368 protein-coding genes, 8 tRNA genes, 2 rRNA genes, 2 pseudogenes and 1 riboswitch (2 of these 381 only partly in view) are annotated in these 461,373 nt (G+C 63.2%); of the genes and pseudogenes, 213 read left to right on the forward strand and 167 right to left on the reverse strand.

Annotated features, from left to right (window positions below):
* Positions 1-1,994 (forward strand): 23S ribosomal RNA (locus IPQ13_04530) (it extends 945 nt beyond the left edge of the window).
* 119 nt (positions 1,995-2,113) lie between these two features.
* A 5S ribosomal RNA gene (gene rrf / locus IPQ13_04535) occupies positions 2,114-2,228 on the forward strand.
* Between the two features lie 58 nt (positions 2,229-2,286).
* Here the strand turns inward: rrf and IPQ13_04540 are convergent.
* Complete coding sequence (locus tag IPQ13_04540; GenBank protein MBL0210169.1) at positions 2,287-3,555, reverse strand: hypothetical protein; 1,269 nt, start codon at positions 3,553-3,555, stop codon at positions 2,287-2,289.
* Between the two features lie 103 nt (positions 3,556-3,658).
* On the opposite strand from IPQ13_04540, the gene IPQ13_04545 reads away from it, so the two are divergent.
* The 13 genes from IPQ13_04545 to IPQ13_04605 all read left to right on the forward strand — a co-directional run bounded on the left by IPQ13_04545 (position 3,659) and on the right by IPQ13_04605 (position 14,735).
* The gene (locus IPQ13_04545; protein ID MBL0210170.1) at positions 3,659-4,246 is read left to right on the forward strand and encodes an FHA domain-containing protein; all 588 of its coding nucleotides are present in this window, start codon (positions 3,659-3,661) and stop codon (positions 4,244-4,246) included.
* A gap of 153 nt (positions 4,247-4,399) precedes the next feature.
* Positions 4,400-6,316, forward strand: a complete 1,917-nt coding sequence (gene thrS, locus IPQ13_04550; GenBank protein ID MBL0210171.1) for a threonine--tRNA ligase — start codon at positions 4,400-4,402, stop codon at positions 6,314-6,316.
* Between the two features lie 81 nt (positions 6,317-6,397).
* Positions 6,398-7,009: a translation initiation factor IF-3 gene (locus IPQ13_04555; protein ID MBL0210172.1), complete on the forward strand. Its 612-nt coding sequence runs from the start codon at positions 6,398-6,400 to the stop codon at positions 7,007-7,009.
* Positions 7,002-7,199: a 50S ribosomal protein L35 gene (gene rpmI, locus IPQ13_04560; GenBank protein MBL0210173.1), complete on the forward strand. Its 198-nt coding sequence runs from the start codon at positions 7,002-7,004 to the stop codon at positions 7,197-7,199. The genes IPQ13_04555 and rpmI overlap by 8 nt, the downstream gene beginning before the upstream one ends.
* A gap of 155 nt (positions 7,200-7,354) precedes the next feature.
* The gene (gene rplT / locus IPQ13_04565) at positions 7,355-7,702 is read left to right on the forward strand and encodes a 50S ribosomal protein L20 (protein MBL0210174.1); all 348 of its coding nucleotides are present in this window, start codon (positions 7,355-7,357) and stop codon (positions 7,700-7,702) included.
* 112 nt (positions 7,703-7,814) lie between these two features.
* Positions 7,815-8,861, forward strand: a complete 1,047-nt coding sequence (pheS, locus tag IPQ13_04570; protein MBL0210175.1) for a phenylalanine--tRNA ligase subunit alpha — start codon at positions 7,815-7,817, stop codon at positions 8,859-8,861.
* A complete protein-coding gene (locus IPQ13_04575) occupies positions 8,861-10,783 on the forward strand; it encodes a phenylalanine--tRNA ligase subunit beta (protein ID MBL0210176.1) in 1,923 nt (640 codons plus the stop codon). Before pheS ends, IPQ13_04575 begins: the two co-directional genes overlap by 1 nt.
* A 98-nt stretch (positions 10,784-10,881) precedes the next feature.
* Positions 10,882-11,139, forward strand: coding sequence for a hypothetical protein (locus IPQ13_04580; GenBank protein ID MBL0210177.1), 258 nt, complete (start codon positions 10,882-10,884; stop codon positions 11,137-11,139).
* Complete coding sequence (locus IPQ13_04585; GenBank protein ID MBL0210178.1) at positions 11,136-11,564, forward strand: cell division protein ZapA; 429 nt, start codon at positions 11,136-11,138, stop codon at positions 11,562-11,564. The genes IPQ13_04580 and IPQ13_04585 overlap by 4 nt, the downstream gene beginning before the upstream one ends.
* Positions 11,565-11,798: 234 nt before the next feature.
* Positions 11,799-13,448, forward strand: a complete 1,650-nt coding sequence (gene rny / locus IPQ13_04590) for a ribonuclease Y (protein MBL0210179.1) — start codon at positions 11,799-11,801, stop codon at positions 13,446-13,448.
* Between the two features lie 24 nt (positions 13,449-13,472).
* Entirely contained in the window at positions 13,473-14,048 is a 576-nt protein-coding gene (locus IPQ13_04595; GenBank protein MBL0210180.1) for a GAF domain-containing protein, read from the forward strand.
* Positions 14,049-14,086: 38 nt separating this feature from the next.
* Positions 14,087-14,425, forward strand: coding sequence for a DMT family protein (locus IPQ13_04600; protein MBL0210181.1), 339 nt, complete (start codon positions 14,087-14,089; stop codon positions 14,423-14,425).
* A 1-nt stretch (position 14,426) separates the two neighbouring features.
* A complete protein-coding gene (locus tag IPQ13_04605) occupies positions 14,427-14,735 on the forward strand; it encodes a DUF4286 family protein (protein MBL0210182.1) in 309 nt (102 codons plus the stop codon).
* Positions 14,736-14,818: 83 nt separating this feature from the next.
* Here the strand turns inward: IPQ13_04605 and IPQ13_04610 are convergent, their stop codons facing one another.
* From IPQ13_04610 to purH, 4 genes are all read right to left on the reverse strand, one after another.
* Positions 14,819-15,808, reverse strand: a complete 990-nt coding sequence (locus tag IPQ13_04610) for a DUF1028 domain-containing protein (GenBank protein MBL0210183.1) — start codon at positions 15,806-15,808, stop codon at positions 14,819-14,821.
* Positions 15,809-15,835: 27 nt separating this feature from the next.
* Complete coding sequence (locus tag IPQ13_04615) at positions 15,836-16,414, reverse strand: CPBP family intramembrane metalloprotease (GenBank protein ID MBL0210184.1); 579 nt, start codon at positions 16,412-16,414, stop codon at positions 15,836-15,838.
* 4 nt (positions 16,415-16,418) lie between these two features.
* Positions 16,419-19,049 carry an alanine--tRNA ligase gene (alaS, locus tag IPQ13_04620; GenBank protein ID MBL0210185.1) on the reverse strand — a complete coding sequence of 877 codons (2,631 nt, stop codon included), beginning with the start codon at positions 19,047-19,049 and terminating at the stop codon, positions 16,419-16,421.
* Between the two features lie 193 nt (positions 19,050-19,242).
* Positions 19,243-20,784, reverse strand: coding sequence for a bifunctional phosphoribosylaminoimidazolecarboxamide formyltransferase/IMP cyclohydrolase (gene purH / locus IPQ13_04625; protein ID MBL0210186.1), 1,542 nt, complete (start codon positions 20,782-20,784; stop codon positions 19,243-19,245).
* A gap of 228 nt (positions 20,785-21,012) precedes the next feature.
* Between purH and IPQ13_04630 the strand changes: the two genes are divergently transcribed.
* The 4 genes from IPQ13_04630 (at position 21,013) to IPQ13_04645 (ending at position 24,365) form a co-directional block, all read left to right on the forward strand.
* Positions 21,013-21,591, forward strand: a complete 579-nt coding sequence (locus tag IPQ13_04630; protein MBL0210187.1) for a hypothetical protein — start codon at positions 21,013-21,015, stop codon at positions 21,589-21,591.
* A gap of 97 nt (positions 21,592-21,688) precedes the next feature.
* Positions 21,689-23,155, forward strand: coding sequence for a (2Fe-2S)-binding protein (locus IPQ13_04635; GenBank protein MBL0210188.1), 1,467 nt, complete (start codon positions 21,689-21,691; stop codon positions 23,153-23,155).
* 1 nt (position 23,156) lies between these two features.
* Entirely contained in the window at positions 23,157-23,540 is a 384-nt protein-coding gene (locus IPQ13_04640) for a DUF393 domain-containing protein (GenBank protein MBL0210189.1), read from the forward strand.
* Positions 23,541-23,576: 36 nt separating this feature from the next.
* Complete coding sequence (locus tag IPQ13_04645) at positions 23,577-24,365, forward strand: lipo-like protein (GenBank protein MBL0210190.1); 789 nt, start codon at positions 23,577-23,579, stop codon at positions 24,363-24,365.
* A gap of 7 nt (positions 24,366-24,372) precedes the next feature.
* Here the strand turns inward: IPQ13_04645 and IPQ13_04650 are convergent, their stop codons facing one another.
* From IPQ13_04650 to efp, 3 genes are read right to left on the reverse strand one after another with little or no spacing between them, the layout of a single operon-like run.
* Complete coding sequence (locus IPQ13_04650; GenBank protein ID MBL0210191.1) at positions 24,373-25,317, reverse strand: lysophospholipid acyltransferase family protein; 945 nt, start codon at positions 25,315-25,317, stop codon at positions 24,373-24,375.
* Between the two features lie 5 nt (positions 25,318-25,322).
* On the reverse strand, positions 25,323-26,426 hold the full coding sequence (gene rsgA / locus IPQ13_04655; GenBank protein ID MBL0210192.1) for a ribosome small subunit-dependent GTPase A: 1,104 nt from the start codon (positions 26,424-26,426) through the stop codon (positions 25,323-25,325).
* A complete protein-coding gene (gene efp / locus IPQ13_04660) occupies positions 26,423-26,998 on the reverse strand; it encodes an elongation factor P (GenBank protein ID MBL0210193.1) in 576 nt (191 codons plus the stop codon). Before efp ends, rsgA begins: the two co-directional genes overlap by 4 nt.
* A gap of 127 nt (positions 26,999-27,125) precedes the next feature.
* Here efp and IPQ13_04665 point away from each other — a divergent pair, with 127 nt between their 5' ends.
* Positions 27,126-28,820, forward strand: coding sequence for a serine/threonine protein kinase (locus tag IPQ13_04665; GenBank protein ID MBL0210194.1), 1,695 nt, complete (start codon positions 27,126-27,128; stop codon positions 28,818-28,820).
* Between the two features lie 207 nt (positions 28,821-29,027).
* Here the strand turns inward: IPQ13_04665 and IPQ13_04670 are convergent, their stop codons facing one another.
* The gene (locus IPQ13_04670; GenBank protein ID MBL0210195.1) at positions 29,028-30,404 is read right to left on the reverse strand and encodes a CPBP family intramembrane metalloprotease; all 1,377 of its coding nucleotides are present in this window, start codon (positions 30,402-30,404) and stop codon (positions 29,028-29,030) included.
* A gap of 41 nt (positions 30,405-30,445) precedes the next feature.
* Between IPQ13_04670 and IPQ13_04675 the strand changes: the two genes are divergently transcribed.
* Positions 30,446-30,841 (forward strand): acyl-CoA thioesterase, encoded by a 396-nt coding sequence (locus tag IPQ13_04675; protein ID MBL0210196.1) that lies wholly within the window; start codon positions 30,446-30,448, stop codon positions 30,839-30,841.
* Complete coding sequence (locus tag IPQ13_04680; protein ID MBL0210197.1) at positions 30,838-31,584, forward strand: hypothetical protein; 747 nt, start codon at positions 30,838-30,840, stop codon at positions 31,582-31,584. The genes IPQ13_04675 and IPQ13_04680 overlap by 4 nt, the downstream gene beginning before the upstream one ends.
* Positions 31,585-31,629: 45 nt before the next feature.
* On the opposite strand, the gene IPQ13_04685 is transcribed toward IPQ13_04680, so the two are convergent.
* From IPQ13_04685 to IPQ13_04695, 3 genes are all read right to left on the reverse strand, one after another.
* On the reverse strand, positions 31,630-32,001 hold the full coding sequence (locus IPQ13_04685; GenBank protein MBL0210198.1) for a metallopeptidase family protein: 372 nt from the start codon (positions 31,999-32,001) through the stop codon (positions 31,630-31,632).
* Between the two features lie 144 nt (positions 32,002-32,145).
* On the reverse strand, positions 32,146-34,320 hold the full coding sequence (locus IPQ13_04690; protein ID MBL0210199.1) for a cytochrome b/b6 domain-containing protein: 2,175 nt from the start codon (positions 34,318-34,320) through the stop codon (positions 32,146-32,148).
* A 55-nt stretch (positions 34,321-34,375) separates the two neighbouring features.
* On the reverse strand, positions 34,376-36,268 hold the full coding sequence (locus tag IPQ13_04695; protein MBL0210200.1) for a cytochrome b/b6 domain-containing protein: 1,893 nt from the start codon (positions 36,266-36,268) through the stop codon (positions 34,376-34,378).
* Positions 36,269-36,584: 316 nt separating this feature from the next.
* Here IPQ13_04695 and IPQ13_04700 point away from each other — a divergent pair, with 316 nt between their 5' ends.
* A complete protein-coding gene (locus IPQ13_04700; GenBank protein MBL0210201.1) occupies positions 36,585-38,000 on the forward strand; it encodes a NapC/NirT family cytochrome c in 1,416 nt (471 codons plus the stop codon).
* A gap of 79 nt (positions 38,001-38,079) precedes the next feature.
* Here IPQ13_04700 and IPQ13_04705 read toward each other — a convergent pair whose 3' ends face one another.
* The gene (locus tag IPQ13_04705) at positions 38,080-38,331 is read right to left on the reverse strand and encodes a hypothetical protein (protein ID MBL0210202.1); all 252 of its coding nucleotides are present in this window, start codon (positions 38,329-38,331) and stop codon (positions 38,080-38,082) included.
* Between the two features lie 438 nt (positions 38,332-38,769).
* On the opposite strand from IPQ13_04705, the gene IPQ13_04710 reads away from it, so the two are divergent.
* The 4 genes from IPQ13_04710 to IPQ13_04725 are packed head-to-tail and all read left to right on the forward strand — an operon-like array spanning position 38,770 to position 43,383.
* Positions 38,770-39,552, forward strand: coding sequence for a 4Fe-4S dicluster domain-containing protein (locus tag IPQ13_04710; protein MBL0210203.1), 783 nt, complete (start codon positions 38,770-38,772; stop codon positions 39,550-39,552).
* Positions 39,549-40,712 (forward strand): Ni/Fe-hydrogenase cytochrome b subunit, encoded by a 1,164-nt coding sequence (gene hybB, locus IPQ13_04715; GenBank protein ID MBL0210204.1) that lies wholly within the window; start codon positions 39,549-39,551, stop codon positions 40,710-40,712. The genes IPQ13_04710 and hybB overlap by 4 nt, the downstream gene beginning before the upstream one ends.
* Before the next feature lie 4 nt (positions 40,713-40,716).
* Positions 40,717-42,243 carry a HAMP domain-containing protein gene (locus IPQ13_04720; GenBank protein MBL0210205.1) on the forward strand — a complete coding sequence of 509 codons (1,527 nt, stop codon included), beginning with the start codon at positions 40,717-40,719 and terminating at the stop codon, positions 42,241-42,243.
* A gap of 9 nt (positions 42,244-42,252) precedes the next feature.
* The gene (locus tag IPQ13_04725) at positions 42,253-43,383 is read left to right on the forward strand and encodes a response regulator (GenBank protein ID MBL0210206.1); all 1,131 of its coding nucleotides are present in this window, start codon (positions 42,253-42,255) and stop codon (positions 43,381-43,383) included.
* A 12-nt stretch (positions 43,384-43,395) separates the two neighbouring features.
* On the opposite strand, the gene IPQ13_04730 is transcribed toward IPQ13_04725, so the two are convergent.
* The 4 genes from IPQ13_04730 to nadA form a co-directional block, all read right to left on the reverse strand.
* On the reverse strand, positions 43,396-44,790 hold the full coding sequence (locus tag IPQ13_04730) for a 3-deoxy-7-phosphoheptulonate synthase (protein MBL0210207.1): 1,395 nt from the start codon (positions 44,788-44,790) through the stop codon (positions 43,396-43,398).
* A gap of 29 nt (positions 44,791-44,819) precedes the next feature.
* Positions 44,820-45,512, reverse strand: coding sequence for a response regulator transcription factor (locus IPQ13_04735; GenBank protein ID MBL0210208.1), 693 nt, complete (start codon positions 45,510-45,512; stop codon positions 44,820-44,822).
* Between the two features lie 281 nt (positions 45,513-45,793).
* A complete protein-coding gene (locus tag IPQ13_04740) occupies positions 45,794-47,368 on the reverse strand; it encodes a HAMP domain-containing histidine kinase (protein MBL0210209.1) in 1,575 nt (524 codons plus the stop codon).
* Positions 47,369-47,374: 6 nt separating this feature from the next.
* Complete coding sequence (nadA, locus tag IPQ13_04745; protein MBL0210210.1) at positions 47,375-48,370, reverse strand: quinolinate synthase NadA; 996 nt, start codon at positions 48,368-48,370, stop codon at positions 47,375-47,377.
* Positions 48,371-48,689: 319 nt separating this feature from the next.
* On the opposite strand from nadA, the gene IPQ13_04750 reads away from it, so the two are divergent.
* The 18 genes from IPQ13_04750 to pnp all read left to right on the forward strand — a co-directional run bounded on the left by IPQ13_04750 (position 48,690) and on the right by pnp (position 69,873).
* Positions 48,690-50,843: a glutamine synthetase III gene (locus tag IPQ13_04750; protein MBL0210211.1), complete on the forward strand. Its 2,154-nt coding sequence runs from the start codon at positions 48,690-48,692 to the stop codon at positions 50,841-50,843.
* 206 nt (positions 50,844-51,049) lie between these two features.
* Entirely contained in the window at positions 51,050-52,435 is a 1,386-nt protein-coding gene (locus tag IPQ13_04755) for an outer membrane protein transport protein (GenBank protein ID MBL0210212.1), read from the forward strand.
* Entirely contained in the window at positions 52,435-53,178 is a 744-nt protein-coding gene (rlmB, locus tag IPQ13_04760; protein ID MBL0210213.1) for a 23S rRNA (guanosine(2251)-2'-O)-methyltransferase RlmB, read from the forward strand. Before IPQ13_04755 ends, rlmB begins: the two co-directional genes overlap by 1 nt.
* Before the next feature lie 175 nt (positions 53,179-53,353).
* Positions 53,354-53,440 (forward strand) — tRNA-Tyr (locus IPQ13_04765).
* A gap of 37 nt (positions 53,441-53,477) precedes the next feature.
* Positions 53,478-53,553: transfer RNA gene (locus IPQ13_04770), tRNA-Gly, on the forward strand.
* A gap of 28 nt (positions 53,554-53,581) precedes the next feature.
* Positions 53,582-53,656, forward strand: a tRNA-Thr gene (locus IPQ13_04775).
* Between the two features lie 53 nt (positions 53,657-53,709).
* Positions 53,710-54,903: an elongation factor Tu gene (gene tuf, locus IPQ13_04780; protein ID MBL0210214.1), complete on the forward strand. Its 1,194-nt coding sequence runs from the start codon at positions 53,710-53,712 to the stop codon at positions 54,901-54,903.
* Between the two features lie 48 nt (positions 54,904-54,951).
* Positions 54,952-55,101, forward strand: a complete 150-nt coding sequence (gene rpmG / locus IPQ13_04785) for a 50S ribosomal protein L33 (protein MBL0210215.1) — start codon at positions 54,952-54,954, stop codon at positions 55,099-55,101.
* 49 nt (positions 55,102-55,150) lie between these two features.
* A tRNA-Trp gene (locus tag IPQ13_04790) sits at positions 55,151-55,226 on the forward strand.
* A 72-nt stretch (positions 55,227-55,298) separates the two neighbouring features.
* On the forward strand, positions 55,299-55,490 hold the full coding sequence (gene secE / locus IPQ13_04795; protein ID MBL0210216.1) for a preprotein translocase subunit SecE: 192 nt from the start codon (positions 55,299-55,301) through the stop codon (positions 55,488-55,490).
* An 83-nt stretch (positions 55,491-55,573) separates the two neighbouring features.
* Positions 55,574-56,227, forward strand: a complete 654-nt coding sequence (nusG, locus tag IPQ13_04800; protein MBL0210217.1) for a transcription termination/antitermination protein NusG — start codon at positions 55,574-55,576, stop codon at positions 56,225-56,227.
* 112 nt (positions 56,228-56,339) lie between these two features.
* A complete protein-coding gene (gene rplK / locus IPQ13_04805; GenBank protein MBL0210218.1) occupies positions 56,340-56,771 on the forward strand; it encodes a 50S ribosomal protein L11 in 432 nt (143 codons plus the stop codon).
* An 82-nt stretch (positions 56,772-56,853) separates the two neighbouring features.
* Entirely contained in the window at positions 56,854-57,546 is a 693-nt protein-coding gene (locus IPQ13_04810; GenBank protein ID MBL0210219.1) for a 50S ribosomal protein L1, read from the forward strand.
* Positions 57,547-57,557: 11 nt separating this feature from the next.
* A complete protein-coding gene (locus tag IPQ13_04815) occupies positions 57,558-58,049 on the forward strand; it encodes a 50S ribosomal protein L10 (GenBank protein ID MBL0210220.1) in 492 nt (163 codons plus the stop codon).
* A 56-nt stretch (positions 58,050-58,105) separates the two neighbouring features.
* Positions 58,106-58,483, forward strand: a complete 378-nt coding sequence (rplL, locus tag IPQ13_04820) for a 50S ribosomal protein L7/L12 (GenBank protein MBL0210221.1) — start codon at positions 58,106-58,108, stop codon at positions 58,481-58,483.
* Positions 58,484-58,829: 346 nt separating this feature from the next.
* Positions 58,830-63,218 (forward strand): DNA-directed RNA polymerase subunit beta, encoded by a 4,389-nt coding sequence (rpoB, locus tag IPQ13_04825; protein ID MBL0210222.1) that lies wholly within the window; start codon positions 58,830-58,832, stop codon positions 63,216-63,218.
* Positions 63,219-63,285: 67 nt separating this feature from the next.
* Positions 63,286-67,497 carry a DNA-directed RNA polymerase subunit beta' gene (gene rpoC / locus IPQ13_04830; GenBank protein MBL0210223.1) on the forward strand — a complete coding sequence of 1,404 codons (4,212 nt, stop codon included), beginning with the start codon at positions 63,286-63,288 and terminating at the stop codon, positions 67,495-67,497.
* Positions 67,498-67,761: 264 nt separating this feature from the next.
* Positions 67,762-69,873 carry a polyribonucleotide nucleotidyltransferase gene (pnp, locus tag IPQ13_04835; GenBank protein ID MBL0210224.1) on the forward strand — a complete coding sequence of 704 codons (2,112 nt, stop codon included), beginning with the start codon at positions 67,762-67,764 and terminating at the stop codon, positions 69,871-69,873.
* A gap of 51 nt (positions 69,874-69,924) precedes the next feature.
* Here pnp and rfaE2 read toward each other — a convergent pair whose 3' ends face one another.
* Positions 69,925-70,419, reverse strand: coding sequence for a D-glycero-beta-D-manno-heptose 1-phosphate adenylyltransferase (gene rfaE2 / locus IPQ13_04840; GenBank protein ID MBL0210225.1), 495 nt, complete (start codon positions 70,417-70,419; stop codon positions 69,925-69,927).
* Between the two features lie 58 nt (positions 70,420-70,477).
* On the opposite strand from rfaE2, the gene IPQ13_04845 reads away from it, so the two are divergent.
* The 35 genes from IPQ13_04845 to acs all read left to right on the forward strand — a co-directional run bounded on the left by IPQ13_04845 (position 70,478) and on the right by acs (position 91,136).
* Positions 70,478-70,852, forward strand: a complete 375-nt coding sequence (locus tag IPQ13_04845) for a zinc ribbon domain-containing protein (GenBank protein MBL0210226.1) — start codon at positions 70,478-70,480, stop codon at positions 70,850-70,852.
* 182 nt (positions 70,853-71,034) lie between these two features.
* The gene (locus tag IPQ13_04850) at positions 71,035-71,433 is read left to right on the forward strand and encodes a 30S ribosomal protein S12 (protein MBL0210227.1); all 399 of its coding nucleotides are present in this window, start codon (positions 71,035-71,037) and stop codon (positions 71,431-71,433) included.
* A 12-nt stretch (positions 71,434-71,445) separates the two neighbouring features.
* On the forward strand, positions 71,446-71,916 hold the full coding sequence (gene rpsG / locus IPQ13_04855; protein MBL0210228.1) for a 30S ribosomal protein S7: 471 nt from the start codon (positions 71,446-71,448) through the stop codon (positions 71,914-71,916).
* A gap of 146 nt (positions 71,917-72,062) precedes the next feature.
* A complete protein-coding gene (gene fusA / locus IPQ13_04860) occupies positions 72,063-74,171 on the forward strand; it encodes an elongation factor G (protein MBL0210229.1) in 2,109 nt (702 codons plus the stop codon).
* A 280-nt stretch (positions 74,172-74,451) separates the two neighbouring features.
* On the forward strand, positions 74,452-74,778 hold the full coding sequence (gene rpsJ, locus IPQ13_04865; protein MBL0210230.1) for a 30S ribosomal protein S10: 327 nt from the start codon (positions 74,452-74,454) through the stop codon (positions 74,776-74,778).
* A gap of 18 nt (positions 74,779-74,796) precedes the next feature.
* Positions 74,797-75,423 (forward strand): 50S ribosomal protein L3, encoded by a 627-nt coding sequence (gene rplC, locus IPQ13_04870; GenBank protein MBL0210231.1) that lies wholly within the window; start codon positions 74,797-74,799, stop codon positions 75,421-75,423.
* Position 75,424: 1 nt separating this feature from the next.
* Entirely contained in the window at positions 75,425-76,060 is a 636-nt protein-coding gene (gene rplD / locus IPQ13_04875; protein MBL0210232.1) for a 50S ribosomal protein L4, read from the forward strand.
* Positions 76,057-76,338 (forward strand): 50S ribosomal protein L23, encoded by a 282-nt coding sequence (gene rplW, locus IPQ13_04880; GenBank protein MBL0210233.1) that lies wholly within the window; start codon positions 76,057-76,059, stop codon positions 76,336-76,338. The genes rplD and rplW overlap by 4 nt, the downstream gene beginning before the upstream one ends.
* 79 nt (positions 76,339-76,417) lie before the next feature.
* The gene (gene rplB, locus IPQ13_04885) at positions 76,418-77,239 is read left to right on the forward strand and encodes a 50S ribosomal protein L2 (GenBank protein ID MBL0210234.1); all 822 of its coding nucleotides are present in this window, start codon (positions 76,418-76,420) and stop codon (positions 77,237-77,239) included.
* A gap of 11 nt (positions 77,240-77,250) precedes the next feature.
* A complete protein-coding gene (rpsS, locus tag IPQ13_04890; GenBank protein MBL0210235.1) occupies positions 77,251-77,535 on the forward strand; it encodes a 30S ribosomal protein S19 in 285 nt (94 codons plus the stop codon).
* A 9-nt stretch (positions 77,536-77,544) separates the two neighbouring features.
* Positions 77,545-77,925: a 50S ribosomal protein L22 gene (gene rplV / locus IPQ13_04895; GenBank protein ID MBL0210236.1), complete on the forward strand. Its 381-nt coding sequence runs from the start codon at positions 77,545-77,547 to the stop codon at positions 77,923-77,925.
* Positions 77,926-77,927: 2 nt separating this feature from the next.
* Positions 77,928-78,575 (forward strand): 30S ribosomal protein S3, encoded by a 648-nt coding sequence (gene rpsC, locus IPQ13_04900; protein ID MBL0210237.1) that lies wholly within the window; start codon positions 77,928-77,930, stop codon positions 78,573-78,575.
* A 12-nt stretch (positions 78,576-78,587) separates the two neighbouring features.
* Complete coding sequence (gene rplP, locus IPQ13_04905; protein MBL0210238.1) at positions 78,588-79,007, forward strand: 50S ribosomal protein L16; 420 nt, start codon at positions 78,588-78,590, stop codon at positions 79,005-79,007.
* 8 nt (positions 79,008-79,015) lie between these two features.
* On the forward strand, positions 79,016-79,222 hold the full coding sequence (gene rpmC / locus IPQ13_04910) for a 50S ribosomal protein L29 (protein ID MBL0210239.1): 207 nt from the start codon (positions 79,016-79,018) through the stop codon (positions 79,220-79,222).
* Between the two features lie 9 nt (positions 79,223-79,231).
* The gene (gene rpsQ / locus IPQ13_04915; GenBank protein ID MBL0210240.1) at positions 79,232-79,489 is read left to right on the forward strand and encodes a 30S ribosomal protein S17; all 258 of its coding nucleotides are present in this window, start codon (positions 79,232-79,234) and stop codon (positions 79,487-79,489) included.
* A 9-nt stretch (positions 79,490-79,498) separates the two neighbouring features.
* Positions 79,499-79,867: a 50S ribosomal protein L14 gene (gene rplN / locus IPQ13_04920; protein MBL0210241.1), complete on the forward strand. Its 369-nt coding sequence runs from the start codon at positions 79,499-79,501 to the stop codon at positions 79,865-79,867.
* A 14-nt stretch (positions 79,868-79,881) separates the two neighbouring features.
* A complete protein-coding gene (gene rplX, locus IPQ13_04925) occupies positions 79,882-80,139 on the forward strand; it encodes a 50S ribosomal protein L24 (protein ID MBL0210242.1) in 258 nt (85 codons plus the stop codon).
* Positions 80,140-80,368: 229 nt separating this feature from the next.
* A complete protein-coding gene (rplE, locus tag IPQ13_04930) occupies positions 80,369-80,908 on the forward strand; it encodes a 50S ribosomal protein L5 (GenBank protein MBL0210243.1) in 540 nt (179 codons plus the stop codon).
* A gap of 13 nt (positions 80,909-80,921) precedes the next feature.
* On the forward strand, positions 80,922-81,107 hold the full coding sequence (locus IPQ13_04935) for a type Z 30S ribosomal protein S14 (protein MBL0210244.1): 186 nt from the start codon (positions 80,922-80,924) through the stop codon (positions 81,105-81,107).
* A 9-nt stretch (positions 81,108-81,116) separates the two neighbouring features.
* On the forward strand, positions 81,117-81,512 hold the full coding sequence (gene rpsH, locus IPQ13_04940) for a 30S ribosomal protein S8 (GenBank protein ID MBL0210245.1): 396 nt from the start codon (positions 81,117-81,119) through the stop codon (positions 81,510-81,512).
* A gap of 70 nt (positions 81,513-81,582) precedes the next feature.
* Positions 81,583-82,119, forward strand: coding sequence for a 50S ribosomal protein L6 (gene rplF, locus IPQ13_04945; protein MBL0210246.1), 537 nt, complete (start codon positions 81,583-81,585; stop codon positions 82,117-82,119).
* 9 nt (positions 82,120-82,128) lie between these two features.
* Complete coding sequence (rplR, locus tag IPQ13_04950) at positions 82,129-82,506, forward strand: 50S ribosomal protein L18 (protein MBL0210247.1); 378 nt, start codon at positions 82,129-82,131, stop codon at positions 82,504-82,506.
* A 12-nt stretch (positions 82,507-82,518) separates the two neighbouring features.
* Positions 82,519-83,046: a 30S ribosomal protein S5 gene (gene rpsE / locus IPQ13_04955; GenBank protein ID MBL0210248.1), complete on the forward strand. Its 528-nt coding sequence runs from the start codon at positions 82,519-82,521 to the stop codon at positions 83,044-83,046.
* A 1-nt stretch (position 83,047) separates the two neighbouring features.
* On the forward strand, positions 83,048-83,275 hold the full coding sequence (locus tag IPQ13_04960; protein ID MBL0210249.1) for a 50S ribosomal protein L30: 228 nt from the start codon (positions 83,048-83,050) through the stop codon (positions 83,273-83,275).
* A gap of 11 nt (positions 83,276-83,286) precedes the next feature.
* Complete coding sequence (gene rplO / locus IPQ13_04965; GenBank protein ID MBL0210250.1) at positions 83,287-83,757, forward strand: 50S ribosomal protein L15; 471 nt, start codon at positions 83,287-83,289, stop codon at positions 83,755-83,757.
* A gap of 15 nt (positions 83,758-83,772) precedes the next feature.
* Positions 83,773-85,149: a preprotein translocase subunit SecY gene (gene secY / locus IPQ13_04970; GenBank protein ID MBL0210251.1), complete on the forward strand. Its 1,377-nt coding sequence runs from the start codon at positions 83,773-83,775 to the stop codon at positions 85,147-85,149.
* Positions 85,149-85,805, forward strand: coding sequence for an adenylate kinase (locus tag IPQ13_04975; GenBank protein MBL0210252.1), 657 nt, complete (start codon positions 85,149-85,151; stop codon positions 85,803-85,805). The genes secY and IPQ13_04975 overlap by 1 nt, the downstream gene beginning before the upstream one ends.
* Positions 85,802-86,020 carry a translation initiation factor IF-1 gene (gene infA / locus IPQ13_04980; GenBank protein ID MBL0210253.1) on the forward strand — a complete coding sequence of 73 codons (219 nt, stop codon included), beginning with the start codon at positions 85,802-85,804 and terminating at the stop codon, positions 86,018-86,020. The genes IPQ13_04975 and infA overlap by 4 nt, the downstream gene beginning before the upstream one ends.
* A 40-nt stretch (positions 86,021-86,060) precedes the next feature.
* On the forward strand, positions 86,061-86,177 hold the full coding sequence (gene rpmJ, locus IPQ13_04985) for a 50S ribosomal protein L36 (GenBank protein ID MBL0210254.1): 117 nt from the start codon (positions 86,061-86,063) through the stop codon (positions 86,175-86,177).
* 9 nt (positions 86,178-86,186) lie between these two features.
* Positions 86,187-86,555: a 30S ribosomal protein S13 gene (rpsM, locus tag IPQ13_04990; GenBank protein MBL0210255.1), complete on the forward strand. Its 369-nt coding sequence runs from the start codon at positions 86,187-86,189 to the stop codon at positions 86,553-86,555.
* A 16-nt stretch (positions 86,556-86,571) separates the two neighbouring features.
* The gene (gene rpsK, locus IPQ13_04995; GenBank protein MBL0210256.1) at positions 86,572-86,979 is read left to right on the forward strand and encodes a 30S ribosomal protein S11; all 408 of its coding nucleotides are present in this window, start codon (positions 86,572-86,574) and stop codon (positions 86,977-86,979) included.
* Between the two features lie 17 nt (positions 86,980-86,996).
* A complete protein-coding gene (gene rpsD, locus IPQ13_05000) occupies positions 86,997-87,629 on the forward strand; it encodes a 30S ribosomal protein S4 (protein MBL0210257.1) in 633 nt (210 codons plus the stop codon).
* 13 nt (positions 87,630-87,642) lie between these two features.
* Positions 87,643-88,614, forward strand: a complete 972-nt coding sequence (locus tag IPQ13_05005; GenBank protein ID MBL0210258.1) for a DNA-directed RNA polymerase subunit alpha — start codon at positions 87,643-87,645, stop codon at positions 88,612-88,614.
* Between the two features lie 11 nt (positions 88,615-88,625).
* Positions 88,626-89,018 carry a 50S ribosomal protein L17 gene (gene rplQ / locus IPQ13_05010; GenBank protein MBL0210259.1) on the forward strand — a complete coding sequence of 131 codons (393 nt, stop codon included), beginning with the start codon at positions 88,626-88,628 and terminating at the stop codon, positions 89,016-89,018.
* Positions 89,019-89,183: 165 nt separating this feature from the next.
* Positions 89,184-91,136, forward strand: a complete 1,953-nt coding sequence (acs, locus tag IPQ13_05015; protein ID MBL0210260.1) for an acetate--CoA ligase — start codon at positions 89,184-89,186, stop codon at positions 91,134-91,136.
* Positions 91,137-91,218: 82 nt separating this feature from the next.
* Here the strand turns inward: acs and IPQ13_05020 are convergent, their stop codons facing one another.
* The gene (locus tag IPQ13_05020) at positions 91,219-92,466 is read right to left on the reverse strand and encodes a hypothetical protein (GenBank protein ID MBL0210261.1); all 1,248 of its coding nucleotides are present in this window, start codon (positions 92,464-92,466) and stop codon (positions 91,219-91,221) included.
* 211 nt (positions 92,467-92,677) lie between these two features.
* Between IPQ13_05020 and IPQ13_05025 the strand changes: the two genes are divergently transcribed.
* Positions 92,678-93,802 (forward strand): DUF3810 domain-containing protein, encoded by a 1,125-nt coding sequence (locus tag IPQ13_05025; GenBank protein ID MBL0210262.1) that lies wholly within the window; start codon positions 92,678-92,680, stop codon positions 93,800-93,802.
* A 26-nt stretch (positions 93,803-93,828) separates the two neighbouring features.
* On the opposite strand, the gene IPQ13_05030 is transcribed toward IPQ13_05025, so the two are convergent.
* From IPQ13_05030 to IPQ13_05055, 6 genes are all read right to left on the reverse strand, one after another.
* On the reverse strand, positions 93,829-94,320 hold the full coding sequence (locus tag IPQ13_05030) for a DUF456 domain-containing protein (GenBank protein ID MBL0210263.1): 492 nt from the start codon (positions 94,318-94,320) through the stop codon (positions 93,829-93,831).
* Positions 94,320-95,135, reverse strand: coding sequence for a purine-nucleoside phosphorylase (locus tag IPQ13_05035; GenBank protein ID MBL0210264.1), 816 nt, complete (start codon positions 95,133-95,135; stop codon positions 94,320-94,322). The genes IPQ13_05030 and IPQ13_05035 overlap by 1 nt, the downstream gene beginning before the upstream one ends.
* A 90-nt stretch (positions 95,136-95,225) precedes the next feature.
* Positions 95,226-96,332, reverse strand: coding sequence for a 4-hydroxyphenylpyruvate dioxygenase (gene hppD / locus IPQ13_05040; protein MBL0210265.1), 1,107 nt, complete (start codon positions 96,330-96,332; stop codon positions 95,226-95,228).
* Positions 96,333-96,471: 139 nt separating this feature from the next.
* Positions 96,472-99,573 (reverse strand): translation initiation factor IF-2, encoded by a 3,102-nt coding sequence (gene infB / locus IPQ13_05045; protein MBL0210266.1) that lies wholly within the window; start codon positions 99,571-99,573, stop codon positions 96,472-96,474.
* Between the two features lie 85 nt (positions 99,574-99,658).
* Positions 99,659-101,005: a transcription termination/antitermination protein NusA gene (gene nusA, locus IPQ13_05050; GenBank protein MBL0210267.1), complete on the reverse strand. Its 1,347-nt coding sequence runs from the start codon at positions 101,003-101,005 to the stop codon at positions 99,659-99,661.
* A gap of 2 nt (positions 101,006-101,007) precedes the next feature.
* Positions 101,008-101,607 (reverse strand): ribosome maturation factor RimP, encoded by a 600-nt coding sequence (locus tag IPQ13_05055; protein ID MBL0210268.1) that lies wholly within the window; start codon positions 101,605-101,607, stop codon positions 101,008-101,010.
* Between the two features lie 326 nt (positions 101,608-101,933).
* Between IPQ13_05055 and folD the strand changes: the two genes are divergently transcribed.
* A complete protein-coding gene (folD, locus tag IPQ13_05060) occupies positions 101,934-102,851 on the forward strand; it encodes a bifunctional methylenetetrahydrofolate dehydrogenase/methenyltetrahydrofolate cyclohydrolase FolD (GenBank protein MBL0210269.1) in 918 nt (305 codons plus the stop codon).
* Positions 102,852-102,915: 64 nt separating this feature from the next.
* Positions 102,916-104,283 (forward strand): hypothetical protein, encoded by a 1,368-nt coding sequence (locus IPQ13_05065; GenBank protein ID MBL0210270.1) that lies wholly within the window; start codon positions 102,916-102,918, stop codon positions 104,281-104,283.
* Here the strand turns inward: IPQ13_05065 and IPQ13_05070 are convergent.
* On the reverse strand, positions 104,273-105,997 hold the full coding sequence (locus IPQ13_05070) for a HAMP domain-containing histidine kinase (protein ID MBL0210271.1): 1,725 nt from the start codon (positions 105,995-105,997) through the stop codon (positions 104,273-104,275). The two genes, IPQ13_05065 and IPQ13_05070, sit on opposite strands and share 11 nt — an antisense overlap.
* Positions 105,994-106,695, reverse strand: coding sequence for a response regulator transcription factor (locus IPQ13_05075; protein MBL0210272.1), 702 nt, complete (start codon positions 106,693-106,695; stop codon positions 105,994-105,996). The genes IPQ13_05070 and IPQ13_05075 overlap by 4 nt, the downstream gene beginning before the upstream one ends.
* A 187-nt stretch (positions 106,696-106,882) precedes the next feature.
* On the opposite strand from IPQ13_05075, the gene IPQ13_05080 reads away from it, so the two are divergent.
* Positions 106,883-109,315 carry a VWA domain-containing protein gene (locus IPQ13_05080; GenBank protein ID MBL0210273.1) on the forward strand — a complete coding sequence of 811 codons (2,433 nt, stop codon included), beginning with the start codon at positions 106,883-106,885 and terminating at the stop codon, positions 109,313-109,315.
* Positions 109,312-110,385 (forward strand): hypothetical protein, encoded by a 1,074-nt coding sequence (locus IPQ13_05085; GenBank protein MBL0210274.1) that lies wholly within the window; start codon positions 109,312-109,314, stop codon positions 110,383-110,385. The genes IPQ13_05080 and IPQ13_05085 overlap by 4 nt, the downstream gene beginning before the upstream one ends.
* 153 nt (positions 110,386-110,538) lie before the next feature.
* Here the strand turns inward: IPQ13_05085 and IPQ13_05090 are convergent, their stop codons facing one another.
* The 4 genes and pseudogenes from IPQ13_05090 to IPQ13_05105 all read right to left on the reverse strand — a co-directional run bounded on the left by IPQ13_05090 (position 110,539) and on the right by IPQ13_05105 (position 116,508).
* Positions 110,539-111,297 (reverse strand): 3-oxoacyl-ACP reductase FabG, encoded by a 759-nt coding sequence (locus IPQ13_05090; GenBank protein ID MBL0210275.1) that lies wholly within the window; start codon positions 111,295-111,297, stop codon positions 110,539-110,541.
* A 32-nt stretch (positions 111,298-111,329) separates the two neighbouring features.
* Positions 111,330-112,937, reverse strand: a complete 1,608-nt coding sequence (locus tag IPQ13_05095) for an RluA family pseudouridine synthase (protein ID MBL0210276.1) — start codon at positions 112,935-112,937, stop codon at positions 111,330-111,332.
* Between the two features lie 139 nt (positions 112,938-113,076).
* A pseudogene (locus tag IPQ13_05100) lies at positions 113,077-115,886 on the reverse strand (insulinase family protein).
* Positions 115,887-115,965: 79 nt separating this feature from the next.
* On the reverse strand, positions 115,966-116,508 hold the full coding sequence (locus IPQ13_05105) for a uracil-DNA glycosylase family protein (GenBank protein ID MBL0210277.1): 543 nt from the start codon (positions 116,506-116,508) through the stop codon (positions 115,966-115,968).
* Between the two features lie 1,407 nt (positions 116,509-117,915).
* Between IPQ13_05105 and IPQ13_05110 the strand changes: the two genes are divergently transcribed.
* Positions 117,916-123,816 carry an immunoglobulin domain-containing protein gene (locus IPQ13_05110; GenBank protein ID MBL0210278.1) on the forward strand — a complete coding sequence of 1,967 codons (5,901 nt, stop codon included), beginning with the start codon at positions 117,916-117,918 and terminating at the stop codon, positions 123,814-123,816.
* A 305-nt stretch (positions 123,817-124,121) separates the two neighbouring features.
* On the opposite strand, the gene IPQ13_05115 is transcribed toward IPQ13_05110, so the two are convergent.
* Positions 124,122-124,583, reverse strand: coding sequence for a VOC family protein (locus tag IPQ13_05115; GenBank protein ID MBL0210279.1), 462 nt, complete (start codon positions 124,581-124,583; stop codon positions 124,122-124,124).
* A gap of 22 nt (positions 124,584-124,605) precedes the next feature.
* Positions 124,606-126,177 (reverse strand): hypothetical protein, encoded by a 1,572-nt coding sequence (locus IPQ13_05120; protein MBL0210280.1) that lies wholly within the window; start codon positions 126,175-126,177, stop codon positions 124,606-124,608.
* A gap of 421 nt (positions 126,178-126,598) precedes the next feature.
* On the opposite strand from IPQ13_05120, the gene IPQ13_05125 reads away from it, so the two are divergent.
* Positions 126,599-127,729 carry a formylglycine-generating enzyme family protein gene (locus IPQ13_05125; GenBank protein MBL0210281.1) on the forward strand — a complete coding sequence of 377 codons (1,131 nt, stop codon included), beginning with the start codon at positions 126,599-126,601 and terminating at the stop codon, positions 127,727-127,729.
* 408 nt (positions 127,730-128,137) lie between these two features.
* Here IPQ13_05125 and metH read toward each other — a convergent pair whose 3' ends face one another.
* The 7 genes from metH to IPQ13_05160 form a co-directional block, all read right to left on the reverse strand.
* On the reverse strand, positions 128,138-131,602 hold the full coding sequence (metH, locus tag IPQ13_05130; GenBank protein MBL0210282.1) for a methionine synthase: 3,465 nt from the start codon (positions 131,600-131,602) through the stop codon (positions 128,138-128,140).
* 365 nt (positions 131,603-131,967) lie between these two features.
* On the reverse strand, positions 131,968-132,264 hold the full coding sequence (locus IPQ13_05135) for a (2Fe-2S)-binding protein (GenBank protein MBL0210283.1): 297 nt from the start codon (positions 132,262-132,264) through the stop codon (positions 131,968-131,970).
* On the reverse strand, positions 132,261-134,105 hold the full coding sequence (locus IPQ13_05140) for a bifunctional homocysteine S-methyltransferase/methylenetetrahydrofolate reductase (protein ID MBL0210284.1): 1,845 nt from the start codon (positions 134,103-134,105) through the stop codon (positions 132,261-132,263). The genes IPQ13_05135 and IPQ13_05140 overlap by 4 nt, the downstream gene beginning before the upstream one ends.
* Positions 134,106-134,171: 66 nt before the next feature.
* Positions 134,172-134,972 (reverse strand): SDR family oxidoreductase, encoded by an 801-nt coding sequence (locus IPQ13_05145; GenBank protein ID MBL0210285.1) that lies wholly within the window; start codon positions 134,970-134,972, stop codon positions 134,172-134,174.
* A complete protein-coding gene (locus tag IPQ13_05150; GenBank protein ID MBL0210286.1) occupies positions 134,969-136,342 on the reverse strand; it encodes an aspartate kinase in 1,374 nt (457 codons plus the stop codon). Before IPQ13_05150 ends, IPQ13_05145 begins: the two co-directional genes overlap by 4 nt.
* Positions 136,342-137,289 (reverse strand): alpha/beta fold hydrolase, encoded by a 948-nt coding sequence (locus tag IPQ13_05155; GenBank protein MBL0210287.1) that lies wholly within the window; start codon positions 137,287-137,289, stop codon positions 136,342-136,344. Before IPQ13_05155 ends, IPQ13_05150 begins: the two co-directional genes overlap by 1 nt.
* Entirely contained in the window at positions 137,286-138,599 is a 1,314-nt protein-coding gene (locus IPQ13_05160) for an O-acetylhomoserine aminocarboxypropyltransferase/cysteine synthase (protein ID MBL0210288.1), read from the reverse strand. Before IPQ13_05160 ends, IPQ13_05155 begins: the two co-directional genes overlap by 4 nt.
* 220 nt (positions 138,600-138,819) lie before the next feature.
* Positions 138,820-138,926, reverse strand: a riboswitch (SAM riboswitch).
* A gap of 739 nt (positions 138,927-139,665) precedes the next feature.
* Between IPQ13_05160 and IPQ13_05165 the strand changes: the two genes are divergently transcribed.
* Positions 139,666-141,501, forward strand: a complete 1,836-nt coding sequence (locus tag IPQ13_05165; GenBank protein MBL0210289.1) for a hypothetical protein — start codon at positions 139,666-139,668, stop codon at positions 141,499-141,501.
* Between the two features lie 136 nt (positions 141,502-141,637).
* On the opposite strand, the gene IPQ13_05170 is transcribed toward IPQ13_05165, so the two are convergent.
* Positions 141,638-142,597: an alpha-ketoacid dehydrogenase subunit beta gene (locus tag IPQ13_05170; protein MBL0210290.1), complete on the reverse strand. Its 960-nt coding sequence runs from the start codon at positions 142,595-142,597 to the stop codon at positions 141,638-141,640.
* Between the two features lie 64 nt (positions 142,598-142,661).
* Here IPQ13_05170 and IPQ13_05175 point away from each other — a divergent pair, with 64 nt between their 5' ends.
* Positions 142,662-144,350 (forward strand): DNA repair protein RecN, encoded by a 1,689-nt coding sequence (locus IPQ13_05175; protein ID MBL0210291.1) that lies wholly within the window; start codon positions 142,662-142,664, stop codon positions 144,348-144,350.
* On the opposite strand, the gene IPQ13_05180 is transcribed toward IPQ13_05175, so the two are convergent.
* From IPQ13_05180 to IPQ13_05220, 9 genes are all read right to left on the reverse strand, one after another.
* On the reverse strand, positions 144,347-145,684 hold the full coding sequence (locus tag IPQ13_05180) for a hypothetical protein (protein MBL0210292.1): 1,338 nt from the start codon (positions 145,682-145,684) through the stop codon (positions 144,347-144,349). The two genes, IPQ13_05175 and IPQ13_05180, sit on opposite strands and share 4 nt — an antisense overlap.
* Positions 145,685-145,688: 4 nt before the next feature.
* Positions 145,689-146,369 carry a response regulator transcription factor gene (locus IPQ13_05185; protein ID MBL0210293.1) on the reverse strand — a complete coding sequence of 227 codons (681 nt, stop codon included), beginning with the start codon at positions 146,367-146,369 and terminating at the stop codon, positions 145,689-145,691.
* An 81-nt stretch (positions 146,370-146,450) separates the two neighbouring features.
* Complete coding sequence (locus tag IPQ13_05190; GenBank protein MBL0210294.1) at positions 146,451-149,459, reverse strand: M4 family metallopeptidase; 3,009 nt, start codon at positions 149,457-149,459, stop codon at positions 146,451-146,453.
* A 257-nt stretch (positions 149,460-149,716) separates the two neighbouring features.
* Positions 149,717-152,443 carry a M4 family metallopeptidase gene (locus tag IPQ13_05195; protein ID MBL0210295.1) on the reverse strand — a complete coding sequence of 909 codons (2,727 nt, stop codon included), beginning with the start codon at positions 152,441-152,443 and terminating at the stop codon, positions 149,717-149,719.
* A gap of 299 nt (positions 152,444-152,742) precedes the next feature.
* Positions 152,743-153,999 carry an amidohydrolase family protein gene (locus IPQ13_05200; protein ID MBL0210296.1) on the reverse strand — a complete coding sequence of 419 codons (1,257 nt, stop codon included), beginning with the start codon at positions 153,997-153,999 and terminating at the stop codon, positions 152,743-152,745.
* Between the two features lie 71 nt (positions 154,000-154,070).
* Positions 154,071-155,651 carry a ribosome biogenesis GTPase Der gene (der, locus tag IPQ13_05205; GenBank protein MBL0210297.1) on the reverse strand — a complete coding sequence of 527 codons (1,581 nt, stop codon included), beginning with the start codon at positions 155,649-155,651 and terminating at the stop codon, positions 154,071-154,073.
* Positions 155,652-155,749: 98 nt separating this feature from the next.
* Positions 155,750-156,202, reverse strand: a complete 453-nt coding sequence (locus tag IPQ13_05210) for a DUF1569 domain-containing protein (GenBank protein MBL0210298.1) — start codon at positions 156,200-156,202, stop codon at positions 155,750-155,752.
* 506 nt (positions 156,203-156,708) lie between these two features.
* Positions 156,709-156,785, reverse strand: a tRNA-Asp gene (locus IPQ13_05215).
* Between the two features lie 22 nt (positions 156,786-156,807).
* Positions 156,808-156,883, reverse strand: a tRNA-Val gene (locus IPQ13_05220).
* Positions 156,884-157,081: 198 nt separating this feature from the next.
* Here IPQ13_05220 and IPQ13_05225 point away from each other — a divergent pair.
* From IPQ13_05225 to atpC, 7 genes are all read left to right on the forward strand, one after another.
* A complete protein-coding gene (locus IPQ13_05225) occupies positions 157,082-157,582 on the forward strand; it encodes an ATP synthase F0 subunit B (protein ID MBL0210299.1) in 501 nt (166 codons plus the stop codon).
* A gap of 9 nt (positions 157,583-157,591) precedes the next feature.
* Positions 157,592-158,359 (forward strand): ATP synthase F0 subunit B, encoded by a 768-nt coding sequence (locus tag IPQ13_05230; protein ID MBL0210300.1) that lies wholly within the window; start codon positions 157,592-157,594, stop codon positions 158,357-158,359.
* The gene (gene atpH / locus IPQ13_05235) at positions 158,356-158,898 is read left to right on the forward strand and encodes an ATP synthase F1 subunit delta (GenBank protein MBL0210301.1); all 543 of its coding nucleotides are present in this window, start codon (positions 158,356-158,358) and stop codon (positions 158,896-158,898) included. Before IPQ13_05230 ends, atpH begins: the two co-directional genes overlap by 4 nt.
* Before the next feature lie 47 nt (positions 158,899-158,945).
* Positions 158,946-160,523, forward strand: a complete 1,578-nt coding sequence (locus IPQ13_05240; GenBank protein MBL0210302.1) for a F0F1 ATP synthase subunit alpha — start codon at positions 158,946-158,948, stop codon at positions 160,521-160,523.
* 4 nt (positions 160,524-160,527) lie between these two features.
* Positions 160,528-161,415: an ATP synthase F1 subunit gamma gene (gene atpG / locus IPQ13_05245; protein ID MBL0210303.1), complete on the forward strand. Its 888-nt coding sequence runs from the start codon at positions 160,528-160,530 to the stop codon at positions 161,413-161,415.
* A 124-nt stretch (positions 161,416-161,539) separates the two neighbouring features.
* Positions 161,540-162,979, forward strand: coding sequence for a F0F1 ATP synthase subunit beta (atpD, locus tag IPQ13_05250; protein ID MBL0210304.1), 1,440 nt, complete (start codon positions 161,540-161,542; stop codon positions 162,977-162,979).
* Positions 162,980-162,988: 9 nt separating this feature from the next.
* On the forward strand, positions 162,989-163,411 hold the full coding sequence (atpC, locus tag IPQ13_05255) for an ATP synthase F1 subunit epsilon (GenBank protein MBL0210305.1): 423 nt from the start codon (positions 162,989-162,991) through the stop codon (positions 163,409-163,411).
* A gap of 62 nt (positions 163,412-163,473) precedes the next feature.
* Here atpC and IPQ13_05260 read toward each other — a convergent pair whose 3' ends face one another.
* Together IPQ13_05260 and IPQ13_05265 are read right to left on the reverse strand one after the other, a co-directional pair.
* The gene (locus IPQ13_05260; GenBank protein MBL0210306.1) at positions 163,474-164,235 is read right to left on the reverse strand and encodes a 3',5'-cyclic-nucleotide phosphodiesterase; all 762 of its coding nucleotides are present in this window, start codon (positions 164,233-164,235) and stop codon (positions 163,474-163,476) included.
* A 68-nt stretch (positions 164,236-164,303) separates the two neighbouring features.
* Complete coding sequence (locus IPQ13_05265) at positions 164,304-164,891, reverse strand: hypothetical protein (protein ID MBL0210307.1); 588 nt, start codon at positions 164,889-164,891, stop codon at positions 164,304-164,306.
* A 187-nt stretch (positions 164,892-165,078) separates the two neighbouring features.
* Between IPQ13_05265 and IPQ13_05270 the strand changes: the two genes are divergently transcribed.
* From IPQ13_05270 to IPQ13_05285, 4 genes are all read left to right on the forward strand, one after another.
* Complete coding sequence (locus IPQ13_05270; protein ID MBL0210308.1) at positions 165,079-166,116, forward strand: tetratricopeptide repeat protein; 1,038 nt, start codon at positions 165,079-165,081, stop codon at positions 166,114-166,116.
* Between the two features lie 146 nt (positions 166,117-166,262).
* On the forward strand, positions 166,263-170,456 hold the full coding sequence (locus IPQ13_05275; GenBank protein MBL0210309.1) for an immunoglobulin domain-containing protein: 4,194 nt from the start codon (positions 166,263-166,265) through the stop codon (positions 170,454-170,456).
* Positions 170,457-170,466: 10 nt separating this feature from the next.
* Positions 170,467-171,042, forward strand: a complete 576-nt coding sequence (locus tag IPQ13_05280) for a hypothetical protein (GenBank protein MBL0210310.1) — start codon at positions 170,467-170,469, stop codon at positions 171,040-171,042.
* Between the two features lie 98 nt (positions 171,043-171,140).
* Positions 171,141-172,025: a phosphoribosylaminoimidazolesuccinocarboxamide synthase gene (locus IPQ13_05285; protein ID MBL0210311.1), complete on the forward strand. Its 885-nt coding sequence runs from the start codon at positions 171,141-171,143 to the stop codon at positions 172,023-172,025.
* 8 nt (positions 172,026-172,033) lie between these two features.
* Here the strand turns inward: IPQ13_05285 and IPQ13_05290 are convergent, their stop codons facing one another.
* From IPQ13_05290 to IPQ13_05300, 3 genes are read right to left on the reverse strand one after another with little or no spacing between them, the layout of a single operon-like run.
* On the reverse strand, positions 172,034-173,311 hold the full coding sequence (locus tag IPQ13_05290; GenBank protein ID MBL0210312.1) for an insulinase family protein: 1,278 nt from the start codon (positions 173,309-173,311) through the stop codon (positions 172,034-172,036).
* Entirely contained in the window at positions 173,308-174,960 is a 1,653-nt protein-coding gene (locus tag IPQ13_05295) for an insulinase family protein (GenBank protein MBL0210313.1), read from the reverse strand. Before IPQ13_05295 ends, IPQ13_05290 begins: the two co-directional genes overlap by 4 nt.
* Positions 174,961-174,993: 33 nt before the next feature.
* Positions 174,994-175,899 (reverse strand): DUF4097 family beta strand repeat protein, encoded by a 906-nt coding sequence (locus IPQ13_05300; GenBank protein MBL0210314.1) that lies wholly within the window; start codon positions 175,897-175,899, stop codon positions 174,994-174,996.
* Between the two features lie 121 nt (positions 175,900-176,020).
* Here IPQ13_05300 and IPQ13_05305 point away from each other — a divergent pair, with 121 nt between their 5' ends.
* Both IPQ13_05305 and ftsE read left to right on the forward strand, forming a co-directional pair.
* The gene (locus IPQ13_05305) at positions 176,021-177,193 is read left to right on the forward strand and encodes an acetyl-CoA C-acetyltransferase (GenBank protein ID MBL0210315.1); all 1,173 of its coding nucleotides are present in this window, start codon (positions 176,021-176,023) and stop codon (positions 177,191-177,193) included.
* Positions 177,194-177,199: 6 nt separating this feature from the next.
* Positions 177,200-177,886: a cell division ATP-binding protein FtsE gene (ftsE, locus tag IPQ13_05310; GenBank protein MBL0210316.1), complete on the forward strand. Its 687-nt coding sequence runs from the start codon at positions 177,200-177,202 to the stop codon at positions 177,884-177,886.
* A 55-nt stretch (positions 177,887-177,941) separates the two neighbouring features.
* On the opposite strand, the gene IPQ13_05315 is transcribed toward ftsE, so the two are convergent.
* On the reverse strand, positions 177,942-179,078 hold the full coding sequence (locus IPQ13_05315) for a hypothetical protein (GenBank protein MBL0210317.1): 1,137 nt from the start codon (positions 179,076-179,078) through the stop codon (positions 177,942-177,944).
* Between the two features lie 401 nt (positions 179,079-179,479).
* Here IPQ13_05315 and ysxC point away from each other — a divergent pair, with 401 nt between their 5' ends.
* The 4 genes from ysxC (at position 179,480) to IPQ13_05335 (ending at position 183,772) form a co-directional block, all read left to right on the forward strand.
* The gene (gene ysxC, locus IPQ13_05320) at positions 179,480-180,070 is read left to right on the forward strand and encodes a ribosome biogenesis GTP-binding protein YsxC (protein ID MBL0210318.1); all 591 of its coding nucleotides are present in this window, start codon (positions 179,480-179,482) and stop codon (positions 180,068-180,070) included.
* A gap of 223 nt (positions 180,071-180,293) precedes the next feature.
* A complete protein-coding gene (locus IPQ13_05325) occupies positions 180,294-181,385 on the forward strand; it encodes a branched-chain amino acid aminotransferase (protein MBL0210319.1) in 1,092 nt (363 codons plus the stop codon).
* Positions 181,386-181,449: 64 nt separating this feature from the next.
* Positions 181,450-182,133, forward strand: coding sequence for a hypothetical protein (locus IPQ13_05330; GenBank protein ID MBL0210320.1), 684 nt, complete (start codon positions 181,450-181,452; stop codon positions 182,131-182,133).
* A 67-nt stretch (positions 182,134-182,200) separates the two neighbouring features.
* Positions 182,201-183,772: a sigma-54-dependent Fis family transcriptional regulator gene (locus IPQ13_05335; protein MBL0210321.1), complete on the forward strand. Its 1,572-nt coding sequence runs from the start codon at positions 182,201-182,203 to the stop codon at positions 183,770-183,772.
* Between the two features lie 5 nt (positions 183,773-183,777).
* On the opposite strand, the gene IPQ13_05340 is transcribed toward IPQ13_05335, so the two are convergent.
* Entirely contained in the window at positions 183,778-184,680 is a 903-nt protein-coding gene (locus IPQ13_05340; protein ID MBL0210322.1) for a YihY/virulence factor BrkB family protein, read from the reverse strand.
* Between the two features lie 27 nt (positions 184,681-184,707).
* Entirely contained in the window at positions 184,708-184,908 is a 201-nt protein-coding gene (locus tag IPQ13_05345) for a hypothetical protein (protein ID MBL0210323.1), read from the reverse strand.
* A gap of 117 nt (positions 184,909-185,025) precedes the next feature.
* Between IPQ13_05345 and IPQ13_05350 the strand changes: the two genes are divergently transcribed.
* The 4 genes from IPQ13_05350 (at position 185,026) to IPQ13_05365 (ending at position 188,992) form a co-directional block, all read left to right on the forward strand.
* Complete coding sequence (locus IPQ13_05350; GenBank protein ID MBL0210324.1) at positions 185,026-186,321, forward strand: hypothetical protein; 1,296 nt, start codon at positions 185,026-185,028, stop codon at positions 186,319-186,321.
* Positions 186,318-187,691, forward strand: coding sequence for a sigma-54-dependent Fis family transcriptional regulator (locus IPQ13_05355; GenBank protein ID MBL0210325.1), 1,374 nt, complete (start codon positions 186,318-186,320; stop codon positions 187,689-187,691). The genes IPQ13_05350 and IPQ13_05355 overlap by 4 nt, the downstream gene beginning before the upstream one ends.
* 145 nt (positions 187,692-187,836) lie before the next feature.
* Positions 187,837-188,454: a rubrerythrin family protein gene (locus IPQ13_05360; protein ID MBL0210326.1), complete on the forward strand. Its 618-nt coding sequence runs from the start codon at positions 187,837-187,839 to the stop codon at positions 188,452-188,454.
* Positions 188,455-188,461: 7 nt separating this feature from the next.
* Entirely contained in the window at positions 188,462-188,992 is a 531-nt protein-coding gene (locus IPQ13_05365) for a hypothetical protein (protein MBL0210327.1), read from the forward strand.
* A gap of 30 nt (positions 188,993-189,022) precedes the next feature.
* Here the strand turns inward: IPQ13_05365 and lon are convergent, their stop codons facing one another.
* The 5 genes from lon to IPQ13_05390 form a co-directional block, all read right to left on the reverse strand.
* On the reverse strand, positions 189,023-191,500 hold the full coding sequence (lon, locus tag IPQ13_05370; GenBank protein ID MBL0210328.1) for an endopeptidase La: 2,478 nt from the start codon (positions 191,498-191,500) through the stop codon (positions 189,023-189,025).
* An 8-nt stretch (positions 191,501-191,508) separates the two neighbouring features.
* Entirely contained in the window at positions 191,509-192,768 is a 1,260-nt protein-coding gene (clpX, locus tag IPQ13_05375) for an ATP-dependent Clp protease ATP-binding subunit ClpX (protein MBL0210329.1), read from the reverse strand.
* An 89-nt stretch (positions 192,769-192,857) separates the two neighbouring features.
* Positions 192,858-193,343, reverse strand: a complete 486-nt coding sequence (locus IPQ13_05380; protein MBL0210330.1) for a GreA/GreB family elongation factor — start codon at positions 193,341-193,343, stop codon at positions 192,858-192,860.
* A 39-nt stretch (positions 193,344-193,382) separates the two neighbouring features.
* The gene (locus IPQ13_05385; GenBank protein ID MBL0210331.1) at positions 193,383-194,348 is read right to left on the reverse strand and encodes a lysophospholipid acyltransferase family protein; all 966 of its coding nucleotides are present in this window, start codon (positions 194,346-194,348) and stop codon (positions 193,383-193,385) included.
* A 60-nt stretch (positions 194,349-194,408) separates the two neighbouring features.
* Positions 194,409-195,722, reverse strand: a complete 1,314-nt coding sequence (locus IPQ13_05390; GenBank protein MBL0210332.1) for an arginine deiminase — start codon at positions 195,720-195,722, stop codon at positions 194,409-194,411.
* Positions 195,723-196,033: 311 nt separating this feature from the next.
* Between IPQ13_05390 and IPQ13_05395 the strand changes: the two genes are divergently transcribed.
* The 3 genes from IPQ13_05395 (at position 196,034) to IPQ13_05405 (ending at position 198,961) form a co-directional block, all read left to right on the forward strand.
* Positions 196,034-197,359 carry a GTPase gene (locus IPQ13_05395; GenBank protein ID MBL0210333.1) on the forward strand — a complete coding sequence of 442 codons (1,326 nt, stop codon included), beginning with the start codon at positions 196,034-196,036 and terminating at the stop codon, positions 197,357-197,359.
* Between the two features lie 120 nt (positions 197,360-197,479).
* Positions 197,480-198,061 carry a peroxiredoxin gene (locus tag IPQ13_05400; GenBank protein MBL0210334.1) on the forward strand — a complete coding sequence of 194 codons (582 nt, stop codon included), beginning with the start codon at positions 197,480-197,482 and terminating at the stop codon, positions 198,059-198,061.
* Between the two features lie 237 nt (positions 198,062-198,298).
* On the forward strand, positions 198,299-198,961 hold the full coding sequence (locus IPQ13_05405) for an epimerase (GenBank protein ID MBL0210335.1): 663 nt from the start codon (positions 198,299-198,301) through the stop codon (positions 198,959-198,961).
* Positions 198,962-198,963: 2 nt separating this feature from the next.
* Here the strand turns inward: IPQ13_05405 and IPQ13_05410 are convergent, their stop codons facing one another.
* The 4 genes from IPQ13_05410 to IPQ13_05425 all read right to left on the reverse strand — a co-directional run bounded on the left by IPQ13_05410 (position 198,964) and on the right by IPQ13_05425 (position 202,576).
* The gene (locus IPQ13_05410; GenBank protein ID MBL0210336.1) at positions 198,964-199,521 is read right to left on the reverse strand and encodes a hypothetical protein; all 558 of its coding nucleotides are present in this window, start codon (positions 199,519-199,521) and stop codon (positions 198,964-198,966) included.
* A 400-nt stretch (positions 199,522-199,921) separates the two neighbouring features.
* Positions 199,922-200,479, reverse strand: coding sequence for a DUF3501 family protein (locus tag IPQ13_05415; protein MBL0210337.1), 558 nt, complete (start codon positions 200,477-200,479; stop codon positions 199,922-199,924).
* A gap of 90 nt (positions 200,480-200,569) precedes the next feature.
* Complete coding sequence (locus IPQ13_05420) at positions 200,570-201,925, reverse strand: 4Fe-4S dicluster domain-containing protein (GenBank protein MBL0210338.1); 1,356 nt, start codon at positions 201,923-201,925, stop codon at positions 200,570-200,572.
* 231 nt (positions 201,926-202,156) lie between these two features.
* Positions 202,157-202,576, reverse strand: a complete 420-nt coding sequence (locus IPQ13_05425) for a rubrerythrin (GenBank protein MBL0210339.1) — start codon at positions 202,574-202,576, stop codon at positions 202,157-202,159.
* A gap of 247 nt (positions 202,577-202,823) precedes the next feature.
* On the opposite strand from IPQ13_05425, the gene dnaE reads away from it, so the two are divergent.
* Both dnaE and IPQ13_05435 read left to right on the forward strand, forming a co-directional pair.
* Entirely contained in the window at positions 202,824-206,438 is a 3,615-nt protein-coding gene (gene dnaE / locus IPQ13_05430; protein MBL0210340.1) for a DNA polymerase III subunit alpha, read from the forward strand.
* Positions 206,439-206,721: 283 nt separating this feature from the next.
* On the forward strand, positions 206,722-206,925 hold the full coding sequence (locus IPQ13_05435; GenBank protein ID MBL0210341.1) for a cold-shock protein: 204 nt from the start codon (positions 206,722-206,724) through the stop codon (positions 206,923-206,925).
* Between the two features lie 557 nt (positions 206,926-207,482).
* Here IPQ13_05435 and IPQ13_05440 read toward each other — a convergent pair.
* Both IPQ13_05440 and IPQ13_05445 read right to left on the reverse strand, forming a co-directional pair.
* Positions 207,483-208,415, reverse strand: a complete 933-nt coding sequence (locus tag IPQ13_05440; protein MBL0210342.1) for an ankyrin repeat domain-containing protein — start codon at positions 208,413-208,415, stop codon at positions 207,483-207,485.
* A gap of 264 nt (positions 208,416-208,679) precedes the next feature.
* Positions 208,680-209,819, reverse strand: a complete 1,140-nt coding sequence (locus IPQ13_05445) for a hypothetical protein (GenBank protein ID MBL0210343.1) — start codon at positions 209,817-209,819, stop codon at positions 208,680-208,682.
* Between the two features lie 494 nt (positions 209,820-210,313).
* Between IPQ13_05445 and IPQ13_05450 the strand changes: the two genes are divergently transcribed.
* Positions 210,314-211,672: a DUF1446 domain-containing protein gene (locus IPQ13_05450; protein ID MBL0210344.1), complete on the forward strand. Its 1,359-nt coding sequence runs from the start codon at positions 210,314-210,316 to the stop codon at positions 211,670-211,672.
* Here the strand turns inward: IPQ13_05450 and IPQ13_05455 are convergent.
* A complete protein-coding gene (locus IPQ13_05455; protein MBL0210345.1) occupies positions 211,641-212,240 on the reverse strand; it encodes a hypothetical protein in 600 nt (199 codons plus the stop codon). The genes IPQ13_05450 and IPQ13_05455 overlap by 32 nt on opposite strands.
* A 51-nt stretch (positions 212,241-212,291) precedes the next feature.
* Positions 212,292-212,996 (reverse strand): NAD-dependent deacylase, encoded by a 705-nt coding sequence (locus IPQ13_05460; protein MBL0210346.1) that lies wholly within the window; start codon positions 212,994-212,996, stop codon positions 212,292-212,294.
* A gap of 240 nt (positions 212,997-213,236) precedes the next feature.
* Between IPQ13_05460 and IPQ13_05465 the strand changes: the two genes are divergently transcribed.
* The 4 genes from IPQ13_05465 to IPQ13_05480 all read left to right on the forward strand — a co-directional run bounded on the left by IPQ13_05465 (position 213,237) and on the right by IPQ13_05480 (position 215,237).
* A complete protein-coding gene (locus IPQ13_05465) occupies positions 213,237-213,662 on the forward strand; it encodes a prepilin-type N-terminal cleavage/methylation domain-containing protein (GenBank protein ID MBL0210347.1) in 426 nt (141 codons plus the stop codon).
* Positions 213,604-214,326 carry a class I SAM-dependent methyltransferase gene (locus IPQ13_05470; GenBank protein ID MBL0210348.1) on the forward strand — a complete coding sequence of 241 codons (723 nt, stop codon included), beginning with the start codon at positions 213,604-213,606 and terminating at the stop codon, positions 214,324-214,326. Before IPQ13_05465 ends, IPQ13_05470 begins: the two co-directional genes overlap by 59 nt.
* A gap of 86 nt (positions 214,327-214,412) precedes the next feature.
* The gene (locus IPQ13_05475; GenBank protein MBL0210349.1) at positions 214,413-214,700 is read left to right on the forward strand and encodes an ACT domain-containing protein; all 288 of its coding nucleotides are present in this window, start codon (positions 214,413-214,415) and stop codon (positions 214,698-214,700) included.
* A 15-nt stretch (positions 214,701-214,715) separates the two neighbouring features.
* On the forward strand, positions 214,716-215,237 hold the full coding sequence (locus IPQ13_05480; GenBank protein ID MBL0210350.1) for a hypothetical protein: 522 nt from the start codon (positions 214,716-214,718) through the stop codon (positions 215,235-215,237).
* Between the two features lie 3 nt (positions 215,238-215,240).
* On the opposite strand, the gene hflX is transcribed toward IPQ13_05480, so the two are convergent.
* Positions 215,241-216,401 (reverse strand): GTPase HflX, encoded by a 1,161-nt coding sequence (hflX, locus tag IPQ13_05485; protein MBL0210351.1) that lies wholly within the window; start codon positions 216,399-216,401, stop codon positions 215,241-215,243.
* Positions 216,402-216,533: 132 nt separating this feature from the next.
* Between hflX and IPQ13_05490 the strand changes: the two genes are divergently transcribed.
* The 3 genes from IPQ13_05490 (at position 216,534) to IPQ13_05500 (ending at position 220,614) form a co-directional block, all read left to right on the forward strand.
* A complete protein-coding gene (locus IPQ13_05490; protein MBL0210352.1) occupies positions 216,534-217,316 on the forward strand; it encodes a hypothetical protein in 783 nt (260 codons plus the stop codon).
* 179 nt (positions 217,317-217,495) lie between these two features.
* Positions 217,496-219,250: a B12-binding domain-containing radical SAM protein gene (locus IPQ13_05495; GenBank protein MBL0210353.1), complete on the forward strand. Its 1,755-nt coding sequence runs from the start codon at positions 217,496-217,498 to the stop codon at positions 219,248-219,250.
* Between the two features lie 461 nt (positions 219,251-219,711).
* A complete protein-coding gene (locus IPQ13_05500) occupies positions 219,712-220,614 on the forward strand; it encodes a hypothetical protein (protein ID MBL0210354.1) in 903 nt (300 codons plus the stop codon).
* A gap of 109 nt (positions 220,615-220,723) precedes the next feature.
* Here IPQ13_05500 and IPQ13_05505 read toward each other — a convergent pair whose 3' ends face one another.
* The 3 genes from IPQ13_05505 to lpdA form a co-directional block, all read right to left on the reverse strand.
* Positions 220,724-221,080, reverse strand: coding sequence for a hypothetical protein (locus tag IPQ13_05505; GenBank protein MBL0210355.1), 357 nt, complete (start codon positions 221,078-221,080; stop codon positions 220,724-220,726).
* A 62-nt stretch (positions 221,081-221,142) separates the two neighbouring features.
* Positions 221,143-221,367, reverse strand: coding sequence for a hypothetical protein (locus IPQ13_05510; GenBank protein MBL0210356.1), 225 nt, complete (start codon positions 221,365-221,367; stop codon positions 221,143-221,145).
* 20 nt (positions 221,368-221,387) lie between these two features.
* Positions 221,388-222,794 (reverse strand): dihydrolipoyl dehydrogenase, encoded by a 1,407-nt coding sequence (lpdA, locus tag IPQ13_05515; GenBank protein ID MBL0210357.1) that lies wholly within the window; start codon positions 222,792-222,794, stop codon positions 221,388-221,390.
* Between the two features lie 141 nt (positions 222,795-222,935).
* Here lpdA and IPQ13_05520 point away from each other — a divergent pair, with 141 nt between their 5' ends.
* From IPQ13_05520 to IPQ13_05540, 5 genes are all read left to right on the forward strand, one after another.
* Positions 222,936-223,808, forward strand: a complete 873-nt coding sequence (locus IPQ13_05520; protein MBL0210358.1) for a hypothetical protein — start codon at positions 222,936-222,938, stop codon at positions 223,806-223,808.
* A 57-nt stretch (positions 223,809-223,865) separates the two neighbouring features.
* Positions 223,866-224,267: a phage holin family protein gene (locus IPQ13_05525; protein MBL0210359.1), complete on the forward strand. Its 402-nt coding sequence runs from the start codon at positions 223,866-223,868 to the stop codon at positions 224,265-224,267.
* Between the two features lie 82 nt (positions 224,268-224,349).
* Positions 224,350-224,694, forward strand: a complete 345-nt coding sequence (locus tag IPQ13_05530; GenBank protein ID MBL0210360.1) for a four helix bundle protein — start codon at positions 224,350-224,352, stop codon at positions 224,692-224,694.
* Between the two features lie 121 nt (positions 224,695-224,815).
* The gene (locus IPQ13_05535; GenBank protein MBL0210361.1) at positions 224,816-226,042 is read left to right on the forward strand and encodes an MFS transporter; all 1,227 of its coding nucleotides are present in this window, start codon (positions 224,816-224,818) and stop codon (positions 226,040-226,042) included.
* 138 nt (positions 226,043-226,180) lie between these two features.
* Positions 226,181-227,446: an EAL domain-containing response regulator gene (locus IPQ13_05540; GenBank protein MBL0210362.1), complete on the forward strand. Its 1,266-nt coding sequence runs from the start codon at positions 226,181-226,183 to the stop codon at positions 227,444-227,446.
* Here the strand turns inward: IPQ13_05540 and IPQ13_05545 are convergent.
* Positions 227,407-230,547: a lantibiotic dehydratase gene (locus IPQ13_05545; protein MBL0210363.1), complete on the reverse strand. Its 3,141-nt coding sequence runs from the start codon at positions 230,545-230,547 to the stop codon at positions 227,407-227,409. The two genes, IPQ13_05540 and IPQ13_05545, sit on opposite strands and share 40 nt — an antisense overlap.
* 332 nt (positions 230,548-230,879) lie before the next feature.
* Here IPQ13_05545 and IPQ13_05550 point away from each other — a divergent pair, with 332 nt between their 5' ends.
* From IPQ13_05550 to IPQ13_05570, 5 genes are all read left to right on the forward strand, one after another.
* Positions 230,880-231,044: a hypothetical protein gene (locus tag IPQ13_05550; protein MBL0210364.1), complete on the forward strand. Its 165-nt coding sequence runs from the start codon at positions 230,880-230,882 to the stop codon at positions 231,042-231,044.
* Between the two features lie 397 nt (positions 231,045-231,441).
* On the forward strand, positions 231,442-232,152 hold the full coding sequence (locus tag IPQ13_05555; protein ID MBL0210365.1) for a histidine kinase: 711 nt from the start codon (positions 231,442-231,444) through the stop codon (positions 232,150-232,152).
* Positions 232,139-232,879: a response regulator transcription factor gene (locus IPQ13_05560; GenBank protein ID MBL0210366.1), complete on the forward strand. Its 741-nt coding sequence runs from the start codon at positions 232,139-232,141 to the stop codon at positions 232,877-232,879. The genes IPQ13_05555 and IPQ13_05560 overlap by 14 nt, the downstream gene beginning before the upstream one ends.
* A 521-nt stretch (positions 232,880-233,400) precedes the next feature.
* Positions 233,401-234,549: an EAL domain-containing response regulator gene (locus IPQ13_05565; GenBank protein MBL0210367.1), complete on the forward strand. Its 1,149-nt coding sequence runs from the start codon at positions 233,401-233,403 to the stop codon at positions 234,547-234,549.
* A gap of 10 nt (positions 234,550-234,559) precedes the next feature.
* Positions 234,560-237,004: a response regulator gene (locus IPQ13_05570; GenBank protein ID MBL0210368.1), complete on the forward strand. Its 2,445-nt coding sequence runs from the start codon at positions 234,560-234,562 to the stop codon at positions 237,002-237,004.
* A 48-nt stretch (positions 237,005-237,052) separates the two neighbouring features.
* Here the strand turns inward: IPQ13_05570 and mutS are convergent, their stop codons facing one another.
* Positions 237,053-239,602, reverse strand: coding sequence for a DNA mismatch repair protein MutS (gene mutS, locus IPQ13_05575; protein MBL0210369.1), 2,550 nt, complete (start codon positions 239,600-239,602; stop codon positions 237,053-237,055).
* Between the two features lie 195 nt (positions 239,603-239,797).
* Here mutS and IPQ13_05580 point away from each other — a divergent pair, with 195 nt between their 5' ends.
* The 5 genes from IPQ13_05580 to IPQ13_05600 all read left to right on the forward strand — a co-directional run bounded on the left by IPQ13_05580 (position 239,798) and on the right by IPQ13_05600 (position 246,451).
* Entirely contained in the window at positions 239,798-242,371 is a 2,574-nt protein-coding gene (locus tag IPQ13_05580; GenBank protein ID MBL0210370.1) for an AAA family ATPase, read from the forward strand.
* A gap of 57 nt (positions 242,372-242,428) precedes the next feature.
* Entirely contained in the window at positions 242,429-243,028 is a 600-nt protein-coding gene (locus IPQ13_05585; GenBank protein ID MBL0210371.1) for a M15 family metallopeptidase, read from the forward strand.
* Positions 243,029-243,102: 74 nt separating this feature from the next.
* Positions 243,103-244,527 (forward strand): response regulator, encoded by a 1,425-nt coding sequence (locus IPQ13_05590; protein ID MBL0210372.1) that lies wholly within the window; start codon positions 243,103-243,105, stop codon positions 244,525-244,527.
* The gene (locus IPQ13_05595) at positions 244,524-245,441 is read left to right on the forward strand and encodes a response regulator (protein MBL0210373.1); all 918 of its coding nucleotides are present in this window, start codon (positions 244,524-244,526) and stop codon (positions 245,439-245,441) included. Before IPQ13_05590 ends, IPQ13_05595 begins: the two co-directional genes overlap by 4 nt.
* Positions 245,438-246,451 carry a glycoside hydrolase family 3 protein gene (locus IPQ13_05600; GenBank protein MBL0210374.1) on the forward strand — a complete coding sequence of 338 codons (1,014 nt, stop codon included), beginning with the start codon at positions 245,438-245,440 and terminating at the stop codon, positions 246,449-246,451. The genes IPQ13_05595 and IPQ13_05600 overlap by 4 nt, the downstream gene beginning before the upstream one ends.
* Positions 246,452-246,457: 6 nt before the next feature.
* Here the strand turns inward: IPQ13_05600 and IPQ13_05605 are convergent, their stop codons facing one another.
* Positions 246,458-247,600, reverse strand: coding sequence for a methionine adenosyltransferase (locus tag IPQ13_05605; GenBank protein ID MBL0210375.1), 1,143 nt, complete (start codon positions 247,598-247,600; stop codon positions 246,458-246,460).
* Positions 247,601-247,751: 151 nt separating this feature from the next.
* On the opposite strand from IPQ13_05605, the gene IPQ13_05610 reads away from it, so the two are divergent.
* Positions 247,752-248,924 (forward strand): hypothetical protein, encoded by a 1,173-nt coding sequence (locus tag IPQ13_05610; protein ID MBL0210376.1) that lies wholly within the window; start codon positions 247,752-247,754, stop codon positions 248,922-248,924.
* A gap of 2,772 nt (positions 248,925-251,696) precedes the next feature.
* Here IPQ13_05610 and IPQ13_05615 read toward each other — a convergent pair.
* A complete protein-coding gene (locus IPQ13_05615) occupies positions 251,697-252,962 on the reverse strand; it encodes a 1-acyl-sn-glycerol-3-phosphate acyltransferase (protein ID MBL0210377.1) in 1,266 nt (421 codons plus the stop codon).
* A 201-nt stretch (positions 252,963-253,163) separates the two neighbouring features.
* Here IPQ13_05615 and mtnP point away from each other — a divergent pair, with 201 nt between their 5' ends.
* On the forward strand, positions 253,164-254,030 hold the full coding sequence (gene mtnP, locus IPQ13_05620) for an S-methyl-5'-thioadenosine phosphorylase (protein MBL0210378.1): 867 nt from the start codon (positions 253,164-253,166) through the stop codon (positions 254,028-254,030).
* Between the two features lie 306 nt (positions 254,031-254,336).
* On the opposite strand, the gene IPQ13_05625 is transcribed toward mtnP, so the two are convergent.
* Positions 254,337-260,300 carry a PAS domain S-box protein gene (locus IPQ13_05625; protein ID MBL0210379.1) on the reverse strand — a complete coding sequence of 1,988 codons (5,964 nt, stop codon included), beginning with the start codon at positions 260,298-260,300 and terminating at the stop codon, positions 254,337-254,339.
* Between the two features lie 201 nt (positions 260,301-260,501).
* Between IPQ13_05625 and IPQ13_05630 the strand changes: the two genes are divergently transcribed.
* On the forward strand, positions 260,502-261,374 hold the full coding sequence (locus tag IPQ13_05630; GenBank protein MBL0210380.1) for an acyltransferase: 873 nt from the start codon (positions 260,502-260,504) through the stop codon (positions 261,372-261,374).
* Positions 261,375-261,670: 296 nt separating this feature from the next.
* Here the strand turns inward: IPQ13_05630 and IPQ13_05635 are convergent, their stop codons facing one another.
* The gene (locus IPQ13_05635; protein MBL0210381.1) at positions 261,671-262,192 is read right to left on the reverse strand and encodes a ferritin-like domain-containing protein; all 522 of its coding nucleotides are present in this window, start codon (positions 262,190-262,192) and stop codon (positions 261,671-261,673) included.
* A 206-nt stretch (positions 262,193-262,398) separates the two neighbouring features.
* The gene (locus IPQ13_05640; protein ID MBL0210382.1) at positions 262,399-264,126 is read right to left on the reverse strand and encodes an NAD-dependent malic enzyme; all 1,728 of its coding nucleotides are present in this window, start codon (positions 264,124-264,126) and stop codon (positions 262,399-262,401) included.
* A 228-nt stretch (positions 264,127-264,354) separates the two neighbouring features.
* Here IPQ13_05640 and aspA point away from each other — a divergent pair, with 228 nt between their 5' ends.
* The 5 genes and pseudogenes from aspA to IPQ13_05665 all read left to right on the forward strand — a co-directional run bounded on the left by aspA (position 264,355) and on the right by IPQ13_05665 (position 272,943).
* Positions 264,355-266,232 carry an aspartate ammonia-lyase gene (gene aspA / locus IPQ13_05645; GenBank protein ID MBL0210383.1) on the forward strand — a complete coding sequence of 626 codons (1,878 nt, stop codon included), beginning with the start codon at positions 264,355-264,357 and terminating at the stop codon, positions 266,230-266,232.
* 153 nt (positions 266,233-266,385) lie between these two features.
* Positions 266,386-266,583, forward strand: a pseudogene (locus IPQ13_05650) (TetR family transcriptional regulator).
* A gap of 559 nt (positions 266,584-267,142) precedes the next feature.
* Positions 267,143-268,315, forward strand: a complete 1,173-nt coding sequence (locus tag IPQ13_05655) for an efflux RND transporter periplasmic adaptor subunit (protein ID MBL0210384.1) — start codon at positions 267,143-267,145, stop codon at positions 268,313-268,315.
* 12 nt (positions 268,316-268,327) lie between these two features.
* Positions 268,328-271,501, forward strand: a complete 3,174-nt coding sequence (locus IPQ13_05660; GenBank protein MBL0210385.1) for an efflux RND transporter permease subunit — start codon at positions 268,328-268,330, stop codon at positions 271,499-271,501.
* Complete coding sequence (locus IPQ13_05665; protein ID MBL0210386.1) at positions 271,498-272,943, forward strand: efflux transporter outer membrane subunit; 1,446 nt, start codon at positions 271,498-271,500, stop codon at positions 272,941-272,943. Before IPQ13_05660 ends, IPQ13_05665 begins: the two co-directional genes overlap by 4 nt.
* Before the next feature lie 502 nt (positions 272,944-273,445).
* Here the strand turns inward: IPQ13_05665 and IPQ13_05670 are convergent.
* The 3 genes from IPQ13_05670 to IPQ13_05680 form a co-directional block, all read right to left on the reverse strand.
* On the reverse strand, positions 273,446-274,369 hold the full coding sequence (locus IPQ13_05670; GenBank protein ID MBL0210387.1) for a hypothetical protein: 924 nt from the start codon (positions 274,367-274,369) through the stop codon (positions 273,446-273,448).
* A 19-nt stretch (positions 274,370-274,388) separates the two neighbouring features.
* Entirely contained in the window at positions 274,389-275,627 is a 1,239-nt protein-coding gene (locus IPQ13_05675; GenBank protein MBL0210388.1) for a 50S ribosomal protein L11 methyltransferase, read from the reverse strand.
* Between the two features lie 107 nt (positions 275,628-275,734).
* Positions 275,735-277,543 (reverse strand): ABC transporter ATP-binding protein, encoded by a 1,809-nt coding sequence (locus tag IPQ13_05680; GenBank protein ID MBL0210389.1) that lies wholly within the window; start codon positions 277,541-277,543, stop codon positions 275,735-275,737.
* Between the two features lie 580 nt (positions 277,544-278,123).
* Between IPQ13_05680 and IPQ13_05685 the strand changes: the two genes are divergently transcribed.
* Complete coding sequence (locus tag IPQ13_05685; protein ID MBL0210390.1) at positions 278,124-279,341, forward strand: nucleotidyltransferase family protein; 1,218 nt, start codon at positions 278,124-278,126, stop codon at positions 279,339-279,341.
* Positions 279,342-279,379: 38 nt separating this feature from the next.
* On the opposite strand, the gene IPQ13_05690 is transcribed toward IPQ13_05685, so the two are convergent.
* The gene (locus tag IPQ13_05690) at positions 279,380-279,751 is read right to left on the reverse strand and encodes a VanZ family protein (GenBank protein ID MBL0210391.1); all 372 of its coding nucleotides are present in this window, start codon (positions 279,749-279,751) and stop codon (positions 279,380-279,382) included.
* A gap of 716 nt (positions 279,752-280,467) precedes the next feature.
* Between IPQ13_05690 and IPQ13_05695 the strand changes: the two genes are divergently transcribed.
* From IPQ13_05695 to IPQ13_05750, 12 genes are all read left to right on the forward strand, one after another.
* Positions 280,468-281,589, forward strand: a complete 1,122-nt coding sequence (locus tag IPQ13_05695) for a polysaccharide biosynthesis/export family protein (GenBank protein ID MBL0210392.1) — start codon at positions 280,468-280,470, stop codon at positions 281,587-281,589.
* Between the two features lie 18 nt (positions 281,590-281,607).
* On the forward strand, positions 281,608-282,081 hold the full coding sequence (locus IPQ13_05700) for a low molecular weight phosphotyrosine protein phosphatase (GenBank protein MBL0210393.1): 474 nt from the start codon (positions 281,608-281,610) through the stop codon (positions 282,079-282,081).
* Between the two features lie 167 nt (positions 282,082-282,248).
* Entirely contained in the window at positions 282,249-282,695 is a 447-nt protein-coding gene (locus IPQ13_05705) for a GxxExxY protein (GenBank protein ID MBL0210394.1), read from the forward strand.
* Positions 282,696-283,060: 365 nt separating this feature from the next.
* Positions 283,061-283,294 (forward strand): DUF433 domain-containing protein, encoded by a 234-nt coding sequence (locus IPQ13_05710; GenBank protein ID MBL0210395.1) that lies wholly within the window; start codon positions 283,061-283,063, stop codon positions 283,292-283,294.
* Between the two features lie 70 nt (positions 283,295-283,364).
* Positions 283,365-283,718 (forward strand): DUF5615 family PIN-like protein, encoded by a 354-nt coding sequence (locus IPQ13_05715; GenBank protein MBL0210396.1) that lies wholly within the window; start codon positions 283,365-283,367, stop codon positions 283,716-283,718.
* Between the two features lie 66 nt (positions 283,719-283,784).
* Positions 283,785-285,992, forward strand: a complete 2,208-nt coding sequence (locus IPQ13_05720) for a polysaccharide biosynthesis tyrosine autokinase (GenBank protein MBL0210397.1) — start codon at positions 283,785-283,787, stop codon at positions 285,990-285,992.
* 122 nt (positions 285,993-286,114) lie between these two features.
* Positions 286,115-286,906: a glycosyltransferase family 2 protein gene (locus tag IPQ13_05725; GenBank protein ID MBL0210398.1), complete on the forward strand. Its 792-nt coding sequence runs from the start codon at positions 286,115-286,117 to the stop codon at positions 286,904-286,906.
* Positions 286,907-286,957: 51 nt separating this feature from the next.
* Positions 286,958-288,055 carry an EpsG family protein gene (locus tag IPQ13_05730; protein MBL0210399.1) on the forward strand — a complete coding sequence of 366 codons (1,098 nt, stop codon included), beginning with the start codon at positions 286,958-286,960 and terminating at the stop codon, positions 288,053-288,055.
* 83 nt (positions 288,056-288,138) lie between these two features.
* Entirely contained in the window at positions 288,139-289,236 is a 1,098-nt protein-coding gene (locus IPQ13_05735) for a glycosyltransferase (protein ID MBL0210400.1), read from the forward strand.
* The gene (locus IPQ13_05740; protein ID MBL0210401.1) at positions 289,233-290,435 is read left to right on the forward strand and encodes a glycosyltransferase; all 1,203 of its coding nucleotides are present in this window, start codon (positions 289,233-289,235) and stop codon (positions 290,433-290,435) included. The genes IPQ13_05735 and IPQ13_05740 overlap by 4 nt, the downstream gene beginning before the upstream one ends.
* Positions 290,432-291,589 (forward strand): glycosyltransferase, encoded by a 1,158-nt coding sequence (locus IPQ13_05745; protein MBL0210402.1) that lies wholly within the window; start codon positions 290,432-290,434, stop codon positions 291,587-291,589. The genes IPQ13_05740 and IPQ13_05745 overlap by 4 nt, the downstream gene beginning before the upstream one ends.
* 1 nt (position 291,590) lies before the next feature.
* The gene (locus tag IPQ13_05750) at positions 291,591-292,751 is read left to right on the forward strand and encodes a glycosyltransferase (protein MBL0210403.1); all 1,161 of its coding nucleotides are present in this window, start codon (positions 291,591-291,593) and stop codon (positions 292,749-292,751) included.
* A gap of 82 nt (positions 292,752-292,833) precedes the next feature.
* On the opposite strand, the gene IPQ13_05755 is transcribed toward IPQ13_05750, so the two are convergent.
* Positions 292,834-294,003 (reverse strand): glycosyltransferase, encoded by a 1,170-nt coding sequence (locus IPQ13_05755; GenBank protein MBL0210404.1) that lies wholly within the window; start codon positions 294,001-294,003, stop codon positions 292,834-292,836.
* 95 nt (positions 294,004-294,098) lie between these two features.
* Here IPQ13_05755 and IPQ13_05760 point away from each other — a divergent pair, with 95 nt between their 5' ends.
* From IPQ13_05760 to IPQ13_05780, 5 genes are all read left to right on the forward strand, one after another.
* Positions 294,099-295,130, forward strand: a complete 1,032-nt coding sequence (locus tag IPQ13_05760; GenBank protein ID MBL0210405.1) for a glycosyltransferase family 2 protein — start codon at positions 294,099-294,101, stop codon at positions 295,128-295,130.
* Entirely contained in the window at positions 295,127-296,323 is a 1,197-nt protein-coding gene (locus tag IPQ13_05765) for a polysaccharide pyruvyl transferase family protein (protein ID MBL0210406.1), read from the forward strand. Before IPQ13_05760 ends, IPQ13_05765 begins: the two co-directional genes overlap by 4 nt.
* Entirely contained in the window at positions 296,320-297,528 is a 1,209-nt protein-coding gene (locus IPQ13_05770; GenBank protein MBL0210407.1) for a glycoside hydrolase family 88 protein, read from the forward strand. Before IPQ13_05765 ends, IPQ13_05770 begins: the two co-directional genes overlap by 4 nt.
* On the forward strand, positions 297,525-299,594 hold the full coding sequence (locus tag IPQ13_05775) for an acyltransferase family protein (GenBank protein ID MBL0210408.1): 2,070 nt from the start codon (positions 297,525-297,527) through the stop codon (positions 299,592-299,594). The genes IPQ13_05770 and IPQ13_05775 overlap by 4 nt, the downstream gene beginning before the upstream one ends.
* A gap of 85 nt (positions 299,595-299,679) precedes the next feature.
* The gene (locus IPQ13_05780; protein MBL0210409.1) at positions 299,680-301,209 is read left to right on the forward strand and encodes an oligosaccharide flippase family protein; all 1,530 of its coding nucleotides are present in this window, start codon (positions 299,680-299,682) and stop codon (positions 301,207-301,209) included.
* 163 nt (positions 301,210-301,372) lie between these two features.
* On the opposite strand, the gene IPQ13_05785 is transcribed toward IPQ13_05780, so the two are convergent.
* Genes IPQ13_05785 through IPQ13_05805 form a run of 5 tightly spaced genes read right to left on the reverse strand, consistent with a single transcriptional unit; the run spans position 301,373 to position 306,050 of the window.
* Positions 301,373-302,584: a glycosyltransferase family 4 protein gene (locus IPQ13_05785; GenBank protein ID MBL0210410.1), complete on the reverse strand. Its 1,212-nt coding sequence runs from the start codon at positions 302,582-302,584 to the stop codon at positions 301,373-301,375.
* Complete coding sequence (galE, locus tag IPQ13_05790; GenBank protein ID MBL0210411.1) at positions 302,536-303,555, reverse strand: UDP-glucose 4-epimerase GalE; 1,020 nt, start codon at positions 303,553-303,555, stop codon at positions 302,536-302,538. The genes IPQ13_05785 and galE overlap by 49 nt, the downstream gene beginning before the upstream one ends.
* Positions 303,555-304,226 carry an acetyltransferase gene (locus IPQ13_05795; GenBank protein ID MBL0210412.1) on the reverse strand — a complete coding sequence of 224 codons (672 nt, stop codon included), beginning with the start codon at positions 304,224-304,226 and terminating at the stop codon, positions 303,555-303,557. The genes galE and IPQ13_05795 overlap by 1 nt, the downstream gene beginning before the upstream one ends.
* Entirely contained in the window at positions 304,219-304,848 is a 630-nt protein-coding gene (locus IPQ13_05800) for a sugar transferase (GenBank protein MBL0210413.1), read from the reverse strand. The genes IPQ13_05795 and IPQ13_05800 overlap by 8 nt, the downstream gene beginning before the upstream one ends.
* A 2-nt stretch (positions 304,849-304,850) precedes the next feature.
* Entirely contained in the window at positions 304,851-306,050 is a 1,200-nt protein-coding gene (locus tag IPQ13_05805; GenBank protein MBL0210414.1) for a DegT/DnrJ/EryC1/StrS aminotransferase family protein, read from the reverse strand.
* A 754-nt stretch (positions 306,051-306,804) separates the two neighbouring features.
* Between IPQ13_05805 and IPQ13_05810 the strand changes: the two genes are divergently transcribed.
* Together IPQ13_05810 and IPQ13_05815 are read left to right on the forward strand one after the other, a co-directional pair.
* Entirely contained in the window at positions 306,805-307,326 is a 522-nt protein-coding gene (locus IPQ13_05810; GenBank protein MBL0210415.1) for a MarR family transcriptional regulator, read from the forward strand.
* Positions 307,323-308,018: a hypothetical protein gene (locus IPQ13_05815; GenBank protein MBL0210416.1), complete on the forward strand. Its 696-nt coding sequence runs from the start codon at positions 307,323-307,325 to the stop codon at positions 308,016-308,018. Before IPQ13_05810 ends, IPQ13_05815 begins: the two co-directional genes overlap by 4 nt.
* 143 nt (positions 308,019-308,161) lie before the next feature.
* Here the strand turns inward: IPQ13_05815 and IPQ13_05820 are convergent, their stop codons facing one another.
* Both IPQ13_05820 and IPQ13_05825 read right to left on the reverse strand, forming a co-directional pair.
* Positions 308,162-310,117 carry a polysaccharide biosynthesis protein gene (locus tag IPQ13_05820; GenBank protein ID MBL0210417.1) on the reverse strand — a complete coding sequence of 652 codons (1,956 nt, stop codon included), beginning with the start codon at positions 310,115-310,117 and terminating at the stop codon, positions 308,162-308,164.
* A gap of 705 nt (positions 310,118-310,822) precedes the next feature.
* Positions 310,823-311,947: a geranylgeranyl reductase family protein gene (locus IPQ13_05825; protein ID MBL0210418.1), complete on the reverse strand. Its 1,125-nt coding sequence runs from the start codon at positions 311,945-311,947 to the stop codon at positions 310,823-310,825.
* A 191-nt stretch (positions 311,948-312,138) separates the two neighbouring features.
* On the opposite strand from IPQ13_05825, the gene IPQ13_05830 reads away from it, so the two are divergent.
* Complete coding sequence (locus IPQ13_05830; GenBank protein ID MBL0210419.1) at positions 312,139-312,696, forward strand: porin family protein; 558 nt, start codon at positions 312,139-312,141, stop codon at positions 312,694-312,696.
* Between the two features lie 17 nt (positions 312,697-312,713).
* Here the strand turns inward: IPQ13_05830 and IPQ13_05835 are convergent, their stop codons facing one another.
* The 3 genes from IPQ13_05835 to IPQ13_05845 all read right to left on the reverse strand — a co-directional run bounded on the left by IPQ13_05835 (position 312,714) and on the right by IPQ13_05845 (position 316,097).
* Entirely contained in the window at positions 312,714-312,968 is a 255-nt protein-coding gene (locus IPQ13_05835) for a hypothetical protein (GenBank protein MBL0210420.1), read from the reverse strand.
* A gap of 35 nt (positions 312,969-313,003) precedes the next feature.
* Positions 313,004-313,282 (reverse strand): hypothetical protein, encoded by a 279-nt coding sequence (locus IPQ13_05840; protein ID MBL0210421.1) that lies wholly within the window; start codon positions 313,280-313,282, stop codon positions 313,004-313,006.
* 139 nt (positions 313,283-313,421) lie between these two features.
* Positions 313,422-316,097, reverse strand: coding sequence for a serine/threonine-protein kinase (locus IPQ13_05845; GenBank protein MBL0210422.1), 2,676 nt, complete (start codon positions 316,095-316,097; stop codon positions 313,422-313,424).
* Positions 316,098-317,343: 1,246 nt separating this feature from the next.
* On the opposite strand from IPQ13_05845, the gene IPQ13_05850 reads away from it, so the two are divergent.
* Positions 317,344-319,911, forward strand: a complete 2,568-nt coding sequence (locus tag IPQ13_05850; protein MBL0210423.1) for a hypothetical protein — start codon at positions 317,344-317,346, stop codon at positions 319,909-319,911.
* 435 nt (positions 319,912-320,346) lie between these two features.
* On the opposite strand, the gene IPQ13_05855 is transcribed toward IPQ13_05850, so the two are convergent.
* From IPQ13_05855 to IPQ13_05865, 3 genes are all read right to left on the reverse strand, one after another.
* Positions 320,347-320,421, reverse strand: a tRNA-Glu gene (locus IPQ13_05855).
* 28 nt (positions 320,422-320,449) lie between these two features.
* A tRNA-Lys gene (locus IPQ13_05860) sits at positions 320,450-320,525 on the reverse strand.
* Between the two features lie 73 nt (positions 320,526-320,598).
* The gene (locus tag IPQ13_05865) at positions 320,599-321,918 is read right to left on the reverse strand and encodes an adenylosuccinate synthase (GenBank protein MBL0210424.1); all 1,320 of its coding nucleotides are present in this window, start codon (positions 321,916-321,918) and stop codon (positions 320,599-320,601) included.
* Between the two features lie 119 nt (positions 321,919-322,037).
* On the opposite strand from IPQ13_05865, the gene IPQ13_05870 reads away from it, so the two are divergent.
* The 3 genes from IPQ13_05870 to IPQ13_05880 are packed head-to-tail and all read left to right on the forward strand — an operon-like array spanning position 322,038 to position 327,733.
* The gene (locus IPQ13_05870; protein ID MBL0210425.1) at positions 322,038-324,506 is read left to right on the forward strand and encodes an ATP-dependent Clp protease ATP-binding subunit; all 2,469 of its coding nucleotides are present in this window, start codon (positions 322,038-322,040) and stop codon (positions 324,504-324,506) included.
* Positions 324,503-327,076: an outer membrane protein assembly factor BamA gene (gene bamA, locus IPQ13_05875; protein MBL0210426.1), complete on the forward strand. Its 2,574-nt coding sequence runs from the start codon at positions 324,503-324,505 to the stop codon at positions 327,074-327,076. The genes IPQ13_05870 and bamA overlap by 4 nt, the downstream gene beginning before the upstream one ends.
* A 54-nt stretch (positions 327,077-327,130) precedes the next feature.
* Positions 327,131-327,733 (forward strand): OmpH family outer membrane protein, encoded by a 603-nt coding sequence (locus tag IPQ13_05880; protein MBL0210427.1) that lies wholly within the window; start codon positions 327,131-327,133, stop codon positions 327,731-327,733.
* A gap of 11 nt (positions 327,734-327,744) precedes the next feature.
* Here IPQ13_05880 and dut read toward each other — a convergent pair whose 3' ends face one another.
* From dut to IPQ13_05900, 4 genes are read right to left on the reverse strand one after another with little or no spacing between them, the layout of a single operon-like run.
* Positions 327,745-328,236 (reverse strand): dUTP diphosphatase, encoded by a 492-nt coding sequence (dut, locus tag IPQ13_05885; GenBank protein ID MBL0210428.1) that lies wholly within the window; start codon positions 328,234-328,236, stop codon positions 327,745-327,747.
* The gene (gene purU / locus IPQ13_05890) at positions 328,208-329,077 is read right to left on the reverse strand and encodes a formyltetrahydrofolate deformylase (protein MBL0210429.1); all 870 of its coding nucleotides are present in this window, start codon (positions 329,075-329,077) and stop codon (positions 328,208-328,210) included. The genes dut and purU overlap by 29 nt, the downstream gene beginning before the upstream one ends.
* Positions 329,077-330,147, reverse strand: coding sequence for a 23S rRNA (adenine(2503)-C(2))-methyltransferase RlmN (locus tag IPQ13_05895; protein ID MBL0210430.1), 1,071 nt, complete (start codon positions 330,145-330,147; stop codon positions 329,077-329,079). Before IPQ13_05895 ends, purU begins: the two co-directional genes overlap by 1 nt.
* Before the next feature lie 11 nt (positions 330,148-330,158).
* Positions 330,159-330,626 (reverse strand): FKBP-type peptidyl-prolyl cis-trans isomerase, encoded by a 468-nt coding sequence (locus tag IPQ13_05900; GenBank protein MBL0210431.1) that lies wholly within the window; start codon positions 330,624-330,626, stop codon positions 330,159-330,161.
* 216 nt (positions 330,627-330,842) lie between these two features.
* Between IPQ13_05900 and IPQ13_05905 the strand changes: the two genes are divergently transcribed.
* Positions 330,843-331,634, forward strand: coding sequence for a ceramidase domain-containing protein (locus tag IPQ13_05905; GenBank protein ID MBL0210432.1), 792 nt, complete (start codon positions 330,843-330,845; stop codon positions 331,632-331,634).
* 11 nt (positions 331,635-331,645) lie between these two features.
* On the opposite strand, the gene IPQ13_05910 is transcribed toward IPQ13_05905, so the two are convergent.
* From IPQ13_05910 to IPQ13_05945, 8 genes are read right to left on the reverse strand one after another with little or no spacing between them, the layout of a single operon-like run.
* A complete protein-coding gene (locus tag IPQ13_05910; protein MBL0210433.1) occupies positions 331,646-332,650 on the reverse strand; it encodes a hypothetical protein in 1,005 nt (334 codons plus the stop codon).
* 13 nt (positions 332,651-332,663) lie between these two features.
* Positions 332,664-333,941 (reverse strand): insulinase family protein, encoded by a 1,278-nt coding sequence (locus IPQ13_05915; protein MBL0210434.1) that lies wholly within the window; start codon positions 333,939-333,941, stop codon positions 332,664-332,666.
* A 38-nt stretch (positions 333,942-333,979) separates the two neighbouring features.
* On the reverse strand, positions 333,980-334,771 hold the full coding sequence (locus IPQ13_05920; GenBank protein ID MBL0210435.1) for a hypothetical protein: 792 nt from the start codon (positions 334,769-334,771) through the stop codon (positions 333,980-333,982).
* Positions 334,771-335,694, reverse strand: a complete 924-nt coding sequence (locus IPQ13_05925) for an ABC transporter ATP-binding protein (protein ID MBL0210436.1) — start codon at positions 335,692-335,694, stop codon at positions 334,771-334,773. Before IPQ13_05925 ends, IPQ13_05920 begins: the two co-directional genes overlap by 1 nt.
* Positions 335,691-336,557 carry a hypothetical protein gene (locus IPQ13_05930; protein ID MBL0210437.1) on the reverse strand — a complete coding sequence of 289 codons (867 nt, stop codon included), beginning with the start codon at positions 336,555-336,557 and terminating at the stop codon, positions 335,691-335,693. Before IPQ13_05930 ends, IPQ13_05925 begins: the two co-directional genes overlap by 4 nt.
* Positions 336,557-337,489, reverse strand: coding sequence for an ABC transporter ATP-binding protein (locus IPQ13_05935; GenBank protein ID MBL0210438.1), 933 nt, complete (start codon positions 337,487-337,489; stop codon positions 336,557-336,559). The genes IPQ13_05930 and IPQ13_05935 overlap by 1 nt, the downstream gene beginning before the upstream one ends.
* A gap of 56 nt (positions 337,490-337,545) precedes the next feature.
* Entirely contained in the window at positions 337,546-338,280 is a 735-nt protein-coding gene (locus IPQ13_05940) for a 1-acyl-sn-glycerol-3-phosphate acyltransferase (protein ID MBL0210439.1), read from the reverse strand.
* Complete coding sequence (locus IPQ13_05945) at positions 338,277-338,876, reverse strand: peptidylprolyl isomerase (GenBank protein MBL0210440.1); 600 nt, start codon at positions 338,874-338,876, stop codon at positions 338,277-338,279. Before IPQ13_05945 ends, IPQ13_05940 begins: the two co-directional genes overlap by 4 nt.
* A 57-nt stretch (positions 338,877-338,933) precedes the next feature.
* Here IPQ13_05945 and IPQ13_05950 point away from each other — a divergent pair, with 57 nt between their 5' ends.
* The 3 genes from IPQ13_05950 to IPQ13_05960 all read left to right on the forward strand — a co-directional run bounded on the left by IPQ13_05950 (position 338,934) and on the right by IPQ13_05960 (position 341,784).
* Positions 338,934-339,857 (forward strand): prepilin peptidase, encoded by a 924-nt coding sequence (locus IPQ13_05950; protein ID MBL0210441.1) that lies wholly within the window; start codon positions 338,934-338,936, stop codon positions 339,855-339,857.
* Between the two features lie 82 nt (positions 339,858-339,939).
* Positions 339,940-341,010 carry a type I restriction enzyme HsdR N-terminal domain-containing protein gene (locus IPQ13_05955; protein MBL0210442.1) on the forward strand — a complete coding sequence of 357 codons (1,071 nt, stop codon included), beginning with the start codon at positions 339,940-339,942 and terminating at the stop codon, positions 341,008-341,010.
* A complete protein-coding gene (locus IPQ13_05960) occupies positions 341,011-341,784 on the forward strand; it encodes a type I restriction enzyme HsdR N-terminal domain-containing protein (protein ID MBL0210443.1) in 774 nt (257 codons plus the stop codon). It begins immediately after the preceding gene.
* A gap of 175 nt (positions 341,785-341,959) precedes the next feature.
* Here IPQ13_05960 and mce read toward each other — a convergent pair whose 3' ends face one another.
* The gene (gene mce, locus IPQ13_05965; GenBank protein ID MBL0210444.1) at positions 341,960-342,373 is read right to left on the reverse strand and encodes a methylmalonyl-CoA epimerase; all 414 of its coding nucleotides are present in this window, start codon (positions 342,371-342,373) and stop codon (positions 341,960-341,962) included.
* Positions 342,374-342,402: 29 nt separating this feature from the next.
* Here mce and IPQ13_05970 point away from each other — a divergent pair, with 29 nt between their 5' ends.
* Positions 342,403-342,999, forward strand: a complete 597-nt coding sequence (locus tag IPQ13_05970) for a methyltransferase domain-containing protein (GenBank protein ID MBL0210445.1) — start codon at positions 342,403-342,405, stop codon at positions 342,997-342,999.
* A gap of 480 nt (positions 343,000-343,479) precedes the next feature.
* Here the strand turns inward: IPQ13_05970 and IPQ13_05975 are convergent, their stop codons facing one another.
* Positions 343,480-344,154, reverse strand: coding sequence for a hemolysin III family protein (locus tag IPQ13_05975; protein MBL0210446.1), 675 nt, complete (start codon positions 344,152-344,154; stop codon positions 343,480-343,482).
* Between the two features lie 49 nt (positions 344,155-344,203).
* Between IPQ13_05975 and ggt the strand changes: the two genes are divergently transcribed.
* Positions 344,204-345,892 carry a gamma-glutamyltransferase gene (ggt, locus tag IPQ13_05980; protein MBL0210447.1) on the forward strand — a complete coding sequence of 563 codons (1,689 nt, stop codon included), beginning with the start codon at positions 344,204-344,206 and terminating at the stop codon, positions 345,890-345,892.
* Between the two features lie 73 nt (positions 345,893-345,965).
* Here ggt and IPQ13_05985 read toward each other — a convergent pair whose 3' ends face one another.
* The 8 genes from IPQ13_05985 to IPQ13_06020 all read right to left on the reverse strand — a co-directional run bounded on the left by IPQ13_05985 (position 345,966) and on the right by IPQ13_06020 (position 355,954).
* Positions 345,966-347,726, reverse strand: a complete 1,761-nt coding sequence (locus tag IPQ13_05985) for a 30S ribosomal protein S1 (protein ID MBL0210448.1) — start codon at positions 347,724-347,726, stop codon at positions 345,966-345,968.
* Positions 347,727-347,959: 233 nt separating this feature from the next.
* A complete protein-coding gene (locus IPQ13_05990; protein MBL0210449.1) occupies positions 347,960-348,526 on the reverse strand; it encodes a NifU family protein in 567 nt (188 codons plus the stop codon).
* Positions 348,527-348,618: 92 nt separating this feature from the next.
* Positions 348,619-349,071 (reverse strand): SUF system NifU family Fe-S cluster assembly protein, encoded by a 453-nt coding sequence (locus tag IPQ13_05995; protein MBL0210450.1) that lies wholly within the window; start codon positions 349,069-349,071, stop codon positions 348,619-348,621.
* Positions 349,071-350,342: a cysteine desulfurase gene (locus IPQ13_06000; protein MBL0210451.1), complete on the reverse strand. Its 1,272-nt coding sequence runs from the start codon at positions 350,340-350,342 to the stop codon at positions 349,071-349,073. Before IPQ13_06000 ends, IPQ13_05995 begins: the two co-directional genes overlap by 1 nt.
* Complete coding sequence (gene sufD / locus IPQ13_06005; protein ID MBL0210452.1) at positions 350,339-351,646, reverse strand: Fe-S cluster assembly protein SufD; 1,308 nt, start codon at positions 351,644-351,646, stop codon at positions 350,339-350,341. Before sufD ends, IPQ13_06000 begins: the two co-directional genes overlap by 4 nt.
* Entirely contained in the window at positions 351,643-352,407 is a 765-nt protein-coding gene (gene sufC / locus IPQ13_06010; protein MBL0210453.1) for a Fe-S cluster assembly ATPase SufC, read from the reverse strand. Before sufC ends, sufD begins: the two co-directional genes overlap by 4 nt.
* 101 nt (positions 352,408-352,508) lie before the next feature.
* The gene (sufB, locus tag IPQ13_06015; GenBank protein MBL0210454.1) at positions 352,509-353,948 is read right to left on the reverse strand and encodes a Fe-S cluster assembly protein SufB; all 1,440 of its coding nucleotides are present in this window, start codon (positions 353,946-353,948) and stop codon (positions 352,509-352,511) included.
* Between the two features lie 143 nt (positions 353,949-354,091).
* A complete protein-coding gene (locus IPQ13_06020) occupies positions 354,092-355,954 on the reverse strand; it encodes a tetratricopeptide repeat protein (GenBank protein ID MBL0210455.1) in 1,863 nt (620 codons plus the stop codon).
* Between the two features lie 114 nt (positions 355,955-356,068).
* On the opposite strand from IPQ13_06020, the gene IPQ13_06025 reads away from it, so the two are divergent.
* From IPQ13_06025 to IPQ13_06050, 6 genes are all read left to right on the forward strand, one after another.
* Positions 356,069-356,836 (forward strand): sulfite exporter TauE/SafE family protein, encoded by a 768-nt coding sequence (locus tag IPQ13_06025; GenBank protein MBL0210456.1) that lies wholly within the window; start codon positions 356,069-356,071, stop codon positions 356,834-356,836.
* On the forward strand, positions 356,833-357,339 hold the full coding sequence (locus tag IPQ13_06030) for a tetratricopeptide repeat protein (GenBank protein MBL0210457.1): 507 nt from the start codon (positions 356,833-356,835) through the stop codon (positions 357,337-357,339). The genes IPQ13_06025 and IPQ13_06030 overlap by 4 nt, the downstream gene beginning before the upstream one ends.
* An 8-nt stretch (positions 357,340-357,347) precedes the next feature.
* On the forward strand, positions 357,348-357,839 hold the full coding sequence (locus tag IPQ13_06035; GenBank protein MBL0210458.1) for a flavin reductase family protein: 492 nt from the start codon (positions 357,348-357,350) through the stop codon (positions 357,837-357,839).
* Positions 357,839-358,636, forward strand: a complete 798-nt coding sequence (locus tag IPQ13_06040; protein MBL0210459.1) for an ABC transporter substrate-binding protein — start codon at positions 357,839-357,841, stop codon at positions 358,634-358,636. The genes IPQ13_06035 and IPQ13_06040 overlap by 1 nt, the downstream gene beginning before the upstream one ends.
* A 347-nt stretch (positions 358,637-358,983) precedes the next feature.
* On the forward strand, positions 358,984-362,478 hold the full coding sequence (locus tag IPQ13_06045; protein ID MBL0210460.1) for a PKD domain-containing protein: 3,495 nt from the start codon (positions 358,984-358,986) through the stop codon (positions 362,476-362,478).
* Positions 362,479-362,601: 123 nt separating this feature from the next.
* Positions 362,602-363,267, forward strand: a complete 666-nt coding sequence (locus tag IPQ13_06050) for a hypothetical protein (protein ID MBL0210461.1) — start codon at positions 362,602-362,604, stop codon at positions 363,265-363,267.
* Between the two features lie 67 nt (positions 363,268-363,334).
* On the opposite strand, the gene IPQ13_06055 is transcribed toward IPQ13_06050, so the two are convergent.
* The 5 genes from IPQ13_06055 to IPQ13_06075 all read right to left on the reverse strand — a co-directional run bounded on the left by IPQ13_06055 (position 363,335) and on the right by IPQ13_06075 (position 369,030).
* Positions 363,335-365,152 carry a hypothetical protein gene (locus tag IPQ13_06055; protein ID MBL0210462.1) on the reverse strand — a complete coding sequence of 606 codons (1,818 nt, stop codon included), beginning with the start codon at positions 365,150-365,152 and terminating at the stop codon, positions 363,335-363,337.
* Positions 365,153-365,412: 260 nt separating this feature from the next.
* The gene (locus IPQ13_06060) at positions 365,413-366,396 is read right to left on the reverse strand and encodes a peptidoglycan DD-metalloendopeptidase family protein (protein ID MBL0210463.1); all 984 of its coding nucleotides are present in this window, start codon (positions 366,394-366,396) and stop codon (positions 365,413-365,415) included.
* A 145-nt stretch (positions 366,397-366,541) separates the two neighbouring features.
* Positions 366,542-367,051, reverse strand: a complete 510-nt coding sequence (moaC, locus tag IPQ13_06065; GenBank protein ID MBL0210464.1) for a cyclic pyranopterin monophosphate synthase MoaC — start codon at positions 367,049-367,051, stop codon at positions 366,542-366,544.
* On the reverse strand, positions 367,048-367,695 hold the full coding sequence (locus tag IPQ13_06070; protein ID MBL0210465.1) for an HAD family hydrolase: 648 nt from the start codon (positions 367,693-367,695) through the stop codon (positions 367,048-367,050). The genes moaC and IPQ13_06070 overlap by 4 nt, the downstream gene beginning before the upstream one ends.
* Before the next feature lie 21 nt (positions 367,696-367,716).
* A complete protein-coding gene (locus tag IPQ13_06075; GenBank protein MBL0210466.1) occupies positions 367,717-369,030 on the reverse strand; it encodes a cation:dicarboxylase symporter family transporter in 1,314 nt (437 codons plus the stop codon).
* Positions 369,031-369,089: 59 nt separating this feature from the next.
* Between IPQ13_06075 and IPQ13_06080 the strand changes: the two genes are divergently transcribed.
* Both IPQ13_06080 and IPQ13_06085 read left to right on the forward strand, forming a co-directional pair.
* Complete coding sequence (locus IPQ13_06080; GenBank protein MBL0210467.1) at positions 369,090-369,488, forward strand: hypothetical protein; 399 nt, start codon at positions 369,090-369,092, stop codon at positions 369,486-369,488.
* Positions 369,489-369,683: 195 nt separating this feature from the next.
* Complete coding sequence (locus IPQ13_06085) at positions 369,684-370,835, forward strand: fatty acid desaturase (protein ID MBL0210468.1); 1,152 nt, start codon at positions 369,684-369,686, stop codon at positions 370,833-370,835.
* 26 nt (positions 370,836-370,861) lie between these two features.
* Here the strand turns inward: IPQ13_06085 and IPQ13_06090 are convergent, their stop codons facing one another.
* Complete coding sequence (locus IPQ13_06090) at positions 370,862-371,227, reverse strand: hypothetical protein (GenBank protein MBL0210469.1); 366 nt, start codon at positions 371,225-371,227, stop codon at positions 370,862-370,864.
* Positions 371,228-371,364: 137 nt separating this feature from the next.
* On the opposite strand from IPQ13_06090, the gene IPQ13_06095 reads away from it, so the two are divergent.
* From IPQ13_06095 to IPQ13_06110, 4 genes are read left to right on the forward strand one after another with little or no spacing between them, the layout of a single operon-like run.
* Entirely contained in the window at positions 371,365-372,015 is a 651-nt protein-coding gene (locus tag IPQ13_06095; protein ID MBL0210470.1) for a TetR family transcriptional regulator, read from the forward strand.
* A 1-nt stretch (position 372,016) separates the two neighbouring features.
* A complete protein-coding gene (locus IPQ13_06100; protein ID MBL0210471.1) occupies positions 372,017-373,306 on the forward strand; it encodes a TolC family protein in 1,290 nt (429 codons plus the stop codon).
* Between the two features lie 49 nt (positions 373,307-373,355).
* On the forward strand, positions 373,356-374,498 hold the full coding sequence (locus tag IPQ13_06105; protein MBL0210472.1) for an efflux RND transporter periplasmic adaptor subunit: 1,143 nt from the start codon (positions 373,356-373,358) through the stop codon (positions 374,496-374,498).
* 3 nt (positions 374,499-374,501) lie between these two features.
* Entirely contained in the window at positions 374,502-377,699 is a 3,198-nt protein-coding gene (locus IPQ13_06110; protein ID MBL0210473.1) for an efflux RND transporter permease subunit, read from the forward strand.
* Here the strand turns inward: IPQ13_06110 and IPQ13_06115 are convergent.
* Entirely contained in the window at positions 377,626-378,327 is a 702-nt protein-coding gene (locus IPQ13_06115; GenBank protein MBL0210474.1) for a glycosyltransferase family 2 protein, read from the reverse strand. The two genes, IPQ13_06110 and IPQ13_06115, sit on opposite strands and share 74 nt — an antisense overlap.
* Before the next feature lie 103 nt (positions 378,328-378,430).
* Here IPQ13_06115 and mfd point away from each other — a divergent pair, with 103 nt between their 5' ends.
* From mfd to IPQ13_06155, 8 genes are all read left to right on the forward strand, one after another.
* Positions 378,431-381,886, forward strand: coding sequence for a transcription-repair coupling factor (mfd, locus tag IPQ13_06120; GenBank protein MBL0210475.1), 3,456 nt, complete (start codon positions 378,431-378,433; stop codon positions 381,884-381,886).
* A 560-nt stretch (positions 381,887-382,446) separates the two neighbouring features.
* Positions 382,447-386,439, forward strand: coding sequence for an immunoglobulin domain-containing protein (locus IPQ13_06125; protein ID MBL0210476.1), 3,993 nt, complete (start codon positions 382,447-382,449; stop codon positions 386,437-386,439).
* Between the two features lie 184 nt (positions 386,440-386,623).
* Positions 386,624-387,556, forward strand: a complete 933-nt coding sequence (locus tag IPQ13_06130; GenBank protein ID MBL0210477.1) for a hypothetical protein — start codon at positions 386,624-386,626, stop codon at positions 387,554-387,556.
* Positions 387,556-387,840: a PqqD family protein gene (locus IPQ13_06135; GenBank protein ID MBL0210478.1), complete on the forward strand. Its 285-nt coding sequence runs from the start codon at positions 387,556-387,558 to the stop codon at positions 387,838-387,840. The genes IPQ13_06130 and IPQ13_06135 overlap by 1 nt, the downstream gene beginning before the upstream one ends.
* Positions 387,840-388,298 carry a lasso peptide biosynthesis B2 protein gene (locus tag IPQ13_06140; protein MBL0210479.1) on the forward strand — a complete coding sequence of 153 codons (459 nt, stop codon included), beginning with the start codon at positions 387,840-387,842 and terminating at the stop codon, positions 388,296-388,298. The genes IPQ13_06135 and IPQ13_06140 overlap by 1 nt, the downstream gene beginning before the upstream one ends.
* Positions 388,295-390,211, forward strand: coding sequence for a hypothetical protein (locus tag IPQ13_06145; GenBank protein MBL0210480.1), 1,917 nt, complete (start codon positions 388,295-388,297; stop codon positions 390,209-390,211). Before IPQ13_06140 ends, IPQ13_06145 begins: the two co-directional genes overlap by 4 nt.
* A gap of 447 nt (positions 390,212-390,658) precedes the next feature.
* Positions 390,659-392,707: a M13 family metallopeptidase gene (locus IPQ13_06150; GenBank protein MBL0210481.1), complete on the forward strand. Its 2,049-nt coding sequence runs from the start codon at positions 390,659-390,661 to the stop codon at positions 392,705-392,707.
* Between the two features lie 51 nt (positions 392,708-392,758).
* Positions 392,759-394,774, forward strand: coding sequence for a M13 family metallopeptidase (locus tag IPQ13_06155; GenBank protein ID MBL0210482.1), 2,016 nt, complete (start codon positions 392,759-392,761; stop codon positions 394,772-394,774).
* Between the two features lie 82 nt (positions 394,775-394,856).
* Here IPQ13_06155 and IPQ13_06160 read toward each other — a convergent pair whose 3' ends face one another.
* The 5 genes from IPQ13_06160 to IPQ13_06180 all read right to left on the reverse strand — a co-directional run bounded on the left by IPQ13_06160 (position 394,857) and on the right by IPQ13_06180 (position 400,238).
* Positions 394,857-395,561 carry a helix-hairpin-helix domain-containing protein gene (locus IPQ13_06160; protein ID MBL0210483.1) on the reverse strand — a complete coding sequence of 235 codons (705 nt, stop codon included), beginning with the start codon at positions 395,559-395,561 and terminating at the stop codon, positions 394,857-394,859.
* Positions 395,562-395,573: 12 nt separating this feature from the next.
* A complete protein-coding gene (locus tag IPQ13_06165) occupies positions 395,574-397,484 on the reverse strand; it encodes a M1 family metallopeptidase (protein MBL0210484.1) in 1,911 nt (636 codons plus the stop codon).
* 134 nt (positions 397,485-397,618) lie between these two features.
* Positions 397,619-398,590 (reverse strand): hypothetical protein, encoded by a 972-nt coding sequence (locus IPQ13_06170; GenBank protein ID MBL0210485.1) that lies wholly within the window; start codon positions 398,588-398,590, stop codon positions 397,619-397,621.
* Between the two features lie 116 nt (positions 398,591-398,706).
* Entirely contained in the window at positions 398,707-399,225 is a 519-nt protein-coding gene (locus IPQ13_06175) for a hypothetical protein (protein ID MBL0210486.1), read from the reverse strand.
* A gap of 257 nt (positions 399,226-399,482) precedes the next feature.
* Positions 399,483-400,238: an inositol monophosphatase gene (locus tag IPQ13_06180; protein MBL0210487.1), complete on the reverse strand. Its 756-nt coding sequence runs from the start codon at positions 400,236-400,238 to the stop codon at positions 399,483-399,485.
* A gap of 128 nt (positions 400,239-400,366) precedes the next feature.
* On the opposite strand from IPQ13_06180, the gene IPQ13_06185 reads away from it, so the two are divergent.
* The 5 genes from IPQ13_06185 to IPQ13_06205 all read left to right on the forward strand — a co-directional run bounded on the left by IPQ13_06185 (position 400,367) and on the right by IPQ13_06205 (position 408,168).
* Complete coding sequence (locus IPQ13_06185) at positions 400,367-400,912, forward strand: NifU family protein (protein ID MBL0210488.1); 546 nt, start codon at positions 400,367-400,369, stop codon at positions 400,910-400,912.
* Positions 400,913-401,087: 175 nt separating this feature from the next.
* Positions 401,088-402,131 carry a GAF domain-containing protein gene (locus IPQ13_06190; protein MBL0210489.1) on the forward strand — a complete coding sequence of 348 codons (1,044 nt, stop codon included), beginning with the start codon at positions 401,088-401,090 and terminating at the stop codon, positions 402,129-402,131.
* Positions 402,132-402,232: 101 nt separating this feature from the next.
* Positions 402,233-404,326 carry a 2-oxoisovalerate dehydrogenase gene (locus IPQ13_06195; GenBank protein ID MBL0210490.1) on the forward strand — a complete coding sequence of 698 codons (2,094 nt, stop codon included), beginning with the start codon at positions 402,233-402,235 and terminating at the stop codon, positions 404,324-404,326.
* 308 nt (positions 404,327-404,634) lie between these two features.
* A complete protein-coding gene (locus IPQ13_06200; GenBank protein MBL0210491.1) occupies positions 404,635-405,615 on the forward strand; it encodes a hypothetical protein in 981 nt (326 codons plus the stop codon).
* Positions 405,616-405,735: 120 nt separating this feature from the next.
* Positions 405,736-408,168: a protein kinase gene (locus tag IPQ13_06205; protein MBL0210492.1), complete on the forward strand. Its 2,433-nt coding sequence runs from the start codon at positions 405,736-405,738 to the stop codon at positions 408,166-408,168.
* A gap of 4 nt (positions 408,169-408,172) precedes the next feature.
* On the opposite strand, the gene IPQ13_06210 is transcribed toward IPQ13_06205, so the two are convergent.
* Positions 408,173-408,601: a BrxA/BrxB family bacilliredoxin gene (locus tag IPQ13_06210; protein MBL0210493.1), complete on the reverse strand. Its 429-nt coding sequence runs from the start codon at positions 408,599-408,601 to the stop codon at positions 408,173-408,175.
* 290 nt (positions 408,602-408,891) lie between these two features.
* Here IPQ13_06210 and sppA point away from each other — a divergent pair, with 290 nt between their 5' ends.
* Positions 408,892-410,670, forward strand: coding sequence for a signal peptide peptidase SppA (gene sppA / locus IPQ13_06215; protein ID MBL0210494.1), 1,779 nt, complete (start codon positions 408,892-408,894; stop codon positions 410,668-410,670).
* Positions 410,671-410,771: 101 nt separating this feature from the next.
* Here sppA and IPQ13_06220 read toward each other — a convergent pair whose 3' ends face one another.
* The 7 genes from IPQ13_06220 to ffh form a co-directional block, all read right to left on the reverse strand.
* Positions 410,772-411,773 carry a dihydroorotate dehydrogenase-like protein gene (locus tag IPQ13_06220; protein MBL0210495.1) on the reverse strand — a complete coding sequence of 334 codons (1,002 nt, stop codon included), beginning with the start codon at positions 411,771-411,773 and terminating at the stop codon, positions 410,772-410,774.
* Between the two features lie 10 nt (positions 411,774-411,783).
* Positions 411,784-415,359, reverse strand: a complete 3,576-nt coding sequence (gene nifJ / locus IPQ13_06225) for a pyruvate:ferredoxin (flavodoxin) oxidoreductase (protein MBL0210496.1) — start codon at positions 415,357-415,359, stop codon at positions 411,784-411,786.
* A 109-nt stretch (positions 415,360-415,468) separates the two neighbouring features.
* The gene (locus IPQ13_06230) at positions 415,469-416,011 is read right to left on the reverse strand and encodes a hypothetical protein (GenBank protein MBL0210497.1); all 543 of its coding nucleotides are present in this window, start codon (positions 416,009-416,011) and stop codon (positions 415,469-415,471) included.
* Positions 416,011-416,325 (reverse strand): KH domain-containing protein, encoded by a 315-nt coding sequence (locus IPQ13_06235; protein MBL0210498.1) that lies wholly within the window; start codon positions 416,323-416,325, stop codon positions 416,011-416,013. The genes IPQ13_06230 and IPQ13_06235 overlap by 1 nt, the downstream gene beginning before the upstream one ends.
* A gap of 82 nt (positions 416,326-416,407) precedes the next feature.
* Positions 416,408-416,650 (reverse strand): 30S ribosomal protein S16, encoded by a 243-nt coding sequence (gene rpsP / locus IPQ13_06240; protein MBL0210499.1) that lies wholly within the window; start codon positions 416,648-416,650, stop codon positions 416,408-416,410.
* A 62-nt stretch (positions 416,651-416,712) separates the two neighbouring features.
* Complete coding sequence (locus IPQ13_06245; protein ID MBL0210500.1) at positions 416,713-418,257, reverse strand: hypothetical protein; 1,545 nt, start codon at positions 418,255-418,257, stop codon at positions 416,713-416,715.
* 4 nt (positions 418,258-418,261) lie between these two features.
* Positions 418,262-419,635, reverse strand: coding sequence for a signal recognition particle protein (gene ffh / locus IPQ13_06250; GenBank protein MBL0210501.1), 1,374 nt, complete (start codon positions 419,633-419,635; stop codon positions 418,262-418,264).
* Positions 419,636-419,764: 129 nt separating this feature from the next.
* Here ffh and IPQ13_06255 point away from each other — a divergent pair, with 129 nt between their 5' ends.
* Positions 419,765-421,780: a thioredoxin domain-containing protein gene (locus IPQ13_06255; protein MBL0210502.1), complete on the forward strand. Its 2,016-nt coding sequence runs from the start codon at positions 419,765-419,767 to the stop codon at positions 421,778-421,780.
* A gap of 179 nt (positions 421,781-421,959) precedes the next feature.
* Here the strand turns inward: IPQ13_06255 and IPQ13_06260 are convergent, their stop codons facing one another.
* Positions 421,960-422,733, reverse strand: a complete 774-nt coding sequence (locus IPQ13_06260; protein ID MBL0210503.1) for a DUF1275 domain-containing protein — start codon at positions 422,731-422,733, stop codon at positions 421,960-421,962.
* A gap of 124 nt (positions 422,734-422,857) precedes the next feature.
* A complete protein-coding gene (ruvC, locus tag IPQ13_06265) occupies positions 422,858-423,355 on the reverse strand; it encodes a crossover junction endodeoxyribonuclease RuvC (GenBank protein MBL0210504.1) in 498 nt (165 codons plus the stop codon).
* A 492-nt stretch (positions 423,356-423,847) separates the two neighbouring features.
* Between ruvC and IPQ13_06270 the strand changes: the two genes are divergently transcribed.
* On the forward strand, positions 423,848-426,034 hold the full coding sequence (locus IPQ13_06270; protein ID MBL0210505.1) for a hypothetical protein: 2,187 nt from the start codon (positions 423,848-423,850) through the stop codon (positions 426,032-426,034).
* Positions 426,035-426,531: 497 nt separating this feature from the next.
* On the opposite strand, the gene IPQ13_06275 is transcribed toward IPQ13_06270, so the two are convergent.
* The 5 genes from IPQ13_06275 to IPQ13_06295 form a co-directional block, all read right to left on the reverse strand.
* Positions 426,532-426,675, reverse strand: a complete 144-nt coding sequence (locus IPQ13_06275) for a hypothetical protein (protein MBL0210506.1) — start codon at positions 426,673-426,675, stop codon at positions 426,532-426,534.
* Between the two features lie 119 nt (positions 426,676-426,794).
* On the reverse strand, positions 426,795-427,928 hold the full coding sequence (locus tag IPQ13_06280) for a GGDEF domain-containing protein (GenBank protein ID MBL0210507.1): 1,134 nt from the start codon (positions 427,926-427,928) through the stop codon (positions 426,795-426,797).
* Between the two features lie 158 nt (positions 427,929-428,086).
* On the reverse strand, positions 428,087-430,480 hold the full coding sequence (locus IPQ13_06285) for a VacB/RNase II family 3'-5' exoribonuclease (protein MBL0210508.1): 2,394 nt from the start codon (positions 430,478-430,480) through the stop codon (positions 428,087-428,089).
* Positions 430,481-430,794: 314 nt separating this feature from the next.
* Complete coding sequence (locus IPQ13_06290; protein MBL0210509.1) at positions 430,795-432,795, reverse strand: hypothetical protein; 2,001 nt, start codon at positions 432,793-432,795, stop codon at positions 430,795-430,797.
* Between the two features lie 34 nt (positions 432,796-432,829).
* Positions 432,830-434,917 carry a hypothetical protein gene (locus IPQ13_06295; protein MBL0210510.1) on the reverse strand — a complete coding sequence of 696 codons (2,088 nt, stop codon included), beginning with the start codon at positions 434,915-434,917 and terminating at the stop codon, positions 432,830-432,832.
* A gap of 134 nt (positions 434,918-435,051) precedes the next feature.
* Here IPQ13_06295 and IPQ13_06300 point away from each other — a divergent pair, with 134 nt between their 5' ends.
* A complete protein-coding gene (locus tag IPQ13_06300) occupies positions 435,052-435,423 on the forward strand; it encodes a winged helix-turn-helix transcriptional regulator (protein MBL0210511.1) in 372 nt (123 codons plus the stop codon).
* Positions 435,424-435,438: 15 nt separating this feature from the next.
* Here IPQ13_06300 and IPQ13_06305 read toward each other — a convergent pair whose 3' ends face one another.
* From IPQ13_06305 to IPQ13_06315, 3 genes are read right to left on the reverse strand one after another with little or no spacing between them, the layout of a single operon-like run.
* Positions 435,439-436,038 (reverse strand): membrane integrity-associated transporter subunit PqiC, encoded by a 600-nt coding sequence (locus IPQ13_06305; protein MBL0210512.1) that lies wholly within the window; start codon positions 436,036-436,038, stop codon positions 435,439-435,441.
* Positions 436,035-437,675, reverse strand: a complete 1,641-nt coding sequence (locus IPQ13_06310; protein ID MBL0210513.1) for an MCE family protein — start codon at positions 437,673-437,675, stop codon at positions 436,035-436,037. The genes IPQ13_06305 and IPQ13_06310 overlap by 4 nt, the downstream gene beginning before the upstream one ends.
* Positions 437,668-438,966 (reverse strand): paraquat-inducible protein A, encoded by a 1,299-nt coding sequence (locus IPQ13_06315; protein ID MBL0210514.1) that lies wholly within the window; start codon positions 438,964-438,966, stop codon positions 437,668-437,670. Before IPQ13_06315 ends, IPQ13_06310 begins: the two co-directional genes overlap by 8 nt.
* A 410-nt stretch (positions 438,967-439,376) precedes the next feature.
* Between IPQ13_06315 and IPQ13_06320 the strand changes: the two genes are divergently transcribed.
* From IPQ13_06320 to IPQ13_06330, 3 genes are all read left to right on the forward strand, one after another.
* A complete protein-coding gene (locus IPQ13_06320) occupies positions 439,377-440,435 on the forward strand; it encodes a hypothetical protein (GenBank protein ID MBL0210515.1) in 1,059 nt (352 codons plus the stop codon).
* A 103-nt stretch (positions 440,436-440,538) separates the two neighbouring features.
* Entirely contained in the window at positions 440,539-441,978 is a 1,440-nt protein-coding gene (locus IPQ13_06325) for an outer membrane protein transport protein (GenBank protein MBL0210516.1), read from the forward strand.
* Between the two features lies 1 nt (position 441,979).
* A complete protein-coding gene (locus IPQ13_06330; protein MBL0210517.1) occupies positions 441,980-443,671 on the forward strand; it encodes a protein kinase in 1,692 nt (563 codons plus the stop codon).
* Between the two features lie 40 nt (positions 443,672-443,711).
* On the opposite strand, the gene IPQ13_06335 is transcribed toward IPQ13_06330, so the two are convergent.
* Positions 443,712-444,599 (reverse strand): acyltransferase, encoded by an 888-nt coding sequence (locus tag IPQ13_06335; protein MBL0210518.1) that lies wholly within the window; start codon positions 444,597-444,599, stop codon positions 443,712-443,714.
* On the opposite strand from IPQ13_06335, the gene IPQ13_06340 reads away from it, so the two are divergent.
* Positions 444,598-445,581: a glycosyltransferase family 9 protein gene (locus tag IPQ13_06340; GenBank protein MBL0210519.1), complete on the forward strand. Its 984-nt coding sequence runs from the start codon at positions 444,598-444,600 to the stop codon at positions 445,579-445,581. The genes IPQ13_06335 and IPQ13_06340 overlap by 2 nt on opposite strands.
* A 52-nt stretch (positions 445,582-445,633) precedes the next feature.
* On the opposite strand, the gene IPQ13_06345 is transcribed toward IPQ13_06340, so the two are convergent.
* On the reverse strand, positions 445,634-446,071 hold the full coding sequence (locus IPQ13_06345) for a hypothetical protein (GenBank protein ID MBL0210520.1): 438 nt from the start codon (positions 446,069-446,071) through the stop codon (positions 445,634-445,636).
* 227 nt (positions 446,072-446,298) lie between these two features.
* On the opposite strand from IPQ13_06345, the gene mscL reads away from it, so the two are divergent.
* The gene (gene mscL / locus IPQ13_06350) at positions 446,299-446,679 is read left to right on the forward strand and encodes a large conductance mechanosensitive channel protein MscL (GenBank protein MBL0210521.1); all 381 of its coding nucleotides are present in this window, start codon (positions 446,299-446,301) and stop codon (positions 446,677-446,679) included.
* A gap of 59 nt (positions 446,680-446,738) precedes the next feature.
* On the opposite strand, the gene IPQ13_06355 is transcribed toward mscL, so the two are convergent.
* Together IPQ13_06355 and IPQ13_06360 are read right to left on the reverse strand one after the other, a co-directional pair.
* Positions 446,739-448,556, reverse strand: coding sequence for a sel1 repeat family protein (locus IPQ13_06355; protein MBL0210522.1), 1,818 nt, complete (start codon positions 448,554-448,556; stop codon positions 446,739-446,741).
* 97 nt (positions 448,557-448,653) lie between these two features.
* The gene (locus IPQ13_06360) at positions 448,654-450,183 is read right to left on the reverse strand and encodes a cysteine--tRNA ligase (protein MBL0210523.1); all 1,530 of its coding nucleotides are present in this window, start codon (positions 450,181-450,183) and stop codon (positions 448,654-448,656) included.
* Between the two features lie 16 nt (positions 450,184-450,199).
* Here IPQ13_06360 and IPQ13_06365 point away from each other — a divergent pair, with 16 nt between their 5' ends.
* Positions 450,200-450,847, forward strand: coding sequence for a GAF domain-containing protein (locus IPQ13_06365; protein ID MBL0210524.1), 648 nt, complete (start codon positions 450,200-450,202; stop codon positions 450,845-450,847).
* A gap of 120 nt (positions 450,848-450,967) precedes the next feature.
* Here IPQ13_06365 and IPQ13_06370 read toward each other — a convergent pair whose 3' ends face one another.
* The 4 genes from IPQ13_06370 to IPQ13_06385 all read right to left on the reverse strand — a co-directional run bounded on the left by IPQ13_06370 (position 450,968) and on the right by IPQ13_06385 (position 452,437).
* The gene (locus tag IPQ13_06370; GenBank protein MBL0210525.1) at positions 450,968-451,378 is read right to left on the reverse strand and encodes an acyl-CoA thioesterase; all 411 of its coding nucleotides are present in this window, start codon (positions 451,376-451,378) and stop codon (positions 450,968-450,970) included.
* 4 nt (positions 451,379-451,382) lie between these two features.
* Positions 451,383-451,631, reverse strand: coding sequence for a DUF2442 domain-containing protein (locus tag IPQ13_06375; GenBank protein ID MBL0210526.1), 249 nt, complete (start codon positions 451,629-451,631; stop codon positions 451,383-451,385).
* Positions 451,632-451,640: 9 nt separating this feature from the next.
* Positions 451,641-451,910, reverse strand: a complete 270-nt coding sequence (locus tag IPQ13_06380; protein MBL0210527.1) for a DUF4160 domain-containing protein — start codon at positions 451,908-451,910, stop codon at positions 451,641-451,643.
* 149 nt (positions 451,911-452,059) lie between these two features.
* Positions 452,060-452,437 (reverse strand): hypothetical protein, encoded by a 378-nt coding sequence (locus IPQ13_06385; GenBank protein MBL0210528.1) that lies wholly within the window; start codon positions 452,435-452,437, stop codon positions 452,060-452,062.
* A gap of 181 nt (positions 452,438-452,618) precedes the next feature.
* On the opposite strand from IPQ13_06385, the gene IPQ13_06390 reads away from it, so the two are divergent.
* Positions 452,619-453,035 carry a thioredoxin family protein gene (locus IPQ13_06390; protein MBL0210529.1) on the forward strand — a complete coding sequence of 139 codons (417 nt, stop codon included), beginning with the start codon at positions 452,619-452,621 and terminating at the stop codon, positions 453,033-453,035.
* A gap of 60 nt (positions 453,036-453,095) precedes the next feature.
* Here the strand turns inward: IPQ13_06390 and IPQ13_06395 are convergent, their stop codons facing one another.
* From IPQ13_06395 to IPQ13_06425, 7 genes are all read right to left on the reverse strand, one after another.
* Positions 453,096-454,601 (reverse strand): VWA domain-containing protein, encoded by a 1,506-nt coding sequence (locus tag IPQ13_06395; protein ID MBL0210530.1) that lies wholly within the window; start codon positions 454,599-454,601, stop codon positions 453,096-453,098.
* The gene (locus IPQ13_06400) at positions 454,598-455,554 is read right to left on the reverse strand and encodes a VWA domain-containing protein (GenBank protein MBL0210531.1); all 957 of its coding nucleotides are present in this window, start codon (positions 455,552-455,554) and stop codon (positions 454,598-454,600) included. The genes IPQ13_06395 and IPQ13_06400 overlap by 4 nt, the downstream gene beginning before the upstream one ends.
* Positions 455,551-456,312: a hypothetical protein gene (locus IPQ13_06405; GenBank protein MBL0210532.1), complete on the reverse strand. Its 762-nt coding sequence runs from the start codon at positions 456,310-456,312 to the stop codon at positions 455,551-455,553. The genes IPQ13_06400 and IPQ13_06405 overlap by 4 nt, the downstream gene beginning before the upstream one ends.
* Positions 456,309-457,073 carry a DUF58 domain-containing protein gene (locus IPQ13_06410; GenBank protein MBL0210533.1) on the reverse strand — a complete coding sequence of 255 codons (765 nt, stop codon included), beginning with the start codon at positions 457,071-457,073 and terminating at the stop codon, positions 456,309-456,311. The genes IPQ13_06405 and IPQ13_06410 overlap by 4 nt, the downstream gene beginning before the upstream one ends.
* Before the next feature lie 67 nt (positions 457,074-457,140).
* Positions 457,141-458,934 (reverse strand): mucoidy inhibitor MuiA family protein, encoded by a 1,794-nt coding sequence (locus IPQ13_06415; protein MBL0210534.1) that lies wholly within the window; start codon positions 458,932-458,934, stop codon positions 457,141-457,143.
* Positions 458,935-459,060: 126 nt separating this feature from the next.
* Positions 459,061-460,764 carry a mucoidy inhibitor MuiA family protein gene (locus IPQ13_06420; GenBank protein MBL0210535.1) on the reverse strand — a complete coding sequence of 568 codons (1,704 nt, stop codon included), beginning with the start codon at positions 460,762-460,764 and terminating at the stop codon, positions 459,061-459,063.
* Positions 460,765-460,803: 39 nt separating this feature from the next.
* On the reverse strand, positions 460,804-461,373 hold the end of the coding sequence (locus IPQ13_06425) for a DUF4139 domain-containing protein (protein ID MBL0210536.1). 867 nt of this gene lie beyond the right edge of the window; the window shows 570 of its 1,437 coding nt (coding positions 868-1,437); its start codon lies off the right edge, out of view — the gene reads right to left on this strand; its stop codon occupies positions 460,804-460,806.

Genomic DNA, 461,373 nt, shown 5'->3' on the forward strand with positions numbered 1-461,373 from the left:
GGTAGAGACCTGAATGGACTAGGGGGGCACACCCGCTTACCGAATCCAACCAATCTTCGAATGGCACGCCGTGAAGTCCGGCAGTCAGACTACGGGTGATAAGATCCGTAGTCGAGAGGGAAACAACCCAGATCGCCAGCTAAGGTCCCAAAATATATGCTAAGTGGAAAAGGATGTGGATGTGCTTAGACAGCCAGGAGGTTAGCTTAGAAGCAGCTATCCTTTAAAGAAAGCGTAATAGCTCACTGGTCAAGCGGGTCTGTGCCGACAATTCAACGGGGCTCAAGCATATTACCGAAGCTGCGAACGAAAGTGGTAGGGGAGCATTCCCTACGTCTGCGAAGGTTGACCGTAAGGACAGCTGGAGACATGGGAAGAGACTCTGTCGGCATAAGTAGCGTAAAGACAGGCGAGAACCCTGTCCGCCGTAAGACTAAGGTTTCCAACGCAAGGTCAATCCGCGTTGGGTTAGTCGGGCCCTAAGCCGAGGCCGAGAGGCGTAGGCGATGGAAAGCTGGTTAATATTCCAGCACCATGAATATCTCGTTTGTACGATGCAGGGACGCAGGAAGGTAGTCGCGCAGGTCTATGGAATGACTTGTGAAACCTGTCAAGGGTGGCGCTTAGGGAAGTCCGGGCGCCGTGAAGCTCAAGACTTGTGACGAAAGGCGATGATCCTACACTGCCGAGAAAAGCTGCTAAGGAGAGGTATTTGTGTCCGTACCGCAAACCGACACAGGTAGTCGAGGAGAGAATCCTCAGGCGTTTGAGTGATTACTGCTGAAGGAACTCGGCAAATTAACCCCGTAACTTAGGGAGAAGGGGTACCCCGGTAGGGTTCATAGCCCGAGGGGGTGGCACATAAATGTTCCAGGCGACTGTTTAACAAAAACACAGGTCTCTGCAAACTCTCAAGAGGAGGTATAGGGGCTGACACCTGCCCGGTGCCGGAAGGTCAAGAGGAGCGGTTAGCGCAAGCGAAGCTGCGAATTTAAGCCCCGGTGAACGGCGGCCGTAACTATAACGGTCCTAAGGTAGCGAAATTCCTTGTCGGGTAAGTTCCGACCTGCACGAATGGTGTAACGATCTGGAAACTGTCTCCAGCAGGAGCTCAGCGAACTTGTAGCACCGGTGAAGATGCCGGTTACCCGCACTTAGACGGAAAGACCCCGTGCACCTTTACTACACCTTGACATTGAGGTTGGCATTGTGCTGTGCAGGATAGGTGGGAGACTTTGAAACTGGCTCGTTAGGGTCGGTGGAGTCAACGTTGAGATACCACCCTGCGCAATGCTGATCTCTAACCCACGCCCGTGATCCGGGCGGGAGACCGTGTCAGGCGGGTAGTTTGACTGGGGCGGTCGCCTCCAAAAGAGTAACGGAGGCGTACGAAGGTTCCCTCAGGCTGTTTGGAAATCAGCCGCAGAGCGCAATGGTATAAGGGAGCTTAACTGCGAGTCAGACACGACGAGCAGATGCGAAAGCAGGTCATAGTGATCCGGTGGTCCCGCATGGAAGGGCCATCGCTCAACGGATAAAAGGTACGCCGGGGATAACAGGCTGATCTTGCCCAAGAGTTCATATCGACGGCAAGGTTTGGCACCTCGATGTCGACTCATCACATCCTGGGGCTGAAGCAGGTCCCAAGGGTTCGGCTGTTCGCCGATTAATAGTGGTACGTGAGTTGGGTTCAGAACGTCGCGAGACAGTTCGGTCCCTATCTAGTGTGGGCGCAGGATATTTGAGAGGATTTGTCCTTAGTACGAGAGGACCGGGATGAACTGACCTCTGGTGTTCCAGTTGTGTTTCCAAATGCAATGCTGGGTAGCTATGTCGGGAAGTGAGAAGCGCTGAAAGCATCTAAGCGCGAAACACCCCTCAAGATGAGATATCCCCACGAGACCCGTCGAAGACCACGACGTTGATAGGTCGCATGTGTAAGTCCCGTAAGGGATTTAGCTAAGCGATACTAATCGGTCCATCGACTTGATCCTTCCATCAATCAATTCCATTTCCAATGGTGGCAACCCGCCACCGCACGGACTTCCAAGAGCAACAACCGAGCGAAACCGAGGTTTCCTCTCGCCCACACCCTTCGATCTTTCTCACCTTTCGTCGCGGCTATACCCCGGGGGTCACACCCGTTCCCATCCCGAACACGGCCGTTAAGACCCGGAGGGCCGATGATACTGCGTTTCTAAACGTGGAAAAGTAGGTCGCTGCGACGTTAAAAACCAGAAGCCCCACACTCAAGTGTGGGGCTTTTTAATGTCCAAAATCGAAAAGTTATTTCATCGAATCATATTGTTTTTTAAGTGCTAAATATTGCTGATAGACCGCGGTCATCTCCCGGGAGGTGGCCGCGTCGTGGCCCCCGCTGCGGTCCAATTGGGCTTTGAGTTGGCGGTGCCGCTCCCGCAGCGCGTTGAGGCGCGCTTCCATGGTCTTGCGCGCTTCGCCCTGGGAGGGCGGAATGAAGGGGGGATAGATCGGTCCACCGGTGTAGGCAGGGCGGCCAGCGGCCGTGTAGTGCCGGGTGGGCATCGGCTTCAGCACTGGCTTTGGAGGAGGCGGCTTGGGATCCTCCTTCAGCGTGACCTTGCAGGAGCCGCTGCGCTTGCGGGAAAGGCGGTCGGTGGCCTGCACCGTGAGGCTTTCGCTCTTGGTGGCCTTGCGGGTGATGCTTCGGCTTGTCAGCCCCAAAGGCGCGCCATCGGCGTACCAGGCGTAGGTATAGAGGCTCTCGCGGTTCTGCGCCGAGGGCGTGTCGAAAGCGCCGCCCTTCGGATTCGCCGAGACGGTGAAGGTATCGCCCTTTTTGGGTGTCTGGACCATCGGGACGGTGGTGACCACGAAATCATGGCCTTCGAGCGCCGCGTTCACCGCCTTCTCCAGTTCCTGGACCTCGTTGGCGGCCTCGTCGAGATCCGTCGGCACGCCGTCCCGGCCGGTGATCCGCATATCGCCGAAGCTGCCCTGGGGATAGTTCTGGCGGTATTCCTTGAAGCCTTTGATGATGTCCCGGAGCTGCGCGGCCGCGGTTTCCCGGTCCGCCGCGCTGCCCGTGCCCATCCGCTGCCGGAGGGTTTCCATCCAGTCGTAGTAGGACTGGAAACCGGCGCGCCATCCCGCGACCTCGTGGGGACAGCCCATGCCGAGCGTCCGGCGGATATTGGAGGCGATGACCGCGCGGGTGGTCTGCTGGGCATGCACCAGCTCATGTTTCAAGGTGGCGGTCCAGTCGGCCGTGGCCTTGTAATTCTGCTTGCCGTCCGCCCGGTGGATCTCCTGGAGGAGTTTGGGGTTGAGGGTGATCACATGGGTGTCGGGATTGGTGTCGGCGTTGTCGTTGTCGGGCACCGGCGCGATGCGGACGCTGCCGTTCTCGAAGCCTCTGCGCACCGCGTCGGCATTGGCCTCGCCCTCCAGGCGGCGGACGAAGCCGACGATGGCGTTGACCGCAGCCTGCTGATCGGCAGGGACGCCCTGGGCGCCAAGCCGCAAGGGGATAAGCACCAGGCAGGCGAGGAAAGCTGCGCGGGATCCGAAGGGCATGGGACCTCCAGGACTGGAACGGAAAACGTGCTCCCCAGCATAGTCTCCCCTAGGGATTGTGGTGGATCCGAGGGGATATACTCCCGAAATGGGAGGCCTCTCCATGGCCCATTTGCGCGTCTTTACCCAGGATGGGGCCGAGGCCAGGGAGAGCCTATTCCAGTTGGAGCGGGACCAGGTGCTCATCGGCCGGGATCCCGCCTGCGATCTGGTCCTGCAGGGCATCGGGGCCTCCCGGCGCCACGCCGTCATCCAAAGGACCGCCACCGGGTGGCTGGTGGTGGACCAGGGAGGCGCCAACGGCACCCTGGTGCAAGGCCAGCGGATCGCCAGCCACGAATTGCGGAACGGGGACACCCTCCAGATGGGAAACTCCAGCTTGGTCTTCGAGGATGAACCGGCGGAGACGGCCGCTCCCCAATGGATCTGGTGCGCCCGCTGCGGAGCGCCCGCCCCGCTTGGAACCTGGGCCTGCGCGGGCTGCGGACAGCCTTTCGATGGGCCTCCCCAAGCCCGGCAGAGCCGGGAAAAGCAGGGCCGTGGCGGCTGCCTCTGGATCGCGGCCGGCGGGTGTCTCCTGGCGCTTCTGCTGGTGGCGGGCCTGGTCGCCTTCGTCCTCTGGCGCGCGGGCGGGATTGAAGGATTGACACGGCGCAGCATCAGCCCCGCACGCACGATGATTCAAGATTGAAGAGAGGCGGAAACCCGGCGAGCCCCGCCCAGGCAGGTGGGCCGCCCGCGCATTGACACCAGGCTGAGTCTGGGCGAGCCCAGCCGTTCCTGGTTACACTGAAATGCCCCCGCATCCTGGGGGCAGTGCTTTTTTTATGCTACGGAGCCCGCAATGCCGATCACCGTCCGCCTGCCTGACGACTCCCTCCGCCAACTGCCGGAAGGTGCGACGGGAACTACCCTGGCGGAGAGCATCGGGCCCCGGTTGGCAGAGGCTGCGCTGGGCATCCGCGTGAACGGCGGCCAGATCATTGATCTGGCAACTCCTTTGAACGACGGGGAGCAGGTGGCCATCGTCACGAGCAAGGATCCGGATTCCCTGGAACTGCTGCGGCACTCCGCCGCGCATTTGATGGCCCAGGCGGCCAAGCGGGTCTTTCCCGAAGCCAGGGTCGGCATCGGCCCGGTGATCGAAGATGGTTTTTATTACGATTTCTGGATCGAAAAACCCTTCACGCCCGAAGATCTCCTGGCGATCGAAGCGGAGATGCGCCACATCATCGATGAAGGCATGCCTGTGGTCCGGGAGGAACTCACGCGCGACGACGCGGTGACCCGCTTCGAGCAGCTGGGCGAGCCGCTGAAGGTGGAGCTGGTCTCCAGCATTCCCTCCGGCGAAACCATCACCGGCTACCGGCAAGGAGAGTTTTATGATCTTTGCCGCGGTCCCCATGTGCCCAACACGAACCGCATCAAGGCCTTCAAGCTGCTGAACACCGCCGGGGCCTACTGGCGCGGAGACGAAAAGAACCAGATGCTCTGCCGCGTCTATGCGACGGCCTTCCATACCCAGAAAGAGCTGGATGAGCACCTGCACCGCCTGGACGAGGCCAAGGCGCGGGACCACCGGAAACTGGGCAAGGAGCTCGGGCTCTTCTCCTTCCACCCCGAAGCGCCGGCCTCGCCCTTCTTCCATCCCAAGGGCGCGGTGGTCTACAACGAGCTGGTGGCCTACATGCGCGAACTCTACCTGCGTCACGGCTACAGCGAAGTCATCACGCCGCAGATCATCGACGTGTCGCTGTGGAAGACCTCCGGCCATTACGACAATTTCCGGGAGAACATGTACTTCACCTCGGTGGAGGAGCGGGAATACGCGGTCAAGCCCATGAACTGCCCCAGCCATTGCGTCATCTTCAGCACCGGCAAACACAGCTACCGCGACCTGCCCATCCGGCTGGCGGACTTCGGCCGGCTGCACCGCTATGAGCGGTCCGGCGTGACGCATGGCCTGACCCGCGTCCGGACCTTCTGCCAGGACGATGCCCACATCTTCTGTGCGCCGGACCAGATGAAATCCGAGATGGCCGCCTTCCTTGCGCTCATCCGGGAGGTCTACGAGGTGTTCGGCTTCACCGAAATGCGCGTGGCCCTGTCCACGCGCCCGGAGAAGCGCCTGGGCTCCGATGAAATCTGGGACGCGGGCGAGGGGGCCCTCGCGGAGGCCATGAACGAAGCGGGACTGGCCTTCCACATCAACCCGGGGGAAGGCGCCTTCTACGGGCCCAAGATCGAATTCCAGGTGCTGGACGCGCTCAAACGACCCTGGCAGCTGGGCACCCTGCAGGTGGACTACTCCATGCCCGCCCGGTTTGGACTCAAGTTCACCAAGGCTGACGGCACCGAGGAAGCGCCTGTCATGCTGCACCGCGCCATGCTGGGCAGCCTGGAGCGGTTCATGGGCATCCTCATCGAACACTGCGCCGGAGCCTTTCCCACCTGGCTGGCGCCGGTGCAGGTGGCCATCCTGCCCATCACGGACCGGGTGCATGAATTCGCCTCGGTCCTTGAGACGCGTTTCAAGGCCTTGGGGCTGCGGGTGGAACTGGATGGGCGGAACGAGAAGGTCAACGCCAAGATCCGCGATGCCCAGCTCCAGAAGGTCCCCTACATGCTGGTCATCGGGGACCGGGAGGCCGAGGCCGGCACGGTTTCGGTCCGGCACCGCCACAAAGGGGATCAGGGCGTGAAATCCGTGGACGATTTCCTGGCGGCGCTCCAAGCTGAAATCCAGGGCCGGGACCGGTAATCCCGAAAAAGATGATTGGAAAGAACCCGTTCCCTTGATAAACTTGCTGTTCTTTGTGTTAGTCCCTGTAGGAGGTTTGTTATCCGGTCCCTTGAAACCCGCATCAACGACGGTATCCGTACGCCGGAAGTCCGAGTCATCGACGAAGACGGAGCACAACTCGGAGTCATGTCGCCCCAACAGGCGATCCGCGTTGCTGAAGAAAAAGGCCTGGACCTCGTGGAAGTCTCTCCCACCGCCAAGCCTCCGGTATGCAGGATCATGGACTACGGGAAGTACAAGTTCATGGAAGCCAAGCGGGACCATGCGGCAAGGGCCAAGCAGAAAAACATCGTGGTCAAGGAAGTCAAATTCCGCCCCCGCACCGATGACCACGATTTCGAATTCAAGGTGAAGCACATCCTCCGATTCCTGGAGGAAGGCGATAAAGTGAAGGTGGTAGTCATGTTCAGGGGCCGCGAAGTGGTCCACCGCGACATCGGCTTCCGGATCTTTGAAGACGTGTTCAGCCGGATCCTGGACAAATGCATCATTGAAAAGCCCGCGGGCATCGACGGCCGCGACATGCACGCCATCGTCGCGCCAAGGCCCGTGGAAGTCCCCAAGAAGGCCAAGCCGGCCAAACCCGTCCAACCTTCTGCCGGGCCGAAAGAAAACGAAACGGTAACCACGAACGAGGTCCAAAATGCCTAAGCTCAAGACCCACAAGGGCGCCCAGAAACGCTTCAAGAAGACCGCCACCGGCCGCTTCAAGCGCGGCTGCTCGCACCAGCGCCACATCCTCACCAGCAAGACGCCCAAGCGGAAGCGCCAGCTGGACATGGGACGGATGGTCAGCGAGTCCGACACCAAGCGTGTCGCCGAAATGCTCCCCTACGCCTGATATCCTCCGGGGGTTCCGCGCTTCGCGCACACCCCCGGACCCCCGCGTCCCTCACAGGCCAAGCCTGCTCGGGACTTCACCCAAACATGGCGGCACTGCCGCCCCCGATGTGGCCCTTAAAACTCTCTTGAGTTGCCACCAGGAAAGGATCTCCCATGACACGCGTCAAACGTGGTTTTAAACGAGTCCAGCGCCGCAAGCGCATGCTCAAGTTCGCCAAAGGCTTCTACGGCGCCAAGTCCCGCCTGTACCGCTCCGCCAAGGAAGCGGTCGAAAAGGCCCTGGGCTACGGCTACCGCGACCGCAAGGTGAAGAAGCGCGACTTCCGCAAGCTCTGGATCGTCCGCATCAGCGCCGCCTGCGGCCAGAACGGAATTTCCTATTCCAAGTTCATGGGCGGCCTCAAGAAGGCGAACGTGGACCTGGATCGCAAGATCCTGGCGGATCTCGCGGTGCGCAATCCCGAGGCGTTTACCAAGCTCGTGGCCACGGCCAAGGGCTGATCGAAACCCACTCGATGAAGACCCGGAAGGCCGCGCGAGCGGCCTTTCCTTGTTTGACGGGACCCCTGTGACCCAACTTGACGCCAATGCCCTCAGCCTTCTTCCCGCGGATATGGCCGAAGCGTGCGAGCGCTTTCCTTCGGCCCTTTCGGCCTGTGCGAACCTGGATGCGCTGAACCGGCTCAAGGGCGCCTACACCGGCCGTGAAGGGAGCTTCTCGGCGCGGCTGATGGAATCCCTGAAACAGGCGCCGAAGGAGCAGAAGCGGGAACTGGGCGCCGTCATCAACGGCCTCAAGAAAACCTGGGAGGAAGCCCTGAAGGCCAGGCAGGGCGAGCTGGAAACCGAAAAAAAGCAGCTTGATTCCACCAGGAACGCCTGGGATCCGACCCTGCCGCCCCCCATGCCGCCGACCGGGGCGCTGCATCCCCTGAACCGCCTCATGGACCGGCTGGTGGACGTGTTCCGCCCCCTCGGATACCACGTGGAGGAAGGCCCCGAAGTGGAGACCGAGGAACACAATTTCGACGGCCTCAATATTCCGGAGGACCACCCAGCGAGGGGCACCGCGGACACGTTCTACCTGGGGCAGCATCCGGAACTGCTGCTGCGCACCCATACGAGCCCCGTTCAGGTGCGTGTGCTCAAACGCCTGGCACCGGAGCTGGAGACGAAGGGCGGCATCCGGTTTCTCGCGCCAGGGCGGGTCTACCGCAAAGACGAGATTGACCCGACCCACTCGCCCATGTTCCATCAGGTCGAGGGGATGCTCGTGGGCAAGGGCATCGGCATGCACCACCTGAAGGGCACCCTGGCCTACGCCATGAAGGCGCTCTTCGGTCCGGAGGCCGATGTGCGGTTCAGGCCCTCCTACTTTCCCTTTGTGGAGCCCGGCTGCGAGATGGACGTGCATTGCCCGCTCTGCGGCGGCTCCGGCTGCCGCGTGTGCAAGGGCAGCGGATGGGTGGAGATCCTGGGCGCGGGCCTCATCCATCCCAATGTGCTGCGCATCGCGGGGATCGATCCGGAGATCTGGAGCGGCTTCGCGTTCGGCATGGGCGTGGAGCGGACCGCCATGATGGTGAGCCAGACACCGGATCTGCGGCTCTTCTTCGAGAACGACCAACGATTCCTCAAGGCCATGGGAGGACTGGACTGATGCTCCTCTCGGTGAACGCCCTGCAGAAAGAATTGCCAGCGGTTTCGAAGGTCCCGTTGAAGGATCTCTGCGATCTGATCGCTTCCCTCGGCTTTCCCATCGATGATGTGGCCCAGAGCGGGACTGGACCGGTGCTGGACGTGGACATCACCGCCAACCGCGGCGACGTGATGAGCCACCGCGGGCTGGCGAGGGACCTCGCCGCCAAGCTGGGCCAGGACCTTTCACCCGTGGACCTGGATCCGTTGGAGGAAGGCGAAGCGCTGGTTCCGATCCGTTTGGAGGCCGATGCCTGCCCCCTCTACTCGACGGCCGTCCTGACGCTCGGAGCGATGCAAACCACGCCGGAAGACGTCAGGCAGTTCCTGGCCAGCCTGGGTTCCAATGCCAAGGACATGGCTGCGGTGGACGCCTCCAACGAATTGCTGCATCGCTACGGGCATCCCACCCACGCGTTCGACGCAGACAAATTGCGGGGCGGTATCGTCATCCGGCATGCGGCGGCCGGCGAAAAAATCACAACGCTGGATGGCGTGGAGCGGACTCTCACCGAAAAGGACCTGGTCATCGCTGACGACCGCGGCCCCATCGCTCTGGCCGGCCTCATGGGCGGTGAAAGCACCAAGGTGGACCTGGATACGCGGCGCGTGCTGCTGGAATCCGCCTGGTTCGAACCGCGCGTGGTCCGCGCCATGGCCCGCCGCCATGGCCTCCACACGGATGCCAGCCACCGCTTTGGCCGCGGGGCGGATCCATCCATGGCCCGCATCGCGCGCGATCTGCTGGCCGCCCGGTTGAAACAGTGGGCCTGGGCGTCCCTGGATGGGGCCTGGACCGAAGGCGAGGAACCCGGACCGGCCAAACCCATCAGCCTGACGAAGGACTTGCTGCATCGCATCGCCGGGGAACCCTTGTCCATGGAGGATGCGGCGCTGAAATTGCAGCGGTTGGGATGCGAGGTGGAAGCGAACCACGTGGCGTTGAGGGCGCTGCCGCCATCCTGGCGCCATGACCTGGCCCTTCCCGAGGATCTGGCCGAAGAAGTGCTGCGCCTGCGCGGCTACGACCTGATCCCGTCCACCCTGCCGCCGGTGAAATCGGACCCGGAGCCCCTGGCCGCGGAGTACCAACAGCGGCAAGGCGTCGCCCGGCGGCTGGCCTGCTTGGGCTTCTTCCAGACCGTGACGCTCGGATTCATCAGTCCCGAGGCCGATGCGGAATTCGCCGGCACGCCAGCCGGAGGACGGACCCTGGGCAATCCGCTGGGCTACGAATACTCCATCCTCCGGGGTTCCCTGCTGTCCTCGTTGAAACACGCCGCCGAGTACAATCTGCGGCAGGGCGCGAGGGAAGTCAGGCTCTTCGAGATCGCCCCCACCTTCCATTCCGCGCCCGGCGGCCCGGAAGAACGTTCGACCCTGGGCATCGTATGGGCCGGTGAAACCGGGGGACTGGATCCCTTGACGCCCAAGGGCCCCGTCCAGCCCGCGGCCCTTCAAGGCATCCTGGCCGCCTTGGGCGTCCATGGGGCCCCCGCCCAGGTGCGCGTGCTGGAGGGAGGGCTGCTGGCGGCTGAGGTGGCCCTGGCAGACCTTCCCGCTGCTTCCGGGCGGGTCATTCCACCCTTCCAGGGCTTCAGCCGTTTTCCATCAGTGGAACGGGACCTGTCCCTGGTGGTGCCCTTCGGCCTGTCCTTTGGCCGTCTGGCCGAGACCATCCAAGGGGCGCTCATGGGGACGCCTTTGCACACCCTCACCTGCGTGGACATCTACCGGGGCAAAGGTCTGCCCGACGGCCATCAGGCCTGGCTGCTGCGCCTGATCTTCCAGGGCGACCGCACCCTCACGGGGGATGAGGTCGACGTCTGGGTGGGATCGGCCCTGGAGGCCGCCCGTTCCCTGAAGGCGGAGCTGCGCGGATAACCGTTGCGCTCTGCGCGACGCAAGGTGTCCGTTACGAAACAACCAGAAAAGCACTGGTTATTTCGTAACGGACGCTAACCTATACCTCAGGTGCTCCAATGGATCTTCTCAAACAGCTCGAAGGCAAGCTTCAATCCCTGGTCCAGCAGCGCAATGAGCTGCGCGACCAGGTTTCGGCGATGAGGGCGGAACTGGAGGAGATCAAGGAAGAAGGCCTCGAGGAGGACGAGGAGCTCCACCGCCTTCGGGCCCAGGTGGAAAGCCTCACCCACGACAAAGAGGTCTTGGTGGCCGAGCGGGAGGAGCTGAGCACCCAAGTGGCGGGGATCCTCAAGCTGGTGGAGGACCTGAAATGAAGGCTCCCGCCATCCACATCCCCGCGGGCAAGGTGGTGCCGGTCCCCCGCAAACCCAAGGCCCAGGATGTCCACTTGGAGGTGCTCGGCCGCACCCTGAAGGTCCATACCCTGGAATATGGCGACAGCCTGACCCGGGCCAAGGAAGTGCTCGAATCCGGCTTTCACGACATGGAAGAGGCCTATGAGGTAACATGGGGGAGTTCCCCCTCGGCCCTGGACTCAACCACCTGGCTGCTGATGGGGGCCCTGAACCTGGCGCATCGTGTTGCGCAATTGGAACAGGAAGCCACCCGCACCACCCAAGACCTGGAACACACTCTCTCAAAGCTCCTCGACGACGTTCCGGATGAATCCCACGACTCCCACCCCCAACCCTCGACTCCTCCGGGAGCGCAGGACGGTCTGTTCGGGAGCGAACCCTGATCCCTGCGAGGCCCGTGTTTTGGCCAAGCGCTTGTTCCGTATAACTGCCTGGGAGACCTTACCCCGCTTGTGTGCGTTCCGCGTCGCGGCGCGCCTGAAAAGCGGGTGTTCCTAAAAGGAACGGTGGTTTCCCCCCTACTACCTTAGGGAACTAGGCAAGCCCACACGACTGAGCGGGGACTTGGTTGACAACTTGGATGTGCGGGTGGCTCCAACCCTCATGGAGACACCGCGATGAATGCATTGACCCTCGTCTTTGGCGCAGCGGCAGTCCTGCTGCTGGCCGCCGCCGTCTTTTTTGCCCTCCAGGCCACCAAGGCCAAGGCCCAGGCCGCGGCGGGAACCGATGCCCGCATCCATGCGGAGGCCGAAGCCAAGGTCATCCGCGACCAGGCCACCCGGTCCGCCGAAGCTGAGATCAAGGGCGCCAAGGACCGCGCCCAGCGGGAAGCGGACGCCATCCTCAAGGAAGCCGAGCTCAAGGCCAAGGAACAGGCCCTCGCGGCCCGCCAGGAAGCCGAGAAAGCGCTTTACGAGCGCCAGGGGGCCCTGGACAAGCAGGAGCAGCGCATCCAGTCCAAGGAAGACAATCTGGACAAGAAGACCTTGGCGCTGGATGAAAAGAGCAAGGGCATCGAGCAGAAGACCAAGGAGCTGGAAACAGCCACCGAAAAACGGAAGGCGGAGCTGGAGAAACTCCAGGCCCAGCAGGCCGAGGCCAAGGCGTTGGTGGAAGCCCAGGCCAAAAAGCTGGAGGAAGTGGCGGGCCTCACCCGGGAAGATGCGAAGAAGGAAATCATCGAGTCGCTGGAATACACGGCGAAGATGGATGCGGCCAAGCTGATCCGGCGCATCGAGGACGAGGCCCAGGAAGAGGGCATGAAGAAGGCCCGCTGGACCATCGGCGCGGCCATCCAGCGCGTGGCTTCGGACGTGGTCTCCGAAGCTGCCGTGAGTTCGGTCCAGTTGCCCAGCGATGACTTGAAGGGCCGCATCATCGGCCGCGAGGGCCGCAACATCCGGGCCATCGAGAAAGCCACGGGCTGCGATCTCATCGTGGACGACACGCCCGAGACCATCGTGGTCTCCAGTTTCGATCCCATACGCCGCGAAGTGGCGCGCCAGGCCATCCTGAAGCTCCTGGCGGACGGCCGCATCCACCCCGCCCGCATCGAGGAAGTCGTCGAAAAGACCAAGCTGGACATGGACCAGCACTTGAAGGAAGTCGGCGAGGCCGCGGCCATCGAGATGGGTTTCCCCGATGTCCACCCCAAGCTCCACAAGCTCCTGGGGCGGCTCAAGTACCGCACCAGCTATGGCCAGAACGTGCTGGACCACACGAAGGAAGTCGCGCATATCGCCGAATACATGGCGGGCGAGATGGGTTGCGATGCCCGCCTGTCCAAACGGGCCGGACTCTTCCACGACATCGGCAAAGCCATCGACCGGGAAGTGGAAGGCACCCACATCGAGATCGGCATGGAGCTCCTGCGCAAATTCGGCGAGAAGGAGAACGTCATCCATGCCATGAGCTGCCACCACGGCGACTTCGAGCCGCGCACGGTAGAAGCCATGCTCATCACCGCGGCGGACGCCCTCAGCGCCGCAAGGCCCGGCGCCCGGCGCGAAATGATGGAGACCTATGTCAAGCGCCTGGAGCAGCTCGAAGGCATCGCCAACAGCTACAAGGGCGTGCAGAAGAGCTTCGCCATGCAGGCCGGCCGCGAAATCCGCATCATGGTGGACGCGGGCCAGGTGAACGACGACCAGGCCTTCTGGATCGCCAAGGACGTGAGCAAGCGCATCGAGGCGGAGATGCAATACCCCGGCCAGATCCGCGTCACGGTGATGCGCGAAACCCGCGCGACGGAATTCGCAAGGTGAGCTAGAGTTGAGCCACTCACCCCGATGACCAAAGAAACCGATCCCAACCAGGCTCCAGAAAACGCCGCCGCGTCCGCCCCGGACCGCGGGCCGGCCGGGGGCGCGGACCCCGACGTCGCCCTGGAGCAGTGCGCCGCCAAGGAGGATCTCCTGGGACTGCTGCTGGAGCGGGCGACCTCGATTTACCCTTGCGAGAACTGGCTGTTCGGTGAGATCCCCGACCCCGAAAACCCCGTGGAAGTGGAGATCCTGGCCTATTCGCCCACGCGCCTGCAGAAGGTCTACCAGGGCATGCGGATTCCCATCCTGCAGAGCGGCTTCAGCCGCCGCCTCTATCAAGAGCATTGCTTGAGCTATGTGGGCGAGGACAACGGGAGCATCACCCAGTTGAATCCCCAGTTCGTCGAGACCTTCGCGCTCTCGAGCTTCATGGGCGTGCCCCTGCTATTCGAGGACCGCATCGCCGGGATCCTGTTCGCGGCCACCTTCAAGGGCGAAAAGGCGTGCGTGCCCAGTGAATCCCAGCAGGAAGCCCTCATGCGGCTGGCCCAGGCCGGAGCGCTCGCCCTCCATCGAATCCAGGCCCAGGCGGCCAGGTAGGATCTGGGTGAACCCACCCGCGGGAGGACATCTTCCTTATGCGAGCTTGGCTTCCCATCCTGCTGCTCTTCCTCTCCAACATCGCGATGACCTTCGCCTGGTATGGGCATCTGAAAACCGAGCGCAATTCACCGCTGTTCGTGGCCATCCTGGTGAGCTGGGGCATCGCTTTCATCGAATACTGCCTGCAAGTGCCCGCGAACCGCATGGGTTATGGCCGTTACACCCTGCCCCAGCTGAAGGTGATCCAGGAAGTCCTTGCGTTGGTCGTTTTCGCGGGGTTCGCGGTCTGGTACATGCGTGAAAAACTGACCATGAACCATCTGTGGGCCGCATGCTGCCTGGTGGGCGCGGTCTTCTTCACCTTCAGGAGATGATGTGATCACCTATGAAGTCACCGTTGGCGTCGAGGCTCAGCTCTCGGAAGCCTTTGAGCAGTACATGCGGGGGAAGCACATCCCGGAAATCATGGCCACAAGCTGTTTCCTGACTGCGCGCTTCGAGAAGGTGGCACCCACACGGTTCCGGACCCGTTATGAAGCGGCGGACCGGGCGGACCTTGATTTCTATCTCGCAAAACACGCAACCCGTCTCCGGGAGGATTTCGCGGCCCATTTTCCCCATGGATGCAAAGCCAGCCGGGAAGTTTGGGACGAGGTGGAAACCTTCACAAGGGGTCGTAAATGAATTATAAGTGTATTTAATATCAGATATTATCATAGACCCTGCTCATTCCGCCCGCGGTGAAAGAAGGGCGAATTGGGGAGAGACTACTGTGCTTCGATGAGTTTCAGGATGGCCTCGTCGTTGGGCAGCTGCTTCACTTTCGCCAACCTGCGCGCTGCGGCGCGCCACCTGGGTTCGCGGCGGAAGACTTCCTTGAAGATGGGCAGTGCCTCCTGCACCCGGCCGCCGTTCACCAGGGCCACCGCATGCCAGTAGGGCAGCTCCACGATCTGCGGAGCCAGCTTGGCGGCGGCGGAATAGGCCTCCAGAGCGGGTTTCCACTGGTTCTTGGAGACGAAGGCATCACCCGCGTTCATGAGCTGGTAGGCCCGCTGGAGCTGGACCAGCCGAGATAATTCCGCGATGGGGTCCGGGCTGTCCTCCACCCGCAGATCGAACAGTTTGTCGTTCCATGGCTGGCCCGAGGGTTTCGCCTTGACGATGAGGATGGCCGCGCTCTGCATGCCGCGGAAGTCGCCGCCTTGGGCCTGGGCTGCGCGAAGGGCCGCCAGCAAGCGATCCGCCAGGTCGAGCTTGGGATCCTTTAGCCCCTCGCGGTAGGCCTTGGCCATCTCTGGCCAGACCGTGTTCTTGGCCATCATGTTGGCCTGGACCGCAAAGCCCTCGCCCACGATGCCCCCGGCCTCGGGAATGTCCATGGAACCCGTGTGGGAGGCCGCGCGCCCCTGGGCGTCCACCATCCCCACCTGCCGCACGGATTCCTCCGCGTCCACGGCCACCAGCGCCTTCAGGGCCTCTGGCGCGCTCTTGCCGGCCTTCATCAATTGCAACCCAAGGGGACCATAGGCGATGTCCGGGATGCTCTGGGTGGCCACGGCGCCGACGCCGGGCTCGGCGTGGATCACGCCGCTGCCCACGTTGAACCAGTGGCTCTGCACCGCGATGCCCAGATCCCCGGTGATTGGATCGCGCGCCACGATGGAGAAGGTGTGCACGGGGCGTTGGGCGCGGGCCGCAGGCATTTGGGCGAATAGGGAAATGCTGGCAGCGGTGATCATGAAGATACGACGCATAGGCCCTCCTGGAGACTGGTCCAAAGACTACCGCAGCTGCCCAGCCACCAGCAGCACCAGGGCCGCATCCGCCCAAAGGTGGGTGAGCAGCGCGATGCCCAGGCCGTCCGAACCGCGGACGCTTCGCGCCCATAGGGTCCCCACGGCGGCAGGCAGCAGGAACGATGGCACAGCCCACATCCATCCGAATTGGAGGAACCCCGCGACGAAGTGATGCAGCCCGAAGGCGGCTCCGTGGACGTAGGCGGGCCAAGGCTTTTCGCGGACCAGGGTGCCGCGCCAAAAGGCTTCCTCGATCGCTACATTGAAGATGAAGGAATAGATCGCCCAGCTCACCAGGCCGCCGGGCCAATGGCTCAGAAGATCCGCGACGCGATCCCTTGGGAACAAGGCCAAAGGCGGGATCAGCAGAATCAACGGAAGCAGGGCGAAGGCCGCCAGGATCGGAATCCAGGCGCGGCCAACGGCCCCCCATTTGAAGGGCCCCCGCAGCCCGGCCAGGCACACGAGATGGTAGGCCAGCACAGCGGCCCATGACTGTCGCGGCCAGAGCAGCCGCGCGGCCCCGAGGACGAGGGCCGGCAGCCACCAGGGGATGCGGAGCATGAGGCTAGAGCGCGGCCAGCGCTGCCTTCAGAGCGGTGAAGGCAGCGGGGATGCCGGCCGGGTTCGCGCCGCCGCCCTGGGCCAGATCCTTCTTTCCGCCCCCGCGGCCGTCGATGTGCGGGGCCATGAGTTTGAGCAGCGCTCCGGCATCGGCGTTGCGGCCCGCAGACACGGAAACCAGCATGGCCAGCTTGTCCTCGGCGACTTTCGAAGCCATGGCGATGACGGCATCCTGGTGGCGCGTGCGGACCTGGTCCATCAATTCGCGCAGGGCGTTGCCCTCCAGGCCATCCACGCTGGCGGTGATGACCGTGAAGCCGTTCACCTGTTCCACTTGTTCCGCGCTTCCGCCTCCGCTGGCGGCCTTCAGCTTGGCTTCCTTCAGTTCCCGTTCCAGTTGTGTGATGCGGGTGTCCTTGGCGGCGACCAGGTCCCCCAGGGACTCGCGGCTGGTATTCGCCTGCCGCGCAAGCTGGGAAAGGAGCTGCTCGTCGTGCTGGAGCAAGTCCAGCGCCGCCGCCCCGGCCACGGCTTCCAGACGCCGCACCCCGCTGGCCACGGCGCTTTCGCTGGTGACTTTCACCAGCCCGATCTCGCCGGTGTTGGCGACGTGGGTGCCGCCGCAAAGTTCGACACTGAAGCCAGGCACCGACATCACGCGCACGTAATCGCCGTACTTTTCGCCGAACAGGGCCATGGCGCCTGAAGCCAGCGCTTCGTCGATGGACATTTCAGCCAGGTGGGTCGCCTTGGCTTGCAAAGCCTGCTCGTTCACCAGCCGCTCGATCTCGGCCATCTGCTCGGGTTCGATGGGCGCGAAATGGGTGAAGTCGAAGCGCAGGCGGTCCGCGTCCACCACGGAGCCCGCCTGCTTCACGTGGGTGCCAAGGACTTCCCGCAGCGCGGCGTGGAGCAGGTGGGTGGCGGTGTGGTGGGCCCGGATGCGGGCGCGGCGGTCGGCGTCCACGACCGCATGAAGGGAAGCGCCCTCTTTCAAGTCGCCTTCCACCCGCACCTTGTGGAGGCTGCGTTTGGGTGCGGCGGCCACGCAATCCAGGACCTCCGCAGCACCGCCCTCGAAGTGCAATCGGCCGGTGTCGCCCACCTGGCCGCCGCCCATGGCATAGAAGGGCGTGCGGTCCAGCAGGACAGACCCTTCGCCGGAAAGCGAGGCGACCCGTTTGTTCGCGGCGTCGAAGAGGGCCAGCACCCTGGCATCGGCTTCCGTCGCCCCATAGCCCAGGAATTCCGTGGCCGGCAGTTCTGCCAGCATGGCGAAATCACCGGAAAGCCGCTGGTCGTGGGACTTAAGCGCTGCGCGGCCCTTGGCCTGCTGTTCGGCCAGGGCAGTCTGGAAACCCCCGAGATCGCAGGAAAGATCCCGTTCGCGGCACCAGTCCTCCACCAGATCCACGGGGAAGCCGAAGGTGTCGTAGAGCTTGAAGATGTCCGCGCCGGAAAGCCTGCCTTGGCGCACATCACAGGCTTCGAGTTGCTTCAAACCCGCGTTCAGCGTCACGGAGAACTGCTGTTCCTCGCGCTTCAGCGCCTTGGCGACGCGGGACGCCTCGGGTCTCAATTCCGGATAGGCATCCTCCATGGCCGACACCACCGAAGGCACCAGATCCGCGAAGAAAGCGCCTTCGATGCCCAGCTTCTTCCCGAAGCGCAGGGCCCGGCGCACGATCTTGCGCAGCACGTAGCCGCGGCCCTCGTTGCTGGGCACCACGCCGTCGTAGGTCATGAAGACGGCGGCGCGGATGTGGTCCGCGATGACCTGCGAGGCGGTGCGGTTGGTGTGCTCGGCGCGGTCCGCGGGCTTGACTTTCGCCACGTGCCAGATGGCCTCGAAGATGGGCTCGAACAGGTCGATCTCGTAATTGCTGTCCTTGCCTTGGAGGATCGAGGCGGTGCGCTCCAGGCCCATGCCCGTGTCGATGCTGGGCCGGGGCAGGGGCGACAGGACTCCGCCTGCATCCCGCACGTACTGCATGAAGACCAGGTTCCAGATCTCCATGACCCGGTCGCCTTCGCCGTTGGGCGTGGCGTCGCCGGGATAGCGCTCCCCGCGGTCGTAGAAGATTTCCGAGCAAGGTCCGCAGGGCCCGGTATCGCCCATCTGCCAGAAATTATCCTTCTTGCCGTAGCGCCGGATGCGCTCGGGCGGCACGCCCGCAGCCTTCCACAGCTCCTCGGCCTCAAGGTCGGCGGGTATTCCGTCGGCGCCTTCGAACACCGTGACCCACAGGCGGGAGGGATCGATGCCCAGCTTGCCTTCGTCCAGGGGGCCGGTCACCAGGTCCCAGGCGAAGCGGATGGCGTCGGCCTTGAAGTAATCGCCGAAGGAAAAATTGCCGAGCATTTCGAAAAAGGTGTGGTGCCTCGCGGTGAATCCCACCTGGTCCAGGTCATTGTGCTTGCCCCCGGCGCGCAGGCATTTCTGGGAAGAGGTGGCCCTCGTGTAATCCCGGATTTCCTTTCCCAGGAACACATCCTTGAACTGGATCATCCCCGAGTTGGTCCACATCACGGTCGGATCATCGGCGGGGCCCACGACCGAGGACGAAGCCACCTTGCGATGGCCGTTCTCCTCGAAGTAGGCGAGAAATCGTTGGCGGAGTTCAGAAGTTTTCATTTGGAACCGCAAATGGCGCGAATAAACGCGAATTAATTAGTGTGAACAAGACGGAGCCAATCGAGCTGATGGCACCAAAATTGAAAAGGAGGTTGGTACGGTATGAAGCTCCATGGTGCACCACAGGCTAAGGCCTCATCTTTATAAATTAGTTCATTCGCGGTTATTGGCGACATTTCGCGGTTCCTGGTTTCTAGTGCCTGAAATGCCGCATGCCGCTGAAGAACAGCCACACGCCGAGCCGCTGCGCGGCGGCGATGACATCGGCGTCGCGCAGGCTGCCCCCGGGCTCCACGATGGCGTGGATGCCATGGCTGGCGGCCAGTTCAAGGCCATCGGGGAAGGGGAAGAAGGCGTCGCTGCCGAGCACCGAGCCTTTGGCCCTTTCGCCGGCTTTGCGGCAGGCGATCTCCACGCTGTCCACCCTGGACATCTGACCGGCGCCGATGCCCACGGTGGCGCCGTTTTTCACGAGCACGATGGCGTTGGATTTGACCGCCTTGGCGAGTTTCTGCGCGAGCATGAGATCTTCCTGCACCGGGTTGGGGCCCCGGCCGGTGACTTTGACTTCCCATTGCTCGAATTCAGTGAACTGGCCGTCCGGGCGCTGCACCAGGAAACCGCCCCCGATGGTGCGCAGGTCCAGGTCGGAGGCCGCCATGGGCCACTGCTTGGGCATGCGCAGCAGCCGCAGCTGCTTCTTGGCGGCGAAAACCTGCAGCGCTTCCTGGGTGAAGCCGGGGGCCAGGATGACCTCCCAGAAGCTTTGGGCCATGGCCTGGGCCACTTCGATACCGATGGCCCGGTTGAAGGCCACGATGCCGCCGAAGCTGGAGAGGGGATCCGCCGCCTGGGCTTTCAGGAAGGCATCGAGGGGATGGGCGGCCACGGCGGCGCCGCAGGGGTTGTTGTGCTTGACGATGACGCAGGCCGGAGCCTTGAGCTGCCAGGCCAGGCGCGCGGCGGCGTCCGCGTCCAGCAGGTTGTTGAAGGAGAGCTCCTTGCCCTGCAATTGCTCGCAGGCCGCGATGCCTTCGGTGCCCGCGGCCCGATCGACGTAGAAAGCGGCGGGCTGATGGGGGTTCTCGCCGTAGCGCAACCCCTGGCGCTTGGAGAGCCGGAGGTCCAGCGTGTCCGGGAGTTCCTCGCCTTCCGGCGCGAACTGGTTTTCCATCCATTTCGAAATGGCGATGTCGTAGACGGCTGTCTGCTTGAAGGCCGCCAGGGCGCAGATCCTCCGGTCCGCCAGGGACCAGGTGCCCGCTTTCTGCTTCTGGATGAACCCGGCGTACTGGCCCGGGTCCGTGAGCACCGTCACGGAGCCGTGGTTCTTGGAAGCGCTCCGCAGCATGGAGGGGCCGCCGATGTCGATCTGCTCGATGCATTCCTCGAAGGAAGCGCCGGCCTTGGAAATGGTGGATTCGAAGGGGTAGAGATTGACCACCACGAGGTCGATGGGCGCGATATCCAGGCGTTCCGCGTCCGCCACGTGCTGTTCCGAATCCCGCCGGAACAGCAGCCCGCCATGGATCTTCGGATGCAGGGTCTTGACGCGGCCCTCGAAACATTCCGGGGCCCCGGTGTAATCGGCCACCTCCATCACGTCGAGGCCCGCCTCCACCAAAGCCCTGAAGGTCCCGCCGGTGGCCAGCAGATCCCAGCCCATCGCCTTCAGGCTGCGGGCGAGATCGAGCAGGCCGGTTTTGTCGTAGACCGAAAGCAAGGCGCGGGGCATGGCTCAACTCCAATTTCCCATTGTTTCACGCGGTAAGTCTTTGCGACAAAATTACCCAGCAATTTGGATTGCGGACCGACATAAGGGGCCGTAACTCAGTGACCAGGAATGAGCTGGCCACTGCGCAACGGCCCCTAAAACTAATCGGAACCTATGGTTTGTCCGAAACATGGGAGTGAAGCTGGCAAATTCGCGGCGATTCCTGGATGCTGTTGAGAGGGGTTCCTCATGAAGCTTCGTTCACATCTGCTCGTTCCGGCTCTAATGATCGCCTGCGGCGCCTCCGCGGCCCATGCCCAGGAAAGCTGGGACGCGGGGTTCAAGCTGGTGGCTGGGAACTTCAGCGGCGCCGACGGCGCCGGAATCGGCCAGTCCAAGAACTATGGCGTGGCCATGTTCGGGACCTACATCCTGAGCCGCCGCCAATCCCTGGAATTCGACGGGGGCTACCGCTACTTCCCCACCGCCACCACGGTGGACAAGGGCGTCACGCAGGATGACAAGACGGACGGCTACTACGCCTCGGCCCTCTATCGATGGGGATTCCGCCAGGACCTCTATGTGCACGCCGGGTTGAGAGCCTCCCAGTTCCGGGTCAAAAGCCAGACTTTCTACGGAGAGGGGGACTCCGCACCCGCAGTCAAGGGAGGGTTCACGACGGTGGTCAAGCCCATGGTGGGGGCGGGCGCCCGCCTGTCCGACCAATACAGCGTGGAATTGAATCTGGTGAATTTCGAGACCGCCAATATCGCAGGCGCGGCCAAATCAGGCCTCCTGGTGGAAGTGGCCCTGGCGATCCACCTTTAGCTTCCGGGTTTTTGCTCTGGAATCTTGACCCCCGGCACTCAGCTGCCAGTTGCCTCGGCCCTGGCCCATGCCTCATTCTGAAGATTCGAGGTAGGCCATGCCGAAGGTGTTGATCAACGGAGTGGAAAAGGAGTTCCCGGTGGGCACGCTGGTGCTGGATGCCTGCGAGCAGTCCGGCATCGCCATTCCGCATTACTGCTACCACCCGGCGTTGACGCCGGTGGCCACCTGCCGCATGTGCATGGTGGAGATCAAGGGGATGCCGAAACTGGCCACATCCTGCACCACGACCGTGGGACCGGCGCCCAAGGACAACCCCGAAGGCATCGCCATGGAGATCATCACCAACTCCAAGGCGGTGGCCGATGCGCGGGCGAGCGTGATGGAATTCCTGCTGCTGAACCATCCCTTGGATTGCCCCATCTGCGACCAGGCGGGCGAGTGCAAATTGCAGGATTACAGCTACGAGTATGGAAGCGGCGACAGCCGCATGGGCGAAGTGAAACGCCGCTACCGGTACGAGGATCTGGGCGGAAAAATCGTCATCGACAAGAACCGCTGCATCCACTGCACCCGCTGCATCCGCTTCACCCAGGAGATCAGCGGCACGCACGAACTCACGGTGGCGCAGCGCGGCTCCAAGCTGGAAGTCACCACCTACAGCGGGAAGACCATGGACGCCAATCCCTGGGCGGGGAACGTGGTGGACCTCTGCCCCGTGGGCGCGCTCACGAGCCGCGATTTCCGCTTCAACCGCCGGGTCTGGTATCTCAAGAACATCCCTACCATCAGCCGCCACTCCGCCTTGGCCAATCCCATCTGGGCGGACGTGGACCAGAACAAGGCCTGGCGGTTCCGGCCTCGCCCTGTGGAGGGCAAAACGGCCTCCTACTTCATCAGCGATGAAGAACGCGCCGCCTGCCACGACTACAACCTGAAGCCCGAAGCCCGGGTCATGAAACCGGAGCTGAACGGGCGGGACGGCAGCGTCGAAGCCATCCGCGAGGCGCTTCAGCAGGCGGGTCCGACGGCGGTCGTCGCCCAGGGCGTGTTCGGCTGCGATGCGGCCCAGCGGCTGGGCGATCTCGCTTCGAAACCTGAATGGCGGTTCGGCATAGGAACCAAGAGCTATGCGATCCAGCTGCCCAAGCTCCAGACCCACACCGACGGCATCTACAACCGGCGCGGATTCTCTGAGCGGGGTTTCCGCTTCTCGATGCTGGATGAGCTCGAGGAGCTGGTGAAGAAGGGTTCCGTGAAGGCCCTGGTGCTGCTCTACGACGCACCCTTTTCGGGGGCCAAGGAGACGGAGCGGCTCAAGGCCATGCTCGCCTCGGTGCCGTTCAGCCTCGTGCTGGAGTCGGTGGCTTCGGAACTCGGAGGCGCCGCGACCGCCCGCCTGCCCATCACCACCTACCTCGAAGAGAATGATTTCGTCACGGCGCACACCGGCGAGTTGCGGCGCTACCAGAAGGCCCTGGAGCCGCCCAAGGGCGTGAAGACCGTGCCCCTCTGGGTGAAGGAACTGGTGAAGGAACCGGTTCCCGCCCCCGCCGCGGTGTGAGGTGTTCCCAAAGGGCCCGCTGATCCTCGCCTACGACGCCGAGTGCAGCCTCTGCTGCCGCATGATGGACCGCCTGAGGGAACGGGACCGCAAGGGCCTGCTGGTGTTCTTTCCGATCCAGGGCAAGGATCTCGCGTTCTTCGCGCCGGAATTGGCCGGGAGGGACCTGCACGGCGAAATCCACGGGCTCGAGGAAGGAAGCCGCCGGGTTTGGAGCGGCGGCGCCCTGTTGCCGCATGTGCTCGGGCGCCTGCCGGGCTGGCGCTGGGTGGCCCCCATGCTCCACCTCCCCGGCATCAGCAACCTGACGGCTTGGCTGTACCGGAGGAGGGCGGTCCGGAGATACCAGAAGTACGGCAAGCAGCCTTTCTCGGACCGGTTCTAGGCATTAATTCTTCGCAACCGTCCGGCCCATGGCGGCATGCTAGGGTCCATGGGCATCCACGACGCCATCGCCACTTGGCTGATCCGCTACCTGACCGGCGAGTTGCCGGGATACCAGCGGCGCGTGCCCAACGACCTGCCGCGGATGCGGGAAACCATGGAACCCTGCGACATCCTGCTGGTGGAGGGCAATAGCCGCATCAGCCAGATGATCATGTACCTGACCCAAAGCTCCTGGAGCCACGCGGCCATCTACATCGGGGACGCCCTGCTGCGGTGGGGCGGCCCCCACGCCGCTGAGGCGCTGGAAAGTTTTGGCGAGGAAGCGACCTCGCTTCTGGTCGAGAGCGACATGATCAACGGTGTCACGGTCAGGCCCCTGTCGAAATACCAGGACCGCAACATCCGGGTCTGCCGTCCCCATGGATTGCTGATGGATGACCGGGACCGGGTGCTGTCGGTGGTGCTGAGCCATCTGGGCGTCCAGTACGACCGCCGCAACATCCTGGACCTGGCGCGATACCTCACCCCCTTCCACCTGCTGCCCCGGAAATTCCGGCGGCGCCCTTTCTATTTCGGCAGTTCCGGCAGCCGCGAGGTCATCTGTTCGGCGCTCATCGCCAAGGCCTTCTACAAAGCCAACTACCCCATCCAGCCCATGATCCGGGTCGCCAATCCGGCCGCGGGCGACCCTGCCCGCACCCGCATCATGGCCCGGCATCCGAGCTACATCATGCCGCGCGACTTCGATCTCTCCCCGAATTTCGAGGTGCTGAAACTGCATCTTTCCGGGCAGGTCCCTGATGAGGGCATGGCCTGGGGCTGAAGCGGATTCAGGCCTCCCGCATCGGATCGTCCCAGAAGGGATAGAAGCAGTACCACTGGTCCGGGTGCGCGCGGATGAAATCCTCGAGCATCGCGACATAGCGCCTCATGGCCGCTTCGATCTCCACCATGCGTTCCCCCCTCGGGGCGCGGATGGTGATCGGTTCGGTGAAGATCGCATGGAAGTCCTGGTCGGCATCCATGAAGAAAAGGCCGCATAGGACTGGCGCGCCGGTCATGGCCGCCAATTCCCAGGGACCCCGCGGGAAGAAGGCATCCCGGCCGAAAAAGGGGATTTTCAAGCCGTTCAGGCTGAAGTCCCGGTCGCCTTGCATGCCCACCAGCTTGCCCTCCCGGAGCAGCTTCACGAGGGGCAGCGTGGAGAAGCCGACGCCATCCACGGGGATGCCCACCACGCCCCCGGCGGCCCGCATGTCGCTGCGGAGGCGTTCGACGGCCTCAAAGCGGTCGGGCTTGTAGACGGCGTGGACGGGAAGGTTCCTCGACCGCAGCAGGATGCCGCCCAGTTCGTAGTTGCCGGCGTGGGCGGTGAGCAGGATGCCGCCTTTCCCTTCCGCGACCACCCGCTCCAGGTTGGCGAAGGAGGGGGTCGATTTCACGAGTTCCAAGGCTTCTTCCGGCGGGCGCTGGGCGAAGCGGAAAAAATCCACCCAAGAATAGGCGTGGTTGCGGACCACTCTCCGGGCGGTGGCCTCCACCAGGGGATCGGCGAGCTTCAGGCCGAGCACCTGGGCGACGTTGCCTTTCACTGCATCCAGGTATTTCGGGCGCAGATCCATGAAGGCCGTCATGATCTGGTCCGCGATTTCATGCCCCCGCTTCCGCCGCTTGAAGGTCCGCGACGCGAATTTGAACAGGGGGAAGAGCGTCCCGAAGACCGCCTTGTAGGCAAGCCCCAGGAGCCTGGAATCGCTTTGCATGCGGTCTTGCACGGGCGCTACCTATGGACGTTCTGGTTGGGGTTGCGGGTGTCCATTTCCTGCCAGAGCCGCTGGAGGCTTTGCAGGCGTTCCGGGTAGTCGAGGTCCAGGTCCTCGTCGAAGGGATCATAGGCGGTGGGATCCTCGATGATCTCGCCAGGGAATTCCGGGAAGACGCGGGCAAGGAGGCCGCGGTCGAGGCCCCGGACGCTGAGGGTGCGGATGCCCGGCGTGTCGATCAAGGTGCCGCCCTGCGGCATCGGCAGCCAGCGTGCTGCGGTGGTGGTCTGCCGGCCGGTGCCATACCGGCTGATGTCGCCGGTGGGAATGCCGGCGCCGGGCAACAGCGCGTTCACCAGCGTGCTTTTGCCCACGCCGCTATGGCCCACCAGCACGGCCGTCCGGTGCGCGAGCAGGGCCTGGATCTCATCCAGGCCGGTGCCCTGGGTGGCGCTGGTTTCAAGGATGGGCAGGCCTTGCTCCCGAAGGGGATCGAGTTCCGGCAAGGTGTCCTTGACTGAGGCGCGGTCCCGCTTGGTGACGATGATGCGGAACGCGAGGCCCGCGGCGAGGGCGAGGGCCTGGGCCCGCTCCAGGAGCCCCGGCCGCATGGGCGGATCCACCACGGCGGCGCAGGCCCAGAGTTCGTCGGCATTGGCGCAGATGAGCTGCCAGGGTTCGCGGTCATCGATGCCGCCGCGCTTGAGCAGCGTGCTCCGCGGCGACACGGCGATCACCTGGGCCTGCGGGCGCTTCTTGTCGAAGACCAGCTCCGGTTCCTCCAGCGGCACGGGGGAATACCGGACGCGGTCGCCCACCACGAGCTTCACGCCTTTCAGCTTTCCGGAAAGGGTCGCCAGCAGCAGGCTGCGGTCCGCCAATTCCAGATCCACCCATTGGCTGTGGCGCTGGATCAGGATGGCCTCGGGCAGATGCAGCCAGGGCGTGGCATCCGGCAGGCGCAGCATGGATTCGGGATCGTGGCCCTCGATGCCTGTCTGGATGCGCCCGGCGGATTGCTGGCGGCGCTTGCTGTCGGACTTCCGTTCGTGGGAATAGACCTCCCGATGGTCAAGGTCCTGGGCTTCCCGGCTCTGGCCGAGGCGGAATTTGCGGGTCATGCCCTTCCTGCGAATTCCCTGGTCTCGGTGCTGACCTTCACTTTTTCGCCTTCCTTGATGAACAGCGGCACCCGGATCTCGATGCCGGTTTCCAACTTGGCGGGCTTGGTGACGTTGCCCGAGGCCGTGTCGCCCCGCGCGCCGGGCTCGGTATAGGTGACCGCCAGTTCCACGTGCGTGGGCAGCTGGATGCCGATGGGATTGCCGTTGAATTTCTGGATCTGCACGAGCATGCCTTCGACGAGGAAGTCCAGCGCGTCGCCGAGCATGTCGGCGTTGATCTCATGGGTCTCGAAGGTCTCCTGGTCCATGAAATGGCCGCCATCCCCATCGGCATAGAGAAAACTGGCGGGTACCATGGCAAGGTCCGGTTCTTTGAATTTGTCGCCGGCCTTGAAGGTCTTGTCGAAGACGGCTCCGGTCAGGAGATTCCGCATCTTCAGCCGCACCAGGGTCTGCCCGCCCCTGGCCGTGGGTGTCGAAATCTCGGCATCCAGGCAGTGAAACGGGGTGTCCTCCAGCTCGAAGTACATCTTGCGTTTGATGCCGATGGCTTCGATGAGGGCTGCCATAGAGACTCCAAAAGGTACATTTTATCGAAGGATTCGGTTATTTCAGACATCAATTAACAAGACTTCACCACCGGACAGCGCCCAGGCTGGCTATATTCAACATTCTTGACGGATCTCAACAGGCTCTATGGCGGACCCCCAACGCGTAGGCAGGTACCTGATCAAACGCCCCCTCGGCAAAGGCGGCATGGGGACGGTGTACCTGGCTGAAGATCCCATGCTCAAGCGTTGGGTGGCCATCAAGGTGGTGACCACCTACGAGGAAGCCCGCGAACACGCCATGGCCCGGTTCCGCCGCGAAGCGGAGATCAGCGCCCAGTTGAACCACCCCAACGTGGTGACCGTGTTCGATGTGGGACTGGAGCCCGACGTCGGCCCCTTCCTGGCCATGGAATACGTGGAGGGCAAGAGCCTGGCCAAGCACATCAAGGACAAGGATCTCGACCTCGAGACCTCGGTCCGGGTGCTCATCCAGGCCATGCGGGCGCTCCGCGCGGCCCACCGGCTGGGCATCGTGCACCGGGACGTGAAGCCCGAAAACATCCTGATCAGCGAGAACGGCCGGGCCAAGCTCATGGACTTCGGCATCGCGCGCACCCTGGGCCAGATGAGCCTTTCCTCGGAGCGCCCGATGTTCCGGGAGCCCTCCGCCATCGACCCCGAAGACGCGGTGGTGAGCCAGGGCTACGCCCAGACCCTGGCGCTGCGCATCACCAGCACCGGGGATTTTCTAGGGTCTCCGGCCTATTCCCCGCCGGAAGTGCTCAAAGGCAGCGATGGAACTCCCAGTTCGGACCGCTATTCCTTTGCGGCTGCGACCTTCGAATTGCTCACGGGCAGGCTGCCCCATCCCGGCAGCAATCTCACGGCCATCCTCATCCACATCCTGCAGTACCCGGTGGCCATCCCTCCGGACATGCCGCCCAAGCTCGCGGCCGTGTTCAGGCGGGCGCTGGCGGCCGACGCCGATGACCGGTACGCCACGCTGCTGGATTTCATCGAAGAATTGATCGATGCCCTTCCGGGCCCCACCAACCTGCGATCCAGGCTCTTCGCCTCCCTCGCGCAGGAGGATGATGTCGGCGACATCATGTCCCAGCGGCGCAACCAGGCCCAGATGGGCCTCGAGGCTCCTCCGCCGGAGCCCGAGTACCAATCCAGCCGGAAATTGCGCCCGGGCGGCACCTCCGTCCGCATCGACTTGGACGAAGAATCCCCTTCCAGCCAGGATCCGCTCCGCACCACGCCAGGCCGCACCACCGACAAAGACCGCAACGCGCGCCGGATGTACACCCGCCAGGAGCAGGTGGAGCCCGGTTTTGACGGCTGGCGCATCGTGAAGTGGGCCGCGGGACTCATCATTTTCCTCCAGGTGTTCTGGTGGGTCTACCCGCGGATCATGGATCCGCGCCGGACGCTGAACCTGGAGTCCATGCCCACGGATGCGGAGGTCTACCTCGATGGAAACCTCGTGGGCCGAACGCCGATCCATGATCTGAAAGTCAGCGGCCGGGCGAAGAGCCTGCGGCTCGACAAGGAAGGCCACATTCCCCGGTTCGTGGCGGTCGAAGAGGGCGATGTGAAACTCCGGATCTCCCTGGATGCCAAGCGGCCAGGGTTCCTGGTGATTTCGGATCCGCCGGGCGCCGATGTGCACTTGAACAGCGTGTACGTCGGGCGCACACCCATGACCGACCTCCCCTCCATCCTGGGCGGCGTAGGTGAAATCCGCATCAGCTTGAACGGCTACAGGCCCTGGCGCAGCGTGCTGGTGCCCGGCGAAGCCATTCCCAATCCCGTGAAACTCGAAAAGATCGATTAGGGCCCGTTGCGCCTTGGCCAGCGCTTTCCTGGCCAAGGCGTTACGGGCCCTTATGTCGGCCGCAGGCCGACGCGATGGATGATACTCCGAGGGAAATCGAAGGCGTTACGGGCCCTGATGTCGGCCGCAGGCCGACGCGATGGATGATGCTCCACGCAAAATCGATGGCATTACGGTCCCTGATCTCGGTCGCAGGCAAAGGCCGACTTAGGTCAGGAAGAACCGCATGAACAGGAACACCCCTCCATTCCAAAGCCCATGCACCAGGATGGACGTGAGCAGGTTTCCCGTGCGGAGCACCGCGAGCCCCAGCACGATGCCCAGCGTGGAAAGCGTGGGCAGCGCGGTGGGCTGCAGGTGGATGAGGCCGAACAGCAGCCCCGTCGCCACCAATGCCATGAGCGTGCCTCCGCGCAAGGTCTTCCATTGATGGCTCAGCCATGGGAGCAGGAAGCCCCGGAACATGAGCTCTTCAAAAAAGGGAGCCAGCACGGCGACGGTCAGGAACAGGAGCGGAAGCGCGAAAGGGCCGCGGGTTTTCGCCACCAGATCAAGAAGCTCCTTTTGCGGCGGTTGGGCGGATTTCAGGAAGGGGCTCATCAACAGCGCCACAGCGAGCACCGAGGCCATGGCCAGGGCCAGGAAGCCGATGCCCCAGGCCAGGCTGCGGGCATGGGCGCCTGGCGCCACCCGGCGCAGGAGCTCGCGGAAGGTGATGCCTTCGGCGGAACAGAGGAAGGCCACCCCGGCGACGGCCTGGATTCCGTAGGCCAGGGGCAGGGCCACGGGTTTCAGGAAGGGCAGGGCCGCCAACAGTGGCGCCACGACGAAGCCTGAGCCCATCTGGATCGTGAGCCAGCCGAAAAAGACCAGCAGGGCGGCCCGGGGACCTATCGCGTAGACCACCGGGGAGAACCGCCGCGGGATCTTCCGCGTGATGACCAGCATGACGGCAAAGCCGAGACCTGCGAACGCCAGCAGCAGCACAGCGAATCCCGCCATGCCGAACAGCAGCACACGCCCCATGGCCAAGGCTTCGGCTTCCTTCCGCAGCCGGGCACCATCCTGCCCCTGCTTCTCGGCCCATCTGGCCTTCAGCAACCGGGCGCCATAGTCGCCGCCCAACGCCTGGGAAAGGACCGCCTGCTCGCCCTGGCCCAAGGCGGGGCCATCCGCGTAGGCCCAGGCCCAGCCCTGGCGGAAGACCGCGCCCGGGCCCGGCGGCGGGGGGCCGCCCAGCGCGAGGTCGTGCGCGGCGGCCCGGTCCTTCGCATCGCCGGATTCGGCCAGCAGCACCGAGAGCATGGCCTTGTCCCATGGATCATCCAACCGCTCCTGCAGTTTCGAGAGCCCGCCCTTGAAAACGCCGGCCCCCTTGCCGAGTTTTTGTCCAAGCGCCTGGACCTCCGCCACGCGGCCCAGCAGCCCCACCTGTTCCGGGGGCCTGACCTTCGCGATGGATCGGGCGTGGATATGGACCATCCCAAGGAGCGCGCAGATGAGGACCAGCACCGCGATGAGCGGATCCGCCCACTGACGGTCGGGGTTCCAGGGACCTTGCCGGGTTTTTGATGAAGGATCCATGGCATAAGGATGACTGAGATAGGCTCATTCGAGGAGATTCCATGGCCTACACCCATTCCATCGAGGTGCGTTTCCGGGATCTGGATGCCCTGGGGCACGTCAACAACGCCGTGCTAGTGACCCTCATCGAACAGGCGCGGTATTACTGGTGGCAGGGTTGGCTGGGGGAACGGCCCTTCGAGGCGGAAGGCTTCCTCATCGCCCGGATCGAGGTGGACTACCGGCGGCCCATCCGCCTGAGCGACGAGGTCCGCGTGCAGCTCCGGTGCATCCGCATCGGAAACACCTCTTTCGATCTTGTGTACCGCGTCTTCCGGGCCCAGGACCAGCTGCTGATGGCCGAGGCCAGGACCGTCCAAGTCATGCTCGACTTCAAGACCAACCGCCCGACTCCGATCCTGGACGCCACCCGGGCCTGGCTGGAGGGACAGGCATGATCCTCGGCACCGGCCTATTCATCGAGGGCGCCGTGGAACGCCGGGCGCTGGTGGCCCGCCTTGCGGATGGGCGGGTGGCGGACCTCAACCGCATCGAGCAGGCCCGCCTGCGGAAACTGGGGGAAGGCCAGCCCGAGGGGCTGGCGGATGCGCTCGTTCCGCCCAGCCTGCGGAGGCTGCTGGAGGGCGGCGCCCGCGCCTTCCAGCGGGCCAAGCAGACCCTGGCCTACGCCGAGAAGTGGAACCAGCGCGGAGACCTGCCCGCCTGGCTCGCACCCCCCACCGAATCCGTGGCCTTGCTACCCTGCCTGCCGCGGCCCATCCAATTGCGGAGGGCCGACGGCACCCATCGCGACCGGTTCCTGGTCAAGGGGCCTGGAGCCAGGATTTCCTCCCAACCGCAAATCATGCTCGGCGTGGTGGGCGGATTCGGCGAAGCCCGGGGATATTGTCTCGCGGCGGAGGATGGGGAGTCCACCCTGCTCGGCGCGTGGATGGCGTTGGAGCTGCCGGCCGGCCACCTGGAATTGCGCGCGGACGGCCATCGCCGCAGCGTCGGGCTGGATGCCTGGGAGCACCTGGAACTGCCGCCGCTCCGGTCCGGAGAGGTGATGCTGCTGCCGCCCCCGCGGCTCAAATCCTTCCCGGCCCTGGAGCCCGGCGCGCGCCTCCAGTTGTCCTGGCCGCTGGAAGAGATGACGCTCATCCTCGGCGAGAACCTGCCCCACCCGACCTTGCAGTGAGCCGTTGCGAACAGCCGGGCCCAGGGGCCGTCAGGATTCCTGATTTCACCCCCATCCCAGCTCGGAGAGACGGTCTTCCCCGATGCCGAAATGATGGGCCACCTCGTGCAGGACGGTGGTGACCACCTGGTCGCGCAGCTCTTCCAGATTTTCGCACTCCTCCAGAAGGGCTCCCCGGTAGAGCGTGATGCGGTCCGGAAATGCGGCGGGGTCATGGGTGCGCTCCGTCAGCGGAACGCCGGTGTACAGCCCGAAGAGGACGTGGCCGTGCCGTAGGCGCAGGTCGCGCACGACCTCGCGGCGCGGCCGCTCCTCGATGACCACCTCCACATTGTCCAGGTACTCGCGGAAATCCGCTGGAATCAGGCCCAGCGCTTCGGCCACGAATTCCTTGAAGACCTCATCCGGCACATCCATCCACAAGCTCCGATGCGATTTCCATTCTGCTCCTATGCGAAGCAGACCAGGCAGACGGGAATCGAACCGGCCCGCTCAATCAAGAAAAGGCGCCGGCAGGGCCGGCGCCTTTTATCTTCTGGATGGCCTCGATGCCTTGATGGGTCAGTGGGCGAGGCGCGAGGTCATGGCGTAGATGATGAGCAGGAGCAGCACGACGCCCAGGCCGAAGAAGATGTACCCGAAGCTGCGGGCGATGCCCTTCCAGGCCTCCCATTCATCCTTGACCCGGAAGCTGTCCAGGCGGCCTTCGGCGAGCAGGCGGTCATACCAGCGCTTGCGCTCGTGGAGCAGTTCGCTCTTGGAGACCCTGCCCGAGAAGATGACCGTGTCCATGGGGAACTTCTCCAGCCGGAAGTGCGTGTTGAAGAAGTGGACGGTGAAGATGAAGCCCGCCGCCAGCAGGGCTTCGTCGGAATGCACGATCAACGAGACATTGATCATCCATCCGGGCATGAAGCGGCTGAAGAACTCGGGGAACCACATGATCATGCCCGATACGCCGATGGCGAAGACGCCCCAGAACACGGCGAGGTAATCGAACTTCTCGAAGTAGGTCCACCGGTCGAACTGCGGCTTCGGTCCCTTGCCGAAGAACCACTTGTTGTGGTCGACGAGGTCCTTCAGGTCCTGCTTGGTGGGGATCATGGAATCCGGATGGCTCATGGCCTTCCACAGCCGGCTCAGGGCGATCTTCCCGGTCTCGGGGTCGCGCATGTAGCCGCGGTTCTTCCAGAAATGGACGAGGGTGTCGCTGATGTGGAGCGCGAAATAAAGGAAGGTGATGACCGCGCCGAAGTGGTGCAGGGTGCGGGCGACCTGCGGACCGCCCAGGATCCCGAACATGGTCTTCGCCCAGTCCGTGTAGTAGAACTTCAGCGGCATGCCCGTGAGCACCAGGAGCAGGAAGCTCGTGACCACCAGCAGGTGCAGGAACCGCTCGAAGGGCTGGAAGCGGGTGAACTGCTCGTCGTCCTTGGCGATATTGATCTTCGCTTCGCGGAACTGCTTCGAATCGTGGCGGTACAGCCAGATCGACCGGAAGAGCCAAAGCAGCGTGTGCGCGCCGAAAACGGTGAAGGTTCCGACGAGGAGCGTCGTCATCACCAGGAAGACCCAGTAGAGCTGGGGATAGTTCTTCCGGTCCAGCGGGTTGGCGTGGGGCGCGTACCTCGTGAAGCTGGCATTCGCCTTGGGGTGGCATTGCTTGCAGGTCTGGACGATGTTGGCCGCGGAGAGCCTGGAATTCGGGTCCGAGGCGCGCATCACATCGTGGTGCCCGTGGCAGTCGTAGCAGGCGGCCACATCCCTCGCGGCGTTGGTCCTTCCCAGGGCCATGGCCTTGCCGTGGTAGGTGTCGCGGTAGTGCTCCAGGCGGTCCGCATGGCACTTGCCGCAAGTCTGGTCCGCCAGCGATTTGAAATGCCCGCTGGTGGGTGTCTCGATCTGGTGGGCCGAATGGCACTGGATGCAGACCGGACCCCGGGGATCGCCCTTGGCCAGCAGCTGGCCGTGGATGCTCTTGTTGTAGATCTCCTCCACCTTGACGTGGCATTTGCCGCAGGTCTTGGCCACATTGGCGTGGTTGATGGGCGAGCTGCGGTCCACGGTGCGCTTGATGTCGTGGACCCCGTGGCAGTCGTTGCAGCTAGGCGCCACGATGAGGCCCTTCTTCAGCAGGGCCTGCCCGTGGATGCTCTCCTGGTATTGGGAGCCCACCATCGGGTACTTCATCTTGTATTCCTCGGTGAGGTTCTTGTTGGCGTGGCATTTGGCGCAGGTCGTGGGAAGGTTCATCTTGTAGACCGGCGAATCGGTCTGCTTCACGGGGCTGATGTAGTGGTTCCCGTGGCAATCCGCGCAATTCGCGGCGGCTGACGAGCCCATGGCCTTGCTCATGCCGTGGATGCTCGCCCCGTAAATCTTGGCTTCCTCGGTGTGGCAGCTTCCGCAATCCACCTTCGGCGGCGGGTTGCCATCGCCCGGATGGTCCTTGTTCATGCCCCCATGGCAGCTCTTGCACGTCAGCGAGGCGTGCACGGCCTTGCCGAAACGGTCCGCGTCCACGAACAGGGATAGGGTGGTCCCGTTCGGCCCTTCCTTGGTGAAATCCTTTTCGCCATGGCAATCGAGGCAGCTTTCCTTCGCTTCCTTCGCCAAGGGAGCGCCCTGGAGCGGCGCCAGTCCCAGCATGCAGCTTGCGAGCAGGGCGAGCGCGAGGCTCCCCCTGCGCCGCCTTATATCGGGGCGGCCTTGGAGGTCTGGACTGGTTCGGGTCATGGCATGGTCCTGTGGAATGGTGGGAATTCAGTAAGGTGGAGGTTCGCGGTGCGGTTCAGGCTTCAGGGTTGTCAGAGTCGACCTCGGGTTCGTCGCCCTGCTTTCCAAGGGTCTTGCGGTAATACTCGGGCCGGGTTTCGCGCACGTGGTCCCCAGACGTATTCCCCGTGATCCAGGCCTTGTCCATGGGATAGACATCCGGGTCGAAGATCACCAGGTACCAGTGCCAGACCAGGATGGAGAGCGTGGCGAGGATGGCCTCGTACCAGTGGGCGGCGGTGGCCGCGTCCAGCACCCATTTCGGGAGGTGGCTCAGGCTCCAGTTCTCGGCCCAGAGCAGGAAGCCCGTCACGGCCATCACCACCGTGCCCCACATGAAAGCCCAGTACTCCATCTTCTCGGGGTACCCGAACATGCCGAAGGTGGGCCGGGTCTTGGTGAGGCCCAGGTTGAAACGGAACATGTTGAAGATGTCCTTGGCGTCCTGCCAGCCGGGCAGCAGTTCAGGAAGGATCACGCGGTCGCGCTTGACCATCACGAGCTGGACCAGGTGGAACAGCGTGCCCGCGGAGATGATGATCGCGGCGATGCGGTGGAGGAGCCCCCGCAGGTCCGGGGAGAAGAAGGAGAAGAACTTGACCCAGGCGGCTTCGGGGTATTTCAGCGCGAAGCCGGTGGCCACCAGGGTGATGAAGCTCACCACCACCATGCCGTGGCCGATGCGGAATTTCAGGTTCATGCGCGGGAACTGTTCGCCGGTGCCGTTGGCATGCCTTCCGCGCCGCAGCTTGGCGAAGAAATCCAGCCCGTTGTGCAGCAGCATGAACCCGATGGTGAGCGGGATCAGCCACAGGTAGGTGAGGCGGATCCATTTCACGGAGACGTGTTCGCTCATGCTGGCGGAGCGCACATGCACCGGGCCGATGGCGAAGCGCTGGCCGACGCCGGGGTGGCAGCGCCCGCAGGTCTGGCCGAGGTTCTTGGGATTGATGGTGGAACGCGGATCCGTGGAGGCCAGGATGTTGTGGATGCCATGGCAGGAGGCGCAGTTGGCGACGGTCTGGGATCCGCCCCGGGAGGCGAGGCCGTGGAAGCTGTCCTGGAAGCTCGGCAGCTTGTCCTGGGCCATGTTGTAGCGGGCCGCCAGGCGCTCGTCCGCATGGCAGCGGCCGCAGGTCACCGTGGAGACCCGGGCGGGATTCACCAGGGAGCCGGCCTCGGCGGGGGCCAGGAGGTTGTGTTCGCCGTGGCAGCTCGTGCAGTCCGGAGCGCCCTTGGAACCGGCCTTCACCGCGACGCCGTGCACGCTCTGGGAATACACCTCGAGCACATCCGAGTGGCACTTGCCGCAGGTTTTCGACACGCGTTCATGGCCGGTTCCGGATTTCTCGTCCTTCCCCGAAGTGATGTTGTGGCCGCCGTGGCAATCGGAGCAGGAGGCGGCGTTGTTGTCCCCACGCGCCACCGCGCGTCCGTGGACGCTCAGCCGGTAGGCCTCGACAGGCTTGGCGAAGGGGATCTTGTGGCGCGCCAGGAAATCGGGGTTGGAGTGGCAGGCGCCGCAGGTGTCGGCCATGTTCTTCTTGGCGGTTTTGGATGCCGGATCGCTGCCGGGGAGGATCTCATGCGGAGCGCCGTGGCAGGAGGTGCAGCTCGCCGAATCGGCCATCCCGCTTTTCTTCGCGCTGCCGTGGATGCTCTTGGCGTACTCCTTGGCCTCGTCCGCGTGGCAGGCGCCACAGTTGACCTTCGCCGGTTTGTCCGCGTGGGGAAGGGTGGCGATACTGCTGTGGCAGTCCCGGCAGGCCAGGCTTCCGTGGATGCTCTTTTCGAATTTTGGAAGGTCGAATTCGTGGCATTCGGCGCACTCCTGGCCCTTGGGCCGCGGCGCCGCGGATACTGCCGTACACAGGATCAGCGAGAGCGTGCCAGCCAGTGCTAGGGACATACGTGCCTCGAGGTGGGCCACCATCAAATCGAATCCGCGAGGCCCTCGGATCCCATTCTGCTCGTCGCCGGATTCCTGTCCAGGAGCTAGGCCCGATGCCCATCCAGTTGTGACCAAGTACCGGCTTAGGTGTTGTGACTTGTTTTGCCGGGGCGCTGGCCGATCCAGGTGCCGTTGCAAAAACGGGGACCTTTGTGTTCCGCCCCCGTGGCATCCATCACAACTCCTCCGCGGCGCCGGGATCTTGCCGCTTGGCAGAGGCCGGATTGCCCTATGCTGATCAATGTTGAAACATGGACACAAGGAGGCTTTCTTGATGAAGAACCTGTTCGCCAAGGTCTCGCGGAACCCGATAAGTTTGGCGGGCGTGGTGATCACCACCATCAGCGCGATCATCTTCCTGACGCTGTTCGCCATCGAGCTGGTGGGCTTCAGCGGCGGCCCCTACGTCGGGATCATGGCCTTCCTGATCGTCCCTGCCTTCTTCGTCGGCGGCCTGCTTCTCATCCCCTTCGGGATCTGGCGCGCCCAGCGCAAGGCCAAGCTCGCGGCGGAAAAAGGCGAAGAGCCAGAACCCGACAACTTCCCGGTCATCGACCTGAACATGGTCCGGGTCCGCAAGACGGTCCTGATCTTCGCGGCGCTCACGGTCATCAACGTGGTCATCGTCGCCACCGCCACCTACAAGGGCGTGGAAGTGATGGGCTCCACGAAGTTCTGCGGCACCGCCTGCCACAGCGTGATGGCGCCGGAATTCACCTCCTACCAGCGCTCCCCCCACGCGCGGGTGAAGTGCGTGGAATGCCACATCGGCTCGGGCGCGAGCTGGTTCGTGAAATCGAAGCTCTCGGGCTCCTGGCAGCTCGTATCGGTGCTGTTCAAGCTCTACCAGCGGCCCATTCCGACGCCCGTGCACAACCTCCGCCCCGCGCGGGAGACCTGCGAGCAGTGCCATTGGCCGACCAAATTCGTGGGCGACCGCCTGAAGGTCATCACCAAGTTCGACGAGGACGAGAAGAGCACGGAGAAGAAGACCGCCCTCCTGCTGCACGTGGGCGGGAGCATGGGCTCCACCTCCCGCGGCATCCACTGGCACGTGGACCGCGGCGTCCGGGTGAGCTACGCCTCCGATGAGAAGCGCGAGGTCATCGGCGATGTGGAGCTGACGCTGCCCGACGGCACCCGGCGGCTTTACAAAGCTTCCACGCCGCTCGCCAACCCCGTGAAGGGCATGCGGGCCATGGAATGCGTCGATTGCCACAACCGGCCTTCGCACATCTACCGGCTGCCTGACGAAGAGGTGGACACGGCCCTCTTCGAAGGCCGGATCGACCGCACGCTGCCCTTCATCCGCAGGGAGGCCGTGAAGGCGCTCAAGGCCGACTACGCCTCGCGCGAAGAAGCCCAGGCCAAGATCCGCCAGGCTCTCCAGGGATTCTATTCGTCTTCCTACCCCGAGGTGGCGAAGCCGAAGGCCCAGGCCATCGAAGCGGCCGTGGCGAGCGTGCAGGGGATCTACAATTCCAATGTCTGGCCCAGCATGAAGATCGCCTGGGGCGCCTACCCGAGCTTCCTCGGACACACCGTGGCGACCGGCTGCTTCCGCTGCCACGACGATGAGCACAAGACCGACGATGGACGCAAGATTTCGCAGGACTGCGCGCTTTGCCATTCGGTGCTGGCGCAGGACGAGGCCGACCCGAAGATCCTCCAGGACCTGACCCACCCCTGAGCGGGGCTTCCACCGGCACCACGAAAAGCGGCGCGGAATCCATCCGCGCCGCTTTCTTCGTCAGGCTTTGTGATCCGGACTATTTCTTGAAGTCCTTGAGCCAGTTCAGGTCGATCTTGTCGGCCTTTTCTTTGGTCTTCCGGTCCATCAGGAACTTGCCCATGGCGGTGAGGTTCTTGGCGTCGTTCTTCTCGCCGGCGTGGCAGGACTTGCAGTTCTCGACGGCTTTGAATCCGAGCTTCTGGGCCTCCTTGACCCAGGGCATTTTGGCCGAGGCCGGCAGGGCGCAAGCGAATGCTGCGACGGCCAGCAGTAGGGTGGAACGGCGCATGGCGCCTCCTTGATGAGAATGGTCCCGGGGGAATCCCGGGGCCGGGGTTTTGGAACAGTGCGGAGGAGGGCGGACGCGCGGCGCGGTGGTGCCTCGACGCCAGGGACATCCGCGCGGAACGCCCTCGCCCCCATCCCAGCTTCTGGTGCACGAGCAGGGCGGAGGACGGAAGAAGCATGACCCAGTCCTCGGATCCATTCCAATGACCCTGATCACAAATCAGCGGGCCGGCAGGGAGATCCAGGTTTTTCGGTTGGCAGGTCGGGACCCCGATCCATGGGATTCCGGAATGGAAATCTTCGATGGAGTGATCAACCTCACACTTTCAGACCCAGGGGGTCCAATTGAGCGTGTTTCGGTTGACTCTGCCGGAAGGTGGGTAGAGCTTTCCATAAAACGTCCTGGTGAATCACCGGATGTTTTCTAGCAGGAGCGTCCGTGACCGTAGGACTCCTTTTTGACGCGACCCGCTGCATCGGATGCGGCGCCTGCGCTTCGGCGTGCAAGGAGCAGAACAAGCTCCCGGGCCCGGTCGAGGATGAGACCAGCGCCTACACCTGGACCACCGTCCAGCCTAAAGGGGACACCTTCGTGCGGCATCTCTGCATGCACTGCCTGGTGCCCACCTGCGCGTCCGTGTGCCCCGTGGCTGCGCTGCACAAGACGCCCGAGGGCCCCGTTGTCTATGATTCGGAAAAATGCATGGGCTGCCGCTACTGCATGATGGCCTGCCCCTTCGACGTGCCGAAGTACCAGTGGGACCGCGCGGTGCCCATCATCGGCAAGTGCATCATGTGCACCAGCCGGGTGAAGCAGGGGCAGCCCACGGCTTGCGCCGAGGCCTGTCCGGCGGGAGCGACGACCTTCGGCAGCCGGGCCGACCTCATCCGGGAAGCCAAGGACCGCATCCGGCAGAATCCCGCCGGGTACGTGGACCACATCTACGGGTTGACGGAGGCTGGCGGCACCTCGGTGATGATGCTGGCGAACCAGCCCTTCGAGAAACTGGGCCTCAAGGCCGCGCTTCCCGGCGAACCCCCGGCCATGCGCACCTGGCAGGTGCTCTCGAACATTCCGGACTTCGTCGCGGTGTGGGGTGTTTTCCTCTACGGCGTCCACTGGATCACCGCCCGCAGGGAAGCGGTCTCGGCCCACCAGCCTCCGCCCCGGAGTCCAGGAACGGCCAGCACGGACGATCCGCACACCGGGAGGCGCTCATGACCACCTCAGCCGTCCTGCCCGCCAAAAAATTCCGCCCCGGATTCTGGACCTTCTTTTTCGGGCTGGTCACCATTCCCTTCTGCATCGTCACGGTGCTGCGCTTCTACAAGGGGTTGGGTGCGGTCACCCACCTGAGCGACAAGTTCCCATGGGGGCTCTGGATCGGCTTCGACCTGCTCTGCGGCGTGGGGCTGGCCGCCGGCGCCTTCACGCTCACGGCGGCGGTCCATCTCTTCAACCTCAAGAAATTCGAGCCCATCGTGCGGCCGACGATCCTGACAGGGTTCCTGGGGTACATCTTCGTGATCACGGCCCTCATGTTCGACCTGGGCCAGCCCTGGCGCATCTGGCACGCCATCGTCTACTGGAACCCCCATTCGGTCATGTTCGAGGTGGCTTGGTGCGTGATGCTCTACACCACCGTCCTGGCCGTCGAGTTCGCGCCGGTGGTGCTGGAGCGCTTCGGATTCCACGCCCCGATGCGCATCATCCACGGCATCATCACGCCGCTGGTGATCGCCGGTGTCCTCCTCTCGACGCTGCACCAGTCCTCGCTGGGATCCCTCTACCTCATCGTGCCGTCTAAACTCCACCCGCTCTGGTACTCGCAGCTATTGCCGCTCTTCTTCTTCATCTCGGCCATCGGCGCGGGCATCGGCATGGTGATCCTGGAATCCTACATGAGCAAGCGGGCCTTCGGCCGCCACCTGGAGATGGACCTGCTGGAGCCCCTGGCCCGCGCCATGGTCGTGGCGCTGGGCATCTACGGAATGATGCGGCTGCAGGCCATCGCCCGGAACGGCGCGTTCAGCGCGATCACCGACTTCACCTACGAAGGCCGAATGTTCCTGGTGGAATTCGTGCTCGGCGTGCTGCTGCCTGTCGCGCTGCTTTCATTCCGGCGCCTGCGCACGGACCCCACATGGCTGGTGGCCGGGTCCTTCCTTGCGGTGCTTGGCTTCGTGGTCAACCGCTTGAACGTGAGCATCACCGGAATGGAAGGGGCCGCGGGCGTCCGCTACGTGCCTTCCTTCCCGGAAATCATCATTTCCGTCGGACTCGTGGGAATCGGGATGGCGGCGTTCGCGCTGGCGGTGAGGTACCTGAACATCTTCCCCGAGCAGGCGGTCCATGCCGAAGGGCGGCCAGAAGGGGGTTGAACGGATGCGCACGCGCATCGGGACGCGGATGATCCTTGGCGCCGGGCTGGTGACGGCGGCGGTGATCGGCCTCATGACCGCGTCCATCGTGCGCACCCACACGGCCCAGCTCGTTTCGGAACGGACCCGCAGCGCGAACCAGCTCAGCGAGTCCATCAAGAGCAGCACCCACTTCGACATGCTCGAGAACCGCCGGGACAACCTCCACCGGCAGATCCGGGCCATCGGAGAGCTCCAGGGCGAAGGAATCCGGAAGGTCCGCCTCTTCAACAAGGAGGGGCAGATCATGTTCTCCTCGGACAAGGCGGAGATCGGGACAGCCCTGGATATCCGCGGCGAGGCTTGCTACGCCTGCCACGCCGAAGGCCGCCCGCTGGAGAAGCTCGACATCCAGGCGCGGGCCCGCATCTTCCCGGCGGGGGACGGCACCCGGGTGCTGGGCATCATCAACCCCATCCCGAACGAGGCCTCCTGCTCTACCGCTTCCTGCCATGCCCACGATCCATCGAAGCGCGTCCTGGGCGTGCTGGACGTGAACGTCTCGATGGCCGAGGCCGATGCGGAAATCGCCCGCAGCCGGGCGATGATGGGAGCGCTCGGCGTGATGGCCTTCCTCGCCAGCAGCCTGATCCTCTGGTGGCTCAACCGCCGGCTGGTGCTGAAGCCCGTCACCGCGCTGCTGGAGGGAACGCGGCGCGTGGCGGACGGGGACCTGGCCACCACGATTCCCGTCATGGCGCACGATGAGCTGGGCGACCTGGCCACGGCCTTCAACCAGATGACCCATCGCCTGGCCGACACGCAGCTCCAGCTCACCCAGGCCGACAAGCTCGCCTCTGTCGGGCGCCTGGCCGCGGGCATCGCGCACGAGATCAACAATCCCCTGACGGGCGTCCTCAGCTACGCCTCGCTGCTGAAGAAACGCTTCGAATCCGACGTTCCAGCGGCTGAGGATCTGGACGTGATCATCCGCGAGACCATCCGGTGCCGCGGCATCATCCGCGGATTGCTGGATTTCGCGCGGCCGACGCCGCCTTCGCGGAAATCCACGGACCTGAACGAGGTGGTGCGCCACGCGGTCGCGGTGGTGATGAAGCAGCTCCAGATGAGCCACGTGAGCCTCGCACTGGACCTGGCGGAGGATCTGCCCGCCGCCTACGCGGACGCCAACCAGATCCAGCAGGTGATGGTGAACCTGCTGCTGAACGCCGCGGATGCCCTTGGTTCCGATGGCGGCGAGATCCGGCTTGCTTCCCGTGCCCACGGGGAGCGGCTCGATCTGATCATCGAGGACAATGGCCATGGCATCCCGGCCGAGAACATACCCCATCTGTTCGAGCCTTTCTTCTCCACCAAGGGCCACCGCGGCACCGGCCTCGGACTCGCCGTGACCTGGGGAATCATCGAGGGCCATGGCGGCACCATCGAGGTGCAGAGCGAGCCGGAGCGCGGTTCCCGCTTCACAGTCAGCCTTCCCCAAATGCCTCCGCCCGCCGCGGCGAAGTCCTCATCCGAAACCCTTCCCGCCTAGGAGGTTCCCATGACCGCCCTTCTGATCCTTCTGATGTTCGTCGCCTTCGCAGGCATCGATTTCCTGGTGCGCGAGAGCGCGCGGCGGCACCGCGCCAAGCGGGAACGGCAGGCCCGCGAGGCGGTGCTCAACCTGGCGCTGCGGCTGGATTTCACCCACGAGGCCAAGTCCCTCAAGCGGGTCGAGGTGGCCCATCCCAAGGCGAGGATCCTCGCCGTGGACGATGAACCGGTGGTCCTGGATTCCTTCCGGCGCATCCTGGTGCTGGAGGGCTACAACGTCGATACCGTGGAATCGGGGCCCGAAGCGCTGGGGCTGGTGCAGCGGAACGACTACGATTTCGTCTTCACGGACATGAAGATGCCTGAGATGAGTGGAGTCGAGGTGGTGAAGGCGGTGAAACACCTGCGCCCCGATGTGGACGTGGTGGTCATCACCGGATACGGGACCATCGAGACCGCGGTGGAGACGCTGCAATTCGGCGCTTCCGAGTACGTGCAGAAGCCCTTCACCGCCGATGAGCTGGCGGAGTTCGCGCGCAAGCTGCTGTTCAAGCGCGAGGCGAGGCTCGAAGGCCAGCGGCAGCCGACAGTGCGGGTCGTCAGCCCATCCATGGCCGAATCCATCCCCGCCAATGAATTCTGCGTACCGGGAGGCGCCTTCATCGCGCCGGGCCACACCTGGGCGCGCATCGAACCCAGCGGCCAGGTCCGCATCGGCATCGACGATTTCGCCCGCAAGGCCCTGGGGCCCATCAACGAAGTGGTCGCCCCCAGCCATGGCCAGACCGTCCGGCGGGGCGAGACGCTCTTCACCCTGAAGCACGGCGCCGAGGTGGCCCATTTCGCCTCGCCCCTCAGCGGCCGCGTGACCCTGGAGAACAACGGCCTGCAATCCGATGCGGCCCCGGTGATGGCGAGCCCCTACGACCGGGGATGGATCTGCATGCTCCAGCCCAGCGACCTGATCCAGGAATTGCCCGGCCTCCGGATCGGAAAGCCTGTGGTGGACTGGTACCAGGATGAGATCAGGCGGCTGCGGGAGAGCCGTGCCACCCAGACCTCCCAGGCGCCTGAGGCCGGCCACCTCGACATGGCCGCCTTCGAGCAGCAGTTCCTGGAACCCGCCGCCAAAGCCTGATCCTGGTTGGTATCACTGCCTCAACATCCCCGCGATGAGGAAGGCCATTTCCAGGCTTTGCGCCCCGTTGAGCCTGGGATCGCAGCCGGTCTCGTAGGCGCGCGGAAGGTCGGATTCCGAGACCCCCACGTTGCCCCCCATGCATTCGGTGACGGATTCGCCGGTGAGTTCGAAGTGGACTCCGCCCAATTGGCTGCCCTCCGCTGTGTGGATCTCGAAGGCCTGCCGCAATTCCGAAAGCACCGCTTCGAAATGCCGGGTCTTGAGGCCTCCGGCTGTTTTCACCGTGTTGCCGTGCATGGGGTCGCAGCTCCACAGGACGGTGTGCCCGGCGCGTTTCACCGCATGGATGAGGGGCGGCAGCAGCTCGCGGATCGAGCCCGCGCCGAAGCGGGTGATGAGGGTGACGCGCCCCGGTGTGTGGGTGGGGTCGATGAGCTGCAGCAGTTCCTTTAGCGCCGCCGGGGCGGAGGTGGGCCCCAGTTTCACGCCGATGGGGTTCTTGATGCCGCGGAGGTATTCCAGGTGCGCGCCATCGAGGCTGCGGGTGCGTTCCCCCACCCAGAGCATGTGGGCGCCAAGGTTGTAATAGCCTCCGCTCCGGGCCAGGGAGGAGAGGCCCTGGCGCGGGCTGCTTCCATTCGGCCCATCGCCTTCGTCGTTGGGGATCCAGCGGGTGAGCGCTTCTTCAAACGGCAGAAGCAGGGCTTCATGGCTGGTGAAGAAATCGATGCGTTCCAGTGCGCCCCGCTCCACGCCGCCCAGGGCCTCCAGGAACTCCAGCGACTCGCGCACTTCCTCCAGCACGCCCTGGTAGGCATCCGTGCTCGCCTGGTGCAGTTCCCAGCGCTCGGGATGATGAAGGTCCGCGAAGCCCCCTTCGATCAGCGCCCGGATGTGGTTCAGCGTGGCCGATGCGTGGAAGTAGGCTTGGATCATGCGTTCAGGGTCGGCCTTGCGGCCCTTCGGGCTGGGCTCCAGGGAATTCACCAGGTCGCCGCGGTAGACCGGCACCTCCACCTCCCGGCCGCCCACCCGCAAGCGTTCGGTGGCGCCGCTGCGCGGTTTCGCATACTGCCCGGCGATGCGGCCCACCCGCACCACGGGCCGCCGCCCGCTGTGGGTCAGCACCACGGACATCTGGAGCAGGACCCGGAGCTTGTCCGCGATGGCCTCGGCGTTGCAGTCCTTGAATTGTTCCGCGCAATCGCCGCCCTGCAGCAGGAAGCGCTTTCCCGCGGCGGCCTCGCAGAGCAGGGTGCGGAGCCGGTTGACTTCCTCGGGTACGACCAGCGGCGGCAGGCGGCGCAATTGCCCCAGCACCCGTTCCAGTTCCGAGGGGTTCGGATATTCGGGCTGCTGCGCGGCGGGCCGGGCTTGCCAGGAGTGGGGGTTCCAGATTGCCATGGTGGTGATTAGGCTAGCAGAGCAGCAGCCTAGGACTCCGGTTCCACGGGGGCGGTCCAGCGGTAGCCTTCCCCGCCCACGGTCGCGATCCAGGGCCGGCCCTCGTCCTCGCCGAGTTTCTTGCGCAGGTTGGCGATATGGACATCCACGGTCCGGGGCGTGGGCCTGGCATCCGCATCCCAGGCGAGGTGCAGCAGTTCGTGGCGGCTATGGGTGCGGCCGGGATGGGTGATGAGGATCTCCACCAGGCGGAATTCACGCGGCGTCAGGTCCAGGGTCTTCTCGTCCCGGACGACTTCGAGGGCCGGCAGGTCGAAGCGGAACGGCCCGCTCTTGAGGACTTGGGGGCGGTCCAGGGGCCTCGTGCGGCGCAGGATGGCCTTGATGCGGGCCAGCAGTTCCAGGACGGAGAATGGCTTCACCAGATAGTCGTCCGCGCCCAGGGAGAGGCCCTGGATCCGGTCCGCCTCGGCGCCCCGGGCGGTGAGCATGAGGACCGGCACCGGATCCTGGTGCTCCCGGAGCTGCTTCAGCACCTGGTAGCCATCCATCGTGGGCAACATGAGGTCCAGCACGATGAGGTCCGCGCGCTTGGCGCTGTGGGCAGAGATCGCTGCGCCGCCATCATCGACGGCGGTCACGCTATAGCCCTCGAAAGTCAGGTTGTTGGTGAGCAGTTGGCGGAGACTTGGCTCGTCTTCTACCACGAGAACGTGAGTCATCTGGGAAGCCTGATCAATGGATCAATGAACTTTGGATTGGATGGTTCAACGATACAGTCTCATGGACCGGGAATCCATGAGGAGGCTTCCAACCGAGCGGCGCGGCGGGGGGGGGGGGGGGGGGGGGGGGGGCCCCGGGGGGGGGGGGGGGGGGGGGGGGGGGCGCCCGGGGGGGGGCCCGGGGGGGGGGGGGGGGGGGGCGGGAGGACAGGACTAGATGTCCTGTCCGATCGGGGGGTAGTCCCCGAAGCGTAGGTCTCAGCGGCCAGAGGTCCTGGCGTTCAAGCGATGGGGATTTCCAGAGTGGCCTGGAAGCCCATGCCGGGGGCCGAGGCGAAGCTGAGACCCCAGCCTTCCTTCTCCGCGACTTGGCAAAGCAGGCTCAAGCCGAGCCCTTGGCCCTCCCGCTGGAATCCTTCCTTGCCTTGCTGCCGCAGCCGTAAAAACGGCTTGCCGATGGCTTTCAGCTGGTGGGATTCCAAGCCCTCGCCCTGGTCGGTGACACGCAATTGCAGGCGGTTCCGAAGGGGCGCGCTTTCGAGCAGGACCGTGCCCCTTCCATGGAAGAGCGCATTTTCGAGAAGGGTGAAGAGCGCGGAGCGGAGGGAGGGAAGGGGGGCGCGCCCCCTGGTTTCGTCCAGGCTCAGTTCCAGCCTCCGGCCCTCCGCCTCGAAGGCCGGCTGCAGGTCTTCCACCACATCCCGCAGCCAGTCCGGGTCCACTTCCACGACCGGCAGCATGTCGTTGCTGCCGCGGATCACGCGCAGCCCGTTCTCGATCATCTGCGTCAGGTTGTCCACCTCGCTGCCGAGCTTGAGCAGCTCCTCATCCGCCTGGTCCTGCGTCAAGCGGCCCAGGCGCAGGGTGTCGCAGCGGAATTTGAGGATCGCCAGGGGCGTCTTCAGGCTGTGGGTCATGCTCGCCATCCGGTCCGCATCCAGCAGGGCCCGTTTCTGGGAGCGGTGCCTCAGCCAGAATCCGAGGGCCACGAACAGGGCGATGGCAAAGCCCACGGCCCAGGCTGACCGGCGCATCCTCGCATACTGCGCCTTGAATTTGGCCGATTCGGCGGCGAAAGGAACGCCCACAAGATCCCAGCCCTCGCCCAGGTAGTCGCTGCCGGTGAGGATGGTGACCAGGGTTTCGTTGATCCGCGCCGGATCCACTTGCAGGCTGGGGTCGCTGCCCCAGGGCTGTTTGGGCAGGTTCCGGCGATCGGCGTCGGACGCGCGGCGGATCCCGACGCGCAAGGGCGCCTCGCTGCCGAAGACCTCCCTCAGGGCCTCCGTCACCTGCGGAGTGCCCGGGCGCCATCGCTTGATGACCATGTACTGGTCTCCGCGCACCACGCTGCTGGGAACGCGGGTGTGGTCGGGATCCTGGGAACTGGAGGGGGTCCATTGGGCGCGCGGATAGGTTTCGGCTTGGGCGATCCAGGCGCGGTACATCTGGGCGGTGGCGTTGTCCGGGGCCTTCACCAGGCGCCCCCCTTCGCGGATCCAGAGGGTGCGATTTCCCCAGCGGTCCAACACCGCCTCCACCAGCGGCTGCTTCTGGAGATAATCCAGCACCACAGGCTCATCTCCCCGCTCGAATTCCTGGAGCACGGGCACATCCATCCAGTGCTGCTCCACCCGGGCCATTTCGGGCAGATGCTGGTCCGCGTAGGCCTGGATGACTTCGAGCATCCGGTTGATGGCGAATTGCCTCGGCGCCCAGAAGAGGCCGTAGGCCAGGGCCGCGCCGGACAGGACGAGGAAGGCGACGCCGCCCCAATTCAGGATCCGCTGCGAGATGCTGGGCCCCTGCCTTCGGCTGCGGTACGGTTTGAACCGGGCGATCCGGCGGGTCCGCATCTGGTCTCAGCCCAAGGCCAACATGCGTTCCACGGGCATCAAGGCCCGCAGGCGGACGTCCTCGTCGAGCAGGATTTCGGGTTTCAGGTCCCGCAGGGCCAGATAGAGTTTTTCAAGGCTGTTGAGCTTCATGTAGGGGCACAGGGAGCAGTTGCAGCCGCTGTCCGCCGGGGCGGGAATCAACTCCGCGCCGGGCCGCCGCTGCCGCATCTGGTGGAGGATGCCGGCCTCGGTGGCCACGATGAAGGCCGGGGCGGAATCCTTCGCGACAAAGTTGAGCAGCGCCGCCGTGCTGCCCACGAAATCCGCCATTTGGGAGACCGTGGCGTCGCATTCCGGGTGGGCGATGAGCTTGGCCTCGGGGTGTTTCGCTTTCAGGGCCGCGATGCGTTTGGCGGTGAACTGCTCATGGACGATGCAGAATCCCGGCCACAGCACCATGTCCCGCCCTGTCTGCTTCATGACCCATTTGCCGAGGTGGCGGTCCGGCGCGAACACGAGCCGCTTTTCCTGGGGGATGCTTTCCACCACGCGCACCGCATTGGAACTGGTGCAGATGACCGTGCTCAGGGCTTTCACGCCCGCGCTGCAATTGATGTAACTCACCACTTCGTGATCCGGGTACTGCTTCAGCCACTCAGCGAACTGGTCCGCGGGGCAGCGATCCGCCAGGCTGCACCCGGCATCCATGTCAGGAATGACCACTTTCTTGCCGGGACTCAGGATCTTGGCGGTCTCCGCCATGAAATGCACGCCGCAAAAGGCGATGACTTCCGCATCGGTCCGGGCGGCCTGCTGGCTCAATTGCAGGCTGTCCCCGACGAAATCCGCCAGGTCCTGGATCTCCGGTTCCTGGTAGTAGTGGGCCAGGATCACGGCCTTGCGGGCAACCCGCAGGCGTTGGATCTCCGCTGCCAGATCAAGGCCGGGATCGATGCTCTCCAGGTCCGGGACATGGGAGGCATTCGTGGGGATGGAGGCGTAGGGCGCGCTGGTGTCCATGAATTAAAGTCTACTTCCCCTTCGAAAGAAAGGCCCGGACCCTCCGGCGAGGCTCATCATCCTGGAACGCCATGGCGAAGAGCACGCGCTCCCAAGCCAGCGCCGGTCCGCGGGGAAGCCGTTTTTGGAAGCTCCGCAATTCCATTAATAGCGCAAGGGCCCTGGGATCGGCCCTTTTCACCGGTTTGTCTGGTTTCTCAAGGCTTTCCAATCTATCCTGGACGTGGCGCTCTGCCGCACACGGGGCGTGTTCCACCGGGCTTTTTCGCTTGGCTTGGGACACGTATTTTTCAACCTTCATTAGGGCAAGGGGAATGCAATGGCCAAGGTTCAGGCTAACAGCGACTTCGATATCGTTCGTTTGGATCAGGTGAAGATCAGCCAGTACTTCGGTTGCAATACCTTTGGCGAGCGCACCATGAAGGAGCGGTTGTCCAAGGACAGCTACAAGGCCTTCAAGTCCGCGCTGAAAAAGGGCGAACGGCTCTCCTCGGAAGTCGCCCATGCGGTCGCCACGGCGATGAAGGATTGGGCCATGGAGCATGGAGCCACGCACTTCACCCATTGGTTCCTGCCCATGACCGGCGCCACCGCCGAGAAACACGATGCTTTCATCAGCTGGGACGAGCCCGGCCAGGTCGTGGAGCGCTTCAGCGGCAGCATGCTCATCCAGGGAGAGCCCGATGCGAGCTCCTTCCCCAGTGGCGGCCTGCGCGCCACTTTCGAAGCCCGCGGCTACACCGCCTGGGACCCCACCAGCCCCGCCTTCCTGATGGAGGGGCCGCTCGGCATCACCCTGTGCATTCCCACGGCCTTCATCGGCTACCACGGCGAGGCCCTGGACCAGAAAGTCCCGCTCATGCGCTCCATGGACGTGGTGAGCAAGGCCGCGGTGACGGCCTTGTCCCTGCTCGGCACCAAGGCCACCACCGTGGTCGCCCAGTGCGGTCCGGAACAGGAATATTTCCTGGTGGATGCCGATCTGGCCAAGCAGCGTCCGGACCTGCAGTTCGCGAACCGCACCCTGCAAGGCGCCCGGCCGCCGAAGGGCCAGGAGCTTGAGGACCATTATTTCGGTTCCATCCAGGCCCGGGTATTGGGCTTCATGCAGGAATCCGAACTGGAGTGCTTCAAACTCGGCATCCCGGCCAAGACGCGGCACAACGAAGTGGCTCCCAACCAGTTCGAGATCGCGCCCATCTACGAGGCCGCGAACATCGCTTCGGACCACAACCAGCTGCTCATGGAAATCCTGAAATCCGTGGGCGAACGCCACGGCCTGGCGGTGCTGCTGCACGAGAAGCCCTTCGCGGGCGTGAACGGCAGCGGGAAGCATGTGAACTGGAGCCTGGCAACGGACGAGGGCCACAACCTGCTGGAGCCCGGGCACACGCCTGAGGAAAATGTGCAGTTCCTTTATTTCCTGGCGGCGACCCTGAAGGGCATCCACCGCCATGGGGATCTCATGCGCGCGACCATCGCGTTCGCGGGCAACGACCACCGCCTGGGGGCCAACGAGGCGCCTCCGGCCATCATGTCGGTCTTCCTGGGCCAGCAGGTGAGCCGCGTGCTGGACGCCATCGAGGCCGGCGAGGACTTTGTCTCCCGCGGCAAGGAAAGTCTTGGGATCGCCAATTTCATGACCATCGAGAAGGACGCCACGGACCGCAACCGGACCTCCCCCTTCGCCTTCACCGGCAACAAATTCGAATTCCGGGCCGTAGGCTCCAGCCAGGCCATCGCCATGCCCCTGACGGTCATCAACGCCGTGGTGGCCGAGGCCCTGAACGAGCTGAACGAGCAGCTTGAAGCCGAGCTGAAGTCAGGCAAGGAGTTGAAAGTCGCCGTGCAGGCCGTGGTGCGCGGCGCCGTGCTGGAGACCAAGGCCATCCGGTTCGAGGGCAATGGCTACTCGGAGGAATGGAAGCGGGAAGCAGGCAAGCGCGGATTGCCCCATGCCGAGGATACGGTGGGCGCCCTCCTGGTCTGGGAGCAGGAAAAGACCCAGGCGGTCTTCACCAAATCCGGCATCCTGACCGCGGAAGAGCTCGAAGCGCGCACCCACATCCGGCACGAGCAGTACCAGAAGGCCCTCGGCATCGAGGCCCAGGTGCTCCGTGAATTGGCCGAAACCCAACTGCTGCCCTCCATCACCGCGGATCTGGGCGCAAGGGCCGGGGCCTTGGCCAAAATGGCCTCCGTGGGCCTGGAGGTGCCCGAATCGCTGAAGGCCGCCTTGCAGGTCCAGGCCCATCTTGCGGGTGTCGCCCAGGACCGCATCGAGGAGCTCCGCAAGCAGTTGGCCATCGCGGAATCCGTGGAATCCCTCCATGCGCGCACCGCGGTGTTCGGGCATCAGGTCCGCCACGCCCAGGATGAATTGCGGGATGTGCTGGACAGCCTGGAGGAGAGCTGTGACGCGGATCTCTGGCCGGTTCCGAAGTACCGCGAGATGCTGGCTCCGCTTTCTTGAGGTGGCGGGGCGCCATCAAGGACCCTTCATTGGTTCCTGAGGGTCGCTTGGTGTTTCGGAGGGAAGCGGCGATCCTTGAAGGGCAGTGCCGCGATCCGGAGGTCCGGATCGTTTCACCGCAACGGTTTATAGATTGAATTGAACCGGAGGGAAGAACGCGGCACTGGAGGCCGGGTAGGAATCCCACTGGAACCGGAGGCACTGGTATGGCGCGACGCATCAACTTGAGCAGGGGCTTGGCCGCAACAGCCGCACCGGTGTTGCTGGGCCTCCTGTCGCCCGCCCTGGCCGCCCAGACCATCGCCCTGCCTGCGTCGGACCCCGTGGGCATCTCCCGCAGCGGCGCTGGCGTGGCCTATGGCCGGAGCCTTGAGGCGGCGGCCCTGAACCCCGCCCTGCTGCCGACCTTGGAGGGCCGCTTCCAGTTCTTCCTGGCCGCCGGCGAGGAACTGGAATCCTCGCAGGTTTCTCTGCGGAGCAGCCAGCGGACTGTGTACAGCACGGACCGCAACCGGGTCCTGCCGGCGCTGGGACTGGCCTGGAAATTGGGGAAATCGGCGGGCATTGGCCTCAAGGTGGATTCGCCCTTCCTGCGCCACAGCCGGCTCAGCGGGGATACCCCCGTGCGCTTCCTCGGGGATGAGCTGGACCTCAAGGCCCAGCGGGTTGAACTGCAGTTCGGCATCGCCCTGCGCAGCAATTTTTCCATCGGCCTGGGCGCGGGCTTCGTGAAGATCGATTCAGCCTCGGGCGCCTCCCTTCGCGGGCTCATCCCCCAGGATCCGGCGATCGGGGTTTCGGGAGCCAATCCTGCGCAAGGACTCTTCGAGCAACGGGTCATTCAAAAAGGCAGCGCCACCGCGCCTTCCTTCTCCGCCGGATTCCGATGGGCCATCGGTCCGCGCTGGACCCTCGCCGGGGCCTACCAAAGCACGATTCGCGGCACTGCCACGCAGACGGCCCGTTTCGCCGATGATCCGTACCATGTCTATGCGAATGATGGTTTCTCCACGCCGCCCCTGGGCATCGAGGCCAAAGGCGGAACCGTGCTGGGCCTCAGCCGCGCCTTGCCCGGCACCGATCGAATCGCCTTGCCATCTCGAGCGGCCGTGGGCCTGCGCCAACGTGTGAACCAGCTTTTCACGTGGGAATTGGATGTGCGCTACACCCAGGGGACGCAATTCGAGTTTCCCTCCATGCCCTCCATGGCCACGCCCAGCGGCGTGGTGAGCGTGGCCTATCCGGCCGGCCCGTTCATCAATTCCGTGGGTGTCAGCTTCATGGGCGAGCTGAAGCTCACGAAAGCCTGGACCGTGCGGGGGGGGTTCTCCCTGGATCAGTCCTCCCGCAAGGATGAGGATGTGGAACCGCTCCTCGGCGGCCAGCGAAGTTCTGGTTTTTCGGTCGGGTTCGGCTGGCAGGTGGCGGGCGGCGAACTGAATTTCGGATACCAACTCCGCCAAGCCCAGGACCAGGATCCTATCAATCTCGATGGCACATGGCGCGACACGGGCTACCGGAGGACCGGGACCACCACGCGGGTGGAAGGGATGGGACACGTCTTCGCCATCGGCTTCAAAAAGATCTTCTGATGCGTTTCCTGGGGCCCCATGCCTGCGAGGAAGCCTTGGTCCGCGGCGAACTTCATGTGCTCAGGGTGGCGCCACCGGTCTGGGGGCGCTTCGCGAAGCTCAGGGAATCCGCCCGGGACGCGGGGGTGGTGGTCCACCAGGAACCCATGGAAAGCTTGGACCGCCGTGCCGAAGGTGCCCGGCACCAGGGTGTGCTGGGGGAAGGCGCGGCCCTGCGGCTGCAGGAATTGGATACGCTGCTGGAACGCGTCCGGGAGCGGGGGAAGGCCGCCCTCGTCCTGGTCCTGGATGGCATCACCGATCCCCATAATCTCGGCGCGATCCTGCGTTCCGCCGCGGGCGCGGCCGTGGACGGGGTCATCTTCCCGGAGCGCCGCTCGGCCCAGGTCAACGATACGGTGGTGCGGGCCAGCGCCGGAACCGCCGGGCGCGTGCCGCTGGTGCGGGTGGTGAACCTCGGCCGGGCCCTCGACGAACTGAAAGCAGCCGGAGTGTGGATCTACGGCCTGGCGGCGGGGCCGAAGAGCCGGGACTACCGGCGAGAGGCCTTCGATGGCCCCACGGCCCTGGTGCTGGGTTCCGAAGGGGAGGGGCTGCACCAGAAAATTTCCGAGCGTTGCGACCAGCTGCTGGAAATCCCCATGCCCGGGGGCATCGAGAGCCTGAATGTTTCAGCCAGCGCGGCCATCTGCCTTTTCAGGGTGCTCGCGATGCGGGACCAGGCCGGTGCGGTCGGGCCTTGACCGGCGAAGCGGGTCCCAGTGGAATTTTTTATTGGAGTGATCGCATTTCCCGTGATACATTCGGGGTTCCCTATTCAGGAAAGCCCTGCCTTGCAGAGCACGTTTTTGAAGGCTTGAATGGGGCCTGCTGGATCCTCCGTCAGGAGGTCCGGGCGCTTGAGTTTGACAACGGAATGCCGAGATGGCCGAGTGGTTAATGGCAGCAGACTGTAAATCTGCCACGCAACGCGTTACGAAGGTTCGAATCCTTCTCTCGGCACCAGCACTGTTTCTAGGGTGCTGATTCCGTACCAGACAAGGCGGGAATAGCTCAGTTGGTAGAGCGTCAGCCTTCCAAGCTGAATGTCGCGGGTTCGAGCCCCGTTTCCCGCTCCAATTCATGGCGCCACGCTCAAAAAGTTCGGCCCACATAGCTCAGTGGTAGAGCACTTCCTTGGTAAGGAAGAGGTCACCGGTTCAAGCCCGGTTGTGGGCTCCACCTTCGCATCCACCCCTTTTTTTCACTCCAACCTATCCTTCCAGGAGGCACCCGTGGCCAAAGAGAAATTTGATCGCTCGAAGCCCCACGTCAACATCGGCACCATTGGTCACGTGGACCACGGCAAAACCACTTTGACCGCGGCCATCGCGACGATCCTGTCCAAGAAGAGCGGCGGCACGGCCAAGAGCTACGACCAGATCGACTCCGCCCCCGAAGAGAAGGCCCGCGGGATCACGATCAACACGGCCCACGTCGAGTACTCGACGGCCACGCGCCATTACGCGCATGTGGACTGCCCCGGCCACGCCGACTACGTGAAGAACATGATCACCGGCGCGGCCCAGATGGACGGCGCCATCCTGGTGGTCGCCGCCACGGACGGTCCCATGCCCCAGACCCGCGAGCACATCCTGCTGGCCCGCCAGGTCGGCGTGCCCTACATCGTCGTCTTCATGAACAAGATCGACATCGCCGATCCCGAACTCGCCGAACTGGTCGAGATGGAGATCCGCGAGCTGCTGAGCTCCTACAAATTCCCGGGCGACGAGATTCCCATCATCAAGGGCAGCGCCAAACTGGCGCTCGACCACGCCGACGACCCCAACCACCCGGATTGCAAGTGCGTCCTGGACCTGATGGACGCCGTCGATTCCTACATTCCGGACCCCGTCCGCGCCGTCGACAAGCCCTTCCTGATGCCCGTCGAAGACGTGTTCACCATCACGGGCCGCGGCACCGTGGTCACGGGCCGCATCGAAGCTGGCGTCGTGAATGTGCAGGACGAGATCGAGATCGTCGGCATCAAGGACACCGTCAAGAAGGTCGTCACGGGCGTCGAGATGTTCCGGAAATCCCTCGACCGCGGCCAGGCGGGCGACAACGCGGGCATCCTGCTCCGCGGCGTCGAGCGCAAGGATGTGGAGCGCGGCCAGGTGCTGTGCAAGCCCGGCAGCATCACCCCCCACACCAAGTTCACGGCCCAGGTCTACGTCCTTTCCAAGGATGAGGGCGGCCGCCACACGCCTTTCTTCAACAAGTACCGTCCCCAGTTCTACTTCCGCACCACGGACGTGACCGGCTCCATCACCCTTGAAGAGGGCCGCGAGATGGTCATGCCCGGTGACAACGTCACCCTGACGGTGGAACTGATCCAGCCCATCGCCATGGACAAGGGCCTGAAGTTCGCCATCCGCGAAGGTGGCCGCACGGTGGGCGCCGGCAACGTGGACACCATCATCGCCTAAAGGCTGGCAAATTCGCGGGCCCTGCCCGCGTCTCAAAAGGAGGTCAACATGCGCGAAATCGTCCACCTGCAATGCACCGAGTGCAAGCGCAAGAACTACAGCACCACCAAGAACAAGCGCACCACCACGGGCAAGCTGGAGTTCCAGAAGTTCTGCCGTTTCGACGGCAAGCGCACCCTCCACCGCGAAGCCAAGTAGGCAATCATTTTTCGCCGGGCGGCCCTCAAGAGCGGCCCGGTTCTTCGCTAGGGGAGTAGCTCAGCTGGTAGAGTTGCGGACTCCAAATCCGTCGGTCGCAGGTTCGATCCCTGTCTCCCCTGCCACTCTGGTCTGGCCCCAGCAACCCGCTGGGGCCACGTTTTTCTTGCGATGGCACTTCATTCCTGGAGCATCCCTTGATTTCCAACCTCAAGACTCAGGTCCAAGAGCTCTTCGCGGAGCTGAACCGCGTGGATTGGCCCAAAAAGGACAAGGTGGTTCGCTACACCTGGTCCGTGACCATCCTCTCGGTCCTTGTGGGCCTGTTCCTCTGGGGTTCCGATCTCGGCATCGCCAGGCTGCTCAAGTTCATCATCCCCACCCATTAGGGGCGGGGCCGGGGGTCGGGGGCGGGGGGGGGGGGGGGGGGGGGGGGGCCGGGACGACTTGATGGAGGCCTAGGATGACCGAGATGGCAGACATGTCCGCGCTACCCGCGATCCAGGCCGCCGGGAGCCCCGTGGGCGCCGAGCCGGGCAATGCCGAGCGCCGGCTCGCCTGGTTCATCATCCACACCTATTCGGGCTATGAGGCCAAGGTGATGACCCACCTGCGCCAGCGGGTCAAGATGGAGGAGCGGGACGAGCACTTCGGCGATATCCAGATCCCCGAGGAGACCTACGAGGAAATGAAGGTGGACGCCAAGTCCGGCCGCAAGGAGCGCGTCGTCAAGAAGCGCAAGTCCTTCCCCGGCTACCTGCTGGTGCAGATCGCGGTGTCCAAAAAAGGCAACAGTTTCGAGATGGAAGACGCCGACTGGCATCTGGTCCGCAACACGCCGAAGGTGACGAGCTTCGTGGGCGCCAACAAGAAACGGCCCACGCCGCTCACCGATGAAGAAGTGCGGCAGATCATGAACCACCAGGAAGAGACCCAGGAGAAGCCCAAGCCGAAATACCACTTTGAAAAGGGCGAAAAGGTACGTATCATAGACGGCCCCTTCGCGAACTTTGAAGGGGATGTCGACGAGGTCCACGAAGAGCGCTCCACCATCAAAGTGCTGGTGACGGTGTTCGGCCGCAGTACCCCCGTGGAACTCGATTTCATCCAGGTCGAGAAACGCTAGTTTCGAGCCCATAGACCAGATCCGGTGGAAAGCGCCAATCCAGGCGCCCCACACTTAAAGGCGGCAGTCGCCGGCATGCGCCGGAATCAGCCGCGGAAAAGGAAAAAACCAGATGGCAAAGAAAATCACCGGCTACATCAAGCTGCAACTCCCTGCGGGCGAAGCCACTCCGGCTCCCCCCGTCGGCCCGGCCCTCGGCCAGCATGGCGTGAACATCATGGAATTCGTGAAGCAGTTCAATGCGAAATCCGTGACCTCGGTTGAAAAGGGCACGACCCTCCCCGTGGTCATCACTGTCTATGCCGACAGGTCCTTCAGCTTCATCCTGAAGACGCCTCCCGCCGCAGTGCTGATCATGAAAAAGCTCGGCCTCGATAAGGGCAGCCCCACCCCCAACAAGCAAAAAGTCGGGAAGATCACCAGCAAGCAGATCGAAGAGATCGCCAAGGTGAAGATGCCCGACCTGAACGCCGGCAGCCTGGAGGCCGCCATGCGCTCCATCGCCGGCTCCGCCCGCTCCATGGGCGTCGAGGTCATCGACTAGTTTTTCCAATGGTGATGAGGCATCGTGCCGAATCCCCGGCCACCGCGACCGTTCTCGCGGCAGATCAAAGATAGGAGCCAACATGGCAAAAACCGGAAAGAAATACCGGGCTGCCGCGGCCAAGATCGAAGATCGCCCCTACGAGCTGAAGGAAGCTCTCACCGTCATCAAGGACGCGGCTTTCGCCAAGTTCGATGAGACGGTCGAGGTCCACATGCGGCTCGGCGTCGACCCCCGGCACGCGGACCAGATGGTCCGCGGAACCATTGTCCTCCCCCACGGTACGGGCCGGACGATGCGGGTGGCGGTCATCGCCCAGGGCGAAAAGATCAAGGACGCGGAAGCAGCGGGCGCTGAAGTGGTCGGCGGCGACGATCTCGTCGAAAAGATCGCCGGCGGATACCTCGAGTTCGACGCGCTGGTTGCGACGCCGGACATGATGAAGGGCGTCGGACGCCTGGGCAAGGTGCTGGGGCCCCGCGGCCTCATGCCGAACCCCAAGACCGGCACCGTCACCTTCGACGTGGCCAAGGCCATCAAAGAGATCAAGGCCGGCAAGGTGGAATACCGCGTGGACAAAACCGGCATCATCCACGCAGGCGTCGGGAAACTTTCCTTCGGCGTCGAAAAGCTGCAAGAGAATGCCCAGGCCCTCATGGACGCCGTCGTGAAGGCCAAGCCTTCCGCCGCCAAGGGGAAGTACGTCAAAGCCATCCATCTGGCTTCGACCATGGGTCCCTCCGTCACCGTCACAGCCGCCTTGGCTGAGAAGTAAAGGAGGCAGACATGGAAAAGACCAAGAAAATCTCCGAGGTCGCATCGCTCAAGGGCACCTTCTCTTCCGCCACCACCGCGGTGGTCGTGGAGTTCAAGGGGCTGACCGTGGACAAGGACACTGCGTTCCGGAAGTCGATCCGCGACAGCAAGAGCCAGTACCGGGTGTCCAAGAACACCCTGCTCCGCCTGGCGGTGAAAGACACGGCCTTCGAAAGCTTCGCCGAGAAATTCCAAGGCGCTTCGGCCGTCGCCAGCACGAATCAGGATGCGATCGCCTTGGCCAAGGCCGTGCAGGGTTTCCTCAAGGACAACCCGGCCGTCACCTTCAAGGCCGCCATCATGGATGGCAAGTCCATCAGCGCCGGGGAGCTGCAAGCCCTGGCCGAGCTTCCCAGCCGCGAAGTCCTCATCAGCAAACTGCTGTATCTCATGCAGTACCCGATTTCCGGCCTGGCCATCGCGCTGGACGGCATCCGCAAGCAAAAGGAAGGCGCGGCCTGAGCGCCCCGTCCCCATCCCCTAAACCGAACCCAAAATTTGAATCATAGGAGAATTTCATGGCTCTCACCGCTGATCAACTGATCCAGGAAATTGAAGGAATGACCGTTCTCGACCTGGCCAACCTCGTGAAGGCCCTCGAGGAGCGCTTCGGCGTCTCCGCCGCCGCCATGGCCGCCCCCGCCGCCGGTGGCGCCGCCGCCGGCCCCGCGGCCGAAGAGCAGACCGAGTTCAACGTGGAGCTCACGGATTGTGGCGCCAACAAGTTGAACGTCATCAAGGCGATCCGCGAGATCGTGGCAGGCCTGGGCCTCAAGGAAGCCAAGGACCTGGTGGATGCCGCCCCCAAGGTGGTCAAGGAAGGCGCCTCCAAGGAAGAAGCCACCAAGATCAAGGAAAAGCTCGAAGCTGCTGGCGCCAAAGTTACAATCAAGTAACCAGTCCGTCTGGAGTACTTACAAGCGTGAGGGGTCGGCAGGACCCTTCACGCTTTGCGTCTTTCGATTGAAGTGGTATGCTTATTCCTTACGCCCGAACTCGGTCCCCCTGTTCGAGCTACTCGGGCGCTCCGGCGTCCGACCCACTAAAGTAACTCCGAAAAGGCCCCGGTTGCGACGATCGAAGCACACCCGAACCATCCCTTTCGAGCCGGTCCCCGACACAGCGCCGCTGTAGGCCTGGGACTGGCCTTCGGCGTATCTGCGAACACCAGACAGCTTCCATCCGTCCAGCAAGACATTTGATATTGGCACCTCGATTACTGCAGCTCCCCTGGAGTGACCCATGAGCGTTCAACAGAACATCTACCGCCAGCGACACAATTTCTCGAAGATTCGCTCCCTGGTTCCCATCCCGAATCTCATCGACATCCAGAAGCGGAGCTACGACGAATTCCTCCAGATGAACCTGCTCCATGGCGAGCGCGAAATCCGCGGCCTCAAGTCGGTTTTCGAGTCCATGTTCCCGGTGCAGAACGGGAAAAACGCAGACGGGTCCGATGCCTCCCTGGAAATCGAGTTCCTGGACTACACCGTGGGCCATTGGGCCTGCAAGTGCCAGAAGTTCGTGGGATTGGAGCATCTGCGCACGGTCTGCAAGAACTGCAGCCATAGCATCGTGACGGACCATCCGAAGGATCCTTCGGTGGACTGCCCCAAATGCGGAACGCGCAACAAGAATGCGGCGACCATCTGCGACGTGTGCAGCGAGCCGGTGAGCCTGCACTCGAAGATGAGCATGGAAGAGTGTGTCGAGCGCGGCGCCACCATGGCGAGCCCCCTCAAGATCCGCGTGCGCCTGAACCAGTTCGAGAAGGACGACAAGGGCAACCGCAGGTACAAGCAGAGCCAGGAATCCGAGGTCTATTTCGGCGACGTTCCGACCATGACGGACCGCGGCACCTTCATCATCAACGGCACCGAGCGCGTGATCGTGAGCCAGCTGCACCGCAGCCCGGGCGTCTTCTTCTCCATTAGCCCCGACAAGACCCAGTACAGCGCCCAGATCATCCCCTACCGCGGCTCCTGGATCGAATTCGAGCTGGACGCCAAGGGCCTGCTCTACGCGCGCATCGACCGCAAGCGCAAATTCCTGGGCTCGACCTTCCTGCGCGCCCTGGGGCTCTTCGACGAGACCATGGCGGACAACCAGGGGTTGCTGCGCCGCTTCTACACGCCCGCGCGCTTCGTCCTGAAGGGCTCGAAGATCAGCATGGTCCCCGGCGAACTGATGCTGGGCCACCATTCCACCGAGGACGTCAAGGATCCCAAGTCCAAGACGGTGATCGCCGCCGCGGGCAAAAAGATCAGCCGCCGCCTTCTGGAGCACATGCTCAAATCCGGCGTGAAGCAGGTGGCCGTGGAGCGCGATGTCCTCGACGGCGCCGTGCTGCTGAACGACGTCGTGAACATGAACACCGGCGAAGTGCTGCTGGAGGCCAACGAGCCGTTCCTCCAGACCCACCTCGAAATGTTCCAGGCCGGCAATGTCACGGAATTCGAAGTCTGCTTCCCGGAAATGGACGCCACCGGCAAGGTCTTCAGCGAAACGCTGACCAAGGACCACACCGAGGACGCCGAGGAAGCCGCCAAGGAGCTCTTCAAGAAGATCCGGCCAGGCGAGCCCGCCACCATGGAAAGCAGCAAGAAGCTGCTCTACGGCATGTTCTTCGATCCCCAGAAGTACGACCTCAGCAAGGTGGGCCGGCACAAGCTCAACGCCAAGCTGTCGCTGGAGACCGAGATGGATGCCCGCGCGCTGCGCGCGGATGACTTCGTCCATACGGTCAACTACCTGCTGCGCCTGAAGAAGTACGACACAACGCGGCAGGAGATGGGCGACATCGCGCCGGTCCGCGCGGACGACATCGACCACCTGGGCAACCGCCGCGTGCGGTCCGTCGGCGAATTGCTGGAAAACTGCTTCCGCGTGGGCCTCGTCCGCGTGCAGCGGGCCATCAAGGAGAAGTTCTCCATGGCCCAGGATCCCAACTCGCCGCTCCAGGCCCACGACCTCATCAACAGCAAGCCCGTCATCGCGGCCATGAAGGAATTCTTCGGGTCCTCGCAGCTTTCGCAGTTCATGGACCAGACCAATCCGCTGTCCGAAATCACCCACAAGCGCCGCTTGTCGGCCCTCGGACCGGGCGGCCTCAGCCGCGATCGCGCGGGCTTCGAAGTGCGCGACGTGCACACGTCCCACTACGGCCGCATCTGCCCCATCGAAACGCCGGAAGGCCCGAACATCGGCTTGATCTCCTCCCTCTCGTGCTACGCCCGCATCAACGAATACGGCTTCATCGAGTCCCCCTACCTCAAGGTGGAGGACGGCAAGATCGTGAACTTCGCGAAGGTCACGAGCGTCGGCGATTCCAAGTTCGGCTACATGCAGGTGGTGCGCCTGGACGAACTGGAGAAGGAAAACAAGAAGCTCGAAAAAGAGGGCAAGCGCCCCGCCAAGTTCGAGATGCACGCCTTCTACCTGAGCGCCTGGGAAGAGGACGAGCACATCATCGCGCAGGCCAACGCCACCGTGGACGACAAGGGCAACATCCTGGATGAATACGTCACCTCGCGGCAGGCTGGCGAGACGAAGATCGTCGAGCGCGCCAAGGTGACGCTCATGGACGTCTCCCCCAAGCAGGTGGTGTCCGTCGCCGCTTCGCTTATCCCCTTCCTCGAGAACGACGACGCAAACCGGGCCCTCATGGGCGCGAACATGCAGCGCCAGGCCGTGCCCCTCATCCGCACCGAAGCCCCCATCGTGGGCACGGGCATGGAATACGTGGCCGCCAAGGACTCCGGCGCCTGCGTGATCTGCCGCCGTTCGGGCATCGTCGAGACCGTGGATGCCAACCGCATCGTGGTCCGGGTCGAGGACGACCCGGATACCGAGGGCCTGGAAAGCGGCGTGGACATCTACACGCTCACCAAGTTCGCGCGCTCCAACCAGAACACCTGCCTGAACCAGCGCCCCCTCGTGAAGAAGGGCGAATACGTCACGGCCAACCAGATCCTGGCGGACGGCCCCTGCACCGACCATGGCGAACTGGCCCTGGGCCGCAACCTGGTCGTGGCCTACATGCCCTGGCGCGGCTACAACTTCGAGGACGCCATCCTGATCTCCGAGCGCGTCGTCAAGGAAGACCTCTACACGACGATCCACATCGAGGAATTCGAAGTCCACGCCCGCGACACCAAGCTGGGCCCCGAGGAAATCACCCGCGACATCCCGCAGATCCGCGAGGAGATGCTCAAGAACCTCGACGAATCCGGCATCATCCGCATCGGCGCCACGGTGCGCCATGGCGACATCCTCGTGGGCAAGGTCACGCCCAAGGGCGAGACCGTGCTTTCTCCCGAGGAAAAGCTCCTGCGCGCCATCTTCGGCGAGAAAGCCAGCGACGTGAAGGACGCCAGCCTGACCGTGCCCCCCGGTATCGAAGGCACCGTGGTGGACGTCAAGGTCTTCACCCGCAAGGGCCAGGAGAAGGATCTCCGCACCCAGGCCATCGAGCACGACCAGGTGGTCAAGTGGGAGAAGGATCTCGAAGACGAGGAGCGGATCATCCGCGCCGAGGCCAAGAAGAAGATCGTGGTCCTGCTGAAGGGCAAGGAACTGAGCGAAATGCTCAAGGATGACAAGGGCAAGGAACTACTTCCCCCCAAGAAGAAGCTCACGCAGAACATGCTGGAAGCCGTGCCCTACCACCGCTTCCGCCAGATCAGCGTGGCCGCGGGCAAGGAGCGCCTCGAAGCCCAGGTCCTGGACATCCTCGACAAGACCGAGAGCCAGCTCAAAGTGCTGCGGGACATCCTCGCCGAGCGCGAAGACCGCCTGAAGAAGGGCGACGAGCTCATGCCCGGCGTGCTGAAGACCGTCAAGTGCTATGTGGCCGTCAAGAGGAAGCTCCAGGTCGGCGACAAGATGGCCGGCCGCCACGGCAACAAGGGCGTGGTGAGCCGCATCCTGCCCGTGGAGGACATGCCCTACCTGCCGAACGGCCAGCAGGTGGACATCGTGCTGAACCCCTTGGGCGTTCCTTCCCGAATGAACATCGGGCAGGTGCTCGAATGCCACTTGGGCTGGGCCGGACGGACCCTCGGCGTCCACTTCTCCACGCCCGTGTTCGATGGCGCCCGGGAAGGCGACATCAAGGAATTCCTGAAAAAAGCCTGGGAGAAGAACGGCAAGATCGGTCCGGATGTCACCGGCAAGACGCTGCTCTTCGACGGAATGACCGGCGAAGCCTTCGAACAGCCCGTGAACGTCGGCTGCGTCTACATGCTCAAGCTGCACCACCTCGTCGACAACAAGATCCACGCCCGGAGCATCGGACCCTACTCGCTCATCACGCAGCAGCCCCTGGGCGGCAAGGCCCAGTTCGGCGGCCAGCGCTTCGGCGAAATGGAAGTCTGGGCCCTGGAAGCCTACGGCGCGGCCCACGTGCTGCAGGAGCTCCTGACCTACAAGTCCGACGACATGCACGGCCGCACGCAGATCTACCAGGCCATCATCAAGGGCGAAACCATCAAGGATCCGGGCCTCCCGGAGAGCTTCAACGTCGTGAAGAAAGAGCTCAATGCGCTCTGCATCGATGTGGAAATGCTCACCCGCGAGGAACTGGCCCCGAGCTTCGAAGGCGAGGATTCCGCCTTTTCCATCGACGCATAGGCGCTAGGGCGAACCCTCGCCCGAGCCCCAAGGCCGTACCGATCCCGATTCCGTTCCAGAGGTCCCCATGTTCCCAGAACCGCAAAACATCAACGCCTACGAGTGCATCCGGGTCAGCCTGGCGTCGCCCGACAAGATCCGCTCCTGGTCCAGGGGCGAGGTCACCAAGCCCGAGACCATCAATTACCGGAGCCTCAAGCCCGAGCGGGACGGCCTCTTCTGCGCCCGCATCTTCGGCCCCGTGAACGACTGGGAATGCCTGTGCGGCAAGTACAAGCGCCAGAAGTTCAAGGGCGTCGTCTGCGACAAGTGCGGCGTTGAAGTCACGAAAAAGGCCGTGCGGCGCGAGCGCATGGGGCACATCCAGCTCGCCTCGCCCGTCAGCCATGTGTGGTTCTTCAAGGGCGTCCCCAGCCGCATCGGCTACCTGCTCGACATCCCCCTCAAGGACCTCGAGCGCGTGCTCTATTTCGAGGCCTACGCCGTCACCGAAGCGGGCACCACGCCCCTGAAGGAAGGCGAGATCCTGGGCGAGGACAAATACCGCGACTACAAGCACCAGTTCGGCGAGGGGTTCAAGGCCCAGATGGGCGCCGAGGGCATCAAGGAGCTGCTGAAGCACGTGGACATCGAGGCCCTGGCCATCGAGCTGCGCGCCATCATGAAGACCGAGACCTCGGCCCAGAAGCGCTCGAAAATCGCCAAGCGCCTGAAGGTCACCGAGGCCTTCAAGCGCAGCCACAACAAGCCCGAGTGGATGATCCTGGACGTGATCCCGGTGCTGCCGCCGGAACTGCGCCCCCTGGTGCCCTTGGATGGCGGCCGCTTCGCGACCTCCGACCTCAACGACCTGTACCGCCGCGTCATCAACCGCAACAATCGATTGAAGAAGCTGCTGGAACTGCGCGCGCCGGACGTCATCGTCCGCAATGAGAAGCGCATGCTCCAGGAAGCCGCCGACGCGCTGTTCGAGAACGGCAAGCGCGGCCGCCTTCTGCGCGGCGTCTCCAACCGCCCGCTCAAGTCCCTGTCCGACGCCCTCAAGGGCAAGCAGGGGCGGTTCCGCCAGAACCTGCTGGGCAAGCGCGTGGACTACTCCGGCCGTTCCGTCATCGTGGTGGGACCGGACCTCAAGCTGCACCAGTGCGGCTTGCCCAAGAAGATGGCGCTGGAGCTGTTCAAGCCCTTCATCTTCAACCGGCTCGAGCACAAGGGCTTCGCGGCCACCATCCGCCAGGCCAAGGAAATGGTGGAGGAAGGCCGTCCCGAAGTCTGGGACGTGCTGGAAGAAGTGATCCAGAACCATCCCGTGATGCTGAACCGCGCCCCGACGCTGCACCGCCTCGGTATCCAGGCCTTCCAGCCGGTGCTGGTGGAAGGCAAGGCCATCAAGCTGCATCCCCTGGTCTGCACCGCCTTCAACGCGGACTTCGACGGCGACCAGATGGCCGTCCACGTGCCCTTGAGCCCCATGGCCCAGATCGAGGCCCACGTGCTCATGATGTCCACCCAGAACATCCTCAATCCCGCCAACGGCAAACCCAACGTGGTGCCCAGCCAGGACATCGTGCTCGGCGGGTACTACCTCACGAAGAAGCGCTTCGACCGCAAGGGCGAGGGCATGATCTTCGGGAACATGAACGAGGTCGTGGCCGCCCACGGCTACGGCATCCTGGACACCCACGCGCTGATCCAGCTCCGGTACACCGGCGAACTGGTGGACACGGAAGCCTGGCACGCCGCGGATCCGAAGAAGAACAGCGAGCAGGAAGTCTTCGAGTGCCCCGCCCAGAAGGTGGAAAACGCGCTGATCACGACGACCGTCGGCCGCGTGATCTTCAATCTGGCCCTGCCCGAAGAAGTGCCCTACATCAACGGCCTGCTCAAGAAGGAAGGCCTGCTGTCCCTGGTGAACCGCTGCTACAAGCTCAACGGGCCCGAAGTCACGATCCGCATGCTGGACGCCATGAAGGACATCGGGTTCATGTGGGCCATGAAGGCCGGCGTCTCCGTGGGCATCGACGATCTCATCGTGCCCGCCACCAAGCCCAAGCTCATCAAGGAAGCCACCGAAGAAGTCCGCGCCATTGAAAAGGAGGCCTTCGAAGGCCGCCTGGACAGCGCCACGCGGTACAACCGCATCCTGGAAGTCTGGTCGAAGACCGCCGACCAGGTGGCCAACGACATGATGAAGAACATGGAGAAGAAGAACAACGAGGAGAAGTACCTCAACTCCGTCTACATCATGGCCGACTCCGGCGCCCGCGGCTCGAAGACCCAGATCCGCCAGGTGGCGGGAATGCGCGGCCTCATGGCCAAGCCCTCCGGCGACATCATCGAGACGCCCATCACCGCCAACTTCAAGGAAGGCCTGAGCGTCCTCCAGTACTTCATCTCCACCCATGGCGCCCGCAAGGGCCTGGCCGACACGGCGCTCAAGACCGCGGATTCCGGCTACCTCACCCGCAAGCTGGTGGACGTGGCCCAGGACGTGATCATCAACGAGAACGACTGCGGCACGCTGGACGGCATCGAAGTCGCCGCCATCGTCAACAGCGACGGCACCATCCGCGCCCGGCTGCGGGACCGCATCATGGGCCGAGTGACCCTGGAAGATGTCTTCGATCCCTACTCCAAGAAGAACATCGCCCCCGCCGGCACCCTGCTCAGCGAGGACCTGGCCTTCAAGATCGAGACCTCCGGGATTCCCAGCGTCCGGATCCGCTCGGTCCTCACCTGCGAAGCCAGGCGGGGCGTCTGCGCCCAGTGCTACGGCCTGAACCTGTCCACGGGCAAGCTCGTGGACCAGGGCGAGGCCGTGGGCGTCATCGCCGCGCAGTCCATCGGCGAGCCCGGAACGCAGCTCACCATGCGCACCTTCCACGTGGGCGGCGCCGCCAGCCGCGCCTCCGAGAAGAGCACCCACGAGGCCCAGACCAAGGGCTTCGTGAAGCTGGACGGCATGAAGACCGTCAAGAACCGCAAGGGCGAACTGCTGGCCCTCAGCCGCTCGGGCTACATCCTGGTGGTCGATGGCGACGGCAACGAGCGGGAACGCTACAAGGTCGCGCCCGGCGCCATGATCCGCGTGAAGAACGGGGAGGAAGTGGAACCCAAAACGGTGCTCGCCGAGTGGGATCCCTACAATGACTACGTCATCACCGAAAAAGCGGGCATCGTGGACTTCAAGGAATTCGAGCCCAACGTTTCCTACGTGGAAGAGCGCGACCCCATCGCCGGCCGGTTCCGCCGCAAGGTCATCGACCCCACCGACGACAAGCTGCACCCGCACATCAACGTCAAGGGCGAGAACCACAAGGTGCTCGTGCGCTACAACATCCCCACCTCCGCCTACATCGAAGTGGAGGAGGGCCAGGAGCTCAGCCCCGGCGACGTGCTGGCCAAGACGCCCCGCCAGCAGGCCAAGACCTCTGACATCACCGGCGGCCTGCCGCGGGTGACGGAGCTGTTCGAAGGCCGCAAGCCGAAGGATCCGGCCATCATTTCCGAAATCACCGGCCTCGTGAAATACGGCAACCGCGTGCGCGGCAACCAGAAGGTCATCGTCGAGAGCGAGACCGGGGAAAAGGGCGAATACCTGATCCCGCGCGGCAAGCACATCCAGGTCCAGGACGGCGACGAGATCCACTCCGGCGAGAAACTCACCGAAGGCGCCGTCTCACCCCACGACCTCCTGAAGGTCGAGGGCGACAAGGCCCTCCAGGCCTTCCTCGTGAACGAAGTGCAGGAGGTCTACCGCGCCCAGGGCGTGACCATCAACGACAAGCACATCGAGACCATCATCCGCCAGATGATGCGCTGGGTCATGATCACCGAAGTGGGCGACACCCCGCTCATCGTCGAAGAGAAGGTGGACAAGAACCGCTTCAAGGACATCAACGAGCAGGCCATGAAGGACGGCGGCCTCCCCGCCACCTGCGAGTCGCTGCTGCTGGGCATCACCAAGGCGGCCCTCACCTCCGAGAGCTTCATCTCCGCGGCCTCCTTCCAGGAGACCACCCGGGTGCTCACCGAAGCAGCTCTTGAAGGCCGCGTGGACTACCTCCGCGGCTTGAAGGAGAACGTCATCCTGGGCCGCCTGATCCCTGCGGGCACCGGCATCCCCGCCTACCGGAACCTGGAGATCGAGGAAGGCCAGTACCCCGAGATCACCTATACGGAAAACGTGCTGGGCGACGATTTCGACGACGAGTACAGCCGCATGGCTGCCCACGTCGAGGAACTGCAAGGCCTTACGGAATTCGACGGGGAAGATTGATCTATCCTCCAGAGCCCCAAGAAAAAGAGCCGCGTGAGCGGCTCTTTTTCTTGGGGCGCCGCCCCTGGCAGGACGGGCCGCGGGTCATGTCAATTCGATCAATCGCGGGACCTAAGCGCTGATAGACTATTAATTGCCGAACCATCAACTGTCCGCCCTGCGGCAGCGACCTCTGCATGAAATCCACAGTTCGGTCTTGTGGCTTTCCTGGAGCGATCGCAAAAGGGCGGGCCAGCCAAGTCCCCGATCGGGGCAGGAGATTCCATGAACGAACTGCAATTCAGCCCGACCACCGTAAGCCTGGATCTGGGCGGCACGCCCATCACCATCGAGACGGGCCGCATCGCCAAGCAGGCGGCGGGCGCGGTCATCGTGCGCCAGGGCGACACCATGGTCCTGGTGGCCGTGTGCCGCGCCGCGCCGCGGGAAGGCATCGACTTCTTCCCGCTCACCGTGGACTACCGCGAAGCCGCCTTTTCCGCCGGCAAGATCCCGGGCGGCTTCTTCAAGCGCGAGGGCCGCGCCACCACCAAGGAAACGCTCATCTGCCGCCTCATCGACCGTCCCTTGAGGCCGCTCTTCGAAGAGGGCTACAACGACGACACCATGATCACGGCCCAGGTCATCAGCTTCGATGGCCAGCACCAGCCGGACACCCTGGCGATCGTGGGCGCATCGGCCGCATTGATCATTTCCGAAATCCCTTTCGTGGCGCCCGTGGGTGGCATCCGCGTGGGACGGATCGACGGGAAGTTCGTCGCCAATCCCCTGGTGGGCCAGCGCACCGACAGCGACCTGGACCTCATCCTCGCGGGCACCGAGGAAGCCATTGTCATGGTGGAATGCGGCGCCAAGGAAGTGCTCGAAGCCGACATGGTGGACGCGCTGAATTTCGGCCACGAGCAGATCAAGAAGCTCGTCAAGCTCCAGAAGGAGCTGCAGGCCAAGGTCGGCAAGCCGAAGCTCGCCGCGGCGAAGAGCGAACTCGACCAGGACATCTACGCCAAGGTGTCCAAGCACGCCGAGAAGCTGATGGCTGCCCTCACCATGAAGGTGAAGCTGGACAGCTACAAGGCCATCGACACGCTGAAGAAGGAGGTCGTTTCCGAGCTGACGGCCGACGCTCCGGAAACCAAGAAGGACGTCGTCGCCTGTTTCGACCTGCTGAAGGAAACCCTGTTCCGCAACACGATCCTGAAGCAGAACATCCGCCTCGACGGCCGGGCCTTCGACCAGATCCGGCCCCTCAACATCGAAGTCGGCGTGCTTCCCTCCACGCACGGTTCCTGCCTCTTCACCCGCGGGGAGACCCAGGCCCTGGTGACCGCCACCCTGGGCACCCAGGATGACGTGCAGTACATCGACGGCATCGAGGAGGAGTACGAGAAGAAGTTCTACCTGCACTACAATTTCCCGGGCTACAGCGTGGGCGAGTGCAAGCCCAACCGCGGGCCGGGACGGCGCGAGATCGGCCACGGCATGCTGGCCGAGCGCAGCATCATGGCGGTGCTGCCCAGCCAGGAAGAAAATCCCTACACGGTGCGCGTGGTGTCCGACATCACCGAGAGCAACGGTTCGTCCTCGATGGCCACCATCTGCGGCGGAACGCTCGCGCTCATGGACGCGGGCATCAAGCTGAAGGCGCCGGTCGCGGGCGTGGCCATGGGCCTCGTGAGCGATGGCGAGAAGTTCGTGGTGCTCACGGACATCGCCGGCCAGGAAGACCACTATGGCGACATGGATTTCAAGGTCGCCGGCACCACCAAGGGCATCACAGCGCTCCAGATGGACATCAAGATCGGCGGCATCACCACCGACATTTTGACCAAGGCGCTGGCCCAGGCCAAGCAGGGGCGGCTCCAGCTGCTCGCGTCCATGGGCGAGATCCTGGCCGCGCCGCGCGGGGAGTTCGCTTCGAATGCGCCGCAGATGAAGAGCATCCAGCTTCCCAAAGAAAAAATCCGCGATGTCATCGGCAAGGGCGGCGCCACCATCCGCAACATCATCGACGTCTCCGGCTGCTCCGTGAACATCGACGACGACGGCATCTGCCAGGTGGCCGGCCCGACCCAAGAGAAGCTCGCCATCGCGCTGAAGATGATCGCGGACCTCACGCAGACCGCGGAAGTCGGCAAGACCTACATGGGCCGCGTGGCGAAGGTCGTGGAGTTCGGCGCCTTCGTGACCATCCTGCCGGGCCTCGACGGCCTGCTGCACGTCTCCGAGATGGCGCCCCACCGCGTCAAGAGCCCCGCCGATGAAGTGAGCGAAGGCCAGGAGATCATGGTCAAGGTCATCGGCATCGACGAGAAGAGCGGCAAGATCAAGCTCAGCCGCAAGGCGCTCATGGCCGCCGAAGCGCCCGCCGAAGCCTGATCCCCGCACTCGAAGTTTCCAGGAAAACGCGGTCTTTCGGGACCGCGTTTTTCATTCCGGAAGCGTGACGCCGCGGCCGCTCCGGATGCGTTCTTCGATCCGCGAGGTGCTGTGGCCTGGAATCAGGGGAATGATGACCACGCGCCCCCCATGCGCCTCCACCGCGTCGCGTCCGACCACCGTATCCGGCGTGTAGTCGCCGCCCTTGACCAGGATGTCGGGCCGCAAGGCTTGGATGAGTTCCAGGGGCGTGTCCTCGTCGAACTGCACCACCGCGTCGACGCTGCGCAGCCCCAGTAGGATGGAGGCGCGCGCGGCTTCGTCCTGCAGGGGCCTTCCGGCGCCCTTCAGCCGCGCGACGGATGCATCGCTGTTGAGTCCCACCACCAGGAAATCCCCCAGGGCGCGGGCGTCTTCCAGGTACCGGACGTGGCCAGGGTGCAAGAGGTCGAAGCAGCCGTTCGTGAAGCAAAGCCGCGCGGGCCGCTGCGGGAGGGCCGCGAGGAAGGCCTTGGCATCAGGAAAGAGTCGAGGGGGAGTGTCCATGGCGCGTCCGAGTTAAACTAGCAGTTTGCGGCGCAGGCCGCTTGCTTGAAAGGATGCCATGCCACTCTACGAGTACCGCTGTGAAGCCTGCGGCGCGAAAGAAGAAAAACTCCAGGGCTTTTCCGCGCCCACGGCCCACGATTGCCCCGCATGCGGCGGAGGCGGGGCCATGCGCCGCGAGATCTCGAGGACCGCGTTCGTGCTGGCCGGCAGCGGCTGGTATGCCGGCGGCTACGCCGGAGGCGGGAAGGACCCTGCCGGGGACGGCAAGGCGGGAAAAAGCGCTGCGGGGGCCCAGGAGGGCGGGACCGCGGCCGGAGCCGCTCCGGCGGCAGGGGCGGCCGCCGGAGCCGCGTCCGGATCGAACGCGGGATGCGCTTCGGGGTGCGCCTGCCACTCCCCGAAAATCGAAGCGGCCACGAAGCCGGAGTGACCGGCGCCGAGGATCCCGGATTGACTTCCCGCGCCGGTGCGATAGGCTTATAAGTTCCCTGCCCATCCGGGCCGGCCGATTTTCTTTCCGTCCAATGTTGCCTGTCCTCTGCAAGGGGCCTCCGCAACCTCTCGGGCCTAGCTCTCCGGGATCATCTGGACGAGCCAACTATGGAGGATGGTGTGCCAACCATCAATCAATTGATCCGCCAAGGGCGGAAGACGTTCATCAACAAGACCAAGAGCCCTGCGCTCGACGCCTGCCCGCAGAAGCGCGGCGTGTGCACCCGCGTGTTCACCACCACGCCGAAGAAGCCGAACTCGGCCCTCCGCAAGGTCGCCCGCGTGCGCCTGACCAACGGCATCGAGTGCACCACCTACATCCCGGGCGTGGGCCACAACCTGCAGGAGCACTCCATCGTGCTGATCCGCGGCGGCCGTGTGAAAGACCTGCCCGGCGTGCGCTACCACGTGGTCCGCGGAACGCTCGACGCCACGGGCGTCGCCGGCCGCAACCAGTCCCGCTCCAAGTACGGCGCGAAACGGCCGAAGGCCGGCGCAGCCGCTGCGAAGAAAAAGTGAGGTAGATGAAAAATGGCTCGTCGTTCCGCACCCCCCAAGCGTGAGATCCTCCCGGATCCCATCTACAACTCGCTCGTCGTCTCCAAATTCGTGAACATCCTCATGGAGCGCGGCAAGAAGGCCACCGCCGAACGCATCGTGTACGGCGCGCTCGAGATCGTCGCCAAGAAGAGCGGCGAAGAGGCCCTCGAAGCCTTCACGAAGGCGCTGACCAACATCAAGCCCGCGGTGGAAGTGAAGTCCCGCCGCGTCGGCGGCGCCACCTACCAGGTGCCCGTCGAAGTGCCGCAGAACCGCCGCACCTCGCTGGCCATGCGCTGGCTGAAGACCTACTCCGCATCCCGCGGCGAGCGCACCATGCGCGACAAACTGGCCGGCGAGATCCTCGACGCCATGAACTTCCGCGGCGCCGCCATCAAGAAGAAGGACGACGTCCACAAGATGGCCGAAGCCAACAAGGCGTTCGCCCACTTCCGCTGGTAGAAGGCTGTTTCGCGCTGCGGGGCCGCTGCACTGGCGGCCCCATGCTTTGAATCACCGGCCTTGGCTTTCCGAATTGAATGCCCGCGTGCCATGCGCACCGGACCCTGATCCTGTTCCTTGACTCAATTTTTCCTAAGGAGTCTCTCGTGGCTCGCCATACGCCCCTCGAGCGCTACCGCAACATCGGCATCATGGCCCATATCGATGCCGGCAAGACGACCACCACGGAGCGCATCCTTTTCTACACCGGCAAGATCCACAAGATCGGCGAAGTCCATGACGGCGCAGCCACCACCGACTGGATGGTGCAGGAGCAGGAGCGCGGCATCACCATCACGTCCGCGGCCATCACCGCCAGCTGGATCCCGCTGACGGGCAAGGACACGGGCGTCGAACACCGCATCAACATCATCGACACGCCCGGCCACGTGGATTTCACCGCCGAGGTGGAGCGCAGCCTGCGCGTGCTGGACGGAGCCTGCGCGGTGTTCTGCGCCGTGGGCGGCGTCGAGCCCCAGTCCGAGACGGTCTGGCGCCAGGCCGACAAGTACCACGTGCCGCGCATGGCCTTCGTGAACAAGATGGACCGTCCCGGCGCGGATTTCTTCCGCGTGGTGGACATGATGAAGACCCGCCTGAAGGCGCGCCCCATGCCCATCCAGATCCCCATCGGCGCCGAGGAGCATTTCCGCGGCGTCGTGGACCTGGTCACCATGAAGGCGCTCACCTTCGACGACGGCGACAAGGGCTACAAGGTCATCGAGGGCGAGATCCCCGCGGACCTCTTGGAGACCGCCGCCGAATGGCGCGAAAAAATGGTCGAGATGGTGGCCGAGGCCGATGAAGTGCTCATGGAGAAGTACCTGAGCGGCGAGGACCTCACCGAAGCCGAACTCCGCGACGGCATCCGCAAGGGCTGCATCTCGATCATCTTCACGCCGATGATGTGCGGCAGCGCCTTCAAGAACAAAGGCGTGCAGCCCATGCTCGACGCGGTGGTGAACTACATGCCGAGCCCCTTGGACGTCCCGCCCATCCAGGGCGTGGACATGGACGGCAACGCCATCGAGCGCCTCGCCGACGACAAGGAGCCGTTCAGCGCCCTGATCTTCAAGATCATGGCGGATCCGTTCGTCGGCAGCCTCTCGTTCATCCGCGTCTACTCCGGCGTGCTCGAAGCGGGATCCAGCGTCTACAACTCCAACAAGGACCGCCGTGAGCGCATCGGCCGCCTGCTCCAGATGCACGCCAACAAGCGCGAGGACATCACCGAAGTCCGCACCGGCGACATCGGCGCGGCGGTGGGCCTCAAGGACGTGTTCACGGGCCAGACCATCTGCGACGAGGGCCACCCGGTGGTGCTCGAGAGCATGGACTTCCCGGATCCGGTGATCCAGGTGGCCATCGAGCCCAAGACCAAGGCCGACCAGGAGAAGATGGGCATCGCGCTGGGCCGGCTGGCCCAGGAGGATCCCACCTTCAAGGTGAAGACCGATCCCGAGACGAACCAGACCATCATCGCCGGCATGGGTGAGCTCCACCTGGAGATCATCGTGGACCGCATGATGCGCGAATTCAAAGTGGAAGCCAACGTGGGCAAGCCCATGGTGGCCTACCGCGAGACCATCCGCCGCCGCGTGGAGTCCGAAGGCAAGTTCGTCCGCCAGTCCGGCGGCCGCGGCCAGTACGGCCACGTCAAGCTCATCGTCGAGCCCAACGAGCCGGGCAAGGGCTACGAATTCATCAACGAGACCAAGGGCGGCTCGGTGCCCAAGGAATACATCAAGCCCACGGACCAGGGCATCCAGGAAGCCATGGAATCCGGCGTGCTCGCCGGGTACCCGGTGGTGGACGTCAAGGTCACCATCTACGACGGCAGCTTCCACGATGTGGACTCCAATGAAATGGCGTTCAAGATCGCCGGCTCCATGGGCTTCAAGGCGGGCTGCGAAAAGGCCCACCCGGTGATCCTCGAACCCATCATGGGCGTCGAGGTGGTGGTGCCCGAGGAATACATGGGCGACGTCATCGGCAACCTGAACAGCCGCCGCGGCCGCATCGAGAACATGGAAGAGCGCGCCGGTTCCAAGGTCGTTTCTGCCAAGGTCCCGCTTGCGGAAATGTTCGCCTACTCCACCAGCCTCCGCGGCATGACCCAGGGCCGCGGCAACTACACCATGCAGTTCTCGCACTACGACGAAGCCCCCAAGAACGTGGCGGAAGAGATCATCGCCAAGGTCAAGGGGTCCAAGTAGGTCCCAAGTCCCAAGTCCCAAGTCTCAAGCCTTCTACCTTCATAGCCCCTCACGGGGTGAAGCCGTTCAAGTTCTCCGGATCTTGGCTTCTTGATAAGCCCGCTCCCCTTTGTAAAAGGGGAAGCAAAACCGGCCGCCGAGGCTCGAAAAATTTCGTTTGTGTTTTCGGCGGCTTTTGTTATTCTGGTTAGCCTTGTCCTCGTCTGAGAGGACATCAACTCAGGTTGGGCGGCCAGCGCCCCACGTCTATGGACGGCACATCCGTCCCGATGGAGTGAACATGAAAGACAACATTCGCATCCGTTTGCGCGCCTTCGACCACCGCCTGCTCGACCAGAGCACCCGCGAAATCGTGGACACCGCGAAGCGCAGCGGCGCCCAGGTCGCTGGGCCGATCCCGCTTCCCACCCGGACGAGCAAGTACACGGTGAACCGCTCGCCCCACGTGGACAAGAAGAGCCGCGACCAGTTCGAGATCCGCACCCACAAGCGGCTGCTCGACATCCTCAACCCCACCCAGACCACGGTGGACACCCTGATGCGCCTCGACCTCCCCGCGGGCGTCGATGTCGAAATCAAGGTGTTCAGCCGTCAGGGCAACCGGTAAAGGAAGGGGAGCAGAACCATGATCAAAGGAATCATCGGCAGGAAACTGGGCATGACCCAGATCTTCAATGAAAAAGGGCAGGTCGTCCCCGTGACCGTGATCCAGGCGGGCCCCTGTGTGGTGGTGCAGCGCAAAACCGCCGCCAAAGAGGGCTATGACGCCATCCAGATCGGCTTCGTGGATCCCAGCGGCGGCAAGCGCGCCAGCAAGCCCGAGAGGGGCCACGCGGAGAAGCACGGCGTCGCTCCGGTCCGCGTGCTGCGCGAGTTCAAAGTCGATTCGTCCGATCCCGCGAAGGAAGGCGATAGCGTCCTCGTGGGCCAGTTCGAAGCCAAAGTCAAAGTCAATGTCGTCGGCACCAGCAAGGGCAAGGGCTTCGCGGGCGTCATGAAGCGCCACCACTTCAAGGGTGGCCGCGCGACCCACGGCTCCATGCACCACCGCGCTCCTGGTTCCATCGGCGGCTCTTCCGATCCCAGCCGTGTTTTTCCCGGCATGCGCATGGGCGGCCACATGGGCGCCGAACAGGTGACCGTGAGGAACCTGGAAATCGCCTCGGTGGATTCCGAAAACAACCTTCTGCTCATCAAGGGCGCCGTTCCCGGCCCCAAGGGTGGGTACGTCGTGATCAAGCAGGAGGCCTGAGATGGCGACCTTCCAGCACCCTGTCGTGAACCTCGACGGCAAGCAGGCCGGCACTGTGGACCTGCTGCCCGAAGTCTTCAAGCTTGAAGACATCAATACCCATCTGATCTGGGAAGCGGTCCGCCACTTCCTGGCCAAGCGCCGCGCCGGCACCGCCAAGACCAAGGACAAGTCCGAAGTCTCCGGTTCGGGCAAGAAGCTCTGGAAGCAGAAGGGCACCGGCCGCGCCCGCATCGGCTCGATCCGTTCGATGATCTGGAAGGGCGGCGGCACGGCCCATGGCCCGAATCCGCGCTCCTACGATTACGCTTTCCCCAAGAAGGCCCGCCGATCGGCCCTCCGCAACGCGCTTTCCGTCAAGTTCTCCAAGGGCCAGTTGATGGTCGTCGAGAACTGGGAGCTCGCCACCCACAAGACCAAGGCCCTTTCGGGGACCATGGCCAAGCTGGGCGTGGGCGACCGCGCCCTGCTGGTGGGGTCCGAGGCCTCCCGCAATCTGTCCCTGGCTGCCGGGAACCACCCCAGGTTCATGACGGTCACGAGCCTGGGCGTGAATGTCTATGAGCTGCTCAAGTACGACCAGGTTGTCTTTTCCAAGGATGCGATTCTGGCGCTGCAGGAAGTGGTGAAACCATGACTAAGATTTTCGAAGTGATCCGCAAGCCGCTGCTGACCGAAAAAGGCCAGATCCTGCGGGAGAGCAATGTCCAGGTGTTCGAAGTGGCTCCCTGGGCCAACAAGCACCAAATCAAAGAGGCCGCCGAGCTCCTGCTCCAGGCCAAGGTGAAGTCCATCCGCACCGTCAAGGTGCACGCCAAGGCCAAGCGCCTGGGCCGCTGGGTGGGCCAGACCGCCGCATCGAAAAAGGCCTACGTCGAACTGGCGGAAGGCTCCCTTCCCGCCGCCGAGGCCTGAGAGGCCCGGAAATTGATTTCAAACCCCGTGGACGGACAAGCACTGCCACTATCGCCCACACTTTTCTAAAGGCAAAACCATGAGCGTAAAGATGCTCAAGCCGACCACGCCAGGTCAGCGCGGCATGTCGAAGCAAGGTTTCGAGGAAATCACGAGCGACTCCCCCGAGCGTTCCCTGATTGCCAAGAAGACCCGCACCGGCGGCCGTTCCAACACCGGGCGGATCACCACGCGGCACATCGGCGGCGGCCACAAGCAGCGCTACCGCCTGATCGACTTCAAGCGCAACAAGTTCGATGTGCCCGCCAAGGTCGCGACGATCGAATACGACCCCAACCGCACCGCCCGCATCGCCCTGCTGGTCTATGCCGACGGCGAGAAGCGCTACATCCTGGCGCCCGACGGCCTGGAAGTGGGCCGCACCGTGGTGTCCGGAAAGAACGCGGACATCCTGGTGGGCAACACCCTGCCGCTCCGGAACATCCCGGTGGGCACCGAAATCCACAACATCGAGATGAAGCCCGGCAAGGGCGGCCAGATCGCCCGCGCCGCCGGCGCTTTCGCGCAGCTCGTGGCGAGGGACGGCGAATACGCCCAGCTCCGCCTGAAATCCGGCGAGATCCGCAAGATCCACCTGGAATGCATGGCGACCATCGGCAAGGTCGGCAACCTGCAGCACGAGAACATCGCGCTGGGCAAGGCCGGCCGCAGGATCTGGCTGGGCGTCCGCCCGACCGTCCGAGGCGTGGTCATGAACCCGGTGGACCACCCGCACGGCGGCGGCGAAGGCCGCACCTCCGGCGGCCGCCACCCGGTCACCCCCTGGGGCCAGCCGACGCGCGGATACAAGACGCGGCATAACAACCGCACCACCAAATTCATCGTCAAGCGGATCAACTAGGAGAATTCACGATGGCCCGTTCTCTGAAAAAAGGCCCGTTCATCGATGGGCACCTCTCCAAGAAAGTGGACACTGCGGTTTCCACGGATGACCGCAAGATCATCAAGACCTGGTCGCGCCGCTCCACGGTGATGCCGAAGATGATCGGCCTGACCTTCGCCGTCCACAATGGCAACAAGTTCATCCCTGTCTACGTCACGGACAACATGGTTGGCCACAAGCTGGGCGAGTTCGCTCCGACCCGGACCTTCAGGGGCCACGCCGGCAAGTCCGACGCCAAAGCGAAGGGGAAATAAGCCATGACCATGAATTCCAAATCTCCCGCGCAGGCCGACATCGCGGCCAGCGCCACGATCCGCCACCTCCGCGGCTCGGCCCAGAAGGCCCGGCTCGTGGTGGACCTCATCCGCGGCAAGCAGATCGGCGAAGCCCAGTGGGTCCTCGCCAGCACCAAGAAATACGCCTCGGAGCCCATCCGCAAACTGCTCGATTCCGCCGTGGCCAACGCCCTGGACAAGAATCCTTCCGTGAACCCCGACGAACTGATGGTCAAGTCGGTGTTCGTGGACGAGGGCTTCCGCATGAAGCGCGTCCGCCCTGCGCCCATGGGCCGCGCCTACCGCGTGCAGAAGCGCACCTGCCACATCACCATTCAGCTCGCCGCCGTAACCGGCGAGGAGGCGTAGTCATGGGTCAAAAAGTCCACCCTTTCGGGTTCCGCATCATCTATTCCAAGAACTGGCACAGCAAGTGGTACTCCAAGCGGGACTACGCCACCATGCTGCACGAGGACCTGAAGCTCCGCAAAGAGCTCAAGGCCCAGCTGCACGCGCTCAACGCCATGATCAGCAAGATCGACATCGAGCGCGCCGCGGACAAGGTCACAGTGCGCATCTTCACCGCGCGCCCCGGCATCGTCATCGGCCGCAAGGGCTCCGAGATCGACAAGCTCCGTGAAGACCTCCAAGCGAAGCTCAAGCGCCCCGTCGCCGTCGACATCCAGGAAATCAAGAAGCCGGAAATCGACGCGCAGCTCGTGGCTGAGGGCGTGGCCCAGCAGCTCGAGCGCCGCATCGCCTTCCGCCGCGCCATGCGCAAGGCCGAAGAAGCCGCCATCCGCTTCGGCGCCAAGGGCTTCAAGATCAAGGTCTCCGGCCGCCTGAACGGCGCCGAGATCGCCCGGACCGAAGACTACCTCTCCGGCCAGATGCCCCTCCAGACCATCAAGGCCAACGTGGACTACGGCTTCGCCGAAGCCAAGACCACCTACGGCATCATCGGTGTGAAGGTGTGGGTGAACCTGCCGGATTCGGCTGTCGAAACCGTGAAGCGCTGAGGTGACCTAACCATGTTGATGCCCAAGAAAGTCAAAAACCGCAAGGTTCAAAAAGGCCGGGTCAAAGGCCAGGCCACCCGTGGCGCCGAGCTCGCATTCGGCGATTTCGGCCTCAAAGCGCTCGACCACTGCTGGCTCACCAACCGCCAGATCGAGGCCGCCCGTATCGCCATGACCCGCCACGTCAAGCGCGGCGGCAAGATCTGGATCCGGGTCTTCCCGGACCGGCCCACCACGTCGAAACCTGCCGAGACCCGCATGGGCAGCGGCAAGGGCGCGCCGGACGGCTGGGTCTGCGTGATCCGCCCGGGACGCATCCTCTTCGAGATGGAAGGCATCACCGAGGACCTGGCCCGCGAAGCCCTGGCCTTGGCGCAGCAGAAACTGCCTTTCGCGTCTGAGTTCATCACCCGCACGCCGCCTGAAGAATAGAGGAACCCATGAGCAAAAAGAACCCCTTCAGCGCATTCACAGACAAGAACACCGAAGAGCTGGCGCAGCTTGAGGCCGAATTGGCCGCCAAGCGGTTCACCCTGCGTTTCCAGCATGCCGTGGGCCAAGTGGAGAATTCCGCCGAGATCCGCAAGACCCGCCGCGAGTTGGCCCGCGTCAAGACCGCGCTGGCCTCCAAAATGGCCGCAGAGTAGGAGACTGGGATGAGCCTCGAAACTAAAATGATCCGCAGCGGCATCGTGGTGTCCAGCAAGGCCGACAAGACCGTGGTCGTGAAGGTGGAACGCAAGTTCCAGCACCCGCTGTACCACCGCACTGTGAAGCAGTCGAAGAAATTCATGGCCCACGATGAAACCAACGCCTGCGGCATCGGCGACCTGGTGAAGATCGTGGAGTCCCGTCCCTTGTCCAAACGCAAGCGCTGGGCGGTCCTCGAGATCGTCCAAAAAGCTGGCGAGTAAGGAGATCCGATGATTCAAATGGGATCCATGCTCACGGTCGCCGATAATTCCGGCGCGAAAAAGATCTGCTGCATCCTGCCGCTCGGCGGGGGCGTCGGCCGGATCGCCCAGCTGGGCGATGTCATCACCGCCTCCGTCAAGGAAGCCATTCCGGGCGGCACCGTGAAGAAGAAAGCCGTCGTCCAGGCCGTCATCGTGCGGCAGCGCAAGGCTTTCCGCCGGAAGGACGGAAGCTACATCCGCTTCGACGAGAACGCCGCCGTCCTCATCAAGAAGGATGGCGAACCCGTGGGGACCCGCGTGTTCGGGCCCGTGGCGCGCGAGCTTCGCGAGCGCAAATACATGAAGATCGTGTCTCTCGCTCCTGAGGTGATCTAATGCCGGCCATGAAGATGAAGCTGAAAAAAGGCGACCAGGTCGTCGTGATCGCAGGCAAGGACAAGGGCAAAGTCGGACTAGTCTCCAAGGTCAACCCCTCCACGAACCGTGTGCTCGTCGCGGGCGTCAACATGATCAAGAAGGCCACCAAGGCCAATCCTCAGACCGGCGAAGAAGGCGGGATGATCCCAAAGGAAGCCACGATCCACGCTTCCAACGTGATGATGCTGGACCCCGCCACCAATAAGCCGACGCGCAAACGCCCGGCTTGAGCCATCCCCAAGATCTTTCGGCTTCCTTATCCGTTCTGGCCGTGAGATGATCGTCCTTCCGCCCTCTCCAGGGCGGACTCGTTTGAAAACCTGAGGTTGAGGGGAAACGGGAAGCGGCCGCGCCAATTGGTGCCCGGCGTGCGACCCAAGCCTCCTCGCTCTCCCGAACCCCGGGGCCCCTGCGCCCTCGGAAATGGAGGAAGCAATGTCCAAAGCACAAGAGCATCCTGTGCCCCGCCTGAAAGCCCATTATTCCAGCAAGGTGGTTCCGGCCCTCCAGTCGGAATTCGCTTTCGGCTCCATCATGCAGGTGCCGAAGCTCGAAAAGATCGTCCTGAACATGGGCGTCGGCGAAGCCATCCAGAACATCAAGATCCTGGATGTGGCCGTCGAGGAGCTCACCACCATCGCCGGGCAGAAGGCCATCGTCCGCAAGTCCAAGAAGAGCGTGGCCCAGTTCAAGCTGCGCGAGGGCATGCCCATCGCCTGCATGGTCACCCTGCGCGGGCCCCGCATGTGGGAATTCATGGACCGCCTCATCGCGCTGTCCCTGCCCCGCGTGCGCGACTTCCGCGGCGTCCCCACCCGCTCCTTCGACGGACGCGGGAACTACACCCTGGGCATCAAGGACCAGTTGATCTTCCAGGAAATCGACTTCGCGAAGGTGGACAAGCTCAAGGGCATGAACATCACTTTCGTGACCACTGCCAAGAACGACGCCGAAGCGCGCGCCCTGCTGACCCAGCTCGGCATGCCTTTCCGTAAGTAGCAGGAGATTAGACATGGCCCGCATCGCGAAGATGTACAAAGACAGCCAGCCACCGAAATTCTCGACCCAGCACCGGAACCGCTGCCTGAGCTGCGGCCGTTCCAGGGGCTACATCGGCAAGTTCAAGCTGTGCCGCATCTGCTTCCGTAAACATGCGCTGGCCGGCGAACTGCCCGGCGTGCAGAAGTCCAGCTGGTAAGGGGCAACCATGTACACAGATCCTATTGCCGATTACCTGACCCGCATCCGCAACGGCATCATGGCCGGCCACACGGCCGTCGTGGTGCCCGCCAGCAAGATGAAGGAGAACCTCTCCGCCATCCTGAAGCAGGAGGGGTACATCCACTCCTACAAGGCCGTCGAGCACGAAGGCCGGAACTACCTCGTCCTCAACCTCAAGTACCTGAAGGACAAGGCCAACGTGATCCACGGCATCAAGCGGATCTCCCGTCCGGGCCTGCGCATCTTCGCCGGGGTGCATGAGATCGCCGAAGTGCATGGCGGCCTCGGCATCTCCATCCTCACCACGCCCAAGGGCGTGATGACCGGCAAGGATGCCCAGAAGCAGAACGTCGGCGGCGAGATCATCGCCTATGTCTGGTAGCCGCCCTTCAACCCTTTTTCCTGAAATGGGCGACAGGCCCTGACCTGAGCCCTCATCTAAGGATTCCAACATGTCTCGAATCGGAAAAATGCCCGTGACTCTGCCCAAGGGCGTGACCGTCACAGTCAACGGGGCTGAGGCCGTGGTCGCAGGCGCCAAGGGCAAGATCAACTGCCCGATCCCCAAGGGGATCAGCCTCGACATCAAGGCCGACTCCATCACCTTCCTGCGGGCCGACGAGCAGGCCCAGACCCGCGCCTTCCACGGCCTCGCCCGCGCGCTTGTGAACAACGCCGTCCAGGGCGTCACCGAGGGCTGGAAGAAGGAGCTGGACATGGTCGGCGTCGGCTACAAGGCCGCCATGGACGGCGCGAAACTGCGCCTCGACCTGGGCTACAGCCATCCCATTTTCTACGAAGCCCCCGCGGGCATCGCCCTGCAGGTCGAAAAGGCCACCCATATCGTGGTGACCGGCAGCGACCGGCAGCTGGTGGGCCAGGTGGCTGCCGACATCCGCAAGTTCCGCAAACCCGAGCCGTACAAGGGCAAGGGCGTCATGTACACCGGCGAAGTCATCCGCCGCAAGGCCGGCAAGACCGGAAAGTAGGGGGGAGCCATGGCCACATCAACCGAACTCAGAAACCTCGCCTCGCGGCGCGAAAAGACCAAGGCCCGGATCCGCGGGCGGCTCTCGGGCACCGCGGAACGTCCCCGCCTCACGATCTACAAGAGCCTCAAGCGCATCTACGTGCAGGCCGTGGACGACTCCAAGGGCGTCACCGTGGCTTCCGCCTCCAGCCTGGAGAAGGATCTGCGCGCCAAGCTCTCCAACGGTGCGAACATCGACGCCGCCAAGGCGGTGGGAGCGAGCATCGCCGCCCGTCTGCAGGAAAAGGGCATCAAGGCGGTGGTCTTCGACCGCAATGGTTATCTCTATCACGGCCGCGTGAAAGCGCTCGCCGACAGCGCCCGCGAAGCCGGGCTGCAGTTTTGAGGAGCTAAGGGAATGGCGAACGAGCGCAGCGACAGACACAGCAGCCAGGGCGCTGCTGAACAGCAGAGCGAATTCAAGGACCAGGTCATCTACGTGGGCCGCGTCACCAAGGTCGTCAAGGGAGGCAAGAACTTCTCCTTCTCGGCGCTGGTGGTGGTGGGCGACGGCAATGGCCGGGTCGGTTTCGGCCTGGGCAAGGCCCTCGAGGTCCCTTCGGCCATCAAGAAGGGGATCGAGAGCGCCAAGCGCAACATGATCAAGGTCCCGGTGACCCCCAACGGCAGCCTGCCGCATCCGATCCAGGGCCATTTCGGCGCGGGCTCGGTGCTCATGAAGCCCGCGCCCCAGGGCACGGGCATCATCGCCGGCGCCGCGGTGCGAGCCGTCATGGAGGCAGCGGGGATCCACAACGTCCTGACCAAGAGCCTCGGTTCCAGCAATCCTCACAACGTGGTTCGCGCCACATTCCAGGGTCTTGCGGCTCTCATGGACCCCTACACGGTCATGACCAACCGCGGTCTGGACCAGGCGGAGGCCTAAGATGCCAAACCAGCCCAAGCAGAACCCGCCCAGCAAGGCCCTGATCGGCAAGAACGTGGTCATCACGCTCCGCCGCTCGATCATCTGCACCGTGCCCAAGCACAAGGCTTTTGCCCAGACCCTTTGCCTGAAGCGCCCCGGCGACACCCGCGAGTGTGTGTACACCGCCAATGTCCACGGGATGCTCAAGCTGATGCCCCACCTTATTGACATTACGGTCAAGGGTTAGAGGAGAACGTCATGAAACTCAACGAACTCCGCCCGGCCCCAGGCGCCACCCAGTCCCGCAAGCGCGTGGGCCGGGGCAAGGGCTCCGGCATGGGCAAGACCGCGACCCGCGGCGAGAAAGGCCAGAAATCCCGCCGTGGCTACAGCCACAAGCGCGGTTTCGAGGGCGGGCAGATGCCGCTCCACCGCCGCCTCCCCAAGCGCGGTTTCACCAATATCTTCGCGATTCCCACCCAGGAAGTGACCCTGGCCTTCATCTCGACCTATTTCAAGGACGGCGAGAAGGTGTCCATCGAGGCGCTCCGCGACAAGAAACTGCTCAAATCGCGCATCCAGAAGATCGTCGTGCTGGCCAAGGGCGAACTCACCTGCAAGGTGACCGTGGTGGCCGACCGCGTCACCAAGGGGGCCCGCGAGGCCATCCTGGCCAAGGGCGGCACCATCGAAGAAATCCAAGAGCCCTGCGCCCCGGCGCAGGCCTAAAAAGGCCACGACCGGATGAACCGATTCCGCCAGCTCTGGGAAAACCCCGAACTCCGCAAGCGCATCTTGTTTACCTTCGCGTTGCTGGCCCTGTACCGCTTCGGGGTCCATGTCTCCGTGCCGGGCGTCAACGCGGAAAACCTCGTGAAGAACCTCGGCAAGGCCGGGGACCTGTTCAACGTGGTGGACCTATTCTCGGGCGGCGCCTTCAAGAAATTCTCGATCTTCGCGCTGGGCATCACGCCCTACATCACCGCCAGCATCGTGCTGCAGCTCATGGGGGCCGTGGTTCCCCAGCTGGAGCAGCTCCAGAAGAAGGAAGGCGAGGCGGGCCGCGAGAAGATCAACCAATGGACCCGGTACATCACGGTCGGCCTGGCCTTCGTACAGGGCCTCGGCGTGGCGTCCCTGGCCCAGGGCCTGGGCACCGACGTGGTCGCCAATCCCGGCACCAGCTTCCGGATCATGGCCGCCTTCACGCTCGCAGTGGGTTCCATCTTCGTGATGTGGATCGGCGAGCAGATCACCCAGCGCGGCCTGGGAAACGGCATTTCGCTCCTGATCTTCGCAGGCATCGTGGCCGGGCTTCCGGCGGGCCTGACGACCCTTGGCAAGCTGTTCAAGGACTCGCTGGCGAACACCGGGACAGTACCCCCGCCCGGCATCTTCCTGCTCCTGTTCGCGGCCATGTTCGCGGTGCTCATCGCCGTGGTGATGATCGAGAGCGCCTACCGCAACATCCCCATCCACTACGCGAGGCGCGCCGATGCCAGTCGCATGGCGAGCCAGCGCAGCTCCTACATGCCCCTGAAGGTGAACACCGCCGGCGTGATGCCGGTGATCTTCGCGGGCTCCATCATTTTCTTCCCGGCCACCATCGCCCAGTTCTTCAAGTGGGAATTCCTCGCGAAAGCCTCCGACTGGGTGAATCCGCGGAGCCACTTCTGGGTCTACACGCTCATCTTCATCGGCGTGACCATGTTCTTCGCGTTCTTCTACACCTCCATCGTGTTCAATCCGGACGAGACCGCCGACAACATGAAGAAGTCCGGCGGGTACATCCCCGGCATCCGGCCAGGCAAGGAAACCGCGGCCTACCTCGACGGCATCCTGTCGAAGCTGACTTTCGTCGGCGCCATCTACCTCGGCATCGTTTCCATCGTCCCGCTGATCCTGACCAACAGCATCTCGGGCATCAATTTCTACTACGGCGGTACTTCGCTGCTGATCGTGGTGGGCGTCGCGCTGGATACCGTGGCCCAGATCGAGAGCTACCAGATCATGCGCAAATATGACGGCTTCCTGGAAAAGGGGCGCGTGCGGACCCGTTCCGGGGTCGCTCCATCGGCAGGCCCGGGTTCCCGGCTCAGCACCCGGTCGGAGAACGCCTGATGAGAGTGCACATCCTGCTCGGGCCTCCGGGCTCCGGAAAAGGGACCCAGGCGAAACGCCTGGTGGAAAAGTTCAAATTGAACCACCTATCAACTGGTGATATTCTAAGAGACGCTGTTTCGAAAGGAACAGAGATTGGCCTGAGAGCGAAAGCGATCATGGCCAGTGGCAAATTGGTGGACGATGACACCGTCAACGGGCTCGTGTTTGCGCGGCTGCGACAGGGGTTCGAAGGCGATGTCTTGTTCGACGGTTATCCACGGACCCTTCAACAGGCCGAGGCACTGGGGGAATTCCTCTCCACCCAGATGATCGGACTTGGGCACGTGCTGAGCGTCGCAGTCCCCGATGGAGCGCTAGAGGCCCGTGTGGTGGGCCGCCGCGTATGCAGCAACAACGACTGCGGCGCCATCTACCACGTGGAAACCAAGCGCCCCAAGCAAGACGGCATCTGCGACCTCTGCGGCAGCCCGCTGAAGCACCGGTCCGACGATACCGCGGAAGCCTTCCGCAGCAGGATGGCGGAATTCAACGCCACCTTCCAGCCGCTTCTGGGCTTCTACGAGCGCAAACCGAACTTCCGTTCCGTGGACGGCAATCTCGCCCCGGAACAGGTGTTTGAATCCCTGGTTCAGCTGTTCGCGGAGTCCGCTTGAGCAAAGAAGAAGCCATTGAGCTCGAAGCCACAGTGGTCGAATCCCTGCCCAACGCGGTGTTCCGCGTCGAACTGGAGAACAAGCATCAGGTGCTCGCCCACATCAGCGGCAAGATGCGCAAGAACTTCATCCGCATCCTTCCGGGCGATCGGGTCCTCGTCGAGGTCACCCCGTACGATCTCTCCCGCGGCCGCATCATCTACCGCTTCAAGTGAGCCGTTTTTCAACAATTAACCTTTAATCGAGAGGTCACCCATGAAAGTTCGGCCCTCTGTCAAGAAGCTGTGCGAACACTGCAAAGTGGTCCGCCGTGAAGGCATCATCCGGATCATCTGCAAGAAGAACCCCAAGCACAAGCAGCGTCAGGGATAAGGAGCATCAATGGCACGCATCGCAGGCATTGACCTTCCCGTCGGTAAGCGCATCGAGATCGCGCTGACCTACATCTACGGGATCGGCCGCGCCAAGGCCCACACCATTCTCACCAAGGCCAAGGTGGAGTTCGGCACGAAGGTGCGGGATCTCACCGAGGACGAGGTGGGTCGCATCCGCAAGGTGATCACCACCGACGAGACCGTCGAAGGCGATCTCCGCAAGAACATCAACCTGGACATCAAGAGGCTGATGGATATCGGAAGCTACCGTGGCCTGCGCCACCGCAAGGGCCTTCCGGTCCGCGGACAGCGCACCCACACCAACGCGCGGACCCGCAAGGGCAAGCGCAAGACCGTCGCCGGCAAGAAGAAGTAGAGCTTAAGGATCCGACATGGCTAAGACACAGACCCGGACCGCCGGCAAGAAGGTGGTCAAGAAGAAGGAAAAGAAGAACGTGCCCCACGGCGTGGTGCATGTCCAGGCCTCCTTCAACAACACGATCATTTCGATTTCCGACCCCATGGGGAACATGCTCGCCTGGGCGTCCAGCGGGAACCAGAATTTCCGAGGCACCCGCAAGGGCACGCCCTTTGCCGCCCAGGTGGCCGCAGGCGTGGCCGCCGAGGCCGCCAAGGAACATGGCATCCGCAGCGCCGACGTACGGGTCAAGGGACCGGGAGCAGGCCGCGAGAGCGCCATCCGCGCCATCAACGCCGCCGGCATCTCCGTGACCAGCATCCGCGACGTCACCCCCATCCCCCACAACGGCTGCCGCCCGCCCAAGCGGCGCCGCGTCTAAACTAGAGGAGACATTCCATGGCTCGTTACAATGACGCCGTTTGCCGCCTCTGCCGCCGCGAAGGCATGAAACTCTACCTGAAGGGCGAACGCTGCTTCAAGGAGAAGTGCTCCTTCGAGACCCGCAAGGGCAAACTGCCCGGCCAGCATGGTGCGGGCAAATTGAAGAAGCCCACCGGCTATGCCCTCCAGCTCCGCGAAAAGCAGAAGGTGAAGCGCATCTACGGCGTGCTCGAAAAGCAGTTCCGCCTCTACTTCGAAAAGTCCGACGCGAAAAAAGGCGTCACGGGACACAACCTGCTGGGCTTCCTCGAAAGCCGGCTGGATAACGTCATCTTCCGCCTGGGGCTCGCCCCCAGCCGGGCCGCCGCCCGCCAGATGGTCATGCACGGACACGTCAAGGTGAATGGCAAGCGGGTGGACATCCCCTCTTTCCAGACCAAGACCGGCCACAGCATCGAACTCGGCGAGCGCGCGAAAGCCAACGAAGGCGTCAAGACCTCCGTGGAGACCGCGGCAGGCCGCGGCATCCCCAAGTGGCTAACTCTCGACGGTGGCGCATTCAGCGGCCAAGTCATCGCGTCTCCCACCCGGGAAGACATCACGCTTGACATCAACGAACAGTTGATCGTCGAGCTCTACAGCAAGTAAGGGAGGGGAGACCATGCTGAACCTCAGCGATTTCCAGCGCCCGCGCTTCGCCGAAGTCAACCAGGCCAGCCTGAGCGACACCTACGGCGAATTCGTGGCCTTTCCCTTCGAGCGCGGGTTCGCCACCACCGTCGGCCACGCCATGCGCCGGGTGCTGCTCAGCAGCATCCAGGGCGGCGCGGTCACGCACCTGCGCATCAAAGGCGTACAGCACGAGTTCACGACCCTGCCGGGCGTGTGGGAAGACATCACCCACATCCTGCTCAACCTGAAGGAAGTGCCCTTCAAGGTCCACAGCAGCGAGCGGCAGATCCTCACCCTGTCGTCCAAGGGCGAAGGCATCGTCAAATCCGGCGCGATCCGCACCAACCAGAACGTGGACGTCGTCAATCCCGACATCCACATCGCCACCCTCGGCGAGGAAGGCGACCTGGAACTGGAGATCGTCGTGTCCATGAACCGCGGGTTCGTCACCGCGGACCGCAACCACGACGAGACCTTGGGCCTGGGCTTCATCCCCATGGATTCGAACCACAGCCCGGTGATCCGCGTGAACTACATCGTCGAGCCGGCCCGCGTGGGCCAGAGCACCGACTATGAAAAGCTTACGCTTCAGGTGTGGACCAACGGCACTGTGTCCCCCAAGGACGCTGTGTCGGATGCGGCCCTTGTCCTGCGTGAACACTTCCTGGTGTTCGCAAGGCAGGATGAAGACTTCGCCGACATCGACATGTCCGCTCCGGTCATGTCCGGCGAGCAGGTCAACGCCTGGCTCGGCAAATCGGTGGAAGAGCTGGAACTGTCGGTCCGCGCCAACAACTGCCTACGCAACGCTTCCATCACAACCATCGGTGAATTGGTGCAGCGCACCGAAGCCGAACTGATGAAGACCAAGAACTTCGGCAAAAAGTCGCTGCAGGAAATCAAGGACGAACTGGCCCGCATCGGCCTGTCCTTGGGCATGCGCCTTGAGCAAGAAGTCTAAGGAGCCACACCATGCGTCATAACGTCGCCGGCAAGCGCCTGGGCCGTCCCAGCAACCAGCGCAAGGCCCTCATGAAGAACCTCGCGATCGCCCTCATCACCCATGAGCGCATCGAGACCACCATCGTGAAGGCCAAGGAGCTCCGCAAATTCGCAGAGCCCTTCATCACCCTTGGCAAGACCGATTCCGTGGCCAACCGCCGTCTGGCGATGTCCCGGCTCGGCAACAAGACCGCCGTGCAGAAGCTGTTCAGCTCCGAGTTCAAGGCCCGGTTCGACGCCCGTCCGGGCGGCTACACGCGCATCCTGAAGATGGACACGCGCCTGGGTGATGGCGCCGAAATGGCCCTCATCGAGCTGGTGGACTACACCCTGCCCGAACCCGCCGAGCCTGAAGGCGAATAGGCCGACAAGCAAGATCCGTAACACGCCCTCTCGCGAGGGCGTTTTTTTTGTGCAGGATTCCCTTTCGCACCTACCTACTGACTTCGCCTTGCTGCCGTCCGCCTGGCGCTCCCGTATGATGGGAGCTCACCCAGATGCCCACTTCGACCTGGAAGGAGCCAACGCATGTCCGAGGCCATGTATCCCGTCAAGGACGACATCCGCAACCGCGCCCACCTCCAGACCATGGAGGAATACCAGCGCCTGTACCGGCTTTCCATGGACAACCCGGAATGGTTTTGGGGCGAACAGGCGAAAACCCTCACCTGGTTCCATCCTTGGACTTCGGTGCTGGACGCGGACTACGCGGAAGCCGATTTCGCATGGTTCTCCGGCGGACGCCTCAATGCCTGCTTCAATTGCGTGGACAGGCACCTGCCGGCCTTGGCCGAACGGACGGCCATCATCTGGGCGCAGGATGAGCCCGGCGTCTACACCCATATCAGCTACCGGGAACTGAAGCACAACGTCTGCCGCGTCGCCAACGTCCTGCTGCACCATGGCGTCAAGAAGGGCGACCGCGTCTGCCTGTACATGACGATGATCCCCGAGCTGATCTACACGATGCTTGCCTGCGCGCGCATCGGCGCGGTGCATTCCGTCGTGTTCGGCGGGTTCTCGGCGGAGTCCCTGCGGGACCGCATCGTCGATGCCCATTGCAAGGTGGTGGTGACGGCCAACGAGGGCCTTCGCGGCGGCCGCAAGGTGCCCCTTAAAAAGACGGTGGACCGCGCCGTGGAGGGCATGTCCTTCGTGGAGACCGTGCTGGTGGCCCGCCGCACGGAATGCGACGTGGACATGGAACCTGGCCGGGACCATTGGCTTGATGATGAGTGTTCACGGCAGCGCAGCACTTGCACGCACGAATGGATGGGATCGGAGGATCCGCTGTTCGTCCTCTATACCTCCGGGAGCACAGGCAAACCCAAAGGCCTCATGCACACCACCGGCGGTTTCATGACCTACGCCGCCTACACGCACAAACTGGTATTCGACTACCATCCCGGCGACATCTATTTCTGCGCGGCCGACATCGGCTGGGTGACGGGCCACAGCTACATCGTGTACGGGCCCCTGGCGAACGGGGCCACGAGCGTGGTCTTCGAGTCCACGCCGCTCTATCCGGACGCAGGCCGCTACTGGCGGATCGTGGATGATCTCGGCGTGAACATCCTGTACACCGCCCCCACCGCGCTCCGGGCCCTCGCCCAGGCGGGAGATGAATGGGTCCAGCGGTACAGCCGGAAATCCCTGCGCATCCTGGGAACCGTCGGAGAGCCGATCAACCCGGAAGTCTGGCGCTGGTACCACGACATCATCGGAGAGGGCCGTTGCGCAGTGGTCGACACCTGGTGGCAGACCGAGACCGGAGGCATCCTCATCACGCCGCTCCCGGGCGTGACGCCCTCGAAGCCGGGTTCCGCCACGCTCCCTTTCTTCGGCGTGAAGCCGGTCATCGTGGACCCGGCGACGGGAGCGGTCCTGGAAGGCAACGGAGTCACCGGCGCGCTGTGCCTGGGAACGCCCTGGCCCGGCCAGGCGCGCACCGTGTTCGGCGACCACAAGCGGTTCCGCGAGACCTATTTCACGCAATACCCCGGCTACTACTTCACCGGCGATGGGGCCCGGCGCGACGAGGACGGCTACTACTGGATCACGGGCCGCATCGACGACGTCATCAATGTTTCCGGGCATCGGCTGGGCACCGCCGAGGTGGAAAGCGCGCTGGTGGCGCACGAAGCCGTGGCCGAGGCCGCGGTGGTCGGGTACCCCCACGCGCTCAAGGGCCAGGGCATCTACTGCTATGTGCTGCTCAATTCGGGATTCGGCAAAGAGGATCCCGAGCAGCTCATCGGCATGCTCAAGGAACAGGTGCGGCAGGCCATCGGCGCCTTCGCCGCGCCGGATATCATCCACATCGCCGCCGGGCTCCCCAAGACCCGCAGCGGCAAGATCATGCGGCGCATCCTGCGCAAGATCGCCGCCAGCGAATATGAGGGATTGGGCGACGTTTCCACCCTGGCCGAGCCCGATGTGGTCAAGTCCCTCATCGAGGAACACCGCGTCGCTCAAGGGTGAGGGCGTGCGAAAGGCCTGCCAGCAAAAAAGTGCGGCCCCGAAGGGCCGCGCTTTTTTATGAAAACCTGAGCAGAGCAATGGCTCAGAAGGCCACCTGGAAGGCCACGACCAGGGTGTCTCCGCCATGTTCGCCCGTCTGGCCTGTGCTGGCGCGGGGAAGCAGGAAATTCTTGCTGCGGGTGACGTAGTTGACCTTGATGTTGGCGGCCTTGAGCTTTTCGGGCTTGAACGCATAGAGGTACCCGGCGCTGATCTCCGTGTACTTCGGCGTGAAATCCGAGCCCAGCGAAACTCCAGGCGCGCTCTCCTTGTAGGGGTTGTAGGCGGTGTACCAGTTGTCGCCGGAGTTGTAGTTGGCGGTGTCATAGCGCAGCAGGAAGGTGTGGTTGCCGGTGGTGTAGCCCCCCGTCAGCCAGTAGCCCATGTACTTCTGGTCCAGGTGCTGGCGCGCGGCGGCCCCGGTGGCGCCCACGGAGGCGAAGCGGCGGCCCAGCAAGCCTGTCATCAGCTCTGCGGACACCAGCCAGGTGGTGTCCTGGTAGACGTAGAAGGCGCCCATATTGGTGGTCTTGTCCTTGTTGTCGAGGATCTGGACGGCCGTGGGCAGCGCAGCAGCGGCGCCGGCGAAGGTCTTGCCCGCGAGCCCCCCCTTGTCGGCCTGGTCGGTGGAGCCCTGCAAGGTGTAGAGGCCGAACTTCATGGTCCTGCCGTAATTCAGGTCCAGGCGCGCGACGAGATCCTTCTGGCCGTTGGTGTCATTCCCCTTGCCGGAGACCGAGTCGTTCATGCCATTCAGGAAGGCCAGGGTGGCCTTGCCGCCGAATTCCTTCGGGTCGCCGAAACCATAGCTGAGAGCCAGGCCGCGGTCGCGTTTGTCGCCGAACTGGCGCGCGAGCTGAGCCCGCTCCGCGAACATGATTTCGCTGGAGGAGGTGACTCCTTCATAGGTCTGCAGATTCTTGAACTGGCCGAGCTTCGCCTCGAATCCGCCGCCCATCTTATAGACGATGGCCGCATCCTGGAGGATGGAGGGATTGCTCGTGCCCGTGTTGATGGAGGGGTCCACCATCACTTCGTAATCCACATCCCCCGTGATGGAACCCGAAAGCTTGATTTCCGACCGGCGGATGGAGAACGTGTTCTCGGTGAACTCGCCACGGAGATTGTAATATTTGGCGTAGGGCGTGTTCAGCCGAAGGTTGTTGTCGAGCATCTGGGAATACCAGACCTGCACCAGCCCGCTGATCTTGGGCGCCTGGGCCCTGGCGGGGGTGGATCCACCTGCGAGCGCTAGCGCGGCGAGGCCGAACATCATTGTCGAACGCTTCATCTCTTCTCCGATCACCGATCCATTCGGTCACGGAATCCAGGTTCCCAGTCCTGCGTAACGTTGTTGTGAAGGTCCTTTGATTTTCTGGCGCCGGACCCGGCGCCCGGTTGCGAATCGCACCGGCCGCGCCGGGGGCCATTCCCTTTTGCGCCCGATGTGGTGGAATGCTGTCGGGGTCCATTTCCAAATGAAAGCCAGGCCAGCGGGGAAAATGCATCGGAGAGGCCTTTGGATCGCCTTGCTGGCCCTGCCTGCCGCCTATGGTTTGTTCCGGCTGGCGGGCTTGAATCCTGGCTGGGTGGAGCGGGTTTACGCGGAGCGGATATTCCCTCCGCTCGCACGTTGGATTTCCTGGCCCGCGCGGCTGCTGCCGTGGTCCCTGGGAGAGACGATCCTGATTTTCATTCTGGTGGGAGCGCTCCTGTCGTTGGCGGGGTTCATCCGCGCGCTGGCGGTGGGGACACCAGGGCTCATGCCCTCGCTGCTGCGGCGCCTGGGCGGGCTTCTCGCCCTGGCCGGACTTCTTTATGCCAGCTTCGTGGCGCTCTGGGGTTTGAACTACCAGCGCCCTCCCATCGCCCGCACGCTGTCTTGGCCGTCGGCGCCACCCACGGCCGAGGAGTTGCAGGGCCTCTGCGAGGAGCTGGCGCTGGAGGCCAATCAGGTGCGCCAGGATCTCCCTTCGGATGAACGGGGCGTGCTGCGGGTGGACCGCCAAGCGGTGCTGGACCGGCGGAACGAAGGCTATGAGCGGCTCCAGGGGACGCTGGCACCTGCGCTGCCAACAGTCTTGCCGCTCCCGAGCCGGCCCAAGCCTGCCCTCTTCGGCTTTCTCATGTCCCGCTCCCTCACCTATGGCATGTACCTTCCCTGGACCGGCGAAGCCTTGATCAACGGAAGCACCCCAGCGCCTGCGTTGGCTTTCACCGTCTGCCACGAGATGGCCCACCAGCATGGCATCGCGCGGGAGGACGAAGCGAATTTCATCGGCTACCTCGCCTGCCGTCGGCATCCGGATCCCCTGTTCCGCTACTCGGGCGCCCGCGCGGCCCTGGGCGAGGCCATGGCCCAGCTTTGGATCGCGCGCCCCGAGGCCTGGAAGGCCATTCGCGGAGCACTGAGCCCTGGCGTTCTCGCAGACGAGGCTGCGGAAGCCGCCTGGCACCGCGAACACAGGGGCCGGTTCAGCCGGGTGCAGGGCAAGGTCTACGACGGATACCTGAAGTCCCAGGGCCAGCTGGACGGGGCCCGCAGTTATGGGCGCGTGGTGGATCTGCTCATCGCCGAGCGACGCCTGGCCACGAAGACTCAAAGGGACACAAAGAAGGATTTATAGGCTTCGTGTCTTTGTGCCTTCGTGGTTCAAAGCAGAAAAGCATCCAGCAGGAACACCACGATCAGGAACAGACCCAGGAATCCTTTGCCGAGGCTTCCCACCAGCAGGCCCAGAGCCGCGCCAGCGCCGGATTTCAGGGCCTGCTTGAAGGGCCGTTTGGAGATCAGCCACTCCCCGAGCAGGGCACCGATGAACGGACCCAGGATCAGTCCGGGCAGGGCGAAAAAGAGGCCGATGATTCCGCCCAGCAGAGCTCCGGAAATGCCCGCCTTGCCGGCTCCGGCCCATTTCGCCGTGAAGGCGGTGGCGGCGAAATCCAGGGCATAGGCGAGGAGGGCCGTGGCGATGAACAGGGCCACCGTCCACCAGCTCAGCACCTCCGGCAGCAGGAGTTTGTGGATCCCGACCCCGAGCGCCATGAGCGGCAGGCCCGGGATGACGGGCAGGAAGGCGCCGAGAAACCCCACCACCAGGAGCAGGGCGCAGGCGGGCCAGGCGACCCATGGGGTCCACGCCATCAGAGCGCGAGGTCCTTGACGAATTTCCGCACCAGGGCCTCGAAGCCCTTGGCGGCGGCAGCTCCCGCGGCCAGGACGTCCTCGTGGGTCAAGGTCACCGGCAGGATGCCTGCGCCCATGTTGCACAGGCCGCTGATCCCCGCCACCCGCATGCCTTCGTGGCGCGCCACGAGGACTTCGGGCACGGTGCTCATGCCCACGGCGTCGGCGCCCAGGATCCGGAAGGCGCGGATTTCCGCCGGGCTCTCATAGTTCGGTCCGGTCACGGCCAGGTAGGTGCCCTCCTGCAGTTTCATGTTGATGGATCGGGCGGCGGCATGGAGCTGCTCGCGGAGCTTCTTGTCGTAGGCTTCGGTCATGTCGTGGAAACGCGGTCCCGGCGGCACGTTGGGGCCGATCAGCGGATTCGTTCCCATGAAATTGATGTGGTCGGAGATGGCCATCAGCTCGCCCACGTGGAAGCCGGGATTGATGGCGCCGGCTGCGTTGGTGAGCAGCACCGACTTGACGCCCAGGCGGCCGTAGAGCCGCATGGGGGCCGTGACCACGTCCATGGGATGGCCTTCGTAGTAGTGGAACCGCCCCGCCTGCAGGACGACCTTCCGGCCCTCCAGTTCGCAGAACATCAGCTTCCCGCTGTGGCCGGCGACGCTCTGCTCGGGGAACCCCGGCAGCTCCGTGAAGGCGATGATGGCGCCCGCCTTGGCTTCGGCGCTTTCGGCCAGGCCGCCGAGCCCCGAGCCCAGCACGATGGCCAGCTCCGGGATGAATGGCGCGCGGGATTTCAGGATGTGAAGGGCCGGTTGCAATTGCATGGAGGCTCCATGGGATTCTTTCAAGGCTACCAGCCTTGGCGTGCCAGGAATCCTTGCGCGGCTGCTCCTGGAGCGGCGGAGCGCCGGTCCCTACAGAACGCCGCGCCGCTTCTGGTCCAGCTCGATGGAATCGAACAGGGCCTGGAAATTGCCTTCGCCGAAGCCGCGGTTGCCGCGCCGCTGGATGACTTCGTAGAAGAGCGGACCGATCTGGTCCTCGGTGAAGATCTGCAGCAGGTAGCCGGTGGCGTCCCCATCGATCTGGATGCCCAGCTCTTTTACGCGCTCCAGGCTTTCCGTGACGGTGTAGCCGCTCCTGGCGATCCGGCCCGGCAGCAGCTCGTAATAGGTGTCCGGGGTGCGGAGGAAATTGAAGCCCTGGCTTTGGAGTTTGGGCAGCGTGTCCAAGATGTCGGCGGTGCCCATGGCGATGTGCTGCACGCCGGGACCGCGATGCCGGTTCACGTATTCCTGGATCTGGCTCTTGTCATCGGTGGGTTCGTTGATGGGGATGATGATGCGGTTGTTGGAACTCTGGACCACCTTGGAATTCAGTCCCGTCCCCAGGCTGCCGCGGATCTTGAATTCCCGCGTGACCACGAAGCCGTAGATGTTCTCGTAGAACTGCACCCAGCGGTCCATTTCGCCCACACCCACGTTGTTGGTCAGGTGGTCCACCCGCAGCAGGCCGGGGCTGGCCAGGGCCGGCAGCTCATCCTTGGCGGTGCGCATGATGAAGCAGTCCTGCTGGCCCCGGCGCTCCACCAGGTAGTTCCATACATCGCCGAAACCCTGGATGGCCGCCACCTTGAGATGGCCTTCCTGGAACTCTTGGGTCCTGGGTTCGAGCCGGACCGTGGCGCCGCGTTTGGCGGCTTCCTGCAGGGCGGCCTCGCAGTCGTCCACTTCGAAGGCCAGCGCGTTGACGCCTTCCCCATGCTGCTGGAAATAGGTCCCGGACTGCGTGCTGCCGTCGCTCTCGGCGATGGCGATATCCATCTTGTTCTGCCGCATGTGGACCACGCGGCCCCAGCCGCCCTGGTCCGAAGCCACCCGGGCGAAGCCCATGCGGCGATAGAGGGGTTCCAGTTTTTCGATGGAGCCGGTCACCTGGATGTGGTCCAGGCGGATGATGCCAAGTGGATTCGTGGCTGCCTTGGCCTCGACGGTCGTGACGGCAAAGGTCGGAGCGGACATGGAACCTCCTGAATCGGTAATCAAATAGCATCCCAGTTGATACTTGTGACGCGGATCACAGGATTTGACAGATGTCCTGACATAAAAACTACGCCGGCCGCAGTTAATGGGCCGGCGTATTCAAGTGAATGGCCATCGGTCAGGACAGGCTGGTCGCGACAACCCTTTCATTGGTGTAGAACTCGATCACATCGCCTTCCTTCAGGCCATCGAAGCCTTCCAGGGCGATGCCGCAATCGAGGCCGTTCTTCACTTCGTGCACATCGTCCTTGAACCGCTTGAGGCTCTTGAGGCCGCCTTCGAAAACCACCTCTTCGCCACGCTTGACCCGGGCCTTGTAGGCTTTCTGGACCTTGCCCTCCGTGACGAAGGACCCGGCGATGACGGTCTTGTTGACCTTGAAGATCTGGCGGACCTCCGCCTGGCCCTGGATCGTTTCCTTCTGGGTGGCGTCCAGCAGGCCGACCATGGCGGCTTCGATCTCTTCGGTGATCTTGTAGATGACATCGTGGAAGCGGATGTCGACGCCTTCCTCATGGGCCAGTTCCTCGGCCTTCTTCTCGGACTTGGTGTTGAAGGCGATGACGATGGCCTTCGAGGCTTCGGCCAACAGCACGTCGTTCTCGTTCACGGTGCCGGCGGCGGCGTGGATGATGCGCACGCGCACCTTCTCCGTGCTCAGCTTCTCCAGCTGGCCCACCAGGGATTCCACGGACCCCTGGGCATCGGCCTTGATGATGAGGGGCAGTTCCTTGATCAGGCCCTCTTTCAGGGTGCTGAAGATGTTCTCCAGGGTGACCCGGTGCTTCTGCAGCGCGGCGGCCTTGGCCTTTTCCTGGCGGAAGCCCACGATGGTGCGGGCCTTGCTCTCGTTTTCCACGATCTGGAAATTGTCGCCGGAGGAAGGCACTTCCTCGAAGCCGAGGATCTGTACGGCATTGGAAGGCCCCGCTTCGGTGATGCGTAGGCCCAGGTCGTTGAACATGGCCCGGACGCGGCCCATGGTGGCGCCAGCGACGAAAATATCCCCCTGGCGCAGCGTGCCTTGCTGCACCAGCACCGTGGCCACGGCGCCGCGGCCCTTGTCCAGCCTCGCCTCGACGATGGAACCCGCCGCGGGGCAATCGTAGACCGCCGTGAGCTCCTTCATGTCCGCCACCAGCAGCAGCGTCTCGAGCAGCTCATCCAGGCCCTGCTTGGTCTTGGCGCTGACCGCCACCGCCGGCACGTCGCCGCCATAGGCTTCGGTCTGCACATTGTGTTGCAACAGGCCCTGCTGGACCTTGTCGGCATTGGCGCCGGGCTTGTCGATCTTGTTGATGGCCACCACGAGCGGCACGTCCGCGGCTTTGGCATGGTTGATGGACTCGATGGTCTGGGGCATCACGCCGTCGTCCGCCGCCACCACCAGGATGGCGATGTCGGTGACCTTGGCGCCCCGGGCGCGCATCTTGGTGAACGCTTCGTGGCCGGGCGTATCCAGGAACACCACCTGGCGCATGAGGCCGGTGTTCTTGTCCTTCACGTCCACGTGGTAGGCGCCGATGTGCTGGGTGATGCCGCCGGCTTCGCCTGCGGCCACCTTGGTTTTGCGGATGGCGTCCAGCAGTGAGGTCTTGCCGTGGTCCACGTGGCCCATGATGGTGATGACGGGCGGGCGGGGCAGCTTCTCCCCCTGCACTTCGCTGTTTTCCTCGGCGCTGATCTGCACGTCCTCTTCGAAGGAGACGATGTCGGCCAGGTAGCCGAATTCGCGCGCGATCTCCTTGGCCAATTCCGTGTCGAGGGGCTGGTTGATGGTCGCGAAAATGCCCCGGTGGAGCAGCTTGGCCACCACATCCTTGGCGGGGCGGTTGCACTTCTCGGCGAGTTCCTTCACGGACACGCCTTCGGAGAGCATCACGATGCCGACTTCCTCTTCCACATACTCGGTGGCGATCATCTGGGCGCGGGAGCGCGGCTGGCGCAGCTTGAGATCCATCTCCTGCTGCACTTTGGTGTAGCCCTTCTTTTTCTTGCCGCCGACGTGGGCGCCACGGCCGGGGCCCTTCTGGCTATTGGGATCGATGGGACCCGCGGCTGGCAATCCAGGACCACGGCTGGCGCCGCCAGGACCGCCGGGGCGGTAGCCGCCGGGACGGGGACCGCCAGGCCCACGGCTGGGACCGCCCGGTCCGCCCGGACGGGGACCGCCGGGTCCGCGGTTCGGTCCGCCGGGACCGCTGCTGGGACCGCGGCTGGGGCCGCTGGAGCTGCCGGCGGGACCCCGGCCGGGCCCGCCTGAGGGACGGGCCTGGGGCAACTGGATGTAGCGGGCTGGCGATTGCGGGCGGGGCGCCGGGGCCGGGGTGTCCGAAAGGGTGATCTTGGAGAAGCCCTGGTCCGGAGTGAGCTCCGAAATGGAAGGGGGCAGGAAGGTGCGTTTGACCGGAAGCTGGGGGAGGTCATGGCGGACTTCGCCCTTGCTGGTGTTGCTCGCCATGGGCAGGACGGCCCGCTCTGCGTGGGGCATGCCCGAGCGCGCCACCGAGGCCTGGGCTGGACGCTGGAGAACCGCGCGGGCTCCGGGTTCCGGACGCGGCCCGGTGGAGGATTTCTGAGGAGCCTGGGGCAGTTGGATGTACCGGGCCGGCTCCTGGGGTTTCGGAGCGGGCGCCGGGGCGGAAGACACCCGGATGTGGGAGAAGCCTGGAGAAGCCGCCTCTGGTTCGTCGCTGGAGGCGGCAGCTGGCGCGGGTTCAGGGGTTGCGGCCGGGGCGGCCACGGCCGCCGGCTCGGGTTCGGACGGCTCGGGTGAAGGTTTTGCCGCTTTCTGGGGCGGAGCTGGAAGCTCGGCCGGAGGCGTTTTCGGCTTGGCGGGCGGTTCCGCGGGCGCGGCCGGGGGTTCGGCCTTGGCCTCGGCCTTCTTGATCAGCACCGGGGCTGGAGCCGGGGCCGGGATCGGGGCTGGCGCTGGGGCCGCGGGAGCCTGCGCTTTCACGATCTTCACGGCGGCAGTGGGGCGGTGCATCGCCAGCGGCGTGCGCTCTTCACCGGCTTCCGGGCTGGCTGCGCCGGATTTCGCGCCTTTCGCGGTTTTCGCGCCCTTCGATTCGATGGCGCGGCGCAATTGGCTAGCCTGGTCCTCGGTGAGGTTCGAGCTGTGGCTCTTGCCCTTGAGGCCCAGTTGCTTCTCGGCGGCATCCAGTACGTCGTGGTTGCTCACGCCGAGTTCCTTGGCGAGTTGATTGATGCGAAGCATGAAAGGGTGTCCCGGAGAAGGTGGAGCGGTGGAGCGGAATGGGCCTGTGCGGTCGTGGAGGATGCTGGTCGCGGAATCGGGGGGATCAATTGCCAAAACGCTCGTGCACAGCATCGAGGATTCGGAATGCGGTGTCCTGGGTCATGCCATCCACGGCGAGCAGTTGTTCCGCGGTGACGCTGTAGAGGGATTTGGCATCGGGGAAGCCCGCGGCGGCCAAGTTGCCGGCCAAGGTTTCGTCGAGGCCCTCGATGCCTGATAGCTCCTCCATCATACGGGAGGCCGGCGCGGATGCGGGGGCATCGCTCTCTGCCGCTCCGTCCTGGGCCTCCGGCAGGGCCTGGTCCATGGCGGCGCCCATGGCCACCTCGGCTTCCTTCCGCTTCTCGCCTTCGCTGCGCACATCGATGTTCCAGCCCGTGAGCTTGGCCGCGAGGCGCACGTTCTGCCCGCGGCGGCCGATGGCGATGCTGAGCTGCTCGTCGTCCACCACCACTTCCACCCTGCGGCCTTCGAGGTCGATGATGCCGACGCGGATGGCCTTGGCCGGGTTCAACGCATTGGCGATGAACATGAGCGGGTCCTCGTCGAAGCGGACGATGTCGATCTTCTCGTTCTTCAGCTCGCGGATGATGGCCTGCACGCGCGAACCCTTGAGTCCCACGCAGGCGCCCACGGGATCCACATCGGGATCGAGGCTCTGCACCGCCACCTTGGCGCGGTCGCCGGCTTCCCGGACGCAGGAGCGGATCACCACGGTGCCATCGTGGATTTCGGGCACTTCGCTTTCGAACAGCTTGATGAGCAGCCGCGGATCCGTGCGGCTCACCTGCACCTGGGCATCCTTGCTGGCGCGGTCGACATTGGCGATGACCACCTTGATGCGCTGGCCCTTGTCGAAGCGGTCGCCGCGCAGGGCTTCGCTGCGGCGCAGCATGGCCTCCACCCGGTCGATCTCGAGGATGATGGCGCTCTTCTCGAAGCGCTTCACCTCCGCCACGACCACTTCGCCGATGCGGTTCACGAAATCGTTGAAGATGCGCTCGCGCTCAGCCTCGCGGACTTTCTGGACAAGCACCTGCTTGGCGGCCTGGGCGGCGATGCGCCCGAGCTGCGTGGTGTCCTGGGGCAGCCAGAGCGTGTCGCCTTCGGCGGCATCGGGGTTCAGCGCCTGGGCCTCAGCAAGGCTGATCTCCAAGTCTTCTTCCTCGACTTCCGGAACGACCTGTTTCAGGGCGTACACGTGGAACTCGCCGGTTTCGCGGTCCATCTGGGCCTCGAAATTGCCGTAGAAATTCTGGGACTGGAAATACTTTTCCGCGGCCTTGACGAGGGATTCCTCCACCGCCTGGAACACTTCCTCTTCGGGAATGCCCTTCTCGGTGGCGATCATCTTCACGCTGTCGAAAAATGTGGTTGCTACGGTGGCCATGCCTATTCCTCCTCGTTGCCGGCACTTGTCTCCATGCCGGCCTCTTCATGCACGTCTGGGATGTCCGATCGCAGGGCCACGACGTGCTTGGGCTGCGGGGTCTTGGCCTCGTCAAAGGGCGCGAGGCGGGACTTCTGGATGATCTCGAAGGGGATCGTCTTCAGGACGCCGTCCTCTTCGATGGTCACGGATTCGTTGGTGGCTTCGCCGATCCAGCCCTTGAACCGCTTCTGCCCGTTCAGGGGCAGCTTGGTCTGGATGCGGCAGAGCCGGCCCGCGAAGCGATGGTAGTGCGCGGTCTTCGACAGCGGCCGCTCCATGCCGGGGCTGGAAATTTCCAGATTCATGGTTTCACGCAGGTCCGGGAACTCGACGTCCAGCCAGGCCACCAGGCCGTCGTTGACGGCCACGCAGTCGTCCAGCGTCACGGCGCGCCGCGCGGCCGCGGGTCCTCTTCCCTTGGAGGCGGCGCCATGCAGATGATCGACATAGAGCCGCAGGATCGAGTCCCGGCCTTCCTTGGCACTCTCCAGGTGGACCAATTCAAAGCCCAGCAGCTCAAGCTGCCTTTCGATGGGGGCATGAAGTTTTTGGAGATCCAAGATTGCCTTCGTGGAAATAGACGGGGAAACCATCGCCGAAAAATACCTTGAGGGTGGGTCGAACCCACCCGTCAGGGCCGTTCCGATCCGGGATGCTGCTTGGGATGGGATGGCCTAGCCGTACTCAACCTTCAAGCCTACTGGCCGCTGCTGGAATTCTCAAGAGAAATAAGCCCTTCCGTCAAAACAACCAAGTGCCCGCGGTTGCGTGCCGGCCCATGGAGCCACCCTGGCGCCTCCTGGAAAACGCAGCGATGTTGTGACATTCCACACGGAAGGTTCCGGCGGGATCCACTCCAGTGATTCAATGGGGCCAGAGGTCTCACATGGCGCAGATTCTGGACGGCAAGGCCTACGCGGAGCAGATGCTGGAGGAAGTCCGGATCGCGGTGGAGGCCCGGATAGAGAATGGGCTTCCAGCCCCCAGCCTGGCCGTGGTGCTGGTGGGCGAGGACCCTGCGAGCCAGGTCTATGTGAAGGGCAAGATCGCGGCCTGCGCCAAGACGGGCATCCGGTCCTTGGAGCGCCGCCCGCCTTCCGACATCTCGCAAGACGAGCTGAACCTCCTCATCGAAAGCCTGAATGCCGATCCAGGGGTGGATGGGATCCTGGTGCAGCTTCCGCTGCCCAGGCACCTGGACGCCAAGGCCGCGCTGCACCGCATCAGCCCCGCCAAGGATGTGGACGGATTCCACCCTTTGAACCAGGGGCGGCTGTTCGAGGGCCTGCCCGGGTTGCGGCCTTGCACGCCCTCGGCCTGCATGCGGATGTTGAAGGCCTACGGCGTGGCGATGAAGGGACAGCGCGCTCTGGTGCTGGGCCGCAGCGAGATCGTGGGCAAACCCATGGCGCTGATGCTGCTCGAGGAGCACGCCACCGTCACCGTTGCCCATAGCCGCACCGTGGACTTGCCGGGCATCTGCCGCGAGGCGGACATCCTCGTAGCGGCGATCGGGAAGCCGGGCCTGGTGGAAGGGAGCTGGATCAAACCTGGCGCGGTGGTCGTGGATGTGGGCATCAACCAGGTGACGGATGTGGCCCTCGGGGAACGCCTATTCGCCGCCGAACCCGGCAAACTCGACAAGCTGCGCGAGAAAGGGCACGTGCTCTGCGGCGATGTGCGCTTCGGGGAAGCCATGCAGGTGGCCGGCGCCGTCACGCCCGTCCCCGGCGGCGTGGGCCCTCTCACCATCGCCGGGTTGATGATGAATACCTTGGAGGCATGCGAGCATCGGTGCCTTTGAAATTTCCGTCCACGGGATGGGCCGAGCGGGCCTACCATGGCTTACCGCTTCCAAGGATGACGTCATGATGCCTTCCACCCGCAGCTTCTGCCCTGCACTTGTGCTGGCCGCCACGATGTCCCTCTCCGCGGCCCAGGACGCCAAGATCCATCCCTACACCGCCCAGCTCACCACCGAGTGGAAGGCCAAACTGGATGGCGCCGAGGCGGTCAGCCGCCCCGGGGGTGAACCGGAGAAGGCTCTGCCGGTGCTGGAAGCCCTGGAGGAATGGTTCAAGGAGAAGCGCCAGGTCCTGGAGCGCCACCCGGAGTACAAGGAATCCCTGAAACGCCAATTGATGCTCCGCATCAAGCTGGCGCGCATCACGGCGGTGAGCGGGCTGGTCTTCGCGGATGCGGCGGTGAAGCAGCAGAAGACGGCGCTGCTGGACGGCAAAGGCGGGGCTTATGCGCAGATGGAGAAGGCCGACAAGCTGGCCCAGTCCCTGGTGGCGGTCCTGGGGCCCGATCAGGCGCCGGTGAAGGATCTGCTGGCCTACATCGAACAGGTGCGCGGCAAGGTCAAGGAAAAGGCGGGCCAGGTGAAGGGCGGCGGCGGCGACATCGTGACCGCCGTGGCGCCCGGTGTGAAGCTGCATCCCTACACCAAACAGACGTTTGAAACCTGGGCCTCCAACATCGCCCAGGACAGCGGCATCCTCGCGGGCTCCAAGGGAACCGAAGAAAAAATCAAGGAGCTGGAGGGCGGCCGCCGCTGGTTCGAATCCAGCCACGCGGAGCTGAAGAAACACCCGAACTTCGAGCAGGGCATGGTGAAGATGACGCCGCTCATGCTGGGCCTGGCCGAGTTGAAGGGCCGCCGCGCCGTGGAGTTCGCCGAGAAGGGCCTGAAGGAGATGAATCCCAACTACTTCAGCGAAAGCTCCGGCACCTACCAGCAGATCAAGGAGGCCGAAAAGCTCATCGCCGAATTCGGCGGCGGACCTGAGGCCGGGGCCGCCAAGTCCAAAGCGTCCATCGAGGCCGCCAAAGCGGAGGTGGCGAAGCTGTCGGAGCAGTACAGCAAGAAGGCCGCCGCCTCCTTCCGTCTGCCTTCCGAGGCCTATGGCGGCGGAGACAAGGCCCGGCTTAAAGGTCTTGTATTGGCGAAGTGGAAGGAACTCTATCCCTCGGACCAGGTGCTGGGCGTGCGCTTCCTCAAAGGCGACTGGGAGCGGCGCAAGGAATCCAACTACAACCAAGGCACGTGGTACCACTACGACAATTCGGTGCTGCTGGTCTATGTGGTCATCCGGAAGTCCGCGGAATTGGCCACGGTCTACCCCGCCTACATCAACAAGAACAACCAGACCAATGCCATCACCATCGGCGCCGGGACCAAGGGGAATTCCTATTCCCATCAGGACATGCTTATGAAGAACGTCAGCTTCTGACGCGGCCCATCGGCAGGCGGAACAGGAAGCAGGCGCCGGGCTCGGCCACCTCGTGGGCCAGGTCTCCTCCCAGGCTCCGGGCGAGCCGCTGGCAGAGCGCGAGCCCAAGGCCTACGCCGGGGGCGCTGCGGGCGGCCTTCTGCGCGGATTTCCGGAAGGCCTGGAAAAGGTGGCGGCGGTCCTGGCCCGCGATGCCCGGTCCGTGGTCCCGGACCCGGATGTGGAGTTCCCGGTCTTCCTGGGACACCTCCAGATGGATGCGCCGATCAACCGCCTTCGAAGCGTATTTGCAGGCATTGTCCACCAGGTTGAACAGGACCTGCTCGACCAGGAGCGGATCCGTGTGGACCAGCGATGGGTCCAGGTCCTGGGGCAGATCCAGGATCAATTCCATTCCGGCCTGCTGGGCGCGCTCCCGCAGCCGAGGCAGGGGGCGCTCCAGGAGTTCCGCCAGCGGGACGGTTTCCAGGCTCGCGCCCCGGCGGGATTCCAGCCGGGCGAAAGCCAGGACATTCTTCACCAGGTGGTCCAGGCGGTCCGTTTCCGCGAGCAAGGTTTTCATCAACGAAGGTTTTTCTTCCTCAGGGACCATGTCGTGGGCCAGCAGCTCGGTGTAGAGCCTGAAGGTGGTGAGCGGCGATCTCAGCTCGTGGGTCACCGCGGAGGCGAAGGCGCCCCGGCTCTCGCTCAGGCGCACCGCACGGCGCAGCACCAGGGCGCCTGCCAACCCTCCGACCAGCAGGCAGCCCCACCCGAAGATGAGCGCCGCGCGGGCGGGCCGGCGATCGGCCTCAGGCATCTTGAGCGTCCCCGGAATGACCCTCACCGGCAGCGAACTCAAGGTGCGGCCATTTTCGGAAGGATCTCCGGGATGGGTGGGGGCGAGGTCCACCGAAGGGAGCAGGTCCCTGGCGGTGCTCATGAGGAGCTCCTTCACCGCAGGCCAGTCCAGCCAGCAGCATTGCAGGAGCTCTCGGTCGCCGACCCACACCTGCCGGGCGAGGAACAGCGACCGACCCTGCCAGAAAGGCGTCCAGGCGCCTTCATACACCATGTAGGGGGACAGGAGATGGACGCGGGAGCCAGGCCGCTGGTTTTCCGGCGAGGAAGATTTCGCGGCCGCGGATCTTGGACCTTCCCGTCCCGGTTGGGCCTGCATGATCCTGATCTGCTCGCGCGGGAGCAGGACGAGGCCTTGTCGGGTCATGGCTCTGAGGACCGTGTCGCGGCTCAGCCGGTGCCGGACTTCATCGAGCCTGGCTTCGCCGACGGCCATCCGGCTGGGGTCGGAGCTGAGGCGTTCGGCCAATTTCCTCAAGGCCGGTTCCGGCACCACCGGGGAAGTGAAATGGTTGTCCTGGTCGATCTGGAAGCGCAGCAGCACCAGGGGATCATCCATGAGCAGCATGGGGGAGGGGATGAGGAGGTCCCCCGACCCTAGCTGGACGAGCTTCCGGCTGTAGGCGCTCTCCGCCGGGTGGAAGGCGGTGTAATGAAAGTAGGGCCTGGAGCTTTCTGGGTTCAGGAAGAGCGCGAAGGTCGAATCCATGAACCAGAGGGAAAGCCGCACCCTCTCCTCGAGCGCGGCCTTCCGTTGGGTTTCGGCCTCGGCTTTTTCCGTCTTCAAGGCGACGTGCGTGATCCAGCCCATGGCTCCCAGGCCGAGGGCGAGGCAGAGGCCGAACAGGGCCCAGGGCCGCAGCAGGCGTTTCAACTGGGAGGCTCTGCGAATTGGTAGCCGCGGCCGCGGAGCGTGAGGATGATGCGCGGATCGGCGCCGTCATCCCGGAGCTTTTCCCGGAGGCGCACGATGTGCATGTCCACGGTGCGGGTCTCCACCGCATCGGGATTGAGATGCCACACCCGCGCCAGGATCTCGTCGCGGCTGATGGCGCGGCCCGCGTTGCGCGAGAGGTAGGCGAGCAGTTCGGATTCCCGCTCGGAGATGGGCGTCACGCGCCCATCCTCGAAGCGCAGCTCGCGCTTGCCCAGATCCAGGATGCCGCCCGGAAAGGCGACTTCCAGGGACTCCGAGGGCCTTGACGGGGAGCGCCTCAGCACCGCCTCGATGCGCGCCAGCAGTTCCAGGGCGCCGAAGGGCTTCACCACGTAATCGTCGGCGCCGAGCTTGAGTCCCTTGACCCGGTCCTCCTGCTCGCCCCGGGCGGTGAGGATGATCACCGGAACGGTTTTCGAGTGCTCCCGGACCGCCCGCAGGATCTCCAATCCATCTCCGCCGGGCAGATTGAGATCCAAGAGCAACAGATCGTAATCCTCCCCGCGGGCCAATTCCAAACCGGCGACATCATCCGCGGCCTCGATCGTTTCGTAGCCGTTGAAACGCAGGCTGGACAGCACTCCCCGGCGGATGGCGGGGTCGTCTTCGATGACCAGGATGCGTTGCTTCGGCATGGCGTTATCTCGCGCGGAAGGTCGGTTCAGATTCCCATGATCGCAGATGCAAGGCCTCGAAAAGCGCTTGTGACAGTCCTTTTACGATGCGCCATCCAAAAGGAACCAATACTTCAGTCATCGCTCCACGGGACGAGTCCAGAAACCCTCGCCCGACTCCCACCCACTTCTTTTTTGGAGGCTTCCCATGAGGTCCAGCACTCGCTTTGCCCTGATTCCCGCCTTGGTCGCGTCCGCCGCGTTGCCGGCCTTCGCCCAAGGCGCCGAGGCCGCCTCGGACTCCGGTGATAAAACCCTTTCCCCCTACTTCTTCGTGAACAGCGAAGATCCATCCACCGAGCAGCTCCCGCTCAAATCCACCTCGGTGAAGGTGGAGGTGGCGGGAGTCATCGCCGACGTGAGGGTCACCCAGGTCTACAAGAACCAAGGCCAGAAACCCATCGAAGCGGTCTACGTGTTTCCAGGCTCCACCCGCGCGGCGGTGCACGGCATGAAGATGACCATCGGCACCCGGGTGATCCAGGCGAACATCCGCGAGAAAGCAGCGGCCCGGCAGGAATACGAGCAGGCCAGGCAGAGCGGGCGCACGGCTTCCCTGCTGGAACAGCAGCGCCCCAACGTCTTCCAGATGAACGTGGCCAACATCCTGCCCGGCGACGAGATCATCGTGGAGCTTTCCTACACGGAATTGCTGATTCCCGTGGAGGGCACCTATGAATTCGTGTATCCCACGGTGGTGGGGCCGCGCTACGCGGGCGCCCCCGGCACTAGTTCTTCCACCGGAGAAAAATGGGTGGCCAATCCCTACACCAAGGCGGGCGAGGCACCGCTTTCCACCTTCGACATGGAAGTGCGGCTTGCTGCGGGGATGCCCATCCAGAAAATGGTTTGCGGATCGCACAAGACGGCCATCGCCTACGATGGGCCTTCCAACGCGGACATCAAATTGGATGCCAGCGAGAGCCAGGGCGGCAACCGCGATTTCATCCTGAAATACCAGTTGGCCGGGGGCCAGGTCCAGTCGGGACTGCTGCTGCACAAGGGCAAGGAGGAGAACTATTTCCTGCTGATGGTGCAGCCCCCCAAGCGGGTGGCGGCCGTGGACATGCCCGCCCGTGAATACGTGTTCATCCTGGATGTCTCCGGCAGCCAGGCGGGTTTTCCCTTGGGGATCTCGAAAACCTTGATGGCCGAGATGATCAGCAAGCTGCGTCCACAAGACCTGTTCAACGTCATGGTGTTCGAAGGGACCTCGGCGTTCTGGTCTCCGAAGGGCTCCAGGGCTGGGACTCCGGAGAACCTGCAACAGGCTCTGGCGTTCGTGAACAGCCAGAACGGCGGCGGCGGCACCGAGCTGGCCAGCGCCCTTCGCAAGGCATTGGCGCTCCCCAGGGTGTCAGGCATTTCCCGCAGCTTCGTGGTTTCCACGGACGGCTATATTTCCGCGGACAAACAGATCTTCGATCTGATCCGCGACAACCTGGGCGATGCGAACCTCTTCGCTTTTGGCATCGGGTCTTCCGTGAATCGCTTCCTCATCGAGGGAATGGCGCACGCAGGACAGGGCGAAGCCTTCGTGGTCACGAGCCAGGCCCAGGCGCCGCGCGAGGCCGAGCGCTTCCGGGCCTATGTGTCGAGCCCCGCCCTCACCAATCTGAAACTCGTCACCAGTGGATTCCAGACCTATGACATCGAACCGCCGCACTTGCCGGACGTCCTGGCGGACCGTCCCGTGGTCTGTTTCGGGAAGTGGCGGGGCGAACCCTCGGGAAGCCTCACGCTTTCCGGTGTGGGCGGCCATGGTCCGTGGAAGCAGCAATTCAATGTGGCGGAAGCCACCGCGGGGACGGGCAACGCGGCCCTCCGGCAACTATGGGCACGGCAGCGCATCCAGTTGCTTTCGGACTACAACCACTTCGGAGAAACCGAGGAGCGCAAGCGCGAGATCACAAGCCTCGGCCTGACCTACAACCTGCTCACGGCCCATACCTCCTTCGTCGCGGTGGATTCGGAGGTCCGCACCAAGGAGGGCGCGCCCACCTCCGTCACCCAGCCACTGCCCATGCCCCAGGGCGTGCCGAACAGCGCGGTGGGAAGCCTTGCCGCTATGCCGGTTTCCCGCAGTTCCGCGAGCATGGCTGCGCTCTCGCCAGGCGTGGTCAAGGGAGCGTCGGCGACCGTCACTGTGACAGCTGCCGCGGCCCATTACGAAGTCTCCGCGATCTGCTGCGCGGCGATGGATTTTGCTGAAGAGGAAATCATCCAGCCGCCCGCGCCCCGCAAAAGCGAGAAGCGAGCGCAGCGGGCCACCGAACCGCCTTCTTTCCAGATCGGCAAGCTCAGCGCGGACCGCGAGGGCGTGCCCCTGCTCCGCACGGCGGCCCTGGTGGAACAGAAGATGATGGAACTGGCCAAGGCGGGACTGCTCAAGGACCTGCCAGCCACCTTCAACCTTCAGCTTCGCGTGGATGCGTCAGGCGCAGTCACCTCGGTCAATTTCGACCGCGCCTGCGGCCGGGCGGGGCAACGGCTGGAAGCGCGGCTCCTCGCCTGGCGCTTTGAAACCTGGACCGTGTCCGGCGCGACCGTATTGAACGTTCCCGTCCATGTGAACCGATGAACTGCCTCATCTGCGCCCTCCTCCTTGGGACCGCAGCGCTGATCCCGGCCCGCGCGCAAGGGGCGCGGGCCGGGGAGCGGGAGAGCATCACCTTCATCCTTGGCGAAGACGAGGACCCGGCCCAGCCGATGTTCCCGGTGGCGGAACGATACTTCAGGGAAGACCCGGTGGAACGCACGGACCAGGTCATTTCAAACCTGCGTTCCTTGAGCGAAGTGCGGGATTTCCTCGCGGGACACCCTTCGCGGAATGGCCGGCCCTGGGGCCTGGTGAACCTGGTGGCCCATGCGAACGACAACGGGCTGCTCGATGTGGACTTGAGGCCTGGAGGTCCGAAAACCACCTTGGAAACTTTATCTGCGAGCATCCAGAACCGCACGTTCAAGAGCTTGCCCGATGCGTGCCTCGATGGGCGGAGCGAATTACGCATCCAAGGGTGTTCCGTGGGCAAGGATGTCCCGTTGATGAAGGCCCTTTCATCGGCCTTCGGCGGCGATGATCCGCAGCGTCCCCTGGTGCGGGCGACACCATGGTTCACCTGTTTCCAGTTCAACCCAGCCCACCAGCGCGCCGTGCGTGTCCTGTGCGAATCCTGGAAGCAGCTCTACAGGCCCGGAGAAAGACCAACCAACCGGGTTCTCGCCATGCGCTTTCATTCGAGCCTCCCCAAGGCGGATTTCGATATCGCCGAAGCCCTGAGCCACCCCTTTCCTGTGACGCCGGAAGCCGCCTTCAGCTATGAATCATCCGCGCGCTTCCAGTGGACCTCGATCTATCCTGGTGGCGACGTCCCTTCGGTGGTGGGTGCGCTGCGAACGCGAACCTGGCTGCTGTCCCAGGAGTCCCTCCAGCGCCGTTTGAGTGCCTTGGGCTGGCGTTTCCACCAATTGATTTGGGAAACCACACCTACAATCCATCAGGTGGGCGGCACCGAATACCGGGCCCTCCAGACCATCGGCCGGGCTCGTGTCATCCACCTGCTCAAACCCATCGTCGCCCCGAAAAACAGCGGCGCCCCTCCCCCGGAATTGGCGTGGGAGGATCCGAGGTACTACGTCACCGCGAGATGAGCCGCGGGAATCCGGCGGAGTTCGCGTCGGCCTACGGCCGACATAGAGGCTCCAGCTCTGTGAACGTAGTGAGCAGGAGGGCGCACTGCGACCGATAGCTGGAGGGCCCGTAACACCTTGGCCAGGACAGCGCTGGCCAAGGCGTAACGGGTCCTAAGGGCATAGCCCCCCATCCACGTTCACCACCTGGCCGCTCATGTAGCTGGCCCAGTCGCTGCTTAAGAAGGCCACCACGTGGGCCACTTCTTCCGGCTCCCCGACGCGTTTTAGGATGGTGGCGCCCAATAGTTCACGTATTTGTTCGGGGGTGAGATCGGAGGTCAATTCCGTATGGATGAAGCCGGGGTTCACGCAGTTCACCAGGACGCCGAAGGCGGCCATCTCCCGGGCCAGGCTCTTGGAAAGCGCGATGATGGCGCCTTTGGACGCCGCGTAGTTGGTCTGGCCCGCCATGCCGACGACGCCGGTGGGGCTCACGATGTTGACAATGCGGCCCCATTTCTGGCTCATCATGCCGCGCACGAAAGCCTTGGTGGCTAGAACCGTGCCTTTCAGGTTCACGTTCATAACCTGTTCCCACTTCTCGTCGGCCATCAGGATGAAGGGGCCGTCGTTGCGCGTCCCGGCATTGTTCACCAGGATGTCCACGGATCCCAGTTCCTGCTTCACGCGGTCCGCGCACTGGCTCATGGCCACCTTGTTGCTGACATCCGCCAGCACCGCGATGGATTTCCTGCCCATGGCGCGGATGTCCGCGGCCACTTGCTCCGCCAGGTCCGCGTTCTTCAAGCCGTGCACCGCCACATCGGCGCCCCAGATGGCCAACTCCAGGGCGATGGCCCTGCCAATGCCCCGGGACGAACCCGTGACGAAAGCCACACGGCCTTGAAGGGGTGGGTTGGCGAAGGGCATTTCGGCTCCGGGGGAATGAAAAGACTGGGCGGCTACTTGCGGGGCTTTTTCTTGGGAGACGCAGGTTTGAATGGAGCCTTGCCGCGTTTGGCGGCTTCGCGCTTTTCAGCGGTCCAGCGCGGTTTGGGGCTCGCTTCCCGCGTGCTCGGAGCGGCGGTTCTGGGGCCGCGCGGAGTGGCAGGCCGTTCCTTAGAGCCGCCCGTCGGCCGCTCTTTTCGCGGACCCGCTGGGCGGTCATTCCTGGGGCCGGCGTAACGGCTGCGGGCGGGGGTTTCTTCCCTTTCCGGGCGGGGGCCACGCGTTGCAGCGGGGCCGGTTCCTTCGGCCCGGCGGGCTCCCGCGTAGGTGCTGCGGGGCTTCTTTTCAACACCCTCGCGGGGAGCCGCGGGGCGGGGGGGGCGCGGCGCTTTAGCCTGGTGATATCGAGATGCTTCGTCCTTTTCTTTTCCTGATCCTTCGTCCGCTGGCTTCCGCGGTCCCGCGGGGCGCGCATCGCGGTCGGCCGGGCGTGAATCCCGGGCGCCCGCCACCCTTGGCCGCCGGGGCCGTTCTTCTTTGCCGAGAAATTCCGGCACAGCGCCGAAATTCTCGGTGTTCTCACCCTTCCGGTAGACCTTGGCCCGGTGGATCCGGTCTTCCTTGCGGGCCTTCGTGATTTTGGGTTTGAAGATGCCCGCCTCGCCTTTCACCCCGGCTTCCGCGCGGGTGACGCGGGAGGCGGTGCGCAGGACCTTCAGGGCTGCTTCCATATCCGGTGGCATGGGGGCCGTGACCGTGACGTTCTTCTCTTCCACCGGATGGCGGAATCCCAGCAGCTCGGCATGCAGCGCCTGGCGGTCGATAAGCTCGCTCTCCTGGCCGTAGACCTGGTCCCCGAGCAACGGAAATCCCTTGTCCGCGAACTGGACCCGGATCTGGTTCCGGCGGCCGGTTTCAAGCTTTACCTCGACCACCGTATGGCCGGGGAGCCGCTCCAGCACGCGATAGTGGGTGATGGCCTGCTTGGCGCCCTTGGTGTCGCCGCGCTTGTCCACGGACATGCGCAGGGATTTGGAATGCTCCACCAGATGGCCGGTCATGGTGCCGCTGTTCTCGGGCAGTTCGCCCACCAGGATCGCCTTGTAGACACGGGTCAGCTTGTGTTCCTCGAACATGGCCTTGAGCCCGTGCAGCGCCTCGGGAGTCTTGCCGAAGACCAGCACGCCGGAGGTGAAGCGGTCCAGGCGGTGCACGATAAATAAATCAAAACGCTTGAAGCCTCGGCGGCGGTAGGAGTCCGTGATGGCGTCCGCAAGGTTGGGATCGCCGCCCTTTTCCGCGGGCACCGTGAGCAGGCCCGCGGGCTTGTCCACGAAGAGCAGATGGCGGTCCTCGAACAACACTTTGAAATCCCCACCCGCGCTCCGCTTGGCCTTGGGCAGTTCCTTGTAGATGGTGGAATCGTCGAACCGCACGGCGATGGTGTCTCCGGCCTTGAGCCGCAATCCATACTTCGTGGCAGCCTGCCCGTTGACGGTCACGCAAGAAGCATCCAGCAGGCCCTTGGCCTGCCGATGGCTGACTTCCAGCACCCGGTGCAGCTCTGCCGCTAAAGCTTCGTCTTCAACCTCGGCTTTCCAAGTCTTATCCAAACGCGCCATCGTGGTCCCTCCGGGCCCGGCGTCCTTGAAACGCTGAGCCAACCATCCAGCAGAACATTCAAACCCGGATTCCCCAAGAAAAAAGCGGCGCCCCCAACCCACAAAGGGATGCGCCGCTTTTCATAGAATGCCTGCCAGGCTATTTCTTGTTGGCCTTTGTGAAATCACCGGCCTTCACGATGTTCAGCTTGGCGGGATCAATGAACTTGCGCATGGACTCGAGGATCTGGTCGGCGCTGAGGTCGCCGATCTGCTTCTCCAGGTCGGCGCTGAAGGCCATGGTCCGGCCGTTGAACAGGTTGCCGGCCAGCCGCGAAGCCAGCTCCCGATCCTGGGAGCGGCTCACCTGCTGGGACTGGAGCCAGCCGCTCTTGGCGGCCTTGATCTCCTCGTCGGTGAATCCATCCTTCACGGCCTTGGCCATCTCATCCTTGAAGGCGGCTTCCAGCTTCTCCACGTTTCCTGGGTTGTAAATGGCGAAGGCGAAGAAAGCGCCCACGGCATCCTGGATGCCGCCGCGGAACTGGGAGCCCACCGAATAGCTGAGGCCTTCAGTGCGGCGGATCCGGGTCGCCAGCCGGGAATTCAGGAACCCGCCCCCGAGCATGAAGTTGCCGAGCACCAATGCGGGGTAGTCCGGGTCGGTGTCCTTGATCGCCAGGGGCATGGCCGCCAGAAAAAAGGCATTGGCCTTGTCCGGAGTTTCGATGGATCGGTTGATCACATCCACCTTGGCGATGCGGTCCACGATCCGCGCGACGGGCGACGGGCTCTTCCAGTCGCCCAGGGTCTCGTTGATCAGGGCCTGGATGCCTTTCGGATCGAAGTCGCCTACCAAAGCCAGCTCACCGGAAGATGCGCCGTAGAAGGTCTTGTAGAAGGCCTTGATATCGTCCAGTCCGGCGGCCTTGATCTCCGCCAGGCTTTCATCGATGGAATCCATGTGGCGCGGGTGGCCTTTGGGAAAGGCGTTCATGTGGATCTGGATGGCCATGCTGCCCTGGAAGGTGGGCTCGCTGCGCTGCTGTTCCAGTCCGTCGATCTGCTCGGTCTTGAGGGTCTCGAATTCCGACGCCGGGAAGGCAGGGTCCCTCAGCACCTGGACCAGCAAGCGAAGCGCCGCTGGAAGGTTTTCGCCGGTGGTCTCCACACTGGCTCTCACGGCTTCGTCGCCACCGGACAGCGAGACCTGGGCCTTGAGCTTGTCGAACTGGTCCTTGATTTCCGTGCGGCTCAGCTTGCTGGTGCCGCGCATGAGCATGCTGCCGGCCAGGAGCCCGCGGCGCCCTTGTTCATCAGGGCCTCTTCGCTGCCCAGGCGCAGGGTCAGGCTCGCCTGGACCGAGCCGCCGCGGGTCTTCTTGGGCAGCAGGGCCACCTTGAGGCCGGCGGGTGTGCTGAAGTGCGTCGTGCGGGCGTCGATGTTGGCCGGGCTGGCGTCGAAGGCCTCGCCTTGGGCCACCGCGGCCTGGCCTTTGTAGTCCTTCACCAGCTCCGCGACGCTGACGGGCGCGGGGATCTCGGCGCGATCAGGCGTGGCGCTCGGGATGAAGAGTCCCAGGGTGCGGTTCGAGGCCTTGAGGTATTTTTCCGCGGCGTTGCGCACGGCCACCGTGGTGACCTTCTTGATGCGGTCCCGCTGCAGGAAGAACAGGCGCCAATCGCCGGCCGCCACGTATTCGCTGAGTCCCAGGCCCAGCCGGTCGGACTGGTTTAAGATCAGCTCGTAGTGCTTGAGCTGGGAGGTCTTCGCCCGGTCGACTTCTTCCTGGGTCGCGGGATTGTTGGTGAATTCCTCCACGGTCTTGAGGAGGATGTCTTTTGCCTCTGCCAGATTGCCCTCCTTGGGGACCTGGGCGAAGAAACTGATGACCCCGGGCTCGAAGTAGGTGGCATTGTCGCCGAACACGAAGCTGGCCTTCTTGGTCTCCACCAGGGCCTTGTGGAGGCGGCCGGAAGGCGTTTCACCCAGCACCTGGGACAGCACATCCAGGGCCGGCGCATCCAGATCCCCGCCGGAGGGGGTGTGGTAGACCGCCGCTACCACCTGGACGTCGCCCGTGCGGCGCAGCGTCACGCTCCGCTCGCCGTCCTGGGTGGGGTCCAGCGTGTAGGTATTCTGGATCACGCGGGAGGGTTTCGGGATGCGGCCGAACCGCTCATTGATCATGCCGAGGGTCTTGGCCTCATCAAACTTGCCTGCCACCAGAAGCACGGCGTTGTCCGGCTGGTAGTAGTTGCGGTAGAAGGCCTGGAGCCGCTCGATGTTGACGTTTTCGAGGTCCGATTTCGCGCCGATGGTGGATTTGCCGTAGTTGTGCCACAGGTAGGCCGTGGACATCACGCGCTCCTGGAGCACGCCGATGGGATTGTTCTCTCCGGCCTCGAATTCGTTGCGTACTACGGTCATCTCAGAATCGAGATCCTTCTTGGCAATGAAGCTGTTGACCATGCGGTCGGATTCCAGGTCCAGGGCCCATTTCAGGTTCTCGTCGCTGGACTGGAAGGTTTCGAAGTAGTTGGTGCGGTCCAGCCAGGTGCTGCCGTTGGGCCGCGCCCCGTGCTCCGTCAGTTCCTTCGGAATGTCCCTGTGGGCCGGGGTCCCTTTGAACACCAGGTGCTCCAGCAGGTGGGCCATGCCGGTCTCGCCGTAGTTCTCGTGCCGGCTGCCCACCAGGTAGGTGATGTTCACCGTGATGGTGGCCTTGGACGGGTCCGGGAACAGCAGGACCCGGAGGCCGTTGGCCAGGCGATGCTCGGTGATGCCCTCCACGGAAGTGACCTTCACAGGGGACGGCAGAGGAGCCGCGAATCCGGTGCCGGCCTTCTGCACCACCGCCGTTTTGCCTTTGACCTTTTTGACGGGAGCCGCTGTCTGAGCCGCGCTTGGCAGGCCCGCGATCAACAGCGTTGAAAGGATGGAAAGCCTTGCTCGGGTAGAGAAGATCATCGGGGCTCCAAAGACTCGGCTCAAAGGCACGGAAACCCAGATTCCCACGGCTTACCTAGCAATCCAATGTTAAAGCTTGTTAAGAAACGCTCAGGAGCTCCGCCAGCCGGGCCCGCCAGGCTGATTCCAGGTCCGCCAGATGGAGCCCCTTGCCTTTGTTCGGGGCGCCCTGGAGCAGTCCTTGGGCGGATGGGTGGGGCAGGACGTGCAGTTCGAACTCCGGGGCATCCACGAGCCTGCCGAAGAGCCATTGGGCCCTTTTGCCCAGGGCGATGATCTTGAGCCGGGCCGGGCAAAGCGAGGCCGCCCGGGCCACATCGCCCCTGATGCGGGCCAGATTTTCTGGAGATCTCAATTCGGCATCGGTGGGAGCCCGGAAGGTCTGGCCGTCCTTGGTTGGGCAGATCGGGTAGGCATTGCCTAAAGCCGAACCCTGGAGGATGGGTGCCAGGCCGCGCTCTTTCAGGACCTTGCCATCCCAGGATTCCCAGGCCGCTTCGGGAACCTCGGCAAGGCCTGCCCTGGCAAGGGTTTGGTAGACAATTTTGCCGGCCCGGTCACCCCAAAACGGTATGCCGGATTGATCCGCCCCCCTGGGACCCGGCGCTTCGCCCACAAGCATCACCCATACCGGACCTGCCGTTGGAAAAAGTGGGGGTACTGGGACTTGTTGAATTCGAGGCATGGCACAAGGGTGCCACAGGCCTATGTTATTAGGTCACGGGAACGGAGGCTCCCCCCATGGCAAGCATCGGTACTCAGGAACCAGAAACCTACAGGGCTGTGGCTAGGTCACATCGTTTCACAGAATTAAGGCTTCCGCCCATGTTCTACATCCGCATGAGCTACCACGAGATCCCCCCCATGCTCACCGCCAGCGACCTGCCCGCCCCGGAAAAGTTCCACGAGCGCCTAGCCGCCTGGCTGATGAAGCAACATTAGGCGCAGTTAGACCCTGGCCAGCGTTTTTCTGGCCAGGGCCTTACTGCGCCTTATGTCGGCCGCAGGCCGACGCGATGGGTGGTGGACCGAGGAAAGTTGGAGGGTCGAGCCGCACCTCACCCGGTTCCCTGGCCAGCGTTTTTCTGGCCAGGGCCTTACTGCGCCTTATGTCGGCCAAGGCGCTCCAGGTGACGGGTGGTTCTCCAGACAGAGTCGAAGTCTGTGCAGCATAAAATACCGATCCCAGGCCGACGCGATGGATGGTGGACCGAGGAAAGTTGGAGGGTAGAGCTGAACATCACCCAGGTCCCTGGCCAGCGTTTTTCTGGCCAGGGCCTTACTGCGCCTCCAGCTGACGGACAGTCCACTGGACTGTCCTCCCGCTCTTCGCTTCGCTCAGTCGCGGAGCTGGAGCCTCTATGTCGGCCAAGACGTCTCAGGCGATGGTAGTTCTCCAGACAGAGTCGAAGCCTGTGCAGCATAAAATACCGATCCCAGGCCGACGCGATGGGTGGTGCTCCGAGGCATACGAGAGCCGAGGAGATCACCTACGCAGAAGCCAGCGTTTTATTGGCCAAGGTCTTAGGCGTCTCCGGCTGATGGACAGTCCACTGGCCTGTCCTCCCGCTCTTCGCTTCGCTCAGTCGCGGAGCTGGAGCCTCTATGTCGGCCAAGACGTTGCTGTCGAAGGGTGGTTCTGCGAAGAATGTGAGGGACGCTCAGATTCAAATACCGATCCCAGGCTGACGCGATGGGTGGTGCGCCTCGCAGCGCTGGTGCCACCACCACGAATGCACATGGTGCTTTTTATCTTGGTATCAGGCATTACAAATGCAGCAGGCTGATAACTCAATAGCGAAGCACAAGAGTCATTCCCCATTTCACCAAACGCGATCAAGCGACTCAACCTCAAACCCTCAGCAGAAGTCTGTCACAACCGGCTTGGTAGCTGCGGCCATGCATGCATACACTCAATTCAGTTGCCAAGAATCTGGGGCTATCAATTCTCTCTCAGCCCACGTCTCAACGGCTCCTGGCGTCGGTCGAATAGAGTCGATTCTCAGATTTTTCACGAATGGGGTTCTCCATGCAGCGAAGCATTCCGTATTCTCGGAACAAAGTCACCGTTGTTCTATGTACCTCGGCATTCCTTCTGACTCTTGGGTGTTCTGGTGGAGACGATAACGCTGCGAATGGATCCACACCCCAAAATGTCGCACCGGTCTTCACGGTCAATCCTCAGCCCCAATTCATAACTCTTGGACAAACGGCTACCTTCACAGTCGCTGCTTCAGGAACGCCAACGCCCTTGTACCAGTGGATGAAGAACGGCAATCAAATTTCAGGTGCCGTAGCGGCAACCTACACAACCACCGGCACAACGAAGCAGGATAATGATTCGAGCTTCAGCGTCATCGCTTCGAACGTTGCCGGGAGCACAACCTCAGCTTCTGCCGCGCTCCATGTCCAATGGGTACCAACGATAACCTTCAATCCCGTTTCGTTATCGGTCCCGGAGGGGCAACAGGCAAAATTCTCAGTAACCGCAGAGGGGAGTCCCTCGCCGAAATTTCAATGGCAACGGGAAGGCCAAGATATTCAAGGAGCAACCACTGGGACCTACACCATTCCAGCGGCAGGCAGTGGTGACAATCAGGCCTCATTTACCGTGGTTGTCAGCAACTCACTTGGACACCTGACCAGCAATCCAGCCGTGCTGACGGTGGTCCCCCTTGCCACTCCCCCTACGATCACCTCCCAGCCGACTGATCGACTAGTTACGGAAGGACAGTCAGCGTCTTTCAATGTCGCTGCCTCGGGCAGCACCCCGATGTCGTATCAATGGCAGAGGGATCAGAGTGATATCCTCGGCGCTGTCGCTGATACATGGATTCTCCCATCCGCTTCAATAAGTGATAGCGGGGCCCAGTTCCGATGCCATGTTAGTAATTCGGCGGGAAGCGTCTACTCGTCCCCGGCAAAACTGACCGTGAACCAGGCCGACAATCAGGCCCCCAGCACGCCGCTCATCACCACAGGGCCAACGTCGGCGGTGACCAAACACCAATACACCTACAACCTCTCATCCGTGGATCCAGAAGGGGATCCGATCACCTACTCGCTGGCCGTGGCCAATGCCGATGCGAGCATCACGGGCAATGTTTTGACTTATCGGCCTAGCACGCCATCATTTGGCGGCGCACCCATCAACACTACGCTGTCAGTGGTAGCCAAGGACTCCCATAACAACACTTCCCCAACTGGAACGATCACCGTCAACGTGATCGCCAATCGTGCGCCCGTCTTCACCAGTGGGAACACCCTCCAGGTGACAGGCGATGTTGCGACGGCGCCAAGCACCTTCAGGTACACAGCCACCGCAACAGATCCCGATACTGACACGGTCACATTTGCGGTGAGAGCAGGGTCCGTGTCGATCAAAGACAACGTAGGTTCCTACGTGGCTACTCCTTCGACCTGGACCGACGGACTACCCCCGATCTCAGGGGGCGTGGTGTCCTTCCCGAACCTGTCCATACCATCTGGAAAAACAGCGGTGAGGGTAACGTTCGCAGTCATAGCCCGTGACGTGGTTGCCTTCGGCGACAGTGATCCATCCGAGCGTGCCGTCACGGCGACGTACTCCACCGGAAACTTGGCTCCGATTATCACGAGCACATCGATACCGGGCGTGCCACAGAACCACGGGATCCCAGTCAATTCAGGCGTGCAGCCCTACCAATTCAGCGCTTCCGATTCGGTGGGCGATACCCTGACCTGGTCTTTGGTCACGGCTCCGGTGGGTTTTGCGCTCTCTTCGGCAGGCATGTTGACCTGGGCCTCGAATTTCGCGGCGGGAGCCGATTTCGCCGCCCGAAGCATCACCGTCAAGGTGACCGACCAGGGTGGCCTCTCGGATACAAAGACATTTCAGATCAACATCGTGCCGGACAGCAAGCCGATCTTTTCCGCACAAACATACACGGAGACCGTGACGAACGTGCAACTCCACGAACCTTCGAACCTTCGCCAGAAGATCACAGGCCACAGTTATTTCAATTTCCTGGACACAAATGCGGCGGACCGTGAGTACTACGCCGATCTGAACAATTCGATCAAGGGATGGCGCGCGGGCGTGACTGCGACAGACGCCGAGAACGACGTGATGGTGTACAGCGTGAAGCCGAATTCGGTGTTCCGATTCGGCGTGCCCTTCGGGCCCTACGGAACACCGAACGACTCAAATTCAGCCCCCGCGGGCGGCCGGTATCCATACATCGTTCCGGGTCCCGGGACGGATACTTCCTCCACGGGCGTGGTACGGAAGCCCGGTGAGATTGCATGGCGTCCAGGCTATGGCTTGGCGCTCCCAGGATCAGACGGATTAGTGCTAAACACGGGCATCAACGTAGATGCGGTGACCGGTGTTATAGATGGAATACCGGTGCACGATCCGGTGAACTGGTCGATCACGTTGTCTGCCCAAGAATTGGTAGGGACTTCTGCGATACCAGGCCAGTACAGCGAAATGTCATTATCAATCAAGGTTCAGCCGAACCATCAGCCAGCGATTGGAGCGTTGACGACCATCAACCTGCCAGCCATCACCGCAGGCGTTAACCTGGGAGCAGGCACGGCGGTGACGCCGAACATCGGCCGTCCATCAATCCAAGAGCCCGTGGCCAGCGACACGAGCACGCCAGGAACACCGAGCAAATGGATCTGGGCGATCGGAACGCCCGGAACGGCGGGCACGGACGCGAATATCGCGGATCCCAACACGATTCCGTTCCACGGCCACCAGGATGCGATCCAGGTATTCTTCGGAAACGCGCCGTATAACGCAGCCAATGGCATTGGTGTGTTGTTGGCTTTGGCAGGTAACTTCCCGGTTTCTGACGCGACGGGCAATTACCCGTCGGTGCTGACCTCAGGTTCGATCCCGAACGGCTTCTACAATCCTTGGCTCTCGGCAGTCACTCCGATGACCTATACGGTGAGTTGGGCGCCGATTCGCATCCAGTACCAGTTGGGACGATACTTGGCTTACGCCTACAGCGTGGCCAATGGCTACAGTTTCCCGGCGATGGTCGAGGATCAGTACACGCTGTCAAATTCCACAGCCGTAAACATCTTCCCGATCTTTGGCACAGTGAAATTCTTCAACAGCAGATTCAGGTTCCGCGCAGATCAGACCACTGACTATGCTGATGCGAACCGTGGCTCCTTCACAACTACCGGCAACACGGAAACCGCATACGCCGCTTCCACCACCAACTTCAACTACGTTCTGAGCTACCTACCTTGTGGTGTAAGCGTCACTTCATCCGAATGGATTGACGCCGCAACAACCGAAACCTATGGAGCCAATCTCTTCGGTAGCAGCACTGGCGTGGGCGCCCCAGCTTCAGGCACCGCGAACACCAACGGCACTGTGTTCTCTGCGGGGAACTGGCACACATTGGATGGCCGCAATGCTGGCCACAACCCGGGTTATCCCCCCAACCCCGTCAACGTCCTGATGGATCCGGCTACTCGTGCCGCTGCCGTTCCCGGCACATTAGCAGGGGGTACCCATACCTACACCCAATTCAAGGGTGGTGCAGTGGACGCCACCGGCGGCAATCCCAGTGCGGTTTCTGTCACCGTTTCTGGAGCCTATTCCAACAACGAAGTCTTGGCTCGGATGGTGCCCTCCAATAGTCCCTACCTCTTCATGTTGGGCAACGCGACTTCTCCCACCGCCATAGCAGATGGCTACAATGCGCCCCGCTACAAAGATTTCTGGCTTGAGGGCAGCCCACTGGACGACAGTTACGTGCCCCGCTGGTTTTATGGGAGGGCTCAAAGCGAAGTGGACTATAGCCGTGTAATTCCTGGCCGCCCGATTTTCTACTCAAGCAGCGCAGCCAATCCAATGTCCGAGAACGTGGACAACCTATCCACTTCGGCAACTCCGACCACGGGAGGTCGGTTGCGTATAAGTTTCACTTGGCCCACCCAGGTCACGAATACTGCCGCTGGCTACCCCGCCGCCGGAACCCCAGACACATTTAACGAACCCGACGTCATCCAGGTTGCAACTCCGAACTTGAGTGGCAACGCTCGATTCTTCTTTTCGGGCAACTATCCAGCCGCGGACTTGGTCTCTGGTGTTCCAAATCCACTCGCCACGCGTGAGGCAACTCCTGGTGCCAATAATTATTTCGGGAAGTTTGGTTTGACCACCGTGCCCAGCTACACCGCGGCTGGTGTCTCGACATCCACACCTCCGCATCAGCCCATTGCCGCTGTCACAAATTCCTTGTGGGTGCCCAACAACTCCGACAAAGCATTCAACTTCCCCAATGCCTACACCATGCCCGCGGGTGGTTCGGGTTACACGGACATCCCCTTCACCGGGATTCGGGGCTGGGTGGATCGCTTTGCGGTTACCCACTTGATCGGGGGCGGCATCGTTGGTACCGACGAGAACATCAGCAACTATCCAGGTTGGTGGTCCATTTTGAATGTTGCCCAAGTCCCAGGATTAAACCATTCCCTTACCGGCAATCTCCTGGACAACAATGCCAATCCCGCCCTCATCAGCACGGGAACCGGAGCAGATCGCACCTTTTTCGTTTGGATGAAGGCTGGCAACAATCAAACCGGCACTAACGGCGTCCTTTACAACAACGCATATGGCGCGTGGGCAGGCTCGATGTTGGCTGCCGGATCGCCTTCAGTGAAAGGCGGCGTCACCCTGGCACCGGGCTTCTCTATGACCAATAACGGTCTGACCGACCCATTCACACAGATTTCCTTCGCGTCGAACAATGGTTCGTTGCCTTACCCCAACCAGAGCCTGACGAGCAATACAGGGATCACCCAAGGCTGGAAGAGAGGCGATTTCGAACTTCTGCGTTCCCTTGTGGCAGCCCCGGCTCAGTTCGGCCTCGGTGCCCGCGCCCGCCTTGTAGATCCTTCGGTGGGCGTCACTGTTGCAGCCACCATGCGGCGTGGCCAGTTTGAGACCCCTGGGAGCGCCATCTTCGATAGCATTCCTCAGAACTCATTCGTGGTCTACGCGGTCAAGGATCGTGGCACTAAGACCACTCATAATGGTTCTAGCTACAGCAACCTCTTGGGCGAAGCAGGCCTTGAGCCCGGCTCTCCGGTCCTGGCTCAGTGGTGGAACACCGGCAATGGCGACATCACTCTGGGCAATTTCCCTTTGGTGGTGCAAGCCTATGCCAACGAGTTTATTCCGGCTGATTTCACCGAAGTCGTACACATCAACCACAATTTTGCTGCTGAGGTCATCTATCCCTCAAGCGCGACCCCAATCCTCACAGACAATGTCTACCGCTTGTACCCCCAGATCGGACTAATCGCCCCAAAAGGCCATACATTGTTGTCCAAGGCACAGGGCGTCACCCCCGTGGTCACACCGGTTCGCCAGTTGGCCATCAATGATCTCAAGATCAATACCGCAACTGGCACGACAGTGGCTGGTACCATGCTCGATCTCTTTAATGGCCAGGCTCAGGACCCCGCTACCGGAGCTCCCGCAAGCGGCTCACCCAGCTATAAGCTTGCTGATGGAAATGCCACGGGCGTTGGTGACTTCCGTTTGAATGGGTACTCGAATGTTCAAATCACCTTCAAGCCGGCAGTGTCCGACTTGCGACATCCGAGTGGCTATGTGGTCACGCTCTACAGGGTAGATAACAGCGTGATCGTGGTGCAGGGTGAATGGCGAATGGGCCACCTTGGTGGAGTGGGCATGCTCCAGACGCTGAATCTCCCAGCCTTTGTGAACCTTGACCATTTCAACCACACTCCTGGCAACACTGCAGCCTATGCAATCAAGGTTCGGAACGTGTGGTACGAAGGTACCGAAGGCGCGAGCGGCCACAGCCGCGATCTGGGTAAGGAACCCTGGGCGATCCGCTTTCCCATGGCCTATGCCGATGTCGTCTCTGGCGCATTTCTAGTGGCCTTTTAATGAAGAGGGGAACCGACACTGTTCTCATTAGTCAACTCGATCTTCGTTCTTAGCGGACTAAATCCAGTCCGACACGAGGCCAGCTACGAGCACACTGGCCGCGTCGCAGTCGCTCAACACCCGTGGATACCCACATGGGACTGATGGAAACACCCATCAAGGCCGATCTTTCCAATCATTTGATGGAGTGGCCGGAGTAGCGGGTGCGACGATCGCCACTACACCTACCCGACTATCAGACGCATCCAAGTATCGGCCGCAGACCGCCTTGAGGGTGATGTCCCGCAGAAGGTAGCAGAACCTCGCTAGGCCTCCTCGTAGGCCCTCTCCAGCGTGGCTACGTCCAGCTTCACCATCTTCATCATCGCCGCCATGACCCCTTGAACCTTCCTGGGGTTCGGGTCAGCGATCAGCTCCATGAAGCGCCGGGGGACGATCTGCCAGGTGACGCCGAAAGGATCGGTGATCCAGCCGCACTGGGAGGGCGTCGCTTCCGCGCTGACCAGCTTGTCCCAGTATCGGTCGACCTCGGCCTGGTCCTCGCAATCCACGAAGAGCGAAAAGCCTTGCGAAAACGTGAAGTACGGGCCGCCGTTGTAGCCCATGAAGGTCTGGCCGCCGACCACGAACTCGGCGGACGTGATGGGGCCGTCCTGGCCTGAACGCGAGATGCGCCGAACCTCTGAATCCGGGAAGGTCGCGGTGTAGAACGCGATCGCAGCTTCGAGCTGGTCGTTGAACATCAGGAACGGGGTCACTTTGGTCATGGTTGCCTCGCGTGGTGGGACTTCAACGGAACTCGTAATCGTAGAAGCAATCGCCGATGCCGCCAGGGGTGGCGACGTTGATCCAGATGGTGAATGTCTGGCCAGGCCGCCCTCCCGGCATGGGCGGGAGTTCCATTTTCACTGGACTGCTGTCCTTTGCGTTGGGATTGTCCCCACCGTGGCCGATGGAGCCACCCCCCACCGATGCCTGGGAGTTGAAATAAACGTAAAAACTACATGGAAGGCTCAGTGGAACAAAGGTGTGCTCCAACGAAAGGTTGAGATTCAAGGCGATGCGTTCGCCCGGGCGCAGCGTTGCCGGGAGGGCATTCCAGGTGATCCGGCCGGTGGCGCTTCCGGAACTCGCCTTCCCCCAGGCCGGGTTGTTTCCGCAGTTCACGAATTGGCAGGTTCCGATGGCGGTGCCAGCCCCGAGCGAGAGGGTGTGCTTCGGGTAGCAGGCGCTGTCCCCTCCGGATTGTCCGAGGGGACGGGTCCTCTTCAGCACCCAGGCTCCCCCGCTGGAGATCGACGGTACGCCAACGGGACTGGGGGGCGGTTGGGGCGTTCTGGCCTTGACGGGCGGGGGCAGAGGGGTGGAAGCCGTGGGCTTGGCCGGTGGTAGGACCTCGACCCGGCAAGTGGCTTCGGTGGACTTCCGCCCGAGGCGGTCCATGGCCACGACCGTGACCACTTCCGACACCGTCGCCGTCCGTTTCAGGACCGGACCGCGGCCAGGCAGCGACTGCCCTCCGGCATACCAGAAGAAGGTGTAGCGATCCGAGATGTCCAGCCCGGGAGTGGGGTCGTAGAATTCGCCGCCCACGGGCTTCGCGATCACGGTGTAGGACTGGCCGCTCACCACCGTGGCTTTGTATGGGGAAACCGTGACCTTGAAATCTGCACGCTCAAGCAACTTGTCCACGGAGCGGAGCATTTTCTGAACGTCTGCCGAGGCCTGGGCCAGGGTGGTTCCGTCCGAAAAAGTCATGGCTCCATGCTTCAGCGTCTGATAGTCGTAGCGGTACTTTTCAAAGCCCCGCAGCAGTTCCCTGAGACGCTTGGCCTCCTCCTCCCGCTGCCATTCCGACTTCGCCTGGAGCACCCGGTCCGACTGTTTCACGATCCATTCCCGATAGGCCTGGAAGCCAACCCGCCAGGCTTCGACTTCGGTCGGGTAGCCGGCGCCAACCCGACTGATGATCTCCGACCACCCCTGGCTGAAATGACTCTGGGCAAGGTGCGTTCGTTCGTGGCGGATCGACGCGGCCAGGTCAGCCACAGCCCTCCATCGTTTGACGGGATCCCTGTCCATGAACTGGTCCACGGTGGTTGAATTCACAAAGACGTTGTCCTGCCTGTCCACCCCGGCGGGATCGGGGGACGGTTTGAAGTAAAGCCGTTTTGCCTGAAAGGCTTTCTGCACCCAATCGCGCTCCTCCTCGGTGCCGTACTGTTTATAGAAACCCGCCAAGGCCTCGATCACCTTGGCTTGCTGCTCGGGGCTGCCGGTCTGCGCCAGACCGGCCGTCGGCAGGACGAGAACCATTAGGCAGATGCGCTTCCATCCAAAGGCGCCGTACTTTGCTCGCATCCGCAGACCTCCGATGTCGAATGGTCCGGCCCATCGATCCTGCCGGGTTGGGGATGGCACCACCTGGGAGTCCCAGCCGCTGCGGGAGAGGATGCAGCGGCGGGGACAGGGGATTCAACCGCTCCATTTTGAATCGGCCTTCGTGCAGATTGGTTGGATTTTGAAGATTTAATTCAAGAATCAATGACTGAAAAACTCGCGCGCAAGGCATTCTCGATCACCGTGGATCGCGGAAACCCGCCTTTCTCTTGACCTTGAGCTTTGCAGGGCGTATCAACAGCTAGGAACTGCCCATGCCCACGCCTCGGAGGGACACATCTGCCAGCTACGCCTCCTTTCACCCCCAGATGGGTGATTTAAATAGTGCTTTTAAAACCCTATACACAGTTTCAATGTATTCAACGGTTGCAAGAGGAAATTCATGATGGCCTGGACACATTTCGGAGCACTGCAAATGGGGCTGTTGCTTGCTTTGCTAACCGCCTGCGGGAGCGGCGGCACGCCATCACAATCAACCGTTCCTGCTCCAACCATTATGGCATTCAACGCCATGCCCTCGACCATCCCAGCAGGGAACACCTCAACGCTGGCTTACACCTTCACCAATGGCACTGGCGCCATCAACCCTGCTATCGGCAGCGTCACCAGCGGGGGCAGCACGCCAATTACGCCCAGTGGCACGATTACGTACACCTTGACTGTGACCAACACGGCTGGAGCCAGCGTCACGGCCACTGCCAAGGTAACGGTGGATGGTGGGGGCACCTTTACGGTCCAGATCCCCGATGCATCAAACCCTGGTCACACGGTCCCTATGGACTTCGTGTTGATTCCCGCTGGGACCTTCATCATGGGCTCCGACAATCCTCTGGACACTTGGGGCGAGTCCTTTTCCAAACCAACCCACACAGTAACGATCAGTCAGCCGTTCTATCTGGCGAAGTATGAATGCACGCAGGAACAGTACAGGGCGGTTATGAACGCGAATCCGAGCCACTTCCAAACGGTGGGAGGCGGGTCGACTGTGGATGATTTCACGAGACCAGTGGAGATGGTGAGATGGGACGATATCAGGAGGCCCACCACGGGTTTCCTGGCCAAACTTGCGGCGGCGGTACCGGGGCAAATCTTCCGCTTACCCACAGAAGCGGAATGGGAATACGCCTGCCGCGCGGGCACAACGACAGCCTATAGTTTCGGTGAAGACAATATCCCCAATGTCTCGTACTTGACCCAATACGGGTGGTTTCAGGGAATCAGCGATTCTCGAACGCATCCTGTCGGCTCCAAGTGGCCCAATCCATGGGGCCTGTATGACATGCACGGCAACGTGTGGGAGTGGAATGAAGACGACAGGCACTTGGACTACACAGGTGCTCCGATCACGGGAAATCCGTGGATCGATGTGCCAGTGCGGGGCGAGTATCGGATGTATCGCGGAGGCAGCTGGGTCGAAGGGCGCCAGGCCTCGCGATCCGCGCTTCGTGATTTTGATTCGTTGTTCGGCCGTTTCTACAATCGGGGCTTCCGCCTCGTGTGCACCGTACCTTGAGTCTGTTCTGGGGCTTGAATAATTGGACACCCGCAACGGACTACCCGACTGACTTGTGGGATCAGAGCGGGTGAACCTGGCCTGCTAAGGAGCAGCGGTGTTCATGTGTACGATGTATCGCGGTTCCAGAGCGGAATAGCGCACCCGACGATCAATCCGAAACAAAATTCCTGGCGGAATATCCCTCGGTCCTTTCCGAATCGAGAAACCGAAATCCCCGTAATCCTGCTACCCAGGTGAATCTGGAACCTACCGCGTGACGATCCTATCGATCCGCTTTTCCTAGAACGGTCCAGGCCGCTATACACCCTCAGAACGCCGCCATAACCGCCCCAACGCCATCCGCTCCAGGCTATTCACGATCGGAGCCAAGAGTTGCATCGATTTGTTCAGTCATCGGCATTGGTCCTACACCGAAAAGTACCTCGCCTGCGGGTGCCATGCGATCAGGGCCGAGGTGGTGTACTCCGGGTCCATCTGGAAGCTGTCGGTCATGTGGATGCCGATACGCGAACCCTCCAACAGTTCCAGGATGGGGCCGTTGCCCTCCAGGTCCGGGCAGGCCGGGTAGCCGTAGGAATAGCGCGAACCCTGGTAGCCCTGGCTGAAGAGCTGGCGAAGGTTTTCCGAGTCCCGGCGATGGATGCCCAGCTCCCGCCGGATCTGCGCGTGCAGCCGCTCGGCGTAGGCTTCGGTGAGCTCCGTGGCGAGGCCGTGGAAATAGAAATAATCGCGGTAGGAATCGGCCTTGTAGAGTTGCGCGGCAAATTCCGCCGCCTTCTGTCCCAGGGTGACCACCTGCACGGCAAGGACGTCCAGCTTGCCGCTGGCTTCAGGCAAAAAGAAATCCGCGATGCAGAGCCTGCGCCCCGCGGCCTGGCGGGGGAAGGGCAGCCGGGCGATCACCCGGCGCTGGCCGGGCGGCACGGAAGCATCGGTGTCCGGCGCGTAGAGCAGCAACCCATCGCCCTGGGCGCAGACGGGGAAATAGCCATAGGAAGCTTTGGGCCTAAGGATATCCTCCGTCGACAACCGCGCCTTCCAGCGGGCCAGCACCGGCGCGGCCTTGCCCCGCAGCGTGGCCTCGAAGGCTTCATTGCTGAGCATGCCCTGGGTGAAACCCCAGCGATTCCGCATCACCGCGAACTCGTCCAGGAAGCCGAACAGCTCTCCCATGGAATGCTCCGCTTCTCGCACACCCCAGAAGGGCGGGGTCGGCGGCTCCGCATCCCGGCGCACCCAGGAGCTTTGGCCATCGGGCGTCAGAGGCACGGCGCTGCCGCCTTTTCGCAGCACCTTGATGCCAGCGGAGGCCGAAGGCAAGGATTCCGAGGCGGCGAGGAGTTCGCCTACCCGGCCTTCGCTGATGGCGCGGATCTGTGCCAGGCCTTCGAAGGCGTCTGCTGCGTAAAGCACGGGCCCGCCGTAGACGCTGCGGCAATCCTTGGTCACGTAGTCCCGGGTGAGCGCGGCGCCGCCGAGGATGACGGGGATCCTGTGCTCCAGCTCCTTCATCAGGATCAGGTTTTCGCGCATGACCACCGTGGACTTCACGAGCAGGCCCGATAGTCCGATGGCGTCCGCGGGCCAGGCTTCCAGGGCCTTCAGGATGTCCTCGATGGGCTGCTTGATGCCCAGGTTCTTCACCTCGAAGCCGTTGTTCGTGAGGATGATGTCCACCAGGTTTTTGCCGATGTCGTGGACGTCGCCCTTCACGGTGGCGAGCAGGATGCGGCCCTTCTTGGTGTTGGCATCCTTCGGCAGATGAGGTTCGATGCGGCGGATGGCCGCCTTCATGGCCTCGGCGCTCTCCAGCACGAAGGGCAATTGCATTTCCCCGGCGCCGAAGCGGTCGCCGACGATCTTCATGGCCGGCAGCAGCACATGGTTGATGAGGTGGAGCGGCTCGAACGCCAGCAGCGCATCATCCACGTGGGCGAGGATGGCGACCTTCTCGCCGTCGATGATGTCCGCCTGCAACCGCGCTTCGGTGCTGAGTTTGGTCGTGTCCACCTTGGCGGTCATGACCTCGCGGCCCGATGCGAATGCCGCCAGCACAGCTTTCAGCGGATCGTAATTGTCGGCGCGCCGGTCGAAGATGAGATCTTCCACCATGCGCCGCTCCTCCAAGGGGATCTTGGCGACCGGGAGCACCTTGGACGAATTGAAGATGGCCAGGTCCAGGCCCGCCTGCACCGCGTGGTAGAGCATCAGCGCGTTGAGCACATGGCGGGTGGCGGGATTGAGGCCGAAACTCACATTGCTGACGCCCAGCATGGTGAGCATGCCAGGGAATAGCTTCTTGATGTCGCGGATGGCATCCAGCGTTTCCACGGCGCTCCGGCGGAATTCCTCATCGCCGCTGCCCAGGGTGAAGGTCAGCGGATCGATGATGAGATCCGAGGGCGGGAAGCCGTAGTCGCCCACCACCAGGCCGTACAGCCGTCCCGCCACGGCGACCTTCTGTTCCCGGGTCTTGGCCATGCCCGTTTCGTCGATGGTGAGGGCCACCACCGCCGCGCCGTAGTCGCGGCAGAGATCCAGGATCCTGCGGGCCTTGGTTTCGCCATCCTCGAAGTTGATGGAGTTCACCACGCACTTGCCCGGCGCCAGTTGCAGGGCCCTTTCGATGACATTCACTTCGGTGCTGTCGATCATCAGGGGCAGGGTTGTCTGCGTGATGGCGCGCCTGAGGAACTGCTCCATGTCGCGGACTTCATCACGGCCCACGTAGGCTGTGCAGACGTCCAGCATGTGGGCGCCCTCGCGCTGCTGGTCGCGCGCGATTCCCACCAGGCCGTCGTAGTCCTCGAGGGCGAGGAGATCCCGGAATTTCCTCGATCCGTTGGCGTTGGTGCGCTCGCCGACGATGAGGGGCGCGGGCTCCTGGTGCAGCGTGACGCTCTGGTACAGGCTCGAAACGCTGCGCTCTGGGTTGCCCTGGCGGGGGCGGGCCTTGAGTTCGCCCAGGCGTCCAGCCAGCACTTTGATGTGAGCTGGAGTCGTACCGCAGCAGCCGCCGATGATGTTCAATCCGAATTCCTTGGCTGCATGGAGCACCCGGTCCGCGAAAGCCTCGGGTCCCAGCGGATAGACAACCTGGCCGCCCACATTGGCGGGCAGACCCGCATTGGGAAGGCAGGAGATCGGCAACGGTGAATTCTCGGCCAGGTGGGCCAGATGGGCATGCATTTCATCGGGCCCCGTAGCGCAATTCATGCCCAGCACGTTGATGCCCAGGCGTTCCATGGTCGTGAGCACCGAGGCGATGTCCGTCCCCACGAGCAGGGTTCCGGTGGTTTCCACCGTGGCCTGGACCCAGATGGGAATTTTGACCTTCAGCTCCGCCATTGCAGCGTGGGCGGCGCGGGTGGCGGTCTTCATCTGGCCCAGGTCCTGGCAAGTCTCGATAAGGATGGCGTCCGCGCCGCCTTCCAAGAGACCGAGCATCTGCTGCCGGTAGCTTTCGAAAAGCGCGCCGACTTCGATCTGGCCCAGGGAAAGCAGCTTGGTGCCAGGCCCCACGGAGCCAATGACGAATTTCGGAACGGTGTATTGCCGGGCGACGTCCTTCGCCAGCCGGGCGGCGATGGTATTCATCTCGCGGGTGCGGTGGGCAAGGCCGAATTCCGCCAGCACCACTTCGTTGGCCCCGAAGGTGTTGGTCTCCACCGCATCGGCGCCGGCATCGAAATAATTGGCGTGGATGGCGCGGATCCACTCGGGCCGCCGCTCGTTGAGCAGTTCCATGCAGCCATCCGTGAGCTTGCCGCCGAAATCCTCCACGGTCGGGTTGTTGGCAAGGATCTGCGTGCCCATGCCGCCATCCAGCAGCAGGACGCGCTCGCGCATGAGATCGGTGATCGTGGGCATGGGTCAACAGCCGAGGAGAAATTTTGAACCACAGATGAACACAGATGAACACGGATGCAGGTGCGTGGATATCGACTCCGGCATAGAGCATGGGACAACCGGTTTGGGGGCGGCGGCGACCTCGCGCTTGGGTGCGGAATCGCCGCCGCCCCCAAACCCGCGCGACGAATGTCGCACGGCCCCGGCAAAGCCGGGGCGGGCCCATGCGAAGCTTAAGTCGAGATTGCTCCTCCCTACTGTCTTGGCGCTGTCGTGGTTCATCTGGTCACCGAAATTCGGACGGTAGATGCCACCGAGAACGCCGCAGTATCTGTGTTTATCCGTGTTCATCTGTGGTTCCATTCTTTATCCGTGCCAATCCGTGGCTAAAGCCCCAGGTAGTCCACTTCGATATCGCCCAGCACGTTGACCTGGCAGGCCAGGCGTTCATCCCCGGAGACGCAGAGGCCCAGAAGAAAATCCCGTTCCTCGGTGCCCATGTCCGAGCAGTGCTCCAGGCCCTTGGCGACGCGGATGCGGCAGGTGCCGCAGGAGCCGTTGCGGCAGCCGAAGGTGATGTCGGCCTCCGAGGCGTCGGCGATGGCTTGGAGCGAAGTCCCCACGGGCGCCTGCACCAGCAGGTCCTCCAGCAGAAAATGCACGGTGGCCGTGTCCCCGCTCATTTCAAGAGCCCTTCCAGCAGTTCGATCTGGCCGAGGGGCGCGGAAAGCTGGAGTCCCTGCACCGCCGGGCGCACGGCCGCGATGAGCTCCCGGGCGATATCCAGGCCCACCTTCAACTGGTCCTCGGCGGAATCGAAGCGGCTGATGCGCGCAAGAATTGCATCCGGGACGAAAACGCCCGGCACCTCGTTGGCCATGAACTGGGCATTGCGCAGGCTCTTCAGGGGCCAGATGCCGGCGATGACCGGAATCTTGAACGGCGCCGCGAATTCCAGGAACCGGAACAGGGATTCCGGATCGAAAATCGGCTGGGTGATGGCCCATTCGGCGCCCGCCTCGACCTTGTACCGGAAGCGGCTCTGCTCCCGCTCCACATCGACGGCCACCGGATTGGCACCCACGCCGATGCTGAAGGCCGTGGGCTCGCCGATGCTCGATCCGCCCAGGTCCTGGCCGCTGTTGAGGCGCGACAGCATGTTCACCAGCCCGATGGAGTCGATGTCGAACACGGCCGTAGCCTGGGGGTAGGGGCCGAGTTTCGGGGGATCGCCCGTCACCGCGAGCATATTCCGCAGGCCGAGCCCCGCCGCGCCCAGCAGGTCGCTTTGCATCCCTAGGAGATTGCGGTCCCGGCAGGCGTAGTGGAGCACCGTTTCCAGGCCCACCCGCTGCTCGATCAGGAGCGCCGTCGCCAGCGCGCTCATGCGGGCCATGGCCCGGGGGCCATCGGGGACATTGATGGCATCGGCGCCCAGGGCCTTGGCTTTCCGGGCTTTCTCCAGCAGCTTGTCCGCGCTGGTGCCTTTGGGCGGGACCAGTTCCACCGTGGTGACGAATTCGCCCTTGGCGAGCTTGGCCGAGAAACCGCTGCGCTGCTCGAAAGGAAGCGTCGTCGATGGAGCCGCCACATCCTTCTGCACCACCTCCGGCCGCCCGTGGTCGAAGGCTTCGGCCTGCCGCATGGCGCCGCGCATGGCCCGGGTATGGGCGGGGGTGGTGCCGCTGCAGCCGCCCACGGCGATAGCGCCCAGCGAGAGCGCCTGCCGCGCGAACTCGCCCAGGTATTCCGGGCTCGCCATGTAGAGCAGCCGGCCGTCCACCTGCCGCGGCAGGCCGGCGGACGGATTCAGGATGATGGGCGCGTCCGTCGCGGCCCGGAACCGCTTCAACAGATCCAGGATGGGCGCCGGCCCGTTGCCGCCGTTCACGCCCACCAGGTCCGCCCCCCAATCCCGCAGCTTCTGGATGTACCACTCCGGTTCGGTGCCGTAGAGCGTGGCGCCCTCGTCGTTGGGCGTCATCATGGCGGCGATGGGCAGATCAGACACTTCGTGGATGGCGAGGATCGCCTGCTGGATCTCGTTCAGGTCCGCGAAGGACTCCAGCACGAAGAGGTCCACGCCGCCGGCCTGCAGGGCCTTCGCCTGCTCCGCGAAAAAAGCGCGGGCTTCTTCAAAGGAGGTCGGCCCCCAGGGCTCGATGCGCAGGCCCAGGGGCCCGATACAACCCGCCACGAAGCCTTGGCCGTGGCTGCTGCCCGTCTGTTCCAACGCCTTGCGGGCCAGCTCCGCGCCCACGCGGTTGATCTCCGCCAGTTTCTCCGCGAAGCCGTAGCCGCTGAGTTTCACCCGGTTGGCGGCCCAGGTGTTGGTGGTGAGCACATCGGCGCCGGCGCCGCGGAACTGCTCGTGGACCGTCCGCACAAGATCCGGCGTGGCGAGGTTGGCTTCGTCGAAGGACCGGTTGATGAAGATGCCTTTTTCGAACAGCACCGTGGGCACGGAACCATCAAAAAGAAAGCGATGCCCGCTGTTCAGGGCGTGGCGGAAGGAGAGGGTCATGCGCGCTTCCCGGGAAAGGAGACCTTCAGCGTGACGCCACCGCCCGGAACGTCAAGGCATGGCGCGTTATCCACAAAGCACCGTGCCGCCGTTGACGTTCAGGACCTCGCCATTGATGGAGGCCGCCCAGTCGCTCAGCAGGAAGGCGATGGGGCCTGCGATGTCCTGGGCTTCGGGGATGTGGCCCAAAGGAAAGTTGCCTTCGATGCGTTTGCGCGCGGACGGCGCGGCCCGCAGTGCCGGGGCCGAAAGATCCGTATCCACCCAGCCCGGTGCCACGACATTCACCCGGATGCCGCTGGAGCCCAATTCTGGCGCCAGGGACTTCACCAGGGAGATGACCGCGCCCTTGGTGGCCGCGTAGGCGCCAAACCCCGCCTCGCCTCGCTGGCCGGCCGTGGAGCTGATGAGCACGATGCTGCCGCCGCCGCTGCGTTTCAGCGCCGGAATGACGGCGGCGTTCCAGAGGATGAGGCCCCGCAGATTGGTCTCCAGCACTTCATCCAGGAGCCGGAGTTCCGGTGCCTCCGCGGGGGTGGGCAGCCAGACCCCGGCGTTTCCGACGAAGGCGTCGATGCCGCCCCAGGCCTCCTCCACCGCTCGTACCGTGGTTTCGGCGTCTTCGGCGCGGCGTTGGTCCGAACGCAGGGCCAGGATCTCCCGGCCCTCGGTGCGCAGGCTCCGGACCAGGGCTTCCGCCGCTTCTTCCTGCTCCCGGTAGGTGAAGGCGACGCTGGCGCCCAGGCTCGAGAGCAACCGCACCGCAGCCGCGCCGATGCCCCGGCTGCCGCCGGTGATGAGGATGCGCTTGCCGCTGAGGTTCAGCGGGTTCGTGATTTCCGGGAGCGTCGATGGAAGGCTGTTCATGCGGACTCCTTGCATAGTTCGAAATGTTCGATCCAAAGATGGTGCAGCCGGGGGACTAGGTCCAGCAGTCGTTCCTGCGGAACCAGGAAAGCCAGCGAGATGGGCGAGGCACCGCTGAAGACGCCGCCGATGCGGTCGAGCTGGAAGGGCGCGAGAAGGCGCAGGGCCGCGTCCGGCGTGGCCCGCAAGCCTTCGCCCACCAGGGCGACCAGCGCCCAGTCCCGTTCCACGCTGAAGCCATCCTCGCCCAGGTTGGCCAGGATGGCGTCGCAGCGCGGGCCCTCCGGCCGCACCACCAGGACGGTGCCCTCTGGTCCCGCGAGCAAGGCGAACCGGGTGGAGCCTGCTTCGCGCAACTCCGATTCCAGTTGGAGGGTCCGCGCCAGGTCTTCCTCGGGCGGCAGGCGGATCATCGCCAGGTCTTCCTTGTAGGCCACCGAAAGCACCGACCCCGGTTCCCGCCAGGGTGCGTCCACGGTGATGGTCGTCCGTGCAGCATCCGGACCTTCAGCGCGATGCGTATTGGCGACCACCAGGGGAATGCGGGCCCGGGCCATGGGCGCTAGGCAACCAGCATGGAGCACCTTGGCGCCGAAGCTCGACAACGCCTGGGCCTCGGCGATGCTCATGCGCGGAATCCGGCGGGCGTTGGCAACGAGGCTGGGATCGGCGCTGAGCACGCCGTCCACATCGGTCCAGATCTGGACCTCCGAGGCCTCCAGGGCCTCGCCGAACAGGCTCGCCGAGGTGTCCGAACCGCCGCGCCCCAGCGTGGTGGTGGAGCCGTCCGGGCCGGTGCCGATGAAGCCCTGGGTGACGAGCAGTTCGCCTTGCTGGAGGCGGGATTTCCAGGCGGCAGCCGCGGTCCGGATAGCGCCAGGTCGCGGCGCCGCGCGGCCATGCCGGCCGTCGGTCTTGATCACGTCTCTTGCCTCGGCGAAGGAGGCCTTCAGCCCCGACGCGCGCAACGCCGCCTCGGCCAGGCGCGCCGACAGGGATTCACCGATGGCCAGGGCTGCATCCCTGGTCCTGGGCCGCGCTTCGCACAATGCGCCCACACCTTCCAGCAGACCCCATAGCCGGCCAAATAGAGGCGTCCAGGTTGCTTCGATACCCGGGAGCAGGCCCAGGTCGCGGGCCACGCTCTCGTGATGGATCCGCAGCGGATGGATGGTGGATTTGGCCTCGGGCAGGTCGCCATCAGCCGCAAGGCGGAGGGCATGCAGGATGCGGTCGGTGGTGCCGCAAAGCGCCGACACCACCACCAGGCCGCCATCGGGGATTTCAGAACGGACGATGGAAGCGACGCGCAACAGGGCTTCGGCGCTGCCCACGCTCGTCCCGCCGAATTTCAATACCTTCAGGCCCATCACGCGGCTCCTTTCAACACGTCGCGGAGCCATGCGGAAACCTGGTCCCATTCGATGAGAAAGGCGTCGTGGCCATGTGCGCTTTGGATCCATTTCAAACTGCCCAAAGTTCCGGCCGCTGCGGCCGCGTCGGCCAGTTCCTGGATCCGGGGTGCCGTGAAGAGCTGGTCGCCGCTGAGTCCCAGGACATGCAGCGGCGCCCTCAGCTCTTTCAACGCGGGCACCAGGCCTCCGCGCCCGCGCCCGATGTCGTGGGCGTCCATGGCGGATAGCAGCGCGAGGTAGCTGGCCCGCGTGAAGCGCGCTGCCAGGACTTCGCCATGATGGCGCAGCCAATCTAGAATCTGGAGCTTGGACTCGAACCGTGAATTGATGCCTTCAGGAGCGCGGAAGGTGAGCATGGCGGCGTGCCGCGCCAGGGCGATGGCCTGATCGTCTGGAAGATCGCTGTTAAGGATGGCCCGTTGGATTTGATGGGTGCCCCAGATCCAGGCATCGCTGCATCCGCCGCAGCCGATGGCCGCCACGGTATTGAATCGCTCCGGCGCCAGCAGCGCCAGTTCCAGCGCCACCATGCCCCCGAGACTGCCGCCCACCAAGGCATCAAAGGTCAGGTGTTCCGCTTCGAGCCAGCGCGCCAGGGCCGCGGCCTGGTCCCGGGGCGTGATGCGCGGAAAATCGCGCACGCTATCGGGCCCGGTGCTGCCGTAGCAGGAGCCGAGGAGATTAGGCGCCCAGACCGTGCAGACCGCAGGATCCAGTGGCGCGCCGGGATGGAAAAGCGGATCCCACCAGCCCTTCTCCCCCTCGGGCTGCGGGCCGCCAGTCAGGGCGTGGAGCACCAATACCTTCACGGGCCCGGTGCCGATGCGGCGATGGGCGATATGGAAGGTGAGGGGCTGGCCGTTTTCCAGAACCAGGGTGTCAGACTCCAACGTCGTGCTCACGGATGCACCTCCGCCAGGGCGAAGTCCAGATCATCTCGAAGATCCTGGATGTGCTCCAGGCCCACGCTCAGCCGGATGAGATCCTCCGTGACGCCGGTGGTGGCGCGCTCGCTGGGGCTCAATTGCGCATGGGTAGTGCTGGCGGGATGGATGATGAGCGACTTGGCGTCGCCGATGTTGGCGAGCCGGGAGAAGAGCTGCACCTTGTTGATGACGGTCTTGCCCGCGTCCAACCCGCCCTTCACGCCGAAGGTCAGGATGCCGCCGAAACCCGCGCCGGGCCTGAAGTAGCGCTTGGCCGCCCCGTGGCTTTCATGGTCCTCGAGGCCGGGATAGTTCACCCAGGCGACCTTGGGATGATTCTGCAGCCACCGGGCCAGCGCCAAGGCGTTGCGGCCGTGGGCCTCGAGCCGCAGGGGCAGCGTCTCCAATCCCTGGATCAGCAGGAAGGCGTTGAAGGGGGAGATGGCCGGGCCCGTATCCCGCAGGCCTTCGATGCGGGCCTTGGTGATAAAGGCCGCGGGACCGGCGAGATCATGGAGCTTGGCGCCGTGGTAGCTGGGATTGGGCTCCGTGAATTCCGGGAACTTGCCATTGGCCCAGTTGAATTTTCCGCCATCCACGATGACGCCGCCGATGGCGGTGCCGTGGCCGCCGATGAATTTCGTCGCGCTGTGCACCACGATATGTGCCCCGTGCTGGAGCGGCTGCAGCAGGTAGGGCGTGGGGATGGTGTTGTCCACGATCAGCGGGATGCCCGCGTCTTCTGCGATGCGGCCCAGCACTTCGAATTCCGGGATATCGAGCTTGGGATTGCCCACGGCTTCGATATAGATGGCCTTGGTATTTGCTTGAATGGCCGCACGGAAGGCCTCCACATCGCGGCTGTCTACGAAGGTGGTGGTGATGCCATTTCGCGGCAGCGTGTTGTGCAGCAGGTTGTAGGTGCCGCCGTAGAGGTTGTTGCCCGCCACGATGTGATCGCCGGTCCTCAATAAGGTTTGGAAGGCCAGCGTGATGGCGGCTTGCCCCGAGGCCACCGCCAGTGCGCCGATGCCGCCTTCGAGTTGCGCCAGCCGCGTCTCCAGCACCGCCTGGGTCGGGTTCATGATGCGCGTGTAGATGTTGCCGGGCACTTCCAGGTTGAAGAGTTGCGCCCCGTGTTCGGCGGAATCGAAGACGTAGCTCGTGGTCTGGTAGATGGGCACCGCCCGGGACTTGGTGTCCCCGTCCGGCGTGTGGCCCCCATGGAGAGCCAGAGTTGCGAAGCGGTACTCGGTCGTGCGGTTTTCAGTGGTGGTGTCGCTCATGGCGGACTCCGTGTAAGGCTTCGCCAACCCCGTCGGCGAGGAGATTGTGTGCGCCCTTGTCATCCGCGGATGCGGATCCTCTGGGCACGGCGAGGGAGCCCCTCGTCAGTCCGCTGCGAGATACAGAATTGAAGGGGCCCGAATGTACGCGAAGCGAACTTCGCATGCATCGGGCCCCTTCAAAGCGTGTGTGATCGTCCTTGAGTCAGTTCACATCAGCTCATCATCTTTCCGGTTGTTAACCGGTGGGAATTGGCACCACGACTGCGTTTGCAGCAGGTTGCCAAGGTTTCATAGGGCCCGTCCCTCCACCTTTCTGGATATCGCGCTATGGAACTGACAAAGATCTCGTGAAGAAACAAATGTAGGATTTCCGGCCAGATCAAGCAAGAGGAAATTCGACCGGATCAGGTTTATTGGAGTTGCAGGAAACATCAACACAGGCAGAACACGGACATCAGAGGGAAAACTGGAAGAGGATGCAGTGACCGGCGCCAAATTGCGAAATGAAGTTTGAAAAATGACTACCCACACCTGGAAACAGAATTTGGAGATGGCCTTCCTTTTCCAGGGGATACCGCGGGCCTGGGATGAACTGGGGCTACACCGGCAGGTCGTATGGAAGCGGAACAGCGAAGTTCGGTGGGTGGATAGAGTGCAATCCCTTGCTTGTTTAGGTCTCAAAAATGCATAAGTTGAGGTTGTCATCCTCAAGAACGGGGTTGGTATGGGGTTCGTGGTTCGCGCTCGTGTGGGTATCGCATCCTTGCTCAAGGTGCGTCTGCCTGTGGGGACCATCCAAGTCCGCAGGGGTGTCAACCACTTGTTTGTGGGGGCTCATCTCTATTGCATATGGCTCCTCGCCGCCTGCGGTGGAGGCGGGGGCAACCCTCAGCCGCCTCCGCCTCCGCCTGTGCCAGCGGCGATGACCTCAAATTCTGGCAGCGCCCAGGTGGCCTTGGTCGGTGCCACGGTCGCGATCGCACCGTCAGTCCTGGTGACAAACACGAACGGAGGCCCGGCCGCAGGTGTCACCGTTACGTTCGCAGTCGCCTCAGGCGGCGGCTTGATCACCGGTGCGGTCCAGCAGACCAGCGCAGCCGGCATCGCCACAGTGGGAAGCTGGACTCTCAGCACGACGCCCGGCACCAACACATTGACCGCCACGGCCCCTGGACTTACCGGCTCGCCCGTCACCTTCACGGCGACCGCGGTAGCGGCGATCGTGACGGTCACCAACGCGACCGACGTTGTCAATGGCGACGTCGCGACCCCACTAAGGCTCATGGCAGCCCCAGGCCCCGATGGAATCTCACTGCGTGAGGCGCTGTTGGCGCTCAACTCAGTACCGCCGGCCTTCGACATCACTTTCTCGCCAAGCCTTGCCGGGCAAAGCATCGGGCTGAAGTCGATCCTTCCACCGATTGTTCGTGATGGCACCCGCATCCTCGGAGTGCCTGCCACAGACGGATCCCCCGGAGTGACGCTGGATTCCGCCGCGATCACGGAATGTTGTGCCGTCGCTACGATCAACATCAAGGCCTCGCACGTGACAATCTCCGGGCTCCGGTTCGTGAACGTGGGGCTGCTCGGATCGAACGACGCGATCGACGTGCAGGCGGAAAAGGGAGCGACCAATGTGGCGGCCCCGCTCACGATCACCGACGTCCGCATCGAGAATAACGTTTTCGACAACCGGCCCATCGACTTGCGCGCCTATGCGATCCGCCTCGGCCACACCCAGGATCCCAATCCCCCTTTCGGCACCCGGGTCGAGCGGGTGACCATCACCGGCAATACCTTCAATCATTTCCAGAATGATGCAACTACCGTCCACCTGGAGGAGGGGGGCACCTCGGGCACGCTTGAAACCACGACTATCTCCGACAACACCTTCATCGATTGCCGATTCGCCGTGGAGCTGGTCATTCCCAAGGGCTCCAACAATCGGATCGCACATACACTGATCCGCGGAAACTCCTTTTCCGGCCCGGGCCAACCGATCAGCGTCGGAACATCACCGGCCTCAACCAACACAGGGAACGTCATCGACAACACGCTGATCACGGGCAATACGTTCACATCCAGCGAACACGGAGCCCTTCACATGACCAGCGGCTACCAGGGCGCTATAGGCAGCGCCAGCGGCAGCACCATCTCCAACACTTGGTTTGTCAACAACGCGGTCACGAACAGCCACTGGGGAGTAATTCTCTGGGGAGGGACCGACGGGGCCACTGGCAACCAGATTTCCACGACCGTCATCTCCGGGAACCGTTTCACGGCCTGTGATCGAGCGCTTGAACTGGCCGGCGGTCTCCGGGCGAACGGCAACACGGTCTCGGACACCTTATTCCAGAACAACATCATCAGCCAGGGGTTGATCGGGGTGTACATCGCGGGGGGCAGCGAGGGCACTGGCAATGGAGTGGACGGGGTGCGTGTCATCAACAACACGTTCTACGGCGCCCAGGAAGGCGGAGTAAAGGTACAGGTCGACGACCTTGCCACGGGAAACAGCGTCACCGGGCTCGATATCCTCAATTGCATCTTCTGGGCGCCCAACGCGCCGCCCGATTCAGACTTCACCGGCGACATGGCTCCGGCAAGCGTGTCGTTTACCCTCACAGGACAGGCGGGCTACTCCGGGCTCAACAACAACCTCTTCGGTGATCCACTATTCGCGGCGGCGACCGCGGGGGATTTCCATCTGCTGTCGGGAAGTCCGGCCATCGACCGAGGCACAGCGACCGGCGCTCCGACGACGGACTTTGCCTGCTTCCCCAGGAGTGGCGCTCCGGACCTCGGGGCCCTGGAATACGGTTCCACCGGGAACCTGTGCACCGGAACGGTTCCTGCATCGCACGATGCCAAGCGTCATGGACATCGACCTACCCGGTGACACGAATTTCGACCACCTGCGGATGCGAGTTCGATGAGTAACCCGTAGCAGAGGACATCCTCATGGGTCGAAGCTAGGTCGGCTGAGGTTTCATGCGTCGGGGTGAAGCAGGTGGTGCAGGAGTCACCCTTCCCGCTCAGTAAGCCATTAATGTCCCCACTGTTGCCCGGATCTTCTCGATGCTTGGCAGGAATTCCGCCTCCAGGCCCGGTGCCGCGGGCGTGGGCGTGTCCGCGCTGCCAAGACGCATGACGGGCGCGTCCAGCCATGGGAAACAAAGCTCTGACACATGGGCGGCGATCTCCGTGCCCGGTCCGTAGGTTCGCTGGGCTTCGGTGAGCACCAGGATGCGATGGGTGCGTTTGGCGATGGCTTCGATGGCCTGGAGATCCAGCGGGGCCAGCGTCCGCAAATCCATGACGGCTACATCCAGATCGGCCACGGCTTCCAGGGCGCGGTGCTGCATGGCGCCGTAGGTGAGGATGGCGGCCTGGGCTCCGTCCTTGCGTATCGCTGCCTCGCCAAGACGCGCCATGGGCGCGGTTTCCCAGGAGTCTTTCAGGCGGCGATACAAGTATTTGTGTTCGAAGAAAAGCACCGGATCGGGGTCCTCGATGCTGGCCCGCAGCAGCGCGTAGGCGTCTTTGACGGTGCCTGGCGCCACGACTTTGAGACCCGGACTGCCGAGGAAATGGTGTTCGGGGTTCTGGCTGTGGTAGGGCCCGCCGCTGACGCCCGCGCCAGCGGGTCCGCGAAACACAACCGGGCAGGGTTGTCCCCAGCGCCAGGAGGTCATGGCCGCAAAATTGCAGATGAGGTCCGAGGCCAGCAGCGCGAAATCCATGAACTGGAACTCCGCCACGGGGCGCTGACCCATCAGGGCCGCGCCGATGGCGGAACCCGCGATGGCCTGCTCGGCGATGGGCGTGTCGATCATGCGGCCCGCGCCGAACCGCTCGAACAACCCTGCGGTGGCCTGGAAGGCGCCGCCGTAGGCTCCGACATCCTCGCCCAGGCAGAACACGCGGGCATCGGCCTCCATGGCGTCGTGGAGGGCAAGGTTGATGGCTTCTAGGTAGGTGCCGCTGAACACCATTTCAGAATCGCTACCTCCGGCTCGCTTGGCCAGTCTGAATGCGGAATAACGGTATCCTTGTGCCATGTTGTCTTCGCTTCGCATCAAGAATTTGGCCCTGGTGGAAGATCTATCGCTGGACCTCGCTTCGGGGTTCACGGTGCTCACGGGGGAGACCGGCGCGGGGAAATCGCTGCTGGTGGACGCGCTGGCGTTGCTGGTGGGCGCCCGGGGCGACGCGGACACCGTGCGCCGCGAAGCGGACCGCGCGATGGTGGAAGGCGTGGTGGAGGAGAACGGCGCGGATTGGCTGAAATTTTTGAACGAGCACGGCCTGCCGGAAGAGCATCCCGTGGTGCTGCGCCGGGAAGTCAATGCCGCCGGGCGTTCCCGGGCCTGGATCAATGGCGCGCCCTGCTCCCTGGCGGACATGAAGGAGGCCGGCCGCATCTGGATGCGCCTCACCAGCCAGCACGACCACCAATCCCTACTGGGGGAAGACCGGCATCTTGTATTGCTCGATGAGGTCCTGGGCATCGAGGCGAAACTGGATGGCGAAGTCGCTGCTGTGCGCGAAGCCGAGGGCGCGCTGAAAGCCCGGAGGCGCAGCGAAGCCGACCGGGCCCGCCGCTTGGAACAACTTTCGGACCACCTTTCGGAGCTGTCGGCCCTCGCGCCCAAACCCGGCGAGTGGGCGCAACTCCGCGCCGATCGGGAACCCCTGCGGCATGGCGTTCAATTGGAAGCAGCCTTCCGTGAAGCCGCCGACAGTTTGCGCATCGTCATCCCCGAGGCCGAGACCGCAAGCCGCGCCGTGGCCCGGGCGGCGATGGTGATGCCCGCGGCGCAGGATCAACTGGACCGCCTGCGCTCCCTGCTGCTGGAGCTGGAGGACCTTCAGGCCCTGGCCCAGGATCAGGCGGTCCATTTCGCGGAGCGGGGCGCCGATGCCCTGGATGCGCTGGAGACGAGGCTCGCGGCCTATGAAAAACAGGCGCGGCGCCATCACTGCGAACCCGAGGACCTCGCTAAAAAAGCGGAAGAACTGCGGGAAGAACAACGGCTCTTGTTGGGCGGCGAAGCCAGCATCGAGGAGTTGGAGCAGGCCTTGAAGCGCGCCGCGGAAGGCTATCGGAGCAAGGCTGAATCCCTCCACCAGCTCCGCGCCGGCGCCCTGGCGAAGCTGGAAGCCGAGGTGCACCGCCGGCTCGCGCAGCTGGGCATGAAGGGCGCGCGCGTGCAGGTTCGGCTCTCGCTGTCAGAGGACCCGGGGAGCCCCGTTCTCCAGCAGGGCATCGCCGTGCGCGTGGCCCCGCAGGGATTCAGCCAGGTGGCCTTCTGGATCGAATCCAATCCCGGCGAGGGGTTCCGGCCGCTCGCGAAGATCGCCTCGGGCGGCGAGCTGAGCCGATTGATGCTGTCGCTGCTGGGCGCGGGCATCGCGCTGCGCAAGGGGAACGGCGCCCCTGCCTTGACGCTGGTGCTCGATGAAGTGGATGCCGGCATCGGCGGCGAAACCGCGCTGGAAGTGGGCGCGGCCATCCAGGCGCTGGGAGTGCGGCACCAGGTTCTCGCCGTCACGCATCTGGCCCAGGTCGCCTCCCGTGCAGACCACCACGGCCTTCTGAAAAAATCCACCGAAGACGGCCGCACGCGCAGCGAGCTCGCCTGGGTGGATGGCGACCTGAAGCTCCGCGAATTGGCGCGGCTGCTCTCCGGCCACCCCGATCGTCCTGAAGCCCTGGAGCATGCGCGCGTGTTGGTGTCGGATTAATCCGGCAACCAGAGGCTCGCTTCCGCGCCACCGCCGGGCAGATTTTCCACGTGCAGCCTGCCCCCATGCAATTGCGCGATGCCTTTGGTGATGGCTAGGCCCATTCCCAGGCCTGGACCCCTTGGCCCCGGGCCCCGGACCCAGCGCTCGCCGAGGCGCGCCAGCACTTCGGGGGGCAATCCGTCGCCGCTATCCCGGATGAATAGCTGAATCCCCGAAGGGGCAGGTCTTGCGCCCAGGAGGATGCTGCCGCCCGCGGGCGTGTGGCGCAGGGCGTTGGCGGTGAGGTTGTGGAGCGCTCGCTTGAGCAGAGGCCCGTCCCCGCGAGTCTCCAGGCCCGCAGCCACTTCCATGCGGAGGCTGATCCTCGACTCATCGGCCTCGGCCTCGAAAAAATCGGCGACGCTTTGCAAAAGCGCGGGCAGGTCCACCGGTTTCCTTTCGATCACCGTGGATGGGTCTTCGCTGCGGGCCAGAAACAGCATCTGTTCGATGAGCCGCGCCAGGCGGTCGCATTCCTCCAGCACGGAACCCAGGGCTTCCCGGGAGGCATCCGCATCCTCCGGGCCCAGCAACAGCGCCTCCACCTCGGCCCTGAGGTTCTGCAAGGGCGTGCGCAGTTCGTGGGCCAGCTCGGAGGCCATGTGCCCCAACCGGTCGAAGGCTTCCTGGAGCCTGGCCAAGGTGCCGTTGATCTTCTCCACCAGCTCGCCCAATTCTTCCGGGAACTGCTCGCTATGGAGGCGCCGGTCCAGGCGGGTGGGGTCGATGTCTTCCGCCTCGGCGGCGATCAGGTGCAGCGGACGCAGGCCCCGCATGGCGACCCAGCGGCCCAGCAGCGCCGCCAGCAGGGCCGCAAGGCCGATGGCGATCCCCAGGGTGCGGCGGAATCCGGCCACCAGTATTTGTTCGTGGCTCCGATCCATGGCCAGTTGCAGCGTGCCTTCAGGAATGGCGCGGACCAGGATCGAGAAGACCTCGCCATTGGAGGCCCTGGTTTCCATCGGGGTTGGCGCTTCGGCCGGCCAGGACAGGGCGGGAAGTTTTTCCATCCCCGCGCTTTGGGCCAGCACATGGCCTTCCGCGTCCAACAGCCGCCAGTCAGCCTTTTCCGGCCGCCGGTTGGGATCCCCGGCCTGGAGCCTCCGTGCGGCGCCGCGGCGGGAAAGCGCCTCGGCCTGGGCTTCCATGACCATCGCATCTTCGGATTCGAAGCTGCGCCGCAGGGCCATGTCCATGAAGACGGCCAGGAGGCCCACCACCGCCAGGGTGGCCAGAGCGAAGCTCACCTGGAGGCGCCGGAGCAGCGAACCGCTGTGGGGTCGGCGGTTCATCGGCTCACGCGTCCGGGGCTTCCAGCACGATTCCGACGCCCCGCAAAGTGCGGATGAGTTTGGTTTCGAAGGGATCGTCAAGTTTCTTCCGGAGGCGCAGCACCTGCACATCCACGCTGTTGCCATCCACGGTGGTGCTCAGGCCCCAGACCGCCTGGATGATCTGGTTGCGGGAAACCACCTCGCCCTGGTGGTTCAGCAGCAGGGTCGCCAGGGCGTATTCCTTCGGCGTGAGGTCGATGCGCTTTCCCATGCGGCTGATGCGGCGGCTGGAAGGCTCCCAGAGCAGGTCGGCGACCTGGACGCGCTGGGCGTTCAGTGTCTGGCCGCCGCGGCGCAGGAGGGCCCGGAGCCGGGCCACGACCTCGGGCAGGGAATAGGGCTTCACCAGGTAGTCGTCGCCGCCCTCATTGAGTCCATTGATCCGGTCTTCGGTGGCGTCCTTGGCCGACAGGAAGAGCACCGGCGTCGCGACACCCGAACTCCGGAGCTGGTGGACCATCTCCAGCCCGCTCATCCCTGGCAGCATCACATCGAGCACCAGGGCATCAAAACCGCGCTGTCCGCAGGCGAGGAGCCCCTGTTCCGCCGACGCGCAGGCCTCGACTTCAAAGCCCGAGTCCCGCAGGCCCCGCTCCAGGTGGTGAGCGGTCTTGGGTTCGTCTTCGACCACGAGGATGCGCATGGTCTGAGTTTACGAAGGGGGCGCTCCCGCACAAACGAAAAAGGCCGCCCTCGCGGGCGGCCCTTTCGTCGTTCAGATCCCTCAGCGGGTCACAGTGAGGTTGTAGGGCGTGGTGGTGCTGGATCCTTTGTAGCGCTTGACGGCCACATAGACCGTGGTGGCGGTGGCGCCATTGGTCCAGGAGACGTTCTCCGTGGTGGTGGAGCCCGTGCCGCTGGCTAGCTGCGTGCCCGCCGCATTGTAGAAGTACAGGTCGTAGTCGTAGGCGGTGCCCGTCGGTCCGGTCATCTTCACGTTCAAGGTCCGGCTCGCGCCAACGTTCACCTTGAAGTAGTCGTTGTCCGTGGAGCTGCCGATGTAGCCGACGACCTTGGTGGCGGCGTCGGGCACCGCGTTGGCCGCGGCGATGGAGTTGTTGGCTTCCACTTCGTTGTAGGTGACCGAGGGCGGAGGCGTCACATAGCTCAGGGCCAGGTTGTAGGGCGTGGCGCTGGTGCCGCTGTAGACATACACGTTGGCGTAGACCGTGACGGCCGAGGCGCCGGCATTGGTGTAGCTCACGCTTTCCGTGGCGGTGGAGCCGGTGCTGCTGGCGAGGTTGGTCCCGGCGCTGTTCTTCAAGGCGAGATCCCAGTCAACGCCGGTGGGACCCGTCATGTTGATGGTGATCTTCTGGCCGGCCGCGAGGGTCAACGCGAAGAAGTCGGGGTTGCCCGTCGCCGCATGGTTGCCCTTGATGGCGGTGTAGGTCGAAGCGACGGCATTGGCGGCCGCGATGGTGTCGTTGGGCTCCACCTCGTTGAAGGTGGTGCCCGGGGGCACGCTGGTGACGGTCAGGGTGGCGTTGGTGGAAGTGGCGCTGCCGGCGCTGTTGGAGACCACCACCGAGAAGGTGGAGCCGTTGTCGGATGCGACGGTGGCAGGGGTGGTGTAGCTCGCGGAGGTGGCGCCGGTGATGGCGGTGCCGTTCTTGCGCCACTGGTAGGTCATGGGCGCCGTGCCGGTGGCGGTGACGCTGAAGGTGGCCGTGGCGCCGACGGTGACGCTCCTGCTGGCGGGCTGGCTGGTGATCGCTGGAGCCGTGGGCGTGGAGTTGACGGTGAGCACGGCATTGTTCGAGGTCGCGCTGCCGGCGCTGTTGGAGACGACGACGGAGAAGGTGCTGCCGTTGTCCGAGGAAACGGTGGCAGGGGTGGTATAGGCGGCGGAAGTGGCGCCGGTGATGGCGGTGCCGTTCTTGCGCCACTGGTAGGTCATGGGCGCCGTGCCGGTGGCAGTGACGCTGAAGGAGGCGGTGGCGCCGGCCGCGACGGTCACGCTGGCGGGCTGGGAGGTGATGGCCGGGGCCGTGGCCGAGCCGGACCAGGCAGCGCCGACGTTGATGCCGTGGAAGGCGTTCCACACGGCCTGTTCCGCTGCCGAACCGGCCCCGTAGAGTTCCTGCGCCGAGGCGATGGCGCCTGCGCGGGCGGCGGCGTAGTTGGAGCTGGCGGTGAGCTTGGTGGTCAGCGTGCGGTACCAGATGCGCGCGGCCTTGTCGTTGCCGATGCCGGCCATGCCGCTGGGCAGGAGGGGAGTGCTGGTGTCGCCGGTGGTCGTGGCGCCGCGCGCCATGAAGTAGAAGCAGCGGTTCATCGGGCCGGAGCTGTAGTGCACATCCAGGCCGCCGGTCGTGCTGCTCCAGGCGTCGGGGCTGGAGCCGTCGAGGCTGGGCTTGTGCATGTACCGCAAGGCCTGGCCCGGGTGGCCCCAGCTGTTCTCGAACATGGTGTAGTTCGCGGTGACCGCGCCGCTGCCGGTGGCGTCCGGCACGGTGGTTCCGGTGCCGCCGCCGCCCAGGACATAGAATTCCACGCAGGTGCCGAAGATGTCCGAGTTGGATTCGTTCAGGCCGCCGGATTCGCCGGAGTAGGTCAGATTCGCGGTGGTGGCGCAGACGCCGTGGGTCATTTCGTGGCCCGCGGTATCGAGGTCCGCTTCGCCGTAGGAGCCGCTGGGAGGATTGCCGTCGCCGTAGGTCATGCAGAAGCAGCTGTCCTGCCAGAAGGCGTTGTCGTAGTTGCTGCTGTAGTGCATGCGGTTGAAGGTGGCCTTGCCCGTGTTGTCGATGCCGTTGCGGCCGAAGACGTTCTTGAAGAAGTCCCAGGTGGCCTGCAGGCCGCGGTGGGCGTCCACGGCGGCGGTCTGGCCGGTGGGGCCCGTGGTGGAGGTGGTGGTGCCGGAACCGTAGGCGTTGCCATCGCCCCAGGCGTTGTCCGCGTCGGTGTAGATGGTGCCGTTGCCGGAGGTGCCGTGGTTCATGTTCGTGGTGATGTTGTTGCCATAGGTGCCGCCGGTGCCGCGGGTCATGTCGCGCATCTCAAAGCCCGAGGCGGTGCTGTTGGTGTTGAGGGCGACCGTGCCGTACCACTGGGACACACCGGTTCCATTGGCGGCCGAGGTGTGGAGGGAATTCCAGGTCTCGATGATCTCGCCCGTGTGCGCGTTGATCAGGTAGTCCTGGCTGCGGGTCTCTTCCGTGCCGTTGAGGAGCACCGCGTGGACGTGGTAGGCCAGCTGGTACCGGACCACCTGCCGTTCCAGATCCGTGGCATCGATGTCAGCCTCGCGCTTGGAGCGCGCGCGGGCGGAAAGCACGTTGACCGACTGGGGGTAGACCACCAGTTCGATGGTGGGCTCTTCGGTATAGGGCCCCTTGGGCGCCAGATGCGCATGGGCCACCGCGAGGGCTTCGCGGGAATCCAGGGATGGCATCGTGTTGAGGTTGATATTCCGGAGCAGCGCGTTGGTCATCGGCAGTTCGCGGCCATTGGCATCCGTATGCGTGATGGCCTGGCCGCCCCAGACCCGCAGGCCGTTGTAGGACTGCTGGAAGTGTGCATGCACTTGGCCCAGCTCATCGCCGATGTGGTTCCTCATCGTGAAGCTGTGCTGGTCGTCCAGCCCCAGCTCAAGGCGCTTGGAGGCCAGGACGCTGGCGGAACGCTCCGCAGCCCTGCGCGCCTGCGCTTGTTCGGGAACGGCGGCGATCGAAGGAAGGGCCACCAGCGCTGAGGCAAGGATGGAAAGGATTCGGGTACGGCGTTGCATTGCCACTCCTGAAAGAGGATGGATCCGGGAAACGGCGGACCTCGGCAGCCAGACAACTGGAGAAGTCCTGCGAAAAAGCTGTGCAAGGAACGGGGAAGCGATATCCAGGCTCTCGCCTTTCCCAGGCCCGTCAAAGTTAAGCTTTGTGAAGTTTTGTTAAAATTTGTGAAGGGCAGGGGAAGCCAATTCCATCTCCGCGCCGGAAATCAAAAAGGCCGCCCGGAGGCGGCCTTTTTGATGGAAGTTTCCCTCGGGCTTTAGCGGCTCAGGGCGAGGTTGTAGGGGGTCGTGGTGGTGAAGGCGCCCGCGTAGCCGATGACCTTGATGTAGTAGGTCGCGGTGGTGGTGCCGGTGTTGGTCTGGGTCACGGACTCGGTGGCGGTGCTGCCGAGGCTGCTCTTCAGGGTGGTGCCTGCGCTGTTGAGCAGGTACAGGTCGTAGTCCTTGGCGGGTCCCGTCATGTTGACGACCAGCGTGCGGCCTGCGCCGACGGTGATCTTGAAGAAGTCCTTGTCCGTGGAGGTGCTGATGTAGGCCTTGATGGCGGTGGCGGTGGTGGGCACGACATTCGCGGTGCCGGTGGTGCCGTTGCTCTCGACCTCGTTGTAGGTGGTGGGCGGCGGCGTGGTGTTGCTGACGCTGAAGGAGACCGCCGTGGAAGAACCGATGTTGCCGGCGGCGTCGTAGGCCTTGGCCACCAAGGAATGCGTGCCGTTGGTCAGGGTCGTGGAATCCAGCGTCATGCTGTAGGGCGAGGTGGTGTCCGTGCCCTTGAGGGCGCCGTCAACGTAGAACTCGACCTTGGTGACGCCGACGTTATCAGTCGCGGTGGCATTGAAGGTGATGGTGCCGCTGGTGCCGGTCTCGGTGGCCGAAGCCGTGGGCGCCTGGGTGTCGGCGGGCGGAGGCGGCGTGCCGCCGGTATACGTCAGCGCGAGGTTGTAGGGCGTGGCGTTGGTCCCGCTGTAGATGTAGACGTTCGGGTAGACCGTGATGGCCGTGGTGCCGCTGTTGGTGTAGCTGAGGTTCTCAGTGGCGGTGCTGCCCTGGGAAATGCCGAGCTGGGTGCCGGCGGAATTCATCAGCTTGAGGTCCCAATCCACGCCGCTGGGGCCGGTCATGGCGATGGCGACGTTTTCACCCGGGTTCAGGGTCAGGCCGAAGAAATCCGTGTCGCCGGTGGCGGAAAGATTGCCCTGGATGGCCGTGTAGGTGTGGGCCACGGCGTTGGCGGCGGCGATGCTGTTGTTGGCTTCAACTTCCGTGAAGGTGTTGGCGGGAGGAGGCGGCGGCGGAGGCGCGCTGCCCCAGGCCGCGCCCACGTTGATGCCGTGGAAAGCGTTCCAGACGGCCTGCTCTTCAGCGGAGCCGGCGCCGTAGAGATCGATCGCGGCGTTGATGTAGGCCGTGCGGGCCGCAGCGTAATTGGTGCTGGAGGTCATGTAGGTCGCGAGGGCCCGGAAGGCGATGCGGGCCGCGTGATCGTTGCCGATGCCGGTCATGCCGCTGGGCAGGTAAGTCGTGGAGGTGTTGCCGGTCGTGGTGGCGCCCTGGCTCAGGAAGTAGAAGGCGCGGTTGGAGGGACCCGAGCTGTAGTGCACATCGAGGTTGCCGACGGTGGAAGACCATGCGTCGGGGGAGGAACCATCCAGGCTGGGCTTGTACATGTAGCGCAGCGGCGTGGCCGAGAGCTGCTCGCCGATGGTCCAGTTGCCGCCGGTGGCGGGAACCGTCGTGGCGCCGGGGGTGGTGCGGTAGAACTCCACCATGGTGCCGTGGATGTCGGAATTGGCTTCGTTGAGGCCGCCGGACTCGCCGCTGTAGGTGAGGTTCGCGGTGGTGGCGCAGACGCCGTGGCTCATCTCGTGGCCGGCGACATCCATGGAGGTCAGGGTGGTGAAGCTGCTGCCGTCGCCGAAGGTCATGCAGAAGCAGGCGTCGGACCAGAAGGCGTTGTCATAGCTGTTGCTGTAGTGGACGCGGATGTAGGAGGCCTTGCCAGTGCCGTCGATGCCGTTGCGGCCGAGCACCTTCTTGAAATAGTCCCAGGTGGACATGATCCCGAAATGGGCGTCGACCGCTGCGGTCTGGCCATTGGCGGCGGTGGTGGAGGAACCTTCGACGTAGTTGGCGCCGTCGCCCCAGGAGTTCGTGGTGTTCGAGTAGACGGTGCCGTTGCCGGTGGTGGCGTGGTTCAGGTTGGTGACCACGTTGTTGCCGAAGGTGCCGCCGGTGCCGCGCGTCATGTCGCGCAGTTCGAAGCCGGAGGCCGTGCTGTTGGTGTCGAGGCTCACGGTGCCGCTGTACTGGGAATTGCCCGAGCCGACGGCGGCGGTGGTGTGGAGGTCATCCCACTGCTTCAGGATGCGGCCCGAGTGGGCGTCGATCATGTAGTCGCGGTGGATCGTCTCCGTCGTGCCGTTCTCCAGGGCGACGTGGACGTGGTAGGCCAGCAGATTCCGGACGACCGTGCGGACGACATCCTCGGCGTTCAAGTCCAGGTCTGCGACGCGGGTGCGGCCCGGACGGCGGAGATCCACGGACATCGGATAGATCACCAGTTCAGCGGTGGGTTCCGTGGCGTAGGGGCCCATGGGATTCAGGTTGTGGTGGGCAATGGCCAGCGCTTCGTTGGAGCCCAGGGTCGGGTTCACATTGACGCGGACCTTTTCCTTGTGGTTCGTGGTGATCCCGATGATGTCGCCTTCGGGGCCGGAATGCGCGATGAGATCGCCGCCCCAGACCTTGACGCCGTTGTAGAGCTTGTCGAAGCGCGTGTGGGTGCGGTCGAGATCATTGACGTCCTTCTGGATGGACCGCATCGCAAAGGCGTGGTCCGCATCCAGTCCCAACTGGGCCCGCTGGGCCATCAGGTGGTTGGTGGCGCGCTGCGCGACGACGGTCTGCGGCACGGCAGCGAGAAGTGCGCCCGAGGCCAGGGCGGCGGTGAGGATGGAAACTGCGAGACGGCCTTTCGTTGCCATGGGCAACTCCTTAAAAAGAAGGAAGGTTTAGGCCCCGGCTGCGGTCCGCTTCTTTCTCAAAGCGGCGGGGTCGGGCCTGCGATCACTCCGGCCACCCTTATGTATGAACGGGTGCCCGTGGACCAAGCTGTGAGAAGGAGCGGAGATTCGAAGACAACCTTCCCGCCATCACTTTTCCGGGCCTAGTTAAGTGTTGTTAATTTTATGAGAATTGTTTTTTATCCAGGTTCAATCGATATGTGGACACTCTTGAATAAAGAAGTTGATTAGAAAAAAACGTGAATTATTCTTGGATTCCCTCATGGCCGTTTCGAAATCCGACCGTCTTTCATCACGAAGCGCACCTGCTCGAGGGTCTTGACATCGTCCAGCGGGTTTCCATCCACGGCGATGATGTCCGCCCACCTGCCGGGCTGCAGCGTTCCGGCGCGGTCCTCCACGCGAAGCAGTTGCGCGGCAGTCACAGTCGCGCTTTGGATGGCCTGGAGCGGGGTCATGCCATAGCTCACGAGGTAACGGAAATCGAGGGCCGCCTGCTCATGGGGGAACACGCCGATGTCGGTGCCATACGCGACAGGGACGCCAGCGTCCAGCGCCGCCTTGAAGCCTGAACGGCGCAGGGGCAACAGGGCGCGCGCTTTGGCGAGACTGCCTTCGGGGATGTGGAGCGGGTTGCCCGGCAACAGGATGGACTCAAGCGCATAGAGCGTGGGCACCAGGAAAGTGCCGCGCTTTTTCATCTCGGCGGCTGTGGCGGGGCTGAGCAGGGAACCATGCTCGATGCTGCGGACGCCTGCCAGGGTGGCTTCCAGGATGCCCTTGTCGCCGTGGGCATGGGCGCAGACATCCATGCCGCGGCGTCCGGCTTCCTGGACGATGGCGCGGAACTCCTCCGGCGAGAAACTCGGCGCTCCGGGATCGTCATGGTTCGAGAGCACGCCGCCGGTGGCCATGATCTTGATCTGGTCCACGCCGCGCTTCCGCCATTCGCGGACGGTCTGCACGGCCTGCGCGGGAGAGTCGACGAGGTTGATCTGCTCGAAGTGCACGTCCCCAGGGAACCCATTGGTGTCGCCGTGTCCACCGGTGATGGAGAGGGCGCCGCCGGATGCGTAGAGGCGCGGACCTTCGATCTCACCGTTGTTGATGGCATCCCGCAGCGCCACATCGCCGAAATTCGTGCCGCTGCCGCAGTCCCGCACGGTGGTGAAGCCGGCTTGCAGCACTTTCCTGGCGTTCACCACGCCATCGATCAACTGGCGGGCTCTCGAGTGCTTGAGCTGCGCGAGTTCCGGCAGGCCGGCCCGGATGGTGAGGTGCACATGGCAATCGAGCAGGCCGGGCAGCAGCGTGCGGTCGCCCAGGTCGACGACTTCAGCGCCCGCAGGCGCTTCGCCGCCTTGGATGCGTCCATCCTTCACCCAGATCTGCGCTGGGGAGACCATTTTCCCGGTGCGCACATCCAGCAGCCTCGAGGCTTTGATCAGCACCGGATGGTCCTGGGCGCAGAGGCCGCCAGCCAGCAGGCACATCAGACCAGTCAACGCAACGCGCATGGGGATCCCGGAAAACTGGCCCAACCATACCTGCGAAATGGAATGCGGCAAGAAATATAAATTTCTCTTCCTTATCCTCTTTTCAGGGATTTCTGGCGCACCCGCTTCCGGGGCAGGTCCTTGCCTTTTTTCGGAGCCTGCTTGGCGGCGGGCCTTGGTTTTTCAGCGATTTTACGCCTCGCCTTCGGCTTGGCCTTTTCTTCCTTCTGGCCCCGGAAGGCTTCGTTCCGGAAGCCTGGTTTCAGGCCCTCGCCGGGATCCAGGATGCGGCGCACCTTGGCTTCTTCAAGCGGAGCTTCGTCGCCCTTCTGCTTTTTCTGGATGCTCAGGCGGATGGGTGTGCCGATGAAGCCGAACACTTCCCGAAGACGGTTTTCCAGGTAGCGCACATAGCTGAAGTGCAGGCCACGGTCGGTGTTGGTCTTGATGACGAAGCTCGGCGGCCGCATGCCGACCTGGACCATGAAATAGAGCTTGGGCAGCTTGCCCTCGACCATGTGGGGGCTCATGGCATCCACGCAGTCCTTCAGGAAGGCGTTGAGCTTGCTCGTGGGGATGCGGAGCGCGTGGGTGGCTGCCACTTCGCGGATGTGGGCGAAGAGCTTGGATACGCGCTGGCCGCTGAGCGCTGAAATGAAGATCATCGGCGCATGGGCCAGGAATCCCAAGTCTTGGCGGATCTTGTCCTCCATGGCCAGGGAGGTGTAGCCGTCCTTTTCGACCAGATCCCATTTGTTCACCACCAGGATCACCGCGGCGCCCGCCTCGTGGGCGTAGCCCGCGATGACCGCATCCTGGTGGGTCACGCCTTCGACCGCATCGATGAGCAGCAGGGAGACGTCGGCCCGGGCCATGGCCTGCTTGGCCTTCAGGATGGAGAGTTTCTCGGCGCCTTCGTGGGTTTTGCCCTTGCGGCGGATGCCCGCCGTATCGATCAGGCGGTAGACCTGGTCCTCTACGGTGAACACCGTGTCCACGGTGTCCCGCGTGGTTCCCGCCACGTCGCTCACGAGGCTGCGCTCGTAGCCGAGCAGCCGGTTGGCGAGCGAGCTTTTCCCAACGTTGGGCCGGCCGATGATGGCAAAGCGCAGCTCTTCGTCCAGCTCGTGGTGCTCGGCTTCTTCGGGTGTGCGATGGAAGGGCAGGCGGGTGCGGATGGCCTCCAGCAACTCGGACACGCCGCTGCCATGGCTGGCGGAAATGCCGAGGATTTCATCGAACCCCAGCGCGTAGAAGGCGCCGTCAGGGGCGCCGCCCTTCATGCCGTCCACCTTGTTCACCACCAGGATCACGGGCTTGCCCTGGCGCAGCAGGCGCTGGGCGATTTCCTCGTCGCCGGCGGTGCAGCCATCGTGGCCATCCACCAGGAGCACCACCACGTGGGCCTCGGCCAGCGCCGCGTTGGCCATGCGCGTGATGCCGGCGGTGATGACGTCATCGCCCTCGAAATCCAGGCCGCCGGTGTCCACCAGCTCGAAGATTTCTTCCGGATCGCCCTCCTCTGAAAGGCAGGCCACCCGGCCATAGCTGCGGTCCCGGGTCATGCCCGGAAGGTCGTGCACAAGCGCCGCCCGGCTGCGGGTGAGCCGGTTGAAGAGCGTGGACTTGCCCACATTGGGGCGTCCGCAAAGGGCGACGAGGGGGAGTTTCATAGGATATCCAAGCCTTTCAGTCTATCGCCTGAAGGTGGAAATACCTTGTGATGATTTTGAATCGGCTCCAAATGTCCTTTGGCCGTGGCCTGGTGCCATCACACGCCAAACTGCCGCAAATGATGGTCCAGGTGCTTGTACATCAGCACGGCCCACTCCTCGGGCGTCAATGGGCCAAAGAAGCTGTGCGGGTGCGTGGTGCAACCTCCCGGTCCGACCGCCGCGAACCGATCGATCAATGCGCCCAAACGCATCCGTTCCGTTTCCAGGTCCGGTTCATCCCGTACCACAAGCTCCTTGGCCGTCGGCGAATTCCGTCGCATCGGTTCATCGTCCCCGATGGCCATCGGCTTCACCATCCGTCCGATGATCCGCCCCAGCAAGGTCCTGGGCGGAAGGATGATCCCGGCCGCCATCTCCATCCCCCGGCAGCAGTGCGACAAGGCCTGCGCAGGATTCATCGTGCCCCACAGCCGCGCGCTATCCGGCTTCAGCCGCGCCATCCGCTCTTTCAGTTCTGCGACTCTGGCCGCTTCAAAGAGATTTTTCATGCGGAAAATTCCTCAGGTCGACACCTCCCGCCAAGTGTATCTGGGCGCCAACGCCCTGAGATTGCCCGAAAGACCGAGGCCAGCCTGCGAGCGATGCTCATATTCGAGCCCCGTCAGCCGTCATCCTTTTTTCACTCCGACCCACCAGGGCTGACGGGGCTCCCCTCCGCGCTTGGATTTACTGAGTCCACGACCTTCGGTCGCGGGTTTGGCGCAGGCGCTTCGGGCCGATGGCATTGCTCGCACGCGGCTTAAGCCGTCCTTCGTCCGGCATAAGGAGCTGTAACGCATCGGCCAAAAAAGCACTGGCCAATGCATAACAGCCCCTAACGCTGCAGTCGCTCGCGCGCCCTCCGCTACCGCACCATTCGCGGAGCGAATAGGACCGGCTGCGCAGCAGACGGCCCCGAAGGGGCGAGGCCGCAGGCCGAGTCAGCTTGCGAGCAATGCTCATATTCGAGCCCCGTCAGCCCCGCCAAAAAAAAGCGCCCGAAGGCGCTTTTTTTTGGCGGGGCTGACGGGGCTCGAACCCGCGACTTCCAGCGTGACAGGCTGGCACTCTAACCGACTGAGCTACAACCCCTTGTGTGGTGCTTCACCATTGCTGGTGGGCGATGACGGACTCGAACCGCCGACATGCTGCGTGTAAAGCAGCTGCTCTACCGACTGAGCTAATCGCCCGTATCGCCGAACCCAAATGTTTGCATCGGAGGCCTGGGGCGTCAAGCTCAAAACCTTCAATTGAGCGCTGGGGAGACTGCTGTTAGATTCATAGGTCTGTATGCGCGGGGGCATGGGTCTATTCATTCCCGCGTGAATTCCAGGCGGCATTCCCGAGGAAGGCCACCTAGGAGTTCGACAGTCTCTCAGGGGGAAGCTGTGATCGTATGGCAGGCAGCGAGTTTCGGGTTGCTGGGGGGCGAGCCCAAGGGCTTTATCGAGGCCCTTCCGGCTCCCATGCAGATCAACTGGAGGGAACTGGTCGTTGTCTGGGTGCTCGTCACGATTCTCTATTTCTTTTTGAAAGCGACCTTCTTCAAGCCCCTGGTCGCCGTCATGGACCAGCGGGAGAAGGACATGAGCGCGGGCACCGAGGCCAAGACGCTGGCGCTGGCGATGATCGAGGAACGCCAGGCGGACTACCAGTCGAAACTGCGCGATCTGCGGAACCAGGCCTTCAGCCACCGCAAGGCCTTGGCTGATGCGGCTTCAAAGGAAAAGCAGGCGCTCCTGGACCAGACCCGCACCCAAGCCCAGTCGCAGCGTGAAACGTCCCTTGCCCAATTGAAATCCCAGGCGGCGGCGGCATCGGCCGAATTGATGTCCCAGGTGGATGTCCTCGCGGAATCCATGGCCCAGCACCTTTTGAAACAAGCCTGAGGGACACCCATGAAGCGATCCCGTCTCCCTCTCTGGATGATCACCGGCGCGCTGATCTCGATTCTGGCGCTCGCCCCGAACGCTCTGCTGGCCCAGGCGCACACGGCTCCTCCTGCGGCGGGTCAATCCCATGAATCCAAGGAAACCGAGCAGCACGGCCCGGCTCCTGGCCACGGCGCCGATGAGCAGGGCGCCGCGGCGCATGAGGTTGACCCGGCCCATGAAGGATCTGCAGTCCACAAAGGCGAACACCACGGCCCGGCCGTCAAGCTGTTCGGCATGGAACTCGGGGCCGGAGCGCAATACGCCATCAAGGTCATCAATTTCCTGATTTTCGCGGCCGGATTGGTCTTCCTCACCAAGGGCGCCCTGAGCTCGGCGTTCAAGGCGCGGGCCAAGGAGCTGGAAGACCGCCTCAACCAGGCCGAAAAGGACAAAGCCGAGGGCGAGGCGCAGGTCAGCGAGCTGGAAGCCAAGATGGCGGGGCTCCAGGCAGAGCTCAGCGGCATCCTCCAGAAGGCCGAAGCGGATTCCGAAGCCGAGAAGCAGCGCATCCTGGAAGGCGCCCGGGCCGAAGCCGCGGCCATTCTCGCGCAGACCCGCACCGATATCGACAACCAGCGGAAGGCCGCCGAGGCCGAGCTGCGGGCCCTGGTGGCTGGGCTGGCCACCGAAGGCGCCGCCAAGAAATTGAAAGCCCAGCTTCAGGGCGCCAATGCATCGTCCACCTTGGATCGCGCCATCGAGCAGATCAGCCATGCCGGGGGCCTCCAGTGAGCAACCGCCTCGTCGCCAACCGCTACGCCAAGGCCCTGGTGGAAATCGGGGACCTGCACGGCGATCTGGTCGTCCTCCAACACGAATTGAGCGAAGTGGTCGCGCTGGTGCGCGGCAACACGGACCTCCAGAGGCTCATCGCCAACCCCTTGGTGCTGCCCACCCAAAAGGCCTATGTGTTCGACGCCGTGATGCGCCAGGCTGGCATCTCCATGACCCTGGGGAATTTCTTCAAGGTGGTCACGGAGGGCGGACGCCTGGGCCTGATCTTCGAAATCGAGCAGGCCTTCAACGCGCTGGTGGACAAGAAAGCCGGCGTGATGGAGGCCACGGTCGTATCCGCGACGCCTTTGAGCGATCAGCAGGCCAAGCAGCTCACCTCAGCCCTCGGCCGCCGCACGGGCAAGAGCATCCGCCTCATCCAAAAACAGGACCCGGAGCTCATCGGGGGCCTGAAGGTGCAGGTGGGCTCGACGGTGCTCGACGCTTCGCTCCAGGGCCAGCTGCACCAATTGAAGACCCAACTGCTTTCAGCTTGATTCTCTTTCATTCCCAGTCGCTCTAATCCAGTCGTTCGGAGGCATTCATGGACATTCGCGCGGAAGAGATTTCCCGCATCATTCGCGGCCAGATCCAGGGCTTTGACGCCCATGTGGACGTGGCCGAGGTCGGCACGGTCATCAGCGTCGGCGACGGCATCGCCCGCGCCTACGGGCTTGAGAAGGCCATGGCCGGCGAACTGCTGGAGCTGAGCTCCGGCAAGGAGTCGGTGATGGGCCTGGCCTTCAACCTGGAAGAGGACAACGTCGGCATCATCATCCTGGGCGAATCCGCGATCATCAAGGAAGGCGACACGGTCAAGCGCACCGGCAAGATCATGTCTGTGCCGGTCGGTCCGGCCTTCGTAGGCCGCGTGGTGAATGCGCTGGGCCAGCCCATCGACGGGAAAGGCCCCATCCAGGCCTCCACCACCAACCCCATCGAGCGCATCGCCCCAGGCATTGTGGACCGCAAGAGCGTGCATGAACCCATGCAGACGGGCCTCAAGGCCATCGACTCCCTGATCCCCATCGGGCGCGGCCAGCGCGAGCTCATCATCGGCGACCGCCAGACCGGCAAGACCGCGGTGGCCATCGATACGATCATCAACCAGCGCGACACCGGCGTCATCTGCATCTACGTCGCCATCGGCCAGAAGCGCTCCACCGTGGCCCAGGTCGTGAAGACCCTGGAGCAGTACGACGCCATGAAGCACACCATCGTGGTCTCGGCGACCGCGTCGGAACCCGCGCCGCTGCTCTTCCTCGCTCCCATGACCGGCGCGGCCCTGGGCGAATACTTCATGCACCACGGCCAGGACGGCAAGCCTGCGGACAAGGACAACCCGGGCGGGCACGTGCTCTGCATCTACGACGACCTTTCCAAGCAGGCCGCGGCCTACCGCGAAATCTCCCTGCTGGTGCGCCGCCCTCCGGGACGCGAGGCCTACCCGGGCGACGTGTTCTACCTCCACTCCCGCCTGCTGGAACGCGCCTGCAAGCTCAGCGACGAGCGCGGCGCGGGCTCGCTGACGGCCCTGCCGGTCATCGAGACCCAGGCCGGCGACGTGTCTGCCTACATCCCCACCAACGTCATCTCCATCACCGACGGCCAGATCTTCCTGGAAGGCGACCTGTTCAACGCCGGCGTCCGGCCGGCCGTGAACGTGGGCATCTCCGTGAGCCGCGTGGGCGGCGCCGCCCAGGTCAAGGCCATGAAGTCCGTGGCCGGCACCATCAAGCTGGACCTCGCCCAGTACCGCGAGCTGGCGGCCTTCGCGCAGTTCGGCTCGGACCTCGACAAGGCCACCCAGGCCCAGTTGAACCGAGGCGTCCGCCTGGTGGAAATCCTCAAGCAGGGCCAGTACCAGCCCATGCCTGTGGAGAAGCAGGTGGCTTCCATCTGGATGGCCACCATGGGGTATGTGGACGACGTGCCGGTCGCCAAGGTCCGCGCTTTTGAGAAGGAATTCGTGGAATTCCTGGAAGTCAGCGCGCCTGAGGTATTGCGGGGCATCAAGGAAACCAGCGTCCTTTCCGATGATGCGAAGGCTTCCCTCAAGGCCAACATCGCCGCGTTCAAGGAAGGCTTCATGGCCGACCTGAACGCGCCAGCCGGAGCCTAATTCCATGGCCGGTCTCCAGGACATTCGCCGCCGCATCCGGTCGGTGAAAAATACACAACAGGTCACGAAAGCGATGAAGATGATTTCCGCGGTGAAGCTGCGGAAATCCCAGGAGCGCCTCGTGTCCCTGCGGCCCTACGCGGACAAGATGCGGGCCGTGACCATGAGCGTGGTGGGCCGCATCAAGGGCCATCACCTTGCCGATGAACTGGTGCTGGGACCCTCGGCGCAGGCCTTCCTGAATCCCCGGGATGAAAAACGCATCCGGGTGGTGCTCATCGCATCCGACAAGGGCCTTTGCGGCGGCTTCAACGCCAATGTGCTGAAAAAGGCCCATGCCTTTTTCGAAGGCCGGAGCAAAGCCGACGTGGTCCTCGATGTGGTCGGCAAGCGCGCCGCCGATTGGGCGCGCAAGAACGGCTTCAAGGCCAACGCCGAGTACCTGGGCATCCCGCTCACAGGCGTGGAGCGGGTCTCGCGGGAGGTCTGCGACAGCGCCGCCGGGCAATACCACAGCGGCGAAATCGACGCGCTCTACGTGATCTACAACCATTTCTATTCCGCTGTCGCCCAGGAGCCCATGGTCACCAAGGTGTTCCCGCTGGACCTCGGCACGCCCGCCAACGACGGGAAAAGCAGTGTCGCCCACCTGCTCGAACCGGACCCCAACACCACGCTGGAGGCGCTACTGCCCCGCTTCGTGGAAACCGAAATGCTGCGCTCCCTGCTGGAGTCCAGCGCTTCGGAACATGGTGCCCGCATGGCCGCCATGGACAAGGCCAGCAACAACGCCGGCGACATGATCGCCCGGCTGACCCTCACCATGAACAAGATCCGCCAGGCCTCAATCACCAACCAGATCATCGAGATCGTATCCGGCGCCAACGCCTGAAGCCTTGAAACCGCGAAATTCGCGAAATTGCGCGAAAGTCGCTGATTGAAGTCCCACTTTCACCCCATCCCCTTTTTCGCGTCATTTCGTGCCTTTCGCGGTTCCCATTTTTTCGAGGTCACCCATGTCCAACCAGCTCACCGGCCGAGTTATCGCCATCGTCGGCCCCGCCGTGGACGTCGAATTCGACGCCGGCCTGCCAGAGATCATGAACGCGCTGCTGACGGAGCTCGTCGACGGCCAGGGCGTGAAGTCCACCCTCACGCTGGAAGTGCAGCAGCACCTGGGCGAGAACCGCGTGCGCTGCGTTTCCATGCAGCCCACGGAGGGCATGATCCGCGGCCAGATCGTGACCGATTCGGGCGCCCCCATCAACGTTCCTGTCGGGCCCGAGACCCTGGGCCGCATCATGAACGTGGTGGGCTACCCCGTGGACGAACGGGGCCCCATCGGCCACAAGATGACCCTTCCCATCCACCGCGATGCGCCCAAGTACGACGAACTGAACACGTCGTCTGAGATGTTCGAGACGGGCATCAAGGTCATCGACCTGCTGGAACCTTACGCCAAGGGCGGCAAGACGGGCCTCTTCGGCGGCGCCGGCGTGGGCAAGACGGTGCTCATCATGGAGCTCATCAACAACATCGCCAAGGGGCACGGCGGCTACTCGGTGTTCGCCGGGGTGGGCGAGCGCACCCGCGAGGGCAACGACCTCTGGCACGAGATGATGGACAGCGGCGTCATCGACAAGAACGACCTATCCAAGAGCAAGGTCGCGCTCATCTACGGCCAGATGACCGAGCCTCCCGGAGCCCGCGCCCGCGTGGCGCTTTCGGGCCTCACGGTGGCGGAATATTTCCGCGACCAGGAGGGCAAGGACGTGCTGCTCTTCATCGACAACATCTTCCGTTTCACGCAAGCGGGCGCAGAAGTCTCCGCATTGCTGGGCCGCATGCCTTCGGCCGTGGGCTACCAGCCCACCCTGGCCACGGAGATGGGCCAATTGCAGGAGCGCATCACGTCCACCAAGCAGGGCTCCATCACGTCCGTGCAGGCGGTCTACGTGCCCGCCGATGACTACACCGATCCCGCACCGGCCACCACCTTCGCCCACCTGGACGCCACCACGAACCTGAGCCGCGAGATCGCCTCCCTGGGCATCTACCCGGCCGTGGATCCGCTGGCCTCCAGCTCCCGCCTGCTGGATCCCCGCATCCTGGGCGACCACCACTACAACACCGCCATGCGCGTGAAATCCATCCTGCAGAAGTACAAGGAACTCCAGGACATCATCGCCATCCTTGGCATGGATGAACTGAGCGACGACGACAAGCTCGTGGTGGCCCGCGCCCGCAAGATCCAGCGCTTCCTCAGCCAGCCCTTCTTCGTGGCCGAGCAGTTCACGGGCATGGCCGGCAAGTACGTGAAGCTCGAGGACAGCATCAAGGGCTTCAGCGAGATCTGCGACGGCAAGTGGGACCACCTGCCGGAACAGGCTTTCTACCTGGTGGGGACCATCGAAGAGGCCGCCGAAAAGGCAGAAAAACTGGCAGCATCGGTTTAAGGGATTCTTATGTCCGAACCCATCCTTCTGGAAGTGGTCACGCCGAACAAGCGCGTCTTCGGCGCGCAGGTGTCGGGGGTCTCCTTTCCCACCGCCGACAAGGGCTACTACGGCATTCTTCCGGGGCATACGCCTGTCATGACGCCCCTCGGCCAGGGCCTCATCTACTACCTGCAGGAGGGGCATGAGCACTGGCTCACCGTTTTCGGCGGATTCGCCGAAGTGGGCTCGGACCACGTGACGATCCTGGCCCGGGACTCGGAAACCATGGATGAGATCGACCTGGACCGCGCCGAGGGCGCCCGCCAGCGGGCGCTGAAGGTCCTGAAGGAAGCCCAGACCGAGTCGGACCTGAATGCCGCCCAGGCCGCCCTGGACCGCAGCATCATCCGCATCCAGGCCGGCGGACACCCCGGCGGGCATGGGTTCTGATTCAGCTTTGAGCTATCAGCGATGAGCTTTGAGCTGATGGCTCATGGCTGAAGGCCCATAGCCTAAAAGTTGAACACCGCGTTCTGCTCCAGCATCCGGATCCGCTTGTCGGGAATGGCGAGGATCTGGGGCAGCATCACGGGTTTATCTCCGGGCGTCAGGTGGTAGATGCCTACGGGCACGTCCGTCTTCAGCTTTTTCAGCTCTTCGCCCAGCATCCTGGGTGTCATGTGTTTGCTGGCTTCCGCCAGCCAATCCTGTTCGTTGGGGAAGCTGGCTTCGGTGATGAAAAGTTTCAAGTTACGGGTCTTGTTGGCGATTTCATAGATGCGGTCCGTGGGCGCGGTATCGGAGGTGAAGATGAAGGCGCTGTGGCCATCTTCCACCTTGTAGCCCACGCAGGGCACCAGATGGTTCACCCGGATGGGCGTGATGGACAGGCCCTCGACCTTGTAGACCTTCTCGGGTTCCACTTCCGTGTAGCGGATGGTCGGGTTGTCCGCGGTCGGTATCACGCTGAAGTCGGGCCACAGCTCGTCATTGAAGAGGTGGCGTCGCAGCGCATCCAGGGTCTCGGGCAGAGCATGGATTTCCACGGGCCCCGTGGTGTGGCCGAAGACGTTCTTCGTGAAGAAGGGGAGGGTGCAGATGTGGTCCAGGTGGGAATGGCTGATGAAGATGTGGCGGATGTGGATCTGCTCCGCCACCGACAGCGCCTGGGTGATGGAACCGGCGTCGATGGCCACGGTGCCGTTGATGAGGAGCCCCGTCAGACGCTCCCCCTCGGCTTCGCCGCCGGAACAACCCATGATGCGCAGCTGCATGGACCCTCAAGAATCCCGAATGATACCCACAAGGCGGACTGGAAAAAAAGAGTGATGAGCCAGTTGGCTTAGAACCTGATGCCCGCGTAGAGCCCCACTTGGCTTTGGGGCGCCAGAGCCTTTCGGATGGAATCCGGGCTGCTGGTCCGGTCTTCCTTGCTCAAGGGAATGGCCACCTCCAGGCGGACGAAGGGGCTGACCACCGGCAGGGGAATGGAAAACCCGATGCCCGCGCGGGCCCATGGGCGGTTTAACGTTGATTCATCTTTTCCCAGGGCGCCCAGGTCCCAGGACAGGGTCTCCCGGCGCATTTCCACGCCCGCATTCAGGTTCAGGAGCAGTTTCCAGTCCAGTTGGGCGCCGATGGCCGCGTAGCTGACGCCGTATCTTCCGAGCTTGGCGCCATTGAAAGTGAGATCCTGCTCGGCCTTGGGCTGGTAGGTGCCGGTGAAGGACAATTCCACCACCTTGAAGTCCACCACGCTGAAACTGCCCCGGAGGCCGACGGCGGCGGTATCCACGGCCTTGTACTCCTGGGTGCCGATGGCTTGAGCCTTGCCGAACTGCTTGGTGTAGAGCAGTCCCAGCTCTCCGGCGGAAGCCGGAAGCAGGCACCCAGTGAAGGCAACGATCAAGGCCCGATTGCGAAGGTTCATGATGTTCTCCAGGAAGCTGTCAAAACATACTGGGAGGTCTGCGGAAGCCTAGTCAAGGCGCTGCTAAGCCGTTGGGGGGGGCTGAGCGCGTTTTGAGCAGGAGGGCGCCCTGCGCCCGATAGCTGGAGCGGCCGTAACGAACTATTCAGAAAAGCGCTGAATATTTCGCAACGGCCGCTAAGCTTCAATGCATATGCGCTCCCACCTCCGATACCTATTGTTGGATGGATTCGATCCGGAAACGGGAGAGCTGGCGCTGCGGGTATCGGCCCATGGGGGCGACGCGCTGGGACCACAACTGTTGCGGCTCAAGCTGCACCTGGGCCGCCATGGCGATGCGCTGCAACCTCTGCGGCGGGAGCTGGCGAATCTTGTGCAGATGCCCCTGCCGCAGCTTTGGGATCGCGGCCTCAAGCTCTTCATCCGCGCCATCGAGGACGAGCTCAATCAGCCCGAGGGCCGCGATGCGCGCCGCTACATGTGGGTGCAGACGCAAATCCTGCATCCGTCCGATGAGCGGCGCAGCACCCTGAACCATCCCGTGCAGCGGCAGGTTGAAATTCTCTGGGATTGGGCCCAGCGCCTGGATCAGGAGGGCGATGGAGCCCGGGCCATGGAACTGGTGGAGCGCCTGCTGCTGCTTTCGCCCAAACACCGCAGCGCGCTCGAATGGCTATCGACGCTGCTGCGGGACCAGGGGATGGTCGATGAGATGCTCGATGTGACCGAGCGCTGGCTGGCGGTGGAACCCAACAATCCTGACGCCCTGCTGAGGCGGGGCGAGGCCCTGGTCCATCTGGAGCGGCCCCGGGACGCCCTTGATGCCTTCCAGGCCATCCTGAAAGGCAATCCGCTGCACGCCGCGGCGCACTTGGGCGCTGGCCAGGCAGCCAGCCTGCAGGGGAGCGATCCCTTTCCCCATCTCGACGCGGCCATGGAACTCGACAAAGACGCCACCCTTTCAGTGCTGCGGGAGACTTTCGACTTCAGGGTCAACAGCCGGCTCGGGGATGAGCGGGGCTACATCCTGGGGGATCTGCCGGCGCTGCTCGGCGTTTCCGCGGCGGAAGTGCGCGCATTCGTGCAGGAACGCCATCTCCCATTGAGCGGCGAGGCGGTCCGCGAGGTGGAACTCACCCGCTGGGTCGGCATCCAGAACCGCTACCAATTGCTGGCCACCGGCCTACACTGGTCCGCCCCGACGCCCCGGAGCGTGCCGGGGTGACTGGCTTTCCCTGGGTGTTCCGGCCTGGCCGGTGCGCCCCTTTTCAGAATTCGTCCAGCCGCAACAACCGCTTCCTGGTACGCTCAGCGCAGCCTCAACCCGACCCCAATGCCGAGCAAGGGACTTCTCTGATCCGAGGAGGATCCATGAGTCACATCAAGACCTGGTTCGCAGTGCTTTTCCTGGCCGCGACCCTATGCGCCCAGCTGGCGCCACAACAGTCCGATGGTCCATCCATCAAGCAGCGGCCGGCTTCTCAAGAAGCCAAGGCCGATCGCCCCGATCTGCGGCGGGACTTCGACCGGCTGTGGTTCGGCGGGGAGCCCAGCGCCCAGTACCTGGACTACAAGAAGGCTCGGGCCCAGGAGGAGATGGCGCGCTGGGCCCACACCCTGCCGGGATTCAAGGCCGACCTGCCGGCGATTCCCGGGTCTGGCGCCGCCTGGATCAATCTGGGACCGAAGAAGAGCCTCTTCAGCGTCTATTCGGGCCCGGCCCCTACTTTTCCGGATGTGGATGCGGGCAGGCCCTCGGTGGTGGGCATCCTCACCCACCCGAGCAATCCCCAAATTCTCTATCTGGCGTCGTCCGGGGGCGGGCTGTGGAAGACCACGAACGCCGATCTCGCCACCGCGGGCGACTGGACCTGGACGCCGCTCACGGACAACCTGCCCAACGCCTCCACCACGGGCAATGTCAGCATCGGCGCCGTGGCCATGAGCCCGGCGGATCCCGAAACGCTGTTCCTCGCCCTCGGCGATTCCTTCGATGCGGCCGGACGCGGCCTCTACAAGAGCGTCAATGGCGGCGCTTCATGGGCCGAGCTGGGCGCGGCAGGCGCGACCACCCGTGTGCATGCCTTGCTGGTGCTGGATGCCAACACGGTTCTGGTGGGGGGCAACGCGGGCATGTGGCGCTCCACGAATGGGGGCGCCAGTTTCACGAACCTGAGTCTCGGGGGATCCACCTCAGGGGAAATCTGGTCCATCCAGCGGGTGGGAAGCTCAACCACCAATCTGGTGGCGACACGGGAATCCAGCAGCACCGGCACCTTCTGGTACTCGTCCGATGGCGGCGCCACCTGGCTCCAGGCGGCCCTGGACGGGCTGGCTTCGGGCCAGAACCCAGGCCGGGCCACGGTCAACACTTCCTTGTCCAGCGCCTCAAATGCCTACGGCATCGCCGAGAACACCGTGTCAGGCGTCTTCGCCCGAGGCGTATTCAAGTCATCCAACGCGGGCCATAACTGGACCTTCCTGGCTGCCCCGACCATCACGGGCGGGCTTTTCCAGCCATTCAATCAGTCAGGCGACGGGGATCAAGCCTTCTACAACCACTGCCTGGCCGTGGATCCCGATGACGATTCGAAGGTGTTCGTGGCTTCTAACTTGTCCCTCTTCCGTAGCATGGATGGGGGGGCGACCTGGGTCCAGATGACTAGTTGGAGGGCCCTCAACCTGCCTTATGCGCACGCGGACTTCCATACCAACACCTGGTCCAGGACCGGTCCCAAGACCCTCTTCCTGGGCAATGACGGCGGCCTTTGCGTGGTGCGGGATCCCTTCCGTCCCACCCCGCCCTTCACAGCGGATCAAAATGTCTTCGCCGCCGGGGACACCACCTACATAGACAACCGCCGCAATCGCGGCATCACCTCCCACATGGTCTACCATCTGGGTTCCAGCATCGCCGCCTCCCCCGCCGATACGCGCCACCGCATCACCTTGGGGCTGCAGGACCTGAGCAGCCGGGTCCGCGTGGACGAGGGATCCGGCTTGCAAAATTCCAGCACCTGGGACGACCCCACGGGCACCGGCGATGGCTTTGGCACCCTCATCAATTCCGCCAACGGCAACAAGATGATGGTGTCGAGCTACAACACCAGGCCCAAGCGGAGCACGGATGGCGGTGCCACCTGGACCTCCGCCACCTCCGGAATCACCGGTTCCGCACCCTTCCACACCCAGCTCTTCCCAGGGCGGACCGATGCCACGGGGAACACGCTGTTCACCGCCACGAACTTGATCATCTATAAGAGCACCGACTGGGCGGCCACGCCCTGGTCTCCCCTTGCCATGACGGGATTCACCGGAACCCTGATCCGGAATTTCAACACGTCCGCAAGCAACGGCAATTCCCTCGCCATCGCCGCAAATTCCGGAAATGTCTGGGTCTCATCCAATGGTGGATCCACCTGGACGAATCCAGCAGGCGGGGATGTTACGGGAGGTGTGCAGTTCCTCAGCTACACCTGGTTCGACACGACGAATAACCAGACCATTTATGCCGCTTCGGTCGCTCCCAGCGCCAGCAGCCATCTGTGGAAATCCGTGAATGGCGGCAATACCTTCACGCCCATCGATGTGGGCAACGGATTCCCGTTCGGCATCCCGGTCCACGTCATCCAAAACGATCCTGCAACCTCGGCCCGGCTGCTGGCCGGCACGGATTTCGGGGTCTACATCTCGGAAAACGGCGGCGGCACCTGGGCCCGCTACGGGGTTGGACTGCCCATGGTGGCGGTCCGGGACCTCTACATCGCCCCGGATGGAAGCTTTGTCCGCATCGCCACCTATGGCCGCGGGGTGTGGGAGATCGCCGGGCCCGCCGCGCCGGGTCCGACCATCACCACCCAGCCCCAGAGCCAGGCCGTGACGGTGGGACAGACCGCCACCTTCAACGTGGTGGCCACCGGCAGCGGCACGCTCAGCTACCAATGGAAGAAGGGCCTCACGAACGTCGGGACCAATTCCAGTTCGTACACGACTCCTGCGACGATCCTCGCGGACAATGGCAGCCAGTACTCGGTGGTGGTCACCGACACCGCCGGGTCCACCACCAGCGCCGTCGCCACGCTCACGGTCAATCCGGTAGCCACCGGGCCGACCATCAACGTCCATCCGTCCAATGTCACTGTGCTTGCGGGACAAGCCGCGACGTTCAACGTGGTTGCCACTGGCACGGGCGCCCTCAGCTATCAGTGGCGGAGGAATGCCGTCGTCATTCCCGGGGCGACCTCCGCGAGCTACACCACGCCACCCGCCCTTGCCGGAGACACCGGCATCCCGTTCGGCGTCAATGTCACCGACAGCACCGGCAGCACCCTCAGCAATTCCGGAATCCTGACGGTCACGCCCTGCGGCAGTGGCACGAACCAGGTCCTCCTGAATCCCGGCTTCGAATCCGGAAACAATGGAGCCTGGATCACATCCACCACCCAGTCGGGCAATTTCATCATCGATGCAACCAACCCCGCCTCCAACGCCCGCACGGGTTCCTGGTATGCCTGGCTGGGTGGATGGGGCACCCCGGGAACGGAGACCCTGTACCAGCAGGTGGCCATTCCGCCGGGCGCCTCCAGCGCCATCCTGAAATTCTGGTTGTTCATCGGGACCAATGAGATCGGCGCGGTCGCCTTCGATACCCTCAAGGTGAAAATCAAGAATGGCAGCGGCTCCACCCTGGCGGATCTGCCTGGCTACTCGAATGTCGATGCGGCAGGGATGACGGATTATGTCCAAAAGACTGTCGACCTGACGGCCTATGCGGGCCAGACCATCCGGATCTACTTCGAGGGCGAGGAGGATTCCGGACTCTCCACTTCGTTCCTCCTTGATGACTTTGAATTGAATGTCGCGAGCGGGTCCGCGGCCACGATTCCTGCCATCACCACCCACCCAGCCTCGCAAAGCGTGAGCCCCGGCCAGTCGGCGAGCTTCAGCGTTCTGGCTACGGGCACGGCGCCGCTGTACTACCAATGGCGCAAGGATGGCACCGTCATTCCAAGCGCCACCAGCTCGACCCTTACCATCGCCTCGGCCCAGGCGGGGGACGCGGGAGCCTACACCGGGTTGGTGAGCAACTGCGCCGGGTACGTCACCAGCAATCCGGCGACCCTGACGGTCAGCAGCGCGACACCGCCCACCATCACGACCCAGCCCCAGAGCCAGAGCGTCACCGCGGGCCAGAGCACGACCTTCAGCGTCGTCGCTGCGGGCTCGCCGCCGCTCGCCTACCAGTGGCGCCGCAATGGAACGAATATCTCTGGCGCCACCGGCGCGTCCTATACGTTCACGCCCACACTGGCGGATAATGCCGCGCAATATTCCGTTTTCGTGAGCAACGGTTCGGGCAATGCCACGAGTTCCAACGCGACCTTGGCGGTGAGTCCCAAGAGCCGCGACCTGAATGGCGATGGCCAAACCAACGTCCTGGATCTGGCCACCTGCCTGGCCGCCTATTCAGGATCCGGCAATTCCACCAGCAACCCCGCCGCTGATTTGGATGGCGATGGGGATTGCGACGACGCCGACCTGGCCCTTCTGCTTGCCGGAATCTGAGGAGAACCCCATGCGATATCCAATTCCAACGACGGTCGCCTGCCTCCTTCTCCTGTCGCTTGCCTCGGCCTGCAGCGGGGGCGGCGGTGGCGCCACAACCCCGCCGCCCCCGCCCAAGACCATCGCCGACACCTTGACCTACACGGATCCCAGCGGCGCAGGCTTCCGCCTGGTGCGCAATGCCAGCCTCTCGACCTCTTCGAAGCTGGTGCTGGATCTCACCGGCCCCGCGGGCAATGGGCACGGTGTGGCCTTCATCGTCAGCGCCGACCAGTCCAAGGTCACCTGGTCCAATCCACCCTCATCCAGCACTTTGGCCGCAAACCTGGCCTTTAATCTGGGCTCTGGCACACAAGCCTTCATCGGGAAATCGTCCGGCGACCAATTACAGGGCGCCGCCTTCCAGAAACCTGGCACCGCAGCGGTGAACATGGCCCAGCCGCTCATGCGCATCAGCCTGGACCTGAAATCGAGCATTCCCGTGAACACGTCCGTGCCCCTGTCCTTCACCAGCGGCAACCAGCTCCCAGCGAGCGGGGGACCGGGCAGCATCACGGTGGCCGTGGGCACGCTGCTCGCCCAGTGACCAGCGCCTGACCCACCATTGATCGGGCCGGATTGGGGCATGGCAGGGCCCCCGATCGAAATTCAATAATCGAAAAATGAAGATGCGATGATGTTTCCATGGACGCCCTGCTCACCACCGATCTCCCCTTTCCCGTGTTCCGGCGGGGCAAGGTCCGCGATGTCTACGATCTCGGAGCGCACCTGCTCATCGTGGCCACGGACCGCATTTCGGCTTTCGATTGTGTGATGCCCCAGGGCATTCCGGACAAGGGCCGCCTCCTCACGGCGGTCGCGAATTACTGGTTCAATCTCACGGCGGACCTGGTTCCCAACCATCTCCTCGCCACGAAGGTGGAGGACTATCCCGCATCGCTGCAGCCGCATGCGGAATTGCTTGAAGGCCGTTCCATCCTGGTGAAGAAGACGCGGCCCCTGCCCGTGGAATGCGTCGTGCGGGGCTTCCTGGCGGGATCCGGATGGAAGGAATACCAGGCTGCGCGGACGATCTGCGGCATCCCGCTGCCGCCCCACCTGCCCATGGCATCACAGCTGCCGGACCCCATCTTCACGCCCGCCACCAAAGCCGACACGGGGCACGACGAGAATATCTCCTTCGAGCAATTCCAGGATCTGCTGGGCGGCGAGATGGCCGGGCGCTTGCGGTCCTTGAGCCTGCGGCTCTACCACCGGGGCAGTGAAATCGCGCTGAGCCGGGGCATATTGCTCGCCGACACCAAGTTCGAGTTTGGCGTGGATGATGACGGGCAATTGCTGCTCATCGATGAAGCCCTGACGCCAGACTCCAGCCGCTATTGGCCCGCGGACCGATGGGAGCCGGGAAAGCAGCCCCCCAGCCTCGACAAGCAATTCTTGCGGGACTACCTGGAGCGCCTGCCCGACTGGAACAAACAGCCCCCTGCGCCGGATCTGCCGCCCAACATCATCGAAGGTGTCCGTTCCCGCTACGTGGACCTGGCGGCACGGTTCGGTGTTGAACTCTGAGGCAGGCGCTATTCCGTTTTCGTTCCGGGCGCCCGGCCGCCTTCGAACACCAGAATGCGGGCCGCATCGAGATCCAGCCAGGACCGCAAGGCGGCATTGAAGCCAGCCAAGCCGACGCCACGGATGTCCTGCTCGGATGGCCCGGCGCCCAAGAGGGTTTCCTTCGCCGCCAGGGACAACTGATCTTGCGGATGCAGTGCCAGGGCCCGCCGGTCCGCGATCCAAAGGGCCTTGGCCTGTTCCAGTTCCTTGGTTTCCAGTCCTGATCCGGCCACAGCCGACAGTTCCGCCCGCAGGGAGGCCTCCGAGGCATCCGCAGCGAGGATCAGGGAACGCCACCCGGCGGCGCCAAGGTAGATCCGGCAACGATCCGGGCCAAGGCGCCGGGGCAGCCAGAGGCTCAACAGTTCCTGCGCGGCGCGCTGCGGGACAGCCGTAACCCGGGCGGGCAGGGCGATGATCGTTTCCATCCGATCCGAAGCCACCAGGGTCCGGGGACGCTTCACGCCCTTGGTGGAGACGGTTGGAACGGCCGAGGGAAGTGATGACAGTGCATCTTTCCCGCTGCCTCCATTCCAGGTCCCGAAATTCGTTTGGGCAAGCTGCCTCGCCTGGGACAGATTCAGGTCACCCGAGATGGCGAGCACCGCCCGCCCGGGCCGAAGGGTTGCTGAGATGGACCGCTGCAGGGCTTCAAGATGGATCTGCCCCAGCCCCTTTTCCGTAAGCGGTTCCAGAGGCAGGTCAGGCCTTTCCAGCAGGCGGAGGAACTCTTGTCTCGCGGCCGCATGCCCGCCCGGCTCCTGCAACGCGTGGATCAGGCGGAGCCGTTGGCCATCCAGATCGCCGCCATCGGGAATCGGGCGGGTCGTGGCATCCGCCAGCAGCGAGAAGGCCGATTCGGCCTCCGGACTTCCGCCGTCCAGGTTCCACACGGGGCCGTCCGGTTCGCCTGAGAGCCGCAGGCTCAGGCCCCGTTCCTCCAGCGTCCGGTTGAACGCGGCCCGGCTGCGGTTGCCCACGGAACAGCGATCCAACAGGCCCAGCGCCAAGGGCTCAAGGGGCATCGGACCTTCGGGCACCTTGCCCTTGGTCTCGGGGCTGGGGGATGGCTCGCTGAAGTCCCGGGGCGCCCAGGTCGACCTGAGCTGAAGACGGATCAAGGGATGCCGGTGGTTCTCGAGAAACAGGACCCGCAATCCGTTCGGCAGATGGAACGATTGAATGCCGGTGGGCTGCGCAGCTAGGGGCAGCGCCAAGAGCCAAGCCGCCAGGACGAGTCTCAAGGGGCCTCCTTGGCTTTCGAATCCTTGAAGGCCGGATCCAGGAGCTTCAGTGTGGCCGCCCGCTGTTCCCGCGGCAGCATCTGCAATTGCCGCAGCCCTTCCTGGACCAGCGTTTCCGCTTTGGCGGGTTCGACGCCCTTGCGCAGGGCCAGGCCCCGCAGGGCCTGGGCGATTTTCTGGTCCAGCGGATCCACGCTCAGGCTGCTGTCCGGCGCCACAACCCCGATGATCACCTGATCCATGGACAGATGGAGGCGGACCACCCGCTGGATTTCCTCGGACCGGAGTTGTTGAAGCCGTTTGGCGGGAAGAAAAGCCTGGCGCCAGTCTCCAAGCACAGCCCAGCCTTCGCCAAGGGTCGCTGCCAGGGCGGCGGGATCTTCTTCGGCCGATAGGTTTTGGAGTTCGGCCTGGTTCAGGGCTTTCTGGAACTCATCCCCTGGGACCAACTCTTCGGCAAGCCTCAGAACTTCGCCGCGGAGGGCCATCTCCAATTCCGCGATGCTATGGCCTTCGGACGGCTCGGCCGTGATCAGCAGCAGGTTCAGGGCCCTTGCGCCGGGGACGCCGAGTTGTACCTGGATGTTCCGGGCCATGCCGTGGTCCACCAGGCCTTGCAGCCTTCCGCTGGCGCCTTGGCCAAGCACCCTGGCCGCCAGCGCCAAAGCCGGTGTATCGGGAGCCGATGCGGGGGGGATCCGCCAACCCATGTAGAGGCGCGGGAGCGCGGAACGGGAAACTTGCAGTCGTAAGGTGCACATGGAGGGGATGGAACCCGACAGGGCGGGTTCAGACTCGGTGCCGCCCCCCAATCGGCCGAACTGGTGTTCCAGCACGGGCACGATGGAATCGGCGGAAACATCGCCCACCAACACCAGCAGCATGCGTTCGGGGGAGATCAGGCGAGCCGCGAGGGCCTTGGCGTCGGCTCGGGTGATACCGGCGATGGCACCTGGATTTTCATCCATGGCCGAGGCATAGGGCTGGCCCACGAATGCGCTGCCCAGCAGGGGCGAAAGGCCTGGATCTGCCAGGGCGGAGGCGCGCAGATCATCCAGCCAGCGCTCCCGGATGAGGGGGAAACGATAGAGGTTCATCTGGTCCAGGAGCTTGGCTTGGAGCTGGGCCCAGGGCTCCATCTGGCTCGCCGGGAGATCGAAGGCCGTGGCGATGTAATCCGCGTTCGCGTGGGTGGTCCGTGCCGTGGCGCCGAGCTGTTCCAGGAGATCCAGTTCGGCGGCATCTCCGAATTCGGCTTTCAACCGCGCGAAAGCCTGGGCGTGCAAAGCCGCCACTTCCGGAGGCGGGGCCCCGGGTTCGGACCTGGAACGCTGGAGCGTTTCCCGGCGCAGGGATTCGTAGAGGGCCTCCTCCTCTCGCGCCATCCCCTCGGCTTTCCGGGAAAGATCAGCAGGGGTGCAGCGTCCGAACAGGCTTCGCGCCAGCAACTCCACGGAACTTGGCGGCAGGCCTCCCGCATCGCTGCGTCCACCCCGCACGAACAACGCGACATGGACCATGCCGTCGCTGGGGCGCTCCACCACCAGCACCCGCATGCCGTTGGACAGCCGCCGGTCCGTGGTTTCCGGCCCCTGGGCCGCAAGTCCCACGGCCATGGCGGTGGCGAAGATCCAGCAGAAAAGTCTCACCCACCAAGCTTAGCTGATGATGGAGGCGCAAGCTTACTTGATGCTGATATGGCCGTTCGTGGTGTTCAGTTCGATGCGCTGGGTCTTGCCGGGCCGCTTGATGTGGGCGCTGTGCTTTTCCTTCTCGATGATCTGGGCGCCCGGAATATTGATCTCGAGGGAGCCGTTGGTGTTGTCCAGCAGGATGTCGCCGGTGGCGAGGCCAAGTTCGACATCGATGCCGCCGTTGGTGCTTTCGAGTTTGATGCCTTCGCCCCAGCCATCCAGGTTCTTGGCGGAGATGCCGCCATTGGTGGTTTCCAGCACGATGCCGCCCTCGACATTGTCGATCACCAGCCGGCCGTTGGTGGTGCCGCCCTTGATGCGGGCCTTCAGGTTGACGGCCTCGATGCTGCCGTTGGTGCTTTCCGCCTGGACTTCGCCCTTGATGTCGCGGAGCTTGACATCGCCGTTGGTGGTCTCGCAGCGGGCATAGCCTTCCATGTTGGAGGCCACCACGCTGCCGTTGGTGGTATGGAAGAATCCCAGGACTTTCCGGGGCACCTTCAGGGTCATCTCGCAGCGGGGCGAGGTGACGAAGCCGAAGGACCAGGAGGGCTGCTGGAAGACAGCTTCGATATCCAGATCCGCGCCGAGGCGTTTCAACACCAGCTCGACCTTCCGCCGTTCGGAATCCCTGATCAGGGCTGTGAGCGCCACTTCCTCCTTGTCCCAACCCGTGACTTTGATGCCACCGTTCCGGTTCTTCACCCAGAGCTTGGAACCATACTGGAGCGTTTCATTCCGCTGCTCGGTCCGCGTGGGGCCGCTCAGCGCCCAGGTGGGTGCCGATGGCGGTTCGGGCGGGGCGGGGGGCGTCGGAGGCGTGGGGGGTTTCTGGGCCTGGAGGACGCCGGCAGCGAGGAGGGCCGCGATGGGAAGCAGGGTTGTTAGTCGCATGATTGTTCCATTTGCAAAATGTGCAAGGTGGATTCCTCGTGACCAGTCTACGGGACTCATTCGAGGCGGCTTAGAGGTGGATGTCAGGAGCCGCTAGACTGGTGGGTGATTGGAGGGACCCATGCCCATCTACATCCTCGCGGCCACTCGTTCCGCTGTGGGCTCCTTTGGGGGCAGTCTCAAACCCTTGAATTCCGTGGAGATGGGCAGCCTGGCCATCCAGGAGGCCATCCGGCGGGCAGGCGTTGCCGCCGATGAGATCGGTGATGTGGTGCTGGGCAATGTGCTCCAGGCGGGCTCGGGCCAGAATGTGGCGCGGCTGGCGGCGTTGAAAGCGGGCCTTCCCTTCGGCACGCCGGCCCATACCGCCAACCAGGTCTGCGGCAGCGGCCTCAAGGCCGTGGCCCTGGCGGCCCAGAGCATCACTGCCGGCGACGCGGACATCGCCATCGGCGGCGGCACCGAAAGCATGAGCAATGCCATGTACTTATTGCCTTCCGCCCGCTGGGGCGCCCGCATGGGCCATGCCCAGCTCCTGGACAGCATGATCCAGGATGGCCTCTGGTGCGGCCACGGCGACACCCACATGGGGATCACCGCCGAGGCCGTCGCCTCGAAACATGGCATCACCCGCGAGGCACAGGATGCCTTCTCTCTGCAGAGCCAGCAGAAGGCCGCCGCTGCCCAGGCCTCGGGCAAATTCGACCGTGAGATTTTTGCCGTGACCCTCAAGGGCAAGAAGGGGGACACGGTTTTTTCGAAGGATGAGTACATCAAGCTGGATGCCAGCGCCGAGGGGTTGGGCAAGCTGAAACCCGCCTTCAAGAAAGATGGCACTGTCACCGCGGGCAACGCTTCGGGCATCAACGATGGCGCGGGGGCCTTGGTGCTGGCTTCCGAGTCCGCAGCGAAAAACCACAAGCCCATCGCCAGAATTCTCGGCTTTGCCCAAGCTGGTGTGGACCCAGCCACCATGGGCCTGGGGCCGGTCCCCGCCATCCGGAAACTGCTCGCGAAGACCGGTGTGAAACTTGGCGACATCGATGTGTTCGAGTTGAACGAGGCCTTTGCCGCCCAAAGCCTCGGCGTCCTCCAGGAACTGCCGGAACTGGACCGGTCCAAAGTCAACCTGCGCGGCGGCGCCATCGCCATCGGCCATCCCATCGGCGCCAGCGGAACGCGCATCCTGGTGACGTTGCTGCATATCCTGCAGGACGAAAACAAGCAGCTCGGCCTCGCGGCGCTCTGCGTGGGCGGCGGCCAAGGCGTGGCCATGCTGGTGGAGCGGCTCTAAAACCCAATGATTACACTCACCCACGTCACCAAGCAGTACGACCGCATCCACACCGCCCTGTCGGATGTGAGCTTCGCCCTCGAGCCGGGTGAGTTTATTTTTCTCACGGGCCCTTCGGGAGCCGGGAAATCCACGCTGCTGAAGCTGATCTTCCGGGAGCAGGTGCCCAGCACGGGCGAGATCGTGGTGGCGGGGCACCGGCTGGCGTCCATGCCCGCCAAGGAAATCCCCTACCTCCGGCGCAAGCTGGGTGTGGTTTTCCAGGACTTCAAGCTGATCCGCTCCATGACGATTTTCGAGAATGTGTCCTTCGTCTTGCGCATCCTGGGCGTGCCGTTCGCGGAACAGAAACAGCGCACCTTCCGCGCGCTCAAGCTGGTGGGCCTCCAGCACAAATTGAGCAGCTACCCCTTGCAGCTATCCGGCGGCGAACAGCAGCGCGTGGCCATCGCCCGGGCTCTGGTGAACGACCCGCTGGTGCTGCTGGCCGATGAGCCCACGGGTAACCTCGATCCCGACCTCGCCGCGGAGATCATGGCGCTCTTCGAGCGCATCAATGTCCAGGGGACGACGGTCCTGGTCGCCACCCACGACCGCAGCCTCATCCAGAAAATGCGCAAGCGGGTGCTGGGGCTCGACCACGGCCGGTTGGCCTTCGACCAGCCGGCGCCCGCAAGCACGGTGGTGGTCTAGGGCCGGTCTAGGGCCGGTTCAGGACTGGGCTGAAACCGGCCCCGGGCCTATTTGTTCAAGGCAATTCCGGTTCGGAGAGGATCACGCTGCGTTCCCGCCCGTCCGGCCAGGTCAGCGTGAGGGCATGGTTCAGGATGACGGGTTCGTTGCGGCCAGAGGCTGGCGGAGCGATCCGCTGGATTTCGCTGCGGAGGCCCAGGTCCTGGGCGATTTCGGGCCGGAGGGGAAGGATCCCTTTGAGCATTGCCCGCGCTTCCGCCGCGCTGACCGTGCGCCGGTCTCCGGGGAATTGGGCCATGAAGAAATAGGAATCCTCCGTTGGAGCCATGAAGGAGATTTGCCAGGTCCGGGCGGCGGGGGGGGAGGGGATCGGCCCGGCCCAAGGGGGCGCCGAGGTCTGCAGGATGAAATGCGCCAGGGGCTGGCCAGGGTCCACGGGCACCGTGAAGCTGGCCAGGCCGGATTCGGTGCGCCCGCCCCGGTAGATGCGATCCAGGGGCTGGTCGGATTCCGGGGGGGGAACGGCGGCGGACTCGTCCTCGGTGAATCGGACAGGGGCCTGCATGGTGAGGCCGTAGGCCGGGATCTGGGCCTGCAGGTAGCTCCAGGCATTGGCGCCCAGAGGCAGCTGGCCGTGGTTCCAGGAGCGGTCGAAAAGCCGTTTCCGCTCGTTTGGGTTGTGGGAGGACGCGAGGCCCACCACGCCATCCGATGTGCCGCTGATGGCCAAGCCGCCCCAATAGTATTTCGAAAAGAAGGGTCCGGCCTTGGTGCCTCCGGCCGTGGCCATGGGGATGTTCCGGGCCTCGGGGCGGCCGTCCGTCTGGCTGCGGTACCAGGTCATGTAGCCCGTCTGCAGCACCCGGTTGCCCTCGTTCTTCTGGCCGATGAGGCCCGCCAGCCAACCCGCCCAGGAACTCCAGGCCAGATCAGCCAGGGGCGTGCCATGGTGGGGGGTGCCCAGCGTGATGATTTGGGAGATGTGCGGCGCCATCTGGTTGTAGACCGCGCAGGTCTGCGCGTCCACGCCCCCTTTGCTGTGCGCCACCACCGTCACGGTGGAGGTTCCGAAATGGGCCATGATCTGCCCGATCTCCTGGGCCAGCAGGGTCCCGTTGTCCCACATGCTCCGATCGGGATGCAGATCCACGAAGGCCGTGCGGTAGCCCGCCTGGCTGGCGCGTTTGGGCATGTCGTTGCCCGAAGTCCAGGTCCGGCGCTCCAACCGTGGACATACACGAGCACCTGGGGTTTTACGGGAGAGGCCGGCGCAGGGCCGTAGGTGATGGTGCCCGGCTGGCCGGCGGCCAGACTCAGGGCGAAACCAAAGCAGAGCAGAGCCTTCATGGTGCCTCCATTAAAGGTTTGGGATCGGGTTGTCAGGAAATGGATCGGGATCTGCTACCACGGATAGCACCCGGAATTCACGGCCACAAGGAATATCCACGATCTTCACAACTTTTCACAATCGAGCGGAGCGAATCCATCGATTGATCCTCATCCGGGTGGCGCATCGGAGGCCGCCGTGCGGTTTCGCCCCGCCACCCGCTGCGCGGATGCGGCCCTATTCTCCCTTCGCCATGCTACGGTCGAATGGTGGCTCAACCGCTGTTCGACGCTCGCTTCCTGATTTCCGCTTCCGACATGAAGCAGCTCGGCGTCTGCCACGCGGAGGTGGCGTTCATCGGGCGTTCCAATGTGGGGAAGTCCTCGCTCCTGAACGCGCTCACGAACCACAAGCAACTGGCGCGGGTGTCCAAGACGCCGGGCCGCACGCGGCTCATCAATGTCTTCCTGACGGGGAAGGACCGGTGGATCGTGGACCTGCCGGGCTATGGGTTTGCCACCGGGCCCGCCAAGGAACGGGCGGGGTGGGAGCAGATGATCAGCGGTTATTTGACAGGTCGTAAAACGCTGCGGATGGTCTTCATCCTGGTGGATGCGGAAGTCGGCCCCACCAAACTGGATCTCCAGACGCTCGATTGGCTGAGGTCCATGGAATTGCCCTACCGCATCGTGGCGACCAAGGCAGACCAAGTGAAACCGAGCAAGGCCCTGAAACAGCGCAAGGACGTGGCAGCGGTGCTGGGCCTCCTGCCCGGCGACTTGGCCTGGGTGAGCTCTGCTAAGGGGACTGGAGTTCCGGAACTCCGCTTCGAAGTCGCGGATTTGCTGGATCTCTGACGGCGGCGGCGTTTAGTTCCAGATCCACGGACTTGGGGCTGGATCCGGCATTGTGATGGACTGCGCTTTTCCCCGGAGGGCATGAAATAATTCTTGGGATCGGCCATGCTGAAGTAGTCATGTGCCCACCCCGCCCGAGAGTCCCTCCGGCGGTTTCCGCCTCTCCTGCCGGTCTCTCCGCCGGTGGTTATTTGAAAAGGGAGTCCTCGTGTCCCTCTCCGTGCTGTCCCATATCGATGTCCATCCGGCCGAGCACCGCGTCTCCGACGCCGAGCGCAAGGCCCGCATGGCCAATCCGGGTTTCGGGAAAGTGTTTTCCGAACACATGGTGACGGTCCGCTATGCGGAAAAAGATGGTTGGCAGCGCGGCCTGCTGCAGCCCTATGGGCCGCTGATGATGGATCCGGCCTCCTCCGTGCTGCACTACGGGCAGGCCATCTTCGAGGGCTTCAAGGCCTATAGCCAGCCGGATGGTGGCGTGAAGACCTTCCGGCCTTTCGCCAATGCCCAACGGTTCAACCGCAGCGCCGAAAGGCTGGCCATGCCGCAGCTGCCCGAAGAGGTCTTTGTGGAGGCAGCGGATGCGCTCATCCGCGAAGACAAGGCCTGGGTGCCCACCGCCGTCGGAGAAAGCCTCTATCTGAGGCCCCTGATGATCGCGACGGATGCCGCGCTGGGGGTGCGGCCCTCCCATGAATATCTCTTCATCCTCTTCGCTTCTCCCGCAGGCGCCTACTTTGCCGGCGGGGTGAAGCCCGTCACGGTCTGGATCAGCGAAGACTTCGTGCGGGCCGCGCCTGGCGGGACGGGGTTCGCGAAATGCGCGGGCAACTATGCCGCGAGCCTGGTGGCCCAGAAACAGGCCCGGAGCGAAGGCTGCGACCAGGTGGTGTGGCTCGATGCGGTGCACCGCTCGAATGTCGAGGAGATGGGCGGTATGAACATCTTCTTCGTCTACAACGAGGGCGGCCGCTCCGTGGTCGTGACCCCCGAGCTCACGGGCACGCTGCTGCCGGGCATTACCCGCCGCAGCATTCTTGAGTTGGCTTCGGAGCTGGGATTTGGCGCCGAAGAGCGCAAGATCACGGTGGATGAATGGGACGCCGCCCTTAGGGAGGGCCGCATGACCGAGGCTTTCGCCTGTGGCACGGCTGCGGTCATCACCCCCATCGGCCGGGTCAAATCCCGGCGCGGCGACTGGCAGGTGAACGGGGGTGAAACCGGACCTGTGGCAGCGCAATTGAGGGACATGCTGCTCAATATCCAGCACGGCCTAGTGCCGGATACCCACGGCTGGATGCACGAAGTCTGCTGATTCTATGATTTCCCTGGAGCACCTGCCAGGCTACTCCCGATGGGGCGGTGGCCTGGATGCTCTGGTGGCGAGGCCTGAGCCGATCTGGGTCTTTGGCGGCTTGGGCAGCGGCGTGAGCACCATGGCGCGGATCCTGGCGGACCGCCGGCAGGTGGCGTGTTTCGATGATGCGGAGCGCGCGGATGCCTCCGATCTGTCCCGCTGGCTGCGGGAGAATCCACAGGGGGTCCTGGCCTCTCATCTATCGCCGGAGTCGGAGCTCGTCGCGGCCTACGGAAGCCAGTGCCTGGTGCTGCGCCTGGAGAGCCTCGAGGAGGATCCACTTGCCATTGGAGGTTGTCTGGCGGGACTCGCCGAGGAGGAAGGGATCGCCGCGTCCATCCATCCGGTGTCGCGGGCCCTGGGCGCCTTGCCCTGCCCGGGGAATCTCCGGGGGCTCCGGAACCGCCTGGTGCGCTGGAAACTGCTCGGCCAATTGCCGGAGACGCTGGAAGATCCGGCCCCGGCTGATCTGGGGAACCCCGAGGCCGAAGATCTGGCCACCCACCTCCATGAACTTGAAAGGATGCTGCTGCACCGCGCTTTGCGCCGGAGTTTTGGGAATCGGGTAGAAGCTGCCCGTAGGCTCGGCGTGAGCCGCCGCCAGCTCTACCTCCTCATCGGCCGCCATGGTGATCCCTTGCGTGGGGAAATTCCGACCCAACCCGGACCCAAACGGTTTCTCAAGCGGCGGGTAAAAACTTCCTAAAGGCAAGCGATTCCGGAACAATGGAGTTAGGGACCCGTTGATCCGTTCAGAAAGGGCAATCGAAGCCATGGCGAGTTCGTTGCGCGTGTTGGTGGTGGACGAGGAACCGGGCATCCGGGACGGCATGGCATTCAGCCTGAAACGCGCTGGATTCGTGGTGGAGCAGGCCCGCAATGGTGAAGAGGCCTTGCACGCGGCGCGTCCGGGAGCTTTCGATGCGGTGGTGTCCGGCGTCAAATGGAACCTGCCCCTGAAGCCGGGCCGGGAAGTGGTTTCCGAAAGCCTCCAGCTCACCAGCCGGCTGAGTTCGGTCATCACGGGCCTGCCCATCCTCCACGTGCTGACGCCCCCCGCGGTGGGCCATCCGGTCGAACATCCCCACCTCGGGCAGGTGTTCGCCTCCATCGTCAAACCCTTCAGCCCGGAAAGCCTGGTGGCTGCGCTCTGGCGGGCCATCCGGGGAGACGACCATCTCAAGGCCGAAGCCTGGGGCGATGGGTTGGTGATGCTGACCCAGGACAAGGTCTACGCAGAGAACCTTTTCAGGGCGCGGCGGGCCGCCGACAGCCGGGCCAATGTGGTCATCGAGGCCGAGCAGGGCTCGGATGCGGAGCGGCTGGCGAGGCTCATCCATCTGGCCGGGAACCGGAAGGCCGGCCCCTGGGTGGCCATCCGGTGCGGAGTGGGATCCGGTTCCGACGGCTTCCCGGACATCGACGATCCCGAGGATGCGGCCGGCCCGCACTCCCGCAGCGCCGCCGGCGCTTCCGCCAACCAGGACGCAGCATCCCTGCTCAGCCGCGCCGATGGCGGAACATTGCTCCTGGACGAAGTGGGCGCTTTGAACAGCGCGCAACAGGAATGGCTGCTGCGCAGGCTGCGGGACCGTCCGGAGCGCGGAGCCGGCCGCACGCCCGCGCGGGATATCCGCGTCATCGCGCTGACCACCCGGGATCTGACGGCCGAAGTCAGGGCGGGCCGTTTCAAGGAAGAACTCCGATATTTCCTGGATGTGGTGCCCGTGCGGATCCCGCCCCTCCGCGAGCGGGTGCAGGACGTGCCCATGCTGGCCGCCCATGTGGCCGAGCATTTTTCCCGGACCAATGCGCGCCCGGCTCTCCGCTTCGCCCCGAGTTTCCACCTGGCGCTGGTCCGGCATGGGTGGCCGGGCAACGCGCGTGAATTGGAAAGCGCGGTGATGCGGGCCGCCGCGTTGACGAAAGCCTCCTACCTCGCCAAGGACGATCTTGCCTGGCTGCTGCCGGCCAACGTGCTGGCCGGCATTCCGCTCGACCCTCCGGAACGGCCGTTCAGACCGATGCTTGAACCGCAGTCCGCCCAAACATCCCTGCGGCGCGGAGAACCGCCGGAGTCAAAACGCGAGGTCGTGTTCGGGGACCCCAGGACGCCGATCTCCAATGCTCCGTTGGATACACCGGTGGCGCTTCCGCTGGGCCTGCCCCTTCCCGATCTGGAACGGTTCTGGCTTCTCTCGACCCTGGCGGCCGTGGAGGGGAACCGCACCAGGTGCGCGCAAATCCTAGGCGTGGCGCTGCGCACCGTCCGCAACAAGCTCAATGAATACCGGGCCCAGGGATTCAGCATCCCGCCGGCGGGACGGGACAAAGACGAGGAATGAAGCGCTCAGGATTTCCGCAGTTCGGCGGGAATCTGGAAGGCGCCGGTCTCGTGGCGGTAGAAGGCCGCCGTGATCTCGGCGCCCAGCAGGAAGATCGCGCAGCTGTAATACAGGAAAATCAGGGCCGCGATGATGCTGCTCAGGGATCCGTACATGATGCCGAAGGTGAGGGTGTGGCTCAGGTAGATCCTGAAGAAGGTCTTCGCGATCCACCAGAGCGAGGTGGACACGAAGGCTCCCAGCAGCGCATGCCGGAACCGCACATGGCAGCGCGGCAGATGCTGGAGGATCATCGTGACCACCAGCATCCCCAGGAGCGGGGTGAGAATGGGCAGCAGCACGGACCTGGGCAGGCCCATGAGGTTGCCCAGGAAGCTGCCGGTGAGCAGGGCCACGAAGATGGCCAGCAGGATCACCGCGCTCACCACCAGCGCCGCCCGGCGCACCAGGTGGAAGCGCCGGGTCTGGCGGTGCTTGCGGACCCGGATGCCGAACACGTGCGCCAGGCTGGTGTCGAGCTGGTTCACGCACCAGAGGCCGCCCACCATGAGCACGGCCCAGGAAAAGCCCATGGTTCCGATCTTCTGGCTGTTCTGGATCGTATCCCGCACGAATTCCATCGGCAGATAGGGGAAGACGTTCAGGAGCACCATCAACAGGGCCTTGCCATAGGCCTTGGATCCCAGCATGAGTCCCAGCAGCTTGAACAGCAGCGTGGTCAGGGGCACCAGGCTGACGATGAGCCAGAAGGACAGGCTGGCGGCGTAGCTGAAGCAGTCGTCCACATTGTATTTCTTGCCGACTTCCCAGGCGAACTGGCCCACCCTGCCGAGGCGGGGGAACCGCCGCGCCAGCAGCTTCCAAAGCGCCTCCGCCCGCTTGGAAACCCATCGCACAAGGGCGTCCACCCGGTCGCGCGAAGCCTCCAGCATGGCCTAGAAGCGGACGGGGTGCCGCGGCAGCAGGTACATCACCCACGCCAGCACCAGCCCGATGCCCACCAACCCGCCCAGATGTTTGAGGATGCTCATGCGCGTTCTCTCGGGCCGGGTCGTCGGCGTGATCATCCCAAGCACCACGGAAATGCCGAGGCCCATGAGGAAGAAATGGATGACGTGGCTGGAGAGAAAACGCATGGTTCCAGGCTACCAGCCCGCTGGACCGAAGAGGAGTGGTTACAATCCTCCGCGCACTCCGGCCGCCGGAGCCAAACTGTGCCCCACGCGACTGCGCAACCATAGGATCCTGCGGGAATGAGAGACCGGACGCTGCCACCGCCCATGGACTTCACCGCGTTCCGCCGGGAAAACGGGGTGCTCATCCTGCTCAACCTTGGCGTGATGCTGGGGCTCCTGGTGCTCCACCTGGTCTTCAGGCCTGTCCTGGGCACCCTCAGCCTGGGTGGCGCCCTCGCCCTATCGGCTAGGTTCCTGATGCAGCTCGGCGAACTGGCCTTGTTGATGAGGCCCCCGGTGGAACTGGGGCAGAGGGGGACGAAAGCCTATGCGGCGTTCACCGTGGCGGCCCACATCGCCTTCGCTTCCCTCCTGTCCGGACTCGGCTCCGGGCAGGAAAGCCACCATGTAGTCCTGCTGGTCATTCCGGTCATTGCCGCCGCCTTCTGGTTCCGCCTCCCCTGGCTGATTTTCGCGGTGGCGGTGGTGACGGGCCTGACAGTCCTCCAGGTCTGGATTCCCGTGGGAATCCTTCCGCAGGGACAATTGGTGGAATACTTCGAAGCCACCACCGTGGCCCTGATCTTCATCCTGGTGGCGGGGGTCGTGCGCCTCCTGGCCCACCAGCTTTGGAACCGGGAGGAGGCGCTCCATCAAAGCCTCTCGGATCTCGCCGACGCGCGGGATCTGCTGGTGAAGGAAGAGCGCCTGGCCGCCATCGGGAAACTCTCCTTCGCCATCGCCCATGAGATCCGCAATCCCGTGACGATGATCGCGTGCTCGGCCTCGGCCGCCGGCAGGCCAGAGGCTTCGGTGGAGGCCCGGGCCGAATGTCTGGGGATCATCGCCCAGGAATCCCGGCGCCTGGAGCGGCTCACCGAGGATTTCCTGTCCTATGCCCGGCAGCGGCCTCCTGAGTTCCGGCGAGTGGCGCTCGCCACCACGCTGGGAGCCGCCTGGGGCCTGGCCCGGCACCGCGCGCAGGAGGAAGGGATCGAGTTGCTCCTTGACCCGGTGGAAGCGGCCGAGGCCGAGCTGGATCCCTTCCAGATCCAGCAGGCGCTGCTGAACCTTTTGGTCAACGCCATCGATGCGACTCCCTCAGGCGGGCGCATCCGCATGGGAGGCAAGCCGGCCGACGGGAGAATCCGCCTTTGGGTGGAAGACACGGGAGCCCCGGTTCCCCAGGAAATCGCCCAGCGGCTAGGGGAGCCCTTCCAAAGCACGAAACCCATGGGGACGGGCCTGGGATTGGCGATCACCCGTTCCATCGCGCGGGCCCACGGCGGGGAGCTGGTTCTGGAGGATAATCAGGAGGGGCGGGTCCGGCTGGCGCTGGATCTGCCCATCGGCCGGACATCGGGGGCGACGTGAACCAGATTCTGCTGGTGGACGACGAGGCGAACCTCCGGCGGCTGGTGCGTCTCCTGTTGGAGGAGGAAGGCCATTCCGTTTCGGAGGCCGTCAGCCTTGCGGAGGCGAGGGGGAGCCTGGCCCGCGAAATACCGGATCTCGTCATCACCGACCAGAAACTCGGCGATGGGGAAGGCCTGGACGTGCTCGAATGCGTCCGGCGGGTCGACGAGACCGTGCCGGTGCTCATGCTGAGCGCTTTCGCGAGCATTGAATTGGCGGTCCAGGCCATGCGCCTCGGCGCCTTCGATGTGATCCCCAAACCCTTCGATCCCGACGGGCTGAAGGCCGCGGTGCGGCGGGCGCTCACCCATGGCAGCCTGCTGCGGGAGAACCGCCTGCTCAAGGATGAAGCGGGGCGCGTGGAGCGGGGCCGGGAACTGCTGGGGCGGAGCCGCGGCATGATGCAACTGCTCGATGCCATCGAGCGGGTGGCGCCGACCCATGCAACGGTGCTCATCTCAGGGGAGACGGGCACCGGGAAGGAACTGGTGGCCCGCGCCATCCATTCCCGAAGCGCGAGGTCCGGTGGGCCTTTCGTCGCCTTGAACTGCGCGGCCATGCCGGAAAACCTGCTGGAAAGCGAGCTGTTCGGCCACGAGAAGGGCGCTTTCACGGGTGCCGACCGGGCGAGGCCCGGACTTTTCGAAACGGCGCATGGCGGAACCCTGTTCCTGGATGAGGCGGGCGAGATGCCGTCATCCCTGCAGGCGAAATTGCTGCGGGTGCTGGTGGACGGGCAGGTGATGCGGGTGGGCAGCCGCACCACCCGGAAAGTCGATGTGCGGGTCCTTGCGGCCACGCATCGGAACCTGGAAGCGCGGGTCCAGGAAGGGCAGTTCCGGGAGGACCTCTACTACCGGCTGGCGGTATTTCCCTTGCGGGTTCCCCCGCTCCGGGAGCGCATGGAGGATCTCCCGCTCCTCGTGGCCCACTTCCTGGCCAAAGCATCCCGCGAGATGGGCCTTCCCCTGCGGACACCGGGGGATGGGGCGCTGGAGCGCTTGGCCTCCTACCCCTTTCCCGGGAATGTGCGTGAATTGAGGAATCTCCTGGAGAGGGCCTGCATCCTGGCGACGGGCGAGGTCATCGGCCCCGAAGATTTTCCCCTCGGCGGGGTCTGGGCTCCCAAGGCCCGGGGGCTTGATGCCTACGTGGACTCCCTTCCTTCCGCCGTGGAATTGCCGGTGGTGATGGCCGATCTCGAATGGGCTTTGCTGGAACGCGCCCTGGCCCAGAGCGGCGGGGTCCAGGCGGAGGCCGCCCGGCGCCTCGGTATTTCGCGGAGCGATCTGCACTACAAAGTCCGGCGGCGCGTTCGAGAATCCTGACGGATTGTTCAAGGGTTTGAACGAAAGGCCCCCTTCGCGGAGCCCTCAAGGAGACGCAAAACCAGGCAGGGCGCTGTTCTCCGGCTTCGGCACGGAGGATGCTTTTCCAAGGCCAGGGCTAAGTCCCGCATCGAAAGGATCCATCATGCGCCTGATCACCATCCCCGTCCTTGCCATCCTGGCATCGGTTCCCTCCACCCTCCCCGCCGCAGCGCCGACCACGGCGAAGAGCACCCTGGAAAACCTCCAGACCGCCTTCAACGGCGAGTCCAACGCCCACGCCACCTATCTCGCCTACTCGGAGAAGGCCAAGACGGAAGGCTATAAGAAAGTCGCGAGCCTCTTCGCGGCCGCCGCCCGCGCCGAGGAAATCCATGCGGCGAACCACGCCAAGATCATCCGGTCCATGGGCGCTGAACCCAAGGCTGACGTGAAGAAGCCGCAGGTGGCTTCCAGCCGTGAGAACCTTCAAGCCGCCTTGAAGGGCGAAAGCTACGAGCGGGACACCATGTACCCGGACTTCCTGGCCAAGGCGCGCAAGGATGGCAACGCCGATGCCATCCAGACCCTGAACCTGGCCAAGAACGCGGAGATCGAGCACGCCAAGCTCTACAAACAGGCTTTGGCGGAGTTTGAAGGATGGAAGGGGGCCAGCGCAGGTTTCTATGTCTGCCCGGTCTGCGGCTGGACGTCCATGACCTTGCCGGCGGAGCGCTGCCCATCCTCGTTCACCCCCAAGAGCCGTTTCCAGACCATCGCCTGAGGCACCCATGATCCCTGCGCTTCCCCCTTGGGCCGGAATCCACCCATTGCTGGTGCATTTCCCCATCGCCCTGCTCTTCACCCTGCCCGTGTTCCTTGGGTTGACCCTCGTGATGGGCCGCCGCCACCGGGTCTGGGCCTTCGCCGCCCTGATCATGCTGTTCCTGGGCACGGCGGGCGTGTTCGCCGCGGCCGCCAGCGGAGAGGCCGCGGGGAAACTCGCCGAGCGGAGCCCCGAGATCAATGCCGTCCTGGAGCGGCATGAACATCTCGCCGAAGCGGCCCGGGGCGTCTTCAGCGGGCTCACGCTCGCCTTCGCCGCGCTGGTCTTCATTCCCATGGCCTTGAAGCGCGAGCTGCCAAGATGGGCCCACGGGTCCGCCCATGCGCTGTTCCTGGCTGTCTTCCTGGGTTCGCTGGGGTTCCTGGCCCAGATCGCCCACCAGGGCGGGCGCCTGGTCCACCAGCACGGCGTTCATGCCTTGATGGCTCCCGGCGATGCCCCCATAGCCACCCTGGAACGGCACGACGAGGATTGAGGGGACCTCCTACCGGCAGCTCCTGCACCGTTATTGGGCTGCAGGAGCTGCCGGTGGATTGTGATCCTGATTAGGGTTGGATGGCCCGATGGTGGCAGTGGGCGATGGCTGGGCTTCCAGCGGCGTCGGCATCCGCAGCAGGGCCAGGTGGATGACTTCATCCATGTGGCTGACCAGGTGGATGCTCAACTGTTCGCGGACCTCGGCCGGAATTTCCTCCAGGTGGCGGGCATTTTCCGCAGGGATGAGCACCGCCTTGCGGCCCAGGCGATGGGCGGCGAGCAATTTTTCCTTGAGTCCGCCGATGGGCAGAACCCGCCCGCGCAGGGTGAGCTCGCCGGTCATGGCGATATCGGCTCGGGCGGGGATGCCGGTGAGCACCGAGATGAGCGCCGTGGCCAGGGAAATGCCCGCGCTGGGGCCGTCCTTGGGAATGGCGCCTTCGGGCACGTGGACATGCAGGTCCACGGTGTCCAGGAAATCTTTTTTCAGGCCCAGCCGTTCAGCCCGGGCCCGCACGAAGCTGAGGGCCAGATTGGCGCTCTCCTGCATCACTTCGCCCAGCTTGCCCGTGAGTTTCAGGTTGCCTTTCCCTGGCAGCACGGCCGCTTCGATGGTGAGCAGGTCGCCGCCGGTGGGGGTCCAGGCCAGGCCATTGACGACCCCAGGAAGGGCCTGGTCGTCAGGCCGCTGCTCGGTGATTTTTTCAGGGCCTAGAAGTTTTGGAATCCGCAGGGCGGTGACAACGGGCTCAAAAACATCCCCGGCCTGCTCCTTCAATTTCTCGGGCTGCAGGCTGTGGCGCGCGAGCTTGCGCAGCACGCTCACCAGCTCGCGCTCCAGCTGGCGCACCCCGGCTTCACGGGTGTAGCCCTGGATGAGCTTTTCAATGGCGCCATCCTCGAACACGATGCCCATGTCCTGCATCCCGTTGCGTTCCAGAGCCTTTGGAACCAGGTGGCCCTTGGCGATGGCGAGCTTCTCCCGCGTGGTGTACCCGGGCAGATCGATGACCTCCAGGCGGTCGTCCAGCGGCTCGGGGATGTTGTGCCTCACGTTCGCCGTGGCGATGAACAGCACCTGGCTCAGGTCGTAGCCCAGGTCCAGGTAGTGGTCCTGGAAACTGGCGTTCTGTTCCGGGTCCAGGACTTCCAGCAGCGCGCTGCTGGGGTCGCCGCGGTAATCGCTGCCCATCTTGTCAATCTCGTCCAATAGCATCAGCGGATTGCGGACGCCGGCTTTCTTCATCAGCGAGACGATGCGGCCGGGCATGGAGCCGATGTAGGTGCGCCGGTGGCCGCGGATCTCCGCCTCATCGCGCACGCCCCCGAGGGAGAAGCGCACGAAGGGCCGGTTCAGGGCCCGGGCGATACTGCGGGCCAGGCTGGTTTTGCCGACCCCCGGAGGCCCCACCAGGCAAAGAATGGGGCCGCGCATGGGCAGGGGTTCAGGCGGCTCTTCGCCGGGGACGGTTTCCATCGGCCGCTCCCGCAATTTGCGCATGACCGCCAGATGCTCCAGGATGCGGGCCTTCACTTTTTCCAGGCCGGCATGGTCCTGGTCCAATACGATTTCCGCCTCGTCCAGATCCAGGCGCTCGTCCGCCAGCTTCTTCCAGGGCAGGGCCAGGAGCCAATCGATGTAGGTGCGGCTGACGGTGGCCTCGGCGCTCTGGGGCGGCATGGCCTCCATGCGGTCCAGTTCCTCCAGGGCTTTCTTTTCCGCTTCGTCGGTCATGCCCGCGGTGAGGATCTGTTCCCTCAATTTTTTCGTCTCGCCCTTCTCGTCGGGCTTGCCCAGCTCCTGCTGGATGACCCGCATTTTCTCGTTCAGCACGTATTGCTTGTGGTCCTGGTCCAGCCGCGCGCGGGTCTTCTCGTCCACCTCGCGCTCGACCTTGAACCGCGCCGCATCGATCTCCAGCAGCTTCTGCACCGCATCCAGCCGGGGCTCGATCTCCAGGGCCTCCAGGATGGGCTGTTTCTCCTTGACCTCGGCCGGAATCAGGGCGGCCACGGTATCGATGGCCTTGCCTAAGGGCAGTTCCCGGATTTGATCCATGCTCAAGAGCCGCGAGGCATCCGGATTGCGGCCCAGGAAGACTTCCACGGCGCGGCGGAAGGGCTTCAGCAGCGTGGCTTCGCTGGATACGGAAGGCGGCTCCTGGAGGATCGTGACTTCCGCCTGGATGGCTTCCGTCTCGGTGATGAAGCGCTCCAGCCGGACGCGCGCGACGCCCTTCACGCCCACCTTGAAGTATTCCTTGGGTAGCGCGATCAGGGATTCGACCAGGGCCAGCGTTCCGATGCTGAAAAGATCCTCGGTCTCCGGGTCCTCGATCTTGGGATCCTTCTGGGTCAACAGCACCAGGTGGTCCCCTGCCTTGATCGATGATTCCAGGGTCTTCACCGAGGACCGCCGGCCCACTACGAAGGGCACCCGGGCATTGGGGAACAGCACCATGTCCCGGATCGGGATGGCGGGCAAGGTAAGGCGCTTGCCTGACAAAGGCACGGTCACCCCGCTGCGGAAATCGGAAGGGTCGGGATATTCAGGATCTCTTCAACCTTCTGGCGGGTGATGCGCAAGGATTCACGGGTCTCGCGCTCTTCGCTGGGCAGTTCGTACATGGGTTCGATGAGGATCTGCTCCATCAGGCTGCGCAGGCCGCGCGCGCCGAGCTTCCGGGCCATGGCCTGGTCGGCGATGGCTTGCAAGGCCCCATCCTCGAAGCTGAGGTCCACATCGTCCATGTCGAACAGGCGGATGTACTGCTTGGTGAGCGAATTCTTGGGTTCCGTCAGGATGCGCATGAGCGCCACCTGGTCCAGGGGATCCAGGGCCGCCACCACGGGCATGCGCCCGACGAGTTCGGGGATGAGGCCGTACTTGATGATGTCTTCGGGCTCCACCAGCTTGAGGAGGTTCGCGCCCGCCTCTTTCGAGGTGACAGCCGCGCCGAAGCCAACGGCCTTGGCCCGGACCCGCTGCTTGATCAGGTCCTCGATGCCGATGAAGGCGCCGCCGCAGATGAACAGGATGTTGCTGGTGTCCAGCTGGATGAACTCCTGGTGCGGGTGCTTGCGGCCGCCCTGGGGCGGCACGTTGGCCACGGTGCCTTCCACGAGCTTGAGCAGCGCCTGCTGGACGCCTTCGCCGCTCACATCGCGGGTGATGCTCGGGTTCTCGCTCTTGCGCCCGATCTTGTCGATCTCGTCGATGAACACGATGCCCTTCTGGGCCCGGTCCACATCGTAATTCGCGGCCTGGAGCAGCTTGGTCAGGATGTTTTCGACATCCTCGCCCACGTAGCCCGCTTCGGTGAGGGTGGTGGCGTCCGCCATGGCCAGGGGCACGTCGAGCACCCGGGCGAGCGTCTGCGCCAGCAGGGTCTTCCCGGTGCCGGTGGGTCCCAGCAGCAGGATGTTGCTTTTGGCCAGGTCGACTTCGTCCTTCACGGTGACCGGCCGCTTGGAGGCCAGAATGCGCTTGTAATGGTTGTAGACCGCCACCGCCAGCCGCTTTTTCGCCTGGTCCTGGCCGATGACGTAATCGTTCAGGTAGCCCATGATTTCCTTGGGCCGCGCGAGCCTGGTTTCAACCCGGCCGGCGGCGCGCCCCTGCCGGCTCATGCGCATCTGCAACTGGCCGGCGTCCACGCACTCGTTGCAGATGAACGCGAACCCGTAGGTCTCGGGCCCAGCCAGCAACTGCTCCACTTCGGCGGCCGCCTTGCCGCAGAAGGAACAACGCTGGTCTTTCTTGATTTTATTCATGGGGACCTCCCCGGGATGACACCCTACTACCCAAGCCTTCGCCTGTCGTGCATAGATTGCGGTAAATCGGAATTCTCCGGCCGGAAAAGCTACTTCTTCTTGTGGTTGGCCGTGTGGTGGATGGTCATCAGGGTCACCACCTCGTAGCGTTTCGTGCCCGCGGGGATGCGCACCCTCACTTCGGCGCCTTCTTCCATGCCCACCAAGGCCAGGCCGATGGGCGAATTGATGCTGAGCTGATCCTTGCTGTCGCCCAGTTCCTCGGGCAGGACCAGGTGGTAGGTGACCTCCGTGTCCGTATCCAGGTCCAGCAGCGTCACCTTGGAGCCGTAGGCGACGCGGTCCTTGGGAAGCCTGGTGATATCCAGGGTGGCCACCTCGGCGATGCGTTTTTCCATGGATACGACCTTGGACTGGTACATGTCGCGCTTGGCGAGGGCCTGCTCGTACTCCGCGTTTTCGGAAAGATCCCCTTGGCTCGCGGCGTTCGCGATCTCCTTGGGGATGTCGACGAGCAGGGCCTGTTTGAGATTTCTCAGATCGGTTTCCAACTTGGCTAGGACATGCTTGGGCATCTCGTTTCAGTCCGACAAAGTGACACTGTCCCGAGTGGGTCAGGCCTGGGGTGGAAATGCGGCGGAGTAGGATTCTATCCACTCCTGGGGAGGAACGGGGTGGCCGTCCCGGGGCTGGGTCTTGAAACGGTTGTGCATCCAGAACCACCAATTCGGATTTTTCCGGACCTGATCCTCGATGCGGCGGGTCATGAGCTGGGTGGCCATCCAGATGTCGCGGTCCAGATCCCCGGAGCGCGGGGCGTGGAAGGGCGGTTCGAAACGCACGGTGGTGGTGCCATCCGCTTCGGGCCAGCTGAACACGGGGAGGATCGGCAGATCGAATTTCACGGCCAGCGTGCCCGCCGTGAGGAATGTGGAGGCCCAGCGGCCCATGAAGCGCACAAAGGTGCCCATGCCGAGCGCATCCTGGTCCAGCAGGAAGCCGACGCCCTGGCCGGCCTTCAGGGCCTTGAGGGAGCCTCGGACCCCGCCTTCCTTCGGAATGACCGTGTTCCCGAATCGGGTGCGGAGCTTCGTGAGCTCCGGCTCCAGGAGCGGATTGTCCAGTTCGCGCGCGATGACCGCCAGGCTGCGCCCATGGCGGCTTTGGGCCAGGGCGATGGCCTCCCAGTTCCCGTAGTGGCCGGTGAGCTGGATGAAGCCTTTTCCCTCTGCTGCGGCGGCATCGAAGTGCTCCAGCCCTTCCACATTCACGAGCGCATCCATGTCCGAGGCTTCGGCATGCATCATCGGGATGCTTGAAAAAAGCAGCTCTCCGAAATGGCGGAAAGCCTCCTGCGCCACCTCCCGGACTTGCCGGTCCGACAGGCCCAGATCCGAAGCCCGGATGTTGTCCAGGGCCACGTTGCGGTGCCGGCGGTCCAGGTGGAAGGCCAGGATGCCCATGCCCTGTCCCACTGCCTGCACCGTCGACTTCGGAAAGGCCGAGAGCAGGCGGTCGAAGGCCCTGAAGAGCCGGAACTCGACACGGTGGCGGAAGGTGGGTTGGGTTGGGTTCGGCATAAAAAAGGGCGCCTCGGGGGGCCGAGGCGCGAAGGACAAGTCTATCCCGGAATGCGGACCTTAGGAAGCTTCCACCCGCGACAGGGGCATGGTCATGCAGCGGGGACCGCCCCGGGCCCGGCTCAGTTCGCCGCTCTTCAGCAGGATCAGGTATTTCCTTCCGTCCAGGAGGTCGACGGCTGCGTCGTCGAGCAGTTCCTGGGCGGTCAGCACCTCATAGCCATGGTTGGAGAGCTGTTCGGCCGTGGCCATGTTCCGGCTGTAGCTGACGATCACGCCCGGCGCCAGGGCGAAGGCGTTGGCGCCATCGGTCCACTGCTCCCGTTGCTGCATGATGTAGTCATCCCCGCCGCAGAAAATGGGCTTCAGTTCGATGCCGACATCTTTCAAGGCGGCCAGCAGGTTCGGTTGCGTGGTGAAGCGCAGCTCCGCATGCCGCAAATCGATCTTGACGACATTCAGCAGCTCGCGGGATCCGTCGGTGAAGTACGGAGGATAAACCAGGCATTCCTGGTGGTTGATGTGGGTGAAGATCGTATCCAGGTGCATGGCGCTGCGCTTGTTGGGCATGAGCACCATCAACAGGTGTTCGAAACTGTTTCCGTCCTCCTGGTGGTGGGTCCGCAGGTTCTCGGCGAGGTGGTGGATGGCGTCCGTGGAGCTTCGCTCGGAGCAGCCCACCGCCAGCACCTTGTCCGAGAGCACCAGGATGTCCCCGCCTTCCAGGCTCATGGGCATCTTGATCTCCCCGCGCAGCAGGGGCGTCACCTGGTCGAACCATTTGTCCTGGCTCGTGAGATGCCGCAACCGCGGATGGTGCTGGAAAATATAACTCAGGATCAAGGGCTCGCGCTCCCGGGCTATCGTCGCCATGGCGTTGACACTGTAGCCATCGCCGACCACGGAGGCCGGATCCCGCATGAACAGCAGGTTCGGGATGGGGCGCAGGCGGTATTCGAATTCGCGCATCCAGTGCATGTGGTGGGCCATGTCCGGCCAGGGAATGCCCGAGATCACGCTGGCGCCAAGCTCGCTCGCACTGAAGTCCCGGAGCAGGGCGCAGGTCTCCTCCGGCAGGTCCACCAGGCGCTGCAGGTCGTCGATGAAGCCCAGCTTGACCGCTTCATCCGCCAAGGATTCCTGCAGGAGGTCCTGCACATCCAGCACCTCGTCCGCCACGCGGGCCAGCACCTGCCGGAACTGGTCGTGTTCGACGCGGGCGTGGTCGCCGAAGAGGATGTCGTCGAAGAGCAGCTTTTCCATCATGGCGGGGACCATGAGATCCACCTCGGGTCCGGGGCGGTGGACCACGACCTGCTGAAGGCGGTGGATTTCAGAAAAAACCGATAGTTGGATGGGTTGCATAGGCTGCATGCGCCTTCAAAGTAGGCCGTCGTTCAGAAATTAACCATTTCGTCCATGGGACTGGAACGGCATAAGCGTCCGTAACAAAACAAACAGAAAAGTACTGGTTATTTCGTAACGGTCGCTAACCTCAGAGCCTAGCACAGGCACTGCGGGACGAAGGACTGGCCCGCTGAGGCGCGAAGGTCCCTCCGCCCTGTGACAGTTGCCACTTCCCGGCTGATCCAGGGAGCAGTTCGGGCTACCATGGCTGGGTCTGGAGCGTGCCAGGACTGCCACCATCGCGCGTGTCGGCAACCTCCGGAAGCATGGGGAACGTTATGTCTCAGACACCGCGACGGGTCATCATCCTGGGAGCCGCTGGCCGCGATTTCCACAACTTCAACACGGTCTACCGGGACAACCCCGCCTATCAGGTGGTGGCGTTCACCGCGACCCAGATTCCCGACATCGCCGGGCGCAAATACCCTGCGGTCCTGGCGGGCAAGCTCTACCCGGGCGGAATCCCCATCTTCGACGAGAGCGAACTGGAAGCGGTCATCCAGCGCGAGAAGCCCGATGTCGCCGTATTTTCCTATTCCGACGTGACCTACAACACCATCGGCCACCTCGCCGCCCTTTGCATCGCCCATGGCGTGGACTTCGAGCTGCTGGGCGCGGACAAGACCATGATCAAAAGCACCAAGCCCGTCATCGCCATCACCGCGGTCCGCACCGGCGCGGGCAAGAGCCAGACCACGCGCTACATCAGCAGCATCCTGAAGAAGCTGGGCAAGAAGGTCGTCGCCATCCGCCACCCCATGCCCTATGGCGATCTGGCCATCCAGGCCTGCCAGCGCTTCGCCGAATACTCCGACCTCGACAAGCACAAATGCACCATCGAGGAACGCGAGGAGTACGAGCCGCACATCGACAACGGCTTCATCATCTATTCCGGTGTGGACTACGAGCAGATCATCCGTTCCGCCGAAGCCGAAGCCGACGTGATCCTGTGGGACGGCGGAAATAACGACTTGCCCTTCTACGCCAGTGATCTGCACATCTGCGTCGCCGATCCCCACCGCGCGGGCCATGAGCTGCTCTACCATCCCGGCGAAGCGAACTTCCGCATGGCCGGCGTCATCGTGATCAACAAGTGCGACACCGCCACCGAGGAAAACATCGCCTCCATCGAGGCCAACGCCGCCAAGTTCAATCCCAAGGCGGTCGTCATCCGCGCCAACAGCCCCGTCACCTGCGAGAAGCCGGAACTGGTGAAGGGCAAGAAGGTCCTTGTCATCGAGGACGGCCCGACCCTGACGCATGGCTCCATGAGCTTCGGGGCAGGTGTCGTGGCCGCCAAGAACGCGGGCGCCGCGGAGATCGTGGATCCCTTCCCCTATGCCGTGGCTTCCATCGCGGCCACCTATCAGAAGTACCCCAATGCCAAGGGCATCCTGCCCGCCATGGGCTATGGCGACGCCCAGATCCGCGATCTGGAGGCCACCATCGAGGCGACTCCCTGCGACGTGGTCATCAGCGCCACGCCCATCGATATCACCCGCGTGCTGAAGGTGAACAAGCCCATGGTGCGGGCGACCTACGCCCTGGCCGAGGTGAAGGCGGGTCAACTGGAAGAGGCCGTACGCAAAGCCTTGAAGGGCTGATCAGGAAAAACAAGATCTTTACTGTTTTACTAGGTTTTTACTTGAAGGCCCCAAAAGCCGCGCGTATGCTGGAGATTCTGCATTTCCTGGGGCACCGCCCCCTTCCTTTGGAGCCTTGAAATGACCGCATTCGTCACCCAGCCAGCCCCCGATTTCAAAGCCGGCGCCCTCGTCAATGGCGAGTTCAAGGACATCTCGTTGTCCGACTACAAAGGCAAGAAAGTCGTGCTGTTTTTCTACCCCCTGGATTTCACCTTCGTGTGCCCCACGGAAATCCTGGCCTTCTCGGATGCCATCAAGGAGTTCGAAGCGCGCGACACGCAGGTGCTCGGCGTGAGCGTGGACAGCAAGTTCAGCCACTTCGCCTGGACGCAAATGGATCGCAAAGAAGGCGGCATCAAGGGCATCACCTTCCCCCTGGTGGCTGATCTCAACAAGACCATCGCCGCCGACTACGGCGTGCTGCTGCCCATCGGCATCGCCCTGCGCGGCCTCTTCATCATCAACAAGGAAGGCGTGCTGAAGCACATCACCGTCAACCACAACGACCTTGGCCGCAACGTGGAAGAGGTCCTGCGCCTCCTCGACGCCGTGGACTTCAGCGAGGAGCACGGCGAAGTCTGCCCCGCCAACTGGCACAAGGGTGAAAAGGCCATGAAGGCGAATGCCGCCGGATTGAAGGAGTGGGCCGCCAGCAAGTAAGGGGACGGATCCATTAATGTACCGGGAGCGGGCGCCGAAAGGCGCCCGCGGTCTATCAGGAGAAGGCATTCGCTGTAATCGCCTTAATGGGGCCATGACCATCCGACAGAAGCGAAGCGGATGGAGGATAGGACGGAATCGCGAAGCGATTGCCACCCCGAAGGGGCGAGGGGCGTAGCCCCGAGTCAGGGCGAGCGCCGCCTCTTACACCCGCGTACCATCCACCTGGGAGTTGCCATGAAAGTCATCCTCTACGGCGCCACAGGCATGGTCGGCCAGGGCGTGCTTCGCGAATGCCTGCTTGATGCAGACGTGGAGCAGATCCTCACCGTCGGCCGCAGTGCGCTGGGGCAGCTGCATCCGAAGCTCCGGGAGATAGTTTTGCCGGATCTCTCCAACTACATCGGCCATGAAGATGAACTCGCAGGTTCCGACGCCTGCTTCTTCTGCCTCGGTATTTCTGCCGCCGGCATGACGGAACCGGACTACCACCACGTCACCTACGACTTCACGCTGGCCGCGGCAGAGACCCTGGTGAAGCTGAATCCGGGCATGACCTTCATCTATGTCTCCGGCGCGGGCACGGACAGCACCGAGCAGGGCCGCGTCATGTGGGCGCGTGTCAAAGGCAAGGTGGAGAATGCCCTGCTTCGCCTGCCCTTCAAGGCCGTGTATCTGTTCCGCCCCGCAGGCATCCGGCCTTTGCATGGCATCACGTCCCACACCCGCGCCTATCGGATCTTCTACGCGCTGGCCTGGCCCCTGCTCCCGCTCCTGACCTGCTTCCCCTCCTTCATGACCACCACCGAACGGATGGGCCGCGCCATGCTCAAGGTGGCCCGGGAGGGCGCGCCGAAGGCCGTGCTGGAGAGCCGCGATATCAACGAACTCGGCGTTTAGGATCAAAAACTCCAGGCGAGTCCCAGGCTGAGGGAGCGGCTGCGCTTCAGCCCATCCACGTTGGTGGTCCGCTTTAAAATCGGAAAATCCGCGCGGCCCGTGACGCTGAGGGTCCGGGTCAAGGGATGGGTGGCCTCCAGTTCGAGGTTCAACTGGAGCCGATCGCTGTCGGGCACTTCCACAAACCTTTCCGAGGAAGCGCCGGTATCCCGAACGGAGGTGAGCGAGAGGCGCTTGATGCCAAGCCCCTTCACCGTGAGGCGGGTGTCCTGCCAAGCAAAGCTGCGGGAAAGCCAGGCCACGGCGTCATCGCCGCGCTGCAGCCGGGTGATGGGGTTGGCACTGCGTCCTCCGGCCTTCTGATACACAAGTCCACCTTGCCAGGCGCCATGGATGCCTTTGAGTCCGAGCAGGAGATCCGAGGGTCCCAAGCCGGTCTGGTAGGCCTGGGGCAGATTCGGATCCGCATCAGCCTTGCCGGTGCTCAGGCGGGCGCCGACCTGGGCGGAGATCTCCCATGCCTGTTTCCTGACCAGAGACTGGTCCAGAATCAGAACCATGTCGCCCAAGCCGCTCACACGGCCCCCAGGCCCATCAGCGGACTGGAAAGGCACGGCGATAAACAGAGAAGTGGAGGGTCCCAGGCGGAGGTGCGCATCCGCTCGAAGGCCGCGGATGGTCAAGTCGTCGGGACGCCCCGTCGCTCCGTCCTGAAGGGAGACTGAGATCTGGTTCACCGAGGAAGGTGTCACGCGCCCGGCGGCACAGGCACCGGCATCTGAACATTGTCCGCGCAGACTCAAAGCAAACACGGCTGGGGCCAAAACCATAGCTAGGACGCGGAGTCCAGGGCTGCAAGAAAATGGACGCATGCGGCCTAGGATGGATCGGCCGGGCCATCCGTGACAGGCGCTCTCCACCTTGCCGCATGGATGCCGGGCGTGGGCCTCCAGCTCACCGTCAATTCGCCCCCAGATCCTCCAGCAGGGCTTCGAGCGTCTCGCGGCTGAAGACTGTCTCCTCCTTCAAGGCCGGCAGCTCCGACCGGAGCCCCAGAGGACTCCGGCGGCCCACGGCGAATTTCAGGAACTGGACGGAGGAAAGCTTGTCGTCGCTCATCTGTTCCGCGTCGAAACGTGCGGCTTCGCGGGTGCCATCGGTGAAGATCATGAAAAGGTGGCCTGGGAGATCCCGCCAGCGGCGCAATAGGATGGCGCGCTCAGCCTCGTCGCTGATCTCGATGAGCAGGGTGCAGCCCAGTTCCCCAACATCGCCGAGCACGGCGTTGTAGGTATCCAGCTCATGCTGGATGTGGGATTCCTTGACCATCTGCTCGGCCCGCACCATTTCCAGGATCTGGTAGCGGATGGTGGCTCGGTTTTCGAAGAGGAAGGTCAGATGCTCGCCCAGGTGCACGCGCCGCAAAGCCTTGGCCGCCATGGCCTCGGCGCGGATGCGGTCCCGCTGCTCCCCGTAAGTGAGGAAGTCGAGGATCTCCGGGCGCTGGACTTTAGGCATGGATGGCCTTTCAGGATCTGGGGTCCTTATGAGCTTTCAGCTATGGGCGATCAGCCATGAGCCACGTTATTAAAGCTCATAGCTCATAGCTCATAGCGGCACCTTCGGCACTGGATGCGGGAAACCATCCTTCCGGTAGGCCCGTGCCAGGATGGTCATGGGGTGAAGGGCTTTCTTGCCGGCGTGCTGCTCGAACTGCAGGCCCGCCAGGGGGCATTCCGTGGCCCAGACTTCGGCGTGTTCCACGGCCTGCATGCCGGCGAAGGCTTTGCTGCCCTGGCGTTTCGAATCCTCGAAGCTCTCGCTTTTCATGGCGAAGGTGCCGTCGTGCCCGCAGCATTCCAGCACCGAGGCGATGGTGACGCCGGGGATTTTCCGCAGGAGATCGCGGCCCTTGAAGCCCACCGCCTGGGCGCGGAGGTGGCAGGGCGCGTGGTAGGCGATGGGGCCCGGACTGCTTTCGAATTTCCAGTTGGCGCGGGTCTCGTTGCGGATGGACCACAGGAATTCACCGGGATCCCGCACGGCCTCCGCAAGCCGCTTGGCCCGCTCGCGGTCCTCAGGGGCCACCAGTTCCGGATATTCGCGCCGCAGCATCATCGCGCAGGTGGGATTGATGGCGATGACCTTGGAGCCCGCGTCCACGTGAGGCATGAGCGCATCGAGATTGGCCTTGGCATGCTTGCGCAGACCTTCCAGATCCCCATGTTCCCAGGCTGGCATCCCACAGCACTGAAGGCCACGCACACAGCCGGTCTTGCAGCCGTTCTTCTCGAGCACTTCAAGCGTGTCCTTGCCGATTTGCGGCTCGTTGTTCTGCACGAAACAGGTCTGGAAGAGCACCGCCTCGGCACCTGCCTTTTCAGCCATCTTGCCGCTTTTCTCGGCCCAGGCCTCGAAGGTCGCCGACGCGAAATCCGGCATATGGGCTTTTGGATGGATACCCAAAACCTTGTCCATGAAAAAGCGATGGATCCTGACCCGGTTCATCCGGTTGGCCAAGCCGAACGAAGCCCGCGCCATTTTCCCGGCGAGATCAGGATCGCCCAGCACCTTGTCCCGCAGCGTGCCCCCATGTTTCCGGTGACGCACGGCCTGGTAGCGGTGGACGAGCTTCGGGAAATCCAACTGGAATTCGTGGCCCTCGCGGGGCGTGTAGGGGCATTGCACTTCGCAGAGCTTGCACTGGAAACAGTCGTCCATGACGTAATCGCGCTCCTTTTCCGTCAGGGCGCGGACATCCCCTTTGTGCGCTTCGTCGTCGATCATCGCGAACAGATTGGGAAAGCTGTCGCAGTACTTGAAGCACATGCGGCAGCCGTGGCAGACCTCGAAGACCCGCTCCACTTCACCTTTCAGCGCGGCTTCATCCCAGTATTCCGGTTCGCTCGGATCATAGGTAAGGCCCTTGGTCGGATGGTAGGAAATGCGCTCCCCCGGCGTCATCTCCGGGGGAGTCTCATCACGGACTTGGTAGTGTTCCGCCATGGATTACCCAAAAAAATGGAACCGCGAAAAACGCGAAAGGGCGCGAAAAAAAAGGCCAAATTTGATTTCAAAGATGCCTTTCATCCACAGATCCAATGGCTCTGGCTGGAGATTTAGGCGGGGGGGTCCACCTTCCGGCCATTTCAAGCTTTTTTAGCGTGATTTCGCGCCTTTCGCGGTTCCTTGGTATTAGCTGATGCTTTCCAGCATCTTCTGGAAGCGGCCGGCGTGGCTCTTCTCGGCTTTCGCCAGGGTCTCGAACCAGTCTGCGATTTCGGAGAAACCCTCTTCCCGGGCAGTCTTGGCCATGCCGGGATACATGTCCGTGTATTCGTGGGTTTCCCCAGCGATGGCGGACTTGAGATTCAGCAGGGAGTCGCCGATGGGCAGGTCCGTGGCGGGATCGCCCACGCTCTTCAGGTAGTCGAGGTGGCCGTGGGCGTGGCCTGTTTCACCATCGGCAGTTTCCTTGAAATTGCCCGCCACCTCCGGGTAGCCCTCGATATCCGCTACCTTCGCGAAATAGAGGTAGCGCCGGTTCGCCTGGCTTTCGCCGGCGAATGCGTCCTTCAGGTTTTGATGCGTTTTGGAGCCTTTGAGCGTGCCCATGCCTTCCTCCTGGTTGAGTGACCGGGAAGAAGTATCAACCCTCGTGCCGTTGGTGCAAGTGCCTGTTTTCCACGACATGGGAATAAAGCAAGGAGCCGTCCTGGTGAAAATTCATGAAGGAGCGTGAAATTCCTCTCGGCCCGCCGCGAGTGCACTGAATTCGCAGCACCCCGATCCCTGCGCCTTTCCTTCTGGCTGAAAGCCGGGAACTTCTCCAAAGCCAGGCCCGGGGCAGGAGAATGGACTCATGAGCTTCGCCCATCTGCACCTTCATACCGAGTATTCCCTGCTGGATGGGCTCACGCGCATTCCGGAGCTCGTGAAGAAGTGCCAGGCCTCGGGGATGTCATCCGTCGCGGTGACGGACCACGGCAACATGTTCGGCATGATGCGGCTCGTCGATGCCTGCGAGAAGACTGCGGACGCAAATGGCAATTTGGCGGTGAAACCCATCCTGGGAAGCGAAGTTTACGTGGCTCCCCGCACCCGCTTCGACCGGAAGCTGGACGCGAAGAATTCCGATACGTCCGAAGAGGGCCTCGAGGATTGCGTGGATCCCAGCGGCAGCCGGGACGCGGGCTACCACTTGGTCCTGCTGGCGAAAAACGCCGTGGGCTTCGCAAACCTCAGCAAGCTCGTGTCCAAGGGTTTCACCGAAGGGTTCTACTACAAGCCGCGCATCGACAAGGAATTGCTGAAGGAGCACAGCGAGGGCCTCATCGCGCTCACCGCCTGCCTCGGGGGCGAGGTGCAGGCCCGCATCCTGCAGAACCGGCTGGACCAGGCGGAGCGCGTGGCGCGGGAATTCCGGGACATCTTCGGGGACGATTTCTACCTGGAGATCCAGGACCAGGGCTTCGAGAAGGAACAGCAGATCATTCCCTACCAGATGGAGCTGTCCAAGAAACTGGGCATTCCTTTGGTGGCCACCAACGATGCCCACTACCTCAATCACGAAGATTCGGAACTCCACGACACGCTGCTCTGCATCGGCACCAAGACCACCAAGGCCAAGGAGAAGCGCATGCGCTTCGCTACGGACCAGTTTTTCGTGAAGACGCCCGAGGAGATGCGCGCGGTGTTTCCGGACCATCCCGAATACCTGGAACGGACCCTGGAAATCGCCGCCAAGGTGGATCTCTTTCCCATCACGCGGAAGCCCGTGACGCCTTCCTTCCCCGTGCCCGCCGGCCACACGCTGGACAGCTACTTTGTCCAGACTGCGCGGGAATGCTTCGAGGCCCGCATCGAGAGATGCCGGCCATTCTGGGCCGCGGGAGCCTTGAAATACCCCGAAGAAAAATACCGCGAGCGGCTCGAATTCGAGATCAACACCATCCTCGGCATGGGCTTTCCGGGCTACTTCCTGCTGGTCTGGGATTTCATCGCCAAGGCCCGCGACATGGGCGTTCCGGTGGGTCCGGGACGCGGCTCGGCGGCGGGCAGCATCGTGGCCTGGGCCATGAAGATCACCGACATCGACCCCATGCAGTACGACCTGCTCTTTGAACGGTTCCTCAATCCGGAACGGGTGACCATGCCCGATGTGGATATCGATTTCTGCCGGGACGGCCGCCAGAAAGTCATCGACTACGTCACCGAGAAGTACGGCCAGGACCGGGTTTCCAACATCATCACCATCAACCAGCTCAAGACGAAGGCGGTCATCAAGGATGTGGCGCGGGTCTTCGAGAAGGACTTCAACTGGGCCAACACCCTGACCAAGCTCGTGCCCCAGGAGCCGGGCAAGCCCATCACCATGGCCGAGGCGCTCCAGAAATCCGACAAGCTGCGGGAAATGTACGACACGGATCCCGAAGTCAAGAATGTGCTCGACATTTCCGCGCGCCTTGAAGGCTTGGCGAGGAACACCGGCGTCCATGCGGCGGGCGTCATCATCGCGCCGGACGACCTCACCACCTTCGCCCCGCTCTGTGTGGACCGGGACAAGAAGGTGATGGTGCAGTACACCATGATGGAGGCCGAGCGCGCGGGCCTCTTGAAGATGGATTTCCTGGGCCTGGAAACGCTGACCCAGATCGCCAAGATCCAAAGCTATGTGGAGGCCCGCCACGGGAAGCCCGTGGACATGGAGGCCCTCCGCGCCTTCGATGACAAGAAGACCTTCGACTTGTTCGCCAGCGGCGACACCGACGGCATCTTCCAGTTCGAATCCGGCGGCATGAAACAGCTGCTGCGGCAGCTGGGGCCCGACCGCTTCGACGACCTCATCGCGCTCAATGCGCTATTCCGCCCGGGCCCCTTGGGCGCCGGCATGGGCGAGACCTACGTGAAGCGGCGCCACGGCGCCGAGCCCGTGACGTACCAATTCCCGGTGCTGGAGCCCATCCTGGCTCCCACCTATGGCGTGATCCTCTACCAGGAACAGGTCATGCAGATCGCGAGCGCCATCGCGGGCTACTCCCTGGGCGAAGCCGACATGCTGCGGCGCGCCATGGGCAAGAAGGACCTCCTCAAGATGCAGAAGGAGAAGTCCAAGTTCACGGAGCAGGGCGTGGCCCGCGGCTTTGATGAGCGGAAGGTGGGGGAGATCTTCGACCTCATCGAGTATTTCGCCGGCTATGGCTTCAACAAGAGCCACAGCGCGGCCTATGCGATGGTGGCCTACGAGACCGCCTACCTGAAGGCGAACCACCCCACGGAATTCATGGCAGGGCTCCTCAGCACCAAGAGCGGCCGCACCGACGACGTGGTGAAGTACATCCAGAACTGCCGAGAGAAGGGCATCGAGGTCCTGGGGCCGGACATCAATGTGTCGGGCCTGGACTTCACCGTGACGGGCGAGAAGCAGATCCGCTTCGGGTTCGCGGCGGTGAAGGGGCTCGGCGAAGCCGCGCTCCAGGCCATCCTGGAGGCCCGGAAGGCCGAAGGCGGCTTCAAGGATTTCTTCCACGCGCTGAAGGCCACCGATTTGTCCAAGGCCAACCGCCGCGTCTGGGAATCCCTCATCAAGGCCGGCGCCTTCGACAGCCTGGAACCCCACCGGGCCGCGCTGCTGGCGGGTCTGGCCTCCGCCATCGAATCCGCTTCCAAAGGGTCCAGCCCCGATCTCGGCATGATGAGCCTCTTCGATGAGGCCGAGATCGCAAGCTGTTCCGCGGATTGGCACCTGCCCGAAGACATCGCCCCCATGAGCCGCCGGGAGCGGCTTGCCGCCGAGCGGGAGACCCTGGGCCTGTTCGTCAGCGGCCATCCGCTGGAGGAATTCGCCGATGCGGTGCGCGTGCACACCCGGGGAACGCTCGCCCAGATCGCCGAACTGGCGGTGGGCGGGCAGGTGCAGGACCGTGACGAAGTGACGGTCGCGGGCATGGTCAGCAATGTGACCTTCAAGACCAACCAGAAAGGCGAGCCCTGGGCCATACTCCAGATCGAGGATGTGACCAGCAAGCTTGAAGTGCTGCTCATGGCCGGCCTTTTCAACTCCCAAACGAAGCTCCGCAGCCGCCCTTTCGACACCTACCGCCACCTCTGCCTGCCGGACGCCCTGCTGCGCATCACCGGCGAACTGAAGATCGAGACCATCACCAGCAATGATGAGGAAGAAGAGGACCGCACGGTGCTCAAGGTGTTCGCCACCAGCCTGGAGGATCTGGAGGGCTACCAGGGCAAAGGCTTCAGCGGCGCGGTGGTGCGCCTCCCCCCGGGCGAGTGCCCGTCCAACCTTTGGCCCCTGCTGAAGCAATACGATGGCGACCTGCCGGTGCACTTCGAATACCGGAGCGCCCAGGGGCTTGTGGCCCGGGTGAGGGCGGGAAGCGAGATCCGGCTCCGTTTCGATGCGGACCTGGCGGAACGGCTGGCGAAGGAAACCGGGTGTGGGCTGGGCTGGACGTATTGATGAGCTGTGAGCTATGAGCCATGAGCCATGAGCTTCTTGGGGATGCGGCCGCAGGCCGCGACCTTACTGAAGGAGCGCCGGAGGCGCCTCCAGATTAGCTGATAGCCGATAGCTGATAGCCCTCCGCCCATATCCCCTCCAAAGAAATACCTATTGCATTTCGTTTAACCCCCGCATACTGGAAAGAAGTTCGCATTCGCGGGCCCGTACGCAACAGCATCGCCTCCTTGCCTGGAAGGGACGACGCACCACCCAATCCAGGAAGAAGAAATAGGAAGCAGTCATGGCACAAGGCACCGTCAAATGGTTCAACGCAGAAAAGGGCTTCGGCTTCATCACTCCTGATGAAGGCGGCGCAGACCTTTTCGTGCACCACTCCGCAATCGAAACCACGGGTTTCCGCACCCTGGATGAGAATCAGCGCGTCAGCTTCAACGTCGGCCAGGGCCAGAAGGGCCCCCAGGCCACCAACGTCCAGAAGATCTGAAGCCAATCGGATCGTACCGTTCAAAATAGATCGGCCCCTTCATCGGGGCCGATTTTTTAGTGTCCGTTACGCCTTGGCCACGCTTCTCTGGCCAAGACGTTACGGACACTTATGTCGGCCAAGAGGGCCGAAGCGTTGGGTGGTACTCCGCACAGAATCGAAGATATTGCGGAAGCAGATACCGGTCACAGGCCGACGCGATGGATGGTGGACCGAGGAAAATCGAAGGCATAACGCAACAAGTAGCCGCCAGCCTTGTTCTGCCCAAGACGTTACTGCCCCTTATGTCGGCCAAGACGTTCCAGAAGGCGGGTGGTCCTCTACGCCAAGTCGAAGTCCGTGCAGTACCCAATACCGATCACAGGCCGACGCGATGGATGGTGGCCCGAGGCACATCGAAGGCATAAAACAACAAGTAGCAACAGACAGCGTTCCTCTGGCCAAGACGTTACGGACACTTATGTCGGCCTAAGACATCTCAAGCGACCATAACTTGGTTCCTTGATACAGAAGGTATCGGGTAAGAGGGAGATCATCTTTAACGAGCACTATTGAAATTATTGGGCCTCGATCGCAGATTTTTCAGCCTTTAGGAGCATGCTTCGGATTTCAGAGTTCTTCGCCTGGCTTGAAGGGCGTTGACCGCGGAAGTTTACAGCCAGTGGATTGGCACCAGCCATTAGTAGTGCCTGGGTGATCTGAGGGAAATTCCCCCTTGCCGCGTAGTGAAGCGGAGTCTCATCAAACTTGTCCTTCACGTTGGGGTCGGCGTGTCGATGGACTACAACCAAGATAAGCCCTGCCACCGAATCAGCATATTTGGATTCAATTGTCAGGGTAGCCGCCAACCTGTGCAGTGGGTACATACCATAGTCACCCTCCCAGCGACTCTGAAGATTGAAATTTGGTGCTCCCAGAAGAATTTGAAGAAAACATTCCGGGACCATAATCCAGCTGCTCGAACTAAGAGCCTCAAGTAAGGGGGTTCGCCCCCTTGGATCGTATTGATTGAGGTCAACCTTTTCGTCGATCAGCTTCTTTAGTGCTTCATGGTCGAGCCATGTCAAGGCACGCATAATTCTCATGACCTGCTGATCTTCAGGTTGGATATCGGGGACATTCCGGCTTCTTAAGAGTGGGATCAGGCCATCAGATTTACGGAGATAGGCCAGTTCAATGGATGAGTATCCGTCGAGCTTACTGTGAGGATCAAGTCCTCTATCCAGAAGGGTTGACATCAGTAGTTTGTCGTTGGAGAAAATAGCCATGAACAGCTCGTCTTTATGACCTGATAATCGGGCCCCCTTAGAGAATAGGTAGCTTATGATTCCGCGGGCTTTTTCTCTTTCTGGGGCCTCTTTGGTGAAGCCAAACGTGGCGATCGCGACTGTAATGGGACGATTTTCCCCCTTGGGTGCAATATTCGGATCAGCGCCTTGCCTGATGGCGATTTGCACACCTTTCAGATCCGAATTTTCGATGGCCGACATAAGAAGGCGAGTCGCCTCTTCCGGTGGAGTCTCGCTTCCACCCACTCCGGCGAAGGAGACTATTTGGACGACAGGGAGCACTGCCACGGCAATATGATGACGCATGTGGGGCCTCGCTTTGACAAGCATGACAACGCTATTCTCTCACCCAACAGCGCCTTAAACGCTCCCATGCCCCTTATTCACTTCACTCCCAACCCGTCAAAAAACCACCCACAGCCTGAACATCAGGCTATGGGTGGTTTTGCTTAGAAAGTTTGTTTTTTACTGCGTGACCGCGAAAGCCACTCTGTCGTCCCTCACGCGGTCCGGATCCAGGATCTTGATGGTCGCGCTGGAGCGGTCGGCGGCGTAGGAGATGGAATAGTGCTGGTCCTTGATGAGGGAGCCCGGCACCACGTTGACCTTGCCGATCTTGGTGACGCCCAGGTCCGCGGCCTTGATGAGGACGACGGGTTCCGAGGGGCCGTCCAGCAACAGGTCCTTGTCGAAGCGCATGGACTTGGCGTTGGCGCCCATGCGGTTCTTGGAGAAGAAGGGGATGACGACGACGCCATCCTGCTCGAGCTTGGCCTGCTCGCCCACGATGTAGTGCATGGAATTGAGCTTGGCTTTCTGCCGCTCGCTGAGCGTATTCAGGGCGGCCACCTGGTCCATGAGGCCGGTCTTCTCCTGGCGCAGAGCCGTGATGTCGGCCTCAACACGCTGCTTCTCGATGTTCAGGCTGTCCAATTGCTTGGCGAGCTCCTGCCCCTTCTTGATGGCCTCGTCGCGCTCGCCCTCGGTCTTCACCTTGGCCAGCTTGATGGATTCGGTGGGCGAGAGGGGCGCGTGGCCCTGGCTCACGCTCGTGCCGTACTTCCCGTTGACGTAGAAGTGGTAGACCTCCCAACCGGGCTCCAGCTTTTCCAGGATGTTGGCCTTGGCGACCAGATCCTTCGCCTTTTCGGCGTTCACGCCGCGGTGGCGCAGGAAGGCCATGGCCATGGCGTAGTGGTTGTCCCCATCCTTGGCCAGCTCGGGCTTGGGCAGCAGGGCGCGCAGGCTGTTGACCTTCTTGTTGAGCTCGCTGATCTCCTGGTCCTTGTCCAGGATGGCCTGGAGCAGATCGCCGGTGCTGGTGCCCTTTTCAGCCTTCAGGCGCGTTTCCAGCAGGGCCTTCTGGTCGGGCGTCAGCTGCATGGTTTCCGGATTGGGTTTCACGTCCTTGACACCCGCCTGGGCGAGCTGTTGTTGCTGCTGCTGGCCCGCCTGCTGGACCTGGGTCTGGAGGCCCTGAGCCTGTTCGGCTTTCTGGGCCATGTCCTTCACTTGGGGGTCCTGCTTTCCGCAGGCCAGGACCAGCGTGAGCATGGCGGCCGCGAGGATCGTGCGGATCCTGGGATTGAGGGTTTCAGGTTTCATGGGATCTCCAAAAAAGGTGGGGGTGGCTTGAACACTTTCAAGTATGTCCATTGTCCTACATCGGTCCGGAATTACAGCAAAAAGCCCTGTTTTGGACGGATCAGCGGATCAAATGCATGGGCGAACTGGACGGAAAGATCGCTCTGACAAGGTTGTGACAGAGTGCCGACACGCCCAGGAGCGTGTCTTAAAATTCCCCCGTGCCGCGCTGGGAGCGCCGGGCGAGCAGGGCAAGGCAGCCGACCACGGCGTATCCGCCCATACGCCACGGAGGGTAACGCAGCCCTACGAAGGCCGCCGCCCCAGCCCGAAGGGACGGGGCCAGCCGCGCGCATCGCGGCGTCACGGGCCTTGAGCGTATGACCGATACGCCGCTGCGGCCCGTTCCTTACGCTGCATCGCGGCTGACCTCCGTCGCGGCGCGGGGGAATTTTAAGACACGCTCTAAGACCCGGACGAATCCAAGAAACGCTAGACTGAAGCCTGGAGCCGCCATGTCCAAAACCGTCCGCATCGCCAATGGCCAGGGATTCTGGGGAGACAGCATCGACGCGCCGGTGCGGCTCGTGGAGTACGGGAAGATCGACTACTTGACGCTGGACTATCTCGCCGAAGTCACGCTTTCCATCATGCAGAAGCAGAAGCGGAAGAACCCGAGCCAAGGCTACGCCACGGATTTCGTGGACCTGATGGCGCGCACGCTGCCGATGCTCAAGCAGAAGGGCATCAAGGTCCTCGCCAATGCGGGCGGCGTGAATCCCGAGGCCTGCCGGGCGGCCATCATGGAAGTGGCGAAAAAGCTCGGTGTCACGGGCCTCAAGATCGCCACGGTGACCGGCGACGATGTGTTGGGCCGGCTGGAGGAATTCAAAGCGAAGGGCCTGAAGCTCGCCAACATGGACACCGGCGAAGGACTCTTCGATGCGGAGCGCGACATCATCAGCGCCAATGTCTACCTGCAGACCCAAGCCATGGTGGACGCCCTGGCCACCGGCGCGGACATCGTGCTGACGGGCCGCTGCACGGATCCCGGCCTGACGCTGGCGCCGCTGATCCACGAATTCGGCTGGGCCGCCGATGACTGGGACCGCCTCGCCGCGGGCACCATCGCGGGCCATATCCTGGAATGCGGGGCCCAGGCCACCGGCGGGAATTTCTCGCGGTGGTGGGAAGTCCCGGATCTGTGGAAGGTCGGTTATCCCATCGCCGAGGTGAGCGAGGACGGAACCTTTGTCGTGACCAAGCCTGAAGGCAGCGGCGGCATGGTCACCGTGGACACCGTCAGCGAACAACTGGTCTACGAGATGGGGGATCCCAAGGCCTACCTCACACCGGATGTGGTGGCGGATTTCTCGAGCATCCAGCTCCGCCAGGCTGGCCCGGACCGCGTGGCCGTGAGCGGCATCAAGGGCGGTCCCCGCACGCCTTTCCTGAAGGTGAGCGGCGCCTATCTGAAGGGCTACAAGGCCACGGGCCAACTGACCCTTTGCGGTCCGAAAGCGCTGGAGAAAGCCCAACTTTGCGCCGACATCGTCTGGAAGCGCCTGGAGGCCGCCGGCTGCGTGTACGAGCACACGGACGCCGAATACCTCGGCAGCTCCACCGTCCACAAGGGCATCGCCTTCGAGCCGCCTGAGCCCGCGGAAATCGTGCTGAGGCTCAGCGTGAAGGACAGCGACAAAAAGAAAGTCGAGCGGTTCGGCCGGGAGCTGGCGCCCCTGGTCACCGCAGGCCCAGCAGGCGTCACCGGGTTCGCCGGAGGCCGCCCCAAGGCCGCTGAGATCGTCGCCTATTGGCCCGCGTTGATCCCGCGGGAAGAGATCACGTGGAAGGTGAGCGCGGAGGAGGTGTAGGCAGCGCCGGCTGTTCCCCGGAGAGGCCGCTCCGTTCGGCCATGACCCGGGCTTGGCAGTCCGGGCAGATGCCGTGGGTGAAGCTCGCCTGGCTGCGCGCCTCTACATAGGTTTCAAGCTGGCCCCAGTAGCCCTGGTCATCCCGCACCTTGTGGCACCACGCGCAGACCGGCAGGAGGCCCTTCAACTCGCCGACTTCGTCCAGGGCCTGGCTCAATTCCATGTTCAGGGCCCGCTGGCGGGCGATGGCCATCCTGAGGCCGCCGACCGTCGCGGCCACCAGCAGGTAGACCAGGGCGTGGTCCAGGAACTCCCACACCGCGTAAAAATGGCTAGAGTGCGCATGGCCCGCCCACTGATCCACCAGGCTCCAGGCGAGGGTGTTGAACAAAGCAAGCGCCACGGCCCAGCGCCACCCCGCCATCCAGGCCGCCACCAGGACCGGCAGGATGTAGAAGGCCGAGAATTCGAGCTCCAATCCCGTGCGGTAGTCCAGCCAGGCCACCAGCAAGGTGACCGCCAGACTCGCGGCCACGCCGGTTTTCGGCGACAGGGGAATTGCTGTCATCCATACCTCGATTTCAACTTGGACGCCAAGTTCGTGCCGTAAGTTTACAGATCATTTCAACAATTCAGCCACCAGCTCCGGCACCCGCTGGGTGGCCGTTCCCTGGCGCTGCTCATCGAACCGCGGATTCGGACTGGACCCTTCCAGGTTGATCTCGATGGCGCGGGCTCCGGGCGGCACAGCGTCCACGAAGCCAGCCGCGGGATAGACCGTGCCCGAGGTGCCGATGGCGATGAAGAGGCCGCATTCCTCCAGGGCCTTGAAAATCCTGTCCAGCTCCAGCGGCATCTCTCCGAACCAGACGATGTGCGGCCTCAACTGCCCCGGTTCGTCGCAACGGGGGCAATGGCTTGTGGGCAGGATGTCCTCTGCCCAGGCGGAGGCGGCGCCGCAAGCCAGGCACCGGGCCTTCAGCAATTCGCCGTGCATGGGCACGAGGTTCAGGGAACCAGCGCGGGCATGGAGGTCATCCACGTTCTGGGTGACCAGGAGCAAGGGGCCGGGCCAGCCCCGCTCCAGGTCCACCAGGGCGCGGTGCGCCGCATTGGGCGATACGGCTCCGAGCTTCCGGCGGCGTTCGTTGTAGAAGCGCTGCACCAGCCCGGGATCGCGCCGGAAAGCCTCGGGCGTGGCGACATCCTCCACGCGATGCTGTTCCCAGAGCCCGCCATTGTCCCGGAAGGTGGGAAGGCCGCTCTCTGCGGAGATGCCGGCTCCGGTGAGGATGACGATGGGTGTGGCGGAACCGGACCCCACGGACGCTCCATCATGATGACGCTTCCATTAGACCAGGGTCCGCCAGCGCCGCCGCTGGATCCACCGAATGGCAGGGCGCCGCAGGTCCCGGTGGGCGTCGGGCATCCTCCTGCCGCCAGAGCCCTGCGGGTTCCCGAGCCGCGCGATTCCATCCCCGGAAACCCAAGCGCGCCGAGGCGCACCCAACAGCGGAGGCCGTGCTAAATTGGTAGTCCGGCTGCCCACCCGCCCCGAGGTTTCATGCGCCTTTTCCACACTCCAGCCCGCTCCACCGCCACCGGCCGCCAGCGGGGCTTCACGCTCATGGAACTGCTGGTGGTGATGACCATCATCGCCCTGCTTTCGACGGTCGGCATCGTGGGCTACCGGCACAGCACGAAGCTCTCCAAGGAATCGGTCCTGAAGGAGAACCTCTTCCAGATCCGCCATGCGCTGGAGCAGTACCACGCGGACCGCAGCCGCTACCCCACCTCCCTGGCCCAGTTGAGGGACAAGGGCTACGTCCGCGAGATTCCCAAAGATCCCATGACCAATTCCTCGGAGACCTGGCGGACGGAAATGGAATCCGCCGACCCCGACCAGCCGGACGCCGAACCCGGCATCTGGAATGTCCGCAGCGGCAGCCAGGACATCAGCGAGGACCAAGTCCCCTACAGCGATTGGTGAGCGGTGGCCGATCTTGATTCCCGGCAGGGCCATCGCTACGACAGCCCCTCAGATTCTGGCCTACCTGAACGACCTCCATGCCGGCCATGGCCATGCTCCTGGTTTGGCCGCGGCCTTCGCCGCGCCCGAACTGCGGGGCCTTCCTGCCATCCAGGTGGGCATGAGCGAGGGCAAGCTGCTCACGCTGCTGCTGCGGCTTGCGGGCGCGAAAAAGGTGGTGGAATTCGGCACCTTGGCGGGCTACTCCGCCATCCGCATGGCCCAGGCGCTTCCGGCCGGCGGCCGGCTGTGGACCTTGGAGTTGGAAACAACCTACGCTGCGGTGGCCCGGGAACAAATTGCGGAGGCCGGCTTTGCGGATCGCGTGGAGGTGGTCGTCGGACCGGCCCTGGAATCATTGCCTGCGCTGGAATCCGAAGGTCCCTTCGACGCGGTGTTCCTGGACGCCGACAAGGGCCGGTATGACCTGTACGCGCGGTGGGCGGCCCTCAATCTGCGCCGTGGCGGGCTCCTGCTGGTGGACAACGCCTATTATTTCGGACAGCTCCTGGATCAAAGCCCGGATGCGGAGGCCGTGCGCCGTTGCCACGAAGAGGCCACCCGGGCCTTCGACACTGTCTGCATCCCGACACCTGACGGACTGCTTCTGGGGATGAAACATTGATCCTGACGCTTGATCTTCTCGAGGGCGCGTTCGCGGTGGTCCGCCTGGATCCCGACGAGCTGGTGCCCGCCTGGGCCCGGGGCGGAATGCTGTGGTCCATCACCCAGACGCCCGAGGAACTCTCGATCCTGTGCGCCTCGGACCGTGTGCCGCCGGGGTACCGCACCGAGGGGCCGTTCAGGGCCTTGAAGGTGCGAGGGCCGCTGGACATGGCCATGACCGGCGTGCTGGCGTCCATGGCCGGCCCCCTGGCGGAGGCGGGCGTGAGCATCTTCGCGCTCTCGACCTTCGACACGGACTATGTGCTGGTGCGCGAGACGGCGGTTGAAGCTGCGCTCCGGGTGTTGCGCCTCGCCGGCCATCAGGCCGGATGAGCTAGACTTCAGGCTATGGGAAAAACACTCCGCCGCCTGGACAGCGCCTCCCTGGTGCTCCTTCTGCTTTGGCTCGGGATGGCCTTGGGCTTCGCCGCGCTCATGGCTCCAGCCCTGTTCGCCAACCTGCCGACCAAGGATCTGGCGGGCCGGGTCGCGGGGGTGATGGTGGCGCGCCTGGATCTGGCCGCGTGGGTGGCGTTCGGTGGCACCCTCTGCCTGAGCTACGGCGGGCGGTGGCTCAACGAGATCCAGGACGCCAGCCCCATCGGCCCCCTGCGCCTCTGGAGCGCCGCGGTCCTGGTGGCCCTGCTCTTCACGTTTTCCAGCACCTTCCTGGCCACGCCGAGGCTCCAGGAACTCCGCGCAGAGATGAACGCCCCGGTGGATTCGCTGCCCCAGGATGATGCGAGGCTCATGAGCTACCGCAAGACCCATGGCCTCTCGACCCAGTTCTTCTTCATCCGCGTGGTCCTGGCGGCGGCCCTGGTCTGGGGCCTGGGCTACCTGCCGAAAGCGAAGCAGCCGGAAGCCTGACCTTCAGGACAGCTCCGCCTGGACAAGCGGCCGCTCCCAGTCTTCGAGCTGCCGCGGCCTCGGCGGGCCCGGGATCAGCTCCCGCAGCCATTCGCGGACTTCCTCGATGCCAGCCTTGGTCAGGGCGCAGCTGAACACCGCATCTGGATGCCTCTTTTTCATGTCCAGCCGGCGAGGCCGGGTGAGGCGGTCCGCCTGGTTGAGCACCAGCAGCCGCGGATGGTCGCCGCAGCCGATTTCATGGAGCGTGGCGCCGACGATCTTCAAATGTTCTTCCAGATCTGGATTCGCGGCATCCGCCACCACCACCAGCGCATCGGCGGTGCGCACTTCGCCCAGGGTCGAGCGGAAGGCCGCCACCAGTTGGTGGGGCAGTTTGCGGATGAAGCCGACGGTGTCGGATACCAGCGCTTGTTTCGGCGCACCGGTCTCATCGTCGGCGCCCAGCCAGGCCTTGCGCGTGGTGGTGTCGAGGGTTGCGAAGAGCATGTCCTTGGGCTCGCCTTCGCCCGTCAGGCATTTCAGGATGCTGGTCTTGCCGGCGTTGGTGTAGCCCACCAGCGCCACCCGCGGCAGGCCTGGGACACGGCCCTGGCGCTGGGTTTCCCGCACCCGTTCCAGGTGTTTCAATTCCTTCTTCAATTGCGAGATGCGCAACCGCGTCATGCGGCGGTCCACTTCGATCTGCGTTTCGCCCGCGCCCCCGCGGGTGCCCGTGCCGCCCGCCTGGCGCTCAAGGTGGGTCCAGGCGCCCTTCAGCCGCGGCAATTCGTATTCGAAGCGCGCCAACTCCACCTGCGCCCTGGCTTCGCGCGTCTGGGCGCGCTGTTCGAAGATGCTGAGGATGAGCCCCGTGCGGTCCATGCAGCGCAGGCCCGTGGACTTCTCGATGTTGCGGACCTGGCCGCCGCTCAGCTCGTCGTCGCAGATGAGCAGGGTCGCTCCTAATCGCTTGGCTTCCTGGGACGCGGCCTCCAATTGCCCCTTGCCATAGAAGCTGCGGGCCTCCGGCGTCGCGCGCTTGAGCTTCTCCTGGCCGATGGGGTCGATGCCTCCGGCCCGCGCCAGCTCGGCGAGCTCCAGCAGATGGTCCTCGATGGTCGCCCCCTCGTCGTCGCGCCCTTGCCGGGCCAGGAGGAAGCATCGAGGTTGGGGTTCTGCCATGAAGCAAGGATAAGGGCCCGGCGGGAAAGGCGGGCGAGAAGTCGAAAGGTCGAAAAGTTAAAAGGGGGGGGGGGAAAGGGTCCCACCGCCTCTCGTTTTGGCTTACCACTACAACTGGCTGATGATGGACTCATGGACATGGCCGCCCTCCACCTTGCAGCGGACCTGGGGGGCTCCGTGCTGTCCGGGGAAGGCGGGGCGCTGGTGCTGGTGGAACGCCAGCGCGGCCATGGGCTTCCCGCCCTGCTGGTGCTGGGCACGCGCGCATCGCAGGTATTGGAAGCTCTGGAGGCCTGGGAGGCCAGCGATGCCGGGCTGAATCTCTGCGCGCTGCTGCCCGCCCCGGACGCGGAGGTTGGCGTTGCGCTGCGGTGCCACCGCCGCCGCATCGGTTCGCTTGTGGCCGCGTTGGATGTGAGCCTGCCTTGGCTCGATGATCGCCCCATGCTCGCCAAGCGGCTGCCGGGGCGGATCTTCATGGCCTCGCCCGAAAAACTCGGAAAAGCTCCGCTCTCGCCCCTGGAAAAAGATGAGTTGAAATCCTTCCTTCCGGATTGGGACAAGCAGCAACGGCGGCGGGCCTTCCGCCGGGGCCCCTGGGCTGAAGTGGAGGGCGGTTTCGAGGCCGATCTCTGGTCTGGCGTCGCCTTTCCCACCGGCGCCGAGCTCCGTGTGCCGCCCCTGGAACTGCCCACGGCCTCGGCCCTGATGGAGCTGCTGCGGTCCAGCCTGCGCGCTGCTTCCGGCCAGCCCGTCCCCCTGCTGCCGCTGCCCGGCGATCCCTCCAACCTGCATGCCCTGGCCCAGCTCACGCCCGCCATCGCGGCCTTCCGCGGCCCCGTGGCAGCCTGGCGGTCGGCCTATCAAAAACTCGCCGCACTGCCCGCCCCGCCGCACTTCTGCGCACGGTGCTGAGAGGCACGGAGAAAGATGAAGGCCCGCACTGGTTGTGGCTTTAACTACGCAACTCCTCAACTTTCAACTCAACTTTCAACTTCTCAACCTTTGGCTGGCGCCCCCCTCGCACAACCCCGCCCCGGATATTTGGAGTGAGGGCGTAGAATCAAGGCAGTTTTCCCAGAAGGGAGCGCCCCTTGGGAATCAAGGCGCTGCTGGTCTACCCGGAAATGCCCCCGACCTACTGGAGCATGCGCTACGCGCTCCCTTTCCTCGGCTGCAAGGCTTCGCTGCCGCCCTTGGGCCTGATCACGGTGGCCGCGATGCTGCCGAAGGATTGGGACCTCAAGCTCGTTGATCTGAATGTCGGAACCCTTTCGAAGCAGGACATCGAGGCGGCGGATCTGGTGCTGACCTCCGCCATGCTCGTGCAGCGCGCCTCCTTCGAAAAAATCGTCGCGATGTGCCAGGAAGCGGGCAAGCCGCTGGTGGCGGGCGGGCCCTATCCCACCAGTTGCCATGAGCAGATCGAAGGCGTGGATTACTTCGTCCTCGGCGAAGCGGAAGTGAACCTTCCGCCTTTCCTGGAGGATTTCAAAAATGGCAATCCGAAAAACTGCTACCGCGATCCCACGCGCCCCGACATCACCCGCACGCCGCCGCCGCGCTTCGACCTGCTGGACCGGAAACGCTACGCGGGCGCGGCCTTGCAGTATTCGCGCGGCTGCCCGCACCACTGCGAATTCTGCGACATCGTGGAACTCTTCGGCCACAAGCCCCGCACCAAGACGCCTACCCAGATCCTGGAGGAGCTGGAGCTGCTGTATGAGGGCGGCTGGCGCGGCTCGCTGTTTGTGGTGGACGACAACTTCATCGGCAACCGGCTCCAGGTTCGCCGCCTCCTGCCCGAGGTGGCCCGCTGGCAGGAAGAACGGAACTTCCCCTTCACCCTCTACACCGAGGCCAGCCTCGATCTGGCGGCGGACGAAGCGCTCATGGACGACATGGTGCGGGCGGGCTTCAACATGGTGTTCGTGGGCATCGAAACGCCGGACCAGGCCACGCTCGAAGCGGTGGGGAAAAACCTGAACAGCCGCGCCGATCTGCTGGCCAGCGTCCGCGCCATCCAGGCCAAGGGGCTGGAAGTGGCCGCCGGGTTCATCGTGGGCTTCGACGAAGACCAGGGCGATATCTTCGACCGCCAGATCCGCTTCATCGGGCAGGCTGCCATTCCCACGGCCATGGTGGGCCTCCTGACGGCCCTTCCGGGAACCCGGCTCCACACCCGGCTGGCCTCCGAGGGGCGGCTGCTTTTCACGTCGGTGGGGGGCAACAACACCCATGACTTGGAGCTGAATTTCCTTCCGCGCATGGATGCGGGCCTCCTTCGCGCGGGCTACAAGCGCGTGCTTGCCGAGGTGTACCGGCCGCGCCGCTACTTCGCCCGCTGCCTTGACTTGATCCGCCGGATGAAGCCCCACAAGGCCTCCGTCCGCCGGATCCGGCTCGTCGAAGTGCGGGCCTTCTTCCATTCCCTCATCCGCCAGACCTTCTCCCGCTACACGTTCGCGTACTGGTCCTACCTGCTGCGGGGCCTGACGCTGCGCCCCCGCATGCTCGCCGAGCTGGTGACCATGGCCGTGAAAGGCCACCATTTCTTCACCATCACACGGAGCCTACTGGAACTGGAGAAATTCAAGGACAGGCTGCAACGCTCAGGGCAAGATCTCGAAGCCCGCCTGCACCGCGCCATCCAGGGCAACGCGAAGAACATGGCCGCCTGGAAGGCCTACCGCGCCAAGCTCCTGGCCCGTGCCAAAGCCCGCTGTGAGCGCTTCCACCCGGATTTCAAGCACAGCGCAGTGAGGGCGTTTGAGGAATTCAGGGGTACGGTGGAAAGGTTGCGGATACCGAGCACCGGAGTGTTGGGGAATTCAGGGCGTGATTCCTAGACCCATGATTGGATCCAGATTGAACGCAAGGCTAACCTCTGATCCACGCGTCAAGCCGCGCCGTCCGCCGCATCGCTCCTCCAGGTTTGCCTAGAGCGTGAACCAGTGGTGGCTGCCGTACAAGCCGGGGCCGAAGAATTGGCATATCCACGGTTGTTTAGTTGGTTTTCAAATCCGTGTTCATCCGTGTTCATCTGTGGTTAAAAGCTTTTCAGCCACAGATGAACACGGATGAAATGCAAAGAATCCGCGGTGGAACGCGCCAGGATTGCCAGGCCATTTTCGGCACCCTCAAATTTTCTTGCGACTCGATCACTGAAGGGATATGGTAGGACCACCATCACGGATTTATCCAATGAAGCGTACCCATTTACCTAGGGTCCTGGACAGTTCATGACCCGCGCTGGTCAGCCATCGAGACCGCATTGATAACCGTTTCCATTTCTTCCAGAGGACTCCCCATGAAGCTCATCCGCCACGCCCTTTGCTGGTCCCTCGTGTCCAGCGCCAGCCTCGCGCCCCTCCCCGCCCAAACCCCGGCCACACCCGAGGCCACGGGGCTGCCCGGCGACCATTTCATCCTCCAGGGAGCGCTGGAGCTCTTCAAGAAGTCGGACTCCCCCGAGGCGTTCGAGAAGGCGCTGAACGAGCAGGCCAACCATGTGAACAACCTGGATCTCAACGGCGACGGAGAAGTCGACTACGTCCGCGTGGTGGACCGGATGCAGGGCGGCGTCCATGCGCTGGTCCTGCAGGTGGCGATTTCCGAGAGCGAGAACCAGGACATCGCGGTGATCGGCCTCGAAAAGACCGCCGACGCCAATGCCATCGTGCAGATTGTCGGGGATGAAGAAATCTTCGGAGAACGGACCATCGTCGAACCCGGCGAGGGGGATGACGATGACGACGAGGATGCCTCCGGAGGCAACCAGGCGGGCCGCGGGCCGAACGCCCCTGAACCCAGCGCCCTGGCCGCCAACCGGGTCCGGGTGGTGGTGAACGTATGGCCCTGGCCCTGCGTCCGGTTCGTGTTCGCCCCGGCCTATGTGGCCTGGACGTCCCCCTGGCGGTGGCGCGTGTACCCGGCCTGGTGGCGCCCCTTCCGGCCCCTGGCCTGGGCCGCCTTCCATCCCTTCCGGTCCCGCCTGGTTCCGGGCTTCGCGGTGGTCCGCACCCATCGCGTGCTGGCGGCCCATCGCCTGTATGCGCCGGGCCGCGCGGTTTCAGTCACCGTGCGCACCCGCTATGCGCCCGCCCACGCCAAGGCCCGGGTGACCCGCACCACCACGGTGCGGACGGGTCCCCACGGCGGCAAGGTGAAGACCACCCACACGACGGTGCGCGGGGGACGGCGGCGCCATTAGGTTTCAGCAATGAGCCATGAGCTATCAGCCATCGGCTGATCTGGAAGCGCCTTCGGCGCTCCGTTCATAACGCCGCGGCCTTGGGCCGCATCCGAATGCAGCTCATGGCTCATCGCAGCTCTACGAACATCAGCGGGGGCAGGTCGGCGCTTTGCAGCTGCCATGTGGCCTTGCCGACGCGGAAGGCGGCGGGCAGCACCAGGCCGGGTGTGTAGCACCAGTAGGTGGCTTGGTCGGTCCTGAGCATTTTCACACCGCGATGCTTGCCCACTTTCCAGGCGGCAGGCGCGGTTTGCTTCAAGGTGGTGGCGTTGGGGGCGATCATTTTTTCCGGGCCCGTGTGGGTGAGCACGAATGCACGCAGCGCCGCCAGCTCGCCCTGTTCGGGACGCAGCGCGATGAAGGCCGGATGGTTGCCGTCAACGACCTGCAGCTCCGCCCGCCGCCCGCCGGACAGGTACCTCAAGGTTCCGCGCGGGGCCTGCGCAAATAGGGAAAGACAGGCGGACGCGGCGAGGACCGACCGGATCAACCTTCGCCACCGGTCCAATCGACCTTCAGCTGCTGCTGGACGAAGTAGTCCTCCACTTCGGCCATGGTCTTCAGCGGGCCGTGGAAGAGCTTGGTGTTGCTCATTTCCGCGTCCAGCGCCTTGACCACCAGCAGGCCCATGCCCGGCGTGTCGTGCACCATCACGTACCAATTCTTGTAGTCGCCCTCGCTGACGCGGCCCAGTTTTCCGATCGGTATCACGTTCGCTCCTGCTGGTTCATTCACATGTTCAAGGCGCGGCCATGGACGGCGCGGGCGGCTTCGGGAAAGACTTCGTTCAGGGTCGGGTGCGGGTACATGGTGTTGATGAGCTCGTCCACGGTGTATTCGCCGCCGATCAGCGCCAGGCTGGACGCCACCAGTTCCGTGGCCTTGGGGCCGATGATGTGGATGCCCAGGATCTCGCCGTACTGCTTGTCCGCCACGATCTTGATGAAGCCATGGGGCTCGCCGATGATGTTGGCCTTGGCCATGGGCATGAAGGGGAACTGGCCCACCTGAACGTCGAAACCCTTCTCGCGGGCCGCCCGCTCCGTGAGGCCGACGCTGCCGATTTCAGGGTCGCAGTAGGTGCATCCGGGCACGCGGTCGTAGTCGATGGGATGGGGGTGCGCGTCCGCGCCCAGGGATTTCGCCGCGTGCTCCGCGGCGACGACGCCCTCGTCGCTGGCCACGTGGGCGAGCATGGGCGTCTTCACGATGTCGCCGATGGCGTAAAGGCCTTCTTCTTTGGTCTGCATGAATTCGTTGATGTCGATGTAGCCGCGCTCCTGGGTGGCCTTGGTGTTCTCCAGGCCGATGTTGGCCGTGACCGGTGCGCGGCCGATGGAGATGAGCACGTGGCTGGCTTCGAGGGTCCCGGGCTTGTCGCCTTCAAGGTGGCAGACAACCTTGCCAGCGGACCTCTCAAGGCTGGCGATCTTGGTCTTCACGCGGACATCCATCTTGTAGGACTTGGCGAAGATTTTCGCCAGTTCCTCGCCCACGGCCGTGTCCTCGATGGGCACCAGCTGGTCCATCATTTCCACCAGCGTGACCTTGCTGCCCAGCCGCGCGAAGGTCGACGCGAACTCCACGCCGATGGCGCCGCCGCCCAGGATGACGAGGTGGCTCGGAAGTTCCGCCAGGTCCAGGATGTGGTCGCTGTTCAACACGCGCTGGCCGTCGGTCTCCAGGCCCGGCAGCTCGCGGGGAACCGACCCGGTCGCGAGGATGATCTTCTTCGCGGTGTGGACCTCCTGCTCCACCACCACGCGCCCGCCCCCCAGCAGTTTTCCGATGCCCTTCAGCACCGTGACCTTGTTCTTCTTCATCAGGTATTCGATGCCCTTGCCGTTCTTAAGCACGATGCGGTTCTTGCGCGTGACGATGGCCGGGAGATCCGCGCGCAGCTTCGAAACATCCACATCGGCGATGCCGAATTCCTTGAGGTTTTCCATCTGCTCGAAACGGTGGGCGGTCTCCAGCCAGGTCTTGGCGGGGATGCAGCCGCGGCGCAGGCAGGTGCCGCCGAGACCCGCGGGATCCTTTTCCACCAGGGCGGTGTTCAGTCCCAACTGCGCACCGCGCACCGCGGCGATGTAGCCCCCAGGGCCACTTCCAATCACGATCAGGTCGAACGCAGCCATGCCAGCTCCAAAGCCATGGACAGAAGTATCCCACGGGCCGCGGGCGGGCCAAACCGGCCGCATGGTAGGGTGGACCCAAAGCCTTGATTTGATGGGGGAACTCGTGGAATCCACGCGCGAAAGCTCCGAAGGGCGGGCCTGATGGACATCCGCTTTCGCCTCGCGGTGGTTTGCCTGGTGTCAGGTCCGGTTTCCTTGTGCGCGGGCGGGCTGGAGTCGCGCACGCCCTACCACTCCGCTTCGGACGCCGTGGCCAGGCCCGGTTCCCAGGTGCCCCTGACGGCCTGGTTCAGCCACAGCGCCGGGGTCCAGAAGAGCCTGGAACATGCCCCGGTGCGCGTGGAGTGGCTGGTGGACGGCGCCTGGACACCCATTGGCGAGGCCACCACGGACGAAGAAGGCAAGGCGGTCCTGGCGGTGAAAGCGCCCGCCAAACCGGGCTCGGTGAAGGTGCGCTGGTGGTACGAGCAGCAGCCGGCGGAGGGGACGCTCTTCGTCATCGGGCCGGGGCAAGCGGCTTCAGTCTTCGACATCGACGGCACCCTGACCATGTCGGATGCGGAGAACTGGAAAGACTACCTCCGCCGCCTGGGGCGCCATCCGCGAGCGGAGGGCCCGAAGCTGCGCCCCAATGCCGTGGAGGCCGTAAAGCGGGCTTCGGAAGGCAGCCTCGTGGTCTACCTCACGGGCCGCCCTCCCTGGCTGGGAAGGCCCACTCGCGAATGGCTGGCCCACCATCGATTTCCCGAAGGCGTGGTGGTCTGGATGCCCCTCGCCCGCGACATCCTGCCCACGCAGAAGCGCGTGGGCGAAGCCAAGCTCGCGCAATTGAAATCGATGCAGAACACAGGCCTGACCTTCATCCGGGCCTTCGGCAACGCGCTCACGGACATCCACGCCTACGAAGGCGCCGGCATCCCCAAGGCCCAGACCTACATCATGGGCAAGCACGGCGGCAAGGGGGGAACGGTGCAGGGCGGGAACGGATACCCCGTGAAGGGAATTCCGGACTGAGCTGTTTCCTGCGGGCCGGATTCCCTTCGCAGCCGCGGATCTCCTACACTGGCCCTCATGCGCACGATCCTCCGCTTCCTCTTCTCCGCGCTCGGCCTGCTGGTGGCGTCCTATGCGCTGCCGGGCCTCCACCACGGATCTTTCGTGGACCTGCTGGCGGTGGCGGTGGTGCTGGGCGTGCTGAACGCGACCCTGGGGCCGCTGCTGAAATTCATCGCCTTCATCCCGGTGGTGTTCTCCTTCGGCTGCTTCAGTCTCGTGATCAACGGCCTGGTGTTCTGGCTGGCGGGAGCGCTGTCCCATCGGCTGGGGTTGGACTTCAGGGTGGATGGGTTCTGGGCTGGATTTTTCGGCGCCCTCATCACAAGCCTCGTGGCGAGCCTCGTCGAAGTCGTGCTCATCGGAAGAGAACCCAAGGATGGGCCAAGGGCTCCCCGGGGAATCAAGATCGTGAATTGAGCTGGATGGATATGAGCCATGAGGTATGTGCTATGAGCTATGAGCTTTGAGCCATGGGCTATTAGCTGTGAGAGGATGGCGCATGCGAAACCACAGGGCTTTGACGGTCTTCAAGTTGGCTGATGACTTAGCGTTGGCGGTATATGCCGCAACTGGAACCTTTCCAAAATCAGAACAATTTGGTTTGGTCTCCCAAATGAGGAGGGCCGCTGTATCGGTTCCATCGAATATCGCTGAGGGCTGCTCCCGGCATTCCGAAGCCGAATTTGTTCACTTCCTACACATCGCGTTGGGCTCAGCCCGCGAACTTGAATACCAGGCTTCATTAGCCCAACGATTGGGTTTTTTTCGCGATTCAAACATTGAAATTCAAGCCAATTCTCTTTGCCGAACCCTCTCGGTCTTCATCAATAAAATCCGAGCTTGAATTCTCGATGCATTCATTCTGTTTGATTCCCCCACTGCTCATAACTCATAGCTCATAGCTGATAGCTGATAGCTGATCGCTGATAGCTCAAAGCCCACAGCCCACCAGGACACTTCCACCCATGAAGCCAGCCACGAAATTACTGGTCCTGCTGACCAGCATCAACCTGGTGAACTACCTGGATCGCTACGTGGTGGCGGCGATCCTGGAGCCCCTGGGCCAGGATCTGCGCCTGACGGATTCCCAATTGGGCAGCCTGACGTTGGTGTTCGTGGTGGTCTACATGCTGGCGGCGCCGGTCTTCGGGTGGCTGGCGGACCGCTATCACCGCCCGCGCTTGGTGGCCGCGGGCGTGGCCTTATGGAGCATCGCGACCCTGCTGGCGGCCTTCGTGCACAGTTATCCCATGCTCCTCTTCACGCGCTCGCTGGTGGGCGTGGGCGAAGCCGCCTACGCCACGCTGGGTCCGGCCATCCTCAGCGATGTGATTCCCGAGGATGAACGCGCGGCGAAATTCACCTGGTTCTACCTGGCCATTCCGTTGGGTTCGGCGCTGGGTTACGGCCTGGGCGGCATCGTGGCCCAGCATTTCGGATGGCGGGCGGCCTTCCTGGTGGCGGGCCTCCCGGGGTTGATCCTCGCAGGCCGCATGATGCTGCTTTCGGATCCCGTGCGGGGCGCGATGGACCACCTGCATGATCTCAACGCAACCGCAAGCTGGCTCCAGAGGCTCGGCGCCATTTTCAAAAACCGCATCTGGCTGGCCTGCACCGGCAGCTACGTGGGCTATACCTTTGCCATGGGCGCCCTGGCAACCTGGGGCCCAGCCCTCCTCCAGCGGAAGTTCGAGGTGAGCGTGGGCCAGGCGGGCCTCGTGTTCGGCGGCCTGGCTGTGGTGACCGGCATCCTGGGCACTTTCCTGGGCGGAATCCTCACCGGAAAACTCCAGCATCGCTGGCCCGACGCAGGGGTCTGGATCAGCGGATGCACGCTCCTGGCCGCCGCGCCCGCGGTGGCATGGGCGGTTTCATCCGGGAACCTGCACCTGACCTACGCATTGTTTTTCCTGGGCATGCTGTTGCTCTTCATCAATACCAGCCCCGTGAACGCGTTGACCGTGAGCTGCCTGCCCTCCAGCGTCCGCGCCACCGGCGTCGCCATCAACGTGCTGTTCATCCATCTCTTCGGCGATGCCGTGAGTCCGAAATTGGTGGGCGCCCTCAGCGATCGCCTGGGCGCCGATGGGCCGGCCCTCGGCCAGGCCATGCTCGTGGCGGTGCCTGCGATCATGGCTTCCGGCGTCCTGTTGTGGTGGGCCCGGGGATTCCAGGCTTCGGAATCCCGCTGAAGCCGCGGCTGGATCCTGGACGAACACCGACGGGCAAGTCTTGCATGGAGGTGAAATTCCAGCCTCGCGAATGGCGGGTTGCGGCTAGAGTTGGGCCTACCTTCCACCGGACTCGGGTCGCATGCTGGAGACAGGGCCATGGTTTTGAACAATCGCACGGTCATGGTGGTCGAGGACCACGATTTCCAGCGCCGGATGACGCTGCGGCTGCTGAAAGATCTCGGGGCGGGGGAGCTCCTGGAGGCAGCGAACGGGGTCGAGGCGTTGAGCCTGCTGGCTGGGCGGACCGAGCCCGTGGACATCATCTTCTGCGATCTGGACATGCCGGAAATGGATGGCGTGGAGTTCATCCGCCACGTGGCCGAGGACCAACTGGCCCAGGCCGTCGCCGTCGTCAGCGCCATGGAAATCTCCATCCTGAACACCGTGGAAACCATGGCCAAAGCCTATGGACTGCAGGTGCTGGGGGCGATTCCCAAGCCCCTCAACCTGCAGGACCTCACGGCTTGCATCTCCAGCTTCCACCCCAAGGAGCAGGTCCGGGAAGCCGTTCCGGCTCGTTCCGAATTCGACGCGGAGGACTTGAAACAGGGCCTGAAGGAACGGGAGTTCATCGCCTACTTCCAGCCCAAGGTTTCCTTCGCCACCGGTGAAGTGCAGGGCGTGGAGGCCCTCGTCCGCTGGTTCAGGCCGGGCCACGGCGCGGTGTCGCCGTTGCAATTCATCCACCGGATGGAGCTGGAGAACCTGGTGACGCCCTTGACCGAGGTGTTGCTGACCCAGACCTGCGGCTACCTGAAGGCCTGGGCCAGGAGAGGCCACCTGATTTCGGCTTCGGTGAACATCTCGATGCAGTGCCTCTCCGATGTGAGCATCGCGGACCGGCTCCACGACCTCGTGAAGGAATCGGATTGCGATCCGCAAAACATCATCCTGGAGGTGACCGAAACCGAAGTGATGGTGGATGTGGCCAAGGTGCTGAACGTGTTGGCGAGGCTGCGGCTCAAGGGTTTCGGACTCTCCATCGATGATTTCGGGACCGGGATATTCCTCCCTGCAGCAGCTCAGCAACGTGCCCTTCACGGAGCTGAAGATCGACCAGTCCTTTGTCAAAGATTCCCCCACCCAGCCCAGGCACCGGACGATCATCGAAACGAGCCTGGACCTGGCGCGCAAACTCAAGCTGAAGACCGTGGCGGAAGGTGTGGAAACGCGCGCGGAATGGGATCTGCTGAAGTCCCTGGGCTGCCAGCAGGCCCAGGGCTATTTCATCGCCCGGCCCATGCCGGGCCACCAGCTGCTGGATTGGTTGCAGCTGTGGCAGGCCCCCGAGGAAGCCTGATGACGGTAGTTTTAAACGGCCCTCAGGCCTCTTTCGGGGAGCGCGCGCGGCAGGATTCGTAGAGACGGACCAGAAATTCCATGATGACCCACTCGTTTTCCCGGTGGTCTGTGCGGAGGAGGCGGTTGAGGTGCATGTGCGCCAGGCTTCCGGCGAGGCTGGCCACCTCTTCCTGCATCTGGCCCCGCTCGAAGGCCTCCCGGATCCGCGCCAGGCCGCAGAGGCCAGGAGCCAAGGGCGACTCCACGGCGATGGGAAACCCCGCTTCCAATTCCTTCCGGAATTCCCTGAATCGCTTCCCGATCTGCGCTGCACCCTCGCCTGGATCTCCGAATTCTTTCCGGAATCCATCCCGCGCAGCCTGGGCCAGCTCCTGACGCGAGGGGAGGCTCAGTCCCAGCGCCGCCCAGATCGCATCCGTGTCCCTGAGCCCGGCCCGCCACCGTTGTTCCAGCGTCATGCCCCCGGACAGCCGATCCAGGATTTGCTGGCTGTCTTCAAAAAACCATTCCTCGGCCAGGGCGAAGGCGAGCGGCCCCCCATAGCGCTCCAGTTCCGGTTCGAAGGTGTCCACTTGCACTTTCCACAGGGAACCATGCGCCAGGTGCTGCTCCAGGTGCTGGTGGAGCCGGGGAAGCAGTTCCGCCAGCAGCCGGATGGGCAGGCCATGGAAGCGCAGCCGCAGATGGGGTGCCGGGTCGCGGAAGCGGACGAAGTGCCAACGGTCCCAGAGCCCTTCCGCTTTCGTCATCCGCAGGAGCGGTTCTAGACCCGACAGAAGCTGATCCGCGCTGGCAGATCCGCAGTAGAGCTTGAGGTAGAGCCACTCCGAGCCGGGTGGATGGACGCGGGGCTCGATCCCCATGCAGATCTGGCGGAGGGGAGCTGGTTTGGAGGGGGAGGAAGGATCCGCTTCGAAGGGGATGACCAGCTCGTGGGCGAACCGTCCTTCCGGCGAGGCGACCAAGGCTTGGCCGGGGTCCGGAAAACACTCGGTAAGTGTGAAGGTTGACCGGCTAGAGACGAGGTGGTGCAGGGTCTCCACCCACAGGACCTGGTCCAGGTCCACGAGCAAGCTGTTATCGGCATCCGTGAGGAGGACAAGCCGAGGAAGCTTCCTGGTCTTCCGCAACCGTTGGAAGGCGTCCCAGGCGCCTTCGCGGGAGTCCGCCTGCGCCTCCTTCAGCTCCCTGGATTCGATCCGCCAACGGGCCTTGCAGAGGACCTGCCGTCCGCAGGTGACCCGCGGCAGGAAGGGGAGTTCAGCCAAGGCTCCCCAGGACCAGCCTCCGGGGCGCCCGTCCTGGTCCTGCAGGTTGGCCAGGAACCGGTACAGGACGGGTCCGCGGTTGAAGTTGTGGGCCGACGACAACCGCGGAATGACTTCCCGTCCCAGCCGCGCCGAAGCCAGGAAAACGTGGTTTCCCCGCACCGTCACCCGGAGGTCCGAAGGGCGGATGGCCTTGTCGCCTGGAACGCCAGGCGTGGCGAGGAAGGGGATCTCATAGCCCCGAAGGGAGGGCCGGGCCAGGACATTCCCCGTCCTGCCTTCCGGCACATGGAGCACTTCCGCGAACACCGCTTCCGGACGCAATGCTTCCTCTTTCTGCAGGTGGCTTTGCAGGCGCCCCTTCAATTCTGGATCCCCGGACGCAAATCTCCCGAGCCAGCGGGCCGCCGTGGGACCCGAATAGGCTTCCATCCAGAATTGGAATTCCCCACGGTCCAAGGCGGAGGGGCTGGAGGCCGCCAGGCTGGCCAAGGCCGCGAAGGAAGCGGGAAAGGGCTGGGGCTCCGGATTGGTGAGCGCTTCCAGGTCCGCGTCCTCCAGTTCCCAGGCCGTGGCTCCCTGCCATCGCGGGATTTGCGCCATGAGAAACAGGTCGCGCCGGGAAAGCGGGCGGGGCGGCGCTGGGCGTTGGATGGGCAGATCCATCAACAAGGGAGAATCCTGGGGAGGAGCCCCGTCGAAGCCGATGCCGCTCTCCTCGTCCAGGACTTCCAGGAGCGGCATCCACCGGCTTCCGTACCTTGCCTCGAAAGCCGCCCGGAACCGGTCCAATGGCGTTTCGTCCGGGGGCTGGGTCAAGCGACGGAGCCTGTCCGCCCCTTCCTCCAGGGCCTGGCGAACCTTGGGTGACAGCGCCAGGCCAGGGGAGGGCCGGAAGAGATCCACCTGGAGCACATCCCGGGTTTCGGTTGGAATCCCCAGGTCGGCCAGGGACGCCGAAAGACCGTGATAGCCCCCAGGCTTTGAACCCAGGGGCGAGCGCTGGATGGCGTCCAGTTGCGAGACCACCGCGAATAGGGGACCGGTCATCGGCGCCGTGGCCGGATGAGATTGAAGGATCTGGATGACTCGACCCAGCGGGTCGGGATCCGTGAGCGGCGGGCAGAGCCCGCCGCAGAGCACTTGGGCATCGATAAGCTGATTCAGGAAAACTTGGGCTGCCGTTGGCTCCACCTCCATGCGCCGCGCTAGACAGGCCGTCAAGTCCTCCAGGCACGCACCCTCCTGCGCTTGCTGGAGCGCCAAATCGAGATGGGGCGTGGCCTCCACGGCCTCCAGGTGGTAGGACCGGCCCTGTCCGGCTTGGTCCCTCCGCTCGAGGTAGCGGTACCACCCGCCTTGGGCGTAGAGGCTGGTGTTGGGCCGATAATCCAGGAAAGACCGTACCTCTGCCTCCCGCTCCAACCGGTCCACCAGGATCTCCAGGACGCTCCAATCCAGGCGCACCGACTTGCGGCATTCCGGCCAGCATCCCACCGAAAGGTGGCTGGCGTGGTTCCAGGTCCCGGTGGACACGCCCGCAAAGAGACCGAAAGGCGTCGAGCGGCTACTCATCCTGCTGAGGTACTTCATCAGGGAATGTTCCATGTTCCGAGCGGCCTTGCCTTGCAGCGTTCCCTCCAGCCAGGCGTCCAGGCGCGAGGCAAGATCCGGGGAGGCGAGCGCCACGGCTTCCCGCACGATGCCGCGCTGGACCAGGCCGCGAAGGACCTGGTCCAACCCCGTCAGGCCGCTTTCCGCGCGCGGACCTGGGGCAGGCTGAGGATTGGCCTCCCACCCTTCCTGGGATCGAGGCGAGAGTGCCTCCAGAGGGAGGCTTGGCGTGCGGAGCACGAAAAAATCAGCGGCGTGGCAGGGGAGCGGGTGGGGCATACCGATGTGGTTCCTTCCGATCGGGGCTGTCGGTTCCGTTAGCCTGGCTGCCAGCCGGACGACCAGAATACTTCGAGGCCACCGCCAAACGGTGTGGATCAGGCCTTTTTGCTGGCACCGGTGTCCCGGCCCGCTTGTTTGGCGCTAGGGCCGAGGCGCGGCCAGAGCGGCAGGCCGCCAATCCCCGGCGGCCCGGCGCCCCCGAAAGGTGTCTCTTTGGGATTCCAACGGTTGAAGTTGTGTTTATATACCGTTGATGGAAAGACCTTGGTTGTCACCCCTGCAGGTCCCAAAACCTAGGTTGCGCCCTGCGGCGCTACCTGGGAGTTCCCGTGAACAACAGCCTTTCCTTCCGAAAAGAATCCATCCAGCGTTCCAGCAGCGAGAGCCAATCCCTGAGCCACCCGCTCGCTGGAATCCGGCTGGACCAGGGCGCGAGGCAGGGTCGTGAGCCGCAGCGCCCGGCCATCACCACGATTCTCACCATCACGCAATGAGGACATTCCTCGGTTCACCGAGTCTGGCTACAGCCTGGCCGCCGGACCGGCGAACCCTTGGGCTTCCCTGTTTCCGCTGGCGAAAAACTGGCGGGTGATGGGAACTTGCTATTCGTTGTGGGTCCTTTTCCTGCTGTATGGCTACTGGACTTCCAAACAGCCAGTATCCCCATGGATGTGGGCCAGCGTCTTCTCCGCCCCGCTCACCCATATATGCGCCTTCGCTTTCCTCGCGCCCCTACCTTGGATCCTGCCGCGCCGCCTTGCTTCACCTTGGAATTTCATCCTGGGCTTCGTCCTTTCGGTCCTTTTCTGCGAACTGGTTTCGATCCTTCTCCCGCTTCTCGATGGGTGGCTATACACACATGCACACGTCAAGTTCGACCAAGCCAAACTCATGCAGATCTACGTTGCCCTCGTGGGGCCGGCCATGATGGTCGTGGGGGGACTTGTCGCGGCCAGGGCCCGGTCGGAAGAGCTCCGGGAGGCTTCCGAAGCCGAAGTGCGGGTCGCCAGGAACCGCCTGCTCCAAAGCCAGATCCACCCGCATGTGCTGTTCAATGCGCTCAATGGGCTGGCGGAGCTCGTGCACAAGAGCCCCAAGGCCGCCGAGAACGCCATCCGGCACCTCTCCGAACTCCTGCGGCGCATCATGCGGGCGTCCGAGCACATGCGGCTCCCCCTCGGGGAGGAACGCAAGATCGTCACGGATTTCCTGGCGCTTGAGTCCATCCGATTGGAGAACCGGCTCCGGGTGGTCTGGGAGTGGGACGAGGCGCTGGATGCCATCGAGGTGCCTCCCCTCCTGCTGCAGCCACTGGTGGAAAACGCCATCAAACACGGGATCGCGCCCAGCATCCCCGGTGGGGATCTGATCCTCCGGGCCCGGGCCCATGATGGGGTCGTCTTCCTGGAGGTATGGAATTCCGGGGTCCCAATCCGGGAGCGCGAGGAGGGCAGGGGGATCGGGGTGACCAACCTGCGTTCACGCCTGTTGTTGCATTTCGGGAGCGGAGCCAGTTTTACCATCGGGCCTTCGGGCCAGGGGACGCTCGCCTGCATCCGGCTGGATGCAATGCAAGTAGAATGCAGCCATGAAACAACTTAAGGCCCTGGTGGTCGATGACGAGCCCCTGGCAAGGGAGCGGTTGACCAGATTGCTCCAGGAAGCTGGCTGCGAGGTCGTAGGCGAGCTTGGAGACGGCCTTGCGCTTCTCGAATGGCTGAACCAGCCCTTCGATGTGGATGTCATCTTCCTGGACATCCAGATGCCCGGGCTCAACGGGATGGAAGTGCTGGCGGAAATCCCCTCCTGTCCGCCCGTGGTCTTTGTGACCGCCCACTCGGCATATGCAGTGCGCGCCTTCGAACTCGCCGCGGTGGATTATCTGTTGAAGCCGGTGTTCGAGGACCGGCTTGCCAAGTGCTTGCAGCGATTGGGTGAACGGCTGATCCGGCGGCTCACCCCGCTGGAATTGAAGACGCTGCTGCCGCCCCCCGCGCGCTTCCCCATCCGGGCAGGGGACGGGGAGATCTTCATGGAGTTGGAACTCATCACCCATTTCGAGTTGGATAACGACCGCGTATGGGCTTGCCGGGGGTTGAACCGCTATTTGACGCGCTGGACCGCCCTGTCGGAAGTGGAACACAGCTTCCCGGAGGACGGCCTGCTCCGCATCCAGCGCCACCTGCTGCTGCGGCCCCGGATGGTCAAGGGAATCCGGTCCGCTTCGGTGGGGCGGATCAAGGTGATGGTCGCTCCGAAGGTGGAATTGACCGTCAGCCGCGCCATGACGCCCCGGACGAAGGAGTGCATCCGGATGGGAGCTTCCTGAGGCATTTTGCCGGGCCAGCGCCGAAACCGCAGGCCTCCCGCTCTTGGTTCATCAGTGCTCCCGGGGTCCAAGCGGCTCGGACCACGGGTACTGCTGTTTTTACTAGGAAAAATTTATAGAAAAATTATCTTTTGCCAAAAGCTGCGGACGCTCGTTCGGGGGGAAAAAAACACCGTTCGGAGGTATCCGAATCTCCGGCCGACACCGGGGCCTATGCTCGAAAAGGTGTTGTGAAAGTGTCCACCATCAAGGGTTTGAATTCGATGCTGAAGAGAACCATGAGAACCAGGGGCCACCTCCCAAGGGTTGATGGAAGTGCCACCACCTTGCGTGATGATAGAGGCCATAGAGTGAGAACAGGCCTTACACATCTTGTAAAAACAAGACAAATTTTATCAAAACGCGGGATCCGAGTCGAACCTGATTTTTTTTCCAAGTGCTCGTTTGAGGATGGGAATGGGGTCCTAGGCCTAGGCCAGTGCACCCTCATGGTGGTCGAAGACCACGATTTCCAGCGCCGGATGGCGATCCGGCTCTTGAAGGACATGGGAGCGGGATCGGTCCTGGAGGCAGCGAACGGACGCGAAGCCTTGGATATCCTGGCGAGCCGGGGCAAACCCGTCGACATCATCCTCTGCGATCTGGATATGCCGGAGATGGACGGCGTGGAGTTCATCAGCCACGTGGCCGGAGAGCAATGGGCCCAGGCCGTGGTCGTGGTCAGCGCCATGGAGGTTTCCATCCTGAACACCGTCGAGACCATGGCCAAGGCCTATGGCCTGCGGGTGCTGGGCGTGATTTCCAAGCCCCTCAACCTGCAGGAACTCACGGACTGCATGGCCAGATTCCACCCAGAGGGGAACATCCGGAAGGCCAGCGTCGCCAGCGCCGAAATCGATGTGGAAGATTTGAAGCGCGGCCTGAAGGAGCGGGAGTTCCTCACCTACTTCCAGCCGAAGGTTTCCTTTGCCACCGGCGAGATGAAGGGCGTCGAAGCCCTCGTGCGCTGGTTCCGGCCTGGCCATGGCGTGCTGCCGCCCAGCCGCTTCCTCCGCCAGATGGAACGCGAGGGGCTGGTGGCCCAGTTGACCGAAGCGGTGCTGACCCAGACCTGCGGATACCTCAAAGCCTGGGCCAAGCGGGGCCATGTCCTCACAGCCTCGGTGAATGTCTCCATGCTCTGCCTCGCCGACGTGAGCATTGCGGACCGCCTTCACGACCTGGTCAAGGAATCCGGTTGCGATCCCAGTCAGATCATCCTGGAAGTCACCGAGACCGAGGTCATGACCGATGTGGCCAAGGTGCTGAACGTGCTGGCACGCCTGCGGCTGAAGGGATTCGGACTTTCCATCGATGATTTCGGGACCGGGTATTCCTCCTTGCAGCAGCTCAGCACGGTGCCCTTCACGGAGCTCAAGGTCGACCAGTCCTTCGTTAAGAATTCCCCCACCCAATCCAGGCACCGGACGATCATCGAGGCTAGCCTGGACCTGGCCCGCAAACTCAAATTGAAGACCGTCGCCGAGGGCGTCGAGACCCGCGCCGAGTGGGATCTGCTCAAGTCCTTGGGATGCCAGACCGCGCAAGGGCATTTTGTGGGCCGCCCCATGCCGGGCCATCAGATGCCGGATTGGATCCAGATGTGGCGGGCACCTGAGGAAGCCTGCTGATAGAAGGCTCATGAAACCCATCTCCCTCTTCCTCCGGTTTTTGGATCGGTTCAGCCTCCGACACTTGTTGATGGTGTGGATGGCCGTGGCGCTGGCGGGGTGTTCGGCCACGCTGCTCGCCTACTGGCGGACCTATCAGCACCTCAGGATCCCTGCGGCTGGAGCAGCGGATGCGGGGGCTGGATACCTGTTTGCCGCGTTGGCCGTGGCCGGCCTGTCCATGACCGGGATCCTGGGGCTGGCCATCTCGCGGAGCGTCGCCCGCCAGGTCCAGGGCATGGCTGAATTGGCCCAGCGCTTGGAGATGCGCGACTTCAAGGACTACCCCGTGGCCATTCCCGACGGCGAGCCGGGAAAAGTGATCCGGTCCTTCCTCGACATGCGCAGGGCGATCATCGGATATGAAACCGAACTGCGGACCGCCGTGGACCAGTTGCGCGAAGCCAACCACAACCTCGGCCAGCGAGAAGCTTTTTTGCGAGCGTTGGTGGACTCCGCGCCCGTGGGCATCCTGACGCAGGACCGGGATTCCGTTATCCTGTCCATCAACCCCTTCCTGCAAGAGTTGCTGGGCTATGGAGCTGAAGAGGTGGTCGGAAAGGATCCAGCCGCCTGGCTCGATCCGCAGGATGCCGAGGCGTTCTACGGCCGGCTCAGCGGCTTTTACGGGAAACCGGTGGGATCGGGCCGGGCCTTGCACGAGGCCATGGTGGCTCTGGGCCCCTTTCCCCCCCAGGAATTGAATTTCATCCGCAAGGACGGCGCCAAGGTGCCCGTCATGGTCGCCGTCTCCCTGATGCAGGGGAATGGGAACGGGTCCCTGGGCAGATTGACGGTGGTGACCGACCTGACCGTGCTCAAAGCGCTGGAAATGGGGCTGAGGGAACGGGAAGCCGAGGCCCAGGCCGCGAACCGGGCGAAATCCGCCTTCCTGGCCGCCATGAGCCACGAGGTGCGCACCCCTCTCATCGGCATCAACGGGATGATCGAGATTCTCTCCATGGGGACCATGGACAAGGACCAGCGCCAGGCGGTGAACATCATCCATCATTCGGCGCAGAGCCTCTTGCAGATCGTCGGGGACATCCTCGATTTTTCGAAGGTCGAGGCCGGCAAGCTCGAATTGGTCCCCGAGACGATTTCCATCCGGAAAGTGATTGAAACGGCGGTCACCAATTTCGCCCAGGCCGCCTCCAGCAAGGGGCTCCAGATCCACCGGGAAATCAGTGATGCGGTGGGCCCGGCCCACGTGGCGGACCCCTTGAGGCTGATCCAGATCCTGAATAATTTCTTGAGCAATGCCGTGAAATTCACCAAGGAAGGAAGCATCACGGTCAGGGTCCGGCGCGTGGAAGCCACTGCTGGCGCCGAAAAGTTGAGGCTTGAAGTCCAGGACACCGGCATCGGAGTTCCCGAAGAAAACCAGGTCGGCCTGTTCCAGCCTTTCTCCCAAGCGGAATCGAGCACGACCCGGCGATTCGGCGGGACCGGGCTTGGCCTTGCGATCAGCCGCCGCCTAGCGGATCTGATGGGGGGCGAAATCTCCATGCAGAGCGCGCCGGGCAGGGGGACGCTCATGGCGTTCACGGCCACTTTCCCGCTGGGAGACGTCAAGGACATTGTTGAGGCGGAATCGCTGGACCTGAGGGAAGTGGCTGGGTGCTTCCGGCCCACTCCCAGCGTGGAAGAGGCGGTGCTGGAGCGGAGCCTCATCCTGCTGGCCGAAGACCATCCCACCAATCGCGCGGTGCTGACCCGCCAATTGAACCTGGCGGGTTTCGCCCTGGAGGTGGCCGAGGACGGGCTGGATGCCTTCGAGCGATGGAAGAGCGGCCGCCATGCGCTGGTGCTCACGGACCTGCACATGCCGCGGATGGACGGCTACCAGCTCACCGAAGCCCTCCGGAACTGGGAACGGGCGCATGGCCTATCCCGGACGCCGGTGATCGCCCTCACCGCCAATGTGCTCCAAGGCGAGGCGGAACGCTGCCTTGCGTTGGACATGGATGACTACCTCACGAAACCTGTGAGCCTCTCGATGCTGTCGGTCAAGGTGCGCCAATGGCTGCCGCACCTCCGATGGCCTGGCGCCGATCCGGAGGAGCTGGAGGCACCGGCCGCCGGGGAGCTTCAGCCCTTGGGACTGGACCACGAGGCCCTGTTGGCCTTGAGCGGGAATGATCCAGCGACAGCCACCGAAATCCTGGAAGATTTTCGGTTCAACACCCGGATGGATCTTGAAACGCTGACCCAATACTTTGAACTGAAGGACCAGGATTCGGTCGTCCGTCAAGCCCATCGCATCAAGGGCGCCAGCGCCATGGTGGGCGCCCACGTCTTGGCGCAGAAAGCCAGGGATCTCGAATCCTCCGCCAGGGCAGGCGCATGGGGCGAAGTCCAATCGCTGATGCATCAGTTGCAATGGGCCTTCGAGGGGACGGCTAGGACGGAATGAACCGATGGCTGTCCAATCCTCATGCTGGCGATCGGCCCTGGAACATCCTCAAATCCCGCTCATCCCCTGTTTCGCCGCCACCCAGTTCATCACTTCCAGCGGGGTCATGGCCTTGAGGTCCAAGGCTTCCAGTTCCTGCCGCAATGGATCCTCTAGGGGCTCGAACATGGCCAGCAGCGGCTGCTGCACGGGCAGGGAGGCCGACGTTTTCGAAGGGAGCGAAGGCTGGTCCCCCGGTTGTTCCAGCAACCGCTGGGCCTTGGCGATCACGGCGCGGGGCAGGCCGGCCAGCTTTGCGACGTGGATGCCATAGCTCCGGTCCGCGGGACCCGGCGCGATGCGATGGAGGAATAGAAGCTGATCCTCCCATTCCTGGACTTCCACGTGGAGATTCTGGATGCGCGGGTCTCCGGCCAGTTTCGTCATCTCGAAAAAGTGCGTGGCGAACAGCGTGCGCGGCTCGCCGCCTTTCAGGTCCCGGAGATGGAGCGCGATGGCTTCCGCCAGGGCGAGGCCGTCCCGGGTGCTGGTCCCGCGGCCGATCTCATCCAGGATCACCAGGCTCGCCGGGGTCACCTGGTTCAGGATCCGGGCGGTTTCCGTCATCTCGACCATGAAGGTGGATTGGCCCTTGGCCAGGAAATCCGAAGCGCCGATGCGCGTGAAGATCCGGTCCGTGATGCCGAAGCGCATCAATTCCGCAGGCACGAAGGAGCCGGTTTGCGCCAGCACCACCAGCAGGGCCGCGGTGCGGAGGAAGGTGGACTTGCCGCCCATGTTCGGGCCCGTCACCACCGCCATGTTCTGCGCCTGCCCGAGCTCCAGGTCGTTGGGTATGCATTCGCGGCCCAGCCGCGCTTCGAGCATGGGATGGCGCGCGCCTGCGAGGACCAGCTCCCGCGCCTCGCTCAGTTCAGGCCGGGTCCAGCCGCTGTGCCGGGCCCGCTCCGCGAAGGCGCACAGCAGGTCCAGCGCCGCGACGGTCCTGGAAAGGGTGACCACATCGGCTCTTGAAGCGAGCACCGCATCCAGCAGCCGCTTGTACTGGATCGTCTCCAGGCGGACCTGGTCGCTCTCCGCGCTCACCAGCCGCTGCTCGAAGGCCAGCAGCTTCTCGGTGGTGAAACGCTCGGCGTTGGCCAGGGTCTGCTTCCGGAGGAAATGCTGGGGAGCCGCCGCCAGATTGGATTTGGTGATCTCGAAGTAGTAGCCGAACACCCGGTTGTACTTGATCTTCAGGCTGCCGATGCCCGAGGCCAGGCGCTCCTCTTCTTCCAGCTCCAGCATCACCTGCTTCGCATCGCGCGCCAGGCGGCGGACCGCGTCCAGCTCCGCATCCACGCCGTCCCGGATGACACCGCTCCTTTCGAGGTCGAGGGAGGGCGCAGCCTCCACGCAGCGTTGGAGCTCCTTCAGCAAGTCCGCGCAAAGTGGCGTGGACCCGGGCCAGAGGCCCAGGTCCTCCGCGTCCCCGAACCAGCCCCTGTCCCGGAGCAGCGCCGGGAGATCCTGCAGGGCCGCCAGCCCGTCGCGAAGCTGCGCCAACTCCGGCGGCGTGGCGAGGCCCATCGCGATGCGGCCCAGCAGGCGGTCCAGATCCGGCACCTTGGCGAAGAGCCGATGGAGCGGCTCCCGGCGGCTGTCCTCGGTCAGCCAGGCCACCTGCGACCACCGCCGTTCCAGCGCATCGCTTTCCCGCAGGGGCTGTTCCAGCCAGCTCCGCAACAGGCGGGAACCCATGCGCGTGCGGCACTGGTCGAGCAGCGCGAGCAGGCTGCCCTGCTTGCTTCCATCCAGCGTGTTGGCGAAGACCTCCAGGTGCCTCGCGCTCGTGGCGTCCAGCAGCGGGCCCGCGGCGCCCAGCTCCAGCGACACACCCTGCAGGTGGGCGGGGCGGCCCTTCTGGGTGATCTCGACCTGGTCCAGCAAAGCGCCCAAGGCGCCGATGGCGGCAGGGTAGGGCTGGAGGCCGACGCCTTCCAGGTGCTGCCACCCGAAGAAGGCCAGGATCTGCTGCGTGGCGCGGGAGGGTTCGAAGCGCCAGGCCGGGAGCTGCTGGGCGGCCGCCTCGGACCGGAGGGGCGGCTCGACGCCTTCGGGCAGCAGCAGTTCGTGGGGCGCCAGGCGTTCCAGGGTGGCGCCCAGGGAGGCTTCGCCCTCGCCCGGCAGCACCCGGATCTGGCCGCTGGCCAGTTGCAGCAGCGCGATGCCCCAGTGGGCTCCGATGCGATGCACGGAGGCGAGCCACCGGGCGTCGTCATCAAGCCAGGTGCCGGGCGTGATGATGCGGCGGATCGCGCGGGGCAGCAGCCCCTTTACTTCTTCGGGCTTCGCGGTGGGCTCGGCGATGGCGGCGCTGAAACCCGCGGCCAGGAGCTTCGGCAGGTAGCCTTCCAGCGCGAAATGGGGCACGCCGCACATGGGCATCTCGGTGTCGGTGCCCTTGCCCCGGGCGGTGAGCGCGATCTCCAGCACCGGGGCCGCGAGCACCGCGTCCTCGCCGATGATCTCGTAGAAGTCCCCCATGCGCGTGAGCAGGATCGCGCTGCCCGCCTCGCGTTTGAGGCCCGCGATCTGAGTCATCATCGGGGTGGCCATGGGTGTCCGGCGGAGCTTATCTGTGTGAGCGACCGCCCAGGGAAGGCAGATCGAGCGAGGAATGGAAGGGCATCCCAACATCATCGCGCAGGTTGATGGTGGGCGCGGGTTTGATTCGGTATGGTGAGTAAACAATAAGAAAATCTTAGTTGACAGTAATCAAGTTTGAATCGATTCTTGTTTTCTGGGGGTCCCATGACTCTGCTTCCCTTCACTCAAAAAGCCAATGACGCCCTGGTGGCAGCTCGATCCAAAGCGGTGGCCGAACAACATCCCGAGATTGTCCCGCCACACCTCTTCCAGGCCCTGCTGGTCCCGGACATGGGACTCAGGCCCGTATTGGAACGGGCCGGGCTGTCTCCTGAATCCCTGAAGGGGCTCCAGGACGGGGTTGATGACATGGTGGGAAAGCTGCCCAAGGCCATCGGCGGTTCCGAACCCCAGCTCGGCGCTGGTTTCCGGCATTTCCTGGAGGTGGCCAGCGACACCGGGCGCGGCCTGGGCGACCGCTTCCTGGCCACGGATGCCATGCTGCTGGCCTTTTCCAACGCCGCCACCGATGCGAAAAAGCTGCTGGAGCGCTTCGGGCTGGATCGTAAAAAGCTCGAAGCCGCCATCAAGGAAAGCCGCGCAGGGGCCCGTGTTGAAGACGAGAAGGCCGAAGAGAAATTCGCCTCGCTCCAAAAATACGCCAAGGATTTCACGGCACTGGCCGAGGCCGGAAAGCTGGACCCGGTCATCGGCCGCGATGAGGAAATCCGCCGCGTGCTGCAGGTGCTGTCGCGGCGCACCAAGAACAACCCCGTGCTCATCGGGGAACCCGGCGTCGGCAAGACCGCCATCGCCGAAGGGTTGGCCCAGCGCATCGTGAAGAACGACGTGCCCGAGAGCCTGAAGGGCATCCGGCTGATGGGCCTGGACATGGGTTCCCTGGTGGCCGGAACCCAGTACCGGGGCCAGTTCGAGGAGCGCCTGAAGGGTGTGCTGAAAGAAATCGAAGAGAGCGACGGCGGGATCATCCTCTTCATCGATGAGCTGCATACGCTGGTGGGGGCTGGCTCCGCGGAAGGCTCCATGGATGCCGCGAACCTGCTCAAACCCGCGCTCGCGCGGGGCGACCTGCGTTGCATCGGCGCCACCACGCTGAATGAGTACCAGAAGCACATCGAGAAGGACGCGGCGCTGGAACGGCGCTTCCAGCCGGTCTACGTGGAGGAGCCGAGCATCGAAGACGCCATCTCGATTCTCCGGGGCCTCAAGGAGCGCTACGAACTGCACCATGGCGTGCGCATCAAGGACGCGGCGCTGGTGGAGGCGGTGCAGCTTTCCAGCCGGTATATCGCGGACCGCTTTCTGCCGGACAAGGCCGTGGACCTGATGGACGAGGCGGCCTCAAGCGTCCGGATGCAGCTGGATTCCAGGCCCATCGAGATCGATGTGCGGGAGCGCCGCGAATTGCAACTGCAGTTGGAACGCCATGCCCTGGCCAAGGAGAAGGATTCCATCTCCAAGGCCCGCCTGAAGGAGCTGGATGGAGAATTCGCCGAGTTGAAGGAAGAACTTTCGCGGCTCCGCGCCCGATGGGAAAACGACAAGAAGGCCATCGAGCAGACCCGCGGACAGCAGAAAAAACTGGACGACCTCCGCATCGAGCTGGAGCAGGCCAAGAACCGCGCCGAGTACGAGCGGGCCTCGCGGCTCGAATACGGCGAGATCCCCGCGCTGGAAAAGCAGATCGAGGCCGGCTCGAAGAATGAATCCTCCATGCTGCGCCTGGAAGTGAGCGAAGAGGATGTCGCCAGCGTCGTGAGCAAGTGGACGGGCATTCCGGTGTCCCGGCTCCTGGAAGGCGAGATCCAGAAGCTGCTTCACATGGAGGCGCGGCTCCGGTTGCGCGTCGTCGGCCAGGACGCGGCGCTGGTGGGCATTTCCGATGCCCTGCGGCGCAACCGCGCGGGACTCGCCGATCCGAAACGGCCCATCGGCTCCTTCCTGTTCCTGGGTCCCACGGGCGTGGGCAAGACCGAAGTGGCGAGGGCCCTGGCGGAATTCCTGTTCGACGACGAGAACGCCATGGTGCGCATCGACATGAGCGAATTCACCCACGAAGCGGATTCCACGCGGCTGATCGGCGCAGCGCCCGGCTACATCGGCTACGAGGAAGGCGGCCGCCTCACCGAGGCCATCCGCCGCCGGCCCTATGCGGTGATCCTGCTGGACGAGATGGAGAAGGCGCACCCGCGGGTCTTCGACCTGTTCCTGCAGGTGCTGGAGGACGGCCGCCTCACCGACGGCAAGGGCCGGACTGTGAACTTCAGGAACACGATCCTGATCATGACCAGCAACGTGGGCAGCTCGGCGATTTTCAAGGCCGGCGGCCACGCGGACAGGGCGCAGACCGAGATCCAGGAGGCCCTGCGGGCCTTCTTCCGGCCCGAATTCCTGAACCGCATCGATGAGGTTGTCACCTTCCGCACCTTGGACCGCGACGACATGCGGGCCGTGGCGAAGATCCAGCTGAAGCGGGTGGAGGATCTGCTGGCCGAGCGGCGCCTAGGCATCGAGGTCAGCGAGGCAGCCCTGGGCTGGCTCGCGGAGGAAGGTTTCGACGAGCAGCTCGGCGCCCGCCCCTTGAAGCGGCTCATCCAGCACGTGGTCGTCAATCCGCTGTCCAGGCTGATTCTCGAAGGGAAGCTGGAACCAGGCTCCATGGCTCAGGTGGGTGTGCAAAACGCTGCGCTGGAGGTCGTGGCCAAAGCCGTGCAGTAATTTTCGATTTTCGATTTCCCAAATTCGATTAAGTTGGGGGCATCCTGATCCGAACCCATGTTCCCGATTCCTCCAGTGGTCGTCCAAACGCAGCCGGACCTGCCCCGCGCGGCCCAGGCCGCGCATCGGCGGCATCTGCCCTACGCCGAGTGCAACCCGCAGGCCCTCGCGGAGCTGGCTGCGGGGGTCCAGGTGCGCAGGAATGCGGTGGCCTCCCTCACCCGGCTGCTGAAGGCGGCTGAACACGACGGAGTCCCCCTCAAGGTCGCGGCTGGATTCCGCTCGGTGGAAACGCAGCGGGCGGCCTTTGAATCCGGCGCCAAGAAAAAAGGCCTCTCCTTGCGGTCCTACGCCTGGTGGACCGCGCCTCCGGGCTTCAGCGAGCACCACACGGGGCTGGCCGTGGATTTCGCGGACCCCAAAAGACCCAAGACGAATTTCACTCCGGCTAGCTTTTCGAAAACCGAGGCTTACATCTGGCTGAAAACCCACGCGCAGGCGTTCGGGTTCGAACTCTCATTCAGAGAAAACAGCGGATTGAGGGTGGCCTTTGAACCTTGGCATTGGCGCTTCGTGGGCGATGAAGAGAGCCGAGCCATCTTTGCCGTGGCAAGGCAGGGCCGGGTCGCTCAAGATGGAGTCCTGGCCCCCCGATGATCCATGACCGCCCCTCCTGTCCGCCTTCTGTCCCTCGGCTGAACCGAACCTCCCTGTTCCCATAGGCCTCGACCTTGAACCCCCAATCCATCCTCGTGGTTGATGACGAACAGGGCTTCCGCGAGCTGCTGGTGGAAGCCCTGCGCACCGAAGTGTCCCGGGTGGACAGCGCGCCGGAGGCTGATTCCGCCTTGGCCATGGCGGTGGAGCAGCACTACGCGGTGATCTTCACGGACCTGATCCTGCCCGGCAGCCAGTCGGGACTTGACCTGATCCGGTCCATCCGCAACGTGGACCGCCGCACGTTCTGCATCGTCATGACCGGCAACGCGACGACCGAGGTGGCCATCCAGGCCCTGAAGGAAGGAGCCTACGATTTCATCCTGAAACCCTTCACGCTGGTGGAGATCAAGGCCAGCCTAAAACGCGCCCTGAGCCACTACGCGACCTTGAGGGAAAACGAGGCCTACCAGACCCAATTGGAGGAAATGGTCGCCGAGCGCACGGGCGAGACCATGAAGCTGAAGGAGGATATCGAGCATCTGTTCGAGAGTTTTGTGGCCGCGTCCGTCACGGCCATCGAGTCCCGGGATCCCAGCACCTCCGGCCATTCCGAGCGGGTGGCGAAACTCACGGTCTCGCTGTCGGAGGCCGTGAACCGCACCGATGGCGGCCGCTACGGACCCACCTACTTCACCGCCGCGCAATTGCGGGAAATCCGGTACGCGAGCCTGCTGCATGATTTTGGGAAGGTCGGGGTGCCGGAGCATCTCCTCCTGAAGGCGAAAAAGCTGAAATCCGAGCGGCTCGACCACCTTCTGCAGCGGCTCCACCAGAGGGACCTGGAACAGACGTTGAGCCTCTTCGAGCAGGCCTGGGGCAACGGCTCGCATTTCGACCCGGATCGCCTGAAAGCGCTGATGAATGCCCAGCGGCGGGAATCGAGGGCCCTGGCGGAGAAGCTCCAGCGGTGCAATGAGCCGAAGCACCTGCTCCAGTCGGAGCTGCACGAACTGGAGGCCTTGGAGAACCTGGAGTTCAAGCACTGGAGCGGCGAGACGATCCCGCTGCTGGATCCTTCCGACATCGAATGCCTGCGGGTGCGCAGGGGCAGCCTCACCGAGGGCGAGCGGGACGAAGTGAGGGCCCACGTGAGCCATTCCTTCCGGTTCCTGAGCCGGATCCCGTGGACCGGCGAGCTGGCCAATGTTCCGGACATCGCCTATGCGCACCACGAGCGCCTCAACGGGCAAGGCTATCCACGGGGCATCGCGGAGGGCGAGATCCCAATCCAGAGCAAGATCATGGCGATCTCCGATGTCTTCGACGCCCTCGTGGCCAAGGATCGGCCCTACAAACGGGCCGTGGGGGTGGAGGAAAGCCTGGACATTCTGAATGAGGAGGCCCAGTCAGGCCTCCTGGACCGGAATCTGCTGGACATTTTCCTGGAAGCCCGCGTTTATGAAGTCACCACTTCGCACCCCCGGGAGGCCCCATGATCCCAGAGCACATTCTCCTTGTGGACGATGAAGGAATTGTGCGGAGCACGCTCCGCGAGGCCCTGACCAAGAACGGCTATGCCGTGGAAGAGGCCGATAGCGGCGAAACGGCCTTGGCCATGGTGGCCAAAAAGCACTATCCGGTCATCCTAACGGACCTGAAGATGCCCGGCATCTCAGGCCTGGAACTGCTGAGCTCCATCAAAGAGAAGGATCCTTCCTCCCTCTGTGTGATCATCACGGGATTCGCGACCATGGACGCGGCGATCGACGCCCTGAAGAAGGGCGCCTACGACTTCATCAAGAAGCCCTTCCAGACCCTTGAGCTGCAGGTGGTCCTGGACCGGGCGCTGGACCACGCCCGGCTCATGAAGAAGGTGGAAAACTACCAGGCGGACCTGGAGAGCCGCGTGATGACGCGCACCTGGGAGCTGCATGCCTTCCACGAAGAGGTGCTTCGCCTCAACGCGCTGTTGCTGGCGGCGCAGAATGAGATCGAGCTTGAGCCCCTGGTCAAACCCTTCCTGGACCACTTGAGGACGCGGTTCAATCCCGATGGCTGGGCCCTGCTGGTGCCGGATCCAGGCTCGGATGCCTGGTCCTACCTGTTGAAGACCGGGGAGAACAACTGGCCCGACGAACGCTCCTGGAACGATCTCAGCGCCATCCACGAGGCCCGGGAATGCACGGTCGAAACGGGCTACAGCGAAGGCTTCATGGTGCCCCTGCGCCATGGCGACACGCCCCTGGCCATGCTGATCCTCGGGTTCGATGGCCGCTCGTCCTTTTATCCCTCGGACCGGAGCTTCCTGCTCTGGAAGCGCCAGATGGAATCGGCGCTGCTGGGGCTCCATCGCGCCCACGCCCTCGCCAGGCGCCTCGCGGGTCCGGCAGGCACGGCGGGCAGGGTTTGAACCAGCTGCTTTGGATCGGCTTCGAGGGAATGGATGCCGGGGCTGTTCCTGCGGACATCGTTCCCGGTGGCATCATCCCGTTTTCGCGCAATCTCGATCCTGATCCCGAGCGGGGCCCGGCCCGGTTGAAAGCCCTGCTGGACGGATTGCAGTCCCGCTGGGGTGCGGAGCTTCCCCTTGCGGTGGCCCTGGATCAGGAGGGCGGAGCCGTGTCCCGGTTGAAGCCATGGGTGGGTGCCACGCCGGGCTTCAAGGCCATCTGGGATCGGGGGGGCGCGGGCGCTTGTGAAGCCTGGGGGCGGCTTTGGGGGACGGGCCTCCGGTTGCTCGGATTCAACGTGGATTTCGCGCCTGTGGCGGACCTCTGGGATGGCACCGAAGGCACTGGCATCGGAAACCGTGCCGCCAGCAGCGATCCCGCGGCCGCCGCCCGCGCCGCCGGAGCCTTCCTGCACGGCCTTGAAAGCACCGGGGTCCGCGGCTGCCTGAAGCATTTTCCCGGGCTCGGCGGAACCCAGGTGGACAGCCACCAGGCGCTGCCCGAGCTGGGCGATGCCGGAATGATCCGGCGCAACGCTTCGCCCTTCGTGGCGCTCTCGAACGAGGACCGCCTGGTCATGGTGGCCCATGTGAGGACGCCCGCCACGGGCGCGCTCCCCGCCTCCCTGCATCGCGGCTCGGTGGTGGACAATCCCTGGGGCGTCCGGGGGAGGTTCCTTCCCGATGATTTGGAAATGGGCGGCTGCACGGATTGGAGCTGGGCGGACCGCGTGCGGCTCTGCCTTGAAGCGGGGCACGAATGGCTGCTGGTCTGCCAATCCGGGCAGGGGGTCAGGGCCTGCGCCGAAGCCCTGGCGGGGCAGCCGGATGGGCTCTCCCGCCCGGCGCTGGCGAAAAGCCTGGCCATGCGGAGCAACCTGCTCCGGCCCCAACCAGGACCGCTGGACAGGCCGGCCTGGTCGGCATGGGTGGAACAGATACGCAGGGCCAGCAGCGCCCATCCAGGCTGAAGGAAGCTATTTCGCGGCAGCCTTTAGGGACTCGGTCCGGTCGGTCTTCTCCCAGTTGAATTCCGGGCGCCCGAAATGGCCGTAGGCCGCGGTGGAGCGGTAGATGGGCTTGCGCAGGTCCAGGAGCTCGATCATGGCTTTGGGTGTGCAGTTGAACACGTCCCGCACCGCCTTGACGATGGCCGCGTCGGAGACATGGCCGGTGCCGAAGGTGTCCACATGGATGCTCACAGGCTCCGCGACGCCGATGGCGTAGGCCAGCTGGATCTCGGCCTTGTCGGCGAGGCCCGCCGCCACGATGTTCTTCGCGATGTAGCGGCCCATGTAGGCGGCGCTGCGGTCCACCTTGCTGGGATCCTTGCCGCTGAAGGCGCCACCGCCGTGGTGGCCCGCGCCGCCGTAGGTGTCCACGATGATTTTCCGGCCCGTCAGGCCGCAGTCGCCCATGGGGCCGCCGATGACGAAGCGGCCGGTGGGATTGATGAAGAACTTGGTGTTGGCGTCGATCAGTTCTTCGGGCAGGGTGTACCGGATGACCAGTTTCTCGATTTCGGCGTGGATGGTGGCGTTGGTGACCGCTTCGTCATGCTGGGTGGAGATCACCACGGCCTCGATGCGCTTGACTTTGATGCCGTCGTATTCGACGGTGACCTGGCTTTTGCCGTCCGGACGCAGCCAGGGCAGGGTGTCTTCCTTGCGCACCTCGGCGAGGCGGCGGGTGAGGCTGTGGGCGTATTGCAGAGGCGCTGGCATCAGCTCGGGCGTTTCGCGGGTGGCATAGCCGAACATCAAGCCCTGGTCCCCGGCGCCGCCGGTGTCCACGCCCATGGCGATATCCGGGCTCTGCTGGTCGAGGGTCACCACCACGGCGCAGGTTTCGGAGTCGAAGCCTTTGCAGCTGTGGTCGTAGCCGATGTCCTTCACGACCTCGCGCACGAGCTTGGCCACCGGGATGTAGGCCTCCGTGGTCATTTCCCCCGCCACCACCACCAGACCCGTGGTCAGGAGGGTCTCGCAGGCCACGCGGCTCTTGGGATCATCCCTCAGCGCGGTGTCCAGAACCGCATCCGAGATCTGGTCCGCCATCTTGTCGGGATGCCCTTCAGTCACGCTTTCGGATGTGAAAAAATGCTTGCCTGCCGTGGCCATGCGCCGACTCCCTGTCCCGGTGGCGGTTCTGAGGCCCCGGAGCCCACCAGCTTAACATCGCCAGCGCTTGTCTTGCATTCCACAGAGGGCTATCTTTAGTTCACCCAAAGCCACGGCCAGCAGAGCGTTCTTTTTTTCCACGGAGCACACCATGATGCAGTCCCGATTCCGCAGCGCCATAACGTCGCCCTTCGCCGCCACCGCAGCATTGACGCTGCTGGTGATGGCGCCCGGCTGCGACAAGTTCAAGCAGAAATCCGAGGACAAAGAGATCAAGAACCTGGAGCAGAAGGCCGCGGAGCTGGACAAGCTCAGCCAGCAGCAGCACCAGGCGGCGGGCACCCAGGAAGAGAAGCTCAAGGCCATCGGCGCCCAGCCGGGCGGCGTGGACATCAAGCCCAGCGCCGAGACCATGCAGCTCACCGATGAGCAGAAAAAGGCGCTGGAAGAGCGGATCAAGACCGAAAAGAACAGCTCCTACCAGGCGCTCCTCCAGGAGGTCTTGAACAAGGACAAGGAGATCAAGGAACTGAACGACAAGGTCTCCAAGCTCCGCGCGGTGCTGCCCCGGCCGGATATGGCCGGCCCTAACGACAGCCACTACGGCATGGCGCTCCGCTTCCTGAAGAAGAAGGGCGTGCCGCTGGAGGATGCCCGCAGCCTGGTGAGCCGCGTGAACCTCATGGAGAAGATGGCCCCGGGCTTCGAGGTCTACCACTTCTACGCGAATGGCGTGTACGGCACCTGGGTGAGCCAGGGCAAAGCCAAGATCAGCCCCAGCGACCTCCAGCGCCAGGAGCGGGAGAAGATTGAAAATGAGCGGGACACGGCCGTGGCCCAGGGCGAGAAGCTCCAGGAGGAAGTCGACGATCTGGCCACCCGCAAGAAACAGCTGGAATCGGACATCAGCGGGCTCACGGATGAAAAGGTGAAACTCCAGGCCGCCGTGGCCGATCTCACCACCACCAGCGAAAAGCAGAAGGCCTTGCTCAATTCGCTGCATTACGTGGTGGGCAGCAGCAAGTCCCTGGTGGAGAAGGGCGTCATCATCGTGCCGGTTTTCGCCAAGGACCGCGCGGGCAAGAACTGGCGCGACGATGTGTTCGACAAGTCCCTGGATCTCCGTTCGGCGGACACCATTACCATCAGCGCGAGCGACCTGGGCCTGAAGAAGATCGGGAAGGTCAGCGTTGTGCCCGGCTCCCTGGTAAAAGACGAGCACTACAAGCTCACTTTGAGCGGCGACAAAATGAGCGCGGTCATCAAACTCTTGACCAAGGATCGCTTCCGCAATGAAAAAGTCGTCTTCGCTGTCTCGGAATAGGTTTTCCCGGATCGATTCCGCGAAGTTTCCGCTTCCACTCAGCCTTTCCACGCCCTAGAGTTGCATCCAACTCCCTTCCATCCAGCTTGAGGTGCCTATGTCACAGCGGCCCGAAATGATGAATTCTCCCTTGGTGCGCCGGACCAGCACCGCAGTGTTGGGGGCCTTGGCCCTGTTCCTGGTGGGATGCAGCTCGAACCTGAACGTGCAGGGCCCCGCGCCCTACGATTCGGATCCGGCCACCACCAGCAGCACCAATGAAGCGCTGTTCGATCCCTCCACGGGAGTGATTCCTTTTCCCAATCTGCTGCTGACGGGCACCACGACCAGCGTGGCCTTCAACACCACGGTCCCGGTGGCGGGGCAGTTGAATGTGAATCCGGGCGTTCCGCTCACCCCCGACAAGGCGGCCGCCTACATCAGTGTCAAGGAAGTCGGCAGCACCAACGCCGTCACCGCCATCAACGCGCCGATCTATGTCCGTTTCAAGTCGCCGGTGCTGGCCTCCAGCATCACGAAAGATACGGTGAAGGTGTACCAGATCCTCACGGACTCCAATGGCCTGACGGAAATCGGGCCGCTGGGCTTCAGGGACATGTCCGCGCTCTTCACCAAGGAGATGCTCAGCAGCACTGAACTGCAGCTCAACCCGATGATCTCGATGCAGCCTGGATCGCGGTTCGTCTATGTGGTGACCGATGGCGTCAAGGATCTGGCAAGCGAGCTCCCTGTGGCCCAGAGTCTGGTGTTCGGGCTCCTGAAGTATGTGAAGGGCGCGGACGTGAATCCGAACGCCACTTCAGTGAACACCAACCTGGCGGATCCGAACGATTTGCAAAATCCAGCCCGCCTTCTGGGCGCTAGCGCGGCCAGCCTGCAGTCCATCTACGGCAATGTCATCCAGAGCGGCGCCATCGTCATTTCGGGCTACGGCAAGACCATGGATGATCTCGTCGCCAGCTCCGCCGCGGATGCCAGCGGCAAGGCCGCATCGGGCGCCGGGGCCACGGGCATCGGACTCGCGAGCGAAAACCTCGCCCAGCGCCGCAGCCACATCAAGCTCATGGGCCGGTTCATCACCACGGCCGCCGGCGCCGTCGTGCCGGATCCTTTGGCCTCGGCCAGTGTCCGCGCTCCGGTGGAGACCTCCCTCTGGGCCTGGGCCAACAACGCCACTCTGCCCCTTTCCGCCAGTCCCGCCGTCAGCATGAATTTCTCCGCATCAAATGGCGAAAGCAGGGTTTGGAGCAATGCGGCTTCTATACCACCGGCGATGATTTTTTCTGGCAGCGCGGCGGTGAACACATTCTATGCGAACGCCGGCCTGTCTGCAGTGCCCCACTCTGCCATTGGGTTGGTTGCCATTGGAAGTTACGAAAGCGGGGATCTGAACATGGATCCCGCTATCGTGGCTGGGACGGCCGGGAAACCCATCAGCGGCGATCTGACCGGAACAGCCAATGTCTATAAGCCCGGCTCCGGTGGTGGCGCGGTACCTGGCACGGGCGTCCTCCAGGCCTCCCGCAATGCGACGGGTCAGATCCGCGGTTACTTCCACGTCACGCGCACCGTGCCCTTCTTCTTCCTGGCCCCCCTCGCCCCTCCGCCCCCCACCGGATACCCGGTGGTGATCTTCCAGCACGGCATCGGCGGCAGAGGCGGAGACTCGGTGGCCATGGCCAATGCGGCCTGCGCTGAGGGCTTCGCGGTGATCTCCATCGATCTTCCGCTGCACGGCGACTTGGCCAATGGGAGACCTGTGATCGAATGGTCTACCAATTTCATCAGTCTTCCGTCAACCCTGAATACCCGCACCAATATCCAGCAGGCGGCCTTCAATCTCTGGCGCCTGGAGCGGTTGCTGCTGCAACCTGCGGTGGACCCCTCTAGCTTCCAGGCCAAGATCCTCGCTGCCGGCAAACCCATCTCCCCCTCGCCCGCGGATCGGCGCTACGTGAGCATCTCCTTGGGTTCCATCGTGGGTTCCTACTTCCTGGCGGGGAATTCAAATCAGACCGGCGGCTCCAACATGAAGGCTCTCTTCTCGGTACCTGGTGGACGTCTGGCCTACCTGCTGCGTGATAGTTTCAATTTCGCGCCCATCATCAATCAAGGCCTCGCAGCCGCGGGTGTCGTTGCGGGAACTCCCACCTACAACCAGTTCTTCACGCTGTTGACGAACGTGATTGATACGGCGGATCCCGCTTACGTGACCTTCCCCATCAGCGCGGTCGCTCCTTCCCGCCTCGCGGGACGAGTCACCATTCAGGAAGCCATCGGCGATCTGGTGATTCCGAACAACGCCAACAATTATTTTGTGAACAGCCTTGCGGGCCGAGGCATCCTGGGCACGGCTTATGACACTGCCCCGAATTTCGCCCAGATCCGTCTGGCTGGCGCCACGAGCCCAACGGTGCCTTTCCTGCTCGGCCCCACGGGACTCAAGCCCTCCGTGGCTCCGGCGACATCAACGAGCGCTGGCCCGACCGAAGGAATCTTCCAATTCGGTACTACGGCCACACCAGCGACTCACGGAATGCTGTTGGATGGTTCCGCAAATTACCCACTGGCGCAACGCCAGATGGCTGTTTGGCTGAGATCGGGCAAGGTGATTGATCCCGCCGATACCGGCAGTGGCTTCTCCATTGCGCCGTCCCCTTTGAGTGAGGAAGCTGCAGCAGTCCTGGATAAGATCGCAAGGCCGGTCTTTGGCCCCATCCACTTCCCAGGTATTCCGCGGCCGGTCTTTGACCAGCCTGGAACCGGTTTTTTTCAGCGCAATTGCGGGAAGGCGTCGAGCAATTCTTCCTTCGCTTTCATCAGGCCCGCCACGTCGGGATGCCTGCGCAGGCGATACCCCCGGATGGCCTGCCAATCCTCCCTGAGGCGTTCGGACAAGGGCAGGCTCAGGAAAGCCAGGATCGCCAAGGCCGGCACGAATGCAGCCCCTGCCAGCCCCCAGAGCCAGATCGCCAGGCCCAGGAGCAGCGCGGCCCAGGCGGGCATGAACAGCAGGCCCCCCAGCAACTTGTAGGTGGCGGTCTGGTCCAATTCGTCCGTCAGGCGGTTGGCGAGCCATCCAATGAATCGGTAGGGAGGCCAGAAAAGCAGGGCCGCCGGAGCAAGCAACAGGGCGAACCCATGATGCAGAAGCGCTTTTCCGATCCAGGCGCGCACCTGGGCTCCGGGGTAGGGGAAGCCCACCTGGTCAGGCCGCAGGCCTTTCTCCTGGAGCCATTGATGGGCCTCGTCCACCCGGGACCGGAGCTTGGCACGGTCCCCCTCCCCAAGGGCCGCCAAGGCCGGGAGCAGGGATTGGGTGCGATGGCGCAAGGTTTCCAGGTCCGCCCGGTCTTGGGGGGCTTCGGCCAGCAGCCAGGCGAGATCCTCGGCCAGCCTCTGAAGGGCTTCTTCCGGACCATGGAGCGTGAGGGGCAGCAGGGCCTGGCGGATCCGCGCCGTGAGTTCGATCACTGATCCCGGGTCATCGCCCTTCGGCACCAGGTCCCCGTATTCGATGGGCGCGCCGAGCCGCAGCAGCGCATTGTGGCGGAAGAGTTCCCGCCGCCCATACACGAGGCCTGCGGGCACCAAGGCCGGAGAAATCCGGCTCGACAGGGCCATGCGGGCGGCGCCGGTTTTCAGGGGGGCCAGCCAGGCATTGCCGTGGCTGATGCCTTCCGGGAAAAGCCCGACCCGCTCTCCCTTTTCGAAGGCCCGGTGCACCGCCGCGAAGGCCTTGGCCGTAGCCCTGGCGCGGGACTCCGTGTCGTCGGTGTCCTGGGCCCGCTCCACCGGAATGGCTTGGAAAATGGCCAGGAGGGGCCGCAGGGGCAGCATCCGCCAGAGCGTGGACTTGGCCAGGAAGCAGGGCGATGGCGCCACCAGCGCCGAGACCACCAAGGGATCCAGCAGGCCATTGGGATGGTTCACCACCACCAGCACCGGCCCCGCGGGGAGTCCAGGGCCTTCCACGCGCAGCGTCCGGAACCACAGGCGGGACAGGGCCCTGGCCGTGATGCTTCGAGTTTTGGTCATCGTGGATCCGCCTGTGGGGACATAAATCCAGGATGACTTGAGGCGGCATCCTGGCGCTAGGCCCTGCGAATTTCAATCTGTGTGAATCGGCGCAAACTGTGGATAAAGAGCTTTTCACCTGCGAAATCAGCCGCTTATTTTTTCCGTGTTTATCTCTTTCCTCATCCATGTTCATCTGTGGCCTTACCTTTCGGCGGACCCATGACTTCTCCTATCGGCATCATCGGCGGCAGCGGGCTTTACGCCATGTCGGGCGTGCAGGACACGACCCAGCGCGTGGTGGAGACTCCTTTCGGCCAGCCCACCGATCCCCTGGTGGAGGGCAAGCTGGACGGCGTGCCCGTGGCTTTCATGAGCCGCCATGGCGTGGGCCACCGGCTGACGCCCAGCGAGGTGAATTACCGCGCCAATATCTGGGCTCTCAAATCCGCGGGCTGCGAAATCCTGATTTCCGTGAGCGCGGTGGGCAGCCTCCAGGAACGGCATGAACCGGGCTGCCTCCGTCTGCCGGATCAGTTCATCGACCGCACCCACCTGCGGCCCAGCACCTTTTTCGGCCACGGCCTGGCCGCCCACGTGGGCTTTGCGGATCCGACCTCGGCCTGGCTCCGGGGCAAGCTCATGGAGGCGGGGCGTTCCCTGGACCTGCCCCTGGAGAACGGCGGCACCTACGTCTGCATGGAAGGCCCGGCCTTCAGCACCCGCGCCGAATCAAGGCTCCATCAATCCTGGGGCGCGGATTTCATCGGCATGACCCAGGCGACCGAGGCCAAGCTCGCGCGCGAGGCGGAACTGGCCTTCGCAACCATCGCCCTGGTCACGGACTTCGACGCCTGGCGGGACGTCCCCGAAGCCGCGGACGCCCACGACATCATGGCCGTCATGGGGGCCAACGTGGCCAAGGCGCAAGCCTTGCTCCGGCGCGTGGTCGCGGATCTCGCCGGCGGCCCGCCCGCATCCGAACCCGCCCACAGCGCCCTTTCCACCGCCTTCATGACGGCGCCGGAACTGGTTCCCGCCGAAACGCGCGAGCGCTTGAAGCTGCTCATCGGCAAGTACGGGTACTGATACGAGTTTGCATTCGAAAAGATAAAAATTCACCACCAAGACGCCAAGTCACCAAGCAAGCGCCAAGCTCCAACATGGCTGATTTCGGCTCAAAATTGCTTCGCGAGGCGCGTAGCGCCTGCGGCCGAAGGCCCGCAAATTCAGGTGGCCCGGCGCGGATCACACCTAAGCGTGAGCCCGCCGCCGGGCCACCTGAATTTCATCTGCGAAGCTCGCACATGACGAGTCCCTTTGTGCCCTTTGTGGCTTGGTGGTTCTATATCTTTGAATGCAACTTGGTATGAATCCGCCCATGCCATTTGGACTTCAACGGGGCCTTTCCAAGGCAACAAGGGCTTCCTGCACTCCCGCAAGCTGGTCCTTGATCGCAGCCCAATCGGCTGGCTCGGCCATGGCGCAGGTTTCCAGCTTCGCGGCCCGGTCGGCCAAGTCGCGGGCGCCGATCATGGCGCTGGAACCTTTGATGCGGTGGCTTTGCCGCTGGATGCAGGGCAGGTCCTGGTTCCGGAGGCTGTCCTGCAGCGTGCGCAGGTCGGCTACCGTAGCCGCGATGAAATCATCCAGGATCTCCTGGGCGCCCGCGGCATCCCCACGGCACAGGTCCAGCAACCGTGCGGTGTCCAGGCCCGGCCTTCGGTCCATGGGTATGGGTCCGGGCCCGCTGTCCGGCGCAGAAGGCGGCAGCTCGCCCCCCGGCTCCGCATGGGGCAGCCATCGGCGCAGCTTGGATGCCAGCAAGGGAATGGTCACGGGCTTGATCAGGTAATCGTCCATGCCCAGCTCCAGGCATCGGGATGCCTCGCCGCCCACCGCATTGGCCGTGATGGCCAGGAGAGGCGTCCTGGGCAAACCGTGGGCGAGCTCCCAATCCCGCACGGCCTTGGTCAACTGGTAGCCGTCCATGCGCGGCATGTGGAGGTCGGTCAGGATCAGGGCGAAGCGTCCGCTCTGCCATTTCTCGAAGGCCTCCTGCCCATCCCCGGCGATTTCCAGGGCGAAGCCGGCCCGGGCCACCTGCTGGGTGAGCACGAGGCGGTTGGTGGGATGGTCCTCGGCCAAGAGGACCAGGCTGCGCTCCTGTTCCGCTGCCTCGATGCTGGGGGCCGGCCGTGCCCCGAAGGCCTTCGATGCGTCCAACAAGTCTGGATTCTCGATGTCCTGCACGCTCCCCACAGGCAGCTCCACCGACAGCGTCAGGGTGGTGCCCTGGTTCAAGGCGCTCTGCATGGCCAGGCTCCCGCCCATCAGTTCCGCCAGGCGACGGCAGATGACCAGGCCCAATCCCGTCCCCCCGAAGCGCCGCGTGGTGCTGGCTTCGGCCTGGGTGAAGGGCTCGAAGAGGTTCGCCTGGTTTTCCAGGGACACGCCGATCCCCGTGTCCTGCACTTCGAAAGCCAATTGCTCACGGCCGTTTTTCGCCTCCACCGACCGGAGCCTCAGGGTGATGGAGCCGCTTTCCGTGAATTTCACCGCATTGCTCATGAAATTGTTCAGGATCTGCCGGATGCGGAGCGAGTCGCCCACGTGGGCAGCCGCAAGGCGCGGATCCAGCTCCAGGTTGAACATCAGGCCCTTGGCGGAGATGGCGGATTTGAACATCTGCGCGACGGATTCCGCCAAGGCCTTCGCCGAGAAGGTCTGGGCGACCAGTTCCAGCTTGTTGGCTTCGATCTTCGAGAAATCGAGGATGTCGCCGATGATCTGCAGCAAGCTCTCGGACGAATCGTGGATGATGGCCGCCACTTGGCGCTGTTCCGGGTCGAGCTCGCTTTGCGTGAGCACTTCCAGCATCCCGGTCACGCCGATGAGCGGCGTGCGGAGCTCATGGCTCATGGAGGCCAGGAACCTGGATTTCGCCTCGTTCGCCGCCCGGGCCTCGGCCTCCCGCTGCCGCAGTTCCCCCTCCAGGATCTGCATGGTGGCCACGGTGGTGCGCAGGTCAGCCGTGCGTTGTTCCACCTTGGACTCGAGCTGCTGGTTGGAGCGCTCGAGCTCCTCCCGCAGCCGCGTGTGCTGGATGGCGACCACGAGCTGGTCGGTCATGTCCCGGGCGATTTCAGCGTGCTCAGGCGTCAGGGTCCCCGGAGCGGTGGTGGACAGGGCCACGAACCCCAAAGCCGTTCCCTCGCTTTCCATGGGGATGTAGACCAGGTTGCGGAGACCCTGGGAGAGCATCAGCTCCTCCACTGCGCAGCCCCGGATCTCGCTCAAATCCCTCAGGTCCACGAAGGGCGCCGAAAAAAGATCCTTCAAATCATGGAAATCGCCGATGGGCCGGACGTCGCCGGCGAGGGGCAGCCAGGATTGGTCCTGGTCCACCGCGAGCAAGGTGCCTTCGGTCGGCCCCTCGTTGAACAGCACCATCGCGGCGCGCTCGAAGGGCACGATATGGCGGAGCCGGCTCAGCGCGCCCTGCGCCAGCTCCGTGGTGGAACGCGCGCCGAGCAGCGCCGCGTCGATTTCCCGCATGGCCTCCAGCCGTTCGGTGTACTGCTGCAGATTGCGCTGGGCCTCGACCCGTTCGGTGATGTCCTGCTTGACCGCGAGGAAATGGGTTATTCCGCCACTGTCGTCCTTCAGGGGAGTGATGGTCATGTCCTCGGTGTAGAGGGAACCATCCTTCCTCCGGTTGATGATTTCGCCGCGCCAGACCTCGCCTGCGAGGATGGTGTCCCACATGGTCCGGTAGAAGTCCCGGTCGTATTTCCCGGATCTGACCAGGTCCCCGGTGCGTTTGCCGACGGCTTCCGCCAGGCCGTAGCCGGTGATCCTGGTGAAGGCCGGGTTGGCCCATTCGATCGAACCCTGGCGGTCGGTGATCACGATGGCGTTGGCAGAAGCTTCCAGCGCGCTGCTCTGCAGCACCAGTTGGTCATGGGCCCGCTTGCTCTCGGTGATGTCGGTGAGCGCGCCGACCATGGCGATCGTCCTGCCCTGTTCCACCACAGGTGTTTCGTGGACCTCGACCCAGAGCTTCCTGCCGCGGTTGGACCGCAGCTCCAATTCGTAAGGACGCTGGCGTTCGCCGGTCTCGATGGCCACGCGCGTGAGGTCCAGTCCGATGGCATTGGCCGGATTGTCCGTCAGGAATTCCGTCCAGGGCCGGAAAGTATCGTCCGGCGAGATGTCGAGGAAGGTTTCTATCTGCGGACTGACGTAGGTGAGCATGTTCTCGGGCGTGTGGGAGAAAAAGAGCTGGGTGCTGTGCTCGATGATCATCCGAAGCCTGGTTTCGTTCTCGCGCAACGCACGTTCCGCCTGCTTCCGCTCGGAAATGTCCTGCATGGCGCCCAGCATGCGGACCGCCAGGCCGTCGGCGTCCCGGGTGATGATGGCCCGGTCCTCCACCGTCGCGTAGGATCCATCCTTGCGGCGGAACCGGTACTGGTCGGCCCAGAACATGCTCTTCCTATTTTTCAAGGCCACTCGCAGGCCCGCATCCACGCTGGCCAGATCCTCCGGGTGGATGCGGCTGGCGGAGGACTGGTAGCCCTCCTCCATTTCATCCCTGGAATACCCAAACAGCTTTTCGAAATTGTCGTTCCGCCAGAAGGTGTCCTCCCTGAGATCCCAATCCCAGATGACATTGAAGGTCGCCCGGTTCGCCAATTCGAACCGTTCGTGGCTCTCGACCAGCGCTTTTTCCGCATTCCTGCGTTCGCTGATGTCGCGGACCACCGCCTGCAGCACCCTTCGCCCCCCCAACTCCAGGGAATTGAGCAGCACCTCGGCGGGGAAGATGGCGCCGGTGTCGGCCCGTTTATGCACCCATTCGAAGCGCTGGTAGCCGGTCGCCATGGCCGTGGCGATCCGTTCATTGGCCAGGGTCCGGGAATCGAGGCCGTTCGGCTGGAACTCAGGGGAAAGGTCGGACGGGTGTTTCGAACAGAACTCCTCCAGGCTGGCGCAGCCGAAGATCCCCAGGGCCACCTGGTTGCAGTCGAAAAACCCGCGCTCATCCAGGAGCATCACGCCATCGGGAGACGAGTCGAACAAGGTCCTGAATTTCGTCTCCGAGCGGCGCAGCGCTTCCTCGGCCAGCTTGCGATCGGCCAGCAGTCCAGAATTCTCCAGGGCGATGGCCGCACTGGCCGCCAGGCCCATGAGCATGGACAGGTCGGCGTCGCTGAAGCCGCCGGGCTTGTTGTGGATCTCGAAACAGCCCAGCAACACGCCCTGGCGGCTGATGATGGGGACATCCGCCAGGTTGCGGTAGCCCAAGGCTTTTTGGTTCTCGGGGATGACGTGGGGATCGTGGTCGGCCTCGTTGGTCACGTAGGGCGCCCGGGTCTGGATCACCCAGCCGGGAACCCCGTACCCGGCCTCGAACTCGAACTCGATCGGCATCCATCTGCCCTGGAGGTTGTATTCCTTGAAGACCATCCTTCCTTCAACAAGTTGTGCCGCGGTCCCGTCGGTGGCGCCGGTCAGCTCCATGGCGGTGGTGACGAGCTGGCGCAGCACCGCCGGGGCTTCCAGCACCGTGTTGATGCGCACGCTCGCTTCGGAAAGAACCGCCAATTGCCGGCTCCGCTGAAGCACCCCCTCCTCGGCGGCCTTGCGCTCGGTGATGTCGCGGGTGATGCCCAGCAGCATCGAGACCTTGCCGTTCGCGCCACGGAGGGGCACCGCGTGGGTCTCGAGCCATCGCCGCGCGCCCTTCAATCCTGCGACTTCGAACGCCAGCGTGCCGCTTTCGCCGTCCATCACGCGCGTGTGCAGCGCCCTGAAGGAGGCGTGATGCTCGGGCAGGATGAAGTCCATGAGGCCCCGCGCCTGGACTTCCCGCAGTGACCCGGCTTCGAGCATGGCGAGGCCCGCAGGGTTCATCTCCACCAGGTTGCCCCTCGGGTCCACGAGCTTCACGCATTCCGGCTCGGCTTCGATGATGGTCCTCAACCGCTGTTCGTTCCTCCGCAGCTCCGCCCGGGCCGCGCGCTCGATGGTCCGGTCGCTGAAGACCAGCACCACGTCGCTGATGGTTCCGCCGTCGTCGCGGATGGGTGCCGCGCTGAAGGCGATGGACCGTTCGGATCCGTCCCGGGCGATCAACAGCGTCTGGCCCTCCTCGGCCACCGCCGCGTCCGTCCGCAGGACCTGGTCCACCGGGTCTTCCACAGCGGCCCTGGTGTCCTCGTGGATGGCTCGGAAGACCTGCTCCAGCGGTTGGCCCTGGGCCTCGGCTTCGGACCATCCGGTGAGTTTCCCGGCTGCCGGATTCAGCTCCCGCACCAGGCCTTCCCGGTCCGTGGAAATGACGCCCTCGCCGATATTGTAGAGGGTCGCGCGGGTGGTTCGCCGAGCCTCCCGGCGCTGGCGTTCCGAGTCGTAGAGGTCCCGGAAGATGTCCGCCTGCCGGTGCCGGTACACGTAGGCCGTCGCGACGGCGGCGAGCAGGATCAGCGAGCTGACCATGAGGCTGATCATGCCGGCCCGGTAGCGGGCTTCGGCCAGGATTTCCCCCGCATCCACCTTGGCCACCATGAACCAGGGCGAATCCGGGATCGGGCGCAGATCCGCCAGCACCTCCACATTCCGGTAATCCCGGCCCTGGATCTCGCCACGCCTGCCGAGCAGCGCCTGCGCCTCCACGAGGCCGGTCCTGCCCATGGGAACACGCAAGGCCATGGCGGTTTTCGAACCATGGCGGAGCTCGTTCAAATACAGCACCTCGCCGCCGTCCCGCTGGACCAGCAGGGTCTCGGCGCTGGGGCTCGGCGTGGGCCAGGATTGGATCAGGGGAAAGAGGTAGGCTTCGGCGTGGCAGCGCAGGACCAGCACCGCCAGCGGCTGTCCCCCGGCGTCGCGCACGACTCCAGCCACTTCGATCTGGACGCCGCCCGGCTCGCGGGAAAAGCCGGAGATCAGGGGTTTCCCGCTGGCCAGCGACGCTTCGACGAACCGCCGAGTGGCAAGGCTGACCGGCTCCGGAGCCTCCTTGGTGCTGAGCGCGATGCGGCCGTCCAGGGTGAACAGCAGCACTTCGTCGTATTGGTCGCCCATCCGGTCGAGCTTCAGCTGCTTCATCACCTCTGCCCGATGTTCCGGGGAAGCGGGATCACGAAGGAATTCGGCGGCGACCCGGCTCAGCAGGGGCCCTCCGGCGAAGCGCTGGGCATCGGCCAGCCGCTCCTTGCGCCACTGCTGGATCTGTCCGGATTTCAACGCACCGATGGCGGCGAGTTCTTCATTTTTCACCCGGCGGAGGTCCTGGGTCTCCCGGCGGTAATACCAATACCCCGCGCCCAGCAGCGTAAAGGCGATGGCCACGAATATCGCCACCGGGATTCGGCCGGAGGGTCCTGGTCGCTTTGCCGGAACATTCATGCGGACAGTCCAATCTGATGCTGGATGTGAACACTATGCTGCCGAAACCTCGTGGAGGCATCGATACTTTTCTCCGGGGCCGCCGCCGGCCGCATGGGAATCTGCCGCTTCTTCCCGGCCGCCCATCCATGGCAGGGTAGTTCCATGAAGTGGATTCGATATCTGACTGGGATCGCCGGTGGCGGCTTCCTCATCGCCTCGCTGCTCGCCATCAACTTTTTCCAGATGTCGAGCCTCGTGATCCTGCCTTTTTCCCGCAAGCAGTTCCGGGCTTTCAATCGGTTCTGCGCAGACACCTGGTGGGGCTGGTTCGTGGTCTACACCGAGCGCTGGCAGGGCGTCCAGGCGGTGATCACCGGCGACGCCGTGCCGCGGGACGAGAATGCGATCGTGGTGGCGAACCACCGGGATTATTCGGACATCGCCATGCTGCTCTGCCTGGGGGCGCGCAAAGGCCGGCTGGGCGACATGAAATGGTTCGTGAAGGATGTGCTCAAGTACCTGCCCGGCGTCGGCTGGGGCATGCTGTTCCTGGATTGCATTTTCGTGAAACGGAACTGGACCGCCGACCGCGCTTCGGTCGAGAGGACGTTCGCGAAAGTGAAGGACAACAAGATCCCGATCTGGCTCGTCTCCTTCCTGGAGGGGACCCGCCTCACTCCCAGGAAACTGGAAGCCAGCCAGCGGTACATGTCGAGCCTGGACCTGGCCTCCACCAGCCACGTGATGTTCCCCCGCACCAAGGGCTTCGTGGCGTCGGTGCGGGGCCTGGGAAGCCATATCCAGGCCGTCTACGATGTGACCATCGCCCACGAAGGATCGGTGCTGAAACTCTGGGAACTCCTGAAGGGGAGCCCCCGGAAGGTGCACCTGCACGTGCGCAGATTCGCCGTTCCGGACCTGCCCCTGGACGATTCCGCGCTCGCCGATTGGGCCGTCGCGCTGTTTGCCGAAAAAGAAAGGCTGCTGCAGCGGTTCCACGAAACAGGCGCCTTCCCCGGGGAAGGCTGGCCTTGATACCAAGTTGCGTTCAACGAAATAGAACCACCAAGCCACAAAGGGCACAAAGAGACCCGTCATGTGCGAGCTTCGCAGATGAAATTCAGGTGGCCCGGCGGCGGGCTCACGCTTAGGTGTGATCCGCGCCGGGCCACCTGAATTTGCGGGCCTTCGGCCCGCAGGCGCTACGCGCCTCGCGAAGCGATTTTGAGCCGAAATCAGCCATGTTGGAGCTTGGTGTTTGCTTGGTGTTTTCGTGTCTTGGTGGTGAATTTTATCTTTTTGAATGCAAACTCATATGAGACGCGTGGCAGCTACTGGGCGTTGGGCGCGTCGGCGTAGACCTCGGGATCGGGGTCGGGGCCAGGCGGGAGCTTGGCCAGTTCGATCCGGACGGCCTCCTGGTGTTCGCATTCTTCGGCGCGAAGCTCCTCGAAGAGGACCCGGACTTCTGGGTCGGTGATGTGCTTCAGAGTGCGGTCGAAAAAATCATGGGCCTTCGTCTCGGCGGCCATGACCACGTGGAGCGCCTGCCGCACCGTCATGAAGGCGCGGGCGCCGTCGTATTCCGGGGCTTCGACATCCCAAAGCATTTCCCGGGTCACGCGGCGCGGGGCGGCGCCGAACAGCTTTTTCCGGCGCGCGGTCAGGACGACCCGGTGCCGGGCTTCGTTCTGCTCCATGAGCAGGAAGAATTTTGCCGCCTCGGGGGTGCGGTGGGTGCTCATCTGATGGGCGAATTCCTCGTAGCGTTCCTGGGCCTCTTCCTCCACGAGAATCGCCAGGTCCAGGGCATCCATGAGGCTGAGGCCCGCGTAATCCAATGAGTTGGCCATGATTCGCTCTCCAGGGAATGGGCGCCCGTCCGGTTGAAGCATCCAGGCCGCGCGGGGTATTGCCATCGCCCGAAGGGGATGGATGCGGTTGTCCAGCCTTGACAGGCCTGCCTTGGGCGGGGCATCAGGTTTTTCAATGTTTTCAACCATATCCCAGTGGCTCTGGGACCAAAGTCACACTTCGGGCGCTCCGCAGCCCGCAGGGCTCATCTCCGCAGCTCCGGGCCCGGCCGGTAGGGCGCATAGGCAGGGTTCCACTGGGCCTTGCGGACCAGCTTTTCCAGGGTCAGGTCATCCACCCGCCGGGCCAGGCCGTGGTCCCGGGCCTCGCGGCCCACCGCCACCGCCACCGCCACCGAGACTTCGCGGATGTCCTGCATGGGCGGCAGCAGCATGCCCTCGGCTTCCTGCTGCTTTGTGACCATGGCGCTGATGGCCCGGGTGCCCGCCAGGAACATCCCGTCGGTGATCTTGGTGGCCTTGGACACCAGGGCGCCCAGACCCATGCCAGGGAAAACGTACAGATTGTTGCACTGGGAGACCCGCAGGGTGCGGCCCTTCCATTCGATGGGATCGAAGGGGCTGCCGGTGGCGATGAGGCCCTGGCCGTCGGTGGCGCGGGCGACTTCTTCGGGCGTGCATTCGGTGCGAGAGGTGGGATTGGAGAGCGCCAGGATCACGGGTCTTCGGGTGTTCCGGGCCACCTGGGCCAGGATGGCCTCGCTGAAGAGCCCGGGCTGGGCGGTGACGCCGATCAGCACCGTGGGTTTCGCGTGGCGGACCACGTCGGCGAGGGTGAACGTTCCGGAACCGCTGGAGGTCCATCCGGCTAGATTGGCGCGGCTCTGGGCGAAGGGAAGCTGCGGCGCCTCCAGCTTGGGGTCCCCTTCCACCAGGAGCCCCTGCTGCTCCACCGCAAAGATGCGCGTGCGGATTTCTTCTTCGTTCAGGCCCTCCGCCTTGAGCTGGGCGCGGATGTTCAACCCTACGCCGGTGCCCGCCTGGCCCAGGCCCACGATGACGAAGCGCTGGTCCTTGAAGGATTCCTTTTTGATGCGCATGGCGGTCATGAGCGCCGCCAGGGCCGTGGCGCCGGTGCCCTGGATGTCATCATTGAAGGACAGGATCCGGTCGCGGTAGCGTTCGAGATTGTTGAAGGCCTTGTGCTTGGCGAAGTCCTCCCACTGAAGCAGCGCATCGGGGAAATTGCGCCGCACGCCCAGCACGAATTTCTCCACGATCTCGTCGTAGGCGTCGCCTTCCAGGCGGCGGTGCCGGTAGCCCAGGTAGAGCGGATCGTTCAGCAGGCGCTCGTTGTTCGTGCCCACATCCAGGCTGATGGGCAGGCAGATCGCAGGGTGCAGGCCGCCGGCGGCGACATAAAGGCTCACCTTGCCCACGGGGATGCCCATGCCGTCGGAACCCAGGTCGCCCAGGCCCAGGATCCGCTCGCCGTCCGTGACCACGATCAGATAGACGTGGGGCAGGGAGATGCTCTGGAAGATCTGGTCGATGTTGGCGATGTTCGCGGGGGTGATGTAGACCCCGCGGAAGCGGCGCTGGATGTGGCTCATCTGCAGGCAGGCCTGGCCCACGGTGGGCGTGTAGATGATGGGCACCATCTCGATGAGGTTGTCCACCAGCAGGCGGTAGAACAGGGGCTCGCTGCGGTCCTGGAGGCCGATCAGGTACAGGTAGCGTTCGAGATCGTCGGGTTTGCGGCGGAAGGATTCCAGGGCCCGGTCCAATTGGATTGCCATGGTGGAAACGCCCGAGCTCACCAGTCCGTCCAGGCCCAGGCTGAGGCGTTCCTCTTCGGTGAAAGCCGAGGCCTTGTTCAGGTGCGGGTCGTTCAGGAGCTGCCGGCCGCTCAGGTGGACTTCGAGATATTCCTCGCCCGTCAGGGGATCGATCTTGAAATCGAAGGTCTTCATGGGGGCTCCGATCCGGGTGGCCGGAACTCCGCGTCCTGGAAGGCAGACGTGAACCGGCACCCTTGGCTTCTTCGAATGTATCCGGCCCAGGGCCTCCCCGCAGGTGCGCCTATGATTCCCGTCACATTGCCGGGCGCGGATCTCTGAGGCTTTCCCGGGTCCCGCGGACCGGCATTCCGGCCGCGTTAGCATGGTCCAGCCGGTTTCGTGTCCGGCAGGAGGTCGGTCATGGAAGCAGTGAAATCCATTCTGCGTCGCACGGAGATCTTCTCCGGGCTGTCGGAGTCCCATCTGGATCTGGTGGCCAGCGCCACGACCATCCGTGAGCTCGCGGCCGGCGCTTACCTGTTCCAGCAGGGCGAGGTCCGCCGGGCCTGCTTCGTCATCGCCGAGGGCAAGGTCGAGGTCACCCGGGACAATGGCGACGGACCCGAACCGCTCATCCTGCTGGGGCCCGGGGATGCGGCCGGGGAACAGGTTTTCCTCACCGCTTCGGCCCACACCGCTTCGGCCCGGGCGCATTCCGATGCGGTGCTGCTGGAGCTGGACCGGGAGCTGGTGCTGGGACGATTGAACCAGGACGGCGGCGCGGCCATCGCCATTCTCAGCAAAGTGGCCAATGTGCTGCATCGGCGGCTGGTCTACACCGGCAGCGGCCGCATGGGCCGGGAACAGGCCTACGCCAGCGGCTCGACCCGGCCGGAGTCGGATCTCATCGGGCCCATGGACGTGCCCAGCGATGCCCTGTTCGGCGTCCAGACCCTGCGCGCGGTGCAGAATTTCCCGATCACTGGGACGCCCGTCAGCCATTTTCCAGCCATGGTGCGGTCCCTGGCCCTGGTCAAGCAGGCCGCGGCCCGGGCCAACGCCCGCCTGGGCCTGCTGGATCCAGCCATCGCCAGGGCCATCGACACCGCCTGCCGCGAAATCATCGACGGCCACTGGCACGGCCACTTCCCCACGGACATGGTGCAGGGCGGCGCGGGCACCTCCACCAACATGAACGCCAATGAAGTGATCGCCAACCGCGCGCTGGAGCTGATGGGCCACAAACGCGGCGATTACGCGAAGTGCCACCCCAACGATCACGTCAATCTGGGCCAGAGCACCAACGATGTCTATCCCACGGCCCTGCGGATCTCGACCATCTTCATGCTCAAGACGCTGCTGGAGGCCATGGAGAAGCTGAAGGCGGCGCTCCACGCCAAGGGCCGGGAATTCAGCGATGTCATCAAGATGGGGCGCACCCAGCTCCAGGACGCGGTGCCCATGACCCTGGGCCAGGAATTCGAGGCCTACGCCATCACCACCGGCGAGGACATCGACCGGCTGCGGGAGACCGCCCGCCTCTTCCTGGAAGTGAACATGGGCGGCACGGCCATCGGCACGGGCATCTGCGCCGATCCGCGCTACCCCAAGACCGTGGTGGAGGAGCTGCGCCGGAACACCGGACTGGAGATCGTGCTGGCGGAAAACCTCGTGGAAGCGACTCCGGATACCGGCGCCTTCGTGATGTTCTCGGGCGTCGTGAAGCGCGCGGCGGTGAAGCTCAGCAAGCTCTGCAACGATCTGCGCCTGCTCAGCAGCGGCCCCCGCTGCGGTTTCGGCGAGATCAACCTGCCGGCCATGCAGCCCGGCAGCAGCATCATGCCCGGCAAGGTGAACCCGGTGATCCCGGAGGTAGTCAACCAGGTGGCCTTCTCGGTCATTGGCAACGATCTGACCATCACCCTGGCCGCCGAAGCGGGCCAATTGCAGCTCAACGTGATGGAGCCCATCCTGGCCTACAGCCTGGCCAACAGCCTGCGCATGCTGACCGCCGCCGTGAATGTGCTCACCACCAAGTGCATCACGGGCATCACCGCCAACCGCGAACGCTGCCGCGATCTGGTGGAGCACAGCATCGGCATCGTCACCGCCGTCATGCCCGCCATCGGCTACAAGCGCGCCACGGAGGTCGCCAAGATCGCCCTGGAAACCGGGGCTTCCGTGCGGGAGATCATATTGGAAAAGGGCTACCTCAACATCGCCCAGCTCGACGAGGCCCTGAGCCTGGAAGCCATGACCCAGCCCCGGCCCCTGCAGATGGTGGACGCCCAACGGTAGGCCACAGACTGAGCGGGAGCCGGGCTTCGCTGTTTTTCGATCAGATGACAAATAAATCAATAATAATTGTCATTAATGATGAATTCGTCGAGAATCTGGGAAACGTGCCGGGAAGCGGTGTAATTTTATCGCTTGATTTAGGTTGATCGTACGATCAATTTAGTGGGCGTGGCCAGCCTTCCCTCGACCCCGCAGCCCAAGGACACGGTCCAGATCCTCCTGGAAGCGGCCATCCACTGTTTTGCCCGGAAGGGCTTCGATGGCACCAGCATCCGGGAGGTCGCCGCCCAAGCGGGAAAGCAGATTTCCCTTATCGGCTACCACTTCGGGGACAAGGAAGGCCTTTACCTGAGGTGTTTCCAGCACCTGTTCGAGGTATTCCCGGGAACTCCCCTGGCCCCGGTCCATTCGGATCCCGCAGCGATCCGGGACAGCCCGCGCCTGGCGGCCCAGGCCCTCCGCGCGGTCATCGGCTCCATCATGCAGGATTTATTCGCCGGCGAAGGGAATCCGTTGAAGGAGGCCTCCATCTGCCTATTCGTGCGGGAGATGCGGTCCCCCCGGCCCTCGCTGCAGGCGCTGTACATCGACCGGATTTCCGCGCGGGTGCGAGTGATCAGGGCCTGTATCGCCTCCCTCCAGCCGGATCTGCCGGACACCGAAATTTCCTTCATCGGGCAGAGCATTTTCGGCCAGTGCCTGGTCCAGCGCCTGGCTTCCGGGTTGAATGCCCTCATCTGGCAACCGCTTCCCGCTCCTGAGCCGCCCGCGGTCCTGGCGGATCGCATCGCCGGCTTCGCCCTCAAGGGCCTTGGGTATGGGGGAGAGCCATGATGGGTCGATCCTCATCCGACCAGGCAAGGCCCCACCCTTCCATCAACCCTGGCATCTGCTTCTCGGAGGTTCCCCCATGCTGAACCGGCATCTTTACGGAAACATCGCCATCGCGGGCGGACTGGCGGCCGGGGCTTTGATTACCGGATGCGGCCGGAAGGAGCTGCCGAAAGCCACGGCAGAGGTGGCCGTCATCACCGTCCAGGCCGGAAGGGCGGTGCTCGCCTCGGAACTGCCCGGCCGGGTGTCCGCCTTCCAGGTGGCGGAGGTCCACCCCCAGGTCAATGGCATCGTCCAAAAGCGGCTCTTCACCGAAGGCAGCGATGTGAAGGCCGGCGACGTCCTTTACCAGATCGATCCAAGCCCCTACCAGGCGGCCCACGACAGCGCTCTGGCGAACCTCGCCAGGGCCGAGGCCCATCTGCCGGCGATGCAGAAGCGCGCCGAGCGGTTCAAGGAGCTGCTCGCCATCAATGCCGTCGGGCAGCAGGACTACGAGGACGCCTCCTCGGCGCACAAGCAGGCGGCAGCGGAAGTGAAGGCGCTGCAGGCCGGCGTCGAATCCGCCCGCATCAACCTCGGCTACACGCGGATCACCGCGCCGATCTCCGGGCGCATCGGGAGATCCACTGTCACCGCCGGGGCCCTCGCGGCGGCCTACCAGGGGCCCACCTTCACCACCATCCAGCAATTGGATCCCGTCTATGTTGATTCACCCCAGTCCAGCGCCCTGCTGCTTCAGATCCAGCGGAACCTGGCCTCCAGCAGGATCAAGGGCGGCACGCCGGACCAGGCCAAGGTGAAACTCCTCATGGAGGACGGGACCCCCTATCCCCTGGCGGGAGTCCTGAAGTTCTCCGATGTGACGGTGGATCCCACCACGGGCTCCCAGACCCTCCGCATGGTCTTCCCGAATCCCAGGCACATGCTGCTGCCGGGTATGTACGTCCGGGCCATCGTGGAGGAAGGGGTCGATGAGCGCGCCATTCTGGTGCCTCAGCGGAGCGTCACCCGGGATCCCAAGGGCAATGCCATCGCCATGGTGGTGGACTCCGCCGACAAGGTGGAGCAGAGGATGCTCCGGGTGGAGCGGGCCATCGGGGACCAATGGCTGATCCTGGAGGGCCTCCAGCCGGGGGACCGCCTGATCATGGAAGGCCTCCAGAAGATCCGGCCGGGAATGCCCGTGAAAGCGGTCCCCTTCGGGGCCAAGCCTGCGCCGGCGCCCGCCGCCGCGCCGTCGAAGTAGAGGAGCCGATCCATGGTCAATTTCTTCATCGACCGGCCGATCTTCGCGTGGGTGGTGGCCATCGTCATCATGCTCGCCGGGGTGCTGGCCATCCGCTCCCTGCCGGTTTCCCAGTATCCTCCCGTGGCGCCTCCCTCCATCACGGTGGACGCCTTCTACCCCGGCGCTTCGGCCAAGACGGTGGAGAACACCGTCACCCAGATCATCGAACAGAAGATGACCGGCCTCGACAACCTGCTCTATTTCTCCGCGAGCAGCGATTCGTCGGGCCGCGGCAGCGTCACCCTGACCTTCAAGCCGGGCAGCAATCCGGACGTGGCCTGGGCCATGGTCCAGAACAAGCTGGAAACGGCCAAGCCGCTCATGCCCCAGGTGGTGCAGCAGATGGGCATCCGGGTCACCAAGTCCACGCGCAATTTCTTCATGATCGTCGCGATCCGTTCCGAGGACGGCAGCCTGAAATCCGACGACCTGCGCGACTACATGTCCTCCAACATCGAAGCCGTGCTGGCCCGGGTGGAAGGCGTGGGCGAGGTCATGTCCTTCGGATCCCAGTACGCCATGCGGCTCTGGCTGGACCAGGACAAGATGACCGGATACCGCCTCACGCCCAACGACATCCGGACGGCGGTCAAGGCCTACAACGCCCAGGTCTCCGCCGGGCAGGCCGGCGGCCTGCCCGCGGTCAAGGGCCAGCAGTTGAACGTGACGATCAATGTCCAGGAGTTGATGCAGACGCCCGAGCAGTTCGGGGACATTCCTTTGCGCATCAATCCGGACGGCTCCACGATCCATCTCCGGGATGTGGCCCGGATCGAACTGGGCACCGAGAACTACGGTTCCGAAACCAGCCTCAACGGAAAACCCGTGGCGGGCATGATCGTCCGCCTGGCCTCCGGCGCGAACGCCCTGGACACTTCCAAGCGCATCAAAGCCAAGATGGACGAAATGTCGAAGTTCTTCCCGGCCAGCGTCACGGTGGCCTATCCCTACGAAACCACGCCCTTCGTGAGCGTGGCCATCGAGGAGGTGGTGAAGACCCTCATCGAGGCCGTGGTCCTGGTGTTCCTGGTGATGCTGCTGTTCCTCGGCAACTTCCGCGCCACGCTGATCCCCACCATCGCGGTTCCGGTGGTGCTGCTGGGCACCTTCGCGGTGATCCAGTACGCCGGCATGTCCATCAACATGCTCACCATGTTCGCCATGGTGCTGGCCATCGGCCTGCTGGTGGACGACGCCATCGTGGTGGTGGAGAACGTCGAGCGGGTCATGCATGACGAGGGCCTGCCGGTGCTGGAAGCCACCCGCAAATCCATGGCCCAGATCACCGGCGCCCTGATCGGCATCGGCCTGGTGCTGGCGGCGGTGTTCGGCCCCATGGCTTTCTTCGGGGGCTCCACGGGCGTCATCTACCGGCAGTTCTCGCTCACCCTCATCACCGCCATGCTGTTGTCGGTGGTGGTGGCGCTGATCCTGACCCCGTCCCTCTGCGTGACCTTCCTGAAGTCCGTGCCGAAGGGGCACGAAGCGGCCGAGAACGGCTGGAAGGTCACCCGGCCCTTTTTCCTGTGGTTCGACCGGACCTACTACCGGTTCCGCGATACTTTCACCAGCCAGCTTGAGCGGGTGCTCGGCAAGCGCGCCCGCTACCTCGCCATCTATGCGGCAATCGTCCTGGGGACAGGGCTCCTGTTCCTGCGCCTGCCCACCGCCTTCCTGCCGGAGGAGGACCAGGGAATCCTCATGGCCATGGTCCAGCTGCCGCCCGGCTCGCCTCTGGAGCGGACCGAATCGGTCATGAAGGAGGTCCAGCAGCACTTCATGGTGGACGAAAAGGAGGCCGTGGAATCCATCATGTCCGTCTCCGGCTTCAGCATGGCCGGAGTGGGCCAGAACAACGGCATGGCCTTCCTCAAGCTCAAGGACTGGAAGCTCCGCCAGCGTTCGGATCTCAAGGCCGCCGCTGTCCTGAAACGGGCCATGGGCAAGCTGATGGCCCGCCGGGACGCCCTGGCCTTTGTTTTCGCCCCCCCGGCGATCCTCGAACTGGGCAGCGCCACCGGCTTCGACTTCCAATTGCAGGACCGGGGCGGCGTCGGCCACGGGAAGCTCATGGAGGCCCGCAACATGCTCCTCGGCATGGCCGCCAAGGACCCGAACCTGAAGAGCGTGCGCCCCGTGGGCGCGGACGACCAGCCTGAGTACAGCGTCCGCATCGACCAGGACCGGGCCGGCGCCCTGGGTGTCCCCGCGGCGGCCATCGCCGACACCCTCTCCAGCGCCTGGGGCGGCTCCTACGTGAACGACTTCATCAATCAGGGCCGGGTCAAGCGGGTCTACATGCAGGCCGACGCCCGGCACCGGATGCAGTTGGAGGACCTGAACCGGATCTACGTGCCCAACAAATCCGGCGGCATGGTGCCCTTTTCGGCCTTCGCCACGGGGGTATGGACCCAGGGTTCCCCGAACCTGCAGCGCTTCAATGCCTACCCCGCCATCAACATCAATGGCGAGCCCGCCCTGGGCCGCAGCACCGGGGACGCCATGAAGGCCATGGAAGACATCGCGGCCAAGCTGCCCACCGGCATCGGCTTCGAATGGACCGGCCTTTCCCTGCAGGAACGCCAGGCCGGAACGCAGGCTCCCGCCCTCTACGCTTTCTCGGTGCTGGTCATCTTCCTGTGCCTGGCGGCGCTCTACGAGAGCTGGACCATTCCCTTCTCGGTGCTGCTGATCCTCCCCATCGGCGTGTTTGGAGCGGTCGCCGCCACCTGGGGCCGCGGGCTCAGCAGCGACGTCTACTTCCAGATCGGACTGTTGACGACCCTCGGCCTGGCCGCGAAGAACGCCATCCTGATCGTGCAATTCGCCCAGGAATTGATCGCCCAGGGACATGGACTCCTGGACGCGGCCCTCCAGGCCTCCCGCATGCGGCTGCGGCCCATCCTGATGACCTCCCTGGCGTTCACCTTCGGCGTGCTGCCGATGGCGATCACCACCGGCGCCGGCGCCGCAGCCCAGCACGCCATCGGCACCGGGGTGATCGGCGGCATGCTGACCGCCACCTTCATCGCCATCTTCTACATCCCGCTGGCCTATGTCTTGGTGTCCGAGCTGTTCCGGAAAAAGCCCCCGGAGGCGGTTCCCGCCGAGGATGCGACCGATCCCGGAGGGGTGCAGCCATGAGGCCGATCCGCGTGTTGCCCGCCCTTCCTTTGCTGCTGGCCATGGCCGGATGCATGTCCATGGCTCCGAAATACCTGGCGCCCACGCTTCCAGTGCCCAGCGCCTGGCCCGGGAAGGCCTCCGGCCAGCTCGAGGCGGCGCCCGCCCCGCAAGCCGCTTCGGACATCTCCTGGCAGGACTTCTACCTGGACGCGAGGCTCCGAAAGGTCCTGGATCTGGCCCTCCAGAACAACCGGGACCTCCGGATCGCCTCGCTCAATACCGAGAAGGCGAGGGCGTACTACCGGATCCAGCGCGCCGAACTGTTTCCGGCCCTGAGCGCGCTCGGCAGCGTGAGCCGGCAGAAGACCTCGTCCAGCGACGCCACCGCGGAGACGCAGTACAACGTGGCCCTGGGGGTCAGCGCCTGGGAACTGGACTTTTTCGGGCGCGTCCGCAGCCTGAAAGCCCGCGCCCTGGAGCAGTATCTCGCCACCGAGCAGGCCCGCCGCAGCGCCCAGATCTCGCTGCTGGGCGAGACCGCGAATGCCTACCTGACGCTCGCCGCCGACCGCGAAAGCCTGAAGTTCGCCCGTGAAACGCTGCTGAGCGAGGAGAGTTCCAGCAAACTCATCAGGCGCCGCTTCGAGGTCGGGGTTTCCTCCGAGCTCGATGTCAACCGCGCCCAGATCAGCCTGGAAACGGCGAGGGAAGACGCGGCCCGCTTCACCAGCATCGTGGCCCAGGACGAGAACGCCTTGAACCTCCTGGCCGGCACGACCGTGCCCAAGGAACTGCTTCCGGAGGATCTCCGCAGCCTGAATCCGCTCAAGGACATCTCGCCTCAACTGCCCGCCGAAGTGCTGACCCGGCGGCCGGACATCCTCATGGCCGAAAACCTGCTCAAGGCGGCCAACGCGAATATCGGCGCGGCCCGCGCGGCCTTCTTCCCGCGCATCACGCTCACGGCCGGAGTGGGGACGGCCAGCAGCGAACTCTCCGGCCTGTTCAAATCGGGATCGGGCACCTGGGCTTTCTCGCCCCAGATCCTGCTCCCGATCTTCGACATGGGGGCCAGGCGGGCCAATCTCAAGGCGGTGAAAGCCGACCGGGAGATCGCCCTCGCCCAGTACGAAAAGGCCATCCAGGTGGCCTTCAGGGAGGTGGCCGATGCTCTGGCGCGGCGGAGCACGCTGGAAGAGCAGCTCGCGGCCCACGAAGCGCTCGTCCAGGCCATGGAAGGCACCCATCGCCTGGCCACAGCCCGCTACCAGGCGGGAATCGATGGGTACCTCAGCGTCCTGGACGCCCAGCGTTCCCTTTATGCCGCGCAGCAGGGGCTCATCGCGCTGCGCAGGACCAAGTACGCGAACATGGTGACCCTCTACAAAGTGCTGGGCGGAGGCAACGGAGAAGGCGGAACCGGCACGGCGCCTGATGCTAAGTTGGGTTCTGAAGTGTAGAAAAAGACCCACCGCCGAGGGCGCCAAGAAAAGATAATTTTTCCTACTTACCAAGCCAGTTCAGCTACCTGTTTTTCACGAATAAAAACTCATCCACAGATTCCACAGATTCCCAAGTTGCATTCAAAGATATAAAACCACCAAGCCACAAAGGGCACAAAGGGGCTCGTCATGTGCGAGCGTCGCAGATGAAATTCAGGTGGCCCGGCGGCGGGCTCACGCTTAGGTGTGATTCGCGCCGGGCCACCTGAATTTGCGGGCCTCCGGCCCGCAGGCGCTGCGCGCCTCGCGAAGCGAATTTGAGCCGAAATCAGCCTGTTGGAGCTTAGCGTTTTCTTCACTGTTCGCAGTATTCAATCTGTGTAATCGGTGGAATCTGTGGATTCAAAGTCCTTTTCTCGCATCGTTGCCAAACCATTCCAAGCTGAGGTTCGGGGATAATCAGGATTTTTTTAATTCAGCCCGGCATCAATCCGAAACTGGCCATCGCGCATCCCTTTGCTCAGGGGTTTTGCTGGCGGCCCTCGACCTTCGATCCCGAGACGAAGGCCTGCGCAGCGGCGGCGGCGTCCAGGCTCACAAGGACGGCCGCGCGCTTTTTCACGGCGTCCACCGCGTTGGGGACATAGGCCTTTTCCGTGCCCGGAAGGGTGAGGTTGACGGCCTGCGCCCCGGGCGCGCCGAGGCTCCACTTCATCTCGTTGTCCGCGAAAGCCACGCTGCCGCCCTGGCGTTTGAATGATTCCAGCTGCTTTGCCGAGCTGGAATCCGGACCATAGGATTTATCGAATTCCGCGCGGGCGATGGGGAGCCGGAAGCGGAGCTGGTTGCCTTCAAGGGCGATGTAGGCCCGCTGGCGCCGGGCGGATTTGAGGAAGAGAGCGCGCTCCTGGGCGGAGATCTTCTCCCTGCCTGCTTCGCTCTTCAGGAGCTGCCGGATCTGCGCATTGCCCGCCACGATGAGCTTGGAAAACCGCGACACGGTGACGAGCTGGGTGCCGCAGAGCTTGCCCTGGCCATCCAGGTAGAAGGCTCCGTTTTCCACTTGGACATTGTCCAGCAGCAGGTTGAAAAAAGCCTCCCGCTGCGCGCGCGCCGCAGGCTCCAGCTTTGCATCCTGCGGGGCTTCCGGCTTGCCGAGGTCCTCCAGCCCCTTGCGCACCGCATCGCGATCGTATTCCCAGATCCAATTGGCGAAGAAGAACGTCCTCTGCCCCGACAGCACCGATTGAAGCTGGCCCAGCTCCTTATCCGAAAGCTCGTCCGGCCGGTCCTCGCCGAAGATGCCCTGGTAGACCTGGAAGATCCGGAGCGTGTCCGTCTTCGCATCGTACCGGTAGGTGAGGGTCTGGGATTCGAATTCCAGGCACCCCGTGAGCAGCAACACGCACCCGATGGCCATGAAGGCCGCAAGTTTTTTATACATAGGCCGAGTATCGCCACTTTCAGCGCCGGTACAAGGATTCATCCACCCCAAGCTCCATGGTTCCATTCCGCACCTCGGAACGCAGGGCGAGACGGCCGCCACGCCGGACCCTCCGGGGTTCCCGGAACAGCCACAGCGGTGTTTTCCAATGGTTCCTCCGGGTCACTTGGGCGGCAGCGGTGGACAGGGAAATGCCTTCGGCGAGGTCCGCCTCGAAATGCACCAGCAGGCCGCCAAGGTTGCCGGACCGGGCGAAACGCAAGTCCACCTCGCAGGAGGGGGACGGAGGCGCATCGGCGAGGGGAAGGTCATGGAGCAGCATCGGTTCCGCGAGAACGGGCCAGGCCCGGGCCTCCCAGGGATTCACATAGGCGCGTTGGAAGCCGGCTTCGGAACCTCGCAGGGCGGCCAAGGGCAGGCCGTACCAGCGTTCCCACCGCTCCAGATTCTCGGGCGTGAAGAAAAGGTCCTGGCGGCGAGGCTCGGGCACTTCCACGGGGGTGGCGAAGATCCGCAGCCGGGCGGGGATCAGCCGCGCGCCGGGCTTCAGGAACCGCGAGGCCGCGTCCCCGGTGGTTTCCAGGATGCGTTCGCCGAAGGGATCGTGGCCGAACAGCTCCGACACCATCACATCGGCCAGCTCCGGCAGGGCCAGCTCCGTGGAGCGGCCACGCATCAGGACGATCCGGCCGCCGAATCCCGATCCCTGGAAGAGCTGGAGGGCCGCGTCGGCGATGGGCTGGGATTCGATGGCGTAGACCCGCGCAGCGCCTGCCTTCGCCGCCGCGAGGGCCAGGACGCCGGTGCCGGTGCCCACATCCACCACCACGTCCCCAGGCCGCACCGTCTGGCGGATGGCCCGCAGGTAGCGCGTGGTGCGCGGGCGGTCTTCCAGCATGCGGATCTGGGCGGCGGGGCCGAAGGCGCCCCAGGCGGAATCCCTGCGGCGCGCGGGCAGGCCGTGTTCGGGAACCAGGATGCCGGCTTCGGCCAGGGCCATGATCCGGCCCACGGCCTCGGCGAGTCCCTGGGCCCCCAGGGCGCCCGAGGCCAGGAAGCGCCAGCCCTCCTCGAGGCTGTGGACGTCCTCGAAAAAGGCGAGCGCCGGCAGGATGGACCGGGGCAGCTCCAGCGCCACGCCACCCGTTTCCAGGCGGATCCAGGGCCCCCTGACGTCGAGGCGCACAGCCTCCGCCAGGCGCAGGCGCGTGTCCTTGGCCAATGCCTGGCTGTCATCGGGGGCACCAGTGGGTCGCACGGCTTCATTCCTCTGCCCAGATGGTGGCGCATTTCCAGCGCGATGGGGAATCCAAGCCCTTTCCGATGCCTCGCCTGAACCGCCGGCGCCCGTGGGTAGGCCGGCGATCAGAGATTGCCCTCCATCTGCCTGCGCCAGGAGTGCGCGTAGCGGCCGTCCTGGGCCAGCAGCTCCGCGTGGGTTCCCGCTTCGGCGATGCGGCCTTCGGCCATCACATGGATGCGGTCGGCCTTCATGGCGGTGGTGAAGCGATGGGTGATGAGGAGCACCGTCCGCCCGGCCGCGAGGCCCCTGAACCGATCCAGCCAGTCGCCCTCTGCCCATGAATCCATGGAGCTGGTGGGCTCATCCAGGACCAGCAGGGGCGCCGGAGTCAGGAAGGCCCGCGCCAGGGCCACCCGCTGCCATTCCCCGCCGCTCAGTTCCACTCCGCCGAACCAATGCCCCAAATGCGTGTCGTAGCCCTGGGGAAGGCGATGGATGGGCGCGTCCGCGCCGGCTTCCCGGGCGGCGGCTTGGATGCGCGAGGGCTCCTCCAGGGCGCTCAGATCGCTCTGGGCGATGTTTTCCGCCGCGGTCGCGTGGTAGTGGACCGGGTCCTGGAAAAGCACCGTGATATGGCGGCGGAGGTCCTCCAGGGCCAGGTCCCGGACATTCTTGCCATCCACCAGGACCCGGCCCTGGTCGGGGTCATAGAAACGGCAGAGCAGCTTGATGAGGGTGCTTTTCCCGGCACCGTTGCCACCCACGATGGCCACCACTCCGCCCGCTGGGATCTGGAGGCTGAACCCATCCAGGGCCCACCGGTCGCTCTCCGGATAGCGGAACCGGACGTCCTCGAACTGGAGCGAGGGGGCCGCCTCGGCAAACAACGGCGCGGGCGGCGGCGGATCCGTGATGCGGGGCCTGAGATCCAGGAATCCGAACAGGTTTTCCAGGAACAGCATGTTCCGGTAGATTTCCCCGGCCTGGCTCAGCAGGGTGTGCAGCAGGCGCTGCCCCTGATAGAACACCTGGGCGAACAGCGCCAGATCGCCCAGCGAGGCTCGGGCCGCCAAGGTCCGGGTGACCATCCAGGCCAGGCCCAGCACCACGCCGCACACCGCCACGGCTCCGGCCAGCAGCTCCGCCCGCATCTCCCGGCCCGCCAGGACGGCCTGTTCGCCCCGGAGGCGCGCGCGAAGGGACTGGAAGGCCGCCTGGTAGTGCCCGCCCAGATTGAAGAGCCGCAGCTCCATGGCGGAAGTCCGTTCGGTCAGGAGCCAGTCCAGGTAGTTGGTCTTCCGCACCGTTGGCGTGCTGCGCAGGCGCCAGTCGTGCTGGCGCAGGGCGTTCCGGGCTACCACCCAGAGCGCCGGCAGCATGGAGCCCACCAGCAGCAGCGGCAGCCACGGCGCGAAGCGCAACAGCAGCGCCGCCATGGCCGCCAGGGTGATCCCGTTCTGCGCCAGCGCGCCCAGGTTCTCCAGCAGCAGCACAGGACGCGTCAGGGCGTCCACCCGGGCCCGGTGAAGCTGGTCGTAGTACTCCGGCGTTTCCAGGAAGCCCAGATCCAGCACCTGGGCCTGGGCCTGGATCAACCCGGACAGGTGGTCCTGGACCCGCTCGGATTGCAAGGTGCGCACCCATTGGGCCAGGCTTTCCAGCGCCTGCATCAGCAGCAGCGAGATCCCGAGCAGGCCCACCAGCACCAGCACCGATCTAGGTTCGCCCCCCCGCACCAGGGCTTCCACCAGGGCCTTGATCAGCAGCACCGGCGCCACCGGCAGCAATCCCTGCACGAGCAGCAGTCCCAGCGAGACCCACATCAGGGGACCGGCGGATTCCCGCACCAGCCGCAGCGCCCTGGGCAGGTGGGGGAACTGCGCCAGGGCCCGGCGGGCCGCATGCGGCGATGGGACAGGTGAACGAGGCATGGGAGGTTAAGGTTAGCGGCCGTTGCGAAATAACCAGCGCTTTTCTGGTTAGTTCGCTACGGCCGCTTATGTCGGCCGCAGGCCGACGCGATGGATGATGCTCCGCGCAAAATCGAAGGGCTACGGCCGCTTATGTCGGCCGCAGGCCGACGCGATGGATGGTGCTCCGCACAAAATCGAAGGTGCGTTACGGCGCCTTATGTCGGCCGCAGGCCGACGCGATGGATGATGCTCCGCGCAAACTCGAAGGGCTACGGCCGCTTATGTCGGCCGCAGGCCGACGCGATGGATGATGCTCCGCGCAAACTCGAAGGGCTACGGCCGCTTATGTCGGCCGCAGGCCGACGCGATGGATGATGCTCCGCGCAAACTCGAAGGGCTACGGCCGCTTATGTCGGCCGCAGGCCGACGCGATGGATGATGCTCCGCCCAAACTCGAAGGGCTACGGCCGCTTCAGTGATCGGGTGTGTCCATTCTTGGCGCGGGGGTTCCGTGGCTAAGATGAAGTCTTCTGAAAACCGCATTGGTTTTTTCATGATGTTTCATTCCTTCCGGGCCGGAGTGAGGGGAGCAGTCGGGGTGGCAACGATCCACGAGCGGCATCCACCATCAGGATTGGCGGCGGCCCTGCGGCCCGAGGCCCGGTTGCTGCTGTTGTGCGCCCGGCTGGCCATCGGGCCGGAGGAGCGCGCGGAGATCCTGGGGCTGCTGGGCGCGGACCTGGATTGGGACTACCTCCGCGGCCTCGCTTCGCGCCATGCCCTCTTTCCGCTGCTGCACCGGAACCTGGATGCCATCGCGCCTTCGTCCATTCCGCGGCCCTTCTTCGTGGAACTCTGGGCCCATCACGAAAAGCTGCGCCTGCGGAACGCCGCCATGGCCGCGGAGCTGCTGGAAACCCTGCGCCTTCTTGATGCGCATGGCATTCCGGCGATCCCCTTCAAAGGGCCGGCGCTGGCCGCGGCGGTCTATGGAGACCTGGCCCTGCGGTGGTTCCGCGACCTGGACATCCTGATCCGGCCCCAGGATCTTCAGGCCGCCAAGGAACTGCTGAAGACGCGCGGCTACCGGCCCGATCACGAACTCGATCCAACCCTGGAAGCGGCTTTCCTGCGCTCGAAGGCCGCCCATCACCTGGTGATGGCCTCCAGCGATGACGCCTTGCTGGTGGAACTGCACTGGAAGACGGACGCGGATCATCCGCTCGAGGAGGCCGCCGACAGCGCCTGGTGGGCCCGGCTTGGCGAAACGGATCTAGGGGAGGGCAGGGTGCGCTGCTTCGCGCCCCGGGAACTGCTGCTGATCCTCTGCCTGCATGGCAGCAAGCACCACTGGAGCAGCCTGGCCTGGCTCGTGGATGTGGCCGAGCTGATCCGCCAGCAACCGGGGATGGATTGGGACTGGGTGCTGTCCAGGGCCGGGGAAATGCGGAGCCTGCGGCGCCTGGCCTTGGGTTTGTGCCTGGCGCGCCAGCTCCTGGATGCGCCCCTCCCGGATGACGTGATCCAAAGGGCGCAGACGACTCCGAGGGTCGAGGCGCTCGCGGCGCGGATCAGCCGCATGATCTTCGACCCGGAGGCTGTGGAACTCGGCCCCCTCCAGCGCCTGCGCCTCGACCTGTCGCTGTGCGAACGCCTTGGCCAACAGCTGTCGCACCTATTCAACCTCCTCCTGAACCCCAGCCTGGAGGAGTGGAGCCGCTGGCCCCTTCCCCGACACCTTTTCTTCCTCTACGCCCCGTTGCGGTTATTCACGTTGATGGAAAGGAATCTCTGGGGAAGGGGGCGCGGAAAGTGATTCAGCCTAGGTTGAAAAGACCACCGGCCCCGCCGTTCCTACCCACGCTCGACTGATCGCGGCCAGCCCGACAGGATCAGGCCCAGTCCCGCGCCGAGCGCATCGGCCAGCCAATCGTAGACATCGCAGGAACGTCCGGGCACGAAGCGCTGATGAAGTTCGTCGCTGGCGCTGAAGACCGCCACGATGATGAAGATCAGGATCCGCCGCCGGACCAACGGCAGCGCAGGGTGCGTGCGCCGCCAGGCGATGTCGATGAAGGCAGCCTGGACGCCGAAGGCCGCCAGGTGCGCCACCTTGTCCAGGAAGCCCGGCAGCGCCACATCGAAGGGATAGCTGGACCGGCTGCTGAGCCACACGATGGCCCCGGCCACGGAAAGCGGGAGGACCCAGATCCAATAACGGCGCATGGCCTAATCCAACCACAGGAGCCGGGCATTTCCACAAAAACAGCCAAATGGTTAGAAAACAAAGCCACAAAAAAGTTGGCCACAAAGGGGCACAAAGTTCACAAAGAAAAGCTTAAAAAAATATTTCCTGATTACCCACGAACCTCAGCCTGAAATCGCTTGATACCCATACACAATAAAAACCATGAATCCACAGATTCCACAGATTGATGACTGCGAACAGTGGAGAAAAGAAGATCGCTCCTGGCCGGTAGCATGGGCCGCCCCGGCTCGGCCGGGGCCGCGCGACTTCGTCGTGCGGGTTTTCAGGGCGGCGGCGGCCTCGCGCCTTTGGTGCGGAAGCGCCGCCGCCCTGAAAACCGGTTGGCCCATGCGGAGCAGTAGGTTGCTCCTTCTGGCCCGAAGACACATGGGAATCTGTGTAATCGGTGGAATCTGTGGAAAAGCTTTTAATCGTGAAAAATGGATAGCTGAATTTGCTTGGCAATCAAGAAAATCATGTTTGTTTTTCTTTGTGTTCTTTGCGCCCCTTTGTGGCTAGATGATTTTTTTATCTTTTACCGCCCCTTGTGGCCATTCCTGGCAGGCATTGATCACATATTCCCGACCCTGCTACGCGGCCCGCGGGGATTCCCGATATAGTTCTCCTGTCCTCCATATCCGCCGAATCCTGGTCTCCCGCTTCCGCATCCCACTGTCTTTTCAAAGGTGTCCCGATGAATCCGCATGAGTCCAAGCCCCGCGCCTCCCGATTCCCGGCCCTCCTGGGCGCCCTGTCGGCGGTCCTCCTGCTGGCCGCCTGCCGCGCGCCCGGCATGAAGATGAGCACCTCGGGCCTGGACAAGAATTCCACCGTGCGAATGAACGGGCAGCTCGTCACCCTGAGGCCCCTCAACGCCCAGACGGTGGTGGCCTACGGCACCCCGTCCCCGGTGGTCTCCGGCATCGATCTGCTGGCGTCCAAGGTCGAGCCCTACAAGGTGGGGCCCCAGGACATCCTGCTCGTCACGGTATGGGACCACCCGGAAATCACGCTGCCCCTGGGCCAGTACCGCACTGATGCGGCCACGGGCATGCTGGTGGACGAGGAAGGTTATTTCTACTTCCCCTACGTCGGCCGCATCAAGGTCAGCGGCCTCACGGTCACCCAGGTGCGGGATGTCCTGACGGAGAAGCTCAACCGGGTGCTCCAGCGGCCCCAGGTGGATGTCAAGGTCGTGGGCTTCCGCTCCCAGAAAGTCTATGTGGGCGGAGAAGTCCGCAATCCCGCCACCTATAACGTCACGGATATCCCCTTTACCCTTTCCGAAGCCATCAATCGCGCCGGCGGGTTCCTGCCATCCGCGGACCAGAGCCGGCTGGTGCTTTCCCGCGGCGAACGCACCTGGAACCTGAACTTCCAGGATCTCCTGTCCAGGGGCAACCGCATCGACCAGATCCTGCTCAAGGACGGCGACTCCCTGCTGGTGCACAACCGGGATGAATCCTCGGTCTATATCATGGGCGAGGTCCGCAATCCGAGTTCCGTTCCCACCCACAATGGCCGCCTGACCCTGGCCCAGGCCCTGTCCGAAGCCGGCGGCATCAACCAGGCCAGCGCCGACCCCCGGTCCGTCTACGTCCTGCGCCGCGGCAAGGCGGAAAACACCGTGGATGTCTTCCATCTGGATGCCTACAGCCCCGTGGCCATGGTCATGGCGGACCGCTTCGCGCTGCAGCCCAAGGACGTGATCTACGTGGACGCCGGCACCCTGGTGCGGTGGAACAAAGTCCTGACCTTGCTCCTGCCCTCGACCTCGCTCATCGGGGTCGCGGCCGACGTCAAGACCTTCAAGTAGGAACCCGCAAAGCCCTTCATGCTGCCTGACATCCGCCACATCCTGGTCATTTGCGAAGGCAACCACTGCCGCAGCCCCATGGCCGAAGCCATGCTGCGCCAGGCCCTGGGGCCCGGCATCCGGGTCAGCTCCGCTGGATTGGATGCCCTCGTCGGGCAGCCCGCCCACCGGGAGGCCAAGGCCCTCATGGCCAGGGACGGCATCCATCTCTCCGAGATCACCGCCCACCTCGGGCGCCAGTTGACCGCGGACCTGGCCCTCGGCGCCGACCTGATCCTGGTCATGGACCAGGCGCAAAAAGTGGCCTGCGAACGCCTGGCGCCCAGCGCAAGGGGCCGCGTCTTCCTGCTGGGCCACTGGCTCTCCCCGGGCCACCAGGAAATCCCCGACCCCATCCGCGGAGGCGCCGAAGCCCACCGCCTGGCCCACGACCGCATCCAGCGCGCCATCCAGCCCTGGCTCAGCCGACTCGCCCCAAAGAACACAAAATAAACAAATAACTATAAAAAAAGATAAAAAAACAAATAAATACAAATAAATACAAAATAATAAAATATTGGCCACAAAGGGGCACAAAGAACACAAAGAAAAACAAAACATACATTTTTTAAGCTTTTCTTTGTGAACTTTGTGCCCCTTTGTGGCTAAATTGTTTTTTTATGTTTTTGTGGTTTATTCTTCCTTTCTCTGAGGCCGATGTGGATATCAAGCCATTGTGCGACCTGGTGCGGCAGACGGCTTATGACATCCACACCTACCTGGGTTGCGGCCATCTGGAGAAGGTGTATGAGAATGCCCTGCTCCATCGGTTGCAGAAACTCGGATTGCGGGCTGAGCAACAGCACCCTATCCGGGTGTTCGATGAAGACGGCACTCCGATCGGGGATTATTACGCCGATTTGCTGATCGAAGAGGTTCTGTTGCTCGAGTTGAAAGCCGTGAAGAACCTAGCCCCAGAACACGACGCGCAGATCCTGGGCTACCTCAAGGCCGCGAGGTTCGAACACGGAATGCTGATCAATTTCGGTTCGCAGAAATTCGAAGTCCGCAAATTCATCCGAACCAGCAATTCACCTCAAAGTATCGAAAGGCCACAAAATAATTAATGGGTAAAAATAATATAAAAAATAAAATAAAAACAATTTAGCCACAAAGGGGCACAAAGAACACAAAGAAAAACAAACACAAAAACAAAAACAAACAAATTATATTTTTTAGCTTTTCTTTGTGAACTTTGTAAACTTTGTGAACTTTGTGAACTTTGTGAACTTTGTGAACTTTGTGAACTTTGTGAACTTTGTGCCCCTTTGTGGCTAATAATTTTTTATTTTTTATCGTTTTTTACGGCCATCCCCGGGAGACTGCTTGGGGCATGACAGGACTTTCTGCGGTCTTCCACGTATTTTGTGACAGATGCTCGGTCCTAACCGCCTCATAATTACCGAGCCACACAGCAAGGACCACTTCCATGATGAATTGGCATGATCACATTTCCGTAGATCCCAACGTTTGCCACGGACAGGCTTGCATCCGCGGTACCCGCATCCCGGTGGCCGTTGTGCTGGATAATCTGGCCGCAGGGCTGGATGTGGCGGAAATCACGGCCAGCTACCCCAGTCTCAAGGCCGAGGACATTCGTGCGGCTTTGGCATATTCAGCGGAAATCGCGCGAGAGCGCATCTATCCGTTCCCAGAAACAGCATGAGCACAAAGCAAGAGCGCGGTGCCAGCGTGCGAGGCGAAGCTCCGAAGGTGCGCCACACTGGACGGGCCGCATGAAATTCAAGGTCGACGAAAACTTGCCTGTGGAAGTGGCTCAAATGCTGCTGGCTGCTGGGCATGACGTGATGACCGTCCTTGACCAAGCCTTGGGTGGCGCACCGGACCCCGATCTGGCGAAAGTCTGCTGCGTGGAGGAGAGGGCCCTGCTTACCTTGGACCTCGATTTTTCAAATATCCAGGCATACCCACCTCGGGACTATCCAGGAATCATCGTCCTTCGCTTGACACAGCAAGATAAAGCCCATGTACTTCATACAATTGCGGCGGCAATCCCCTTGTTGTTGCAAGAACCGCTGAGTGGGCGGCTCTGGATCATCGACGAACACCGAATCCGCATACGAGAATAAACCCGAGGCACTTCATCCCTCCCCATTCTTACCTCGGCCCTCACTGCACATACCTGATTGGCACCCATGACCCTCCTTCCCGACATCACCCCCGGCGACATCTACCCCCAGGGTCCCAGCCGTCCCGACACCCCCGAGCATGAAAGCGAGATCTCCCTGGGGGACATGCTCGCCAATCTGTGGGAAGGCCGCTACATCATCCTGGCCACCACGGCGCTGGCGCTGGTGATGGGCCTCTACTACGGCTGGCGCAAGAGCCCCGTCTACCGGGTGGAGGCCATGCTGCAGATCGAGGACAAGCAGAACAGCGCCAGCAGCCCGGTGATGCAGGCCCTGAACAGCCTGCTGGACCAGGCCGCCAGGGCCTCGGCCGAAATCGAGATCATCAAGAGCAACCTGGTGCTGGGGCGCACCGTGGAATCCCTGTCCCTGGATATCCAGGCCGCGCCGGTCTACGGCCGGATCATCGGCGATGCCCTGGTGCGGGGGCGCAAGGATGCCCCCGAGCTGGCCGTCGAACGCTTCGAGATCCCCAACTACATGCGGGGCGTAGGGTTCGAGATCATCGCCTTGGACAAGGGCGCCTTCCGTTGGGAAGGGCCCGGCCACAAGGTCCTGGCCACCGGCAAGGTGGGCGAGGACACCAAGGCCGCCTATGACGGCCAGCCCCTGGTGCTCCAGGTGCGCCGTCTCACCGGAGCCCCGGGCCAGCGCTTCAACCTGACCCGCCTGCCCGTGCTGGCGGCCATCGGCGGCCTCCGCGGGGGGCTGAAAGTCGAGGAAAAGGGCCGCCAGACCAACATCCTGGGCCTCAGTTTCGAGCACCGGAATTCCGGACGGGGCGCCGAGATCCTGAACGAGATCGTGAGCCAGTACGTGCGCCAGAACATCGAGCGCAAGGCCGAGGAAGCCTCCCAGACCCTGGCCTTCATGCAGGAGCAGCTCCCCATGCAGCGGGCCAAGCTCGATGCGGCGGAGAACCGCCTGAACCAGTTCCGCATCCAATCGGGCTCCGTGGATCTGCCCCAGGAAGCCCAATTGGTCCTCACCCAAAGCGTGAACCTGGAAGGCCAGATCCTGGCCCTCAAGCAGAAAAAAGATGAACTGCTGCGCACCTACAAGGAAGGCGCCGACGTGGTGTCCACCCTGAACCAGCAGATCGCCAAGCTGCAGAAGGAGATGGGCAACGTCAACGTCAAGATCAAGGGCCTGCCCAAGACCCAGCAGGAGATCGTGAGCCTGACCCGGGATGTGCAGGTGAATACGGAGCTGTACACCGCCATGCTCAACAATTCCCAGCAACTCCAGGTGGCCCGGGCCGGCGAGATCGGCAACGCCCGCATCGTGGACCGCGCCCTGCCCAGCCTGGGCCCCATCAAGCCCGACAAGGCCAAGGCCATGGGCCTGGCCTGGATTTTAGGCCTGTCCGCGGGCATCGGCCTGACCCTGCTGCGCCGGGCCCTGCACCGGGCGGTGGAGGATCCCCGCCTCATCGAAAGCCGCCTGGGCCTGCCCGTGGTGGTGACCATCCCCCACAGCGAATTGCAGGCGGAAGAATTCCGCCGCATGAAGGCCCACGCTGCCGGCGACCACATCCTGGCCCTGCATCACCCCGAGGACCTGGCGGTGGAGAGCCTGCGCAGCCTGCGCACCGCTTTGAGCTTCACCATGAGTGATGCCCGCAACCGCGTGGTCATGATTTCAGGGCCCGCGCCTGCCATCGGCAAATCCTTCGTGAGCAGCAATTTCTCGGCCCTGCTGGCCCAGACCGGGGCCGCCAGCCGGGTGCTGCTGGTGGATGGCGACATGCGCCGGGGCAACCTGCACCAGTACTTCGGCATCACCCACCGCGCCGGCGGCCTGTCGGAAATCCTGGCGGGCCAGAAGCCCTGGCTGCAGGCGGTGCGCGCCACCGGCATGCCGGGCCTGGAGATCATCACCAGCGGCACGCTCCCCCCCAACCCCTCGGAACTGCTGATGTCCACCCGCTTCGCGGATTTCATCCTGGAAGTCTCCCAGGTCTACGACATCGTGATCATCGACGCGCCGCCGGTGCTGGCGGTCACCGATGCCGTGATCATCGGCCGCCAGGCCGGCACCACCCTGCTCATCGCCAAAGCCAAAGCCCACACCCTGGACGAGATCCAGGCTTCCATCAAGCGCTTCGAGACCGCCGGCATCAAGCCCAAGGGCTGCATCTTCAACGATGTGCCGGTGTTGAATGTGGGATACCGGTATTACCGGTACGCGTACCATTACGGTTATAAAAAATGACGCTAAATGGCAACTGGTCCGCACCCCGATTTCATGGGCCTCCATGCTGGGGTGTCCGGTGAGCGTAGCTGGGTTTGGGCTTCGTCAACCCGAATTCCGCGGCCTTCGGCCTGAAGCCCAGCATGCCTAGGGTCTCCATCCTCACGGGCCTTTACCAATGCGAGGCGACCCTTGCCGAGGCCCTGGCGTCCATCCAGGCACAGACCTTCACCGACTGGGAAATGATCCTTTGCGATGATGGCTCCACCGACCGGACACCGGACATCGCCCAGCCTTTCATTGAGGCGGACCCCAGGTTCAAACTGATCCGCAACTCGCGCAACCGGGGTCTGGCCGCCGCCCTCAACCTGGCGCTCCGGCAGGCCCAAGGGGAGTACGTGGCCCGCATGGATGGGGATGACCGCTCACGGCCCGACCGCCTCGCCAGCCAGGTGGCCTATCTGGATGCGAATCCAGGATGTGCGGTGGTGAGCGGCGCCATGGCCTGCTTCGACGAGACGGGCATCTGGGGCCATATCCGGCCCCAATCCGAGGAGCCCCGGCCCCAGGATCTGGCCTGGGGTTCCCCCTTCGCTCACGCGCCGAGCATGATGCGCCGCCAGATCCTGGAACAGTTGGGCGGCTACCGCACTGACGTGGGGCGCGTGGAGGACTATGACCTCTGGGTGAGGCTCTACGCCGCGGGATACCGCGGCCACAACCTGGACCAGATCCTGTATGACGTGCGGGAAGACCGCCAAACCACGCGACGGCGCGATTATCGGCGCCGCATGGACGAGGCGCGGATCGCCTGGCGGGCGTGTCGGGACTTGCGCCTGGCCTTGCGCTCCAGGGCCGGGGCCCTGCGTCCGCTCCTGGTGGGCCTCCTGCCAGGTTTGCTGTATAACGCGCTGCGGAGGCGCAAATATGCTTGATGCCCCCGACAAGGACGCTGTTTCCATTCCTGTGACCCATGAGGGGGCCGAGTGATCCCGATCCCTCTGCATCTCTACACCCCCGTTTTCTATCACGCGATGCTGGCCTTGGTACTGGTGACTGTCCTCTGGTATCTGGGTGCCCAGGAAAAGGTCGCGTCCCGGGCGGCAGGTGGAGTGCTCACGTGGGGCTTGGCCTTGGCCATGACCCTGTACTTGGGCCTGCGTCCAGTCAGTGGGTTCTATTTCGGGGATATGGGTGCTTACGCCATAAGCTTCCGGGATCTCCAATCCACAGGGACGGCCCTGAAGGTCTACGCGAACAGTGAATGGGCTTTCGCGGCCTTCATGCACGTCTCGGCGTCGATCATGTCCGCGGAGACTTGGTTCCTGCTCTGCGCGGCCCTCTACGTGGGGCTCATCACCAGAGCCCTGCATCGGGTCCATAGGGCGAAGGCCTACCTGGCCCTTCTCATGGCGATTGCCTCCTACTCATTCTGGGCCTATGGCACCAATGGCATCCGCAACGGTCTGGCCACGTCTCTTGTGCTGCTGGGCATGGCCTACCCGGACCGCAAACTCCTCATGGCCCTGTTCTTCGCCCTGGCCGTGGGCACCCACACCTCGGTGTTGCTGCCCGTGGCGGCCTTTCTCCTGACCTTCCTCTACCGGGACCCCCGGGGCTACCTGGGGGGATATCTCCTGGCGGTGCTCCTGTCATTGACCGTAGGTGGATGGTGGGAACAATTCTTCGCTTCCTCTGGCCTGGTGGGGGATGAGCGCTTCTCCGTCTATCTGCTGGACCAGTCCTATGCCAGCGAATTCAGTTCAATCGGCTTCCGCTGGGATTTTCTGGCCTACAGCCTGTGGCCGGTCGCTTTCGGCGCCTACCATATTTTCAAACGGAAGTTCACCGACCGCTTCTACCTCCAACTCTTCAATGCGTACGTCGCCGCCAACGCCTTCTGGGTGCTGGTGATCCGTGCCAGCTTCTCCAACCGCTTCGCCTACCTGTCCTGGTTCATGATGTTCTGGGTCCTGGTCTATCCGCTCCTGGTTGGTCCAGCCGCTGGGCGCAGGGGAAGGATTCAGGCAGGGCTGCTGGTGGCCTACTACGCGTTCACCTATCTCATGTTCTTGAAGACCTGAGAGGGGATATGGGCACCATGAGCGATCAGGTTCGGCCGGTGTCGCAACAGGGGACTTGCCGCGTCCTGCAGATCACAGGAGTGATGGATTGCGGTGGGACCGAGAACATGCTCATGCATCTGTTCCGCGCCACACCGAGGCAGGACATCGCCATGGATTTCCTCGTGAACTGCCATGGGCCCGTGCAGGGGTATTTCGATGAAGAGATCCTGCAGGCTGGAGCGAGGATCCTGCATATCCAGAGCCAGGGCCGCCTGGGTCCATTGCGCTATGTCCAGACCCTCGTCCGCCTCCTACGGCAGGGCGGACCCTACGATGTGGTCCATTCCCACCTGGATTGGCAGGGGGGGCTGATCGCTTTGGCGGCCCGTTGGGCGGAAGTGCCACGGGTCATCGTCCACTCCCACACCACTCGGGTAATGGGCCGGGGCCTCCGTTACCAGGTGGCCTTGGTCCTTCAGAAAGCCTTGATCCGCGCCTTTGCAACCGACCTGTGGGGTTGTTCCGAGGTGGCCTGCCGACATCTTTTCGGGCCGGATCGCCCCTGGTGTGTGATTCCCAACGGCATACCCCTTGATCGCTACCTGGATGTTTCCGCAGAGGCCAGGCAGGCTCTGCGCCAGGCCTGGGGCTGCGGCCCGGATAGCCTCGTTCTGGGACACGCGGGCAGTTTCTCCGAAAACAAGAACCAGCTTTTCCTGGTTGAGTTGATGCAGGGGCTGTCGTCACAGGGGCAGGAGGTCCACCTGGTCCTGGCCGGCGACCCTTCCACCCCCTATGGGGCGAAGGTGAGAACTCGAGTGCTGGAACTTGGGCTTCAGGATCGCGTCCACTTCCTGGGCCTACGTCGGGATCTGCCCGAGATCTTGTCGGCGCTTGATGTCTTCCTGCTGCCCTCGGCCTTCGAGGGCTTGGGGATCGTCGCATTGGAAGCCCAGGCTGTGGGCTGCCCGTGTATGGTATCTGAGGGAATTCCCACAGAGGTGGACCTGGGCCTAGGATTGGTGGCCCGCGTGAGTACAGCTTCTTCAGATTCTTGGGCCCGGTGTGTTTTGGAACGAAGCAGCCTGCTCCGACCGACCCGTGAGCAGGTGGCAACGGCATTCCAATCCAAGGGGTTCGATATCAAGACCAGCAGCGCGGAGGTGGCACAGCAATACCGAGAAGGGTGGCAGGCATGAGCCGGCGGATTTTGGTCACCTCTACGGCCATGCGGATCGGCGGGGTGGAACGGGCTTTGGTCGGTCTTCTCGACAGCCTCATCCGGGAGGGCCATGAGGTCAGCCTCTTCCTCTGGGCCCACGAGGGTGAGTTCATGGGCCTCCTTCCCCCGGGGGTGCATCTGCTGCCTGAGATACCCGCTTATGCCAGATTGGAGCGGCCCATCCGGAAGGCCGTGGCCCAGGGATTCCCCGGCATCGGACTCGCCCGCCTGGCGGCTAAGGCCATAACGGCTTTTCGGGCGGAGGTGCTGCGGCGGCCGGGCTATCTTCTGCCCCGGAGCGTCCGCTATTGCATTCCCTTCCTGCCGCCCGTGCCTGGCCATTACGACCTGGTGCTGAGTTTCCTGGCGCCCCACGACATCGCTGCACGGAAGATCTCAGCCAGTTGTCGCGCCGGTTGGATCCACACCGACTATGGTTCCCTGGAATGTGGCGTGGACACGACCTTCGAGGCGTCCATGTGGCAAAGCATGGATGCCCTCATGGCCGTGTCCGAAGGGGTCAGGGATTCCTTTATCAGCGTCTTTCCTACCCTTGCGGACCGGGTCCAGGTCATGGAGAACATCCTCTCGCCCGATTTCATCCGCCAACAAGCGGATGAGGATGTCAGCAAGGAAATGCCCTTCGAGCCAGGGATCATCCATCTCTGTTCTGTTGGGCGCTTCAGCCATGCAAAAAATTTCGATGCAATACCAGAGGCAGTGCGGCGCTTGGGAGGATCGGGCCGTTCCGTGAAGTGGTACATCATTGGTTATGGTCCAGAGGAGGAGCTGATCCGCCGCCGGATTCAGGAGGCTGGTGTGCAGGATCGGGTCATCATCCTGGGAAAGAAAGTTAATCCCTACCCTTACATGAAGGCTTGCGATACATACGTACAGCCTTCCCGCTATGAAGGGAAAGCCGTCACCGTCCAGGAGGCCCAGATTCTCGGCAAACCTGTCCTCATTACCAACTTTCCTACCGCCGGGAGCCAGGTTCAGGACGGCGTAGATGGCCTGATCGCGCCGATGGAAATGGACGGCCTGGTTGGTGGAATCCGCAAGCTGATCGAGGATCCTGCGCTTCGCGAACGACTGGCCGCCACCGCGGCAAGCCGTGATTACTGCAACCGGTCGGAGGTCGAAAAGATCCTACGGTTGATCAAGGCTGATCCATGACCGGAAACCGGAAGAAAGTCCTGTTCCTCATTGAAAGCCTTGCGGGCGGCGGGGCCGAGAAGGTTCTCTCGGTCCTTGTGGCCCATCTGGATAAGACGAAGTTCGATGTGACCGTCCTATCTGTCGTCAATACTGGAATCCATATCGATTCCATCCAGAAACATGCCCACTACCAGTTCTTCCTAGACAACCCGGCCAGTGATCGCTCCTTCTGGAGCCGACTGGTTTACCGCGTGAAATACAACCTCATTCAGAAACTCCCCGGAAGGTTGGCATATCGCTGGTTGATTAAGGATGCCTTTGAGTTTGAAGTGGCGTTTATCGAAGGTTTGGCAACGAAAATCATCAGTGCTTCTATAAATCCGAGGTCGAGGAAACTTGCTTGGGTGCATACCGATTTGCAAGCCAACCACTGGACGAAGCTCGTTTTCCATACCTTGCAACGGGAGGCTCAATCCTATCGTCGGTTTGACCAGATCGTTTGTGTCTCCAGGCAGGTCAAGGACAGTCTGGCTTCCCTGCTCGGTATTGTGGAAAGAACCAGCGTTCTACACAATCCCGTGGATACCCGGGAGATCTTACAGAAGGCCGAAGAAGGATTGCCCGTAGCAGAAGACCGGTCAACGTTGCGGTTGGTCAGCACTGGTCGTCTCGTGGAACAGAAAGGCTATGACCGTCTGTTAAACATCCATAAGCGACTATTGGACGACGGACTTGCGCATGAGCTGTGGATCCTGGGGGAAGGTCCGCAGCGCCCACAACTGGAAGCCTATCTCCAGCAGCACCAGCTCGAGGGAAGCGTACGACTTTGGGGGTTCTTAGCCAATCCGTATGCCATCATGCGCCAGTGCGATCTGTTCGTCTGTTCCTCACTGGCCGAAGGGTTCAGTACGGCAGTGACCGAGGCCCTGATCCTGGGAATCCCGGTGATCACGACTGATTGTTCTGGAATGAGGGAATTGTTGGGCGACCAAGAGGGGTTCGGCATCATCACCGGAAATTCAGAAGATGCTTTGTACGATGGCTTGAAGTCCCTACTCACCGAGCCAGAGCGCTTGGCCCACTATCGCCGCCAAGCGATCCTCCGAGGCCAGGAATTCGGGCTTAAGCAAACCCTGCCGGCAGTTGAAGCCCTGCTGGAGGGAGTTATTTGACATGAAACGAATGTTGATCGTGGCAAACGGACTGGAGGGAGGGGGAGCGGAAAAGGTACTCATCACCCTGATCAACCATTTAGATTCGCGGCAGTATGACATCACCCTATACAGCATGGTTGCCTGCGATATCCATCGCCTGGAGTTGATGCGACCAATTCACTACCGCTATTTCTTTGAGGCTGTCATACCGGAGGACAATGAACTCGTCCGTTTTTGGAAAAAGCTACGCAATAAGCTAAAACTATTAATTTTCGACTTTTTACCAGCTCGGTGGTTCTACTTCCTGTTTGTCACCGGAAAATTTGACATCGAGTTCGCTGCGATCGAGGGGTATGCCACCAAGGTCATCAGCGGGTCAGGCAATCCCACTTCACTGAAAATAGCCTGGGTTCACATTGACTTGTTCAACCTTCATTGGACCGACATTGTTTTTAAAAAACCGGACGAAGAAAAGAAGGCATATTGCCGGTTCGATAAAATCGTCTGCGTTTCCGCTGTGGTGAAAGAGAATCTGGACCGACTTTTCGAGGTTCATGAAAAAAGTCTAGTTCTTTACAATCCGGTTGATGTGGGCGATATTCGCCAAAAAGCGCGGGAACTCGTTCCAGTGCCACGATCCACTAGCAAGTTGTTCCGAATGGTAACGGCCGGTCGGCTGGCGGAACAAAAAGGCTTTGACAGACTTCTAGATATCCATCGGCGGTTGCTGGCCGACGGGTTGGCACATGAACTCTGGATTTTAGGCGAAGGGCCGCAACGGCTCGTGCTTGAGGCCTATATCCGAGAGCATCACCTTGAGGAAAGTGTTTGTCTTTTGGGGTTCCAGGCGAATCCATATGCTTTCATAAACCAGTGTGACCTGTTCGTTTGTTCCTCGCGGGCCGAGGGGTTTAGTACGGTTGCCACCGAAGCCGTCATTCTTGGACTCCCAGTTGTCACAACCGATTGCGCGGGAATGAGGGAGTTGCTGCTGACTGGTGAGGATTCCTGCGGTTTGATTACGGGTAATGATAATGAAAACCTGTATATCGGATTGAAGGATATTCTGCAAGACATGACGCTTTTAGAACGTCTCAAAGAAAAGGCGCGTGCAAGGGGTTCAGCCTTCTCGTTAGAAAAAACAATGAATAGTTTCCTCGGGTTATTTGAAAATCAATAACCCTTCTGGGACATATTCTATGAATTAATCAATTAAAATTTATATTCTTATGATTACCATAATTGTATCAATCTATTTTTTTTCATCCTTTATCGTAATTTTTTTGTATTAATTCAATTGTATTTTCAGTGTAGAAAATAGGCGAATCTATTATTTCAAGCGATCGGTTACCCATTTCATGACGCAATGCTGTTTTGAGGATCAACTCCTCGATCTTATCTGCGCATTTTACATGATCGTCAGGTGGAAAGACAAAGCCATTAATGCCGTTTTGGACCACTTCCGGAATGCCTCCAACATTAGTTGCAACGATCGGCAGACTGATGGTCATGGCTTCCATGATGGAAAACGACAATGCCTCGTGCCTCGAAGGCTGGCAATAAATATCAACATCGAGCAAACAGTCGGTCACATTCTGTTGTATGCCAGCCCAATTGATCCGATCGGTTAAACCGAGTTCCACAGCAAGATCGTGAAGGGACTTTGTGTCATGTTTGTCGTGTATGAATTGGCTGCCGCCGATTTGAAGCAGTTCCACATCGTGGCCTCGTTCCACCAATACGTTTACCGCGCGGAGCAGGATGTCGACACCCTTTACTGGTGCATGAAAGGCCACACATCCAATGATAATACGGGACTTGGCTGTACGATCGAAAGACCTTCGGCGTGCCTTTTCAGCGTCAATCTGGGATTTCGGCAGTCCGAAGTAAGTCACCTCCAGCTTTCGGCTGAATAGTTTAAAAAAATCTCTGTACTCACGCTGCACTGCATAGGAGGCGCAATATATTTTATCGATAAAAAATTGCAACATGAAAATTTTTAATCGATAAAAGGTAACACCAACTCTAACCTTAAAATTATTTTTCCAGTCATTGTTAACCGAGTAATAATTCTCCATGTTCAAGTGCCAAAATGTTTTCATACCCAACAGCTTACCCGCGACAAGGAACCACAGGGTATTTTCGAAATGGCAATGCAGGAACTGGATCTGATTCCTTCTAAGATAACTATGAAACTTCAAAAAATTAGCTATGGAAAAGCGATAATCGAATACTGCTGTCTTCACATTGTTGTTGACAAAAAAAGCAGCAACTGGTTCTTTTGGCGTCTCTTTCGAGAAAATAAGAAATACTTCCCCCCATCCGTTTTTATTTGCTGAAGCAACAAAGAAGGCATACCATTTTTCTAGGCCGCCGATTTTTTCTGAGGTTTGCTGACCTGTAATATGTAATATGTTCATCATTTTTCTCATCTGCTTATCATCTGTATAACATAAAACGAGAAGGCCCGTGGATAGGGTTTCTTAAAGCCCTGTTTTAAGATGTATAGAGGAGTCCGGAAATCTAAATGAATCCACCTGTTCCAAACATCAGCGTTATCGTCCCCGTTCACAATACGGAACGGTGGGTCGGTCGATGCATCGATTCAATCCTTTCTCAGTCCTGCACGGATTTCGAACTCATCCTGGTGGAAGATGGCTCTACCGATGATAGCGGCACGATTTGCGACGAATACGCCGCACGGGACGCGCGAATCCGTGTTGCGCATATTCCGAATGGGGGCGTTTCAAATGCCAGGAATCGCGGACTCGACTTCTCTCAAGGACGGTTCATCTGCTTTATCGACAGCGACGATTGGGTTGAACGGGATTACCTGGCTACCCTTTTAGAAACACTCACGAACTCGCAAGCCCAGATTGGGATCTGCGGTATCAGCTCCGACCCCAATTCCAATGAACCCCCCGTAGTCCTGGTCGCTCCGACGCAGACCCTAACCCTGTTGTCCGTCAATGCGGACGAGCTTTTAACGTTGTACGAGAGTTACCTATTGTTTGGCCCGTACAACAAGATTTACGAACGAATGATCATCAACGCTAATAAACTCCGATTTGACACCACACTTTCCTACGGGGAAGACTTGGTTTTCAATTTCCAATACCTTGATTCAGTGGCGCAACTTGCGGTCTCAGACCAACCCCTCTACCACTACCGAAAGGCTAATCCGGGTTCCTTGGCGGGGAAGTACCATGCCGACAAGTTCCAGATCGACATGCGGTTGTTTGAGGTCACCTACGCCTTTTTCGAGAAGCATGGTCTGCTGACTGTGGCAGCCTTGTGTTGGCTCTGGACACGGTATTTCTGGAGCCTGCACGATGATCTTTTTCTGATCAACCATCCCCGGTGCACCCTTAGGTGGCCTCAAAAGTTCCAGCATATCCGAGCGATACTTGCCCATCCCCGCTTGCCGGAAGCCCTTGTTTTTGCTGACACCACCAAGTGCCCGCGTTCCATCCTGGCCTGCATCCGGCATCAGAGTGTCCTGGGCTTCTTCGCCCTCAACCTGGTGATGTCCCTGAAAAATCGTGGTGTCCCTTCATGAATCCGATTCTTCTTTATCCCCATGGCGGCAGCCTGAACCATGGCTGCGAGGCCATCGTCCGTGCCACCGCCAAGATCCTGGGCGGCCCGCCGAAATCCATGACCCTGTTTTCCATGCGGCCCCAGGAAGACTTGAGTGTGGGGCTCGACCGGATCGTGGCCGTGGCAGACCATCGGTATGTCGAACCGTTGACCCGCCGGCAGACACTCGTGGCGTCCATCCACCACAAGCTGACCAACACCGACAACCGCTTCTATCGCTTTAAACATGCGGCGCTTTTGAAGGGCATCACGCGGGATTCCATCGCCCTCTCCATCGGTGGCGACAACTATTGCTACGGCGACTGCAGTTGGCTCTACGCCGCCAACACCTTGATCCACAAAAGAGGCGCGCGGACGGTCTTCTGGGGCTGTTCGGTGGATCCCGAGGACATGGATGCGGCGATGGTCCGTGATCTCAATGGCTTCGACCTGATCACGCCCCGTGAATCCATCACCTGCCAGGGCATGCTGGACAAGGGGGTGCGCGCCAGGATCGCCCTTCATCCCGATCCGGCCTTCCAGCTCGACAAGGTGGACTTGCCCTTGCCGCCGGGTTTCGAGATCGGCAACACCATCGGCCTGAATATCAGCCCGCTGATCCAGAAGAACGAAGGAAAGCCAGGGGCGACCCTGCAAAGCGCCAAAGCCTTGATCGCGCATATTCTCAAGACCACCACCGCGGCGGTGGCCCTCATCCCCCATGTGACCTGGGTAAGCAACAACGATCTGGAACCGCTAGGGGAACTCTATGCTTTGTTCAAGGACACAGGGCGGGTCATCCTGCTGGCGGACCATGACTGCCTGGCGTTGAAGGGGTTCATCTCCCGCTGCCGCATGTTCATCGGCGCCCGCACCCATGCCACCATCGCCGCGTATTCCACCCAGGTTCCCACCCTGGTCCTGGGCTACAGCGTCAAGGCGCGGGGCATTGCCCGAGACATTTTCGGCGAGGAAAAGGACCTGGTCCTTCCCATCCAGGAACTGATGGAACCAAGGCAACTCATAGACGCTTTCGAGAAGTTGAAGGAGCGGGAGCAGGATCTCCGGCAGCATCTCCAGGCCTTCATGCCGGGATATGTGGGCCGGGCCGCCGACGCTGCCCGGGAGATCGCCTTGCTGTGCAACGATGGGGGAATGGACCCCCAGCCATGATCGGTTTCGTCGTCATCCTATCCCTGCTTGCGATCACCGGCTTGGTGGTCATGGCGATCGACCTGGTCCCGCAGGCTGCGGCCTGGATCCAGCGGATCCACATCGGTCGTTGGCGGGAGCGGAGGGAATGGACCGCGGCTGTGTCGGCGGTGGTTGAAACATGGTTGCGCCGGACGCCCGTGATCCCAATTGGCGACCATGAACGGCTGATCGTCCTGGACATGCTGCGCGGCCGCCACCGCAGCGCCACCATCCAGAGCTGGCAGGAGGCCGCCCTGCTGCTCGGGGCCGGCGAGGCCCTGCGCCGCGATCCGGGCCAGGCCAAGATGCAGCAAGCTGTGGCTGGTTGGCTGGAACGCCACTTCGAAGGCAATGGCCAGTGGAAGTCCCCGCCCCAGCAAGTGGATGGCGCTCTGCTGGGCTATGCCCTGATGAGACTGCCCGGCATCGATATTGGCCATTACCGGCCTGCCCTGGATCACCTTCGGACCCTGCTGGTGTCCATGACAGGGAATGATGGAACCATTCCCTACCGGAAGGTCCAACCGGATTTCCGCTATGTGGACACCCTCGGATTCGTGTGCCCCTTCCTTGCCGCCTATGGTCGCCGATTCAAGGATGAACCATGCCTGGCGCTGGCCATCCGGCAGATCGAATCCTATTCGGGAATGGCCATGTTGCCCGAGTGGTTCATTCCCGCCCATGCCTTCGATCTGGCTCAGAAGGTGCCGCTGGGAATTCATGGATGGGGCCGCGGCATCGCCTGGTATGCGCTCGGATTGATGGGGACGCTGAAGGAGCTACCGCCGGGGGATCCGCGCCGGGAGCGGCTGCGCGACCAGGCAAGCGCATTGGGGCAAGCCCTGCTTCGCCTGCAGGGGACGAAGGGGGGATGGAGCGCGATGGCCTTCCTGGGCCCGCAATCTCCGCTGGATTCCTCTGCCACCACGGTGCTTGGCCTATTCCTGCTGCGGATGTACCGGGAATTCAATAATCCGGAATTCCTGGAGGCAGCCCGCCGGAGCGCGGGCTACCTGATGACAGTCACCCGTCGGAGCGGCATCGTCGACTTCTCCCAGGGCGATACCAAGGGGATCGGGCACTATTCGATCCGCTACCAACAAATGCCATTCACCCAGGGATTCGCCCTGCAACTGGCGCTTGAGATCCTGGCGCTGGATGAACCCTTGGCAGGCGCCGGATGAGCAACTCAGACTATTCACAACAGCTCACCCATGGCGAATACTACCCGCACATTGATGGGATCCGCGCCCTTGCCGTGCTTCCAGTCGTCCTTTTTCATACGCTGGCTTGGCTCTGCCCCGGCGGCTTCGTAGGCGTGGATGTTTTCTTCGTCATTTCCGGATACCTGATCACCGGGGGCATCCTGCGGGATCTGGGGAAAGAGAAATTCACGATCCGTGGCTTCTATCACCGCCGGATTCTACGGATCATGCCCGCCTATTTCACCTTGATCCTCGGCGTGTTCATCATCGGGTGCGCCATTTATTACTGCATACCCTTGGTACACCTTGGCGACGCTTCGGTCATGGGGACCTTGTTCTCGGCCAACCTCTATTTTTGGAAGTTGGGCGGTGATTATTTCGCCCCGAATGTCCACGGTAACCCATTACTACATTTGTGGTCCTTGAGCGTCGAGGAGCAGTTCTATCTATGCATTCCGTTGCTCTGCACCTTGGTTTGGAAATTCCAACGCCAATGGCTTTTTCGTGTATTTGCGGGACTGACCGTGTTGTCTCTTGCCACCGCCACCTATCTGGTGGCCACCGGCAGACAGGGGGATGCCTTTTACCTACCCCACTATCGGGCATGGGAACTCCTGGTTGGTTCCTTGCTGGCCATGCTGCCTCGGGCCTTCGCAGAGAATGAGAGACCCATGCCTTGGGCCCATCCGTGGTTACCCGCACTTGGCCTTGCGCTGGTGTTGGTCCCCTACGCCCTTTATTCGTCGAATACGCCCTTCCCTGGACTGGCTGCCAGTCTCCCCGTTATCGGGACGGCGCTTCTCATCCGGTATGGCCAAAGCGGTTGGATATCTAGACTGCTCTCCTGGAAGCCATTTGTAGCCGTCGGCAAAATTTCATATTCGCTGTATCTCTGGCATTGGCCGGTGGCCGTCTATTGGAAATATGTAACCTATGACCAACTGAATATCGCCGACTACCTCGGCATATTCTTCGTGTCATTGCTGTTTGGTTATCTTTCATGGAGGTTCATCGAGATTCCTGTACGCACTTCCCAAATCTGGTCGCCTCGACGTTCATTTGCATTTGCCACCTCAGGAATTCTCATGCTGGTGACTTTCGGAATAGCCTGCGTCCTCAGCAGAGGATGGCCAAGGGTTTTACATCCCGAGGCCAACGGGCTCGTTGTCGTGCACAAAGGTCAATTTATAGAATCTTTTATTAAGAATAAAATAAAGCGTTTTGGTTCCATAATTGGATATGAATTCGTACTTTATGAACCATTTCCATTTTCGCTTGGTGCGGAAGGGAATTTCCATTTGGGGGTACCGGGAGAACCTGAGATATTTCTTATTGGCGACAGTCATGCAGGTGCGCTTCAGTATGGTTTAGACTCAGTTTTACGTCAGAGCAAGCGTAGCGGCTATGTCATGAACCGATCTGGCAAAAATGTATTCAATTTGAAAAATATTGAAGCCAAGGATATTATAGAAACATTAAAAAAACATCCCCAAGTCTCCAAGGTTGTTATGGCTGAATCTTGGTCCGAAATGATAACAAAACGAGGAAATCAAGACTATCAAACTATTTTAGATCAGGTCGAAGAGTTCACTCTTAAAATCCAATCGATGAACAAGACTCTTTATATTGTAACGGATATTCCAATCCGCAATTACAATCCAATTGATATAGCTGCGAAAATGACCATCATTCCTCCACGTAAACTGAAACATGAATGGATCAATGGGCTGCAAAGCGAGGTGGAATATGAGCAAAGACAGGGATATATAAATCGCCAATTAAAAAATTTATGTCATAAAACAGGAGCAGTGTTAGTTCCCATGCACATAGCCTTAAAACGCGAAAATCAATTCATTGCATTTGAGCATAAAAATGGTCACATAGTCCCGCTTTATATGGATGGAGGTCACCTCTCTCCAGATGGGTCACTTTTAGCTTCGAAATTCATCATGCTGTATCTTTTCCCCGATTCCAATGAAGAGGAAAAAAAGACCTTGGTGGCAAGAATGAAACCGAATAGTCCTGAGAAGTGTAAATCCAAATGACTGTACATAAACCTTTTACTATCTGTATTGGTACAATCCTACTTGCACCTGATCTACTAGTGGTCAAATTTCAAAGTGTGGCCGGATGAGCAGCCACCAGATGAAATACGGGGTCATCCTGTCCTACGCCTCGTACTTCCTTTCCATGGCCTCGGGGCTGCTGCTGACCCCTCTGCTCATCCGGGGCATGGGCAACGGGCAGTATGGCCTTTATCAGCTCATCGGCGCCACGGTGGGCTATCTCGGGCTCCTGGATTTCGGTTTCGGAGCCGCCGTCACCCGTTATGTCGCCAAATACAATGCAGAAAACGATACACAGGGACGGGAGAATTTCCTGGGCCTGGTCTTCGCCATATACGCTTGCATGGTGGCCTTGGGCGTGCTTCTTGGGGCCTTCGTTTATGTCAAGATCGCCCTGGTATTCCCGAACCTTCATGCTGAGGAGCTTCGGCAAGCCAGGCTGATGTGGTGCTTCCTGGTGGTCAGCTTCGGTTTTTCCATGATTGGCAATGTCTTCCAAGGGGCCCTATCCGGAAGCCAGGAATTCATCTTCACCCGGTCCCTGGCTGTGGGAAGCGAACTTCTGCGTGTGCTGGGCACCCTGTTCATCATTTACCGTCACTACGGCGCGGTGGAGCTGACCCTGATGGGGAGCCTGCTGGGAATCCTCTCCTGGATCGGCTGCGTGGTTTATTTCTTTCGCAAACTCCATTACCGGATCGCCTTCCGATTCTGGAACGCTGGGTTGTTCAGGGAGATGTTTGGATATTCCTTTTTCATTTTCCTGGGGCAGATGATGTCCGTGATGTATTGGCGGATCGGCATCTTCATCCTCGGCGTCCTGTCCACCACTGGCGCGGTGGCGGTCTATTCCATCGCCATGAATCTCAATGGCATCTTCCTGATCTTCGTGACCTCCATCAATTCTGTCCTCCTACCCCGGCTCACCCACATGGTGGTGCAGCAGGCCACCAACGCGGAAAAGACAGAGTTCGTCGCCCGGGTCGGGCGCATCATCCTGTTCGTCTACGGCTACCTCCTGATTGGCTTCAGCTTCTTCGGCAGGCAATTCATCAGCCTTTGGCTTGGACCCGACTACCAGGAAGCCTGGACGGCGACCATGATCGTGGTGTGGGCCGCCGCCATCCCACGCATCCAGGGAGCCACCAATGACCTGATGAAGGCCATGAACAGGCACCAGTTCCTGAGCATCATGTACGTGGCCATGGGGCTGCTCAACGTTCTCGTGGCCGTCCTCCTGGTGAAGCGCCTCGGCATCATCGGCGTGGCTATCGGGACCGCCACCGCCCTCATCGCCGGCAATCTCGTGATCGCGAACATCTACTACCAGCGGGCCCTGGGAATACAGGTCCGCGAATTTTTCCGGATCACGTTCTCACGGTCGGGAACCGCGCTCCTTGCGAGTGCGGGTGTGGCCCTGCTTGCCGGGCAACTGCCGTTCGCCGGATGGCGCGGATTCTTGATCAAAGGAACCTGCTTCACCCTGGCCTATCTCGCCATCTTCTGGAACTACGCTTGGAATGCGAATGAAAGGTCCCTCGTCCGGTCGCTGGTTCCTGAGTGGTTCATGTCAGAGAGGAATGAAGCTCAATAATGATAATAATTTGATTCTAAATGCTCACCATACATAAGATAATTTATCGTTATAAAGTTGCATTATATTATCAACAAGGATGGAAACCCCTGGATGGTGTGTTTCTAGTGCTTAATTTCCGTTCATAAACCTATCCAGGCAATCGAGTTGCGTCGGCAGATCCTCATCTGTGCGGTGTGGAAATGACCAAATGCTGACGATGGGCCAAGGTTGTTGCCAAGATCTCAGTTTGGTCATAGGTGGCCTGGACATGGGCCCGACCAGCTTGGCCCATCCTGGCCCTCGCATCGACCAGAGCGAGGAGTTGATTCAATCCCTCCCGGAGGGCTGTCGCAGATTGGGGTTTAACCGTTAGTCCGGTTTCACCATGGATGACAGTCTCACGCGGGCCGATGACATCCGTCGAGACCACCGGCAAGCCCATGGCCTGGGCCTCGATGTTCACTTCGCCGAAACCCTCCCGGTAGGTGGGAAGGCAGAAGATGTCCATGGCTGCGTAGTAGGGCAGCGGGTTGGTTTGCCATCCGGCCAAGTGGATCTGGGGATTCGAGGCCATTTCATTACGGGTTCCCGCAAACAACGGGTCATCGGGTTCCTCGTCTCCCACCAGGAGCAAGTGGAGGTCGGGATGCAGGCGCTGCAATTCAGCAAAGGCTTGCACCAGCTCATTGATGCCCTTCTCACGGGTCAATCTCGCCACGGTGCCGATGACCAGAGACCCCGAAGGGATGCCGAATTGTCGGCGGATCTCAGCCCCTGCTTCCTTCCATCGTGCTGGCTCATAAACCCTGAAGTCGATGCCCGCTACGCTGCCATGGTGCATGATGTCGAACTTCGCGGCCCGGTCGAGGCCTTCCTCGATGGCGAAAGCGACCAAGCCTTTGGACAAGGGAAGGATCTGATGGCTCAAGCGGCAGGTGAGCTTTTCCAAGGTGCGCAGCAGCCAGCGCTTTGGCCCCGTCCGTGTGACATACACCAGCCCCCAGAGCAGGTAGAGGCGCACGGGAGCGCGGGTGATCCACCCCGCGAGGGCCGCCAGCAGCGAGGCCTTGGGGGTGCTGTATTGGACGATGTCGAAATGGTGGGCCCTGAAAATTCCCACGAGCCGGACCAAGGCTTTCAAGTCTCTCCAAGGGCTTTCACGACGGGCGAAAGCGCAGGGGATGAAGCGGACGCCCAAGGGCAATTCCGAAGCCAGGGCGGGATCGTCCGCGCAGACAACCGTCACCTCGAAACCGCCGTCCACCAAGGCTTGGATCATGGCGGGGTAGAAGGCGCGGACGGAGGCGGCCACCGTGGTGACGATGCAGAGGGATGGCTTGGCGCTCATGAAGCGCCTGCCCCGGAGGAGGCCCAGGCCCACCCATCGCGGCACATGGTCTCCAGATCCCGGGTGGCCTTCCAGCCAAGCAGATCCTCGGCCAGGGTGGCGTCGGCGTAGCAGCGGGCGATGTCGCCGGGGCGCCGGGGGGCGAAGCGCCAAGGGATGGGATGGCCCACGGCCTTCTCCATGGCCTGGACCATCTCCAGCACCGAGTAGCCCCGGCCGGTGCCCAGGTTGATGGGCACGGCGCCCTCCAGGCGGGGCAGGGCCTCCAGCGCCGCCAGGTGCCCCTGGGCCAGGTCCACCACGTGCAGGTAGTCGCGCACGCCGGTGCCATCTAGCGTGGGATAGTCCTGGCCGAACACCTGCAGGCAGGGGCGCTGGCCCGACGCGACCTTGAGCAGGAAGGGCATCAGGTTGTTGGGGAAGCCCGTGGGATCCTCCCCCAGCAGGCCCGAAGGATGGGCGCCCACGGGATTGAAGTAGCGCAGCAGGGCGATGCGCCAGCCGGGTTCGCTTGAGGCCAGGTCCCGGCAGATGTCTTCGATCATCAGCTTGGAGCGCCCGTAGGGGTTGGTGGCCGAGAGGGGAAAATCCTCGCGGATGGGCACCTGGGCGGGATCGCCATACACCGTGGCGGAACTGGAGAACACCAGGTCGCGGCACCCGGCGCCGCGCATGGCTTCCAGCAGGTTCAAAGTGCCGGCCAGGTTGTTCTGGTAGTAGGCCAGGGGCGCTTTCGTAGATTCGCCGACGGCCTTCAGGCCCGCGAAGTGGATCACGGCCTGGATGGAATGGTCATGGAACAGAGCCGCCAGGCAATCGGCATCGCGCACATCGCCTTCGATGAAGGTGAAATCGCACCCTGCCACCGTCCGCATGCGGTCCAGCACCGAGGGCTTGGCGTTGGCGAAATTGTCCAGCACCACCACAGCATGGCCCGCGCCGAGGAGTTCCACCACGGTGTGGGAGCCGATGAACCCGGCGCCGCCGGTGACGAGGATGGGGGTCGGGATGGTCATCAGAACCCCGGTGGGCTGTGTGGACTTGTCTGTCCGACAGGTCGTGCGGGAACTCCGACGACGGTCGTCTCTTGGGGCACGTCTCGGATGACCACGGTACCGGCACCCGTGGTGCAAGCTGCACCGAGTCGGACGTTCTGGATCACGGAAGTGTTCATGCCGACCTCCGCCAGTTCCCCGACCGCGACGGCCCCGGCCATGCGGGAGCCGGGAGCCAGCGTTGCGAAGTCGCCCACGGTGACATCGTGGGAGAGGCTGGCGCCGATGTTCAGGATCACGAAGGCGCCGACCTGGATATCGCAGGTGAGGATGCAGCCCGCTTGGACCAGGGCGCCTTCCCCGAGGCTGACCCTGGCTCCGATCCGGGCATCGGGGTGGATGATGGGTGGGAAATCATGCGCGAGTCCCATGGCCTTGATGCGGCCGACCACGTCTTTCCGCATGCGGGAGGAGCCGATTCCCAGGGCGATGGACAGGGGCTCGGGGGGGTGGCGCAACCAGGACAGATCCCCGAGGACGGGCCATCCGGCAAGGTCGGTACCAGTGTTTTTAGGGTCTTCATCAAGAAAGCCGAGAAGGCGCCCATCGGTATTCCGAAGGACCTGCCGCAGGACATCGGCCACTTCGCGCCCATGGCCTCCGCAGCCCACCACCACCCAATTTCTAGCCACGATGGGGATCTCCGATCGAAGCATTGTTGCCTGTGAATTCAGTCATGGTCGCTTTCCCCTCTTCGGAGATGTCTTTCCGTTGAACGACTCTAAGGGCGGTCTGGAGCAGGATCTTGATATCCAATATGAGGCATGCGGAGTCCACATAGCGGATATCCCATTGAAGCTTCTCTTCCCAGGAAATGGCGTTGCGGCCGTTCACCTGGGATAGGCCGGTGATGCCCTGGGGCACGAGCAGGCGCCGCTTCTGGTCTCCGCTGTAGCGGGGGATGTAGCGGACGAAGAGCGGCCGGGGCCCGACCAGGCTCATGTCGCCGCGCAGGATATTGAAGAGTTGGGGCAGCTCGTCCAGGCTCGTGGCGCGCAGGAAGCGGCCGAAGGAAGTGAGGCGGACCTCGTCAGGCAGCAGGGTTCCAACGTTATCCCGGGCATCGGTCATGGTGCGGAATTTGAACATGTCGAAGGGGCGCCCGAAGCGCCCGGCGCGCTCCTGGCGGAACAGGATCGGCGCGCCCAGCTTCCAGCGCACCAGCAGGGCGGCCAGGGCCAGGACCGGCGCGAGGAGGAGCAACAGGGCGAGGGCGGCCAGAAGATCCAGGGTGCGCTTGAAGAAGGGATACATGATCAGCCGGTGGCCTCATCCAGGATCTCCCGGACCGCCCTGGCCAGGGCCGCCAGATGGGCTTCGGACAAGCCGGGGTGGATCTGGAACATCAGGCTGGTCTCGCCCAGCCGCAGCGCCACAGGCAGGGGCGACGCGGGCCCGAAACCCGCCTGGGTGAACGCTTTTTCCCGGTAGATCTCGCCGCAGCTTCCGCTGCCGCAATGGAGGCCCCGGCCCTCGATCCCGACCATGACCCGGTCGCGGGTCCAGCCTGGCTTCAGGCGTTCCAGGCGCAGATAGACATAGGCCTTGTAGGCCGCGTGGGCGAAAGCCGGGCCGGGCCGGGGGACGCGCAGGGCGGGATGGCCTTCCAGGGCATCCAGGATGCGGTTCAGGTTCCCGCGGCGTTGCAGGGTCCATTCAGGCAGCTTGCGCAACTGGAGGCGGCCGATGGCGGACTGCATTTCCGTCATGCGCCAGTTGGTGCCGAAGGATTCGTGCAGCCAGCGGAAGCCCGGGGCATGTTCCCGGTTGGTGGCGTCCCAGCTCTTGCCGTGGTCCTTGTATTCCCAGGCCCGGCGCCAGACGGCCTCATCATTGGTGGTGAGCAGGCCGCCCTCGCCGCCGGTGGTGATGATCTTGTCCTGGCAGAAGGAGAAGCAGCCCGCATGCCCGAGGCCGCCCACGGGCCTGCCCTTGTAGGTGGCGCCGTTGGCTTGGGCGCAATCCTCGATCACCTTGAGGCCGTGTTTTTCGGCCAGTTCCATGATGGGATCCATGTCGCAGGGCCAGCCCGCCAGGTGCACCGCGATGATGGCCTTGGTCTTCGGCGTGATCACCTTGGCGATGGTTTCAGCCGTGATATTGCCGCTATCGGGATCCACATCGGCGAGCACAGGCGTGCAGCCCCGCAGGACGGCGCAACTGGCGCTGGCGATGAAGGTGCGGGGCGTGGTGATGACTTCGGAACCCGGCGGGATCTGGAGCGCATGAAGCGCCAGCTCCAGGGCGGCGGTGCCATTGGCAAGGGCCACCGCATGCTGGCAGCCCACCGAGGCCGCATATTCCCTTTCGAATTCCCGGCCTTCGGATCCGGTCCAGTAGTTCACCTTGCCGCTGCGCAGCACCCCGGCCACCGCTTCGATCTCGTCTTCCGCATAAACCGGCCAAGGCGCGCTAGCCGCGTAAGGCTTGGGTGGCTCCAGGGCTTCCTTGGTCATGCGAATCCGCTCCAGTAGATGGTTCATTCTGAAGCAAGCTGGAGCCTAGTGCGCGGGGAAAGGGCCGCAGAGGGGCACAAAGGGACACAAAGAAAACGAAACATACAAAGGTTTTTTCCTCTTCTTTGTGTACTTTGTGCCCCTTTGTGGCTAATTATTTTTATGGCTCTTCACGGATATGCGGGAAGTGGCACGTAGCGACTGCTTCCGTTAAGAGCAGGCACCTTGGCGTCTTAAAAACACCACGCGGAGGGTAGCGGAGGGTAGCGGAGATTGCGGAGGGAAGCGGAGGAAGTAAAGGGGCGGGTCCATCTTTGGCTCTTTCCTGGGTTTCCTATGTGCCACGATTCCGGCAACGGCATCCGGCCCTCAACCCCCACCTGACCTGATTAGAACGAAAGCCAGACTCTTTTCTCCGCTACCCTCCGCGCCTCCGCTGCCCTCCGCGTGGTTAGCTTTTCCCTCAATTCCGTGAAGAACCATTTTTATTTTTTACGGCAATGCTTGGTGACCGAGTCAGGGGAGTATAAAGGGTTCGGCTTTGAAGACCTCGGGATGCACGTTTGTGCAGGTCGGACACGCTTCGTCAATGCCACTGAACGCATCCATCGCGCTACCCTTCGTCCAGCCCAAGGGGACATGAGCCCCTGATCCGCAAGGTCAACCCATTGATGTGATTCTTGACAAGGGTGAAGTGAGGGATATTCTGTATTCATGAATTGTGAATATTCACGATTCATGAATCAAGGAACCCATGGCCCTCGCCCTTGAACCTAAAGATCTGTTGGTGCTGTTGAAGCTGGCGCTTTCAAAGCCCCAGCAACCCTGGAGCTACCAACGGCTGGCAATGGCCCTCTCTCTGAGCGCGTCAGAGACCTTTGCCTCGGTAAAGCGGCTCCTGGCCTCAGGCCTCCTTGTCGGAAAGGGACTCAAAGCCGAGGTGAACCGGAAGGCCCTCTGTGACTTCGTCCTTCATGGGGCCCGCTATTCGTTTCCTGCGGAAATCGGGAAACCCTCCCGGGGAATGCCGACTGGTTATGCCTCGCCCGCCCTTCAATGGGATCTCGTTTTTGACCCGAACCAAGTGCCGGTCTGGCCGGATGCCAAAGGCAAGGCGAAGGGGCATTCCTTGACTCCCCTTCATCCTAGGGTCCCAAAAATCGCCCAGGAAGATCCAATGATGTACGAAGCCCTTGCCTTGTTCGATGCGCTTCGAGCGGGTCAAGCACGCGAGCGGCAGATGGCACGGGCCCGATTAGAGGTTCTTCTTGGATGAGCACCCAGGATCCGAATATCGCCTTGTTGGAAACGACCGCCATCCACTTGCGTCCTCTGCTGGACCAAGTGGTTTTCGTGGGGGGCAGCATTGTGGGGTTGCTGATTACGGACCCTGGGGCCTCGCCGGTCCGAGCCACGAAAGATATCGACATCGTGGCTGAAATCGCAGGTCCTTCTGCTTACTACCTCCTTGGTGAGAAGCTGGCGGACCTTGGGTTTGGGCCTGATCTGACACCGAATTCCCCTGTCTGCCGGTGGCGCAAGGGAGAGCTGCTGGTGGATGTCATGTCCACGGATGAAAACTCGCTTGGGTTCACCAATCGCTGGTATGCCGAAGGACTCAGGAGGGCGATCTGGCAGGATCTCCCCGGTGGGACCCCGATCCGCACCATTACAGCGCCCTTATTCTTGCTGACCAAGTGGGAGGCCTTCTTAGGACGTGGGAAGGGCGACTACCTGGAAAGCCACGACATCGAGGATTTCATCGCGGTGGTCGACGGACGCCCGTCCCTCGACGAGGAGGTCAAGCACCTTCCTTTCCATACCAGAGAAGCGCTGGCTGTGGCAGTTGCCATAATGCTCTCGGATGACACGTTTCGCAGACTGACGTTGCCGGGCCTTCTTGGGCCACATGCAGGCGGCGATGAGCGCCTCAGGATTCTTGAGGCGAGGTTGAAGAACCTGTCCTGATCAAGGCACTGGCGCGACCTTGGCTTCAGAAAGCCGAGGTGAAACCGTGGATTCATGCAGATGGATCTTGGCCATGCAGATGATCCTGTCGTCAGCGCCTAGGGGAGTGCAGCGCGCTGGGAAAGGGCCACAGAGTGGCCGATTCAGGGGCGTATGAAGGGGTCGGTGCCGCGGGATCTGCGGCTTCGCGCGCCTTTGGCGTAGCGGCCCAGGCCCAGCATCGAAGGCTTGTAGGTGGGGACCAGTTTCTGGAGCTCTTTCAGGATCTCGGATTGGCGCTGGCCTTCAGGCAGGGCCAAGGCCGCGGAAAGGATGGCCAGGCTGCTGTCCAGCAGCTCGCGGGAGCAGGGTTCCGGGTCGGCTTCGAACACTTTGGGATGCACGTTGGTGCGGGTGGGCTCGCCATCCGCAAAAATCTCCTCGAACAGCTTTTCCCCGGGGCGGATGCCGGTGAATTCGATATCCAGATCCTGGCCCAACACGAGGCCCGAAAGTTTGATCATGTCCGACGCCAGATCCATGATCCGCACGGGGCTGCCCATATCCAGCGCATAGACCTTGCCCGTGTCCCCCAGGATCCCCGCCTGGAGCACCAATTGGCTGGCTTCGGGGATGGTCATGAAGTAGCGGGTCATGTCCTGGTGCGTGACGGTGAGGGGTCCGCCCTTCAGGATCTGTTCCTTGAAGATCGGGATCACGCTGCCGCGGCTGCCGAGGACATTCCCGAAGCGGACGCTCATGTACCGGCAGTCGGGGGGCGCGTCTGCGGCGGCGAACAGGACCAGTTGCTCCGCGATCCGCTTGGTGGCGCCCAGCACGTTGGTGGGGTTAACCGCCTTGTCCGTCGAGATGTTGACGAAGGTCCGGATACCCGCGGCCAGGGCTGCATCAAGCACATTCTTGGTGCCGAAGATATTGTTGCCCACGCCTTCCTCGGGGTGGGCTTCCAGGAACGGAACATGTTTGTGCGCGGCGGCGTGGAAGACCACATCCGGATTCCAGCGCTTGAAGGCCTGCATCAGCCCCGGCATGTTGCGGATGTCGCACAGTTCGATGGATATGCCCTGGTTCGGGAATTGGGCCCGCAGCGATCGTTCGATGTCCCAAAGGCTGTTTTCCCCGCGGCCCAGCAGCACGATGCGCGAGGGCCGGAAGGTGGTCACCTGGCGGGCCAGTTCGCCGCCGATGGAGCCGCCCCCGCCCGTGATCAGCACCACGGAATCCCCGAGCACTTCGTTGATGGAAGGCTGGTCCAGCTCGATGGGATCGCGGCGGAGCAAGTCCTCGATGGAGATGTCGCGCAGTTCGGGTTTCCAGTTCTTGGGACCCAGCAGATCCGAGATGCCGGGCACGGTCTTGACTTCCATGGAGCAGGCCCGGGCCACTTCGCTGAGTTGGCGGATGACCGTGCCGGGGGCCGTCGGCATGGCCAGGATGACCTGGCTGATGCCATGCCCGCCGATGACGCTTTCCAACTGCTGGGTGGTTCCCAGGATCGGGATGCCGTGGATCTTGAGTCCCTGCTTGTCCGTGGCGTCGTCCAGGAAGCCGATCACGCGGCAGCCCAGGGCGGGATGCCGGATCATCTCCTGGGAGACCAGAAGGCCGGCCTTGCCTGCGCCGATGATGAGCGTGCGATGGCGTTGGGAACCGTCGTCGATACCCGTGGGCCCCTGGGGGTCATTGATCCCGAAATGCCAATCATTGCGGGCCCTGAAGAAGCCGCGGATGCACAGCCAGCCGCCACCGGTGCTGAATGCCGCGGCGATGGCGGTCTTGGGATCCAGATAGATGTGGTGCCAGCCTGCGGTGTTGGCGATCAGGGCGCTGGCGCTGAGCAGGACCAGGGTCGCCACGAAGATCCGGACCGCATCCCGGAAGCCGATGAGCCGGTAGTGCTGTCGGGTGAGCTGCAGGATGACGTTCACGACCAGGGCCAGGGCGATCCATTTCCACAGGCCGCCGGGAGTCGGATGGCTGGCGGAAAAGGCCCGTTCGCTGAAGGACCAGGCGAGTGCTGAAATCGATAGGTCGAGGCCCAGCTTCACGCCCCGGCGCAGGCGCGGATGTTCAAGGATTTGATGGAAGTTGGGTCGCATGCGGTCGTTTCTCAAGGTTGTTCGCCAACCCCCAAGCTGAGCCCGGAGGGAGCCACGGAAATGCCGTGATCGCCCATGATAGCCACGGGAATTCATCGCCATGAAGCAGCAATAAATGCCTCGTTAGCATGCACTCGCGGTCCTGGATGCGGATCGCCCCCAAGGACGCTGCGAAAGGCCACTCTGGGCCATCGCCGCATCTGACCGGAAGAACCAACAATGGGGGAAATAATTTAGCCACCAAGAGCACAAAGAATGCAAAAAATGAGCATTAAATACAAATTTATATTTTGTGTATATCTTTGTGATTTTTGTGGCTAATTATTTTTAATTTGCGCAGCCAATTTCCAACCCAGTCGAATGTATGGAGCTCGCCTGGCCCGGGCTGGCGTGAGATACCTGGTTGCATTCAAAGAATATAGAACCACCAAGCCACAAAGGGCACAAAGGGACTCGTCATGTGTGAGCTTCGCGGATGAAATTCAGGTGGCCCGGCGGCGGGCTCACGCTCAGGTGTGATCCGCGCCGGACCACCTGAATTTGCGGGCCTTCGGCCCGCAGGCGCTACGCGCCTCGCGAAGCGATTTTGAGCCGAAATCAGCCATGTTGGAGCTTGGCGCTTTCTTAGTGTCTTCGTGTCTTGGTGGTGAATTTTATCTTTTCGAATGCAAACTCGTATGAGCTTCAAGACCTTGTTTTTCCGATTCATCCGCCCACGAGGCCCTGCATCAGCCGCTGGATGGCGCGGGCGGCGAGCTGGGAGTAGCGGGCTTCGCCGGTGAGGATCCGCGCCATGTGCGGCGCGGCGGCCGGGTGCTTCACGCCCACCCGGTAGGCAGTTTCCGGCGCCCGGTGGAAGAGCGCGGCGAGGCGCCGCGCCCAGGCCATTTCGGAACCCACCTCCTGCTTCACCAGCTTCGAGTAGCGGGGCAGGGCGCCCAGGTCCCCAGCCAGGGCGGCATCCACGGCCTCGGCGGCCTTCACGCCGGTGAACATGGAGGGCCGGATGCCCTCGGCGGTGAAGGGGTCCACCACGCAGGCGGCTTCGCCGATGAGCAGCGCCTGCTGCGCGTGCAGATCCTGGTCGCCGTCCCAGAGCAGCACGGGATGGGCCTCTACGCTGCATTCGGAAAGCTCTAATCCAAAGCGCCGCCCATAGTCTGCCAGCACGCTGCGCAGGTCCTGGGTCTGCTTGCCGCGGAAAACGCCGACGCCGAAGGACCAGCCCTCGGCCTTGGGGAAATTCCAGGCGTAGCCGTTGACCACCGTGCCGAAATCCAGGTGGACGAGGCCGGGGGGCTCCGGCCGGGCGCGGGCCTCGGCCTCGATGGCGCCGGCCACACGGTGCTTGCGGTGGGTGAAGCCCAGCCATTTCGCCGCGGGCCCCTTGGCGCCATCCGCCGCGACCAGAAAGCGGCTTTGAAGCGGGCCGTCGGCCGTATCCACGGTCCAGAGGCCATCCTGGAACCGTGCGCCCAGCGCCGCGCAGCCCTCCCGCAGCTCCGCGCCCCGGGCGACGGCCTGCTGGACCAGAAAGGCGTCGAAGGCCTCGCGCCGCACCATCCACAGCGGCTCCACGGTGCCCATATCGGCCTCCATGGGGTCCTCCCCGCGGAAGGTGTAGCGGACGCGGGTGGCCTTGGCGTCGATCACCGGCGAAAAATCGAAGTCGAACCAGCCTGCGATTTCCGGTGATACGCCGCCGCCGCAGGGCTTCACCCGGGGCAGGCGGGCCTTCTCCAGCACCAGCGCCGAGCGGCCGCGCTTGGCCAGGTGGTAGGCCGCCGCGCCCCCCGCGGGCCCGGCGCCGATGATGATGCAGTCGTGGATGCAAGCCATCGCGCCAGTGTGGCAGAGGGCGGGCCCAGGATCCTTAAGCGGCCAGGTTCTGGCAGATTAAAGAGGTCTTTGCATTCCACACTTACGCGGTATAGCTTGGGTTAGTCATCATAGGGTTTTCAAAGCCAACCAACCGTTCTTCCATGCTTGCCCGGAGAGCCGGTTTTCCAAGGAGACAGCTCATGCGGATTCCAGGTCTATTGCTCGCGTCGCTGATCGCGGCCATGCCGCTCACCGCCCAGGAAGGGGTCAAGTGGGTCGGCGCCCAGGTTGGGTTCCAGGCCCAGGGACCTGATAGCCGGGGCGCGAAGAGCGCCACGCTGTTCGGGGCCGGTGGAGGGGTCTGGTTCACGGACCGCTGGGGGGCGGATGCCGCGTTCCGGGTTGCCAACATTGATTCCAACAAGGGCCTGGGCAGCGGGAGCCAGCAATACCTCACGGCTGCGGTGCTGTTCAATTTCCTTCCCAATGACAAGCAATGGAATCTCTACGCCAAAGCCGGGTTCGGCAGCGTCCGGGTCGAACCGCCCTGGTCGGGATCCAAAGACACCACCACGAAATCCGTGACCTTGGCGGGCGTCGGCGCCCAGTACCGGATCGGGGCCTCGGGGATGCTTGGAGCCGAGGTCCAGTTGATGCGGTTCAACGCCGATTACCATGAGTGGCCCGTCGTCTTCACCGCGGGCTGGCGTTTCGGCGGGGTTGCGAAACCGGCCCCGAGACCTGCCCCGAAAAAGTAGGAAACCTGGGGATGGCTTCAGGGATGTGAGGTGATCGAGATGATCGTGATCACGCCCTTGCTCGGACCGTAGTGCCAGAAAATGCGATAGGCGGCAGGTGTCTGGTTCTCGGCATAGGACTCGAAGACTTTCTCTCCGTTCACACCCATCAGCGAGTCGTATTCGTGGGTGTTCAGCCCTTGATGGCGCGGGTTGCGCTCCAAATAGCCAAGCGCCTTTCTGACAGCTTTCAACCGTTTCGCAAGCCCCTTGTCCTGTTCAAGACGGTTCAGGTCGCCGTCGGCCTGCTTCGTGAACTTGAGCTTGCTCACCCATCAATCTCGTCGGCGTACTTGGCAAAGCTGCCGCGGTCCACCAGCTTGCCCTCGGCGGAGTCCTTCAACCCCTTCTGCACGGCCTCCATGGCCGCCGGGTTCTTCCACAACCACGCCTCGATCGCAGGCACCTCGATCTGAGGTTCGAGGACGATCCGCCCCTTCTTGTCTTTGAACGCCTTGAAGCAGCTCGCGCCATTGGCGAGGCTGCCAAGGGTGATCCGGCCTTTGCTGTCGGGCCTCAGGGTCTTCCGCATATCTGTGGCCGCCATCCTCATCCTCCCTTGGAGAGTCTACGTTTGGTGGGAGAGCGCTTCAAGTGGGAATTCCCACTTTCCCATTTTCCACACCGGGGAATTCCAACGCTCCAGTTTCAACGCGTGCCTCGATGGCCATTTGGGCGAATTCTCCTCAAAACCCTTTTCCGATCATGAGCTGGGAAAGGCCGGCGGTGGCGTGGCGGTAGGCGTAGTAGGCTCCGTCGGCGCTGCAATGCAGGTTCCGGAACCTGGCCGTGGCGTTGGAATAGTGCGGTGTCGGCGCGAAGAGCGCGCGGCGCTGGCCTGTCTTGGGATCCAGCGCGCGGAATTCAGCCCGGCCCTTGCTGGAATGAAAGACCAGGCAGGAGCCCTCCTTCTGCCAGGCCAGGAGCCGTTCGCCATCCTGCAGCCGGGTCCGGGCCTCCTGTTTCTTGGTTTCGAGGTTCAGCACCAGGCACCAGCGCTGCTCGCCTGACTCGCGGATCTGGAGCGCCAGCCGCTGGCCATCCGGGCTGAAGGCGGATTCCATGCGCCAGTCCGAGGCGAAGCCGTCCATGGGGGCCTGGACAGGTTCGAAGGCGCCGCCGTTCATGGCCTTCCGCGCCAGCACCTGTTTTTGCAGCGCCAGGATCCACTTGCCATCGACCGAAAGGGCGAACTTGGGATCGCTGGAATCCCCGGTGAAGGTGAAGCCGAGTTTCTTCAGTTCATCCTGGGTGGCGATGATCTGGAGGTCGCCCCCCTCCGCGGGCACGCCAAGGATGCGCTCGTTGTCCGTGAACAGGACCAGCTTCCCGTCCGGGGACAGCGCCTGCGCGGTGCCGGTGCCGATCTTCCGGCCTCGCGAGCGGTTCGAGGGCAGCAGCCAGATCTCGTTGTCCCGGGTCACCAGCAGTTTGGAGCCATCGTCGGAGATGGCGTTCAGGGTCCCCGCGATCCAGTCGAGATCTGTTTCCTTGCTGGAATCCGGAAGCCGGCCCCGGTCCATGACCAGCTCGGTGCCCACCGCCAGCAGCGGGCCTTCCTGGGTGGCGCCGAGGAGCCGGACGCTGCCGGCATTGCGGTGGAGGATCTCGCCCCCATGGTTCCGGACCAGGCCCAGCAGGTCCCCGCGGACCGAGACGTAGAGGCCGTCGCCCTCCAGATTCCACGCCAGGCCGCGCAGCGCAGCGATGGCGAAAGCCCCCTTGGGACACAGGTCCTTGCCGCCCTTCCAGGTCTCCAGCCCGCCCTTCCGCCAGACTCTGAGGTGGAAGAGGTTCAGGTTCGAATCCCGCTCGAAGAAGGCCAGGGCATCGCCCTTGGGGGAGATCTTGAGATCCCGCAAGCGATGCTGGGTGCTGTAGCAGTCCACGCCCTGGGGGAATTGCACAGTGAACCGGTCGCCGCTGCGCTGCAGCAGGGCCACCTTGGACCCGTCGGGTGTGAGATCCGATTCCAGCACGCGGGTGGCGATCTTGAGGGGGTTGGCGCTCTCGTCCATCACCTGGAGGTAGAGGTCGCCCTCCGGATTCCGCAGCAGGGCGGACCCGGTATTGGACAGGGCCTGCACTTCCTCCGCGGGGGCGTTGTCCAGGGTGGTCGCGCTCTGCCCGGCCTTCTGGTAGACGAGGTTCGTCTTGCCGGCCTCGTCGACGATGGAGGCCAGGACCTGGCTGCCGTCCCGGGACACGGCCGCGGACTGGATGTTGCCGGTGGCATCCATGGCGGGCCTGAAGCTCTTGGCGAATTCCCGGCCGCTCTTGAGATCGACGGGAGGGTGGCCGAAGGCCGTCATCAGGAGCATCACGGCGGCCGCGGCCACAAGCAGATACGCGACGCTCAACTGCGCCCGGTCCCAGAAGCAGACCTTCAGCTTCGCGGGCAGCTTGATGGGCAGCGGGTAGAAGAGGCGATGGGGCGTGCGGTACCAGGGAGTTTGGCCCTCGGCCGCATCGGTGACCGCGGACATGCGCACGGTGTTGGCGGAGCCGCTCACGATCGAGAGCGATTCCAACTGGAAGGCCAGGTCGTAGGCGCTCTGGAACCGGTCATCCGGATTCTTCTCCAGGCAGCGGCGGAGGATCCGCTCGATGGAAGCGGGCAGCCCCAGGTCCGGCGGGATCTCCGGGGGATCGTCGCGCAGGATCGCGTGGAGGGTGTCGATGGAGGAGTCCTTGCGGAAGGGGCGGCTCCCCGAGAGCATCTCCCACATGATGACGCCCAGGGCGAAGATGTCGGTCCGGCTATCGGCCCCATGGCCCTCCACCTGTTCCGGCGCCATGTAGCCCACGGTGCCGATGATCATGCCGGGCTTGGTGAAGAGCGCCCGAGTGGCATCCCCTTCGACCAGGGCCTCCTCCCGGGTGGAAAGCTTGGCCAGGCCGAAGTCCAGGATCTTGGCGGGCCCTTGCTTGATCAGGTACACGTTCTCGGGTTTCAGGTCCCGGTGGACGATGCCCTTGGCGTGGGCCGCGCCCAGGGCCCGGGCCAATTGGACGCAGATCTCGGCGACCTTGCGCAGGGGCATGGGCTTGGAATCCATGCGTTCCCGCAGGGATTCGCCATCCAGCAGTTCCATGACGAGGAAGGGGGAGCCGTCCTCGGTGGAGCCCACATCGAAGATCTGCACGATGTTGGTGTGGTTCAGGGCGGCCACCGTGTTGGCTTCCTGCTGGAAGCGGCGCAGGGACTCCGCGTCCCGCACCATGTCCTTGTGCAGCACCTTGATGGCCACCTCGCGCCCCAGCCGCGGGTCCGTGGCCGCGTAGACCTCGCCCATGCCGCCGGCGCCGAGTTTCCGCGCCACGCGGTAGGGGCCCAAAACGGTTCCAGGTTCCAGAGCCATGACAACCCCCGGGGCGGACAGCTTAGGAGGATACCAACTGCCCCGGAAGCGGCGGCGACTTTCCCTCGGTCTTTCGACTTTCCACTCCGGCCCAAGCGATGGTTGGGACCGGCCGGATTTTGGCTGGAGATGCGACTTGGGATGATCGATCCCCTCGGGGTTTTATGGCGCCCGGCTGTGGCCGGGATCGGGGGGGGGGTCGGCGGGGCGCAAAGGCGGCTACTGGCCCTTCCAGTTGAAAATCACCAGCTACGATCCTTCCACCGGAGCCATCGTCGGACAAATCACCTGGTCCAGCCTGTCCTCCGTCCATCGGGTCAAGGGACCCGCGGCCCAAACTCAGCTTCACGAAACCGGCGGGCCCACGGCTCAGGTTCACGCTGGCCACCGCCACAGCTTCGGGCAGCTGGGTGGACAACGGCGACAAATCCCACGGCAGCGCGAAGATCCTTGCGCCCTGAAGCAGCAAGCAGGATGGCTTCACTGTTCCTTCAGTAGTTCTCAATCCTCAACCTTCAACGTTCCCGGCTTGCCGAAAATCCGGACGAAACCCTTCCCTCCTGATCCTGGGTTCCGGGCCCAAGTGTCCGGATCGCCGTCCTCGATCAGGTATCTCCCGGGCTGCAGGAGCAGCATGGGTGCCGCTTTCCACCATGTGGGCGGATTCTCAGCCTGGGCTTTGAACTGTTCCCGGCGGCGGGGTGGCTTCGGGCATTCCCCCCCTGTTCCAGGAGGTCCGGATGGCCGTGATGAAGGGGATCAGGGGGAGCCGGGGGTCCCGCCACCCAGGACTCCCTGGATGTTGGTGTTGTCGAATACCACCCTCTCGGCGCCCAGCTGGATGCTGACCCGGTTCGTTCCGGAGGCTAGGGACGTCGCACACCAGGGCGAGCTCGCGGCCGATCTTCAGCTTTTCTCTCGAACCGGGCGCCTGTCCGAGGCTCTCCTGGAGGCGCCGCGCCTAGTTGTAAAGGGCCTGGAAGCCTTCTCCCCCGCCGGGCGGTTCCGGCCCAGACCGGTCCAGTCGCCCAACGGCGGTCAGCGGCCGCCGGCGGGGCCCAGTTGGGGTAGGAATGTCCGCGCAATTACCTCCGGGGGGAATGCCAGGTTCCGTGATCGCGCATCCAGCGTACGGCTGCCCCGATGGTGGAGACAACTCCTGCAATCCTCGGTTTTATTTTCTATCTCCGCTTGTATCGCAATGCGAGGGGTGGGAGCCTGGGCTGCGATCCCCTGGAGGAACATCATGCGCCTGGCCGTTTTCACCTGCCTACCGGCCCTGCTCTCGCTTGCCGCCGCGGAGCCACCCAGTCCTAGCCAATTCCTGAAATTCAACTTGGGCGAGGACCGTAAGCTCGCGGACTATGGCCAGATCACCGCCTACTTCAAGGCGCTGGCCGCGGCCTCGCCCCGGATCCAGATCGAGAACCTGGGGCCCACCACCCAGGGCCGGGACATGATCATGGCCGTGATTTCCAGCGAGGCCAATCTGAAGGAGAAGGCGAAATACCAGGAGATCGCCCGGAAACTGGCGGACCCCCGGGGCCTCAGCGAAGCCCAGATCGAGCGCCTGGCCAAGGAAGGCAAGGCCATCGTGCTGGTGACCTGCGCCATCCACGCCAGCGAAATCGGCGCCACCCAGATGGCCATGGAATGGGCCCACGCCCTGGCCACCGCCAAGGATCCCGAGACCCTGCGCCGCCTGGACAAGGTGATCCTGCTGCTGGTGCCCAGCCTGAACCCGGACGGGCAGGTGATGGAAACCGAGTACTACCGCAAGAACCTGGGCACGAAGTACGAAGGCGGCCGGCTGCCCTACCTCTATCACCACTACGTCGGCCACGACAACAACCGCGACTGGTACATGCTCACCCAGAAGGAGAGCCTGGCCATGAACCGCGCCGCCTACCAAACCTGGCTGCCCCAGGTCTGGCTGGACGAGCACCAGATGGGCGCCACGGGCCCGCGCATGTTCGTGCCGCCCTACGCCAATCCGGTGGCCAAGGAAGTGCATCCCCTGGTGTGGCGGACCGTGGATCTGCTGGGCACGACCATGAGCCTGCGCCTGGAGCAGGCGGGCAAGGCGGGGGTGTCCTACGGCACCATGTTCGATGCCTACTGGCCCGGCGGCACCAAGAACACCGGCTGGTGGAAGAACGTGGTGGGGCTGCTCACGGAAGTGGCTTCGGCGCGCCTGGCCACGCCCGTCACCGTGGATCCCACCGAGCTGAGCGGCGGCGGGAAAGGCCTGGTGGAATACAAGGCCCAGACCAACTTCCCAAGCCCCTGGCAGGGCGGCGATTGGCACTTGCGCGACATCATGGACTACGAGCGCATCGCGTCCGATGCCTTGCTGGAAAGCTGCGCCAACCTCAAGGACGATCTGCTGCGCAACCGCGCCCGCATGGCGGCCACGAGCATCCAGGCCGGGGATCCTTCAACCTTCTACCGCATCCCCGCCCGCCAGCAGGATCCCGTCGCCGGAGCCCGGCTCGCGCACCTGCTCATGGAGAACGGCGCAGAGGTGAAGGTCGCGAAGGACGGGAGCTTCCTGGTGCCCACCGCCCAGCCCCTGGGCCGCTTCGTGAAGGAGATGCTGGAGCCCCAGCGCTATCCGGAGATCAAGCCCATCGCCGGCGCACCGCCCATGGCCCCCTACGACGTGGCCGCCTGGACGCTGCCGATGATGATGGGCGCCGAGTCCGCGAAGGCCGCCTTGACGGAATCGGAACGCGCGGCCCTGCGTCCGCTCAAGCCCTCGGATTGGCCGGCGGGGGGCGTGGAAGGCAAGGGGGCGGTGGTGGCGGTGGAGCGGGGCAGCATCGCCTCGGCCGGGCTGCTGAATGCGCACTTAAAGGCGGGGACCGCCAAGGTGGCGCTCGCGCCTTTCGATGCGGAAGGCCGGCAGTTCGCAGCGGGGACCGTGCTCCTGCCCGCCACCGCGGCCACGGAATCCCTGGCGCGGCAACACCACTTGAGGCTGCAGTCCCTCGCGGCCGAGCCCAAGGGCAAACTCACGGCTCTGAAAGCGCCGCGAGTGGCCTTGCTCAAGCCCTGGTCCGTGTCCATGGACGAAGGCTGGACCCGCTGGATCCTCGAGCAGCACGGCTTCGAACCAAAAAGCCTGCTGCCCAAGGAGGTCCAGGCGGGCAAACTGCGCGAGGCCTTCGATGCCATCGTCCTGCCGGACGTGTCCAAAGCCCAGCTCCTGGAAGGGCGGATGGAGGCCGGCCCCGACGGCGTGCGCCGCTTCCAGGAGGAAATGCCGCCGGAGTTCAGCGGCGCCCTGGGCAAGGAGGGGATCAAGGCCTTGAAGGAATTCGTGGAGCAGGGCGGAACCCTCGTCGCCCTGGCTTCCAGTTCGAATCTGGTCATCGATGAATTCTCCCTGCCCGTGCGGAACGTGCTGGGCGGCGGGACCGGCGGAGGGCGTTCCAGCTCCATGGCCGAGGAATTCAATTCGCCGGGTTCGATCCTGCACATGCGCTTCGACGCCTCCCATCCCGTGGCCTGGGGGATGCCGGCCGAAGGCTTCGGCTTCCTGGACCATGCCATGGCGTTTCAGACCTCCCCCAACACGCCCCAGAACCGGCGCGTGGTGCTGGCCTCCTATCCTGACGATGCCCGGGACATCCTGGCCAGCGGATGGATCAAGGGCGCCGAGCGCCTGGAACGCAAAGCCTCGGCCGTGGCCCTCGAATGGGGCAAGGGCAGGATCGTCCTGTTCGGCTTCCGCGTTCAGCACCGCGCCCAGACCGAAGCCACCTTCAAGCTGCTCTTCAACGCGCTCCATTGGAGCGGGATGGCAGAGTGAAAAGCTACCCCGGTGCAAGGTTTCGAATCCACGGATCCCAGTCCAGCAAGGTGATCCAAATCCAGTAGAGCGAAAAATCCTGCTGGCCTCTTTGCGATGGAAGTCGGGTAGGGCCAACGGGATTTCCCTCCGGGCCGCGCCCGGCTGCGCACGGCCATCCGCTTTGCGGACCGGCTGCGGTCGCTCTCGCGCCCTTCGCCTTGGCCTACCTGCGCGCCGGAGCGATTCAAATCCCGTTGGTCGCCTCTGTTGTTGTGCGGAGTTGCTTGGTGAACGGGATTTCCCTCCGGGCCGCGCCCGGCTGCGGGCGTCCATCCGCTGCGCGGACCGGCTGCGGTCGCTCTCGCGCCCTGCGCCTTGGCCTACTCCCGCGCCGGAGCGATTCAAATCCCGTTGGCCCTACAAATAAAAATCGCCACCCTTGGGTGGCGATTTTGGTAGGGCCAACGGGATTTGAACCCGTGCTGCCGCCGTGAAAGGGCGGTGTCCTAACCCCTAGACGATGGCCCCATGGGAATGGGAAGTGGGTTAAGGGTGGTGGTGAGCCCAGCTGGACTCGAACCAGCGACAGTCTCCTTAAAAGGGAGATGCTCTACCACCTGAGCTATGGGCCCATGCTGCCGAAACAGCAAAAATCAAGTGTGCCAAGGGATGGCGCCCTGGTCAAGGCTGGATTGCCGATCGCCATCAGCCCAGCAAGGGCTCTAGAAAGGTGCCTGGGTAGATGCAACCTTCGGCGCGGTCGGGCCCGGTGCTCAGGTAGGCGATGGGCGTCTCCACGGCCTCGGCCAGGGCGTCGAGATAGCTCTGGGCTTCGGCGGGGAGTTGGCGGTGGTCCGTGATGCCGCGGGTGGGCTTGCTCCAGCCCTTGAACATCCGGATCTCGGGGCTCAGGCCGGCCCACTCGGCGGCGCAGGAGGGAAGTCGGTCCGTCAGGGTGCCATGGGCATCCCGGTAGGCCACCACGATGCCGACCTCATCCAATTCGTCCAGCACGTCGAGCTTCATGACCGCGAGGCCATCCACGCCGTTGGTGCGGCAGGCATGGGCCGTGATGGGCGCGTCGAACCAGCCACAGCGCCGGGGGCGGCCGGTGGTGGTGCCGTACTCGCGGCCGGCTTCGCGGATCCGGTCCCCGAGGGGGTTCAGCAATTCCGAAACCATGGGGCCGGCGCCCACGCGCGTGGTGTAGGCCTTGGCCACGCCCAGGATGCGATGCAGCGCTTTGGGCGGAAGGCCGGTGCCCGTGAACAGGCCGCCCAGGCTGCAGTTGGAGGAGGTGACGTAGGGATAGGTGCCGTGATCCAGATCCAGCATGGTGGCCTGGGCGCCTTCGAAGAGGATCGGTTCGCCCTTGGAGCAGGCCGTTTGCAGATGCGATTGGGCATTCCCGATGCAGTGGAGCAGCGGCTCGACGGCCTTCAACAGGTTGGCCACGATGGCTTCCACCGAAGGCATTTCGGCGCCTTCCCCCAATCGGAGCCTCACTTCGTCGTAGCCCGGGCGGACGCGGTCCGCGAGGACTTCGGGATGTTTGAGATCGCCCATGCGCACGCCCATGCGGGCCGCCTTCATCTCGTAGGCCGGGCCGATGCCGCGCCCGGTGGTTCCGATTTTGGCTCCGAGCTTGGTGGCGCGTTCTTCGCGCCAGACATCCAGGGCGATGTGGTGGGGCAGGATGATGTGCGCTTTGTCGGAGATCAGCAGGCGGTCCGTGACGTGGACGCCCCGGTCGCGGAGCCGCGAAAGTTCCTGCTGGAACACATCCAGGTTGAGCACCACGCCGGAGCCCACCACCAGGAAGCATTCCGGATGCAGGGCCCCGGAGGGGACCTGATGCAGCGCGATGGTCTGGCCGTCCACCACCACGGTGTGGCCGGCGTTGTTGCCGCCCTGGAACCGCACCACATGGCGGTACTTCGGAGCCAGCAGATCCACCAGCTTTCCTTTGCCCTCGTCACCCCACTGCAGGCCGAGGACCGCGAGGTTTTCCGACGCTCTGCTCATGCTCGCTCCAAGCCAACCAGATTAACGTGAAGGCCCGCTCCGTCCCAGGAGGAAAAGGGGGACAAGACGCCCCAAACAGGCTAAACTGGTCCGTTCCTGTATCCCCGGAGGGGGCGGCCGTGTTTGAGAAGTTCACCGAGAAAGCCCGTCGCGTCATGTTTTTCGCGCGCTACGAAGCCAGCCAGTTCGGATCCGAAAGCATCCAGAGCGGGCACCTGCTCCTGGGCCTCTTGCGGGAGAGCGAGAAGACTTCCACCAATCTGCTGGAACGCATGGGCGTGCAGGTGAACACGCTCCGGGAGCGGCTGGTGGCCGCCCTCGCGCCGAAGGACAAGAAGGTGGTGCCCAGTTCCACCTCCATCGACATTCCGATGGAGGAGGAAGTGAAGCGCATCCTCCAGCACGCCACTGCCGAAAGCGCCAAGCTGAACCACAAGCATGTGGGGGCCGAGCATCTGCTGCTGGGAATGCTCAAGGAGGACCAGAGCCTGGCAGGGCGTCTGCTCAAAGAGGGCGGCGCGGACCTCATCGCTGCCAAGGAAATCCTCCTGGAAGCCACCAAGGAAGAAAAGATCGCCAAGAAGAAGAAGGAGCATCCGCTCCTGTCGGAATTCGCCCGCAACCTTTCGGAAATGGCCGAGCGCGGGATCTTCGACAATCTGATCGGCCGGGACCAGGAAGTGGAGCGCATCATCCAGATCCTGAGCCGCCGCCGCAAGAACAATCCGATCCTGCTGGGCGAAGCGGGCGTGGGCAAGACCGCCATCGTCGAAGGCCTGGCCCAGAAGATCTTCGAAGGCGCGGTGCCGCCGAGCCTGGCGGACAAGCGAATCTACGCGCTGGACTTGAGCCTGGTGGTGGCGGGCACCAAGTATCGCGGACAATTCGAGGAACGGCTCAAATCCATCATCGCCGAAGCGAGCAAGGACGTGAGCGTCGTGCTCTTCATCGACGAGATCCACAGCCTCATCGGCACCGGCGCGGCCGAAGGCAGCCTGGATGCGGCGAACATCCTGAAGCCCGCCCTCAGCCGGGGCGAGATCCAGTGCATCGGCGCCACGACGCACAAGGAATACGCCAAGTACATCGACAAGGACCGCAGCCTGGTGCGGCGCTTCCAGCCGGTTCCGGTGAATCCCCCGGACGAGCCCGAAAGCCTGCGCATCCTGGAGGGCATCCGCAGCCGCTACGAGCTGTTCCACCGGGTGCGCTATGCCCCGGCGACGGTCGAAGCCGCGGTCTACCTGTCCAACCGCTACATCACGGACCGCTTCCTCCCGGACAAGGCCATCGATCTGCTGGACGAGGCTGGAGCCCGCGTGAAGCTGCGCGTCGCCGTGCCGGGCGAAAGCCACGAGGTCGAGGATGAACTGCACCACGTCACCACGGAGATGAACGAGGCGGTGCTGGCCAAGGATTTTGAACGAGCGGTCCTGCTGCGCCAGCGCGAAGTCCAATTGAAGGAAGAACTCGCGGCCACCCGCACCGAGCTGAGCGAAGAGGATTACGCGGGCTTCCCAGAGGTGACGGAACGCGACATCGAAGATGTGGTGGCTTCCTGGACCGGGATCCCCGTGACCGCCTTGAAAAATGATGAAAAGGCCAATCTGGCCCACATGGAAGAGAAGCTCAACGAGCGCGTCATCGGCCAGCGCGAAGCCGTGAGCGCGGTCTCTCGCGCGGTGCGCCGGGCCCGGACCGGGCTCAAGAATCCCGCGCGCCCCATGGGCTCGTTCCTGTTCCTGGGGCCCACGGGCGTGGGAAAGACCGAGCTCGCCAAGACCCTCGCAGGGTTCCTGTTCGGGGACCCCAAGAAGATGATCCGCTTCGACATGAGCGAATACATGGAGAAGCACGAGGTCTCCAAGCTCATGGGCGCCCCTCCGGGCTACGTGGGCTATGAAGAAGGCGGCATGCTGACGGACCGGATCCGCCGCAACCCCTATTGCGTGATCCTGTTCGACGAGGTGGAAAAAGCCCACCCGGACCTGATGAACGTCCTGCTCCAGATTTTCGATGACGGGCAGGCTTCGGATGCCTTCGGGAACCAGGTGGACTTCAAGAACACCATCATCATCATGACCTCTAATGTAGGGAGCAGAGAATTGCTGGCGGACAAGAACATGGGCTTCCTGGAGCAGGACGCCCGTCCGGACGCCAAGGCCGCGGACGTGATGAAGGTCCTCAAGCGCTCCTTCAGCCCGGAATTCCTGAACCGCATCGACGAGACCGTGGTCTTCAACCGCCTGGGCGACGAGGACCTGCGGCGGATCGTGCGCCTGTTGGTGGAAGACCTGAACCTCACCCTCCAGAAGCACAACTTGCGCGTGGAACTCAATGACGATGCCTGCGACCACCTGGTGAAGACCACGGCCCGGGACCGGGCCTATGGCGCCCGCCCCCTGCGCCGCGCCATCCAGAAGCAGGTCGAGGATCCCCTCGCGGAGCTCATGGTCGCCCATGAAACGGTGCCGTCGGGCATCGTGCGCTTCCACCTGGAAGAGAACAAGCTGGTGCCAGTCTTCGAAGAAGCCGCGGCTTCGGAATCGCAGGCCAATCAAACGCAATTGGTGGGAGCCGCCGAATGACATTGAAGACCCAGATCAAACACTGGGCGGCCGCCCGGTGTGTGGGGGGCCTGTTGCCTCTCATGCTCGTGGCGGGGACACCCGCCATCCTGCGCGCCCAGGAGGCCGAACCCATCGTGGCCATCGAGGTGGCCGGAGCCCAGAAGCAGACCGCGGAGACCGTGATCTTCAAGTCCGGCGTCAAGGTGGGCGATGATCTGCGCAACCTGGATCTGGCCAAGATCCTGGAAAAGATGTGGGCTTCGGGCTCCTTCGACGACATCAAGTTCGAAGTCCAGGATGACAAGACGAAGGCCGGCAAGAAGCTCATCATCATCATTCGCGAACGCCCCATCATCAAGGAAGTGGATTACCGGGGCGGCACCGAGCTGGGACTCACCAACATCAAGGACAAGGTCAAGGAGAAGAAGCTGGCCATCGCGGCGGATTCGCTCTACGACCCGGACGCCGCGCGCAAGATCAAGGATTTGATCGTGGACCAGGCCGCGGAAAAGGGGTTCCGCAACCCGGTGGTGGACGTGAATCTGGAGACCATGGGCGCCGGCGTGGCCCGCCTGGTCTTCGACATCAAGGAAGGCGGCAAGGCCCGCATCTACTCGATCAAATTCCGAGGCAACAAGGTGTTTTCCAGCGGACAGCTGGCCCGCGCCATGGCGAAGACCCGCCGCCACTGGTCCTTCAGCTGGCTGACCTCCCACGACCTGCTGGTGGACAAGAACCTCGAAGAGGACCTGAAGCACGTCAAGGAAGCCTATTGGCGGAGAGGCTACAAGGATGTGTTCGTGGGCCAGCCCACCATCGAGGTGCAGGACTTCACCACCGCCAAGCAGAAAAAGAAGAACCTCAAGCGGGAGAGGGAAGCCAAATCGCCCAAGTACGACCTCCGCGCCACCTTGGTGGTGCCTGTGCTGGAAGGCGAACAGTATTACGAAGGCACCTTCAAGGTCGAGGGCAACGAGAAGGTGTTCAAGGAAAAGTATTTCCGGGAGAAGTACGCGGAGATGAAGCGGGACAACCGCTCGGTTGTAGCCAAATTCCTCAACTTCAAGCCATCGACCGAGGACCAGCCCGCCCAGAAGGCCCGTCCTTTCGACCTCGACGCCCTGACCAAGGCGATGGACAAGATCAAGGAAGGCTATAGCAATGCGAGCTACATCCTGTATCGCGCGGAGAAAAAGCTGGAAACGCGCGAGGAGGCAGGACGCAAGCTGGTGGACACCACGCTGAAGGTCGATGAAGGCGAACCCTTCACCATCCGGCGCATCGAATTCGAGGGCAACACCACCACCAAGGACAAGGTGCTCCGCAGGTCGCTGCGCCTGCGGGAAGGCGATCCATTCTCATCCGAGGAGTTCAAGGATTCCTTCACGGGCCTCGGCCAGCTGGGCTTCTTCGACGTGAAGAACCAGGAGCCCAAAGTGGACCTCGTGCCCAACAAGCCGCAGGTGGACATCACCATCAAAGGCGAAGAAGCGGGCGTCAACGAATTGCTGTTCCAGGGCGGCTACGGGCAGCTTTTCGGCTTCTCGCTGGGGGCCAGCTTCTCCACGAAGAACCTCGGCGGCGGCGGTGAGAGCCTCGCGGTCAGTTTCAACGGCGGCCAGTTCTCCAAGAGCGCGTCCATCTCCTACGTGGAGCCCTATGTCCTGGATCTGCCCTATTCGTTTTCCGCGAGCGTGTCCAATGGCACCACGGACTATGACGCCTCCCGGGTGGGCGCCAGCAATGCCTATAAGCAGTTCACCCGTTCCCTGGGCCTCAACACCGGCACCAGGCTTTCCACCTTCTTCCCCCAGAGCCGCTGGGCCTTCTTCACCACCTATTCCGTGGGCTACACCTTCAGCATCATCCGCATCGAAGGCGGCCGGAATATCTACTACCGCGATGCCAACAGCCAGCTCACCTCGACCTTCAACCAGAGCATCGAGTTCAATACGGTCAACCATCCCTACAAGCCCACCCAGGGCACGCGCTTCGGAATGAGCCTGGAGTACGGCGGCTGGCAGTTCGGCGGCGACAAGCCTTCCCTGCGGGCCAACTGGAGCTTTTCGAAGTACGCCAATCTGGCCGATCGCCACATCTTCGCCGCGAACCTCAGCTACGGCTATCTCCAGGGCCTTGGGAATGAAGTCTTGCCGCTCTACCAGCTCTACCGGCCCGGCGGGGAGAACAGCATCCGCGGCTATAGGTATGGCCAGGTGGGTTCGCTGCTGCTGGACAACTTCGGCAATCCGGTGGTCGTGGGCGGAAACAAGCAATTCATCGCCAACCTGGAATACCAGTTCAAGGTGGCTGATCCCTTCCGGCTGGTGGTGTTCTATGACGCAGGCAACGCCTGGGCTCCGGGCACGAAAATTTTCTCCAGCGATTTTGTGAGCTACACCCTGGGCACCCAGACCATCGCCTATAAAAATCCGACCTTGCTCCGCAGCGTGGGCGTGGAATTGCGGTTCTTCCTGCCCATCAGCCCTGCACCGTTGAGGCTGATCTGGTCGCGCAAGCTCAACCCCTATCCTTTCGATCCCGAGGGCCAGAACGATTTCCAGTTCAGCATCGGGACGACCTTTTAGCGGGATCATTGCCCCGATCTGCGATAAACTGACTTCTTTGTGATTGGAGCCCCCATGCGCCGAATTCTCGCCCTTGCAGCCCTCGCCACCCTCGCCTCGGCCCCCGTGCTGGCCCAGGAAGCACCGGCCCCCCGCTTCGCCATTTTCGCCCCGGACCAGCTCTTCAAGACCTCCAGCCGGGCCAAGAAAGTCGTGGAGCAGTTGGATGTGGTCGGCAAAGGTCTGCAGGAAAAGCTGGTGGCCAAGCAGAAGGAGCTGGAGAAGATGGCGGAGCAGCTCAAGAGCCCCGGCCTCTCCGATGAAGGCCGGGCGAAGCTGCAGCGCGATCTACAGGATGGCGAAGTGGCCTTCAAGCGCGCCCAGGAGGACAGCCAGAAGGAATTCAACAAGGAAAGCGACAAGATCTATGGCCAGTTCCAGACCGAGGTTGGCCCGATCGTCGAAGCAGTCTCCAGGGAACGCAAACTCCAGGTGGTCTTCCAGTACACCCGCCAGAACGCGGGCATGTTCGCCTTCACCGATGAAAAGTGGGCCGTCGAATTCACCGATGAAATCGCCAAGCGCTACGATGCCAAGTTCGAAGGGAAATCCGCCGCGCCGCAGGGCGATGCGGCCAAGCCGGCCGCCAAGCCCGCCGGACCCAAAAAGAACGGATAGGAACCAGCCCGCTACCTCTTTCCGGTAGATCCATAACCGCCAGCGCCGCGATGGGTGTCCCCCAGGGCGGCGCTGGCCGTTTCAAGGCTCCATTCGCAGGCCGCCACCGGGGCGATCAACAACTGGGCGATGCGTTCCCCCCGGCGCAATTCGAAAGCTTCCTGGCCGTGGTTCACCAGCACGACGGCCACCTCGCCGCGGTAGTCGGCATCGATGGTGCCCGGCGCGTTCAGCACGGTCACGCCATGGCGCAAAGCCAAGCCTGAGCGCGGTCTCACCTGGCCTTCGAATCCTGGTGGGATGGCCATCACGAGGCCCGTGGGCACAAGCCGCCGTTGGCCCGGCTCGAGGCTCCAGGTTTCGGCTTCAGGAATCGCCGCCCGCAGATCCATCCCCGCGGCGAAGGGGGTCGCGTAAGCCGGCAGTTCCAGGCCTGCCGCATGGGGAAGCTGATGGATGGGAATTTTCATTGGATCACTCGAACACGACCGTTCTGTTTCCATAATTCAGGACGCGGTGCTGCAGGTGGAGACGCACGGCCCGGGCCAGGACCATGCGTTCCAGATCGCGGCCCTTGCGGATGAGGTCCTCCACTGTGTCCCGGTGGCTCACGCGGGTGATCTCCTGCTCGATGATGGGGCCCGCATCCAGTTCCGGCGTCACGTAGTGGGCCGTGGCGCCGATGACCTTGACGCCCCGGGCATGGGCCTGGTGGTAAGGCTGGGCCCCGGCGAAGGCCGGCAGGAAGCTGTGGTGGATGTTCATGACCGCCGGAAAGGACCGCAGGAAATCATCGCTCAGCACCTGCATGTATTTCGCCAGCACCACCAGATCCACGCGGTGCTGCGCCATCAGGGCCAGCGAACGCGCCTCGGCGTCCGCTTTCGACCCAGGTGTCGCAGGCACGTGCTGGAAGGTTATTCCGAACTGTTCCGCGGTGGTCCGCAGATCCTCATGGTTGCTCAGGATGACGGGGATCTCGGCCTTCAGCTCTCCGGCCCGGTGGCGCCACAGCAAGTCCAAGAGGCAGTGGTCCTGGCGGCTGCACCAGATGGAGATCCGCGGCACCTCATCGCTGAAATGAAGCTGCCAGGGCCTCCCTTCTGGTCCGCCCATGGGGTCCGCCACCTCTGCGAGCGCAGCGGGGAGCTCGGCCTTCGGGAGCGCGAATCCTTCCATTTCCCATTCGATGCGCCCGAGGAAGCGGTCCACCGAAAAATCCGTGTGGTGGTCCGAATCCAGGATGTTCCCGCCGTGCTGGAACACGAAGTTCGAGAGGCGGGCGACAATGCCCTTCTGGTCGGGGCAAGAGATCAGGAGCGTCGCGGTCTGCTTCGGGTTCATCACTTCACCAGCTGGCCGCAGGCGGCGCTGACATCCCGGCCCCGGGACCGGCGCACGGTGACAAAACAACCGTGCTTTTTCAGCCGGTCCGAGAAGGCCTGGATGCGGGCTTCGGCGGGTTCGCGGAAATCGCTCGCGCCATGCTCGTTCATGGGAATCAAATTGAGGTTATGCCCGCGGCTCATGGCTCCAAGCCAGGCCACCAGGCGGTCCGCATCCTCGTCCGTGTCGTTCTCACCCGCCAGCAGCACGTACTCGAACGTGAATTTCTCGTTGGACCGGAGGCCCCAGGCGTCCAGGGCCGAGCGCAGCCGCCCCAGGTTCCACACCTTGTTCACCGGCATGGTGCGGCTGCGGGCTTCGTCGCTGCTGGCATTCAAGCTCAGGGCCAGCAATGGCCGCGGTTTCAGCCGGGCCAATTTCTCGATGCCGCTCACCAGGCCCGAGGTGCTCACGGTGATGCGGCGCGCGGGGATGCAGAGGCCCGAGCGGTGGGTGAGCACGCGGATGGCCCGATGCACATGGTCGAGGTTGTGCAGGGGTTCGCCCATGCCCATGAACACAAGGGTGAGCCTCGATGAGGTTCCGGGGCCCAGGGCCGACATCGCCGAAAGCACTTGGCCCACGATCTCGCCGGCGCTCAGGTTGCGCTGGATGCCCATGGCGCCCGTGGCGCAAAAGGTGCAGCCCATGGCGCAGCCCACCTGGCTGCTGATGCACATGGTGACCCGCGCATTTTTCACGACCCGGGGCATGTGGACGGTTTCGATGCGGCGGCCGTCGGAAAGCCGCAGGGCCAGCTTCCGGGTGCCATCGGAGGACCCGATGGATTCCTCGATCCTCGGCAGGCTCAGGTCCGCGACGGATTCCAGGAAGGCGAGATTCGCCTTGCCGAATTGCGGCGCGCCGCCGGTCCAGGTCCAGGGCCGCTGCAACAGCGAGAAGAGATGGTCCGCGTTGTTGGGGCAGCCGAGGGCCTTCAAATCCTCCGGCAGCAGCCCGAACGCCGAAGGACGCCCCGCCTTTTCAGGGGCCGGGGCGTCCCAGGGCATCGTGGCTCTCAGGTCCATGGGGTCGCGGCTTACTTGATGCCCAGCAATTCCACCTCGAAGCAGAGGGTCGCGTTGGGGGGGATGACGCCGCCGGCGCCGCGGCTGCCATAGCCCAGGACGCTCGGGATGATGAGCGTGCGTTTGCCGCCCACCTTCATGCTCAGCACGCCCTCGTCCCAGCCCTTGATGACCTGGCCCACGCCGATGGTGAATTCAAAGGGCTGCCCGCGGTCCACGGAGGAATCGAATTTGGCGCCCTTGGCTTTTCCATCCCACAGCCAGCCGGTGTAATGCATGACGCAGGTCTTGCCTTTCATGGGCGAGGCGCCGCTGCCTTCGACGGTGTCCAGGTACTGCAAGCCGCTTGCGGTGGTGATCATCTTTTTCTCCTTGGTGGGGGCGGTGGTTTTCTGGCCCTTGTCGGCCTTGGGGCCATCCGCGGTCGAAGCGCCGAGGTTGAGGGCCATCGTGGCGGCCAGTAAGGTGCGAAACAGCATGGGAACTCCTGTCAGGGTTAGGGGCCGTTACAAATTCACCGGTGCAGTTCTGGTGGGTTTGCTGCGGCCCCTTATGCCGGTCCACCATGTAAATGACCTAGTCATTTCCCCGCAACGGCTTAAGCCTCCAGTGTACCTTGCGGCAGGCGAAGCGGAGATCTGGAATGACTCTGCCCAGGCCCCTGGCCTCGCGTTTCGAGATGCTAGGGTGGATGCATGATTCCATCCAATGCATCCGCTTTCCGCCTCCGCGTGGCGGTGCTCCTGGCCTTCACTGGGGGCGTGGTCGCCTTGGCGCTTTTCCTCCCGCGCATTCCACAGCCAGAGGCCTACCATGCGTTCGCCGATCAGCGGATGATGCTCGGCATTCCGAATTTCTGGAACGTGGTCTCCAATGCGGCGTTCCTACCGGTCGGGCTCGCGGCGCTCTGGGTGATGTTCCAGCGTCCGGGACCGCGGTTCCGCGCCCCATTCGAGCGATGGGCCTACATCGTCGCTTTCTCCGGGACCTTGCTGGTGGGGGTGGGATCCGGCTACTACCACCTGCATCCGGACAACCACACCTTGTTCTGGGACCGCCTGCCCATGACGCTCGTGTTCATGGCGCTGTTGTCGGCGGTGGTGGCGGAGCGCATCCACGCGAAGGTGGGCGCGCTGCTGTTGATGCCCTTCCTGCTGCTGGGGGTCCTGAGCGCGGAAGTCTGGCGCCGGGGGGAACTCACGGGAGTCGGCGATCTGCGCTTCTACCTGCTGGTGCAATTCCATCCGCTGCTCGCCATCCCGCTGATGATGGCGCTCTTTCCGCCGCGCTACACGCGCACCAGGGACATGGCCTGGCTGGTGGCCTGGTACGCGGTGGCCAAGGCATTGGAACAATGGGATGCCGCCGTGTTCCAAGCCACGGGCGGCCTCATGTCCGGACACGCGCTCAAGCATGTGGCTGCGGCCCTGGCCGTGGCGGCCTTGGCGGGGATGGTGGCGCGCCGGGAACCGCTCGCCTCGGATTGAATCCCTTCTGCTCAGCTCGCGTTCGGGTGGCGTTCCAGCATCAGGCGCAGTTGGGGGTTGCGCCGGACCGCATCCTGGCGCCGGAGGTGGACGATGAGCTGTGGCGGCGCGGCGCTCCAGCGGGCGATGTTCTGGATCAGGAGGGTCGAGACATACGTGCGGCGGCAGAGCAGTGCGGTCGTCTTTCCATCGACCGTCAGGCCCGCGAGCTGGGCCAGGCACCGCCCTTCGGTGCCGAAGATCAGCTCCACCCGCTCCTCGGCCGTCCGCTGGAGGAAACTCGCGCGCAGGACTTCCCGCGCCAGGCGGCGCGTCTGTTCCGGGGCATCATGCGAAACGGACACCAGGTACTGCTCTGCGAGCCGCCGCGGGGACCAGAGGCGCCGGAATACGGTTCCCGGCAGTTGCGGGTTTTGAAGGAGCCCGCGGCGCACGCCCACATCGTTGGCGTAGGGCGCGCGGGACGCCACGGCCTCGAGCCCGGTGGATGTCCGGTGGTGCGTTGCGATGAGCCGGGCCTGCGCCAATCCGGCGGCTGGATTTTCCAGGATCGCCTGGATGACTTTCGGCATCGGGTCGAAGCAGTAGGCGCTGAGCTCCGGTTCCAGGGCCTGCTGCGCAGAAGCCGCCCGTTCATCCACCGGGTGGCGGTGGAGGGACCGTTCGTACAATTGCCTGTGGGTGGCCGTTTCAGCCGCCTCGGCATTGGACTGTTCTGTGGCAGGCGGTTCGTCCACCCAAGACGGTTCCGGCCCGGCGGGTGGCGGGTCCGCCACGTCAGGAGGAAGGCCGGGATCCTCCGGAGCGCGGGCATCGCGGCCCTCCGCATCCACAGCGCCCATCGCGACCAGTTCCGCCAGGAGCGACTCCATGCGCGGGATAGGCAGCCGCATGGCCTCGGCCAAGGCCGCGACGTTGTCGGTGCCATCGAGTTGCGAAAGGAGGATCCGCTGCAGCGCATCGAGCGGGAGCGTGGATGGGTCCAGATCGGCTCTTGGCGCGGGTTTCCAGCTCATGGGGCGGCCATGGTCAAGCCACCAGGTCCTTTGCCCTGATTTCGAAGCCGCGCTTGGTTCCCAGGGCCGCCAGGCCGAGCGTGGAGGGGTCCAGCCATTCTCGGGCCACGCGCTGCACCTGCGCGCAAGTGACCCCGTCGATCTCGGCGAGCTGCTGGTCGATGGTGCGGACTTCGCCCTGCTGCAGGGATTGGTTCGCAAGGCTGAACATGCGGCTGTTGCTGCTCTCCAGGCTGAAGACCAGGCTGGTGCGGGATTGCAGCTTGGCGCGCTCGAGTTCGTCCGCGCTGACGCCGGCGTCGATGATCCGGGCGCATTCGGCCATGGCGCGCCGGGCCACTTCCCGGGCCAGTTTCGGGGCGCATCCGACCGATATCTGGAGGGCGCCCGTGTCGGCGTAGTGGGTCAGGTAGGATCCCACGGAATAGCAGAGGCCGTGGCGCTCCCGCAGCTCCATGAAGAGCCGCGAGGACATGCCGCCGCCGAGCACGTAGCCGAGCAGCCCCGCCGCCACGCGGTCGGGGTGGCGATGGGGCGGGGCGGGGAAGCCCATGACGAGGCTCGTCTGCTGCAAGGCCTCGCGGTTCTCGTTCAACAGGAAAGGGGAAATGCGATGGGCCGCTGGCTGGATCGCGGAGTGTCCCTTCGGCAGCTTGTCCAGGACTGGCCGCAGCAGGTCCATGAACCGCTCCGGATCGATGGCGCCCGCGGCGGTGACGAGCAGGTTCGGCGCGGTGTAGGTCTTCGAGAAGAAAGCCTGGGATTCCCGGGCGCCGTAGGACCCGACCTGCTCCCGCCGGCCCAGGATGGGATGGGCCAGGGGACCGCCTTCCCAGAATTTCCCGTAGAAGATCTCGGTCACCCAGTCATCCGGCTGGTCCTCGCTCTGGGCGATCTCTTCCAGGATCACATCCCGTTCCCGCGCCAGTTCCTCGCCGTTGAAGATGGGCGTCGTCACCAGCTCCCCCAGCAGCGCCACCAGGTCCGGCAACTGGTCGGCCAGGACCTTGCCGTAGAAGCAGGCCACCTCCTTGCCCGTGAAGGCATCCACGCTGCCGCCCAGCCGGTCCGTGGCGGCGGACATGGATTCGGGATCCGGAAAGCGCTCGGTTCCCTTGAACACCGTGTGTTCGATGAAATGGGCCAGGCCTTCTTCATGCAAAGCTTCGTGGCAGCTCCCGCGCCGCACCCAGAACCCCACAGCGCAACTCCGCACATGCGGGATGGGCTCCACGAGTATTTCGGTGCCCAGGGGCGTGAGGTGGCGATAGAGAGCGTCGGCTGCGGGCATCCATCCATTCTACTGGACAAGCCATTGGGAGAATCCGCTCAGCCCTCGGATTCGCTTCCCGCGAGGCCCAGCGCCGTAGCCTGGAGCTTCCAGCCGCAGAGCGCCCAGCAGGCGAGGCCGAAGCCCATCAAGATGAGGATGGAGAGGCCCACGGGCGTGGTGATCTGCTCCTGGGCCAGCAACTGGCTGGCGGCCACATCGCTGGAGCGCGTGCCGGCGATGCTTTCGATGTAGTGGACGAAGGTGATGCGCTGCAGATTGCCCGGAAAGATGCGCACCAGCGGATCCCAGATGAACAGGTACAGCGCTCCCCACAGCGTGCCGCGCTTGAAGACCAGGCCCAGCAGGCTCATGAAGGCGAGGATCGCCCAGTAGGCGAAGACCATCGCCGCGGCCTGGTAGAGGAAAGCTTCGGGGTTGGAACCCAGGCCGAGCAGGCCCGCGCAGGCCGCCACCAGCCAGATGGCGCCCCAGCCGAACCACAGCAGGCCTTTGCCGAAAGGGAGCATCCAGACGGTGGAAGGCCGCGCCAGCATCAAGGGAATCGTCCGCTGCTCGATGTCCTCGCGGATGCCCGCGGGCGCGGCCACCAGCGCCATGATGGGCAGCATGAATTTGGCCAGCACGCCATGGAAGGCCATCAGGTAGAGGGCCGGGGGGATGTGCTCGCCTTGGATCCGCAGCAGGGCCGTGAGCGCGAGGCTGAGCAGGATAGGCACCACCGGAATGGCGGCCAGGACCCAGCCGCGCACCTGGAACACCCGGGGCAGGTAGCCCCGGGCGACGGCCTGCATGGTTTGAATGGGGGAGGGGATCACACGGGTGGACATCAGGCGTTGTCCTTCGTCAGGTACTGGAACACCGCGTCCAGGTTGAGATCCAGCGGGTCGAGGGCGCTCAGGGGAAGCTGGCCGGCGGCGATGGCGTCCTGCAGCTTCGGAAGGAAATCCCGGGGATTCCGCACCGCGAGGATCGCGGAGCTTTCTTCCAGGCGCAGCGCCACCAGCTCGCCCTGTTCGACGGCCCATCGGGACACCTGGCGGACGTCCTGGGAGGCCAGGCGCAATTCGACGGGGTGGCGGTCCAGCAGCTCGCGGATCTCCGGGACCGAACCCTCCGCCAGCAGCCGCCCCCGGAACAGCAGCAGGATGCGCTCCGTGAGCTGCGCCACTTCGCCCAGGATGTGGCTGCTGACGAGGATGCGTTTGCCCGCCGAGGCGAGGTTCCGCATCAGGTCCATCAGGTTGAGCCGCGCTTCGGGATCCATGCCGTTGAAGGGTTCATCGAGGATCAGCAGATCCGGATCGTGGAGCAGGGCCTGGGCTACGCGGATGCGCTGCCGCATTCCTTTCGACATGCTTGAAAATCCAAGCTGGGCACGGGTCTCCATGCCCACCGCCACAAGGCTGCGCTGGATGGCGGCATCCAAATCCGCACCCGACATGCCCGACAGTTCGCCCATCATGCGGAGCCACCGGGTGCCGTTCAGGCCCACCGGGAAGCGGTCTCCTTCGGGCACCAGGCCGATGCGGACGAGCACCGCCGGATTGCGGAAGGGCGCCTGGCTGAAGATGCTCACCTCTCCGCCGGATGGGGGAAGGAGCCCTGCGAGCAACTGGATGAGCGACGATTTGCCCGCGCCGTTGGGCCCCAGGAGGCCCGTGATGCCGCCGCCCTCGGGCAATTCAAAGCTGGTGGGCGAAAGGCCCAGGATGTCGCCGTAGCGGAGCGACGCGCGTTCGAGCCGGATCATAGGACCGCCTCCGAAGGCTTGGTCCGCTTCACGGCGATCCAGGTCCAGAACGCGATGTGGAGGATCGTGCCCGCAAGGGTGGGAGCCCATTTCAGAAGCGGCTCGCCCACGTTGAAGATGAGCTGAGGCCAGGCTTGGACCAGCGCGTAGGGGCTCATGGCCATCCATTGCTTGCTTTGCAGGGCGCCGGTGAAGATTCCGCCGATGGCCGAGGTTCCCAGCACGATGCCCAGCACCCAGCCGAAACTCGCCCGGGGCGATCCTGCCATGGCCGAGGCGCCCAAGGTCACCGCCGCCATGAGCAGGGCGATGATGATCGCCGCAGGCAACAAGTAAAGCGGCGCCGAAACCCAGATGGGGCCTGCCTTCCCGGCCATGGCCAGGGAAAGGCCCCAGGGCAGGAGCACGAAGGGCAGCATCACCGCCATGGGGATGATGAAGGCCGAGAGCGCCTTGGCGGTGATGTAGTCCTGGGGCCGCACGGGATGCGCATAGACGAGGGGCCGGATGCGGTAGAGCGAATCGCGCGAGATGATGCCGCCCACCATGAAGGCCATCATGAACCACAGGGGAACGAGCATCCACCAGTCGATGAGTCCCGCCTGGTAGTCGGCGCCCTGGGTCATGATCTTGTTCGCGAATTCTTTCAATCCGCCCAGTCCGGGCGAGGTATTGATGAGGTATTTCACGTAGAGGACGATGAGTTCGATGAGCAGGATCGCAAGGAAGATGAACCCGAAGATGAAGAAGCCGACCTTGCGCTTGACCACGCGCCTGAGATCGAATTTCGCGAGCACTTGAATGGGATGGCTGCCTTCGGAAAGCTCGGGCCGCGGCGGCAGGGAAGGGGCGTAAATGGGCATCAGTGGCTCCCCACGGTCTCGCCGATGTTGCCTCGCAACGCCCGGATGAGCACCTCGTCCAGGCGGTCGTGGCGCGGCGTGAGCTGCACCAGCACGGCGCCGATGCCTTTGGCGAACTGGAAGGGCAGCACGGGATCCGCCGTGGCCAGCTCCACATCGTAGATGCCGTTGCGGTGCTCCAGTACCGTGCCAAGCTCCGCCAGTTTTTCTTCCTGCTTTTCGTTGAGGGGATCCAGAAACCTCAATTCGAAGCGCTTGGCCAGCATCTTCCGCAGGCCCGCCATGGACCCCGCCGCCTTGACTTCGCCCTTGTCGAGGATGACGAGCTGGTCGGACACCCGTTCCACGTCTTCCAGCAGGTGCGACGCCATGATGACCGAGGTGCCCAGCTCTGCGTGGACCTTCAACACCAGGTCCAGCATGCGTTTCCGGCCGTCGGGATCCAGGCCGTTGGTGGGCTCGTCCAGGAACACCAGTTCCGGCGAGTGGACCAGCGCCTGGGCCAGCTTCACGCGCTGGCGCATGCCCGTGGAATAACCGCTTACGGGCCGGTAGCGGGCTTCGTCGAGGGCCACGAAATAGAGCACCTCATGGGCGCGGTCCCGGGCCTGCTCGGCCGTGAGGCCCGACAGCTCGCCCCAGAACGAAACCTGTTCGTAGGCTGATGTGTCTTCGATGAGCGCGTCGTATTCCGGCATGTAGCCGATGCGGCCCCGCAGCTTCGCGGCTTCGTGGGTGCCCAGCGGAATGCCCAGCACATGGCCGCCCCCCGCGCTGGGGGTCAGCAGCCCCAGCAGGGTTTTCAGCAGGGTGGATTTGCCCGAGCCATTGGGCCCCAGCAGACCCACGATGCCATCTTCCAGGGTGAGACTCAGACCCTTCAGCGCAATGGTGGGGCCGTACCGTACCTCAAGACTTTCAAATGAAATCAAGGCGGCTCTCCTGGAAAGTGCGGGTAGGTCGGTTACGAGGTGATGATGATATCGGTTTACGGGGCCTTCAAGAGCGCTTGAACCCGGTCATGCAGGGCCGACCTCAGAGCTTCGGCATTTTGGAAATCTCTGGGTGATACGGGGCTGCCGAGGCGCAGGTGGTAGGGGCCGGGCGACACGCGCCAGCCGTCGGCGGGAAGGATGTGCCGCCCGCCCAGGATGGCCACCGGAATCATTGGCACCTGGGCCTCCCAGGCCAGGTTGAAGACCCCTTTCTTGAAAGGCAGCAGCTCTCCGGTGCGGCTGCGCGTGCCCTCCGGGAAGGCGGCGATGCTCTGCCCGTCGTGGATCCGCTTCGCCGCGAGGGCCAGGGACTTGATCGCTTCCCCACGATGGCTGCGGTTGATGAAGATGAAGTCCGCCAGCCAGATGACCCAGCCCAAAAAGGGAACATAGGCCAGTTCGCGCTTGGCCATGAACACGGGATGCGAGGGCAGGGTGGCGATGATCAGAGGCGGGTCCAGCAGCGAGGTGTGGTTGCCGACGAAAATGGCCGCCTGGCGCCCTTCGCGGATGTCCAAGGGCAGGTCCTCCCAGCCTTCCAGGCTCCGCCGGATGCCAAAGAGCCAGGCCATCAAGCGGATATAGCCCGGCGCGATGGCCCAGAAGCCCTTGGCCCCGCTCCAGCGGAAGAGGGCCGTCAGGTAGGCCAGGCAAACCGCCACCGCCAGGGCCGGACAGCCGAAGATCCAGACCAGCAGGGGCCGGAGGAAAGGGCGGGGAGCGGTCATTTGCCGTCCAGGACCTCGGCGGATTTGATCCGCACCGGATAGTCCGGGACGTTGGCCTGGCCTTTCTTCCAGCCTGTCTTCACCTGCTCGATCTTCAGGGCCACCTCCATGCCCTCGACCACCCGGCCGAACACGCAGTAGCCGATGCCCTCGGCGCCCTCCTGCTTGAAATCCAGCGAACCATTGTCCGCCGTATTGATGAAGAACTGCGCCGTGGCGCTGTCCGGATCCGCCGTCCGGGCCATGGCCAACGCGCCTTTGACGTTCTTCAGGCCCGCCTTGAAACTCTGGGGCGCCTCGTTTTTCACGGGCGCGCCGCAGGCCTTCTCGCTCATGTCCTCGGCGAGCCCGCCGCCCTGGATCATGAAGCCCGGGATCACACGGTGGAAAATGGTGCCGGCGTAGTGGCCTTTTTTCACATAGGCGAGGAAGTTCTCCACCGTGCGCGGAGCCGCGCCGGACTCCAGTTCCAGCACCATGGCGCCGTAGTTGGTGGCCAGCCGCACGCGGGGTTTGGCCGGGGCCGGGGAAGGGATCTGCGCAAAAACCGGCAGGGCGAGAGCGGACAGAGCCAGACAACGGAACAACGCTTTCATGGGATCTCCGGAGACAATCCATTTTGGCTTAGAGCGCACCAACTCGCTTAAGCTTTCATGATGATGCCGGCCCTTGATTATCCCACCTGGTTCCTGGCGCTGATGATCGCGCCCTTCGGCCTGGCGGCCGGTTCCTTCGCCAATGTCCTGATCTACCGGCTCCCGCTCGATGAACCCGAGGACCGCAATGTGGTCACCAAGGGCAGCCATTGTCCCAGCTGCAAGGCCCGGATCAAGCCTTGGCACAACATCCCGGTGTTCGCCTGGCTCCTGTTGCGGGGCAAGTGCGCGGCCTGCGGCTGGAAGATCCCCGGCCGCTATCCACTGGTGGAGCTGCTCGGCGGGTTGATCTTCGCCGCGTCGGTCTATGTATTCCCCGTGGGATCGCTGATCTGGTTCAAGGGGCTGCTCTGCGCCTTCGCGCTGCTGGTGCTGTTCTTCACGGACTACACGGAATTCTTCCTGCCGGACGTGCTCCAGTTCCCGTTGATGGCCATTGGCGTGGCATTCACGGTGCCGCAGATGTTCTGGCCCAACGAAACGGTGACGGTGCTCATCGGCGACCATCAGTTCCTGCGGGCGGAGCTCTTCCACAACGGACTCCAGATGTCGCCGCTCTGGTCCCTGTTCGGTGAAGCTGTGACCTGGAAGAGCAGCCTCATCGGCCTGGCGGCCGGCTATGGGGGGCCGACGGCCATCAACGCGGTCTACAGGCTCATCCGCAAGACCGACGGCCTGGGCATGGGCGATTTCAAGATGCTCGCCTGGCTGGGCGCCTTCTGGGGCTGGGCCCCCATGCTGGGCATCTTCTTCGGCGGCGCGCTGCTGCTCACCGCGTTCGCCCTGCCCGGACTGCTCACCCGCCGCCTGAAGGGACAGAGCATGCTGCCCTTCGGCTGTTTTCTTGCGCTGGCGACGTTTCCAGTGGTGTTCTATGGGCCAGCGATGTGGGGTTGGTATCTGGGGACGATGGTGAAGTGAGGCGGTGAGCTATGAGCTATGGGCCATGAGCCACCGATCCTGGGTGTAGGATGTCCGATATATCGACACCAATGGAGATTCCATGGATTTCATCGATCAGCTACGGCTAATTGCTTCGCGCATTCCAAGCCAGGCAGGACATCTCCTAACCGAAGAAGCAACCAAGAACGCATTGGTACTGCCCTTCATTAAGGCGCTAGGGTTTGATGTTTTCGACCCGGTGGAAGTCCGCCCTGAACTCACTGCTGATGTGGGCGTAAAGAAGGGCGAGAAGGTGGATTACGCCATTCTTCGGGAGGGTAAGCCCATCATCATTATGGAGTGCAAGAAGTACGGGACTGACCTCCGAAAAATTCAGGCAACGCAACTGTTTAGATACTTCACAGTCACAGAAACCAGATTTGGAGTTCTCACGAATGGAACTCATTATTTCTTTTTCACTGATCTTGATCAACCCAACATGATGGACAGCAAACCCTTCCTAGAATTCAATATGCTGGATTTCAAGGAACAAGATGCCGAGGAACTCAAGAAATTCACAAAAACCACCTTTGACATTCCCAATATTCTCTCGACCGCAACAGACCTGAAATACACGAAGGAAATCCAACGTGTACTCAACGAACAGATTAATAATCCGACAGAAGAATTTGTTCGGCTGTTGGCAGGGAAGGTCTATAGCGGCCGGATGACCCAGGTCGTGAAGGATCAATTCTCTCAGCTTACAAAGCGGGCTTTTCAACAGTTGGTCAACGACAAGATCAACGACCGACTAAAGGTTGCCCTTGCTGATAGCAGTCCAATTCCGACTGAGCCTGCTGAACCAGTCATGCCACCTCAGGAGGAGGAGAAGATCGCTACCACACCCGAAGAGTGGGAAGCCTTCTACATCATTCGTGCGATCCTTCGGGAGGTATTAGACCCAAAACGTGTAGCAATTCGGGATGCTCAAAGCTACTGCGCCGTGCTTTTTGATGACAACAATCGGAAGCCGATTTGCCGGTTCTACTTCAACACTAAACAAAAGGTAGTAGGAGTCTTTGACGCCAATAAAGTCGAAACCAAAACGGCGATTAGCGATCTCACGGACCTTTATCAATTGATTGAGAGCCTGAAGGCTGTTGCCAACTTTTACGGTAATGGACAACAGTAGATGCTGACGGGACTGGAAGAAGAGCTTTTTGAAGCAGCAATCCTTGCCCTCAAGGATTCGATCATCACAGCACCAAAAAAGCTTCGCCGGATGCGGCTGAGGTCGCTCCTTAATAAATTTTCTTTCAAAATCCGCACAGCAGACCGCCTTCAACGCCTAACTAAGGCCTTTGGCGCAGTCGGGATTTTAACCCAACCACCCCTCCTGGATTGCGGCCGGGATGCATGGGTTTTCCTCTCGATTCTGCAACCAGTCGCACAACATGAGCCTGGACCAGACCCCATGGACCCCTGGTTTGAGGAGATTTCGAAAAAGGAATTCGCGACCGAAAAGGAAGTGGAGATTCGTTTTATTGTCCCGCTGCTCGAACGCTTGGGCTACACAGAAGATGATCGCGCAGATGGCTTTCCAATTGAGATCATCGTGGGATCAAAGCGAACCGTGGCAGAGGCTGATTTCGTGCTATTTGGTGGGCGAAATCGAAGCATGAACAACGCATTGCTAGTCATCGAGGCAAAGCGAACCACAAAACGAGTGAAGGACCATGTGAGCCAAGCCCGCAGCTATGCCATGTTCATGGGGACGCCCTACTACATGGTCACCAATGGGGATGATATTTTGGTCTTCTGTTACCAAAGCCCCTTAGAGGCTGATCACCAGGTTTTCAGTGGACAGCGAATAACACTGCGGGACAGCTTCCAAGAATTGTTCGAGATTATCGGAAAGCCTCATGCGGCTGCCAAGAACATTGAACGGCGCACTAGAAGGAATTGACAGAAAGGCATACGCCTTTTGCTGGATAAAGATTTTCGTTCATCTAGCACCCGTTTGGGACATCGACAAAGTGCCTCGTATCCCATTCTCTCCGTAAAACATTCAACAGGGATTTTGAACGAATGCCCCAGCTTGCTTACTTGGGACTTGGGACTTGGGATTTGGGACTTGAGACTTAGGACTTGGGACTCGACTGCGCCAACTCCATCAGCACGCCGCCGGTTTCGTTGGGATGGATGAACGCCACACGGCAGCCGTGGGCGCCGTTTCTGGGCTTCTCATCAATCATGCGGACGCCCTTGGCCACGAGCATTTTGACTGCGGCTTCGATATCGTCCACTTCGAAACAGACGTGGTGGATGCCAGGACCGCGCTTGGCGATGAACTTGCCGATGGGGCCGTCGGCATCGATGCTTTCCAGGAATTCCAGGCTGGCTTCCCCCACCGGATAAAACGCGGTCGTCACTTTCTGTTCTGGCACCTCTTCCAGGTGATCGGCCTCCATTTCGAACAGCCGCGCCATGCGGGCCATGGCCTCGGCGAGCCCGGTGGTGGCGATGCCCAGGTGGTTGATGCGCAGCAGTTTCATGGAACGCTCCTGCCCCCTATTCTAGTGGGATGAGCCCTTCCACACCCGAGTACTGGCGGCAAGTCTACGATGAGGAGCCCCGGCCTGGCTGGGATCTGGATGGTCCATCGCCCGTGTTGGCGGAGCTTCTGGAGGCAGCCGCCGCCCAGGACATCGCCCTTGGCGGCAAAATCGCGGTGCCGGGCTGCGGGTTCGGCCATGATGCGGCGGAGTTGGCGCGGCGGGGCTTCCGGGTCACGGCCTTCGATTTCGCAGCTCCCGCCATTGAAGGCGCCAAAGCCCGGTACGGCGACGCGGTGGCCTGGCGCCTGGAGGATTGGTTCACCACGCTGGAAGGCCCCTTCGATCACATCTTCGACCACACCTGTTTCGTGGCCATGGAACCAGCGCGGCGCAAAGACTTTCTGGACATTTGCGCCGGCCGGCTGAGGCCCTCGGGCCTCTGGCTGGCGGTCCTCTTCGACGACACGCAAGGGCGACCTGGTCCGCCTTTCCAGATCGCCATGGACGAGATCCAGGACCTTGCCGCGGCCCGTTTCGAGGTGCTGCATCATGCGCGCGCCGCGCAAAGCCATCCCCGGCGGGCCGGGCGGGAATTCCTGGTCATCGGCCGGCGAAAAAAATGAACCGGGACTTCCGGAAATAGGAAGCGAGGGTCCAGCCACAGATTCCAAAGACTCCATGATCCACAGATTGCACAGATTCACGCAGATTCAAAAACAAGAACTCTGGGGCATAGGCACAAGCCACTCATACCAAGTTGCATTCAAAGATATAGAACCACCAAGCCACAAAGGGCACAAAGGGACTCGTCATGTGCGAGCTTCGCGGATGAAATTCAGGTGGCCCGGCGGCGGGCTCACGCTTAGGTGTGATCCGCGCCGGGCCACCTGAATTTGCGGGCCTTCGGCCCGCAGGCGCTACGCGCCTTGCGAAGCGATTTTGAGCCGGAATCAGCCATGTTGGAGCTTGGCGCTTTTTTGGGTGTTTTCGTGTCTTGGTGGTGAATTCTTATCTTTTCGAATGCAAACTCGGAGCAGGCCAGTACGAAATCTATGGAATTTGTGGATTGAATTCTCTACCTCAAGCTCTGGAGGATCCCCAATTCACCGCGGGGCCGGGATCACGTGCCAGAGCACTGCGAAAAAATGGCAGATGCTCCCGGCCACCACCCACAGGTGCCAGATGGCGTGGTGGAAGCGCAGCTTGTGCCACGCGTAGAATCCGGCTCCGGCGGTGTAGCAGAGGCCGCCGCCGAAGAGCCACGCGAGCCCGCCCGGCGACAGGCTTTGCCACAGGGGCTTGATGGCGATGACCGCGATCCAGCCCATGAGCAGGTAGATGGCCAGGCTCAGGAATTCCATGCGGTGGATGAAAACCGCCTTGAAGGTGATGCCCAGGGCTGCGAGGCCCCAAACCAGTCCGAACAGCGTCCAGCCCCAGGCGCCCCGCAGGGTGGCCAGGCAGAAGGGCGTGTAGGTCCCGGCGATGAGGAGGAAGATCGCGCTGTGGTCCAGCACCTTGAAAACGGTTTTCACCCGGGGGCCCCGGAAGGAATGGTAGAGCGTCGACATGGTGTACAGCACCACCAGCATCGAGCCGAAAATGCTGCCGCCCACGATATGCCGTGCCGTGCCGCGCAGGCTGGCGAAGACCACCAGCAACACTAGGGCGGCGATGGCCAGGCCCGCGCCGACGCCGTGGGTGATGCTGTTGGCCAGTTCCAGCTTGGTCTGTTCAGAAAAGCTCCGGCGTGCCGGCTGCTCGATGGTGCTCTCCATGGACACTCCACGATTCAATCCAGGATGGCAGATGAGGTAAGGTTTCCGAATGCTCCGCGCCTGGTTCGCCTGCCTTCTCTGCTTCGGTCTGGTTTCCCTTGGCGCGGGTGTGCCGGTCCAGACCCCGAAGGGAATGGTGGTCTGCCAGAACCGCCTTGCGGCGGAAATCGGGGCCAAGGTCTTGCAGGACGGCGGCAGCGCTGTGGATGCGGCGGTGGCAACGGCCTTCGCGCTGGCCGTGGTGCATCCCATCGCGGGAAATATAGGCGGTGGCGGCTTCCTGGTGGCGCGGGACGGAAATGGCAAGGCCATGAGCTATGACTTCCGGGAGATGGCGCCAAAGGGCGCTTCGCCCAAGATGTTTCTCGAAGATGGCGGCTACAGCGACAAGCTGCACCACGAGTCCCACCTTTCCGTGGGAGTGCCGGGCACGGTGGCCGGGCTGCATCTCGCCTGGAAGGAGCGGGGGAAACTGCCCTGGAGCCGCTTGGTGGCACCCGCCATCCGGTTGGCGGACGAGGGGTTCCCGGTAAGCGAAACGCTGAGCGCATCCCTCAAGAAATTCCTCCCGGAATTTCTGAACTACCCCGCGACGGTTGCCGCGTTCACGAAAAATGGGAGCCCGTTCGAGGCGGGGGATCTATTGCGGCAGCCGGACCTGGCCAGGAGCCTGCGCCGCATCTCGGCGCAGGGGCCCGCGGGGTTCTACCGGGGAGAAACTGCGCGGTTGCTCCTTGCTGAAATAAAACGGGGCGGCGGGATCATCAAGGCTTCGGATCTGCGGGCCTATAGGGCGAAACGGCGGCGACCCGCGCAGGGCCGCTACCGCGGCTTCGACATCATCGCCATGCCGCCCCCCAGCTCTGGAGGCATCGCGCTCATCGAGATGCTGAACGTGCTGGAAGGTTATGACCTTGGCGGCATGGGCGCGGGTTCGCCGGAAACCGCGCATCTGGTGGCCGAATCCATGCGCCGCGCCTTCAGGGACCGGGCGCTTTACCTGGGGGATCCGGACTTCAATACCGCGATCCCCGTTGGCAGGCTCCTGTCCAAAAGCTACGCGGCGGAGCTTCGGAAGGGCATTGCTCCGGACCGCGCCACGGCATCTTCGCTGATGGGATTTCAACCGAATGAATACAACCGGGAGCATGAGCAGACCACTCACATCTCCGTGGTGGACGCGTCCCGCAACGCTGTGGGCCTGACCTATACGCTCGAAGATAATTACGGCTCCAAGATCCTGGTGCCCGGCGCGGGATTTCTGCTGAACAACGAGATGGGCGATTTCAATGCACAGCCTGGGCTCACCGATGCCACCGGAAAGATCGGCACTCAGCCGAATCTTGCGAGGCCGCTCCAGCGGCCACTCTCCAGCATGTGCCCCGCCATCCTGGCCAGGGACGGGAAGCTGTCCATGGTCACGGGCAGCCCCGGCGGCCGCACCATCATCAGCACCGTGCTCGAATCGGTGCTTAATGTCGTGGACTTCGGGATGGACGCCCAAGCCGCGGTGGACGCGCCCCGGTTCCATCACCAGTGGCTGCCGGACCGCATTCAAATCGAGCCTGAAGCTGTCTACCAGAAGGGTTTCTTGGAAGCATTGAAAGCGAAAGGCCACGTCCTTTCCCTGCGCGAGGGGCGGCAGGGCGCGGCCCAGGTCATCGTGTTGATCGATGGCGTCCTTTCAGGTGGCGCGGACTCGACCCGGTGGGCGGATTCAGCGGCAGTAGCCCAGTAGCTGGTTGTGCCGTAGCCATTCTAAGAACGACAAAGGCGCCCTTGCGGGCGCCTCGTCTTGAAACCGGTTTGGCTTAGTCTTCGCGTTCCGCCTTGTTGAAGGCGTCGGCCAGGGTGGCCTTTTTGAAGGCAGGGGCGTTGGCTTTGGCGGCATCCATGTCGCCGCGCTCGGCGTCCATCTCCAGTTGTTTGACGGAGAGGCCGATGCGCCGCTCGGTGGGATCGAGCTTCACGATCTTCATGGTGAGGTCCTGGCCCGCGTGGTATTCCTTCTGGATGTCCTCCACGCGCTTGCGGGAAAGCTCGGAGACGTGCACCAGGCCTTCGATCCCATCGCCCAGGTCCACGAAAGCGCCGAAGTCCGTGAGGCGGGCGATCTTGCCTTCGAGGGTATCGCCGACATTGTGGCTTTCGAAGAAAATCTCCCAGACATTGGGTTCCATGTGCTTGACGCTCAGGCTCATGCGCTGGGCCAGGGGATCCAGGTTCAGGACCTTGGCGGTGACTTCGTCGCCCTTCTTCACCAGCTCATTGGGATGCTTGATCTTCTTGGTCCAGCTGAAGTCGGACACATGGATCAGGCCGTCGATGCCGTCTTCCAGTTCCACAAAGGCGCCGAACTCGGTGATGTTGCGCACGACGCCCGTGACGATCATGCCGGGCTGGTATTTCTCGGCGATGGCCATCCAGGGATTCGGCGTGATCTGCTTCATGCCCAAGGAGATGCGGCGGTTCTCGGGATCCACCTGCAGGATGATGGCTTCCACCTGGTCGCCCAGGTTGACCATGCCCTTGGCGGACTTGACCTTCTTGGTCCAGCTCATCTCGGAGACATGCACCAGGCCTTCAACACCGGGCTCCAGCTCGACGAACGCGCCGTAGTCCGTGATGGAGACCACCTTGCCCTTGACGTTGGCCTGGACGGGGAAGCGCTCCTCGACCGTGAGCCAGGGATCCGGGAACTTCTGCTTGTAGCCCAGGGACACGCGCTCGGTGTCCTTGTCGTACTTGAGGATGGCGACCTCGACCTTGTCGCCCACCTGGAACATTTCGCTGGGGTGGTTGAGCCGGCCCCAGGACATGTCCGTGATGTGCAGCAGGCCGTCCACGCCGCCCAGGTCCACGAAGGCGCCGTATTCGGTGATGTTCTTGACGGTGCCTTCCACGAGCTTGCCTTCTTCGAGGCCCGAAAGGGTCTCTTCCTTCATGGAGGCGCTGATGGTCTCCAGGAACAGCTTGCGGGAAAGGACGATGTTGCCGCGGCGGCGGTTGACCTTGATGACCTTCATGTCGAAGGACTTGCCGATGAACGGATCCAGGTTGCGGGCGGGCTTGGTGTCCACCTGCGAACCGGGCAGGAAGGCGCGGATGCCGATGTCCACGGCCAGGCCGCCCTTGACCTTCTCCAGCACGACGCCGTGCACGGTCATGTTGGAACGGAAGGCCTTTTCGACCTCGTCCCAGATCTTCATCTTCTCGGCGCGCTCGCGGGAAAGGCGCACGTTGCCGTTGGCGTCCTCCAGGTACTCGAGCAGCACTTCGACCACATCGCCCACAGCGACACCCACGGTGCCGTCAGGGTTGTTGAACTCGTCGATGTTGACGGTGCCCGACCCCTTGTAGCCGATGTCGATGATGACGTCCTTGCCGCGGATCTCCACGACATGGCCGCGCACCACCGCGTCTTCTTTGAGGCCGCGGGTTTCGCCCTGCAGGGCCGCCAGGAATTCGGTGGCCTCCGGAGAGCTGTCGTCCAGCTGAGTCGCGTCCAGCACGTTGATGCTGCCCATGCGTTTAGACGCATTGCCCCTGATGATTTCTTCTAACTTGGACATCTAGTCCACCTCTTTTGAGTTGCCCCCCATTTCCGATGGGGCGGCTGGAATCCCGGCACATGCGTCCGGCAGAACGACAAGGATATCGGGAGATGGCCTGGAAGGCGAGGGAAAGTGTTGATGGGGGTACGAGCCAACAGCCGTGAGCTATGAGCTTAAAAAAGGACGCGCCAGAGGCGCATCCAATAAGCTGATGGCTGATAGCTGATGGCCTTTTTGCGGTCACCCACTGCCTAAACCGATATCACCACCAGTTCAGGATCGATCTCCTTCTGCAGCATCCCCTCGATGGCGGCCAGGGTGCCGGTCAGGGAGCTGGGGCAGGAATTGCAGGCGCCCTGGTAGCGGATCATCACCTGCTTCTCTACCCGGCCCACGATCTCCAGGCCGCCTCCATCGGCCGCCAGGGCGGGGAGGATGCTTTCTTCCAGAATGGCCTGGACCTTTTTCAGGATCTCGTCGTTCTGGTCGTTGATCTTGTTGAACTCGCGTTTGGCGGCGGCTTCATTGGCTTGCCCATTCAATCCATTGATGCTCGCGGCGGCGCGGATGGGAGTGGCGAGCTTGGGCAGCAGGTCCGACCACTTCACGTCCTCGGTCTTGGTCACCGTGAGCCATTTGTCCTGCATGAAGACCGACACCACGCTGCCCATGTCGAACAGGGCCTTGGCCAGGTCATCGTTCGCAGCGATCTCAGCGCTGGGAAAGCTCTTCGGAAATCCCAGGGCCACGGGTTCCTTCAATAGGAATTTCACCGCGTTGGGGTTGGGCGTGTATTCGATCTCGGCGATCTTAGGCATGAGATTCCTCTAACCGCGAAATACGCGAACAATCGCGAAAATAAACCATGTTGTTTTTTTCGCGCACATTCGCGCCTTTCGCGGTTTCATTTTTACTCCGTGCTCACAGTCGCTTCGCCCTTGAGTGCGGAGTGCAGCGTGGCCCAGGGGAGCACGGCGCACTTGACCCGGCTCGGGAGGTCCTTCACGCCCTGGAACAGCGCGAGTTTTCCCAGGAGGTTCGCCTCGGTCGAGGGGTCCAGCTCGCCCCGCACCATGGAGCGGAATTGCTCGGCCATGGCCTCGGCTTCCACGATGTTCTTCCCTTTGACGGCGCCGGTCATGAGGGATGCCGAAGCCACGTCGATGGCGCAGCCATGGCCTTCGAACTTGATATCTTCGATCAGTCCGTCCCGGATATTGAGGGTGAGCTGCAGCTCGTCGCCGCAGAGCGGATTCTGGCCGTCGGCGTGGTGGGTGCAAGGATCCAGCTTGCCGAAATTCCGCGGCTTCTTGTTGTGCTCGATGATGACCTGTTGATAGAGCTCGCGGGGATCGCTGGCCATCAGCCTTGCTCCTCTGCGGAGTTGAAGGAATCAGCGCCGAAGATCTCTTTCACTTGCCGGATAGCCGCCACCAGGGCGTCCACATCCTCCCGGTCGTTGAAGTAGGCGAAGCTGGCGCGGGTGGTGGCGGGAATGTCGAAACGCTTCATCACCGGCTGGGCGCAGTGGTGGCCAGCCCGCACCACCACGCCCTCATGGTCGAGGATGCTGCCCACGTCGTGGGGATGGATGCCGTCCAGCACAAAGCTGAGCACCGAGGCCTTGCCGGGGGCCGTGCCGATGACGCGCAGGCCCTCGATCTTGCCCAGTTCCTTCGTGGCGTACTCCAGGAGGGCGTGCTCGTGCGCTGCGATGCGGTCCAGGCCGATGGCGTTCAGGTAATCAATGGCCGCCCCCAGTCCGATGGCTTCGGCGATGGGCGGCGTGCCGGCCTCGAACTTGCCTGGAATGCCCATGTAGGTGGTCTTCTCCCACGACACCGAGAGGATCATGCTGCCGCCGCCCTGCCACGGGGGCATGGCCTCGAGCAGTTCCTTTTTGCCGTAGAGGACGCCGATGCCCGTGGGTCCGCTCAGTTTGTGGCCGCTGAAGGCATAGAAATCCGCGTCCAGATCCACCACGTCCACCGGGATGTGCGGCACCGCCTGGGCGCCATCCACGACCACCACGATGCTCTTGGCGTGGGCGGCGGCGATGATCTTCTTGAGGGGGTTCACGGTGCCCAGCACGTTGGAGACGTGCGTGATGCCGACCACCTTCACACGCGGGGTCAGCAAGGCCTCCAGGGCATCCAGATCCAGCACGCCCCGGTCGTCCATGGGGATGACTTTGATCGAAGCGCCCTTTTCGGCCGCCAGCATCTGCCAAGGCACGATGTTGGAATGGTGTTCCATGGCGCTGAGCAGGATCTCATCGCCTTCCTGGACATTGGCGCGGCCCCAGCTTTGGGCCACGAGGTTCAAGGCCTCGGTGGCGCCCCGGGTCCAGATGATCTGCTTGGCGCTGGGCGCGTGGAGGAAGGCGCGCACTTTCTCGCGGGCTTCCTCGAAGCGGTCCGTGGCCTCCTGGGAAAGGGTGCTTACCCCGCGATGGACATTGGTGTGCTCGAAGCGCTGATAGTGGGCCATGCGTTCGATGACGGAGTTGGGCATCTGTCCACTGACCGCGCTGTCCAGGTAATGCATGGGTTTCCCGTGGAATGGCACGCTGAGCAACGGGAAGTCCGTGCGGATCTTTTCGACATCGAGGGGAGTCAGCACAGGTCCGCTCATGCCATTTCTCCCAGGTCCGAGGCCAGATCCGTGGCGTTCGTGCGCGCCATGACGGCCTGGCGCAACTGGCGGCGGAGGCTTGTGACCGGAATGTGGGCCAGCAGGTCCGCGGCGAAGCCGTAGGTGAGGAGGTTCCGCGCCGCTTGATCGTTGAGTCCGCGGCTTTGGAGGTAGAAGAGTTCCTCCGGATCCAACTGGCCGATGGCGGCGCCATGGGCGCACTTGACATCGTCCGTGTCGATTTCGAGCTGGGGCTTGGTGTCCACGCGGGCCTTCTCGCTGAGCAGCAGGTTGCGGCTCTGCTGGCGGGCGTCGGTGCCTTGGGCGCCCTTGCGCACGAAAATGCGGCCATTGAACACCGCGCGGGCTTCGTCGTCCACGATGGCCTTGTGGAGCTGATGGCTGGTGCAGTCCGGCTGAGTGTGATCGAGGATCGAATGCGTGTCCGCGAACTGGTTTCCGTTCAGGAGCGCGAGTCCGTCAAGGACCACGTCGGCGCCGGTCCCCTGGATGGAAATCTGGGGCGCCTGGCGGCTGAAGCTCGCGCCGAAGCTGATGGTGCGGCTGTGGTAGCGGCCATCCCGGGAAATCTTCGCCCGCAAATTGGAGATATGGAATGCGCCTGTGGACTCACGCTGGATGCGCTCATGGCGCAATTCGGCGTTTTCGCCCACAAAGATTTCCACACAGGAATTTGTGAAGTAGGTTCCGTTCCCAGTGTATTCCTCGATGAGTTCCACTTCGGCCCCTGGCTCCACCACCACGATGATCCTGGGTTGCGAAACCGTAGCGGCGCCACTCGCATGGCTCATGAACAGCAAGTGGAGGGGCGATTCAACCTTCACGTGCTTCGGCACGAAGACATAGGCACCATCCAGGAACCGTGCGGAATTGAGATTGGCGAAGATGTCCGAATCGCCCGTCTGCGATAGGCTGCCCAATTGGGGCGCGGCTTCGGAGGCCGAGGAAAGGTGCAGCAACCGCACGCCCTGGGGCAGGGCGGAGGTGCAGCTGTGGTGCGGGTCGAAGTGGCCGTTGACGAAGACCAGGCGCGTGCCTCGGGCTTCCGGCAGGATGCTGCCTTTGATATCCACTGTTTCGGGCCGGCCTGGTGCGAAAGCGAGCGCCTTGAGATTCCGGAGGTCGGAATACTTCCAATCTTCATCTTTGGCCGTCGGCAGATCCTGATGTTGAAGCGCCGACTCCGCGGCCTTGCGCAATTCGGCCCAGCCCGCTGGCCGGCTCGCGCCCAGGAGGTCGGGGATCAGCGTACAGTCGCTGACGCTGGGGACTGGCGCGGTCATCGGTCCGCCCCTGCGGCGGTGGCTTCCTTGACCCAGTCGTAACCGCGGCTTTCCACTTCCAGGGCCAATTCCGGCCCACCGGATTTCACGATCCGGCCGTCCTGGAGAATGTGGATGTGGCTGGCGGGGATATGGTCCAGTAGGCGCTGGTAGTGCGTGATAAGCAAAATGGCTTTGTCGGGGGCTTTCAGGGCGGTCACGGCCTCGCCTACGATGCGCAGCGCGTCCACATCCAACCCTGAATCGAGCTCATCGAGGATGGCGAGCTTGGGTTCCAGCACGGCCATCTGCAGGATCTCGTTGCGCTTTTTTTCGCCGCCGCTGAAACCCACGTTCAGGCTGCGGTCCAGGAATTCATCGCGCATCCCCACCAACTGGATCTTTTCGCGGATGAAATCATCGAATTCAAGAGGGTCCATTTCCTCGCGGCCGTTGGCTTCGGCCTGCTTGTTGTAGGCCAGCCGCAGGAATTGCGCGTTGCTCACGCCGGGCACTTCGATGGGGTGCTGGAAGCCCATGAATACGCCGGCCCGGGCGCGCTCGTCGGCTTCCATCTCGAAGAGGTTCCGGCCTTCGAACAGCACTTCGCCCGAAGTCACCAGATAGCTTGGATGGCCTGCGAGCACCTTGCCCAGCGTGCTCTTGCCGGAACCATTGGGGCCCATGATGGCATGCACTTCGCCAGCCTTGATTTCAAGGTTGATCCCTTTGAGGACCTCGGTATCGCCGATGGAAGCGCTCAGATTCTTGATGCTCAGCATTCACAACTCCCAAACAACCAACCGCGAAAAGCGCGAAATTCCGCGAAAAAGAAATTTGTTATTTGAGCGTCCATTCGCGCCTTTCGCGGTTCGATTATTTTTCACCCGACCGAACCTTCGAGTTTCAGGCTCAATAATTTGGTGGCTTCCACCGCGAATTCCATGGGCAATTCGCGGAAGACATCCTTGCAGAAGCCGTTGATGATCATGCTGATGGCGTCTTCCACGGGGATGCCGCGCTGCTGGAAATAGAAGAGCTGTTCTTCACCTATCTTGCTGGTGGTGGCCTCGTGCTCCACCTTGGCGGATTTGTTCTGCACTTCGATGTAGGGATAGGTATTTGCCGAAGAATTCTGCCCGATGAGCATGGAGTCGCATTGGCTGAAGTTGCGCGCGCCCATGGCTTTGGGCATCACGCGCACCAGGCCGCGGTAGGAGTTGCTGCTGTCCCCGGCGCTGATGCCCTTGCTGATGATGGTGCTCTTGGTGTTGCGCCCGATGTGGATCATCTTGGTGCCGGTGTCCGCCTGCTGCTTGTGGTTGGTCAAGGCCACGGAATAGAACTCGCCGATGCTGTTCTCGCCCAGCAGCACACACGATGGATACTTCCAGGTGATGGCGCTGCCGGTCTCGACTTGAGTCCAGCTGATCTTGGAGTTGCGGCCCTTGCAGAGCCCGCGCTTGGTGACGAAATTGAAGATGCCGCCCAGGCCGTTCTTGTCGCCGGCATACCAGTTCTGGACCGTGCTGTACTTGATGCTGGCGTCGTCCAGGGCCACCAGTTCCACCACGGCCGCGTGCAACTGGTTGGTGTCGAATTGGGGCGCGGTGCAGCCTTCGAGATAGCTCACGGAAGCGCCTTCCTCGGCCACGATGAGGGTCCGCTCGAACTGGCCGCTTTCCTTGTTGTTGATGCGGAAGTAGGTGCTCAGATCCATGGGGCAGGCGACGCCCTTCGGGATGAAGACGAAGCTGCCGTCCGTGAAGACCGCCGAGTTCAGGGCCGCATAGAAGTTGTCGGCGGTGGGCACCACGCTGCCGAGGTACTTCTTCACCAGCTCTGGATGCTCGCGCACCGCTTCGCTGAAGGAGCAGAAGATGATGCCGACGGTAGCGAGTTTTTCTTTGTAAGTCGTGGTGACGGATACGGAATCAAACACCACGTCCACGGCCACGCCCGCCAGCTGGGCCTGCTCGTTCATGGGCACGCCGAGCTTTTCGAAAGTGCGCAGCAATTCGGGGTCCACTTCGTCCATGGAGGCGTACTTGGCAACCTTCTTCTTGGGTGCGCTGTAGTAGACGATGCTTTGGAAATCCGGCTTCGCGTAATGCACGTTCGCCCATTCCGGTTCAGTCATCGTGAGCCAATGGCGGTAGGCCTTCAGGCGGAATTCAAGCAGCCAATCCGGCTCGCCTTTCTTGGCCGAGATGAAGCGGATCACGTCCTCGTTCAGCCCCGCGGCCACGCTGTCGGACTCGATATCCGTCACGAATCCGTATTTGTATTCCTGGCTGGTGACCGCTGTCAGGGCCGTGTTCATGGCTCAAGTCCGACCTTTCCGATCGCGGAGGAGGGCCTCCCGAACCTTCCTAGTGTGAAATCCTGACTGGAATTGTCAACAATAAAAACCGTGAAGGGGCCTGGACTTGTGACCTGGATCAAGGGGCCTTGGAGCGATTCCTTTTAGGCCTTGGCCGAGGGAGATCCCGCTAGATCCTTGATGAGCTCCTGCATCTGCAACTTCACGCCATGGGCCTGTTCATCGCTCAGGTCGCCGGGATCCGCCTGCTGGCCTTCCTTCAGAAGGAACAGCGCCTCGCTGGTCTCCCCCATGGCCGCGAGGGCTGCGCCCAACTGGAAGTGGTTGATCAGGGTGGGATCTTTCTCCAGCAATGGATCCAACAGTTCGATCACCTCCTCGTGCTTGCGCATGGCGAGCAGGTATTGCCCCAGGAGCGTGCGGGCGCGGGTCTCCATCCCCGGCAGGGGGTGGGCCTGGAGGCGGCGCACTTCCGCCAGGTCCGCCTCGGTGACCTCCATGCGCAGGAGGCGGTGGGCCTGGCTCATGAGCGCCGCTTCCCAGGCTCCGCTGCTTTTGGGATGGGCCTCCAGGAAGACCTGGATCGCCTCCAGCAATTCCCGGTGGGAATCGGTCTTCATCAGGTGGTCCAAAGCCAGCCGCAGGGCCATGAAGCAAAGCCTGGGGTGGCGGTTTGAACGGGAGAAGGCGATGGCTTTGGGAAGGTTTTTTTTCGGGTCTTCCTGGAAAGCGCATTCCAGCTCCATCAGTTCCAGGCGCTCGCTCTTGTCCTTGCGCCGGGCTTTGCGGAGCCAGATGGCCGCCTCGCCAAAATTCCCTTCATCCATCCAGGATTGGGCCTCGTCCAGCAGGGCCACGGCCTTGGCCCGGCCGCCCCGAGCCGTGCGCAACTGGGCGGGGGATTCCGCATCGAGCAGCAGGAGCAGCTCCGGATCCCCGGGGTGCTGGGTCAGCAGCTCCTGGAGGATGGTGAAGGCCTTGGAGCGTTCCTCGCCCTGGATGTACGCTTCCGCCAGCATCCGGCGGATGGGCAGTTCGCCGGGAAGAAAACCCGAGGCCTCTTTGAAGATCGGGATGGCGATGGCGGATTCGCCGCGGGCCAGGTGCACCTCGCCCAGCAGGGCCAGGGTGTGGCCGTCTTTCTGCAGATTCACGGCCTCCTGGGCGCACTCCAGCGCGCCCTGCAGATCCTCCTCGTCCAGCAGCAGGCCCGCCAGGCGCTCTCGGGGTTCGACTTCCTCCGGGTGGAGATCCGCCGCCTTCCGCAGGGCCTCGATCGCCTCATCAGCGCGTTCGGGAATCTCCCCCAGCAGTTTCGCCAGCAGCATCCAGCCTTCGAAGTGGCGGGGGCTGAGGGCCACCACCTTCCTGGCCAGGGCCTCGGCTTCGTCCGGGTCGTTCGCCATTTCCATGAGGGAAGCCACGGTGAAGATCAGTTCGTAATTTTTCGGGTCCAGTTGCAGCGCCTGCTGCAGCCGTTGCGCGGCCAGGGGCAGTTGCGAGCTGTCCAGCAGGGCGGAGGTCTCGAGCAGGGCCCGCCGCAATTGGGAAAGGGAGCGGGACTTGGCGATGGGCAGGATGCGGGCCCGGTAGCGGGTGAACAGCTCCCGGGCTTCGATCAGGTGGAGGTTGTCCTCGACCAGGTGCTCCCAGCGCTGGGAGAAGGTTTCCGCGTTGAGCTGGCCCCGCTGGTCCATCTCCTGGACCAGCGCCATCAGGCCGTTGCGCAGCATGACCTCCGCGCGCTCCAGCTTGCCCATCTGGTCGGAGACGGTTTCCAGGTAGGTCTCCACGCGGCGAAGGGTTTCCTCCAGGCCGGTGATGCGCTCCAGCAGGTGCTCGTCGAGATCTTCTTCCTCGCCTTCCACGGCGGAAGCGGCCTCTTCCCAGCTCTGGTCCCCGGAGACGATGAGCAGGCGGGTCCCGCATTTAAGGCAGGTCTCCCGGTCGCCGGGATTCCAGGTCAGGCAGTTCTGGCAATAGGAGCCGGGCACGTCTGGGGTCATGGAACCAGGATAGCTGGGGATCCGGAAAGCGGTGGGCGAAGCGGGGCCCAATGCCCGGGAGGCTTCCTATCCTGTTGCTGGCCAAAACCGGATTCATCCGGGATGATGGAACCGATGCTTGAAAACTGGCTCAACCAACCCCATGCCGCGCCCTGGCTTCTCATCATGTGGGTGGCGGGGGTATTGGGGTCCATCGGTCATTGCGCGGGCATGTGCGGCCCCATCGTCGCCAGTTTCGGGGTGGCCCAGGCGAAACACGGCGGCCGCGCCTGGCCGAGGCATTTGCTGTTCCAGGCTGGACGGATCAGCACCTACGCGATGCTCGGCGCTGGGATCGGATTCGTGGGCGGGTTCGCCCGGCTGCAGACCGTCCAGGACATGCACGCCTGCTGCCGTCCGGAGGGCCAGGCCCTGGTGGCGGCCCAGGCTTGGCCCTGGCAGATCTACATGAAGCTGGGAATCGGGTTCCTGATGCTGCTTCTGGGGCTTTTCATGCTGTTCGGACGCAGGGCGGATGCCTTGATGGAATTCCCGCTGCCGCATTTCCTTTCAAAGCTGCTGGGCCAGGGCTTGAAATTCGGCGGCACACCGTACCTGCTGGGTCTGATGTGGGGCTTCATTCCATGCGGCCTTGTCTACATGATGCTGCTGAAAAGCCTGGACGGCGGCTCCTGGCGCATGGGCGCCGCGGGCATGGCGGCCTTCGGCTTTGGTAACCTGCCGCTCCTCATGGGCCTGGGCCTGGCGAGCACCCGGCTGGGCCAATCATGGAAAAATCGGCTGCTAAGAATGGGCGGGGCCCTTGTGGCGGGGATGGGTGGATATATCCTCTATCAGGCCGTGATGTTGTTGCGGCTGCAATTCCAGGTCGGGACGCCATGAACGAAGAGAAGCGGCACGAGGCGATGGAGGTGGTGGGCAAGGCCTACCAGCTCCACATGCGAGGCGAAGTGGACCAGGCCATCGAGCTCTACACCGAGAGCCTGGAAATCGAGCCCACGGCGGAGGCCTACACCTTCCGCGGCTGGGCCCAGAGCTGCAACCACGATTTCGACGAGGCCATCGCCGACTGCCACCGCGCCATCGACATCGACCCGGAATTCGGCAACCCCTACAACGACATCGGCGCCTACTACATGGAGATGGGCCAGCCCGATGACGCCATCCCTTGGCTGAAGATGGCGTTGAAAGCCAAACGCTATGAAAGCTACTGTTTTCCGCAATTCAACCTGGGGCGCGCCTATGAAGGCCTTGGACAGTTGGACAAGGCCCAGGAGCGCTACAAAGCAGCTCTCCTTGAAAATCCGCGCTACCTGCAGGCCGCCAAGGCCCTGGAGCGGGTGAACCAGAAGATCGAAGCCGCCAACCCGGCGCCGATGGCGTGAAGGAGCCCATGATGACCGATCCCGAATCCACGGTGGGCCCCGCCCTGGGAAAGATTCCTTCCGGCCTGGCCATTGTCACGGCCCAGCAGGGAACCGAGCGCACAGGCTTTCTGGCCTCTTGGTTCCAGCAGGTGAGTTTCGATCCCCCCCTCGTCGTGGTCTGCGTGAAGGCCGGCCGGCCCATCGAAGCACTCCTCAAGGGCAGCGGCCATTTTGCCCTCAACCTGTTGGCGGAAGGCGATTTCGCCAGCCTCAAACGGTACGGGAAAGGATTCGAGCCGGGCCAGGATCCTTGGGCGGACAGCCCGGAGGATCTGGTGGAAGGGCAGGTCGCGCCGGTCTTCGCCAAGGGCTTCGCCCATCTGCTGCTGAAACACACCCGCACGCTCGATGCGGGCGGCGACCACCTGCTGCATTTCGGCGAGGTGGTTGGCGGCGGGCTTCAAAACCCTGAAGCCAAGCCCTACATCCATATCCGGAAGGATGGGTTCGGATACTGATGCGCTTCACCATCGCCCACAGCCCCGACAGCGACGACGCGTACATGATGGCTCCCCTGGCCCTGGGCTGGATGGATCCCGAGGGTTTCGACATCGAATTCGTCCGCAAGGACATCGAGCAGCTGAACCGGGAAGCTCTGGAATGCCGGTACGAAGTGACGGCCATCAGCTTTGGCGCCTACCCGGAATTGCAGGGGAAATATGACCTGCTGACGGCGGGCTCCAGCATCCAGGAAGGCACGGGCCCGCTTGTGGTATCCCGGAAACCCATGAACCGCGGGCAACTGGCCAATTCGACCATCGCCATTCCCGGACTGCGTACCTCGGCCTACCTCGCCATGAGGAAATGGATGGAGGGCCTGAAGGTGGAATTGCTGCCTTTCGACCAAATTCTGCCGGCCGTGGCCGAAGGGCGGTTCGAGGCGGGCCTGCTCATCCATGAGAGCCAGCTGCTTTATCAGGAGGCAGGCCTCCACTTGGTGGTGGACCTCGGGGCCTGGTGGAAAATGGTCCATGATCTGCCCCTGCCCATGGGCGGAAATGCGATCCGTTCGAACCTGCCCACCGACACAAAACAGCACTTTGCGATGCTCATGCGGAAGAGCGTCGAGATGGCCCAGGCCCGCCATTGGGAGAGCGTCGATTATGCGCAAAGCTTCGGCCGGGGCATGGATCGTGAAATGGTCGGCCGCTATGTGACTGCCTGGGTCAACGAATTCACGGTGGATCCTGGACCCCGTGGGCGAAGGGCTGTGGCTGAATTATTGGGAATCGAACCCGTCTGGATACAGGGTTAAGCGATTAATGCCCAGTGGTTTCTCCGGGAAGTTGGGCATTGGAAGGTTTTTTGACTTAACTTTCTCTGGCTTGAACTTTGCCAACGTTACGGATTATCCATCCCTGGGTCAAATTCCTGACCCGTGTACCTATCTTGAGGGGGTTCCTAGCGTGTCAGCGTTCTTTTCGGGCAGCGCCCGCGGCACCCAACAAGCCGGAATTAACCATTGGCATATGAAGATTGTGCTAGGCTTGACGGAAGGATACCCCAAGTCTATCTATTGGTTGTTAGCGCAAGAATTTTCCTTCAGGAATACACCCAAGTTCAGAGGCATATATGCAGCCTAGGTATCGAAGTCTTCTCCCCTTGGTTCCTGTGGCGGGGCTGGTCCTGTTCCTCGGCTGCAATAACGGCGGGGCGGGGTTGAACGATGGGGTCAGTCTCCGCAAGGGGAATGTGGCCCCGACCGCGACCCTCGTCGGGTTCACTCCGGCCGACTCGCCCTTGGTGCGATATAAACCCTATACCTTCACCGCTACGGCCGCGGACCCCGACATTGGCGATTCCATCACCCAGTATGAGTGGGATTTCGGGGATGGAACGTCCAGGGTGACGACTTCGACCGGTGCCGCGACCCATGTCTTCAACACTGCCGGCACATCTGAATCAGGTGCAGTCATCGTGCAGGTGCGGGCCTACGACGCCTCCCATCTGGCCGGATCGTGGGCGTCATTGAGCGTCACGGTGAATTCGGCGGATTCGCCCATCACGCCGACTTTCCAGTCACCTTCAGGCGCCGTGGCCCTCCAGGCGGATGCCTCGGGCGGTGTGCTGCTCACCTACACGATCAGTGTCAGCAGCACCTCCGGCGGATCCATCGGGCTTTCCAATGTGAATTTCAATCCTGGTGACTCGCTGGCGACGGTGGTCAGTTCCCAATCGCTCGGCGGCGGGCTCTTCAGTTTTGGCGTGAATTACAGGGGGGCGAGTGCCTCCGGCCCACGGACCTCGTATGCGACCGTCCAGGTGAGCGACTCGACAGGCATCAGCAGCGCCGTGGTGACAGGGCCTGCGGTGACGATCACGACGCTCTCGACGACCAACCACCAGCCGGTGATCGTGGTGACCAATCCGGCCACCCCCACGTCATCTGGCCTCACCACCAAACCTGTGGACCTCGCCTTCACCATCACGGACATCGATGCGGATGTGGTGAACTATACGGTGAATTGGGGCGACGGAACCCCGCTCACCTCGGCGACCACCACCGGGGACAGCTCCGTCGGCGCGAACGTGGACTTGACGCATGTCTTCCCGGATTCGTTCACGGCCAGTTCGCGCGACGCCACGATCCTGATCAACGCCACCGACGGCAGGACGAACAATGGGACGGCCACGCAGCAGTCCCGCACCTTCACCATCACCTACAACAGCTACCCCGCCGCGGCGATCACGTCTCCCCAGGCCAGCGCCACGCTACCTTCCCCAGCCGTGCTTCCCAGCAATCCCTCCATCGGCCTGATGAATCCTCCGGGACCCAATGACCCGGATCTCGTGGTGATTCCTTCGGGCGGGAAAGTCTCCTTCTCTGGGCTGGGCACACCTCCGGGAAGCGGGGAATCGGTATCGTATTCATGGACTTTCCAGGGCGGCGTACCTGCGTCCTCCGCACAGTCGGATCCCGGCGAAGTGATCTTCACGGCGAATCCCGGCACCATCACTCCGCTGCTGGCCCAGTTGACCGTGGAGGATGCCTATGGCCGCGTCTCCTCCGGGGGACCAGGCGTGAATCGGAAGACCTACCAGAAGTGGATCATCGTCGATGGGCAAAACACCCAGGCCTTCAAACTCTCCTTCCTCTACCGATTGAAGGCGGACAACAACGGAACGAGTTCCGTCGCGCCGGTGGTGACCAATGCCAACGGATTGGGCCAGGTCGTGAGCATCTTCCAGGATGGCCTGACCAACACCTACGCGGTCCAGGACCAGTCTAACCAGGCCATCGTGAGCGTTCCCGTCAGGTCGAACCTGCCTTTCTACATCCAGATCCCGGCTTTCGCGCCTGAGAGCATCAGTTATTTATTGAGAATTCCCAATTCACCGACGGGTCCGTTCAGGGATCCCTCCCTCGGCACGACGCTGCTCACTAATACCTCCACCTTCGGGTTCGAGAATGCGGCCCCTCCCTTCAATCCGACGCTTAAAGTCGTGACCGCCCAGGGATTCGCTCCCGAGGGCCAGAATCCCCAGGAGAGAAGGATCGCCGGGACGACCCAGGTCTTTGGCGGTCAGACGCCCGCGAACAACCGCTGGCTGGACCGCCTCTCGGTGCCCCTGGACAATGGAGACACCCTTGGCGCCCTCAATCAATGGGTGCAAGGCAGCAATTTTGTTTACGGATTCAACTACATCCGCGGCAACCAATCCTTCGCGGAGTGGATGATTTTCTTGAAAACGCTTGGAACCGACCAGCTTGCCGAATTGCCGGTCCCCGATACCACAAGCACGCCAGGCACCTTGAACGATCTCGGATTCAATCTGGATTACGCCAAGTACTCCGGCGACACCCAGAATTCCGAATCCTTCGCGGCTACGCGCATGCAGGCGTTCCGGGTTCCGGGTGGAGTGACGGATCCCTACGACATCACCCTGGCGGGTTCCGGCTCGCCCTCCCTGACCGTGGACCTCGACCCTGAAATGGTGGCCGCCAATGTGGCCCCCTTCTTCGCCACCATGCTGTACGCGGGGCCGGGGATCACGCCTCTGGCCGGCGGCCTCCAGGATTTGGCCATCCCTTACGATGCCAATGATCCTGACCGCCTTCCCAATAAGACCCTGAGCTACTCTTTCAGCCAGACCCGATCCGTCTTCTCGTATTCCGAATACCTATGGTCTTCGGTCTGGGCGCGTCCATTGGTCCTCAATCACGCCGCTCCGAAATATTCCGAACCGATCTGGCTCTATCCCTACTTCCGCAGGAGCAACCCAGCCGCCTGGCCGGTGACCACGATCGGAATTTCTCCAGACAATAGCCAATTCGACTTGACCGTCTCTCCCGGTGGAATCTTTGACGCCTCGTCGCCCGTGTCCATCGGCGGGACGCCCGGGACCACAGGCGTGGGCCGTTTCTACTGGACAGCCTACACACCGTTCTACAACGGCGCCCAGGACGGCGTCATCGCCCGGACCTGGCAGGCAGATCCGGATGGGCAACCCCCGACGACCTTCGATGGCATTTCCACCGACGCGACCGCCGCTCTCGGATTTGTGCCCCCCCAGGATGTCGTGGTGGACAAGCGGGGCCGCAATGCGAACGGCGAGCTGAATGGAAACCCGTCAGGCGGCTATCGCGTCACCTGGTTCAATGCCACGACCGATTCCGATAGCAACCCCGTGCCTCCTGATTTCTGGGTGGTGGAATTGAATACAGGCGCCACCCCGCAGCATTTCCTCCTTCCGGCCGGTTTCCCGGCGGATGCGCAGTCGGTCGCGGATTCCATCCTGACGGATGCCAGAACCTTCCTGCCGTCTGGACGGAGTGCAAGCCAGGGTCCGGCGGCTGACGGCTCGGACAAGGTCGGACCCGGGTATTGCTGGTTCGACATCCCCGTCGAGCTCAGGCCCACCGCTGGCCAGGCCACCCTGACCGTATACGCGCTCAAGTCCATCCTCCGGAACAACCCGGTGGCGGGCGCAAGGCCGCTCAACCGTCCTGACTGGCTGGATGGGTTGAAGACCGTGACGGCCACCATTTCCGTCAAACCCTTGAATGGAGGGGAACTCGCTCCCTACCGCATTCCGCTCAACTACTACTGGGACATCGTTGTCACCAACAGCGCCCGCGTCGTCGTCGCCCCCTGATGCCCAGCCGCGCTGCAAGGCTCCCGTGAACTGTTTGGTCCATTTCCTGCTCAATGCTCCCCTGACCGTCAAACATCCCCACCCGGAGGTCCCGTGAAGACCATAACTCTCTTGACCGCAGCCATGCTGGTGACGCCCCTCGCGGCACAGGTGCCCGACCACGGTGGCGAATCCCGAATCCAGCTCCACGGCGAATTCGTGCGCCCCCGCCAAGTCATCATCGGCAATCCGACGCCAACCACCGAGCTTACCGACCAGGCTGATAACCAGATCGGGTTTGGATTCCGTCTGCTCGGGGAAATTCCTGGCACCAACAACTGGTATTACAGCGTCGGCGGGAAACTCGAATCCTCTTCGAAATTTGCTACCAAGCCAGTTTTAGCCAATAGTTACACGGACACCACCTCGATCAAGTACAGGTATTCCTACTGGACCGTGGGAGCAGGCTACATGTGGGATCTCGCGCCGGGCGTGAATCTGGGCACCCACTTGGAAGTGCGTGGAGAATCCATGAATGCGGGCGGCGACCTGTACACGGGTTCGGCCACTCCAGGGGCACCCCAGCCTGTCGACATCAGCGCGACCTACGTCAGGCCCTGGGCCCGCCTCAGCCTCGACTATGCCTTCAAGGCGGCCGGAACCTCGCCCTTCATCGGGCTCGACGCCTCCGTTGCTATTCTCAAGTCGAGCCAGGACAAGGGTTTGGCACCAACCGCGTGGGATGACAACACCGTCAAATCCATGGCGCCGATGGTTTCTTTCTCGGTTTACCTCGGCCTGAAATTCTAGACACCGTTTCAGCAACTGAAAAGAAGGGCTCCCCAGGTCGGGAGCCCTTCTTGATATGGGGGCGAAATTAGTTGGCGACAGTCAATTGAACGGTGGCAGTGAAATCTGGAACCTGGGTGGAGGCGCTGAGCAACCGGATCCGGACTGGATTTACCGAGGGAGTAGTGGCGTTGCCTGGGAGTACCAGCCTGACGGAATTGGCAGCGGAGGAAGCGTCGAAGGAGTAGGCCAGCCCAGCGAACAGGAACTTGATTTCCACGGTGCTGCCTGCGGGGAGGGGACCGTTGGAACTCACGATCTTCAAGTTGTAAGCAGTATCTTTGGTCAAAGCAAAGCGGGCGAAGGCCACTTCACCTTCAGAAAGATTCGGGAATGATCCCTGGACCTGGACGGCAGTGGCCATGCTGAAAGGGACCGTTCCGATGGTGGCGCTGTTTGGATCGTTTCCCCAGTCGGCCACGAAGGTATTCAAGGGTGGCGTCGTCGGGCGGGGCCAGACGATCTGGAATGGCGCGGCCAGGGCCGTGAGGGCGGTATCCGTGAAAATCGCAGCCAGATCGATGGGTTCCGCGCTGGATTTGGTCTCCTTCAGCCGGCCGAGCTGTTGATAGATGCTGGATGTATCGGTTTTGTCGGCCGGAGATATGAGGGTGAAGAGCCGCACCATTGCGGCTGGATTGATGGTGGCCCATGCCGTGGCCACGCCTGGCGATGCAACATTGTTTGCCTTCAAAACCAGTTCCCAGCCAAGGGCCCGGATGTTGGGTGCGGAATAGACCGTCTGCTTGGCGACGGGCACGCCTGCTAAGCTGCGCACGTCCTGAATCTGGATGCTCCCGCTGTTGGTGTCTGCCAAGTAGGGCGACTTCAAAGCATTGGCAGCCATGACCGGGGCCAGGCCTTCAATGATGGCGATCTCCGGCGTCAGATCCTGTAGCGGGGTTGAAGGAGGGAAAAGGCCCGTCTGTCCTTGTAGGTAGAGAAAGTGGCGGCCCAGGAGGGGGAATAGAATTCCTTCATCCCAGGCGTCATCGTTGGAGGCGCTGCCTCGCAAGGATCCGAAAAAATGGCCTGCGCCACCATCGAACGAAAGCGGGAATCGGCTCCGGTCGAATTCGATGAAACTGCCGCGGGACTCGGATACCCCAGGCCGATAATGCAGGTCCAGGATCGAATTGGTCGAGGTGCCCGACAGGTAGATTCCCCCAAACCCATAGAATGAATCGCCGATGGCGAAAGGTCTGCTGCCTGTGCCGGAGGACTCGATGAGGGCATCTGCGGGCCGGACCATGCCAGAAGGAGTGATCCAAAGCTTGTCATTGATGCCGATATCAAAATTCAACGTGGTGTTGGCGGTGACATTCGTGCCGGGCGTGGGATTGCCGGCTGGTGCGGTTCCATCCGCTCCTTTCCGGGCGGAATAGATGACCCGCTCGGATTGCGGCAGGGAACTGTTGATTCCATTCGGGTCCGCGATGAGCCGCACTTGCTGGTTGGATATCTGGAAGACGCTGACGACATCAACGAACGTGTCAGACCCCTTGGGTACCGTAAAGCTGTAGGCGCCCGTCGAATCGGTATACAACGGCTGAGCAGGCAGGATCCAAACCCGGGTCTTGGTGCCGTCCGGATTGGTTTCATCCTTGGCCTGGTAGATCCGGACCTGGGCGCCCCGCATGGGCAGCACCTTGTAATTCGCCGCATTGGTCTCAAGCCCCGTCGGCACCCCGTCCGCATCGCTCAACAGGGGGATGCGCACGTAAGTGACCTTTCCGCTCACCGTGACAGTCACGGTTTCGGGCGTGTCGCTGCTGGCTGTCGAGGAGGATTTGCAGCCCAAGGAAAGTGTCAGGAAGCCTGCGGCGCCAAGGGCCAAAAGGGTCAAAACCGCTCGCCTTGCACCCCGGCCGAGGTGTTCAAACGTCATATTCTCATCCTCGCCAAAACCTAAACTGTTGCGAAAAAAATAGTTGGTCGATGCGATGGTGGATCGGCCCAGAGGGCCGAAAAAAACATCCGGGACTGCGCTGGACAGTTTTGCAGCGGACCCTAAAGCCTACCATGCGCGCCGCGCCCACGCTTACGCTGAATGGCCCGGCGTAACTGGGTTCCCCGGAGCGGGAGAAAGTTCCCTACTGAGTCTGGTTAGCGGCGGGATTCGCCGATGTGCGCATTCATCGCCAGGACTTCTGAAGAGATCTCTTCTTCGTCGTTCATGAAGGGAAGTGGGTTGCGCTGGCTGCCGTCCATCCGGAGTTCGAAATGCAGGTGGGGGCCCGTGGCATTGCCCGTGCGGCCAACCTCGGCGATCTTCTGCCCGCGGCGCACCACATCGCCCACCTCCACCAGGTTGGCGCGGTGGTGGCCGTAGTGCGTAATGACTCCATTGCCGTGGTCGATGGTGACGAAATTCCCATATTGGCGCTGGCGCCCGACGGCGATCACCTGGCCGTCCATGGCGGCGAAAACGGAAGTGCCGCTGGGTGCGTTCAAGTCCACGCCTTTGTGGCTGCCCCGATAACGGACCCTTTTCTTCTTGTGATGGTTCTTGACCCGGATGACCTTCGACCGCATCCGAGGCCCCCAAGCGGAGCTGATGCTGCGGGTTTCCACGGGCCAGATCAGGTCCAGGTTCTCCCGGTCCACGGGGGTGAATTCAAGGCTCTTCGGCGCGGCCGCTTCGGACGCGGCTGGAATTCCCAGCACCGGCTGCAGTTCCGTGGTGAAACGATCCGGAGCGTTCAGTTCGCTCCCGGCTGTCCCGCTGTTGGAAGCTTCAGGATTGGGGCTGGTGGGGAGCATCCGCTCCAGATGGCTCAGACCCGTGGCGCCGAGGACAGGCGTGGCGGGCAGAGCGGGAATGTCGGCATGGACACGGGATGCAACAGATTTGCTGGTTCCCATGGACGTCCTAGGCAGACGGGCCACGTTCAGGCTCATGCCGATCGCCAGCTTCGCCAGGCGGACCCTGGGGTTCAGGGCCGAGAGCTGGGCCAGGCTCATCCCGTTGGCGCGGGCGATGCTGGCCCCGGTGTCGCCTTTGCGGACGTGGTGGACGGAGGAGGGTGGGGCGGCTGGAAGCGCGCCCGAGATGGACGCAACCGCGAACGTCAGAAGCAAATTTCGCATAGGAGCCCTTGGACTGGGGAAGCAGGCGAGCCGGCTTCCAGTTATGGGGGGTGCGAACTCCGAAGTGATCGCGTTGAGAAGCTCTAGACTATCCAGCCCTGTTAAAGGCAGCAAATGAAAATTGTTTTTAACAAGCGGCTCGGAGTCAACTCGACCAGGGACAACCCGGCAGAGAGGCGGTGACAATCCCACGACGCCCCCCTTCCTTTAGCAGGAGGCGTACCGGACCCAGGGCCATGTCCTGCCCGGCGGCCTTGAGCATGTCGTATAGAACCAGGAGGCCCCCGCAGACACCGGCGATGGCCTCCATCTCCACGCCGGTCCGGGCCTCCACGGACACTTCGACCCTCAGCCAGGCGGTGGAGGTGTCCGGGTTCCAGGCGTGCTCCACAAGGACGCCGTCCACGGAGAGGGGATGGGCCAGCGGGATCAGGTCCGCGGTTTGCTTGACACCATTCACGGCCCCGATGCGGGCCAGGTTCCAGGGATCCCCTTTGGGAAGGGTGCCTGCCTCGAGCGCTTTCGCTTCGACTTTCCCGAGCACAAGGCAACCCGCGGCCACCGCCCTGCGTCGCGTGGGGACTTTCCCTGAAACATCCACCATGCGGGGACGGCCTTCGGGATCGAGATGCGTCAAGGCGGTGGGGTCGCTCATAAGCTCAAAAGGATATCCCGTAGTGCCGGGACATCCGAGGCGTAATAGCGGGGAAGATGGGGCGCCAAGGCTTCTCCGGAATACATACCGTAGCCGACGGCCAGGCTGGGAACGCCGGCAGCGGTGGCCATGTCCACATCGAAGGGAGTGTCGCCGATCATCAGGCAGTCCTCGGCCTTCTGCCCGGTTAGTTCCAGGATCTGGTGGAGGCTTTCCGGATGGGGTTTTCCATTCTGGACCTCATCGGGGGTGATGATGGGGTTGAACCAGTCCGACCAGCCCAGGCGCGCCATGGTGGGTTTCAATCCGCGATTGCGTTTGGAGGTGGCGATGGCCATGGGCTGACCCAGGGAGCGGAGTTCGGCGATGAGTTCAGGAATGCCCTGGAAGGCCTGGATCCCAGGCTCCTGTCCTTGATGGTCGAAGGTCCGGTAGGCTGCCACCACTTTCTCCAGCGTCAGGGTTTCGTTCAATGGGAAGGTCCGCCGGATGCCTTCCTCCACCGGCAGGCCCACATACTTAAGCCACTCTTCCCGAAGCTCCAAAGGAAAACCAAGAACGTCCAAGGCATGGGCCATGCCAGCCTCGATGATGGGTTTTGAATCCACCAGCGTCCCGTCGAAATCAAAGATGAAAAGTTTCATGTAGCCAATTCCTTTTGCCGCCTAAGCGGTCTGTTCCTCTTCGCTGGGCAGGGGTTCGGTATCGGTTCCGAACACCCCTTCCCATTTGGCGATGACCACGCTGGCCAGTCCGTTGCCGATGACATTGATGGTGGTGCGGGCCATGTCCATGATTTCATCCACCGCCAGCAGCATGGCGATGCCCGCCTCGCCCGGAAGGCCGAAGCTGGCGCAGGTCCCGGCGATGATGACCAGGGTCGCCCGGGGCACGCCCGCCACGCCTTTGGAGGTGAGCATGAAGGTGAAGACCATGGCGACCTGCTGCCATAGGCTCATCTCGATGTGGGCCGCCTGGGCGATGGTGAGGCTGGCCAGCACCAGGTAGAGCGTCGAGCCGTCCAGGTTGAAGCTGTAGCCCGTGGGGATGACGAAGCTGGCCACGCGGCGGGGCACGCCGAAACGGACGGTCTCTTCGAGCAGTTTTGGAAGCGCCGCTTCGCTGCTGGCGGTGGAAAAGGCCGTGAGGGCTGGTTCCCGGATGGCCTTGAGGAAGCCGAGGACCTTGATGCGGCACAGCAGCATCACCGGCACGAAGACCAAGACGAACAAGCAGATCAGGGCGAAGTAGAGGCTGCCCACCAACAACGAATACTGCTTCAGCAGATGGAAGACGGCCGGCCAGCCCTTGATCACAACCCCCGCGACTTCATGGCCCGCCGCCATCTCGCTCACGTTGAAGGCCATGGAACCGAACACGCCCAGGGGCGTGAGCATCATCACCATGTCCGTGTACTTGAACATGGTCTGGGCCACCCCGTCGAAGAAAGCCAGCACGGGCTTGCCGCGGTCACCCACATGGGTTAAGGCGATGCCGAAGAGCGTGGCGAAGACCACCACCGGCAGGATGTCGCCCTCCGCAGCGTGCTTGATGAGATTGGAGGGGAACATGTGCATGGCGATGTCCCAGCCGCTCTTGGCCTGGGCCGCGGTCACGGGGCCGTGGGCGGTGAGGTTCAGGGGCAGGTTCGCGCCGGGTTTCACCAGGTTCGCGATGGCCAGGCCGATGAAGAGCGCGACGGTGGTGACGATTTCAAAGTAGAGCAGGGCCTTGCCGCCCATTCGTCCCACGGCCTTCATGTCGCCCGACTGTGCGATGCCCACCACGATGGTGCTGAAGAGCAGCGGCACGATGAGCCCCTTGATCAGGGCGATGAAGCCCTTGCTCAGGAAGTGGAAAAGATCCCACCACACGGGATGCTGGTCCTTGGGCAGGAAACCGCCCAGCACCACACCCATGAACAATCCGAAAAAGATCCACAATGTGCTGGACCGGTACCACGGTTTTTTTCCCTGCATCCAAGCCTCTTGATGAAAGGGAAGTGTCCCACAGGGGCTCGCCACCTTGCGATACTGCAATGATGGAAATCCCCAAGACATCTGATCCTGGCCGATGGAATTGGCTGCTGATCTGCCTCCTGATCATCGAAAGGACCGCGGCCTGGTTCGCCTTCCCGCTGAACGACCCCGCCCGGGAGGTTGAGGGCTGGGAGACCGGTTTCTGGGCCGCGTGGGGCCTGGGCGGCCTCTTGGCGGCGGCCGTCCCGCTCCTTTTCCGCAAACGCGCCGGCGGGTGGCTTTCCGCCCTTTCCGGATTCCTGCTGCTCGTCCGGAGCTGCATCCCGCTACTGGGGGAGAAACCAGCCGCCGATGCCGTGGTGGCTATCATGATCACCAGCGCCACCTTGACCTTCGCCTTTCTCTACGACCAGAGCTTCTGGCCTGCCTCCGGAGGCGACGGAGCCGCCAAGGCCTAGGAAGGGTCTGGGAACGAAGATAGACCAGGTCGTTGACCCGGAGTCGTGACGTGGGCTGATCTCTTGGACCATAGCAATTTCAAGGGGATGGTTGAGGTTAAGGGTTGTGAAGCTGCCGTCACACGGCAGACACGCGGTGGGGACTATACTTATTGAAGCCCCAGCCTGTTTGGCTGGGCTGTTCTGGAGTTGTTCATGCCGACGCGCCCGCGCTGGAGTGTTCTTAATGTTTCGTTCCTGCTGGGCACGCTTGCGGTTGCGGCGGTGCTGGTGCCCGTGAAGGCCGCAGTCCAGGGAATCCATTGGAGCGAAATCCTGCTCTGCGCCGCCATGGTCTTCGCCATCGGCACAGCCATCAGCGCCGGGTACCACAGGTTGTTTTCCCATCGCGCCTTCCAAGCCACATGGCCCGTGCGGTTCCTGCTGCTCTGCTTCGGGGCCGCCAGCTTCGAGAATTCAGCCCTGAAATGGGCTTCGGACCACCGGTTGCACCACCAGTTCGTGGATACCGAGAAAGATCCCTACACCATCCAAAAAGGCTTCTGGTACGCCCATTGGATCTGGGTCATGGAAGAGAAGGCAAGCAGCCTGCCTGGCGTGGCGGACCTCGAAAAGGACCCGCTGGTGATGTGGCAGCATCGCAACCACTTCCTCATCGGCGCCGTGGTGGCCTGCATTCCCCTCTACATCGGCCTGGCGACCGGACATTTCTGGGCCTACCTGGTGATGGGCCTTTCCCTGCGCATCGTGCTGACGCACCACACGACCTTCCTCATCAATTCCGCAGCGCATATGTTCGGGAGCCGCCCCTACACCGACGCCAACACGGCCCGGGACAACTGGGTGCTGGCGCCGCTGACCTATGGCGAGGGCTACCACAACTTCCACCACATGTGGCAGTGGGACTACCGCAATGGCGTCCGGTGGTACCAGTGGGACACCACCAAGTGGTTGTTGAATGTGCTGTCCTGGTTTGGGCTCGTGGCCAAGCTGCGCCGCGTGAGCGCCGCGGCCATGCGCAGGGCCCGCCTGCAGATGGAAGAAAAGCAATTGCGGGAGCGGCTCCACACCGCCAGTCCGGCGGTCGCAACGCCTTTGCAAGAGCGCCTGGCCGCCGCCCGGTTGCGGGTGGATTCCGCCCTGGCCTCCCTCCAGGAAAGACGCGAAGCCTGGGAAGCCAAGAAAGCCGACTGGAAGGCCCGGGGCCATGCCAAGGCCGAACAATGGCGCAGCGCCAAGGCCGAATGGAAGGCCGCCATGGCCCAGCACCGCGCGGAGCTCCGCGCCGCCTGGGAAGAGTGGCGCGCCGCCCGTCTGGAAGTCAGAACCGCCCTGGTCTACGCCTAGTTCAATTCAGGAATCGCCCGCCAGCATCAATGGTGGCCGTTGCCGGAATGGGCCCCGTGGTCCAGGTTCGCTGAGGCTTCGCCGATATAGTTCACGGTGCGCCCCATGAACACGACCCAGGCGCCGAAGATCATCAGGATGGCCAGGCCGGTACCCAGGAGCGGGCGTAACGCGGAGCCGAAGTATTCGTAGGAGTGGCTCAACAGCGCGATGGCGATGCACAGGCTGCCGTAGGCCACCAGAAAACTACCCCACCCAAGGCTGGAGGTGGGTGTCTGTCCGACCTCCTCCGGGACCGTGCCAAACGGATCCGCCACCTCGGAAGCGATGTGGAGGCCCTGGAAGATCAGCACGGAAGAAAGTACGTAAAAGCAAACATAAAAGATCAGCATCGGCATCTCCAGGGACTTTGCGGGCCATCCAGAAATAGCATGAATTTTTTTCATTGACTCAATCAAACGATTGATTAAGCTGATTTATCTTGGTCAATCATCCGTTTGATTAATTCGGCGACCCCATGACCCAACCCATGACCGACCTGCCGCACGATATCAAGATCCGCCTCGTGGAGGCGGCCACCCTGCTTTTCGCGGAGAAGGGCTTCGACGGCGTCGGGCTTCGGGAGATCGCCTTGAAAGCCCAGGCCAACAGCGCCATGGTGGGCTACCACTTCGGGGGCAAAGAAGGGCTTTACCTCGCTGTGCTGCGGGCGGGCTTCGAGCGCTGCCCCAGCCAAGTCTCCCAGTTGGCCCCGATCCCGCCGCCGGGCCATCCCTCCGCGAAACAGATGGCCTTGAAAGGCATTCAGGACCACATCCGCGTATTCGTGGACCAGTTGCTGATGAGCGATTGCGATCCGCTCATGAAGGCCTCCAGCGCGCTGCTCATGCGCGAGCTGGCGGTCGGAGGCCCATTTCTGGAAGAGTTGAACCGGGATTTCATGCTCCCCTACTTCACCCATCTGCGGGACTGCGTCCGGGTCCTCCGGCCGGATTGGGGCGAAACAGAAACCCTTTACGCCATGGCGGCCATCCACGGTAGCGCCATGATCTACAAGTTCATCCCGGCGATCATCAAACTCAACGCGGGCGGCGCGTTTCCGCCGGACCCGGCGGGTCTGGCCCGCTTCCTCGCCGACCACACGCTGCGCGCCCTAGGGGTCGCGCAGGAAGGAGCCTGACATGCTGCCCATCCCTCCGGCTCAGGTGGCCGAAGCCCCCGCCCAGCCCCCGCTGAGCTTTGATCTGAAGGGCGCGCTCGCCCGCGCCAAGGACCAGAACGCGCTGCTGAAGGCCGCGGCGGCCAGGGTGGACGAACGCCGGGGCCTCATCATCGCCACCCGCGCCGACGCGCTGCCCCAGTTCAATGCCACCGCCGATTTCACCCGCAACCGCGATGTGTCGATCCTCAACAGCAGCTTCGGGGACACCCTGGCGCAGTTCAACCTCGACCCGAACAGCCTTGTCTCTCCGCGCAGCTACTACACCACCCAAGTCAGCGTCAGCCAGCCGCTCTTCTATTTCGGGAAACTGAACAGCGCCGTGGCGGTGGCCAAGGTCGGCGAGCAGGAAGCCCGGGCGGCTTACACGACGGCCGAGCTGGACACCCTCCATGGCGTGGCCAAGGCCTACCTGGCTGTGTTGGGGGCCGAGGCCCAGTTGGACGTGGTGGCGGCGCGCCTGAAGACGTCCGAACGGTTTCTGGAGGACGTGAAATCCAAGCTGGATGTGCAGAGCGCCACCCAGTTGGATTTGTTGCGGGCCCAGGCGGAACTGCAGGGGGTCATCCCGGATGTGCTGCAAGCCAAGGCTGATTTCGCCAGGGCGTTGGAAGTCCTGGATGGGCAACTGGGATTGGATCCCCGCACCCCGCTGCAACTGGAAAAGCTCCAGGCGCCAGAGATCCCCACGGACCTTCAAGGTGTGTCCCGCAGCGAGCTGACGCAGTTGGAGCAGCAGGAAAAGGCCATCGGCATCAATGACCGGATCCTGTCCTCGGACCTGAAACCCAAACTGGATTTGAGCGCCAACTACGGCTGGCAGGCCGGCAAGACCGACAATCTGTTCCGGGAACCCTATGAAACTTGGCGCCTGAGCCTGACCTTGAAAGTGCCGATCTTCGATGGAATGCGCAGCTCCGGCAAGCGGGCCCAGAACCGCGCGGTGCTGGAGCAGGTGCGGCAGCAGAAGGTCGACCTGGAACGCCAGATCCGGGTGCAGCAGCAGACCGCGCGGCGCGAGATCCAGAAGGCCATCGCGCTGCTCGAAGCCGCCACCAAAGCCCACGATGCCGGGAACGAAGCGCTTCGCGTCAGCCGCGAATCTTTCGAGCAGGGGCTCATCACGTCCCTGGATCTGTTGCAGGCCGAACGGGCCGAGCGGCAGATGGAAAGCGCGCGGGTCCGCGCGCAGCTCGGAGTCTGGTCGGCGCTGTTCGATGAACGGCGCAGCCTAGGCCTGCCGCCGCTCTGAACATCCAGGCATCCACCAAGCCAGCGAACCGAAGATCCCGGAGTTGAACATGCGACAAAAAGTCATATTCATCGGCATCGCCATCGCGGCGGTCATCACGGGTGCGGCCACCTACCACCGCAGCCAGCGCAACGCGGAACTGAGCCGCCAGGACAAGGTGAAGGAAGAGGGACTGGTGGCCGTCACGGTGGCTACGGTCGAAACCCGCGCCTTCAACCCGAACATTCCGTTCACCGGGAATCTATTGGCGATGAACCGCGCGGAGCTGAAGGCCGAGGTGCCGGGCCGCGTGACCCGGGTCCAATTGCAGGAAGGCGACACGGTCAAGGCGGGCGCTGTGCTCTGCACCCAGGATGAGGATGATCTTGCCCTGGCCGCGCAGGCTGCCGAAGCCCAGCTGGCCCAGGCCCGGGCCCAGGCATTGCAGGCCAAGCGGGACGCGGAAAGGGCCGATATGCTGCTCGAAAAACGCAGCATCACCCGCCAGGCAGCCCAGGTCGCCGAGACCGCCAACAACGCCGCGGCGGCGGCAGTGCAGGCAGCGGAAAGCCAGGCGGGCATGGCCAAGGTGCGCATGAAAAAGGCGCGGATCCTGGCCCCTTTCGATGGCCAGGTGGCCCGCCGGATGGTGCAGGCGGGGGATGTGCTCATGGCCGGCCAGAGCGTGTTCGAGGTCGTGGACAACCGCAAACTGGAAATCCAGGCGGACCTGCCGGCCAATGCCATGGCACTGGTCAAACCTGGACAGAAGGTGCATTTCCGCGTTCCCGGATTCCAGCAGCCCTTCTCGGGAACCGTCACCCAGGTGAGTCCGATCCTCTCGCCGGACGGCCGCAACCTGCACGTCCGCATGGAGGTCCCCAACACAGACCGGCTGCTAAAGAGCGGGGTCTTCGTGGAAGGCATGATCCTGGGGAACGGCCAGACCCAAAAGCCTTCGCTCCCGGCTGCCCTCGTCAAGGTCGAAGGCCAGGTCGGCGAAGTGTACCTGGTGGAAAACGGCATCGCGAAAAAACAAAGCGTGTTCGTGGGCCCGGAACAGGATGGGTTCAGGCCGTTGGATGGAATCCCGGCGGGCGCCAAGGTGGTGGCCACCGGGCAGGATCTGGTGAGGGACGGCAGCAGGCTCAAGATCGTGGGCGGCGAAGCCGGAGGCACGGCCAAACCCCCCACCAAGCCCGAAGGGAAGTGAGCCATGTTCCTTTCGGATTTCTCCATCCGCAGGCCGGTCACCACGGTCTGCATCATGCTCGCCCTCGTGGTGCTGGGCCTGTTCAGCGTGAAGGGCCTCGGCATCGACCAATATCCCAATACGGATATCCCGGTCATCACCGTCTCCATCGTGTATCCCGGCGCCTCTCCCGAAGCCGTGAAGCAGGACGTGGTGAAAAAGATCGAGGAAGCGGTCAACCCCATCGAGAAGATCAAGGAAATATCCAGCACCAGCCAGGAGTCCGTGGGCACCTTGATGATCCAGTTCCACCTGGGCCGCGACGTGGACAAGGCGCTGGATGACGTGCGGACCCGCATCGCCCAGATCCGCCGGGACCTTCCCAGCGCCATGGAAGAACCGGTCATTTCCAAATTCGACCCTTCGCAATTGCCCGTGGTTTCGCTGGTGGTGGGTCCCGACGGCCAGCACACCGGCATGGGCGAGCGGGAGCTGACCCGCGTGGCCGAGGACTTCCTGAAGCGCCGCCTCGAGAACGTGAGCGGCGTGGGACGGGTGGATGTGGCGGGCGGGAGCACCCGGGAGATCCAGGTCCAGGTGGATCCCGCGAAACTCGAAGCCATCGGCCTTTCGCTGCCCAAGGTGATCGGCGCGCTGGGCAGCGACACCAAGGACATGCCCTCCGGCAACCTCCTGCAGGCCACGCGGGAAGTGGCGGTGAAGGTGGATGCCAAGGCGAAGTCCGTGGATGATTTCCGCCATGTCATCGTGGGCAACAAGCAGGGGCGCCCCGTGGAGCTGTGGGAAGTCGCCACCATCGTGGACGGGCTGAAGGAGAAGCGGACCCTGGCCCGGTTCAACGGCCAGGATGTGGTGGCCCTGGAACTCCAGCGCCAGACCGGCGGCAACACCGTGGCCATGGTCGCCAACGTGGACAAGGCCCTGGACGAGATGAAGCCCGAGCTCGTCAAGCAAGGCATCGGCGTGGTGAAGGCCCGCGACAACGCCCGCTTCATCCACCAGTCCGTGGAGGATGTGAACATCAGCATCTACCTGGGCGGCGTGCTCACGGTGATCATCGTGTTCTTCTTCCTGAAATCCTGGCGCTCGACGCTCATCACGAGCCTGACCCTGCCGGTGTCCGTGATCTCCACCTTCATCATCATGAGGGCCCTCGACTTCACCTTGAACACCATGACGCTCATGGGCCTGAGCCTCGCCATCGGCATCCTGATCGACGATGCCATCGTGGTGCGGGAGAACATCACGCGCCACGCGGAGATGGGCAAGGACCACGTCACGGCGGCCCGGGAGGGCACCGCCGAGATCGGACCCGCCGTGATCGCCACCACCATGTCCATCCTCGCGGTGTTCGTGCCCGTGGCCTTCATGGGCGGCATCGTGGGCAAGTTCTTCTTCCCCTTCGGCATCACCGTCGCGTTCGCGGTGGCCGTGAGCCTGTTCGTGAGTTTCACGCTCGACCCCATGCTCAGTTCCGTATGGGCGGACCCCGAGCACGAAAAGAGCGCCGATGGGCACGTGCACTACCAGGGCCGCAATCTGGTCATGCGGGCCGTGGAAGCCTTCGGGCGGGTGCTGGACGGCTGGGAGCAGCTCTACAAGAAGGTCATTTCCTGGAGCCTCGGCCACCGCTGGACTGTGCTGGGGATCGGCTTCGGCAGCTTCTTCCTGGCCATGGGCCTGGCGGGCCTCCTGGGCAACAATTTTATGCCCGATTTCGACCGCGGCGACCTGCAGGTGACGTTCAAGACCGAGCCCGGCTCCAGCCTGGAGGCCTCGAAAAAGAAAGCCATGGAATTGGAAGCCATCATCACCGCGACGCCGGGCGTGGAGCAGGCCTACAGCACCGTCGGCACGGGCCTGGGCGGCACGATCAACAATGGCGGCGTCTATGTGAAATTGAAGGACGGCAAGCGCCCCGGCCATGTGTGGATCCGGCGCCACCTGAGGGAAGCCTTCCAAAGCGTTGCCGGCGTGGAAACTTCAGTCAGCGCCGTGAACGATTTCGGGAACCAGCGGCCCATCATGCTCGCGGTCCAGGGCACGGACCGGGCGGCCGTGATGCAGGCCGCGCCCCTGGTGAAACAAGCATTGATCAGAGTTCCCGGGGCCGTGGACGTATGGACCAGCCAGGATGCGGGCAAGCCCGAACTGAAGCTCAGGGTGGACCGCAAGGTCGCCAGCGATCTGGGTGTTTCACCGGCCCTGGTGGCGCAGATGGTCCGGCCCCTGGTGGATGGGCAGGTGGTCGCGAAATACGAGGATGAGCGCGGAGAGCAGCGGGACGTGCGCGTGCGGCTGTCGGAACAGGGACGGCGGCTGGCCGCGCAGCTCGCCGCCATGTCCGTGGAAAGCACCAAGGACATCGGCGGGGGCAGACACCCGCTGGTGCGGCTGGACCAGGTCGTGCGCTTCGAGGAATCCATCGCGCCCGCCAAGCTCCAGCGCCATGACCTCCAGGAGGAAGTGGAAGTCTCCTGCAATTTCGAAGGCAACACGCTCGATGAAGTCAGCGGCGGAGTCGCCAAGAAAATCGCGGAGCTCAAGCAATCCGGCCGGCTGCCGGAAGGTGTGAAAGTCGAGATGCTGGGCCAGGCGCGGGATTCCAAGGAGACCGCCGGGTACATGGCGACCTCCATGCTCCTGGCGATCTTCTTCATCTACTTCGTGCTGGCTTCGCAGTTCGAGAGCTTCAAGCTGCCCATCACCATCATGCTGAGCCTGCCGCTCTCCATGGTGGGCATGGTCATGATGCTGCTGATCACCGGCGACACCATGAGCATGATGACGAGCATCGGCACGATCCTGCTCATGGGCCTGGTGACGAAAAACGCCATCCTGCTGGTGGACTACGCCATCCAGCTCCAGAAGGAGGGCATGAACCGCACCGACGCGCTAATCAAGGCCGGCATGACGCGGCTGCGGCCCATCCTCATGACCACCTTCGCCATGATCGGCGGGATGCTGCCCCTGTTCCTGGCGCTGGGCGCGGGCGCGGAGATGCGGGCGCCCATGGCCCGCGCGGTGGTGGGCGGCATCGTCACCTCCACCATGCTCACCCTCATCATCGTGCCGGTCTTCTACGAGATCCTGGATGACTTCAGCCTTGGCAAAGTGCTCGGCTGGTTCAAGGCCCGCAGCCTTCCTCCTTCGGACGAGCCAGGAACAGACGACCGTCCGGCTCCTCGGCCATCCTTTTAGCCTTCGAGGGGACGGGCAACCCGAACCGTTCATAGTGGGCCGCCCAATCCGTGACGTAGTTGACGGTGGGAAGGCTGCTGGCGACCCGTTTGTGGCCGGACCGCCGCACCCGCTCCCAGAAGACCCGGTCGCCGACCACGCCCAGATCGTCCGGCATCAGCCATTCGAGGACCAGATCCAGGGCCTCGTGGGTCAGGAAGATGCAGTTCGTATCGCAGAATGCTTCCCCATCGCTGTCGAAGGTGTCCACGCCCAGGAGTTCGCCTTCCGGGGACCGGAGCATCCGTTGCGCCGCCACCACCGAGGCGGAGGCCGAGGCGGCCAAGCCGACCATGTGCTCGATGTGGTTCGGCTCGAACCAATTGTCGCCGTCCAGGAAGGCGATGCCCTCGAAGTGGCGCATCGCGGCGGAAATCCCCCCAATGGCTCTGGGTGTGTTCCCGAAATCAGCGTGATTGGGCACCAGGATGTGGTCCAGATCGGACCCCAGGCTGGCCAGATCCTGGGGATGGCCATCGGAGACGAATATGTGCCGGCATGGATGGGTCTGGGCCGATACGCTCGCGTGGCAGCGTTGGAGCTGGCTCAACGGCTCTTTGAAGTAGGGAGAAATGACCGCCACCCGCATGGAGTCCTTTGTAATGGTTGGGGCTTTCGTGGTTGAAGGTGCTGCGGAATGCGCCACCGCTGCCAGCCGCTCGCCTCATTCAAGCATGCCGCCGGCGAGGGCTATGGAATCCCGCGACCGGGCCCGGCTCGATGAACTGCTGAGACTTTTGGATGGGCCCAGCTCGGGTCTGGCGCCCGATGCGAAATTGCGCTGGGCGGAGCCTTCGGCCCTCGCGTTGCTGCTGGCGCACTGGATCACGCGGGAAGGAAGGGTCCAGCCGCTGTGGGTGGACGCGCCCTCCGAAGCTGAGGCGCAAAGCCTGGCGCAGGATCTGCGGGTGTTGCTGCCGGGCGTGGGCGTGGCGCAATTCCCCGGTATGGCGCCCTACGTCGGTGGTGAATCCTCCCCGCCGGGCATGGTGCTGCGGGATCGCCTGGCCACGCTCATCGGCTTGCTGGAGCGGCGCATCACGGTCCTCGTCACGGGACCCCTGGCAGCAAATGAAAAACTGCCCCATCCGACCTGGTTCCAGAAACAGAAACTGGAATTGCAGAAGAACACTGAAGTGCCCCGTGAGCTGCTGCTTGAGACACTGGTGGCGCTGGGCTACCGCCGCACGGAATTGGCATCGAGCCCAGGCGAATTCAGTGCCCGGGGCCTGGTCATCGATCTGTGGCCGGACCATCTCGATCAGCCGTTGCGCCTGGAAACCTTCGGCGATGAATTGGAAAAGCTCGCGCCCTTCGACCCCGACACCCAGCGCCGCACCGGCGAGGAATTGGAAAAGCTGTTGATCTACCCGCGCTTCGAGGCGGCCCGCGGCGATGGAACACCGTTGTTGAAGGCCGCGCAGTCGCGCGCCGGAAGCACCCATGAACCGGAGGATGATCTTGCCTTCCGCCGCACCCGGTTGGCGACCCATGGCCACTTCCCCGGCGAGGAACTTTTTTATCCGCTGCTGGATCAACCCGCGGGGCAGCTGGCCCATTGGGTGGCGCCCTGCCTGCGCGTGAAACTCGAATCCGAATGGAGCGACGCGCTCCGCGCCCGGGAACAGGAGCGGGTGGAGCAGAGCCTGGAGATCCTGCGCCGGGGCGGCGTGGTGTGCCCGGATTTCGAGGACCGGTTCCTGCCTGCTGATCCCAGCCGCGCCACCATCCAGCTCACGGAATGGCAGACCGAGGCCACCGTGCCCTTCACGGCGCAAAAGGCGCGCGAATTCCAGGGCCGCCTGTCCGAACTGGCAACCTACCTGAAGGAACTTTCCCTTACGGAACACCGCATTTTCCTGGCGGGCTCCACGCCGGGAATGCGCGATCGTTTGGGCGAGATCCTATCGGATTACGAACTGCCCTTGGGCAGCGGCAGCGAGAGCGGCTGCCGCACGGCGCACCTGGCCCTCAGCGCCGGAACGTACATCAAGGATGCGCGCTTGCTGGTGCTCACGGAGCGGGAGATCTTCGGGCGCAAGGCCATGGCCGCGCCTCCGAAACGCAGCGCCTCCAGCGCTTTCATGTCCGACCTGCGGGATCTGAGACCCGGCGACCGCGTGGTGCATCTCGATCACGGCATCGGCGAATTCATGGGTTTCCAGGAGCTGAATGTTGGCGGTGAGCTGCATGAAGTCATCCAGCTGCGCTATTCCGACGGCGGCCAGCTCCAGGTCAGCCTGGAACGCGCGGACCTGATCCAGCGCTTTGTTTCGCCGGATGGTTCGCTGCCCCCGCTGGACAAGCTGGGCGGCGCATCCTGGGCCAAGATCAAGCGCCGCGCCAAGAAGGCCATCCGCGACATGGCCGAAGAATTGTTGAAGCTCTATGCCAAGCGCAAGCTGGAAAAGGGACACGCCTATCCCCCGGACGGCCCCGAAATGGCGGAATTCGAAGCGAGCTTCCCCTTTGAACCCACCAAGGATCAGATCGAGGCGGGCGAGGCCATCAAGGCCGACCTGGAAAGCCACAAACCCATGGACCGGCTGATCGTCGGCGATGTGGGTTTCGGCAAGACCGAAGTCGCCATGCGGGCCGCGGCCAAGGTGGCGCTGGATGGCAAGCAGGTGGCGGTGCTGTGTCCGACCACGATTCTCTGCTTCCAGCATTTCAGGACCTTCAAGGAACGGTTTGCGGGATTTCCCGTGCGCATCGAAATGCTCAACCGCTTTGTGGACAAGGCCGAGGCCAAGCAGATCCAGCAGGACGTGGCTGATGGGAAAATCGAAATCATCATCGGCACCCACCAATTGCTCGGCGCGCGCAACACCTTCGCGGATCTGGGTCTGGTGGTCATCGACGAGGAACAGCGCTTTGGCGTTTCCCACAAGGAAAAACTCAAGCACCTCCGCGCCAACGTGGACGTGCTGGCGCTCAGCGCCACGCCCATTCCGCGCACGCTGCACATGAGCCTGACGGGCCTGCGCGAAATTTCCCTGATCGAGACACCGCCGAAAAACCGCCTCGCCATCGAAACGGTCGTAGCGCCCTGGAGCGACGAATTGATCGCCACCGCCATCCAGTTCGAACTCCGGCGCGGCGGGCAGGTCTACGTGGTCCACAACCGCGTGGACAGCATCGTTAGCGTGGCACAGCGGATCCGCGAGCTGGTGCCGGATGCGCGCATCGGCGTGGGCCATGGGCAACTGACGGACGATGGCCTGGAACAGGTGATGCTTGCCTTCATGGAGGGCCGCATCGATGTCCTCGTCGCCACGACCATCGTTGAGAACGGCCTGGACGTGCCCAACGCCAACACGCTGATCGTCCATCGCGCCGATACCTTCGGCCTTTCGCAGCTCTACCAGCTGCGCGGGCGCGTGGGCCGCAGCGACGTGCCGGCTTACGCCTACCTGCTGATCCCGGGCCAGGCGGACTGGAGCGGCTCCATTTCCTCGGGCGGCCCAGCCCGCGGAGACCGCCGGGAGATCAGCGAAGACGCACGCAAACGCCTGCAGGCGCTGGAGGATTTCTCGGAACTTGGCAGCGGCTTCCGCGTGGCGGCCCTGGACCTGGAGCTGCGGGGCGCAGGCAACCTCCTGGGCGGCGAGCAGTCCGGCCAGATCCACGACATCGGCTTCGAGCTGTACATCAAGCTGCTGGAGGAGACTCTCCAGGAATTGCAGGGCCAGCCTTCCGGCACCTTCGAAGTGCGCATCACCCTGGGCGCGCCTGGCCAGCTTGGAAGGCGCTGGCTGGACGCCGCTGCTGAGCGCCTGGTGGCCTACAAGCGCGCCTCCAGGCTCAAGAGCGAGCGCGACCTGGACCTCTACCGTTTAGATCTGGAAGACCGTTTCGGCCAGATCCCATCGGATGACGAGGAAAGTACCAGGTTCTTCGAGCTGCTGAAGGTCCGGGTCCTGGCCCAGGCCCTGGCGGTGGGGGAGGTCAGCCTCGTGGGCAATCGCCTTAAATTACGTCTAAGTCCTCTGACTCCAGTGGATCCTTCCAAACTCCTAGCCTGGATCCGGGGCAGGAAGGATGCCCAGCTCAATCCCGACGGTACGGTGCTCCTGCCGCTCTCGCCGGGGGCGATGGGACCCATCCGGCAGGCCCAGGAAGTGTTGCGGGAGTGGGCCGCCGGGTAGACATCAAAGCTTCTTCATATTCCCGATACCCGAAATATTAATGCATTTAATTTCCTAGTTGGTTGGCTTGGGTCCTGGCCGGGAACCGTCGGCGACCCCGAAGTAGAACCTGAAAGGATTTCTTGGCACATTGGCTGAAATCCGGTCCGATTAATTGTTTGTAAGTATTTATAATAGTTATGATAACGATATTATCGCCACGGCGAGTGGATCCTTGTGGCGGTCGGTTCCCGACCATTGCGCTCCGGCTTTTGAATCCTCCCGGATGGGTCCGCGGGCCATTTTCGGCCCTTGACAGGTAAATTTCATGAGACAATTACCCTTGTTGGTACCAAGGAAAAAACGTAGATTACTGTAGGCTTATTTTGCCCTGCGGGTCCAATTCTTCGGACTTCCATCAGGTTCAATCTTCCGCCTCGAACCGGTCTTTCCAGTGCCGCCCGTCACACCTTCCACACCCCAAGGCGCCAAGCCGCTCTTGATGGGTCACCCCTCCATTGGAGGGCGAGCCCCTCGGTTCCACGGTCACCCCCACCTTTCCTGAGCTTCCCGAGGAAATCATGTTCAACCCACGCGCACTCTTCACCCTTGCTGCTTTCGGCGCGGCCTCGGCCCTTTTCGGCGGCAATGCCCTCCTGCCCCAGGAACTGGCGCCGCAGGAGACCCTTGAAGCCTCCAGCCGCGGGTCGCTCCCTTCCCAGGACATCGTGGTCTCCACGGGTGACCTGACCGGGTCAAATTCCAAAATCGACAAGAGCGGCAAGAAGCCCAAGATCGACAATGCCGCCGGCCGCCTGGACTGGTGGCGGGAACGGCTGGGCGGCGATCTCACACCCGAGTTCATGGCGCGGCTCATGCGCGAAGCGGAGCTGCAACGGTTGCTCTACCCGGACCAGTTCCACCCCGAGGGCGATGCACCGAGAATGCTTCCGGAAGGCATCGCGCTCCCCCTGGCGGTCGCCGGGACTACCTGGACCAATCTCGGACCAACCAAATCCAACAAGATCCAGAACGGGATCACGCTGAACAGAGTGAATAGCGGGCGCCTGCGCACCATCCTCCCGGATCCAGCCAACGCCAACATCCTCTATGTGCTTACCTCCGGCGGCGGTCTATGGAAGACCACCGACCTCCTGGACACCACCCCGACCTGGCGCTGCCTCACCGATCGGGTGGGAAGCGATATGGGGGGCGCCGCCGCCTTCGGCAAGATCAAGAGCGGAACCGGCGCCACGCTCTATCTGGGGCTGGGGGATGCCTTCGACAATGGCGTCGGCGGTTTCGTCGTGAAATCCTCGGATGCCGGAAACACCTGGTCTCCGGCCATCCAATTGACGGGAACCGTGGGCCCCACCACCTACACCGCCACCAAGATCCTGGATCTCAAGGTCGATGACACCGGGGCCAGCGATATCGTCCTGGTGGGCACCAACGTCGGGCTGTTCCGGTCCACGAACAGCGGCGCCACCTTCACTCTGGTCAACAACGCGGTCTTCAACGGCAAGTATGTGTGGAGCCTCGTGCGCACTGGAGCGAACACCTGGATCGCCTCCACCGAGGATTTCGTCAATGGCACCGCGGGCTCGATTCTGCGAAGCACCGATGGCGGTGCAATCTGGTCACCAATTACAGGTCCGATCGTCGGCGCCGGCCGCATGACCCTCGCCAGCGCCGCCCCGGGAGAACTCATCGTCTACTGCTTCGCGGCCGATACGGGCGATGGCGCCCAGTTGGACCTGTTCCGTTCCACCAATGGTGGGCAGACCTGGACCGGGACCGCCACGGATACCAGCACTGCCCCCTCGAACCCGAACGCAGAACAGGGCGACAACGACTATATGCAGCAGCAACCCTGGTACAACCATCTCCTGTTGGTGGATCCCATCGACGGCGCCCGCAACACGGTCTATGTGGGCGGGCAATTAAGCTTGGCCAAGAACACCAATGGCGGCGCCACGGGGGGCTCTGCGGCCACCCAGTGGAAAGTGCTCACCAACTGGCTTGCCCAGTTCGGCCTCCCCTATGCCCATGCGGACTTCCACTGCGCGGCGACATCGGACGCGGGGGGCACCCACCGCATCTTCATCGGCAACGATGGCGGGCTCTTCGTCTCAACGAATGGCGGAACAACCTGGGATGACACCAAGAACGTGGGCATCATCAGCCACCTGGTTTTCGCCATGGCTTCCGGCCCCCTAAACAACTGCGATGCCAACAGCGTGCTCATGGGCCTGCAGGACAATGGCACCCACAACCGCATTGGAGCTACGTCGGTCTTCGACCAGACCAATGGCGGCGACGGCTTCGGCGTGGGCTGGAGCCAGGCGACCAATGCTGCTTCCCTCAGTTCATACGTCTATAACAACATCTATCGCTGCACCTCAAATCCGCCGGATGACCAATCGAAATTTGGTATCCCCCCGTTTACACCTAACTTTTCAGGCGGGCTTGGCACCCTGAGCGGGGCCAGCTACTACTTCGTCACCCCCATCATTACCGCACCCTTCGGTGCCGACCCCACGGGCACTGTCTTCTACACCTACAGCAACACCGGCGCTGGCACGAATTCAAAGAAGATCTTCATGACTTCCGGCGGCGGCAACTGGACCTCCCTCGGCACCTTGCCGTCGCCCACGGGTCCTGGCTCTCAGGTAGGCGTTCGGGCCGTTAGCCACGGGGTGGGACTGCACCCCACGGATGGCAACCGCATTGCCGCGGCCTGCAATGCCGGCTACGTGATCACCACCACCAACGCCGGCAGTCTCTGGACCGCCCGGGATCTTATCGGGACGGTTCCCGCGTCCGGTGCCCGCACTTGGCAGGGCTTCAATTCCAGCGTGGCCTGGGTGGACAACAACACCCTATTCGCGTGTTCAGAATCCACCGGGGCGGACTCCATCCATGTGGTCAAATCCACGGATGGCGGCGCTAATTGGGCGGCCTCTGAGAATGGACTGCCTGATTTGCCGGTGGTCAAAATCGTGGCCGATCCCGGCGATGCCAACACGCTTTATGCGGCCACCTGGCTCGGCGTCTACCGCACCACCGATCAGGGCGCCAACTGGAGCCTCTTTGGCGCCGGCCTGCCCCAGGCCCTGGTATCCGACCTCTACATCCATCCCACCAGCTCCTTCCTCCGGGCCTCCATCTATGGGCGGGGCATCTGGCAGGTGGGGCCCACACCCACCTACTCGGCACCTATCATCAGTGTGCAGCCCACGGGCGGATCTTTCACCCCGCCCGCAGGCTTCAGCCTGAGCGCAACGGTCCCCAGCACCTATCCCGCCGCAACCTACCAGTGGCGGCGCAATGGCGTGAATCTCGTCAATGGTGGTGGGATTTCCGGCGCCACAACTCCTACCCTCACACTCTCCTCTACCACTTGCGCCAGCGCTGGCGACTATACGCTCGCGGCCACCAACTGCGCCGGAACAACCGTCAGCAGCATCGCAACCATGACCAGTGCTGGGGCCGCGCCGCCGTTGATCACCACCCACCCGCCTAACACAGAGTACGCCACTGGAAACGCTTTCACCCTTTCAGTGGTTGCATCAGGTTCGGGCCTTACTTATCGGTGGACCCGTAACGGAACGAACCTGGTGAACGGCACCCAGACCCCATCCACATGGGTGGTCGCCGGGGCCACCGGGGCCACGCTTAGCATCACGAATGCCCGTGGTGCAACCGCAGGCACGTTCGCCTGCGTGGTCACCAACTCCGCCGGTTGCAGCACCACAAGCAACAACGCCACCGTTATTAGTCAGTCAAATCAGGGCAATGTGGCTCCAAACATTTGCACAAACCCCGTGGATGTGACGGTGAATGCTCCCACAAGCGCTTCCTTCACGGTCACGGCAGGCGGCGGCCGCGTCGATGCTTCTGGCAGGACCTTCACCTTCCAGTGGCGCAAGAACGGCGTGAACCTCACGAACGTAGCCCCCTATACCGGGGCGGTCGTCACAGTGGCTTCGACCACCAACAACAAGATGAATTCCACGCTCACCATCAATCCGACTTCTGAAAGCTTGTCTGGCAGCATTTACGACTGCCGGGTCACCACGTCTTCAAGCGCCAGTGTTCCCGTTATTTGCGCCGGGGCAAAACTGACAGTCAACCGCCGGTACACGCCTGCTACTGCCGTCAGCATCACACCCAGCCCAGCCCTGCCTGTGCCCACCGGGACTGCTGTCACCTTCACGGCAGTAGGCTCCGGCTCCGTCGCCATAGTCGGTGGCGCCCCTGCTCCAGCCGCCGCCTACCAGTACCAATTCTGGTTCTACATCGACGACAACCTCGGCTGGACCATGGTGCAGGATTATGGCGTGGGAAACAGTTACACCATGCCCGCGACCACCCAGCCGGGCACCTACGGCATCGGCGTGGATTGCCGGACCAGCCCCTCGGTGCTCTGGGATGTCTTCAACGCGATCAATATCTTCACGGTCACCCCGATCATCGGGCCCGGTGGCTCCGCGCCGAGCATCCTCGCACCCCGATCCAACGACCGGCCCGAGTTCAACGGCGGCCGAGCTTCCATCACGATCAACCAGTAGGATCCACCCGGAGGGCCGCTCGCTTCAGCCCTCCGGGAGCCCTTTCATCGGGGGCCTTGCGGTGGCCCCACCGGAGCTGATCGGGAGCGCCGTGTTGGCGCGTCGTATACTTCCAGCAGAATTTGATGATCGGCGTCGTGGGCAGGCTCGGTTTGGCTCCTCGGCCGGTGGATTCGAGGAGCGAGTGTTCCATTACCGGGCCTATGAGCTGAACATCGCTTCCGAGATCGAGTTCCCAGAACTCGAAGGCCGGGCTGCGGGAACAGGGATTCCTGATGTGGTGGTTTCGGTCCTCGAAGCCCTGCCAAGCCTGCCCGATGCCACGCACTCGGATGCCTGGTGGCAGGTCTCTCCTTCGGCCTTCCGCATGGAGGTGAAGGATATTGCGGTGTATCAGGTCGAGGAGGGGCGGCGGATCTTTGTCGATCCTGCACACTCCGCGGACCCGGCCGAGGTCCGGGTCTTCTTGTTGGGTTCGGCCATGGGAGCCCTGCTATATCAAAGGGGCATCTTCTCCCTCCATGGCAGCGCGGTGGAAACGCCCTGGGGGGCCATGGTGTTCGTGGGGCCTTCGGGCATCGGCAAATCCACCCTGGCGGCCCACTTCCATCGCGCCGGGCAGCGGTTGATCGCCGATGATGTCTGCGCTATCGCGCGGGATGGCGGCGGAAGGCTCCAGGTGCTGCCAGCCTTCCCCCATCTGCGGCTGAAATCAGACGCGGTGGATCGGCTCTATGGAGCGGGTTCATCTGCGCCCCCGTCCCGCTTCGATGTGGACAAATTCGTTCTTCCTCTGGGTGAAGGCCACGCTTCGGCGCCAGTGCCCCTGGGCATCGTGCACCTGTTGATGGATGCGGATAGCGGGGATCCAACGCTGGTCGCGCTCCGGGGCTTCGAGAGCATCCAGGCCCTGGCAGACAACCTGTACCGCCCCTACTTTTTGCAGGGAATGCAGACCCGCGGGGAAGTGCTGCGGCTGGCGGGGGAGATCGCCCGGTCGGCGGAAGTCGTCCAGCTATCCCGGCGACGGGATGCGGCCCACCTCGACACGCTCGTCCGTTGGCTTGAACATGGGTGGGAAGGGTGGTCCCGCCCCTCCAAGTCCCTGGAACCCTGATGCAACCTTTGCGCCCTGACACCATCCTGGCCCGCTCGGCCAAGCCCCTTTCTGCGGACCTGCACGACGAGACGGTCCTGATGAGCCTCGAATCCGGCAGCTACTACGGTCTGGAGGGCACGGCCCGGCGGATCTGGGAGCTGCTGGCAACCCCCCGCACGCTATCCAGCCTGGGCGAGCAGTTGGCGAAGGAATACCAGGTGGACCCCGGTCAGTGCGCGGTGGAGATTCGGCCCTTCATCGACGAGATGCGGCGGGAGGGGCTGCTGGTGGCTGATCCTTGATGGCCCTGCCCGCCATGGATTGGCGCCGCTACCGGGCCCTTCCGCCCGCCAGGCGGCGGTTGTTGAGGGAGGCGCTGGCCAGCCTGTTCCTGGCCCGGGCCGCCCTCGCTTTCGTCCCCTTCCGGCGCCTGGCGGCCGGGTTGGGCGAGATGGACACCGACAGCGCTGCCGAAATTCCGGAAGCGCAAGGGCAGGTGGCGGCGGACATCGCCTGGGCGATCCAGGCCACGGCCAGCCGCGTGCCCTGGGACAGCCGCTGCCTCGCCCAGGCCATGGCGGGTTATCGGATGCTGTGGAAGCGCGGCATTCCGTCGACTGTGTATTTCGGCGTGAAGAAGGATCCCCAAGCGCCATTCAGCGCCCACGCCTGGCTGCGTTGCGGGGCTTTCATCGTCACCGGCGAGGCAGGCCATGCGGACTACCGTGTGCTCTGCCGATTCTCCAGGCCTATTCCATGAGCGGCATCTTCGGCATCTTCCGTTTCGATGAGGCCCCCGTGCGCCGGTCAGACCTCGATTGCATGTCCGAAGCCATGGCTTTTTATGGGGCCGACGGCGGAGGCATCTGGCTGGGGGAAGGCCCGGGCGCCCGGGTCGGGCTCGGCAGCCGCCTCCGGCACGTGACGCCGGAGGACGCCTTCGAATCTCAGCCCCTCGCGGCAGAAAACGAAACGCTGGTCGCCGCCGGGCGCCTGGACAACCGGGATGAACTCCTGGAGGCCTTCGGAATTCCGGCTGTCGAAGCCGCCGAAATGCCGGACAGCGCGCTGATCCTTCGCGCGCACCGGAGATGGGGCGAGGCCTGCGTCGACCATCTGGCGGGCGACTGGTCCTTCGCGGTGTGGGATGACCGGGAACAGCGCCTCCTGGTGGCCCGGGACCACCACGGCAACACCGGCCTCTACTGGCACCAGGATGCCCATCGCCTGGTCTTCGCCACCAGCCTGAAGGCGCTGTTGGCCCATTCCGACACGCCGAAGCGTCCCGATTTGTTCAAGGTGGCCCAGATCCTCACTTCCTGGTCCGGAGACGGGTTCCGCACTGCCTATGAGGACCTCAAGTCCCTTCCTCCCGCCCACCTCCTGAAGGTGTCCCGGTCCGGCGCCGGGCCGCGCAGGTACTGGTTCCCCGAATCCGCGGGGCCTTTGTGGCTTCCAAGAAGCGAGGACTACTTGGAGCAGTTCCTGGAAGTCTACGGTTCCGCGGTGAAGGCTCGCCTCCGCAGCGCGAAACCTGTGGGTGCCACCCTCAGCGGGGGGCTTGACTCAGGTTCCGTCGTGGCCCTGGCGGGTCCCCTGCTGCGGGGGAGGGGGATGGAATTGGAAGCATTCACGTCGGTGCCCCGATTCGATGTCCAGTCAGCCCTCCGGCCCCACCAGATCGGGAATGAATGGGAACTGGCCCATGCCACGGCCCTCGTGGCTGGGGTGGGCGCCCACCTTCCTGTGGACGCCCAGGGCTTTGGGATCCTGGACTCCCTCCATCGCCAGGTGGAGATCCACGACGGCCCGGGCCATGCTGGCGCGAACTACCACTGGATGCTGGCGCTCCTGAACCTGGCGCGGGACCGGGGATTGGGCGTGGTCCTCACCGGACAGCAGGGCAACGCGACGGTTTCCAACTGCGGCGAAGCCTCGTGGTTCTGGTCCAGCCTGTTCAAGGGCAACCTCCGCGAGGCGTGGCGGGCGCTTTCCAGCTCCGAACCGAATCCCTGGCGGATATTCAGGCAACAGGTGTTGAGGCCGGCCATCAGGCCCACCCTGCAGGTATTCCGCCGCAGGCGGGCGATGGCTCAGGAGCTCTGGCTTTCGGAGTCGGCCCTGTCGCCTGCGCTCTCCCGGGAATTGCAGATGGCGGCCAGGATGGCCGAGGATGGGCATGACCCGACCTTCGGAAGTTTTCCGGAGCCCGAGAATCTGGTCATCCTCGGACTTGGGCGCAATGGCGTCGGCGCGATCTGGCACGAACTCGGCGCCGCCCACGGGCTTGAGGTCCGGGATCCAACGGCGGACCGACGGGTCATCGAATTCTGCCTGCGCCTGCCCGACTCCCAATCCCGGTCCCGCGGCCAGGACCGCATGCTCATCCGCAGGGCCATGGCGGGGCGCATGCCGGACAGGATCCTCCAGTCACGAGCTCTCGGCCTTCAGGCTTCGGATCTCGGCCTCAGGGTCCTGGCGGAGCGGCCCGGGCTCCTGGCAGCCCTGGAAGACATCTCGAACCACCCCGTCGCCAGCAGATGCCTCGTGGCCTCCCGGATGTCGAAAATCCTGGTGGACCTGGCTCCGGACAATGCCGCGGCGGCCTATCTGGATTGCGGTTGCGTCCTGCTGCGCGGGTTGAACGCAGGCCTGTTTTTAAGCAGGTTCTGAGGCCATCGCTTCCATTTATTTTGTTCCGGTTCCGCGCTAGAATATTCAAAGAGGGAATGGGCATGAAGGCAGGTGCGGAAAAAGCAAGTCCCGCCGTTGGCGACTCACGTCTCCCTTGGATACCGCCGACTTTGAAGAAGGGTGTCATCGGCGTAGAGACTGGGAATTTCTCTTCCCGCAGCTTTGATGGCGGGGCCAAGGCCAGAAGCTAAGCGGCACTGCTCTACCTCGAATCCAACCCCGCGCCGATGATTGCCTGAGGGTGTCGCCGCGCTGCGGGGAAGCTCGTTCCGCAGACTGCCCCGTGCGACGTCCCCGATCTAGAATGTTCTGGTATGGCCCAGGGTTGGCCCGTCTTGCCTAGTCTGTGGCCCGAAGTCCGGTTTCCGGCCATGGAGCGCCATCGAATTGGGTGCTACGCTTTACCCCTCATCTAACGAGGTTTCAATGTCCAGACTGCATCCGGCACTCCTTTCCCTCGGACTGCTCGCCACGACGCTGGCGGCCCAAAGCCCGGCGCCAGGAAACGCTTCAAAGGCCATCGATCCGGCCAACCTCGATCTTTCCGTGCGGCCCTGCGATGACTTCTACCAGTTCGCCAACGGCGGATGGCTCAAGCGCTCCACCATCCCTCCCGACAAGGCTCGGTTCGGCAGTTTCGAGGAACTGGCGGACCGCAATCGGGACGCCCTGCACGCCATCCTGGAGGAGACCTCCAAAAGCACGGATTGGAAGAAGGGTTCCATCGAACAGAAGGTCGGCGATTTCTACGCATCGGGCATGGACCTGGCCGCCATCGAAAAACTGGGCGCCGCGCCCTTGAAACCATGGTTGGACCGCATCGAGGCCATGCGCGGCCCCAAGGATCTGGCGCCCGTGCTGGCGGCCTTCCACGGGGCCCGGGCCGGGGGCGGCGGTTTCGGCCTCGGCGTCAGCCAGGACGCCAAGAACAGCACCCAGTACATCGTCCAGCTCAACCAGGGCGGCCTTGGGCTGCCGGACCGCGACTACTACACCAAGGACGATGCGAAATCCAAGGACTTAAGGGCCAAGTACCTCGCGCACGTGGCCCGGATGATGGTGCTCGTGGGCGAGGATCCCCAGGACGCAGGCGCCCATGCGGATTCGGTGCTGCTGGTGGAAACGCGGCTGGCCAAGGCCTCCCTCACCCGCGTGGAACAGCGCGATCCCCAGAAGACCTACCACAAGATGCCGGTGTCCGAGCTGGTGAAGCTCGCGCCGCAGTTCGATTGGAGCGCCTACTTCAAGGGCCGGGGGATCAAGCAGCTCGTGGACCTGAATGTCCGCCAGCCGGGTTTTTTCAAGGAGTTCGGCGTGCTGGCGGAGCAGATCACGCTGCCGGAATGGAGGGCCTACCTGCGCTGGCACGCGGTGAGTTCGGCGGCGCCGTACCTTTCCCAAGCCTTCGTGGATGAAGCTTTCGATTTCAACAGCCGCACCCTGAACGGAATTCCCCAGCAGCAGGATCGCTGGAAGCGCGTCCAGGCGGTGCTCGACACGCCATCGGCGCTGGGCGAAGCCGCCGGCCAGCTCTACGTGAGGAAGGCCTTCAGCCCCGAAGCCAAACAGAAAATGCTGGCGCTCATCGAGAATCTCCGTGCCGCGCTCAAAGAAAAAATCGTGGCCCTGCCCTGGATGGGCGAGGACACCAAGCAGCAGGCCTTGAAGAAGCTGGCGGCCTTCGGCGTGAAGGTCGGCTACCCCGACAAATGGAAGGATGCTTCCAAGATCGAGGTCGTGCGCGGGGATTTCTACGGCAACATCATGCGGGCCCGGGCCTATGAAACGAAGCGCAACATCGAGAAGCTGGGCCAGCCCATCGACCGCACGGAATGGGGCATGACGCCTTCCACGGTGAACGCCTACTACAGCCCCACCATGAATGAGATCGTCTTCCCGGCGGGCATCCTCCAGCCGCCCTTCTTCGATGCGAAGGCCGACGACGCGGTGAACTACGGCGGCATCGGCACCGTCATCGGCCATGAGATGACCCATGGCTTCGACGACCAGGGCAGCCAGTTCGACGCGGAGGGGAACCTGAAGAACTGGTGGACCGATGCGGATCGGAAGGCCTATGAAAGCCGCACGGACCTGGTGGTGAAGGAGTTCGACGCCTTCAAGGCGCTGCCGGACCAGAACGTGAACGGCAAACTCACGCTGGGCGAGAACATCGCCGACCTCGGCGGCCTCAAGATCGCCTACGCGGCCTGGATGAAGAGCCAGGCCGGGAAGCGGCTGGAACCCATCGACGGTTTCAGCGGGCCCCAGAGGTTGTTCCTCAACTTCGCGGTCATCTGGCGCAATGTCATCCGCCCGGAAGCGCTGCGGGTGAGGCTGAACACCGATCCCCACAGCCCGGGCCAGTACCGCACCATCGGGACGCTTTCCAACCTGCCGGAGTTCTTCGCGGCCTTCGGCTGCATGGACGGAAATGCCATGAAACGGCCGGAAAACGAGCGCCCCAGCATCTGGTGAACCGGGCCCGGCCAAGGCGCCCAACGGCTGCTATTCCATCTAGAGATTTCCATGAAACTGATCCCCATCCTGCTCTCCACTTCCGCTGCGCTCCTGGCGGCCGAAGCCGCCAAACCGGTGATCGGCGTCGATCCTGCCTACATGGACCGGGCCGCGACCCCTTGCGTGGACTTCTACGCATTCGCCAATGGGACCTACAACAAGGTGGCGATCCCCGCCGCCTACGCGGCCTATGGCGTGAACCAGGAAATCGATGACCGCAACTGGGCCATCCTGCGGGACATCCTGGAGAGCTCAGCCAAGGAGACCGCCTCCCCGAAGGGATCGGTCATCCAGCGCATCGGCGATTTCTACGCATCAGGCATGGATGAGGCCGGTATCGAAAAGGCGGGGACCGCACCGCTTTCGGATGCGATGGGCCGGATAAAACGGATCAAGGATCCCTCGGCCATCGCGCCGGCGCTGGCCTGGCTGCACCGCCATGGCGCGGGGGGCGGGTTCGCTTTTTTCGTGGCGCCCGATGACAAGGACAGCTCATCGGAAATCGCACGGCTTTATCAGGGCGGTCTGGGCTTGCCGGAACGGGAGTACTACTTCCGCGCCGACGACGCATCCAGGCACCTGAGGGGCCAATACGCCGCCCACATCGCCCGGATCTTCGTGCTGGCTGGGGATGGCCCGGCCGCCGCGGCCGCAGCCGCGGGCCGGGTGCTGGCCCTGGAGACGAGGCTCGCCGAAGCCTCCAAGCGGCTCGCGGATTTGCGGGACCCCGTCGCCAATTACCACAAGCTGAAGCGCGCGGAGGTGGCGGGGCTCGCGCGTGGATTCGATTGGGCGGCGTACTTCAAAGGCATCGGCCTGCCGGATTCGCAATCGCACCTGCTGGTGGGCCAGCCGGAATTTCTCAAAGCCTTCGCCAAGCTGACGCGGGAGGCACCGCTCGACGATTGGAAGGCCTATCTGCGCTGGAATCTGCTGAACGCGACCGCCTCGGAACTGCCCCGGGCTTTCGAAGAACAGAATTTCGCTTTCTACGGCGCCACGCTCTCCGGCCGCAAGGAGATGCTCCCCCGCTGGAAGCGCGTCCTGCAGGCCACGGACACCGCCATCGGCGAAGACCTGGGCCAGCTCTACGTGAAACGCGCCTTCTCGCCCGCCGCCAAGGCCCGGGCGCTGGAAATGGTGGCGTTCCATAAAGAGGCCATGCGGCTGAGCATCCAGAATTCGCCGTGGATGAGCGAGGGGACCAAAAAGGCCGCCTTCAACAAACTCGACACCATGGGCGCCAAGGTGGGCTATCCCGATACCTGGCGCGACTACTCGAAGCTCGACATCAAGCGCCAGCCCTATGTGCTGAACGTGCTGGCCGCGCGGGCCTTCGAGTTCGAGCGCCGCATGGCCAAGCTCGGCAGGCCCGTGGACCGCGCGGAATGGGGCATGACGCCCCAGACCAACAACGCCTACTACAACCCCAGCCTCAACGAGATGGCCTTCCCTGCGGGCATCCTCCAGCCGCCCTTCTTCGACGAGAAGGCCGACGATGCCGTGAACTACGGCGCCCTTGCCTCCACCATCGGCCATGAGCTGACCCATGGCTTCGACGACCAGGGCCGCCAGTACGACGAGCGGGGCAACCTGAAGGACTGGTGGGCGGCCAGCGATGTGTCCGCTTTCAAGGAACGGGCTGAATTGGTGGTGAAGCAGTACGATGCCTATGAGGCGCTGCCGGGCCTGCGCGTGAACGGCAACCAGAGCCTGGGCGAAAACATCGCGGATGTGGGGGGCTTGAAGATATCCTACGTCGCCTATAAGCTAGCGTCCAAAAACAAGTCACTAAAAGTCATCGACGGCCTAACTCCTGACCAGAGGTTCTTCGTGGCCTTCGCCCAAGGCTGGCGCACCAATGTGCGGCCGGAAAGCCTTCGCCTGCAGATCACCTCCGACGTCCATTGCCCCATCCGGTTCCGCGTGATCGGTCCGGTGGCGGACCTGCCTGAATTCTACGAAGCCTTCGGCTGCAAGGAGGGCCGTCAACTCCCCGAGGCCGCGGTTAAGAGCGTGTGGTGATGAAGGTTGTCGAAGCCGAAAAAACACCACGCGGAGGGAAGCGGAGAAGAGGTGGAGGGCAGCCGAGGAAAGCCTTTGGCCATCAATTCTGCCGCATGCGCCTCAAGGTCGCCTTGTTGACTCCGGGAACCTTCAGCAGTTCGGCGTCCGTGGCTTCGCGGACTTGCATCGGCGTCAGGAAACTGGCCTGATAGAGGGCCGCGGCCAACTCTGGACCTACGCCCTTCAGGCTGGCTTCGAGATGTGGGCAGAACCAAACCGAGGCGAGGTCCGGCGCGCCATCTGGGTGGATTTCGCTCGGCCGCATGAGCGCCTCCACGAAGGGCTTCCAGGCGGGATTCAGCAGATGCATGCGGTTGAATTTACGTGCCTGTTCGAGGGGTTCCTGGCCGCTTTCCGCGATGGCGCGGAAGGCTTTGAGGAAGGGCAGGATCACGGAGGGCTTCACGGGGCCTACGTCGCTTTCCTCATCCATTTCCAAGGGTTCCCAGCCGGCCGGCGCGGCAGGCTCCCGCCGCCAGGTTCCGAATTCCGGTGGGATCACCTCAAGCCTGGAGGCTTCGCCATCCGCCACCAACTGGCCATGGGACTGAAGCACCGACAGGGGCGTCCAGAGGTACAGCTTCGCGTGGAAACGGAGTCCCGCCGGGCCCGCGGGGAGCGTTTTTCCGGCGACGAAATCCACCCGGAAGCCCGGCGAGTTCGAGATCAGCGGCGGTTCCACGGGTTCGGAACCATCATCGGGCCGTTGGGCGGGATTAAGCCTTTTTTTCAGCCATTGCAGCATGGAAAACCCAACTCAGTTCTTGAGCCCCAGCACCAGGTCGATGGAATTCTGCGCCAGCGGATGGTAGCCGGGGCGGGCTGTCCGATAAATGTCCAGGGCGCGGGCTTTCCCTTCGGGTGTCCGGGCCAGTTCCGCATAGAGCGGCAGGATGAGCTTGCGGCGGCCGATGCCGATGAGGTAGGCGCGGAGCCTTGCGTCCGCCGGGGCGTAGCCGTGGCGGATGGAGAACTGCAGCCAGAGGAAGGCGATCTCGGCGTTTCCGGCTTCCGTGAACCGGAAGGCTGCATCCAGCTCCTTCATCTGATCCAGGCTGAGGGATGCGGGCAGCTTTTGCAGGAAATGCTGCCACTCCTGGGTGGACCAGGGCTTGGTCGGGATGGAGGCAGCCGCGCTTTTCCCGTCCAGCCAAGGCTTCATCACGGCTTCGACGGTCTCGAAGGCATCGCTTTGGGGCTGGGCCGCCCCCTTCGGCACCCCTGGGCCGTAGATCCAGGCCTGGATCGGGACGAGCTCCTTCTTCTCCGGGAACTTCCCGAGGAAATGCTTCCGGAAGTAGGCCTCGAATTCCGCGGTGGTGATGCTTTGAAAGGCATGGCGCCGGAAATAGCCCCGCAGGAAGGCATCGAAAGTCCGGCGTCCAAAGGCCTCCTCGATTGTTCGGAGGAATAATGCGCCTTTTTCGTATGCTATTTCGCTTGTGTCCTCGTCCGGATCGCGGCCTTTCATGGGATACCAGAGGGCCGTGTCCGCGGCCGGAAGCGTGTCCAACAGGCGCTGCAAGGTCTGGCGGCCAAGCCTCGCTTCCATCTCCTCCTTGCGGCGGCCATAGATGGCTTCCACGATGCGGCGCTCCACGTAGGTGGTGAAGCCCTCGTTCAACCACACGTCGCTCCAGGTGGCGTTGGTGACTAAGTTCCCGCTCCAGCTGTGGGCCAGCTCGTGCGCGATGAGGGCGACCAGGCTCTTGTCGCCCGCCAGGATGGTGGGCGTGGCGAAGGTGAGCCGGGGATTCTCCATGCCGCCGTAGGGGAAGGATGGGGGCAGCATCAGGATGTCGTAGCGGCCCCAGGCGTAGGGTCCATAGAGCTGTTCCGCCGCCGCGACCATTTTTTCCGTGTCTTCCAGTTCCGCGGCGGCCTTGGGCAGGATGGATGGCTCCGCATAGACGCCGGTGCGTTTGCCCAGGGCACGGAAATCCAGATCGCCGATGGCGATGGCCATCAGGTAGGTGGGAATCGGATTGGGCATGGCGAAGCGGTACAGGCCCGTGCGGCGGGTGTTCGGAGCATTGTCCGCGCTCATCACGGCCCGGAGGTTTTTTGGCGTGTGGATCACCGCGGAGTAGGTGACGCGGAGCCGTGGGGAATCCTGGCAGGGCACCCAGGAGCGGGCGTTGATGGCCTGGCTCTGGCTGAACATGAAGGGTGATTTCTTGCCTGTGGTCTGCTCCGGCGTCAGCCATTGAAGGCCCTTGGCGCCAGGACTGGTGCGGTAGTGCACCCGGAGGAACCGGACTCCCCTGGGAAGGGAAACCGTGAGCCTGGAGCCCAGGATGGGCTCACTCGCCTGGAGGCTGTGGTTCACGGTTTTCCAGGATTTTCCGTCCCTGGAGCCTTCCGCGCGGTTGATTTCCAGGTCGCGGGTGTCCAGGTCCACATGGTCCGTGGTTTTGCCGATGACATTGAGCCGGAGCGTCGCGGTGCCCGCCAGGATGCGCTTTTCAAAATCCGCCTTCAGATCAAGGGCGATATGGGTCGTGAGCACCTGGGAGGGGTCGGCGTAGGAATGGAAATCTCCCGCGGCTTCCGACCTTTCCACGGCGCTCTTCTCCGGCGGCAGGGGCATGGGCGTGGGACGGCGGTCCTGGTCCTGGGCGGACAGCGCCGCCGAAAGGCCGGCAAGGAGCAGACAACGAATGCGCATGATGAATTCCTTGGAAGGTTGGGTCCGCAGTGAAGTCCATTCTTGCACTTGAGCGGCCATCCGCCACCAGCCATGAGCGGCCAAGTCCCAAAGCCCGCTCCGGTCTTCCCTTTCAACCCGGTTCCCAACCTGGCTCAGGGCTTGTACTGGCCGGCGACGGCGCCGAACTCCGACTTCCATTTGGCGACGAGCTTGGCGAAGTCCGTCACTTCGACGAGGCCCTGGTCGCGAAGCCCGGCCATGGGGGCGAATACGCTGGCATCGATGTCGGCGGGCCCGGTGGGTTTGTTGATCTCCGACGGGACGATGTTCCAGGACGCCGTGAGCATCACGCTCGGGGCCACGGTTCCGCGGGCGTAAAGCGCGATGAGCTCCTGCACGCCGGCGACACTGTTGTGCCAAGCGCCGACCGCCACGATGTTGCCAGCGGGATCGTCGTCGAAGAAGTGGTCGCGATCCCGCGGCCTCCAGACGCCGCTCACCAGCGGGTCGTTCACATGGTTCGGCGTTCCTGCTCCGATGAGGATGTCGCCGCGCCACCGGGCGGCTGGATATTTCTCGCCGGCGACCGCGATGCGGAAGCGGTCCCAGTGCTGGAACTGCGGCAAGGAGGGATCCCAGATGTGCCCCCCGATGACGGTGCTGCCGCCCACTCCAAGCTGATCGAGCAGGTAGGCCACATCGGGGTAGTTGTAGCCCCCGTTCTCGTGGGAATGCGGATCGATCACCGCCCCAAGGTCATCGCGCAGGTAGACGAACACATTCTTGCCATTGGTGCTCGCCTTGAGGGCGGCATCTTCGTAGAGCAGCGCGGCCTCCAGGTACTTCCAGTCGGGCTGAAGCACCCACGTGAGCCTTCGCGTGCGGGCAAAGGCCGCAAGCTCGATGAGCTTCGAGCGGAGGCCCGCGTAGACCATCCGGTTTTGTTCGGTGCCGAGGGTGCCGTCGGGTGTTTGGTCCTCGATATGCGTGAACAGCACCACCTCCACGACACCCTTGCTTTGGCTGCCGCCCGTGTCATTGGTGGCGCCGGGGCCCGAGCTTGCGCACCCCAAGGCCAGGAGACTGAGCAGCGTCGCGCCGATCCAAGCGGCTCTTGTGCGCATCCAATGGAGGGCCATCGCAAACCTATACACCCGTTCCCGCGCGGAACCAACAAAATCGCACTGGGGAGGGCGAAACGCTTGCCCGTCTTGACTCATCTGCCGGTACAGGCAACAAGTCAAAGCTGGGAGATTTTCATCCAAAAGAGTTGGGCATCATGCGTGAGTTGGGGAACGAGGGACTCGACCTGGGCCTTGAGAGATGGGCGGTCTAAGGCTTCCGCATTGGCCAGAAGGGCAAGGATATCAGCGGCATCCTGGGGACTGGTGGCCTCGAGCTTGAGCAGGATAATTCCTAGCGGAGAGGCCACGAGGCAGGGAAAGGCTTCAGATCGTTCGCAGGTTTCCAGGGCCAATCGGGCGGCCGCGCCGCGCCCCAGGATCAGGTCCTGGCGGAGCGGGCCAGAGAATCGGACCACACCTCCAAGCGGATCTTCAACATCCCCTTTGGTAATGCGAGGTGCCGCCCCTTCCCACTCCGACCAGAATGCGGGACTGAGGATGCGGGGGTCCAGCGTGAGCAGATCCGCATCAGCGGTATATCGCGCCACGCCCCAGGCAGCCATGGCCAACCCGCCGATGAGGCAGTAGGGGATGTCTTTTCGATCCAGCAAGGAGGTGAGGCGGGTATCGAGCATCAGCCCTCTCCTTCTTCCTGCTCGGCCATGCATCGGCTTGGGCGTCTTTGCAGGCGCTTCAAGCGATCGCGGAACCGCAAAATCTCGGTATCGCTGGCTCCTGCGGGAAGCAGGTGGCGCATCAGCTTCAGCCCAGTCCCCTCCCGATACAGTCGATCGCAGAGGGCCAGGGCTTCGGCGGGAGTTGGAAGGGGGTCAGAGCGGCGCACTCCCCCAGGGTAGGGCCTTCTGATCGCAGACACCACTGAACGCCACTATCAGCTCTTGGCTTTCAGCGCCTTGACCACCTCCCCATGCACGTCCGGCGCGGCCACGACGATATCGCCGCTCTCGAACCAGGTCCCGCCGCCTTGCCAATCGCTGATGCGGCCGCCGGCTTCCTGCACCAACAACGCCCCGGCCGCCATGTCCCAGGGCTTCAGGCCCATCTCGAAATAGCCGTCGAAAATGCCCGCCGCCACATGGGCCAGATCCAGGGCCGCTGAGCCCGCGCGGCGCAGGCCCTTGGCTCTGGGAAAGATGTTCCGGAATGCATCCAGGAAGATGGGAAAGCGGTTCCCCAGTTGATAGGCGAAACCCACCGCGAGAAAGGCGCCGTCGAGACCCGGCTGTGCTGAAACATGCATGGGCTTTCCGTTCCAGGTGGCCCCCAGGCCTCGCACCGCTACGAATTCATCGCCCCGCAAGGGGTCCAGCACGCACCCGACAACCCCGCCGTCCCCATCCCAAAGGCCCACAGACACACACCAGTGGGGAAAACCCTGGATGAAATTCAGCGTTCCGTCCAAGGGGTCCACGATCCAGCGCCGCTCCGCGTCCCCGAAGGACCCGCCTTCCTCGCCCTGGAATCCGTATTGGGGAAAGCGGAAGTCAAGCACCTCGCGGATGGCCGCTTCGGCTTCCTGGTCGGCGATGCTGACATAGTCGTTTTTGGTTTTTTCGTGGACAGAACCCGGTTCCAGCGTGCGGAAGTGCCGCAGCAGCACCTCGCCGCCCACGCGGGCGGCATTCACACAGGCTTCTTTTTGCGCATCGAACATGCACCACAGCTAACCACGGTTGAGGTGGGACGAGGACATAGACCTGCATAGCTTTCACACAATCTCGACTGAAGCGGTAAACTATCCATCCGGAGCTTGCCATGCCGAAGGTCATCAACATCGAGCCCACGCCGAATCCCGATGCGCTGAAATTCATCGTGCAGCCGGCGATCCTGCGCAGCGGCACCCGCAGCTTCAAGGATTTCGCGTCGGCGGTGGGCGATCCGCTGGCCTCGGGCATCTTCGCGCTGGGGAAAGTGACGTCCGTCTTCTACATGGATCGCTTCGTCACCGTGAACAAGGAAAGCGGCTCCGAGTGGACCGATCTCATCGATCCCATCTGCGAGGTGATCGAAGACTTGAAGGCCGAAGAACCCTCCGTGGGCGGCCACATCGCGGCGGGACCGGATGCGGGCGACGACGAAAAGCTGCGAAAAATCAACGAGCTGCTGGACAACCGCATCCGCCCCGGCCTGGCGGGTGACGGGGGCGGCCTGGAAGTCATCTCCTTCGATGGCGCGACCCTGGAAATCAGCTACCACGGCGCCTGTGGCGCCTGCCCCAGCTCCACCAGCGGCACCCTGCGCTACATCGAGGGGATGTTGCAGGACGAGGTGGATCCGAATCTGAGGGTGGTCAGCTACTGATCCGCTCCGGGGAAGGGGGGACCGCGCATGGAACAAAGATTCCAGGTGGGGATTCAATTCCCCAGAATCCGAAGCGTCATGACTTATTTTTCTTAGAACATCCCAGTTCCCTTGAATGTCTAAAGGGCTAGTATTCTCTATGGGCATCAATCCATACATTGGCCAGGAGGCACCCATGGAGTCGGAGTTCGAGGCCACCAAGGTGGGCCCGAAACGTCGCGACCCCGAGGAGGCCGAAGATCATTTGAATGCCCTGGCTTCCATCCTGGAAAAGTCCTCATCCGATGCCACCCAGCTCTTTGGCCACTGCCTGAACCTGCTCGTGAAGCAGCTGAAAGTCGATCGGGCCGTCATGGTGCGCCACACGAACCTGGGCCTGGAAACCTTCTGGTGGGCCGAGGCCAAGCCGTCGATCCTGTCCAGCTCGCTGCATGAACCCGAGAAGACCTTTTGCCCCCACGTGCTGGAACGCCCCAACCGTTCGCTGGTGATCCGGAATGCCGGGGCCGATCCTGTGTGGGCGCAGGAACCCGCCTACACGGACCTGGGGATCTGCTCCTACATCGGCACAGCCTTGCGGGAAGGCGGCCGTCCCATCGGCGTGCTCTCGGTGCAACACGGGAAACCCAGGGCCTTTTCCAGAAGCGCCATCGCCCTGGTGAATGCCGTGGCCAACCTGCTGAGCCGGACCCTGGAAGTGGAAGCCCTGAAGCATGAGCTCCGCCTCACCCGGGACAGCCTGGACCTGACCTCGGCGGTGGTGGAGGACAGCGCGCTGCAAAGCCACACGTCAGGCCTGCCCAACCAGCGCTATCTGGAAGTCTGGCTGCGGGCGAATCTCTTCATGGCCAGGCGGAGGGGCGAGCCCATGGCGGTGGTGCTATGGCATTGGCCGGATTCGCCCCGGAGGAGGAAAGTGCTCAACGACATCTCCTCGAGCCTGCGGGGGGAGGATCTGCTCGTGGATGTGAGCCGGAACCGGTTCCTGCTGCTGCTGCCCCACACGCCCCAAAGCGGCGCCGAAATCCTGATCGGACGCATCCGGGAGCTCATGGGCGAGATCGCCATGGGCGGCACCTTCTGGGAGACCGAGCTGGATGATGTCCAGCTCAACATGGCCCAGCACCGCTGCGAGATCGCACTGCGGGAAAGCCTCAAGAAGCCGGACCAGGCTTTCACCTGGCGGTTCCTGCGGCCCGAGGACGTGGAGAACGCTTGACCTGGCGGCCGCCGCGGCCCGGCTTCCGCCCACCCCTAATCATGGGAAGCGGGCGCCAATCATGAAATAATGGCCCTCTGCGGCAGTTGAGATTCAAGCCAATGCAGGGAGGTGATTGTTTGGATACACCGACACTGATTCGGGTGGCGCTGGAAGCGCTGGGCGGCGGGAGCCAGGATAGGCTTCCCACCCCCGGGCCCGACGAGCTGAGGCGGATGTACGCCCTCATGCACATGGGCCGGGTGCTCGACGACAAGGCGCCCAACTACCTGAAGCAGGCCATCGGCTGGTCCTACCATGCCCCCTGCGCCGGCCATGACGGCATCCAGCTGGCCCTGGGCCTCTCATTCCGGGGGGGCCAGGACTACCTGTTCCCCTATTACCGCGATTTGATGACCTGCCTGGCGGCTGGGGTCTCGCCCCTGGAAATCATCCTGAATGGCATTTCCAAGGCGGAGGACGCGGCCAGCGGTGGCCGCCACATGTCGAACCATTTCGCCAAGCCCGGCATCGGCATCCAGAACGTGTCCAGCCTGACTGGCAACCACACCCAGCATGCGGTTGGGCTCGCCCGGGCGGTGAAGCACTACAAATCCGATGCCATCGTGTTCAGCAGCCAGGGCGAGAGCTCCCTTTCCGAGGGCTACTGCTACGAATCCATCAACGGCGCAGACCGGGAAAAACTGCCGGTCATCTTCGTGGTGCAGGATAACGGCTACGGCATCTCGGTGCCCAAGCGCGACCAGACTGCCAATGAATTCGCCTGCGAGAATTTCACGGGGTTCCAGAACCTGAAGATCATCCGCGCTGACGGCCTGGACGTGATGGATTCCCTTAGGGCCATGCGGCAGGCCAGGGATTACGTCTGGACCGGCGGCGGGCCCGCCATGGTCTATGCCACCTGCGTGCGCATCGGGGCGCACTCCAATTCCGACAAGCACGAGTGGTACCGCGACGCCCAGGAGCTGGCGGCGGCCAAGGCCGCGGATCCATTGCCCCGGTTCCGCGCCTTCTGCCTGGAGAACGGGCTAGATGAAGCCGAGCTCAAGGCCCTCGAGGCCGAAAACCTGGCGAGCTACAACGAAGCCTCGGACAAAGCCATCAAGAGCGCGGATCCGAAGGCCGCGAGCATCTTCGATTTCGTGCTGCCCGAGCCCTGGGTCTCCGAAAAATTCCCCGATGGGACCCATCATGAGGCTGGCGCGCCCATCAGCCTGATCCAATCCCTCAACCAGACCCTGAAGGAGGAATTCCGGGAGAACCCCGACACCTTCATCTGGGGCCAGGACATGGCCAATAAGGAGAAGGGCGGGATTTTCAATGTGTCGAAGGGGATGCAGCAGGAATTCGGCCCGGGAAGAGTCTTCAACGCGCCCATCGCCGAGGACTACATCGTGGGCACGGCAAACGGGTTCTCCCGTTTCAACGACAAGATCCGCGTGGTGGTGGAAGGCGCTGAATTCGCCGATTACATCTGGCCGGCCGCCGAACAGATCGTGGAGTGCAGCCACGAATACTGGCGCACCAACGGCCAGTTCACCCCCAATGTCACCATCCGCCTGGCCTCGGGCGGCTACATCGGCGGCGGCCTCTACCATTCCCAGAATGTGGAAGCCTGGCTCACGAACCTGCCGGGCATCCGCGTGGTGGTGCCGGCTTTCGCCGATGACGCCGCGGGCCTGCTGCGCACGGCCATGCGCAGCCGGGGCGTGACGCTGTTCCTGGAACCGAAATTCCTCTACAACTCGAAACTGGCCCAGGCGGCGGTTCCCGAAGACTTCGCCGTGCCTTTCGGCAAGGCGCGGATCCGCAACAAGGGCAAGGATCTCACCGTGCTGGCCTATGGAACGCCGGTCCACTTTGCCCTGGAGGCCGCCAAGAAACTGGAAGGCGAAGGCCGGAGCGTGGAGGTCATCGATCTGCGGTCCTTGAGCCCGCTGGATACCGAAACGATCTTTGCCTCCGTGAAGAAAACCCACCGCGCGCTCATCGTGCACGAGGACAAGGTCTTCGGCGGTTTCGGCGGGGAGCTGGCAGCGCAAATCGCCGGCGAATGCTTCGCCTGGCTCGACGCCCCCATCGAGCGGGTGGGCTCGACCTTCACCCCCGTGGGCTTCAACCGCATCCTGGAGCGCGCCACGCTGCCCAATACCGATCGCGTGCTGGCGGGGATGCGGAAAGTGCTGGGGTTCTGATCCGCGAAGCGGGCTGAGTGGGCGAGTGAAAGGCAAAGTTCCGGCCCTCTTGTCAGGATATCTGCGACTGTGGAACCAGCACTCACGGGGCTCCTGGAACTGGTCTAGCGGGAAATGTGGAAACCGGTCCATTGGACGTGGCCACGGGGACCTTAGATTGGATTCATCCAATCGACACCCATGTCGGACCCGGCCAAGGTCGGCTTTACTTTTCAGGAGCACCTTTGCGATTGACCAGATTCTTCTCCTTTCTCAGCGTTCCGGCCCTCGCCTTGTTGCTTGGCTGTGGTGGCAGCAGCCCCTCAATCATGACTCCACCGCCCCCGCCGCCCCCGACGGTGACCGATGTCTACGTCGCGGGTTACGAGTTTAATGGAACGAAATACGTCGCCAAAATCTGGAAGAACGGGGTGGCCACGGCGCTCTCGAATGGCGCAAACTCCGCGGTCGCCGAAAGCGTGGCGGTTTCGGGCAACGACGTTTATGTCGCCGGATACGAGTCCGATGGCGTGGGTGGCGTCTCCGTGGCCAAGGTCTGGAAAAATGGCGTGGCCACAGCGCTCACGGACGGGACGAAATCCTCCGCAGCCTACTCCATCGTTGTCTCCGGGAGCGACGTTTATGTGGCGGGGTACGAGCGCACCGGGGGTGTCGGAACACCCTACGGGGCCAAGAGCTGGAAAAATGGCATTGCGGCCTTCGCCACCGATGGCAGCAAGTCTGCCAGCAGCTACGGCGCAGCCGTGTCCGGGAACAACCAGTACATGACCGGTTATGAATCCAACGGAAGCTTTGATGTGGCCAAGGTGTGGAAGGACGGCATTCCCACCTCGCTGTCGGACGGCACCAACGCTGCCTATGGTTATTCCGTGCTCGTTTCCGGGAACAATGTCTATGTGGCCGGGCAGGAACGGATCAACACCACCTACGTGGCCAAGACCTGGAAGAACGGCATTGCGACCTCTCTCACCGATGGGACGAATTATGCCTACGCGTGGGGACTCGCCTTGTCCGGAAATGATCTCTATGCCGCGGGAGTGGAACGGAACGCCGCAGGCAAGAACATCGCGAAGGTCTGGAAGAATGGCGTCGCCACCTCCCTCAGCGACGGCAGCCAGAGCGCCAGTGCCTACGCCATGGCGGTATCCGGAAGCGATGTCTACGTGGCCGGCTACGAATCCAATGGAACGAAATCCGTCGCCAAAATGTGGAAGAACGGGGTGGCCACCTCCTTCACGGACGGCACCAACAACGCCTATGCCGAGGGAATCTTCGTCCACGTCCACTAGAGCGGCAGGCGGGCCTTCTCCCGCCTCCAATGCGTGAAGGAAGCAGCCGCTGCGGCTGGGCAACAACCGCCCTGTCTGGAACGGATCGCCCCGGCTAGAATTCATCCAGGACTTTCCTTCATGCGCTTGGATTCTGGACGCCTTCTTGATGGCCGCTATTCGATCGTTTGCCCCTTGGGATCCGGGGGCATGGGCGAGGTCTACCAGGCCAAGGACCAGCGCCTGGGCCGCGATGTGGCCATCAAGGTGCTTCCGGAGCACCTGGCCCAGGCGCCGGATGCCCTGGCGCGCTTCGAGTGGGAGGCCCGGGTGCTGGCGGCGCTGTCGCACCCGAACATCCGGGCCATCCACGATCTGTCGAAGGATGGCGAACTCAATTTCGCGGTCATGGAGTATCTGGAAGGCGACACCCTCCGGCAACGCCTGGAAGGGCAGCGGCTGGCCCTGGACGAAGTCCTGGGCGTGGCCACGGAGATCGCCGAGGGCCTGGCGGCGGCCCATGCGAAAGGGGTCATCCACCGGGATCTCAAGCCCGAGAACATCTTCTTCGCGGCCGGGGGCCCGGTGAAGATTTTGGATTTCGGCCTGGCGCGCATGGAGGAGCGGCTGGCGGCCGGGCGCCAATTGCCTGTGCGCCCCCTCGAAACGCAACCGGGGCTGGTGATGGGCACCGCCAGCTATATGGCGCCGGAGCAGGTGCGGGGCGAGGTGCTGGACGCCCGGTGCGATGTCTTCGCCTTCGGCTGCCTGCTGCACGAGATGATCACGGGAAATCGGGTGTTCAACGGCGGGACCATCGCGGAAATCGTGGCATCGGTGCTGAAAGACGAGCCGGCCTCCCTTTCCTACCCTGGCAGCGAAATCCCGCCGGAAGTAGCCACCCTGGTGGAAGGCTGCCTGGAAAAGGATCTTTGGCGGCGCCTGCAGGGCATGAAGGAGGTCGCGGCATCGTTGCGGGCCATCCGCGCGGGCCACACCGCCAGCGGCTCCCATTCCGGGTTCCATTCCGGCGGGCTGCCGTCCGGAGGGTCCGGGGGGAACCGCGCCGAGGACTTGACCCGGGGCATCCCGAGCCAGCCGCAGCAGCGGGTCCTGACCGGCGAAGCAGCGCCCGGGGCGGGGTTCGGCCGGCGGTGGTGGCGAGGACTGTCCAGGCTCTGGCCCTTCCGTTCCAGGGCCATCCGCTCCCTGGCGGTGCTGCCCTTCATCAACACTTCCGGCGATCCCGGGGCCGAATACCTGGGGGATGGCATCGCGGAAACGCTCATCGAGCGGCTCTCACGGCTTCCTGAACTCCGCATCGCGTCCTGGAGCGCGGTCTCCCGGTTCAAGCAGGCGGATCTGGACCTTCCGGCGGTGGGCAGGGAGTTGCAGGTGCGCGCCCTGCTCACGGGCCGCGTGAACCATCGGGGACGGGAGCTCACCGTCAGCGCGGAGTTGGTGGATTCCCGCGACCGCAGCCATCTCTGGGGTGAAAGCTATTCCCGCAATTTCTCGGATCTGCTGGGCCTGCAACAGGAGATTTCCACACGCATCGCCGAGAAGCTGCGCGCCAAGCTGAGCGGCGAGATCCAGGCCCAGCTCGCGAAAGCGCCCACGGAGGATCCCGAGGCCTTCCAGCTCTACCTGAAGGGCCGGCACGCCTGGCGGAAAAGGACCGCCGATGCGCTGCAGAAGGCGGTGGAGCATTTCCAGGAAGCCATCGACCGCGATCCGAATTACGCCCTGGCCTACGCGGGCCTGGCGGATGCCTATGCCCTGCTCTCCTTCCTGGTGGGGGTCATGGCGCCGCTGGATGCGCTGCCCCGGGCCAAGGCCGCGGCGGAACGGGCCCTGGACCTGGATCCCGGCCTGGCGGATGCCTATGCCTCCATGGGCATGATCCTGGAATCCTTCGAGTGGGATTGGACCGGCGCGGAACGCTGCCACCGCAGGGCCTTGCAGTTGGCTCCGCTGAATCCGAACCTGCACCACCGCCTCGGAATGCACCTGCTCTACCGGTCCCGTTTCGATGAGGCGCAGGATTGTTTTTCCAAAGCCCAAGGCCTGGATCCGCTGGCGCCGTTATTCCACGTGGGCCAGGGGCTGCCCCGCTACTTCCAGCGCAACGGGGAGGAAGCGGTGCGGGAATTCAAAAGGGCCACGGTGCTGGCGCCCAGTTTCCTCATCGCCCATCTCATGCTGGGGCTGGCCTTGGTCCAGCAGGGCGCTTTCGATGAAGCCATCCTCTCGTTTGAATCGGCGAATGCCATCGCCCAGACGCCGGATGGGCTGGCCATGCTGGGCCATGCCCACGGCCGGACGGGCCACCGGGACGAGGCGCTGGACCTGCTGGTGCGTCTGAAGCAGATGGCGGCCACCCGGTACGTTTCCGCCTACGGCCTGGCGGTGCTGCACCTTGGCCTGGGCGATCGCGAGCGGGCCCTGGCCCATCTGGAATTGGCGGTGCAGCAGCGCTGCGAGCTGCTGGTCTATGTGGGCATCGATCCGCGCCTGGACGAGCTGCGCGGCGATGAGCGGTTCCAGGGCATCCAGCGGCGCGTGCTCGGGTGAAGCGCTACGCCAAGGCCAGGGAACTCCGGTAGGCGGCTGCAAGTGCCGCGGCAATTTCCTGGGGCTCCCGGCCCAGGAAATCCGTCCGCTGAAGCAGGTGCAGGAGCTGGCCGTCCTTCAGGATGGCGGCCTGGGGCGAGCTGGGAGCGGCGCCCTCGAAGTATTCCCGGGCGGCCTGGGTGGCCTCCTTTTCCATCCCTGCGAACACCGTGACCAGATGGTCGAATTTCAACCCCATTTCCTTGAGGGCTAGCGTCAGGCCGGGGCGGGCCCCGGCGGCGGCGCAGCCGCAGACGCTGTTCACGACCAGCAGCGTGGTCCCCGCGCGCTGCAGCGCCTGGTCCACCTGTCCGGGATCCATCAGGTGTTCAAAGCCGATCTGCGTGAGCTCGTCGCGCATCGGAGCCACCATGTGTTCGGGATAGTTGGACATCTTGGACGCTCCTTGACCGCGTCTCAGTATAGGGCATGTTCGAGTGCTGGGTGCTGGGTGCTGGGTGCTGAGTCGAAGAGTCGAAGAGTCAAGAAGTCGAGAGTCAAGAGTTAAGGGTTGCGGGTCGAAAGCCGAGAAAATCTGATGAGACGGAAACTGAACACTTCAACACTCGACTTTTCAACTTTTCAACTTCCCAAGCCCGCCGCCAATTGATGGCAACCCGCACTGGGGCATCACGGCATACTGGAAGATGAGGGTTTCGGGAAACCGGCCCCGTGGAGCAAACCATGAAGGATTTCTTCAAACATCTTTTCGCCTCGCTGCTGGCCCTTGTGCTCTTCAGCGGCGCCATTTTCCTCCTGTTCATCGGCATCGCGGCGGCGGGCGGGTCCAAGACCTCGGTGCCCGACAAAGCCGTGCTCATCTTCGACCTCAGCAACAACATCCCGGATTCGGTGCGGGATGGGGAACCGGGCGAGGCCCTGCGGCAGGCCTTGAGCGGCCGCGAGAACGCCACGCCGCTCTACACGCTCATCAAGGCCCTGGACCGCGCCGCAGCCGACAAGCGCATCGCGGCCCTCTACCTCACGGGCAATCCGGAATCCGAAGGCTATGGCTCTGGACCCGCGGCCTTGAAGGAGCTGAAGGAGGCCATCCAACGGTTCGCGGCGAGCGGAAAACCCGTCCTTGCCTACAACATGGGCTGGGGCAAGAAGGCCTACTATCTCTGCGCGGGTACCGGCAAGGTCATCGTGAATCCCTTCGGCGAGATGGAGATGACCGGCCTCGCGTCCGAACCCATGTTCTTCGGCGGCGCCTTCCAGAAGTACGGCATCGAGGTTCAGGTCACCCGCGTGGGCAAGTACAAGAGCGCCGTGGAGCCCTTCGTGCTCGACAAGATGAGCGACGCCAACCGTGAGCAGATCGCCAAGCTGCTGGGGGATATCTGGGGCGAATGGAAAACCGCCGTCGCCAAGGACCGCCATAAGACCGCCGAGGATATCCAGAAAATCTCCGATGAGCAGGGCATCCTCCTGGCCATGGAGGCGAAGGCCGCCGGCCTGGTGGACCAGATCGCGCCAGAGGACGAAGTGCTGGACCAGCTGAAATCCCTGTCCGGGAAGACCGCCAAGGACAAGGAATTCCCCCAGGTCTCCATGGATGAGTACGCGGGCCTTCCTGGCGAGGTCCAGAAGGGCAAGAACCGCATCGCGCTCGTTTACGCCGAGGGGGAGATCGTGGACGGCGACGGCGACGGCGGCCAGGTGGGCGGCGACAAGCTGGCGCGGGAACTCCGCAAGCTGCGCCTGGACAAGAACGTGAAGGCCGTGGTCCTGCGCGTCAACAGCCCAGGCGGCAGCGCCTCCGCCAGCGAGCTCATCCAGCGGGAAGTGATCCTCACCAAGAAGGAGAAGCCCGTGGTCATCTCCATGGGGCACCTCGCGGCCTCCGGCGGCTACTGGATCAGCACCTACGGCGACCACATCTTCGCGGAGCCCAACACCATCACCGGTTCCATCGGCGTGTTCGGACTGCTGCCCAACGTGAAAAAGCTGGCCAACGAGCACGGCATCACCTGGGACGAAGTCTCCACCAGCAAGCTGGCGAACCCCATGACCCTGGCCCGGCCGAAATCCGAATTCGAACTGGCCCGCATCCAGAGCGTCGTGGACCACATCTATGACCAGTTCCTGTCCAAGGTCTCCGAGAGCCGCCGCATAGCCAAGGCGGACGTGAACGAGATCGCCCAGGGGCGCGTGTGGAGCGGCCAGGAAGCCCTGAAACTGAAATTGGTGGATGAGATTGGTGGCCTGGAAGACGCCATCCGCTTCGCCGCCAAGAAGGCCAAGATCGAGAATGACTACCGCGTGGACGGCCCCGGCGCCTCGAAAAAGCCCGTCGAGAAACTGATGGAAGCCCTCGCGGGGGAGAAGCAGCGGAAATACGCGAAAGGCCCCGCGGAACAGGTGATGGCGGAGTTCCAGCGCCAGATGAAAGTGTTCGCCTCCCTGAATGATCCCCAGGGCGTGTACGCCCGGATGCCCATGGAGCTTTCCATCCGCTGAAGTCTGGCTTGAAGAAGCCACAAAGAAGCACAGAGAAGCCACGAAGATTGTTATTCGTGTGGCTTCGTGGCTGAATCAGCTAGGTGGCAATCGGAAGAACTTTAATAAATTTCAGGCCGCCAGCCCTGCAGCACCCGCATGTAGCTGGCGCGATGGAAGGCGTGGGGATTGGCGACCTTGGCCAGGCTCATGCTGCCGAGGCCCTGGCGCAGGCTTTCGTACTCGTGCTGCTCCAGCCATTCCTCCATGCCTTCGCGGAGGGTCTGGAGATAGGACGGTCCATGCTGGAGCAGGGTGGAAACCACCTGCACGCAGGATGCTCCCGCGAAGACGGCCTTCACGGCGTCCAGGGAGTCATGGATGCCGCCGCTGCAGGCCAGGCTTCCCTTGAATTGCCCATGCAGGATCGCCAGGGCGTTCAGCCTCAGCGGCAATTCGGTGGGCCTGGAGAGCAGGAGCTTGGGCACCAGTTCCAACTGCTCCAGATCGAAGTCCGGCATAAGGATCCGGTTGAACAGCACCAGCCCATCCGCCCCCGCGGCCTGGAGCTTCTGGGCGAAGTTCGGAAGGGAGCTGATGAAGGGGGAAAGCTTGATGGCCACTGGGATCTTCACGCGGGACTTCACGGCCACCACCATGTCGGCGATCCGTTGTTCCAGCGCTTCGGCGGTCTGCTGGGGATCCGTGGCGATCTCGTAGACATTCAATTCCAGGGCGTCCGCCCCGGCCTGTTCCATGAGCCTGGCACCGTCGAGCCATCCGGTGGCTGTCGTGCCGTTCAGGGAGGCGATGACGGGTACCGCCACGGCTTCCTTGATGCGGCGGATCTGTTCCAGGTAGGCGCTCGGTCCCAGCGCGAATTCGTGGGGCTCCGGAAGGTAGGAGAGGCCTTCGGGATTGGCGTTCGCATGCAGGTGCAGATCCCGCATGGTGCCGGTGTATTCGCGCTCGATCTGCTCCTCGAACAGCGAGTGCATCACGATGGCCGCGGTGCCCGCGTCCTCCAGCTCCCGGACGGCGTCCAGGTCATCCACCAGCGGAGAAGCGCCGGCCATCAGGGGATGCGGCAGGGTCAGGCCAAGGTAGGTTGTGGAGAGATCCATGGCAGTCCCCTTAGAGAGTGGGTAGCGAGGGTGCCGCTGTTTCCAGGCGGGACAGCTTCTCATAGGCTGCGTAGCGCCGCGCGTTTTCCTCGGTGGCATCGGCCATCATCTGCTTGAAGGCTTCGGGATGCTGTTTTTCCACGATGCGGAACCGGGCCTCGTTGCCGGTGAAGCGGCTCAGCTCGCCCTTTGGCGCGTTGGAATCCAGGGCCAGGGCGCTGAGGCCCTGGTCCAGCCGCCGCGGATCGTAGCGGAACAGCGGCCAGTAGCCGGTTTCAACCGCCATCTTGGACTGCTCGCCGCTCATGGCCAGATCGTAGCCATGGGCGATGCAGGGGCTGTAGGCCAGGATGAGGCTCGGACCCGGGAAGGACTCGGCTTCCTGGATGGCCCGCACGGTCTGGGCGTCCTTGGCTCCGATGGCCACCTTGGCGACGTAGACATGGCCGTAGCTCATGGCCAACAGCGCCAGATCCTTCTTGGGCGTGGTCTTGCCGCTCACCGCGAATTTCGCCGCGGCGCCCATGGGCGTGGACTTGGAAGCCTGCCCGCCGGTGTTGGAGTAGACCTCGGTGTCCAGCACCAGGATGTTCACGTCCAGGCCCGAGGCCAGCACATGGTCCAGACCGCCGTAGCCGATGTCGTAGGCCCAGCCATCCCCGCCGATGACCCACACGCTCTGCTTCACGAAGTGGTCCGCCAGTTCCAGCAATTGCATCGCTGCCGGATCCTTGGAGGATCCCAGCCTGGTCTTCAGCTCGGCCACGCGTTCGCGCTGGATCCGGATGCCGGCCTGGTCAGGCTGGATGGTATCCAGGAGGCCATGGACCAGGGCTTCGGGCAGCAGGGAAGCCTGGCGGATGAGCAGTTCCCGCGCCTGTTCGGCCTGCTTTTCCACGGCCAGCCGCATGCCATACCCGAACTCGGCGTTGTCCTCGAACAGGCTGTTGGCCCAGGCCGGGCCGCGTCCCGCCTTGTTGACGGTGTAGGGCGTGGTGGGCAGGTTGCCGCCGTAGATGGATGAACAGCCCGTGGCGTTGGCGATGAGGAGGCGATCACCGTAGAGCTGGGTCAGGAGCTTGATATAGGGTGTCTCGCCGCAGCCCTGGCAGGCGCCGCTGAATTCGAACAGGGGCTCCAGGAATTGGGTGCCCTTCACGTCCAGCTTCACGGCTTCGCGGTCCACTTCGGGCAGATCCAGGAAGAAGGCGAAATTCGCGGCCTCCCGCTCCCGCAGGGGGGCCTGGGGCACCATGTCGATGGCCTTGTGCTTGGGGTTGCTCTTGTCTTTTGCTGGGCAGATCTGCACGCAGAGCGTGCAGCCTGTGCAATCCTCGGGCGCGACCTGGATCACGTATTTCTGGCCTTTGAATTCCTGGCCTTTGTAGTCCATGGAAGCGAATCCATCAGGCGCGCCGGACAGCGCGGCGGGCTCGAAGACCTTGGCCCGGATGGCGGCGTGGGGGCAGATCAGCGCGCACTTGTTGCACTGGATGCAGATGCCGGAATCCCACGCGGGAATTTCCTGGGCGATGTTGCGCTTCTCCCATTTCGCCGTGCCCGTAGGCCAGGTGCCGTCCGGCGGGAAGGCGCTCACCGGCAGCTTGTCGCCCAATCCTTCCAGGATGAGCGCGCTCACCTGCTTGACGAAGTCCGGCGCGGCATCAGGCACCATGGGCGGGCGATGCCGGTCCGAATTCGGCTTGGCGGGGACCGCCACTTCGTGCAGGTGCGCCAGGGCCGCGTCCACGGCCTCGAAATTGCGCTGGACCAGCGCATCGCCCTTCTTGGCGTAGGTCTTCTCGATCGCATGCTTGATGGCGGCGATGGCTTCGTCCTGGGGCAGCACGCCGGAAATGGCGAAGAAGCAGGTCTGCATGATGGTGTTGATGCGGCCGCCCATGCCGCTTTCCTTGGCGACCTTGTAAGCGTCGATGGTGTAGAACTTGATGCGCTTCGCGATGAGCTGTTCCTGCATTTCGATGGGCAGGGTGGCGAAAATCTCCTCGGGTGCCGTGGGGCTGTTCAGCAGGAAGGTGGCTCCATCCACGGCTTCGGCCAGCATCTCGAAGCGGTCCACGAACTGGGGCTGGTGGCAGGCGATGAAGTTCGCGGTGCGCACCAGGTAGTGGCTGCGGATGGGATTCGGACCGAAGCGGAGGTGGCTGATGGTGATGGCGCCGCTCTTCTTGGAGTCGTACACGAAGTAGCCCTGGCCGTGGTTCGGGGTCTCCTCGGCGATGATCTTGATGCTGTTCTTGTTGGCGCCCACGGTGCCGTCGCTGCCCAGGCCGTAGAAGAGGCAGCGGGTCACGCTGGCGGGTTCCAGGTCGAAACCTTCGTCCACCTTCAGGCTGAGTCCCGTGACATCGTCGTTGATGCCCACGGTGAAGGCGCGGCGGGGCTTGGGTTTGCCCAGCTCGTCGAACACGGCCTTCGCCATGGCGGGGGTGAATTCCTTGCTCGACAGGCCGTAGCGGCCGCCGATGAGGCGCGGCTCCTGCAGCAGGGGGCTCCAGCCTTCTTCGCGGGCCTCGCGGAGCGCGGCGGCCACATCCAGGAAGAGCGGCTCCGCCGGGGCGCCGGGTTCCTTGCAGCGGTCCAGGATGGCGATGGACTTCACCGAAGCCGGCAGCGCCGCCACGAAATGCCGCACCGAGAAGGGCCGGTAGAGCCGCACCTTGAGCACGCCGATCCGCTCCTCGCTGGCCATGGCCCAATCCACGTATTCCTGGACGGTCTCGGCCCCTGAACCCATGACCACGATCACGCGCTCGGCCTGGGGATGCCCTTCGTATTCGAAGAGCTTGTAGGCGCGTCCGGTGAGGGCCGCGAGCTTGTCCATCTCCTGCTGCACGGCGTCGGGCAGCGAGTCGTAGTAGCCATTCGAGGCTTCCCGGGCCTGGAAGTAGGTGTCGGGGTTCGCGGCGGTGCCGCGGATGACCGGATGGTTGGGGCTCAGGGCCCGGGCCCGGTGCTCGGCCACCCACTCGTCCTGGATCATCGCGCGCAGATCGTCGTCGCTGAGCATCGCGATCTTGGCCACTTCATGGCTGGTGCGGAATCCGTCGAAGAAGTGCATGAAGGGCACGCGGGTGCGGAGCGTCGCCGCGTGGCCCACCAGCGCCATGTCGTGGGCCTGTTGGACCGAGAAGGAGGACAGCATGGCGAAACCCGTCTGGCGGGCGGCCATCACATCGGCGTGGTCCCCGAAGATGGAAAGAGCGTGGGTGGCGATGGTGCGGGCCGCCACGTGCATGCAGAAGGGCGTCAGCTCCCCGGCGATCTTGAACAGGTTCGGGATCATCAACAGCAATCCCTGGGAGGACGTGAAGGTGGTGCTCATGGATCCCAATTGCAGCGCGCCATGCACGGCGCCCGCGGCGCCGGCCTCGCTCTGCATTTCCGCCACCCGGGGGATGGTGCCCCAGATGTTCCGTTTGCCGGCCGCCGACCACTCGTCGGCCAGCTCCCCCATGGTGGAGGAAGGGGTGATGGGATAGATCGCGATGACCTCGCTCAGCCGATGTGCCACTGAGGCGGCGGCTTCATTTCCATCGATGGTGACCATTTGCGGCGTGTCCATGGGAACTCCTGAGCCTTTCCAGATTTTCCCATCTGGAATTCCCTCTAGCTTCACCCGGTTGGCCCGTGCCTACAAGGGAAGCAGGCTAAACCGTGAGCAGGGTCACAGGCTATTGCAGATCCAGGATTCCCGGCGGTCCATCCAGATCCAGGCGCCGGTTTTCCAGGTCCACCTTCCACCAAGCCTTGATGTAGGGGACTTCGCGCAGGCCCGCGCGGCCTGGACGCAGATCCCGCAGCGCCACCATGTCATAGCCCATGGGCGTCGGCGCAAGGTAAAGGACCTCGCCGATTTTCTCCCCGCCGATGAACACGCCGCAGCCGATCCATTCGTGGCGGAAGCTCTCTCCCTCGGACTTGGTGGCCAGGGCCTCGGGCATCCAGAGCGCCCAGCCCTTGAGAAGCTCCGCCGCCGTGCGGTCGGGAATGCCCTCGAAGGCGACGCAGGGACGGTCCTGGTGCCAACGGAACAGCCTGACGCTGGCGGGCCTGGCCGGTGGTCCGGGGTTGTCGGCCGCATCCAGATCCATGGATGGAGGCGCCAGGACAAGCCCATCCACCCCGGGCAAGCGTTCCGGTTCATCCATGAGGGAATGGAAGAGGAATTCACCCTTCAACCCTTGCACCTTCGCCAGGTGGCCCAGCAGCAGCATCAGGCTTCCGCGGGAGGTTCAGCTGGGCCTGGATGATCCGCGCGGGATCGCCGTGGCCGGTCTGTTTCGTCCTCGTCAAACAGTTCCAGGTTCACGAGGAGTCCATGTTTCTCGCCCGCGGCCTGCACCAGGGTGCGAAGGGAGGAGATCATCCGTCCGCTCTTGCCGATGATGCGCCCGCGGTCCACCTGTTCGGCGAAGATCAGCACTTCGCGTTTCCTGCCCGCCTCCCGGACCTCGATGCGCAGGGCTTCCGGGTGGTCCAGCAAGGGGCTCAGGACATCTTTGAGAAAGGCTTCGAAATCAGCGGTCATGGCACCCCCAATGTAAAAGCCGGACCCGGTGTCGCACCATATGCGGCCGGGCCCGGCTTTCCAAATTCCTAAGGCAGGAAACCTAAAGAATCGCGTGCTTCTTGAAGAGGTCCGAAACCGTCTTGGAGGGGCTGGCGCCCTTGGCAATCCAGGCCTTGGCCTTATCGGCGTCGATGCGGACGGTCTCGCCGGAGCCCGCGATGGGGTTCACGAAGCCCAGCACCTCGATGGCCTGGCCTGTGGGAATGCGATCGTTCTCGCTAACGACGATGTGGTAGAAAGGGCGCTTCTTCGCGCCGTTGCGGGCCAGACGGATGGAAAGCATGGGTACTCCTTGAGCGGATCAGTTTATCCCGGGATTGGTGATTTCCCAAGGAGAAATTCCGGTCAGCGGGGATCCGGCTGGGTGCTTGGCTGGCTTGCGCATGCAGGGAAGCGCCAGAGCTGGTCCAATTCCGCCTCGGTCATGCGGCGGAGCCTGGCCTCCTTATCCTGCCAGCCATAGCCGATCCAGAGATGCCCTCCATCCCAGACCAGCCCCATGGCGAATTCCACCCCTTGCGTGTCGAAATAGAAGGGCCGGGAAACCCGCTGGATCTTGTAGCCGCTGTCCATCCAGACGAACCGATGGGTGTACCGGCGCCATTCCTCGAAGGCCACCTCATGGACCAGGTAGAGGTACCCGCCCCGGAACTGGATCGGTGGCGCTGATCCGCGAAAATCCACGCCGTTCCATTCGGGGGACAGGACCGATTCGATGACCAGCTCCCCAGCGGCTTCGTCCAGGCGGCCGATGCGAGTCGGATCCGAGTGGTACAGGATTTTCAGTTCCCCTGCGCTGTCGAGGAAAGGGAGCCAATTCTTTTCGATGGGGCGGACCTCCGCGCCCTGGATGTGGCGGAGGCTTTCGACCTTCCAGCGCCTGGAACTCCGATCAGGCTCCGGGGCCAGGAGCCCGAACAGCATCTGGGGCTGTCCTGTCTTTTCGTAGGAGGTGCAGGTGAATTTCCAGCGGCCGCGGTGGTGGAAGAGGCGCAGGTCTTCAAGCCCCTTGACCGGAAACTCGATCCGTTCCCAATCCAGCTCATCGATGATTTCAAAGGATTGGAGGATCCTTCCGGCCGGATCCCATTCCACCCAGAAATTCCGGGTCCGGACCTGCCGGTCCGGCGCGAGCGACGTGTAATTTCCCCCATCGGTGTCGAAGTTCACATGGCGGATGGACCCATAGCGCCTTCCGGTCTCTGCATCGAACCAGAGGGAGGGATTCATGGGGCGGTAGCTATGGGCGGGGTTTCCTTCGATGGGCGGCGGGGTCCATTCGAACGGGACTTTTTCTCCAGGACATGGCTCCAGGTAGAAGAAGGCATTGTTCCGGGTCTGGTTTCTGTCCTCCCACGACGCTTCCCGCGACGCGAGCACCTGCTCGCAGGCTTCGATCCCGAGCGCGGGAAGCCCGGCGTAGTACGCGGCGATGGAGATGACCAACCAGGGATCGAGTCCATAGGCTGCGGGATCGACGAACAGGACATCCTTTGAAAGCGGCGTGCGGGCCGCCATGTTCGCGTAGAGCAGGGCCATGGCATGACGGCCCCCATCCAGCGCGATGCGGCTCAGGGCCAGGGCCGCCTCGGCGCGTCCTGGACGGTACTGGAAGGCTTTCCGCCCCCATTCATCGGCCTCCTTCATCTGCCCGAGAGACTGGTGCAAGAGGCAGATCTGCAACATGGAATACCAGAGCTCCTCGACCCATCCGCCCTGCTCCAGGCGCCGCTGGAACCAGCGGATGGCTTCCGGGGAGCGGCCCGCATCGCGGCACTTCAGCGCCAGTTGGAACACGGTCCCGGAGTCATCGGGATCGCGTTCGGCGGCCGCCCGCAAGGCCGCTAGGCCGGCATCAGGTTGATGGAGGTCCGGGCCGGGGGTGTCCATCAGATCAGAAAGGCAATCCAGCCCCGCCGCCCTTCATGGCCCCCGCCATGCGCTGCATGCGGGTCATGAATTTGGGGTCGTTCATCTGGGTCATCATCTTCTTCATTTCCAGGTACTGCTTGATGAGCTGGTTCACTTCCTGGACGGAACGGCCCGAACCGCCGGCCACGCGGCGTTTGCGTTTGGCATCCAGCAGGTTGTGGTTGGCGCGCTCCTTGGGCGTCATGGAATCCAGGATCGCCGTCAAGTGCTTCATGCGCTTGTCCGTGGCCAGGTTCGCCATCTGTTCCTTCTGCTCTTTGGAGACGCCGGGCAGCGGCAGCATCCCCATGATCTTGGTCATGCTGCCCAGCTTCGACACCTGCTGGAACTGCTGGCGCATGTCTTCGAGCGTGAACTGGTTCTTGGCCATGCGGTTGGCCAGGCGCTCCGCATCCTTCTCGTCGATCTTGTCCTTGGCGTGCTCGATGAGGCTGAGCACATCGCCCATGCCGAGGATGCGCTGGGCCATGCGGTCCGGGTGGAAGCGCTCGAAGTCATCGAGCTTTTCTCCCGATCCCAGGAACTTGATGGGCTGGCCCGTGGCCTGCTTGATGCTGAACGCCGCGCCGCCGCGGGTGTCGCCGTCGGTCTTGGTGAGGATGACGCCGGTGATGCCGAGCTGTTCATGGAAGGATCCGGCGGAGCGCACCGCATCCTGGCCCGTCATGGCATCCGCCACGAACAGGATTTCGGAAGGTCCGCAGGCGGCCTTGATGCGGGCGAGCTCCGCCATCAGGGTTTCATCCAGGTGCAGCCGGCCCGCGGTGTCCAGGATCACCACGTCCCAGCCTTTGAGCTTGGCTTCCTTCAAGGCGGCTTCGCAGATCTCCACGGGGTTCTTGCTCTCGTGGTGGAAACTCGGGATGCCTGCATCCTTGGCGACCACATGCAACTGCTCGATGGCAGCAGGACGGTAGACATCTGCCGGCACAAGCAAGGGCGAACTGCCATTTTTCTTCAGGAATTTGGCCAGCTTGCCGCAAGTGGTCGTTTTTCCGGCGCCCTGAAGGCCCACCATCATCACCACAGTCGGCGGTTGGGCGGCGAAACTCAGCGGCTTTTCATCCGCTTGGCCGCCCATGATCTCCACGAGTTCTTTGTGGACGATGTCAATGAATGCCTGGCCGGGATTCAGACCCTGGAGCACTTCGGCGCCAAGCGCTTTTTCTTTTACACGGGCGAGAAAAGTGCGCGCCACGGCCACATGCACATCGGCTTCCAGCAGCGCCATGCGGACTTCCCGCAGGGCCTCCTCGATGTTGGATTCCGTGAGCTTGGACTGGCCCCGGAGGGCCTTCATGGCCTTGCTCAATTTTTCGGTGAGGGAATCAAACATGGGACATCCAGGGCCTGTCGCGGCCAATCCTCCATTCTACGGCGAGGTCTTCTGGATCCCCCCTGAAAAGAATCCAGGGAGAGAAGCTCGTAGCTCCAGCACGTGATGAAATGGAGATCCGGAGCCTTCATGACCAATCGCCTCGCCGAAAGCCTTAGTCCCTACCTGCTTCAGCATGCCCATAACCCCGTGGCCTGGCAGCCTTGGGATGAGAAGGCGCTCGTCCAGGCGCGGGATGAAGACAAGCCGATCTTCCTTTCCATCGGCTACAGCGCTTGCCATTGGTGCCATGTGATGGAACGGGAGTCCTTCGAGAATCCGGAAGTGGCGAATCTCCTGAACAAGCAATTCATTCCCATCAAGGTGGACCGGGAGGAAAGGCCGGATCTCGATGACCTGTACATGGACGCGGTGCAGACCCTGACGGGCCACGGCGGCTGGCCCATGAGCGTTTGGCTGACCCCTGATCTGCGGCCCTTCTATGGCGGCACCTACTTTCCACCGCAACCGGCGCGGGGAATGCCGGGGTTCATCCCCTTATTGAAGCGGATCGCCGAGCTGTGGGTGGAGCGGCGCTCGGCGGTGGTCGAACAGGCTGCGGAATTGACCCAAGATCTGGAACGCCAGGCGAATCTCAAGGCGGGGGACACATTGCCTGATGAAGGCCTGTTCGAAAATGCGCTCCAGCAGCTCCGGGGCAGCTTCGATTCCCGCTGGGGCGGTTTTGGCGGCGCGCCGAAATTTCCTCCCCACATGGCCATCGAACTGATCCTGCGGCGGGGGTCGGAGGCTGATCAGCGCATGGCCATCAGGACGCTCGATGCCATGTGGGAAGGCGGCATGTACGACCATCTGGGGGGCGGATTCTCCCGCTACAGCGTGGATCCGCAGTGGCTGGTGCCCCATTTCGAAAAGATGCTCTACGACAATGCCCAGCTTGCCTGCTGCTATCTGGCGGCCTTCCAGAAAACGGGCGACCGGAAGTACGCCGCCATCGCTGGGGAAACCCTGGACTATCTGCTGCGCGACATGCGGGATGCGTCCGGCGGCATCCATTCATCCGAAGACGCGGACAGCGAAGGGGAGGAAGGCAAATTCTATGTCTTCACGCCCGATGAGGTGCAGAGCATCCTGGGCGGCGAATCGGCGCGGTTCTGCGGGGCCTATGGCATCACGGCCGGGGGGAATTTCGAGGGCGGCGCTTCGGTGCTCCACGTCTTCGATCGCAAGGAAGAGGTTCCGGAAGGCCAGGTCGCAGATCTCGCCGCGCTTCGGGAAAGGCTCCGGGAGGTCCGCGACACGCGCATCCGGCCCGGCAAGGATGACAAGGTGCTGGCGGCCTGGAACGGCTTGGCGCTGTCTGCCTTCGCGCGCGGAGCCCAGGTCCTGGATTCCAAACGCTATTTGGATGCGGCGGCGGCCTGCGCGGAATTCATCCAGCGCGAGCTTTGGCAGGGCGGAACCCTGCTCCGCGTCTATCGCCAGGGGCGCGCCCACACGCCAGGGTTCCTGGAAGACTACGCGGCCGTGGCGAATGGGCTGGTGGATGTCTATGAAGCGGGATTCGACGCCCGTTGGCTGCGGCTGGCGGAACGGATCGCAGAGGCCATGCGCAGCAAGTTCGAGGACGCCGGGGAGGGTGGATTCTTCAGCACAGAGGCGGGCAGGAGCGATCTTTTATTCCGGCAGAAGCCCGGCTTCGACAATGCGCTGCCCAGCGGCAACACCCTGGCGGCCACGGCGCTGTTCCGCCTTTCCCGCCATCTGGAACGGCGCGATTTCCGCATTTCCGCAGAAGGGATTCTGGCGTGTTTCGCCCCCTGGATGCAGCGGGCGCCCCGAGCCTTTCCAGGCATGATCAATGCGTTGGATTCGGCCCTCAAGGCCCCGCTGGACATTGTGATCGCAGGCGATCTGAAGCAAGCCGTCGGCTTGTTGGCAGAAGTCCATCAGACATTCATCCCCCATCGCGTTCTGAGCTGGACCGGTGCGGATCCGGCGCTTCCTTTGCACGTGGGCAAAGACGCCGGGGGCGGCCCTCCGCTGGCTTTCGTTTGTGAAAAAAATTCATGTGCGGCACCCGTTGGAGATGCACTGAAATTGAGACTTTTACTGCTCCAAACTTCTCCCAAAATTTCCCCTTGAACGCTTTCTTGGAAGGCTCATCTTGAGCCTTGAGATCGCAGAACTAAGCGATCTTAAACACGGGGCGGCCATTCCCTGCCTGCCTCTCCAGCATGCGGATATGCTAGGTACCCGCAGAGCTGCGACCCCAAAAAGGGCACCCTAAGGTGCCCTTCCTTGTGTCGGCCGCAGGCCGAGGGCTACTTCGCGTCTTCGAGATTCCGCTTCAGGGCGCGGAGCGCCAGACGCACCTGCAGGATGATCGGCCGCGCCGCCAGGAAGGCGAGGAAGGCCGCCAGCGGCACCGTCACCTTGAAGCCGATGTAGCGGAACCCCAGCGCGCCCAGGATCCCCCCGACGAAGAAGGAGACGAGGATCAGCGCATAGAGCCGCAGCTTGGAGCGATTGGCTTCGATGCGCTCCTTGCGGGGATCCTTGTCCACGTTGATGTAGGCCAGCTTGCTCAATTCGATGCCGATGTCGGTCACCGTCCCCGTGAGGTGCGTGGTGCGCACCGCCGCGCCGCTGATGTTCGTGGTCAGCGAATTGTGCATGCCCATGATGAAGCAGAGGATGGCGACGGTCTCCGGCAGGTGGAAGCGGATGCGGTCCTGGAGGCTGCCGCCCATGAAGCCGAAAACCAGGAGCAGGGCGGCTTCGGCCAGGAGGCTGATGGCATAGCGGCTGGGCAGCTCCCGGCGCTTCCCGAAACTCAGCAACGTCGTCGAGAGGAACGCTCCGCCGAGAAAGAAGAGCATCATGGCCAGGGCTGTGAGCGCCGTGACCACGTCGCCTTCCGCGGTGCTATCGGCCATGGAGGACACGACGCCGGTCATATGCGAGGTGTAATGGCTGACCGCGAGATAGCCGCCAGCGTTCACCGCCCCGGCGATGAAGGCCATGCACCAGGCCAGCTGGCGGTTCATCTCCGCGGTGCGCAGCGCCCCTTCCTTGGTGAAGATCCCCGACTGCATCGGCAAGGTGGCCACCGCGCGTTCGAGCACCGCCTGCAGATCCGCCCGGTCCGGCCGTTGCCGCAGCACCCAGCGGCCGTAGCGCTTGGCGATCAGGAAGAGGTAGCGGGGGATCCGGCGCAATTCAACTCCGCCGCGTGGCCAGCAGGTGCCCGATCGCCACCGCGGCGGCATCGGCCGCGTCCGCTGCCAGGGGCGTTTTCAGGTTCAGGATGGTCATCACCATTTTTCCGACCTGGTTCTTGTCTGCCCACCCGTAGCCGCTCACGGCTTTTTTCACCTGCATGGGGTTGTAGTCGCCGACGGGCAGGCCGTGCAGCGCGCCCGTCAGCAGGATCCCGCCGCGGATCTGGCCCAGCTTGATGGCCGTGGCGCTGTTCTTCTCCACGAAGGGCGATTCCACCGCCATGAAGTGTGGATGATGCGCGGCGATGACTTCTGAAAGGCTCAGATGGATGCCATGGATCCGTTCGGAGAACTCCGCGCCTCGCTTCGACCGGATGACGCCCGCCTCCACCAGCTCCATGCGCGATCCCAGCCGCGACACCACCGCCCATCCGCAGGCGATGGAACCGGGATCCACGCCGAGGCAGATGGAAGGTTTGGTTGGGGGAGGGGGCATGTAGTGATGCTAACGCCTCGGGCCTTGGTGCACTATTTTGGCGTGCTGGCGCCCAATGTGAAATTGAGGAAGTTGGTCGTGGCGAAGCTTCATCGGAAGAAGATGCCGATCCATGCGGCCACAGCATCGCCTACGAACAGATAACCACGTGCAAGACCATCCCGCGGCGATGGATTCCCGTGGGCCCTCCGACCGCAGCGATTCTCGCCTGCGTCGAAGTCAAACCTCAACCGCCCTAGCAAGCTTGAAGAACTCTGAAAACCCAGAGCGCTATTCAACTTTGATCATCAAGGTAAGCGTAGGCTGCGCTTTCCCTTGACCCAGGCAAGCGCAGGGCGTATCAACGAGCAGACCTTCTCCATGCCAACACCGTGGCACCACATCTGCTCAATGCAACCCCCCTTTTCAATCCTATCCCTAGCCCAAGCCCCAGGATCCAACCACCCCTGCCATTAAAATGGGGCCTTTGAATTTCCTATATACGAGGTATCCATGTCGCGCATCCGGCGAGGCTTTTCGTCCTTCTTGACCGCGTTGGGTTTGGCCTTCCTGTCGGCCGCCTGCGGGGGCGGGGGAAGCGGGACGCCGCCGCCCCCTCCGACCACCGGATCCTTGGCGCTCACCGTCACCGGACTTCCGGGTGGCGCGAGCGCCGCCATCGCCCTTTCGGGCCCCGGCGGGTTCAGCCAGAATCCCACCGCGTCCGCCTCCTGGCCGAACCTTACGCCGGGCTCCTACGTCATCACCGCGTCCAATGTCACCTCTGCCAGCCTCACCTACCAGCCCTCCCCGGCGACCCAGACCGCGACGGTCACGGCGGGCCAGAATGCTATCGCCACCGTCGCCTACGCACCCCAGCCCGTCGCCATCAGCGTCAGCCCCACCAATCCAAAGATCGGGCTTGGGGGCACCGTCCAGTTGAACGCGGTGGTAACGGGTAGCGCCGACACGGCCGTGATCTGGGAGGTCCTGGAGAGTGCGGGCGGGTCAGTCACCGGGCCCGGCCTCTACACCGCCCCGAACACGGTGGGCGCCTACCATGTCCGCGCCACAGCCCACGCCGATCCATCCAAGCGTTCCGACGCGACCATCACGGTCAGCGCCCTCGGCGGATTCCGCATCTATCCGGCGGGCATCGACATTTATCCCGGCGCCGCAGCGGATTTCAGCGCCTACGACGACAACACCGTGGTGACGACCGTGGCCTGGTCGGTGCCGGCGGCGGCAGGCACGATCAACCCGGCAAGCGGACACTTCGTGGCGGGTTCCACCCTCGGGACCTGGACCCTGACCGTCACGAACACTGTCACCCTTCAGACGGCCACCGCAACCATCAACGTGGTGAACAACGTGACCTTCGCCCTCTATGGGTTTCCGGACCAGGGCCATCTGTACGTCGGGGACGGCGCGATGTTCGGTCCGGTCCTGGGACCCGAAGGGATCGACCGGACCATCGCCTGGAGCATCCTCCCGGGCGGCGCCGGCGGCCAGCTCGTGGATATGAGCTGGTACCAGGATTACTACGCTCCCACCGCCCCCGGAACCGCCACAATCCGCGCGGTGCCGGCGGCGGATCCCACCAAGGCGGCCCAGAGGACCCTGATCGTTGATCCCGCGCCTCCCGGGTCGGGCTGGGCCCTCTCCACCGTAGGATCTCCCGCAAGGACGCGCATCGCCCCAGCCATGGCCACGATGCCCGACGACCGCGTGGTCATCGCGGGAGGCGGAGGGGGACCGACGTGGTACTACAACGAGCTGGTGGAAGTGTACGCGCCGGGTGCGGGGACCTTTTCCAGCCTGGCCAACCCGCTGCCGGCAGGACGCATGTTCACGACCCTCACCCCCCTGGACGCCAACCGGTTGCTCGTGGCCGGCGGCGAAATCCGCTACGACCAGGCGTCCAATACGGGCGAAGTGGTCAACCTTCAAACCGGGGCCGTGACCCCTGCGACCGGAACCCTCCGCGTGCCCCGCATGGGCCACCAGGCCACCAGCCTCACCACGGGCCCCAACGCCGGAAAGGTGTTGCTCACTGGGGGCATCGACATGCCCATCTACGGGGCGGTGAATGCTACCGCGGACCTCTTCGATCCCGCTGGCAATGCCTTCTCGCCCTTCGCCCAGAACATGGAGGTGGCGCGGGTCTGGCATACCGCCACGCGCCTCAACGACGGGCGTGTGCTCATCGTGGGTGGCCGGGACGGCCAGACCGAACAGGCCACGGCCGAGATCTTCGATCCCATGGCGGGAACCTTCACCTACACCGCCGGCCCCATGGCCCAGGGACGGGCCTATCACACCGCCACGCTCCTCAACGACGGGCGGGTCCTCATCACCGGAGGCACGACTCCGGGCGGCGTCACCCGCACCTGTGAAATCTTCAACCCCGCCACGGGCACCTTCTCCGCGGCCCCGGACATGAACGAACCCCGCGCGTTCCATACCGCCACCTTGATCTCCGGGGGCACCGAGGTCGTGGTCGCAGGAGGCAACTCCGGCAACTACCGATACCACGCCAGCGTGGAGACCTGGACGACCGGGCAACCCGCCTGGAGCCTGCCGACCCTGATGCGCCGGCCCCGCCAATGGCACGGTGCAGCTCTCCTTCCCGACGGGAGCGTACTCCTGCTCGGCGACCTGGCCGGCGGCGCAACCCCCAGCGCGGACATCCTGGACTGACCTAGACGACCCGGGACCACCTGATCGCCTTCCTCACCTCTGCAACTCGATGACCCCCTCGCGGTTCAGCTCCACGCTGCCCATTCCCCTGTACCTTCAATTGCAGCGAAGCCTGCGCCGCCTGATATATACCCTCAGAACGGCACCCTAAATCCTCCATGCGATCTGCACACCCGTCACTCACGATGGAACGGCCCAATCCAACAGAACCAATTCGTCAATCCGATGAAAGTGCTTGGTGTGGTTGGTGACGAGGGCATGGCCATGCGCGAGCGCCGTGCTTGCGATCAACAGATCCCGATCCTGGATCATCGTGGCCTTGAGCCGATGCTTCAGGCGACCGCGCCCGCATCGAAGGGGAGCACGGAATAGGAGGCTCGCAGGTCAGCGATGGGCCCATCGAGTTTTGCTGCGCGGTCAGGATAGTTGTATTTCCCGTGCATGAGTTTCGCGAGCACACCGGCGCCCCAAACCCACGGCTTTCACCAGATCAAAGTTCATGTGGCGGGCTGGGGCTGGCGGTCTCCGCTCACGGCGCGCTCCAGGATTTCCGCTTCCATGGAACGCCGATGGGCGTGGGCAAGCGGTTTGACGCCCAGCACGACCAGCTCGGGGACCTTGCGGACACGGATGGTGGGCAAGGAAACGTCCAAGATTCAGTTTAGGGTTGCCTCAAAATCATGCAGGCAGAATGCTTTCATGCACGATTTAATCAACGGATCAGACGGTTTCCCCCCCTTTTTTCTCCGCAGGGAATTCATCAGGCCGCGACCCGATTGCGCCCCTCCTCCTTGGCCTTATAAAGCGCCGCGTCGGCTTGGGCGATGGTCTCTTCAATGCTTCGGTCGGTCAGGTGCTCGGCCACCCCCAGGGACAGGGTCACTTGGATCCGTGAGCCATCGAGGTCGATGACAAGCTCAGAGATCGCCGTGCGCGTGGACTCGGCCGCATGCACCGCCCCTTCTTTCCCCGTGTCCGGCAGCAGGAGGATGAATTCCTCTCCCCCCCATCGGGCGGCCACATCCTGGCTTCGCAGGGGGGAACGGATGGCACCCGCCACGGCCTTCAGCACGGCGTCGCCCGCCGCGTGCCCCAGGGAGTCGTTGACGCGCTTGAAGTGGTCCAGGTCCGACAGCACGATGGAGACGGGTTTCCCCGATCGGCGGCTCCGTGCGAGCGCGCCGTCGGTGGCTTCGAGGAAACCCCGTCGGTTCGGCAATCCCGTTAGCGAATCGGTTCGGGAGGCCTCTTCTTCACGCTCGAAACGGTTGATGAGGGAGCGGGTGGACGCCAGGAACAGGACCATGAACCCCACGAAGGGAAGCCCGTTGGGGATTGGGGCGAGGCGAAACTCCTTCAGGAGGTCGAGGATGAGGCACGCGGTAAGGACCAGGAAGCCTTTCGCCACCAGTCTCGGATCGCTGCCGCCTTCCCTGGCCGCACGGATGGCTCGCGCCATGGCCCAGCCGAGGAGGACGAAGCAGCCCAGGAGGAGGATAGGTAGGAGCCGGGGAAGCAGAAGTCCAGGGATGGGAGCCAGTATCAATACAAAGGTTTGGAGAATTCTGGCGACCCGGCCCGCCTGTTTGTGGCCGAGCGAGCAGACCAGCTCGAACAGACACACCGTGGCCACCGCGACCCCGATTCCGTTCAGCGCCTCGATCCAAGGTGGTGCCGCAAGTTCGAGGCGGCGGACCACCATGCCCGTGATGTCCACCATGAGCGCGCCTGCGCTGGAGCCCGCCAGCCATAAGTGGCCCATGCGATCCTGGCGGCGGAACCATAGCGCCAGATTGATCGTCCCGAAAACCAGGTAGACACCCGCTCCGAAGGCCTCCCAAAGTTCCACGGGCAAGGCCGTGGATCTGACCATGTGGCCGAGAGCGCCCAGCATTCCCCCTCCTTCGCCCTTAGCCTACACCGGCACCGCTGGCTCCACCTTCCAGCCTGTGGAAGGCGAGGCCTCCCCGGCGTAGTGCCGTCGTGCCTATCCACTTTGAATCCCTAAACGGCTCTCAAACGAATTTTCCCGGTGGAGGTTGGCTTGCGTTCCTATCCGCGCTTCTTCCCCGGCTTCGGGCCGCGCACAGTGCCTTTGGGTGGCTTGATTCTGGAAGTCGGAGCAGGTCGATCACCATGGCTCCGCGCCTCGGTGTTTCGCGCTGCGGGCCGGTCATCCCGTCCCCGTGCCGGAGGGCGGCCTGTCCGGGCTGGTTTTTCGGTTCGGGTTGGCCGCTCCGAAGAACGTCGAGGCGTTTCTCTGGAAGATGGCCTGGCTTCGTTCCGCACACGTGCGGTGGGTTTCGGCGCCCGTCGCTCGGGCACGAAATCCGATTCCCTCAGGGTCGCGGGGCCAGCAAGCGTGGGAACGAACGTGTAGGGCTTCCCTTTGGCGTCGCTGGCGGTGGCTTCGGCCACCCAGGCGCTGACCCGGCGGAGATCCTCGTCCACACCGATGATCTCGACCTTCACGGCATCGCCGATGGAAAGCACCACCTGGCCCTTCATGCCCGTGGCCTTGGTGCGGTTTTCGTCCAGAAAGAAATTGCCTCCGAGTGCTCCCAGGGGCACGCCGACTTCCACGAAGGGCGAGTCCAACCGCACGAAGGCCACCTTGGGCGAGAAGCCCTGGATGCGGCCCGAGAAGCGGCGGCCGATCTTGGGTTTCATCAAGAGACAGGTCTTCCAGCGATCATTTTCCCGCTCGGCTTCGGTGGATTTCTGCTCGGCGTCGCTGGCCTGTTTCGCGATGAGCGCCATCTGGGCATGAAGGGTCTCGGGCAGCCTTTCGCCCCGCAGGACCTTGCGCAGATAGCGATGGACGATGAGGTCGGGATAGCGGCGGATGGGCGAGGTGAAATGCAGGTAGTCCTGCAAGGCCAGCCCGGAATGCCCGATGTTGTCGGCGCTGTATTCCGCGCGCTTGAGGGACCGCAGCAGCATGGTGTTGAGCATGACCTCCAGCGGGCCGCCTCGGATCTTGTCCAGCAGCGCGTTGAGCACTTCCGGCGTGGGCACTTCGTTGACCCGCAACAGGTCGAAGGTCCGGGCGATCTCGGCGAAGGTCTCCAGCTTCACCGGGTCGGGCTCGTCGTGGATGCGGTAGATCGTCGGGATTTTTTTCCGCGTGAAGAAGCGCGCCACGGCCTCGTTGGCGAAGAGCATGAACTCCTCGATCATGGTGTGGGCTTCGTGGTGCGCGTACTTGCGCGCGTCCACGGGGCGGCCTTCTTCGTCGAAGATGAATTCCGTTTCCTCGCTTTCGAACGCCAGCGCGCCGCGGCTCAGGCGCTTGGTGGTGAGCTGCCTTGACAGCACCAGACACTGGTCCAGCAGCCCGCAGACGTCCTCGCCGAGTTCAGCGCGCTTGCGCGGGGACAGATCCAGGCTGGCTTCCTTTACCTCGTCGTAGGTCAGGCGTTTGGTCGAGTGGATCACACTTTCCGTGAAGCGCGTCTCCACGATCTCAAGCTCAGGTGAGATGGTCAGCCACGCGGTCATGGTCAAGCGGTCCACGCCTTCGCGGAGCGAGCACAGGTCGCCGCTGAGGCGGTCCGGGATCATCGGGATGCATTCATCCGGGAAATAGACGCTGGTGCCGCGAAGGTTGGCCTCTGTATCAAGCGGTCCGCCTTCCTTCACGTAGTGGCTCACATCGGCGATATGGACCCCCAGAATCCAGCCGCCACCCTCGTTGTCGGGCAGCACTTCCAGCGAGATGGCGTCGTCGAAATCCTTGGCCGTGGGCGGATCCACCGTGACGATGACGAGGTCGCGCAGATCCTCGCGGCCCTTGATCCAATTGGTTGAAATCGCAGTGGGGAAGGGCGCCAGTTCGTTCATCACCTGAGGCGGGAATTCCGTGCGCAGGTTGAACAGCGCGGCCGTGAGCTTGTTTTCGATTTTAAGATCCGTGGACTTGCCCAGGCGGGCCACCACGGTGCCGCGGATCTGTTTGGACGCCAGATCAGGATCCAGCAGCACACTGACGAAATCGCCGTCCTGGGCCAGGTCGGTCTCTGGCACCGCGATGATCTGGGACATTCGGGGCTCGATGGGAATGGCGCGCCAGCCCCAATCCTGTTTCTGCAAGTGCGCGGGCAGCGGATCGGTGCTGCGGGAAAGGATTTTCAGGATGCGGGCCTTGACCCTGCCTTCAAAGGTTTCCCCGCTGATCTCGGCCTGCACGCGATCGCCGTGGATGGCGTCGTGGGTCTCCCGCCAGTCCACCAGGATGTCCATCTTGGCGGCCTTGGTCAGGCCCATGGGGCGCAGGAAGCCGCCGGTCCCTTCGGGCTGGCCCAGGAAGGTCGCTTCGAAGGTCTCGAAGTCGCGGATGGCCGCGCCGGGTTTGGGCGGGGCGGGATCCTTGGACCTGGCAGGACGGCGATCAGCGGCGCGGTGTGTGGTTTTCGGAATGAAGCGGCTCTTGCCGTGGTTGGTCATGCATCAGCATATCAGCGGACCGGCTTTATCCCATGGCAACGGGGTCACTGCACCAGCACCAGCTTCGATTCGAATCCCTCGGCGGCTTCCTTGTTGAAGGTCCCCGGGGGCTTAGAGTCCGCCCGCCAAAAACCGGCTGCGCAGGGCCAGGGCGCGGCTTGTCTTGGCCTCATTTATGAATGTCCAAGGAAATGGGATGAAGGGGAGGGATGGGACATTAGAGAACGCACTTGTTTTCAGTTTTGATTCAGAGATCGATGTGAATCATTCAGTTTGCTGAATCAGTGAATCAATGATGCGAAATCTGATACCTGCTATTTGGCCTTGAACGCAAATCCATCCTCCAGCAGCCGGTTGATGGCAGCGCGATCCTTTTTCCAGGCCTGAAGACCCTTCTCTCGCTCCAAATAAGGAAAATTGATCTGTCGGTGTTCATGTTTCAACTTGAAGGAAATCAAGGTCTGGCCCATCTCCGGCATGGCATCCGCGGCCCAAAGACAATGCCGAAAAGGCGTATCCAACACTCTCGCTTCGAGGATGGGGCTCATGTCACCTATTACTCGAATCTGAGCGGTGAATTCAAGTTGGCCGCTCCTGTTCGAACCTACGGGGAGCTGGCGAGGCTCGCCTGGCCGTTGGATCTGGGGCGGGACAAGGTGCAGGCCCAAATCATCGTAATAAATTTCGCAATCGCCCCCGCCATACCGCCCACCCTTTGGGTGGATGAGGTCTGCTTCAACCTTGAAGGGTCGATCCAGTTCAAGAGGATCTGAGTAGGAAATTATCTCCAGCTTCCCATTGGGCGGCAGGCTTAGATGCCGATTTAGGAGGAATTCCCGGATTTCAGGCTTCCCACCAGCTCGCCCAACCGTCCTCAGACCCCATGCCTGGCCAGTCTCAGTGAACGTCAGGTGTCCGTCAAGTTGGCCGTTCTGTCGCAGCTCGGCCTTGAGGTCAACGGCCATGATGGCTTTCTGGATCGCTGCATCTGGGATCGATACCCATGTGCCCCCATCGGGAAGACAAATGAGCACTGACCGCCCCCGGTGGGCCTCCCCAAGCCAGCCGAAGGGGGTGAAGGGGTCCGTGGAATCAGCAAGGAGGAAACGCCCCCTGGGTGTGTCAACTTCTGCCGGAAGGCCGAGAGATTTCTGTAAGGGGATGGCGGTGATCAGGTGGTTGAATACGGCGAAAGGAGGCTGTTCAGGTAGCGCAGGCCCGTCCTTGATCCTGGCCAGCACAGGCGAGGCCTTGTAGCCTCTCGCCTCCAGCTCGGCGATGAAGAAGCAGGAGAGGTCCTTGCAATCGCCGTAGCGTTTGCGCCCTACTTCGGATGCATCCTCAGGCACCCACCCACGTTCGGGACTCAGGTAGACCTGTTTGTAAGTAAGTTCCCTTCCCATCCAGGCCCAGAGTGCCTGAAGGCCTAATAGTTCTTTCCCGGGTGGCGTCGCTAAACCGGTGCGCTTGGCCTTGGATTGATACTCGCCAGCGATCCAGATGGCAGGACTATTCCAGTTTGACCAGTCCGGAGCCCCTTTCAGGCCCGGGTCAAGGAAACGCACCCTCACTTCAGGGATGAAGCCCTCCCGGTAAGGAGTGCCGCCCTCATTGACCGAAAGCGCTGGAACATTGGAAAGGGCAATGGCTTGACCAGGAAGGTGTTCAGGTTGCGGAACCAATCCACCAAAATTCACCAGGTCCAAAATCGCTTCTACTTTTTCAAGGCTGGTAAAGAATCCCCCATTTTTTGAAATGGCCAGCTCCCACCGCCTCACTGGAAGGTTTTCCATTGGTCCCATCGCAGTAAAGGGACCAGCTGGAGATCTTTCAAATTCCAAACTCTCGAAGGCCACCCAGGAACCCTTGACCACTCTTTCGAGAACCGCACCTGTGATCACATTGGTATTAATGGAATCTGATTCACCCCCCTCTATCGCCACGACCTTCTCGCTGGCCAACCGGACAAGTTCGCCATCGGGACGCAGGTTCCAGCCTTTCAGCTTTTTCACCTTGCTGGCTTTTCCACCAAGCCCCCGGATCACAAATAGGCCTTCGGAGGTTCCCCTCTCGGTGAGAACTTTGACCAGCCTCAATTTGCGAGTGAGGATCTCGTTAGAACCGGCGTAGGCAACCTCCGTACGCTGCAGGATCACCCAGGCATCGTAGTCACCTGATGGCGCAGGGCTCGTGGCTACCGCCTGGGCATGGGGTTTGGCCCAATCCGGAAGTTTGGAAAGATCCTGAGCCATTCCAAGATGGATAGTGGCGATTCCAGCCAGGACAATGGCCCGCAACACAAGACGGCAGTACATGGCGTGACCTTTCGAGAGGGCCCGGGGGTCGTGATCAGCGTGTCAGAACCAGTGCGCGCGACTGCGCATCCTTCACCCAGCCGAGGAAATCCTTGAGCTCCCCATATGCCCCTGCATCAAAGAAAAAGCCTGTGACATCCACCTTCAAGGACACTTTGATAGAGCGGTCCGCCTGGGATTCCGCGGTCCAGGCAACGCTCCCGATGGCATTCCGCTTATGGAAGGGCGCAATACCTCCAAAAGAGTAACCTTCAGGAAGATGGATGGTGCTGGCTGCATTAAAAACCTTCCTGTAAGGAATCACAACCGGCTCCTTGCGATCTTTTGGAAACTCATCCGGAATCCACATGGCCCATTCGGTACCAGGAAAAGGGTAGACCATTCGGCGGCGTCCTTCCTCGCGAGTCACAAAGCCTTCGGCGTCCCACTGGAAGGGCTGCCGGGGATCCTGGGCATTGGCTACACGGGTCTTTTTTACGACGACGCCAGACCGCGGTTCTTCTAATAATTCTTTCAGATGCTTGTCCTGGCTATCCTGAGCTTCCTTCATGAAACGGGCACGCTGATGCCACTCTGAGTAGCCTGTAAAAGTGGCCTTCACTGAAAAGGCATCCGCTTCCTCTTCCGGCGTGATCGTCACGACATAGTTCGACTGATTCGTGGTCGATGGCTGTGCGCTTAGAACCAGCCTAGAGGCGACCCACGTCTTCGCGTCGATCTGCATGCAGGGTGTGCCTTGATAGTCCGGGTGCAGGATCCCGACCGGGAAGTACCTACGACCTGGCTCAGCCCAGACCATGCCACCTGGCGTTTTCACCCCAACCAGATAGCTCGTGAATTGGAATGGGTTCATTAGGTTGTATGCAAACATGCCGCTGTCCCGATCCATGACCAGGGCGATCTGAGGATTAAGACCAGCATCCTTCAAGAGGTTCACAAGGAACACCGCCATGCCCGCAGAAGTAGCGATGCCATGCCCAGCTGCCTTGTTCAGGTCGGAATCACTCCAGTAGCGATTAATCTGGGTGGCCTTGTCCGCGCGTGCCGCTTCTGTCAGCCAATCCAGGTTCGTGATGCGAGCATCAAGCCCCCGCATGAGGCAAGCCAATACGACTTCGGGTCCAGCTCCTGCGGGAACCTCCCCTAGAATCTGGTTTGACAATTCCTTGTAGGCCCCTCTCCGACTCACTTCCCGTTCGAAAAAATCCTTGTAATAGCTTTCAGCTGCACGTGCCCAGAAGGCATCGGCGCCCTCACGGAGCATGGGCGCGAGATCGGGAGGCAGGAAGAAAGAGTCGAAAAAGGGTGCTTGCCGGGTGGAATGAAGTGCGTACGGCACATCTGGAAATGGTGGTATATCCCGGAATATGAAAACTTTCTTGTTCCCCGAGGTGCTCTGCTCAGGCTTGTGCGTCTGAGAAGGGGACACCAAACTCGGGAAAGGGAATTGAAGGGGTAATTCGACAATGAGCTGTTTGATAGCAAAGACGTTCGCGAATTGAATGTGTAACGAGTTTGGCGAGCTGGCTGGCAGCGGGGAGTGGCCCCCCATGGATTTGTCTGAGGAGAGACGCCAGCTCAGGTCCAACACACAATCAGAGGTGAGTCCTGCAGGAATAACGACCTTCTCGCTTACGCCAAAACGAGCTGACTTCACGCTCCGTTCGGCAAAGTCTTTGCGCTGATTGAATGTCACAATACGGCCATCCTGCGTCACCACCCGGCTCTCAAAATTGTAGGCTTCCTTTGGGAAGGTCGGAAAGGACACCGCAGCTTTTCCTACCTCGCTCAGAATCCGAATGCGATAGATGTAATCCACAAATTTATTTTCGAAGCGGATGGTTTGAGAAAGGATCACCCCTCCTCTGATTCCCTTCGCAGGATCTTCCTTCATCCTCCACACCTCAGCAGGAACGGGGTCCCATCCCGCCGTGGCAGTAATGGGGATGAAACAAGCCAGGGTGAAAATGAGGCCACGACGCATACTGTTCCTCGCTGGGGAAAAGGTCATATTCGAAATCAGCCCGCCGAAAAAACTGTTGAACCACGCATAGGGGTAGCTTCTAAATTCAATTAATGAATAGATCATTTCATACTTTGCGGATAGCAAGTTAACAGACATGCGCACCCGGTCCGGTTCGCCTCGCGGACAACGGAGGCCTCGATTTCCCGGAAGCGCCCACGCGGAAATGAGCGGTCGGAAGTTCCTCCCGGCGCGTGATGCCTTGACCGATCCTGCGCCCGGAGGGGACCCTGGTGGCATGCGTCCCGTGGACCCCAGATCTCGCGCGAGCTGGGGGGCTTTTCCTTCCCCTTCTGGGCCGGGAGGAAGGCATCACCCGACGGGAATTGGCCACCCGGGTGGGGCTCGATCCCGCCACCCTGTCTGTCGCGCTGCGGAAATTGGAGGAGACGGGGATCATCGAGCCGCCCACGACTCCCGAAAACCGCCAGTCGCGGCGAGTAAGGTGCGCCCCCATGATCCAGCACCTCGGAGCGATCCTGAAGATGCTGAAGGAACTCGATGAGCTGGCCTTGGAGGGCATTCCTGAGAAGGAGATCGTCCTGGCCCGGCGGATGCTCGCGAAGATCCACCAGAACCTCGCTTCCGCCCAGGCCAGGAAATAAGAGCCGGAGAGGCGCCTAGCGGCCGGCCGGCAGGGACCTCAGGCCCGTGGCAATCTCGCGGCTCAAGTCCCCGAGGATCTGGCTGTGCGCCGCCAGGAGGGCCTCCGCGTCCAGCCCTTGGACGGGCCTTTGAAGGGTCGTCCTCTTAAACAGCAGGGCTGGGCCGCCTTGAGGAGGCGCCACCATCCATGTGGCCTGCAGGGTGAGTGTGCCGCCGGGCTTACCGTCCAACCTGTGCACATCCACCTCAATGCGATGGGTGGCTTTCACACGTTCGCCGTAGGGATAGGCCACCACCATGCCACTGCCCGTCAGCAGGGCGATGTTTTCGACCAGGATCCGCTGGATGTCCTTGTCCAGGCTGTTGCCCCAGCGATGCGACTCCATCAGGCTCAAGGCCCCCGGGCCGGCCTCCTGCACCATCTGGGGCCTTTGGAGCATCTCGGGCAATCGCACGGGCATGATCTCCAGAGCCAGGGAAGTCTGGGGAGTCGCCTGTCGCCCTGCTTCCATGGGCATGGGGCTGAGGGTGTGCAGCACTTCAAGGTTCGGCCGCGCGCATCCGATTCCCGCGGCCAGGGCCAGGATGAGGCAGGGAAGCGCCAATCGGATCATTTGGGTTTTCCTTTTCCGAAGATCAAGGATTCGGGGTGCCGTTCCAGGGTCTCCGCCAGATCGCGCAAGGCCCGGGCGGCCTTGTTGAATTCCTCCAGCGCGCTGCGCAGGTCCTGCTGGGTCGGGGAATCGGAACGGAGGGTTTTCTCCAGGGTCGCCAGGGTGGCCTGGCCTTGGGCCAGCGTGGCCTCAGCCTGGGGCACGGTCTTCTCATCCAGGCGGGCCATCAGCGCCTTGGCCTGTTTCAGCGTCTCCCTCAACACTGGAATGCTCGAGCGCAATTCGCCAACGACATCCTCCAGCGGAAGTTTCTGAAGTCGCTCGGAGAACTTGGTGAGGTTGGCCACCATGGTCGTCATGGCGCCCATGGTGGAGGGGATGGCCGGAATCTCCTCGTATTTTCCGTACCGGCCGATGCTCCGGGGCGGGGCGTCCGGATGGAAGCCCAGATCCACGAACAGGCTGCCGGTCAGCAGGGAGGCCGTCTTGAGCTGGGCGCGGAGTCCCCGCTTCACCAGCCTCTGGACCAGGGTTTTCGTGGAGGCATCCTTCGGACCCACCACCGAGAACCGCTCCGGCTCCAGCGCGATGAGCACGGGGATCTTTCCGTCGAGGCTGCCGGAATGGAATTCGAGTTTGAAGTCCTCCACCTGGCCCACCTGGATGCCCTGGTACTCAACTGGGGCGCCCCGCGTCAGTCCCCTCACGGATTCATCGAAATTCACCACATAGTAGTGGCGGTTGGTGAGCTCTTTTTCGTAGATCTTTTCGCGGCTCGGATAAAGGGTGAAAACATGGCCCGGCGGGGCGGCGCCGCTCCCGTCCAGGCTCATGGGGTTCTCGAAGGCGATGCCCCCGATGAGCAGGTCCACCAGGGAATCCGACCGCATCCGGAGGCCGTTGGCATCCACCGTCAGCCCCAACCCTCCCGAATCCCAGAAGCGGGTGTCCGTGCGCACCAGATCAGCGTAGGGGGCGTTGATGAAGATCTTGATGGAAACGCCCATCCCCTGCTTATCGAGATCGAATCCCGCCACTTCGCCCACGCGGATCTGCCGGAAATGCACCGGGGAGCCGATATTCAACGAGCCCAGCCGCTCGGCCCGGAGCCTGAACAGGGCGCCGGGCCGCTGGGACGTGTCGATGCTCGGTGTTTCCATGCCCGTGTAATCCCTGGCGAACAGGGTGGCCTCGCCGGGCTTGCCTGGATCCATTCCGATGTAGGCCCCGGAGAGCAGCGTCCCCAGGCCCGAAATGCCACCGGAGCCGATGCGCGCCCGGACGATCCAGAAACGGCTATTTTCGGAGAGCAGCCTGGCCGCCTCCCGTTTCATCTCGGCCTTGACCACCACATGGCTGAGGTCGCGGCTCAGGCTGATGGCGGAGACCTTGCCGATTTCGACATCCTTGTAGCGGATGCGCGTCTGGCCGGCCTCCAGGCCTTCGGCGCCGAGGAAGGTGATGGTGATGGTCGGACCCGTCTCTGCGTAGGCCCGCACCGCCATCCAGATGCCGATGAAGGCCGCCACGAGCGGGATCAACCAGACGATGGAGGGCCGCCGCCGGACCTGCACTTTGGCCTCGGGCACGCCGCCTTGCGGCGAGGATTCGGGCCGGTCATCCAAGGGCTCACCCATGTTCAGGCTCCTTCCGCCGGCGAGGCGCCAAGGTCAAAGAATCCCAGACGAGCCGGGGGTCGAAACACCGGACCGCCAGCATGGTCGAGAACACCATCAGGGCGAAGGCCACCGAACCGGGGCCGGGCGTGATGTTCGCAACATTGCCGATCTCCACCAGGGCGACCATGAGAGTGATGACGAAGATATCGACCATGGACCAGCGTCCCACCATTTCCGTTAGCCGGTACAGCCGCGCCCGGTGTTCGGGCCACCGCGCGGAGCCCCGCTGCTCTGACACCAGGAGGAATGCGAGGATGATGATTTTCAGGATGGGCACCGCCACGCTGGCGATGAAAATGATCAAGGCCAAAGGCCAGGAGCCCGTGCGCAGGAAATAGAAGACACCGCCCATGATGGTGTCGGACTGGGTGTGCCCCAGGGAGACCACCCGCATCACCGGCAACAGATTCGCAGGGAGATACAGCAGGATGGCTGTGATGAGCAGGGCCCAGGTGCGCTCCCGGCTGTTCAGTTTCCGGCTCTGCAGCGTCGCTCCGCACCGCGGGCAGGCCGCCTTTGCCTGGGTGCAGAGGAGCCCGCAGGTGGGACAAGCGGACAGGTTCGCCTCGCGGGCGGTGCGGGCCCCCGCGGGAGGCGCGCTGGCGCATCCGGCGGAATGGCTCCCCAAAGCGTCCCACACCGCCCCGGTATCCAGGGCCGACACCGCAGCGGCAGCCACCACGATGAAGATCCCCAGCCCATAAAGGGAAGGGCCGGGCACCACCACGGCCATCTTGGCGAGTTTCACGTAGGACACCATGATTCCCAGGATGAAGACTTCCGCCATCCCCCAGGCGCCAAACTGCTCCACGATCCGGAAGACCCACACGGTCCATCGGTTGGAATGCCCCCACTTGACCTGCAGCAGCACATAGATCGTGCCGCCGAGATGGGCCACCGGAGCGAGGATCACCGTGGTGATCAGCACCGCCGCCAGCCAAGGCCAGCCCAGGTTCGAGAGGATGCGCGCGCAACCCGGGATCGAGGCTTCCTGGACCACGCCGTGGAGGCGGAGCGAAAGCAGGGGAAACGCATTCGCGAGGCAGAACAGGATCAGGGCCGCGGCGTGCAGCGCCAGCGCCACGTCCAGGGAATCGGATCCCCCTCTTCTCAGGATGGCGCCGCACCGTGTGCAGGAGGAGGTGCCGCCTTTGGGCGGCGCCTTCACCCGATGCAGCAGATCGCATTCCGGGCAGGCCATGAGCACCGGGCCTGGGGCGACAGGGGAGATCCGGGAAGCATCCGCCATCAGAACCGGAGCATCCATCCTGGCCGCTGCCCGGGCCAGGATCCTGACTGTACGGCAGGACCAGGCAGGAGGCGGAACGCCTTTTTTTTACTCATGCGGGCTGGGCTCTGGGTGTTTCGCAAGCAGCCCCCTCCTGAGCAGGAAGTTTGGTTCCGGGATCAAATCAACGAGATCGTTCAAGGATTCTGAACCCAGCGGGCCAGCCCGGCAACCGGAAGGATGCGCCGCCCGTCTCCCAAGCCGATAGCTTGCGGCCCGAACCCACGGGTACCGTGGGAAGCGGCCACTCCCCATTCCACGATCAGGTTTAGACTCAGACCATGATCCACGAGCCTTCGCCTGTTCAGCCACGGGTATCCCTCCGGGATGCAGAGCCGGTGGATGGAGATCGGAGGCGATTGCTTTCGGCCATGGCCCTCAGCCCCTTGATTGGATGGCTGGGTTCCTGCTCGGGAAGCTCGAACAACGGGGACCCGCCACCCTCGGCCCCCACCCGCACCTGGAAGATGGGATTCTCTCCCCAACCGTCCCGGCCTGATGCAGCAACCTTGCTCCACGGCGTGGACCTTTGGAGCGTGCGCTCCGAATTGGCGGCCATCCACGAGGAGCTGCCCTGGACGGACCTGCTGGCCGGGCAATCGCCGGACGCGGTCCTGGACCGCGATACGGTGCCGCTTGTGGACTACCTCCGCGGCAAGGGCCTGCAATTGATGTTCATGGCGGACCTCACCGATGGCCTATCCCGAGGCGAGGAGGCGCCTCAGTTGCGCAAGCTGGGCCGAAGCATTTCCGAGCCCGCCGTGCAGAAGGTCTACCGGGATTACGTGCTGGCGGTGTCCAGGAAACTCCACCCGGCGATCCTGGGCCTGGCAGCCGAGACCAACCTGACCCGGGCCCTCGCGCCCGCCTTGTATGCGGCGGAGGTCCAGGCGGCCAATGCCGCTGCCGCAGAGCTCCGCGCGGTCCAGAGTCCAGCCATCCAGTTGGTGAGCATCCAGGTCGAAACGGCCTGGGGAAAAATGGCTGGATCGTCAACCTTTGTCGGCATCGGCACAGACCTGGCGGACTTTCCCTTCCTCCAGATGCTCGGCCTCTCCTCCTATCCTTACTTCGCCTATGCCCAGCCGGAGGATCTCCCCCCCGATTACTACAGCCGGTTGTTGGCTGGACGCGGCCTGCCCGCCATGGTCACCGAAGGCGGGTGGACCAGCGCCACTTCGGGCAGCATCCAATCCACGCCCGAGAAACAAGCCAGGTACCTCCCCATCCACGCCCGCCTTCTGGATAGCATCAACGCTCGGGGACTCATCCAGCTCATCTTTGCGGATCTGGACCTGTCCGGTTGGCCGCCACCCATCCCGCCGAACCTGCCCTTGTTCACCGACATCGGCCTGACCGATAGCGACTTCCACGCCAAGCCTGCCTTGACCGCATGGGATTCGCTCCATTCGCGCAAAGTGGTTTCCTGATCCTTGCCCGGCTTTCGTTCCCGGGCCGGGATTCAGCCAGCTTCCTCGCGTGCGAATATTTGTCGCTACCTAAGCCAATTGCATCGGGCCTATGATCTTAGAAATGACGCGACCCTTGATGAAGCCGCTGTACTCCTGGGCCTTTCCCGCCTGCCTCGGCTTGGCCTTGCAGGCCCAGGCTCCTCCTCCCCTCCCGGGCCTCCTCATCAGCCAGCAGAGCCGCACGGCCTTCGCGATCCAGGGGGCTGGAGCGAGGGCCGAGGGCATCGGCGGGGCCTTCACGGCGGTTGCGGACGATGCCACGGCGGTGTCCTTCAATCCAGCGGGTCTAGGCCAGCTGCTCCAGCCGGAAGTATCCCTGGTCGGGATGACTTACCGCCGGGAGCTGGACAACCGGAATTTCATCTCCAATGACCAAGCCAAGCCCCTCAGCCTGTCGGATTCCCTGGCCCGGGACAAGCGCAGCCTGCCGACCTTCGCGAGCGCCTCGGTGCCCACCAAGTTCAGGGGCAAGAATCTGGTCTTCCAGTTGTCTTGGCAGCGGCTTTTCGATCTGGGCCAGGAGACCACGCAAACCATCCAGGAAACGGATCCCATCGGAACGTTCCCCACGAAGTACCTGGCCCAGCGCATCCAGCAGAAAGGGCAGGTGGATGTGTGGTCCGCGGCCGTGGCCTACGATTTCTCGCCACGCTTCCTGGTGGGGGTCTCCTTCAATGTCTGGAGGGGATCATGGAATTTCCGGTCCAACAATGAGGAGAGCCTGCTGCCCCTGCCGAACCCGGAGACTGAATTCGTCCAGATCCAGGAAGACGTGAAATTGCGCGGCAGCAATTGGAATATCGGTGTGCTCTGGCGGTCTGAAAAACTCAATGTCGGCGCGGTCTACCGCGGCGCCTTCACGGCCCGGTTCGACAGCAGGATGACGACCAATTCCAATGTCGACGGCAGCTTGCTTCCGGCCACGTTCACGGCGTCCTACCCGCTCCACTGGCCCGAGACCTATGGCGCTGGCCTTGCCTTCCGCCCCCACCAGCAATGGCTCCTCGCGCTGGATTGGACCCGCACGCGGTGGAGCCAGGCGACCTTCCTTGCCAAGGGCGAAAGCCTCGACAACCTGAACTTCTTCGATCTTCAAGCGGCGACCCGGACCCCGGACGCAGAGACGCTCCGCTTTGGAATGGAGTACCTGGTCTTCGCCGGGAATTCCGTGGTGCCCCTGCGGATCGGCGTCTTCAAGGAACCCCAGCCCACGGCAGATCCCACCAGCGGGGAAGACCGCGTGTTCCGCGGCTACACCCTGGGCATCGGCTGGAAGGCGCGTTCGATGGGCGTGGACCTAGCCTACAAATTCAGCCAGGGCAGCCGCAGGGCAAGCCAATTTCTTGAGGCCGACGAGATCGCCACCAACCGGGATGGTGTCCCCACCTCCCGGGGCCAGGAGAGCATCCACGACCACCGGATCTTCCTGTCCTTCAATTTCCGCTTCGGCAACGAGGGGGCGAACCGGCTGCTCCGTTGGTTCTTTGTGCAGGGGAACTGAGGTGGGGATCCTGCGCGCAGGCTGTGTTGCGGCGATCCTCTTCGCGGCGCCGCTCGCGGCGCAGAACCAGACGACCTTCTTTCAGGCTTATGAGGAAGGCCAGGCGGCGCAGCGCCGCGGAGACCACGCAGTCGCCGTCGCCGCCTTCCGCCGGGCTCTGGAACTGCGTCCCCAATCCAGCGCCCGGCTGCTGACCTACTCGAACGTCTTCATCAGCTACTACCCGCAGGTCTACCTGGCCGAGTCGCTCCTGGCCCTCGGGAAACTGGACGAGGCCGCCCAGGCGCTCGACGCATCAGCCAGATCGAAGGTGGAACCCCTGTATCTTCGGGAGAAGGTCGAAAAGCGGTTGAAGGAATTGCGGGCCGCGAAAAAACCGGAGCCAGTGCCCAAGCCACCGCAAACACCGCCGGTGGCCACCCCAGCCGCCCCGAAGGACCTGCCCCAGAAATCCACGGAACCTGGGCCAAAACCCATCGAACACCCACCGGTCGAGAAAGCCCAGCAGCCCCCCAAGCAGCCTGATTCCAGCCAGGGAAAGCCGCTGGCTCCCGCGCCCAAGCCCATCGTGCCGACGCCGCAAAGCGTGGCCGCTTCGGGTCCGCTGACTCCTGGCTCGGTGCCTGTCCAGGCGGAAAAACCCTCCAAGCCCGCCGCTTCGGGGACGGATCAGGATCCCCTCACGGAAGCTTCGCGGCAGCTCTCTCGGCTGACCTTCCTCCTGTCGGCCATCGCGCTCATCGCCGCGCTGGGCGGGGTGGGTTACTGGGGCTTCCGATGGTGGCGAAAAAACCACCGCCGGAGCGTCCAGATGAATCAGCGCACCATGGCCATGTCCCAGCCCGTTTCCGCGGAGCTCATGGCCAAGCTGCAGAACCTTCCGGCGGAATTGGGTCCTTACATGCTGGATCGGGTCCTGGGGAGAGGCAGCTTCGCCATCACCTATGCCGGCCATCGGCGTTCTGACGATGTGCCGGTGGCGGTCAAGGTGCCGCACCCGCACATGATCCAGGATCCAGATGCCATGGTCAGGTTCCGGCAGGAGGCGCGGCTTGGCGCACTGCTGGACCACCCGAATATCGTGTGCCTGGTGGACCCGTCGCCGGAATCCGGATTGCCCTGGATGGCCATGGAGCTGGTCGAAGGCGAGACCTTGCAGGAATACCTCGCCCGCGAAGGGAGACTGGAAATCCCGGAGGTATTGAGGCTGGGAGCGGAGATCACCCGAGCCTTGGCGCACGCTCATGGGAAGGGGGTCGTGCATCGGGACCTGAAACCCGCGAACGTGATGGTGACCGAAGGGCACGCGAAGGTGATGGATTTCGGCATCGCCCGGGTGCTGGACACCGTCGGCCTCACGGCCACCGCATTCTTCCTCGGCACACCGGCCTACGCGGCTCCGGAAAGCCTCAAGGGCTCCCGGGTCGGCCCGCCGGCGGACCGCTACGCCCTGGGCATCATGATCTTCGAGATGCTTGTCGGCCAAGCGCCCTTCCAGGCGGAGCACCCCTTGGCGGTCATGGATATGCACCGGTCATCGGAGCTTCCCGACCTGGGAACCCTGCGCCCGGATGCGCCGCGCCGTCTGGTCCGGCTCGTGGAACGGCTCACCACCAAGAACCCCGAGGAACGCCCCGAGGACCCTGAAGTCCTGACGATACTCGAAGATATGATCAAGCATCCAGGCCATTGAATTCCGAAGCGGGATGTTCTGGATCGCCCCAGCGGTCCCGCTAATCGAATTGCCCCCGGATGTCCTTTTTCATGAGGTCCATCTCATCCCGGGTGATTCTACGGGCTGGGATGCCTCCCCACATCTCGCCGTCCGGCACGCGGCTCCCGGGCAGCACCACGCTCTGGGGCAGGATCACGGCCCGCTGGCCGATCTCCACATCGCCCATGACGCAGCAGCCGGCGCCGAGGGTGGCCTTGTCGCCGATGACGATGGGCGCCACCACCAGGTTCCCGCCGCCGCCGTAGTGGGCGAAGATGCGCACCGATCCGCCCAGCGCCGCGTCATCGCCGATGGTGATGAGCTGGGGATCGCTGATGTATTCGGTATTGATGAAGGCATGGCGTCCAATTTTCATGCGCATGGCTTTGAGAAACCACACGCCGAAGGGCGTCAGGGTGACGAAGGGCAGGAAGGTGAAACGCACCAGGTAGAACAGGGCATTGTGCAGGAACCAGGGAACGGCCACGAGCTGGTAATAGCCGCCCTTGAACGGCGTCACGCGCGTGGGAAGCAGAAAATTGAAGATGGGCACGATGATGATCAGATGCAGGCCGAACCCGAAAAAGCACAGGGAGCCGATGAAGCCGAGCCAGATCCAATGCAGCACCGGCGGAAGGGCATCGCCCAGGCCCGCGAAGCGGTGCCAGCCCCACAGCACCGGGGCCAGGGCCAAGCCGAGCGCGGCGGAGGCCAGCACATAGACCAACAGCACCACCACGCCATAGCTCACCCGGGCGAAGCGACGGAGCAGGGCCTCCAGCCTTCCGCTCGGTGGTGGGCTTTTGGAGTGGTCCTGGGCGAACTCGGTCATGGAGCCATCTTCCCACTTGGCCGCGCAGAGGCGCGGAGAAAGTCGATGGCGGGTCGCGTTGTAGGATAGGTCCATGCGCCTGGCCCTGCTCCGTCTTTCCGCCCTCGGTGACATCCTGCGGGTGTTTCCGGCCTGGTCGAACCTGCGCGAAGCCTTCCCCGCGGCTCATTTCCAGGCGGTGGTGGAGGATCGCCACGCCTACCTGCTGGAGCCGCTGCCCTGGGTGGAGCCCGTGATCGTGAGGCGCCAAGAGCTTTCCAGTCCGGTGCGGGCGATGCGGGAATTGAAGGCTGTGGCCGCCCGGATCCACGGTGCCGACGCGAGCCTGGACTTCCACGGGATATTGAAATCTGCGCTGATTCCGAAATTCGCAGGAATCGAGGAGCGCTGGGGCGATGGCGTGACGAAGGAGGGTGCCGGATGGATGCAGACCCATCCCTTGCCCTGGCGCCCCCAGACCCGCTATGAACAGGCCCTGGGCCTGAGCCATGCATTCGGAGAAAGCCGTGGCGTGAGAGGCCTCGGGCGGTTCCATCCTGCTTTGAAAGCGGTCCCGCTTCCCGATCCTGGCGCCATCTGGCCGTCGAATGGAAAACCCCGCGTGGTGCTTGTGCCCGGCGCGTCGAGGCGCGGCGCCATCAAGCGCTGGCCCCTGCGGCACTGGATCAAGCTTGCCCAACGGCTTGAGGGGCAGGCCGAGCTTCGGTGGTCCCTGGGACCCGAGGAGGAGGATCTGCGGGCCTGGCTGCCCGGCGAAACGGGCGTGCCCGCGCTTCCGAAACTTGGGTTCTGGCCCCTGGCATCGGCCCTCCGCCAGGCCCATCGCGTCATCGCCTCGGATACCGGGCTGCTGCACCTCGCCGTGCAACTCGGCGTTCCGGCCACCGCGATCTACGGTCCTTCCGATCCGGTAGTGGCAGGCCTGCCGGATGGCACCGGGACGCTCCTTCGCACCGACATTGGCTGTTCCCCGTGCCGGGAGCGGCAGTGCCAGCGGCGGCAGTGCCTGGAAGAATTGGAGCCCGACTCGGTGCTGCGGTCGCTGGCTTTGGTCTGAACGGCGAAGCGGCCCAGCGGGCCGCTCCGGACTCGAATCGGATTCTGCGTCTTTAGTGTCTGTCGAGCACCGCCTGGGCATCGGCGATCAGTTTGCGGGCGGCGGCCTGGCGGGCGGCCTGATCCGGCCCAGCCGCGCGGTTGCCCTCGTTGTAGGCATCCATGGCGGCCTTGAGGTCCATGCCGTCCTGGCTGGTGAACTTGGAAGCCTTGGCATCCAGATCCGCATACATCCTGTCCATTGCGGGCTTGTCGGCGGCGGCGAGCATCATTCCCATGAAGGGCTTCATGACGGAGAGCGCGACGACGGGGCCCCGGGCCTCGGCCGTGGTGTCTTTCATGGCCTTGTCCACGGTTTCCTTCGCCGCATCCACTTTGCCCTTCACGAACCAGACGCAGCCGCCCATCACCAGCAGCGCGATGAGCACAATGCTTCCGCACCCGATGAGAATCCATTTGAGAACGGAAGATTTTTTGCCTTCTTCGGCCATGACGGCTCCTTTGCGGGAATGAGTGCCTCAGCATCGCACAGGATGGGAGGCAGGGCCAAGCTTGGGGGGGAAGTCGAAAGGTCGAAAAGTTGAAAAGTTGAAAAGTTGAAAAGTTGAAAGTCGAGAGTCGAGGGTTCAGCAGCATCCGGCTAGGCCGCGCTACAATCCTCCATCGTCCACTGAAAACAGAAAAGTCCGTGAACGGCCACCCGGAGGCATCCATGTCCATGAGCAGCGATTTCAAGGATTTCATCGCCAAGGGCAACGTCCTGGACCTGGCGGTGGCCGTGGTCATCGGCGGGGCTTTCGGGAAGATCGTGACGGCCCTGGTGGAGGGCGTCATCATGCCGCTGGTGGGCATGGCGGTGCCCGGCGGCGATTGGCGCATGATCGTGGCGGGCCCGTTCAAGGTGGGTTCGGTGCTGGGCGCCACAGTGGATTTCCTGTGCATCGCCCTGGTGGTGTTTCTGGTCTTCGTGAAAGGGTTGGGCTCCTTGAAAAAGAAGGAAGCGCCCGCCGCCGCGCCCGAAACCAAGACCTGCCCCGCCTGCCTGGAAGAAATCCCCAAGGCCGCCACGCGCTGCAAGCACTGCACGTCGCAGGTGTGAGGAGGGGAGATTCCCATCATTTATGAGTTGAGCTAAGGAATAGGGTTTTCAGTCAGGAATCAGCAACCGGACTCACCCCGGATCACGGCGAACATCGCACGCAGTTTGCAGTAGGCCGCTCGATTCGGATCGGCGGGCAAGGCCTTGCCCCCGTCGTACAGTCGAGCGAGTCCATTCCAGGCTTCCTCATCGTCCAGATGCGCGCCAAATTGAAGCCACTTGCGGGCCCTTAAAAAATCTGAGGCATTTTGCGCCTTCTTTAAATAGACGAGCCCCAGGTCCGCAAAGACTGTGACGTACTCCGCTTTGGCAAGCAGGTTCGCCGGCTGCTTCATCAGCGACTCGCCAACCCCTTCAGCCTTGGTGAGGGATTCTTTATCCGCTCGCCGGACCAGGATGTCCATCCAGGCAAGTTGGCATTCCAGATCCCCTTTGGAGGCGGCAGATTGAACCGCACGCTCGATCTTTCCTCGAAGGGTGCTTTCCTCGCTGGCAATTCGGGTTTTCAGAAGTCGGTAAAGCCCGAGAGTCGCGCGCGTTTGACTTTTTTCAGCCGCGCTCAGGAGCATTGGCAGGGCTTCTTCCACCGAGGCTTCGATGGGTTCGATGACTTCGTGGCCGTCGTTTCTATCATCGGCTAAACCTGCCTTCAGCAGGCCTGCCAGGGCCATTGCTTCGGGAGTACCCCGGGCGGCCTCGTCTTTGAGGACGGTTTCCGCAGAGCGGTGACGGCCCGCCTTGATATTGGCCTCGGCGAGGGCCAGGGCTGCGCCTTGTTTTTTCTCCTGCATGGCGCGAAGGAGCACGTTCCGCGCTTCATCGCTGTTATTTGCTAGCGTGTAGAGCTGGCCCGCCTTCACCAGATCGGGGGGAGTTCCAAGGCCTCGCTCAAGGCACGAGGCCAATTCACCAGCACTGATGCTGGGCACCATATTTTCGGCGTTCTGAAAGCACCGAAAGGCTTCGATGGAATCCTTGCTTGTGCCCGTGCCGTTCAGATAGGCGCGGCCTAGATCAAGCCAGGCCATGGCACTTTGGGTTTTGCATTCGGTCGCGGCCTTTAAGGCCAAAAAGGCTGATTCCTCATTTTTCGCAACACCGTGCGCCCATGCATAGCATCGTGAAACCTCAAACAGCGCTTCCGAATTCCCGTGGCTTCCGGCCCTCTGAAAATAGGTGAAAGCCATTGATGCGTCCAATTTCAATCCTTGATGGCCGTCGTCATAAATCCGGGCCATGCGGAGCAGTGCCTGGGATTTTGCTTCATCATCCCCTTCTGCAATGACCCTGGCTAATAGCAGGAGCCGTTTTTCGTGGTTGCCCGCGCGTCCATATAAATCCGCGGCGCGAATGAGATCTTGGCGGCCGGTCTTGCCTTCTTCCCACAGGCCCGCCAGGAATTTCCGGCCCTCAACGTCATCGCCGGACCGTCCCTGTAAGCCTTGCTCTCCATCGCTCAAGGCGTAGCTCCGAAGCTGCTTGGAGAAATCAGGGTCCTTGCTCACCCCTAGGCCTTGCTCATATAACCAGGCGAGTTTCCACAGGGATTCGGGAAGCGCATCGTTGCCAACTGACAACGCTTTCCCGAACGCAGCAGCTGCGGCGGAGTAATCCTTCGAAATTCCATTTCCTTCCATGGCCATCAGGCCGAAGCAGTACCACCCCCTGCCGTACCCTGCCTCTCCCGAAGCTTTGAACTTGGCTGCGGCCTCGGTGTAGGCCTGGTGGTTCTCCAGATCGATGGCTTGGTTGTAAAGCGCTTTAGCTTCGGGTTTGGGAGCAGTGATGGTGTCCAGAGCTGTAGGCGGGGTGATTTCTGTATTTTTAGGCTTTGGGGAGCGGCCCAAAGAGTAGACCTCATACGCCGTGAAGGCCAACGTTGCGGCTATTCCCGAACATCCAATTCCAAGTAGGGAGTATGCGAATATCCGATCAGAGAGATCACGCGGTTTTTTGGGTGAGGCTGGATCTAGTTCACCCACGCCGCCATCCTACGCTTCCATCCTTGCGGTCTTCAAGCACGATGCCCATGGCCTTGAGCTGATCCCGGAGCCGGTCGCTTTCGGCCCAGTTCTTGGTGTCGCGGGCAGCCTGACGGGCGGCGATGAGGGTTTGGATCCAATCTGGCGAAAGAGTTTCATCAGTATGGACCGAAACCCCACCGAGGACTGGAGTGAGTGCGAATCCAGTCACTGAAACAAGGACATCCATTGGTGATTCATGGGGCCACGCGGCGAAGATGGAATCCGCCTCGTCCAGGAACCCCAGCGCGGCGCCCCGTTCTTCGCGCGTGAGCGCGATGCGGTCGTCCTGGGCGTTGAGGTCGCTGATGAGCGTGAAGAGCGCGGCCAGGGCTTCCGGCGTGTTGAGGTCGTCGGCCATGGCATTCCAGAATTCCTCCCGGGCCTTTTCCAGGCGCTTCAGTGGATCGATGGCCTCCTTCCAAGTGCCGCCGCCGGCCTGGGCCCCGTCTTCTTCCATGCGGCGGCGGAAGGCGCGGATGCGCTTGAGGGAATTCTCCGCGGCTTTCAGCCCCTCGAAAGAGAAGTTCAACAGCTTGCGGTAGTGGTTGCTCTGGATGGCGTAGCGGAAGGCGACGGGATCGAAACCCTTGTCCACCAGATCGCGCAGCGTGTAGAAGTTGCCGAGGCTCTTGGACATCTTTTCGCCTTCGACCATCAGGAATTCGCCGTGGACCCAGGTGGACACCCACGGGTGGCCCAGGGCGCCCTCGCTCTGGGCGATCTCGTTCTCGTGGTGAGGGAAGACCAAGTCCACGCCGCCGGTGTGGATGTCCACCCGGTCGCCCAGGAGTTCAATCCCCATGGCGGAGCACTCGATGTGCCAGCCGGGGCGGCCGGGGCCCCAGGGGCTGTCCCAGGTGGGCTCAAAGGGTTTGGCGGCCTTCCACAGGACGAAGTCCTGGGCCTGGTCCTTGTCGTATTCGTCCACGTCCACGGAGGTGCCGGACTGCATGCCTTCCCGGTCCAGGTGGGCCAGGCTGCCGTAGTTCGGAAATCCGGCGATGCGGTAGTAGACCGAGCCTTCCCGGGCGTAGGCCAGGCCCTTGTCGATCAGGTTCTGGATCAGGGACTTCATTTGGCCGATGTGGTCCGTGGCTTTCGGCATCACGTCGGCCCGCAGGATCCGCATGGCGGCCAGGTCTTCCAGAAAGAACGCCGTGTATTTGTCCGTGAGGGCCTTCATGGCCGCATGGCGCGTCGCATTGGTGGCATCCCCGGGAAGGTCCCCTTGTGAATCGCGGATGATCTTGTCCTCCACGTCGGTGATGTTCATGCAGTGCCGCACCTGGTAACCCGCCGCCAGGAGGGTGCGTTTCATCAGGTCCTGGAACAGGAAGGTGCGCAGATTGCCGATGTGGGCGAAGTTGTAGACCGTCGGGCCGCAGCTGTAGATTTTCATTTCCCCCGGGGTGGCGGGAGAAATCGGCTCGATTTTCCGAGTAAGGGTGTTGTAAAGCGAAATTGAGCGTATGATCCGCATCACTCCAGTTGACCACATGAGCCCACTTTTTGGCCCCTCCCAGAAGGAATTTCAGGACATCCAGTCCCGCCTGGCCCAGGCGGAGCAAGAACGGGACATTGTCCGCAAGGAGATGGCCGAGATCCGGGAGCTGCTGCACCACCTCGACCAGGACAAGAGCCTGCTGTTGATGGCCCTGGAGCGCCTGAGGCCGGGTATGGACCACCGCGTGTTGGCCGATACCCTTCTGGAACTGGTCTTCAAGCCCCTCAACCTGGCCTCTTTCTACGTGGCCATCGCCGACTACCACGCGGACACGCTGCATTGGGTCCTGTACCACGAGGGCGGCCGGGCCCGAAACACGCCTTCCCGTTCCATGACCGATGCGGGCGGCCTCACGGCCAAGGCGATCCTGGCCCACAAGCCCCTGTACATCCGCAGCCTTGAGGAGGCCAAGGCCGAGGGCGCGCAGTTCTCCGAGGCCGAGCGCCTGAGCGGACTGGTGCCCCAGACCTGGTACGGCATCCCGATGGGTTGGGGAGAGCGGCCCTTCGGATTGGTGAGTTTCCAGAGCTTCCAGCCGGACGCCTTTTCCATGGACACCAAGCGCCTGATGGATGCCCTGGCGAACCTGCTGGCCATGGCCATGCTGATGCCGATGGAGGTCTGGAAGGGGGAAGGCTGAGGAGCTGGGCAGCGGCCGCAGGCCGTGAGCGATGGGAATTGAGCCATCAGCTATGAGCCATCAGCTTTGAGCATTGGCTGAAAGCTCATGGTTATTGGCTGATAGCTCATAGCTCATAGCTCATGGCTGTTGGGTACGACATCCTCCGCCCAGCAACTTCAGAAACTCATCCGGCAGCACCCGGGCCCTGCCATCAGCGCCCGTGGCCAGATGCACGGTGCGGGCTTCGGCCAGCAGCACGCCCCCGCGTTCGATCCGATAGGTGAAACCCACCCGGCGGCGGGCGGCCTCGGCCACTAGCGTGCGCACGTCCACCAGGTCGTCGAAATAGGCCGGGGCGCGGTATTTCAGGTGGACTTCGCCCACGGTGAGATGGACTCCGGCCCGCTCCCATTCTCGGTAACTCTGGCCCAACCCGCGCAGCAGTTCGGTCCGCCCAAGCTCCAGCCAGGCCACATACGAGGCATGGTGGACGATGCCCATGGCATCGGTTTCGACGTAGCGGACGCGGAGCTGGGTCGTGGATTCCATGGCTTCAAGGATTCATTGGGGTGGAGCGCAGGTATAGGGTCTCTGGGGCGATGTCAATGTTTCCAGGCCATCCGACGGTACCGTTGTCAACCCGGGCGCAAAGGAACACGGATTGGGTCGATAACTGCTGGAAGGGTCTCCTGGTTAAATACGGAGTCATATCAAAGCGGCGTCGTTCACCGTTTTCAAAATCTATCACCAGGATATTCCCTGGCTGGGCTTCGACTCTCACGACATCCAGCAGGGTTTCCATGGACGCCTCCTATTGCAGTGGCGCGATTCGGAAAGGTTCTTCACCGTTCGTTGCGAGTTCCCAGTCTGCCAATAGTTCATCCCGATGCAGATCAACCCAGACCTGGACCATCCGAAGCTGTTTGGGAGGGAATTCTCCAGCCAATACACGCCCATCTTCAATGGAGATCGAAGCTTTCATTCCTTGGTACCTGACATGGACATGCGGCAAGTGGTGGCGCTCATCATCCGCATAGAACAGCGAAACCAGAATCCCATAAAACATGCTGATCGTTGGCATGAGTGGTCTCCTGCTTCAGTGTAGGCCAATCATGGTCCCGACCGTGCTGGTGAAGATCCCAAAGCAAGCTTCTGATCGAACCTTGCATTTGAGCGATAAAAAATGCCCCGCCTTTTCCGGGCGGGGCACAAAGAAGCCTGTTGATGGGGCTACTCGACGGCCACCTTCACGCGGTCGCCTTTGTCCGTGGTGACTTCCAGGAGCAGATCACCGGCGTGCGCGGATTCCAGCAGCTTCACCAGCTGCTCCAGTTTGAGTTTCTGGGTCTTGTGGACTTTTTTCGTTCCGCCATCCGAATCCACGGAGCCGTTGATGCTGATCTCTTGATCCGAGATGGTTTCGAGGATGCCTTTGGCGAGGTTCAGCGGCAGGCGGATGTGGATCTCGGAAGGGCCGTCCCCTTTATTGTGGTGGTGGATCATGGATTTGCTGACCACGTCCACCTTGATGAAGCGGGTCTGGGTCTGGGCGGCCATGGGCAGCACGGTGACGAAGGCAAGGGCCAGTGGGGCCAGGAATGGGCGCATGGAAGTCTCCTTTTGGGGTTTTTGGTGGGCGGAAGACCGGGTCGAGACATGTTACGGAGGAGCTTCCAGGTCGATTAGTCCACCGGCCCGGATGGAGGAACGATGGCCCGATGCGATATCCTCAAGATGCGAGGGAACGCCGTCCCCCTTGGCGGCATCCCATAACCTGAACGGAGATTCCATGCGCCTTGCCGCCGCCCTATTCGCAACCGCCCTTCCCATGATCGCCGCGGCTCCGGCCGGCAATTCAGTCACTTGGGAACATGGCCTCGCCGCGGCCCAGAAGCGCGCCAAGGCTGAAAAAAACCTCATCTTCCTGGATCTGTGGGCCGAATGGTGCGGCCCATGCCAATTCCTCCAGAAAAAGGTATTCCCCACCGCCACCGCCCAGACGGCCCTTTCGAAGGTGGTTCCCCTCTCCATCATGGTGGAGTCCAAGGATGGCACCGGCAGCGTCGAGGGCAAGAAGCTCGCGGAGCGGTTCAGGCTCAGCGCCTATCCAACGCTCATCGTCCTGGATGCCGATGGCAAGGAGATCCGCCGTCACGTCGGCGCGCTGGATCCCGACAACCTGGCGAGGTTCATCGACGGGAAATGATCGGGCTTTCCCACCGACGATCAAATCTCATCAGCCCGTCGAAAAACACCGGTCGACCCGTCAAATGTCCTTCACACCGGCCGGTGGCGTGGGCTTCTTGGGCATCCGCTGCTGGAAGCCTTCCAATTCGTCCTGCCTTGCCCCTTGGCTGGGCCGGGGCGGAGGCGGGGATTTGGGGTTTGGGGGCGGTGGCGGTTCCGGATTGGGCAGCAGGCTTTGCAGATCATGGACGGCCTCGGGCCGGCCCGGCGACTCCATGAGCAGGCGCTCCAGCAGGAGCTTGGCCTGGTCAATATCCTTTAGCGCAACCTGAGCCCGGGCGGCCATGAGCAGGGCCGGAGCGCGCCATGCGGGGATTGGCCGCGGGGTGCCTTGGCCCGCCAACGGCGCGAGCATTTTCAGGGCCGCTTCCGGATGCTTGGAGCGCAAATCAATTTCCGCCGCCAGCAGGCGATGGTTCGGCCTGATGCCCCGGGGCCGCCATTTCCGGGCTTCGACGAGATTGCCTTCATCCAGCGCCCGTTGCGCCATCCAGGCTCTTACGCCCTGGGGCAGCGGAACATCGGGAAGCTGGGCCCGGCCCGGCTGAGACACGCCCAACATGAACACGGCCATCAGGATGGGCCGCCAGGCGATCATCGGTTTTCCCGCAGCCAGGAGCCAGAGCAGCAGGCCGGCCATGGCGATCCAGGCGCCCCATTCGGGGTGGGAAGGTTGGAGGGATCGGGACACCGGAAGCGCGGCCTTCCCCTCGGCCAATTTCTGGAACAGCTCCAGCGGCGCTTCATCCGCGCGCAGCATCCGGCCGCCGCTGGCTTCTGCCAATCGGCGCAGGAAGTCGGGGTTGGCCGCGGTGGCGAGCAGTTCGCGTTTTTCCAACGGATCGTCCGGCGCGGCTCCCGCGACGGGAATGGGACTGCCCTGGCCAAAGGCGATGGCGTAGAGCGGGACTCCGGCGGCCTTCAACGCGGAGGAAGCCCGCTGCATGGCGTCGGCCTCGGCAAGCCAGCTTTCTTCGCCATCGCTCAGTACGAAAAGGACGGCGGGTTCCTTCTCCGGAAGGCTTTTCAGGATCTGCGGGATACCGCGTCCAAAACTGGTTCCCGGCGATCCGATCTCTCCAGGCTTCACCGCGCGGAGCGCATCGCGCAGGAGCGTGTGGTCCTCGCCGGGGGGAAGCAGCGGCACCGCGTCCCCGGTCAGCAGGTCCACGCTGAAACGCAGACCCGGCGAGGGCTTGGCGAGCACGCGGTCGATGGATTGAAGCGCCCCGGTCCAGCGCGCGGCGCCATTCTCATCCACGGCCAGCATGGAACGCGAAGCGTCGAGCACCAGGTGGACGGTCAGGCGCGGCGATTCCGGCACGCCCCACCGCGGCTCCGCGAGGCCGACGCCCAGGCCGCCCAGCATCAAGGCGAGTCCCAAGCCCAAGGCCCACGGCCGCTGGCCCACCACCCGCACGCCCACTCCCGCGCGGGCCTGCGCCCAGAACCCCGCGCCCATGCAGAGCAGCGCAAGCCCCGCCGCAGGGCCCAGAAGGACTGGATACGTGAAGGGCAGGCTCATGGTTCCACCCACGCGGGCCGCTTGCGGCCGTGCTTGCGGAAGATGTCCAGGGCCAGGGGCAGCGTGAGGGCCGCCGCGGCCATCAACAGCCATTGGGCCAGCGGCTCGCCCTCGGAGGGCGGATCCACGGGGAGGACCGTCTTTTCAAGGGCGCCGATGGCCTGGAGGCTGCGCGCCAATCCTGCGGGATCATCGGCGGCGAAGGATTCGCCGCCGGTCAGCGCGGAAATTTTTTTCAGCGTCTCGGGGTCCGTGTCCACCTTCAACCAGGCCCGGCCACCGCCTTCCAGGGGATAGAGGCTCTCGCCGCTGGCCTTGCCGATGGCGACGGTGTGGACGCGGATGCCCTGGGACTTGGCCTCGGCGGCGGCCTCCAAGCCGCTCACGCGGCCGCGGTTCTGCGCGCCGTCCGTGAGCAGCAGGATCACGCGGCTGCGGGCGGGGCTGTCGGCCAGCCTGCGCACGCCGGTCATCAGGCCGGATCCGATGGCGGTGCCGTCGTCCCTGGCATCGATGTTGAGTTGGGCCAGGACCCGCAGCAGCCGGCCGTGGTCCGCCGTGAGCGGGCTCAGGGTCACGGGATGCGCGCTGAAGAGCACGATGGCGAAGCGGTCGTCCGGGCGCTTCGCGATGAAGGATTCCAGCAGCCTCCGGGCGGCGTCCCAGCGGCTTTCCTTGCCGTCATCCAGCGCCCACATGGAACTGGAACCATCCAGCACCACCGCGAAGTCCACCACCGGCGCCGCGCCCCGGACCGCCCGCCGCCACTCGGGTCCCGCCGCGGCCAGCACCAGCACCGTCAGGATCATCGGCGGCAGCGCGTTCGCGCTCCAACGCGCGAATTTCGACGCGGGCTTGGGACTGGGAATGCCCCAGCGGTACATGGCGCGGAAGGAAAGCCAGAGTCCGGGCACGAGCAGCAATAAAAAAATGGGATGGCGCAGCTCCATCATGGCTGGCCCCCCAACGAACGCTTGAGGTCCAGCAGGGGCGGGAAAGCGGGCGTGGCGCGCCCGAAGCGCGCGGCATCCAGGCTCTCCACCCAGGTGGCCCACGGGTCCAGCGACTGGGCGCGGAAATCTTTGGGGCCCCAGGACCGGGCCTCGTCGCCGACCACCGCCGCCAGCCAATCCCGGCCCGCCGAGTGGGCGGCATCGAGCGCGTCGCGCTGCTTGGAAGGCGGCGGCCAGGCTTTCGCAAAAGCTGCTCTGGCCTTCTTCTGCAACCGCTTTCCAGAATTGCGGCGCCAGCGGCGCACCAGGTAATACCCGAGCAATGCGAAGGGCAGCAGATGCAGCGAGGCCCATCCGTAGGGGAAGGGAATTTCGGGAAGCTCGTCCTCGCGGCCTCCGCCGACGCCCATCCACGGCGCGCCGAAGGGAATGCTTCGCTCCACCTTCACCCTCAGTTCCGGGGTGCGGCGTCCATCGCCCAGGTCCATCGGCGGCACCACCGCCACGCCAGGCGTGAGGGCCTGCACGGTGAGCTTCCAGCCCCGCCCATCCGGCAGGGCTTCCACGCTCCGTAGAAATAACGGTCCCAATTTTTCATCGCCGGGGCGGGGCAGCGGAGGCTGCTTGGGATCGTCCTCCCGCAATTCCAGCGTGGCGAGCTTGCCGAAGGGCAATTCAGCGGGCGCGTTCCAGACCGGCGCCGAAGCAAGCGGAAATGCTGCGATGAAGGCGGGAAGGAAGAAGCCCGGAGCCTTCATGCGCCGCCCGCCTTCATCCAACTGCCCATTTTGGCGATCGGGTCCTTCAGGATGTCCCAGGTCTGGCGTTCCACCGAGGCCGGGAAGGCTGGGTCGGGCCAATTCGGCATCCGGCGCAGATGGGGCATCTCCGGACGGAACCAGACTACGCGGTGCCGCGCGGCGATGGGCTTGATGAGCGGCGCGAGGCCTTGCAGGCCCGCGCCATTGCTGAGGATCCACCAGCGGTGGTCATGGCCGAAATCGCCCCAATGCCCCAACGCCAGCTTCCAGCTATCCGGCGTGAGCACCGCTGGTCCGCGCTCCACCAGGCGTTCCAGCAATTGCAGCGCGTGGACGCGGCCGCGCTTGGGGGCGAGCCGCAGGGCGGGCATCCGCGCATCGCCCGGCACGATGATCCCGAGCCGGTCGCCCGTGGCATTGATGGTGGCCATGGCCGCGCCCACGATCTCCAGGGCCCACCGCAAAGGGCTCACGGGATCGCCGAGGAACATGGAAGGCGAGGGGTCGATGACCAGCCACAACACCAGGTCCCGGGACGATTCGAACCGCTTGATGATGGGCTCTCCGGTGCGCGCCGTCAGCGGCCAGTTGATGAAGCGGGGATCATCCCCTGGCACATAGGCCCGGTTCTCCACGAAAGTCAGGCCGTGCCCTTTGAGTTTGGAGGGGTGCAGGCCCTCCATGCCCCCCGACAGCCGCGACCTCAAGCGCAACGGCAGGCGCCGCAGGCGCGCGAGGAACTTGGCGGGAAGGGGCATGTCTCAATTTAGCCGATTTTCGGGTTTCGATTTTCGATTCGCGATTTTGTCCGCAACCCCGGAGATGTTACTCCAGCCCCAGCTCTTTAAGCCCGGTCAGGTCCCCTTCCTTGGGCGCTTTGATCACAAGCCCAAGGTCGATGCCCTGGAGGCTCTTGGGCGAAACCTTCAGCCGCCAGGCTTGCACGAAGGGGCTGCGGGCTTCGGCTCCGGCCGTGGTGTTGGGCGTAGCCTCGATCTGCACGGATTCATGGATGCTCCTGGCGATGCGGTCCTGCACTTCCACATCCAGGAGATCCTCTGTATCGTTCGCCACGGAGATGTGTTCCTGCAATTCCCAAGCACGCCCGTCGCCATGGGCGAGAATTTCTTCCTTCACCAGATCCCTCACGGTGTTGTTCTGGTACTGCCGCGTCTCGGTCACCTTCGTCATGCGGTAGGGACGTTTTTCGCTTACGCGCTGCAAACCTACACGGAGACCTTGGTAAGGGCCGAAGCTCAACTCGAAGGCTTGGTTGGGAGCGGGAATTGCGAGGTTCCCAGCGCCCATGCGCATGGAGCCGACCGACCGCAGGATGGAGGCGCCGGGGAACATGGGCATCCGGGCTGGTGCCGCGAACCGCACCACTTGGTAGGGCGTTGGATCCAAGCGCGGCGCCACGACGATCTGGAGGCTCGGGCGCAGGGACTCGCTCGCCACAATGAACCGGTGCGCATCGCCATCCGATGGCACATCCTTGGGGCCATCCAGTGTCCAGGTCTGGGCCAGGCCCTTGGCTTCCTCCAGTGATGCGGCAGGCGCTTCCAGAACGGGCAGGGGCTTGGGTTCGGGGGGCTGGTAGGATGCTTTCGCGATGGACTCTCTGGAAAAGGATGCGGATGTCATCGCACGGGCCGCATCCACGCTCGCCGCGCTCGCGACCACTTCGACGGTCGCCGACGCTCCCCGGTAGGGCACGGGCGGTGGTGTCCATCCGACGCGCGGAAAGGCGCTGAACTGCGGCATCTCCTGGACCCGGCTGGGGTGGCTGTTGCTCAACTCCATGTGGACGCCCTCCCAGGATTCGCCGGAACCTTGGGTCACTTCTGCGAAAAGCACCAGTTCCAAATTCTTCGCATCCTTGGCTAGCCGTGCCTCGTAACTGGGTTTCCAGCGGGCCTGGGAGGTGCGGTAGCTGATTTCCAGCTCCACCTCGCCGCCGCTGGGCGCGACCAGCTCAACGGTCACCTGGCTGGGATGCGGGTTCGTATCCAATTTGCCTTTCAATTTCTGCCACTCGGCTTCCATCTCGGACATATCCTTCCCGACCTTCGCGAGTTCCCGGCCTCGGGTCTGGGCCTGGGCGGCAAGTTCCGAGTAGCGTCCTTCCAAGGCTCGGCTCAGCTCCACCACGAACGCGCCGGAAGGGAGGGCGATCGAGGCGTTGCCGCTGCCTCCTCGCAGCAGATTCTGGGTCTCGTCGAGCAACCGGTTCGCTTTTTCGCCCGCTTCCTGTTGCGACTCCAACTGCGATTTGCGCTGGTGCAATGCTTCAAGTTTTGCCAGCAAGGCTTTGGATTCCGATGTCTCCGGAGCCACGTAGCGGTCCGGGCCAACCAGGATTTCGCCAAGCCGCGTGCCTTCGGGTCCTTTTGCCTGGACGCGGAGATCGTCGGCCTTCAGAGCTCCTGGAAGCTGCGCCAATTTGAGCCGATGCGTGCCTGCGCCGGGAATGCGGACCGTTCCTGTGCGCGTGACCCAGGCCTCGTCCGGGTGCACGCGGACGCTTTTGATAGGGGCCCGGAGCGGCAGCGGCGACTCAGCGCAGAGCAGACAGGTCAGCGTAGTCGCGAACGCAGGAAGGAGCAGGTGTCGTCGCATGGGAGCCTCGTGGAAGTTCATCCCATGCTCGCGCTTATTCTGGAGTTCTCCAGGGGGCCCAAGGCCTTGTTACTGTCGTTTTACAAAAGGGTGGCGGGATCAGAGGGAATTCTGGCCGTGGATGCATCACTGCGGCAGGTTCAATCCTTCAAGCCCGGAGATGCTGCCATCCATGGGGGCCTTGATGAGCGTGCCGAGATTCACGGTGCCGGTGGCTTTGGGGCCTACGCGCAGGGTCCAGGTGCGGACGCCGGAAACCCGTTCCACGAAGCCGGGCGTGCTCTCCGGAAGGGAGGCGATCTTCAGGTTTTCCACGGTGCTGTGCAGGGCGCGGTCGTGGAGTTCGATGTCCAGCGATTCCGAGGTGTCATTGCTGGCTTCGAGCTTTTCCCGAAGCGTCCATTGGCGTTCCTTGGTGAAGGTGCCGACCTGTTCCTTCTTCACGTCCACCCGCGCGAAGCTCACGCGCAGGCCACGGTAGGGACCGAAGCCCAGCTCGAATTTCTGGCCCGCGGAAGGCACCCAGAGTTGGGTCTGGCCCAGCCGTTGCGTGCCCGCGTACTGCACGATGGCGGCGCCCGGAAAGAGCGGGAAGGCGACGGGCGTGGCGAAGCGCGCGACCTGGTAGGCGCTTGCGTCGAGGCGCGGCGTGGCGGTGATCACCAGCTCCGGCTCGATGTCCTTGGCCAGGACCTTGAAGCGATGGGGCTCGCCATCGGAGGGGACATCCTTGGTGCCGTCCAAGTTGAAGGTGGTGGCGAGGCCGCCGGCTTCCTCGATGACGGAGGTGGCGCCTTCGGACATCTCCGTCGCGGCCACCACTCCAGGGGCTATCGAAGCGAAGGAATATATGTTTTGTGCAGGTGCGGGGGCAGGCATGGGTTTGGGCGTTTCAGGCGCGACGTTCAAAGCCAGCTCGCGCGCGTATCCTTCAGCCCTCGGCCTCGGTGCCCACCACGCCACATCTTGGCCTCCGTGGTACCGCGGAACGGCGAGGCTCCTGCTGGCCCTGGTGTTGCTGATCTCCAGCTTCACGCCTTCCCAGGACTCGCCACTGTGCTGGGTGATGGCCGCGAACAGGACCAGCTCCAATTTCTTGCGGTCGCCGGACAACCGGGCCTCGTAAGCCGGTGTCCAGCGGGCCGCGCGGGTCCGGTAGCTCAGCTCCAGCACCACGTCTCCGGCTTTGGGCGTGGTCATCTCCACGGTCACGCGGCTGGGCGCGCGGCGCTGGCCGCCGCTCTGCTGTTGCATCGCGGCTTCAAGACGGCGCTCCTCCTGGGTGAGTTTTTCCAGTTCCCGTTTGCGGCGGCGGTCCCGGAGCAAGATCTCGTGGGTGCTGGATTGGATCCCCTTGCCCATCTCCAGGAGCGTGGCCGTGGCGGGTGGCGCGCTCACCAGTTTCAGGGACACATCCTTCTCGTAGGTGGATTGGAGATTGCGCAGGAATGTGAGCTGCTGGTTCAAGGATTCGCCTTCGGCTTCCAGGGCGTCCCGCCGGTCCCGCAGGCCTTCCCGTTCCTTCAGCAGCGCCTTGTATTCGAGGGTCTCAGTGACCACCCGCACCTCGGAATTCACCGCCAGATCGCCCAGCCGCGAACCATCGGGCCCCTTTGCGGTGACCCGCAGGTCATCCAGGCCCAGGCCCGGCGGAAGATCCTTCACAACCAGCTTCGCGGTTCCGGAACCCGTAATGCGCGCCTCGCCGATCCGCGTCACCCAAGCCTCGTCCGGATGCAGCCGCACCCGCGTGATGGGCGCGTCCAGCGGTGTGGGAGTCTGGGCCGCGAGGCAGAGGCTCAAGGCCGGGATAAACAGGGAAATGCGCATGGGTTCTCCAGGGATTAGCGATCGCAATTAGGAATTCCTTCACCATTTCGTCCGCACGCGGTAGGTCAATTTGGCGCTGCCTTCGGATGGAACAATGACTTTGAATTTCGCGGCGCCGGCGGCTTCCTTGGTGTGGGGATGGCTTTGCTGGATGATCTCCCAGTCGCCGTAGATGGGCTCCAGCACGGAGACCGTGACGGCCTCCTTCTTGGCGTTTTTCAGCTCGACCTCGAAAGCGGTCTCGTAGTTGTAATGGTATTTGCCGATGGCGCCCAGGCTCTTGTAGTCCGTCTGCTTGCGCCGCGCGGTGACATCGAAGGCGTCGCCGAGCTTCAGGCGCACGGTTTCGTTCTTGGGCGTGTGGTCGATGGCGTCTTCGCCGATGAATTGCGCCCGGCCTTCGGAATCGCGCTTGTAGACCCGCACCACGCCTTTGGGCAGGGGCATGCCCATGCGATTGGCTTCGCGGTTATCGAACTCGACGAAGACGCCGACTTTCAATTTCGCGCCGATCTCGCCATAGCTGCCTTGGTAGTAGTAGCTTTCGCCGCGCAGCAGATACTCTTTCCGCACCGGGACGTTGGAGGCGCTGAGCAGGGCCACCTGCTT

The organism is Holophagaceae bacterium, assembly GCA_016720465.1.
Classification (GTDB): Bacteria; Acidobacteriota; Holophagae; order Holophagales; family Holophagaceae; genus JANXPB01.

Bases quoted from the DNA above. Each gene is read 5' to 3' on its own strand.
- IPQ13_05490 (MBL0210352.1), top strand. From the start codon at position 216,534: ATGGACATGGCCGCCCTCCACCTTGCAGCGGACCTGGGGGGCTCCGTG.
- rpoC (MBL0210223.1), top strand. From the start codon at position 63,286: ATGTTCCCAGAACCGCAAAACATCAACGCCTACGAGTGCATCCGGGTC.
- IPQ13_06040 (MBL0210459.1), top strand. From the start codon at position 357,839: ATGCGCTTCACCATCGCCCACAGCCCCGACAGCGACGACGCGTACATG.
- rfaE2 (MBL0210225.1), bottom strand. From the start codon at position 70,419: ATGGACACTCCCCCTCGACTCTTTCCTGATGCCAAGGCCTTCCTCGCG.
- IPQ13_05385 (MBL0210331.1), bottom strand. From the start codon at position 194,348: ATGCCGAACCCAACCCAACCCACCTTCCGCCACCGTGTCGAGTTCCGG.
- IPQ13_05670 (MBL0210387.1), bottom strand. From the start codon at position 274,369: ATGTATAAAAAACTTGCGGCCTTCATGGCCATCGGGTGCGTGTTGCTG.
- purU (MBL0210429.1), bottom strand. From the start codon at position 329,077: ATGAACCCGAAGCAGACCGCGACGCTCCTGATCTCTTGCCCCGACCAG.
- IPQ13_05975 (MBL0210446.1), bottom strand. From the start codon at position 344,154: ATGGAGAGCACCATCGAGCAGCCGGCACGCCGGAGCTTTTCTGAACAG.
- IPQ13_05780 (MBL0210409.1), top strand. From the start codon at position 299,680: ATGAGCAGCCACCAGATGAAATACGGGGTCATCCTGTCCTACGCCTCG.
- IPQ13_06125 (MBL0210476.1), top strand. From the start codon at position 382,447: ATGTTCAACCCACGCGCACTCTTCACCCTTGCTGCTTTCGGCGCGGCC.
- atpD (MBL0210304.1), top strand. From the start codon at position 161,540: ATGTCCAACCAGCTCACCGGCCGAGTTATCGCCATCGTCGGCCCCGCC.
- IPQ13_05280 (MBL0210310.1), top strand. From the start codon at position 170,467: ATGCGATATCCAATTCCAACGACGGTCGCCTGCCTCCTTCTCCTGTCG.
- IPQ13_06200 (MBL0210491.1), top strand. From the start codon at position 404,635: ATGACTCCACCGCCCCCGCCGCCCCCGACGGTGACCGATGTCTACGTC.
- ruvC (MBL0210504.1), bottom strand. From the start codon at position 423,355: ATGCCCCCTCCCCCAACCAAACCTTCCATCTGCCTCGGCGTGGATCCC.
- IPQ13_06315 (MBL0210514.1), bottom strand. From the start codon at position 438,966: ATGGCGGATGCTTCCCGGATCTCCCCTGTCGCCCCAGGCCCGGTGCTC.
- IPQ13_05470 (MBL0210348.1), top strand. From the start codon at position 213,604: ATGTCCGCAGCGGCAGCCAGGACATCAGCGAGGACCAAGTCCCCTACA.
- IPQ13_06190 (MBL0210489.1), top strand. From the start codon at position 401,088: ATGGAGTCGGAGTTCGAGGCCACCAAGGTGGGCCCGAAACGTCGCGAC.
- IPQ13_05540 (MBL0210362.1), top strand. From the start codon at position 226,181: ATGGTTTTGAACAATCGCACGGTCATGGTGGTCGAGGACCACGATTTC.
- IPQ13_05840 (MBL0210421.1), bottom strand. From the start codon at position 313,282: ATGGCGGCCACAGATATGCGGAAGACCCTGAGGCCCGACAGCAAAGGC.
- rplO (MBL0210250.1), top strand. From the start codon at position 83,287: ATGAAACTCAACGAACTCCGCCCGGCCCCAGGCGCCACCCAGTCCCGC.
- IPQ13_06165 (MBL0210484.1), bottom strand. From the start codon at position 397,484: ATGCGCATTCGTTGTCTGCTCCTTGCCGGCCTTTCGGCGGCGCTGTCC.
- IPQ13_04740 (MBL0210209.1), bottom strand. From the start codon at position 47,368: ATGCGGACCCGCCGGATCGCCCGGTTCAAACCGTACCGCAGCCGAAGG.
- IPQ13_06385 (MBL0210528.1), bottom strand. From the start codon at position 452,437: ATGCGCCCATTCCTGGCCCCACTGGCCCTTGCCTTCGTCACCGTGCTG.
- IPQ13_06340 (MBL0210519.1), top strand. From the start codon at position 444,598: ATGCGCCTGGCCCTGCTCCGTCTTTCCGCCCTCGGTGACATCCTGCGG.
- IPQ13_04705 (MBL0210202.1), bottom strand. From the start codon at position 38,331: ATGCGCCGTTCCACCCTACTGCTGGCCGTCGCAGCATTCGCTTGCGCC.
- IPQ13_06020 (MBL0210455.1), bottom strand. From the start codon at position 355,954: ATGACCCCAGACGTGCCCGGCTCCTATTGCCAGAACTGCCTGACCTGG.
- ysxC (MBL0210318.1), top strand. From the start codon at position 179,480: ATGGTGGCTCAACCGCTGTTCGACGCTCGCTTCCTGATTTCCGCTTCC.
- IPQ13_05380 (MBL0210330.1), bottom strand. From the start codon at position 193,343: ATGCCCAAGCATGTCCTAGCCAAGTTGGAAACCGATCTGAGAAATCTC.
- IPQ13_05520 (MBL0210358.1), top strand. From the start codon at position 222,936: ATGGACATCCGCTTTCGCCTCGCGGTGGTTTGCCTGGTGTCAGGTCCG.
- IPQ13_06415 (MBL0210534.1), bottom strand. From the start codon at position 458,934: ATGCGACGACACCTGCTCCTTCCTGCGTTCGCGACTACGCTGACCTGT.
- rpsG (MBL0210228.1), top strand. From the start codon at position 71,446: ATGGCTCGTCGTTCCGCACCCCCCAAGCGTGAGATCCTCCCGGATCCC.
- IPQ13_05415 (MBL0210337.1), bottom strand. From the start codon at position 200,479: ATGCCTAAAGTCCAGCGCCCGGAGATCCTCGACTTCCTCACTTACGGG.
- rplF (MBL0210246.1), top strand. From the start codon at position 81,583: ATGTCTCGAATCGGAAAAATGCCCGTGACTCTGCCCAAGGGCGTGACC.
- alaS (MBL0210185.1), bottom strand. From the start codon at position 19,049: ATGAAAACTTCTGAACTCCGCCAACGATTTCTCGCCTACTTCGAGGAG.
- IPQ13_05580 (MBL0210370.1), top strand. From the start codon at position 239,798: ATGACTCTGCTTCCCTTCACTCAAAAAGCCAATGACGCCCTGGTGGCA.
- IPQ13_05065 (MBL0210270.1), top strand. From the start codon at position 102,916: ATGATGCCTTCCACCCGCAGCTTCTGCCCTGCACTTGTGCTGGCCGCC.
- IPQ13_05125 (MBL0210281.1), top strand. From the start codon at position 126,599: ATGATGGCCTGGACACATTTCGGAGCACTGCAAATGGGGCTGTTGCTT.
- IPQ13_04720 (MBL0210205.1), top strand. From the start codon at position 40,717: ATGCGCACGCGCATCGGGACGCGGATGATCCTTGGCGCCGGGCTGGTG.
- IPQ13_05475 (MBL0210349.1), top strand. From the start codon at position 214,413: ATGCTGTGGTCCATCACCCAGACGCCCGAGGAACTCTCGATCCTGTGC.
- IPQ13_05025 (MBL0210262.1), top strand. From the start codon at position 92,678: ATGCATCGGAGAGGCCTTTGGATCGCCTTGCTGGCCCTGCCTGCCGCC.
- IPQ13_05710 (MBL0210395.1), top strand. From the start codon at position 283,061: ATGAATTGGCATGATCACATTTCCGTAGATCCCAACGTTTGCCACGGA.
- IPQ13_05815 (MBL0210416.1), top strand. From the start codon at position 307,323: ATGAGCACCCAGGATCCGAATATCGCCTTGTTGGAAACGACCGCCATC.
- IPQ13_05525 (MBL0210359.1), top strand. From the start codon at position 223,866: ATGCGCACGATCCTCCGCTTCCTCTTCTCCGCGCTCGGCCTGCTGGTG.
- mfd (MBL0210475.1), top strand. From the start codon at position 378,431: ATGGAATCCCGCGACCGGGCCCGGCTCGATGAACTGCTGAGACTTTTG.
- IPQ13_05270 (MBL0210308.1), top strand. From the start codon at position 165,079: ATGCATATGCGCTCCCACCTCCGATACCTATTGTTGGATGGATTCGAT.
- IPQ13_05805 (MBL0210414.1), bottom strand. From the start codon at position 306,050: ATGACCAAGGAAGCCCTGGAGCCACCCAAGCCTTACGCGGCTAGCGCG.
- nusG (MBL0210217.1), top strand. From the start codon at position 55,574: ATGGCAGACATGTCCGCGCTACCCGCGATCCAGGCCGCCGGGAGCCCC.
- pnp (MBL0210224.1), top strand. From the start codon at position 67,762: ATGAACGAACTGCAATTCAGCCCGACCACCGTAAGCCTGGATCTGGGC.
- rpsS (MBL0210235.1), top strand. From the start codon at position 77,251: ATGGCCCGTTCTCTGAAAAAAGGCCCGTTCATCGATGGGCACCTCTCC.
- IPQ13_05135 (MBL0210283.1), bottom strand. From the start codon at position 132,264: ATGAGCGGGGACACGGCCACCGTGCATTTTCTGCTGGAGGACCTGCTG.
- IPQ13_05820 (MBL0210417.1), bottom strand. From the start codon at position 310,117: ATGCGACCCAACTTCCATCAAATCCTTGAACATCCGCGCCTGCGCCGG.
- IPQ13_05210 (MBL0210298.1), bottom strand. From the start codon at position 156,202: ATGAAAAATCTCTTTGAAGCGGCCAGAGTCGCAGAACTGAAAGAGCGG.
- rpmI (MBL0210173.1), top strand. From the start codon at position 7,002: ATGCCTAAGCTCAAGACCCACAAGGGCGCCCAGAAACGCTTCAAGAAG.
- secY (MBL0210251.1), top strand. From the start codon at position 83,773: ATGAACCGATTCCGCCAGCTCTGGGAAAACCCCGAACTCCGCAAGCGC.
- dnaE (MBL0210340.1), top strand. From the start codon at position 202,824: ATGAGCTTCGCCCATCTGCACCTTCATACCGAGTATTCCCTGCTGGAT.
- IPQ13_05680 (MBL0210389.1), bottom strand. From the start codon at position 277,543: ATGCCTCGTTCACCTGTCCCATCGCCGCATGCGGCCCGCCGGGCCCTG.
- mce (MBL0210444.1), bottom strand. From the start codon at position 342,373: ATGAAACTGCTGCGCATCAACCACCTGGGCATCGCCACCACCGGGCTC.
- IPQ13_05985 (MBL0210448.1), bottom strand. From the start codon at position 347,726: ATGTCCAAGTTAGAAGAAATCATCAGGGGCAATGCGTCTAAACGCATG.
- rsgA (MBL0210192.1), bottom strand. From the start codon at position 26,426: ATGACCCGCAAATTCCGCCTCGGCCAGAGCCGGGAAGCCCAGGACCTT.
- IPQ13_05880 (MBL0210427.1), top strand. From the start codon at position 327,131: ATGCGCCGAATTCTCGCCCTTGCAGCCCTCGCCACCCTCGCCTCGGCC.
- IPQ13_05400 (MBL0210334.1), top strand. From the start codon at position 197,480: ATGACCGCATTCGTCACCCAGCCAGCCCCCGATTTCAAAGCCGGCGCC.
- efp (MBL0210193.1), bottom strand. From the start codon at position 26,998: ATGGCAGCCCTCATCGAAGCCATCGGCATCAAACGCAAGATGTACTTC.
- atpC (MBL0210305.1), top strand. From the start codon at position 162,989: ATGTCCGAACCCATCCTTCTGGAAGTGGTCACGCCGAACAAGCGCGTC.
- IPQ13_06375 (MBL0210526.1), bottom strand. From the start codon at position 451,631: ATGGAAACCCTGCTGGATGTCGTGAGAGTCGAAGCCCAGCCAGGGAAT.
- ffh (MBL0210501.1), bottom strand. From the start codon at position 419,635: ATGTTTGATTCCCTCACCGAAAAATTGAGCAAGGCCATGAAGGCCCTC.
- IPQ13_04540 (MBL0210169.1), bottom strand. From the start codon at position 3,555: ATGCCCTTCGGATCCCGCGCAGCTTTCCTCGCCTGCCTGGTGCTTATC.
- IPQ13_04695 (MBL0210200.1), bottom strand. From the start codon at position 36,268: ATGTCCCTAGCACTGGCTGGCACGCTCTCGCTGATCCTGTGTACGGCA.
- IPQ13_06365 (MBL0210524.1), top strand. From the start codon at position 450,200: ATGAGCCCACTTTTTGGCCCCTCCCAGAAGGAATTTCAGGACATCCAG.
- IPQ13_06420 (MBL0210535.1), bottom strand. From the start codon at position 460,764: ATGCGCATTTCCCTGTTTATCCCGGCCTTGAGCCTCTGCCTCGCGGCC.
- rpsJ (MBL0210230.1), top strand. From the start codon at position 74,452: ATGAAAGACAACATTCGCATCCGTTTGCGCGCCTTCGACCACCGCCTG.
- IPQ13_05745 (MBL0210402.1), top strand. From the start codon at position 290,432: ATGACCGGAAACCGGAAGAAAGTCCTGTTCCTCATTGAAAGCCTTGCG.
- folD (MBL0210269.1), top strand. From the start codon at position 101,934: ATGGCGCAGATTCTGGACGGCAAGGCCTACGCGGAGCAGATGCTGGAG.
- IPQ13_04845 (MBL0210226.1), top strand. From the start codon at position 70,478: ATGCCACTCTACGAGTACCGCTGTGAAGCCTGCGGCGCGAAAGAAGAA.
- IPQ13_04600 (MBL0210181.1), top strand. From the start codon at position 14,087: ATGCGAGCTTGGCTTCCCATCCTGCTGCTCTTCCTCTCCAACATCGCG.
- IPQ13_05305 (MBL0210315.1), top strand. From the start codon at position 176,021: ATGCCCATCTACATCCTCGCGGCCACTCGTTCCGCTGTGGGCTCCTTT.
- IPQ13_05690 (MBL0210391.1), bottom strand. From the start codon at position 279,751: ATGCGCCGTTATTGGATCTGGGTCCTCCCGCTTTCCGTGGCCGGGGCC.
- rpsE (MBL0210248.1), top strand. From the start codon at position 82,519: ATGGCGAACGAGCGCAGCGACAGACACAGCAGCCAGGGCGCTGCTGAA.
- IPQ13_06170 (MBL0210485.1), bottom strand. From the start codon at position 398,590: ATGCGCACAAGAGCCGCTTGGATCGGCGCGACGCTGCTCAGTCTCCTG.
- bamA (MBL0210426.1), top strand. From the start codon at position 324,503: ATGACATTGAAGACCCAGATCAAACACTGGGCGGCCGCCCGGTGTGTG.
- IPQ13_06210 (MBL0210493.1), bottom strand. From the start codon at position 408,601: ATGTCCAACTATCCCGAACACATGGTGGCTCCGATGCGCGACGAGCTC.
- IPQ13_05570 (MBL0210368.1), top strand. From the start codon at position 234,560: ATGAAACCCATCTCCCTCTTCCTCCGGTTTTTGGATCGGTTCAGCCTC.
- IPQ13_06135 (MBL0210478.1), top strand. From the start codon at position 387,556: ATGCAACCTTTGCGCCCTGACACCATCCTGGCCCGCTCGGCCAAGCCC.
- IPQ13_05725 (MBL0210398.1), top strand. From the start codon at position 286,115: ATGCCTAGGGTCTCCATCCTCACGGGCCTTTACCAATGCGAGGCGACC.
- sufD (MBL0210452.1), bottom strand. From the start codon at position 351,646: ATGACCGCGCCAGTCCCCAGCGTCAGCGACTGTACGCTGATCCCCGAC.
- IPQ13_05435 (MBL0210341.1), top strand. From the start codon at position 206,722: ATGGCACAAGGCACCGTCAAATGGTTCAACGCAGAAAAGGGCTTCGGC.
- rpoB (MBL0210222.1), top strand. From the start codon at position 58,830: ATGAGCGTTCAACAGAACATCTACCGCCAGCGACACAATTTCTCGAAG.
- IPQ13_06100 (MBL0210471.1), top strand. From the start codon at position 372,017: ATGCTGCCCATCCCTCCGGCTCAGGTGGCCGAAGCCCCCGCCCAGCCC.
- rpsQ (MBL0210240.1), top strand. From the start codon at position 79,232: ATGAGCCTCGAAACTAAAATGATCCGCAGCGGCATCGTGGTGTCCAGC.
- IPQ13_05800 (MBL0210413.1), bottom strand. From the start codon at position 304,848: ATGTATCCCTTCTTCAAGCGCACCCTGGATCTTCTGGCCGCCCTCGCC.
- IPQ13_05655 (MBL0210384.1), top strand. From the start codon at position 267,143: ATGCTGAACCGGCATCTTTACGGAAACATCGCCATCGCGGGCGGACTG.
- IPQ13_05630 (MBL0210380.1), top strand. From the start codon at position 260,502: ATGAAGTGGATTCGATATCTGACTGGGATCGCCGGTGGCGGCTTCCTC.
- IPQ13_05720 (MBL0210397.1), top strand. From the start codon at position 283,785: ATGACCCTCCTTCCCGACATCACCCCCGGCGACATCTACCCCCAGGGT.
- rplD (MBL0210232.1), top strand. From the start codon at position 75,425: ATGGCGACCTTCCAGCACCCTGTCGTGAACCTCGACGGCAAGCAGGCC.
- IPQ13_05440 (MBL0210342.1), bottom strand. From the start codon at position 208,415: ATGTCGGCCATCGAAAATTCGGATCTGAAAGGTGTGCAAATCGCCATC.
- IPQ13_05930 (MBL0210437.1), bottom strand. From the start codon at position 336,557: ATGCCCATTTACGCCCCTTCCCTGCCGCCGCGGCCCGAGCTTTCCGAA.
- rplX (MBL0210242.1), top strand. From the start codon at position 79,882: ATGAAGCTGAAAAAAGGCGACCAGGTCGTCGTGATCGCAGGCAAGGAC.
- IPQ13_05585 (MBL0210371.1), top strand. From the start codon at position 242,429: ATGTTCCCGATTCCTCCAGTGGTCGTCCAAACGCAGCCGGACCTGCCC.
- rlmB (MBL0210213.1), top strand. From the start codon at position 52,435: ATGCGTTTCCTGGGGCCCCATGCCTGCGAGGAAGCCTTGGTCCGCGGC.
- IPQ13_04595 (MBL0210180.1), top strand. From the start codon at position 13,473: ATGACCAAAGAAACCGATCCCAACCAGGCTCCAGAAAACGCCGCCGCG.
- IPQ13_06220 (MBL0210495.1), bottom strand. From the start codon at position 411,773: ATGGATCTCTCCACAACCTACCTTGGCCTGACCCTGCCGCATCCCCTG.
- IPQ13_04675 (MBL0210196.1), top strand. From the start codon at position 30,446: ATGGCCTACACCCATTCCATCGAGGTGCGTTTCCGGGATCTGGATGCC.
- IPQ13_05635 (MBL0210381.1), bottom strand. From the start codon at position 262,192: ATGGCCAACTCATTGGATTACGCGGGCCTCAGCCTCATGGATGCCCTG.
- IPQ13_06270 (MBL0210505.1), top strand. From the start codon at position 423,848: ATGTCGCGCATCCGGCGAGGCTTTTCGTCCTTCTTGACCGCGTTGGGT.
- IPQ13_05335 (MBL0210321.1), top strand. From the start codon at position 182,201: ATGGCGAGTTCGTTGCGCGTGTTGGTGGTGGACGAGGAACCGGGCATC.
- IPQ13_06150 (MBL0210481.1), top strand. From the start codon at position 390,659: ATGTCCAGACTGCATCCGGCACTCCTTTCCCTCGGACTGCTCGCCACG.
- rny (MBL0210179.1), top strand. From the start codon at position 11,799: ATGAATGCATTGACCCTCGTCTTTGGCGCAGCGGCAGTCCTGCTGCTG.
- IPQ13_05740 (MBL0210401.1), top strand. From the start codon at position 289,233: ATGAGCCGGCGGATTTTGGTCACCTCTACGGCCATGCGGATCGGCGGG.
- IPQ13_04690 (MBL0210199.1), bottom strand. From the start codon at position 34,320: ATGACCCGAACCAGTCCAGACCTCCAAGGCCGCCCCGATATAAGGCGG.
- IPQ13_05200 (MBL0210296.1), bottom strand. From the start codon at position 153,999: ATGCGCGTTGCGTTGACTGGTCTGATGTGCCTGCTGGCTGGCGGCCTC.
- IPQ13_05660 (MBL0210385.1), top strand. From the start codon at position 268,328: ATGGTCAATTTCTTCATCGACCGGCCGATCTTCGCGTGGGTGGTGGCC.
- IPQ13_05910 (MBL0210433.1), bottom strand. From the start codon at position 332,650: ATGAGCTGGAAACCCGCGCCAAGAGCCGATCTGGACCCATCCACGCTC.
- IPQ13_05970 (MBL0210445.1), top strand. From the start codon at position 342,403: ATGAGCCCTTCCACACCCGAGTACTGGCGGCAAGTCTACGATGAGGAG.
- IPQ13_05115 (MBL0210279.1), bottom strand. From the start codon at position 124,583: ATGACCAAAGTGACCCCGTTCCTGATGTTCAACGACCAGCTCGAAGCT.
- IPQ13_06395 (MBL0210530.1), bottom strand. From the start codon at position 454,601: ATGAGCCTGCCCTTCACGTATCCAGTCCTTCTGGGCCCTGCGGCGGGG.
- IPQ13_06070 (MBL0210465.1), bottom strand. From the start codon at position 367,695: ATGAAACTTTTCATCTTTGATTTCGACGGGACGCTGGTGGATTCAAAA.
- IPQ13_04630 (MBL0210187.1), top strand. From the start codon at position 21,013: ATGAAGCTTCGTTCACATCTGCTCGTTCCGGCTCTAATGATCGCCTGC.
- IPQ13_05705 (MBL0210394.1), top strand. From the start codon at position 282,249: ATGTTTTTGTGGTTTATTCTTCCTTTCTCTGAGGCCGATGTGGATATC.
- IPQ13_05075 (MBL0210272.1), bottom strand. From the start codon at position 106,695: ATGCCGAAGCAACGCATCCTGGTCATCGAAGACGACCCCGCCATCCGC.
- IPQ13_05750 (MBL0210403.1), top strand. From the start codon at position 291,591: ATGAAACGAATGTTGATCGTGGCAAACGGACTGGAGGGAGGGGGAGCG.
- IPQ13_04615 (MBL0210184.1), bottom strand. From the start codon at position 16,414: ATGCTCCGCATCCCCTGGTGGCTGCCGGCCCTCGTCCTCGGGGCCGCG.
- IPQ13_04730 (MBL0210207.1), bottom strand. From the start codon at position 44,790: ATGGCAATCTGGAACCCCCACTCCTGGCAAGCCCGGCCCGCCGCGCAG.
- IPQ13_05090 (MBL0210275.1), bottom strand. From the start codon at position 111,297: ATGCCCTTCGCCAACCCACCCCTTCAAGGCCGTGTGGCTTTCGTCACG.
- IPQ13_05240 (MBL0210302.1), top strand. From the start codon at position 158,946: ATGGACATTCGCGCGGAAGAGATTTCCCGCATCATTCGCGGCCAGATC.
- IPQ13_06035 (MBL0210458.1), top strand. From the start codon at position 357,348: ATGATGACCGATCCCGAATCCACGGTGGGCCCCGCCCTGGGAAAGATT.
- IPQ13_05530 (MBL0210360.1), top strand. From the start codon at position 224,350: ATGCGAAACCACAGGGCTTTGACGGTCTTCAAGTTGGCTGATGACTTA.
- IPQ13_05410 (MBL0210336.1), bottom strand. From the start codon at position 199,521: ATGGTTCTGATTCTGGACCAGTCTCTGGTCAGGAAACAGGCATGGGAG.
- IPQ13_04680 (MBL0210197.1), top strand. From the start codon at position 30,838: ATGATCCTCGGCACCGGCCTATTCATCGAGGGCGCCGTGGAACGCCGG.
- mscL (MBL0210521.1), top strand. From the start codon at position 446,299: ATGAGCAGCGATTTCAAGGATTTCATCGCCAAGGGCAACGTCCTGGAC.
- mtnP (MBL0210378.1), top strand. From the start codon at position 253,164: ATGACTTCTCCTATCGGCATCATCGGCGGCAGCGGGCTTTACGCCATG.
- IPQ13_06105 (MBL0210472.1), top strand. From the start codon at position 373,356: ATGCGACAAAAAGTCATATTCATCGGCATCGCCATCGCGGCGGTCATC.
- rplC (MBL0210231.1), top strand. From the start codon at position 74,797: ATGATCAAAGGAATCATCGGCAGGAAACTGGGCATGACCCAGATCTTC.
- IPQ13_05105 (MBL0210277.1), bottom strand. From the start codon at position 116,508: ATGCTTGTGGGCGAAGCGCCGGGTCCCAGGGGGGCGGATCAATCCGGC.
- IPQ13_05775 (MBL0210408.1), top strand. From the start codon at position 297,525: ATGAGCAACTCAGACTATTCACAACAGCTCACCCATGGCGAATACTAC.
- IPQ13_06110 (MBL0210473.1), top strand. From the start codon at position 374,502: ATGTTCCTTTCGGATTTCTCCATCCGCAGGCCGGTCACCACGGTCTGC.
- IPQ13_05560 (MBL0210366.1), top strand. From the start codon at position 232,139: ATGAAACAACTTAAGGCCCTGGTGGTCGATGACGAGCCCCTGGCAAGG.
- IPQ13_05035 (MBL0210264.1), bottom strand. From the start codon at position 95,135: ATGCAATTGCAACCGGCCCTTCACATCCTGAAATCCCGCGCGCCATTC.
- IPQ13_06060 (MBL0210463.1), bottom strand. From the start codon at position 366,396: ATGCGAAATTTGCTTCTGACGTTCGCGGTTGCGTCCATCTCGGGCGCG.
- IPQ13_04735 (MBL0210208.1), bottom strand. From the start codon at position 45,512: ATGACTCACGTTCTCGTGGTAGAAGACGAGCCAAGTCTCCGCCAACTG.
- nifJ (MBL0210496.1), bottom strand. From the start codon at position 415,359: ATGGACACGCCGCAAATGGTCACCATCGATGGAAATGAAGCCGCCGCC.
- IPQ13_05230 (MBL0210300.1), top strand. From the start codon at position 157,592: ATGAAGCGATCCCGTCTCCCTCTCTGGATGATCACCGGCGCGCTGATC.
- IPQ13_05145 (MBL0210285.1), bottom strand. From the start codon at position 134,972: ATGAACAGCCTTCCATCGACGCTCCCGGAAATCACGAACCCGCTGAAC.
- IPQ13_05760 (MBL0210405.1), top strand. From the start codon at position 294,099: ATGAATCCACCTGTTCCAAACATCAGCGTTATCGTCCCCGTTCACAAT.
- IPQ13_05260 (MBL0210306.1), bottom strand. From the start codon at position 164,235: ATGCAGCTGCGCATCATGGGTTGTTCCGGCGGCGAAGCCGAGGGGGAG.
- rpsH (MBL0210245.1), top strand. From the start codon at position 81,117: ATGTACACAGATCCTATTGCCGATTACCTGACCCGCATCCGCAACGGC.
- IPQ13_05395 (MBL0210333.1), top strand. From the start codon at position 196,034: ATGTCTCAGACACCGCGACGGGTCATCATCCTGGGAGCCGCTGGCCGC.
- IPQ13_05190 (MBL0210294.1), bottom strand. From the start codon at position 149,459: ATGCAACGCCGTACCCGAATCCTTTCCATCCTTGCCTCAGCGCTGGTG.
- IPQ13_06050 (MBL0210461.1), top strand. From the start codon at position 362,602: ATGCTGGTGACGCCCCTCGCGGCACAGGTGCCCGACCACGGTGGCGAA.
- IPQ13_06000 (MBL0210451.1), bottom strand. From the start codon at position 350,342: ATGAGCGGACCTGTGCTGACTCCCCTCGATGTCGAAAAGATCCGCACG.
- IPQ13_05390 (MBL0210332.1), bottom strand. From the start codon at position 195,722: ATGCAGCCTATGCAACCCATCCAACTATCGGTTTTTTCTGAAATCCAC.
- IPQ13_05170 (MBL0210290.1), bottom strand. From the start codon at position 142,597: ATGGTGTTCAGCGGCACCTACCTAGAAGCCATCAACCTTGCCCTCCAC.
- IPQ13_04575 (MBL0210176.1), top strand. From the start codon at position 8,861: ATGCTCCTCTCGGTGAACGCCCTGCAGAAAGAATTGCCAGCGGTTTCG.
- rpsM (MBL0210255.1), top strand. From the start codon at position 86,187: ATGGCACGCATCGCAGGCATTGACCTTCCCGTCGGTAAGCGCATCGAG.
- IPQ13_04635 (MBL0210188.1), top strand. From the start codon at position 21,689: ATGCCGAAGGTGTTGATCAACGGAGTGGAAAAGGAGTTCCCGGTGGGC.
- metH (MBL0210282.1), bottom strand. From the start codon at position 131,602: ATGCCCACGATCACCGATCTCATGCGCGAGCGCGTCCTGCTGCTGGAT.
- IPQ13_06175 (MBL0210486.1), bottom strand. From the start codon at position 399,225: ATGCTCGATACCCGCCTCACCTCCTTGCTGGATCGAAAAGACATCCCC.
- IPQ13_05565 (MBL0210367.1), top strand. From the start codon at position 233,401: ATGGCGATCCGGCTCTTGAAGGACATGGGAGCGGGATCGGTCCTGGAG.
- rpsC (MBL0210237.1), top strand. From the start codon at position 77,928: ATGGGTCAAAAAGTCCACCCTTTCGGGTTCCGCATCATCTATTCCAAG.
- IPQ13_06185 (MBL0210488.1), top strand. From the start codon at position 400,367: ATGCCGAAGGTCATCAACATCGAGCCCACGCCGAATCCCGATGCGCTG.
- IPQ13_06295 (MBL0210510.1), bottom strand. From the start codon at position 434,917: ATGTCTGTTAACTTGCTATCCGCAAAGTATGAAATGATCTATTCATTA.
- IPQ13_05160 (MBL0210288.1), bottom strand. From the start codon at position 138,599: ATGAGCGACACCACCACTGAAAACCGCACGACCGAGTACCGCTTCGCA.
- IPQ13_06140 (MBL0210479.1), top strand. From the start codon at position 387,840: ATGGCCCTGCCCGCCATGGATTGGCGCCGCTACCGGGCCCTTCCGCCC.
- IPQ13_06320 (MBL0210515.1), top strand. From the start codon at position 439,377: ATGGCCCTCAGCCCCTTGATTGGATGGCTGGGTTCCTGCTCGGGAAGC.
- IPQ13_04685 (MBL0210198.1), bottom strand. From the start codon at position 32,001: ATGGATGTGCCGGATGAGGTCTTCAAGGAATTCGTGGCCGAAGCGCTG.
- IPQ13_05865 (MBL0210424.1), bottom strand. From the start codon at position 321,918: ATGAGCAGAGCGTCGGAAAACCTCGCGGTCCTCGGCCTGCAGTGGGGT.
- IPQ13_04670 (MBL0210195.1), bottom strand. From the start codon at position 30,404: ATGGATCCTTCATCAAAAACCCGGCAAGGTCCCTGGAACCCCGACCGT.
- acs (MBL0210260.1), top strand. From the start codon at position 89,184: ATGTCCGAGGCCATGTATCCCGTCAAGGACGACATCCGCAACCGCGCC.
- moaC (MBL0210464.1), bottom strand. From the start codon at position 367,051: ATGAGCGACCCCACCGCCTTGACGCATCTCGATCCCGAAGGCCGTCCC.
- rpsD (MBL0210257.1), top strand. From the start codon at position 86,997: ATGGCTCGTTACAATGACGCCGTTTGCCGCCTCTGCCGCCGCGAAGGC.
- IPQ13_06410 (MBL0210533.1), bottom strand. From the start codon at position 457,073: ATGCCCCTTCCCGCCAAGTTCCTCGCGCGCCTGCGGCGCCTGCCGTTG.
- IPQ13_04585 (MBL0210178.1), top strand. From the start codon at position 11,136: ATGAAGGCTCCCGCCATCCACATCCCCGCGGGCAAGGTGGTGCCGGTC.
- IPQ13_06205 (MBL0210492.1), top strand. From the start codon at position 405,736: ATGCGCTTGGATTCTGGACGCCTTCTTGATGGCCGCTATTCGATCGTT.
- IPQ13_05765 (MBL0210406.1), top strand. From the start codon at position 295,127: ATGAATCCGATTCTTCTTTATCCCCATGGCGGCAGCCTGAACCATGGC.
- IPQ13_05900 (MBL0210431.1), bottom strand. From the start codon at position 330,626: ATGCTGTTTCGCACCTTACTGGCCGCCACGATGGCCCTCAACCTCGGC.
- IPQ13_04935 (MBL0210244.1), top strand. From the start codon at position 80,922: ATGGCCCGCATCGCGAAGATGTACAAAGACAGCCAGCCACCGAAATTC.
- ftsE (MBL0210316.1), top strand. From the start codon at position 177,200: ATGATTACACTCACCCACGTCACCAAGCAGTACGACCGCATCCACACC.
- IPQ13_06345 (MBL0210520.1), bottom strand. From the start codon at position 446,071: ATGGCCGAAGAAGGCAAAAAATCTTCCGTTCTCAAATGGATTCTCATC.
- rplW (MBL0210233.1), top strand. From the start codon at position 76,057: ATGACTAAGATTTTCGAAGTGATCCGCAAGCCGCTGCTGACCGAAAAA.
- IPQ13_06230 (MBL0210497.1), bottom strand. From the start codon at position 416,011: ATGCTGCTGCTGGGCCACCTGGCGAAGGTGCAAGGGTTGAAGGGTGAA.
- clpX (MBL0210329.1), bottom strand. From the start codon at position 192,768: ATGAATAAAATCAAGAAAGACCAGCGTTGTTCCTTCTGCGGCAAGGCG.
- IPQ13_05920 (MBL0210435.1), bottom strand. From the start codon at position 334,771: ATGTCCACCCGTGTGATCCCCTCCCCCATTCAAACCATGCAGGCCGTC.
- IPQ13_06195 (MBL0210490.1), top strand. From the start codon at position 402,233: ATGCAGGGAGGTGATTGTTTGGATACACCGACACTGATTCGGGTGGCG.
- IPQ13_06115 (MBL0210474.1), bottom strand. From the start codon at position 378,327: ATGCGGGTGGCGGTCATTTCTCCCTACTTCAAAGAGCCGTTGAGCCAG.
- IPQ13_06255 (MBL0210502.1), top strand. From the start codon at position 419,765: ATGACCAATCGCCTCGCCGAAAGCCTTAGTCCCTACCTGCTTCAGCAT.
- IPQ13_06245 (MBL0210500.1), bottom strand. From the start codon at position 418,257: ATGGACACCCCCGGCCCGGACCTCCATCAACCTGATGCCGGCCTAGCG.
- rplN (MBL0210241.1), top strand. From the start codon at position 79,499: ATGATTCAAATGGGATCCATGCTCACGGTCGCCGATAATTCCGGCGCG.
- ggt (MBL0210447.1), top strand. From the start codon at position 344,204: ATGCTCCGCGCCTGGTTCGCCTGCCTTCTCTGCTTCGGTCTGGTTTCC.
- IPQ13_06145 (MBL0210480.1), top strand. From the start codon at position 388,295: ATGAGCGGCATCTTCGGCATCTTCCGTTTCGATGAGGCCCCCGTGCGC.
- IPQ13_06085 (MBL0210468.1), top strand. From the start codon at position 369,684: ATGCCGACGCGCCCGCGCTGGAGTGTTCTTAATGTTTCGTTCCTGCTG.
- IPQ13_06400 (MBL0210531.1), bottom strand. From the start codon at position 455,554: ATGATGGAGCTGCGCCATCCCATTTTTTTATTGCTGCTCGTGCCCGGA.
- IPQ13_05450 (MBL0210344.1), top strand. From the start codon at position 210,314: ATGTCCAAAACCGTCCGCATCGCCAATGGCCAGGGATTCTGGGGAGAC.
- IPQ13_05595 (MBL0210373.1), top strand. From the start codon at position 244,524: ATGATCCCAGAGCACATTCTCCTTGTGGACGATGAAGGAATTGTGCGG.
- IPQ13_06390 (MBL0210529.1), top strand. From the start codon at position 452,619: ATGCGCCTTGCCGCCGCCCTATTCGCAACCGCCCTTCCCATGATCGCC.
- rpmG (MBL0210215.1), top strand. From the start codon at position 54,952: ATGCGCGAAATCGTCCACCTGCAATGCACCGAGTGCAAGCGCAAGAAC.
- IPQ13_05955 (MBL0210442.1), top strand. From the start codon at position 339,940: ATGGATTTCATCGATCAGCTACGGCTAATTGCTTCGCGCATTCCAAGC.
- galE (MBL0210411.1), bottom strand. From the start codon at position 303,555: ATGACCATCCCGACCCCCATCCTCGTCACCGGCGGCGCCGGGTTCATC.
- IPQ13_05345 (MBL0210323.1), bottom strand. From the start codon at position 184,908: ATGCGTTTTCTCTCCAGCCACGTCATCCATTTCTTCCTCATGGGCCTC.
- IPQ13_05360 (MBL0210326.1), top strand. From the start codon at position 187,837: ATGCGCCTGATCACCATCCCCGTCCTTGCCATCCTGGCATCGGTTCCC.
- IPQ13_06075 (MBL0210466.1), bottom strand. From the start codon at position 369,030: ATGCAGGGAAAAAAACCGTGGTACCGGTCCAGCACATTGTGGATCTTT.
- thrS (MBL0210171.1), top strand. From the start codon at position 4,400: ATGCCGATCACCGTCCGCCTGCCTGACGACTCCCTCCGCCAACTGCCG.
- IPQ13_05850 (MBL0210423.1), top strand. From the start codon at position 317,344: ATGCGCCTGGCCGTTTTCACCTGCCTACCGGCCCTGCTCTCGCTTGCC.
- rplQ (MBL0210259.1), top strand. From the start codon at position 88,626: ATGCGTCATAACGTCGCCGGCAAGCGCCTGGGCCGTCCCAGCAACCAG.
- IPQ13_05990 (MBL0210449.1), bottom strand. From the start codon at position 348,526: ATGCCTAAGATCGCCGAGATCGAATACACGCCCAACCCCAACGCGGTG.
- IPQ13_05365 (MBL0210327.1), top strand. From the start codon at position 188,462: ATGATCCCTGCGCTTCCCCCTTGGGCCGGAATCCACCCATTGCTGGTG.
- atpG (MBL0210303.1), top strand. From the start codon at position 160,528: ATGGCCGGTCTCCAGGACATTCGCCGCCGCATCCGGTCGGTGAAAAAT.
- hybB (MBL0210204.1), top strand. From the start codon at position 39,549: ATGACCACCTCAGCCGTCCTGCCCGCCAAAAAATTCCGCCCCGGATTC.
- IPQ13_04810 (MBL0210219.1), top strand. From the start codon at position 56,854: ATGGCAAAAACCGGAAAGAAATACCGGGCTGCCGCGGCCAAGATCGAA.
- pheS (MBL0210175.1), top strand. From the start codon at position 7,815: ATGGCCGAAGCGTGCGAGCGCTTTCCTTCGGCCCTTTCGGCCTGTGCG.
- IPQ13_05545 (MBL0210363.1), bottom strand. From the start codon at position 230,547: ATGCCCCACCCGCTCCCCTGCCACGCCGCTGATTTTTTCGTGCTCCGC.
- IPQ13_06370 (MBL0210525.1), bottom strand. From the start codon at position 451,378: ATGGAATCCACGACCCAGCTCCGCGTCCGCTACGTCGAAACCGATGCC.
- IPQ13_04750 (MBL0210211.1), top strand. From the start codon at position 48,690: ATGGCCAAGGTTCAGGCTAACAGCGACTTCGATATCGTTCGTTTGGAT.
- IPQ13_05175 (MBL0210291.1), top strand. From the start codon at position 142,662: ATGTTGTCTTCGCTTCGCATCAAGAATTTGGCCCTGGTGGAAGATCTA.
- IPQ13_06090 (MBL0210469.1), bottom strand. From the start codon at position 371,227: ATGCTGATCTTTTATGTTTGCTTTTACGTACTTTCTTCCGTGCTGATC.
- IPQ13_04665 (MBL0210194.1), top strand. From the start codon at position 27,126: ATGGCGGACCCCCAACGCGTAGGCAGGTACCTGATCAAACGCCCCCTC.
- IPQ13_04975 (MBL0210252.1), top strand. From the start codon at position 85,149: ATGAGAGTGCACATCCTGCTCGGGCCTCCGGGCTCCGGAAAAGGGACC.
- IPQ13_05555 (MBL0210365.1), top strand. From the start codon at position 231,442: ATGCAGATCTACGTTGCCCTCGTGGGGCCGGCCATGATGGTCGTGGGG.
- IPQ13_05425 (MBL0210339.1), bottom strand. From the start codon at position 202,576: ATGGGCACGCTCAAAGGCTCCAAAACGCATCAAAACCTGAAGGACGCA.
- IPQ13_06080 (MBL0210467.1), top strand. From the start codon at position 369,090: ATGATGGAAATCCCCAAGACATCTGATCCTGGCCGATGGAATTGGCTG.
- IPQ13_05180 (MBL0210292.1), bottom strand. From the start codon at position 145,684: ATGAACCGCCGACCCCACAGCGGTTCGCTGCTCCGGCGCCTCCAGGTG.
- IPQ13_05945 (MBL0210440.1), bottom strand. From the start codon at position 338,876: ATGAAAGCGTTGTTCCGTTGTCTGGCTCTGTCCGCTCTCGCCCTGCCG.
- sufC (MBL0210453.1), bottom strand. From the start codon at position 352,407: ATGCTGAGCATCAAGAATCTGAGCGCTTCCATCGGCGATACCGAGGTC.
- IPQ13_05405 (MBL0210335.1), top strand. From the start codon at position 198,299: ATGAAAGTCATCCTCTACGGCGCCACAGGCATGGTCGGCCAGGGCGTG.
- IPQ13_05285 (MBL0210311.1), top strand. From the start codon at position 171,141: ATGGACGCCCTGCTCACCACCGATCTCCCCTTTCCCGTGTTCCGGCGG.
- IPQ13_05665 (MBL0210386.1), top strand. From the start codon at position 271,498: ATGAGGCCGATCCGCGTGTTGCCCGCCCTTCCTTTGCTGCTGGCCATG.
- IPQ13_04545 (MBL0210170.1), top strand. From the start codon at position 3,659: ATGGCCCATTTGCGCGTCTTTACCCAGGATGGGGCCGAGGCCAGGGAG.
- rplR (MBL0210247.1), top strand. From the start codon at position 82,129: ATGGCCACATCAACCGAACTCAGAAACCTCGCCTCGCGGCGCGAAAAG.
- nadA (MBL0210210.1), bottom strand. From the start codon at position 48,370: ATGGACACCAGCGCGCCCTACGCCTCCATCCCCACGAATGCCTCCCAT.
- rplT (MBL0210174.1), top strand. From the start codon at position 7,355: ATGACACGCGTCAAACGTGGTTTTAAACGAGTCCAGCGCCGCAAGCGC.
- IPQ13_06310 (MBL0210513.1), bottom strand. From the start codon at position 437,675: ATGGGTGAGCCCTTGGATGACCGGCCCGAATCCTCGCCGCAAGGCGGC.
- IPQ13_05940 (MBL0210439.1), bottom strand. From the start codon at position 338,280: ATGACCGCTCCCCGCCCTTTCCTCCGGCCCCTGCTGGTCTGGATCTTC.
- rpsP (MBL0210499.1), bottom strand. From the start codon at position 416,650: ATGCTTTCCATCCGTCTGGCCCGCAACGGCGCGAAGAAGCGCCCTTTC.
- lpdA (MBL0210357.1), bottom strand. From the start codon at position 222,794: ATGGCTGCGTTCGACCTGATCGTGATTGGAAGTGGCCCTGGGGGCTAC.
- infB (MBL0210266.1), bottom strand. From the start codon at position 99,573: ATGCTTCGCATCAATCAACTCGCCAAGGAACTCGGCGTGAGCAACCAC.
- purH (MBL0210186.1), bottom strand. From the start codon at position 20,784: ATGCCCCGCGCCTTGCTTTCGGTCTACGACAAAACCGGCCTGCTCGAT.
- IPQ13_04700 (MBL0210201.1), top strand. From the start codon at position 36,585: ATGAAGAACCTGTTCGCCAAGGTCTCGCGGAACCCGATAAGTTTGGCG.
- IPQ13_06095 (MBL0210470.1), top strand. From the start codon at position 371,365: ATGACCGACCTGCCGCACGATATCAAGATCCGCCTCGTGGAGGCGGCC.
- rpmC (MBL0210239.1), top strand. From the start codon at position 79,016: ATGAGCAAAAAGAACCCCTTCAGCGCATTCACAGACAAGAACACCGAA.
- IPQ13_05905 (MBL0210432.1), top strand. From the start codon at position 330,843: ATGATTCCATCCAATGCATCCGCTTTCCGCCTCCGCGTGGCGGTGCTC.
- IPQ13_05185 (MBL0210293.1), bottom strand. From the start codon at position 146,369: ATGCGCATCCTCGTGGTCGAAGACGAACCCAAGACCGCTCACCACCTG.
- IPQ13_05845 (MBL0210422.1), bottom strand. From the start codon at position 316,097: ATGGCTCTGGAACCTGGAACCGTTTTGGGCCCCTACCGCGTGGCGCGG.
- IPQ13_05095 (MBL0210276.1), bottom strand. From the start codon at position 112,937: ATGGCGCGTTTGGATAAGACTTGGAAAGCCGAGGTTGAAGACGAAGCT.
- IPQ13_05445 (MBL0210343.1), bottom strand. From the start codon at position 209,819: ATGAAACCTGAAACCCTCAATCCCAGGATCCGCACGATCCTCGCGGCC.
- IPQ13_04725 (MBL0210206.1), top strand. From the start codon at position 42,253: ATGACCGCCCTTCTGATCCTTCTGATGTTCGTCGCCTTCGCAGGCATC.
- IPQ13_05020 (MBL0210261.1), bottom strand. From the start codon at position 92,466: ATGAAGCGTTCGACAATGATGTTCGGCCTCGCCGCGCTAGCGCTCGCA.
- IPQ13_04815 (MBL0210220.1), top strand. From the start codon at position 57,558: ATGGAAAAGACCAAGAAAATCTCCGAGGTCGCATCGCTCAAGGGCACC.
- hflX (MBL0210351.1), bottom strand. From the start codon at position 216,401: ATGGCAGAACCCCAACCTCGATGCTTCCTCCTGGCCCGGCAAGGGCGC.
- IPQ13_05465 (MBL0210347.1), top strand. From the start codon at position 213,237: ATGCGCCTTTTCCACACTCCAGCCCGCTCCACCGCCACCGGCCGCCAG.
- rplV (MBL0210236.1), top strand. From the start codon at position 77,545: ATGAATTCCAAATCTCCCGCGCAGGCCGACATCGCGGCCAGCGCCACG.
- IPQ13_05150 (MBL0210286.1), bottom strand. From the start codon at position 136,342: ATGGGCCTGAAGGTATTGAAATTCGGCGGGACGAGCGTGGGCAGCGCC.
- IPQ13_05960 (MBL0210443.1), top strand. From the start codon at position 341,011: ATGCTGACGGGACTGGAAGAAGAGCTTTTTGAAGCAGCAATCCTTGCC.
- IPQ13_05275 (MBL0210309.1), top strand. From the start codon at position 166,263: ATGAGTCACATCAAGACCTGGTTCGCAGTGCTTTTCCTGGCCGCGACC.
- IPQ13_04645 (MBL0210190.1), top strand. From the start codon at position 23,577: ATGCTAGGGTCCATGGGCATCCACGACGCCATCGCCACTTGGCTGATC.
- IPQ13_05610 (MBL0210376.1), top strand. From the start codon at position 247,752: ATGATGCAGTCCCGATTCCGCAGCGCCATAACGTCGCCCTTCGCCGCC.
- IPQ13_06360 (MBL0210523.1), bottom strand. From the start codon at position 450,183: ATGCGGATCATACGCTCAATTTCGCTTTACAACACCCTTACTCGGAAA.
- IPQ13_05640 (MBL0210382.1), bottom strand. From the start codon at position 264,126: ATGAAGACCTTCGATTTCAAGATCGATCCCCTGACGGGCGAGGAATAT.
- rplL (MBL0210221.1), top strand. From the start codon at position 58,106: ATGGCTCTCACCGCTGATCAACTGATCCAGGAAATTGAAGGAATGACC.
- IPQ13_06405 (MBL0210532.1), bottom strand. From the start codon at position 456,312: ATGAAGGCTCCGGGCTTCTTCCTTCCCGCCTTCATCGCAGCATTTCCG.
- IPQ13_05950 (MBL0210441.1), top strand. From the start codon at position 338,934: ATGATGATGCCGGCCCTTGATTATCCCACCTGGTTCCTGGCGCTGATG.
- IPQ13_06235 (MBL0210498.1), bottom strand. From the start codon at position 416,325: ATGACCGCTGATTTCGAAGCCTTTCTCAAAGATGTCCTGAGCCCCTTG.
- IPQ13_05110 (MBL0210278.1), top strand. From the start codon at position 117,916: ATGCAGCGAAGCATTCCGTATTCTCGGAACAAAGTCACCGTTGTTCTA.
- IPQ13_05500 (MBL0210354.1), top strand. From the start codon at position 219,712: ATGAAGCTCATCCGCCACGCCCTTTGCTGGTCCCTCGTGTCCAGCGCC.
- IPQ13_05830 (MBL0210419.1), top strand. From the start codon at position 312,139: ATGCGGATTCCAGGTCTATTGCTCGCGTCGCTGATCGCGGCCATGCCG.
- rplK (MBL0210218.1), top strand. From the start codon at position 56,340: ATGGCAAAGAAAATCACCGGCTACATCAAGCTGCAACTCCCTGCGGGC.
- IPQ13_05770 (MBL0210407.1), top strand. From the start codon at position 296,320: ATGATCGGTTTCGTCGTCATCCTATCCCTGCTTGCGATCACCGGCTTG.
- IPQ13_04960 (MBL0210249.1), top strand. From the start codon at position 83,048: ATGCCAAACCAGCCCAAGCAGAACCCGCCCAGCAAGGCCCTGATCGGC.
- IPQ13_05810 (MBL0210415.1), top strand. From the start codon at position 306,805: ATGGCCCTCGCCCTTGAACCTAAAGATCTGTTGGTGCTGTTGAAGCTG.
- mutS (MBL0210369.1), bottom strand. From the start codon at position 239,602: ATGGCCACCCCGATGATGACTCAGATCGCGGGCCTCAAACGCGAGGCG.
- IPQ13_06290 (MBL0210509.1), bottom strand. From the start codon at position 432,795: ATGTACTGCCGTCTTGTGTTGCGGGCCATTGTCCTGGCTGGAATCGCC.
- IPQ13_05715 (MBL0210396.1), top strand. From the start codon at position 283,365: ATGAAATTCAAGGTCGACGAAAACTTGCCTGTGGAAGTGGCTCAAATG.
- IPQ13_05995 (MBL0210450.1), bottom strand. From the start codon at position 349,071: ATGGCCAGCGATCCCCGCGAGCTCTATCAACAGGTCATCATCGAGCAC.
- IPQ13_05080 (MBL0210273.1), top strand. From the start codon at position 106,883: ATGAGGTCCAGCACTCGCTTTGCCCTGATTCCCGCCTTGGTCGCGTCC.
- IPQ13_04610 (MBL0210183.1), bottom strand. From the start codon at position 15,808: ATGCGTCGTATCTTCATGATCACCGCTGCCAGCATTTCCCTATTCGCC.
- rpmJ (MBL0210254.1), top strand. From the start codon at position 86,061: ATGAAAGTTCGGCCCTCTGTCAAGAAGCTGTGCGAACACTGCAAAGTG.
- IPQ13_05300 (MBL0210314.1), bottom strand. From the start codon at position 175,899: ATGCGACTAACAACCCTGCTTCCCATCGCGGCCCTCCTCGCTGCCGGC.
- IPQ13_05315 (MBL0210317.1), bottom strand. From the start codon at position 179,078: ATGCCCAAACGCGCCAGCCAGGCGGGCTACCGCACGGCCTTCGTGGAT.
- IPQ13_05085 (MBL0210274.1), top strand. From the start codon at position 109,312: ATGAACTGCCTCATCTGCGCCCTCCTCCTTGGGACCGCAGCGCTGATC.
- rplP (MBL0210238.1), top strand. From the start codon at position 78,588: ATGTTGATGCCCAAGAAAGTCAAAAACCGCAAGGTTCAAAAAGGCCGG.
- IPQ13_06380 (MBL0210527.1), bottom strand. From the start codon at position 451,910: ATGCCAACGATCAGCATGTTTTATGGGATTCTGGTTTCGCTGTTCTAT.
- IPQ13_06280 (MBL0210507.1), bottom strand. From the start codon at position 427,928: ATGCTGGGCGCTCTCGGCCACATGGTCAGATCCACGGCCTTGCCCGTG.
- IPQ13_06325 (MBL0210516.1), top strand. From the start codon at position 440,539: ATGACGCGACCCTTGATGAAGCCGCTGTACTCCTGGGCCTTTCCCGCC.
- IPQ13_04755 (MBL0210212.1), top strand. From the start codon at position 51,050: ATGGCGCGACGCATCAACTTGAGCAGGGGCTTGGCCGCAACAGCCGCA.
- IPQ13_05140 (MBL0210284.1), bottom strand. From the start codon at position 134,105: ATGACCCTCTCCTTCCGCCACGCCCTGAACAGCGGGCATCGCTTTCTT.
- IPQ13_06335 (MBL0210518.1), bottom strand. From the start codon at position 444,599: ATGGACCTATCCTACAACGCGACCCGCCATCGACTTTCTCCGCGCCTC.
- IPQ13_06285 (MBL0210508.1), bottom strand. From the start codon at position 430,480: ATGACCAACCACGGCAAGAGCCGCTTCATTCCGAAAACCACACACCGC.
- IPQ13_05535 (MBL0210361.1), top strand. From the start codon at position 224,816: ATGAAGCCAGCCACGAAATTACTGGTCCTGCTGACCAGCATCAACCTG.
- IPQ13_05030 (MBL0210263.1), bottom strand. From the start codon at position 94,320: ATGGCGTGGACCCCATGGGTCGCCTGGCCCGCCTGCGCCCTGCTCCTG.
- IPQ13_06025 (MBL0210456.1), top strand. From the start codon at position 356,069: ATGCTTGAAAACTGGCTCAACCAACCCCATGCCGCGCCCTGGCTTCTC.
- IPQ13_05735 (MBL0210400.1), top strand. From the start codon at position 288,139: ATGGATTGCGGTGGGACCGAGAACATGCTCATGCATCTGTTCCGCGCC.
- hppD (MBL0210265.1), bottom strand. From the start codon at position 96,332: ATGTCCGCTCCGACCTTTGCCGTCACGACCGTCGAGGCCAAGGCAGCC.
- IPQ13_04580 (MBL0210177.1), top strand. From the start codon at position 10,882: ATGGATCTTCTCAAACAGCTCGAAGGCAAGCTTCAATCCCTGGTCCAG.
- IPQ13_05195 (MBL0210295.1), bottom strand. From the start codon at position 152,443: ATGGCAACGAAAGGCCGTCTCGCAGTTTCCATCCTCACCGCCGCCCTG.
- IPQ13_05755 (MBL0210404.1), bottom strand. From the start codon at position 294,003: ATGAGAAAAATGATGAACATATTACATATTACAGGTCAGCAAACCTCA.
- sppA (MBL0210494.1), top strand. From the start codon at position 408,892: ATGAAGGATTTCTTCAAACATCTTTTCGCCTCGCTGCTGGCCCTTGTG.
- IPQ13_05615 (MBL0210377.1), bottom strand. From the start codon at position 252,962: ATGACCAAAACTCGAAGCATCACGGCCAGGGCCCTGTCCCGCCTGTGG.
- IPQ13_06305 (MBL0210512.1), bottom strand. From the start codon at position 436,038: ATGATCCGATTGGCGCTTCCCTGCCTCATCCTGGCCCTGGCCGCGGGA.
- IPQ13_05455 (MBL0210345.1), bottom strand. From the start codon at position 212,240: ATGACAGCAATTCCCCTGTCGCCGAAAACCGGCGTGGCCGCGAGTCTG.
- IPQ13_05605 (MBL0210375.1), bottom strand. From the start codon at position 247,600: ATGGCCACGGCAGGCAAGCATTTTTTCACATCCGAAAGCGTGACTGAA.
- rplB (MBL0210234.1), top strand. From the start codon at position 76,418: ATGAGCGTAAAGATGCTCAAGCCGACCACGCCAGGTCAGCGCGGCATG.
- IPQ13_06160 (MBL0210483.1), bottom strand. From the start codon at position 395,561: ATGCTGCAATGGCTGAAAAAAAGGCTTAATCCCGCCCAACGGCCCGAT.
- IPQ13_05700 (MBL0210393.1), top strand. From the start codon at position 281,608: ATGCTGCCTGACATCCGCCACATCCTGGTCATTTGCGAAGGCAACCAC.
- IPQ13_06260 (MBL0210503.1), bottom strand. From the start codon at position 422,733: ATGCAGTCGGGGATCTTCACCAAGGAAGGGGCGCTGCGCACCGCGGAG.
- nusA (MBL0210267.1), bottom strand. From the start codon at position 101,005: ATGGCCACCGTAGCAACCACATTTTTCGACAGCGTGAAGATGATCGCC.
- IPQ13_05005 (MBL0210258.1), top strand. From the start codon at position 87,643: ATGCTGAACCTCAGCGATTTCCAGCGCCCGCGCTTCGCCGAAGTCAAC.
- IPQ13_05895 (MBL0210430.1), bottom strand. From the start codon at position 330,147: ATGGACCTGAGAGCCACGATGCCCTGGGACGCCCCGGCCCCTGAAAAG.
- IPQ13_06030 (MBL0210457.1), top strand. From the start codon at position 356,833: ATGAACGAAGAGAAGCGGCACGAGGCGATGGAGGTGGTGGGCAAGGCC.
- dut (MBL0210428.1), bottom strand. From the start codon at position 328,236: ATGGAAACAGAACGGTCGTGTTCGAGTGATCCAATGAAAATTCCCATC.
- sufB (MBL0210454.1), bottom strand. From the start codon at position 353,948: ATGAACACGGCCCTGACAGCGGTCACCAGCCAGGAATACAAATACGGA.
- IPQ13_05120 (MBL0210280.1), bottom strand. From the start codon at position 126,177: ATGCGAGCAAAGTACGGCGCCTTTGGATGGAAGCGCATCTGCCTAATG.
- IPQ13_05915 (MBL0210434.1), bottom strand. From the start codon at position 333,941: ATGCCCGCAGCCGACGCTCTCTATCGCCACCTCACGCCCCTGGGCACC.
- IPQ13_05420 (MBL0210338.1), bottom strand. From the start codon at position 201,925: ATGACGCCGGGGGAGCGCATTTCCTACCATCCGACCAAGGGCCTTACC.
- IPQ13_05925 (MBL0210436.1), bottom strand. From the start codon at position 335,694: ATGATCCGGCTCGAACGCGCGTCGCTCCGCTACGGCGACATCCTGGGC.
- IPQ13_06155 (MBL0210482.1), top strand. From the start codon at position 392,759: ATGAAACTGATCCCCATCCTGCTCTCCACTTCCGCTGCGCTCCTGGCG.
- der (MBL0210297.1), bottom strand. From the start codon at position 155,651: ATGAAACTCCCCCTCGTCGCCCTTTGCGGACGCCCCAATGTGGGCAAG.
- IPQ13_05480 (MBL0210350.1), top strand. From the start codon at position 214,716: ATGGGAAAAACACTCCGCCGCCTGGACAGCGCCTCCCTGGTGCTCCTT.
- IPQ13_05265 (MBL0210307.1), bottom strand. From the start codon at position 164,891: ATGAACCTTCGCAATCGGGCCTTGATCGTTGCCTTCACTGGGTGCCTG.
- aspA (MBL0210383.1), top strand. From the start codon at position 264,355: ATGGAAGCAGTGAAATCCATTCTGCGTCGCACGGAGATCTTCTCCGGG.
- rpsK (MBL0210256.1), top strand. From the start codon at position 86,572: ATGGCTAAGACACAGACCCGGACCGCCGGCAAGAAGGTGGTCAAGAAG.
- IPQ13_05350 (MBL0210324.1), top strand. From the start codon at position 185,026: ATGAGAGACCGGACGCTGCCACCGCCCATGGACTTCACCGCGTTCCGC.
- IPQ13_05695 (MBL0210392.1), top strand. From the start codon at position 280,468: ATGAATCCGCATGAGTCCAAGCCCCGCGCCTCCCGATTCCCGGCCCTC.